The organism is Pseudomonas sp. Irchel 3E20, from assembly GCF_900187645.1.
In the GTDB taxonomy this organism is placed as follows: Bacteria; Pseudomonadota; Gammaproteobacteria; order Pseudomonadales; family Pseudomonadaceae; genus Aquipseudomonas.
The window spans coordinates 60,552-517,327 of record NZ_FYEE01000003.1 but is presented as its reverse complement, the minus strand read 5'-3'; the positions used below and the strand labels follow the sequence as shown (position 1 = coordinate 517,327).

416 protein-coding genes, 9 tRNA genes, 5 pseudogenes and 1 riboswitch (1 of these 431 only partly in view) are annotated in these 456,776 nt (G+C 62.3%); of the genes and pseudogenes, 194 read left to right on the top strand and 236 right to left on the bottom strand.

What is annotated here, in order from left to right; translation table 11 throughout:
* Together emhB and adeC are read left to right on the top strand one after the other, a co-directional pair.
* Positions 1-2,350 carry the 3' portion of an efflux RND transporter permease subunit EmhB gene (emhB, locus tag CKW13_RS08705; RefSeq protein ID WP_095108177.1) on the top strand. 797 nt of this gene lie to the left of the window's left edge, so the window shows 2,350 of its 3,147 coding nt (coding positions 798-3,147); the start codon falls outside the window, past its left edge; the stop codon is at positions 2,348-2,350.
* Complete coding sequence (gene adeC / locus CKW13_RS08700; RefSeq protein WP_095108176.1) at positions 2,350-3,810, top strand: AdeC/AdeK/OprM family multidrug efflux complex outer membrane factor; 1,461 nt, start codon at positions 2,350-2,352, stop codon at positions 3,808-3,810. Before emhB ends, adeC begins: the two co-directional genes overlap by 1 nt.
* Before the next feature lie 283 nt (positions 3,811-4,093).
* Here adeC and CKW13_RS08690 read toward each other — a convergent pair.
* The 6 genes from CKW13_RS08690 to alaS form a co-directional block, all read right to left on the bottom strand.
* A tRNA-Arg gene (locus tag CKW13_RS08690) sits at positions 4,094-4,170 on the bottom strand.
* A 72-nt stretch (positions 4,171-4,242) separates the two neighbouring features.
* Positions 4,243-4,319: transfer RNA gene (locus CKW13_RS08685), tRNA-Arg, on the bottom strand.
* 106 nt (positions 4,320-4,425) lie between these two features.
* A tRNA-Ser gene (locus CKW13_RS08680) sits at positions 4,426-4,516 on the bottom strand.
* A 62-nt stretch (positions 4,517-4,578) separates the two neighbouring features.
* Positions 4,579-4,767 (bottom strand): carbon storage regulator CsrA, encoded by a 189-nt coding sequence (gene csrA, locus CKW13_RS08675; RefSeq protein ID WP_002554426.1) that lies wholly within the window; start codon positions 4,765-4,767, stop codon positions 4,579-4,581.
* A 187-nt stretch (positions 4,768-4,954) separates the two neighbouring features.
* A complete protein-coding gene (locus tag CKW13_RS08670) occupies positions 4,955-6,196 on the bottom strand; it encodes an aspartate kinase (protein WP_095108174.1) in 1,242 nt (413 codons plus the stop codon).
* Positions 6,197-6,284: 88 nt separating this feature from the next.
* Positions 6,285-8,903, bottom strand: a complete 2,619-nt coding sequence (alaS, locus tag CKW13_RS08665) for an alanine--tRNA ligase (protein ID WP_095108173.1) — start codon at positions 8,901-8,903, stop codon at positions 6,285-6,287.
* A 317-nt stretch (positions 8,904-9,220) separates the two neighbouring features.
* Positions 9,221-9,392: riboswitch (FMN riboswitch) on the top strand.
* A 116-nt stretch (positions 9,393-9,508) separates the two neighbouring features.
* Here alaS and CKW13_RS08660 point away from each other — a divergent pair.
* Positions 9,509-10,018 (top strand): 6,7-dimethyl-8-ribityllumazine synthase, encoded by a 510-nt coding sequence (locus CKW13_RS08660; protein ID WP_095108172.1) that lies wholly within the window; start codon positions 9,509-9,511, stop codon positions 10,016-10,018.
* Positions 10,019-10,091: 73 nt separating this feature from the next.
* Here the strand turns inward: CKW13_RS08660 and astE are convergent, their stop codons facing one another.
* The 7 genes from astE to CKW13_RS08625 all read right to left on the bottom strand — a co-directional run bounded on the left by astE (position 10,092) and on the right by CKW13_RS08625 (position 17,816).
* Positions 10,092-11,099 (bottom strand): succinylglutamate desuccinylase, encoded by a 1,008-nt coding sequence (gene astE, locus CKW13_RS08655; protein WP_095108171.1) that lies wholly within the window; start codon positions 11,097-11,099, stop codon positions 10,092-10,094.
* 12 nt (positions 11,100-11,111) lie between these two features.
* Positions 11,112-11,399 carry a topoisomerase II gene (locus CKW13_RS08650; protein WP_095108170.1) on the bottom strand — a complete coding sequence of 96 codons (288 nt, stop codon included), beginning with the start codon at positions 11,397-11,399 and terminating at the stop codon, positions 11,112-11,114.
* Positions 11,400-11,459: 60 nt separating this feature from the next.
* The gene (gene astB, locus CKW13_RS08645) at positions 11,460-12,806 is read right to left on the bottom strand and encodes an N-succinylarginine dihydrolase (protein WP_095108169.1); all 1,347 of its coding nucleotides are present in this window, start codon (positions 12,804-12,806) and stop codon (positions 11,460-11,462) included.
* Positions 12,807-12,884: 78 nt separating this feature from the next.
* Positions 12,885-14,354 carry a succinylglutamate-semialdehyde dehydrogenase gene (gene astD / locus CKW13_RS08640; RefSeq protein WP_176465077.1) on the bottom strand — a complete coding sequence of 490 codons (1,470 nt, stop codon included), beginning with the start codon at positions 14,352-14,354 and terminating at the stop codon, positions 12,885-12,887.
* Positions 14,351-15,376 (bottom strand): arginine N-succinyltransferase, encoded by a 1,026-nt coding sequence (astA, locus tag CKW13_RS08635; RefSeq protein ID WP_095108167.1) that lies wholly within the window; start codon positions 15,374-15,376, stop codon positions 14,351-14,353. Before astA ends, astD begins: the two co-directional genes overlap by 4 nt.
* Before the next feature lie 61 nt (positions 15,377-15,437).
* The gene (gene aruF / locus CKW13_RS08630) at positions 15,438-16,457 is read right to left on the bottom strand and encodes an arginine/ornithine succinyltransferase subunit alpha (protein WP_095108166.1); all 1,020 of its coding nucleotides are present in this window, start codon (positions 16,455-16,457) and stop codon (positions 15,438-15,440) included.
* 138 nt (positions 16,458-16,595) lie between these two features.
* Positions 16,596-17,816 carry an aspartate aminotransferase family protein gene (locus tag CKW13_RS08625; protein ID WP_095108165.1) on the bottom strand — a complete coding sequence of 407 codons (1,221 nt, stop codon included), beginning with the start codon at positions 17,814-17,816 and terminating at the stop codon, positions 16,596-16,598.
* Between the two features lie 309 nt (positions 17,817-18,125).
* Here CKW13_RS08625 and CKW13_RS24415 point away from each other — a divergent pair, with 309 nt between their 5' ends.
* A complete protein-coding gene (locus CKW13_RS24415; RefSeq protein ID WP_095108164.1) occupies positions 18,126-23,210 on the top strand; it encodes a dermonecrotic toxin domain-containing protein in 5,085 nt (1,694 codons plus the stop codon).
* Positions 23,211-23,308: 98 nt separating this feature from the next.
* Positions 23,309-29,221, top strand: a complete 5,913-nt coding sequence (locus CKW13_RS08615; RefSeq protein ID WP_095108163.1) for a dermonecrotic toxin domain-containing protein — start codon at positions 23,309-23,311, stop codon at positions 29,219-29,221.
* 91 nt (positions 29,222-29,312) lie between these two features.
* Here the strand turns inward: CKW13_RS08615 and argR are convergent, their stop codons facing one another.
* The 6 genes from argR to CKW13_RS08585 form a co-directional block, all read right to left on the bottom strand.
* A complete protein-coding gene (argR, locus tag CKW13_RS08610) occupies positions 29,313-30,293 on the bottom strand; it encodes a transcriptional regulator ArgR (RefSeq protein WP_095108162.1) in 981 nt (326 codons plus the stop codon).
* 102 nt (positions 30,294-30,395) lie between these two features.
* On the bottom strand, positions 30,396-31,160 hold the full coding sequence (locus tag CKW13_RS08605) for an ABC transporter ATP-binding protein (RefSeq protein WP_095108161.1): 765 nt from the start codon (positions 31,158-31,160) through the stop codon (positions 30,396-30,398).
* 27 nt (positions 31,161-31,187) lie between these two features.
* On the bottom strand, positions 31,188-32,300 hold the full coding sequence (locus CKW13_RS08600; RefSeq protein ID WP_095108160.1) for a succinylglutamate desuccinylase/aspartoacylase family protein: 1,113 nt from the start codon (positions 32,298-32,300) through the stop codon (positions 31,188-31,190).
* Between the two features lie 2 nt (positions 32,301-32,302).
* A complete protein-coding gene (locus CKW13_RS08595; protein WP_095108159.1) occupies positions 32,303-33,001 on the bottom strand; it encodes an ABC transporter permease in 699 nt (232 codons plus the stop codon).
* Entirely contained in the window at positions 32,998-33,687 is a 690-nt protein-coding gene (locus tag CKW13_RS08590) for an ABC transporter permease (protein WP_095108158.1), read from the bottom strand. The genes CKW13_RS08595 and CKW13_RS08590 overlap by 4 nt, the downstream gene beginning before the upstream one ends.
* A 91-nt stretch (positions 33,688-33,778) precedes the next feature.
* On the bottom strand, positions 33,779-34,552 hold the full coding sequence (locus CKW13_RS08585) for an ABC transporter substrate-binding protein (protein ID WP_095108157.1): 774 nt from the start codon (positions 34,550-34,552) through the stop codon (positions 33,779-33,781).
* Positions 34,553-34,686: 134 nt separating this feature from the next.
* Here CKW13_RS08585 and CKW13_RS24180 point away from each other — a divergent pair, with 134 nt between their 5' ends.
* Complete coding sequence (locus CKW13_RS24180) at positions 34,687-35,136, top strand: hypothetical protein (protein ID WP_141233955.1); 450 nt, start codon at positions 34,687-34,689, stop codon at positions 35,134-35,136.
* Positions 35,137-35,147: 11 nt separating this feature from the next.
* On the opposite strand, the gene acs is transcribed toward CKW13_RS24180, so the two are convergent.
* Positions 35,148-37,103: an acetate--CoA ligase gene (gene acs, locus CKW13_RS08580; protein WP_095108156.1), complete on the bottom strand. Its 1,956-nt coding sequence runs from the start codon at positions 37,101-37,103 to the stop codon at positions 35,148-35,150.
* Positions 37,104-37,518: 415 nt separating this feature from the next.
* On the opposite strand from acs, the gene CKW13_RS08575 reads away from it, so the two are divergent.
* The 5 genes from CKW13_RS08575 to CKW13_RS08555 all read left to right on the top strand — a co-directional run bounded on the left by CKW13_RS08575 (position 37,519) and on the right by CKW13_RS08555 (position 42,567).
* Complete coding sequence (locus CKW13_RS08575) at positions 37,519-37,782, top strand: DUF2790 domain-containing protein (RefSeq protein ID WP_095108155.1); 264 nt, start codon at positions 37,519-37,521, stop codon at positions 37,780-37,782.
* A 704-nt stretch (positions 37,783-38,486) separates the two neighbouring features.
* Positions 38,487-39,734 (top strand): ribonucleotide-diphosphate reductase subunit beta, encoded by a 1,248-nt coding sequence (locus tag CKW13_RS08570; protein ID WP_095108154.1) that lies wholly within the window; start codon positions 38,487-38,489, stop codon positions 39,732-39,734.
* A gap of 196 nt (positions 39,735-39,930) precedes the next feature.
* Complete coding sequence (locus CKW13_RS08565) at positions 39,931-40,857, top strand: hypothetical protein (protein ID WP_095108153.1); 927 nt, start codon at positions 39,931-39,933, stop codon at positions 40,855-40,857.
* Between the two features lie 108 nt (positions 40,858-40,965).
* Complete coding sequence (locus CKW13_RS08560) at positions 40,966-41,283, top strand: helix-turn-helix transcriptional regulator (protein WP_095108152.1); 318 nt, start codon at positions 40,966-40,968, stop codon at positions 41,281-41,283.
* Between the two features lie 192 nt (positions 41,284-41,475).
* Positions 41,476-42,567: a diguanylate cyclase gene (locus CKW13_RS08555; RefSeq protein WP_095108151.1), complete on the top strand. Its 1,092-nt coding sequence runs from the start codon at positions 41,476-41,478 to the stop codon at positions 42,565-42,567.
* Here the strand turns inward: CKW13_RS08555 and CKW13_RS08550 are convergent.
* Positions 42,527-42,862, bottom strand: a complete 336-nt coding sequence (locus tag CKW13_RS08550) for a DUF2025 family protein (protein WP_095108150.1) — start codon at positions 42,860-42,862, stop codon at positions 42,527-42,529. The two genes, CKW13_RS08555 and CKW13_RS08550, sit on opposite strands and share 41 nt — an antisense overlap.
* Before the next feature lie 325 nt (positions 42,863-43,187).
* Between CKW13_RS08550 and CKW13_RS08545 the strand changes: the two genes are divergently transcribed.
* Together CKW13_RS08545 and CKW13_RS08540 are read left to right on the top strand one after the other, a co-directional pair.
* The gene (locus CKW13_RS08545) at positions 43,188-44,312 is read left to right on the top strand and encodes a glycerophosphodiester phosphodiesterase (protein ID WP_095108149.1); all 1,125 of its coding nucleotides are present in this window, start codon (positions 43,188-43,190) and stop codon (positions 44,310-44,312) included.
* A complete protein-coding gene (locus tag CKW13_RS08540) occupies positions 44,302-45,006 on the top strand; it encodes an AraC family transcriptional regulator (protein WP_095108148.1) in 705 nt (234 codons plus the stop codon). Before CKW13_RS08545 ends, CKW13_RS08540 begins: the two co-directional genes overlap by 11 nt.
* A gap of 1 nt (position 45,007) precedes the next feature.
* Here CKW13_RS08540 and CKW13_RS08535 read toward each other — a convergent pair whose 3' ends face one another.
* Complete coding sequence (locus tag CKW13_RS08535; protein ID WP_095108147.1) at positions 45,008-45,895, bottom strand: sterol desaturase family protein; 888 nt, start codon at positions 45,893-45,895, stop codon at positions 45,008-45,010.
* A gap of 153 nt (positions 45,896-46,048) precedes the next feature.
* Between CKW13_RS08535 and CKW13_RS08530 the strand changes: the two genes are divergently transcribed.
* Positions 46,049-46,354 carry a PepSY domain-containing protein gene (locus CKW13_RS08530; RefSeq protein ID WP_095108146.1) on the top strand — a complete coding sequence of 102 codons (306 nt, stop codon included), beginning with the start codon at positions 46,049-46,051 and terminating at the stop codon, positions 46,352-46,354.
* A 148-nt stretch (positions 46,355-46,502) separates the two neighbouring features.
* Here CKW13_RS08530 and CKW13_RS24980 read toward each other — a convergent pair whose 3' ends face one another.
* Together CKW13_RS24980 and CKW13_RS24975 are read right to left on the bottom strand one after the other, a co-directional pair.
* Positions 46,503-47,207, bottom strand: a complete 705-nt coding sequence (locus CKW13_RS24980; RefSeq protein ID WP_371856228.1) for a methyl-accepting chemotaxis protein — start codon at positions 47,205-47,207, stop codon at positions 46,503-46,505.
* 228 nt (positions 47,208-47,435) lie between these two features.
* Positions 47,436-47,546, bottom strand: a pseudogene (locus CKW13_RS24975) (hypothetical protein); the annotation flags it as partial.
* 862 nt (positions 47,547-48,408) lie between these two features.
* On the opposite strand from CKW13_RS24975, the gene CKW13_RS08520 reads away from it, so the two are divergent.
* Complete coding sequence (locus CKW13_RS08520) at positions 48,409-50,025, top strand: inorganic phosphate transporter (protein WP_095108144.1); 1,617 nt, start codon at positions 48,409-48,411, stop codon at positions 50,023-50,025.
* A gap of 43 nt (positions 50,026-50,068) precedes the next feature.
* Here the strand turns inward: CKW13_RS08520 and CKW13_RS08515 are convergent, their stop codons facing one another.
* Positions 50,069-50,503 carry a multidrug/biocide efflux PACE transporter gene (locus tag CKW13_RS08515; RefSeq protein ID WP_095108143.1) on the bottom strand — a complete coding sequence of 145 codons (435 nt, stop codon included), beginning with the start codon at positions 50,501-50,503 and terminating at the stop codon, positions 50,069-50,071.
* Positions 50,504-50,592: 89 nt separating this feature from the next.
* On the opposite strand from CKW13_RS08515, the gene CKW13_RS08510 reads away from it, so the two are divergent.
* Positions 50,593-51,447, top strand: coding sequence for a LysR family transcriptional regulator (locus tag CKW13_RS08510; RefSeq protein ID WP_095108142.1), 855 nt, complete (start codon positions 50,593-50,595; stop codon positions 51,445-51,447).
* Positions 51,448-51,453: 6 nt separating this feature from the next.
* Here the strand turns inward: CKW13_RS08510 and CKW13_RS08505 are convergent, their stop codons facing one another.
* Entirely contained in the window at positions 51,454-51,666 is a 213-nt protein-coding gene (locus tag CKW13_RS08505; protein ID WP_095108141.1) for a hypothetical protein, read from the bottom strand.
* Positions 51,667-51,773: 107 nt separating this feature from the next.
* On the opposite strand from CKW13_RS08505, the pseudogene CKW13_RS08500 reads away from it, so the two are divergent.
* Positions 51,774-52,256, top strand: a pseudogene (locus CKW13_RS08500) (GNAT family N-acetyltransferase); the annotation flags it as partial.
* Positions 52,257-52,315: 59 nt separating this feature from the next.
* Here the strand turns inward: CKW13_RS08500 and CKW13_RS08495 are convergent.
* The 3 genes from CKW13_RS08495 to CKW13_RS08485 all read right to left on the bottom strand — a co-directional run bounded on the left by CKW13_RS08495 (position 52,316) and on the right by CKW13_RS08485 (position 53,681).
* Entirely contained in the window at positions 52,316-52,657 is a 342-nt protein-coding gene (locus CKW13_RS08495; RefSeq protein ID WP_095108139.1) for a hypothetical protein, read from the bottom strand.
* The gene (locus CKW13_RS08490; protein WP_095108138.1) at positions 52,641-52,916 is read right to left on the bottom strand and encodes a prevent-host-death protein; all 276 of its coding nucleotides are present in this window, start codon (positions 52,914-52,916) and stop codon (positions 52,641-52,643) included. Before CKW13_RS08490 ends, CKW13_RS08495 begins: the two co-directional genes overlap by 17 nt.
* 90 nt (positions 52,917-53,006) lie before the next feature.
* Positions 53,007-53,681 (bottom strand): LysE family translocator, encoded by a 675-nt coding sequence (locus tag CKW13_RS08485; RefSeq protein WP_095108137.1) that lies wholly within the window; start codon positions 53,679-53,681, stop codon positions 53,007-53,009.
* Between the two features lie 198 nt (positions 53,682-53,879).
* On the opposite strand from CKW13_RS08485, the gene alaC reads away from it, so the two are divergent.
* Positions 53,880-55,097 (top strand): alanine transaminase, encoded by a 1,218-nt coding sequence (gene alaC / locus CKW13_RS08480; protein ID WP_095108136.1) that lies wholly within the window; start codon positions 53,880-53,882, stop codon positions 55,095-55,097.
* A gap of 56 nt (positions 55,098-55,153) precedes the next feature.
* Here alaC and CKW13_RS08475 read toward each other — a convergent pair whose 3' ends face one another.
* Both CKW13_RS08475 and CKW13_RS08470 read right to left on the bottom strand, forming a co-directional pair.
* Positions 55,154-56,506, bottom strand: a complete 1,353-nt coding sequence (locus tag CKW13_RS08475; RefSeq protein ID WP_095108135.1) for a GntP family permease — start codon at positions 56,504-56,506, stop codon at positions 55,154-55,156.
* Positions 56,507-56,589: 83 nt separating this feature from the next.
* Entirely contained in the window at positions 56,590-57,123 is a 534-nt protein-coding gene (locus CKW13_RS08470; protein ID WP_095108134.1) for a gluconokinase, read from the bottom strand.
* 203 nt (positions 57,124-57,326) lie between these two features.
* On the opposite strand from CKW13_RS08470, the gene CKW13_RS08465 reads away from it, so the two are divergent.
* Positions 57,327-58,358, top strand: a complete 1,032-nt coding sequence (locus tag CKW13_RS08465; RefSeq protein WP_095108133.1) for a LacI family DNA-binding transcriptional regulator — start codon at positions 57,327-57,329, stop codon at positions 58,356-58,358.
* Here CKW13_RS08465 and CKW13_RS08460 read toward each other — a convergent pair.
* Positions 58,355-58,975, bottom strand: a complete 621-nt coding sequence (locus CKW13_RS08460; RefSeq protein WP_095108132.1) for a LysE family transporter — start codon at positions 58,973-58,975, stop codon at positions 58,355-58,357. The genes CKW13_RS08465 and CKW13_RS08460 overlap by 4 nt on opposite strands.
* A 65-nt stretch (positions 58,976-59,040) precedes the next feature.
* On the opposite strand from CKW13_RS08460, the gene CKW13_RS08455 reads away from it, so the two are divergent.
* Positions 59,041-59,961 carry a LysR family transcriptional regulator gene (locus CKW13_RS08455; protein ID WP_095108131.1) on the top strand — a complete coding sequence of 307 codons (921 nt, stop codon included), beginning with the start codon at positions 59,041-59,043 and terminating at the stop codon, positions 59,959-59,961.
* 56 nt (positions 59,962-60,017) lie between these two features.
* Here the strand turns inward: CKW13_RS08455 and CKW13_RS08450 are convergent, their stop codons facing one another.
* Positions 60,018-60,905, bottom strand: a complete 888-nt coding sequence (locus tag CKW13_RS08450) for a LysR family transcriptional regulator (RefSeq protein WP_095108130.1) — start codon at positions 60,903-60,905, stop codon at positions 60,018-60,020.
* A 131-nt stretch (positions 60,906-61,036) separates the two neighbouring features.
* Here CKW13_RS08450 and CKW13_RS08445 point away from each other — a divergent pair, with 131 nt between their 5' ends.
* From CKW13_RS08445 to CKW13_RS08435, 3 genes are all read left to right on the top strand, one after another.
* On the top strand, positions 61,037-61,468 hold the full coding sequence (locus CKW13_RS08445; protein WP_095108129.1) for a PACE efflux transporter: 432 nt from the start codon (positions 61,037-61,039) through the stop codon (positions 61,466-61,468).
* A 137-nt stretch (positions 61,469-61,605) separates the two neighbouring features.
* Positions 61,606-62,037 carry a hypothetical protein gene (locus tag CKW13_RS08440; RefSeq protein WP_095108128.1) on the top strand — a complete coding sequence of 144 codons (432 nt, stop codon included), beginning with the start codon at positions 61,606-61,608 and terminating at the stop codon, positions 62,035-62,037.
* Between the two features lie 536 nt (positions 62,038-62,573).
* Positions 62,574-63,020, top strand: coding sequence for a GNAT family N-acetyltransferase (locus CKW13_RS08435; RefSeq protein ID WP_095108127.1), 447 nt, complete (start codon positions 62,574-62,576; stop codon positions 63,018-63,020).
* Here the strand turns inward: CKW13_RS08435 and def are convergent.
* The 3 genes from def to CKW13_RS08420 all read right to left on the bottom strand — a co-directional run bounded on the left by def (position 62,974) and on the right by CKW13_RS08420 (position 64,844).
* The gene (gene def, locus CKW13_RS08430) at positions 62,974-63,513 is read right to left on the bottom strand and encodes a peptide deformylase (protein WP_095108126.1); all 540 of its coding nucleotides are present in this window, start codon (positions 63,511-63,513) and stop codon (positions 62,974-62,976) included. The genes CKW13_RS08435 and def overlap by 47 nt on opposite strands.
* Positions 63,514-63,515: 2 nt before the next feature.
* Positions 63,516-64,460: a YihY/virulence factor BrkB family protein gene (locus CKW13_RS08425; protein WP_095108125.1), complete on the bottom strand. Its 945-nt coding sequence runs from the start codon at positions 64,458-64,460 to the stop codon at positions 63,516-63,518.
* Between the two features lie 192 nt (positions 64,461-64,652).
* Positions 64,653-64,844, bottom strand: a complete 192-nt coding sequence (locus CKW13_RS08420; protein ID WP_095108124.1) for a CsbD family protein — start codon at positions 64,842-64,844, stop codon at positions 64,653-64,655.
* A 201-nt stretch (positions 64,845-65,045) separates the two neighbouring features.
* Here CKW13_RS08420 and CKW13_RS08415 point away from each other — a divergent pair, with 201 nt between their 5' ends.
* From CKW13_RS08415 to CKW13_RS08400, 4 genes are all read left to right on the top strand, one after another.
* The gene (locus tag CKW13_RS08415) at positions 65,046-65,423 is read left to right on the top strand and encodes a hypothetical protein (protein ID WP_095108123.1); all 378 of its coding nucleotides are present in this window, start codon (positions 65,046-65,048) and stop codon (positions 65,421-65,423) included.
* 247 nt (positions 65,424-65,670) lie between these two features.
* A complete protein-coding gene (gene plsB, locus CKW13_RS08410) occupies positions 65,671-68,154 on the top strand; it encodes a glycerol-3-phosphate 1-O-acyltransferase PlsB (protein ID WP_095108122.1) in 2,484 nt (827 codons plus the stop codon).
* Between the two features lie 83 nt (positions 68,155-68,237).
* Positions 68,238-68,636 carry a YbaY family lipoprotein gene (locus CKW13_RS08405; protein WP_095108121.1) on the top strand — a complete coding sequence of 133 codons (399 nt, stop codon included), beginning with the start codon at positions 68,238-68,240 and terminating at the stop codon, positions 68,634-68,636.
* A 27-nt stretch (positions 68,637-68,663) separates the two neighbouring features.
* Positions 68,664-69,353, top strand: a complete 690-nt coding sequence (locus tag CKW13_RS08400; RefSeq protein ID WP_095108120.1) for a DUF4197 domain-containing protein — start codon at positions 68,664-68,666, stop codon at positions 69,351-69,353.
* A 245-nt stretch (positions 69,354-69,598) separates the two neighbouring features.
* On the opposite strand, the gene CKW13_RS08395 is transcribed toward CKW13_RS08400, so the two are convergent.
* Positions 69,599-72,670, bottom strand: coding sequence for an efflux RND transporter permease subunit (locus CKW13_RS08395; RefSeq protein ID WP_095108119.1), 3,072 nt, complete (start codon positions 72,668-72,670; stop codon positions 69,599-69,601).
* A 6-nt stretch (positions 72,671-72,676) separates the two neighbouring features.
* Positions 72,677-73,777: an efflux RND transporter periplasmic adaptor subunit gene (locus tag CKW13_RS08390; protein ID WP_095108118.1), complete on the bottom strand. Its 1,101-nt coding sequence runs from the start codon at positions 73,775-73,777 to the stop codon at positions 72,677-72,679.
* A 93-nt stretch (positions 73,778-73,870) separates the two neighbouring features.
* On the opposite strand from CKW13_RS08390, the gene CKW13_RS08385 reads away from it, so the two are divergent.
* On the top strand, positions 73,871-74,509 hold the full coding sequence (locus CKW13_RS08385; protein WP_095108117.1) for a TetR/AcrR family transcriptional regulator: 639 nt from the start codon (positions 73,871-73,873) through the stop codon (positions 74,507-74,509).
* Between the two features lie 10 nt (positions 74,510-74,519).
* Here the strand turns inward: CKW13_RS08385 and CKW13_RS08380 are convergent, their stop codons facing one another.
* A complete protein-coding gene (locus CKW13_RS08380; protein WP_095108191.1) occupies positions 74,520-75,311 on the bottom strand; it encodes a class I SAM-dependent methyltransferase in 792 nt (263 codons plus the stop codon).
* 92 nt (positions 75,312-75,403) lie between these two features.
* On the opposite strand from CKW13_RS08380, the gene CKW13_RS08375 reads away from it, so the two are divergent.
* Positions 75,404-76,027, top strand: coding sequence for an energy transducer TonB (locus CKW13_RS08375; protein WP_095108116.1), 624 nt, complete (start codon positions 75,404-75,406; stop codon positions 76,025-76,027).
* A 14-nt stretch (positions 76,028-76,041) separates the two neighbouring features.
* On the opposite strand, the gene CKW13_RS08370 is transcribed toward CKW13_RS08375, so the two are convergent.
* From CKW13_RS08370 to ppc, 7 genes are all read right to left on the bottom strand, one after another.
* Positions 76,042-76,737 (bottom strand): extensin family protein, encoded by a 696-nt coding sequence (locus CKW13_RS08370; protein WP_095108115.1) that lies wholly within the window; start codon positions 76,735-76,737, stop codon positions 76,042-76,044.
* Between the two features lie 6 nt (positions 76,738-76,743).
* Positions 76,744-77,571: an oxaloacetate decarboxylase gene (locus CKW13_RS08365; protein WP_095108114.1), complete on the bottom strand. Its 828-nt coding sequence runs from the start codon at positions 77,569-77,571 to the stop codon at positions 76,744-76,746.
* Between the two features lie 23 nt (positions 77,572-77,594).
* Positions 77,595-78,455 (bottom strand): DUF72 domain-containing protein, encoded by an 861-nt coding sequence (locus CKW13_RS08360; RefSeq protein ID WP_095108113.1) that lies wholly within the window; start codon positions 78,453-78,455, stop codon positions 77,595-77,597.
* The gene (locus CKW13_RS08355; protein WP_095108190.1) at positions 78,452-78,748 is read right to left on the bottom strand and encodes a hypothetical protein; all 297 of its coding nucleotides are present in this window, start codon (positions 78,746-78,748) and stop codon (positions 78,452-78,454) included. Before CKW13_RS08355 ends, CKW13_RS08360 begins: the two co-directional genes overlap by 4 nt.
* Before the next feature lie 150 nt (positions 78,749-78,898).
* Positions 78,899-79,573, bottom strand: coding sequence for a tRNA (adenosine(37)-N6)-threonylcarbamoyltransferase complex dimerization subunit type 1 TsaB (tsaB, locus tag CKW13_RS08350; RefSeq protein WP_095108112.1), 675 nt, complete (start codon positions 79,571-79,573; stop codon positions 78,899-78,901).
* Positions 79,574-79,662: 89 nt separating this feature from the next.
* Positions 79,663-80,310, bottom strand: coding sequence for an adenylate kinase (gene adk, locus CKW13_RS08345; RefSeq protein WP_095108111.1), 648 nt, complete (start codon positions 80,308-80,310; stop codon positions 79,663-79,665).
* Positions 80,311-80,588: 278 nt separating this feature from the next.
* A complete protein-coding gene (ppc, locus tag CKW13_RS08340; protein ID WP_095108110.1) occupies positions 80,589-83,219 on the bottom strand; it encodes a phosphoenolpyruvate carboxylase in 2,631 nt (876 codons plus the stop codon).
* Positions 83,220-83,431: 212 nt separating this feature from the next.
* Here ppc and CKW13_RS08335 point away from each other — a divergent pair, with 212 nt between their 5' ends.
* The 3 genes from CKW13_RS08335 (at position 83,432) to CKW13_RS08325 (ending at position 85,324) form a co-directional block, all read left to right on the top strand.
* Entirely contained in the window at positions 83,432-83,776 is a 345-nt protein-coding gene (locus CKW13_RS08335) for a pilin assembly protein (protein ID WP_095108109.1), read from the top strand.
* Positions 83,777-84,062: 286 nt separating this feature from the next.
* Positions 84,063-84,476, top strand: coding sequence for a DUF4398 domain-containing protein (locus tag CKW13_RS08330; protein ID WP_095108108.1), 414 nt, complete (start codon positions 84,063-84,065; stop codon positions 84,474-84,476).
* A gap of 59 nt (positions 84,477-84,535) precedes the next feature.
* Complete coding sequence (locus tag CKW13_RS08325) at positions 84,536-85,324, top strand: OmpA family protein (protein WP_095108107.1); 789 nt, start codon at positions 84,536-84,538, stop codon at positions 85,322-85,324.
* Between the two features lie 55 nt (positions 85,325-85,379).
* Here CKW13_RS08325 and pcaD read toward each other — a convergent pair whose 3' ends face one another.
* From pcaD to pcaR, 5 genes are all read right to left on the bottom strand, one after another.
* Complete coding sequence (pcaD, locus tag CKW13_RS08320) at positions 85,380-86,171, bottom strand: 3-oxoadipate enol-lactonase (RefSeq protein ID WP_095108106.1); 792 nt, start codon at positions 86,169-86,171, stop codon at positions 85,380-85,382.
* A 342-nt stretch (positions 86,172-86,513) separates the two neighbouring features.
* Positions 86,514-87,719 carry a 3-oxoadipyl-CoA thiolase gene (gene pcaF, locus CKW13_RS08310; RefSeq protein WP_176465075.1) on the bottom strand — a complete coding sequence of 402 codons (1,206 nt, stop codon included), beginning with the start codon at positions 87,717-87,719 and terminating at the stop codon, positions 86,514-86,516.
* The gene (locus CKW13_RS08305) at positions 87,716-88,495 is read right to left on the bottom strand and encodes a CoA-transferase subunit beta (protein ID WP_095108103.1); all 780 of its coding nucleotides are present in this window, start codon (positions 88,493-88,495) and stop codon (positions 87,716-87,718) included. Before CKW13_RS08305 ends, pcaF begins: the two co-directional genes overlap by 4 nt.
* On the bottom strand, positions 88,495-89,352 hold the full coding sequence (locus CKW13_RS08300) for a CoA transferase subunit A (RefSeq protein WP_095108102.1): 858 nt from the start codon (positions 89,350-89,352) through the stop codon (positions 88,495-88,497). Before CKW13_RS08300 ends, CKW13_RS08305 begins: the two co-directional genes overlap by 1 nt.
* 163 nt (positions 89,353-89,515) lie before the next feature.
* Entirely contained in the window at positions 89,516-90,358 is an 843-nt protein-coding gene (pcaR, locus tag CKW13_RS08295; protein WP_095108101.1) for a pca regulon transcriptional regulator PcaR, read from the bottom strand.
* Between the two features lie 644 nt (positions 90,359-91,002).
* Between pcaR and CKW13_RS08290 the strand changes: the two genes are divergently transcribed.
* A complete protein-coding gene (locus CKW13_RS08290) occupies positions 91,003-91,203 on the top strand; it encodes a hypothetical protein (RefSeq protein ID WP_095108100.1) in 201 nt (66 codons plus the stop codon).
* A gap of 374 nt (positions 91,204-91,577) precedes the next feature.
* The gene (locus tag CKW13_RS08285; protein WP_095108099.1) at positions 91,578-93,053 is read left to right on the top strand and encodes an inorganic phosphate transporter; all 1,476 of its coding nucleotides are present in this window, start codon (positions 91,578-91,580) and stop codon (positions 93,051-93,053) included.
* A 147-nt stretch (positions 93,054-93,200) separates the two neighbouring features.
* On the opposite strand, the gene ccoM is transcribed toward CKW13_RS08285, so the two are convergent.
* From ccoM to CKW13_RS08275, 3 genes are all read right to left on the bottom strand, one after another.
* The gene (ccoM, locus tag CKW13_RS24870) at positions 93,201-93,317 is read right to left on the bottom strand and encodes a cytochrome c oxidase subunit CcoM (RefSeq protein WP_015634423.1); all 117 of its coding nucleotides are present in this window, start codon (positions 93,315-93,317) and stop codon (positions 93,201-93,203) included.
* 144 nt (positions 93,318-93,461) lie between these two features.
* Entirely contained in the window at positions 93,462-93,623 is a 162-nt protein-coding gene (locus tag CKW13_RS24410) for a hypothetical protein (RefSeq protein ID WP_095108098.1), read from the bottom strand.
* A gap of 67 nt (positions 93,624-93,690) precedes the next feature.
* Positions 93,691-94,032 carry an aspartate-semialdehyde dehydrogenase gene (locus tag CKW13_RS08275; RefSeq protein ID WP_095108097.1) on the bottom strand — a complete coding sequence of 114 codons (342 nt, stop codon included), beginning with the start codon at positions 94,030-94,032 and terminating at the stop codon, positions 93,691-93,693.
* Positions 94,033-94,262: 230 nt separating this feature from the next.
* On the opposite strand from CKW13_RS08275, the gene rapA reads away from it, so the two are divergent.
* Complete coding sequence (gene rapA / locus CKW13_RS08270; RefSeq protein ID WP_095108096.1) at positions 94,263-97,109, top strand: RNA polymerase-associated protein RapA; 2,847 nt, start codon at positions 94,263-94,265, stop codon at positions 97,107-97,109.
* A gap of 87 nt (positions 97,110-97,196) precedes the next feature.
* Here rapA and CKW13_RS08265 read toward each other — a convergent pair whose 3' ends face one another.
* Positions 97,197-98,615, bottom strand: coding sequence for an MFS transporter (locus CKW13_RS08265; protein ID WP_095108095.1), 1,419 nt, complete (start codon positions 98,613-98,615; stop codon positions 97,197-97,199).
* 341 nt (positions 98,616-98,956) lie between these two features.
* On the opposite strand from CKW13_RS08265, the gene CKW13_RS08260 reads away from it, so the two are divergent.
* Positions 98,957-101,248: a bifunctional diguanylate cyclase/phosphodiesterase gene (locus tag CKW13_RS08260; protein ID WP_095108094.1), complete on the top strand. Its 2,292-nt coding sequence runs from the start codon at positions 98,957-98,959 to the stop codon at positions 101,246-101,248.
* On the opposite strand, the gene CKW13_RS08255 is transcribed toward CKW13_RS08260, so the two are convergent.
* Complete coding sequence (locus CKW13_RS08255; protein ID WP_095108093.1) at positions 101,139-102,035, bottom strand: NAD(P)-dependent oxidoreductase; 897 nt, start codon at positions 102,033-102,035, stop codon at positions 101,139-101,141. The genes CKW13_RS08260 and CKW13_RS08255 overlap by 110 nt on opposite strands.
* Before the next feature lie 196 nt (positions 102,036-102,231).
* Here CKW13_RS08255 and CKW13_RS08250 point away from each other — a divergent pair, with 196 nt between their 5' ends.
* Positions 102,232-104,424, top strand: coding sequence for a hypothetical protein (locus tag CKW13_RS08250; protein WP_095108092.1), 2,193 nt, complete (start codon positions 102,232-102,234; stop codon positions 104,422-104,424).
* Between the two features lie 291 nt (positions 104,425-104,715).
* Here CKW13_RS08250 and CKW13_RS24725 read toward each other — a convergent pair whose 3' ends face one another.
* Entirely contained in the window at positions 104,716-105,222 is a 507-nt protein-coding gene (locus CKW13_RS24725) for a DUF2288 domain-containing protein (RefSeq protein WP_256576541.1), read from the bottom strand.
* Between the two features lie 136 nt (positions 105,223-105,358).
* Here CKW13_RS24725 and CKW13_RS08240 point away from each other — a divergent pair, with 136 nt between their 5' ends.
* From CKW13_RS08240 to CKW13_RS08200, 9 genes are all read left to right on the top strand, one after another.
* A complete protein-coding gene (locus tag CKW13_RS08240) occupies positions 105,359-106,486 on the top strand; it encodes a branched-chain amino acid ABC transporter substrate-binding protein (protein WP_095108091.1) in 1,128 nt (375 codons plus the stop codon).
* A 232-nt stretch (positions 106,487-106,718) separates the two neighbouring features.
* Positions 106,719-107,642 (top strand): high-affinity branched-chain amino acid ABC transporter permease LivH, encoded by a 924-nt coding sequence (gene livH / locus CKW13_RS08235; RefSeq protein ID WP_095108090.1) that lies wholly within the window; start codon positions 106,719-106,721, stop codon positions 107,640-107,642.
* On the top strand, positions 107,639-108,895 hold the full coding sequence (locus tag CKW13_RS08230) for a high-affinity branched-chain amino acid ABC transporter permease LivM (RefSeq protein WP_095108089.1): 1,257 nt from the start codon (positions 107,639-107,641) through the stop codon (positions 108,893-108,895). Before livH ends, CKW13_RS08230 begins: the two co-directional genes overlap by 4 nt.
* Entirely contained in the window at positions 108,892-109,659 is a 768-nt protein-coding gene (gene livG / locus CKW13_RS08225) for a high-affinity branched-chain amino acid ABC transporter ATP-binding protein LivG (RefSeq protein WP_095108088.1), read from the top strand. Before CKW13_RS08230 ends, livG begins: the two co-directional genes overlap by 4 nt.
* Positions 109,660-110,361 carry an ABC transporter ATP-binding protein gene (locus tag CKW13_RS08220; protein WP_095108087.1) on the top strand — a complete coding sequence of 234 codons (702 nt, stop codon included), beginning with the start codon at positions 109,660-109,662 and terminating at the stop codon, positions 110,359-110,361.
* Positions 110,362-110,482: 121 nt separating this feature from the next.
* The gene (locus CKW13_RS08215) at positions 110,483-110,779 is read left to right on the top strand and encodes a DUF2282 domain-containing protein (protein WP_095108086.1); all 297 of its coding nucleotides are present in this window, start codon (positions 110,483-110,485) and stop codon (positions 110,777-110,779) included.
* Positions 110,780-110,804: 25 nt separating this feature from the next.
* Positions 110,805-111,692 carry a DUF692 domain-containing protein gene (locus CKW13_RS08210; RefSeq protein WP_095108085.1) on the top strand — a complete coding sequence of 296 codons (888 nt, stop codon included), beginning with the start codon at positions 110,805-110,807 and terminating at the stop codon, positions 111,690-111,692.
* Entirely contained in the window at positions 111,689-112,468 is a 780-nt protein-coding gene (locus CKW13_RS08205) for a DNA-binding domain-containing protein (protein ID WP_095108084.1), read from the top strand. The genes CKW13_RS08210 and CKW13_RS08205 overlap by 4 nt, the downstream gene beginning before the upstream one ends.
* Positions 112,465-113,010: a DoxX family protein gene (locus CKW13_RS08200; RefSeq protein ID WP_095108083.1), complete on the top strand. Its 546-nt coding sequence runs from the start codon at positions 112,465-112,467 to the stop codon at positions 113,008-113,010. Before CKW13_RS08205 ends, CKW13_RS08200 begins: the two co-directional genes overlap by 4 nt.
* Here CKW13_RS08200 and CKW13_RS08195 read toward each other — a convergent pair.
* Positions 112,959-113,867, bottom strand: a complete 909-nt coding sequence (locus CKW13_RS08195) for a LysR family transcriptional regulator (RefSeq protein ID WP_095108082.1) — start codon at positions 113,865-113,867, stop codon at positions 112,959-112,961. The two genes, CKW13_RS08200 and CKW13_RS08195, sit on opposite strands and share 52 nt — an antisense overlap.
* 105 nt (positions 113,868-113,972) lie before the next feature.
* Here CKW13_RS08195 and CKW13_RS08190 point away from each other — a divergent pair, with 105 nt between their 5' ends.
* The 3 genes and pseudogenes from CKW13_RS08190 to CKW13_RS08180 all read left to right on the top strand — a co-directional run bounded on the left by CKW13_RS08190 (position 113,973) and on the right by CKW13_RS08180 (position 116,757).
* Entirely contained in the window at positions 113,973-114,575 is a 603-nt protein-coding gene (locus CKW13_RS08190; protein ID WP_095108081.1) for a short chain dehydrogenase, read from the top strand.
* Positions 114,576-114,738: 163 nt separating this feature from the next.
* Positions 114,739-115,032 (top strand): annotated as a pseudogene (locus CKW13_RS08185) (hypothetical protein); the annotation flags it as partial.
* A 111-nt stretch (positions 115,033-115,143) separates the two neighbouring features.
* The gene (locus CKW13_RS08180; RefSeq protein ID WP_095108079.1) at positions 115,144-116,757 is read left to right on the top strand and encodes an NAD(P)/FAD-dependent oxidoreductase; all 1,614 of its coding nucleotides are present in this window, start codon (positions 115,144-115,146) and stop codon (positions 116,755-116,757) included.
* Positions 116,758-116,867: 110 nt separating this feature from the next.
* Here CKW13_RS08180 and CKW13_RS08175 read toward each other — a convergent pair whose 3' ends face one another.
* The gene (locus CKW13_RS08175; RefSeq protein WP_095108078.1) at positions 116,868-117,962 is read right to left on the bottom strand and encodes a PLP-dependent cysteine synthase family protein; all 1,095 of its coding nucleotides are present in this window, start codon (positions 117,960-117,962) and stop codon (positions 116,868-116,870) included.
* Between the two features lie 265 nt (positions 117,963-118,227).
* Between CKW13_RS08175 and nhaA the strand changes: the two genes are divergently transcribed.
* Positions 118,228-119,415: a Na+/H+ antiporter NhaA gene (gene nhaA, locus CKW13_RS08170; RefSeq protein ID WP_095108077.1), complete on the top strand. Its 1,188-nt coding sequence runs from the start codon at positions 118,228-118,230 to the stop codon at positions 119,413-119,415.
* A 66-nt stretch (positions 119,416-119,481) separates the two neighbouring features.
* Here the strand turns inward: nhaA and CKW13_RS08165 are convergent, their stop codons facing one another.
* Entirely contained in the window at positions 119,482-119,946 is a 465-nt protein-coding gene (locus CKW13_RS08165) for a glycine zipper 2TM domain-containing protein (protein ID WP_095108076.1), read from the bottom strand.
* Positions 119,947-120,116: 170 nt separating this feature from the next.
* Between CKW13_RS08165 and CKW13_RS08160 the strand changes: the two genes are divergently transcribed.
* Positions 120,117-120,353 carry a hypothetical protein gene (locus tag CKW13_RS08160; protein ID WP_095108075.1) on the top strand — a complete coding sequence of 79 codons (237 nt, stop codon included), beginning with the start codon at positions 120,117-120,119 and terminating at the stop codon, positions 120,351-120,353.
* A gap of 5 nt (positions 120,354-120,358) precedes the next feature.
* On the opposite strand, the gene pdxH is transcribed toward CKW13_RS08160, so the two are convergent.
* The 5 genes from pdxH to dinG form a co-directional block, all read right to left on the bottom strand.
* Complete coding sequence (gene pdxH / locus CKW13_RS08155) at positions 120,359-121,006, bottom strand: pyridoxamine 5'-phosphate oxidase (protein WP_095108074.1); 648 nt, start codon at positions 121,004-121,006, stop codon at positions 120,359-120,361.
* Positions 121,007-121,030: 24 nt separating this feature from the next.
* Positions 121,031-122,011, bottom strand: a complete 981-nt coding sequence (locus CKW13_RS08150) for an OmpA family protein (RefSeq protein ID WP_095108188.1) — start codon at positions 122,009-122,011, stop codon at positions 121,031-121,033.
* A gap of 139 nt (positions 122,012-122,150) precedes the next feature.
* Positions 122,151-123,296, bottom strand: a complete 1,146-nt coding sequence (locus tag CKW13_RS08145; RefSeq protein ID WP_095108073.1) for a serine hydrolase domain-containing protein — start codon at positions 123,294-123,296, stop codon at positions 122,151-122,153.
* A 166-nt stretch (positions 123,297-123,462) separates the two neighbouring features.
* Positions 123,463-125,661 carry a beta-galactosidase gene (locus CKW13_RS08140; protein ID WP_141233954.1) on the bottom strand — a complete coding sequence of 733 codons (2,199 nt, stop codon included), beginning with the start codon at positions 125,659-125,661 and terminating at the stop codon, positions 123,463-123,465.
* 88 nt (positions 125,662-125,749) lie between these two features.
* On the bottom strand, positions 125,750-127,894 hold the full coding sequence (gene dinG, locus CKW13_RS08135; protein WP_095108072.1) for an ATP-dependent DNA helicase DinG: 2,145 nt from the start codon (positions 127,892-127,894) through the stop codon (positions 125,750-125,752).
* A gap of 99 nt (positions 127,895-127,993) precedes the next feature.
* On the opposite strand from dinG, the gene CKW13_RS08130 reads away from it, so the two are divergent.
* Positions 127,994-128,458 carry a DUF2269 family protein gene (locus CKW13_RS08130; protein WP_095108071.1) on the top strand — a complete coding sequence of 155 codons (465 nt, stop codon included), beginning with the start codon at positions 127,994-127,996 and terminating at the stop codon, positions 128,456-128,458.
* Positions 128,459-128,462: 4 nt separating this feature from the next.
* Here CKW13_RS08130 and CKW13_RS08125 read toward each other — a convergent pair whose 3' ends face one another.
* The 4 genes from CKW13_RS08125 to CKW13_RS08110 all read right to left on the bottom strand — a co-directional run bounded on the left by CKW13_RS08125 (position 128,463) and on the right by CKW13_RS08110 (position 131,154).
* Positions 128,463-129,221 carry a collagen-like protein gene (locus CKW13_RS08125; protein WP_095108070.1) on the bottom strand — a complete coding sequence of 253 codons (759 nt, stop codon included), beginning with the start codon at positions 129,219-129,221 and terminating at the stop codon, positions 128,463-128,465.
* A complete protein-coding gene (locus CKW13_RS08120; protein ID WP_095108069.1) occupies positions 129,214-129,492 on the bottom strand; it encodes a DUF1145 domain-containing protein in 279 nt (92 codons plus the stop codon). The genes CKW13_RS08125 and CKW13_RS08120 overlap by 8 nt, the downstream gene beginning before the upstream one ends.
* 150 nt (positions 129,493-129,642) lie before the next feature.
* Positions 129,643-130,368 carry an OmpA family protein gene (locus CKW13_RS08115; protein WP_095108068.1) on the bottom strand — a complete coding sequence of 242 codons (726 nt, stop codon included), beginning with the start codon at positions 130,366-130,368 and terminating at the stop codon, positions 129,643-129,645.
* Between the two features lie 90 nt (positions 130,369-130,458).
* A complete protein-coding gene (locus tag CKW13_RS08110) occupies positions 130,459-131,154 on the bottom strand; it encodes an OmpA family protein (RefSeq protein WP_095108067.1) in 696 nt (231 codons plus the stop codon).
* A 443-nt stretch (positions 131,155-131,597) separates the two neighbouring features.
* Here CKW13_RS08110 and CKW13_RS08105 point away from each other — a divergent pair, with 443 nt between their 5' ends.
* The 5 genes from CKW13_RS08105 to CKW13_RS08085 all read left to right on the top strand — a co-directional run bounded on the left by CKW13_RS08105 (position 131,598) and on the right by CKW13_RS08085 (position 136,757).
* Positions 131,598-132,095 (top strand): DUF6231 family protein, encoded by a 498-nt coding sequence (locus CKW13_RS08105; protein ID WP_095108066.1) that lies wholly within the window; start codon positions 131,598-131,600, stop codon positions 132,093-132,095.
* 4 nt (positions 132,096-132,099) lie between these two features.
* Positions 132,100-132,576 carry a YchJ family protein gene (locus tag CKW13_RS08100; RefSeq protein WP_095108065.1) on the top strand — a complete coding sequence of 159 codons (477 nt, stop codon included), beginning with the start codon at positions 132,100-132,102 and terminating at the stop codon, positions 132,574-132,576.
* 94 nt (positions 132,577-132,670) lie between these two features.
* Positions 132,671-132,880: an SEC-C metal-binding domain-containing protein gene (locus tag CKW13_RS08095; RefSeq protein WP_095108064.1), complete on the top strand. Its 210-nt coding sequence runs from the start codon at positions 132,671-132,673 to the stop codon at positions 132,878-132,880.
* A 227-nt stretch (positions 132,881-133,107) separates the two neighbouring features.
* A complete protein-coding gene (locus CKW13_RS08090; RefSeq protein WP_095108063.1) occupies positions 133,108-135,540 on the top strand; it encodes a penicillin acylase family protein in 2,433 nt (810 codons plus the stop codon).
* Positions 135,541-135,641: 101 nt separating this feature from the next.
* Positions 135,642-136,757, top strand: a complete 1,116-nt coding sequence (locus tag CKW13_RS08085; RefSeq protein WP_095108062.1) for a succinylglutamate desuccinylase/aspartoacylase family protein — start codon at positions 135,642-135,644, stop codon at positions 136,755-136,757.
* An 8-nt stretch (positions 136,758-136,765) separates the two neighbouring features.
* Here the strand turns inward: CKW13_RS08085 and CKW13_RS08080 are convergent, their stop codons facing one another.
* Positions 136,766-136,975 carry a hypothetical protein gene (locus CKW13_RS08080; RefSeq protein ID WP_095108061.1) on the bottom strand — a complete coding sequence of 70 codons (210 nt, stop codon included), beginning with the start codon at positions 136,973-136,975 and terminating at the stop codon, positions 136,766-136,768.
* Between the two features lie 107 nt (positions 136,976-137,082).
* A complete protein-coding gene (dcd, locus tag CKW13_RS08075; protein WP_095108060.1) occupies positions 137,083-137,649 on the bottom strand; it encodes a dCTP deaminase in 567 nt (188 codons plus the stop codon).
* A 351-nt stretch (positions 137,650-138,000) separates the two neighbouring features.
* Here dcd and CKW13_RS08070 point away from each other — a divergent pair, with 351 nt between their 5' ends.
* Positions 138,001-138,210 carry a cold-shock protein gene (locus tag CKW13_RS08070; protein WP_014336857.1) on the top strand — a complete coding sequence of 70 codons (210 nt, stop codon included), beginning with the start codon at positions 138,001-138,003 and terminating at the stop codon, positions 138,208-138,210.
* A 121-nt stretch (positions 138,211-138,331) separates the two neighbouring features.
* Here the strand turns inward: CKW13_RS08070 and CKW13_RS08065 are convergent, their stop codons facing one another.
* Positions 138,332-139,339, bottom strand: coding sequence for a DUF481 domain-containing protein (locus CKW13_RS08065; RefSeq protein ID WP_095108059.1), 1,008 nt, complete (start codon positions 139,337-139,339; stop codon positions 138,332-138,334).
* A gap of 163 nt (positions 139,340-139,502) precedes the next feature.
* Between CKW13_RS08065 and CKW13_RS08060 the strand changes: the two genes are divergently transcribed.
* From CKW13_RS08060 to CKW13_RS08045, 4 genes are all read left to right on the top strand, one after another.
* Complete coding sequence (locus CKW13_RS08060) at positions 139,503-139,847, top strand: MGMT family protein (protein WP_095108058.1); 345 nt, start codon at positions 139,503-139,505, stop codon at positions 139,845-139,847.
* A gap of 44 nt (positions 139,848-139,891) precedes the next feature.
* Entirely contained in the window at positions 139,892-141,424 is a 1,533-nt protein-coding gene (locus tag CKW13_RS08055) for an AmpG family muropeptide MFS transporter (protein ID WP_095108057.1), read from the top strand.
* Between the two features lie 125 nt (positions 141,425-141,549).
* Entirely contained in the window at positions 141,550-143,265 is a 1,716-nt protein-coding gene (locus CKW13_RS08050) for a proline--tRNA ligase (protein WP_095108056.1), read from the top strand.
* 19 nt (positions 143,266-143,284) lie between these two features.
* On the top strand, positions 143,285-144,238 hold the full coding sequence (locus tag CKW13_RS08045; RefSeq protein WP_095108055.1) for a hypothetical protein: 954 nt from the start codon (positions 143,285-143,287) through the stop codon (positions 144,236-144,238).
* 37 nt (positions 144,239-144,275) lie between these two features.
* Here the strand turns inward: CKW13_RS08045 and dinB are convergent, their stop codons facing one another.
* Complete coding sequence (gene dinB / locus CKW13_RS08040; RefSeq protein WP_095108054.1) at positions 144,276-145,337, bottom strand: DNA polymerase IV; 1,062 nt, start codon at positions 145,335-145,337, stop codon at positions 144,276-144,278.
* A gap of 300 nt (positions 145,338-145,637) precedes the next feature.
* Here dinB and CKW13_RS08035 point away from each other — a divergent pair.
* The 5 genes from CKW13_RS08035 (at position 145,638) to CKW13_RS08015 (ending at position 150,365) form a co-directional block, all read left to right on the top strand.
* Positions 145,638-145,714, top strand: a tRNA-Met gene (locus tag CKW13_RS08035).
* Between the two features lie 153 nt (positions 145,715-145,867).
* Positions 145,868-145,944 (top strand) — tRNA-Met (locus CKW13_RS08030).
* A gap of 132 nt (positions 145,945-146,076) precedes the next feature.
* Positions 146,077-146,153 (top strand) — tRNA-Met (locus CKW13_RS08025).
* A 274-nt stretch (positions 146,154-146,427) separates the two neighbouring features.
* Positions 146,428-149,070 (top strand): bifunctional lysylphosphatidylglycerol flippase/synthetase MprF, encoded by a 2,643-nt coding sequence (gene mprF / locus CKW13_RS08020; RefSeq protein ID WP_095108053.1) that lies wholly within the window; start codon positions 146,428-146,430, stop codon positions 149,068-149,070.
* Complete coding sequence (locus tag CKW13_RS08015) at positions 149,070-150,365, top strand: virulence factor family protein (RefSeq protein WP_095108052.1); 1,296 nt, start codon at positions 149,070-149,072, stop codon at positions 150,363-150,365. Before mprF ends, CKW13_RS08015 begins: the two co-directional genes overlap by 1 nt.
* Before the next feature lie 65 nt (positions 150,366-150,430).
* Here CKW13_RS08015 and CKW13_RS08010 read toward each other — a convergent pair whose 3' ends face one another.
* Positions 150,431-152,272: a potassium transporter Kup gene (locus CKW13_RS08010; protein WP_371856227.1), complete on the bottom strand. Its 1,842-nt coding sequence runs from the start codon at positions 152,270-152,272 to the stop codon at positions 150,431-150,433.
* Positions 152,273-152,639: 367 nt separating this feature from the next.
* Between CKW13_RS08010 and rimO the strand changes: the two genes are divergently transcribed.
* The 6 genes from rimO (at position 152,640) to tsaA (ending at position 157,640) form a co-directional block, all read left to right on the top strand.
* A complete protein-coding gene (gene rimO, locus CKW13_RS08005; protein WP_095108050.1) occupies positions 152,640-153,977 on the top strand; it encodes a 30S ribosomal protein S12 methylthiotransferase RimO in 1,338 nt (445 codons plus the stop codon).
* A gap of 98 nt (positions 153,978-154,075) precedes the next feature.
* Complete coding sequence (locus CKW13_RS08000) at positions 154,076-154,549, top strand: GNAT family N-acetyltransferase (protein WP_095108049.1); 474 nt, start codon at positions 154,076-154,078, stop codon at positions 154,547-154,549.
* Positions 154,550-154,642: 93 nt separating this feature from the next.
* Positions 154,643-155,353 carry an rRNA pseudouridine synthase gene (locus CKW13_RS07995; protein WP_095108048.1) on the top strand — a complete coding sequence of 237 codons (711 nt, stop codon included), beginning with the start codon at positions 154,643-154,645 and terminating at the stop codon, positions 155,351-155,353.
* Positions 155,354-155,430: 77 nt separating this feature from the next.
* Positions 155,431-155,892, top strand: a complete 462-nt coding sequence (locus CKW13_RS07990; protein ID WP_095108047.1) for a DUF1456 family protein — start codon at positions 155,431-155,433, stop codon at positions 155,890-155,892.
* A gap of 132 nt (positions 155,893-156,024) precedes the next feature.
* Entirely contained in the window at positions 156,025-156,795 is a 771-nt protein-coding gene (locus CKW13_RS07985; protein WP_095108046.1) for an SDR family oxidoreductase, read from the top strand.
* 146 nt (positions 156,796-156,941) lie between these two features.
* Positions 156,942-157,640 carry a tRNA (N6-threonylcarbamoyladenosine(37)-N6)-methyltransferase TrmO gene (gene tsaA / locus CKW13_RS07980; protein ID WP_095108045.1) on the top strand — a complete coding sequence of 233 codons (699 nt, stop codon included), beginning with the start codon at positions 156,942-156,944 and terminating at the stop codon, positions 157,638-157,640.
* A gap of 63 nt (positions 157,641-157,703) precedes the next feature.
* Here tsaA and fpr read toward each other — a convergent pair whose 3' ends face one another.
* Positions 157,704-158,483, bottom strand: coding sequence for a ferredoxin-NADP reductase (gene fpr, locus CKW13_RS07975; RefSeq protein ID WP_019827846.1), 780 nt, complete (start codon positions 158,481-158,483; stop codon positions 157,704-157,706).
* A gap of 122 nt (positions 158,484-158,605) precedes the next feature.
* Between fpr and CKW13_RS07970 the strand changes: the two genes are divergently transcribed.
* Entirely contained in the window at positions 158,606-159,532 is a 927-nt protein-coding gene (locus tag CKW13_RS07970; protein ID WP_095108044.1) for a LysR family transcriptional regulator, read from the top strand.
* Positions 159,533-159,538: 6 nt separating this feature from the next.
* Here CKW13_RS07970 and CKW13_RS07965 read toward each other — a convergent pair whose 3' ends face one another.
* From CKW13_RS07965 to CKW13_RS07955, 3 genes are all read right to left on the bottom strand, one after another.
* On the bottom strand, positions 159,539-159,901 hold the full coding sequence (locus CKW13_RS07965; protein WP_095108043.1) for a diacylglycerol kinase: 363 nt from the start codon (positions 159,899-159,901) through the stop codon (positions 159,539-159,541).
* A 73-nt stretch (positions 159,902-159,974) separates the two neighbouring features.
* On the bottom strand, positions 159,975-160,625 hold the full coding sequence (erdR, locus tag CKW13_RS07960) for a response regulator transcription factor ErdR (protein ID WP_095108042.1): 651 nt from the start codon (positions 160,623-160,625) through the stop codon (positions 159,975-159,977).
* A gap of 171 nt (positions 160,626-160,796) precedes the next feature.
* Positions 160,797-161,573 (bottom strand): tRNA-uridine aminocarboxypropyltransferase, encoded by a 777-nt coding sequence (locus tag CKW13_RS07955; protein WP_095108187.1) that lies wholly within the window; start codon positions 161,571-161,573, stop codon positions 160,797-160,799.
* Between the two features lie 194 nt (positions 161,574-161,767).
* Between CKW13_RS07955 and CKW13_RS07950 the strand changes: the two genes are divergently transcribed.
* The gene (locus tag CKW13_RS07950) at positions 161,768-162,190 is read left to right on the top strand and encodes a quorum-sensing-regulated virulence factor family protein (protein ID WP_095108041.1); all 423 of its coding nucleotides are present in this window, start codon (positions 161,768-161,770) and stop codon (positions 162,188-162,190) included.
* On the opposite strand, the gene CKW13_RS07945 is transcribed toward CKW13_RS07950, so the two are convergent.
* A complete protein-coding gene (locus CKW13_RS07945) occupies positions 162,191-162,385 on the bottom strand; it encodes a hypothetical protein (protein ID WP_095108040.1) in 195 nt (64 codons plus the stop codon).
* A gap of 200 nt (positions 162,386-162,585) precedes the next feature.
* Here CKW13_RS07945 and CKW13_RS07940 point away from each other — a divergent pair, with 200 nt between their 5' ends.
* A complete protein-coding gene (locus CKW13_RS07940; RefSeq protein WP_095108039.1) occupies positions 162,586-163,704 on the top strand; it encodes a TIGR00730 family Rossman fold protein in 1,119 nt (372 codons plus the stop codon).
* A gap of 5 nt (positions 163,705-163,709) precedes the next feature.
* On the opposite strand, the gene recX is transcribed toward CKW13_RS07940, so the two are convergent.
* The 21 genes from recX to CKW13_RS07835 form a co-directional block, all read right to left on the bottom strand.
* Positions 163,710-164,177, bottom strand: a complete 468-nt coding sequence (gene recX / locus CKW13_RS07935) for a recombination regulator RecX (protein WP_095108038.1) — start codon at positions 164,175-164,177, stop codon at positions 163,710-163,712.
* A gap of 8 nt (positions 164,178-164,185) precedes the next feature.
* The gene (gene recA, locus CKW13_RS07930; RefSeq protein ID WP_095108037.1) at positions 164,186-165,238 is read right to left on the bottom strand and encodes a recombinase RecA; all 1,053 of its coding nucleotides are present in this window, start codon (positions 165,236-165,238) and stop codon (positions 164,186-164,188) included.
* Between the two features lie 83 nt (positions 165,239-165,321).
* Positions 165,322-165,822 carry a CinA family protein gene (locus CKW13_RS07925; protein WP_095108036.1) on the bottom strand — a complete coding sequence of 167 codons (501 nt, stop codon included), beginning with the start codon at positions 165,820-165,822 and terminating at the stop codon, positions 165,322-165,324.
* Between the two features lie 81 nt (positions 165,823-165,903).
* Positions 165,904-166,440, bottom strand: a complete 537-nt coding sequence (locus tag CKW13_RS07920) for a lysis system i-spanin subunit Rz (protein WP_095108035.1) — start codon at positions 166,438-166,440, stop codon at positions 165,904-165,906.
* On the bottom strand, positions 166,422-166,985 hold the full coding sequence (locus CKW13_RS07915) for a glycoside hydrolase family 19 protein (protein WP_095108034.1): 564 nt from the start codon (positions 166,983-166,985) through the stop codon (positions 166,422-166,424). Before CKW13_RS07915 ends, CKW13_RS07920 begins: the two co-directional genes overlap by 19 nt.
* A 50-nt stretch (positions 166,986-167,035) precedes the next feature.
* Positions 167,036-167,215 carry a hypothetical protein gene (locus CKW13_RS07910; protein ID WP_095108033.1) on the bottom strand — a complete coding sequence of 60 codons (180 nt, stop codon included), beginning with the start codon at positions 167,213-167,215 and terminating at the stop codon, positions 167,036-167,038.
* 13 nt (positions 167,216-167,228) lie between these two features.
* Positions 167,229-168,491, bottom strand: coding sequence for a hypothetical protein (locus tag CKW13_RS24720; protein ID WP_256576534.1), 1,263 nt, complete (start codon positions 168,489-168,491; stop codon positions 167,229-167,231).
* Positions 168,492-168,500: 9 nt separating this feature from the next.
* On the bottom strand, positions 168,501-169,100 hold the full coding sequence (locus CKW13_RS07900) for a YmfQ family protein (protein WP_095108032.1): 600 nt from the start codon (positions 169,098-169,100) through the stop codon (positions 168,501-168,503).
* Entirely contained in the window at positions 169,088-170,128 is a 1,041-nt protein-coding gene (locus CKW13_RS07895) for a baseplate J/gp47 family protein (protein ID WP_095108031.1), read from the bottom strand. The genes CKW13_RS07900 and CKW13_RS07895 overlap by 13 nt, the downstream gene beginning before the upstream one ends.
* Entirely contained in the window at positions 170,118-170,516 is a 399-nt protein-coding gene (locus CKW13_RS07890) for a phage GP46 family protein (protein ID WP_095108030.1), read from the bottom strand. Before CKW13_RS07890 ends, CKW13_RS07895 begins: the two co-directional genes overlap by 11 nt.
* A complete protein-coding gene (locus tag CKW13_RS07885) occupies positions 170,516-171,025 on the bottom strand; it encodes a phage baseplate assembly protein V (RefSeq protein ID WP_095108029.1) in 510 nt (169 codons plus the stop codon). The genes CKW13_RS07890 and CKW13_RS07885 overlap by 1 nt, the downstream gene beginning before the upstream one ends.
* A gap of 21 nt (positions 171,026-171,046) precedes the next feature.
* Positions 171,047-172,090 carry a phage baseplate assembly protein gene (locus CKW13_RS07880; protein WP_095108028.1) on the bottom strand — a complete coding sequence of 348 codons (1,044 nt, stop codon included), beginning with the start codon at positions 172,088-172,090 and terminating at the stop codon, positions 171,047-171,049.
* A gap of 3 nt (positions 172,091-172,093) precedes the next feature.
* Positions 172,094-173,332, bottom strand: coding sequence for a DNA circularization protein (locus CKW13_RS07875; protein ID WP_095108027.1), 1,239 nt, complete (start codon positions 173,330-173,332; stop codon positions 172,094-172,096).
* Positions 173,319-174,848, bottom strand: coding sequence for a phage tail protein (locus tag CKW13_RS07870; protein WP_095108026.1), 1,530 nt, complete (start codon positions 174,846-174,848; stop codon positions 173,319-173,321). The genes CKW13_RS07875 and CKW13_RS07870 overlap by 14 nt, the downstream gene beginning before the upstream one ends.
* 130 nt (positions 174,849-174,978) lie before the next feature.
* Positions 174,979-175,275, bottom strand: coding sequence for a phage tail assembly protein (locus CKW13_RS07865; protein WP_095108025.1), 297 nt, complete (start codon positions 175,273-175,275; stop codon positions 174,979-174,981).
* Positions 175,272-175,619: a phage tail tube protein gene (locus CKW13_RS07860; protein WP_095108024.1), complete on the bottom strand. Its 348-nt coding sequence runs from the start codon at positions 175,617-175,619 to the stop codon at positions 175,272-175,274. The genes CKW13_RS07865 and CKW13_RS07860 overlap by 4 nt, the downstream gene beginning before the upstream one ends.
* A 67-nt stretch (positions 175,620-175,686) precedes the next feature.
* Positions 175,687-177,183: a phage tail sheath subtilisin-like domain-containing protein gene (locus CKW13_RS07855; RefSeq protein WP_095108023.1), complete on the bottom strand. Its 1,497-nt coding sequence runs from the start codon at positions 177,181-177,183 to the stop codon at positions 175,687-175,689.
* Positions 177,183-177,365 (bottom strand): DUF2635 domain-containing protein, encoded by a 183-nt coding sequence (locus CKW13_RS07850; RefSeq protein WP_095108022.1) that lies wholly within the window; start codon positions 177,363-177,365, stop codon positions 177,183-177,185. The genes CKW13_RS07855 and CKW13_RS07850 overlap by 1 nt, the downstream gene beginning before the upstream one ends.
* Positions 177,362-177,946, bottom strand: a complete 585-nt coding sequence (locus CKW13_RS07845; protein WP_095108021.1) for a hypothetical protein — start codon at positions 177,944-177,946, stop codon at positions 177,362-177,364. The genes CKW13_RS07850 and CKW13_RS07845 overlap by 4 nt, the downstream gene beginning before the upstream one ends.
* Positions 177,947-178,018: 72 nt before the next feature.
* Positions 178,019-178,366, bottom strand: a complete 348-nt coding sequence (locus CKW13_RS07840; RefSeq protein WP_095108020.1) for a phage holin family protein — start codon at positions 178,364-178,366, stop codon at positions 178,019-178,021.
* Between the two features lie 463 nt (positions 178,367-178,829).
* Positions 178,830-179,573: an XRE family transcriptional regulator gene (locus CKW13_RS07835; RefSeq protein WP_095108019.1), complete on the bottom strand. Its 744-nt coding sequence runs from the start codon at positions 179,571-179,573 to the stop codon at positions 178,830-178,832.
* Positions 179,574-179,772: 199 nt separating this feature from the next.
* Between CKW13_RS07835 and mutS the strand changes: the two genes are divergently transcribed.
* The gene (gene mutS / locus CKW13_RS07830) at positions 179,773-182,352 is read left to right on the top strand and encodes a DNA mismatch repair protein MutS (RefSeq protein ID WP_095108018.1); all 2,580 of its coding nucleotides are present in this window, start codon (positions 179,773-179,775) and stop codon (positions 182,350-182,352) included.
* A 141-nt stretch (positions 182,353-182,493) separates the two neighbouring features.
* A complete protein-coding gene (fdxA, locus tag CKW13_RS07825; protein WP_095108017.1) occupies positions 182,494-182,817 on the top strand; it encodes a ferredoxin FdxA in 324 nt (107 codons plus the stop codon).
* 554 nt (positions 182,818-183,371) lie between these two features.
* Here fdxA and CKW13_RS07820 read toward each other — a convergent pair.
* Positions 183,372-183,974 (bottom strand): peroxiredoxin, encoded by a 603-nt coding sequence (locus CKW13_RS07820; RefSeq protein WP_095108016.1) that lies wholly within the window; start codon positions 183,972-183,974, stop codon positions 183,372-183,374.
* A 299-nt stretch (positions 183,975-184,273) separates the two neighbouring features.
* Between CKW13_RS07820 and CKW13_RS07815 the strand changes: the two genes are divergently transcribed.
* Positions 184,274-184,492, top strand: coding sequence for a bacterioferritin-associated ferredoxin (locus CKW13_RS07815; RefSeq protein WP_095108015.1), 219 nt, complete (start codon positions 184,274-184,276; stop codon positions 184,490-184,492).
* A gap of 199 nt (positions 184,493-184,691) precedes the next feature.
* Entirely contained in the window at positions 184,692-185,162 is a 471-nt protein-coding gene (bfr, locus tag CKW13_RS07810) for a bacterioferritin (protein ID WP_095108014.1), read from the top strand.
* Positions 185,163-185,288: 126 nt separating this feature from the next.
* Here bfr and grxD read toward each other — a convergent pair whose 3' ends face one another.
* Positions 185,289-185,630, bottom strand: a complete 342-nt coding sequence (grxD, locus tag CKW13_RS07805; RefSeq protein ID WP_095108013.1) for a Grx4 family monothiol glutaredoxin — start codon at positions 185,628-185,630, stop codon at positions 185,289-185,291.
* 108 nt (positions 185,631-185,738) lie between these two features.
* Positions 185,739-187,847: a molybdopterin oxidoreductase family protein gene (locus tag CKW13_RS07800; RefSeq protein WP_095108012.1), complete on the bottom strand. Its 2,109-nt coding sequence runs from the start codon at positions 187,845-187,847 to the stop codon at positions 185,739-185,741.
* A gap of 371 nt (positions 187,848-188,218) precedes the next feature.
* On the opposite strand from CKW13_RS07800, the gene argF reads away from it, so the two are divergent.
* Together argF and CKW13_RS07790 are read left to right on the top strand one after the other, a co-directional pair.
* Complete coding sequence (gene argF / locus CKW13_RS07795; protein WP_095108011.1) at positions 188,219-189,139, top strand: ornithine carbamoyltransferase; 921 nt, start codon at positions 188,219-188,221, stop codon at positions 189,137-189,139.
* Positions 189,136-190,245: an ABC transporter ATP-binding protein gene (locus CKW13_RS07790; protein ID WP_095108010.1), complete on the top strand. Its 1,110-nt coding sequence runs from the start codon at positions 189,136-189,138 to the stop codon at positions 190,243-190,245. The genes argF and CKW13_RS07790 overlap by 4 nt, the downstream gene beginning before the upstream one ends.
* A gap of 28 nt (positions 190,246-190,273) precedes the next feature.
* Here CKW13_RS07790 and CKW13_RS07785 read toward each other — a convergent pair whose 3' ends face one another.
* On the bottom strand, positions 190,274-191,062 hold the full coding sequence (locus CKW13_RS07785) for a PhzF family phenazine biosynthesis protein (protein ID WP_095108009.1): 789 nt from the start codon (positions 191,060-191,062) through the stop codon (positions 190,274-190,276).
* Between the two features lie 94 nt (positions 191,063-191,156).
* Entirely contained in the window at positions 191,157-191,627 is a 471-nt protein-coding gene (gene ybaK, locus CKW13_RS07780; protein WP_095108008.1) for a Cys-tRNA(Pro) deacylase, read from the bottom strand.
* Between the two features lie 369 nt (positions 191,628-191,996).
* Between ybaK and CKW13_RS07775 the strand changes: the two genes are divergently transcribed.
* From CKW13_RS07775 to CKW13_RS07725, 11 genes are all read left to right on the top strand, one after another.
* Complete coding sequence (locus CKW13_RS07775; RefSeq protein WP_095108007.1) at positions 191,997-192,848, top strand: MIP/aquaporin family protein; 852 nt, start codon at positions 191,997-191,999, stop codon at positions 192,846-192,848.
* An 80-nt stretch (positions 192,849-192,928) separates the two neighbouring features.
* Positions 192,929-194,443, top strand: a complete 1,515-nt coding sequence (gene glpK / locus CKW13_RS07770) for a glycerol kinase GlpK (protein ID WP_095108006.1) — start codon at positions 192,929-192,931, stop codon at positions 194,441-194,443.
* 75 nt (positions 194,444-194,518) lie between these two features.
* Entirely contained in the window at positions 194,519-195,274 is a 756-nt protein-coding gene (locus CKW13_RS07765; RefSeq protein WP_095108005.1) for a DeoR/GlpR family transcriptional regulator, read from the top strand.
* 257 nt (positions 195,275-195,531) lie between these two features.
* Positions 195,532-197,070, top strand: a complete 1,539-nt coding sequence (glpD, locus tag CKW13_RS07760) for a glycerol-3-phosphate dehydrogenase (protein ID WP_095108004.1) — start codon at positions 195,532-195,534, stop codon at positions 197,068-197,070.
* A gap of 430 nt (positions 197,071-197,500) precedes the next feature.
* On the top strand, positions 197,501-198,427 hold the full coding sequence (locus tag CKW13_RS07755; RefSeq protein ID WP_095108003.1) for a glutamate/aspartate ABC transporter substrate-binding protein: 927 nt from the start codon (positions 197,501-197,503) through the stop codon (positions 198,425-198,427).
* 192 nt (positions 198,428-198,619) lie between these two features.
* Entirely contained in the window at positions 198,620-199,366 is a 747-nt protein-coding gene (locus CKW13_RS07750; protein ID WP_095108002.1) for an amino acid ABC transporter permease, read from the top strand.
* The gene (locus CKW13_RS07745; RefSeq protein WP_095108001.1) at positions 199,366-200,037 is read left to right on the top strand and encodes an amino acid ABC transporter permease; all 672 of its coding nucleotides are present in this window, start codon (positions 199,366-199,368) and stop codon (positions 200,035-200,037) included. Before CKW13_RS07750 ends, CKW13_RS07745 begins: the two co-directional genes overlap by 1 nt.
* A complete protein-coding gene (locus tag CKW13_RS07740; protein WP_095108000.1) occupies positions 200,034-200,768 on the top strand; it encodes an amino acid ABC transporter ATP-binding protein in 735 nt (244 codons plus the stop codon). Before CKW13_RS07745 ends, CKW13_RS07740 begins: the two co-directional genes overlap by 4 nt.
* A 150-nt stretch (positions 200,769-200,918) precedes the next feature.
* Positions 200,919-202,820, top strand: a complete 1,902-nt coding sequence (locus CKW13_RS07735) for a sensor histidine kinase (protein ID WP_095107999.1) — start codon at positions 200,919-200,921, stop codon at positions 202,818-202,820.
* Between the two features lie 14 nt (positions 202,821-202,834).
* Entirely contained in the window at positions 202,835-204,163 is a 1,329-nt protein-coding gene (locus CKW13_RS07730; protein ID WP_095108186.1) for a sigma-54 dependent transcriptional regulator, read from the top strand.
* A 20-nt stretch (positions 204,164-204,183) separates the two neighbouring features.
* Positions 204,184-204,513 (top strand): GlpM family protein, encoded by a 330-nt coding sequence (locus CKW13_RS07725; protein WP_176465074.1) that lies wholly within the window; start codon positions 204,184-204,186, stop codon positions 204,511-204,513.
* Between the two features lie 69 nt (positions 204,514-204,582).
* On the opposite strand, the gene CKW13_RS07720 is transcribed toward CKW13_RS07725, so the two are convergent.
* Positions 204,583-205,599: an alpha/beta fold hydrolase gene (locus tag CKW13_RS07720; protein ID WP_095107997.1), complete on the bottom strand. Its 1,017-nt coding sequence runs from the start codon at positions 205,597-205,599 to the stop codon at positions 204,583-204,585.
* A 194-nt stretch (positions 205,600-205,793) separates the two neighbouring features.
* A complete protein-coding gene (gene metE, locus CKW13_RS07715; protein ID WP_095107996.1) occupies positions 205,794-208,106 on the bottom strand; it encodes a 5-methyltetrahydropteroyltriglutamate--homocysteine S-methyltransferase in 2,313 nt (770 codons plus the stop codon).
* 108 nt (positions 208,107-208,214) lie between these two features.
* Between metE and metR the strand changes: the two genes are divergently transcribed.
* Positions 208,215-209,132 (top strand): transcriptional regulator MetR, encoded by a 918-nt coding sequence (gene metR / locus CKW13_RS07710; RefSeq protein ID WP_095107995.1) that lies wholly within the window; start codon positions 208,215-208,217, stop codon positions 209,130-209,132.
* A gap of 156 nt (positions 209,133-209,288) precedes the next feature.
* Here the strand turns inward: metR and CKW13_RS07705 are convergent, their stop codons facing one another.
* Together CKW13_RS07705 and CKW13_RS07700 are read right to left on the bottom strand one after the other, a co-directional pair.
* Positions 209,289-209,924 (bottom strand): LysE family translocator, encoded by a 636-nt coding sequence (locus tag CKW13_RS07705; protein WP_095107994.1) that lies wholly within the window; start codon positions 209,922-209,924, stop codon positions 209,289-209,291.
* 24 nt (positions 209,925-209,948) lie between these two features.
* Positions 209,949-210,362, bottom strand: a complete 414-nt coding sequence (locus CKW13_RS07700) for an NUDIX domain-containing protein (protein ID WP_095107993.1) — start codon at positions 210,360-210,362, stop codon at positions 209,949-209,951.
* A gap of 225 nt (positions 210,363-210,587) precedes the next feature.
* On the opposite strand from CKW13_RS07700, the gene CKW13_RS07695 reads away from it, so the two are divergent.
* The 3 genes from CKW13_RS07695 to CKW13_RS07685 all read left to right on the top strand — a co-directional run bounded on the left by CKW13_RS07695 (position 210,588) and on the right by CKW13_RS07685 (position 214,593).
* Complete coding sequence (locus tag CKW13_RS07695; protein ID WP_095107992.1) at positions 210,588-212,420, top strand: bifunctional diguanylate cyclase/phosphodiesterase; 1,833 nt, start codon at positions 210,588-210,590, stop codon at positions 212,418-212,420.
* Positions 212,421-212,614: 194 nt separating this feature from the next.
* Positions 212,615-214,234, top strand: a complete 1,620-nt coding sequence (locus CKW13_RS07690; RefSeq protein WP_095107991.1) for an FMN-binding glutamate synthase family protein — start codon at positions 212,615-212,617, stop codon at positions 214,232-214,234.
* A 62-nt stretch (positions 214,235-214,296) separates the two neighbouring features.
* Positions 214,297-214,593, top strand: coding sequence for a cupin domain-containing protein (locus tag CKW13_RS07685; RefSeq protein WP_095107990.1), 297 nt, complete (start codon positions 214,297-214,299; stop codon positions 214,591-214,593).
* Positions 214,594-214,601: 8 nt separating this feature from the next.
* Here CKW13_RS07685 and CKW13_RS07680 read toward each other — a convergent pair whose 3' ends face one another.
* Together CKW13_RS07680 and CKW13_RS07675 are read right to left on the bottom strand one after the other, a co-directional pair.
* Complete coding sequence (locus CKW13_RS07680; protein WP_095107989.1) at positions 214,602-216,119, bottom strand: glucosyltransferase domain-containing protein; 1,518 nt, start codon at positions 216,117-216,119, stop codon at positions 214,602-214,604.
* On the bottom strand, positions 216,116-216,490 hold the full coding sequence (locus CKW13_RS07675; RefSeq protein WP_095107988.1) for a GtrA family protein: 375 nt from the start codon (positions 216,488-216,490) through the stop codon (positions 216,116-216,118). Before CKW13_RS07675 ends, CKW13_RS07680 begins: the two co-directional genes overlap by 4 nt.
* A gap of 208 nt (positions 216,491-216,698) precedes the next feature.
* Between CKW13_RS07675 and CKW13_RS07670 the strand changes: the two genes are divergently transcribed.
* On the top strand, positions 216,699-223,235 hold the full coding sequence (locus tag CKW13_RS07670) for an NEL-type E3 ubiquitin ligase domain-containing protein (RefSeq protein ID WP_095107987.1): 6,537 nt from the start codon (positions 216,699-216,701) through the stop codon (positions 223,233-223,235).
* Between the two features lie 57 nt (positions 223,236-223,292).
* On the opposite strand, the gene CKW13_RS07665 is transcribed toward CKW13_RS07670, so the two are convergent.
* Entirely contained in the window at positions 223,293-224,711 is a 1,419-nt protein-coding gene (locus CKW13_RS07665; RefSeq protein WP_095107986.1) for an amino acid permease, read from the bottom strand.
* Between the two features lie 716 nt (positions 224,712-225,427).
* Between CKW13_RS07665 and CKW13_RS07660 the strand changes: the two genes are divergently transcribed.
* Complete coding sequence (locus CKW13_RS07660; RefSeq protein ID WP_095107985.1) at positions 225,428-228,565, top strand: transglycosylase domain-containing protein; 3,138 nt, start codon at positions 225,428-225,430, stop codon at positions 228,563-228,565.
* A gap of 131 nt (positions 228,566-228,696) precedes the next feature.
* On the top strand, positions 228,697-233,844 hold the full coding sequence (locus CKW13_RS07655) for a dermonecrotic toxin domain-containing protein (protein ID WP_095107984.1): 5,148 nt from the start codon (positions 228,697-228,699) through the stop codon (positions 233,842-233,844).
* A 122-nt stretch (positions 233,845-233,966) separates the two neighbouring features.
* On the opposite strand, the gene CKW13_RS07650 is transcribed toward CKW13_RS07655, so the two are convergent.
* The 5 genes from CKW13_RS07650 to CKW13_RS07630 form a co-directional block, all read right to left on the bottom strand.
* Positions 233,967-235,148 carry a hypothetical protein gene (locus CKW13_RS07650; protein ID WP_095107983.1) on the bottom strand — a complete coding sequence of 394 codons (1,182 nt, stop codon included), beginning with the start codon at positions 235,146-235,148 and terminating at the stop codon, positions 233,967-233,969.
* 59 nt (positions 235,149-235,207) lie between these two features.
* On the bottom strand, positions 235,208-235,714 hold the full coding sequence (locus tag CKW13_RS07645) for a CS1 type fimbrial major subunit (RefSeq protein WP_095107982.1): 507 nt from the start codon (positions 235,712-235,714) through the stop codon (positions 235,208-235,210).
* A gap of 39 nt (positions 235,715-235,753) precedes the next feature.
* Positions 235,754-236,506, bottom strand: a complete 753-nt coding sequence (locus CKW13_RS07640) for a molecular chaperone (RefSeq protein WP_371856225.1) — start codon at positions 236,504-236,506, stop codon at positions 235,754-235,756.
* A gap of 28 nt (positions 236,507-236,534) precedes the next feature.
* On the bottom strand, positions 236,535-239,081 hold the full coding sequence (locus CKW13_RS07635; protein ID WP_095107981.1) for a TcfC E-set like domain-containing protein: 2,547 nt from the start codon (positions 239,079-239,081) through the stop codon (positions 236,535-236,537).
* Positions 239,082-239,192: 111 nt separating this feature from the next.
* Complete coding sequence (locus CKW13_RS07630; RefSeq protein WP_095107980.1) at positions 239,193-239,678, bottom strand: CS1 type fimbrial major subunit; 486 nt, start codon at positions 239,676-239,678, stop codon at positions 239,193-239,195.
* 566 nt (positions 239,679-240,244) lie between these two features.
* Here CKW13_RS07630 and CKW13_RS07625 point away from each other — a divergent pair.
* Positions 240,245-240,811 carry a PadR family transcriptional regulator gene (locus tag CKW13_RS07625; RefSeq protein ID WP_095107979.1) on the top strand — a complete coding sequence of 189 codons (567 nt, stop codon included), beginning with the start codon at positions 240,245-240,247 and terminating at the stop codon, positions 240,809-240,811.
* On the top strand, positions 240,804-241,580 hold the full coding sequence (locus CKW13_RS07620; RefSeq protein WP_095107978.1) for a siderophore-interacting protein: 777 nt from the start codon (positions 240,804-240,806) through the stop codon (positions 241,578-241,580). The genes CKW13_RS07625 and CKW13_RS07620 overlap by 8 nt, the downstream gene beginning before the upstream one ends.
* 61 nt (positions 241,581-241,641) lie before the next feature.
* Here CKW13_RS07620 and CKW13_RS07615 read toward each other — a convergent pair whose 3' ends face one another.
* Positions 241,642-242,301, bottom strand: coding sequence for a Pr6Pr family membrane protein (locus CKW13_RS07615; protein WP_095107977.1), 660 nt, complete (start codon positions 242,299-242,301; stop codon positions 241,642-241,644).
* Positions 242,302-242,304: 3 nt separating this feature from the next.
* Entirely contained in the window at positions 242,305-242,535 is a 231-nt protein-coding gene (locus tag CKW13_RS07610; protein WP_095107976.1) for a VF530 family DNA-binding protein, read from the bottom strand.
* 200 nt (positions 242,536-242,735) lie between these two features.
* On the opposite strand from CKW13_RS07610, the gene CKW13_RS07605 reads away from it, so the two are divergent.
* From CKW13_RS07605 to cmoB, 8 genes are all read left to right on the top strand, one after another.
* Entirely contained in the window at positions 242,736-244,763 is a 2,028-nt protein-coding gene (locus CKW13_RS07605) for a TonB-dependent receptor (protein ID WP_095107975.1), read from the top strand.
* A 265-nt stretch (positions 244,764-245,028) separates the two neighbouring features.
* Positions 245,029-246,393: a carbohydrate porin gene (locus CKW13_RS07600; protein ID WP_095107974.1), complete on the top strand. Its 1,365-nt coding sequence runs from the start codon at positions 245,029-245,031 to the stop codon at positions 246,391-246,393.
* Between the two features lie 229 nt (positions 246,394-246,622).
* Positions 246,623-249,025, top strand: coding sequence for a glucose/quinate/shikimate family membrane-bound PQQ-dependent dehydrogenase (locus tag CKW13_RS07595; RefSeq protein WP_095107973.1), 2,403 nt, complete (start codon positions 246,623-246,625; stop codon positions 249,023-249,025).
* Between the two features lie 256 nt (positions 249,026-249,281).
* Entirely contained in the window at positions 249,282-251,699 is a 2,418-nt protein-coding gene (lon, locus tag CKW13_RS07590; RefSeq protein WP_095107972.1) for an endopeptidase La, read from the top strand.
* 210 nt (positions 251,700-251,909) lie between these two features.
* Positions 251,910-252,302, top strand: coding sequence for a protease inhibitor I42 family protein (locus tag CKW13_RS07585; protein WP_095107971.1), 393 nt, complete (start codon positions 251,910-251,912; stop codon positions 252,300-252,302).
* Positions 252,303-252,304: 2 nt separating this feature from the next.
* Positions 252,305-252,949, top strand: coding sequence for a lysoplasmalogenase (locus CKW13_RS07580; RefSeq protein ID WP_095107970.1), 645 nt, complete (start codon positions 252,305-252,307; stop codon positions 252,947-252,949).
* A 214-nt stretch (positions 252,950-253,163) separates the two neighbouring features.
* On the top strand, positions 253,164-253,907 hold the full coding sequence (cmoA, locus tag CKW13_RS07575) for a carboxy-S-adenosyl-L-methionine synthase CmoA (RefSeq protein WP_095107969.1): 744 nt from the start codon (positions 253,164-253,166) through the stop codon (positions 253,905-253,907).
* Positions 253,904-254,860, top strand: a complete 957-nt coding sequence (cmoB, locus tag CKW13_RS07570; RefSeq protein WP_095107968.1) for a tRNA 5-methoxyuridine(34)/uridine 5-oxyacetic acid(34) synthase CmoB — start codon at positions 253,904-253,906, stop codon at positions 254,858-254,860. Before cmoA ends, cmoB begins: the two co-directional genes overlap by 4 nt.
* Positions 254,861-255,018: 158 nt before the next feature.
* On the opposite strand, the gene tadA is transcribed toward cmoB, so the two are convergent.
* Complete coding sequence (tadA, locus tag CKW13_RS07565) at positions 255,019-255,516, bottom strand: tRNA adenosine(34) deaminase TadA (RefSeq protein ID WP_095107967.1); 498 nt, start codon at positions 255,514-255,516, stop codon at positions 255,019-255,021.
* A complete protein-coding gene (locus CKW13_RS07560; RefSeq protein ID WP_095107966.1) occupies positions 255,516-256,892 on the bottom strand; it encodes a multicopper oxidase family protein in 1,377 nt (458 codons plus the stop codon). Before CKW13_RS07560 ends, tadA begins: the two co-directional genes overlap by 1 nt.
* A 262-nt stretch (positions 256,893-257,154) precedes the next feature.
* Between CKW13_RS07560 and CKW13_RS07555 the strand changes: the two genes are divergently transcribed.
* Entirely contained in the window at positions 257,155-260,103 is a 2,949-nt protein-coding gene (locus tag CKW13_RS07555; protein WP_095107965.1) for a membrane-targeted effector domain-containing toxin, read from the top strand.
* A gap of 95 nt (positions 260,104-260,198) precedes the next feature.
* On the opposite strand, the gene guaA is transcribed toward CKW13_RS07555, so the two are convergent.
* From guaA to CKW13_RS07535, 4 genes are all read right to left on the bottom strand, one after another.
* A complete protein-coding gene (guaA, locus tag CKW13_RS07550; protein WP_095107964.1) occupies positions 260,199-261,776 on the bottom strand; it encodes a glutamine-hydrolyzing GMP synthase in 1,578 nt (525 codons plus the stop codon).
* Between the two features lie 126 nt (positions 261,777-261,902).
* A complete protein-coding gene (gene guaB / locus CKW13_RS07545; protein ID WP_095107963.1) occupies positions 261,903-263,372 on the bottom strand; it encodes an IMP dehydrogenase in 1,470 nt (489 codons plus the stop codon).
* Between the two features lie 113 nt (positions 263,373-263,485).
* Positions 263,486-264,034 (bottom strand): sugar ABC transporter ATPase, encoded by a 549-nt coding sequence (locus CKW13_RS07540; RefSeq protein WP_095107962.1) that lies wholly within the window; start codon positions 264,032-264,034, stop codon positions 263,486-263,488.
* A gap of 116 nt (positions 264,035-264,150) precedes the next feature.
* The gene (locus CKW13_RS07535) at positions 264,151-264,918 is read right to left on the bottom strand and encodes a sulfite exporter TauE/SafE family protein (RefSeq protein WP_095107961.1); all 768 of its coding nucleotides are present in this window, start codon (positions 264,916-264,918) and stop codon (positions 264,151-264,153) included.
* Between the two features lie 103 nt (positions 264,919-265,021).
* On the opposite strand from CKW13_RS07535, the gene CKW13_RS07530 reads away from it, so the two are divergent.
* From CKW13_RS07530 to leuA, 4 genes are all read left to right on the top strand, one after another.
* A complete protein-coding gene (locus tag CKW13_RS07530) occupies positions 265,022-265,936 on the top strand; it encodes a LysR family transcriptional regulator (protein ID WP_095107960.1) in 915 nt (304 codons plus the stop codon).
* A 27-nt stretch (positions 265,937-265,963) separates the two neighbouring features.
* A complete protein-coding gene (gene xseA / locus CKW13_RS07525; RefSeq protein ID WP_095107959.1) occupies positions 265,964-267,343 on the top strand; it encodes an exodeoxyribonuclease VII large subunit in 1,380 nt (459 codons plus the stop codon).
* A gap of 3 nt (positions 267,344-267,346) precedes the next feature.
* Positions 267,347-268,168, top strand: a complete 822-nt coding sequence (locus CKW13_RS07520) for a peptidoglycan DD-metalloendopeptidase family protein (protein WP_095107958.1) — start codon at positions 267,347-267,349, stop codon at positions 268,166-268,168.
* Between the two features lie 400 nt (positions 268,169-268,568).
* Positions 268,569-270,248, top strand: coding sequence for a 2-isopropylmalate synthase (leuA, locus tag CKW13_RS07510; RefSeq protein ID WP_095107957.1), 1,680 nt, complete (start codon positions 268,569-268,571; stop codon positions 270,246-270,248).
* A 173-nt stretch (positions 270,249-270,421) separates the two neighbouring features.
* Here the strand turns inward: leuA and CKW13_RS07505 are convergent, their stop codons facing one another.
* The 21 genes from CKW13_RS07505 to trmJ form a co-directional block, all read right to left on the bottom strand.
* Positions 270,422-271,213, bottom strand: a complete 792-nt coding sequence (locus CKW13_RS07505; protein ID WP_095107956.1) for an amidohydrolase — start codon at positions 271,211-271,213, stop codon at positions 270,422-270,424.
* Entirely contained in the window at positions 271,201-272,349 is a 1,149-nt protein-coding gene (locus CKW13_RS07500) for a pyridoxal phosphate-dependent aminotransferase (protein ID WP_095107955.1), read from the bottom strand. Before CKW13_RS07500 ends, CKW13_RS07505 begins: the two co-directional genes overlap by 13 nt.
* 118 nt (positions 272,350-272,467) lie before the next feature.
* The gene (gene der / locus CKW13_RS07495; protein WP_095107954.1) at positions 272,468-273,940 is read right to left on the bottom strand and encodes a ribosome biogenesis GTPase Der; all 1,473 of its coding nucleotides are present in this window, start codon (positions 273,938-273,940) and stop codon (positions 272,468-272,470) included.
* Positions 273,941-274,075: 135 nt separating this feature from the next.
* Positions 274,076-275,227 (bottom strand): outer membrane protein assembly factor BamB, encoded by a 1,152-nt coding sequence (gene bamB, locus CKW13_RS07490; RefSeq protein ID WP_095107953.1) that lies wholly within the window; start codon positions 275,225-275,227, stop codon positions 274,076-274,078.
* A complete protein-coding gene (locus tag CKW13_RS07485; RefSeq protein WP_095107952.1) occupies positions 275,220-275,861 on the bottom strand; it encodes a tetratricopeptide repeat protein in 642 nt (213 codons plus the stop codon). Before CKW13_RS07485 ends, bamB begins: the two co-directional genes overlap by 8 nt.
* Before the next feature lie 40 nt (positions 275,862-275,901).
* Entirely contained in the window at positions 275,902-277,191 is a 1,290-nt protein-coding gene (hisS, locus tag CKW13_RS07480; RefSeq protein ID WP_095107951.1) for a histidine--tRNA ligase, read from the bottom strand.
* A gap of 22 nt (positions 277,192-277,213) precedes the next feature.
* Positions 277,214-278,323, bottom strand: coding sequence for a flavodoxin-dependent (E)-4-hydroxy-3-methylbut-2-enyl-diphosphate synthase (gene ispG, locus CKW13_RS07475; RefSeq protein WP_095107950.1), 1,110 nt, complete (start codon positions 278,321-278,323; stop codon positions 277,214-277,216).
* Positions 278,324-278,326: 3 nt separating this feature from the next.
* Positions 278,327-279,319 (bottom strand): RodZ family helix-turn-helix domain-containing protein, encoded by a 993-nt coding sequence (locus tag CKW13_RS07470; RefSeq protein ID WP_095107949.1) that lies wholly within the window; start codon positions 279,317-279,319, stop codon positions 278,327-278,329.
* Positions 279,319-280,077, bottom strand: a complete 759-nt coding sequence (gene pilW / locus CKW13_RS07465; protein ID WP_095107948.1) for a type IV pilus biogenesis/stability protein PilW — start codon at positions 280,075-280,077, stop codon at positions 279,319-279,321. Before pilW ends, CKW13_RS07470 begins: the two co-directional genes overlap by 1 nt.
* Positions 280,078-280,089: 12 nt before the next feature.
* The gene (gene rlmN / locus CKW13_RS07460) at positions 280,090-281,238 is read right to left on the bottom strand and encodes a 23S rRNA (adenine(2503)-C(2))-methyltransferase RlmN (RefSeq protein ID WP_095107947.1); all 1,149 of its coding nucleotides are present in this window, start codon (positions 281,236-281,238) and stop codon (positions 280,090-280,092) included.
* A gap of 28 nt (positions 281,239-281,266) precedes the next feature.
* Positions 281,267-281,692, bottom strand: a complete 426-nt coding sequence (gene ndk, locus CKW13_RS07455; protein WP_007916882.1) for a nucleoside-diphosphate kinase — start codon at positions 281,690-281,692, stop codon at positions 281,267-281,269.
* Positions 281,693-281,783: 91 nt separating this feature from the next.
* Positions 281,784-281,984, bottom strand: coding sequence for a Fe-S cluster assembly protein IscX (gene iscX / locus CKW13_RS07450; RefSeq protein WP_017846180.1), 201 nt, complete (start codon positions 281,982-281,984; stop codon positions 281,784-281,786).
* A gap of 14 nt (positions 281,985-281,998) precedes the next feature.
* Positions 281,999-282,340: an ISC system 2Fe-2S type ferredoxin gene (gene fdx, locus CKW13_RS07445; RefSeq protein WP_095107946.1), complete on the bottom strand. Its 342-nt coding sequence runs from the start codon at positions 282,338-282,340 to the stop codon at positions 281,999-282,001.
* A gap of 3 nt (positions 282,341-282,343) precedes the next feature.
* On the bottom strand, positions 282,344-284,206 hold the full coding sequence (hscA, locus tag CKW13_RS07440) for a Fe-S protein assembly chaperone HscA (protein WP_095107945.1): 1,863 nt from the start codon (positions 284,204-284,206) through the stop codon (positions 282,344-282,346).
* 51 nt (positions 284,207-284,257) lie between these two features.
* A complete protein-coding gene (hscB, locus tag CKW13_RS07435) occupies positions 284,258-284,779 on the bottom strand; it encodes a co-chaperone HscB (RefSeq protein ID WP_095107944.1) in 522 nt (173 codons plus the stop codon).
* 8 nt (positions 284,780-284,787) lie between these two features.
* Positions 284,788-285,111: an iron-sulfur cluster assembly protein IscA gene (gene iscA, locus CKW13_RS07430; protein WP_095107943.1), complete on the bottom strand. Its 324-nt coding sequence runs from the start codon at positions 285,109-285,111 to the stop codon at positions 284,788-284,790.
* A 33-nt stretch (positions 285,112-285,144) separates the two neighbouring features.
* On the bottom strand, positions 285,145-285,531 hold the full coding sequence (gene iscU, locus CKW13_RS07425) for a Fe-S cluster assembly scaffold IscU (RefSeq protein WP_003443374.1): 387 nt from the start codon (positions 285,529-285,531) through the stop codon (positions 285,145-285,147).
* 102 nt (positions 285,532-285,633) lie between these two features.
* On the bottom strand, positions 285,634-286,848 hold the full coding sequence (locus CKW13_RS07420) for an IscS subfamily cysteine desulfurase (protein ID WP_095107942.1): 1,215 nt from the start codon (positions 286,846-286,848) through the stop codon (positions 285,634-285,636).
* A 50-nt stretch (positions 286,849-286,898) separates the two neighbouring features.
* On the bottom strand, positions 286,899-287,390 hold the full coding sequence (gene iscR, locus CKW13_RS07415; protein ID WP_095107941.1) for a Fe-S cluster assembly transcriptional regulator IscR: 492 nt from the start codon (positions 287,388-287,390) through the stop codon (positions 286,899-286,901).
* A 204-nt stretch (positions 287,391-287,594) separates the two neighbouring features.
* Complete coding sequence (gene cysE, locus CKW13_RS07410) at positions 287,595-288,368, bottom strand: serine O-acetyltransferase (protein ID WP_095107940.1); 774 nt, start codon at positions 288,366-288,368, stop codon at positions 287,595-287,597.
* A 2-nt stretch (positions 288,369-288,370) separates the two neighbouring features.
* Entirely contained in the window at positions 288,371-289,141 is a 771-nt protein-coding gene (gene trmJ, locus CKW13_RS07405) for a tRNA (cytosine(32)/uridine(32)-2'-O)-methyltransferase TrmJ (protein ID WP_095107939.1), read from the bottom strand.
* A 145-nt stretch (positions 289,142-289,286) separates the two neighbouring features.
* Here trmJ and suhB point away from each other — a divergent pair, with 145 nt between their 5' ends.
* A complete protein-coding gene (gene suhB / locus CKW13_RS07400) occupies positions 289,287-290,102 on the top strand; it encodes an inositol-phosphate phosphatase (protein ID WP_095107938.1) in 816 nt (271 codons plus the stop codon).
* A gap of 66 nt (positions 290,103-290,168) precedes the next feature.
* On the opposite strand, the gene CKW13_RS07395 is transcribed toward suhB, so the two are convergent.
* The 6 genes from CKW13_RS07395 to queA form a co-directional block, all read right to left on the bottom strand.
* Complete coding sequence (locus CKW13_RS07395; protein ID WP_095107937.1) at positions 290,169-290,711, bottom strand: glycine zipper 2TM domain-containing protein; 543 nt, start codon at positions 290,709-290,711, stop codon at positions 290,169-290,171.
* A 117-nt stretch (positions 290,712-290,828) separates the two neighbouring features.
* The gene (gene secF, locus CKW13_RS07390) at positions 290,829-291,743 is read right to left on the bottom strand and encodes a protein translocase subunit SecF (protein ID WP_095107936.1); all 915 of its coding nucleotides are present in this window, start codon (positions 291,741-291,743) and stop codon (positions 290,829-290,831) included.
* A 9-nt stretch (positions 291,744-291,752) separates the two neighbouring features.
* Entirely contained in the window at positions 291,753-293,621 is a 1,869-nt protein-coding gene (gene secD, locus CKW13_RS07385; RefSeq protein ID WP_095107935.1) for a protein translocase subunit SecD, read from the bottom strand.
* Between the two features lie 63 nt (positions 293,622-293,684).
* The gene (yajC, locus tag CKW13_RS07380) at positions 293,685-294,020 is read right to left on the bottom strand and encodes a preprotein translocase subunit YajC (RefSeq protein ID WP_007956696.1); all 336 of its coding nucleotides are present in this window, start codon (positions 294,018-294,020) and stop codon (positions 293,685-293,687) included.
* Positions 294,021-294,064: 44 nt separating this feature from the next.
* Positions 294,065-295,180 carry a tRNA guanosine(34) transglycosylase Tgt gene (gene tgt, locus CKW13_RS07375; protein ID WP_032803964.1) on the bottom strand — a complete coding sequence of 372 codons (1,116 nt, stop codon included), beginning with the start codon at positions 295,178-295,180 and terminating at the stop codon, positions 294,065-294,067.
* A gap of 5 nt (positions 295,181-295,185) precedes the next feature.
* The gene (gene queA / locus CKW13_RS07370) at positions 295,186-296,235 is read right to left on the bottom strand and encodes a tRNA preQ1(34) S-adenosylmethionine ribosyltransferase-isomerase QueA (protein WP_095107934.1); all 1,050 of its coding nucleotides are present in this window, start codon (positions 296,233-296,235) and stop codon (positions 295,186-295,188) included.
* A 108-nt stretch (positions 296,236-296,343) separates the two neighbouring features.
* On the opposite strand from queA, the gene CKW13_RS07365 reads away from it, so the two are divergent.
* The 4 genes from CKW13_RS07365 (at position 296,344) to CKW13_RS07350 (ending at position 298,647) form a co-directional block, all read left to right on the top strand.
* Positions 296,344-296,428: transfer RNA gene (locus tag CKW13_RS07365), tRNA-Leu, on the top strand.
* Between the two features lie 93 nt (positions 296,429-296,521).
* On the top strand, positions 296,522-296,842 hold the full coding sequence (locus CKW13_RS07360) for a hypothetical protein (RefSeq protein WP_095107933.1): 321 nt from the start codon (positions 296,522-296,524) through the stop codon (positions 296,840-296,842).
* A gap of 156 nt (positions 296,843-296,998) precedes the next feature.
* On the top strand, positions 296,999-297,718 hold the full coding sequence (locus CKW13_RS07355; protein WP_095107932.1) for an SDR family oxidoreductase: 720 nt from the start codon (positions 296,999-297,001) through the stop codon (positions 297,716-297,718).
* A gap of 302 nt (positions 297,719-298,020) precedes the next feature.
* Complete coding sequence (locus CKW13_RS07350) at positions 298,021-298,647, top strand: LysE family translocator (protein ID WP_095107931.1); 627 nt, start codon at positions 298,021-298,023, stop codon at positions 298,645-298,647.
* A gap of 1 nt (position 298,648) precedes the next feature.
* Here CKW13_RS07350 and CKW13_RS07345 read toward each other — a convergent pair whose 3' ends face one another.
* The 4 genes from CKW13_RS07345 to CKW13_RS07330 all read right to left on the bottom strand — a co-directional run bounded on the left by CKW13_RS07345 (position 298,649) and on the right by CKW13_RS07330 (position 303,545).
* Positions 298,649-299,917 (bottom strand): PLP-dependent aminotransferase family protein, encoded by a 1,269-nt coding sequence (locus CKW13_RS07345; protein WP_095107930.1) that lies wholly within the window; start codon positions 299,915-299,917, stop codon positions 298,649-298,651.
* 180 nt (positions 299,918-300,097) lie between these two features.
* Entirely contained in the window at positions 300,098-301,243 is a 1,146-nt protein-coding gene (locus CKW13_RS07340) for a PLP-dependent aspartate aminotransferase family protein (RefSeq protein WP_095107929.1), read from the bottom strand.
* Positions 301,240-302,724, bottom strand: coding sequence for an AmmeMemoRadiSam system radical SAM enzyme (gene amrS / locus CKW13_RS07335; protein ID WP_095107928.1), 1,485 nt, complete (start codon positions 302,722-302,724; stop codon positions 301,240-301,242). Before amrS ends, CKW13_RS07340 begins: the two co-directional genes overlap by 4 nt.
* A 101-nt stretch (positions 302,725-302,825) precedes the next feature.
* Positions 302,826-303,545, bottom strand: coding sequence for a YitT family protein (locus CKW13_RS07330; protein WP_095107927.1), 720 nt, complete (start codon positions 303,543-303,545; stop codon positions 302,826-302,828).
* A gap of 204 nt (positions 303,546-303,749) precedes the next feature.
* Between CKW13_RS07330 and CKW13_RS07325 the strand changes: the two genes are divergently transcribed.
* From CKW13_RS07325 to CKW13_RS07290, 8 genes are all read left to right on the top strand, one after another.
* Positions 303,750-304,181: an Lrp/AsnC family transcriptional regulator gene (locus CKW13_RS07325; RefSeq protein WP_095107926.1), complete on the top strand. Its 432-nt coding sequence runs from the start codon at positions 303,750-303,752 to the stop codon at positions 304,179-304,181.
* A 109-nt stretch (positions 304,182-304,290) separates the two neighbouring features.
* Positions 304,291-305,304 (top strand): sensor domain-containing diguanylate cyclase, encoded by a 1,014-nt coding sequence (locus CKW13_RS07320; RefSeq protein WP_095107925.1) that lies wholly within the window; start codon positions 304,291-304,293, stop codon positions 305,302-305,304.
* Complete coding sequence (locus tag CKW13_RS07315; protein WP_176465073.1) at positions 305,301-305,522, top strand: response regulator transcription factor; 222 nt, start codon at positions 305,301-305,303, stop codon at positions 305,520-305,522. The genes CKW13_RS07320 and CKW13_RS07315 overlap by 4 nt, the downstream gene beginning before the upstream one ends.
* Positions 305,515-305,754: a response regulator transcription factor gene (locus CKW13_RS07310; protein WP_218192047.1), complete on the top strand. Its 240-nt coding sequence runs from the start codon at positions 305,515-305,517 to the stop codon at positions 305,752-305,754. Before CKW13_RS07315 ends, CKW13_RS07310 begins: the two co-directional genes overlap by 8 nt.
* Before the next feature lie 188 nt (positions 305,755-305,942).
* Positions 305,943-306,593, top strand: a complete 651-nt coding sequence (locus CKW13_RS07305; protein ID WP_095107922.1) for a response regulator transcription factor — start codon at positions 305,943-305,945, stop codon at positions 306,591-306,593.
* A 186-nt stretch (positions 306,594-306,779) separates the two neighbouring features.
* Entirely contained in the window at positions 306,780-308,165 is a 1,386-nt protein-coding gene (locus CKW13_RS07300; RefSeq protein ID WP_095107921.1) for a hypothetical protein, read from the top strand.
* 73 nt (positions 308,166-308,238) lie between these two features.
* Entirely contained in the window at positions 308,239-309,477 is a 1,239-nt protein-coding gene (locus CKW13_RS07295; protein WP_095107920.1) for a hypothetical protein, read from the top strand.
* 77 nt (positions 309,478-309,554) lie between these two features.
* On the top strand, positions 309,555-309,767 hold the full coding sequence (locus CKW13_RS07290) for a hypothetical protein (RefSeq protein WP_095107919.1): 213 nt from the start codon (positions 309,555-309,557) through the stop codon (positions 309,765-309,767).
* Positions 309,768-310,154: 387 nt separating this feature from the next.
* Here the strand turns inward: CKW13_RS07290 and CKW13_RS07280 are convergent, their stop codons facing one another.
* Positions 310,155-312,230, bottom strand: a complete 2,076-nt coding sequence (locus CKW13_RS07280) for a c-type cytochrome (protein WP_095107917.1) — start codon at positions 312,228-312,230, stop codon at positions 310,155-310,157.
* 254 nt (positions 312,231-312,484) lie between these two features.
* Between CKW13_RS07280 and CKW13_RS07275 the strand changes: the two genes are divergently transcribed.
* Entirely contained in the window at positions 312,485-312,934 is a 450-nt protein-coding gene (locus CKW13_RS07275) for a hypothetical protein (RefSeq protein WP_095107916.1), read from the top strand.
* On the opposite strand, the gene CKW13_RS07270 is transcribed toward CKW13_RS07275, so the two are convergent.
* Positions 312,900-314,081, bottom strand: coding sequence for an MFS transporter (locus CKW13_RS07270; protein WP_256576533.1), 1,182 nt, complete (start codon positions 314,079-314,081; stop codon positions 312,900-312,902). The genes CKW13_RS07275 and CKW13_RS07270 overlap by 35 nt on opposite strands.
* A 95-nt stretch (positions 314,082-314,176) precedes the next feature.
* Here CKW13_RS07270 and CKW13_RS07265 point away from each other — a divergent pair, with 95 nt between their 5' ends.
* Together CKW13_RS07265 and CKW13_RS07260 are read left to right on the top strand one after the other, a co-directional pair.
* Entirely contained in the window at positions 314,177-315,079 is a 903-nt protein-coding gene (locus CKW13_RS07265) for a LysR family transcriptional regulator (RefSeq protein WP_095107914.1), read from the top strand.
* A gap of 71 nt (positions 315,080-315,150) precedes the next feature.
* On the top strand, positions 315,151-315,855 hold the full coding sequence (locus tag CKW13_RS07260; RefSeq protein ID WP_095107913.1) for a hypothetical protein: 705 nt from the start codon (positions 315,151-315,153) through the stop codon (positions 315,853-315,855).
* Between the two features lie 314 nt (positions 315,856-316,169).
* Here the strand turns inward: CKW13_RS07260 and CKW13_RS07255 are convergent, their stop codons facing one another.
* The 6 genes from CKW13_RS07255 to cyoA all read right to left on the bottom strand — a co-directional run bounded on the left by CKW13_RS07255 (position 316,170) and on the right by cyoA (position 321,397).
* Positions 316,170-316,382, bottom strand: a complete 213-nt coding sequence (locus CKW13_RS07255) for a hypothetical protein (protein WP_095107912.1) — start codon at positions 316,380-316,382, stop codon at positions 316,170-316,172.
* Between the two features lie 175 nt (positions 316,383-316,557).
* Complete coding sequence (gene cyoE, locus CKW13_RS07250) at positions 316,558-317,445, bottom strand: heme o synthase (protein ID WP_095107911.1); 888 nt, start codon at positions 317,443-317,445, stop codon at positions 316,558-316,560.
* A gap of 11 nt (positions 317,446-317,456) precedes the next feature.
* On the bottom strand, positions 317,457-317,792 hold the full coding sequence (cyoD, locus tag CKW13_RS07245; protein WP_095107910.1) for a cytochrome o ubiquinol oxidase subunit IV: 336 nt from the start codon (positions 317,790-317,792) through the stop codon (positions 317,457-317,459).
* On the bottom strand, positions 317,792-318,418 hold the full coding sequence (locus CKW13_RS07240) for a cytochrome o ubiquinol oxidase subunit III (RefSeq protein WP_095107909.1): 627 nt from the start codon (positions 318,416-318,418) through the stop codon (positions 317,792-317,794). The genes cyoD and CKW13_RS07240 overlap by 1 nt, the downstream gene beginning before the upstream one ends.
* A 3-nt stretch (positions 318,419-318,421) precedes the next feature.
* Complete coding sequence (gene cyoB / locus CKW13_RS07235; protein ID WP_095107908.1) at positions 318,422-320,440, bottom strand: cytochrome o ubiquinol oxidase subunit I; 2,019 nt, start codon at positions 320,438-320,440, stop codon at positions 318,422-318,424.
* Between the two features lie 3 nt (positions 320,441-320,443).
* Entirely contained in the window at positions 320,444-321,397 is a 954-nt protein-coding gene (cyoA, locus tag CKW13_RS07230) for a ubiquinol oxidase subunit II (RefSeq protein ID WP_095107907.1), read from the bottom strand.
* A gap of 27 nt (positions 321,398-321,424) precedes the next feature.
* Here cyoA and CKW13_RS24970 point away from each other — a divergent pair.
* A pseudogene (locus CKW13_RS24970) lies at positions 321,425-321,639 on the top strand (hypothetical protein).
* 568 nt (positions 321,640-322,207) lie between these two features.
* On the opposite strand, the gene CKW13_RS07220 reads toward CKW13_RS24970, so the two are convergent.
* Entirely contained in the window at positions 322,208-322,771 is a 564-nt protein-coding gene (locus tag CKW13_RS07220) for a hypothetical protein (RefSeq protein ID WP_095107906.1), read from the bottom strand.
* A 187-nt stretch (positions 322,772-322,958) separates the two neighbouring features.
* Positions 322,959-323,471, bottom strand: a complete 513-nt coding sequence (locus tag CKW13_RS07215) for a disulfide bond formation protein B (protein WP_095107905.1) — start codon at positions 323,469-323,471, stop codon at positions 322,959-322,961.
* A gap of 230 nt (positions 323,472-323,701) precedes the next feature.
* Between CKW13_RS07215 and CKW13_RS07210 the strand changes: the two genes are divergently transcribed.
* Positions 323,702-324,676 carry a D-glycerate dehydrogenase gene (locus CKW13_RS07210; protein WP_095107904.1) on the top strand — a complete coding sequence of 325 codons (975 nt, stop codon included), beginning with the start codon at positions 323,702-323,704 and terminating at the stop codon, positions 324,674-324,676.
* A gap of 44 nt (positions 324,677-324,720) precedes the next feature.
* Here the strand turns inward: CKW13_RS07210 and CKW13_RS07205 are convergent, their stop codons facing one another.
* Together CKW13_RS07205 and CKW13_RS07200 are read right to left on the bottom strand one after the other, a co-directional pair.
* Positions 324,721-330,984, bottom strand: a complete 6,264-nt coding sequence (locus tag CKW13_RS07205; RefSeq protein WP_095107903.1) for a DUF6543 domain-containing protein — start codon at positions 330,982-330,984, stop codon at positions 324,721-324,723.
* 76 nt (positions 330,985-331,060) lie between these two features.
* Complete coding sequence (locus tag CKW13_RS07200; protein WP_095107902.1) at positions 331,061-331,957, bottom strand: DMT family transporter; 897 nt, start codon at positions 331,955-331,957, stop codon at positions 331,061-331,063.
* 145 nt (positions 331,958-332,102) lie between these two features.
* Here CKW13_RS07200 and CKW13_RS07195 point away from each other — a divergent pair, with 145 nt between their 5' ends.
* On the top strand, positions 332,103-332,978 hold the full coding sequence (locus CKW13_RS07195; protein ID WP_095108184.1) for an AraC family transcriptional regulator: 876 nt from the start codon (positions 332,103-332,105) through the stop codon (positions 332,976-332,978).
* Positions 332,979-332,983: 5 nt separating this feature from the next.
* Here CKW13_RS07195 and dacB read toward each other — a convergent pair whose 3' ends face one another.
* The 5 genes from dacB to CKW13_RS07170 all read right to left on the bottom strand — a co-directional run bounded on the left by dacB (position 332,984) and on the right by CKW13_RS07170 (position 339,179).
* Positions 332,984-334,438 (bottom strand): D-alanyl-D-alanine carboxypeptidase/D-alanyl-D-alanine-endopeptidase, encoded by a 1,455-nt coding sequence (gene dacB, locus CKW13_RS07190; RefSeq protein WP_095107901.1) that lies wholly within the window; start codon positions 334,436-334,438, stop codon positions 332,984-332,986.
* Positions 334,439-335,054: 616 nt separating this feature from the next.
* A complete protein-coding gene (locus CKW13_RS07185; protein WP_095107900.1) occupies positions 335,055-335,378 on the bottom strand; it encodes a DUF3325 domain-containing protein in 324 nt (107 codons plus the stop codon).
* Positions 335,379-336,968: a PepSY domain-containing protein gene (locus tag CKW13_RS07180; protein WP_095107899.1), complete on the bottom strand. Its 1,590-nt coding sequence runs from the start codon at positions 336,966-336,968 to the stop codon at positions 335,379-335,381.
* The gene (locus CKW13_RS07175; RefSeq protein WP_095107898.1) at positions 336,965-337,270 is read right to left on the bottom strand and encodes a DUF3649 domain-containing protein; all 306 of its coding nucleotides are present in this window, start codon (positions 337,268-337,270) and stop codon (positions 336,965-336,967) included. The genes CKW13_RS07180 and CKW13_RS07175 overlap by 4 nt, the downstream gene beginning before the upstream one ends.
* A 520-nt stretch (positions 337,271-337,790) precedes the next feature.
* Positions 337,791-339,179, bottom strand: coding sequence for a PLP-dependent aminotransferase family protein (locus CKW13_RS07170; protein WP_095107897.1), 1,389 nt, complete (start codon positions 339,177-339,179; stop codon positions 337,791-337,793).
* 544 nt (positions 339,180-339,723) lie between these two features.
* On the opposite strand from CKW13_RS07170, the gene CKW13_RS07165 reads away from it, so the two are divergent.
* The 3 genes from CKW13_RS07165 to CKW13_RS07155 are packed head-to-tail and all read left to right on the top strand — an operon-like array spanning position 339,724 to position 342,338.
* Complete coding sequence (locus CKW13_RS07165; protein WP_095107896.1) at positions 339,724-340,749, top strand: TauD/TfdA family dioxygenase; 1,026 nt, start codon at positions 339,724-339,726, stop codon at positions 340,747-340,749.
* A 30-nt stretch (positions 340,750-340,779) separates the two neighbouring features.
* Entirely contained in the window at positions 340,780-341,565 is a 786-nt protein-coding gene (locus tag CKW13_RS07160) for a TSUP family transporter (protein WP_095107895.1), read from the top strand.
* Between the two features lie 20 nt (positions 341,566-341,585).
* A complete protein-coding gene (locus CKW13_RS07155; protein ID WP_095107894.1) occupies positions 341,586-342,338 on the top strand; it encodes an SDR family NAD(P)-dependent oxidoreductase in 753 nt (250 codons plus the stop codon).
* Positions 342,339-342,601: 263 nt separating this feature from the next.
* Here the strand turns inward: CKW13_RS07155 and CKW13_RS07150 are convergent, their stop codons facing one another.
* Entirely contained in the window at positions 342,602-343,012 is a 411-nt protein-coding gene (locus tag CKW13_RS07150; RefSeq protein ID WP_095107893.1) for an HPF/RaiA family ribosome-associated protein, read from the bottom strand.
* A gap of 244 nt (positions 343,013-343,256) precedes the next feature.
* A complete protein-coding gene (locus CKW13_RS07145; RefSeq protein WP_095107892.1) occupies positions 343,257-344,240 on the bottom strand; it encodes a LysR substrate-binding domain-containing protein in 984 nt (327 codons plus the stop codon).
* A gap of 135 nt (positions 344,241-344,375) precedes the next feature.
* Between CKW13_RS07145 and CKW13_RS07140 the strand changes: the two genes are divergently transcribed.
* A complete protein-coding gene (locus CKW13_RS07140) occupies positions 344,376-345,752 on the top strand; it encodes an L-serine ammonia-lyase (protein ID WP_095107891.1) in 1,377 nt (458 codons plus the stop codon).
* Between the two features lie 104 nt (positions 345,753-345,856).
* The gene (locus CKW13_RS07135; RefSeq protein WP_095107890.1) at positions 345,857-346,180 is read left to right on the top strand and encodes a DUF3509 domain-containing protein; all 324 of its coding nucleotides are present in this window, start codon (positions 345,857-345,859) and stop codon (positions 346,178-346,180) included.
* 36 nt (positions 346,181-346,216) lie between these two features.
* Here CKW13_RS07135 and CKW13_RS07130 read toward each other — a convergent pair whose 3' ends face one another.
* Positions 346,217-346,705, bottom strand: coding sequence for a phosphate-starvation-inducible protein PsiE (locus CKW13_RS07130; RefSeq protein WP_095107889.1), 489 nt, complete (start codon positions 346,703-346,705; stop codon positions 346,217-346,219).
* Between the two features lie 240 nt (positions 346,706-346,945).
* On the opposite strand from CKW13_RS07130, the gene CKW13_RS07125 reads away from it, so the two are divergent.
* On the top strand, positions 346,946-347,206 hold the full coding sequence (locus CKW13_RS07125) for a YebG family protein (RefSeq protein WP_010564043.1): 261 nt from the start codon (positions 346,946-346,948) through the stop codon (positions 347,204-347,206).
* A 4-nt stretch (positions 347,207-347,210) separates the two neighbouring features.
* Here the strand turns inward: CKW13_RS07125 and CKW13_RS07120 are convergent, their stop codons facing one another.
* Positions 347,211-348,233, bottom strand: a complete 1,023-nt coding sequence (locus CKW13_RS07120; protein WP_095107888.1) for a Glu/Leu/Phe/Val dehydrogenase dimerization domain-containing protein — start codon at positions 348,231-348,233, stop codon at positions 347,211-347,213.
* A gap of 266 nt (positions 348,234-348,499) precedes the next feature.
* Here CKW13_RS07120 and CKW13_RS07115 point away from each other — a divergent pair, with 266 nt between their 5' ends.
* Entirely contained in the window at positions 348,500-349,303 is an 804-nt protein-coding gene (locus CKW13_RS07115; RefSeq protein WP_095107887.1) for a SirB1 family protein, read from the top strand.
* A 1-nt stretch (position 349,304) separates the two neighbouring features.
* Here the strand turns inward: CKW13_RS07115 and maiA are convergent, their stop codons facing one another.
* From maiA to hmgA, 3 genes are read right to left on the bottom strand one after another with little or no spacing between them, the layout of a single operon-like run.
* Positions 349,305-349,946: a maleylacetoacetate isomerase gene (gene maiA, locus CKW13_RS07110; RefSeq protein ID WP_095107886.1), complete on the bottom strand. Its 642-nt coding sequence runs from the start codon at positions 349,944-349,946 to the stop codon at positions 349,305-349,307.
* A 12-nt stretch (positions 349,947-349,958) separates the two neighbouring features.
* Entirely contained in the window at positions 349,959-351,263 is a 1,305-nt protein-coding gene (gene fahA, locus CKW13_RS07105) for a fumarylacetoacetase (protein WP_095107885.1), read from the bottom strand.
* A 3-nt stretch (positions 351,264-351,266) separates the two neighbouring features.
* The gene (hmgA, locus tag CKW13_RS07100; RefSeq protein WP_095107884.1) at positions 351,267-352,571 is read right to left on the bottom strand and encodes a homogentisate 1,2-dioxygenase; all 1,305 of its coding nucleotides are present in this window, start codon (positions 352,569-352,571) and stop codon (positions 351,267-351,269) included.
* Between the two features lie 162 nt (positions 352,572-352,733).
* Here hmgA and CKW13_RS07095 point away from each other — a divergent pair, with 162 nt between their 5' ends.
* Complete coding sequence (locus CKW13_RS07095) at positions 352,734-353,516, top strand: IclR family transcriptional regulator (RefSeq protein WP_095107883.1); 783 nt, start codon at positions 352,734-352,736, stop codon at positions 353,514-353,516.
* 54 nt (positions 353,517-353,570) lie between these two features.
* Here CKW13_RS07095 and CKW13_RS07090 read toward each other — a convergent pair whose 3' ends face one another.
* The 6 genes from CKW13_RS07090 to CKW13_RS07065 all read right to left on the bottom strand — a co-directional run bounded on the left by CKW13_RS07090 (position 353,571) and on the right by CKW13_RS07065 (position 362,205).
* On the bottom strand, positions 353,571-353,900 hold the full coding sequence (locus CKW13_RS07090; RefSeq protein ID WP_095107882.1) for a hypothetical protein: 330 nt from the start codon (positions 353,898-353,900) through the stop codon (positions 353,571-353,573).
* A gap of 131 nt (positions 353,901-354,031) precedes the next feature.
* On the bottom strand, positions 354,032-354,352 hold the full coding sequence (locus CKW13_RS07085) for a hypothetical protein (protein ID WP_095107881.1): 321 nt from the start codon (positions 354,350-354,352) through the stop codon (positions 354,032-354,034).
* Positions 354,353-354,569: 217 nt separating this feature from the next.
* On the bottom strand, positions 354,570-357,119 hold the full coding sequence (locus tag CKW13_RS07080) for a LuxR C-terminal-related transcriptional regulator (protein WP_095107880.1): 2,550 nt from the start codon (positions 357,117-357,119) through the stop codon (positions 354,570-354,572).
* A gap of 131 nt (positions 357,120-357,250) precedes the next feature.
* Entirely contained in the window at positions 357,251-358,777 is a 1,527-nt protein-coding gene (locus CKW13_RS07075) for a glycoside hydrolase family 10 protein (RefSeq protein ID WP_095107879.1), read from the bottom strand.
* A 242-nt stretch (positions 358,778-359,019) separates the two neighbouring features.
* A complete protein-coding gene (locus CKW13_RS07070) occupies positions 359,020-360,387 on the bottom strand; it encodes a DUF1329 domain-containing protein (RefSeq protein ID WP_095107878.1) in 1,368 nt (455 codons plus the stop codon).
* A gap of 24 nt (positions 360,388-360,411) precedes the next feature.
* A complete protein-coding gene (locus CKW13_RS07065; RefSeq protein ID WP_095107877.1) occupies positions 360,412-362,205 on the bottom strand; it encodes a DUF1302 domain-containing protein in 1,794 nt (597 codons plus the stop codon).
* Between the two features lie 595 nt (positions 362,206-362,800).
* Between CKW13_RS07065 and CKW13_RS07060 the strand changes: the two genes are divergently transcribed.
* Positions 362,801-363,568, top strand: coding sequence for an N-acetylmuramoyl-L-alanine amidase (locus tag CKW13_RS07060; RefSeq protein ID WP_095107876.1), 768 nt, complete (start codon positions 362,801-362,803; stop codon positions 363,566-363,568).
* Between the two features lie 7 nt (positions 363,569-363,575).
* Here CKW13_RS07060 and CKW13_RS07055 read toward each other — a convergent pair whose 3' ends face one another.
* The 5 genes from CKW13_RS07055 to CKW13_RS07035 all read right to left on the bottom strand — a co-directional run bounded on the left by CKW13_RS07055 (position 363,576) and on the right by CKW13_RS07035 (position 367,607).
* A complete protein-coding gene (locus tag CKW13_RS07055; RefSeq protein WP_095107875.1) occupies positions 363,576-364,487 on the bottom strand; it encodes an SDR family oxidoreductase in 912 nt (303 codons plus the stop codon).
* 242 nt (positions 364,488-364,729) lie between these two features.
* Positions 364,730-365,632: an alpha/beta fold hydrolase gene (locus CKW13_RS07050; protein WP_095107874.1), complete on the bottom strand. Its 903-nt coding sequence runs from the start codon at positions 365,630-365,632 to the stop codon at positions 364,730-364,732.
* Entirely contained in the window at positions 365,632-366,414 is a 783-nt protein-coding gene (locus tag CKW13_RS07045) for a class II aldolase/adducin family protein (protein ID WP_095107873.1), read from the bottom strand. The genes CKW13_RS07050 and CKW13_RS07045 overlap by 1 nt, the downstream gene beginning before the upstream one ends.
* A gap of 130 nt (positions 366,415-366,544) precedes the next feature.
* Positions 366,545-367,231 carry an LrgB family protein gene (locus CKW13_RS07040; RefSeq protein ID WP_095107872.1) on the bottom strand — a complete coding sequence of 229 codons (687 nt, stop codon included), beginning with the start codon at positions 367,229-367,231 and terminating at the stop codon, positions 366,545-366,547.
* Positions 367,221-367,607, bottom strand: coding sequence for a CidA/LrgA family protein (locus CKW13_RS07035; RefSeq protein ID WP_095107871.1), 387 nt, complete (start codon positions 367,605-367,607; stop codon positions 367,221-367,223). The genes CKW13_RS07040 and CKW13_RS07035 overlap by 11 nt, the downstream gene beginning before the upstream one ends.
* 95 nt (positions 367,608-367,702) lie before the next feature.
* On the opposite strand from CKW13_RS07035, the gene CKW13_RS07030 reads away from it, so the two are divergent.
* A complete protein-coding gene (locus CKW13_RS07030; protein WP_095107870.1) occupies positions 367,703-368,587 on the top strand; it encodes a LysR substrate-binding domain-containing protein in 885 nt (294 codons plus the stop codon).
* On the opposite strand, the gene CKW13_RS07025 is transcribed toward CKW13_RS07030, so the two are convergent.
* Positions 368,580-369,032 carry a flavodoxin gene (locus CKW13_RS07025; RefSeq protein ID WP_095107869.1) on the bottom strand — a complete coding sequence of 151 codons (453 nt, stop codon included), beginning with the start codon at positions 369,030-369,032 and terminating at the stop codon, positions 368,580-368,582. The genes CKW13_RS07030 and CKW13_RS07025 overlap by 8 nt on opposite strands.
* A gap of 153 nt (positions 369,033-369,185) precedes the next feature.
* Between CKW13_RS07025 and CKW13_RS07020 the strand changes: the two genes are divergently transcribed.
* A complete protein-coding gene (locus CKW13_RS07020; RefSeq protein ID WP_095107868.1) occupies positions 369,186-369,659 on the top strand; it encodes a PAS domain-containing protein in 474 nt (157 codons plus the stop codon).
* 51 nt (positions 369,660-369,710) lie between these two features.
* On the top strand, positions 369,711-370,316 hold the full coding sequence (locus CKW13_RS07015; protein WP_095107867.1) for a hypothetical protein: 606 nt from the start codon (positions 369,711-369,713) through the stop codon (positions 370,314-370,316).
* Positions 370,317-370,321: 5 nt separating this feature from the next.
* Here the strand turns inward: CKW13_RS07015 and CKW13_RS07010 are convergent, their stop codons facing one another.
* Positions 370,322-371,272, bottom strand: coding sequence for a MerR family transcriptional regulator (locus CKW13_RS07010; protein WP_095107866.1), 951 nt, complete (start codon positions 371,270-371,272; stop codon positions 370,322-370,324).
* Between the two features lie 211 nt (positions 371,273-371,483).
* Between CKW13_RS07010 and CKW13_RS07005 the strand changes: the two genes are divergently transcribed.
* The 6 genes from CKW13_RS07005 (at position 371,484) to CKW13_RS06980 (ending at position 374,432) form a co-directional block, all read left to right on the top strand.
* On the top strand, positions 371,484-372,053 hold the full coding sequence (locus CKW13_RS07005) for an antibiotic biosynthesis monooxygenase (RefSeq protein WP_095107865.1): 570 nt from the start codon (positions 371,484-371,486) through the stop codon (positions 372,051-372,053).
* Positions 372,054-372,115: 62 nt separating this feature from the next.
* On the top strand, positions 372,116-372,826 hold the full coding sequence (gene folM, locus CKW13_RS07000) for a dihydromonapterin reductase (RefSeq protein ID WP_095107864.1): 711 nt from the start codon (positions 372,116-372,118) through the stop codon (positions 372,824-372,826).
* A gap of 23 nt (positions 372,827-372,849) precedes the next feature.
* Entirely contained in the window at positions 372,850-373,410 is a 561-nt protein-coding gene (gene folE / locus CKW13_RS06995; protein WP_095107863.1) for a GTP cyclohydrolase I FolE, read from the top strand.
* Positions 373,411-373,412: 2 nt separating this feature from the next.
* A complete protein-coding gene (gene folX, locus CKW13_RS06990; protein WP_095107862.1) occupies positions 373,413-373,784 on the top strand; it encodes a dihydroneopterin triphosphate 2'-epimerase in 372 nt (123 codons plus the stop codon).
* 20 nt (positions 373,785-373,804) lie between these two features.
* Entirely contained in the window at positions 373,805-374,101 is a 297-nt protein-coding gene (locus CKW13_RS06985) for a DUF1244 domain-containing protein (protein ID WP_095107861.1), read from the top strand.
* Complete coding sequence (locus CKW13_RS06980) at positions 374,094-374,432, top strand: HopJ type III effector protein (RefSeq protein WP_176465072.1); 339 nt, start codon at positions 374,094-374,096, stop codon at positions 374,430-374,432. Before CKW13_RS06985 ends, CKW13_RS06980 begins: the two co-directional genes overlap by 8 nt.
* Before the next feature lie 65 nt (positions 374,433-374,497).
* Here CKW13_RS06980 and trxB read toward each other — a convergent pair whose 3' ends face one another.
* Positions 374,498-375,460, bottom strand: coding sequence for a thioredoxin-disulfide reductase (gene trxB / locus CKW13_RS06975; RefSeq protein ID WP_095107859.1), 963 nt, complete (start codon positions 375,458-375,460; stop codon positions 374,498-374,500).
* Positions 375,461-375,773: 313 nt separating this feature from the next.
* Here trxB and cysZ point away from each other — a divergent pair, with 313 nt between their 5' ends.
* Positions 375,774-376,529, top strand: coding sequence for a sulfate transporter CysZ (cysZ, locus tag CKW13_RS06965; protein WP_095107858.1), 756 nt, complete (start codon positions 375,774-375,776; stop codon positions 376,527-376,529).
* A gap of 42 nt (positions 376,530-376,571) precedes the next feature.
* Positions 376,572-377,822, top strand: a complete 1,251-nt coding sequence (locus CKW13_RS06960) for a glycosyltransferase family 1 protein (RefSeq protein WP_095107857.1) — start codon at positions 376,572-376,574, stop codon at positions 377,820-377,822.
* Here the strand turns inward: CKW13_RS06960 and CKW13_RS06955 are convergent.
* The 3 genes from CKW13_RS06955 to CKW13_RS06945 form a co-directional block, all read right to left on the bottom strand.
* Positions 377,791-378,894, bottom strand: a complete 1,104-nt coding sequence (locus CKW13_RS06955; RefSeq protein ID WP_095107856.1) for an NADH:flavin oxidoreductase — start codon at positions 378,892-378,894, stop codon at positions 377,791-377,793. The two genes, CKW13_RS06960 and CKW13_RS06955, sit on opposite strands and share 32 nt — an antisense overlap.
* A 157-nt stretch (positions 378,895-379,051) precedes the next feature.
* Complete coding sequence (locus CKW13_RS06950; RefSeq protein WP_095107855.1) at positions 379,052-379,534, bottom strand: glutathione peroxidase; 483 nt, start codon at positions 379,532-379,534, stop codon at positions 379,052-379,054.
* 123 nt (positions 379,535-379,657) lie between these two features.
* Positions 379,658-380,143 carry a peptidylprolyl isomerase gene (locus CKW13_RS06945; RefSeq protein WP_095107854.1) on the bottom strand — a complete coding sequence of 162 codons (486 nt, stop codon included), beginning with the start codon at positions 380,141-380,143 and terminating at the stop codon, positions 379,658-379,660.
* Here CKW13_RS06945 and CKW13_RS06940 point away from each other — a divergent pair.
* Genes CKW13_RS06940 through CKW13_RS06930 form a run of 3 tightly spaced genes read left to right on the top strand, consistent with a single transcriptional unit; the run spans position 380,112 to position 383,514 of the window.
* Positions 380,112-380,450: a DUF3565 domain-containing protein gene (locus tag CKW13_RS06940; protein ID WP_095107853.1), complete on the top strand. Its 339-nt coding sequence runs from the start codon at positions 380,112-380,114 to the stop codon at positions 380,448-380,450. The two genes, CKW13_RS06945 and CKW13_RS06940, sit on opposite strands and share 32 nt — an antisense overlap.
* A gap of 58 nt (positions 380,451-380,508) precedes the next feature.
* A complete protein-coding gene (pta, locus tag CKW13_RS06935) occupies positions 380,509-382,608 on the top strand; it encodes a phosphate acetyltransferase (RefSeq protein WP_095107852.1) in 2,100 nt (699 codons plus the stop codon).
* The gene (locus CKW13_RS06930) at positions 382,609-383,514 is read left to right on the top strand and encodes an acyltransferase (protein WP_095107851.1); all 906 of its coding nucleotides are present in this window, start codon (positions 382,609-382,611) and stop codon (positions 383,512-383,514) included. It begins immediately after the preceding gene.
* A gap of 127 nt (positions 383,515-383,641) precedes the next feature.
* Here the strand turns inward: CKW13_RS06930 and cysN are convergent, their stop codons facing one another.
* The 4 genes and pseudogenes from cysN to CKW13_RS06910 all read right to left on the bottom strand — a co-directional run bounded on the left by cysN (position 383,642) and on the right by CKW13_RS06910 (position 387,885).
* Entirely contained in the window at positions 383,642-385,540 is a 1,899-nt protein-coding gene (cysN, locus tag CKW13_RS06925; protein WP_095107850.1) for a sulfate adenylyltransferase subunit CysN, read from the bottom strand.
* 53 nt (positions 385,541-385,593) lie between these two features.
* Positions 385,594-385,935, bottom strand: a pseudogene (locus CKW13_RS06920) (four helix bundle protein).
* A gap of 104 nt (positions 385,936-386,039) precedes the next feature.
* Positions 386,040-386,957, bottom strand: coding sequence for a sulfate adenylyltransferase subunit CysD (gene cysD, locus CKW13_RS06915; RefSeq protein WP_095107849.1), 918 nt, complete (start codon positions 386,955-386,957; stop codon positions 386,040-386,042).
* Positions 386,958-387,126: 169 nt separating this feature from the next.
* Positions 387,127-387,885 carry a Nif3-like dinuclear metal center hexameric protein gene (locus tag CKW13_RS06910; protein WP_095107848.1) on the bottom strand — a complete coding sequence of 253 codons (759 nt, stop codon included), beginning with the start codon at positions 387,883-387,885 and terminating at the stop codon, positions 387,127-387,129.
* A gap of 102 nt (positions 387,886-387,987) precedes the next feature.
* Here CKW13_RS06910 and algW point away from each other — a divergent pair, with 102 nt between their 5' ends.
* Positions 387,988-389,148: a Do family serine endopeptidase AlgW gene (algW, locus tag CKW13_RS06905; RefSeq protein ID WP_095107847.1), complete on the top strand. Its 1,161-nt coding sequence runs from the start codon at positions 387,988-387,990 to the stop codon at positions 389,146-389,148.
* Positions 389,149-389,219: 71 nt separating this feature from the next.
* On the opposite strand, the gene hisC is transcribed toward algW, so the two are convergent.
* The 10 genes from hisC to CKW13_RS06855 all read right to left on the bottom strand — a co-directional run bounded on the left by hisC (position 389,220) and on the right by CKW13_RS06855 (position 397,169).
* Positions 389,220-390,272 (bottom strand): histidinol-phosphate transaminase, encoded by a 1,053-nt coding sequence (hisC, locus tag CKW13_RS06900; RefSeq protein ID WP_095107846.1) that lies wholly within the window; start codon positions 390,270-390,272, stop codon positions 389,220-389,222.
* 2 nt (positions 390,273-390,274) lie between these two features.
* Positions 390,275-391,600, bottom strand: coding sequence for a histidinol dehydrogenase (gene hisD / locus CKW13_RS06895; protein WP_095107845.1), 1,326 nt, complete (start codon positions 391,598-391,600; stop codon positions 390,275-390,277).
* 126 nt (positions 391,601-391,726) lie between these two features.
* Positions 391,727-392,362 (bottom strand): ATP phosphoribosyltransferase, encoded by a 636-nt coding sequence (gene hisG, locus CKW13_RS06890; RefSeq protein WP_095107844.1) that lies wholly within the window; start codon positions 392,360-392,362, stop codon positions 391,727-391,729.
* Between the two features lie 124 nt (positions 392,363-392,486).
* A complete protein-coding gene (murA, locus tag CKW13_RS06885; protein ID WP_095107843.1) occupies positions 392,487-393,752 on the bottom strand; it encodes a UDP-N-acetylglucosamine 1-carboxyvinyltransferase in 1,266 nt (421 codons plus the stop codon).
* A 22-nt stretch (positions 393,753-393,774) separates the two neighbouring features.
* Positions 393,775-394,014, bottom strand: a complete 240-nt coding sequence (locus CKW13_RS06880) for a BolA family protein (protein ID WP_095107842.1) — start codon at positions 394,012-394,014, stop codon at positions 393,775-393,777.
* A gap of 114 nt (positions 394,015-394,128) precedes the next feature.
* Complete coding sequence (locus CKW13_RS06875; RefSeq protein ID WP_095107841.1) at positions 394,129-394,434, bottom strand: lipid asymmetry maintenance protein MlaB; 306 nt, start codon at positions 394,432-394,434, stop codon at positions 394,129-394,131.
* Positions 394,431-395,084, bottom strand: coding sequence for a phospholipid-binding protein MlaC (locus CKW13_RS06870; RefSeq protein WP_095107840.1), 654 nt, complete (start codon positions 395,082-395,084; stop codon positions 394,431-394,433). The genes CKW13_RS06875 and CKW13_RS06870 overlap by 4 nt, the downstream gene beginning before the upstream one ends.
* Before the next feature lie 11 nt (positions 395,085-395,095).
* The gene (gene mlaD, locus CKW13_RS06865) at positions 395,096-395,563 is read right to left on the bottom strand and encodes an outer membrane lipid asymmetry maintenance protein MlaD (protein ID WP_095107839.1); all 468 of its coding nucleotides are present in this window, start codon (positions 395,561-395,563) and stop codon (positions 395,096-395,098) included.
* A complete protein-coding gene (gene mlaE / locus CKW13_RS06860) occupies positions 395,563-396,360 on the bottom strand; it encodes a lipid asymmetry maintenance ABC transporter permease subunit MlaE (RefSeq protein ID WP_095107838.1) in 798 nt (265 codons plus the stop codon). The genes mlaD and mlaE overlap by 1 nt, the downstream gene beginning before the upstream one ends.
* The gene (locus tag CKW13_RS06855; protein WP_095107837.1) at positions 396,360-397,169 is read right to left on the bottom strand and encodes an ATP-binding cassette domain-containing protein; all 810 of its coding nucleotides are present in this window, start codon (positions 397,167-397,169) and stop codon (positions 396,360-396,362) included. The genes mlaE and CKW13_RS06855 overlap by 1 nt, the downstream gene beginning before the upstream one ends.
* 276 nt (positions 397,170-397,445) lie before the next feature.
* Here CKW13_RS06855 and CKW13_RS06850 point away from each other — a divergent pair, with 276 nt between their 5' ends.
* The 10 genes from CKW13_RS06850 to CKW13_RS06805 all read left to right on the top strand — a co-directional run bounded on the left by CKW13_RS06850 (position 397,446) and on the right by CKW13_RS06805 (position 404,511).
* A complete protein-coding gene (locus CKW13_RS06850) occupies positions 397,446-398,420 on the top strand; it encodes an SIS domain-containing protein (protein ID WP_095107836.1) in 975 nt (324 codons plus the stop codon).
* Positions 398,421-398,945, top strand: a complete 525-nt coding sequence (locus CKW13_RS06845) for an HAD family hydrolase (RefSeq protein WP_095107835.1) — start codon at positions 398,421-398,423, stop codon at positions 398,943-398,945. It abuts the gene before it with no gap.
* 7 nt (positions 398,946-398,952) lie between these two features.
* A complete protein-coding gene (gene lptC / locus CKW13_RS06840) occupies positions 398,953-399,525 on the top strand; it encodes an LPS export ABC transporter periplasmic protein LptC (protein WP_095107834.1) in 573 nt (190 codons plus the stop codon).
* Complete coding sequence (gene lptA / locus CKW13_RS06835; protein WP_095107833.1) at positions 399,512-400,057, top strand: lipopolysaccharide transport periplasmic protein LptA; 546 nt, start codon at positions 399,512-399,514, stop codon at positions 400,055-400,057. The genes lptC and lptA overlap by 14 nt, the downstream gene beginning before the upstream one ends.
* On the top strand, positions 400,057-400,782 hold the full coding sequence (lptB, locus tag CKW13_RS06830; protein WP_095107832.1) for an LPS export ABC transporter ATP-binding protein: 726 nt from the start codon (positions 400,057-400,059) through the stop codon (positions 400,780-400,782). Before lptA ends, lptB begins: the two co-directional genes overlap by 1 nt.
* Positions 400,783-400,958: 176 nt before the next feature.
* Positions 400,959-402,452 carry an RNA polymerase factor sigma-54 gene (locus tag CKW13_RS06825; RefSeq protein ID WP_095107831.1) on the top strand — a complete coding sequence of 498 codons (1,494 nt, stop codon included), beginning with the start codon at positions 400,959-400,961 and terminating at the stop codon, positions 402,450-402,452.
* 125 nt (positions 402,453-402,577) lie between these two features.
* On the top strand, positions 402,578-402,886 hold the full coding sequence (hpf, locus tag CKW13_RS06820) for a ribosome hibernation-promoting factor, HPF/YfiA family (RefSeq protein WP_095107830.1): 309 nt from the start codon (positions 402,578-402,580) through the stop codon (positions 402,884-402,886).
* A gap of 12 nt (positions 402,887-402,898) precedes the next feature.
* Positions 402,899-403,363, top strand: coding sequence for a PTS IIA-like nitrogen regulatory protein PtsN (gene ptsN, locus CKW13_RS06815; protein ID WP_095107829.1), 465 nt, complete (start codon positions 402,899-402,901; stop codon positions 403,361-403,363).
* Between the two features lies 1 nt (position 403,364).
* Entirely contained in the window at positions 403,365-404,222 is an 858-nt protein-coding gene (gene rapZ / locus CKW13_RS06810; RefSeq protein ID WP_095107828.1) for an RNase adapter RapZ, read from the top strand.
* A gap of 16 nt (positions 404,223-404,238) precedes the next feature.
* Positions 404,239-404,511 carry an HPr family phosphocarrier protein gene (locus tag CKW13_RS06805; RefSeq protein ID WP_095107827.1) on the top strand — a complete coding sequence of 91 codons (273 nt, stop codon included), beginning with the start codon at positions 404,239-404,241 and terminating at the stop codon, positions 404,509-404,511.
* 64 nt (positions 404,512-404,575) lie between these two features.
* Here the strand turns inward: CKW13_RS06805 and CKW13_RS06800 are convergent, their stop codons facing one another.
* From CKW13_RS06800 to CKW13_RS06780, 5 genes are read right to left on the bottom strand one after another with little or no spacing between them, the layout of a single operon-like run.
* Positions 404,576-405,469: a ZIP family metal transporter gene (locus CKW13_RS06800; RefSeq protein ID WP_095107826.1), complete on the bottom strand. Its 894-nt coding sequence runs from the start codon at positions 405,467-405,469 to the stop codon at positions 404,576-404,578.
* Between the two features lie 32 nt (positions 405,470-405,501).
* Entirely contained in the window at positions 405,502-406,113 is a 612-nt protein-coding gene (locus tag CKW13_RS06795) for a superoxide dismutase (RefSeq protein ID WP_095107825.1), read from the bottom strand.
* Positions 406,114-406,563, bottom strand: coding sequence for a hypothetical protein (locus CKW13_RS06790; protein ID WP_095107824.1), 450 nt, complete (start codon positions 406,561-406,563; stop codon positions 406,114-406,116).
* A 27-nt stretch (positions 406,564-406,590) separates the two neighbouring features.
* Positions 406,591-407,961, bottom strand: coding sequence for an aspartate ammonia-lyase (locus tag CKW13_RS06785; protein WP_095107823.1), 1,371 nt, complete (start codon positions 407,959-407,961; stop codon positions 406,591-406,593).
* The gene (locus CKW13_RS06780; RefSeq protein WP_095107822.1) at positions 407,948-408,349 is read right to left on the bottom strand and encodes a FagA protein; all 402 of its coding nucleotides are present in this window, start codon (positions 408,347-408,349) and stop codon (positions 407,948-407,950) included. Before CKW13_RS06780 ends, CKW13_RS06785 begins: the two co-directional genes overlap by 14 nt.
* A gap of 297 nt (positions 408,350-408,646) precedes the next feature.
* On the opposite strand from CKW13_RS06780, the gene CKW13_RS06775 reads away from it, so the two are divergent.
* Complete coding sequence (locus CKW13_RS06775; RefSeq protein ID WP_095107821.1) at positions 408,647-408,907, top strand: hypothetical protein; 261 nt, start codon at positions 408,647-408,649, stop codon at positions 408,905-408,907.
* Positions 408,908-409,012: 105 nt separating this feature from the next.
* Here CKW13_RS06775 and pmbA read toward each other — a convergent pair whose 3' ends face one another.
* Positions 409,013-410,359, bottom strand: a complete 1,347-nt coding sequence (pmbA, locus tag CKW13_RS06770) for a metalloprotease PmbA (RefSeq protein ID WP_095107820.1) — start codon at positions 410,357-410,359, stop codon at positions 409,013-409,015.
* 108 nt (positions 410,360-410,467) lie between these two features.
* On the opposite strand from pmbA, the gene yjgA reads away from it, so the two are divergent.
* Complete coding sequence (gene yjgA, locus CKW13_RS06765; protein WP_095107819.1) at positions 410,468-410,989, top strand: ribosome biogenesis factor YjgA; 522 nt, start codon at positions 410,468-410,470, stop codon at positions 410,987-410,989.
* Positions 410,990-411,045: 56 nt separating this feature from the next.
* Here the strand turns inward: yjgA and tldD are convergent, their stop codons facing one another.
* The 8 genes from tldD to mreB form a co-directional block, all read right to left on the bottom strand.
* The gene (gene tldD / locus CKW13_RS06760) at positions 411,046-412,488 is read right to left on the bottom strand and encodes a metalloprotease TldD (RefSeq protein WP_095107818.1); all 1,443 of its coding nucleotides are present in this window, start codon (positions 412,486-412,488) and stop codon (positions 411,046-411,048) included.
* Between the two features lie 18 nt (positions 412,489-412,506).
* The gene (locus tag CKW13_RS06755; protein ID WP_095107817.1) at positions 412,507-413,355 is read right to left on the bottom strand and encodes a carbon-nitrogen hydrolase family protein; all 849 of its coding nucleotides are present in this window, start codon (positions 413,353-413,355) and stop codon (positions 412,507-412,509) included.
* A 58-nt stretch (positions 413,356-413,413) separates the two neighbouring features.
* Entirely contained in the window at positions 413,414-417,217 is a 3,804-nt protein-coding gene (locus CKW13_RS06750) for a YhdP family protein (RefSeq protein WP_095107816.1), read from the bottom strand.
* 76 nt (positions 417,218-417,293) lie between these two features.
* Positions 417,294-418,751, bottom strand: a complete 1,458-nt coding sequence (gene rng / locus CKW13_RS06745) for a ribonuclease G (protein WP_095107815.1) — start codon at positions 418,749-418,751, stop codon at positions 417,294-417,296.
* 57 nt (positions 418,752-418,808) lie between these two features.
* Positions 418,809-419,402: a nucleoside triphosphate pyrophosphatase gene (locus CKW13_RS06740; RefSeq protein ID WP_095107814.1), complete on the bottom strand. Its 594-nt coding sequence runs from the start codon at positions 419,400-419,402 to the stop codon at positions 418,809-418,811.
* 43 nt (positions 419,403-419,445) lie between these two features.
* The gene (gene mreD / locus CKW13_RS06735; RefSeq protein ID WP_095107813.1) at positions 419,446-419,934 is read right to left on the bottom strand and encodes a rod shape-determining protein MreD; all 489 of its coding nucleotides are present in this window, start codon (positions 419,932-419,934) and stop codon (positions 419,446-419,448) included.
* Positions 419,935-421,002 carry a rod shape-determining protein MreC gene (gene mreC, locus CKW13_RS06730; RefSeq protein ID WP_095107812.1) on the bottom strand — a complete coding sequence of 356 codons (1,068 nt, stop codon included), beginning with the start codon at positions 421,000-421,002 and terminating at the stop codon, positions 419,935-419,937.
* Between the two features lie 141 nt (positions 421,003-421,143).
* A complete protein-coding gene (mreB, locus tag CKW13_RS06725; RefSeq protein ID WP_002555108.1) occupies positions 421,144-422,181 on the bottom strand; it encodes a rod shape-determining protein MreB in 1,038 nt (345 codons plus the stop codon).
* A gap of 210 nt (positions 422,182-422,391) precedes the next feature.
* On the opposite strand from mreB, the gene gatC reads away from it, so the two are divergent.
* Genes gatC through CKW13_RS06695 form a run of 6 tightly spaced genes read left to right on the top strand, consistent with a single transcriptional unit; the run spans position 422,392 to position 427,512 of the window.
* The gene (gene gatC / locus CKW13_RS06720) at positions 422,392-422,679 is read left to right on the top strand and encodes an Asp-tRNA(Asn)/Glu-tRNA(Gln) amidotransferase subunit GatC (protein ID WP_095107811.1); all 288 of its coding nucleotides are present in this window, start codon (positions 422,392-422,394) and stop codon (positions 422,677-422,679) included.
* Between the two features lie 16 nt (positions 422,680-422,695).
* Positions 422,696-424,147, top strand: coding sequence for an Asp-tRNA(Asn)/Glu-tRNA(Gln) amidotransferase subunit GatA (gene gatA / locus CKW13_RS06715; protein WP_095107810.1), 1,452 nt, complete (start codon positions 422,696-422,698; stop codon positions 424,145-424,147).
* A gap of 10 nt (positions 424,148-424,157) precedes the next feature.
* Complete coding sequence (gene gatB / locus CKW13_RS06710; protein ID WP_095107809.1) at positions 424,158-425,603, top strand: Asp-tRNA(Asn)/Glu-tRNA(Gln) amidotransferase subunit GatB; 1,446 nt, start codon at positions 424,158-424,160, stop codon at positions 425,601-425,603.
* A gap of 58 nt (positions 425,604-425,661) precedes the next feature.
* The gene (locus CKW13_RS06705; protein WP_095107808.1) at positions 425,662-426,033 is read left to right on the top strand and encodes a septal ring lytic transglycosylase RlpA family protein; all 372 of its coding nucleotides are present in this window, start codon (positions 425,662-425,664) and stop codon (positions 426,031-426,033) included.
* A gap of 49 nt (positions 426,034-426,082) precedes the next feature.
* A complete protein-coding gene (locus tag CKW13_RS06700; RefSeq protein ID WP_095107807.1) occupies positions 426,083-427,138 on the top strand; it encodes a calcium/sodium antiporter in 1,056 nt (351 codons plus the stop codon).
* On the top strand, positions 427,135-427,512 hold the full coding sequence (locus tag CKW13_RS06695) for a carboxymuconolactone decarboxylase family protein (protein ID WP_095107806.1): 378 nt from the start codon (positions 427,135-427,137) through the stop codon (positions 427,510-427,512). The genes CKW13_RS06700 and CKW13_RS06695 overlap by 4 nt, the downstream gene beginning before the upstream one ends.
* A gap of 720 nt (positions 427,513-428,232) precedes the next feature.
* Here CKW13_RS06695 and CKW13_RS06690 read toward each other — a convergent pair.
* The 3 genes from CKW13_RS06690 to CKW13_RS06680 form a co-directional block, all read right to left on the bottom strand.
* Positions 428,233-429,174: an AEC family transporter gene (locus tag CKW13_RS06690; protein ID WP_095107805.1), complete on the bottom strand. Its 942-nt coding sequence runs from the start codon at positions 429,172-429,174 to the stop codon at positions 428,233-428,235.
* Positions 429,175-429,378: 204 nt separating this feature from the next.
* Positions 429,379-429,939, bottom strand: a complete 561-nt coding sequence (locus CKW13_RS06685; RefSeq protein WP_095107804.1) for a response regulator transcription factor — start codon at positions 429,937-429,939, stop codon at positions 429,379-429,381.
* The gene (locus CKW13_RS06680) at positions 429,932-431,194 is read right to left on the bottom strand and encodes an ATP-binding protein (RefSeq protein WP_095107803.1); all 1,263 of its coding nucleotides are present in this window, start codon (positions 431,192-431,194) and stop codon (positions 429,932-429,934) included. The genes CKW13_RS06685 and CKW13_RS06680 overlap by 8 nt, the downstream gene beginning before the upstream one ends.
* A 289-nt stretch (positions 431,195-431,483) precedes the next feature.
* Here CKW13_RS06680 and CKW13_RS06675 point away from each other — a divergent pair, with 289 nt between their 5' ends.
* Together CKW13_RS06675 and CKW13_RS06670 are read left to right on the top strand one after the other, a co-directional pair.
* The gene (locus CKW13_RS06675) at positions 431,484-432,200 is read left to right on the top strand and encodes an SIMPL domain-containing protein (RefSeq protein ID WP_095107802.1); all 717 of its coding nucleotides are present in this window, start codon (positions 431,484-431,486) and stop codon (positions 432,198-432,200) included.
* A gap of 74 nt (positions 432,201-432,274) precedes the next feature.
* On the top strand, positions 432,275-432,580 hold the full coding sequence (locus CKW13_RS06670; RefSeq protein ID WP_095107801.1) for a YkgJ family cysteine cluster protein: 306 nt from the start codon (positions 432,275-432,277) through the stop codon (positions 432,578-432,580).
* A gap of 47 nt (positions 432,581-432,627) precedes the next feature.
* Here the strand turns inward: CKW13_RS06670 and CKW13_RS06665 are convergent, their stop codons facing one another.
* The 6 genes from CKW13_RS06665 to hemA form a co-directional block, all read right to left on the bottom strand.
* Positions 432,628-433,146 (bottom strand): acyloxyacyl hydrolase, encoded by a 519-nt coding sequence (locus CKW13_RS06665; RefSeq protein WP_095107800.1) that lies wholly within the window; start codon positions 433,144-433,146, stop codon positions 432,628-432,630.
* Between the two features lie 120 nt (positions 433,147-433,266).
* The gene (murI, locus tag CKW13_RS06660; RefSeq protein WP_095107799.1) at positions 433,267-434,058 is read right to left on the bottom strand and encodes a glutamate racemase; all 792 of its coding nucleotides are present in this window, start codon (positions 434,056-434,058) and stop codon (positions 433,267-433,269) included.
* The gene (locus CKW13_RS06655; RefSeq protein WP_095107798.1) at positions 434,051-434,806 is read right to left on the bottom strand and encodes a molybdopterin-synthase adenylyltransferase MoeB; all 756 of its coding nucleotides are present in this window, start codon (positions 434,804-434,806) and stop codon (positions 434,051-434,053) included. The genes murI and CKW13_RS06655 overlap by 8 nt, the downstream gene beginning before the upstream one ends.
* A complete protein-coding gene (prmC, locus tag CKW13_RS06650) occupies positions 434,800-435,630 on the bottom strand; it encodes a peptide chain release factor N(5)-glutamine methyltransferase (protein ID WP_095107797.1) in 831 nt (276 codons plus the stop codon). Before prmC ends, CKW13_RS06655 begins: the two co-directional genes overlap by 7 nt.
* Positions 435,631-436,713 (bottom strand): peptide chain release factor 1, encoded by a 1,083-nt coding sequence (prfA, locus tag CKW13_RS06645; RefSeq protein WP_095107796.1) that lies wholly within the window; start codon positions 436,711-436,713, stop codon positions 435,631-435,633. It abuts the gene before it with no gap.
* Positions 436,710-437,987 (bottom strand): glutamyl-tRNA reductase, encoded by a 1,278-nt coding sequence (gene hemA / locus CKW13_RS06640; RefSeq protein WP_095107795.1) that lies wholly within the window; start codon positions 437,985-437,987, stop codon positions 436,710-436,712. The genes prfA and hemA overlap by 4 nt, the downstream gene beginning before the upstream one ends.
* A 182-nt stretch (positions 437,988-438,169) precedes the next feature.
* Here hemA and CKW13_RS06635 point away from each other — a divergent pair, with 182 nt between their 5' ends.
* The 8 genes from CKW13_RS06635 (at position 438,170) to ychF (ending at position 445,088) form a co-directional block, all read left to right on the top strand.
* Entirely contained in the window at positions 438,170-439,894 is a 1,725-nt protein-coding gene (locus CKW13_RS06635; RefSeq protein ID WP_095107794.1) for a tetratricopeptide repeat protein, read from the top strand.
* Between the two features lie 4 nt (positions 439,895-439,898).
* On the top strand, positions 439,899-440,516 hold the full coding sequence (gene lolB, locus CKW13_RS06630; RefSeq protein WP_095107793.1) for a lipoprotein insertase outer membrane protein LolB: 618 nt from the start codon (positions 439,899-439,901) through the stop codon (positions 440,514-440,516).
* Between the two features lies 1 nt (position 440,517).
* Entirely contained in the window at positions 440,518-441,369 is an 852-nt protein-coding gene (ispE, locus tag CKW13_RS06625; protein ID WP_095107792.1) for a 4-(cytidine 5'-diphospho)-2-C-methyl-D-erythritol kinase, read from the top strand.
* Positions 441,370-441,405: 36 nt separating this feature from the next.
* Positions 441,406-441,480 (top strand) — tRNA-Gln (locus tag CKW13_RS06620).
* Positions 441,481-441,527: 47 nt separating this feature from the next.
* Positions 441,528-442,469 (top strand): ribose-phosphate pyrophosphokinase, encoded by a 942-nt coding sequence (locus CKW13_RS06615; RefSeq protein ID WP_003208392.1) that lies wholly within the window; start codon positions 441,528-441,530, stop codon positions 442,467-442,469.
* A 142-nt stretch (positions 442,470-442,611) separates the two neighbouring features.
* Positions 442,612-443,211, top strand: coding sequence for a 50S ribosomal protein L25/general stress protein Ctc (locus tag CKW13_RS06610; protein ID WP_095107791.1), 600 nt, complete (start codon positions 442,612-442,614; stop codon positions 443,209-443,211).
* Positions 443,212-443,380: 169 nt separating this feature from the next.
* Positions 443,381-443,965 (top strand): aminoacyl-tRNA hydrolase, encoded by a 585-nt coding sequence (gene pth, locus CKW13_RS06605; protein ID WP_095107790.1) that lies wholly within the window; start codon positions 443,381-443,383, stop codon positions 443,963-443,965.
* A gap of 22 nt (positions 443,966-443,987) precedes the next feature.
* On the top strand, positions 443,988-445,088 hold the full coding sequence (gene ychF / locus CKW13_RS06600) for a redox-regulated ATPase YchF (protein ID WP_095107789.1): 1,101 nt from the start codon (positions 443,988-443,990) through the stop codon (positions 445,086-445,088).
* Positions 445,089-445,163: 75 nt separating this feature from the next.
* Here the strand turns inward: ychF and CKW13_RS06595 are convergent, their stop codons facing one another.
* Together CKW13_RS06595 and CKW13_RS06590 are read right to left on the bottom strand one after the other, a co-directional pair.
* Entirely contained in the window at positions 445,164-447,218 is a 2,055-nt protein-coding gene (locus tag CKW13_RS06595; RefSeq protein ID WP_095107788.1) for a TonB-dependent receptor domain-containing protein, read from the bottom strand.
* A 277-nt stretch (positions 447,219-447,495) separates the two neighbouring features.
* Positions 447,496-448,722, bottom strand: a complete 1,227-nt coding sequence (locus tag CKW13_RS06590; protein ID WP_095107787.1) for an MFS transporter — start codon at positions 448,720-448,722, stop codon at positions 447,496-447,498.
* Between the two features lie 246 nt (positions 448,723-448,968).
* Here CKW13_RS06590 and CKW13_RS06585 point away from each other — a divergent pair.
* From CKW13_RS06585 to CKW13_RS24170, 8 genes are all read left to right on the top strand, one after another.
* A tRNA-Met gene (locus tag CKW13_RS06585) sits at positions 448,969-449,045 on the top strand.
* A gap of 198 nt (positions 449,046-449,243) precedes the next feature.
* Entirely contained in the window at positions 449,244-449,759 is a 516-nt protein-coding gene (locus CKW13_RS06580) for a sigma-70 family RNA polymerase sigma factor (protein WP_095107786.1), read from the top strand.
* The gene (locus CKW13_RS06575; protein ID WP_095107785.1) at positions 449,756-450,703 is read left to right on the top strand and encodes a FecR domain-containing protein; all 948 of its coding nucleotides are present in this window, start codon (positions 449,756-449,758) and stop codon (positions 450,701-450,703) included. Before CKW13_RS06580 ends, CKW13_RS06575 begins: the two co-directional genes overlap by 4 nt.
* Before the next feature lie 75 nt (positions 450,704-450,778).
* Positions 450,779-453,190 carry a TonB-dependent siderophore receptor gene (locus tag CKW13_RS06570; RefSeq protein WP_095107784.1) on the top strand — a complete coding sequence of 804 codons (2,412 nt, stop codon included), beginning with the start codon at positions 450,779-450,781 and terminating at the stop codon, positions 453,188-453,190.
* A 281-nt stretch (positions 453,191-453,471) separates the two neighbouring features.
* Entirely contained in the window at positions 453,472-453,951 is a 480-nt protein-coding gene (locus CKW13_RS06565) for a hypothetical protein (protein ID WP_095107783.1), read from the top strand.
* 104 nt (positions 453,952-454,055) lie between these two features.
* Positions 454,056-455,459 carry a PAAR domain-containing protein gene (locus CKW13_RS06560; protein WP_095107782.1) on the top strand — a complete coding sequence of 468 codons (1,404 nt, stop codon included), beginning with the start codon at positions 454,056-454,058 and terminating at the stop codon, positions 455,457-455,459.
* Complete coding sequence (locus CKW13_RS06555; protein ID WP_095107781.1) at positions 455,456-455,839, top strand: hypothetical protein; 384 nt, start codon at positions 455,456-455,458, stop codon at positions 455,837-455,839. Before CKW13_RS06560 ends, CKW13_RS06555 begins: the two co-directional genes overlap by 4 nt.
* Before the next feature lie 344 nt (positions 455,840-456,183).
* On the top strand, positions 456,184-456,776 hold a 593-nt coding region (locus CKW13_RS24170), incomplete at its 3' end, for a PAAR domain-containing protein (RefSeq protein WP_141233957.1).

Here is a 456,776-nt window from a genome sequence, read left to right as displayed (position 1 = left end):
CGAAGTGGGCCTGGGCGGCGAAAACTACAGCATCAGCGCGCAGTTCAACGGTAAACCGGCCTCGGGCCTGGCGGTCAAACTGGCCAACGGCGCCAACGCCTTGGACACCGCCAAGGCACTGCGTACCACCATCGACGGCCTCAAGCCGTTCTTCCCGCAAGGGATGGAAGTGGTGTTCCCGTACGACACCACGCCTGTGGTGACCGAATCGATCAAGGGTGTGGTTGAAACCCTGGTCGAGGCGATCGTGCTGGTGTTCCTGGTGATGTTCCTGTTCCTGCAGAACTTCCGTGCCACGGTCATCACCACCATGACCGTGCCCGTGGTACTGCTGGGCACCTTCGGCATCCTCGCGGCGTTCGGTTTCAGCATCAACACCCTGACCATGTTCGGCATGGTGCTGGCCATCGGCTTGCTGGTGGACGATGCCATCGTAGTCGTCGAAAACGTCGAACGGGTGATGAGCGAGGAAGGCCTGTCACCCAAGGAAGCCACCAAGAAATCCATGGGCCAGATCCAGGGCGCCCTGATCGGTATTGCCCTGGTACTGTCGGCGGTACTGCTGCCGATGGCGTTTTTCAGCGGTTCCACCGGTGTGATCTACAAGCAGTTCTCGATCACCATCGTCTCGGCCATGGCCCTGTCGGTACTGGTCGCCCTGATCTTCACCCCGGCCCTGTGCGCCACCATGCTCAAGGCCATTCCCAAGGGCGAGCACGGCACGCCCAAGCGCGGCTTCTTCGGCTGGTTCAACCGCAACTTCGACCGTGGGGTACGCAGCTACGAGCGCGGCGTGGGCAACATGCTCAAGCACAAGGCGCCGTATTTGCTCGCGTACCTGGTGATCGTCGTCGGCATGGTCTGGCTGTTCACCCGCATCCCGACCGCGTTCCTGCCCGAGGAAGACCAGGGTGTACTGTTCGCCCAGGTGCAGACTCCGGCCGGCTCCAGCGCCGAGCGCACGCAAGTGGTGGTCGACGAAATGCGCGCCTACCTGCTCAAGGAAGAGTCCGCCGCCGTGGCTTCGGTGTTTACCGTGAACGGCTTCAACTTCGCCGGCCGCGGCCAGAGTTCGGGCATGGCCTTCATCATGCTCAAACCCTGGGATCAGCGTTCTGCGGAAAACAGCGTGTTCAACCTCGCCAACCGCGCCCAGCAGCACTTCTTCAGTTTCCGCGATGCCATGGTGTTCGCCTTCGCCCCGCCCGCGGTACTGGAGCTGGGTAACGCCACCGGTTTCGACGTGTTCCTGCAAGACCGCGCCGGTATCGGCCATGACAAGCTGATGGCCGCGCGCAATCAGTTTCTGGGCATGGCCGCCCAGAGCAAGGTGTTGTCCCAAGTCCGCCCTAACGGTCTGAACGACGAGCCGCAGTACCAACTGACCATCGATGACGAGCGCGCCAGTGCCCTGGGCGTTTCCCTGACTGACATCAACAGCACCCTGTCCATTGGCCTGGGCAGCAGCTATGTCAACGACTTCATCGACCGCGGTCGGGTGAAGAAGGTCTACATCCAGGGCCTGCCGGGCGCTCGCATGAGCCCCGAGGACATCAAGAAGTGGTACGTGCGCAACGCCAGCGGCACCATGGTTCCGTTCTCGGCCTTCGCCAAGGGCGAGTGGATCTACGGTGCACCGAAGCTATCGCGTTATAACGGCGTGGAAGCGATGGAAGTGCTCGGCGCCCCGGCGCCTGGCTACAGCACCGGTGAGGCGATGGCGGAAGTCGAAGCCCTGGCGGCGAAACTCCCGGCGGGGGTGGGCATCTCCTGGACGGGGCTGTCCTACGAGGAACGCTTGTCCGGCTCGCAAGCGCCGGCGCTGTATGCGTTGTCCCTGCTGATGGTGTTCCTGTGCCTGGCGGCGCTGTACGAAAGTTGGTCGATTCCAATCGCGGTCATGCTGGTGGTGCCCCTGGGGATCATCGGAGCGCTGCTGGCCACCAGCCTGCGCGGGCTATCCAATGACGTGTACTTCCAAGTGGGCTTGTTGACGACCATCGGCCTGGCGTCTAAAAACGCCATTCTGATCGTCGAGTTCGCCAAGGAACTGCACGAACAAGGGCGCAGCCTTACCGACGCGGCCATCGAGGCCTGCCGGATGCGACTGCGGCCGATCATCATGACTTCCCTGGCGTTTGTCCTGGGCGTGGTGCCCCTGGCGATCTCCACCGGCGCCGGCTCAGGCAGCCAACACGCCATCGGCACCGGCGTGATCGGCGGCATGATTACGGCCACCGTTCTGGCGATCTTCTGGGTCCCACTGTTCTTCGTCACTGTGTCTTCGATGGGCCGCCGCAAAAACGCGGACCAGGACGACGCACCTGTAACTCCTAAAGAGGCTGGCTAATGAGCAAGTCGCTACTCTCCCTGGCAGTCGCCGCATTCGTGCTCGGTGGCTGCTCGCTGATACCCGATTATCAGCAGCCCCAGGCGCCTGTCGCCGGGCAGTTCCCGCAAGGGCCGGCGTATTCGCCGGCCCAGGCTGCCAACACGGCCGCCGCCGAGCAGGGCTGGCGCCAGTTCTTCCACGACCCGGCGCTGCAGCAGTTGATCCAGACCGCCCTGCAGAACAACCGCGACCTGCGCGTCGCGGCCCTGAACATCGACGCCTACGCGGCCCAGTACCGCATCCAGCGCGCCGACCTGTTCCCGGCCGTGTCCGCCAACGGCAGCGGCAGCCGCCAACGCACGCCGGAGCGCCTGTCGCAGACCGGCGAGTCGGCCATCACCAGCCAATACTCAGCCACCGTGGGCGTCAGCGCCTATGAGCTGGACCTGTTCGGCCGCGTGCGCAGCCTCAGCGAGCAAGCGCTGCAAAGCTACTTCGCCACCGAAGAAGCCCGGCGCAGCACCCAGATCAGCCTGGTGGCCAGCGTGGCGAATGCCTACCTGACCTGGCAGGCCGACAAGGAGCTGCTCAAGCTGACCCAGGACACCCTGGCCGCATACGAAGAAAGCTACCGCCTCACCTCGCGCAGCAATGAAGTGGGCGTGGCCTCGGCCCTGGACCTGAGCCAGTCGCGCACCTCGGTGGAAAACGCCCGCGTACAACTGGCGCGCTACACCCGCCAGGTGGCCCAGGACGAAAACAGCCTGACCCTGCTGCTGGGCACCGGCCTACCGGACAACCTGGGCCAGGGCCAGCCGCTGTCGGCCGACCTGCTGAGCGAACTGCCAGCAGGCCTGCCGTCCGACCTGCTGCAACGTCGCCCGGACATCCTCGAAGCCGAGCGCAAGCTCAAGGCCGCCAACGCCAACATTGGCGCCGCGCGGGCCGCGTTCTTCCCCAGTATCAGCCTGACGGCCAATGCCGGCACGCTGAGCCCGGATCTGTCGGGGCTGTTCAAGGGCGGTTCGGGCACCTGGCTGTTCCAGCCGCAGATCAACCTGCCGATCTTCAACGCCGGCGCCCTGCGCGCCAGCCTAGATTACTCGAAAATCCAGAAAGACATCACCGTGGCGCAGTACGAGAAGTCCATCCAGACCGCCTTCCAGGAAGTCTCCGATGGCTTGGCTGCACGCCAGACCTTCAACCAGCAATTGCAGGCGCAACAGGACTTCGTCAACGCCAACCAGGACTACTACCGTCTGGCCGAGCGACGCTACCGCATCGGTGTGGACAGCAACCTGACGTTCCTCGACGCTCAACGCTCCCTGTTCAGCGCGCAACAAGCGCTGATTAGCGACCGTTTGGCGCAGCTGACCAGCGAAGTCAATCTGTACAAGGCTTTAGGTGGCGGCTGGAACGAACAGACCGGGGCCAACACCCCAGTGGCCGAAGAAGCACCGAAGCTCAAGCTGTTCTGATAACAACGCGCTCCGCCCCCATCCGCAGCCCCAAAAAGGCTGCGGTTTTTTTTGCCCGGCTGGCCGACGCCAGCACATCGCACAGCGCCGCCAGCACCTCTCCTAGGGGGCTTACCCCCTCTTTCGCCGCCCCAGCCAGCCCGCCGCACCGCCAAGCCCTGACAAGCACTACAGCGCACGCCCAAAACCGTCCTACCTGCTCAGCCTCCAACAAAGGCAGTACCACCAAAAAACCGGGGCGAAAAAAAACCCCAAACCGCGAGGCCTGGGGCTTTTTCATGTTTGGTGCACTCGACAGGATTCGAACCTGTGACCGCTCGGTTCGTAGCCGAGTACTCTATCCAGCTGAGCTACGAGTGCAATTTGTGTTTTTAGACCAGATCACAACTGGCTTGTAGCAAGTCACCTGCATTGCTGCAACTAACTCTTAAATGGTGCACTCGACAGGATTCGAACCTGTGACCGCTCGGTTCGTAGCCGAGTACTCTATCCAGCTGAGCTACGAGTGCATTTGTTGCCGCGCATTATAGGCCGTCAAATCTTTTTGTAAAGCTCTTTTTCTAGTAAATTCAACAACTTACAGAACAAGCCAGATTACAACGTACTAAAAAATAATGGCGGAGAACGGGGGATTCGAACCCCCGACACCCTTTTGAGGTGTACTCCCTTAGCAGGGGAGCGCCTTCGGCCACTCGGCCAGCTCTCCGCAACACGGGGCGTATATTAACCAGCTTTATCCCCGTTTGCAAACATAAAAAACGATAAAAATTAATGGCTTGGTTCTTCGTCCTTCTCTTTCTTGATCCGCAGGTAAATTTCCTCACGGTGAACCGCCACCTCTTTCGGGGCATTGACACCAATACGCACTTGATTGCCTTTGACACCGAGCACGGTCACAGTGATTTCGCCATCACCAATAATCAGGCTTTCTGCGCACCGACGAGTCAGAATCAGCATACCTTTCTCCTCACGCATTACATTTCAGGGACTACAGTCTGCAAAAAAAAGGCATTCGACCTACAACCAGAATGGTCGCAACCCTACACGCCTAAGTATTGACTAGCGCGAGCAAAAGAACAGGCCAGAGTCGCGCTATTCAAAAAAACAAAGGGCGCGGATCATCCGCGCCCTTTGGGGAAACGCATCACTCGCCCTGTCGGGCCGGTGCGTCCAGTTCGAAAGCCGTGTGCAGGGCGCGCACGGCCAGTTCCAGGTATTTCTCTTCGATCACCACGGAAACCTTGATTTCCGAGGTCGAAATCATCTGGATGTTGATAGTTTCCTTGGCCAGCGACTCGAACATGCGGCTGGCAACGCCCGCATGGGAACGCATGCCGACACCGACGATCGACACCTTGGCGATCTTGGTGTCGCCTACCACTTCACGGGCACCGATCTCGCGCGCAGTGTTCTCCAGCACGGTCTGGGCCGCCTGGTAGTCGTTGCGGTGCACGGTGAAGGTGAAGTCGGTGGTGTTATCGTGCGCCACGTTCTGCACGATCATATCGACTTCAATGTTCGCGGCGCTGATCGGGCCGAGAATCTTGAACGCCACGCCGGGGGTGTCTGGCACACCACGGATGGTCAGCTTGGCTTCATCACGATTGAACGCGATGCCGGAAATGATCGGCTGTTCCATGGATTCCTCTTCATCAATAGTAATGAGGGTGCCCGGACCCTCCTTGAAGCTGTGCAGTACGCGCAGCGGAACGTTGTACTTGCCGGCGAACTCCACCGCACGGATCTGCAGCACCTTGGAACCGAGGCTGGCCATTTCCAGCATCTCTTCGAAGGTGATCTTGTCCAGGCGCTGGGCCTGGGCCACCACCCGCGGATCGGTGGTGTAGACACCGTCCACATCGGTGTAGATCTGGCACTCGTCGGCCTTCAGGGCCGCCGCCAGCGCCACACCGGTGGTGTCGGAGCCGCCACGGCCCAGGGTGGTGATGTTGCCGTGCTCGTCAACACCCTGGAAACCGGCGACCACCACCACGCGACCCGCCTTGAGGTCACCACGGATCTTCTGGTCATCGATTTGCAGGATACGCGCTTTATTGTGCGCGCTATCGGTCAGGATCCGGACCTGGTTGCCGGTGTACGACACCGCCGGGATACCGCGCTTGATTAGCGCCATGGCCAGCAACGCGATGGTCACTTGCTCACCGGTGGAGACAATCACATCCAGCTCGCGGGGAACCGGTTGCTCCTCACCGCTGATCTGCTTGGCCAGATCGATCAGGCGATTGGTTTCGCCGCTCATCGCGGACAACACAACCACCAGGTCATCGCCGGCTTCGCGAAACTTCTTAACCTTGTCGGCGACCTGCTCGATTCTCTCGATAGTGCCGACCGAGGTGCCTCCAAATTTCTGTACGATCAAAGCCATTTCAAAGCCGCCTCTGCCCATGAAGGGCGCCCAATAATCACTCGACAACTACCCGGCCCGCCATGGGACGACAGACCGGGCGGCTGCCTTAAATAGCCTGTTCCACGAAAGGCACGGCCAAGGCCAGCGCCGCATCCAGGGCGCTGGCGTCAGTACCGCCGCCTTGCGCCATGTCTGGACGACCACCGCCCTTGCCGCCCACGGCCGCAGCCGCTTGCTTCATCAGATCACCGGCCTTGAGTTGACCGGTCAGGTCTTTGGTTACGCCCGCAACCAGAACGACCTTTTCCTCATGGACACTGCCGAGCAGGATCACTGCGCGGCCGAGCTTGTTCTTCAACTGATCGACAAGGGCCAATAGCGCCTTGCCATCCTGACCGTCCAGGCGCACGGCCAACACTTTCACACCTTTGATATCCAAGGCAGACGCCGACAGATCGTCACCGGCCGCGCTGGCGGCCTTGGCTTGCAACTGCTCCAGTTGTTTTTCCAGCGCACGGTTGCGCTCCAGCACCGCCGACAGTTTGTCGAGCAGGTTGTCGCGGCTGCCCTTGACCAGGCTGGCCGCTTCCTTGAGCTGCTCTTCGGCAGCGTTCAAGTACGCCAGCGCCTGGGCGCCGGTGACCGCTTCGATACGGCGCACGCCAGAGGCCACGCCGCCTTCGCTGATAATTTTGAGCAGGCCGATATCGCCGGTACGGTTGGCGTGGATACCGCCGCACAACTCCACCGAGAAGCTACCGCCCATACTCAGCACGCGCACTTCGTCGCCGTACTTCTCGCCGAACAGCGCCATGGCGCCTTTTTGCTTAGCGGTTTCGATGTCGGTTTCTTCGGTCTCGACCGGGGTGTTCTTACGAATCTCGGCGTTGACGATCTCTTCCAGGGCCTTGATCTGTTCAGGCTTGATGGCTTCAAAGTGGCTGAAGTCAAAACGCAGGCGCTGACTGTCGACCAACGAGCCCTTCTGCTGCACGTGCTCGCCCAATACCTGGCGCAACGCGGCGTGGAGCAAGTGGGTGGCCGAGTGGTTGAGCGCCGTGGCGTGACGCACGTCAGCATCCACCTGGGTTTCGACGGGGGCGGCAACGGTCAGGCTGCCGGCGCTCATCACGCCGTGGTGCAGGAACGCACCGCCAGTCTTGGTGGTATCACGCACGTCAAAACGCGCGGCGCCCGAGGTCAGGTAACCGCAGTCGCCCACCTGGCCGCCGGATTCAGCGTAGAACGGCGTGCGGTCGAGGACGATCACGCCCTCCTCGCCTTCGCTGAGCACGTCAACCGACTGGCCGTCCTTGTACAGCGCGACGATTTTCGCTGCGCCACAGGTGTCGGTGTAACCAGTGAACTGGGTGGCCACGTCAACCTTGACCAGGGTGTTGTAGTCCAGGCCAAAGGCGCTGGCGGAGCGGGCGCGTACACGCTGGGCTTCCATCTCGCGCTCGAACCCGGCCTCGTCGATGGTCAGCTCGCGTTCGCGGGCGATGTCGGCGGTCAGGTCCATCGGGAACCCGTAGGTGTCATACAGCTTGAACACCACGTCGCCCGGCACCACGGAGCCTTTGAGTTCAGCCAGGTCCTGCTCAAGGATTTTCAGGCCGTGTTCCAGGGTCTTGGAGAACTGCTCTTCTTCGGCCTTGAGCACGCGCTCGATGTTGGCCTGTTGCTGCTTGAGCTCCGGAAAGGCTTCGCCCATCTCGGCCACCAGCGCGGCCACGATCTTGTAGAAGAAACTGCCAGTGGCGCCCAACTTGTTGCCGTGGCGGCAGGCACGACGAATGATGCGGCGCAGCACATAGCCGCGGCCTTCGTTGGACGGCAGCACGCCATCGGCGATCAGAAAGCCGCACGAACGGATGTGGTCGGACACCACTTTGAGGGACGACTGGTCGTCATTGCTGCAACCAATGGCCTGGGCCGAGGCGCTGAGCAGGTTCTTGAACAGGTCGATCTCGTAGTTGGAGTGCACGTGTTGCAGCACCGCGCTGATCCGCTCCAGGCCCATGCCGGTATCGACCGACGGCGCGGGCAGCGGGTGCAGCACGCCATCGGCGGTGCGGTTGAACTGCATGAACACGTTGTTCCAGATCTCGATGTAGCGGTCGCCGTCTTCTTCCGGCGAGCCGGGCGGGCCGCCCCAGATGTCGGCGCCGTGGTCGTAGAAGATCTCGGTGCACGGGCCGCAGGGGCCGGTGTCGCCCATGGTCCAGAAGTTGTCGGAGGCGTAAGGCGCGCCCTTGTTGTCGCCAATGCGGATCATGCGCTCGACCGGGACGCCAATCTGCTGGGTCCAGATGTCATAGGCTTCGTCGTCGGTGGCGTAGACCGTGACCCAGAGTTTTTCCTTGGGCAGGCCCAGCACGCCGGTGAGGAAGGTCCAGGCGTAGGTGATGGCATCGCGCTTGAAGTAATCGCCGAAGCTGAAGTTGCCCAGCATCTCGAAGAAGGTGTGGTGACGGGCGGTATAACCGACGTTTTCCAGGTCGCTGTTCTTGCCGCCGGCGCGCACGCACTTCTGGCTGCTGGTGGCGCGGGTATACGCACGCTTTTCCTGGCCCAGGAAGCAGTCCTTGAACTGGTTCATCCCCGCGTTGGTGAACAGCAGGGTTGGGTCGTTGCCCGGAATCAAAGAGCTGGAGGCGACACGGGTGTGGCCTTGCTCTTCGAAGAAGCGAAGGAAGGCTTCACGGATTTCTGCGCTTTTCATTAGGTTCTTCCACGGAGGCTGCGGCCAAAGGCCAGTGCGCGACGTCATCGGACGGAGCGACGGCAAAGGGCCGCATTATATCGGCGTTAATCAGCAGGTACAGCGTGTTTGTACGATACACAGGCGCAATTGGACGGCCAGGACGATCAATGACGTGAAAAATCGACGAAAGCGAGGGAAAACCCCGGTTTTTGCCGGTGACAGCCGCCCTGATCGGCGCCATTGAGCGAAGAAAGCGATGATTATCATCACCATCGCCCCATGCACCTGTTGGAAATATATGGTAAAAACTGCCCGCTGCCAGAAAAAGCTGGTAGCAACGTTCTCAGGGCGGGGTGCAATTCCCCACCGGCGGTAATTGCGCGCAATGCGCATAGCCCGCGAGCGCTTGGCGGCACCCACGGCTGTGGCGGTGAGTGGTGCCAAGGTCAGCAGACCCGGTGTGATCCCGGGGCCGACGGTCATAGTCCGGATGAAGAGAGAACGGGATTGGCGCCCAAGGGCCGTAAGACAAATCCTGCCCAGGCAGGGAAAAGTCGCGCGCACCCTTGAAATCCCATTCGATTCATATCGCCCTGTTTTTCACACAAACAGGAGTTCAGAACATGCAACCCACCGCAATCGATAGCAAAAGCAAACACCATCACGGCGAACGCGTCGCCTTTATCCAGGCCTGCTGGCACAAGGAAATCGTCGATCAGAGCCGCAAAGGCTTCGTCGCCGAAATGCTGGTGCAGGGCTATCAAGAAAGTGACATTGATTTCTTCGAAGTCGGCGGCGCCTTTGAAATCCCGCTGCACGCCAAGCTGCTGGCCAAGTCCGGGCGCTATGCCGGCATCGTCGCCGCAGCCCTGGTGGTGGACGGCGGTATCTACCGCCACGAGTTCGTCGCCCAATCCGTGGTCAGCGGCCTGATGCAGGTGCAACTGGAAACCGAGGTGCCGGTGTTCTCGGTGTCCTTGACCCCGCACCACTTCCATGCGGGCGAAGAACACCAGAAGTTCTTCTTCGACCACTTTGTGCACAAGGGCCAGGAAGCTGCGCAGACCTGCGCCGACACGCTGCACAAGATCCGCACCTTGCGCCGTAACGAGCCGCGTGCCGTAGCGGTTTAACCCCACCACGAGCGCCACAAAAAGGGCAGGCCCATAACGGACCTGCCCTTTTTTGCTGTAGCAAGCCCGCTTGCTACAGCAGCGTTTCGGCGTTGTTGGGTACGATCAGGATGCCCGCGCGCAGGCCGTTCTTGACCTTGGGGTTGGGAAAAATGATGCGCGCGCCTTCCTCCTCCACCACCCAGCGCATCTGGGCGATGTCTTCGGCCAGCACATAGCCGGGTTCCAACTCAGAGAAGTTCTCGATATCGGCCGGCAGGTTCAGTTGGAATTGATCGCTGTGCTTGATGATTTCCCGCGCCACGCTGAACAGCTGCAAGCCCTCGAGGTTGCCGTCGAGCGGCGGCTCGGTGCCTTCGATGATCTGCTGCAGGCGTGTTTCCAGGCGCGAGACGTCCACGCCTTCGTTCTGCCCGAACGGCCGCGCCTTGCCCAGTTCCAGGGTGAAGGCCTCGGCGCCGAGTTTGTCGTAGGTAAACGAGCTGAACACGATGGACGGTTTGTTCTGCAACAACACCGCCTGCATGCCGGCCGCGCGCAGGCGCGCCAGCTCCAGGCGCGAATGGGTGCGGCCTTCCTTCCAGGGGTAGAGGGCGAACTGCTCGATCTTCGAACCGCGAATGGCGGTGTGCAGGTCGTAATGCAAACGGCCACGCTCGGGCAGGCTGAAGAAAGTGCTCGCCAGGCGTTCCAGCTCGCAGGCACGCAGGGCTTCACTGCCACTGCTTTGTTCGTGGCGGCCGTTGAAGAGGCGATTGACATCCTGCTCGATATAGCGCTCGCCGCGGCGCATGGCCTCGGGGTTGCCGAACAGGAACAGAATGCGTGCGCGGGGCTTGAGGTCGCCCCGGGCGATGGCGTGCAACAGACGGTCGAGCAACTCGATGGGTGCCGTCTCGTTGCCGTGGATGCCCGCCGATAACAGCAGGTCCAGGCCATTGTCGCGGGCTTCGGGAGGCCGCACTTCCAATGCGCCCTCGCTCAGCCAGCGCATACGCACACCGTCGACAGTCAGTTGAGTCTTTTGCGCCGGTTCGCGACCGGCGAGGGTCAGTTCAAGCAGTTTGCCGAGGGCGAGCATAGAACGACTTCCTTAGTGGTCGTGCTGGCAATCCGGGCCATGCACATGGTCTTCGTCGCCAGCGTCGGCCGGTTCCATTTCCAGTTGCAGGCTTACCAGGTTAGTCGCCAGCGGGCGCAGCAGCAGGTTGGCGTATTCCGCGTCGCCTTCTTCCACATCGACGCCAATCAGCAATTGGCCGCGGCCGTCGTGCTGGATCCAGACTTCCTTGCCCTGCCACACCACCGCCACGCGGGTGCAAGAGGTTTGCAGTTGGGTGCCGTCGGTGTCTTCAAGGATCAGCTGCAGGGTATCGCTCATGTCTTTAGGCTCTCGTTTGGGAGATAACGCAGCGTGCCGAGGGGGCTGGCACGCCGGTTTTCAATTGATCTGGAAAGGGTAAACCGCGCCCAGTTTAAGGATTTGCGTCAGTTCATCCAGTGCCGTGCGGCATTCAAGCAACAATTGCGGGTCCGCCAGGTCGGTTTCGCTCATGCGGTCGCGGTAGTGCTTCTGCACCCATTGGGTCAGGGAGCCGTACAAAGGCGCGGTCATGATGACGCCGGGGTTGACCGCCGCCAGCTCGGTTTCGTTGAGGGCCACCCGCAGGCGCAGGCACGCCGGGCCACCGCCGTTCTGCATGCTTTGCTTGAGGTCGAAGACTTTCACCTCGCGAATCAGGCCGTTAGCGGCGGTCAGCCCTTGCAGGTAGTTCCACACGCGTTCGTTGTTCTGGCATTCCTGGGGCACGATCAGCAGCATCGAACCGTCGGCACGCGACAGCAACTGGCTGTTGAACAGGTAGGAGCGCACCGCGTCCTCCACCGTGACCTGGGAACGCGGCACGCAAATCGCCTTGAACTGGCCGCCACGGGCCGCCAGTTTGTCGGACAGTTCCTTGAGCATCGCCTCGGTGTGGAGGAAGGCGTCCTCGTGATAGAACAACGCCTCGCCGTTGCCCACTGCGATCACGTCGTTGTGGAACACGCCGGCATCGATCACCGCCGGGTTCTGCTGGGCGTAGACCACGCCAGCATCGCTCAGGCCATGCAGGCGAGCGACAGCCTGGGAAGCTTCCAGGGTCTGGCGCGCCGGGTACTTTTGCGGCGCCGGGTAGCGGTTGTCGAAGGCACTGCGGCCGAACACGAAAAACTCCACCCCGGCCTCGCCGTAGTCGCGGCAAAACCGCGTGTGGTTGGCCGCGCCTTCATCGCCGAACTGCGCCACCGCCGGCAAGGCCGCGTGGTGGGCGAAGTGCTGCTGATCGGCGAACATCGCCCCCAGGACGCGGCTGGTCGTCGGGTGTTCGATGCTGCGGTGGTACTTGCAGTTGAGGTTGGCGGCGGTGAAGTGCACACGGCCGTCCGCGGTATCGGCGCTGGGGCTGACCGTGGCGGCATTGGCCACCCACATGCTGGAGGCCGAGCAACTGGCCACCAGCAGCGGCATCGCCTGCTTGGCGGCCTGCTCGATCACTTGCGCGTCGGTGCCGGCAAAACCCAGGCTGCGTAGGGCGGCCACGTCGGGGCGCTCCTGCGGCGCGAGCACGCCTTGCACAAAGCCCATGTCCATCAGCGCTTTCATTTTCGCCAGGCCTTGCAGCGCTGCTTCCTTGGGGTTGGAGGCCTGCTGGCTGTTGCTCTGGGATGCGACGTTGCCGTAGGACAAACCGCCGTAGTTATGGGTCGGCCCCACTAGACCATCAAAATTGACTTCATAGGATTTCATCAGCGAGGCTCCACGAACATCTGTTTTTATAGGGCCCTGTCTATGGCAGCGAGCAAGCCCGCTGCCACAGGAACAGGGTTACACCAACCGCACACCCGGCGTCAGTGTGGCGGGCAGCACCAGGCTTGGGGTTTCCAGGGACGCTACCGGGTACGCGCAGTAGTCGGCCGCGTAGTAGGCGCTGGCGCGGTGGTTGCCCGAGGCGCCGACGCCACCGAACGGCGCGCTGCTGGCGGCGCCGGTCAGTTGCTTGTTCCAGTTGACGATCCCGGCGCGGCTTTGCAGCCAAAACTGCTGGTAGCGCGCCTCGGAATCCGACAGCAAGCCCGCGGCCAAGCCGTACTGGGTGTTGTTGGCCTCGGCCATTGCCGCGTCGAAGTCAGCGTAGCGGATCACTTGCAGCAGCGGGCCAAACAGCTCTTCGTCGGGGCGCTCGGCCACGGCCGTGACGTCGAGGATGCCCGGCGTCAGCAGCGCCGCGCCGGCCTGGGGCTGGGTCATCGCCAGCAGCGCCTGGGCGCCGTTGGCCAGCAGGTGAGCCTGGGCGTCCATCAGGGCGCGGGCCGCTTGCAGGGAAATCACCGAGCCCATGAACGGCGCCGGTTGCTGGTCGAACGCCCCCACCTCGATGCTCGCGCTGACCGCCACCAGGCGCGCCAACAGGCTGTCGCCCCAGGCGCCTTGCGGCACCAGTAGGCGGCGGGCGCAGGTGCAGCGTTGGCCGGCGGAAATGAATGCCGACTGGATGATGGTGTACACCGCCGCGTCCAGGTCCGCGACCTGCTCCACCACCAGCGGGTTGTTGCCGCCCATCTCCAGGGCCAGGATCTTGTCCGGGCGCCCGGAGAACTGCGCATGCAAGTGGTTGCCGGTGCGGCTGGAGCCGGTGAAGAACAAGCCGTCGATACCCGGGTTCGCCGCCAGGGCAACGCCGGTGTCGCGGGCACCTTGCAAGAGGTTCAGCACGCCGGCGGGCAGGCCAGCCTCGATCCAGCATTTGACCGTCAACTCAGCGACCTTGGGCGTCAGTTCGCTGGGTTTGAACAGCACGCTGTTGCCCGCCAGCAGCGCCGGGACAATATGGCCGTTGGGCAGGTGCCCGGGGAAGTTGTAGGGGCCGAACACCGCCACCACACCGTGGGGCTTGTGGCGCAGCACGGCGGTGGCGTCGCCCAGCGGGCCGCTCTTCTCGCCGGTGCGTTCGCGGTAGCTCTGCACCGAAATGGCAATTTTGTTGACCATGCTGGTGACTTCGGTGGCCGACTCCCACAACGGCTTGCCGGTTTCCTCGCCGATGCAGCGAGCCAACGCGTCGCCGTGGTTTTTCAGGCTGGCGGCGAAAGCTTCGAGCACGCTGATGCGTTCGTCCAGGGAACGGCTGGCCCAGGCCGGGAAGGCCTCGCGGGCCGCTTGCACGGCTACCTCGACCTGCTCGGCGCTGGCGCCCTTGCCGGACCACAGCACGTCCTGGCTCACCGGGTTGAGGGATTCAAATGCCTGGCCCAGGCCTTCGACCCAGCGGCCGGCGATGTATAGCGAATTCATTATTTTGGCTCCCGGGCAGCGGACAGCGGCACGGCGCGCACTTGGTCGCCGGCGTTGAGTTTCAGGCGTTTGGCGGTCAGCGGGTCAACCACCAGGGTGCCCGCGGCAAAGCGCGCAGGGGCGGCGGTGATGCGGCAGTCCTCGCGCTTGCGGTTGTGAATCAGGAAAGGGGTGGCGTCGTCGCCCGGCGTACCGATGGCCAGCACCAGCGCCTGGCTGTCGCGCACTGCGCGGATCTTGCTGGTCTCGCACTCCACCGCCGGGCCGGCGTCGAAGATGTCGACGTAGCCCTGGTAGCTGAAGCCTTCGCTTTTGAGCATGGCCAGCGCCGGCTCGGTGTCGGTGTGCACTTTGCCGATCACGTTGCGCGCATCTTCGGAAAGGAAGCACGTGTACAGCGGGAATTTAGGCATCAGTTCGGCGATGAACGCCTTGTTGCCCACGCCGGTCAGGTAATCGGCCTGGCTGAATTCCATCTTGAAGAAGTGCCGGCCCAGGCTTTCCCAGAACGGCGAGCGGCCGGCCGGGTCGGACATGCCGCGCATCTCAGCGATGATCTTATTGCCGAACAACTGCGGGAACTCAGCGATGAACAGCATCCGCGCCTTGGCCAGCATCCGGCCGTTGAGGCCGCTGCGGTAGTCGGCGTGCAGGAACAGCGAGCACAGCTCGGAGTTGCCGGTCAGGTCGTTGGCCAAGAACAGGGTGGGGATTTCGCGGTAGATCTTCAGTTCCTGAGAGGCGCTGACCGTCAGGCCGACCCGGAAGTTGTACCAGGGCTCGCGCAGGCCCACGGCGCCCGCGATGGCGGAGATGCCCACGACCCGGCCGTCATCGTCTTCAAGCACGAACAGGTAGTCGGCGTCGCCGCGTTCGGCTTCGCCGCGAAAGGTCTTCTCGGCCCAGCCGACCCGGTGGGCCAGGCGTTCTTCGTTGGCCGGCAAGGTGGTCAGGCCGGTGCCGGTGCTGCGGGCCAGCTCGATCAGCGCCGGTAGGTCGCTGCTGCGTACGGGACGAACGATCATGCTTTCTCCTCAAACGGGCCGTCGCTGGCGACCACCCGTAAAACTCGCTGCTGTAAAGGCGTTAAACCGCCACCAGGCGCACGCTGGCACCTTCGCCGACGCCCAGGGCCTCGGCGGCTTGCAGATCCAGGGTCACGGGTTTACCCGGCGCCCAGTCCAGCTCCAGCAACACCGCGCGGTAGTCCTGCAACTGGCCGTTGGAAACCAGGTAAGGCCGGGTGCCGCCCTTGCCGGTCTCGCCGATTTTCACCGGCACCACACGGCTCTGGGCGATGGAGCGGATGCTCGACACCCGTGCATGCAGGGTCGGGCCACCGTCGAAGATGTCGATGTAGTGGTCGGTCTCGAAGCCTTCGCGCATCAGGATGTCGAAGGTGATCTGCGCCCGCGGGTGCACCTGGCCCATGGCCTCCTGGGCCGAGTCGGGCAGCAAGGGTACGTAGATCGGGTAGTGCGGCATCAGTTCGGCGAGGAAGGTGCGGCTCTTGAGCCCGCACAGGCGCTCGGCGGCAGCGTAGTTGAGGTCGAAAAAGTTGCGCCCGATGGCGTCCCAGAACGGCGACTCGCCGTGCTCGTCGCTGTAGCCGACGATTTCGGTCACCACCGAATCGGCAAAGCGCTCCGGGTGGCTGGCGACGAACAGCAGCCGCCCGCGGGAGTTGAGTTCCGACCAGGGCGAACCCACCAGCTCGGGCACCACGTAGAAACTGGTCAGCAGGCTGTTGCCGGTCAGGTCGTGGCACTGGGAGAGCACGTGGATCTTGTTGTGGATCTTCAGCTCGCGGGAGGCGTGCACGAAGGTTTCGTTGCGAAAGCTGTAGAACGGCTCGGAATAGCCGGCCGAGGCGACGATGGCCGAACAGCCCACCAGTTTGCCAGTGGCGCTGTCTTCGAGGACGAAGAAGTAGCTTTCTTCACCGTTGAAGCTGACTTCGGCGGCGAACGAGGCTTCGCTGGCCGCGATCTTGTCGCTCAGGCGTTCGACATCATCCGGCAGGGACGTGACACCAATCGGGCTGTCCGCGGCCAGACGCTGTACCTCGCCCAGATCAGCCATTTGCGCGGGGCGCATCACCAGCATGGTGTCACTCCTTAACTTGAAAAAACCTACAGAGGAAAAAATGCCGGGCCATGGACCTGGTTCAACCCAGATACGGTGTGGCAGCCCGGCACAAAAAATGGGTTTCGCTGCCCGGTTGCCCGGGCAGCGAAAGGTCTATCAGGCTTGCGTGAGCTTTTGCACGGCGCGCTCGAAGCGGGCCAGGCCTTCTTCGATGTCGGCCTCTTCCACCACCAGGCTTGGGGCAAAGCGCACCACATCGGGGCCGGCTTGCAGGATCATCAGGCCTTCACGCTCGGCGGCGTTGAAGATGTCCTTGGCCTTACCCTTCCAGGCATCGCTGAGCACACAGCCCAGCAGCAGGCCGAGGCCACGGACCTGGGTGAACAGGCCGTATTGCTCGCCGATCTGTTCCAGGCGCGCCTTGAACTGCGCGTGCTTGGCCTTGACCCCAGCGAGCACCTGCGGGGTGTTGATGACGTCGATCACCGCTTCCGCCACCGCGCATGCCAGCGGGTTGCCGCCGTAAGTGGTGCCGTGGGTGCCGACCACCAGGTGCTTGGCCAGCGCTTCGCTGGTCAGCATCGCGGCGATGGGGAAACCGCCGCCCAGGCTCTTGGCGCTGGTGAGGATGTCCGGCGTCACGCCGTAGTGCTGGTAGGCGAACAGCTCGCCGGTGCGGCCCATGCCGGTCTGCACTTCGTCGAATACCAGCAGCGCGTCATGGGCGGTGCACAGTTCGCGGGCGCCTTGCAGGTAAGCCAGTTCGGCCGGCAGCACGCCGCCTTCGCCCTGGATCGGCTCCAGCACTACGGCGCAGGTCTTGTCCGAGATGGCGGCTTTGAGGGCGGCCAGGTCGTTGAACGGAACGTGGGTGATACCGGTGATTTTCGGCCCGAAACCGTCGGAGTACTTGGACTGGCCACCGACGTTGACGGTGAACAGGGTGCGGCCGTGGAAGCTGTTGAGGGCGGCGATGATTTCGTATTTTTCTGCGCCGAACTTGTCGAAGGCTACGCGGCGCGCCAGCTTGAAGGCTGCTTCGTTGGCTTCGGCGCCGGAGTTGCAGAAGAACACGCGCTCGGCGAAGGTCGCGTCGATCAGCTTGTGGGCCAGGCGCAGGGCCGGCTCGTTGGTGAACACGTTGGACACGTGCCACAGCTTGTTCGCCTGCTCAGTCAAGGCACCGACCAGCGCCGGGTGGGCGTGGCCCAGGACGTTCACCGCGATGCCGCCGGCGAAGTCGATCAGCTCGCGGCCGGACTGGTCCCACACGCGCGAGCCTTGGCCACGCACGGGGATGAACGCGGCAGGGGCGTAGTTGGGAACCATAAGCTGATCGAAATCGGCGCGTTGTACCGCAGCGTGCTCAACGGACATCGGAGTCTCCTGGTAAGGAACACTCGCCTGGAACTGGCGAGCGATGAAAGGGATTGTAAGGACAGTTTTCAGCCCGGCCTTGCCGCCAAGCGACAACTTCTTATAGCGCGAACCCCGGTTTTCCCCGGGTTTACGGCAATGCGACATATAGCGTCGCAAAGGCGCAGTTTAAACTGCCCGCCGCCTTTATAGGCAGCGCCGGGGGATTTGATTTCAAGCGCGCAGGCCTTCCCGATAACTATGTAGCGCCCCTGTCCGATAGCGCTTTGCTTTCCTAGTCGCCCCTCCAGGCACGACAAGGATTGAACAATGCCTCACCCACACACACCGGACCTCGGGACCAGCGCCCCGCCCCTGCACGCGCCATCCCACTACCACTTACTACTGGATGCGGTGCCCGACTGGCTGCGCAATGCCCCGCCGGCCCGGCGCCAGGCCTTGGCCCGTGTCCGCACGCAGGTGCCGCCCTGGCACGCCAGCGCAACGCCTGACCAACACCAGCAGTTGCAGCAACTCAACAACGCCCACTGGACCGCGCAAAACCAGGTCGACGAACTACTGGCCCAAGTACAGGACATCAACGCCTTCGCCGAACCCCTGCTCATCGCCGCGCTCAAGGCCCAGCACGGGCTGGATTTGGACGTTCGCCGCACCTTCCTGCAACTGTACATTCCGGCGACCGCCGAGCCCTTCCCCATCCCAACCGGCGCCACGCGTACCTGGACGGTGTCACTGCTGGCGGCGGCCCTGCATAACTTTGAAGCCGACGAAGCCGAGGAAGACGCGTTCGACGCCCACTCCGACTACATCAGTGAGCCCGACCGGCTCAACCAGTACGACATTCTCCCAGGCATCAAGCAGCGCCTGCCGATCGCCGCGTTCGTCCGCCTGTGCAGGGCGCTGGACATTGGTCAGCGTTACCAGGCCTACCTGGAACGCCAGCTGGGCGTGACCGATGCGACGCTGGACGCCACCCTGCGCGCCAGCGTCGGCCGTAGCCAGAAAGCCGCACTAAAGGCCGCGCTGCACCTGGCACGGATGCAAAACGAAATCAGCCAGGACAGTTTTCACGCCCTGCGCCGCTACCTCGACGGCCACCCGGACGTCACCCTCGATGGTCAGCCTCTGTGCCATCACGACCTGGCGATCATGTCCAGCAGGTTGACCGGGATCGTGCTGTTCGGTGCCGATTTTGAACAGCACGATCAAGTGCTCAAAATCGTGGCGTACGTTCCCGACGACCCGGCGCACCCGCTCCGCGAATATGAGTCCGCAGCGGCGTTCACCGAAGAACTGGTTCGCCAACTACGTGAGCCCGACTATCAGCATTTTTTCAGCCGTTTCGTCGCCCAGCAGGACCGCCCGCCGTTCTTTGCGGGCCTGCAACAGCGCCTGAGCCGGGTCACCTGGCATCGCCATGTGCCCGGCAGCCCACTGCCCTCGTGGCGCGCCGAACCCATTGAGCGGCCGAACCTGCAACTGTCGGCCCTCGCCGTGCGCGAAGACCTGTGGCTGCACCTGCATCACAGCAAGCTGGACAAGATCCTCAACGACGCCCGCGTACTCGCCGTGCCCACTGCAACCGTCGACAGCCAAGTGCGCTGGGCCTTGTGGGACACCTTCACGAAAATTGCCAGTTCGGTGCTCAACGCAGCCTCGATGCTGCTGGCACCGTTCGTGCCACTCCTTGGCGAGGTGATGCTCGCCTACATGGCTTATCAGTTGCTGGATGACACCTTCGAATCTGTCGTCGACTGGGCCGAGGGCCAGAGGCAGCAGGCGTTCGAGCATTTCATGGAGGTGGTGGAGTCCATCGTCCAGCTTGGCACCCTGAGCGTAGGCGGGGCGGTTGCCGCCGACGCCTTTCGCGACGCCCTGCCGGCACCAGTGCAGGCCTTTATCGACCGGCTCAAGACAGTAACCGCCAGCGACGGCAAGCTGCGCTACTGGCAGCCCGACCTCGCCCCCTATGAAACCGCCCTGCGCCCCACCCCCGGTGCCCGGGCCGACAGCCTCGGGCTGCACGCGGCCGAGGGCAAGCAACTGCTGACCCTTGAGGGCAAAACCTACGCGGTGACGCATGACCCGCTGACCGGCGAGCACCGCATCACGCACCCGCAACGCCCCCACGGCTACCGCCCCAAACTGCGCCATTACGCCCAAGGGGCCTGGCAAACCGAACTGGACCAGCCCCTGGAATGGGACAGAGGCACGGTGCTGCGGCGCATGGGCCTCAACGCCGCGCGCCTGACCGCCAGCGAAAGCGAAGAACTGCTGCGCTTTAGCGGCTATCACGAAGACGTGCTGCGCAAGATGCACGTTGAGCACGAGCCGGCCCCGCCCCTGCTCGCCGACATGCTCACGCGCCTTAACATCGACAAGGACATCCAGGCGCTGATCGAGCAGCTCAAGAGCGACGACCCCGCGCTCTATCACCAGGCCGACATCCAGTCCCAACTGCACCTGATGACCAACTACGGCTTGTGGCCCGAGTCCAAGGCGCTGCGCGTGGTGGACACCGACGGCAATAGCCTGTGGACTTTCAATGCCGATCGCGGGTTGCCGGTCATCCAGGTCAGCACTGAACACTTCAACAACGGCCACTTCCTGCAAGCGGTTCTGAGCGCGCTGGATGACACTCAAATCAAAGCGTTGTTCGGCGAAAACTTCGGCGCCCCCACCCTCAGCCTCCAGGCCCGCACGCGTCAGTTGCGCAAGGCCCTGGCACAGACCGCCGAGAACAAACGCGCCTCAATTTTTGAAGCCCGCTACCGGGGCGTGGAGCACTCCACCGACCCACGGGTGCAGACCCTGGTCGCCGCCGCACCCGGCCTGCCCACCGCCGTCGCCGAGGAACTGCTGCACAACGCCAGCGCCGCGCAACTGACCGAGCTGGACCAAGGCCGCTTACCCGCCTCCTGGAGCGAAGCGAGCCGTGCAGCCCTGTTGCAGGTTCGCGTGTCGCGCGCCTACGAGGGGTTGTACCTCAAGTCATTCGAGAACACCGACAGCCATCGCCTTGCACTGCATTCGTTGCCTAACCTGCCCGGGTGGCTGGCCGACACCAGCATCAGCGTGCGCGATTATTCATTCGACGGCGCCCTGAGCGATCGTATCGGCCCCCCTCAGGCCAGTGTCCAGAAGGTTTTGGTGCGCCTGGACGATGGCCGCTACCAGGCTTACGACGACCGGGGCCAGACCCTGCACGCCGCCAGCGAGTTCCACGATGCGATCTTGCAAGCCTTGCCGGACGAGCACCGCCGCGCCCTGGACTTGCACATCGGCCAGGGCGAGCGTCTGCGCCAGAGCTTGCGCGACCATGCGCTGGATCGCGAAAACCTGGGCCAGTTGCTGGAGCAGCAGCCCATCCGCAAACCCGCATACGACCCAGACTTGATGCGCCTGCCCGGTGGCATGGAAGGCTACGGCCAACTGAACGTTGGCTACACGGCCTTGCAAATGCGAGCCAAACGGTTGTTCCCCAGTTTCGGCCGCCAGCGTATTCAGGCCTTCTTGTATGCCCTGCAATCCACCTCGGCCGGCGCCCTGGCCAGCCTGGATCGCCTAGAGCAGGAGTTTGCCGAACTCACCGCAACGCTGGCCAAGTGGGTTGTCACCCCTCCCCAAAAACACCCCATCACCGCCGAGCTCATCAGCGACAGCGAACGGGTGCTGCAACAACTCACCCGACGCCGCTTCATGGCCAAGGTCAAAGCCTCCTGGCGGCAAAACGTCCAGCATGAGTTCCTCCACGACCAACAGCACTTGGAGCTGCGTTTTTCGGAGGACCTCATCGGCGAATTGCCGCAACTCCCCTGCGACTTCAGCCACCTCACGGTGCTGGCGCTCAAAGGCAACAATGCCACGCTGGGGGCCCATGGGTTACTGCTGCGGTTCCCCAACCTGCATCGCCTGGAGCTCGATAGCATTGCGCTGGGCACTCTGCCCGACGCACTCGGGCACATGCCCCAGCTCAAGGAGTTGCTGCTGACCCATTGCCAACTGCAACTGACCACCGCCACCCGCGGGCAACTGGCGACCCTGACCGGGCTGGAGATCTTGGATCTGTTCGGCAACCCGCTTGAACTGTCCCCCGATGTCAGCGCCATGGACAACCTGCAGTACCTGGATCTAAGCCGTACGCACATCCGCGAACTGCCCAACGGTTTGCTTAGCCGGACACGGCTGATTAGCGCACGGCTTCGCAACAACAACCTGCAGCAGTTGCCGCCTGCGCTGTTCAGCAACCACCTGACGTTCGCCGATGAGCTGGAGTTGGGCAACAACCCTTACCCCGAAGCCGTGCGCCAGCGTATCCGCGCACACTTTCAAGCCACCGGGCACAATTTCGGGGTCGAGGCCGCGATGCCCGATATACAACGAGTTCAAGCGCTTTACCCCAAGTTCACCCAGAACGACGCCAGCCGCTTCTTCTATCGTTTGCCCGGCGACACTCAAGGAGCCCGCCAGGCATTGACAGCCCTAGAGGCCGAGTTCGAAAAACTGGGGGACGACTTGCAAGCCTGGACCGTCGCGGTGCCCGGCGACCATTTGGTCCTTGGGCGGGCGTTGAGCGCCACGGAAGTCGCCCAACAACAGGCCCTGCGCCTGGAGTTTTCTAATCAGCTCAAAATATGCTGGCGGCGCCTGAGCGAGCGTGACAGCGAGGACACAGACCTCCTGGTACCCGGCCACATGCTCTCCGCCAGCCTATCGATCATGGGCGAACTGCCCGCACTCACGGCGGACTTCAGCCACGTCACCTACCTCTCGTTGCACAGTAATGGCCTGCTGCTGGAAGTCGATCGCTTCCTGGCCCTCTTTCCCAACCTGGACAACCTGTACCTACACAACCTCCAACTGGACGTGGTGCCGAGCGCCGTTTCAAGGCTGGGCAACCTCGTGGCCCTGGACATCGTGCATTGCTCCCTGCGGCTTACGCCACAAACCGCCGGTTGGCTAGCCGAGCTTGAACAGTTGGAGTACCTGGACCTGAGCCACAACCGCCTCGGCCAAACGCTGGACGTGAGCAAAATGAGCGCACTGATAGAGCTGTCGCTACAAAACACTGGCACCACCGAAATCCCCAAGGGCCTGCTGACCATCGAGGGCTTGCAGAAAGCCGACTTGAGCAACAACAACATCAGCGAAATCCCTGACGACCTCTTCGAAATACCCGCCCAGGTCAGCGAGAACTTTGACTTGCGCCGCAACCCTCTGTCCGAACAGAGCCTGACACGGCTCAAGCACTACTACCGCCAGACCGGCGTGCAGTTGAACGTCAACCTGAGCAACCCGATGGAAATCAACCTGGGCACCGAACAGTTCCCCAACTACGGCGACCCCACGGCCGGCGTCATCGTCGACCCGGTCGTACAGCCGATCGAGGAATAGGTTTTTAGCGGCAAGCGGCGAGCTTCAAGCGGCAAGACATCACGGATGAGCCTGCCGCTTGCCACTCCCCATATTCATTACCTGACAAGGACGACCTCATGTCTCTTCCCCCCCTTCCCCCCGCGCGCTTTCGCGACCTGCACCGCGAGATTCTTCAGAACGCCATTCCCCAATGGCTGGGCGAGGCCTCAGCGCATAAGCAGGCCGCGCTCAAAGCCGCGCCAGTGGTTATTGCCGACTGGTACGCCAGTGCCTCGGGCGAGCAGCATCGGCAACTCAAACCCTTGATCGCCCAGGCCTGGACCACACAGAACCTGGTCGACAAGGCCCTGCAAGACCTGCAAAGCCCCGAGGACTTCGCCAGCGAGCGCCTGCAACTGGCCCTGAAAAGTCGCTTCGGTATCGAGCAGGATGTGGCGACCATTTACCTGCGCCTCTACGTGGCGGCGCCGCTTTCTGCCTTCTCGATCGCCGCCAACGCCAGCCGAGTGCGCACCCTGTCATTGCGCGATGCGGCGCTGCACAACTTCGAGCAGGCCGAGACCCTGGCCGATGCCTACGACCCCAACTCCCGGTTCATCAGCCGCCCCGACGCCAACGGCCTGTTCGAGAGCCTCTCGGCCATCAATGCGCGGCTCAGTGTGCCAACCTTCGCCCGCCTGTGCCGGGAGCTGGACATCGGCGCCCAGTACCAGCGCTACCTCAAGCAATACCTGGGGCTGGACAACCCCGTGGCCGACGCGCGCCTACGCGGCAAAGTGCGCGACAGCCAAGTGGCGGCCCTGAAGGTCGCCCTGCAGATGGCACTGATGAAAAACGACATTCCTGCCAGCACCTATTCATCGCTGCACTTCTTGCTCGACGGCACGCCCCCTCTGGAAGCAGGCTGCGAACCCCTGTTGTGCCACGACCTGTACCTGATGTCGGCGAGGATGACCGGCATCGTGCTGTTCGCCCCGGACCTTGAGCACAGCCAGGGCGTAGCGCCGGTGATCGCCTACATCCCTGAAGACCCTCAGCACCCGCTCAAGCACTACCCGTCCAGCGCCGACTTCATGCAAGACCTGCTCGCCCGCTTGCGCACACCGCAGTACCAGAAGTTTTTCAGCCGTTTTGTGGAGCATTCGATACGCCCACATTTTTTTGCCGACCTCAACAACCGCCTCAGCGCCATCACCTGGCATCCCCATTCCCCGGGCGACCCGCTGCCGACATGGCGCGAAGAACCTATCGAGCGCCCCAACCTGCAACTGAGGGCCGTGAAGTTCGACGACGAGTTGTTCAAGCATCTGTATGAGGCTCAGTTCAATGCCCTGATAAACGACGCCCAGAGCATCGCCGTCGCCACCGCCCGCGCTGACCAGCAGGCACGCTGGCGGCGCTGGGACGCTGTGGCGAAAATCGCCAGCGGCCTGTTGGAGGTCGCAGCGTTCATCGCGACGCCCTTTGTCCCACCCATGGGCCTGTTGATGCTCGGCTACAGCGCCTACCAACTGCTGGACGAGACCATCGAAGGCATTGTCGACTGGGCCGAAGGCCAACGCAGCAAAGCCTTCGAACACCTGATGTCGATCGCCGAGCAACTGGTTCAGCTGGGCTTGTTCGCCACAGGCCTGCCCCTGGCCGAAGACGTGTTGCGCAAGACGCTCTCGCCCCAGCTGTGGGCGTTTTTCGACCGACTCAAACCGGTCACCTCGACAGACGGCAAGACCCGTTTGTGGCAACCGGACCTCAGCCCTTACGCCCATGACCTGCAACTGGCCAAGCACTCGCGCCCCGACACCCAGGGCCTGCACACCTTGCGCGGGCAACAGGTGCTGCCCCTGGCCGGCAAGCACTATGTGGTCGCACCGGACCCGGCCAGCGCCCGTCCGCACCTGCTCCACCCCTTGCGCCCCGAAGCCTACCGCCCCCTCGCCCGCGGCAACGGTGAAGGCGCCTGGTTGGGCACCGAGGAAAACCCACTGGCGTGGAATGACAGCACCCTGATGCGGCGCCTGGGCTACCACGCGGACGGCTTGAGCGACAGCCAACTGGCGCAAGTGCGCCACATCAGCGCCACCGACGCCGATGCACTGCGCAAACTGCACCTCAATCAAGAGCCAATGCCGCCGCTGCTCAAAGACAGCCACAAGCGCTTCGTGATCGACCAGGCCCTGGAGGAATTCATCGCCCAGCTCAACAGCGACGACCCGGCGGTGTATGCCTTAGCCGATAAACAGACCCAGGTCATGCTGCTCAGCCACTATGGCCTACTGCCGCGCAGCAAGACCCTGCGCTTTCTCGACGGCCAGGGGAAAACCGCCTGGGAACTGGCCGGCGACCCGGACGCCAGCGTGGTACAGATCCACGAGGCTCAGTTGGACAATGGCGAGTTTTTGTCCACCGTCCTGCAAAGCCTGAGCGAACCGGAGCGCAAGGTGCTGCTGGAAGAGGAATTCGGCTACCCAGCCACCTCGCTGCAAGCGCGCACGCAAAAGCTACGCAAGCGGCTCGCCAGCCTGGCCCAGGGCAAACGGACATCGCTGTTCGATTCCCGTTACCGCACCCAGGAATACACCCAGGACCCCAGGCTGACGACCCTTATCGACACCACACCGGGCCTGCCCCTGAGCGCCGCCGAGGAGCTGCTGAGTAACGCCAGCGCCGCTGACCTCAAGCAAATCGACGCCGGGCGCGTGCCCACGCACCTGGTCGAACTCGCCCGCTGGGCACGCCTTGAAGTACGCATCAGCCGCGCCTACGAGGGGCTCTACCTGGCGAGTGTGGACAACCCCGACACCGATAGGCTGGCGCTGCATTCTCTGCAGCAACTGCCGGGCTGGCCCACAGATGTGTGCATTCAAGTCAAGCAATACTCGGCCGGCGGCCGCAACCGCGAGATCATCGGCAATCCTTACGGGGCCGTGCAGCGGCTGTTGATCGCCACCGAGGACGGCCACTACATCCCAGCCGACGCCAAGGGCCCGCTGTTTGGCCAGACCGACCTGTACACCGCAATTCTCCAGGCCTTGCCCGATGCCGCGCGTGATGCCCTGAAAATCCACATCGCCCAAGGCCCGCAGCTCAAGCAGGGCATCATCCGACACGCCATCGACCGTACGCGCCTGCGCGCCCTGCTGGCCGCAGAACCGGTGCGCAAGCCGACCTATGACCCACGCCTCATGCGCCTGCCCGGCGGAATGGAAGGTTACCGTGCCGCACCTACGCCTGGGCCAAGCCAAGGCCCGTCCCTGGAGCAGCAAGTGCATCAGTTGTTCCCGGCCTGGTCCCCGGAACAGATCCGCGACCTAAGCGTCAATTTGCGCCGCGTACCCGGCGGAGCTCAGTCGGCACTGGCCAGCCTGCAACACGAATACCTGACCCTGGATCAGGACATTGCCGTGTGGGAAAACAACGTGCGCCGCCCCTCCCTCGGCCCCAACCTGCAACTGCGCCAACAGCAACATGCCTACGAACGCCAGACCCGCCGGCTCTGGGGCCAGGAGCTGCGGCGCGCCTGGCGCCATGAAACCGCGCTCGACGACTACTACGAACCGCCCACGCGCAATGGCCGCACCCTGCACCTGGGGACTTCGCTGGAAAGTGAGTTGCCGCTGCTCAGCGTAAGGTTCGAGTACATCTCCCACTTGACCCTGGAAGGCAACAACCTGCCTCTGGGCAACCTCAATGCCTTCTTGCAGGGGTTTCCACGGCTGCGCTTTTTGGCCATCCGCAGCATTCCCCTGGGCGAGCTGCCGCCCGCAGTCTTCGACATGACCACCCTCAACGAGCTGGTGCTCAGTGAGTGCAACATCACCCTCACCGCCGACAGCCAGCGCCGACTGACGGCCATGCCGCGCCTGAAAACCCTGGACCTGTTCAGCAACCCCTTACACCTGACCCCTAGCGTGGAAAACATGCCAGACCTGGAATACATCGACCTGGAGGGCACCAGCATTGCCCAGTTCCCGCCCGGCCTGAGCAACCGCCCGCACCTGCAAACAGCAATCCTCTCCAACAACCGGATCGAAGAGTTGCCCGCCGCACTGTTCGACCTGCCAGCGCGTACCAGCGAGCGCTTCGACCTGGGCAACAACCCGCTGTCGCGTGCGACGCTGGAACAGGTCAAAGCCTACTGCCATCGAACCGGCCAATACTGGGAAGCCGACGCACCCGCCGCCGACCGAGCCCAGGTCCAGGCCCTGTATCCCACCTTCGGCCATCAGGACATCAACCGTTTTATCTACAGCCTGCCCGGTAACCTGGAAATGGGGACCATCGAGCTGGCGCGCCTGGAGGTGGAGTACGCACAACTGGAAAACGACTTGAGCCCCTGGATCAGCGACCCGAACGCCAGCGAGGCAACACGCACCGCGCGGTTGGCCTTCAAGAACGAACTCCAGGCCTGCTGGCGCCGAGAAACCGCCCTGGACCCCGACAGCCTGGGCTCTCCCCCCACCCACGAGTTGGCCCTCGACCTCTCGGCCACGGGCCCATTGCCCGAACTGCACGCCGCCTTGGGGCACGTTTCGACGTTGACGCTCAAAGGCGATGGCGCCGCCGTGCAGATCGCCAACCTGCTCGGCAACTTCACCGCCCTGGAGCGCCTGAACACGGAAAACCTGTTGCTGGGGAGCATCCCGCCCAGTGTTTTCCAACTGTCAGGGTTACGGGGGCTGAGCCTGAACAAGGGCGCCATAGAACTGACTGCGCAATCGGTGCAAGCCCTGGCCGGGTTGCCGCATCTGCAACGCCTGCATCTGGACGACAACCCCATTGGCCTGCTGCCGGATGTGGCGCGCATGCCTCATCTGATCGAGCTCTCCCTGCAAAATACCGGGCTCAACGAGATCAGCACCACGCTGCAAGACGCCCTGCCCAGGTTGACCCTGAAGATGAACCGCAACGCCATCACCCAAGTGCCCGACGAACTCTTTGCCATGCCCGCCGCGGCCACCCAAGGGCTGGACCTTAGCGCCAACCCCTTGTCAGCAGCGACCCTGGAGAAGATAAAAAGCTACTGCCAGGCCAACCGCGTACACCTGGGGGCCGACGCCCCGCCCCAGGACCAAGCGCGCGCCCGCATGCTCTACCCCACGCTCGCGGACGATGACATCAACGGCGTGCTATTCCAACTGCCGGGTACCCTGGACGACATCTCCCTGCACCTGACGCGCCTGGAAACCGAAGCACAAACGCTCGACGCCGATCTTTCGCAATGGGCGCTGGACGTACCGTTGCAGCACCCTCTGCACGGCACCCCACTGGACGAACAGAGCCGCGCCGCGGAACAAGTCCGGCGCCTGTCTTTTAAGGCACAATTGCAGCGTTGCTGGCACCGCGAACCGCCCCAGGACGCCATGAACCCCCAGCGACTGTTGATCGACACCCACGTCATGGGCGACCTGCCACAGGTAGGCGCCCGTTTCGAGGCCATCACCGAGCTGGAGTTGGTGGGGGACAAATCCGGGATGGACGTCAGTGCGTTTCTCAAGTCTTTCCCGCACCTCAACAGCTTGAGCATCAGCGGCTACGCCCTGCGCGATGTGCCGCAAGTGGTGCTGAACACACCGAGGCTGATCGTCCTGGGCCTGGATGACTGCGATGTCCACCTCAGCGCCTCAAGCGCCGATGCGTTAAGCGGCATGAGCAACCTGGAGTTCCTCGACCTGGAGGAAAACCCGCTGGGCCGCACCCCCGACCTGAGCCATATGCACAAGCTCACCACCCTCTACCTCGGCCACACGGGCCTGACCGAAGTCCCGCCGGGGCTGTTCAACCTTAGCCAGTTGAGAGCCTTGAACCTGCGCAACAACCTGATCCGCGAGATTCCCTCCGACATCCTGGAACTGCCTACGCCGCTGGACGATGACTCCGACCTGAGCGGCAACCCGCTGTCGGAGCAAAGCCTGGAGTATTTGCGCCAGTACTATGTGCTGACCGGCAACAGCCTGAATGTGGAAGAAGCGACTGTGGCGGCCGATGGCACCCCACTGACGCCGCAACCGATGAGGCCGTCAGAGGCTTGAGGCGCGAGGGCCTTACAACCCAGCAGGCACCGAGCTTGCTCGCGATAACGATATTGGGGCGGCCATCGCTGGCAAGCCAGGCTCGGTAGCCTTAACCCCGCTCCGAAGGCACCGAAGACAGCTCAAAAGGGCTGCTGCTACGCCGCTGGTTGCGGTCTTCCCGGGGCGTAGCGCCGAAGAAGTTGCGGTAGGCGCTGGAGAAGTGCGGCCCCGAGGAGAAGCCGCAGGACAGGCCGATCTGGATGATCGACTTACTGGTCTGCATCAACATCTGCCGGGCCTTGTTCAGGCGCAGTTCCAGGTAGTACTGGCTCGGCACTCGGTTGAGGTATTGCTTGAAGATGCGCTCCAACTGGCGCCGCGACACACACACGTGCTGGGCGATTTCGTCGGTGGTCAGCGGCTCCTCAATGTTGGCTTCCATCAGCAAAACCGCCTGGGTCAGCTTCGGATGGCTGGAGCCGAGGCGGTTCTGCAAGGGGATGCGCTGGCGCTCGCCACCTTCACGGATACGTTCGACCACCAATTCTTCCGACACCGCCCCGGCCAACTCCGCGCCGTGGTCGCGGGCCAGCACCGCCAGCAGCAGGTCGAGCACCGACAAGCCGCCACACGCGGTCAGGCGATCGCGATCCCAGTCGAACAAATGGCTGGTGGCAATGACCTTGGGATAACGCTCGGCAAAGTCGTCCTGCCAGCGCCAGTGCACGGCGGCACGGTAGCCGTCGAGCAGGCCCAGTTGCGCCAGGGGATAGACACCGGCAGAGAGACCGCCGATCACACACCCGGCACGCACCAGTTGCTTGAGCGCGCCGCTGAGCGCAGGCACCAGGGCGGCGGGCGGTTCGTCGGCCAACAGAAACAGCTTGTGCAAGCCTTCGAGCTTGCCGGCCCAGGGCTCGCCCGGCAGTTGCCAGGCACCTTCGCCGGGGGCTTCGGCCTGCAAGAACGACAATTGGTAGACCACATCCGGGTGCACCCGCTGAGCAACGCGCAAGGCCTCCTCGGCCAGCGCCAGCGTCAAGGCTTTAGTGCTGGGCCAAATCAGGAAACCAATTCGATGGGCAGTCATGGCGGGCAATCCGAAACGAAAACAGGGTTAAAACGGCGACCCAACCAGGCCAGTGGCCGCGCGCTGCGCAGCATGACCTAATTGGGTGCACAACAGGAACTATTACTTCAGGCTGCCCGAAAGGAACTGTTGCAGACGCTCCGATTGCGGGTTGACCAACACTTCGCGCGGGTCGCCGGTTTCTTCCACCAGGCCTTTGTGCAGGAAGATCAACTGGTTAGACACTTCCCGGGCAAAGCCCATTTCGTGGGTCACCACCACCATGGTGCGGCCTTCCTGGGCCAGGGCCTGCATGACCTTGAGCACATCGCCCACCAGCTCCGGGTCCAGGGCCGAGGTCGGTTCGTCGAACAGCATCACCTCAGGCTCCATCGCCAACGCCCGGGCAATCGCCACACGTTGCTGCTCGCCGCCGGACATATGGCCCGGGTAGGCGTCCTTGCGGTGGGCCACGCCGACCTTGTTCAGGTAGTGCTCGGCTTTTTCCCGGGCCTCGGCCTTGGACACACCCAACACATGCACCGGCGCTTCCATGATGTTTTCGATGGCGGTCATGTGGGACCACAGGTTGAAGTGCTGGAACACCATCGACAGGCGCGAACGCATGCGCTGCAACTGCTTGGGGTCGGCGGCCTTGAGTGCACCGTCCTTGTTGGCCACCAGTTTGAGCTCTTCGTTATTGAGCAGGATCTTGCCCGCGTGGGGCTGCTCCAACAGGTTGATACAGCGCAAAAAGGTACTTTTGCCGGAGCCACTGGAACCGATGATGCTAATCACATCGCCGGCGGCGGCTTTCAGGGACACGCCCTTGAGCACTTCGTGACTGCCGTAGCGTTTATGCAGGTCTTGGACTTCAAGTTTGTACATGCGGTCGGTTCTCACAAAAACAGTCAGTCAGTCGTTGAGCAAGCGCCCGTGGCGCAGCGCTTCGCGCCCCGCCACCTTGGCCAGCCATAAACCGGGTTGGGCATAACGTTGCCGCTCAACGGCGAACAACACGCCGGATGTGCCGGCGCACACGGTGCTGACCCGATCGGCCAGCGGGTCGATGACCTCGAAAATCTCATCGCCCACCTCGACCCACTCCCCAGGCCGGCGCAGGTAACTCACCACACCCGGGTGCGGCGCGAACAGCAATTGGGTGCCTTCAAAGGGCATGCCTTCGCAGTGCGGGTGGGCGGCGGCAGGCCACTGGCCGCCAATCAAGCCTTGTTCGGCGAGAAATGCCAGGATGCCCTCGGCGTGGGCGCAAGCCTGCTCGCGGGTGGTGTCGGCCTGGCCGCCCAGCTCCACCGTAGTGGCTAGGCACGCCAGGGGAATCTGCGCTTCAGGGAAGCGCCGCGACAAGCGCAGCCACGGCAGCGAGCAGGCTTCATCGAAGGAATTACCGCCCGAATCCTCGGCCAACAAGCCAACTTTTACCCCCAGGTGCGCGGACAAGGAACGCCACTGCGGCCAATGCTGGGGCAAGGCGTACATATGCAGCGCAGCTTCGGCGTCGCAATGCAGGTCGAGCACCACGTCGGCGCTACAGGCGTGGGTCAGCAGCAGGCGTTGCATGCCCTGCAACTGCGTCGCCGCCGGCGGCAGGGCCGCCAGGGTGTCGAGCATGGCCTGGCGGATCAGCCGCACGTTGGCATGGGGGTCATCGCCCAGGTGCCCGTCGAGCTGTTGCGCCACCGGCTCGCTCAACTCGGCGAAATCACGGTTGAAGTTCTTGCCGCTGCCGGCCTCGAAACGGCCCTGGTGGTTGTGGAGCAGCAGTTGCCCCAGGCCCAGCGGGTTGGCCACCGGCACCAGTTCGATGACGCCGTTGAGCAGGCCTTGGGCCTCCAGCTCGCCGAGGCGTTTTTTCAACTCCCACGCGGTGCGCATGCCCGGCAGTTCATCGGCGTGCAAACTGGCCTGGATGTAGGCCTTGCGCTCGCCCTGGCCGAAACGGAACACCGACAGGCTGCGCTCGCTGCCCAAGTGGCTCCAGGGCAATGGATGATCGATACGTTCCATGGTCAGGCCTTACGTGGGGCCATGTAGCCCAGCCAGCGGTGCTCGGCCAGTTTGAACAGGCGCACCAGGATGAAGGTCAGGCACAGGTAGAACACGCCAGCGGTGATGTAGGCCTCGAACGGCAGGTAATACTGGGCGTTGACCGTACGCGCCGCACCGGTGATGTCAATCAGGGTCACGATGGAGGCCAGGCTGGTGGTCTGCAGCATCATGATGACTTCGTTGCTGTACTGCGGCAGTGCCCGGCGCAGGGCCGACGGCAGCAGGATGCGGCGGTACAGCTTGTAGCGCGACATGCCCATGGCCTTGGCCGCTTCGATCTCGCCATTGGGCGTGGCCCGCAGGCTGCCGGCGATGATTTCGGCGGTGTAGGCGCTGGTGTTGATGGCAAAGGCCAGGCACGCACAGAAGGTCGCGCTCGACAGCCAGGGCCAGAGGAAACTCTCGCGCACCGCCTCGAACTGGGCCAGGCCGTAGTAGATCAGGAACAGCTGCACCAACATTGGCGTGCCGCGGATCACGTAGGTGAAGAGCCACGCCGTCATGTTCACCACCGGCTGCTTGGAGACGCGCATCAAGCCCAGGGGCAAGGCGGCCAGCAAGCCGAAGAACAGCGAAATGCCCAGCAGTTTCAAGGTGGTCAGCAGCCCGCCCAGGTACAGCGGCAGTGCCTCCCAGATGACGTTGTAGTCGAAGATCATAGATCAGCCGCCCTTACGCCTACCGAGTAGCGCTTCTCAAGGTGACGCAATGCCAGCAGCGAGACACTGGTAATCACCAGGTACATGGCCGCCACTGCAAGGAAGAAGGTGAACGGCTCGCGGGTGGCATCTGCCGCCTGCTTGGCCTTGAACATCATGTCTTGCAGGCCCACCACGGAAATCAGCGCGGTGGCCTTGGTCAGCACCAGCCAGTTGTTGGTGAAACCGGGGATCGCCAGGCGAATCATCTGCGGCACCATGACCCGGAAAAACACCTGCAGGCTGCTCATACCGTACGCCAGGCCCGCTTCGGCCTGCCCCTTGGGGATCGCCATAAAGGCACCACGAAAGGTTTCCGACAGGTACGCACCAAAGATGAACCCCAGGGTGCCGATACCGGCGGCCAACGGATTGAGGTCGATGTAGTCGTCAAAACCCAGCAGCGGCGCCACGCGGTTGAGCAGGTCCTGGCCGCCGTAGAAGATCAGCAGGATCAGTACCAGGTCGGGAATGCCGCGGATCACGGTGGAATACAGGTCGCCCAGCCAGGCCAGCCAGCGCACGGGCGACAGGCGTAGCGAGACCCCGATCAGCCCCAGAACAATGGCCAGAACCATGGATGACAAGGCGAGCTGAAGCGTCAACCATGCGCCATCGAGGATGACAGCCCCGTAGCCTTTCAACATGATTCAGGTCCTCGGAAGTTGGGATGAAAAAATGGCGCAAACCTCAGAAATCCTGTTGCTTGCGCCATTTAGGACTTGTCGCTGCGACGGTTTACTTGCCGTAAATGTCGAAATCGAAGTACTTGTCCTGGACTTGCTTGTATTTGCCGTTCTCGCGAATGGCCAGGATGGCGGCGCTGATCTTGTCTTTCAGTGCGTCACCCTTGCGGACCGCGATGCCAATGCCGTCGCCGAAGTACTTGGCGTCGGTGAAGGCCGGGCCCACGAAGGCGAAGCCCTTGCCAGCGTCGGTTTTCAGGAAGCCGTCGCTGAGCAAGGTGGCGTCGGCCACGGTGCCGTCGAGGCGGCCGGCGGCCACGTCCAGGTAGATTTCGTTCTGGGTGCCGTAGGGAACGATGGTGGCGCCTTTAGGGGCCAGCACTTCCTTGGCGAAACGGTCGTGGATCGAACCGCGCTGCACGCCGATCTTCTTGCCGCTCAGTTCAGTCAAGGCGTCGCTGAGCTCAGCGCCTTCCTTCATCACCAGACGCGCCGGGGTGTTGTAGTACTTGCCGGTGAAGTCCACGGACTTCTTGCGGTCGTCAGTGATGGACATGGACGACAGGATGGCGTCGATCTTGCGCACCTTGAGGGCCGGGATCAGGCCGTCGAATTCCTGCTCGACCCAGACGCACTTGACCTTCATTTCTTCGCACAGCGCATTGCCGATGTCGTAGTCGAAACCGACGATGCTGCCATCCGGCGCTTTGGAGGCGAACGGCGGGTAAGCCGCTTCGATGCCGATTTTCACAGGCTTTTCATCGGCAAAAGTCGGCAGGGACAGCACGGACAGTGCCAGTGCGCCAAGAAGCACGAGTTTCTTCATCTTAGGACTCCATCGGTAAAGGGCGAAAACGGCAAAGTGAGCGATAGCCCAAATATGCGAATGGGTGGAACCTGAAAAGCGCTGCTGCGGCGTAGGACGCTTGAGTCACATTAAACCCAAGCAACGGCGAGCGAGTGATCGGCATTCTAACGACAGGTACTCAGCCGATATTTCTTCAATGCGACAACAATTTACAGAAGCACCGAGAAAACTGGCCAAGCTCATTGACAGCTCTTTTGTTTTGTGCAAGAGCAAAAGACATTGAACCGATCTATGCTGCAAATAGCGGGCCTATTATTCGCAAACCCTTCTATTCCGGCAAGCGCAGCGTTTCATCTTATTTCCCGGCCCGCCGGAATCGGGCTTTTTCGGTGCAAGATGTGTCAGTTCGCCCCGTATTTGGGCGCAGGGTTACACATCCGACTTCAGCGGTAACGATAGGAATCATCCTACCCATAAAACAGATATTTATTGGCTATAGCACCAAGAAGCCCTACACCAAACGTAAGAGTCGTCACGCAAAACCAAAAAACGCATCCACAAAAAAGCCCCGCCCGGGGCTAAACCGGGAGGGGCTCGGGTGACCGTGGCGCGCTTATGCGACGTTCATGGTCTTGTGGGTGTCGATCAGGTGTTGCACCACGCCCGGGTCAGCCAGGGTGGAGATATCCCCCAGGCCGTCGTACTCGGCGGTGGCAATCTTGCGCAGGATGCGCCGCATGATTTTCCCCGAACGGGTTTTCGGCAGGCCGGGCGCCCACTGGATCACGTCCGGTGAGGCAATCGGGCCGATTTCCTTACGCACCCAGTTTTTCAATTCCAAGCGCAGCGCTTCGCTCGGCTCTTCGCCACCATTGAGGGTGACGTAGACATAAATGCCCTGCCCCTTGATGTCGTGCGGTACGCCCACCACGGCGGCTTCGGCGACTTTCGGGTGCGCAACCATCGCACTCTCGATCTCCGCGGTGCCCATGCGGTGGCCGGATACGTTAAGCACGTCATCCACGCGACCGGTGATCCAGTAGTAGCCATCTTCGTCGCGACGGGCACCGTCGCCGGTGAAATACATGCCACGGAAGGTCTTGAAGTAAGTGTCAACGAAACGGTCATGGTCGCGGTACAGGGTCCGTGCCTGGCCTGGCCACGAATCGAGGATCACCAGGTTGCCCTCGGCGGCGCCCTCGATGATGTTGCCCAGGTTATCCACCAGCGCCGGCACCACGCCGAAGAACGGACGGGCCGCAGAACCTGGCTTGAGGGCATGGGCACCCGGCAGCGGGCTCATCAGGGTGGCGCCAGTCTCGGTCTGCCACCAGGTATCGACAATCGGGCAGCGCGACTGGCCGACGTTCTTGTAGTACCAGTCCCAGGCTTCCGGGTTGATCGGCTCACCCACCGAGCCCAGCAGGCGCAGGCTGCTGCCATCGACACCTTCGATTGCCGCTTGGCCGGAGGCCATCATGGCGCGGATTGCGGTCGGCGCGGTGTAGAGCACGTTGACTTTATGTTTATCGACGATCTTGCCGACGCGAGTGATATCCGGGTAGTTCGGCACGCCCTCGAACAGCACAGTGGTCGCGCCGTTGGCCAACGGGCCGTAGACGATGTAGGTGTGGCCAGTGACCCAACCGACGTCGGCGGTGCACCAGTAGACCTCGCCGGCGCGGTAGTCGAACACGCGCTCGTGGGTCAGGGCCGCGTAAAGCAGGTAGCCGGCGGTGGTGTGCTGCACGCCCTTGGGCTTACCGGTGGAACCGGAGGTGTAAAGGATGAACAGCGCCTCTTCAGCGCCCATTTCCTTCGGCGCGCACACGCTGCCCGCCACTTTCATCAGGTCTTCGTACCAGATGTCGCGATGCTGGTTCCACTTGATGTCACCGGCGGTGCGCTTGCACACGATGACTTTCTGGATGCTGCTGGTTTCCGGGTTGGTCAGCGCGTCGTCGACGTTGCTCTTGAGCGGGATCTTCTTGCCGGCACGGATGCCTTCGTCGGCGGTAATCACCACTTTGGATTTGCAGTCGATGATCCGCCCGGCCAGGGCTTCGGGCGAGAAGCCACCGAACACCACCGAGTGGATCGCACCGATACGCGCGCAGGCCAGCATGGCGACCACGGCTTCTGGAATCATCGGCATATAGATGGTCACCACGTCGCCGCGGTGCACGTCCTGGCCACGCAGGGCGTTGGCGAACTTGCAGACTTCTTCGTGCAGTTCGCGGTAGGTGATTTCGCGGTGTTCGGAAGGATCATCGCCCTCCCAGATGATCGCCAACTGATCGCCGCGCTCGGCGAGGTGGCGGTCCAGGCAGTTGTAGGAAACGTTCAGGGTGCCATCGGCAAACCATTTGATGTCCACGTGGTGGTCATCGAAGGAAGTCTGTTTCACCGTGGTGAAAGGTTTGATCCAGTCGAGGCGCTTGGCCTGCTCGCGCCAGAAGCCGTCCGGGTTGACCACCGACTGTTGGTACATGGCCTTGTAGGTCGCCTCATCAGTCAGCGTATTGGCCGCAACCTCGGGACGAACGGGATACAGGGAAGCCGCACTCATCTTTCTTACCTCGGTGACATAGTTGTTTTTGTATGACCCTGTTTTAGCCGGCCCAGCCCTATAGAACCATTCGACGATGGTAGTAACAAACCCCTACAAAACGCTCTAACAAGCCGCCAGAGGCTCAAGCCCGCGGCTTCTGGCCCCCTGTATTTAGCTTGGATTTACCGCAGCAGGCGCCCGCTGGGCGGTTTTTCCAGGGATTGTTACAAAATCTGTCAAAAGTCTTTATCAAAAGCACGGCTATATGAATGCCAGGCGCACGCCTAAAATCAGCCTCGCCAACCCGGCAACGTGATTAACCCAGTTGCAGCCCCCACGAAGGCAGTTAATCCAAATACTTTTTACTTAAGTTCCACACGCAACCTGCAAAAGGTTGCGTGACCCCACTCGACCCAAGAAAGGTAAACCTGAAATGAAAGCGTTATTAGTTCTGGCCCTCAGCAGTCTTTGCGCTACCGCCATGGCTGACGAGACACCAACGCAAGTTGGCAGCCAGGAAGTTCCAGTAGTGGAATACACTTACTCCACCCATCTGGATATCGCCAAAGTTCTTTCAATGAGTGAAATACCAAATGTCTGCGAAGTTGTACCGGCCCGCATGGAATATGAAGATTCCAAAGGCCAGCGGCACATCCTGCAATACAGCGTCATGGGCAACGGTTGCTCTAACGGTTAACGGTTCCCGTCAGGCATGGCGCCCCTTATCGCCACCTTTGCCTGCCACTGCGGCCATCACCCCCGTACAGGGATGACCGACCGCAACCTGACAGCCCGATTTCGGTCGGGCTCAGTTGTGTTTCAAACCGCACCCAGGCGCCAAAAAACACAAGATGTAGTGAAAAACCGGTTTTTTGGTTGTTTTTTGCACAAAAAACACCTCGCACAATTTCATCCAAAAACTGAACACAATTGGCCCGCCAAATCCCCCTCGTCGCTCTGTAAGTCACGTCCTACCTGACTTCCCGCGTTTTGCCGCACAACCGCCCCGCCATCGGCACCCAGCCGGCTTGAAAAACCCGTAAAAAAAAACTTCAGCGGGCAAAGCCCCATAAACCCTTGCCCCCGCGGGAAAACGCCGTCCGCCGAGGTCTGCCTGAGTGATTTCGCCGCAGCACAGCGACGAAAAAGTCCCTATAATGCGGCCTAAATCGGGCCTGCAATATTCCCTTACAGGCGTCCGGCGCCAACGCAGAAGCGACCTTTGTCACCTGCGCCCATCAAGGCCCCGGAATACCCGTACAACATCTTGTTTTCTTGCCTGCGTTAGCTGATGCAAAAAACGATTCCTTAAGATCCAACGCGGCCCGTTAGGCCGTGTGAAAAACCAACCTCAACAGTTTTCACACGGGCATCTGGCCCTCACGCAGGAGACGACACGTCATGCTGAGCTGGGACGAATTTGACAAAGAAGACGGCGAAGTAGTCGCCAAGGGCGCCAACGCCGGCCACGCCGCCGAAGCCACCATGGACCGCCTCGACAGCGCCGGCGGTGCCGCAGCCCTCCAGGCCCGTGCCGTGACCGCCAACGACTCCGCTGCGATCATCCGTGCCAAAACCGCCCTGGACAACCTCGACATCGCCGAAGGCCTGGCTGAACTCGAAGGCGCTTCCGCCCGCGTGGCCGTCGACGAAAAACGCATGATTAACTGCCGCGCCGACCTCAACCAACTGGTGCCCTTCAAATACGATTGGGCCTGGCAGAAGTACCTGGACGGCTGCGCGAACCACTGGATGCCGCAAGAAGTCAACATGACCGCCGACATCGCCCTCTGGAAAGACCCCGAAGGCCTGACCGACGACGAGCGCCGCATCGTGATGCGCAACCTGGGCTTCTTCTCCACCGCCGACTCCCTGGTTGCCAACAACTTGGTACTGGCCGTGTACCGCCTCATCACCAACCCCGAATGCCGCCAGTACATCCTGCGCCAGGCCTTTGAAGAGGCGATCCACACCCACGCCTACCAGTACTGCATCGAATCGCTGGCCATGGATGAAGGCGAGATCTTCAACATGTACCACGAGATCCCATCGGTGGCGAAGAAGGCTGCCTGGGGCCTCAAATACACCCGTTCGATCTCCGATCCGAAGTTCGAAACCGGCACTGTCGATACCGACAAGGAGCTGCTGCGCAACCTGGTCGCCTACTACTGCGTCCTGGAAGGCATCTTCTTCTACTGCGGCTTTACCCAGATCCTGTCCATGGGCCGTCGCAACAAAATGACCGGCGTCGCCGAGCAGTTCCAGTACATCCTGCGCGACGAGTCCATGCACCTGAACTTCGGCATCGACGTCATCAACCAGATCAAGCTGGAAAACCCACAGCTGTGGGATGCCGAGATGAAAGAAGAAGCCACGCAGATGATCCTGCAAGGCACCCAACTGGAAATCGAATACGCTCGCGACACCATGCCACGCGGCGTGCTGGGCATGAACGCGGCCATGATGGAGGACTACCTCAAGTTCATCGCCAACCGTCGCCTGTCGCAGATCGGTTTGAAAGAAGAATATCCAAACACCACCAACCCGTTCCCATGGATGAGCGAAATCATGGACTTGAAGAAAGAGAAGAACTTCTTCGAGACGCGGGTAACCGAGTATCAAACAGGCGGCGCACTGAGTTGGGATTGATTTCACAACTCACCAGGCACTACCGGGCCAACTAAGCCGGTAACGCAAGTTGTATAAAAGCCTCGCACTCGTGCGGGGCTTTTTTATACCTGGGTAAAACCTGTAGCTGTTATCCAGGCAACTTGTGGAGTTGCACCGCCGCCAATGGCCGGCGACTATAGCGCCCACCTCATTCCCCCCACAGGACCCCGCGCCCATGAAATTCGATAAAGCGTATTGCCTGAGCCTGGCGGACAAATTGTCGATCTACGACGTGCGGGAGCTGAATTTCGACGAAACCCTGGCTTTCAACTCCACCCACGAACACTTCCTGTGCCCGGATGATGCCTGCCGCGCCGCGTTCCCCCAAAGCAACGTGCTCGGCACCTTCAACGCGCGCAACGTCAACTATGTGCGCACACCCCACTTCAAGAACCTGCCCGCCACCCTGCACCGCGAAGGCTGCCCCTACGGCCAGCGCAAAAACAGCGCAGCAGAGGAAGAAAACCGCGAGGAGCATTTCCCCTCAGAGCTGCTGCTGACCCGGCGCCAGTATTCGCTCCCACCCACGCCGGCCAATCCGCCCGCCGCACTCCCACCACCACCGCGGCCTGCCGAGCCGCAGGAACGCAGTCCCGCGCCTGATAAAACCAGCGTGTTTGCCCACCCGGTGGAATGCTTTGTGTCAAACATCGGCGACAAGGATTTACTCAAGCGCATGCCCTTGAAGATCGGAGAGCAAACGGCCACTTATTGGACATTCTTCAAGAAGGTCGAATACCTGCAAGACAACAAGGGCTTGATCTACTGGGGCCGGATCAAAGAGATCAAGGACTACACCAGCAGTTTTCGCATCGACTTTGAAAAAAAGGTCTGGGCCGACAAGAAGCCCCACTCGGTGAACATCTACCTGAGCAAACGGCTGATCGAGGGTTACCGCAAACGCAAAGCGTTCCTCGAAGAGATCAAGTACGCCATCGACAGCCAGCGCGAACTGTATTGCTTCTTCTACGGGGTCACTCCGCAACTCAAGCAAGTGCCCAGCAAAAAGAACCCGCAACAGACCTTCGCCGTGTTCAGCGCCGACATCGACAACCTGGACCATTTGATTATCCGCGAGGTGCCCGGCCTGGAGCGGTCCTGAGGGCAGGGCCGATATGCATCAAAAAATCCGTTTGATCCGGTGGCGAAACAACTGTACAAAAACACAGTTGTTTTTTGGTATCGTCTCGCTCGCCATCCGGAGAAAACCATGGCCTCTCTCGCAATGAAAACCACCCTTGAACGCATGGCCCTTTACCAGTTCACCCCACTCCACTGTGTGCAAGCGCGGGAACTGCTGGGCTGGAGCCCGGAGCAGTTATCGCAACGCTCGGGGGTTTCAGTCGCCGCCATCAACCGCTATGAGGCCCAGGGCCAGGTGCTGGATGTCACCCGCCTGGCCCTGGCCTTTTGCCTTGAAACCGAAGGCCTGGTGTTCTTTCCCGGGTTCGCTCCGGGCCGGGGCATGAACATCCAGGGCTCCACGCCCAACCCCATCGGGCGCCCCGACTACGCCTTGATCGAGTGACCCCGCGCCGCCGGTGCTTGCTCTGCCAGCGTGTGCCCCTCTACCTAGCGGCATATCGCCACTAAATGGCTTGGAAGGACACTGATTATTCAGGTTGGAATAAATGACAATGCTCGCCCGTTTTATCCGATAAACGGCGAGCCGCCCCACAACACTCCAACCTGTGCAGAAAACGCTTTGGTGCAAAGACCTATGGAAAAACAACGAGGCAAGGGGCTGTCATTTGCCCAGCGCATCTACATGCCCAGGACGGTAGGCCTAGGCATCGGCAGCCTCAGTGTCGGCGCCGCGCTCTACCCGTTGCAGGTGCCTGCCTGGGTCTGGGCGCTGTTGCTGTTCCAGGGATTTGCTTGGGCGCACCTGGCGTACCAGTTGTCGGCACGCTCGCACTTTCCCTACCAGGCCGAGCGCCGCAACCTGCTCTACGACTCCCTGAGCGGCGGTTTCTGGGTGGCGGCCATGCAGTTCAACCCGCTGCCCAGCATCACCATCCTGTCGATGATGACCATGAACAACGTGGCCGCGGGAGGCCTGCGCCTGCTCGTGCGGGGCACTGCGGCCCAGGTGGTGGGGATACTGGTGGCCTGGGGGCTACTGGGCTTGGGGTTCACCACGCAAGCCAGTTCCGCACAGGTCTACGCCTGCATCCCGATGCTGACCCTCTACCCCATCGCCCTGGGCATGGTGTGCTATCGCCTGGCGATCAAACTGTCGGAGCACAAGCGCGCCCTCAGCGCCCTGAGCCGTACCGACAGCCTGACCGGCCTGCTCAACCACGGTTCCTGGAAAGACCTGTTGCACCTCAAGTTCCACCAGTGCCAGCAGCAAGGCTGCCACGCCACCGTCGCTCTGATCGACATCGATCACTTCAAGGCGATCAATGACCACCACGGCCATATCGTCGGCGATAGCGTACTGCGCCAATTGAGCGCCGAACTCAAGCTCAACCTGCGCGAGCATGACCTGAGCGGGCGTTACGGGGGTGACGAGTTCTGCGTGATCCTGCCCGACACCACTGACGCAGCGGCTGCCGAGGTCATGGAGCGCCTGCGCGAGGTACTCAGCCACTACCGCAATGCCGCGATGCCCGACTTACGCGTCAGCCTGAGCATCGGCCTGGCCGCTTACACCCCTGGCTTTCGCGATGCAGCGACCTGGCTCGATGCCGCGGACAAGGCGCTGTACGCCGCCAAGAGAGGGGGCCGCAACCGCATCGACATTGCCGCCCACCCCGCCCCGCCCGTCAGCCCAGGCTCGGTTGCACCAGGCTGCGCAACGCCGTGATTTGCGGGACGTCCTGGCGGCGCATGTACACGCGCAAAGGCTCGGTGATGTTGATGCGATCGTCGATGTTCTGGTCCAGCAACAGTTGAATCTGCTCGCGCTTGAGGGTCATGGTCTGGCCCTCCAGTACCTCCCAGACGAACTCGCTGGCGGGGATGATGGCGTCGTCGGCGACGTCCATGCCGAAGGAATCTTCGCTAAAGCGCACGATGTAGCGCCCAGTCTTGCGATTCAGGCCGACAAAACCGTTGAGCTGGTCGGCGGCCTGGCAGATAAGTTCGGAAGTGATACGCATGGTAAACCTCACTACGGGTCCCGCAGGACAGGTGATCGATGGTTTACACGCAGGGCAGGGCTTGGGTTTCCCTCTGACGGGGAAACTGGTGGGCGAAGATTACTGCAAAGCGCGCCACAAAGGCGCTGAAAAAACCACAAGAGCCGCTTTATGTCGGTATCGCGATAGCAGCCTGGCGCCTCAGTTGTTAAAAGAGAGACCTTGGCCAGGTGCCGGGCAGTAAAGGTGTCCTCCTGTGGAAGCGGCTTGCCAGCTCCCACGCAAAACCTGCCCCAGGCGCCCCACCAAGCCCTTTGCCATCGTTCTTCACGAGAGGACCTCGACCATGCCCGTGACCTTGCGCAAAAACACCCTGCTGCTGCCCCTGCTTCTGGGCCTATCCCATCCGGCCCACGCCACATCCGCCCCCGCCGCTCTGGCCAGCGCTGCCGGGATACCGCACCCGGCAGTCATCGCCCACCGCGGGGCGTCCTTCGATGCACCCGAATCCACCGCAGCCGCCTACCTGCTGGCCCGGGACCTGGGCGCCGATTACCTGGAACTGGACCTGCAACGCAGCAACGACGGCGTGCTGTTTGCCCTGCACGACGACAACCTGCAACGCACCACCGACGTCGCGACAAAATTCCCCGAGCGCAAGGACAGCCCCGCCAACGCCTTCACCCTGGCCGAACTGAAAACCCTGGATGCCGGCAGTTGGTTCAACACCGCTTACCCGCAGCGCGCCCGGCCGGCCTTCGTCGGCCTGCCAATCCTGACCCTGGATGAAATCATCGACATCGCTCAGGGCAACCCGGCACACACACCCGGCCTGTACATCGAAACCAAGGAACCCGCTCAATTTCCTGGGTTGGAACGCGACCTCAAGAACACGCTGCAAGCACGCGGTTGGCTCAGCCCCGGCGGCTCGACACAGGCCAAAGGCGAAGGGGCTGTCGGCCAGGGCAAGGGCCGCGTCGTACTGCAGACCTTCGACAAAAACAGCCTGGCCCTGCTGCACAAGGAAATGCCCCAGGTGCCGAAAATCCTGCTGCTGTGGGTCGGCGATGGGTACATCAAGGCCAAGTCCGAGCAGACCTTCGCCGCCAGCGGCCTCACCGACAAAGCCGCGTTCTACGCCCAACAGCAACCCCACAGCACAGCCGAGTTCCAACGCTGGGTGGACGATGCCAAGGCTTTGGGCGCCATCGGCACCGGACCTTCGGCGGCCCTCACCGGCGGCGGCGCGCAGAGCTACGCCGACCTGGTGCAGCCGTGGATGAACCAGTACAGCCACGACCAGGGCCTGCTGGTGCATGTCTACACCGTTGACGCCGCCGTGGACTTCAAGCACGTACTGGGCGCCGGCGTCGATGGCCTCTTCACCAACCGCCCCGACGCACTGCTGGAGTACCTGCAACGCCCCGCGCCCGCCAGCGCTACCGAGTTACTTGAGCGCCATGGCTACTGAAGCCGGCGAACCAACGCAGCGCACCCAATGGCGCGGCCAGTTGTGGCTGGGCCACGATTACGGCTTGATCCGCGGCGGCGTGGGGCACACCGCGCCCCACGCCCACTACGCCCACCAACTGCTCCTCGCGCCGCAAGGGCCGGTCACTGTCAGCCTCGACGGCGTCGAGCACAGCGGCCATCGCGTGTTTATCGAGGCCCTGCGCGAACACGCCATCCTCGACGCGCCCGGCATGGTGTTCGCGGTCTATGCCGAGCCCTTGTTGATCGACGCTCAGGTGCTGCAACAAGCACTACAAGGCGTGGCCCTTGAGCAAGACAGCCTGATCGCCGCCCTCGACAGCTGCCCGCGCACGCCCCTGCAAGACCCGCGCATCGAAAGGGCCTTGGAGGCGCTGGACCAACTGCTCAGCGCCAAGGTCTCGGCCACGGCGCTGGCGCGGGAGGCCCACGTCTCCCTGAGCCAATTGGAACGGCTGTTCGCCAGCCATGTCGGCCTACCGGTGCGGCGCCTGGTGTTGTGGCGGCGCCTGCGCCTGGCGCTGGCCCTGATCCTGGGCGGGCACAACATCACCCAGGCCGCCCACGGCGCCGGGTTTGCCGATTCGGCGCACTTCTCGCGCACCATGAAACGCCTGTTTGGCGTCACCGCCGGCCAGGCACTGCACGGCATAGAATTGCGCCTATTGGCTTGAATCAGTGGCGTAACGCGGCAGGCACGGGCGGCTCCTTGCCGCTGGGGCCGGGGTTGAGCGGGTCGAGTAACTGGCCCAGGTAATCGTCGGGGAAGTCCGGGCGGCTGCCGATGCCTAGGTCGCCCTGTTTGATCGCGTAATCGCGGGTGTAGAACACCGTCCCCAGCAGCCAGTCCCAGAGGTTGAAGAACAGGCCGAAATTCACATCCCCGGCGCGACCGTACTTCATGTGATGGAAGCGATGCACCGGCGCCCAGGCAAACACCCAGCGCAGCGGCCCCAGGCGCATATCGACGTTGGAATGCTGCAACAGCAACTGGATGGCAATGGCGAACGCCAGCAAGGTCGCCACCGGCAACGGAATCCCCAGCACCAGCAACGGCAACAACCCGGCGCTGGCCTCCAAGGCTTGGTGCAGTGGGTGCTTCATCAACCCGTTGAAGCCGTAGAGGCGCTGCACGCTGTGATGCACCGCGTGCAAACGCCACAGCCACGCACTCCGATGGCTGGCGTAATGGGCCAGGGTGATGCCGCAATCGGCCACCACAATCGCCAACAACAACTGCCAGCCCAAGGCCCAGCCGTGGGGCCATACGCCGTCAATGGCCAGCAGCGCCACCAGTGCCGGCAATGCCAGCAGGCCGAGGGCATTGAGGGCCTCGTTGACCAGCGCATGCAGCGCATCGCGGCGCCGATCACCCTGGGCCTGATTCCAGCAGGGCTCGTAGGGCGCCCACGCCTCGGCGGCAAACGACACCGCCACGGCCAGCGCGAAAAGCGGCACCAGCCACACCAACGCCCACCCTGGCTGCACCGCCAGCCACAACGCCATACCGATAAAACCCACCGCGAACACAGGGGCATACAGCCCGCAAAACAGACGTTTCATAAGAGTCTCCATTGATCGAGGCCCTACGATGCCAGGGGGTAAAACGGCGCGATTGAACAAACGGCGCAATACGCGGAAACGAAATTAAGGCTGAGTTAAGTTCGAGCCGTTAACCTGAGGCCACTTAAACGAATCAACCCAAGGAAAGCCCCCATGAAAATGTTGACCGCTCTGTTCGCCGCCACCGCCCTGACCCTGACCGCTGGCCTGGCCCAAGCCGATGTCCGTCCTGACCAAATTCCTGGCCTGCTCAAAAACAACACCATCCAAGACATGGAGCAACTCAACCAGAAAGCCCTGGCCAAACAGGCTGGGCAGATCGTTGACACCGAACTGGACCAGCGCAAAGACGGCACCTACGTCTACGAAGTGGAAGTTCTGGCCGCCGATGGTAAGAAATGGGATGTGGAATTGAACGCCAAAACCGGCGAAGTCATCCGCCACCAACAAGACCACTGATCCCCAGCCACAAAAACGCCCCACGGCCTTCAAGCCGTGGGGCGTTTTTGTGTGGCCGCTTGCACGCAGCCATCGCGGGCAGGCGCAGCGCCGCCCGGCCCTCTCCCACACGGGGCCTGCCTACACAGTTGCTGCCCCTACCAACCCATCACGCACTCAAGCGCGAGGTCAGTTCGTTGAGCTGCCCGGACAACCCATGCAGGTTGCGGCTGGCCGCTTCGGTGCGTTGCACGTTGTCCTGGTTGGTGCTGGCGATGGCAGTGATTTGGCTGAGGTTGCGCGAGATGTCCTCGGCCACCGAGGTCTGTTCCTCGGCGGCGGTGGCGATTTGGCGGTTCATGTCGCGGATCGCCTCTACCGCCGTGGTGATGCGCTCGAGCATGACCCCGGCCTGGGTCACTTGGGCGACGCTTTCTTCGCTGCGCGACTGTCCGCTTTCAATGGCGTGGGCCGCATCCACCGCGCCGCTCTGCACGGTTTGGATGATTTGGTTGATTTCCACGATCGACGCCGCCGTGCGCTGCGCCAGGCTGCGCACTTCGTCGGCGACCACCGCAAAACCGCGCCCGGCCTCGCCCGCGCGGGCGGCTTCGATGGCGGCATTGAGGGCCAGCAGGTTGGTTTGCTCGGCAATCGCGCGGATCACTTCCAGCACCTTGCCGATGCGCCCGCTGTCGCTTTCCAGTTGGCGGATCACCGTAGCGGTGTTGACGATTTCACCGCGCATCTGAGTGATGGTGGCGATGGTCTGCTGCATCACCTGCTCGCCCTGCTGGGCCGAGTGGTCGGCGTCATCCGCGGCGTGGGCGGCATCCACCGCGTGGCGCGCCACTTCCTGGGCGGTGGCGGACATTTCGGTCATGGCCGTGGCCACCTGGTCGGTGCGGTCGAATTGCTCCTGGGTGCCTTGGGCCATTTGCCCGGCGATGGCGTTGAGCTCGCCGCTGGCGCCGTCCAGGTCCACAGCATTGCGCTGCAAGCTGGCAAAGGTTTGCGCGAGGAAATCACGCAGGGTATTGGCGGCCACCGCGAGGCGGCCCAGTTCGTCCTGGCGGTCGCTCGCCACACGCTCGGCAAAGCGCCCCTGGCTGAGTTGGGCAACGTATTCGATCAATTGGCGGATCGGCTGCACCAGGTTGCGGTTGACCAACCACAGGCTGAACACACCGATCAGCAGGCCCGACACCAGCATCACCGCCAGCCCCAGCCACACGGTGCGATCGGCCGCGGTGCTGATAAGCAACGACTGTGCCCCGCCCTGCTGGCGCAATTGGCTGACCAACGCGCTCATCTGCTCGCTGGTGGCGCGGTCCACACCCTTGACCGCGAGGTCCCCGGCCACCGGGTCGCCACCGGCCGCCACATAGGCATCGCGGCCCTTGCGGTAGGCCTCGCCCAGCAGGCGATGCTCTTCGCGCAGGTGTTCGAGGCGGGTCTTGAGCAGGGCGTCGGTGGCGGGCTCGCGGATCAATTGCGCGAGGATGTTCTGCACATCGCCCTGGCGATCCTCGAACTGCTTCCAGTACTTGTCCAGGTCCGCTGGCTGCTTGCCGCGCAGCAGTACGTTTTTCCATTCCTGGACCTGAATCTTGAATTGCAGGTTGGCTTCGTCGATCAGTTGCGAGGTGTGCAGCGGCCCCTCGATCAACTGGCGGTAGCTCTGCACACCATTGGACAGAAAGTGGAAACAGGCCAGGGCGATCAGCAGCATGGCCAACAGGCTGGAGCTCAGCAGCACGAGGATTTGCGCCCTCAGGGATTTGTGCACAGACATCGCATGACTCTCATGACAGGGATGAAGCAGGCCGCGCGAGCGGCAGGAATGACGCTTCGACGTCCCTGTCAAGGCCCAGCGTGAAGCCAAAACAAACCGCTGGCAGAACAATGATCGGCACGCGACGCGCTTTCTTGAGGGCGACAAACGTGCGGTGTAGAGCGCTGCCAATCCGATCGATGGCGCTACCAATCGGCAAAACACTGACCTGACGCAGAGCAGCCGTAACAATTGGCAACGATCATGGCGGGCATTCCTTTTCGCCACAGGCTTGACCACCATGGCCACCCCCTCCCTCACCGCCGCCTCAGCCGCCCGCACCGAGGACGCCCGACCGCAACTGGAGAAAAAAACCAGCGCACTGACCGTCGTCGTCTTTTGCGCCGTGCTGGCCCTGGGGTTGCTGTTCACCGCCTACAGCCTGATGCACGACGTCAATCAACTGGACACCCCCGTCACCACCTGGACGCCCTTCCTGCTGCTGGGGGTGGCGCTGCTGATCGCCCTGGGCTTTGAGTTCGTCAATGGCTTCCACGACACCGCCAACGCGGTGGCCACGGTGATCTACACCCATTCCCTGCCGCCGCAAGTGGCGGTGGTGTGGTCCGGTTTTTTCAATTTTCTCGGGGTGCTGTTGTCCAGCGGCGCGGTGGCGTTCGGCATCATCGCCCTGCTGCCGGTGGAGTTGATCCTGCAAGTAGGCTCCTCATCAGGCTTTGCCATGATCTTCGCCCTGCTGATTGCCGCCATCCTGTGGAACCTGGGCACCTGGTGGCTGGGCTTGCCGGCGTCGTCGTCCCACACCCTGATCGGCTCGATCATCGGCGTCGGTATCGCCAATGCCCTGATGCACGGGCGCGACGGCACCAGCGGCGTGGATTGGGCGCAAGCGACCAAGGTTGGCTATGCCTTGTTGCTCTCGCCGTTGATCGGCTTTGCCTTTGCCGCGCTGCTGCTGTTGGCCCTGCGCGCGTTCGTGAAGAACCGCGCGTTGTACAAGGCGCCCAAGGGCAACACACCACCGCCCTGGTGGATTCGCACCATGCTGATCCTGACCTGCACCGGCGTGTCCTTCGCCCACGGCTCCAACGACGGGCAAAAAGGCATGGGCCTCATCATGTTGATCCTGGTGGGCACCTTGCCCATGGCCTATGCGCTGAACCGCACCATGCCCGCCGACCAGGCGTTGCAGTTCGCCGCCGTGGCCGAAGTGACCCAACAGGCCTTGAGCCGCCATACCCCGCAAGCCGCACCCGCCGCCCCCCGGCAGGTGCTGTCCGATTACGTGCGCAGCAAGGAGGCCAGCGCGCAACTGATCCCGGCCCTGGCCGCCCTGACCGGCAATATCGGCGCCGAGGTCAAGGGTTATGGTTCGCTGTCCAAAGTCCCGGCCGAGGCCATGGGCAACGTGCGCAACGACATGTACCTGGCCAGTGAAACCATTCGCCTGATGGACAAAAAACAGGTTGGACACTTCGATGCCGACACCCAGGACAAGCTGCAACTGTTCAAGCAGCAAATCGACAACGCCACGCGCTTCATTCCGCTGTGGGTGAAAATCGCCGTGGCCATCGCCCTGGGCCTGGGCACCATGGTCGGCTGGAAGCGCATCGTGGTGACCGTGGGCGAAAAAATCGGCAAGACCCACCTCACCTACGCCCAGGGCGCCTCGGCGGAAACCGTGGCCATGCTGACCATCGGCGCCGCCGATATGTTCGGCTTGCCGGTGTCCACCACCCACGTGTTGTCCTCGGGCGTGGCCGGGACCATGGTCGCCAACGGTGCCGGCCTGCAGATGCGCACCATCCGCAACCTACTGATGGCGTGGGTACTGACCCTGCCGGCCGCGATCCTATTGTCGGGGAGTTTGTATTGGCTGTTTACCCAGTTTTTTTGAGGCAGGCACCGTAACCCCTGTAGCAAGCGGGCTCGCTTGCTACTTACTGCGCGGTGTGGGCGGGTACGAACCGCTCACGCACCAGGTCATACACCCAGTGGTAGACATAGGTGTAGGGCAGAAAGAACAACAACACGCCCATATCCAGGATCAACGCTTGCAGCAGGCTGATGTCCAGCCACCAGGCAATCAGCGGCACGCCCACCGCCACCAGCCCCCCCTCGAACAGCAGCGCATGCACCACCCGGGTGCCAGCACTTTTGCGCAGGTTCCAGCGCTTGAGCACGCGCTCGAATAGACCGTTGAAGATCACGTTCCAGATCAGTGCCAGCACGCTGATGGCCAGGGTCGCCACGCCCATGTCGAGCATCGGTTTGTCCATCAGCCAGGCCAGCAGCGGCGTACACAGGGCCAAGGCCAGCAGCTCGAAACCCAAGGCTTGCAGGCAACGTTCGGTAAGGGATTTTTGCGGACTCATGGTCGGCCTCCAGAGGTGAATGTGGTTGCGATCATCCACGCCCATACCGATACTTCATAATCAATAACCATCGATCAAGGCGATAGTTCATGGCCTCACAAGAAGTGCTGCAAGCCTTTGTCCTGGCCGCCAGCGAAGGCTCGTTTTCCGCGGCGGCGCGAAAACTCGGCAAGAGCCAATCGACCATCAGCGCCGCCGTCGCCAGCCTGGAAATCGACCTGAACCTGGTGCTCTTCGACCGCAGCAGCCGCAAGCCGCGCCTGACTCCCGCCGGCCATGTGCTGTTGCAACGAGCCGAGGACATCCTGGCCGCCACCAGCCGCCTGCACATCAGCGCCGGGCAATTGGCCCAGGGGCTGGAGGCCAAGCTCACGGTGGCGATTTCCGACACCTACCAGTCCGACCGCTTCGAGCGTTCGTTGATTGATTTCGAGCAGCGCTACCCGGACCTGGAACTCGAATGCCTGATCGCCGAATGCGACGACTTGATCGCGCTGGTGCAACGTGGCCGCGCCCACATCGCCTTCGCCGAGCTGCAACCGGCGTACCCGCCCGACCTGGTCAGCGCCACCGTGGACGAGTGCACCGAAATCGCCCTGTTCGTCAGCCCCCGCCATGCCCTGGCCAGCGCCTCACACATCGACCAGGACAGCCTGCGCCAGCACCGCGAGCTGCGCCTGGCCACCATCGTCAACCCCTATGAAACCCGCGCCGGGGGCCGCGTGTGGTCGGCGCCCAGTTACCTGATGCTGCTGGAGATGGCCCAACGCGGGTTCGGCTGGGCGCCGCTGCCACGCTGGTTGGTGACGCGCTGGGGCAATGGCGAATTGGTGGAGCTCACCGTGCGCGGCTGGCCACGCCCGGTGGCGGTCGATGCGCTGTGGTCGCGCCTGCACCCACCAGGCCCGGCGGGCAGTTGGTTGCTGGAAAAAATGCTGGCCTGAGCCGCACTACAACTGAGCGAGTGGGCGCGCGATGAACTGGCGCTGCGCGAGGATCGCCTCGACCAACACCAGCCCCGCCGCCGGCCCCTCGCAGCGCGCCACGGCCACCGTGCGGTTGAGTTCGATCACCGGTGACGGCTGTCTGCGCAGCAGCACCTCATCCAGCGCGGCAATCTGCGGCCAGTCCGTGTCCTCGGCTCGGGGCACATCGTCATGCACGCCTGCCAGTGCGCGCGGTAGGCGGCCAATCGACAGGCGCTGAAAAAAAATAATCGCCTGCGCGAAACTCGCTAGACTTCGCGGTTCACTCGCCCCAAGGACTCGCGATGACTGCCCGACTCGTCCCCTACGAACACCTCGACGCCCTGCAACGCCAGCAAGTGCAAGCCATTGAGGTCCATCCCGAGCAAATCCCCTTCAGCGGCGACATCCACGGCGCCCTGCACAGCCTGCTGTCCAAACCCGGCCCCGGGGTCAAGGGCTTCGCCCTGCTGGCCGATGACGTGCCGGTGGCGTTCCTGCTGCTCAAGCGCCCGCCCGCCTTACCGGCCTGGGCCGACGAACACAGCGCCACCCTGCACGCCCTGCAAGTCGACCGCCGCGCCCAGGGCCGCGGCCATGGCAGCGCCTGCCTGCGCGCCCTGCCTGCCGCCGCACGCCAGGCCTGGCCCCAGATCCGCGCGCTGGAATTGTCGGTGGACGCCACCAACAACGCCGCCATCGCCCTCTACAGCAAGCACGGCTGGGTCGATAGCGGCGAGGCGTACAAAGGCCGCATCGGTTATGAGCGGCGGATGGGGTGGGTGTATGCCGACGCGCCCCACGAAAAAGGGTTGCCCTCTGGCAACCCTTTAGTGAGCCTTGCAGATCAGAGCAGCAGACAGTAATCGATCAACTGTTGCTCAACGCTCTGGCGTTGCCCCAACACCAACGCCACGACCACCAAGCCTTCACTGGGATAAATTTCATACAGCACACGCTGGCCCATGGGCAGGTATTCGTGGAAGTGGGTGACCCCCAGGGAAACGGCCTGCTGGCACAGGCTGTAGGTATGGGCTTGGGTGGCGAGAGTGGAGACAATCTGGCGCACCAGTTCATCCACCCATTGCGCGGCCTTTTGCGCGCCACATTGGCCCGTGAGGTAGTGCTCCAACAACATCACGCCATGCTCGGCCGCCGTCGCGAACTGGACGTTATAGGTCTTGGGCATCGTCATTTTCTTGCAGCAACTGACGCCGTTGGGCGAGGCGTTCGAGCAAAGTGTCGCCGCTTATCAACTTGCCTTGCTCTTTGTCGCGCGAGGCGAAGGAAAGCAGCTTAAGCAGGGCGATGGCTTCATCCCTGCGCTTGCGCGCCTCGTAAGACTCGATCACATAGGCCGGTACGCCGTTCTGGGTCACCAGCATGGGTTCGGACAAATCCAGAGAGGCAGCGTTTTTCTTCACAAAACTGATGGTTTCAACTCGCATGGGAATGCGTCCTCGGCACACGGCCTACCAGGGCTCAACAAGGCCTCAATTTAGACCACAAAAAGACCAGGCACAACAACACGTCCGTTTTCAACCGTGCCCCACCCCCTGGGCGGCCTCGAAGGAGGCGGCTTGGCCAACAAACTCGTTGTACCCGGAAACGATCACGTACACCGCGAAGTAGCAGAAGATCGCCGCAGAAGCCAGGTAGGAGTAGCGCAATAGCTTGTCCCCCAGCAGCTTGCCGCCCTGGGTGGCGGCCAGGCACAAACCGGCGCTCCACAGCAGCCCGGCGCTGAAGAAACCGCCGAGGAACAGGCCCGCGCTGGCCAGGCTGCCGCCACCCGAGCGGGCGATCAGGGTGCCACCCACGGCGGCGAACCAGAGGATCGCGCTGGGCGAGGACATGGCCAGGAACATGCCGCGAAAGAACTCGCGGCGATGGGAGCCGGCGGGCACTTGAGCGGTTTGGGCCAGTGCCGCTTCGTGGTGGATGGCGGCATGGATCATCTTCGCCGCGAAGTACAGCAACAGCAGCGAACCACCGACCCACAGCACCCAGCGCACCGTTTCGTACTGCAGCAACACGCTCATGCCGGCCAGGGCCAGCACGGCATAAATCAAATCGCCAAAACACGTGCCCAGGCCCAGGGCAAAGCCCTGGAAATAGCCGCGCTGCATGGCCAGGGTAATCATCGCGATATTGGCCACGCCAATGTCCAGGCACAGGGAAAGGCTGAGCAAAAAGCCGCTGGTAAATTCCATGGTCGATTCCAGAAAAACGGTGGCATTGGCGCCGGAACTGGCCGGCAATGTGCCCAATCAGGGCGAAAACAGCCACCAAAATATTTGCCGGCCCACTATGGACAATTGGCCATCATCGCCCTTATCGTGCCGCCCAGGCCACCGCAGTGGCCAACGTCGCTCGGACGGTTCCGGGCGCTTACGTACTTCGAGGCAACAATGGCCGAACCAGGTTCGCCGCGCCGCTTTGCGCGCATAGATCGACTCCCCCCTTACGTGTTCAACATCACTGCCGAGCTGAAGATGGCCGCCCGTCGTCGTGGCGAAGACATCATCGACTTCAGCATGGGCAACCCCGACGGACCGACGCCGCCCCACATCGTGGAAAAACTGGTGACCGTCGCCCAGCGCGAAGACACCCACGGCTACTCCACGTCCAAGGGCATCCCGCGCCTGCGCCGGGCGATTGCCAACTGGTACAAGGAGCGCTACGAGGTCGATATCGACCCGGAAAGCGAAGCCATCGTCACCATCGGTTCCAAGGAAGGCCTGGCGCACTTGATGCTGGCCACCCTGGACCAGGGCGACACCGTGCTGGTGCCCAACCCCAGCTACCCGATCCACATCTACGGCGCGGTGATCGCCGGGGCCCAGGTGCGCTCCGTGCCGCTGGTGCCAGGGGTGGACTTTTTCGCCGAGCTGGAACGGGCCATTCGCGGCTCGATCCCCAAGCCGAAAATGATGATCCTGGGCTTTCCGTCCAACCCTACCGCGCAGTGCGTGGAACTGGATTTCTTCGAGCGCGTGGTGGCCCTTGCCAAGCAGTACGACGTACTGGTGGTGCATGACCTGGCCTACGCCGACATCGTCTACGACGGCTGGAAAGCCCCGTCGATCATGCAAGTGCCGGGGGCCAAGGACATCGCCGTGGAGTTTTTCACCCTGTCCAAGAGCTACAACATGGCGGGTTGGCGCGTGGGCTTCATGGTCGGCAACCCGGAACTGGTCAACGCCCTGGCGCGGATCAAGAGCTACCACGACTACGGCACCTTCACCCCACTGCAAGTGGCGGCCATCGCCGCGCTCGAAGGCGACCAGCAGTGCGTCAAGGATATCGCCGAGCAGTACCGCCAGCGCCGCAACGTGCTAGTAAAAGGCCTGCATGAACTGGGCTGGATGGTGGAGAACCCCAAAGCCTCGATGTACGTCTGGGCCAAGATCCCCGAAGCCTACGCCCACCTGGGTTCGCTGGAGTTCGCCAAGAAACTCCTGGCCGAGGCCAAGGTGTGCGTCTCGCCGGGGGTGGGTTTTGGCGAGTACGGCGACGATCATGTGCGCTTTGCCCTGATCGAAAACCAGGACCGCATCCGCCAGGCAGTACGCGGCATCCGGGCGATGCTGCGCGCCGATGGGCTGGTGCACAAAGCCAACGGCTGACCCTGGGCGACGATGGGGAGCCGGGCCAGGCCCGGTTCCCCTAACAGCCACTTGGCTTAGACCACCAACGACAGCAGCAGGATAAAGATCAAGGCCACCACCGAGAGGATGGTTTCCATCGCGGTCCAGGTCTTGAAGGTTTCGGCCACGGTCATATTGAAATACTGCTTGACCAGCCAAAACCCCGCGTCGTTGACGTGGGACAGAATCAACGAACCGGCGCCAGTGGCCAGCACCAGCAACTCGCGGTTCACCCCCGGAATCATCCCCACCACCGGCACCACAATGCCCGCCCCAGTAATGGTCGCCACCGTCGCCGACCCCGTGGCGATGCGGATCACCGCCGCCACCAGCCAGGCCAGCAGGATCGGCGAGATTTGCGCGTTCACCGCCATATGGCCGATCACGTCACCCACCCCGCTGGTCACCAGCATCTGCTTGAAACCGCCACCGGCACCGATGATAAGAATGATCGCCGCGGTCGGCGCGAGGCTGGCGTCGAGCAACTTGAGGATCTGCTTGGAACCAATGCCCTGACGGTGGCCGAAGGTGTACAGCGACAGCAGCAACGCCAGCAGCAGTGCCGAGATGGGGTGGCCGACCATGTCCATCCAGGTGCGCAACCAGTGGCCATCGGCAAAGGCCACGTCGGCGAAGGTCTTGAGCAGCATCAAGAACACCGGCAGCAGCACGGTGACCAAGGTAATGGCGAAGCTTGGCAACGTCTCGGACGCCGGCTCGCGGGCCAGTTGGTCCACCAGTTCCTGGGACGGGTTACCGGGAATGTACTTGGAGATAAAGGTGCCGTAGATCGGCCCGGCGATGATGGCCGTGGGCAGCGCGACAATCAGGCCATAGAGGATGGTCTTGCCGATGTCCGCGCCAAACACGCCGATGGCCAGCAGCGGCCCCGGGTGCGGTGGCACCAGGCCATGCACCGCCGAAAGGCCGGCCAGCAGCGGGATGCCGATCTTGATGAGCGACACGCCGGTACGCCGCGCCACGATAAACACCAAGGGAATCAGCAGCACAAAGCCGATCTCGAAGAACAACGGGATGCCCACCAGAAACGCCGCGAACATCATCGCCCACTGCACCCGCTCCTTGCCGAAGGCGCGGATCAGGGTTTGCGCGATCTGATCGGCGCCCCCCGACTCGGCCATCATTTTGCCGAGCATGGTGCCCAGCGCCAGGATGATGCCGACAAACCCCAGCACGCCGCCAAACCCGTCCTGGAAGGCCTTGATGATGGTGCCGATGGGCATGCCCGACGTCAGCCCCAAAAACGCGGCGGCGATAATCAGGGCGATGAAGGGATGGAGCTTGAACTGGGTAATCAGCACGATCAGGCCGATCACCGTAACCACTGCGTCTAACAGCAGGAACGTCTCGTGGGACAGACCAAACATGGGGTTTCTCCTGTTTGTTGTTGTTATTAAAGCGGGTGTGGGAGGTTGGGTTGCCAGACAGCGCTATCTTTTTGCCCCGCGCCTCAGGCGCGCGGCGTGAGGCCGTGTTCGATCCACCACCGGGTGGCCTGGCTCGCCAGTTGCTCGACGCTGTGGGTCGAGGCATCAAGGGCCAGGGTGCGCGGCTCGCCCACCGGTGATTCGAGGGTGGCGAACTGGCTGTCGATCAAGGTGGCAGGCATGAAATGCCCCGGGCGATGAGCCACGCGGTCGGCGGCCACTTCGCGACTCAATTCTAAAAATACGAAACCCAGCCCCGGCGAGGCGCTGCGCAGGCGTTCGCGGTAGCTGCGCTTGAGGGCCGAACAGGTCAGCACCGGGTGCTCGCCCGCCGCGAGGGCACGGCGCAGCTCTGCGCACAGGCTATCGAGCCAACCGGCGCGGTCGTTGTCGTCCAAGGGGATGCCGGCGCTCATCTTTTCGATGTTCGCGGCCGGGTGAAAGGTGTCGCCTTCGATGCCGGTGGCGCCGCTGAGGGTGCAAATGGCCTGGCTCACGCTGGACTTGCCGCAACCGGCGACCCCCATGATGACCAAAGCAGTAACGGGTTGACTCATGGAACACCTCAGAACGCAGACAGCGCTATCTTTGCGAATTTGATGCGGGTGCAAAAACAGGCCCTATCGGCGCCTTCTCTCGTTTTTATGGGGGGGTCTCGACCGACAGGAACGGGATCAGGCAACCCACGGTTCATGCCAATTGCAGGCACATCGAGACAGCGCTACCTTAGTGCCTCGAATTTTGTTTGGCAAGCCGCCTGATGACCTCCCCTAAAAACGATAAAAACCCCCGCACCACGGGCCGCCCTACCCTCAATGAAGTCGCACGCCTGGCCGGCGTCAGCCCCATCACCGCGTCCCGCGCCCTGCGTGGCATCAGCACCGTGGCCCCGGCGCTGGTGGAAAAGGTGCGCCAAGCCGCCCTGGACCTCAACTACGTGGTCAACCCTGCCGCCCGCGCCCTGGCCTCGGCCCAGAGCCATTCGGTGGTGGTGCTGGTGCCGTCGCTGTCCAACCTGCTGTTCATCGACACCCTGGAAGCCATCCACCAGGTGCTGCGGCCCAAGGGCTTCGAGGTGCTGATCGGCAACTACCACTATTGCCGCGACGAAGAGGAAAACCTGCTGCGCAACTACATGGCCTATCAGCCCCGAGGCCTGTTACTCACCGGTTTCGACCGCACCGAAAGCGCCCGGCGCATGATCGACGCCAGCCAGGTGCCGTGCGTGTACATGATGGAGTTGGACGCCGGCGCCGGGGTCAATTGCGTGGGTTTCTCCCAAGTCAGCGCGGGCGAAACCGCCGCCGCCCACCTGATTGCCCGCGGGCGCAAACACCTGGCCTACATCGGCGCGCAACTGGACCAACGCACCCTGCTGCGCGGCGAGGGCTTTCGCCGCGGCTTGCAGCAGGCCGGCCTATACAACCCGGACTTGGAAGTGCTGACCCCGCGGCCCTCCTCGGTGGGCCTGGGCGGCGAACTGTTCCTGCACCTGATGGCCAGCCAACCGCAAGTGGACGCGATCTTCTTCGGCAACGACGACCTGGCCCACGGCGCCCTGCTCGAAGCCCTGCGCAGCGGCATCGCAGTGCCCGGGCGCGTGGCGATCCTGGGCTTCAACGACCTGCCCGCCTCGGCCCACATGGTGCCGCGCCTGAGCAGCATCAGCACCCCGCGCGAAGCCATCGGCCGGCGCGCCGCCGAGCAGATGCTGGTGCTGATGGCCGGCAACCGCGTGGCGCAACCGGTGCAGGACATGGGTTTTGAACTCAAAGTGCGCGAAAGCACCTAGCCGCGCACGCTCATCAGCCCCAGCAAGGCGCCGAACACCACCAGCACGCCACCGAACACCTGGTCGATGCGCCGCTTGTAGCCCATCAAGCGGTTGCGAATGGCCGGCGCGGAAAAAAACAGCGCCAGCGCCACGAACCACAGCCAGTGCGCGGCGACGATGATCGCGCCGTAACCCAGTTGCAGCGCCAGCGGCGTGTTCGGTTGCAGCACTTGCAGGTACAGGCTGACCACGAAAATCATCGTCTTGGGGTTCAGCGCATTGGTCAAAAACCCGGTGCGCAAGGCCTTGCACAGCGACTGCTGCACCGCGCCAGGTTGCCCCGCCGCCTCGGCCTGGGGCTTGGCGCGCAGCATCTGCACGCCCAGGTAGATCAGGTACAACGCCCCCGCCACTTTCAACGCGGTGAACAGCAGCAGCGACTCGCGCACCACCAAGCCCACGCCAAGCACGGTGTAGGCGACATGGACCATCACCCCCAAGCCAATCCCCAGCGCCGTCATCACCCCGTGGCGCCGCGACAGCAGCAGGCTGTTGCGGGTGACCATGGCAAAGTCCGGCCCGGGGCTGAGCACCGCCAGCACGGTGATGGTGATTACAACTAACAGTTCAGTCATGGGCCGCGCTCCGGGGTATAGAATCAGCGCCACACTTTAATGGCTACAGGGCGGCCAGGCGAACGATGAAAACTGACACTCTCGGTGATAAAAACTCACAGACTGCCAAGCGCCGCCTGCCGCCCCTCAGCGCCCTGCGTTGCTTCGAGATGGCCGCGCGCCTGGAGAGCTTCACCCGCGCCGCCGCCGCGCTGCACCTCACCCACGGGGCCATCAGCCGCGCCGTACGGGCCTTGGAGGACGACCTACAAACGGCCCTGTTCGAGCGCCGCAGCCACCGAGTGTTTCTCACTGACGCCGGGCGTGAACTGCTGCAAACGGTGGAGAACGCCTTCGATCAACTGGAAACCACCGCCCGCCGCTTGCGTACCCCCAGTCCGAGCGCGCCGCTGGTGCTGTCCTGCGAGCCAACCTTGCTGATGCGTTGGCTGATCCCACGGATTCCGGCGTTCTACGCCGCCCACCCGGGCATCAGCCTGCAACTGGTGGCCGGGGGCGGGCCGTTTTCGTTCAAGGACGGTATCGACCTGGCCATTCGCCGCCAGGATTTCCCTTGGCCCGCCGATGCCCACGCCGATTGGCTGTTCGACGAAAGCGTCGGCCCGGTGTGCCGCCCCGACCGATCCGCGCACTGGGCGCCCCTGCACAACGGCCAGCCCCGGCTGGCCCGCGACGCCCCGCGCCTGCACAGCGCCACCCGGCCCCAGGCCTGGAGCCATTGGCTCGAAGCCACCGCCAGCCCGACGCCAGAGCCCGCGGAGCAAGTCTTCGAGCATTTCTACTTCAGCCTGCAAGCGGCCGTGGCCGGGCTAGGCCTGGCAATTGCCCCGTGGCAACTGGTGCGCGACGACCTGCAATCGGGCCTGCTGGTGGCGCCCTGGGGCTTTGTTCCCGATGGCAGCGCCTACTACCTCCTGCGCCGGCAAACCCCGGAGCCCGACGCCGCCATGACGGCATTGTTGACGTGGCTCAGAAGCGCCTTATAGGCGTGGAAAACACCGACGACGTTGCCTTTTTTATAGGAGGCGGGCTCGCCCGCTGGCTACAACAACGGTGGGGTCAGCAGTTGCACGAAGGCAGCGGCGCCTTTTCCCAGGGGTTGGTTTTTCAGCCACACCACGTGCAACGGCAGCAGCAGGCCGTTTTCGGTGTTGTGAAAATCCAGGCGTTTGAGCCGCCCGGCGGCCAGCAGCGGCGCCACCACCGAGAGGGGGAAGTTGCCCCAACCGATGCCGCTTTCCACCATGTCCAGGGCCATTGCCAGGCTATCGGTGCGCCAGTACGACTCGGCCACCAGCGGCCGGGCGTCGGCCAGGGGCAGGTCGCGGCTGGCGACGAGGATCTGGCGCACGTTCACCAGGTCTTCCAGGTACAGCGGCCCATGCGCCCCGGCAAACGCCGGGTGGGCGGCGCCGATGGTGGCCACCAGTTGCTCGCTGCCAATGAACTGGAAACGCTCCAACACGTTCACCGCCAACCCGGCGAAGGCCAGGCACACACTGACGCGGCCGCTGTGCAGCAAATGCAGGACATCGTCCTGGGGCGCGGTCAGCACTTCGATGTCCAACAAGGGATGGCGCTGGGCAATCACCTTAATGGCCGCCAGCAATCGCGAAGGGCCAATATCCGCCACCACGCCGATGGATAACTTGCTCTCCAACCCCAACGACAACTGCAACGCGTGCACTTGCAGTTGCTTGAGCTGCTCGGCGATCAACCGCGCATGGGGCACCAGGGCATTGGCCAGCGCCGTGGGCTGGGGTTCGCGGTGGCTGCGGTCAAACAGGGCGTACCCCAACTCGGCCTCCAGGTTGGCGATACCCATGCTCACCGCCGACGGCACCTTGCCCAAGGCCCGGGCGGCGGCAGAAAACGAGCCGCGTTCGATCACGGCAAGGAACAATTCAATACTCGAAGGGCTGAAACTCACGGCACCACCTATCAATAAAACTGAAAGCTACTGACTTTTTCTATCAGCCGCATTGAAGCTACCTTCTGCGCCCAGCGCCAGCCCTGCCCACAAAAAAGCCTGGCCCCCATCACGCGCACAAGGAATCCCCCATGCAAGGCGTCAAACGCAAACTGGTCTATGTCTCGTTGTTCGAGGTGTTCGGCATGACCTTCTCCGCCCTCGGCCTGGCGCTGCTGTCCGGCACTTCGCCAAGCAGCACCGGGCCGCTGGCGGTGGTCATCACCAGCATCGCGGTGGCCTGGAACTTCATCTACACCACCCTGTTCGAGCGCTGGGAAAGCCGCCAGCCGTCGCGCACCCGCACCGTCAAGCGGCGCATCGCCCACGCAGTGGGGTTCCAGTTGACGCTGATCGTGTTCCTGATCCCGTTGATTGCCGGGTGGATGGGCATCAGCCTCTGGGCCGCCTTCCTCCTGGACCTGGCCCTGATTCTGTTCATCCCCTGCTACACCTTTGCCTTCAACTGGCTGTTCGACCGCGTGTTCGGCCTGCCCGCCTCGGCCCTGCCCGACCCGGCCTGACAGCGGCAAAAGCCTTCCGCCCAGAGGAAAACCCTCACCGCCCAGCCCCGGCAAAACCCCATGAAACCGGGGCTTTGCGGGGCAGGCACGCAATTTGCTCCAGGCCTTGGTGTTCCCATCGTTCAAGGATTTGAATCATGTCACTCAACGTTCAGACCAGCCCGGTGCTGCAACTGGGCATCCGCCCCGACAAAGACCCCGCCACCTCGGCGGCGGCCAGCACCCAGTTCAACGCCGTGCTGCACAGCGTGCAGAACAGCGCAGACACCACCAAGGTGCCGCCCACCGCCAAAGCCGAAGCGGCCACCCACGCCACCGACGGCAGCAAGCAGAGCAACGCCCTCAAGGATTTTCTCGAATACATGCACCAGACGCCCGAACAGCGCCTGCGGGCCAAGCTCCTCCTGGAAATGAACCTCACCGAAGAAGAGATCAAAGCCATGCCGCCGCCGGTGCAGTTCGATATCGAGCAGAAAATCGCCAAGCGCATGGCCGAAGAAATAGAGTTCGCCAAGGTCACGAGCGAACAAGAGATGAAGCTCAAGAGTGAGGGCATGGCGGCGGTATAGCGGTTGCTGGGGAGGGCTTGCGTGGGAGTGGGCTCGTCTGCGATGAGGCTGGCACAGCCAACCTGACCGCCAGGGCGTGGCCGATGGCGTTGGGTTTTCGTGTTCCAGGTTGATCCGTTCGCTGATATTGGAGGCCACTTTAAGCACGCGGTGCACTTGCCGGTCCGGGCCCAGCACCGGCCTGTAGCGGGCCTCCAGCCATAGCTCCTCGCCACTTTTGCTCAGGCGCAAGCTAGTCGGCCATTATCGAGGGAAGTTTGCCTGGGCAAACTAAGGCCAAGCCCGACAAACGGGCTTGGCGCGAGGATCTATCAGTGGCCGAAAACGCCAACCTTCTTGGCTTTTTTATCGGCGCGTTTTTCGTCGGCGGTTTTTGCCGGTTTCTTTTTCGCGGCTTTCTTTGAATCCATGCCTTTGGCCATGATGCGTGCTCCACTCATACGGGAAGGTAACGTTGAGGTATAACACCAATTGCCTGGCAGAATGCCATTTGCCCGATTTAACTGCCCAGTTCCCCGAAAAAGCCCTCTAAAACCATGCCCGAGCTGAATTTCCAAGCATTGCCCGACCTGCACCTGCCCTTGCTCAACAAGTTTTACCGCAGCCACGACACCGCCATGCGTAGTAGCCGCGAAGGGGTTTCGTGGGTGGCGAAAGAGGCGCAAATCGTCGCTGCATTGAACCTGCGGCCGATGGCACAGGGGCATTGGCTGACCGGGTTGTTCGTTGACCCGGCCTACCGTGGCCGGCAGATCGCCAGTGGCCTGGTGGCACAGGCTATCGCCCCGCTCGACGGCCCGGTGTGGCTGTTCTGCCACCCGGACTTGCAAGGCTTCTACGAAAAACTGGGGTTTTGCAGCCAGTGCGCCCTGCCCCAGGCCCTGGCCGAACGGTTGGTGCGCTACCGGCGCAACAAGGCGCTGGTGGCGCTGCAAGCTACTCCAGCGTGCCGTGCGGCAGGTCCGGGAACATCACGTCAATAAAGCCGAACTTGCTGAAATCGCTGATGCGCGACGGGTACAGGCGCCCGATCAGGTGATCGCACTCGTGCTGCACCACCCGCGCGTGAAAGCCCGAGGCCATGCGCACGATCGGCTCGCCCTTGGGGTCGAAGCCTTCGTAGCGGATGTGCTGGTAGCGCTGCACCGCACCCCGCAGCCCGGGCACCGACAGGCAGCCCTCGAAACCCTCTTCGAGGGTCGGCGCCAGAGGCGTAATCAGCGGGTTTATCAGGATGGTCTGCGGCACGGCCTCGGCGTCCGGGTAGCGCTCGCTGTGTTCGAAGCCGAACACCACCAGTTGCAGGTTGACGCCCACCTGGGGCGCGGCCAGGCCAACACCGCCGACGTGTTCCATGGTCTGGAACATGTCGTCGATCAGTTGCCATAACTCGGCGCTGTCGAACATGTGCGGTGGGACGGGTGGCGCGATGCGCAGCAGGCGTTCGTCGCCCATTTTCAGGATTTCACGGATCATCTTCAGGCTTCGTCTGTGGTCGGCTTGAGCGAGTGGTCCCGGCCCAGTCCCGACACGTGTTGTTTTTCGCCGTGCCCAGGCATGTCCTTCTCACCAGGATTTTTGCCATCGGCCGACATGTGCTCGATCACTGCGTTCATTTCCGCCCCCAGCAACAGCACCGCGGCGGAGATATAGAAGTACAGCAGCAATACGATGATCGCGCCGATACTGCCATACATGGCGTTGTAGTCAGCGAAGGTTTTCACGTAGTAGCCAAAGCCCAGGGACGCGATGATCCACACCACCACCGCCAGCACGGAACCTGGGGTGATGAAGCGAAATTCCTGCTGCACGTCCGGCATCACGTAGTAGATCAACGCCACGGCCACCATCAGCAAAATCACGATCAGCGGCCAACGCAGCACGGTCCAGAGGGTAACGATGAAATCTTCCATGCCCACCTGCCCGGCTACCCAAGCCATCACCTGCGGCCCTAGCACCATCAGCGCGGCGGCGGCCAGCAGCATGCCGGCGATGCCTACGGTGTAGAAGATCGACAACGGAAAGCGCTTCCAGATCGGCCGGCCCTCGACCACGTCGTAGGCGGCGTTCATCGCGCTCATCATCAGGCGCACGCCCGCCGAGGCGGTCCACAGGGCAATAACGATACCCACCGAGAGCAGGCCGCCCTTCGATTGCTGGAGTTGGTCGATGACCGGGTTGACCTGCTCCAGGGCCTGGGGCGGCAGCACCAGTTCCGATTGCAGGCGCAACCAGGAGAAGAAATCCGGTAAATGCAGGAAACCGATCAGGGCGATCAGGAACAGCAGGAAGGGGAACAGGGAAAACAGCATCTGATAGGCCAGCGCCGAGGCGTAGGTGGACATTTCGTCGTCAACGAACTCCGTGACCGTACGCAGCATCACGCGGTGCAGGGGCAGGCCTTTCAAATCCGGGAAAATCATAGCGTCTCCTTTCGCCGCAAAAAGGTGTGAAGTCGGGGGCGACTCAAGGGCGTTTATTTGGGTGGTTTTTGAAAGCGGATGTTCTACACCAAAGTAGCCTAATTGACCTCATGCCTACAGTTTCGGTTCATTGCACCTACAAAAGCGGCCATCCGTGGATGGCCGCTCAATGACACTAAAACGCACTTCGGCTTATGCCTTATCGACGCCTTTCTTGATGGCGTCCTTGGTTTTGCCGACAGCCTGTTGCGCTTCGCCCTTCAATTCCTGGGCTTTGCCTTCGGCACGCAGTTTGTCGTTATCGGTGGCCTTGCCCACGCCTTGCTTGACGTTGCCGACCGCTTCGTTGGCCATGCCTTTGACTTTATCGCTGGTGCTACTCATGGTGATTCTCCTGGTGACTATCCGGGTGATTCGAGTGCTTGCGTAAAGGTTGACCGGGGGCATTTGGAGCAAGTTTCATTTATTTTCCCGGCGGCTTTTCAAGGCCCGGCGCAGGTTGGGCTTTATGTTTGCGGCGCAACCCCCGAGAATGCGCACCTTATTTGCGGCCACGCGCCGAAGATCCAACCGTGCAGGTATGTCATGAAACTCAATAAAGCGCAGGCCATTGCCCGCAGAAACCAGGAACTGGGCGGTGCCGTGCTGGGCGTCAACAACTGCCACTTCACCGAGTTGAACCGCAACAAGAACATCTGGTGGTTCGATATACCCCTGGCGCGCCTGGCCATCGGCCAATACGAGTGGATTCACTTGCTGCTGCACAGCCCCGCCAGCGACCAGTTGCTGCACCTGAAAGTGCCCACTGTGTTCCTGCGGGAAAAAATGGAAGGCCTGGTGGTACGCAACGAAGGCAAGCGCAAATCCACGGTGAGCCTGGAACTGAGCGCCGACAAGGACGCCTACCTCGAAGACGTGCGCCCGGCGGGTACCGGGGTGAATTTCGCGCAGTTCCTGCAGTAAGCCCCGCGACAACACCGCCAACAGTCACCACTGCGGGAGCCAGCCTGCTGGCGATAACGTCCACCCAGCCAACATCCGTGTTGAAAGATGTACCGCCCTCGCGAACAAGCTCGCTCCCACAGGGCGCTGTACCCGCCCTGTCGCGATATTCCCCACTCATTCGCCGCTTTTTTGCCGATTTTCCGCGGATACGGCACACTAGCGGCCCGAGCGCCCGCTCGGTTTTTTTAACTCATGCAGAAGCCGTATGACCCGCTCCCCGTTCCGCCGTCTTGTGTTTGGCACCTTGCGCCGACTGTTGTACCTCTGGGTGCGCTCGGAAACGATCAACCAGTCGTCCTTCACCCTCAACCTCGACCGCAGTCGTCCGGTGTTCTACGTCCTGCAAAACCCTTCGCTGACCGACCTGGCCGTGCTCGATACCGAGTGCACCAAGGCCGGCCTGCCGCGCCCGGTATTGCCGGTGTCGGTGGGCAACCTGATGGAGCCGGCGGCGTTTTTCTACCTCACGCCCGAGCCCGACTGGCTGGGCCGCCAGGACAAACGCGGCGCGCCGCCGACCCTCACCCGGCTGGTCAGCACCCTGACCCAGAACGCCGCCGAAGACGCGCAGATCATTCCGGTCAGTGTGTTCTGGGGGCAATCGCCGGGCAGTGAGTCCAGCCCTTGGAAGCTGCTATTCGCCGACAGCTGGGCGGTCACCGGGCGCCTGCGCCGCTTGCTGAGCATCATGATCCTGGGCCGCAAGACCCGTGTGCAGTTCTCCGCGCCCATCCACCTGCGCGAACTGATCGAACACAACAAGGGCCACGAACGCACCGTGCGCATGGCCCAGCGCATTTTGCGGGTGCACTTTCGCCACCTCAAAAGCGCGGTGATCGGCCCGGACATTTCCCACCGCCGCAACCTGGTCAAGGGCTTGCTCAACCAGCCGTTGGTCAAGCAGGCGATCCTCGACGAAGCCGAGCGCGAGAACATCTCGCCCGACAAAGCCAAGGCCCTGGCCTTGCGCTACGGCAACGAAATCGCCTCGGACTACACCTTCACCGCCATCCGCTTCCTGGAAGTGGTGTTGAGCTGGTTCTGGAACAAGATCTACGACGGCATCAAGGTCAACAATATCGAGGGCGTGCAGCAGATCGCGCCGGGGCACGAGGTGATCTACGTACCGTGCCACCGCAGCCATATCGACTACCTGCTGCTGTCCTACCTGCTGTTTCGCAACGGCCTGACCCCGCCGCACATTGCCGCCGGGATCAACCTCAACATGCCGGTGATCGGCAGCCTGCTGCGCCGTGGCGGGGCGTTTTTCATGCGCCGCACGTTCAAGGGCAATCCGCTCTATACCTCGGTGTTCAACGAATATCTGCACACGTTGTTCACCAAAGGCTTCCCGGTGGAATACTTCGTGGAGGGCGGGCGCTCGCGCACCGGGCGCATGCTGCAACCGAAAACCGGCATGCTGGCCATTACCCTGCGCAGCTTCCTGCGCTCCTCGCGCATGCCCATCGTGTTCGTGCCGGTGTACATCGGCTATGAACGGGTGCTCGAAGGCCGCACGTACCTGGGCGAATTACGCGGTGCGAGCAAGAAAAAAGAGTCGATCTTCGACATTTTCAAGGTGATTGGCGCCCTTAAGCAGCGTTTTGGCCAAGTGGCGGTGAACTTCGGCGAGCCGATCAAACTGGCGCAGTTTCTTGACAGCGAACAACCGGGCTGGCGCAGCCAGGACCTGGGCCCGCAGTTCAAACCGGCGTGGCTGAGCGAAACCACCCATCGCCTCGGCGAGCGCGTGGCGCGCCACCTCAACGAAGCGGCGGCGGTCAACCCGGTCAACCTGGTGGCCCTGGCGCTGCTCTCCACCACGCGCCTGGCCCTGGACGACCGAGCGATGGCGCGGGTGCTGGACCTGTACCTGGCGCTGCTGCGCCGGGTGCCCTACTCGCCCCACACCACGCTGCCCGAAGGCGACGGGCGGGCGCTGATCGAGCACGTCAAGGGCATGAACCTGTTGGCCGAGCAGAGCGACGCCCTGGGCAAAATCCACTACCTGGACGAGCAGAACGCCGTCCTGATGACCTACTACCGCAATAACGTGCTGCACATCTTCGCCCTGCCGGCGTTGCTCGCCAGTTTCTTCCAGAGCACCTCGCGCATGAGCCGCGAACAGATCCTGCGCTACACCCGTGCGCTGTATCCGTACCTGCAATCGGAGTTGTTCATCCGGTGGTCGCTGGAAGAACTGGACGCGGTGGTCGACCAATGGCTGGAGGCGTTCGTTGAGCAAGGACTGCTGCGCTTCGAGAAGGACGCCTACCTGCGCCCGGCGCCGAGTTCGCGGCACTTCGTGCTACTGACCCTGCTGTCCAAGAGCATCGCCCAGACCCTGCAACGCTTCTATATGGCCATCTCGTTGCTGCTCAACAGCGGCCAGAACAGCATCAGCGCCGAAGAACTGGAAGACCTGTGCACCGTCATGGCCCAGCGCCTATCGATCCTGCATGGCCTTAACGCCCCGGAATTCTTCGACAAGAGCCTGTTCCGCCACTTCATCCAGACCCTGCTCGACCAAGGCGTGCTGCGCCGCGACGAGGCCGGCAAACTCAGCTACCACCCCATGCTCGGCGAGTTGGCCGAAGGCGCGGCCAAGCGCGTATTGCCGGCGGAAATCCGCCTGTCGATCCGTCAGGTGGCCCTGCACCGCAGCGAGGACGCGGCAGAGCTGGAGTGAATCGGTAGGCCCCTGGCGGCGCAAATCCGCTAGATTGTCGTAGGCGCCTGTTTGGTAAGGCGCCCACGATAAGGAACCCTGCGATGAAAAAACTCTCCCTGCTTGCCCTCGCCGCGCTGCTCAGCGCCTGCCAGAGCCCGACCCCGGCCGCCAAGGCCAGCCTCGACGGCGAAGTCTTCTACCTGCAACGCATCGCGCTGCCGCCCAACGCCACCCTCAGTGTCAGCCTGCAAGACGTGTCCCTGGCCGACGCCCCGGCGCGGGTCCTCGACCAGCAGAGCGGGCCGATCAAAGGCCAGGTGCCGCTGCCGTTCCACCTCACTTACGATCCGTTGCTGGTGGAGCCCGGCCATCGCTACTCGGTCAGCGCCCGCATCGAGGCCGATGGCAAGTTGCTGTTCATCACCACCGAGCACCACGCCGTGCAACTCAATGGCCAAGACCCGCAGCCATTGAAAGTACGCGTCGATCAAGTCCGTTAACCACCCCTGCCGCCCAAGGAAACCGCCATGCTCCGTCCCTCCCTTCGTTTTGCCGGCCTGTGTGCTGGCCTGTTGGTCAGCGCCAGTGCGCTGGCCTTGTCCCTGAGCGACCTGTCGCAAAAAGACGCCACCGGCGGGCTCAAGGACGCCTTGACCCAGGGCGCGCAAATCGCCGTCAAGCAATTGGGCGCACCCGGGGGCTTTAGCAATAACCCCGAAGTGAAAATCGAACTGCCGGGCAAACTGGGCAAGGTCGCCAAGAAAATGAAGCAGTTCGGCATGGGCGCCCAGGTCGACGAACTGGAAACCAGCATGAACAAAGCCGCCGAAGCCGCCGTGCCGCAGGCCCAGGCGCTGCTGGTGGACGCGGTGAAGAAGATGACCGTGGACGACGCCAAGGGCATCCTCAGCGGCGGCGAAGACTCGGCCACCCAATACCTGAGCAAGACCAGCCGCGAGCAGATCCGCGCCAAGTTCCTGCCCATCGTCAAGCAAGCCACCGACAAAGTGGGCCTGGCGCAGCAGTACAACGCCTTTGCCGGGCAAGCCGCGACCCTGGGCGTGCTGGACGCCAAGAGCGCGAATATCGAAGGCTACGTGACCGAACAGGCCCTCAACGGCTTGTTCGAGATGATCGGCAAGCAAGAAGCCAACATCCGCCAAAACCCGGCGGCCGCTGCCACTAGTTTGGCGAAGAAGGTGTTTGGGACGCTGTAAAGCCTTGAGGAAAATGAAGGGGCAACTGTGGGAGCAACTGTCTTAGCCCTACCATTCGTCACCGCCACTGCGTGCCGCCATCGCGAGCAGGCTCGCTCCCACAGAGCCACCCGCCCCACAGTTCAACTGTGGGGCGGGCGCTGCCCGCGATGGCGGCAGCACAGCCAACATCCCTGTCGGCTATCAGATCGCTATCGCGAGCAAGCCCGCCCCACAGAGGTGGCTACCACAAGGGCCTGCGGCCTTTAGGCGGCTTCCTTCTTGACCCTGAACCACGCCGCATACAGCGCTGGCAAAAACAGCAGGGTCAGGGCCGTGGCGACGATCAGGCCACCCATGATGGCCACTGCCATCGGCCCGAAGAACACGCTGCGTGACAGCGGGATCATCGCCAGCACCGCCGCCAGGGCGGTAAGCACGATGGGACGGAAACGCCGCACCGTGGCTTCGATGATGGCTTGCCATGGGCGCAACCCGGCCTTGATGTCCTGCTCGATCTGGTCCACCAGGATCACCGAGTTACGCATAATCATCCCCGACAACGCGATGGTGCCCAACATGGCCACGAAGCCGAACGGCTGGCGGAACACCATCAGGAACAACGTCACCCCGATCAACCCCAATGGCGCGGTCAAGAACACCATGAAGGTGCGCGAGAAGCTGCGCAGTTGCAGCATCAGCAGGGTCAGCACCACCACGATGAACAGCGGCACGCCGGCCTTCACCGAGTTCTGCCCACGGGTGGAGTCTTCCACCGTGCCACCCACGTCCAGCAAATAGCCATCTGGCAGTTCGGCGCGGATCGGCTCCAGGGTCGGCAGGATCTGCTTGACCAGGGTGGCCGGTTGCTCTTTGTCGTAGATATCGGCGCGCACCGTGACGTTGGGCAAGCGGTTGCGGTGCCAGATGATGCCTTCCTCGAAGCCGTACTCCAGGGTGGCGATCTGCGACAGCGCCACGCTTTTGCCGTTATCGGTGGGCACCGCCAGGCTTGGCAGCAACGACAGCTCAGTGCGTTCGTGAACGGTGCCGCGCAGCAGGATCTCGATCAACTCGTTGTCTTCGCGGTATTGGCTGACGGCCGACCCGGTGAGCGAGCTTTGCAGGAACTTGGCCAAGTTGGCGGTGCTCACGCCCAGGGCGCGGGCGCGGTCCTGGTCGATGTTGAGGTACACCACTTTGCTCGGTTCTTCCCAATCCAGGTGCACATTGACCACATGGGGGTTCTCGCGCACCTTGGCCGCCACTTTGCGGGCCAGGGCGCGCACCTCTTCGATGTGCTCGCCGGTCACCCGGAACTGCACCGGGTAGCCCACGGGCGGGCCGTTTTCCAGGCGCGTAACCCGCGAGCGCATCATCGGGAACTGCTCGTTGAGGGTCTCGATCAGCCAGGTGCGCAGGCTTTCGCGGTCTTCGATGGTCTTGGCCAGCACCACGAACTGGGCGAAGCTCGCCGCCGGCAGTTGTTGGTCCAGGGGCAGGTAGAAACGCGGCGAACCGGTGCCCACGTAGGCCACATAGTTGTCGATGCCGGCGTGGTCCTTGAGCAAGGCTTCCAGGCGCTTGACCTGCTCGGCGGTGTTGCTCAGGGACACGCCCTCGGCCAGTTTCAGGTCGACCATCAGCTCCAGCCGCCCGGAGGCCGGGAAGAACTGCTGGGGCACGAAGCGGAACAGCACCACCGAGGCGACGAACAACACGATAGTCAGGCCGATCACCGTTTTACGCCGGCGCACGCACCACTCCACCACCCGCCGCACGCGCTGGTAAAACGGCGTGCCGTAAGGGTCGGTGGCGCCATCGGTGGTGCCGTGCTTGGCGGCGTGCAGCTTGGCCAGGTCTGGCAGCAGCTTCTCGCCCAGGTACGGCACGAACACCACGGCCGCGACCCAGGAGGCCAGCAGCGCGATGGTCACCACCTGGAAAATCGAACGGGTGTACTCGCCGGTGCCGGACTGCGCGGTGGCAATCGGCAGGAACCCAGCCGCGGTAATCAGGGTGCCGGTGAGCATGGGGAACGCGGTGCTGGTCCAGGCGTAGCTGGCGGCCTTGATGCGGTCGTAGCCCTGCTCCATCTTGATGGCCATCATCTCGACCGCAATGATCGCGTCGTCCACCAGCAGGCCCAACGCCAGCACCAGAGCACCGAGGGAGATCTTGTGCAGGCCGATGCCCAGGTAATACATGCTGGCAAAGGTCATGGCCAACACCAGCGGAATCGCCAGGGCCACCACCATGCCGGTACGCACGCCGAGGGAGAAGAAGCTCACCAGCAGCACGATCACCAGGGCCTCCACCAGCACCCGCACGAACTCGCCGACGCCGGTCTTCACCGCTGCCGGTTGGTCGGAAACCTTGCGCAACTCCATGCCGGCGGGGAGGTTTTTCTGGACGCGGGCGAACTCCACTTCCAGCGCCTTGCCCAGCACCAGGATATCGCCGCCCTCTTTCATGGCCACGGCCAGGCCAATGGCGTCTTCGCCCATGAAGCGCATGCGCGGCGCGGGCGGGTCGTTGAAACCGCGACGCACATCCGCCACATCGGAGATGCGGAACGTGCGATCACCCACGCGGATCGGGAAGGACTTGATCTCTTCTACCGTCTGAAAATTCCCCGACACCCGTAGCTGCAAACGCTCGCTGCTGGTCTCGAAAAACCCGGCAGTAGACACCGCGTTCTGCTCCTGCAAGGCCTGCTGCACCGCAGCCAAAGGCAGGCCGAGGGTGGCGAGTTTGAGGTTGGACAGCTCGATCCAGATCTTCTCGTCCTGCAAGCCCAGCAGCTCGACCTTGCCGATGTCCTTGACCCGTTGCAGCTGGATCTGGATGCGGTCGGCGTAGTCCTTGAGCACCGCGTAGTCGAAACCGCTGCCGGTCAGGGCGTAGATATTGCCGAAGGTGGTGCCGAATTCATCGTTGAAAAACGGCCCCTGGATACCGGGTGGCAAGGTGTGGCGGATGTCGCTGATCTTCTTGCGCACCTGGTACCACAGCTCCGGCACCTGCACCGAGTGCATGGAGTCGCGGGCCATGAAGGTCACCTGGGATTCGCCGGGGCGCGAGAACGAGACAATGCGCTCGTACTCGCCGGTTTCCATCAGCTTCTTTTCAATGCGCTCGGTAACCTGGCGCGAAACTTCCTCGGCCGTGGCCCCGGGCCATTGGGTACGAATGACCATGGCCTTGAAGGTGAACGGCGGGTCTTCGCTTTGCCCCAACTTGGTGTAGGACAAGGCGCCAACAACCGCCAGCAACAGCATCAGGAACAGTACGATCTGGCGATTACGCAACGCCCACGCGGAAAGATTGAAACCCATCGAGGACTACTCCTTGGCCGCCAGGTTAACCGAGCGGTTGGAGCGATCCACGGGCCGCACCTGCTGGCCCTCGTGAAGCACATGCACCCCGGCTGCCACCACCCAATCGCTGGCGTTCAGGCCTTCGAGCACCGGCACGCTTTTTTCGCCAAACGGGCCGACGCGCACGGCGGTGCGCTTGAGTACGTTGTTGGCGTCCACGCGCCAGACGTAGGTCTGGTCGTTTTCTGCGGTCAGCGCCGACAGCGGCACCGAGAGTGGCACCGCGCCTTCGCCCTGAATCGACACGCGGGCACTCTGGCCCAACTCGGCGGGGACTTTGCCGGAGGTGAAGGTGATGCGCGCGGCGAAGGTGCGCGACTTGGGGTCGGCCGACGGCGACAACTCGCGGATGCGCCCGGCGAACGCCTGGCCCGGTTGGGTCCACAACTGCACCGAGACGTCCTGGCCGACCTTGAAACGGCCAAAACTCTGCTCCGGCAGGCTAATCAGCACTTCGCGCTCGCCATCGGTGGCCAGGGTGAACACCGTTTGCCCGGCCGACACCACTTGCCCGACTTCCACGGCGCGGCGCACCACCACACCGTCCTGGGGCGCACGCAGCACCGCATAACTGGCCTGGTTGTTGGACACGTCGAATTCGGCCTTGATCTGCTTGAGGCGCGCCTCGCCGGAGCGGTAGAGGTTCTCGGCGTTGTCGTATTGCGAGCGGCTGACCATCTGCCGGTCCATCAGGGTCTTGTAGCGGTCGCGCTCGGCACGCACCAGGCTCAGGTTGGCCTCGGCGGCCGCGACCTGGGCGCGGGCGGCTTCCAGTTGCAGGCGCACGTCCTGGGGGTCGAGTTCGGCCAGGGGCTGGTTGGCCTTGACCCGCTCGCCTTCATCTACCAGCCGTCGGCTGACCTTGCCGCCGATGCGGAACGCCAGGTCCGGCTCGTAGCGCGCCCTCACCTCACCGGGGTAGCTGTCCATGGCCTGGGCCGAAGGCTCTGGCTGAACCACCATGGCCGGGCGCACCACGACTTGTGCGGGTTCTTCATGGCCGCACGCAGACAAAAAAAGTGCCAGGCTGGCAGGCAAAGCAAGGGGCAGGACATAGCGGAACATGGTGAAGGACCTTTCGCTAATGGTGCTAGGAATAATTATACTTGCCGGTATGTTATTAATAGCAAACTCACCAGTCCAGTAATAAAGCGAAAAATGTCGAACAATCTTTCTGCCCCCAACGGCCCCGGCCGTCCCAAAGACCTGGCCAAACGCCAGGCCATCCTTGATGCGGCGAAAAAGCTGTTTTTGAGCAACGGCTACGCCAACACCAGCATGGATGCGGTGGCAGCAGAGGCCGGTGTGTCGAAGCTCACGGTGTACAGCCACTTCAACGACAAGGAGACGCTGCTGTCGTGCGCCGTCATGTCCAAGTGCGAAGAGCAGTTGCCTACGCTGTTTTTCGAATTGCCCGACGGCGCGCCCATCGAACAGGTGCTGTTGAACATCGCTCGCGGCTTTCACCAACTGATTAACGGCGAGGATTCGGTCAACCTGCACCGCCTCATCATGGCCCTGGGCAGCCAAGACCCCCAGTTGCCGCAGATTTTCTTCGAGGCAGGGCCGCAACGGGTGCTCAACGGCATGGAACGGCTGCTGACCAAAGTCGATCAGATCGGCGCCCTGCGCATCGCCAGCCCACGGGTCGCGGCCGAGCACTTCTTCTGCCTGCTCAAGGGCGCGGCGAACTTTCGCCTGCTGCTGGGCTGCGGCGGGCCAGTGGTCGGCGCGGCGGCCGAGGCCCACGTGCAGGACGTCGTCGCGCTGTTCATGCGCGCCTACCGCCCCGACTGACGGCCGCTTGCTACAACAGCTGGGGTTTGAGGGCTTTTTTCGGGTAGATGTCGTAGCGGCTGGATTTGCCGTCCAGCGAATGGCTCGGCTTGGGCCCCGCGATGCACGGCGCTTTGCGCGGGCGCTTGACTACCACCCGGTGGCTGGCCAGGGCCAGCGCGGCGGCCAGCAGGGCCGGGGCGTCCGGGTCGTCGCCCACCAAGGGGCGAAACAGGCGCATTTCCTTCTTCACCAGGGCGGTTTTCTCACGGTGCGGGAACATCGGGTCCAGGTAGATCACCTGGGGCGGTTCGCCTTCCCAGCGGCCCATGACGTCGATCGAGTTGCCCTTGAGCAGGCGCATGCGCGCAACGATCGGCGCCACCTCAAAATCCTCAGCGCCACGGGCCAGGCCATCCTCCAGCAAGGCGCCGATCAACGGTTGGCGCTCGATCAGGCTCATCTCGCAGCCTAGGCTGGCCAGCACGAAGGCGTCCTTGCCCAGCCCCGCCGTGGCGTCCAGCACCCGCGGGCGCACGCCTTGGCCCACACCCACGGCCTTGGCGATCATCTGCCCACTGCCGCCGCCGTACAAACGCCGATGGGCCGCGCCGCCCTCGACGAAATCCACCCGCACCGGCCCCGGCGCGTCTGGCCCCAGCTGTTGCAGCTGTAAACCCTGGGCGCCAACCTGCAAGGCGAACTCGGCGTCCTCCAGGGCCAGGGGTAAATCCAGTTGGCCGGCCCAGTGCCGGGCCTGTTCGGCGAACGCCTCGTCCAGTGCCTGGACGATGATGCGGCAGGCCGCGGGTTGTTCAATCATGGAAAACACGCCCAAAAAATTAATGATCGGCAAAAACGGCCGATAACAAAACTATCGGGCATTTTGCCAGAGCTGAACGTCGACCGAGACAAATGTCAGAGATTATTCCCAGCACATTCGTAGGCTTTATCTCGCCCCACGGCGACTACGGCCTACGCAACTCCCAAGCACTGAGCGGCGTCAGCCACCTGTGGCAAGATTTTTTTGCCCGGGCCCTGGCCGAGCAGCAAGGGAGCGCGACGAATACGATCAAGCCGCTGGAACCGGTGGACATCGAGGGCCCCCTCGAACCCACCGCCGGCGCCGACCTGCTCAGCCACATCCTCACCCAGCGCGAATGCGACGTGCAGGACACCGAAATCCGCCCGCCCGAGCCACTGTTCCTGCCCATTGCCGAGTTTGAAGTGGAGCTGCTGGACAAACCCGCGCCGCCCTACCCGGACGACGAAATCGTCGCCCAACAGCAACAGCAGAATTTCGACAGTGGCTGGGTGCGCCCTATTGTCCTCAACGCCGGCCAACCGATTCCAGAACCCGGCCCGGCGCCTCAGCCACGGCCGCTGTTACTGCCGATTGCCGAGTTCGAACTGGAGTTGCTGGACAAACCGGCGCCGGCCTTCGCCGCCGAAGAACTGGCCGAGCAGCAGAAGCAACTCAACTACGACATCGGCTGGGCGCGCCCGCTGATTCTGAACAACCTGCGCCTCGCCGCCTGACCTGCGCTACGCCCTTAACGGCACACCCACCACGGCCCCACGTCCAGATGGAAGTGGTTGCGATGGGCCGCGTTGTAATCGGGGCCGAGCACCACGCTGAACAGGCCACACGCGCCTTCGTGCACCCGCCGCAAGAACTGCGCGTCGGCGCCCTCCCCCGGCCAATCCTTGAGCACATTGATGGCGCGCCCGTCCGCCAGGCGAAACCCGGCGATATCCAGGGCATTGGCCCGGGCGTGTTGGCTGAGGGCGCCAGTTTGGCGGTGGTACATGTTGCGGCAGGCGAAACTGCCGAGGTGATCGACCCGCGCCACGCTCTGGCCATACACCGCGTGCGCCGCCGGTTGCAGGGCATGGCGGTCGAACAGGGCAAAGGCCACCGCCAACGGGCAACTGGCCAGGAAACTGCTGCTCAGGGCCACCGGGCCGCCCTGCACCCGCACCGTGTTGGTCAACGGGCACGTGGCGGCGGGGCTGTCGCTTTGCCGTGCCACCCGCAGGCCCGCGTCCTTGAGCACCTGGTCACACAGCGCCGGGTCATCGCGCAGGCGCAGCAACTTGAAGCGGGTCAGCAGGTTCGGTGCGGCCCGCACATCCAGCGGCGCCCAGGGGTTCCAGGCTGGCGGCACCGGCAGCAGGCCTGCCCACAGCGCCAGCAACGCGGCGCCCAGCAGTACAACCGCCAGTAGCAGGATTTTCAGTACTCGCACCGTTTGTCAGCCCTTGAACAGTTGATTGGCCTGGGCGTAAGGCAGGCAGCGGTCGGTGTAGGTGAAGGTGCCGTGTTCCTGGATCTCCCGGGCAGCGGCCATAAATGCGCCGTAGGCCGCCAGGGCCATGGACGAACCGACACTGATGCGCTTGACGCCCATCTCGGCCAGCTGCGTCACGCTGAGCTTGAGCGCCCCGGACATCAGCACGTTGACCGGTTTGGGCGCCACCGCGCGCACCACCGCCAGCACCTCTTGCGGGGTGCGCAGGCCCGGGGCGTAGAGCACGTCGGCGCCAGCCTCGGCAAAGGCCTGCAAGCGGCGGATGGTGTCGTCCAGATCCGGGCGGCCATGCAGGAAGTTTTCCGCACGGGCCGTCAGCAAAAACGGGAACGGCAGGCTGCGCGCCGCCGCGACACAGGCTTCAATACGCTGCACCGCTAAGTCGAAGGGGTAGATAGGGTCACCCGCACGCCCGGTGGCGTCTTCGATGGAGCCGCCCACCGCACCCGCCTCGCTTGCCGCCAGAATGGCTTGAGCGCAGGCCTGGGGCGCGTCGGCGAAACCGTTTTCCAAATCCACCGCCACCGGCAAGGGGCTGGCCGCGACGATGGCGCGGACGTTCTCCAGGGTGTCGTTCAGGCTCAAGCCGCCGTCCGGGCGCGCCTGGGAAAAGGCATACCCGGCGCTGGTGGTGGCCAGGGCCTGGTAGCCGAGGCTGGCGAGCATTTTCGCCGAGCCGGCGTCCCAGGGGTTGGGGATCACAAACACCCCGTGCGCCTCATGCAGGGCCTTGAACCCATGGGCGAGTTGGGTTTGGTTAGGCAGGTCCATGGCGAGCTCCTTCGACGGGTTCGTCAGAGCAGGCCAAGCTGCTCCGCGGCGGGTTCTCTGTATAACTCAGGCAGCGCGGGCATGCCAGGCAACCGTGCCATCAACTGGCTATGAAAGCGTTGGGCCAGTTTGGCCGCCAGCAGGTTGTCGGCGGTGTGCAGGAAGATATACGGCGTGCGCCCTTCTTCGATCCAGGTGGCGATTTTTTCCACCCAAGGCACCAGGAACGGATCGTTGGCTTCCAACTGCGGATGGCCGATGAAGCGTACCTGTGGGAACTGGGTGAACGCCGCCGGGCGCGGCGGCACCTTGGGTTTTTTCGCCTGGGCGTGCAGGACCGAAGGCGCGGTGCTGGTGCAACTGAACAGTGCCCGCGGGTCGAGGCAAATGCGCTCCACGCCACGGTCCAGCAGCAAGCGATTGAGCTGGCGCTCGGCGTCGCCCTTGGCGAAAAAGTCGCGATGGCGTACTTCCACCGCCAGGGGCCGTTCAAGGCCATCAATGAATCCAGCCAATTCTCCCAGGCGCTGCGGTGAAAACGCGGCAGGCAATTGCAGCCACAGCGGCGACACCCGCTCGCCCAAGGGGCCGAGCAGTTGCACGAAGGTCTCGGCGGCGCTCAGTTGTTCGCGCAGGTCGCCGCCGTGGCTGATGTCGCCGGGGAACTTGGCGGTGAAGCGAAAGTGCGCGGGCATTGTCTCGGCCCAGCGTTGCACGGTGCTGGCGGCCGGGCGCGCATAGAAAGTGGTGTTGCCTTCGACCGCGTTGAAGACCTGGCTATAGAGTTCGAGAAACTGTGCGGGGCGGGCATCTTGCGGGTACAGGTACTCGCGCCAGGCGTTTTCGCTCCAGGACGGGCAACCGAGGTAATAAGGCAGCATCAGATGTGCAGGTCAAGCCCCAGCACTTCCATGTCCCAATCGACGAAACCGGCGGTGGTCAGGTAGCTGGCCAGGGCGGTGGCCACGCTTTTGCTCATGGTACGCGGGAAGATCATGTCTTGTTGGCGGGCGGGCAGGTTGGCGGTGCGGGCTTCACCGCGTACCGACACCGGGGTGTCGGCCAGTTCGATCTCGGCGTCGACGATGTCTTCGATACCCTCGTCCACCACCGCATTCGCCTTGCGCGGCTTGCGTTTGATGGGGTACGCCTGGGATGAAACGCCGTCTATACGCATAATCACATGCCCGGTATCAATGATGGCAATTTAGCGGCACCCATGCCGCTAAGCAAATGCCCAAGTGATAACTAGAACACAGAAAGGCAAAAAGGTTTAAAACCGCAGGGAAATTGCCGGGAAAACAGACGATTGGCGGGGCTGCGCGGCTCAACGGGCCTTGGGCGTCGCCACTTTGTCGCGCAGGTACACGGGTTGGGCCTGGTCGGCAGGGACGGCTTCGCCCCGTTCCCAGGCGAAACGCGCCAGGGTCAGCAGGTCTTCGGCGTGGGGCAGCATGGCCGCGTCCTGGCCGCACAGGCTGACGCCAATGCGCTCGCCATAACCCCACCCGGTGCCGGCGCCGAACCAGTCGCCACTGGCGTCAGCCGGCAATGCCGCCACTTGCGGTGGCAATACCGCTTCGCTGCCGGCCAAGCGCATTTCGCCGTCGATGGCGCGGTAGCAACCCCAGTACACCTCGTCCATGCGCGCATCGATGGCGGCCGCCACTTGCACGGCGCCGTGTTCGCGCAAGGCGCGCTGCGCCAGCACCGCCAGGTTGGACACCGGCAACACCGGGCGCTCCAAGGCGAACGCCAGGCCCTGAACCACGCCTATGGCGATCCGTACACCGGTGAAGGCGCCTGGGCCGCGGCCGAACGCAATGGCGTCCACCGCTTGCAGCGTAGTGCCCGCCTCGGCCAGCAATTGCTGGATCATCGGCAGCAGCTTTTGCGCATGCAGGCGCGGGATCACCTCGTAATGGCTCGTCACCTTGCCGTCGTGCAGCAAGGCGACGGAGCAAGCTTCGGTCGCGGTGTCCAGGGCCAGCAAGGTGCTCATCGATGTTTCCGTCACAGAGAAAAAAGTGCGCCAGTATAAACAACAACGGCCCGCAAGCGGGCCGTTGGCGATAAAGCCGATCAGGCTTATCAGCTCAGTGCTTCAAGCACTTTACCGGTAATGGCCTCGACCGAACCCACGCCCGCGATGTGGCTGTACTTGGGTTTGCCCTGGCTGGCGGCCAGGTTCTGGTAGAACTCCACCAGCGGCTTGGTCTGGGAATGGTAGACCGAGAGGCGATGACGCACGGTTTCTTCGGTGTCGTCCTTGCGCTGCACCAAAGGCTCGCCGGTAACGTCGTCTTGGCCTTCGGTTTTCGGCGGGTTGTAAATGGTGTGGTAAACGCGGCCGCTGGCCTCGTGAACACGACGACCGGCGATGCGCTGGACGATTTCTTCGTCGTCAACGGCGATTTCCACCACGTGGTCCAGCTCGACGCCAGCCTTCACCAAGGCTTCAGCCTGGGGAATGGTGCGCGGGAAGCCGTCGAACAAGAAACCGTTGGCGCAATCAGCCTGGCTGATGCGTTCCTTGACCAGGTTGATGATGAGGTCGTCGGACACCAGGCCGCCGCTGTCCATCACGCTCTTGGCGATCAGGCCCAGTTCGGTGCCGGCCTTGACCGCAGCACGCAGCATGTCGCCGGTGGAGATCTGCGGAATGCTGAATTTTTCGGTGATGAACTTAGCCTGAGTACCTTTTCCGGCCCCGGGAGCTCCCAGCAGAATTACGCGCATCGATGTGCTCCTCAATTTTTTATTTAGTAACGCTCGGATTCGCCGCGTGGGGCCAATCTGAAAAAGGGGGTAGTGGCCGCCCAAACGGCCAAAGGCTGCTCAAGATACACAGCAGGCCCTGCCCACACAAGCCGCCGAAAGTAGCAAGAACCGCCGCCGCCGTGGCTCTTGCGGGCGGGTATGCCAAGTCGCAACCCGACCACGAAGTCGCCGCCGATGGCCGGTTGCAGTGGCGTGCAACCCGCGCCGGGCGCCCCGCCACCACCACTCCCGATTCCTCAGCCGGTATTGCGCAACCCGGCGGCGATTCCGGCTACAGACACCAGCAGCGCCTGTTCTACGGGGCTGCCCTGGGCCGTCTCCTGCTGCCGGGAACGGGCCAGCAGTTCAGCTTGCAGCAGGTGCAAGGGGTCCAGGTAGGTATTGCGCAAACGGATGAATTCCAGCGTCGCCGGGCTGTGGGCCATGAGTTGCGACTGGCCGGTCAGCCCCAGCACCACGGCGCAGGCCTGCGACAATAGGTCGCGTAAATGCGCGCCCAACGGCAGCAGCTCTGGCTCCACCAGGCGCTCGTCATAGGAGCGGGCGATATCCGCGTCGGCCTTGGCCAACACCATCTCCAGCATGTCGATGCGGGTGCGAAAGAACGGCCACTGTTCGCGCATCTGTGCCAGCAACTCGCCCTCGCCTCGCTCCAGGGCCTTGCTCAGGGCCGATTCCCAACCCAGCCACGCCGGCAGCATCAGGCGCGATTGGGTCCAGCCGAAGATCCACGGGATCGCCCGCAGGCTTTCAATGCCCCCGGCGCGGCGCTTGGCCGGGCGGCTGCCCAGGGGCAAACGGCCCAGTTCCTGCTCAGGGGTGGACTGGCGGAAATACTCGACAAACTGCGGGTTCTCGCGCACCACGGCGCGGTACGCGGCCACGCCGTCGGCGGCCAGTTCGTCCATCAGCCCGCGCCAGGCCGGCTGCGGCGGCGGAGGCGGCAGCAGGGTCGCCTCCAGCACGGCGGCCAGGTAAAGGTTGAGGTTTTGCTCGGCGATGTCCGGCAGGCCGAATTTGAAGCGGATCATCTCGCCCTGCTCGGTGGTGCGAAAACGCCCCGCCACCGAACCCGGCGGCTGCGACAGGATCGCCGCATGGGCCGGGCCGCCGCCACGCCCGACGGTGCCGCCACGGCCGTGGAACAACAGCAGTTCCACTTGCTGCTCACGGCAGATGTCCACCAGGTGTTCCTGGGCCCGGTATTGCGCCCAGGCCGCGGCGGTGGTGCCGGCGTCCTTGGCCGAGTCGGAGTAACCGATCATCACTTCCTGCGGCCCTTGTAGGCGCGCGCGGTAGCCCGGCAACAGCAGCAGTTTCTCGATTACCGGCCCGGCGTTGTCCAGGTCGGCTAGGGTCTCGAACAGCGGCACCACGCGCATCGGCCGCAGTACGCCGGCCTCCTTGAGCAGCAGTTGCACCGCCAACACATCGGAGGCCGCACCGGCCATGGAAATCACGTAAGAGCCCAGGGACGCCCCCGGCGCGGCGGCGATTTCCCGGCAGGTGGCGAGCACCTCGGCGGTCTCGCCCGACGGTTTGAAGTGGCCGGGCAGCAGGGGCCGGCGGTTGCTCAGTTCACGCAGCAAAAAGGCGATGCGGTCGTCTTCGCTCCAGTCGCCGTAGCGGCCCAGGCCCAGGTAGTCGGTGATCTCCGTCATGGCCGCGGTGTGCCGCGAGGAATCCTGGCGCACGTCCAGGCGTACCAAAAACAGGCCAAAGGTCACCGCGCGGCGCAGGCAGTCGAGCAGCGGGCCGTCGGCGATCACGCCCATGCCGCATTGGTGCAGGGATTGGTAGCAAAGCAACAGCGGCTCGCGCAGGTCGCGGTTGCTGTGCAGCACCTCGGCCGGCGCCGGCACGTTCTCGGCCAGCGAGGCCTGGGCCCATTGCCGGGTGGCGCGCAAGCGATCGCGCAGTTGCTTGAGCAGGGTGCGGTAGGGTTCGGCGCTGTCGCCCACGCGGGCACGCAGCTCATCGCTGGCCTGCTGCATGGACAACTCGGCGGCCAGGTGTTCGATGTCGCGCAGGAACAAATCCGCCGCCATCCAACGCGCCAGTAACAGCACTTCGCGGGTCACCGGTGCCGTGACGTTGGGGTTGCCGTCGCGGTCGCCGCCCATCCACGAGGCGAAACGGATCGGCGCCGCCTCGAGGGGTAAATGCAGGCCCGTGGCGGCGAACAGAGCCTGGTCGGCTTTGCGCAGGGAATTGGGGATGGCGTGCCACAGCGAATGCTCGATCACCGCAAAGCCCCACTTGGCTTCGTCCACCGGGGTGGGCCGGGTGCGGCGGATTTCTTCGGTGTACCAGGCCTCGGCGATCAACCGCTGCAAGCGCTGGTGGATCTGCTCGCGCTCGGCGCGGGTCAGGTCGCGGTGATCCTGGGCGGCCAATTGGGAGGCGATGGCGTCGTACTTCTGGATCAGGGTGCGGCGCGCCACTTCCGTGGGGTGGGCGGTGAGCACCAGTTCGATGTCCAGGCGCCCCAATTGCCGGGCCAGGGCCTCGGCGCCATGGCCTTCGGCCAGCAGGCGGGCGAGGAGTTCGGGCAGCACCCGGTCCTCGAACGGCGCCGGTTGCGAGTCGTCGCGCCGGTGGATCAACTGATACTGCTCGGCAATGTTGGCCAGGTTGAGGAACTGGTTGAACGCCCGCGCTACGGGCAGCAACTCGTCTTCGCTCAACTGGCCGAGGGTGGCGCTCAGTTGCGCGTCCACGGCGCCCCGGCGGTCGGCCTTGGCGCTTTTACGAATCTGTTCGATCTTGTCGAGAAAGCCTTCCCCGTACTGTTCCCGGATGGTGTTGCCCAACAGCTCACCCAACAGGTGAACGTCTTCGCGCAGGCGCGCATCAATATCGGTCATCTACGGTTTCTCCAGCAGGCTCGGGGGCGATGGACAAGGCGCCAGAGTGCCGCCGCTGCCGGGTTCTTACAAGCCTTGTAGCAAGCGGGCTTGCCCGCTTGCTACAACAAACTCTTTAAACCTTGTGGGCAAGGGCTAGTCTCAACTGTGAGCCGTATCGCGGCTTGCCACTCACTACGGCCTGCCACGAGCAGGCAATCACTGAGGTTGCCATGAAAATCCGAGACCTGGCCCAGCACTGGGAAGAAAACGCCAAGGGCCGCCTGACCGACACCGGTTACACCATTCGCCTGGACGTCGAGGCCGCCGCACGCCTGGCGGCCATTGCCGAGATGTACCCCAAGCGCCACCCCGAAGAACTGCTCGGCGAGTTGATCGGCGCCGCCCTGGAAGAACTCGAAGCGAGCTTCCCTTACGTGCGCGGCGCCCAGGTGGTGGCCACCGACGAGGAGGACAACCCGCTGTACGAAGATGTCGGCCCCACACCGCGTTTTCTCGCCCTGTCCCGTCGTCATTTGCATGAGCTGGCTTCGGCCCCCGACAAACCCAAGCACTGACCGCCCTCGCCTCCTCGGCTACCCCCTCTGGCTACTCCCACGCCCCTCCCGGGCTGGGAGTACCCCTGGGCGCGGCAAAAGTTCCCGTTCTAGAGCCTCGCGTGCCCAATCAATTTATTTTCGGGCAATTGGCCATCTTCTCTGAACTATTCAAAAACGCCTCGGGTCACAGCCAGTACGCCAAGACTGGAACGGTCGTTTTAATTCACGCCCGCAGCCCTTCGCCCATTTGCCGCGACGGCCCCAGTCCAGGACGCATTTTTTGATGTTTTTAAGGAGTTACCCAATGGAGTTGAAGACGATGAAGACCAGCACTGCCAAAACCACGTTTAACCATCTGCGCGGGCTCAAATTGGCCGCGCTGGCAATCGGTAGCACCTTCATTCTGGCCGGTTGCGCTGGCAACCCGCCGAGCGAGCAGTACGCCGTCACCCAGTCTGCGGTCAACAGCGCAGTCACCGCTGGCGGCACCGAGTTCGCGGCCGTGGAAATGAAAGCTGCCCAGGACAAACTCAAGCAGGCCGAACTGGCCATGCACGACAAAAAGTACGACGAAGCCAAGCGCCTGGCCGAACAAGCCGAGTGGGACGCCCGCGTCGCCGAGCGCAAAGCCCAGGCCGCCAAGGCTGAGCGCGCTGTTCAGGATGCCCAGAAAGGTGTTCAGGAATTACGTCAGGAAGGCATGCGCAGCGTGCAATAAGCCGCCGCATCCACCACGCGAAACCTGCACCCTTATATCGATAGAAAGGACGAACCATTATGCGTAAACAATTGATGATCCCAGCTCTTCTGGCCCTTAGCGTTGGCTTGGCCGCGTGCTCCACGCAGCCCAACGCCAACCTGGAACAGGCGCGCACCAACTACTCCGCCCTGCAGGCCAACCCGGCTGCGAGCAAAGTCGCCGCCCTGGAAACCAAGGACGCCAGCGAATGGCTGGACAAGGCCGACAAAGCCTTCCAGGACCGCGAAGATGAAGCCAAGGTCGATCAACTGGCCTACCTGACCAATCAACGGGTAGAGGTTGCCAAGGAAACCATCAACCTGCGCACCGCTGAAGCCAACCTGAAGAACTCCGCCGCCCAGCGCGCCCAGGCTCGCCTGGATGCCCGTGACGCGCAGATCAAGCAGTTGCAGAACAGCCTCAACGCCAAGCAAACCGAGCGCGGCACCCTGGTGACCTTCGGCGACGTGCTGTTTGCCACCAACAAGGCTGAGCTCAAATCCAGCGGCCTGGTCAACATCAACAAACTGGCGCAATTCCTGGCCGAAAACCCGGACCGCAAGGTGATTGTCGAAGGCTACACCGACAGCACCGGCAGCGCGGCGTACAACCAGTCGCTGTCTGAGCGTCGCGCCAACTCGGTGCGCATGGCCCTGGTAAAAATGGGTGTCGACCCGGCCCGCATCGTGGCCCAGGGTTATGGCAAGGAATACCCGGTTGCTGAAAACAGCAGCGTTTCGGGCCGCGCCATGAACCGTCGCGTGGAAGTCACCATCTCCAACGACAACCAACCTGTAGCACCGCGTTCGACCGTCAGCGTCAACTGATTAGGTTTCACGCGTAAGAACCGGGCCCAAGGCCCGGTTTTTTTACGCCTGGCGATCAAGGCGCCAGCAGAAATTGCAGCACCCGCTCACTGAACGCAGCACCGGCCTGCACGTTGGACAGGTGCGCAGCGTAGAACTCGGCGTATTCGGCGCCCGCCACACGTGCCTGGATAAAGTGGCCGCCTGAAGGTGGCGTGACGGCGTCTTCGCTGCCGCTGATAACCAGGGTCGGCACCTTGATGGCGCCCAGTTGCTCACGCAAATCGGCATCGCGCACCGCCGCGCAGTTGGCCGCGTAGCCTTGCGGCGAGGTGGCGGCGAGCATGTCGGTGATCTTGCCGGCCTGTTCGGGGTGGGCCTGGGCGAAATCGGCGGTAAACCAGCGGGCAATCGACGCATCACGCAGGGCCACCATCGCCGCCGCGCCGTCACGCAGTACCGTTTCGATGCGCGGGTTCCACACCGACGGCTCGCCAATCTTCGCCGCCGTGTTGCACACCACCAGTTTGCCCAGCCGCTCACCCGCATTGATGCCCAGCCACTGGCCGATCAGGCCGCCCATGGACAAGCCGCAGAAATGCGCCTGGCGGATCTCCAGGGCATCGAGCAAGGCCAGAACATCGCCGCCCAACTGCGCGATGCTGTAGGGCCCCGGCGTCACCAGCGACCGGCCATGGCCGCGGGTGTCGAGGCGCAGCACGCGAAAATGCTCGGCGAACGCCGGGACCTGGGCGTCCCACATATGCAGGTCGGTGCCCAGGGAGTTGGACAACACCAGCACGGGCGCACCTTGCGGGCCATCGAGTTGGTAGTGCAGTTCGCCCTCGGCGAGTTGAACAAAAGCCACAGCAGCCTCCTTCCAGGCACAGTCAAAAAGAACCGCCCGCCGAACCGGCGAGTGGTGGTCAATCAAAGATCGTGGTGCAAATACGCCGCTTGCTTGGGCAAGCGCAAGCTGAACAGGAACGCCACCGCCATCATCGCCGTGACGTCCCAGTAAACGCTGTTCTCCATCCCCAAGGATTTAAGCCCCCAGAGTGGCTGCTCGCCCAACCGTTCGGGCGTGTGGTCAGAGTGAAAAGGTTGATCGCAGCATTGATCGAGGCTGGCATACCGCGATCGGCGGATCGCCGCCCGGACCCAGCCTGCGCCCACAACACGCTTCACCATTGCCGCTACGGGGCCTGGCTCAGACCCGCTCGATCGCCAACGCCAACCCCTGCCCCACGCCCACGCACATGGTGGCCAGGGCTTTTTTGCCGCCGCTGTGTTCCAGTTGGTGCAGTGCCGTCAGTACCAACCGCGCACCGCTCATGCCCAGTGGGTGGCCGAGGGCGATGGCGCCGCCGTTGGGGTTGACCTGAGGCGCGTCGTCGGCCAGGCCCAGCTCACGCAACACTGCCAAGCCCTGGCTGGCGAAGGCTTCGTTGAGTTCGATCACATCAAAATCACTCACCGCCAGGCCCAGGCGCTCGGTCAGTTTGCGCACCGCTGGCACCGGGCCGATGCCCATGACCCGCGGCGCCACACCGGCGCTGGCCATGCCCAGTACCCGCGCGCGCGCGGTCAAGCCGTGCTTTTTCACCGCTTCGGCCGAGGCCAGGATCAGCGCCGCCGCGCCGTCATTGACCCCCGAAGCGTTGCCGGCGGTGACGGTTTTGTCCGGGCCGTTGACCGGTTTGAGCTTGGCCAGGGTGTCCAGGGTCGCGTCACCGCGCGGGTGCTCGTCCTGCTCGACCAGCGTTTCGCCCTTTTTATGGGCAACACGCACGGCGACGATTTCTTCGGCAAAAAAGCCCCGGGCCTGGGCCGCCGCGGTGCGTTGCTGGCTGCGCAGGGCAAAGGCATCCTGGTCGGCGCGGGAGATCGCGTAGTCATCGGCCACGTTATCGGCGGTTTGCGGCATCGCATCGACACCATACTGGGCTTTCATCAACGGGTTGATGAAACGCCAGCCGATGGTGGTGTCTTCGAGTTTCATGTTGCGCGAGAACGCGGCGTCAGCCTTGCCCATGACGAACGGCGCGCGGGACATGGACTCCACCCCGCCGGCAATCGCCAACTCCATCTCGCCACTGGCGATGGCGCGGAACGCCGTGCCGATGGCGTCCATACCCGAAGCACAGAGGCGGTTGAGGGTCACGCCCGGGATGGTTTCAGGCAAGCCGGCCAGCAACAGGGCCATGCGCGCCACGTTGCGGTTGTCCTCACCGGCCTGGTTGGCGCAACCGAGGAACACCTCGTCCACCGCGCTCCAGTCCACCGACGGGTTGCGCTCAAGCAGCGCCTTGATCGGCACGGCGGCCAGGTCGTCGGCGCGCACGCCGGCCAGGCCGCCACCGAAGCGGCCGATGGGGGTGCGGATCGCATCGCAGATAAAAACGTCGCGCATCAGGCTTCTCCCGGTGCCTGGCCATGGGCCACGGCGGTGCGTGCTTCAAGGTCGCGCAGGGCGGTCAGTTCCACCTCGGTGGGCGCGGCGGTGTGTTCCACCTGCTCGGCAAACCGCACCGGCCAACCGGTGGCGGCCACCACTTGCTCGCGGGTCACGCCCGGGTGCAGCGCGGTGACGACGAATTCGTGGGTGCCGGCCTCCGGTTCCATGATGCACAGGTCAGTGATGATCCCCACCGGCCCGGCACCCGGCAAGCCCAGGCGCTGGCGCGAATCGCCACCTTCGCCGTGGCCGACCGAGGTGATGAAGTCGAGCTTCTCGACAAAGGAGCGCGAGGACTGCTTGAGGATAATCAGTACGCTCTTCGCCGAACCGGCGATCTCCGGCGCACCACCGGCACCCGGCAAGCGCACCTTGGGCTGGTGGTAATCGCCCACCACCGTGGTGTTGATGTTGCCGAAGCGGTCAACCTGGGCGGCGCCGAGGAAACCGACGTCAATGCGCCCGCCCTGCAACCAATAGCGAAAAATCTCACCGGTCGGCACGACGGTGTCAGCGGTTTCCGCCAGTTCGCCGTCACCAATGGACAACGGCAGCACCGTGGGTTTGGCGCCAATCGGGCCGGATTCGTAGATCAGCACCACGTCGGGCGAGGAGGTCAGGCGTGCGAGGTTGGCAGCCTTGGAGGGCAAGCCGATGCCGACGAAGCACACCGAGCCGTTTTTCAGGCGACGGGCAGCGGCGACGGTCATCATTTCATTGGTGGAGTAAGCCATTAGTGAGCCTCCGAAGCGGCGGCCAGTTTGGCCTGGAATTCGCTGAAGTCAGCGCTGCCGTGGATGTATTCGTTGATCCACGCGGTAAAAGTCTCACGGTCGCGGGCGATAGGGTCCCACGCTTGGTAGAAACGGTTATCGCGTTGGGTATAACCGTGGGCGTAGGACGGGTGGGCGCCGCCCGGCACGTGGCACACCGCGCTCAACGCCCAGGTCGGCAATACGCAGGCGTTCATCGGCGCATTCAAATCATCAACTATTTCTTCCACGGTAACGATGCAGCGCTTGGCCGCCAGGGCCGCTTCCTTCTGCACACCGAGAATGCCCCAGAGCAGCACGTTGCCCTTGCGGTCGGCTTTCTGGGCGTGGATCACGGTGATGTCGGGGCGCACCGACGGCACTGCCGCCAACACTTCGCCAGTGAAGGGGCAGGTCACGGTCTTAATCAGCGGGTTGACCTTGGGCAAGTCGGAACCGGCGTAGGCCCGCAGTACCGCGAACGGTAGGCCAGAGGCACCAGCCACGTAGGCGTTGGCCAGGTCGGCGTGGCTGTGTTCTTCGATTTCCAGGGCGTGAGGCCAGTGTTTTTCCACGGCATCGCGCAGGCGATGGAGGGAACCGACGCCGGGGTTGCCACCCCAGGAGAAAATCAACTTGCGCGCGCACCCGGCGCCGATCAACTGGTCGTAGATCAGGTCCGGCGTCATGCGTACCAACGTCAGGTCTTTCCTGCCCTGACGAATGATTTCATGACCCGCAGCCGTAGGAATCAGGTGAGTGAAGCCTTCGAGTGCGACGGTGTCACCGTCATTGACGAATTGCTTCACCGCGTCGTGCAGCGAAAGGATTTCAGCCATGGAGTGGGCTCCCGGGGTTGACCGACATGGACACAAAGGCGCGTGGGGTGCGCCGCGATGCCTGAAGGTTAAGCCGGGGAAAAATGCCAAACAATCCGATAATCGACTAAGTGTTCGATTATCGAACGCATTGTTGTCTAGCTATCAAAGTCTGCTGCCGACCTCAGGCGAACAGTTGGGCGCTGAGGTCGCGGCTCGCTTCCAGCAAGCCTGGGAGGAAGCGTTGTTGCAGGTCATCGCGGCTGACCCGCCCGGCGTGGGTGCTGATGTTCAGCGCCGCCAACACCTGGCCGGAGGCGTCATACACCGGCACGGCGATGGAACGCAGGCCTTGCTCCAGTTCCTGGTCAACGATGCACCAGCCCTGCTGGCGCACCTGCTGCAGGCATTCGAGCAAGGCCTGGGGGGTGTGCAGAGTGCGGCGGGTCTTGGCTTGCAGGTCGGCGTGGTCGAGGTAGTCGCGCAGCGACACATCGTCCAGGGCTGCCAACAGAATCCGCCCCATGGAGGTGCAGTAGGCCGGCAGGCGCCCGCCCACCGACAGATCGACGGAAATCAGGCGCTGGGTGGTGGCGGAACGGGCGATGTAGAGAATGTCCTCGCCTTCCAGGGTGGCCATGTTGCAGGCCTCGTGCATTTGCTCGCTCATGCGGTCCAGGTACGGCTGGGCCGACACGGCCAGGGGCGTGGACGACAGATAGGCGTGGCCCAGGGTCAGCACTTTGGGCAACAGCGAATAGGTACGGCCGTCGGTGGTGGCGTAGCCGAGTTTAATCAGGGTGTGCAGGCAGCGGCGCACGGCGGCGCGGGGAATTTCCGTACGGTGGCTGATCTGGGCGATGGTCAGGTGACGCTTGCGCTCCTGAAAGGCCTGAACCACGGCCAGGCCACGGGCCAGGGAGGTCATGAAGTCCGGGTCGCCGGTCAGCGCCTGGATACGCTTGGCCGGCGAGGCGACGATGGGTGGCGCCACGCAAGTGAAGGCATTGCGCAATTGATCGTTCATTGCTGGTCCTCGGCCATGGCGGCACTGGCGCTTCTTATATATAGAAGGAAAAGCTACGGCAGGTGGGGTAGAACCGGGCGATTATCGAACCAACGACCGATAATCGCAATTCATCCAGGGCCAGGCTCAGACTATTTACCCAGCGTTATTTAAAGGTCAAGCCTACCGGGTACTACCGTGCGCAATCGAGGCAGTTTTAATCTTCGCGCAACCGCCAAGGCCTTAGAGTTGACGCGTGATTAGATGTTCAAGCTGGAACTTGCGCACATCGACGCAACGCACAAGTTGAAGACTTTTAACTTCTGGTGATAGTGTTATTCAACCCGGCCGCTATAATGCCAGCCACTGGCGCCGGGATTTATTCAGGTTTCCGGATCCAACTCCCGCAGGTAGCTACCGTTCCACCGGCGCTACCTGCTGTCACCGTCGGCACTTATTCAGTTCCCCCGGTATTTGCAGTTGCTGGTAAATACACTGTCTCACGGCAGTGGTTTTGATCGAGTGCCGTGCCCCGCGCAACATGGATGCTGCCTGGCCAACCGAGGGTACTGCGGTGGAGCGCTAATGCGCCGCGCCCGACTTGACCGATGGCAGAGTTGCCGGCGTATCGCCAGAATTAATCTCAACTTGATAAAGGTAATACTGTGACGAAAGAAGAACTGCGCGCAGAACTTGAGCGCCAGGAACAACGTTACAAGGAAGTTTACGGCGGGGAAGTCACCACCTACGCCGCCCAACCTGAACCGGAACGCAAACCTTGGCGTAAACGCGCCAGCATTCTCGATCAGGCTTTTACCCAAGAACTGGAAAAAATGGAAAAGGAACTCAAGGCGGACGAGCCCTAGCGGCAACTGCTGCTATTCCTGACCCCGTCCCACGTCGCCGGCAAAACCTGCGGCCGGGCGGTCAACCGTCACCCCGCACGGCATACGCGAGCGGCACCTCATTAGCCCCGCGGGTGAGGTAGAAAGTCACGGGCAGCCTTCTTGCTGAAATTTCGTACAGTGCTTTCAACCCTTTGGCACAACCGCGAAGACGCTGCCTGCTCATGGCATTCTCAATAAAATCAAACCCTTGCTTCACCCTGAGAAAACCCGAGCGGCAAAATCGTCCTACAAAATATTTCGTTGAAGAATGTTACCGATGAGCAGCTAGTGCATCGATTACCAGGGTTTTCTGGCATAATCGCGCCCCCTTACGACCGGGTCAGAAAACCTTCATGATCGATTTATTCAGCGGACTAGATGCTTGGGTGCTTGTGAGCCTCTTGCTCGCCCTGGCCTTTGTCCTCGCCTTCGAGTTCATCAACGGCTTTCATGACACCGCTAACGCGGTTGCCACTGTTATCTACACCAAAGCCATGCCACCCCACCTGGCCGTGTTCTTTTCCGGTGTGTTCAATTTTCTGGGCGTGCTGCTCGGCGGCGTGGGCGTGGCCTATGCCATCGTCCACCTGTTGCCGGTGGAGCTGCTCATCAATGTGAACACCGGACACGGGCTCGCCATGGTGTTCTCGTTGCTCGCCGCGGCGATCACCTGGAACCTGGGCACCTGGTACTTCGGTATCCCGGCCTCCAGTTCCCACACGCTGATCGGTTCGATCCTCGGTGTGGGCCTGGCGAATGCGTTAATCAACGACATTCCCCTGGCCGATGGCGTCAATTGGCAGAAAGCCATCGATATCGGCGCGTCCCTGGTGTTCTCGCCCATGGCCGGTTTCCTGGTCGCGGCCCTGGTGCTGATCGGCCTGAAATGGTGGCGTCCACTGTCCAAGATGCACAAAACCCCGGACCAGCGCCGCAAACTCGACGACAAGAAACACCCGCCGTTCTGGAATCGCCTGGTATTGGTGATTTCGGCCATGGCCGTGAGCTTCGTGCACGGTTCCAACGACGGCCAGAAAGGCATCGGCCTGATTATGCTGGTGCTGATAGGCATCGTGCCGGCGCAGTTCGTCCTCGACCTGAACAGCACCACTTACCAGATCGAGCGGACCCGCGACGCCACCTTGCACCTGAGCCAGTTCTACCAGCGCAACAGCGATTCGCTGGGTGAGTTCCTGGCCCTGGGCAAGAACATCAAGGATGACCTGCCGGAGAAGTTCCGCTGCAACCCGCAGCAGACCGAACCGACCATCGCCGCCCTGCTCGGCACCCTCAAGGGGGTTTCTGACTACCATTCGCTGTCTTCCGAGAGCCGCATCGAAGTGCGTCGCAATCTGCTCTGCCTGGACGACACCGCGAAGAAAGTGGGCAAGCTGCCTGGCCTGGCCGCGCGTGAGAAGTCCGACCTGGACAAACTGCGCAAGGACTTGACCGCCACCACCGAATACGCGCCGTTCTGGGTCATCCTGGCCGTCGCCCTGGCCCTGGGCCTAGGCACCATGGTCGGCTGGAAACGCGTGGTGCTGACCATCGGCGAGAAGATCGGCAAGCAGGGCATGACCTACGCCCAGGGCATGTCGGCGCAGATCACCACGGCATGCATGATCGCCATGGCCAACATCTTTAGCCTGCCGGTATCGACCACCCACGTGCTGTCTTCTGGCGTGGCGGGCACCATGGTTGCCAACAAAAGCGGCCTGCAAGGCGGCACGGTGAAAACCATCCTGCTGGCCTGGGTGCTGACCCTGCCCGCCACCGTCGGCCTGTCGGCCGGCTTGTTCTGGGCAGCGTCGAAAGTCCTCGCCAGCTGATTCCAGGCGCAGGACAAAAAAAGGTGCACCCGCAAGGGTTGCACCTTTTTTTATAGTCGTCGGCGCCACCAGCACTTTCTTGCGGGCAAAAAAAAGGGCAACCGAAGTTGCCCAAAATGCCTTGCGTGCTCGTGTAACTGAAAAGACCTATGGCTTTTTGCGCTTATTTGCGTCTTTCCAGATGAAGAATCCAAACCCTGCAAAAAACAGAACCATGAGGCCGACTGTCAGCACTCCGGCTATCACCACATTATCGAAAAACATGACTGGCCTCCTGCGCTCGCCTTGTTGCGATGGAGCTAAGTTAACCAATCGGCGGGAGGAGAAAATTGACCGGGATCAATGGCGCCCGCAAGAGCGCGCAAAGGAGGGGGAATAACTGACGTGCATCAACAAATACGGGGGGTTTCAGCGTTTTTTCGGTTTGTTCTTCGGTTTTTTCTTCGCCTTGCCCAACGGCATGGCCTGCTCGAACGCGTTGCGCACTTCGTTCAGGCGTTTTTCCTTGAGGTCATGGATACGCTTGGTGCGTTCGCTATTGAGGTCGATCAGGTTGTCGTCTTGGCTCATGAGGCTCGCCTGGCAGTCGGATTCAGGGGCGTTGCAAGCGCCAGAGTAAGGAGCCCGCGCGCGCAAATCAAACCTCGACGTCCACCCACAGGCCTTGGCGCGGTTGCTCTTCCATCAAGGGCGCCACCGGCACGGTGTTGTCGCTGTTGAGTTCATCGCCCGGGATCGCCAAATGCTCCTCGGGGTCTTGCTGGGCCTCGCGCTCGCGCTGTTGGCGCTGCTGGCGGCGCTGCTGTTCTTCACGCAGGAGCAAGGCGGCCTGTTCGGCATCGCGTTTTTGCAGGTCGATGGTGCTTTCATTGGAGCCGGGTTGCACCGGTACAACCGGCGGAATATCCGGTTTGACGCGCACGGGGTCCTGTTGCGAGGTGATGGGGACGACGCTCAACGGCAAGATCGGTGGCAGCATGATTGTTGTTCTCCTGTGGGCAGGCTGTCGGCTGCACGGTCGGCGACTTGAGCCGCCGGTCGCAAACTTGTGACCGGATAGGCACTGATAAGTGCCTTATGTGCTGCAAACAACCCGCAAGGGCCGACGGCCCGACGAGACTTATCTACGCCCAAACGCCGCTAATCCTTTGGCCTCAAGGCCTCGTTCCGCTAGAATAGTCGGCTTTTTCATGGCGGGAGTCAGGCAGCATGGCGCAGCAGTATCAACCGGGGCAACGCTGGATCAGTGACAGCGAAGCCGAGCTAGGTCTAGGCACCGTTCTGGCACAGGACGGTCGTTTGCTGACCGTGCTCTACCCGGCCACTGGCGACACTCGCCAGTATGCGCTACGGAATGCGCCCCTCACCCGTGTGAGGTTTTCCCCGGGCGATACGGTCACTCATTTCGAAGGCTGGAAAATGACCGTGCGCGAAGTCGATGATGTCGACGGGCTGCTGGTCTACCACGGCCTCAACGCGCAAAACGAAGTGGTCACCCTGCCGGAAACCCAACTGTCGAACTTCATCCAGTTCCGCCTGGCCAGCGACCGTCTGTTCGCCGGCCAGATCGACCCGCTGGCGTGGTTCTCCCTGCGCTACCACACCCTGGAACACACCAGCCGCCAGTTGCAGTCGCCGCTCTGGGGCCTGGGGGGCGTGCGCGCCCAACCCATCGCGCACCAATTGCACATCGCCCGTGAAGTGGCCGACCGAATCGCCCCACGGGTACTGCTGGCCGACGAAGTGGGCCTTGGCAAAACCATCGAGGCCGGCCTGGTCATCCATCGCCAGTTGCTCTCGGGCCGCGCCAGCCGCGTGCTGATCCTGGTGCCGGAGAACCTGCAGCACCAATGGCTGGTGGAAATGCGCCGCCGCTTCAACCTGCAAGTGGCGCTGTTCGACGAAGAACGCTTTATCGAAAGCGATGCCGGCAACCCGTTCGAGGACACTCAGTTAGCCCTGGTGGCCCTGGAATGGCTGGTGGACGACGAGAAGGCCCAGGACGCGCTGTTCGCCGCCGGCTGGGACCTGATGGTGGTCGACGAAGCTCACCACCTGGTGTGGCACGAAGACCAGGTCAGCCCGCAGTACGCACTGGTCGAGCAACTGGCCGAAGTCATCCCCGGCATCCTGCTGCTCACCGCTACCCCCGAGCAACTGGGCCAGGACAGCCACTTCGCGCGCCTGCGCCTGCTGGACCCCAACCGCTTCCACGACCTCCACGCCTTCCGCGCCGAAAGCGAGAACTATCGCCCGGTGGCCGAAGCCGTGCAGGAGCTGCTGGACCAGGGGCGCCTCTCCCCGGCCGCCCACAAAACCATCCACGACTTCCTCGGCAACGAGGGCGAAGCGCTGCTCACCGCCGTCAATGACGGTGACACCGAAGCCAGCGCCCGCCTGGTGCGCGAGCTGCTCGACCGCCATGGCACCGGCCGCGTGCTGTTCCGTAACACCCGCGCCGCCGTGCAGGGTTTCCCCCAGCGCAAACTGCACCCGTACCCGCTGCCCTGCCCTGACGAATACCTGGAACTGCCCCTGGGCGAACACGCCGAGCTGTACCCGGAAGTCAGCTTCCAGGCCCAGCCGGACGCCAGCGAAGAAGAACGCTGGTGGCGCTTCGACCCGCGCGTGGAGTGGTTGATCGACACCCTGAAAATGCTCAAGCGCACCAAAGTCCTGGTGATCTGCGCCCACGCCGAAACCGCCATGGACCTGGAGGACGCCCTGCGTGTGCGTTCCGGGATTCCGGCCACGGTGTTCCACGAAGGCATGAACATCCTGGAGCGCGACCGCGCCGCCGCGTACTTCGCGGATGAAGAATTCGGCGCCCAGGTACTGATCTGCTCGGAAATCGGCAGCGAAGGCCGCAACTTCCAATTCGCCCACCATTTGGTGCTGTTCGACCTGCCTTCCCACCCGGACCTGCTGGAGCAACGCATCGGCCGCCTCGACCGGATCGGCCAGAAGCACGTCATCGAACTGCACGTGCCGTACCTGGAAACCAGCCCGCAAGAGCGCCTGTTCCAGTGGTATCACGAGGCCCTCAACGCGTTTCTCAACACCTGCCCTACCGGCAACGCCTTGCAGCATCAGTTCGGCCCGCGCCTGCTGCCGCTGCTGGAAAACGCCGATGATGGCCAGTGGCAAGCGCTGATCGACGAGGCCCGCAGTGCCCGCGAAGCCCTGGAAAGCGAACTGCACACCGGCCGCGACCGCTTGCTGGAACTCAACTCCGGCGGCGCCGGTGAAGGCGAGGCGCTGGTGGAAGCGATTTTCGAGCAGGACGACCAGTTCGCCCTGCCGATCTACATGGAAACCCTGTTCGACGCCTTCGGCATCGACAGCGAAGACCATTCGGAAAACGCCCTGATCCTCAAGCCCAGCGAAAAAATGCTCGACGCCAGCTTCCCCCTGGGCGACGACGAAGGCGTGACCATCACCTACGACCGCAACCAGGCGCTGTCGCGCGAGGACATGCAGTTCATCACCTGGGAACACCCCATGGTGCAGGGCGGCATGGACCTGGTGCTGTCCGGCTCGATGGGCAACACCGCCGTCGCGCTCATCAAGAACAAGGCGCTCAAGCCAGGCACCGTGTTGCTGGAACTGCTCTACGTCAGCGAAGTGGTCGCCCCGCGCGCCCTGCAGCTGGGCCGCTACCTGCCACCGGCGGCCCTGCGCTGCCTGCTGGACACCAACGGCAACGACCTGTCGGGGCGCGTGTCGTTCGAGACCCTGAACGATCAACTCGAAAGCGTTCCACGGGCCAGCGCCAACAAGTTCATCCAGGCCCAACGCGACCAGTTGACGCCACGGATCAACGCCGGCGAAGCGAAAATCACCCCTCGCCACGCCGAGCGCGTCGCCGAGGCGCAACGTCGCCTGGCGGCCGATACCGACGAAGAACTGGCACGCCTGACCGCGCTGCAAGCCGTCAACCCAAGCGTGCGCGACAGCGAGCTGGTGGCCCTGCGCCAATTGCGCGAGCAAGGCCTGGCCATGCTCGACAAGGCTGCCCTGCGCCTGGAAGCGATCCGGGTGCTGGTGGCAGGCTGACCCCTACCGCTGTACCGCGCAAAAACAAAAGGCCCGCAGTGATGCGGGCCTTTTTCATTTATTACTGGCGGCTGACACGCCGCGTGCTCAAGCCGTTACCGCCCTCGCCCCCATCACCGGCGCAGCGCTCATGCCCTCCTTCATGCGTTGGGCGTCGCGCACAAAGCAGCGCGAGGCCAGCACCAAAAATACCATGGTCAGCAACAGTGCCCCCGGGATCAGGTACATGGCGTCGTGCAGGCCCACGGCCTTGAAGGCTTCGCTCATTTGCTCAGCACCCGCGGCCAGCATCGCGGTGTGGGCAAAGTGGTCCGACAGCGCGCCCACCACCACCGGGCCCAAGCCGCCGCCCAGCAGGTACAGGCCGGCGAAGAACAGCGCCATGGCCGTGGCCCGCAGGCGCGGCTCGACCACGTCCTGGATCGCGGTGTAGACGCAGGTATAGAAGTTGTAGGCGAACAGCCAGCCCACGCTGAACACCGCGACGAAGACGCCGATCTCGACGCGCCCGGCGTGCAGCGCCCAAGCGGTGGCCAGGGTGGAGATCACCATGCTCGCGGCGGCGAACAGCAGGCGGCCGTTGGCCACCCGCTGGTGGATTTTGTCGGCCACCCAGCCACCCAGCGTCAGGCCCACCAAGCCGGTCAGGCCGACAATCACCCCGGTGGCCACCGCCGCTTCCTGCAAGGGCAGCAGGAAGTAGCGTTGCAGCATCGGCACCATGAACGAGTTGCAGGCGTAAGTGGCGAAGTTGAAGGTCAGGCCTGCCAGCACCAGCCACAGAAAGGTCGGGATCGCCAGTACGCGACGCACCGGGCGCTCGACCCGCTCCTGGGACACTTGCACGGTTTCCGCCGCGCCGCGCTTGGGTTCCTTGATGAAGAACATGAACACCGCCAGCAGCAGGCCCGGCACCGCGGCAATGAAGAACGGTGCGCGCCAGCTATCGAATGCCTTGACCATCGCGCCGATGGTGAAAAACGCCAGCAACAGCCCCAACGGCAAGCCCAGCATGAAAATGCCCATGGCCCGCGCCCGCCGATGGGCCGGAAACAGGTCGCCGATCAGCGAGTTGGCCGCCGGTGCGTAGCTGGCTTCGCCGATGCCGACGCCCATGCGTACCAGCAGGAAAGTCCAGAAACTGCCGACCAGGCCATTGACCGCCGTCAGCCCGCTCCAGGCCGCCAGGCCCCAGCCCATCAACTTGGCCCGCGAGCCGTTGTCGGCCATGCGCCCCAGCGGTAGCCCGGCGATGGCGTAGACGATGGTAAAAGCGGTGCCGATGATGCCGATCTGGAAGTCGCTCAGGCTCCACTCCATCCGGATCGGCTCGATGATGATGGCCGGGATGGTGCGGTCGAAGAAGTTGAACAGGTTCGCAAGGAACAGCAGGAACAGAATGCGCCAGGCATTCGACGCTTGCTTCGAGTTCTGCATGGGGGCGTCTCTTTTTTTTGTTGTTATTGGGGCTGCACTGCCATGAACTCCGCAGCCCGGAACCCGCAATCTAGTCAGCCTGCCGGGTGCTGTCTGTAATGATTCGTAAAGCTGATACCGCGCTATGGCCCGGCCTCGCGTAAGAAGAGGGCGCCCCCGCGCTGGGCTGCGCAGCGCGCCCCGGCGGTGTGGAGCCCTATGGATTTTTGCGGCCGCTACGTGGCCGAGCGCGGGCGAGCCTGCTTGCTACAAAGGCAAATGGGGTTATTGCCAATCGATCTTGAGCCCAGCGCAAAATCATTGACACTAATATGCCACTACCGCTTGCAGTGTCAGAAGGCCTTCTATACTCCAGCCATTGGCCAGTATTGATCGCGCTGGCGCGGGCTGACTCTCAAACGGGACACGCTATGGATTGGCTTGGTTTGCAATTCGTTACCCAGCTCCCGGAAAGCGGGCAAGTCATTCTCGATTGCACTCACAACCCCTTTCTGCTGCTTCTGGCGTATGTGGTGGCATGCGCCGCCAGCTTCGCCGTGCTGGACATGGCCGAGCGCCTCAGCCATGTGGAGAAACCCGCGTCCCAGAGCCTCTGGCGCTGTGTCGGGGCGCTTTGCCTGGCCGGCGGGATCTGGACCACCCACTTCATCAGCATGCTGGCGTTCCAGGCGCCGGTCGAAATCCATTACGCCCTGCCCATCACTTTCGCCTCGTTGCTGATCGCCTTGATCGCGTCGTACCTGGCCATGCTCACCCTCAGCCACACCCAGTTGAGCCTGGGCCGCTACCTGCAAGCCTCGGTGTGGATCGGCCTGGGCATCGCCACCATGCATTACGTGGGCATGGCCGCCCTGCATTCCAACGCTACGCCCTACTACAACCCGCTGCTGTTCGGCCTGTCGATCCTCATCGCAATCGGCGCCAGTGTCGCCGCCCTGCTGCTGTCGCGGCACCTGCGCAACGGCAGCGGCATGTTCCACCAGTTACTCAAGTACGGCGCCAGCCTGGTGCTGGGCGCGGGCATCCTGAGCATGCACATGACCGGCATGTGGGCTCTGAGCCTGGTGCTGCCGGCCGGCGAGCAGCCGCTACTGCCGGCGGCCGAAAGCAACCACACCCAACTGGGCCTGAGTATCGCCGTGATCGCCCTGCTGATTATCGGCAGCAGCATCAGCGCGGCCCTGGCCGACAAGAAGCTGCAAAGCAAGGAGCACGACCTGCGTCGGGTCAACGCCTTGCTCAGCCAACTGGACCAGGCGCGGGTGTCCTTGCAGCATGTGGCCCATTACGACGCCCTGACCAACCTAATAAACCGCCGCGGTTTCAATCAGATCTTCGCCGAGAAACTCATCGAAAAAACCACCTTGGGCGGCATGTTGGCGGTGATCTTCCTCGATATCGACCATTTCAAGCGCATCAACGACAGCCTCGGCCACGACGCCGGCGACGCGTTGCTCAAGGTGCTGGCCAGCCATATCAAAAGCGCCACCCGTAGCCATGAAGACGTGGTGGCGCGCTTTGGTGGCGACGAATTCTGCATCCTTATCAGCGTGCATGCGCGCGACGAAGCCCAGCACATGGCCCAGCGCATCATGCAAAAGATGAAGGACCCTATCGAGCTGGCCGGGCGGCGCATGGTGATGACCACCAGCATTGGCATCAGCATGTTCCCCGACGACGGTAAAACCAGCGAAGAGCTGCTGAAAAACGCCGACCTGGCGCTGTACCAATCCAAGGGCACGGGGCGCAACAGCCTGCATTTCTTCAGTTCCAGCATGAAAACCAAAGCCACCCTGGAACTGCAACTGGAGGAGGAATTGCGCAACGCCCTGCGCGACGACCATGACCTGGTGCTCTATTACCAGCCAATCTTCAACCTCAAGACCGGCCAGGTGAGCAAGGTTGAGGCCCTGGTGCGCTGGCAGCACCCGGTCCACGGCTTGCTGGTGCCCGAACGATTTATCGGTATCGCCGAAACCAACGGCCTGATCGCCGAGCTCGACAGTTGGGTGCTGCGCACCGCGTGCCGTGACCTCGCCCACCTGTCCCGCCAGGGCTACCCGGAGCTGAAAGTAGCGGTGAACTGCTCGGCCCTGAACCTGACCCGCGAAGAACTGCCCGGCGAGATCGACACCGCCCTGCGCTCCGCCGACGTGGCGCCGTCACGCCTGGAACTGGAGGTCACCGAAAACGCGCTGATGGGCAACATCACCAACACCCTCAACCTGCTGCGGCACATTCGCGCCCTCGGGGTGTCGTTGTCGATCGATGACTTCGGCACCGGTTATTCATCCCTGGCGTATCTCAAGCGTTTGCCGCTCAACACCCTGAAAATCGACCGTTCGTTCATTCAGGACATTCCCCACTCCACCCCGGACAAGGAAATCGTCCAGGCCATTATCGTCATGGCCCACACCCTGCATTTGCAGGTGGTCACCGAGGGCGTGGAGACCGAGGCGCAGTACGACTTCCTCAGCTACTACGGCTGCGATTTCGCCCAGGGTTACCTGTTCAGCCATCCCCTTGCCCTGGCTGACCTGCCCCAGGTGCTGCGCGAGATCAACCAGCAGCGCTACCGGCCACCGGCCACCCTCAGCCTGCTGAGCGCGGCGCGCGGTACAGATGGACCAGGGTCGAAGGATCTTGCTCCCGAAACCCCTGACCACTGTGCAAACGCATCAACTGGGCAGCCAATCCGCTGAGCGGCGTGGCTGAACCTTGCTCGCGGGAAAACTTAACCGCGCCATCGAGGTCCTTGAGCAACGTGCGCACGTGCCACTTCACCGGCTCGAAACGGCTCTCGGCCATTTGCGGGGCGAGGACCTGGAGCGGCCGCGAGTCGGCAAAACCGCCGGCCAGGGCCTCGGCCAGCAGGCTGGCATCCACCCCGGAGCGTTCGGCCAGCGCCACCACTTCAGCGATCACCAAGGCATTGCACGCCACGATCATCTGATTGCAGGCCTTGGTCACCTGCCCGGCCCCCACCGCGCCCATGTGGGTGATGCGCTGGCCCAGGTGCAGGAGGATCGGCCGCACCCGCGCCAGGTCCGCGGCCTCGCCGCCAGCCATGATCGCCAAGGTGCCCGCCTCGGCGCCCGCAGTACCACCCGATACCGGCGCATCCAGCCACGCCATGCCTGTTTCGGCCTCAAGCCGAGCGGCCATTTCCCGCGTGGCGGTGGGTTCCAGGCTGGAAAAATCCACCAGCAACTGCCCCGTTTTCGCGCCAACCGCCACGCCTTCAAGGCCAAACACCACCTCCTGCACCACCGCGGTGTCGGCCAGGCACAGCATCACCACGTCTGCGTGCTCGCACAGTTGCGCAGGTGCGGCCACTTGCCGCGCCCCCGCTGCCACCAGTGGCGCACATTTATCCGGGTTGCGGTTCCACACCGTTAGCGCGAAGCCCGCTGCCAGCAGCCGGCGGCACATCGGCAAGCCCATCAGGCCAATGCCCGCGAAGGCCAATGAAGGTAACGCCGCATTCATAAATCGCTCCTACAAGATTAAAGAACGCCGGTAAACGGCCGATTCAACATGACTCACAAAAGGATTTCCCCTAGCGAATCTAAGGTTAAACCCTATCGCTGCGGCGCAAATCGCACTATAAAGTCGCGACATCCTATCCGTGATGGCCCGATGACATCTCGTCTTCAGGCCGACCAGTCCAAGCACGTGGCGCACAATGACTTCTAAAAACAACCCTGCCAACGAAATATCCGAACTGACAGTGACTACACCGGATAAACCCTCGGCTTCGAAGCCATTGGTCAGCTCGCGCCCGCTTGCCACCCAGCAGTACCTGTATTTCACCGAAACCAACACTGACCGCATCCTCGACAACCTCGACGGCCTGCGCGACATGGTGTTCCCGCGCCCACCGCACCTGGAAGGCGACAGCGAGCAGCACAACGACCAGGAATTCCCCTCGGTGTGCCTGATCGGCCTGGGCCGGTGCGGCTCCAACATTGCGCTGGACGTCGCGGAGCTGGTGTACAACGCGCGCAAGTTCTACCTCAACGAATTCAATAACGAAGACCGCCCCTACGCGGACAAAAAGAACCTCGACAAGGGCTACAGCCCCGCGCAGTGGATCCGCAACAACCTGCGCCTGGGCCCGTACAAGGCCACCAAACCGGTGTTCCTGGTCGAGCCACTGGTGATGCTGGGCGACTTGGACAAAGACATCGCCGGGCGCATCCGTTTTTCGCGCAAGGGCGAGAAAAGCGGCTTCCTGCGCGATTACAGCAAAATGAAAATCATGGACCTGTCCGAAGTCCATGCCGGCGGCGCCGGTAACGCGCCGATCCTGGGCCAGTACCTGGCCAAGATCATCCTGAACAAGGACACCCAGCGCTTCTCCAGCCCCGACTGGAAAATGATCCACTCGTACTTGATCGACTCCTGCGGCATCAAGGCCAACCAGTCGCGCCTGTACTTCTCGATCTTCAGCGCGGGCGGCGGTACGGGCTCGGGCATGGCCTCGGAGTTCGGCCTGGCGCAGCAGCACTCGTACATGAACAAGACGTTCGACACCAAACCGGTGGACGAGCACGACAGCAAAAGCGGCCACTCCTTCGTGTTCGAGCCGATCTTCACCAGCGGCATCTGCGTGCTGCCGAACATTTCCGATCATCGCAGCGAAATGTCTGAAGCGTTGCACATCAATGCCGGTCGCTTGCTGTGCAAGTACCTTTCGGAAGAATGGGATTTTTCGTACAACTTCGCCAACGAAGACAGCAGCGAAGCCAGCGTCATGGGCCGTATCCGCCCCTGGAACGCGATGATGCTGATCTCCAACGACATCATGCGCTACGCCGAAGAAAGCGATGACGGCAACATCCAGAACATTGACGTCAATGCCATGGAAAAACACGCCAACCAGTACATTTCGCAGCAGATCTTCAACATCCTCACCGCCCAGGCCGTGACCACCGACTACGACCAGAACTACTTCCGTCGCGCCGGTATCGACATCGGCGAAACCATTCGCCTGGACGCCAACGACCTGTTCATGAGCCTGGCCGGCCCGGTGGCCATCGCCTACGCCGAATCCGTGGTGCCAGAAACCCCGGCGCCGTCGAGCGACAAGTTCAAGGTGTTCGAGAAAGAGCCACAGCGCCTGAACATCGATGACCTGTTCTTCCGCTCCATCGACCTGCCCCACTTCAACAAGGTGACCCAGGCGATCGAAGGCATCAGCCTGTTGCCCATCGAGTCCAAGCGCTACCGCGCTTCGCTTGAGCAGTACAAGAACTCGGGCTACGACGCGGCCGCGTTGCACGACCTGCACTTCTTCAAGAACTGCTCCTCGGTGGTGTCGATCGTGTCCCTGCCCAAGGACTACAAGCTGTCCTACATGGACCTGAACCGGCTCAAGACCCACCTCAACAGCCTGTTCCCCAACACCACGCTCAAGCGCTATGCCCTGGTGATCGGCGCGTCGGCCAACCTGTCGCTGACCACCCTGATCGCCAAGAGCCCGTGCCTGTCGGACGACTTCCTGACCCTGATCGTGGCCTTCATCAAGCGCTGCTTTGCGCGCAACCCGTACCGCTTCGATGAAACCCTGGACAACTCGATCCTGGACTTCATCATCCACGACGAATTCAACGAAAGCCTGATCGACGACCTGCTCAACGAATTCGAGAACCCGGCCAAGATCCTCGACACCAACTGGTACGCGATCAAGCCGATGTACGAGAAAAAGTACCGCGAGCTCATCAACGATAAAGAGAAGTTCGTTTCGATCAACGACATCCGCCTCTCGCGCGATTGCGTGAAAAAGGCCATCAAGTACCTGCGCGAGATCTATCGCCACCGCATCGGCAAGACCAAGGTCATCTCGCTCAATAACCACACGGGCAAGACGGCTTGATTCAATACGTCTAAAAGCATCGCGGGCGAGCCCGCTCCCACAGGTTTTACTTCAGCCTGTGGGAGCGGGCTCGCCCGCGATAGCGATCTTTGCGGCACCGCAAAAGCCCGGCCTTGTTCACATTCAGAAACAATCAGGCAGCCTCACGGCCGCCCGATAAACTGTTCCCGTGACGTTAACGTCACCCTCGGCCAAATCTCGCTGTGGCGTTTCTCTACGGCAACGTGCCATCACGCTACTCGGCTACACACTTTCTCCCGCCCTGCCGACGCACCCATTCGGTGCGCGCCATCAAGCCTCTGCTCTTTCCTGGACCATAATCCAGGGCGAAACCACCACCGCCCACAGCTGCGGATCACGCGTCACCAGATCCAACGCCCGCGACGCAGACACCTTGCCCAGCGTCTCAGTGGCCAGCCAGGCAGCCACTTTGTCGGCTTCGTTCTGCGCCATGGCCTGCGCGGCCTCGATCAAATCCAGGGAGCCGTCGACCCACAATAGGGCACCCTTGGCAAAGAAGGGTTCGAGCTCCTTCCACGTAATAGGTGCTGTCTCGCCGAGCAGCTTGGCATAGAGGGTGCTAGGTTCTTCGATCATGGGTCTGTCCAGAAGGGAAATCGGCGCAATCATAACGTCGGTGGTCGGGCAGAAAAACCCAGAGATAAAGGCGTCAACGATCGAAAAATTCGCAAAACCCCGGCATAGCTCAAAAGTCCCACGGCAAACCGGCGTGATTATGTCTTTTTCTTTCAGCAATGCGACATCCTCAGGTTTTGCCCCCAGCAGCCAGCTTTTCAAGCGAACAACCGGCGCTCTACACTGTACCGGTACAGTTGCCGGGGGCATTTCCGGAAGAGATATCCATTTATCTTGTCCGGTTCTGTAGCCTTGGCTGCCAGAACTATAAAAATTACAACAGTAAGAGTGGAGCACTATGAATAAGGCTACTAAGCAGATTTCCAAACTGTTTGCCGCTATGGTCCTGGCCGGGGTCGCCAGCCATTCGTTCGCAGCTGACACCATCAAGATTGGTATTGCCGGCCCTAAAACCGGTCCTGTAGCCCAATACGGCGACATGCAGTTCAGTGGCGCCAAAATGGCCATCGAGCAAATCAACGCCAAGGGCGGCGTCGACGGCAAGCAACTGCAAGCGGTCGAATACGACGATGCCTGCGACCCGAAACAAGCCGTGGCAGTCGCCAACAAAGTCGTCAACGATGGCGTCAAGTACGTTATCGGCCACCTGTGCTCCAGCTCTGCCCAACCGGCTTCGGACATCTACGAAGACGAAGGCATCATCATGATTACCCCGGCGGCCACCAGCCCGGACATCACCGCTCGTGGCTACAAGATGATCTTCCGCACCATCGGCCTGGACAGCGCCCAGGGCCCGGCCGCCGGCAACTACATCGCCGACCACGTGAAGCCGAAGATCGTTGCCGTACTGCACGACAAGCAGCAGTACGGTGAAGGCATCGCCACCGCCGTGAAAAAAACCCTCGAAAGCAAGAACGTCAAGGTCGCTGTGTTTGAAGGCATCAATGCCGGCGACAAAGACTTCTCGTCCATGATCGCCAAGCTCAAGCAAGCCAACGTCGATTTCGTCTACTACGGCGGCTACCACCCGGAGCTGGGCTTGATCCTGCGCCAGTCCCAGGAAAAAGGCCTGAAAGCCAAGTTCATGGGCCCGGAAGGCGTGGGTAACGACTCCATCTCGCAAATCGCCAAGGATGCGTCCGAAGGCCTGCTGGTCACCCTGCCGAAGTCTTTCGACCAGGACCCTGCCAACGTCGCCCTGGCCGACGCCTTCAAGGCCAAGAAAGAAGACCCGAGCGGTCCGTTCGTGTTCCCGTCCTACTCGGCCGTTGAAGTCATCGCCGGTGGCATCGTTGCCGCCAAGAGCGAAGACCCTGCCAAAGTGGCCGAAGCCATCCACGCCGGTACTTTCAAGACCCCGACCGGCAACCTGAGCTTCGACGCCAAGGGCGACCTCAAGGACTTCAAATTCGTCGTCTACGAGTGGCACTTCGGCAAACCTAAAACCGAAGTTTCGCCTCAGTAAGGCTGGATTTGGTTGACTGCCCACAAAGCCCACGGCGTGCCGTGGGCTTTGTTTTACGAACGTATCTGGGCCGCGCTTGCGTGATCCGCAAGTCTCCCCACCTGAAAATCTCAAAACCGTCATCAGCGGTTCGCTGGTAACCCGCCGCCCGAAATGGATCGAGATCCATGGGGCCGGAGCGGGAAGATGACTCAACCAGTGAAATGCGTATCAGGTTTTTAGGAGCGCTGTAATGCCTGACATCTATCACTTTTTCCAACAGCTGGTTAACGGCCTGACCGTTGGCAGCACCTATGCCATGATCGCCATCGGCTACACGATGGTTTACGGCATTATTGGAATGATTAACTTCGCCCACGGCGAGGTGTACATGATCGGTTCCTACGTGGCGTTCATCGCCATCGCCGGGCTGACCATGATGGGACTCGACAGTGTCCCGCTGTTGATGACCGCAGCCTTCATCGCGAGCATCGTGGTTACCAGTGCCTACGGCTACAGCATCGAACGGGTTGCCTACCGCCCCTTGCGCGGCAGCAACCGTCTGATCCCGCTGATTTCCGCCATCGGCATGTCGATTTTCCTGCAGAACACCGTTCTGTTGGCGCAAGACTCCAAGGACAAATCCATCCCCAACCTGATCCCCGGCAACTTCTCCATCGGGCCAGGTGGCGCACATGAAGTGCTGATTTCCTACATGCAAATCGTGGTCTTCGTGGTGACGTTGATCGCCATGCTCGGCCTCACCCTGTTCATCTCCCGTTCACGCCTGGGTCGCGCTTGCCGTGCCTGCGCCGAAGACATCCGGATGGCCAACCTGTTGGGCATCAATACCAACAACATCATCGCCCTGACCTTCGTGATCGGCGCTGCACTGGCGGCCGTGGCCGCGGTACTGCTGAGCATGCAATACGGCGTCATCAACCCCAACGCCGGTTTCCTCGTCGGCCTCAAGGCCTTCACCGCCGCGGTACTGGGCGGCATCGGCAGCATCCCGGGCGCCATGCTCGGCGGTTTGGTGCTGGGGGTGGCCGAAGCGTTCGGTGCCGATATCTTCGGCGACCAATACAAGGACGTCGTGGCTTTCGGCTTGTTGGTACTGGTTCTGTTGTTCCGGCCGACTGGCATCCTTGGCCGTCCGGAGGTTGAGAAGGTATGACTAGGAATCTTAAATCGGCGCTGTTCAGCGCCCTGCTGGTGTGGGCCGTGGCCTACCCGGTACTCGGTCTGAAGCTGACCATCGTCGGCATCAACCTGGAAGTGCACAACACCAGCACCGCCACACTGATAACCATCGCCGTGTGCTCGTTGCTGATGTTCCTGCGTGTGTTGTTCCACAGCCAGATCAGCGCAGCCTGGAAGGCCTCGCCCAACATGCCGCTGGTACCGGCCAAGGCCAGCAACTTCCTGACCCTACCCTCGACCCAGCGCTGGATCATCCTGGGCCTGGTGCTGGTGGCACTGGTCTGGCCGTTCTTCGGCTCACGCGGGGCGGTGGACATCGCCACCCTGATCCTGATCTACGTGATGCTCGGCCTGGGGCTGAACATCGTGGTCGGCCTGGCGGGCCTGCTCGACCTGGGCTACGTCGGCTTCTACGCTGTCGGCGCCTACAGTTATGCGCTGCTGTCGCATTACTTCGGCCTGAGCTTCTGGATCTGCCTGCCGATCGCCGGGATGATGGCCGCCACGTTTGGCTTCTTGCTGGGTTTCCCGGTACTGCGCCTGCGCGGTGACTACCTGGCCATCGTGACCCTGGGCTTTGGTGAAATCATCCGTCTGTTGCTGCGCAACATGACCGAACTCACCGGCGGCCCGAATGGCATCAGCAACATCGAGAAGCCGACCTTCTTCGGCCTGACCTTCGAGCGTAAAGCCGCCGAAGGCCTGCAGACCTTCCACGAGTACTTCGGCCTGCCCTACAACTCGATCAACAAGGTGATCTTCCTGTACCTGGTTGCCCTGTTGCTGGCGTTGGCGGCGCTGTTCGTGATTAACCGCCTGCTGCGCATGCCGATCGGCCGCGCCTGGGAAGCGCTGCGCGAAGATGAAATCGCCTGCCGTGCCTTGGGCCTCAACCCTACGGTCATCAAGCTCTCGGCCTTCACCCTCGGTGCAGCATTCGCCGGGTTCGCCGGTAGCTTCTTCGCCGCGCGCCAGGGCCTGGTCACACCGGAATCCTTCACCTTCATCGAGTCGGCGATCATCCTCGCCATCGTGGTGTTGGGCGGTATGGGCTCGCAATTGGGCGTGATCCTCGCCGCGATCGTGATGATCCTGCTGCCCGAGCTGATGCGTGAGTTCAGCGAGTACCGCATGCTGATGTTCGGCGCCCTGATGGTGCTGATGATGATCTGGCGTCCACAAGGCCTGCTGCCCATGCAACGTCCTCACATGGAGCTGCGCAAATGAGCCGCGAGATCCTGAAAGTCGATAATTTAAGCATGCGCTTCGGCGGCTTGCTGGCGGTCAACGGCGTGGCCCTGACCGTGAAGGAAAAACAGGTGGTGGCGCTGATCGGCCCCAACGGCGCCGGCAAGACCACCGTGTTCAACTGCCTGACCGGTTTCTACAAGCCCAGCGGCGGTGAAATCCTGCTCGACGGCCTGCCGATCCAGGGCCTGGCCGGCCATGAAATCGCCCGCAAGGGCGTGGTGCGCACCTTCCAAAACGTGCGCCTGTTCAAGGACATGACTGCGGTCGAGAACCTCCTGATCGCCCAGCACCGTCACCTGAACACCAATTTCCTGGCGGGCCTGTTCAAAACCCCGGCGTTCCGCAAGAGCGAAGCCGATGCCATGGAATACGCCGCGTATTGGCTGGACAAGGTCAACCTGACCGAATTCGCCAACCGCCCGGCGGGTACCCTGGCTTATGGCCAGCAACGTCGCCTGGAAATCGCCCGCTGCATGATGACCCGCCCGCGGATCCTCATGCTCGACGAACCGGCGGCTGGCCTTAACCCCAAGGAAACCGAAGACCTCAAGGCGTTGATAAGCGTGTTGCGCGAAGAGCACAACGCCACCGTGCTGTTGATCGAACACGACATGAAACTGGTCATGAGCATCTCCGACCACATTGTCGTCATCAACCAGGGCACGCCCCTGGCCAACGGCACGCCCCACGAGATCCGCGACAATCCTGAAGTCATCAAAGCCTACCTGGGGGAAGCGTAAATGCTGCAGTTCGAAAACGTTTCCACCTTCTATGGCAAGATCCAGGCCCTGCACAGCGTCAACGTGGAAGTCCGCCAGGGTGAAATCGTCACCCTGATCGGCGCCAACGGCGCGGGCAAGTCCACCTTGCTGATGACCCTCTGCGGTTCACCCCAAGCCCACAGCGGTAGCATCCGCTACCTGGGCGAGGAACTGGTCGGGCAACACTCGGCGCACATCATGCGTAAAAGCATCGCCGTGGTCCCGGAAGGTCGTCGGGTGTTTGCCCGCCTGACCGTGGAAGAGAACCTCGCCATGGGCGGATTCTTCACCGACAAGGGCGATTACCAGGAGCAGATGGACAAGGTCCTGCACCTTTTCCCACGCCTCAAAGAGCGCTTTACCCAACGCGGCGGCACCATGTCCGGCGGCGAACAGCAAATGCTCGCCATCGGCCGTGCGCTGATGAGCAAGCCCAAACTGCTGCTGCTCGACGAACCGTCCTTGGGCTTGGCGCCGATCATCATCCAGCAGATCTTCGACATCATCGAACAACTGCGCCGTGATGGCGTGACGGTGTTCCTGGTGGAACAAAACGCCAACCAGGCGTTGAAGATCGCCGACCGTGCCTACGTGCTGGAAAACGGCCGGGTGGTGATGCAGGGCAGCGGCGAGGCCTTGTTGACCGACCCGAAAGTGCGCGAAGCCTACCTGGGCGGCTGATGTACCGGGAGCGGGCCCACCCGCTCCCTTTTTTATTCTTGCGCTGTAACAATCCCCGCACCGCTTTTCTCTAGAGGCATGTGCAAGCAATCACGCTTGCCCGACCTTCTGGAGAAACACCATGACCTCTTCCCTCTCCGCCACCACCCTCGCCCTGGCCCTCGGCACGGCATTGAGCCTCGCCGCCCTACCCACCACCGCCCAAGCAGCCAATGACATGGAGAAATGCTTCGGTGTCGCCCTCAAAGGCCAGAACGACTGCGCCGCTGGCGCCGGAACCAGTTGCGCCGGCTCCTCGAAAACCGACTACCAGGCCGACGCCTGGAAACTGGTCCCCACCGGCACCTGCGTTAAAACCGCCAGCCCCACCTCGCCTACCGGGTTCGGCCAGACCGAAGCCTTCACCGCCAAGTCCTGATCCTTTCCCGGCCTGAGTGTTGAACATGTCTCTCTCATCGCAGCCCCTGCGCCATCGCACTCAGGCCCGCCACGGCGAGCTGCCCCTCAGTGTCGGGTTGGGGCTTAAAAGCGAACACTTTCGCGATGTCCTGGAGACCAAACCAGACATCGGCTTCTTCGAGGTGCACGCCGAAAACTACATGGTGGCCGGCGGGCCCTTTCATCACTACCTGGGGTTGATCCGCGAACACTATCCGCTGTCGCTACATGGCGTTGGCCTATCGATCGGCACCCAGGGGGCGCTGGATGGAGAACATCTGGGGCGCCTGGCCGGATTGATCGAGCGCTATCAGCCCCAAGCCTTTTCCGAACACCTGGCCTGGTCCAGCCATGGCCCGGTGTTTCTCAACGACCTACTGCCCCTGGCCTACGACGTACCCACCCTGCACCGCGTCTGCGACCACATCGACCAGGTGCAGAACACCCTCAAGCGCCCCATGCTCCTGGAAAACCCGGCCACCTACCTGGAATTTCGCCAATCAAGCATGGATGAAGCGATGTTTATCCGCGAAGTGGTGCACCGCACAGGCTGTGGCTTGCTGTTGGACCTCAACAACGCCTACGTGTGCAGCGTCAACCACCAGCGCCACCCCTTGGCCTATATCGACGCACTGCCATTGTGGGCCGTGGGCGAGATTCACCTGGCCGGGTTCGCCGAAGACACCGACAGCCTGGGCGAACGCCTGCTGATCGATGACCACGGCGCCCCTGTCGACGCCGCCGTGTGGGCGCTGTACCGCGAAGTGCTCAAGCGCTGCGGCCCGGTGGCCACCCTGATCGAGCGGGACAACCGGGTACCACCGTTCGCCGTGCTCCACGCCGAGGCACGCCAGGCGCAAGCGCTGCTCAACGTCATGCAGGCTGGCCCATGAACACTCACACCCTATTTGCCGAAGCACTGCTGGACCCACAAAAAAACTGCCCCCCCGGCCTGTTCTGCCGCAACGGTGCCGATCCGGCGAGCCGCTTCGCGGTTTACCGCAACAATGTGCTGCGATCGTTGATCGGTGCACTCACCGACCACTACCCGGTCGTCGCGCAACTGGTGGGCGATGAGTTTTTCAGCGCCATGGCCCGCCAGTTCATCAGCCAGCATCCACCACTCAACCCCCGGCTGATTGAATACGGCAATGAACTGGCGCACTTCATCGAAGGCTTCAGCCCCGCCTCCTGCGTGCCTTACCTCGCCGATATCGCGCGCCTGGAGCGGCTGCGGGTACAGGCCTATCACGCCGCCGATGCGGTGCCCCTGCTCCACGAACAGATAGGTGCCGCGCTGAGCGATTGCCAAGCGCCAGACCTGTTGCACCTTCAACTGCATCCCTCGGTCAGCACCCTGAATTCCAGCTACGCAGTGGTTGCAATCTGGGCTGCGCATCAGCAGCCGCAGGGCCTGCTGCCAGGCCTAGATCTACTGGAAGGGCAAAACGCCCTGGTATTGCGCAACGGTCAACACGTTGAAGTCTTTGCCGTAGACCCAGGCTCAATCGCTTTCATCCGCGGCCTGCAAAGTGGCTGGCCGTTGGGCCGGGCCGCATCGTGCGGCCAAAACGTCGCACCCGAATTCGACTTGAGCCAATGCCTCGCCTTGCTCATTGGCCACAACGTCATCACCGAGCTGTACCACCCCCCGAGGGTTTCGCCATGAACACGCCCCCCAACACCTGCAATGCCCGGCCCTGCCTGCTGCAACGCGGCATCGCCTTGCTGGAAAAAATCCCCCATAGCCTGATCGCCTTGCTCGCGCGCTTTTCCATCGCCGCTGTGTTCTGGAAATCCGGGCAAACCAAGGTCGAAGGCCTGGTCGTCGATCTGGTCAGCGGGCAGTTCCAATTCGCCATGCCACGGTTGGCCGACGCCACCCTGTTCCTGTTTCGCCACGAGTACCGCTTACCGCTCCTTCCCCCAGAGTGGGCGGCTTACCTGGCCACCGTGGCCGAACATGTGTTCCCGGTGTTGATTCTGCTAGGCCTGGCCACGCGCTTCTCGGCGGCGGCACTGTTGGCCATGACCCTGACCATCCAGTTCTTCGTCTATCCCGATGCCTACGCCACCCACGGCACCTGGGCCGCGGTCCTGCTCTACCTGATGGCCCGGGGCCCCGGCGCCATTGCCCTCGACGCGCTCATCGCCCGGCGCTACAACCGGTCCAGTGCCTCGCCACTGCGCTTGAACCAGCCAATCAAGTAATCGGCCAGCACCTGGGTGCGCCGGGGCAGGCCGCCCTGATAGGGGTGCACCAGGTACATGGGCGTGCGGCGGGTCTGGTAGTCGCGCAGCAACCAGCACAAGCGCCCATCCGCCAGCTCGCTGTGCAGCATATAAGAAGGCAGGCGAGCGACTCCCGCCCCCACCAGGGCCGCTTTTTTCAGCAGGTTGTAGTGATTGCTGGCAAACGGCCCGCTGACCCGCACCCGCAGCAGTTCATGTTGCTGGTGGTACAACCACTCTTCGCGGCCGCTGTAGTGGCTATTGAGCAGGCAGCGGTGCTCGGCCAAGGCTGCCGGAGTCTGCGGCTCACCGAACTGCTCAAGGTAAGCAGGGCTGGCGCAGGTCATTTCCTCCCACGCCAGCAAGGGCCTGGCCACCAGTCGCTCGTCGTTGCCCACCTGGGAGCGGATCGCCAGGTCGAACCCTTCGCGGGACAGGTCGCGGTAGCTATTGTTGAGCTCCAACTCGATCTGCACCTGCGGGTACTGGCGGGAAAACTCCAGCAGCAATCCATCGAAAAACGTCTCGCCCAACGACACCGGCACCGTCAGCCGAATCGGCCCCGCCATATCATCCTTCAACCGTGCCAGGGCCTGGCGTGCCCGCTCCAGTTGCACCACCAGGGCCTGCGCCTGGGGCAGCAACGCCGCGCCCGCCGCCGTCAGGCTCAGGCGCCGGGTGGTGCGCTGCACCAGCACCACCGCGAAACGCGCCTCCAGCAGGCTGATGCGCTTGGACAACTGGCCCTTGCTGCACCCCAGGCGCTGCGCCGCCAGGGTGAAACTACCGGCCTCGATCAGGGTGGCGAATGCCGCCAAGTCATCCATTTCGCTCATGGACTGTTTCCAATAAAAAACCAAAGGTTGCCTATTAGCGCGCTTTTCCCGATTAAAAACCACTCTAGACTCAGGCCTCATTCACTCCAATGAGGAAACATCCCGATGAAAATCCTATTGATTGGCGCCAATGGCACTGTCGGTTCGGCGGTCGACAAAGAGCTCGCGCAACGCCATGAAGTCATCCGCATTGGCCGCAGCAGCGGCGATTTCCAAGTGGATATCAGCGACAGCGCCTCGATCCGTGCCCTCTTTGAAAAAACCGGCAAGTTCGATGCCCTGGTATGCGCCGCCGGCAACGTGACCTTCGCACCGCTGGCCGAAATGAGCAGCCAAAGCTTCGCCCTGGGCCTGCAAGACAAACTGATGGGCCAGGTCAACCTGCTGCTGATCGGCCGCGAATTCGCCAATGACGGCGCCTCGTTCACGTTCACCAGCGGCATCCTCAGCCAGGATCCGATCCGCAGCGGCGCCTCGGCGGCCTTGGTCAACGGCGCCCTGGACAGCTTCGTGCGCGCAGCGGCCATCGAATTGCCCCGGGGCCTGCGCATCAACTCGGTGAGCCCCAATGTGTTGGTCGAAGCCATGGGCAGCTATGCCCCGTACTTCCGAGGCTACAAACCCGTTCCCGCTGCCGATGTAGCACTGGCCTACGCAAAAAGCGTCGAAGGCCTACAAACTGGCCAGACCTTTCATGTTGGCTACTAGTCCTTGTGATGAAGGATCAGCCTGAGTAACGTGGCGGCACTTGTCTGGAGACTCCCCGATGCGCGCCGCCCGTTCCTTGCTGTTTGTTGCCCTGCTCCCGCTATTTTCCGGTTGTTCGTGGCTGATAAGCCAACCCGACCCCAGCGCCAACGCCGGCCAGACCCTGCACGCCAATGGCCACGCGCCACAGTGGAGCGTCACGGTCAACGGCAAGGGCCTGCTGCTGGAACGGGCCGGGCAGGCGCCCCTGGCGCTGCCTTACCTGGAAGAACAGGCCGGTGAAGGGCGGTTCAGCCTGACCAGCGACGCCAATGGCCAGCACATCGAGCTGTGGGTCGCGCCGCAACGCTGTGTCGACGCAGGGGATTCAACCGTGCGGCCCTTGAGCGCCGAGCTGCGGATCAACGGCCAGGTGCAGCGCGGTTGCGGGTATTTTGACGGAGCGCGCAGCGGCTGATTTGGCGGGTTGCGGTTTTAACCTCCCGGCAACGGGGCGTTAGCGCCTATAATCGCCGGTTTGTGAAACGCCTTTGGCGCGTTTGTGCGCCCTCGCGAACCGGATACTGTCATGTTACGAATCACCGAACTCAAGCTGCCGATCGACCATCCCGATGAAGACCTGCGCCCTGCCATCGTGCAGCGCCTGGGCATTGCCAGTGACGACCTCCTCGACTTCACCCTGTTCAAGCGCAGCTACGATGCGCGCAAGAAGTCGTCCGAGCTGTGCTTTATCTACACCGTCGATCTGCAAGTGCGCGATGAAGAACCGCTGCTGCGCAAGTTCGCCGATGACCGTAACGTCAACGTGGCGCCGGACATCAGCTACAAAGTGGTCGGCCAGGCCCCGGCAGGCCTGAGTGAGCGCCCGATTGTGGTGGGCTTCGGCCCCTGCGGGATTTTCGCCGGCCTGCTGCTGGCGCAAATGGGCTTCAAGCCGATCATCCTCGAACGCGGCACCGAAGTGCGCCAGCGTACCAAGGACACCTGGGGCCTGTGGCGCAAGAACGTGCTCAACCCCGAATCCAACGTGCAGTTTGGCGAGGGCGGCGCGGGGACGTTCTCCGATGGCAAGCTCTACAGCCAGATCAAGGACCCCAAGCACCACGGCCGTAAAGTCCTGCACGAGTTCGTCAAGGCCGGCGCGCCGGACGAAATCCTTTACGTCAGCAAGCCCCACATCGGCACCTTCCGCCTCACCGGCGTGGTGGAAAACATGCGCCAACAGATCATCGCCCTGGGCGGTGAAGTGCGCTTCCAGCAGCGCGTCACCGATGTGCTGATCGAAGACGGCCAGTTGACCGGCGTCGAGTTGGCCAGCGGCGAACAACTGCACTCGCGGCACGTGATCCTGGCCCTGGGCCACAGCGCCCGCGACACCTTCCGCATGCTCCACGGCCGTGGCGTGTACATGGAAGCCAAGCCGTTTTCCGTGGGCTTTCGCATCGAGCACCCGCAATCGCTGATCGACGCCGCGCGCCTGGGCAAATACGCCGGCCATCCGAAACTGGGCGCCGCCGACTACAAACTGGTGCACCACGCCAAGAACGGCCGCTCGGTCTACAGCTTCTGCATGTGCCCCGGTGGCACCGTGGTCGCCGCCACCTCCGAGCCGAACCGGGTGGTGACCAACGGCATGAGCCAATACTCGCGTAACGAGCGCAACGCCAACTCCGGCATAGTGGTCGGTATCACTCCGGAGGTGGATTTCCCCGGCGGCCCGCTGGCGGGCATCGAGTTGCAGGAACGCCTCGAATCCCACGCCTTTGTGCTCGGCGGCAGCAACTACGAAGCCCCGGCACAATTGGTGGGCGACTTTATCGTCGGCAAACCGTCCACGGCCCTGGGCAGCGTCGAGCCGTCCTATAAGCCGGGGGTTGCCCTGGGTGACCTGGCGCAGGCCCTGCCGGCGTTCGCCATCGAAGCCATCCGCGAAGCCTTGCCGGCCTTTGAGAAGCAGATCAAGGGCTACTCGCTGTACGACGCGGTGTTGACCGGCATCGAGACCCGCACTTCATCGCCGTTGCGCATCACCCGCGACGCGTCGATGCAGAGCCTGAACGTCAAGGGCCTGTTCCCGGCTGGCGAAGGCGCGGGGTACGCGGGCGGGATTCTGTCGGCGGGCGTGGACGGCATCCGCATCGCCGAAGCCGTGGCGCGGGACATGCTGGGGCTGGAGGCCTAAAGCCCCCAGCCAATGCAAGCCCTTGTGGGAGCGAGCCTGCTCGCGATAGCGGCGTGCCAGTCACTCGAGGCGCTGAGGCCTCATCGCGGGCACGCTCGCTCCCACAGTGTTTAGAGATTGGCGCGCAGCACGCTCTCGGGCAGCGGCGCGCCTTGCTCGACGCTGGCCGCCACGGTAGCGATCAACCCGCTCAACTCATAGCCCTGGGCCTTGAGCCATTGTGGGTCGTAGTAGCTGGTGGCATAGCGCTCACCGCCATCGCACAGAATCGCCACGATCGAACCCTGCTCCCCCGCCGCCGCCATCTGCTGCGCGGCCATCAACGCGCCCACCAGGTTAGTGCCGCTGGACCCTCCGACCCGTCGGCCCAGGCGCTCGGCCAGGTAATGCATGGCCGCCAGGGACAACGCATCCGGCACCTTGACCATGGCGTCGATGACCTTGGGCAGAAAAGACGCCTCGACCCGTGGCCGGCCGATCCCCTCGATCCGCGAACCGCAATCAAGGCGCAGGCTGGCGTCGCCGCTTTGGTAATAGTCGAAAAAAACCGAGCGTTCAGCGTCGGCGCATAACACCCGGGTGCAGTGCTGGCGATAGCGCACATAACGCCCCAGGGTGGCCGTGGTGCCGCCCGTGCCGGGGCTGGAAATCAGCCAACTGGGCAGCGGATAACGCTCGAAACGCATCTGCTGGAAGATCGACTCGGCAATGTTGTTGTTCGCCCGCCAGTCCGTCGCCCGCTCGGCGTAGGTGAACTGATCGATGAAATGACCATCGTGTTCGCGGGCCAAGCGCTCGGATTCGGCGTAAATCTGCGTAGGGTCCTGGACCAAATGACTGTGGCCGCCATAGAAGGCAATCTGCGCGATTTTTTCCTGGGACGTGCTGGCGGGCATCACCGCAATAAACGGCAAGCCCAGCAAACGGGCGAAATAAGCCTCGGAAATCGCCGTCGAACCGCTGGACGCCTCGATCACCGGCGCGCCGGGTTTGAGCCAGCCATTGCACAGCGCATACAGGAACAGGGAGCGGGCCAGGCGATGTTTGAGGCTGCCGGTGGGGTGGCTGGATTCGTCCTTGAAATACAGGTCGATTCCCGTAAACCCGGGGAGCGGCAACGGAATCAGGTGAGTGTCGGCGCTACGCTGGAAGTCGGCCTCGATAATGCGAATGGCTTCACGGGCCCACTGCCGGGGGTCGTTCATGGTGTTTTCTCGGTGAACTCAAGCGCTTTACGGGGGCGCTAGAAGGTGACTGACAGCGCTTGGCTGATGAGGACTACACAGATTAGGAATATTCCTACATTAAGCACAGGTACAGCTGCATCTCAATTCGCCCCGCAACTGCTAGGCTCCCTGCGGCACAACTGCCCCGTCCGCATATAACAAAAAAGAATATAACTTTTGTTTTAACAACCATCGGTACGGGTTAGGGTGTGCCACCTTTTGAATTCCAGAATGGAGAGCGACCTTGCCTCTGCGTAGCACTTTCACGCGTTTCTTTCAGTTGGAAGCTGCCAGCGGTCTGTTATTGATCGCCGCTGCAGCCCTGGCTCTGATTATCAACAACTCACCGCTGTCGTGGCTGTACAACGGCCTGCTGGAGACCCCCGTGGTCGCCCAGGTCGGCGCCTTGCAAATCGCCAAGCCCCTGCTGCTATGGATCAACGATGGCCTGATGGCCCTGTTCTTCCTGCTCATTGGCCTGGAGGTCAAACGCGAGCTGCTGGAAGGCCACCTGTCCAAACCCTCGCAAGTGGTGCTGCCCGGCGCAGCCGCCATTGGCGGCATGGTGGTGCCGGCGCTGATCTACTGGTTCCTCAACAAGGACAACCCGGCGGCGCTCGGCGGCTGGGCGATCCCCATGGCCACCGACATCGCCTTCGCCCTGGGCGTGCTGGCGCTGCTGGGCAAGCGAGTGCCGGTGTCCCTCAAGCTGTTCCTGATGACCCTGGCGATCATCGACGACCTGGGCGCCATTATCGTCATCGCGATTTTCTACTCCCACGAACTCTCGACCCTGTCGCTGATGCTGGCCGCGGCCTGCCTGGTGGCGTTGATTGCAATGAACCGCCTCGGGGTGGTCAAGCTCGGGCCGTACATGATCGTCGGCCTGATCCTGTGGGTCTGCGTACTCAAGAGCGGCGTACACGCGACGCTGGCCGGCGTGACCCTGGCCTTCTGCATCCCGCTGCGCACGAAAAACGCCGAGCCCTCGCCATTGCTGGGCCTGGAGCATGCGCTGCATCCGTGGGTCGCCTTCGGCATCCTGCCGCTGTTCGCCTTCGCCAACGCCGGCGTGTCCTTGGCGGGCGTGAACCTGGAGAGCTTCACCCACCACGTGCCCATGGGCATCGCCGCGGGCTTGCTGCTGGGCAAGACAGTCGGGGTGTTCGGCCTGACCTGGCTGAGCGTGAAGATCGGCATCGCCGCCCTGCCCACCGGCGCCAACTGGGGCCAGGTGTTCGGCGTGGCGATCCTGTGCGGGATCGGTTTCACCATGAGCCTGTTCGTCGGCTCTCTGGCCTTTATCCCCGGGGCCAGTGAATACGCAGGCATGGACCGCATGGGCATTCTCACCGGCTCCATCCTCGCCGCCCTGCTGGGCTACGCGGTAACCGCCATGGCCAGCGGCAAAAACAGCGCCGTTATCAAGTAACGCCAACCTGAAAGCACAAAACCCCGATCAGTCGCCTGATCGGGGTTTTGTTTTTGCGGCCCGTGGTCAGTGGGAAACGCGGCTGGTGCCACCCACGGTGGAGATACGCACCCGCTCGCCAACGCGGAAAATCTCGTTTTCCTGAACCTGCTGCACGTAGGCGCGGATGCTGCCGTCGTCTTCGCGAACGGTGATTTCCACGCCCTGGGTGCGGGTCAGGCCTTCTTCCGTGGCCGAGCCCAGCAGGCCACCGGCCACGGCACCGATCACGGCGGCCACAATGCTGCCGCGACCGCCACCGATGGCGCTACCGCCAACGCCGCCGATCACTGCACCTGCCGCACCGCCGATAGGGGTCTTGGTGCCTTCGATCTTGACCGGGCGCAGGGATTCGATGGTGCCCAGACGGATCGACTGCACGCGGCGTGCTTCATCGCGCGAATAGGAGTCGCCGGTCAGGCTCGACTGGCAACCGGTGAGCAGCATCGCCAGGGTGGAAAAGGTAGCAACCAGCAGAACAGACTTGCGCATAGCATCAACTCCAAAAAGGACAGGTATTCATTAAACTGCGCAGCTTGACGCCTGTCACGGCGCCGTGGGGATTAACATGTTTCCATTCAGGCGCCGTACAGGCGCAACCGATCTTTCATCAAACAGTAGCGCCAACTCCTACAAACTGCGCCGCACACCCAAGGATTTCCATGGATTACTTCATCATCGTCGCCACCACCCTGGCCGGGCTGTACTTTCACTGGTGGCTCTATGTGCGGATCAAGCGCTGGGTGGATCGCGACCTGGCCCTGTCCATGGCTGGCAACGATCCCCGTAAAAAAGCCTTCATGCTTGAACAACTGGCCAACGCCCACGCCCAGAAGATCAAGCGCCGCGACCTACCGCAGTGGCTAGAGGCCAGCGCGGCGCAGTACCGCGAGCAGTAGACTGCTCAGGGCGCCAGTCGTTCGCGCAGCCAGCCGCCGCCCTGCGCGCGGTAGTTGAGGCGATCATGCAAGCGGCTCGCCCGGCCCTGCCAAAACTCGATGCGCTCGGGCAGCAGGCGATAGCCGCCCCAATGCTGCGGGCAATCGGGCTGGCTGTCGCTGAAACGCGCCTCGGTGGCCTTGAGCAAGCCTTCGAGTTCCTGGCGATCGGCAATCACCCGGCTCTGGGGTGAAGCCCAGGCACCGAGGCGGCTGCCCAGCGGCCGCACTTGGTAATAGGCATCAGACTCCTGCGCCGTGACCTTGACCACCCGCCCTTCGATTCGTACCTGGCGCTCCAGGGTCGGCCAGAAAAACGTCATGGCCGCAAACGGCCGCGCCACCAGTTGCCGGCCCTTGGCACTTTCATAGTTGGTGAAGAAGGTGAAGCCCTGCTCGTCCAGGCCCTTGAGCAACAGGATGCGGCAATGGGGGCGGCCCTCCTCGTCGACCGTGGCCAGGGTCATGGCATTGGCCTCCACCGGCGGCTGTTCGGTTTTTACCGCCTCGGCGAACCATTGGTGAAACAGTGCGAACGGCTCACCGGGCGCCTGGGCTTCGGTGAGGCCATCGCGGATGTAGTCGCGGCGCATATCGGCCAGGGCTTGAGTCATGGCGCTTTCCTTGTTCGAGCAGCGTTATTTTTTGACGGTATCGGCCGCCGCGACTTTTTTCGCGGTACTGGCAGCCTTGGCCGGAACAGGTTTTTTCGCCGGCGTTGGGGTCTTGGCCGGTTGCTTCTTGGCCGGGGCCTTGACCGCCGCTTTTTTGGTGGCGGCCGGTTTTTTCGCTGGCACGGCTTTCTTGGCTGCCACGGCCGGGGCCACGGCGGGCTTGGCGGCGGGCTTGACGTCCTGCACGGCCACCAGGCGCACAGGGGCCGGCGCCGGCATGTTGTACTTGCTCAGCAGGGCCAGCATGGTGGCTTGGGGCGTGAGGAGGATTTCCACACGGCGGTTCAGGGCGCGCCCTTCGACGCTGTCATTGGCCGCGCGCGGGGCGTCCGAGCCCATACCGCGCAGGCTCAGGCGATCACGCTGCAAGCCGCTGAGGCGGAAGATCGAGGCCACCGACTGGGCGCGCTCCTGGCTCAACTTCAGGTTCGCCGGTGCAGCCCCCGAGGTGTCGGCGTGGCCGAGCACCAGCACGGCGGTCTTGGGGTCCACTTCGAGGATCTTCGCCACCCGGGTGAACGGCCCGAGGGTCACGGGCAGCAGCATGGCCGGGCGATCCGGGTTGAACGAGCCGTCCACCGGCGCCGTCACCACCAGCACGTTTTCCCGGCGCTCCAGCTCCAGGTTGCTGTCCTTGATGGCCGTGCGCAGGCGCGGTTCGTAGTCATCGAGCCAGGCCTGGGTGATTTTTGGGTCGGGCATGGGCACGGCCTTGGTCGCGGCTTTATCCTTGCCGCCAAACGGCCACCACCAGTTGCCGCCGGTTTCGGCCTTGGCTACCACTGGCGCAGGTTTGGCAGGCACAGGGGCCGGGCGCTGCTCGGCGACTTTTTCGGAAGAACCGAACTGCCACCAGTGGCCGCCATCGGAATCGGATTGAGGCGTCTGTGCGCAACCGGTGATCGCCAGGCAAAGCCCCAGCGCGACGAATTTATGAGATGACATTGAAAATCCAAAAAATGAGATGAAAAAAATCGGCAGCGGGCCGAACTGCGGCTGTTGTTGTAGCAAGCGGGCGCCCACACCACGCACAAACAGCCCGTTGGAAAACACAAATAGCACAGGGTTCCTGCCGTGTTTGCCCTTACAGACAGCCGGCCAGTACCCGTACCAGTTTCTGCGCCCGTGGGTCCATCAGCACATAGGGCCCCAGGGTGTTGGTGACGAAGCCAAAGGCCACGTCATGCTGCGGGTCGGCGAACCCCACCGAGCCGCCCGCGCCCGGGTGGCCGAAGGCCCGTGGGCCGAGGCCGAAGGTGGCGTTGGGCACATCCGGTTGGTCGAGCATGCAGCCCAGGCCGAACCGGGTGCGGGTCAGCAGGGTCTTGTCTTCGCCCAAGCTGTGTTCGCGGGTCAGTTCTTCGAGCATGTCGGCTTCCAGCAGGCTGCCGTCGAGCAGGCCGCTGTAGAACCCCGCCAAGCTGCGGGCGTTGCCGTGGCCGTTGGCGGCCGGTTGCTGCATGCGCCGCCATTCGGGTTTGTTGGTGCTGGTGAGGATCGACGGCGGGTTGGTGAACGCCCGGGTGGTCATGGCCGTGGGTTCGCGCATCGTCACGTGCAGCAGGCGCTGGGCCGCGGCGTCGCCGACGTTGCCTTTGCCCCGGGCGATATGGGCGACGCGGTGGAACTCTTCATCGGCCAGGCCAACATGGAAATCCAGCCCCAAGGGCCGTGCCACCCGCGCCACGATGGACTCGCCGGGGCCACGGCCGTCGGCGCGGCGCAGCAATTCGCCCACCAGCCAGCCGTAGGTGATGGCGGCATAACCATGGCCTTCGCCGGGGGTCCACCATGGCGCTTCTGCCGCCAGGGCCGTGACCATGGTGTTCCAGTCATACAGCGCCTCGGGCGGCAGCAGCTCGCGTAACGCCGGCAGGCCCGCGCGGTGGCTGAGCAGGTGGCGCAGGGTCACGCCTTCCTTGCCCGCCGCCGCGAATTCGGGCCAGTAGCGGGCCACCGGGGCATCGAGCTGCAACTTGCCTTCGGCCACCAGTTGCAGGGCGGTGACGGCGGTGAAGGTCTTGGTGCAGGAGAACAGGTTGGCAATAGTGTCGCTGTGCCAGGCCACGCTGGCGTCCTTGTCGGCGGTGCCGGCCCAGAGGTCGACCACGGTTTCCCCGCCGACCTGGATGCACAGCGCCGCGCCACGTTCCTGGGGATCGTCGAACAGCGCCGCGAAGGCTTCGCGCACGGCTTCGAATTTAAGCTCGTAATGACCCTGAATCTGCACCCGGTGCTCCCCCGTTTTTTCGCGTTACAAAGTGGCCCGCATTGTTCCAGCCTTGGAGGGTTTTGGGAACGGTAGCGAGCGAGCTTGGCCGCGTTCGGCTGCGCAATGGTGCCGGGGATGAATCATAACGGGGCGCTTCGCATCCCAGCCCGGGCAAGCGCGCTTGCTACGGTAGGGTTTCGATTGCTTGCAGGTTGCTTTTACGCACGCTCTGCACAAAGTCTTGGAACGGCACGTCGGTGATGCCCACCAGGCCGAAGTGGCCGTTTTCGCCGTCCAGCAGGCGCCCGGTAACGGGTTGGTCCAGGTACTGGAACCAGTGCACGCCGACAATCGACGGCTCGGCCAGGGCCTGCTGGAGAAAGTGCGCGTAGGCCGGGCCGCGGTCTTCTTCGCGAGCCAGTTCGGTGATGCCGCCCCAGAACGGCCCGCGGTCCCGGGAGCCGAAGTTGAACTCGCTAATCAGCACCGGTTTGTCCAGCGCCCGCAGGGCAACAAAATCATGGCCGTCCTGGGGTTTGAGGGTATAGAGGTTGAGGCTCAACACGTCGCAGTACCGGGCGCAGGCCTGTAAGGCCTGGGGCGTGTTGACGGCAAACCGGCCGCCCAGCAGCAGGTGATTGGGCGCGTGCCATTGCAGCGAATCGGCGATGGTCTTGAAGTAGGTGTCGGCGAATACCTGCTGAAAATGCTGGTAGTCGGCTTCGATCTGCGGGTGTTCGGCGCTGGGCAGCGGCGCCGCGAAGCCCGGGTCTTCCAGCAGTTCCCACGCGCTCAATTCGATACCCCAGGCCTGGGACAACCCGGCCTGGTTGCGGTACTTGTCGCGCAATTGCTTGAGGAAGGCGCGCTTGGCCGGGGCGTCGGTGGTCAGGCGCAAAGTGCCCAATGCCAAGGCATAGCGCGCCTGGGGCGTGTCGCCGGGGCCGGCCCAGGCCAGTTCGTTGTCAGCGAAGTAGCCAATCAGCCAAGGGTCCTGGCGGTGATCGCGGGCAGCAATCGCCACCGCGCGCTCGGTGGCCATGGCAAAGCGTGGGTCGAAGGGGTCGGGCATGGCGCCCCACCAGTCGCTGCCGGTGCTGACGCTGGCGTAATCGCCGACGATGGACAGCGCCAGGGTGTAGGGCACGCGGTCGCTGTTGCCCAGCACGGGCGCGCTCCAGTTGCCCACCGTGTTGAAGCCCCAGGCCTGCAAGCGGTCGAGGGTATGACGGGCCCAGCGTTGCTCGTCGAAGGCCATCGGCGGGCACGGTGCGGCCTCATCGAGGCAGGGTTGGCCGTAGGTGCGTTGCAGGTTGGCGCCATAAAAGTCGAACCAGCGCCCGTGGTTGAACCCTCGGCCCTGATCCGCGCCGTTGCCGCCACGGTTATCGCCTGCACCGTAGTAGGCCGCCAGGGGCGTGCCGGCTTCGGGCAAGGCGCTGAACATCGCCTCGCGGCCGGCGACGTAGGTGCGCCCGGCATCCGCCGCCACGGCGTTGACCCCCAGGGAATAGAAGGCGTGCCCCAACGGCGTCACCAGGTACCAGCGCTCGCCGCGCTTTTGCGTGCGAAAGAAGCCGCTGGCACTGAAGGCCGGCACGGCGATCGAACCGCCATACAGGTCCAGGGTGGCCTGCTGGCGCTGAGCGAGCCAGGTGTCGAGTTGCTGCTGCTCGCGGGCGGCGTGGGTCTTGAGCTGTTCGTCGCTGGCGATTTTTTCCGGCCAGCGTGCGCGGGTGGATTGGCCATGGGCGTCCACTACCGCGCCGTAGGCCGCCTCGACCACCGCGCCCATGTCCTGGGTGCCGAAGCGTTCCAGCAGCAGGCTCTGCGCCGCCCGGGGCTGGTCCATCGACAGCGCCACCGAAACCACCTGGCTGCGGTCGATGGCCCCGGCGCTGCTGGCCAGCAGGATGCGCTGGCCCTGCACGGTAATCGGCATCGGCGGCCCGGCCGTCATGCCCCGGGCCAGGGGCGATGTGGCCTGCAAGGGCACCAGCAGGGTCTGCGCCGGGCCGGCCGGCAGGTCGATGCGGCTGACCAAGGTGCGGCCGTCGTTGCTTTGCACGGTGATGTGCAGGGTCACCGCCCAGTTCATGCCGTTTTGCAGGCGCAGGCTCATGGCCTCGGCGCTGGACCAGTCCCACGCACCGGTTTGTGGGGCCAGGCGCAAGGTTGGCCGGGGGCTGGGGTTGAAGATCACCCGGCGCAGTACCTCGCCTTCAGCCGTTTGCTCGGCGTTCGATTGCGGCAGGCGGGTGTCCTCGGTCAACACCCGTACCACTTCGGCGGGGCGCACGAAGTTGAACAGGGTCTGGGGGGCGGCCCACAGGGGCGCGGCGAACATCAGGGCAAATACGGCGGGCAACGAACGGCGAATCATGGGTACGGGTTTCTCCCTAACGACCAGGGTTTGGCCAGCGTGCGAAGGTGGATATCAGACGGGCGTGGGCGCAAAGGCCCACGCCACTTCAGGAAATTTCCCGGCGAAACGGCGGCAGCGCATTGAGGATGGCTTTGCCGTAGCGCTGGGTGACCAGGCGCCGGTCCAGCAGGGTGATGGTGCCCCGGTCCTGTTCGGTGCGCAGCAGGCGCCCGCAGGCCTGGACCAGTTTGAGCGAGGCGTCGGGCACGGAAATTTCCATGAACGGGTTGCCGCCCCGGGCCTCGATCCATTCGGCCAGCGCCGCTTCCACCGGATCGTCCGGCACGGAAAACGGGATCTTGGCGATCACCACGTGCTCGCAGTAGGCGCCCGGCAAGTCCACGCCCTCGGCGAAACTGGCCAGGCCGAAGAGCACACTGGAATCACCGCCATCGACCCGCGCCTTGTGCTTGTTCAGGGTTTCCTGCTTGGACAGGTTGCCCTGGATAAACACCTGCTTGCGCCAGTCGCGCTCCAGGCCATCGAACACGTCCTGCATCTGTTTGCGCGAGGAAAACAGCACCAGGGTGCCACGCGAGCCTTCCACCAACGCAGGCAGGTCGCGGATGATCGCCGCCGTGTGGGCGGCCGCGTCGCGGGGGTCGGCGCGCAGGTCGGGCACCCGCAGCACGCCGGCGTCGGCGTGGTGGAAGGGGCTGGGAACTACGGCGGTGACGGCTTTTTTCGGTAGGCCGGCCCGCATGCGAAAACGCTCGAAGGTGCCCAGAGCAGTCAGGGTGGCCGAGGTTACCAGGGCGCCGTAGGCCACGTTCCACAGGTTGCGGCGCAGCATCTCGGCGGCCAGGATGGGGCTGGCGTTGACCTCGATGTCGAACAGCGAACCGCTTTCGGCCAGGGTCAGCCACCGCGCCATGGGCGGGTTGTCGTCCGGGTCTTCGACGGTGAACGCGGTCCACAGCTCCCAGTTGCCTTGCGAGCGCGACAGCAGGCTGCCGAACAGCGGGTACCACTCCTCGGCCTGGTTGCTGGCGATGCCGATGTTGACCTCGCCGTCCATGCCTTCCTTGAGCAGGTCGGTGAGGCGGGTGAACAGGTCAGTGAGGCGCGAGAACCCCTTCTTCAACTCGATGCCCATTTCGCGCATGTGCTCGGGGATCACCCCGCCGACAAAACGGTGGCGCGGGCGCTCGCGGCCCTCGACGTCTTCACCGGGTTTGAAGTCGGCCACCTGCTCGCACGCGGTGAACATGAACTGCTGCTGGGTCTTGATCTCGCGCGCCAGCTCCGGCACCTGCTCGATCAACTTGCCTAAATCGCCGGGCAGCGGGTGTTGGGCGAGCAATTTGGTGAGGTTCTTGGCGGTGGTTTCCAGCCAGTCGGCGGTGGAGCGCAGGCGCGTGTAGTGGGCGAAATGGCCGATGGCCTTGTCGGGCAGGTGGTGGCCTTCGTCGAACACGTAGAGGGTGTCGCGCGGGTCCGGCAGCACGGCGCCGCCGCCCAGGGCCAGGTCGGCCAGGACCATGTCGTGGTTGGTGACGATCACGTCAACCTTGCCCATGCCTTCGCGGGCCTTATAAAAGGCGCACTGGCCGAAGTTGGGGCAGTGGCGGTTGGTGCATTGGCTGTGGTCGGTGGTCAGGCGCGCCCAGTCGGCGTCTTCCAGGGCGGTGGACCAACTGTCGCGGTCGCCGTCCCATTTATTGCCGGCAAGTTTTTCGATCATGCTGGTAAACAGCTTCTGGCTGGCCTCATCGACCTCGATCCTGAAGCCTTCTTCTTCAAACAGCTGGGCCGTGGCGGTTTGCGCGTGGCCTTCTTGCAGCAACATGTCGAGCTTGGACAGGCACATGTAGCGCCCGCGCCCCTTGGCCAGGGCGAAGGTGAAATTCAGGCCACTGTTGCGCATCAGGTCGGGCAGGTCTTTGTAGACGATCTGCTCTTGCAGGGCCACGGTGGCGGTGGCGATCACCAGGCGCTTGCCCGCGGCCTTGGCGGTGGGGATGGCGGCCAGGCTGTAGGCCACGGTCTTGCCCGTACCGGTGCCGGCCTCCACCGCCACCACCGCCGGGTCGCCACTGCGCCGGCCTTCGTCGTCGGTATCGATATCGCCCAGGACCTTGGCCACTTCGGCAATCATCAGGCGCTGGCCGTAACGCGGCTTGAGGCTCTTGGCTTCGAGAAAACGCGAGTAGGCGCCCTGGATCGTGGTTTTGAGTTCGGTGCTAATCATGGTTGTCTGGGCGCGCAAAACGCTGGATAAATTTTCAGTGGTTCGGATCGGCCGCTATCATACCCCGCTAATTAATCCCGCGCAGAACGGAGTACCCCCATGACAGTCTTTGCCCTTCTTTACACCCTCCATGTGCTGGCCGCGCTGGTGTGGGTCGGCGGTATGTTTTTCGCCTGGATGGTCTTGCGCCCCGCCGCCGTTAAGGCGCTGCAAGGCCCAGCGCGCCTGACGCTGTGGGCCGATGTGTTCCCCCGGTTTTTCGTGTGGGTGTGGGTGGCGGTGGTGCTGTTGCCGATCAGCGGCACGGGGCTGATGCACTTGCGCTTCAACGGGTTCGAGACCGCGCCGCGCTATGTGCAGGTGATGATGGGCCTGTACGTGGTGATGACGGCGCTGTTTATCCGCATCCAGGCCCTGCAACTGCCGTTGTTGCGCCAAGCGGTGCAGGCCGAGGACTGGGCGGCGGGCGCCGCCGCCCTGGGTTCGATCCGCCGCTTAGTGGGAATCAACCTGCTGGTCGGGTTGAGCCTGGTGGCCATCGCGGCGGCACGCCCGGGGTTGTGAGGCGTTACAGGCGTTGCAGGGTCACCGAGCCGGCTTCACCTGCCGGGCCGGGTTGGCCTTGGGCGCCGGGGCGGCCGCTTTTACCGCCGTCGGCGCGGTAGACGATGCAGCCCTTGGACTGGCCACCGGCACCCGGCTTACCCGCCGAGCCGGGCAAACCGCCGGCGCCGCCGTCCACCAACACCTTGATTTGCGCCTGCGGGTAAGCGTGGGGCAGCGCTAGGCGTACCTGGGCGCCCGCTGCGCCGGGGTGGCCATCGCCGCCGTTGTCGCCATCGGCCCCGCGCCCGGCCTGGCCCCAGGTGCAACCCGGGGCCTTGCCGTTGGCGCCGTCCAGGCCCGCATAGCCCGGCGCGCCGGCGCCGCCACGGGCGTCCACCGACAATTGTTCGGCTTTGAGCGAATCAATGCGCAGCTCCAGGTTGCGCCCCGGTTTGGCCGCTTTAAGGTAGTTGCCCGGCGCCCCCCGCGAAGTGATCTGGCTGCCGGTGCCCAATTGCGCATGGGCCACACGCAGTTGCAGGCCCTGCTCGGCGGGCACGATAGCGATGCGTGCTTCGTGGCCCAGGTGCAACTGGCCCACCTCGACCTGGGTCACGTTGGCCGGGATCAGCAGGGTGGCGTAGTCCGCCACGTCCAGGCGTTCCAATTGCAGGGTGCTGGTGGTATTGGGCAGGCGCAGTAGGGAGTTGGGTTGCACCGTCACCGACTGGGCGAAGGCCAACGGGCTGCAAAGGGCGGCAAGCAAACACAGGTTACGCATGGTGGGCCTCGGTCACGGCCGGGGCCGGAAGGGTTTGGATATGGAAAATGCCCACCAGCAAGATCTGCAAGCGGTCACGCCAAGGGTGGCGGCGGCCTTTGAGGCTGCCATTGAACAGCACGAGTTCCAACACATGGGTCAGCAGCAACAGGCTGCCCGCTAGGCTGACCAGTACGTCGAACGGGTTAATCAGCGGTTGATGCAGGTTGAACAGCACCACCAGCCAGAACACTAAGGTCAAGCATTTACCCAGCCCCCAGAACACTTTCATGCGCCCCCCTTGTTGATTTGAGCGGTTTTATTGGCGCGCACAGTATCGGCGTCTGATGCAAATTTGCCAGCACTTAATGCAAATAATTCTCGAATAGAGCATTGGGCCACCGGCCCATCCCGGCCCGGCGGCCCTGCCTTTATAGAGCAGTCAACGGCCTATCTGCAATTCCACGCGGCGGTTTTGCGCACGCCCTTCTTCAGTGTTGTTGTCGGCCACTGGCTGGCTCTCGCCCAGGCCTTGGCTGGTGAGTTTCTCTGGCGCCAGGCCATTACTGAGGAGGAACGCGGCGACGCTGCTGGCGCGGCGCTCCGAGAGTTTTTGGTTATAGGCGTCGCTGCCCTGGCTGTCGGTGTGGCCAACCACCTTGATGCTCACCACGTCGGCGTTGTTGAGCTTGCTCATCAATGCCGTCAGGGTGCCGCGGGCGGCGGAGGTCAACTCGGCGGAATCGAAGGCAAACAGCACATCGCCCTGGTCGCTGAGGGTGATGACTTCACTCTGCGGCGCCACCGGTTCGGCCGGTTTGACGCTGGCCGGGTACTGCGGGACCGGGCAACCGCGGTTGTCCACTTCGGTATTTTGCGGGGTGTCGGGGCAACTGTCGCGGCGGTCGAACACACCGTCGCTGTCTTCATCGCCATCCTGGGCATAGCAAATCAGGCCACCGGCCAAGACGCCCAACGCCGCGCCGCCGCCCGCCCAGGCGCTGCTTTCTATCGCGCCCAAGCCGCCGCCCACCAGGCCACCGAGCAGGCTGCAAATCGGCCAGGTGCGTTGATTGAGGGGGGCTGTGCCATCGCTGTGGGTTGCGCAACCTGTCAGTAGGCTGCTCAGCAGAAGAACCGGTAACGCGACTCGTGAGAAAAATCTCATTTTGAATGCTCCTGTGTTACCGGCCCATACCGGTCACACAGGAGTAAAGACCCGCATCCGCGACTACACAAGCCGCGGTTTGATTGGCTTCTAGCGGTTGATTTGGATTTCCACGCGGCGGTTCGAGGCACGGCCGTCGGCGGTTTTGTTATCCGCCACCGGGTGGCTCTCACCGGCACCGACCACCGAGACAAAGTTGCTGCGCGGCACACCCGCGCCGATCAGGTACTCGGTTACCGAATGGGCGCGTTTTTCCGAGAGTTTCTGGTTATAGGCGTCGCTGCCCACGCTGTCGGTGTGGCCGCTGACCCGCAATTGGGCGCTCGGCGCTTCTTGCTTGAGGCGCGTGGCGATGGTGTCGAGCTTGGTTTTGTCGGCGCTGGTGAGGCGCGCCGAGTCGAACTCGAACAGCACATCGCGGATCACGATGGTTTCTTCCTTAACCACCACCACTTCCTCGACCACCACCGCGACCGGCTCTGGCGGGCAACCATTGGCATCGACCTGCACCCCTTTAAGCGTGCCCGGGCACTTGTCGCGGCTGTCCGGCACGCCGTCGCCGTCCTCGTCGCCATCGCCATGAACCCAGCAATAGGCCGCCGCCAAGCCGCCCACCACCAGCGCGCCACCGCCGGCCCAGGACGTACTTTCCGTCGCCCCCAGGCCCGCGCCCACCACACCACCAACGGCGGCGCAGGTTGGCCAGTCGGTTTTCTGCAAACCTGCGCAACCAGTCAACACACTGGTTAGCAGAACCAAGGGAAGTGCTGTGCGAATGATGCTCATCGAGTGCTCTCCTGAGGGATCGGCTTAAAACCGATTCAGGCAGTAAAGACTGCCCTTTTAATATCCGCCAGCAATAGGCCATCAACGACCTCACCCCGTGTTCACGGGGGTGTGGCGGTTAGAGGCCAGCGCTGTGGATGACGCCCCTTGTAGGAGCGCTTGTTCGCGATGGCGGCATACCGCCGCCAGACGTGCATCGCCTGCCCCTGCCTCATCACGGGCAAGGCCCGCTCCTACAGTTGCACGGTGGTGCGGGCGAGATTTTCATTTTTCCTCTGTGGGAGCGAGCCTGCTCGCGATGGCGGCACGCAGTGGCGGTGGCGAATGGCAGGGGTAAGACAGTTGCTCCCACAGGCGTATAGCCCGGGCCGCTATTTGCCCCCTACCCCTAGGCCCTGGCCCTGCGCCGCGCTAGTCTTGCCCGCTCTGACCGAGGAACTTCAATGACCGCAGGTATTTCTTCGCGCACGCCCCAGCAGGCCCTGGCGGCCTTGCTCGCCCGCTACGCCCCGCAGCGCCTGTTGTTGGTCGGCGCTGGCGACTTCCCGGCCCTGGCCGCGTTCCGCCAGGCCCACCCCGGCTGCACCATCGCCCAGGCTCAACCCGGGCCATTGCCCGCCCACCTGGCCGGCCAACGCTTTGACCTGGCCCTGGTGCTCGACTGCCTCGAACACCTGCCCAAGCGCGATGGCCTGAACCTGCTGGGTGGCATCCGCAACCTCAACGCCAGCCGCATCGCCGTGCTGGCGGACCTTTCGGCCTGCGGCTGGCAAGAGACAGACTTTTTCTCCCTGGCCCTGCAAGCCAGCGAGCGTTTCGAGCGCGAGGCACAGGTGCTGACCCTGTTTACCTACGATCTGCTTGACTACAAGCAAGTGCCCGACTGGCTCAACGCGCGATTCTGGGCAAACCCGGAAAACTTCGGCAAGTATTGGTGGTAATACGATGAGTACTTCGATTTGCCCTTGCGGCAGCGGCACCCTGCTCGACGCCTGCTGCGGCCACTATCACGCGGGCCAACCCGCGCCCTGCGCCGAGGCCCTGATGCGCTCGCGCTACAGCGCCTACGTGCTGGGCCTGGTGGATTACCTGGTGGCCACCACCCTGCCTGCCCAGCAAGCAGGCCTGGACCGCCAGGCCATGGCCGACTGGAGCGCGGGCAGCACCTGGCTGGGCCTGGAGGTGGAAAGCCGCGAAGTATTCGGCGGCCAACCGGAACACGCCTTCGTCACCTTCACCGCCCGCTGGCACGACGACAGCGGCGAACACAGCCACCGCGAACGTTCCTCTTTCGTACAAAACAATGGGCGCTGGTACTTCATCGACCCCACCGTAGTGCTCAAGGCCGGGCGCAACGACGCCTGCCCCTGTGCCAGCGGGCAGAAATTCAAGAAGTGCTGCGCCAGCTATTTCACACCCTGAAACCGCGGCGGCGGATTATTCCTCATGCCCAGCGTGCACGCGCCGTACATTGGCGCGATAATCGCCGCCGATTTTTCCTGCGGAGTAACCCCCCATGACCCAAACCCCTCACGTCCACGGCCCTGATTGCAATCACGACCACGAGCATCAACACGAGCATGCCCACGACCATGGCCACGTTCACGGCCCGAACTGCGGCCACGCCCACCAGGAGCCGGTGCGCAACGCCCTCAAAGACGTCGGCCGCAACGACCCTTGCCCCTGCGGCAACGGCAAGAAATTCAAAAAATGCCACGGCGCGTGAGGCCTTAAACACCTCTCCCCTGTGGGAACGAGCCGGCTCGCGAGAGCGGCTCTCTGTTGACGCAGCGGGGCCGAGCCCGCCGCCATCGCGAGCCGGCTCGCTGCCACCGGGCGCATGCTGGGCCTGATTCTCCCGCCACGAAATAACCTGCGCCCCTGCTTGCGCAGGCTCCTGCCGCTCACTAACGTAGCGCCTTTATTCGCACCACCCCGCGTAGGAGTTCCGCCATGGCCTCGCCAGCCTTTACTCAATTCATTCCCCGGTTCGGCGTTGCCGCAGCAGTGGCCGGTGCGCTGGGCCTGACCGGATGTCAGTCCTGGAACGCCCAGGACAGCCTCCCGCCCGCCTCGGGCGTGCAAGCGGTCAAAGGGCTGGCACAGAACGTTTCGGTACGCCGCACGCCCGTGGGCATGCCGCTGATCGAGAGCAACAGCTTCCACGATGCGCTGTTCACCCTTGGCTACGTGCACGCCAGCGATCGCCTTACGCAAATGCTCACCATGCGCCTGCTGGCCCAGGGCCGCTTGGCGGAAATGGCCGGCAGCGAGGCGCTCGACGGCGATCGCCTGATGCGCGCGGTCAACCTCAAGAAGAGCGCCGAGGAGCTGTACAACGCCTCGTCGCCACGCCTCAAGCGCTTCTTCGAGGTCTACGCGCGCGGCGTCAACGCCTACCTGTTCCGCTACCGCGACAAACTGCCGCCGGACCTCGCCGCCAGCGGCTACAAGCCCGACTACTGGAAACCCCAGGACTCGGCACTGATCTTTTCCCTGCTCAATTTCAGCCAATCGGCGAACTTGCCCGAAGAACTCGCCACCCTGGTGCTGGCGCAAAGGGTCGGCGCAGACAAACTGGCCTGGCTCACGCCGTCCTACCCGGATGAGATGCTGCCGTTCGCCGAAGCGGAAAAACTCAAGGGCCTCAACCTCGCCACCCAGGTGCCGGGCCTGGCCGCGTTGCAGCAGACCAGCGCCCGCCTCGCGGCGATGAACCTGCTCAATGTCGCCGCCGCCAGCAACTGGGCCATCGGCGCGCAGCGCTCGCGCAGTGGCAAGAGCCTGTTGGCCAGCGACAGCGTTCAGCCCCTGGCCGTACCGTCGCTCTGGACCCCGGTGCAGATCCGCGCGCCCAAATACCAGGCCGCCGGCATGACCGTGGCCGGGTTGCCGCTGATCGTCAGCGGCTTCAACGGCAAAGTGGCGTGGAGCATGAGCGCGGTGATGGGCGACAATCAGGACCTGTTCTTGGAAAAAATCCGCCGCCAGGGCAGCAACCTTACCTACGAAGCCAACGGCAAATGGCTGAACGCGGCGGTGCGCAACGAAACCTATTTCGTCAAAGGCCAGCGGCCGATTCGCGAGCCCCTCTACGAAACCCGCCACGGCGCCCTTCTCAATAGCGTCGGCGGCTACGGCTTGGCCCTGCAAGCCCCGAGCCTCAAGGACGACAAGAGCCTGGACGCGTTCTTCGACCTGTCCCGCGCGCCCAATGTCGAGAAAGCCTCGGACGCCAGCCGGGAAATCCGCGCCATCGCCCTGAACATGGTGTTTGCCGATGCCAGCAACATCGGCTGGCAGGTCACCGGGCGCTTCCCCAACCGCCGCGACGGCCAGGGCCTCGTGCCCTCGCCAGGCTGGGAGGGGCGCTACGACTGGGACGGTTACGCCGACCCGATGCTGCACCCCTACGACCAAGACCCGGCCCAGGGCTGGCTCGGCGCGGCCAACCAACGGGTCATCCCCCAGGGTTACGGCATGCAGTTGTCCAACTCCTGGAGTGCACCGGAACGGGGCGAGCGCCTCGCCGCCCTGGCGGGCACGGGCAAGCATGACAGCCGCAGCCTGATCGCCATGCAGTACGACCAGACCACGCCCTTCGCCGCCAAGCTGAAAAAAGTCTTCGAGGCGCCGGGCATGGCCCAGCCGCTCAAGCACGCCATCGATGCCCTGCCCGAAGCCCAGCGCGCCAAGGCGCGGGAGGCATTGAGCCGCTTGCTGGCGTTCGACGGCCGGCTCAGCCCGGTGTCGGCCGACGCGGCGATCTACGAACTGTTTCTGCAAGAAAGTGCACGACAGATCTTCCTCGACGAACTGGGCCCCGAATCCAGCCCGGCGTGGCAGGCGTTTGTCGCCAGCGCCAGCCTGTCTTACCCAGCCCAGGCCGACCACTTGCTGGGCCGCGAAGACAGCCCCTTCTGGGACGACACCCGCACCCCCGGCACGGAAGACAAACCGGCGATCCTCGCCCGCAGCCTGGCGGCGGCCATCGACGCCGGCACGCAACGCATGGGCGCCGACCGCAAGGCCTGGCAGTGGGGCAAGCTGCACGCTTATGAGTGGAAAAACGCCAGCGGCCAAACCGTGCGTGGCCCGCACGCGGCGGGGGGCGACCACAACACGCTGAACGCTGCGGCCTACGCCTGGGGCCAGGACTTCAACACTACGCGGGCGTCGGCGGTGCGTTTTATCGTCGATTTCGGCCAACCGGAACCCTTGATGGTGCAGAACGCGGGCGGCCAATCCGGCAACCCGGCCAGCCCGAATGCCCTTAATGGCCTCGACCCGTGGTTCAAGGGCCAGTACCAGAGCCTGCCGCTGCAACCGCAGAATTTTGAGCGTGCCTACGGCAAGGCGCGCTTGACGTTGGTGCCAGGCAAGTAAGGGAAAAGGCAACAACCTGTGGGAGCCTGCTCCCACAGGGCGTACACCCACTCGACCCCTGGGCATCTACCGCCAGGCCGATTCATGAGGACTTTGAGCATATGCGCCACCAGATCCAGCACCTGCTTGCCCCACTGCCCGGCACTGCGCGGCAGATCGACAGCTTCCACTTCGGGCCCGAGGGGGGCGGCAAAATCTATATTCAAGCGTCCCTACACGCCGATGAACTGCCCGGCATGCTGCTGGCCTGGCACCTCAAGCAGCGCCTGGGCGAACTGGAAAAGCAGGACCGCCTGCGCAGCGAAATCGTCCTGGTGCCGGTGGCCAACCCCATCGGCCTGGCGCAAGTGCTGATGGACGTGCCGTTGGGCCGTTACGAGCTCGAGAGCGGGCACAACTTCAATCGCTACTTCGCCGACCTGGGCGAAGAGGTCGGCAACCGGGTCGAGGAGCGCCTCAACGATGACCCACGGCACAACCTGCGGCTGATCCGCGACACCCTGCGCGAGGCCCTGGCCCAGCAGATCGCCAGTACCCAACTGCAATCCCAGCGCCTGACCCTGCAACTATTGGCCTGCGACGCCGACATCGTGTTAGACCTGCATTGCGACTACGAAGCCGTGGCCCACCTCTACACCACACCCGAAGCCTGGGCGCAGATCGAACCGCTGGCCCGCTACATCGGCGCCGAGGCCAGCCTGCTGGCGAGCGACTCGGGCGGGCAATCGTTCGACGAGTGCTTCAGTTTGGTGTGGTTGCAGTTGCAGGAACGCTTTGGCGAGCGCTTCGCTATTCCCCTGGGCGCCATCGCGGTGACCGTTGAATTGCGCGGCCAGGGCGACGTCAACCACGGCCTCGCCAGCCTCGACTGTTTGGCGGTGATCGACTACCTGACCCACCAGGGTGCCATCAGCGGCGAACCTGCGCCGTTGCCGGAGCTACCCTACCCGGCTACGCCCCTGGCCGCCGTGGAACCGGTGCAAACCCCGGTGGGTGGCCTGCTGGTGTTCATTGCCCTGCCCGGCGAATACCTGGAGGCTGGGCAACTGGTGGCAGAAATCATCGACCCCATCGGCGACAGCGTCACGCCTATCCACTGCGCCAACGCCGGGTTGCTCTATGCCCGCACGGTACGGCGCATGGCGACGGCGGGCATGGTCATCGCCCACATCGCCGGCACCAACGCGTACCGCAGCGGTTACCTGCTGGCACCTTGAGGGATGCGTCAGGCCACTGGGGCCGGTGGCGGCTCGTCCGGCAGGGTGGGTTCACCGGGCTCGGTGGGCTGTTCGTTGGGGGTATCGGGGTCAGGCTGGCCGGGAATACCACCTGCCATGCTCACGGGTGGATGGGCCAGCAATGACCAAGCCAGCACGCCAACTTGATTGGGCGAAAGCCTCGCCAGTTCAGCACTGATTTGCGGATCGATCTTCATGGGGGACTCCTGGGCGATGGCCCGGCTCGCCTTGCGCGAACCAGAGCGGTACTGCTTGTAGAGTGCGGGTACGCCCAGGAATTCCCACGGTTTGTCAGATACTCGGATCAGGTCCGAGGCAGGGTGACGCCGAGCTGGCCCTGATACTTGCCGCCACGGTCCTTGTAGGAGGTTTCACACTGCTCGTCGGACTCGAAAAACAGCATCTGCGCCACGCCTTCGTTGGCGTAGATCTTGGCCGGCAGCGTGGTGGTATTAGAGAACTCCAGGGTCACGTGGCCTTCCCACTCCGGTTCCAGCGGCGTGACGTTAACGATAATGCCGCAGCGCGCGTAGGTGCTCTTGCCCAGGCAGATGGTCAGCACGTTGCGCGGAATGCGGAAGAATTCCACGGTGCGGGCCAGGGCAAAGGAGTTGGGCGGGATGATGCACACGTCGCTCTTGACGTCGACGAAGCTCTTTTCATCGAAGTTCTTCGGATCGACAGTGGCCGAGTTAATGTTGGTGAACACCTTGAATTCATCAGCACAACGCACGTCGTAACCGTAGCTCGACACCCCGAAGGAAATCACCCGGTCAGCGCCCTCGCCGCGTACCTGACGCTCTACGAAGGGCTCGATCATGCCGTGCTCTTGCGCCATGCGGCGAATCCACTTGTCCGATTTGATACTCATGGCGGGTGTCCTGAAATAGCGAGGTGGAGAAAATCTGTCCGGCATCTTACCGGGGCGCGCCTTAGGGTTCAAAGACCGGCATGTTTTTCTCGCTTTTCCCACAATAGCTGGGCCCCGCGGGCTCCGGCTGTCACCTTCAGTCACGAAAACCCATAAACCTTTACAAAGACCATTGGCACGTTCCGGAAAAAGGGTTAAGGTGGCGCCACTGTGCTGCTTGTGTCACTGAGAATCTCTACACGATGTTGAATTTCGATCCAACCATCTCCAAGAATTTTTCCTGCTCTTTGCACTCAGTCTCGGCCAGGGCTTTTCCTGAGTCGCAGTTAACTTTGTCCAAGGAGATACACCATGTCTAATCGCCAAACTGGTACCGTTAAGTGGTTCAACGATGAAAAAGGCTTCGGCTTCATCACTCCACAATCCGGTGACGACCTGTTCGTTCACTTCAAAGCTATCCAATCCGACGGCTTCAAAAGCCTGAAAGAAGGCCAACAGGTTTCTTTCGTCGCTACCCGCGGTCAGAAAGGCATGCAAGCTGAAGAAGTTCAAGTTATCTAACTTGTACTGATTACAGCTAAAAGCCCCGCCCTCAAAAGCGGGGCTTTTTTGTGCGCGTCTGTTTTACCTGAATGTGCCGGCGATAGCGCGGTAAATATCGCTATCGCCGATAAACCCAGCCTTACCAGGTCACGCCGAAACCGGCGGTGTAGCGGGTCTTGCTCATATCACTGTCGTTGGTGCCGGTGATGATGTCCTTCTCGGCCTTGAGGTTGAGCGAGGCCCATTCCGTGACCCGATAACGCAGGCCCACTTCGGCATCCAGCGCATAGTCGGCGACGCCCGCCAGGGGCTTGCCCACTTCGCCATTAGTGAAGAACTCAACGCTCTTGCCTAGCAGGTAGCGGTTGTAGTCCCACTTCATGGCCAGGGAATAGAAGTTGTCCTTACCACCGTCCGAATACTCATAGTCGGTGCGGTTGACCAACGACCCCAGCGAGAACGCCCCCAACTCGTCATCCCAGAACTGGTAACCCGGGCCAGTACCGACAGTACGTTGGCGGGCCAGGTCTTCGACTTTGTCGCGCTTGTAGGTCAAACGCCCCTGCCAGAACCACTGCTCGGTGAGGAAGCGGTCCAGCGCATACTCGGCACTCCAGTTGTCGGTGGTCACCACGTCATTCTGGAACACTCGGTTGTACTCGCCCTCGGCAATATGCCGCCACTTGCCATGGCGAGCGGAGGTCTTGAAGTCGACGTCGTAGTCGTCGACGTCTTTCTCGGCGCGCTGATAGTCCAGCGCCACATCGACATTACCCTTCCAGACGAGATCCTCGATCACAGGTTTAGGCTTGATGATCTGCTCGATACTGGCCAGCTCGACGGTTTTCGGCGCCTCGCCATTGGCCAAGATCACCATGCCCTCCTCGGCCGCGTGCAAGGACTTGGCCTTCTCGCCCACATAGGCATCCTGCTTGACCAACAACTCCTGATCGCTCTCCAGGGTCTTGACCTGATGCCAGTCCAGAGCCACGACCCCGGCGTACTTGGTTTGGATCAGCAATTTGCCGCCATCGAACACCTTGATCTTGCCACTGAGGCGGTCGCCATTTTTCAACCAAACGGTATCGGCCAATACAGGGGTGGAGGTACTGAGGACAGCGAGGCACAGCAGGGATCTGGACAGCATAAGCAAAGACAACGCTCGAGTTCGCGGAAAAAACCGGCATTATCCCCATGGATAAAGCCTTAGGAAGGACTGACCCGAGTATTTGAGTTGAGTTCACTTCCCATTCGAGAATCAGAGACGTTTCCTACATTAATACGGACATACCTCCTACTGGACCACCACAATGAGTGACACGCCCGAAAGCCCGGCGCAGATGCGCCGCACCGCGCTTTACCTGACGCTGGCCCAAGTGCCCGAAGGCAAAGTGGTCAGCTATGGCCAGTTGGCAGAACTGGCAGGCCTGGGTCGCGCGGCGCGCTGGGTGGGCCGCACCCTCAGCCAGTTGCCCGGCGATAGCAAACTGCCCTGGCACCGCGTAATGGCAGCGGGCGGACGTCTGAGCCTGCCCGCCGGCTCCGCCTCGGGTGACGAGCAACGTGCGCGCTTACGCAGTGAAGGTGTCAGTATCCTGAACAATCGTGTTGATATTCAGCGCCATGGCTGGCGCCCGGTAGAGCACAGCGGTTAGAGTGCGCGCTTTGTTTCCGTACTTCTTGAGGCAGACTCCAGCCCATGCCCCGTAAAACCTGGCGAGCCGCACTTGCCGCCTATGCCAGCCCCTCGACGCTCGTGTTGTTGCTGCTTGGTTTCGCTGCCGGCCTGCCTTACATGCTGGTGTTTTCTACGCTGTCGGTCTGGTTGCGCGAAGCCGGTGTGGCGCGCGAAACCATCGGTTATGCCAGCCTTATCGGCCTGGCCTATGCCTTTAAATGGGTGTGGTCGCCGCTGCTCGACCAGTGGCGCCTGCCACTACTGGGCAAACTGGGGCGCCGGCGCTCTTGGCTCGTCCTGTCCCAGGTGTTGGTGATCCTCGGCCTGGTAGGCATGGGTTTCTGTGACCCGCAAAAACACCTGTCCTGGTTGATCGCCATTGCCGTGGTCGTGGCGTTCGCCTCTGCGACCCAGGATATCGCCGTGGACGCCTATCGCCTGGAGATCGCCGACGACACCCGCCAGGCTGCCCTCGCCGCTGCTTATATGTCCGGTTACCGGGTCGCGGCGCTGCTGGCGACCGCAGGCGCGCTGTTTTTCGCCGAAGGCTTCGGCTCCACCGGGTTCAGCTACAAGCACTCGGCGTGGACCGGCACTTACGTGTTGTTCGGCGCGCTGATGGTGCCCGCCCTGCTCACCACGCTTTTTATGCGCGAGCCACCGGTGCCCTTGCGCACCCAACTGTCGGCCGGGCGCTACAGCTTCGTGCATCAACTGGCATCGGTGTTCGTGCTGATCGTGCTGCTGGTGTCGGTGCCGGCCCTGTGCACTCAGCTCTATAACACCGACTTCGCCAGCGTGTTATTCGAGGGCGTCAGCCTGCTGGACCTCCTGGTGGAAGACCGCGCATTCCTGCGTGCCATCCTCTACGGCACCCTCACCGCACTGTGCCTGTCCGCCATGGGCCGACGCGGCCTGGCGCCGGTACTGACGCCGGTCAACGACTTTATCCTGCGCTACCGCTGGCAAGCCCTGCTGCTGCTGGGGTTGATTGCCACCTATCGCATGTCCGACACGGTCATGGGCGTGATGGCCAACGTGTTCTACATCGACCAGGGCTTCACCAAGGATCAGATCGCCAGCGTCAGCAAGATTTTCGGCCTGATTATGACCCTGGTAGGCGCTGGCATGGGCGGCCTGCTGATCGTGCGCTTCGGCATCCTGCCGATCCTGCTGATCGGCGGCATCGCCTCGGCCGGCACCAACCTGCTGTTCCTGATGCTCGCGGGCATGGGCCCGGACCTGCAAATGCTGATGGTGACCATCTCGCTGGATAACTTCAGCTCGGGCCTGGCCACTTCCGCCTTCGTCGCCTACCTGTCGAGCCTGACCAACCTCAAGTTCTCCGCCACCCAATACGCCCTGCTCAGCTCGATCATGCTCTTGCTGCCACGCCTGATCGGCGGCTATTCCGGGGTGATGGTGGAGAAGTTCGGCTACCACGACTTCTTCCTGATAACCGCCCTGCTCGGCGTGCCGACACTGCTGTTGATCGCCCTGCACTGGTTCCAGGAAAACCGCCGCATTCGCCTGAACCCGCAAGAGCAAAGCTGACACCCCAGGGCCACGTGGGCGCAAACGCCTACAGGGCCTGGCCAACCTGATGCCTGTACGCCAGCAGTTACCGCCCGTACAATGCCCAGTCATTTCTCGTCATCAGCAACCGACAACGGCCTACCATGCGCACCAGTCAATATTTGCTCGCCACACAGAAAGAAACGCCTTCGGACGCGGTCGTCATCAGCCACCAGCTGATGCTGCGCGCCGGCATGATCCGCAAACTGGCCTCTGGCCTGTACACCTGGTTGCCCATGGGGCTGCGGGTCATGCGCAAGGTTGAAGCCATCGTTCGCGAAGAAATGAACGCCGCCGGCTCCCTTGAAGTGCTGATGCCGAGTACCCAACCGGCCGAGTTGTGGCAGGAATCCGGGCGCTGGGAAGAGTACGGCCCGGAATTGCTGCGCTTCAAGGATCGCCATGGCCGCGAGTTCTGCGCCGGCCCGACCCATGAAGAAGTCATCACCGACCTGGCCCGCAACGAGTTGAGCAGCTACAAACAGCTGCCAATCAACCTGTTCCAGATCCAGACCAAGTTCCGCGACGAAATCCGCCCGCGCTTCGGCCTGATGCGTGGCCGCGAGTTCATCATGAAGGACGCCTACTCCTTCCACGCCGACCCCGCCTCACTGCAAGTCACCTATGACCGCATGCACCAGGCGTACTGCAACGTGTTCACACGCCTGGGCCTGAAATTCCGCGCGGTCGAGGCTGACAACGGCTCCATCGGCGGCGCCGGCTCCCACGAATTCCACGTGCTGGCCGAGTCCGGCGAAGACGACATCATCTTCAGCAATGGCTCCGACTACGCGGCGAACATCGAGAAAGCCGAAGCCGTGCCCCGGGAAACCTCCCGCGCCGCGCCGAGCGAAGAGCTGCGCCTGGTCGACACGCCCAACGCCAAGACCATCGCCCAACTGGTCGAGGGCTTCAATCTGCCGATTGAAAAAACCGTCAAGACCCTGGTGGTTCACGCGCAAGAAGCCGGCAAGCTGATCGCGCTGATTATCCGTGGCGACCACGAGCTCAACGAAATCAAGGCCGCCAACCAGCCTGGCGTCGCCAACCCTCTGGTCATGGCCAGCGATGCCGAACTGCGCGACGCCATTGGCGCCGGTGCCGGCTCCCTGGGCCCGCTGAACCTGCCATTGCCGATCATCATCGACCGCTCGGTCGCGCTGATGAGCGACTTCGGCGTCGGCGCCAACATCGACGACAAGCACTACTTCGGCGTCAACTGGGAACGCGACCTGCCGGTTCCGACCGTGGCCGACCTGCGTAACGTGGTCGCCGGCGACCCAAGCCCGGACGGCAAAGGCACCTTGGAAATCAAGCGCGGCATTGAAGTCGGGCATATTTTCCAACTGGGCACCAAGTACAGCGAAGCCATGAAGTGCCAGGTCCTGGGCGAAAACGGCAAGCCTGTGACCCTGTCCATGGGCTGCTACGGCATCGGCGTCTCTCGCGTGGTGGCTGCCGCCATCGAGCAGAACAACGACGAAAACGGCATCATCTGGAGCGATACCCTGGCACCTTTCCAGATCGCCCTGGTGCCCCTGCGCTACGAAACCGAACAGGTGCGCGAAGCCACCGACAAGCTCTACGCCGAACTGACGGCTGCCGGCTTCGAGGTGCTGCTGGACGACCGCGACAAGAAAACCAGCCCCGGCATCAAGTTCGCTGACATGGAACTGATCGGCATTCCCCACCGGATCGTGGTCAGTGACCGCGGCCTCGCCGATGGCAACCTGGAATACAAAAGCCGCACCGAAGCCGAGGCACAAGCGCTGCCGGTCGCTGACGTGCTGTCGTTCCTCCAGGCCCGTATCCGCCGCTGAAACCAGATCAAGAGACGTCATGTTCAAGCGAAACACCTTAGGCCTCGGTGGTGCCGCCCTGTGCGGCGCCCTGCTGGTCAGCGGCTGTGCCAATCACATGTCACAACGCAGCGAGCACGAGGAACGTGTCGAGCGCAAATTGCTCGAACACAGCCTGCAGATCGATGTCGGCGAGCCTAAGGTGCTCGAACTGCCTCAGCGCCGCGTGCGGATCCACGAACAGAAGACCTTCGAGGTCACTGAATTCGAGGTCACCCGCCGCTACGACCGCTACACCCCGTACCAACCCTGGCGGGAGGTCTACGAGATCCCGTTGGGCGCGGTCGCGGTGGTCGCGGGTATCGGCGCCAATGTGCTCAACGTGATCGCCCTGGGCAACCTGCCCGACAGCGTCACGCGGGACTGGATCAATTACGGTTTCGCCGGGCTCAACCCGGCCATGAACGTGCCATCCCATGGCCGCGCCCAGCAGAACCTGGCCGCCATCGAAGAAACCCAGCGCGATAAACGCCTGGAATACTCGAGCCTGCCCTGGAGCGAACGCCCGGTAGAGGTCAAGGCCGGCAAGCAGACCTTCAACCTGAGCACCGACCGCAACGGCGTCCTACGCCTCAACCTGCTGGACAGCCCCTTCTCCGAGCAGGACCTGAACCACATCGGCAAATTGCAGATCAGCGTGGAAGATGCCCAGGACGACGTGCATTCGGACTCGTCGCTGGCCATCAGCAGCACGTTGCGCGGCAAGTTGCTGGAGGCTCACGCCCTGATCTACGACGACCTGGAGGATGACGAGGTGAGCCAATGGGTGCACCGGGTCAAACGTCTGTCGGAGCTGGGTTTGGAAGAAGAAGCCAGCGAACTGGAACAGAGCCTGATCGAACTGACCCGCAACGATCCCGAGTTGCAGGGTGAATTCCTCAAATCCCTGACCAAGGACGCCGGGCGCCTGGTCGCCGACCCTGGCGCCAACTGATACCCCAGTAGCGATGGCGGCCGGGACGGCGCCATCCTTACCGCTCGAACAGATCCAACTGTTCAAACCCGCCGCGCAAATCCTGTAGACGCACGCCAATGCCCAGCAACCGCACCGGCTTATCCCCGCGCTTGAAGGCCTGGGTCAGCATCTGCGTGTAACCCTGCAAATCCCGCCCTACTCCCGCCTGTTCCAGGGTGGTTTGCGTGAAATCGTGGAACTTCACTTTGACGAACGGCTTACCCGGGCGGTAGCTGCTGTCGATCCGCGCCATGCGCCCGGCCAGGGTTTCCAGCAGTTCAGGGAGCTTTTCCAGGCAACTGACCAGATCTGGCAGATCTACATCGTAGGTATTTTCAACACTGACCGACTGACGTCGGCTGTCGTTGTGCACCAAACGCTCATCGATCCCACGGGCCAACCCCCAGAGCCGCTCACCAAAACTGCCGAATTCACGTACCAGCGCTAACTTGTTCCAGTCCCGTAGCTCCAGGCAGGTGCTGATGCCCAGGCGCGCCAGTTTCTGCGCCGTAACTTTGCCCACGCCGTGCAACTTGCTGACGGGCAGCGCAGAGACAAAATCCTCGACCTGATCCGGGGTAATCACGAACAGCCCATTGGGCTTTTTCCAGTCGCTGGCGATTTTCGCCAGGAACTTGTTCGGCGCCACCCCCGCCGACACCGTGATGTGCAACTGGTTAGACACCCGCCGGCGGATATCCTGGGCGATGCGCGTGGCGCTGCCATCGAAATGCGGGCACTGGGAGACATCAAGATAGGCCTCGTCCAGCGACAACGGCTCAATGAGGTCGGTGTAGTCGCGAAAGATTCCCTGGATTTCCTTGGACGCGGCTTTATAGGCGTCCATGCGCGGCTTGACGATGACCAGGTCCGGGCACAGTTGCAAAGCGTGGCGGGACGACATGGCAGAACGTACGCCATAAGCGCGCGCCTCGTAGTTGCAGGTCGCGATCACGCCCCGATGGTCTGCCTGGCCGCCGACCGCCAACGGCTTGGCGGCCAGGGCCGGGTTGTCGCGCATTTCGATGGCGGCATAAAAACAGTCGCAATCGACGTGGATGATTTTGCGCTGCGTCATATAAAGGCAGGTTTGGCCAAGAGGAAAAGGACTACAAGATAAATGGAAGCGTAGTATCGCACTGAGAACTGTATATAGCACCAGTACTTTGCTTCTTCTGATTGAGGCGGCGGAAGAAGCGCTAGTAATTTATTTGCTCAATCGAATTAAAGTCGTCAATAGAGCTGAAAGCCATACCTGGCAACCCCTGCAGCGGTTCACGTCCTCTCGATCGGGGTCCTAAGCGATTGAAGCCAAAGAGGTTTCCCCAGGTTTTCGGTTGACAGCCCAGCGTTCCTCTGTAGAATGCCGCCACACAGACGCGGGATGGAGCAGTCTGGTAGCTCGTCGGGCTCATAACCCGAAGGTCGTCGGTTCAAATCCGGCTCCCGCAACCAAACATCAAAAAAGGCTACTCGAAAGAGTGGCCTTTTTTGTGCGTGTCGCTTTTGAGTAGATACCCTTTTCAATCAAAGGCTTAGCTAAGTTGTCCATCCAAGCCATTAACGATTGACACCTGCGCGTATGCCTGTAGGATGCCGCCACACAGACGCGGGATGGAGCAGTCTGGTAGCTCGTCGGGCTCATAACCCGAAGGTCGTCGGTTCAAATCCGGCTCCCGCAACCAAACATCGAAAAAGGCTACTCGCAAGAGTGGCCTTTTTTGTGCGCGCAGGTTTTTAGGTCAGGTGCTGATTGCACGGCCTGGCAGATTAGCGATTGACACATCTTGATTGGCCTGTACAATGCCGCCCACAGACGCGGGATGGAGCAGTCTGGTAGCTCGTCGGGCTCATAACCCGAAGGTCGTCGGTTCAAATCCGGCTCCCGCAACCAAACATCGAAAAAGGCTACTCGCAAGAGTGGCCTTTTTTGTGCCTGTAAGAAATTTCCTTCCAGAACAATAGCCTGCAGCGAAAAGCAGGCACCGGGCCGCTACCCTGCGCCCATTAGCGACTATGCTCTTGCGCTGCTCCACTCCGGCACCTACACCGCGCGGGGGCGGTGAAACAGGATTTGCCGTTGTAACTATCTGAAATAATTTTTCCCCAGGGATTGGTTACCTGGCCGGATGCCCCCATCCTGTCGCGCACCATCCAAGAGGTGATTGATGCGCGCCCATTCGTCCGATCCACAAGACACCGTCACCGCAACCCAACCCATCGCTGCCAAACGCCTGCAATGGCTGGACTTGCTGAGCAAGTACCGCCAGCCCATCGGCCTGGCCGTGACGCTGTTGCTGTTCGCCATGGCCTTGATCGCCTGCCGCCATTTGTTGAGCGCGCTGGACCTCAACGCGCTGCACGACTCGATCCTGAATGTGCCCAAACCGGCGCTGCTCGGTGCCTTGGCCGCGACAGCCGCCGGTTTCGTTTTCCTGCTCGGCTATGAATGGTCCGCCAGCCGTTATGCGGGTGTCAGCCTGCCGTCGCGCACCCTGGTCCTGGGCGGTTTCACCGCGTTTGCCATCGGCAATGCCATTGGCCTGTCCCTGCTTTCGGGCGGTTCGGTGCGCTATCGCCTGTATGCGCGCCATGGCCTGGGGGCGTCCGACGTGGCGCACATGACGCTCTTCGCCAGCCTTTCCCTGGGCTGCGCGCTGCCACCGCTGGCCGCACTGGCGACCCTGAGCAACCTGCCCGCCGCCTCGGCGGCGCTGCACCTGCCCGAAGCGCTGTTGGGCACGATTGCCGTCGCGGTACTGCTGCTCGGCGCGGTGCTGGCCGTGGGTATCTACCGCCGTCGCCTGCCCGAGCAACCCTTCAAAGACAGCCTGCTGGTACGCGCCGGGCGCCGTACCCTGCGCCTGCCGGGGCGGCGCCTGACCTTCTTGCAATTGCTTATCACCGCGCTGGACGTGGCCGCTGCCGCCACCGTGCTGTACTTGCTGCTGCCCGAAGCCCCGCCCTTTGGCGCCTTCGTGCTGGTGTACCTGCTGGCCCTCGCCGCCGGCGTGCTCAGCCATGTGCCTGGCGGGGTCGGGGTGTTCGAGGCGATCCTGCTGGCCGCCTTTGCCAACCAACTCGGCGCCGCGCCACTGGCCGCCGCGCTGCTGCTGTATCGCTTGATCTACGTGATCCTGCCGCTGTTGGTGGCGTGCTTGCTGTTGCTGGTCAATGAAGGCCAACGGTTGTTCCAGTCGCGCCAGTCGTTGCGGGTCGCTTCCGGCCTGGCGGCGCCCATTCTTGCGGTGCTGGTGTTCCTCTCGGGGGTAGTGCTGCTGTTTTCCGGGGCGACACCCGAGATCGACACGCGCCTGGAGCACATCGGCTTCCTGATTCCCCATCGCCTGATCGACGCCTCGCACTTTGGCGCCAGCCTGGTGGGCGTGTTGTGCCTATTGCTGGCCCAGGGCCTGCGCCGGCGCCTGTCGGCGGCGTGGATGCTGACTACCGTGTTGCTGCTGGTGGGCGCCCTGCTCTCGCTGCTCAAGGGCTTCGACTGGGAAGAGGCCAGCCTGCTGACCCTCACCGCGTGCCTGCTGGCGGTGTTCCGCAGTTCGTTCTACCGCCCCAGCCGCCTCACCGAAGTGCCCTTCTCACCGCTGTACCTGGTGGCCAGCGTGTGCGTGCTGGGGGCGTCGATCTGGCTGCTGTTATTCGCCTACCAGGACGTGCCCTACAGCCATCAGTTGTGGTGGCAGTTCACCCTCGACGCCGATGCGCCCCGGGGCCTGCGCTCGTTGCTGGGCGCCGCCGTGGTGCTGGTGGTGGTGTCGCTGACCTGGCTGCTGCGCACCGCACGCCCGGTGATCCACCTGCCCAACAGCGAGGAACTGGCCAAGGCCTGGAAGATCCTCATGGCCTCGGCCCAACCCGACGGTGGCCTGGCCCTGACCGGCGACAAAGCGCTGCTGTTCCACCCCAACGACGACGCTTTCCTGATGTATGCCCGCCGCGGCCGCAGCCTGGTGGCGCTGTACGACCCCATCGGGCCGCCCCAGCAACGGGCAGAGATGATCTGGCAGTTCCGTGACCTGTGCGACATCCACCATGCCCGCCCGGTGTTCTACCAGGTGCGCGCGGAGAACCTGCCGTACTACATGGACATCGGCCTCACCGCCATCAAGTTGGGCGAAGAGGCCCGCGTCGACCTGCTGCGTTTTGACCTCGAAGCCAAAGGCAAGGAGATGAAGGACCTGCGCTACACCTGGAACCGCGGCACCCGCGATGGTTTATCCCTGGAGATCCACGAACCCGGCCACGCGCCGATGGACGAACTCAAGGTCATCTCCGACGCCTGGCTGACGGGCAAGAACGTGCGTGAAAAAGGTTTCTCCCTCGGGCGTTTCAGCGAGGACTACCTCAAGCATTTTCGCGTTGCGGTGATCCGCTTCGAGGGGCGGCCGGTGGCCTTTGCCAACCTGCTGGAGACCTACAGCCATGACCTGGCCAGCCTCGACCTGATGCGCGCCCACCCGGACGCGCCCAAGTTGACCATGGAGTTTTTGATGGTGGGTCTGATCCAGCACTATAAAAGCCACGGCTATGCCCGTTTCAGCCTCGGCATGGTGCCGCTGTCGGGCCTGCAACCGCGGCGCGGCGCGCCCCTGACCCAGCGCCTGGGTTCGATGGTGTTCCGCCGTGGCGAGCAGTTGTACAACTTCCAAGGCCTGCGCCGCTTCAAGGACAAGTTCCAGCCGGACTGGGAACCGCGTTACATGGCTGTCCCCGCCGGACTCGATCCGCTGGTGGCTCTGGCCGATACTGCCGCCCTGATTGCGGGCGGCCTGACTGGATTGGTGAAACGCTGATGACTCTACGCTTCTGGCGGTATGTATTGGTCACCCTGGTGACCCTGGCCCTGATCGCCGCGCTCGGTTACTGGTATTGGAACCGCCCGGCGCCCGAACCGAGCCTGGAACGCCTGGCGCCGGCCGATGGCGCCGCGATAACCCGTGTCACCCCCGGCACCGCACCACGGGCCCACGTGGTGGTGGCGGTGACCGACGAACAGACACTCAGCGACGCCCAGTTGCTGGCCCTGAGCCGTGGCGCCAGTGCACAGATCGTCCAGGTGATCCTGCCCAGCGACTGCATCCACCAGGGCCGCGCCCTGCAATCGGCGCTACGCCAGTTGCACGGCCCGGCGACCCTGGTCAGCGGCATCGGCCCGGGCGCGGTGCTGGCCTGGCGTTGGCTGGCGGAACAGAAAGACGACAAGGCCCAGGCTGTCTCGGTGGACCTGGCCCTGGAAAAACCCGGCTGCACCCACCTGCTGCCCAGGAAAGCAGCTCACGGCCATTGGCTGGCGGCGTGGAACGACAACCCCGATGACACCAGCGCAGGCTTCGTGCGCGACCAGCCCAATGCGCAAACCAGCATCAGCGACTACGACATCAACCTGACCCAAGTGCTGAACAACGAGCTGCGCAAAATCCTGATCGGCGCCGACAAGGGCAATGGCGGCCTGAACATCCCCGTGGTGGAAGTCCCGGCCCAGGCGAACAACGACACCGTGACCCTATTCCTCTCCGGCGACGGCGGCTGGCGCGACCTGGACAAGGACGTGGCCGGGGAAATGGCCAAGATCGGCTACCCGGTCGTGGGCATCGACACCCTGCGCTACTACTGGCAGCACAAGAGCCCCGAGCAAAGCGCCACCGACCTGAGCGAACTGATGCAGCACTACCGGCAAAAATGGGGCACCAAGCGCTTCGTCCTCACCGGTTACTCCTTCGGTGCCGATGTGCTGCCGGCCATCTACAACCGCTTGCCCGAGGCCGAGCAGCAACGGGTCGATGCCATTATCCTGCTGGCCTTCGCCCGCACCGGCAGCTTTGAAATCGAAGTCGAAGGCTGGCTCGGCAACGCCGGCAAAGAAGCCGCCACCGGCCCGGAAATGGCCAAGCTGCCCGCCGCCAAAGTGGTGTGCATCTACGGCGGCGAAGAGGCCGACGAAAGCGGCTGCACCGACAAGAGCGTCGTCGGCGAAGTGGTGAAACTGCCCGGTGGCCATCACTTCGACGAAAACTACCCGGCCCTGGCCAAGCGTTTGGTGGACCTCATCAACAAACGCCAGAACGACAGCAAAGTCGCCGAACAATAAGCTGAGCCCACACAAAAAAAGCCCCCGCTGCCGCAAGGCAACGGGGGCTTTTTGGTGGCGCGGGCTTACATCTCGACTTGGGTGCCCAGTTCGATCACCCGGTTTACCGGCAGGTTGAAGAAACGCAGGTTGCCGTTGGCGTTTTTCAACATGAAGGCGAACAAGGCTTCGCGCCAGCGGGCCATGCCTTCGAGCTTAGAGGCGATCACCGTTTCGCGGCTCAGGAAGTAGGTGGTGCGCATGGGGCTGAAGTCCAGGTCTTGCAGGTGGCAGAGCTTCAGGGCCTGGGGTACGTCGGGTTCGTCGGTGAAGCCAAAGTGCAGAATGACCCGGAAGAAGCCTTCGCCATGGGCCACCACTTCGAAGCGCCGCGACGCCGGTACGCGGGGGATGTCTTCATAGACCACCGTCAGCAGCACCACCTGTTCGTGCAGCACCTGGTTGTGCAGCAGGTTATGCAGCAAGGCATGGGGCACAGCGTCCGGACGGGCGGTGAGAAACACCGCTGTACCCTGAACCCGATGCGGTGGCTGCACGCGGATGCTGCTGATAAAGATCGGCAGCGGCAACCCGCTTTCGTCCAGGCGATCGACCAGCAGTTGCTTGCCACGCTTCCAGGTGGTCATCAACACGAACAAAACGATGCCCGCCAGCACCGGGAAGGCGCCGCCCTGAATGATTTTCGGCACGTTGGCAGCGAAGAACAGGCCATCGACCAGCAGGAACCCCAGTAACACCGGCACCGCGAGGATCGGTGGCCATTTCCACAACAGCAGCATCACTGCCGACACCAGGATGGTGGTCATCAGCATGGTGCCGGTCACCGCCACGCCATAAGCCGAGGCCAGGGCGCCGGACGACTCGAAGCCCAGCACCAGCAGGATCACCCCGACCATCAGCGCCCAGTTGACGGCGCCGATGTAGATTTGCCCCTGCTCATCGCTAGAGGTGTGCTGGATGTGCATGCGCGGGATGTAGCCGAGTTGGATCGCTTGACGGGTCAGGGAGAACGCCCCGGAAATCACCGCTTGGGAGGCGATCACCGTGGCCAGGGTCGAGAGCGCCACCAGCGGGATCAGCGCCCAGCTCGGCGCCAGCAGGTAGAAGGGGTTGCGCGCCGCTTCCGGGTCCGCCAGCAGCATCGCGCCCTGGCCGAAGTAGTTCAGCACCAACGCCGGCAGCACCAGGATGAACCAGGCACGGGCAATCGGCTTGCGGCCGAAGTGGCCCATGTCGGCGTACAGCGCCTCAGCGCCGGTCAGCGCCAGCACCACCGCGCCGAGGATCGCCACGCCCATGCCCGGGTGCACCATAAAGAAGCGCACAGCCCACACCGGGTTCATCGCCTTGAGCACTTCCGGTTGATGGACGATGCCCCAGACGCCCAGCGCCCCCAGCACCAGGAACCAAGTCACCATCACCGGGCCGAACAGGATGCCGATGCGCGCCGTGCCATGGCTCTGGATCAGGAACAACGCCACCAGCACCACCAGCGACAGCGGCACCACCCAATGGTCGATGCCGTCGAAGGCCAGGCCCAGCCCTTCAATGGCCGAAAGCACGGAAATCGCCGGGGTAATCATGCTGTCGCCATAGAACAGCGCAGCGCCGATCAAGCCGCACACCACCAGCAGGGTGCGCAGGCGCGGGTGATCCGCCGCCGCCCGCCGTGCCAGGGCGGTCAGGGCCATGATGCCGCCCTCGCCCTGGTTGTCGGCGCGCAACACAAACAGCATGTACTTGATCGAAACTACCCAGATCAGCGACCAGAAAATCAGCGCCAGGATGCCCAGCACCCCATCGTGATTGACCGGTACTCCGTACCCGCCGGAAAACACCTCTTTGAGGGTGTACAACGGGCTGGTGCCGATATCGCCGTAAACCACCCCGACCGCCGCCACCAGCATGCTCAACGGCTTGGCGGGCGAATGCCCGGCATCCGCCACCTGACTACTTGCCTGACCCATCAACCACTCCTGCCACCGCACCGGGGCTTAATTGGAAAGCGCGCCTACACTTGAAAAACCCGCGCGACCTGTCGTGCAGCATGGGCGTTTTACGCGTTGTAACAGATTCTCAATTGACCTACGGGATCCGCTCGGTCTTGACGGCGCGAAGCATAGCGCAGCACTCGTCGTTTTTCCCTGCATAAAGCTGGTCAAGTGCGTTTCCCATCGCTAGAATTGCGCACTTTTTGACCAGAGGCGCAGCCAAGCGCCCACCCGCAACCTCGTCGTGCCCGACCGGTTGTGTCATTCCATACCGAGGTTAGACATGTCCACCACCCCCGCGCCGGCCAATCCCAAGGTTGGCTTCGTCTCTTTGGGTTGCCCAAAAGCCTTGGTCGACTCCGAGCGCATCCTCACGCAGTTGCGAATGGAGGGCTATGACGTCGTGTCCACCTACCAGGACGCCGACGTGGTAGTCGTCAACACCTGCGGTTTCATCGATTCGGCCAAGGCCGAGTCGTTGGAAGTGATCGGTGAAGCCATCAAGGAAAACGGCAAGGTCATCGTCACCGGTTGCATGGGTGTCGAAGAAGGCAATATCCGCAACGTGCACCCCAGCGTGCTCGCGGTGACCGGCCCGCAGCAGTACGAGCAAGTGGTCAACGCGGTGCACGACGCCGTGCCACCACGCCAGGACCACAACCCGCTGATCGACCTGGTGCCGCCGCAAGGCATCAAGCTAACGCCGCGCCACTACGCCTACCTGAAGATTTCCGAAGGCTGCAACCACAGTTGCAGCTTCTGCATCATCCCCTCGATGCGCGGCAAACTGGTCAGCCGCCCGGTGGGCGACGTGCTGGACGAGGCCCAGCGCCTGGTCAAGGCCGGGGTCAAGGAACTGCTGGTGATTTCCCAGGACACCAGCGCCTACGGCGTGGACGTCAAGTACCGCACCGGGTTCTGGAACGGCGCGCCGGTGAAAACCCGCATGACCGAACTGTGCGAAGCCCTGAGCAGCCTCGGCGTGTGGGTGCGCCTGCACTACGTCTACCCCTACCCTCACGTGGACGAACTGATCCCCCTGATGGCCGCCGGCAAGATCCTGCCGTACCTGGACATCCCGTTCCAGCACGCCAGCCCCAAAGTGCTCAAGGCCATGAAACGCCCAGCCTTTGAAGACAAGACCCTGGCGCGGATCAAGAACTGGCGCGTGATCTGCCCGGATCTCATCATCCGCTCCACCTTCATCGTCGGTTTCCCCGGCGAAACCGAAGAAGACTTCCAGTACCTGCTCGACTGGCTGACCGAAGCCCAGCTCGACCGCGTCGGTTGCTTCCAGTATTCGCCGGTCGAAGGCGCCCCGGCCAACCTCCTGGACGCGGCCATCGTGCCCGATGACGTCAAGCAGGATCGCTGGGACCGCTTCATGGCCCATCAACAGGCCATCAGCTCGGCGCGCCTGCAACAGCGCATCGGCCGCGAGATCGAAGTGCTGGTGGACGAAGTTGACGAACAGGGCGCCGTCGGCCGCTGCTTCTTCGACGCCCCGGAAATCGACGGCAACGTGTTCATCGACAACGGCAGCAACCTCAAGCCTGGCGACAAGGTCTGGTGCAAAGTCACCGACGCCGACGAATACGACCTCTGGGCCGAACAGATCTAAGGCCTGAAGCTGAAAAAGCCCTGCTCTGTGACAAGATGCGGGGCTTTTTTACGGCTATCGTTCTGGGCATCGCCACCACCGCACAAGGAACCGCCGGCATGCTCAAGCACTCGGCCATCCACACCCCCAAACAGAGCGACTACGACGAGTTGACCCAGGTGTGGGAAGCCTCGGTACGCGCCACCCACAACTTCCTGCCCGAGAGCTACATCAGCCTGCTCAAGGACCTGGTGCGCACCCGCTACCTGGATGCGGTGATGCTGATCTGCACCAAGGACGCACGCCAGCACATCACCGGGTTCGCCGGCATCGCGGCGGGCAAGATCGAAATGCTCTTCATCGACCCAGCCCAGCGTGGCCAGGGCCTGGGCAAGCAGTTGCTGCGCTATGCCATCGAGCACCTCAATGCCGATCAACTGGACGTCAACGAACAGAACCCGCAAGCCCTGGGTTTCTACCTCAAGCAAGGTTTTGAAGCCGTCGGTCGCTCAGAGCACGATGGCATGGGCCAGCCCTACCCGCTGCTACACATGCGCTTGCGCCCGGCCCAGGCTGCGTCCCGACGCGGCTGAACCGGCGCAAAAAACCGGCCCCTGCAAATGGACCCGCGATTAACCGGCGCCAGGCAGGTACAATGCCCACCCCTTTTTTACTACGGCCCTGTCATGACTGACCCGATACGTCTCTCCAAACGCCTCATCGAACTCGTCGGCTGTTCCCGTCGGGAGGCTGAGCTGTTCATCGAGGGCGGCTGGGTCACCGTGGACGGCGAAGTGATCGACGAGCCGCAGTTCAAGGTCGACACGCAAAAAGTCGAGCTGGACAAGGACGCCAAGGCCACCGCGCCAGAGCCGGTCACCCTGCTGCTCCATGCCCCGGCGGGCGTGGACGCCGAAACCGCGATGCAGAGCCTGGGCGCCGAAACCCTGAGCGAAGAACACCGCTACGGCAAGCGCCCGCTCAAGGGCCACTTCCTGCGTCTGAACGCCAGCGCCGACCTGCAAGCCAACGCCAGCGGCCTGTTGGTGTTCACCCAGGACTGGAAAATCCTGCGCAAACTCACTGCCGACGCCAGCAAGATCGAGCAGGAGTACGTGGTCGAGGTCGAAGGCGACATGGCGGCCCATGGCCTCAATCGCCTGAACCACGGCCTCACCTATAAAGGCAAGGAGCTGCCGGCAGTCAAGGCCAGTTGGCAGAACGAGAATCGCCTGCGCTTTGCCATGAAGAACCCGCAACCGGGAATCATCGCCCTGCTGTGCCAGGCTGTCGGCCTGAAGGTCATCGCCATGCGCCGCATCCGTATCGGCGGCGTGTCCATCGGCAAGGTGCCGGTGGGCCAATGGCGCTACCTGTCCGCCAAAGAGAAGTTCTAACGACTTCGCGCAACACCCTACATCTCGACGCCGCGCCCAGACGCGGCGCTCACGACCGATCGATCAGGACTGCCCACATGATTCATAACGACGTACTGCGCAGCGTGCGCTACATGCTCGACATCAGCGACAACAAGGTTGTCGAACTCATCAAGCTCGGCGGCATGGACGTCAGCAAGGAAGACCTGGTGACCTACCTCAAGAAAGACGAGGAAGAAGGCTTCGTCTTCTGCCCCGACGAGGTCATGGCCCACTTCCTCGATGGCCTGGTGATCTTCAAGCGCGGCAAGGACGAGAGCCGCCCGCCGCTGCCCATCGAACTGCCGGTCACCAACAACATCATCCTGAAAAAACTGCGTGTGGCCTTCGAGCTCAAGGAAGACGACATGCACGCGATCCTCAAGGCCTCGGAGTTCCCGGTGTCCAAGCCCGAGCTGAGCGCGCTGTTCCGCAAGTTCGGCCACACCAACTACCGCACCTGTGGCGACCAGTTGCTGCGCAACTTCCTCAAGGGCCTGACCCTGCGCGTCCGCCCCTGACCCTTGCCCTGTGGGGCGGCCACCCACGGCCGCCCCACAGGCATGCCCGCCCATTCTCACCAGCAATGATGGCTCCGCTGCGCGCCACTGACCGCTAGGGTAGCGACATCCCCTCAGCCCTCAGGATTCGCCATGCACCCTTACTTCTCCCTGCAAGGCCGCACCGCCCTGGTGACCGGCGGCACCCGTGGTATCGGCAAAATGATCGCCAAGGCCTTCGTCGAAGCCGGCGCCACCGTCTATGTCTGCGCCCGCGATGCCCAGGCCTGCGCACAAACCGCGCTTGAGTTGAGCGCCCACGGTACGTGCCATGGCATCGCCGCCAATCTGGCCACGGAGGAAGGCGTGCAGCAACTGGCCGCCACCCTGGGCGAGCGCATCGGCCAACTCGACATTCTGGTCAACAACGCTGGCACCACGTGGGGCGCGCCCCTGGAAAGCTACCCGGCCAAGGGCTGGGAAAAGGTCATGCAACTGAACGTGACGTCCGTGTTCACCTGCATCCAGCAATTGCTACCACTGTTGCGCAAGGCCGGCTGCGCGGCGAACCCAGCACGGGTCATCAATATCGGCTCGGCGGCCGGTATTTCCTCCTTCGGCGAACAGGCCTACGCCTACGGCCCGAGCAAAGCCGCGCTGCACCAACTGTCGCGCCTCCTCGCTCGGGAGCTGGTGAGCCAGCACATCAACATCAACGTGATCGCCCCCGGGCGCTTCCCCAGCAAAATGACCCAGCACATCGGCAACGATGAACAGGCCCTGGCCGAAGACACCGCGCTGATCCCGATGAAACGCTGGGGCCGAGAAGAGGAAATGGCCGCTCTCGCCATCAGCCTGGCGAGTACGGCCGGGGCCTACATGACCGGCAACATCATTCCTTTGGATGGCGGGTTTAGCCTCTGAGATAGCGCGCGGCTATCGCGGGCAAACCCCACAGGGAAGCGATTGCGCTGAGGTGGGAGCGAACCCGCTCGCGATAGCGCCCCAACGGCCACCCCGGCGCCTACCCGGGTTATCATGCCCGCCCCTCTTGCGCCTCGATCCAGACCATGACCTACAGCGTTTCCCCCATCGGCTTCGTGCGCTCCTGCTTCAAGGAGAAATTCGCCATCCCCCGCCAACCGCAACTGGCACCGGCGGCACGGGGCGTCTTGGAATTGGTGGCGCCTTTCGATCAGGGCGAAGCGGTGCAGGGGCTGGAACAGGTGAGCCATGTGTGGCTGCTGTTCCTGTTCCATCAAGCCCTGGAAGACAAGCCACGGCTCAAGGTGCGCCCGCCGCGCCTGGGTGGCAACAAATCCATGGGGGTGTTTGCCACGCGCGCCACCCATCGCCCGAACGGCATCGGCCAATCGGTGGTGAAGCTGGACAAGGTGGAGGCGGGGCGCCTGTGGATATCCGGTATCGACCTGCTGGACGGCACGCCGGTCCTGGACATCAAGCCCTACGTGCCTTACGCCGACATCATCGCCGCTGCCAGCAACACCATCGCCAGCGCCGCGCCGGCATTGATCCCGGTGCAGTGGCAGGATTCGGCCCTGCAACAGGCTCACAGCCACGCTCAGCGCCTTGCAGAGCCGTTGGTGGAACTGATCGAGCAATGTCTGGCCCAGGACCCCCGCCCGGCCTACCAGGCACCGGCGCCGGAACGCGAGTACGGGGCGCAGTTCTGGGACGTGGATGTGCGCTGGCACTACCCGCAACCAGGGTTGATCCGCGTGCTGGAAGTCATCCCCGCACACGCCTGAACCCCAGAAACGACTGTGGGAGCGGGCAAGCCCGCTCCCACACAGGAGCCGCTTTAAACAGGCTTACTTCTCGACGAATGCACGCTCGATCAGGTAATCACCGGGCTCGCGCATGCGCGGCGAGACTTTCAGGCCGAAGCTGTTGAGCACTTCGCTGGTTTCGTCGAGCATGCTCGGGCTGCCGCACAGCATGGCGCGGTCGTCCTGCGGGTTGATCGGCGGCAGGCCGATATCGCTGAACAGCTTGCCGCTGCGCATCAAGTCGGTCAGGCGCCCCTCGTTCTCGAACGGCTCGCGGGTCACGGTGGGGTAGTAGATGAGTTTTTCGCGCAGCGCTTCGCCGAAGAACTCGTTCTGCGGCAGGTGCTCGGTGATGAATTCGCGGTAGGCGACTTCATTGACGTAGCGCACACCGTGGCACAGGATCACTTTCTCGAAACGCTCGTAGGTTTCCGGGTCCTGGATCACGCTCATGAACGGCGCCAGACCGGTGCCGGTGCTGAGCAGGTACAAATGCTTGCCCGGTTTCAAGTCGTCGAGCACCAGCGTGCCTGTCGGCTTTTTGCTGATGATGATCTCGTCGCCTTCCTTGAGGTGCTGCAACTGGGACGTCAGCGGGCCATCGGGCACCTTGATGCTGAAGAATTCCAGATGCTCTTCCCAATTGGGGCTGGCAATCGAGTAAGCGCGCATAAGCGGGCGGCCGTTGGGCTGTTGCAGGCCGATCATCACGAACTGACCGTTCTCGAAGCGCAGGCCCGGATCGCGGGTGCACTTGAAGCTGAACAGAGTGTCGTTCCAGTGGTGAACACTGAGGACACGCTCGTGGTTCATGTTGCTCATGTACGTGGGACTCCTGGAGATTTTGCCTGCGCCGACAGGGTGCGCAATTGCATCGCATTCTAATGGCGGTGACAATATCTGTTAAATGGATTATTAAGATAAGGGTTATCGGTTATATCGATATGCGATTTACTCTCCGTCAACTTCAAGTATTCGTCGCCGTCGCTCAGCAAGAGAGCGTGTCCCGTGCTGCCGGCCTGCTCGCCCTGTCGCAATCGGCGGCCAGCACTTCGATCACCGAACTGGAACGCCAATCCAGCTGCCAGTTGTTCGACCGCGCCGGCAAACGCCTGAGCCTCAACGCCCTGGGCAAACAACTGCTGCCCCAAGCCGTGGCCCTGCTCGACCAGGCCAAGGAAATCGAAGACCTGCTCAACGGCAAGTCCGGTTTCGGCTCACTGGCGGTCGGCGCCACGCTAACCATCGGCAACTACCTGGCCACCCTGCTGATCGGCAGCTTCATGCAGCGCCATCCCGAGAGCCAGGTGAAACTCCATGTACAGAACACTGCCCATATCGTGCAGCAAGTTGCCCACTATGAAATTGATCTGGGTCTAATCGAGGGCGACTGTAGCCACCCGGATATCGAAGTGCAGAGCTGGGTCGAGGATGAATTGGTAGTGTTCTGCGCGCCTCAGCACCCCCTCGCCGCCCAGGGCCAGGCGAGCATGGAGCAGTTGACCCATGAGGCGTGGATCTTGCGGGAACAGGGTTCGGGCACGCGCCTGACCTTCGACCAGGCCATGCGCCATCACCGCAACTCGCTGAACATCCGCCTGGAACTGGAACACACCGAAGCGATCAAGCGTGCGGTGGAGTCGGGCCTGGGCATCGGCTGCATTTCCCGCCTGGCCCTGCGCGATGCGTTCCGCCGCGGCAGCCTGGTACCGGTGGAAACCCCGGACCTGGACCTGGCGCGGCAGTTCTACTTCATCTGGCATAAACAGAAGTACCAGACGTCGGCCATGCGCGAATTCCTGGAACTGTGCCGCGCCTTCACCGCCGGGGTGCAGCGCAGCGACGAAATCGTGCTGCCCAGCATCCCCTGAGCGAGGTCAGAGCAGAATCACCGCCCACACCACGGCAATCATGCTCAACGCCACGAATTGCGCGGCGCTGCCCATGTCCTTGGCGTTTTTCGACAAGGGGTGCAGGTCCAGAGAGATGCGGTCGATGGCCGCTTCCACGGCCGAGTTGAGCAACTCGACGATCAGCGCCAGCAGGCACACGGCGATCAGCAAGGCACGCTCGACGCGGCTGACGTGGAACAGGAAACTCACGGGAATCAGGATCACGTTGAGCAAAACCAACTGGCGAAAGGCGGCTTCGCCGACAAAAGCGGCGCGCAACCCATCAAGGGAATAGCCGCCAGCGTTGAGAATGCGTTTAAGACCGGTTTGACCTTTGAAAGGCGACATAGAAGTAGGCAACTGAAAAAAGGAAGGGAAAACTAGTTCAACGGAAGTCAAAAAAGCGTGAAGGCACAACGCCTTACTGGCTGGAAATTGACTCAAGCTGTTGCAGCAACAGTGCCGCCTGGGTGCGGGTGCGCACGCCCAGCTTGCGGAAAATCGCCGTAACGTGGGCCTTGATGGTGGCCTCCGACACGCTCAACTCATAGGCGATCTGTTTGTTCAACAAGCCTTCGCAGACCATGGTCAGCACGCGGAACTGCTGCGGCGTCAGGCTGGCCAACCCGGCACTGGCGGCTTTGGCTTCATCGGAAACGGCCACATCCTCGAACGCTTGGGGCGGCCACGACACATCACCGTCCAGCACCGTGCGCACGGCCTGCTGGATCGCTTCCATGGAACTGGATTTGGGAATGAAGCCACTGGCGCCGAACTCCCGGGACTTGACCATGATCGACGCTTCTTCCTGCGCCGAGACCATCACCACCGGAATTTGCGGATACTGGCCACGCAACAGCACCAACCCGGAAAAACCGTAGGCCCCTGGCATATTCAGGTCCAGCAGCACCAGGTCCCAGTCGGCCTTCTCGGTCAGACGGGTTTCCAGTTCGGCAATACTCGCCACTTCCACTAACCGGACCTCGGGGCCAAGGCCCAAGGTGACCGCTTGGTGCAGTGCGCTACGGAAGAGGGGGTGGTCATCGGCAATCAGGATTTCGTATGTGGCCATCAGTCAAATGATCCTGTTTTTTATGGGAGAACCGATGGATTCGGTCCTCGCCAAAACAACATAAGGTGACAACCTGCTGGCCATCACCGAAGGGCGAACTCAAACCAAAGGCCCGCCAAACGGGGCGGGCGCCCTAAACGGCGCCAAGCATGCCCAGCGCAGCCTATGGGGTCAAGCCGCAGTGCCACTACGTGCCTGCATGGTAATAGCACCTTGCGGGACAAAGGGCGCCAGTTCAGCGTGGGCGGCAGTGGTCTCGTCTAGGGGTAATTGATGCTTGGCATCCAAGTAATGCTGGCTGAACACGTCAAAATAGGCGCCCAACGCCGAGGACGCGGGGCCATCGCCCGCCAGTTCCAGGCACAAAGCCGCCACTTCGGCTGTACACAGGTGCTCACTGCGGGTGGAGCGGCGCAAGCGGTAGCGCGACAGTTTTTCCGGCAGCAGGCTGAGGATCGGCAAGCCGTCGAAATACGGGCTCTTGCGGAAAATCTTGCGGGCCTCGGTCCAGGTTGCGTCCAACAGAATAAACAGCGGCCGCTTGCGGCTATCGACCTGAACCTCATGAGTGACCCGCTCAGGCTCGACATACTCACCGGGAAACACCAGGTACGGTTGCCACTGCGGGTCGGCCAATAGCGCCAGCAACTGGGGGTTGGTTTCGGTACGCGACCAGATAAAGGCAAAGTTGTCTTGCACCACATCCGCGATCAACCACCCGGTATTGCTCGGCTTGAACACTTCCTTGGCCGTCATTATCAAGCACACCGCCGAGCGGGCCTGGACCTGGGGGCGCCAGGCGCACAGGCAATGGCTCTCGATCACCCTGCAATCATGGCAGCGCGGCGCGCGGGAACCGCGGGCCAGATAAGGCTTGGTGCTCTCTTCCTCGCGCTCGTCACGCAGGCACGCAACGGCATTGACGGCAAAGGGCGAAGCAGCGCGCAGGGTCACAGGCAACTCCGGCGGGGAATGAGAATCGGCACAAATAACACTCAGGCGGGCAAAAAAAGTAACCGCAGTTTACCAGAGCAACACGCGCAAACCTGTACCGTCCACACCGCCTCCCCTATAATTCGCCGCCACTGAACGCACAGTCACGTGGCTGGTCGAAGCACCAGTCACTGAACCAGGAGAGTTTCATGCTGCGCCTTATCGTTCCTACCGCTGCCGTTCTGCTGGCGTCATCCTTCGGCGTGCAAGCCGCCTCACTCAAAGAACTCGAACTGAGCAAAATGCTGCAAAGCGTCGCCGCCCAAAGCAGCGTCGGCACGCCCCGGGCCATCAACGAAGACATCCTCGATCAGGGCTACACCGTGGAAGGCAAGGAGCTGATAAACCACCTGAGCGTGCAAAGCAGCCACGCCGAAAAAATGCGCGCAGACCCCAAGGCCGTGTATTTCCAACTGGGCTCCACCGTGTGCAACAACCCGGGCTTTCGCAAGCTGATGGCCAAGGGCGCGGTGATGCGCTACGAGTTCACGGAGGTCAAGACCAACCGCCCGGTTGCGTCGGAACGCTTCCAGGAAGCCGATTGCCTGCAACCGGCCAAAAAGAAAAAGTAATCACTGCTCCATTGCGCGCCGCTGCAAATCATCGGCGCGCAGCTCCGCCACCAGCGCTTGCAGATACTGCGAGTGCTGCCGGGGGCCCTCCAGGCGCCGCCGGCATTCATCCTCAACGCTACGATGATTGGCCCGCGCCGCCGCCTGCAACAGCTGATACAACTCGGTATCGATTTCCAGAATGATTCTGGTCATGTTTCGCCTCCCTGCGCTTGCCCACGCCAAACAGCGTCGTGATGCCTGTGTTGAGTAAATCAGAGCCATCACCGCATGCCGGCACTTCTGACCAGCGGTGATCCGCGCCCACGGCTTGCGATTGAGCGGTTGCCAGGCACGACCAGCGGAGGCCATGATCGAATCGGCAAAACCAGGCGTTGTGCAGAAGGAGACGTTGAATGCCTTACCAATCGAATGACCTCCTCAGCCGAGATCTTCAGGGCAACGGGGGCGAGCTCGCCCAGCAGGTCGAAGAACAACTCAAACTGATTTCCCCCAACAGCGCGAATATCGCGATTTATCGCGACATGATCCTCACCGTCCTGCATATGGCCAAGCAAGACCATAGCCGCTGGAACGCCAAGATCACCCTGCAGGCGTTGCGTGAACTGGAACAGGCCTTCCGTGTGCTGGAGCAGTTCAAGGGGCGGCGCAAGGTCACTGTGTTCGGCTCTGCGCGAACCGCCACCGAGCACCCGCTTTACGCCATGGCCCGGGAGCTGGGCGCCGCGCTGGCGAGGTCAGACCTAATGGTCATCACCGGCGCCGGGGGCGGCATTATGTCTGCAGCCCATGAGGGCGCAGGCTTGGAGCACAGCCTGGGGTTCAACATCACCCTGCCCTTCGAGCAGCACGCCAACCCCACGGTCGATGGCACCGGCAACCTGCTGCCGTTCCATTTTTTCTTCACCCGCAAGCTGTTTTTCGTCAAGGAAGCCGATGCACTGGTGCTCTGCCCGGGCGGCTTCGGCACGCTGGATGAAGCATTGGAGGTATTGACCTTGATCCAGACTGGCAAAAGCCCCCTGGTTCCCGTGGTGCTGCTGGACACACCGGGCGGGCGCTTCTGGGAAAGTGCCCTGGATTTCATCCGCAACGAACTGGAGGCCAACCACTACATCCTGCCCAGCGACATGAAGCTGATGCGCCTGGTCTACAACGTCGAGGAGGCGGTGCAGGAGATTCAGCAGTTCTACGGTAACTTCCACTCCAGCCGCTGGCTGAAGCATCAGTTCATCATCCGCATGAATCACCCGTTGAACGAGCAGGCACTGGAGCACATCCAGCAAGCTTTTGCCGACCTGTGTTTGAGCGATTGCTTTCATCAACACAGCTACGCCGGTGAAGAACAGGATGAGGCGCAGTTCAGCCACCTGACGCGACTGTCGTTCACCTTCACCGCCCGTAATCACGGGCGCTTGCGCGAGTTGGTGGACTTTATCAACCTGCCGGAAAACTGGACCGAGGCCGCCCCACAGGCTTCACAGCGCAACCGTGAACCGATCAAGCTCACCTGACCGGCTCAGTCATCCAGGCCACGGCCGCTGAACAAGCGGCCGATCATCTCCATCGAAAAACCCCGATAGCTCAGGAACCGCCCTTGCTTGGCACGCTCGCGGACATCGATCGGCAAGTGCCCGGCGAATTTCCGGCGCCAGGTGTCTTCCAACTGTGCCTGCCAATCGATACCGCTTTCGCGTAAGGCGAGTTCGATATCGGTTCGTTGCAGGCCACGTTGGCTCAACTCTTCACGAATACGCAGAGGGCCGTATCCGGAGCGGGCACGGTAGGAGACAAAGCTTTCGAGGTAGCGCGATTCGGACAGCAAGCCCTCTTGCGTCAAGCGGTCGAGTGCGACATCGATCATTTCAGGAGGGGCGCCGCGCTGACGCAACTTGCGCGTCAGCTCGACTCGACCATGCTCGCGTCGCGCGAGCAGGTCCATTGCGGTTCGCCGTACGGCGACGGGTGTATCGAGTACGGCTGTCATGGGATCAATCAGATATCGGCGTCAGCCAGATCATCAACAGCTTCCTTGACCGGCGAAGCCTTGGTGTCTGCAGTCGGGGTCAGCAGCTTGTCGCGGATCTGTTTTTCAAGTGTGGCCGCAATCTCTGGGTTCTCCTGCAGGAACTTGGCCGAGTTGGCCTTGCCCTGACCGATCTTGGTGCCGTTATAGGCATACCAGGCCCCGGATTTTTCGACAAAGCCGTGCAACACGCCCAGGTCGATCATCTCGCCGTTCAGGTAGATACCCTTGCCGTAGAGAATCTGGAATTCAGCCTGGCGGAACGGCGGTGCCACCTTGTTCTTCACGACCTTGACACGGGTTTCGCTGCCGACAACTTCATCACCTTCCTTCACCGCGCCGGTACGGCGGATGTCCAGGCGCACCGAAGCGTAGAACTTCAGCGCGTTACCACCGGTGGTGGTTTCCGGGCTGCCGAACATCACGCCGATCTTCATGCGGATCTGGTTAATGAAGATCACCAGGCAGTTGGCGTTCTTGATGTTGCCGGTGATCTTGCGCAGCGCCTGGGACATCAAGCGAGCCTGCAGGCCAACGTGCATGTCACCCATCTCGCCTTCGATCTCGGCTTTTGGCACCAGGGCCGCCACGGAGTCGATGACGATGACGTCGATGGCATTGGAGCGCACCAGCATGTCGGTGATTTCCAGTGCCTGCTCGCCGGTGTCCGGCTGGGACACCAGCAGGTCGTCGACGTTGACGCCCAGTTTGCCGGCGTATTCCGGATCCAGGGCGTGCTCGGCGTCGACGAAGGCGCAGGTCGCGCCCATCTTCTGGGCCTGGGCGATTACGGACAGGGTCAGGGTGGTTTTACCCGAAGATTCCGGGCCGTAGATTTCAACGATACGGCCCTTTGGCAGGCCGCCGATGCCGAGCGCGATGTCCAGACCCAGAGAGCCAGTGGAAATGGCCGGGATCGCCTGACGGTCGTGATCGCCCATACGCATTACGGCACCCTTGCCGAATTGACGTTCGATCTGACCCAGGGCCGCAGCCAAGGCTTTCTTCTTGTTGTCGTCCATTAAAGTCCTCACGTAATCAATAAGGCCTGACGGCCAACACCTGTATAAGTAGACAGTATTATTCCACAGCGTTTGAAGATCGCCTACCCCTGTTTTGAGATTTCTGCCTCGGCATGCAGCAACAAGCCCTCTAGCGCGGCCTTCACCGTTTGTCGGCGGACATCGTCGCGGTTGCCGGGGAAGTGCCGCACCTCGCTCACTACCGCCTCTCCTACGCCCCAAGCCAGCCAAACGGTGCCCACCGGTTTATGCGGTGAACCACCGTCCGGCCCCGCCACACCACTGACCGCCACGGCAAAATGCGCCCCGCTTTTAGCCTGGGCGCCACGCACCATGGCCTCGACCACCTCGCGGCTCACCGCCCCAACCTGGTCGAACAAAGGCGCGGGCACGTCCAACTGGCGGGTTTTCTGGCGATTGGAATAGGTCACGTAACCGGCCTCGAACCACGCCGAACTGCCGGCAATGCGCGTGATCGCTTCGGCAATCCCGCCCCCGGTACAGGACTCGGCGGTGCTGACGTGGGCATTGAGCACCTGCAAACGCCGCCCCAGTTCAGCGGCAAGCTGAGTAATTTCGTCCATGACTGTCTCCCGGTCAGGTTGGCGAAACCACCACCCTACACGAGCCGCCTGCCCTGACAAGCCGCCCAGGCGCTCAAAATGTTAGCGCCCAATCGCCCGCACATAGGCCTGGCAGGCGCGCAGGGCAATCAGTCCCTGATCGCCGGCGTCGGTGATGGCGATAATTCGCTGAGCATGCGCTGGGTCAAGTCGGGCGCGCGCGGCGCCATGAACCACGCCGCCGGTGCCGGTAGCGGCGGGCACTGCACCGCCAGCGGCTGAACCCGCACCGTCGAGGAGGACTGACAGCCGCAGATCAGCAGTGGCAAGACGGTCGCGTAGGCGAGTCTGATTGCCTTGTGCATCGCTTAACTCCTGATAGTGCTGTTGGTCACTGGCCTGAAGCTGCTGCTCCAGCGCCAGACGTTGATCCTGGGCGGCCCGTAACCCACTCGCCGCCGCCACGGATAGCTGTTGCAGCGCCTGGGCGTGCAGACTGGCCTGCTCCGCCAACTGCCGCCCAAAACGCCACGCCTGAATTTGCCAGGAACCCGCCGCCGCACTGCCCGCCACCACGGCCAGCAACACAACGACGCCCGTCACCTGGAACCCCCTGGGCATCAGGCCGAAGGCTGGCATAACACCGCCCTCGCCCGTGCCCACAACTGCAAACGGTCCTGCAGCCCATTCAACCCGCCGTTGATCCGCCGGGTGATGCTGTTGAACTGATCCTGGTCCGCCAGCTCATTGAGCCCATAAAGCTGCCAAAACCACCCCGCCGACTCCGCAGCCCACTGCGGTTGCTCCAGCAATTGAGGTTGTTGGAGCAACCGCTCATCGCCAAACAACGCGAGGCTGCATTGCCGATAATTGGCGCGCCCGGTGATTTGCAAGAGGCCGCGGCCGCGGTAACACTGCCCATCTCCATCGGCCTCAGGCGTATTACCCAGGCGCCTTGCCAACGAACCGGTGTCGTACTTGCTCAGGTAGTGCTCACTGCCCAACTCACGCAGGTACTGCAATTGGCCAGACTCATGGCCCACCTGCGCGAGAAATGCAGCGATGCGTTTGGGTGTGGTGATTTGGTGATGAGGCATGGCGGCGTTAAGGGCAGAAATGAAAACGCCCGCTTGGGAGCGGGCGTTTGGGAGGATTTCTAGCAATTTTCGCAGAGTTAGTTGCATTTCCCTGATCTCTTTCAGTCATCTAAAGATGGAGCCCGCTCTAGTTATTTCTAGATAACCGCCTCAGGAGGAACCTCCACCACTGACACCGCGCCACTTTCTTCTACCTTGAATCCGTACCCCAACTGACCTCTTATCAATTTGAGATACTCGTCATCGGTCAATTCAATTCCATCTTCAATAACATCAAGCGATCCGTAGAAACCACCATCTTTTGGGCAGTAAAACATAATAAATCCCCTCTTATTTTCCGGTGCTTTGATAGTGAATAACGGGTACCCACCCTGTCATAGGAGTAGTGATGCTGACGCTGAAGGAGGTCAAGCTTTCGAGTGGTCCCGCAGTGAGCTTGTTTGACTTTATGAATACCAATGGTTCCGGCCCTTGCGCAGATGAGGGACGACCCGCCAAAGAAACAACCGTCTCAAAATGCTGAGATAGATAGGCTCTTGGCAACGTTACCGTATAAAAATGTGAGTACCACGTCACTCCCCCTACTACCTGAGGATTAAAGGCCCCTACTGCGCTGAGAGATACCGTTCCCCATTGGCGGATATCACCTCCTGGTGTTTTTTGGAATCCAGGGTTTACCAGGCTTTGGTTTGCTCCTGTAAACATACTGAGCGTGAGATCCGCTTTCTTGGAGTACGAAGATGCCCACCAACGAGTCGCATCCCTGGTTAAAGTTATCGTGTCCCCTTGCGCCAGCTGAATAGCTGACACGTTTCCAGCTTCAGGAACACTGATCGTTTCAGACCCACTTGGCACAATAGTGAAACTGGTGCTTGCGGTAAAAACGATAGTGCCACCGGTCGGTACTCCGACAATGGGCATCAACGTTTGGGTCGATCCGGCCGCTCCCTCGACAGAGATCAAGGCGCCGACATCTGCCGCAGCCAGGGTGGTGGAGGCGTTAAGGATCCGTTTAACCCCGCTCAGGCTGCCCAGTTGGGATTGATTGACCGCCTGACCAGAAGACACCCCGCGGACCACCTGCTGCGCCCCCCCACTGCTGGCAAGGATCACCCACGACCCGCCGCTCAGCGAGCTGTTGTACTGCAACCACGCATGGCCATTGGCGACTAATTCCCCGCCCTGGAGCGCTGCGTGTGCCGCGCCGACGATGGGCTTGGCGCCCAATCCGTTTGGGTTAAACGTGCTGGCACCGGTATTGGCAGTCTTGATCTTGACCCTCACAACCGTCCCATCAGTCAGTGTGGTCAGCGCCGGTGTGAATGCTGCGACGTAAACCCCGGCAGTCCCGGTGTCAGCCGCATAGTTGGTGGCAGACGCCTGGACAATCGAGCGAATGGCCGTGACCAGTTGATTCAAATCCGCCTCCGCCGGCACCAATCCGCCTGCGGTAATAACGTTCAACATCTCCTGCGTCACCGAGTTCCCCCACGCGGAAGGGATCAGCGACCCCGGCGTTCCCGCCACGGGGTTTTCGTCGACGAATTTGCCATTGACCAGCCCTACGCTGGGGATGCTTTTGGGGTAATCCATTTTTATTCCCTATTCATAGTTGATGTGCACCAGGGTGTGAGCCGGTGCGGTGCGGTGGATGAGGCATTCCAGGGCGCTGCTGGGGTTAACGCCGAAGCGTTCGCCCCAGTAGGTGGCGCCGAAGCGGCGGCCCAGCAGCAGGCGCCCGCCGGTGTTGAGGGTCCACATGAATTGCGCTTGCCAGGTGCCGAAGCGAGCGCTACCAAACCGTGAGCGGCCGAAACGCGGGGCGCGGTGTTCGGTGAGGGTGGCGTTGGGGTAGCCCTGGGTACGGGCGATGTCCAGGTAGTAGGCGATGCTCTGGTTGCCCACTGCCAGGAGCCGGCGGCGCACGGCGAGGCGGCGGTCGTCGAACAGCGGCGTGAGGCCCAGGCATGGGTCGGGCAGGTTCATCACCCGCTCCCAGTCCGGCACCAGTTCAGTGACCCCGGCCGGGTCCATTTCGTTGAGCAGGTCCACCGCGCGGGCGTCGATGCGCGCCAGTTCTTCGGCGAGGCCTTGCAGCACCTGGTGGAGTTCCGGCACCCGTTCCGGGTCCCAGGCCGGGCCGCTGGGGAGCAGTCTGCGCAGTTGTTCCTGGTATTGCCCGGCCGTTCTTATTCCAACCATGTGCAACCTCCAAAGGTCAGCAGTTGGTAGCTGGCGGCGGGTACATCGGCCAGGGGCGCCAGCAGCTTGTGATCGGTCTCGCCGGTGGCGCTGCTGATGGCTTCGGCGATGTGGCTCAGCAGCAAGGGTTCGCCCAACCCCGCTTCGCGGTTGTGCAGGTCACGCAGTTGCGCTTCGACGGCCGCGCGCACGGCGCTGGTGTCCGGGGTCAGGCGCAGGCGATAAGCCACTGCGACCGGCACCGGCGGCATGACTTGCACTTGAGCGGTCACCGGGCGCAACGGCTCGATGTGCGCCAGGACCCGGGCCAACTGCGGTGCACTCGGGATCGGTTGCGGGTCGTCGTCGCGCATCACGAAAACAGCAACGGTGCCCGGCCCCAGGAGGCCGCCGCGACACCAGGCGCGGGTGATGCCGGGGCATTCCAAGGCCCAGGTTTCATAGTCCTGGGCCGAACCGCCGTGGGGGATGATGCGGTACGAACGGATGACCCGGGCACGCAGCGACTCCAGGCTTTCCTGGGCGATGCCCCCGGCCAGGCCCGGCGCCAGCACGGTGAAGGCATTGCCGATGCCCTGGATTGGTTGCACCGGCATCAGCACCAAACCGGCGTCGGCGTTGCCCAAGGCCCCGGCGTCCAGGGCCATGACGGTGGCACTGTTGCTGCCCGCCACCGCCGTGCGCGGCGCGGTTACCCGGTACACGCGGCCATCCAAGGCTTGCAGCAGGGTGTCGGCATCCAGCACCGCGCCGGTGGCCGCGCTGAAACTCACCGTGCCGGTGGCGGCCTGGGCGGGTTTGCGCGGTTGGTTCAGGCGTAACGCGGCGATGCGCTCCAGGGTCGATTCATCGGCCTTATCCGGGAGGATCTGCTCGGCGATCCAGTCCAGGTAGCCATAGAGGCCATAGGCGGCGGCGCTCAGGGTGCGGGCCAGCACCTGGGCATCGGACTGGCGCAGCGCATCGCTGGCCAGGTCGCTTTGGGTGCGTTTAATCAGCACCGGCAGCGAAGGGGTTTCAAACGGCATAGGTCACCTGCCAACTGTCATTAGGGTTGATGTCCAGACGCTCGCCGCTGGCCAGGGTCAGCACCGTGCGCAGGTTCAGGCGCTGAGCGTCGAGGCGTTCGGTGCGGATGTCGATGGCGCTCACGTGGCCGTCGTCGATCAGCCATTGCAAGGCTTGCCGGGCATAGAACTCGGCGTCGCCCTGGGTCTGGCGGGTCAACTTGACCCGGCGCAGCAACCACAGCCGCGAGCCGATGCGGTCATCGGCCACCGTGGGAAAACTGTCGCCCCACCAGCCGAAACGCTCCTCGTCATCGAGGGCATCGTCAGCCGCCGCGCGGCGCCAAGTGAACAGGCTGATAAGCACGGCGCGGGTCAAGGCGCTGTGGAGGTCGTTGAGCAGCACCATCACGCGTCCCCCGCCGGGGCACTGGTCTGGCCCCTGCCCGGTTGTACATTGAGGTGAACGTGCTTGATTTGGCTGATACCACCGGCGATCTGGTCGCCTTGGGAGACGATCTTGCCGCTCTGGGTCAGGGTCGGCGTGTCGATGTTTACCGCCGTGGCCGCGCGGATGTTCAAGGTGTGGGTATCGATATCGATGATGCGCCCGCGCTTGAAGTGGACCTTGTCGCCTTCGTCGGTGTAGATCGCCACTTCGCCCGGCGCCAGGGCCTTGAGGCGGTAGCGGCGGTCAGCCACCACCAGCACCACCGCGTGGGAGCGGTCGCCGCCCAGAAAGGTGGCGATGCCTTCGGCCCCGGCCAGCGGGTGGCTGGTAAAACCGTAGGGCTCAAAGTGCTCCATGTCATCGTTCACTTCGCCAGCGGTGAGGCGCATTTGCAGCGATTGCAGTTTGCTCGCCGAGTTGGCGAGCACCACGGTGCCGCGCGCCAACAGGCGTGTCAGTAGGCTCATGGGGGTTTCCTTGTGAGGGGTTCAGCGGGCCGCGGGCAGTGCCGGGCTGGCGTCGAAGCTATGGGGCGGCGCCACGCTCAGGGTGCTGATGGCACCGCGTTCGGACAGCGACCAGGTGACCTTGGAGATCAGCATGTCCTGGTCAAAACCCAGTACCGGGTCGATCACCCGCACCAGGCTGTTGTGGCGCCACAGGGCGCCATTGGTTTGCCGCCAGCCCTGCACGCTGTAGGTGGCGGCCAACGCCTTGGCGCTGCGGGTGGCGCATTCCCAGTCGGCGCGCTGCTGGGCCAGCTCTGCCGTCAGTTGCGTGGGTTCGCTGATGACCGTGACCCGTTTGCGCGGCGCCCGGCCGTCCGTGGCCAGGCCCGCGACTTCCGCCACGGCGCTGCCGCTTTGGCGATCGTCACCCTTGTGCTGGCCGATCACCCTGTACTCGGAAAACACCGAGGTGTAATCCATCGCCGCGCTGGCCGAGAGGATGTTCTTGCCCAGTTCCAGGGCATCGGCCGCACGCCCGGCGCTACCGGGCTGCGCCAACACCACACGGCCCTGGGCATCGTCGGTGGAAAACACCCGGTACAGGGTCAGCAAGCGGTCGATGGACTGGAACACGGTTTCACCGGGCACGATGCTGTGGCTGCGCAAGCGTGCGGTCTGGGCGATCTCGCTGACCACGCCCACGCCATAGGGCGCGGCCAGGGCCTGGACGATGCTCAACACACTCTGCTCGCGCCACTGGCCGGGACGGTTGATTGCGGCGCAGTCCACCAGGTCCTGGGTGGTGGAACTGCCTTCGATGCTCAGGCTGATCTGCCGGCCGTCGTAGCTGACCGGCGCCTTGTAGACATGGCCGCTCAGCACCAGGTCGCAGCCGATCCGCACCTGGCAGCGGGCGCCGGGGCGGATGGGCACTGCCAGGGTCTGGCCCGGCCACTGCCAGGTGATGGCGAGGGTAAAGGAGCGGAACTGACGCTCTAGGTCGGCGCTGATTTGCACGCTTTTCCAGCCGCCATAATCCAGACCGTCCACGGTCAGGGTGACGGTATTTTCCAGGTCGGTCATGGCTTACTCCCGGGCGACTTTAAGGTCGGTGGGCGGCAAGAAACCCGGGTGGGGCACGCGGTTGCGCTGCACCACCTCCCCCACCCGCGTGGCGTCGCCAAAGCGCTGATACGCCAGCACCAGGGCCGGCAGGCTCTGCATCGGCGACAGCGTTATCAAGCGCACACCGGAGGAGGCCACCGCCGTCAGGTGCCCGAACACCTGCTGGCGCAAGGCGCTCAGGGCCTGGTAATGCTCGGCATCGGCCTTGAGGGCGGCTTGCCACAGCGCTTCATTGAGCGCCTCGCGCAGGGCCAGCACATCGTCGGCCACCGGCACTTCCAGGCGTTGCACCGGGCGCAGCGCCTGCTGCGCCAGGGACGGCGTGGCGTTCAAGGGCACGGCATTGGTGGCCACCGGCAGCGCCGCCAGCCAGTGGGCGATCTGCACCAGCAAGGCGTCCTGCACCAGGTTCGCCGTTGCCTGGGCGGCGGCGATGCTGTCCTTGCCGGTGGTCAACTGCGGCGCGTCGATCAGCCTCACCGCGTCAACCTGCTGGGACACTCCGGCGATCACCCCGCGATAGCCGCCGCGGGCGAAATCCTCGAGGTCCTTGAGGTCCCCCAGCAACCCCTTGAACTCGGCGCTCAACTGCCGCGGCAAGTCCTTGATGCCGTTGACCAGGGCATGAACGTCGGCATACAGGGCCACCAGCGGCGCAAAGTGCTGCTCGATCACCTGGTACACCGTCGCCAGGCCATTGCGCAGGGCCAGCACACCGATGCGCGCCTGCCTGACCAGCGCCATCGCCAGCTCGAAGCGGCGCAGGGCCGAGCCGAGCAGGCTGTGCGCCGCCAGCAGCAACTGCTGGCGGGTATTGACCGTGGCCGTGGGAAACTGCAGGGGCCGGTCGGGGTAGAACTTCAAGGCGAACGTCACCAAGCCGCCGTCCTGGCGGGCCTGGGTCATGTCGCATTCGCCTACCTTGACCTGCATGCGCCCCAACCACGGGTGCACCAGTTCGCCACTGCCCTGCTCCAACGCCTGGAGCAACAGGTCGCGCTGCTCCAGGCAATCGGCACCGACGATAAACGCCGTCAAGTCATGGACTTTGGCCTGCTGCCCCAAGCCTTCAAAGAACGGCTGGTCTCGTTGTGGGTATTCGTGCAACTGGCCCTTGTGGCCCACCGGGGTTTTCGCCTGGTCAACCCAAAACCCCACGCCGCGAAAAGACGCCGGCAACAAACGATCACGCCAGCTCATTGGAACCTCCTAAAGACAGGGAGCGATAACCGACGCGCGGCGTCAGGTTCAGGCCCGGTTGGTTGCTACGGGGCGGGTCGACCCGCAGGCCGGGCGGTGCGTTTTCAAAGCGCACCGTCAAGCCGCCCTCCACCTGCGCGCGGTGGTTGGCGGCGCTTTGCTGCACCAGTGCGCTGGCGCCCTGGGGCAGATGGCTGGATGCGGTCAGCGACGGCGCTGATGTGCTGGCACTGGCGCCGAAAAAACCCGCTGCTGGCGCGCCCTCGCCTTGTTGGTTGCGCTTGAGTTGCTGCTCAGTCAGGCCTTGGACCTCCCCGGTGATCTTGGCGATAAAACCACCGACGCTGCCGCCGAGCATTTCCCGAAAGGGTGCGAGCACGCCTTGCAGCTTTTGCCACCAACTGGCGAACCATTCAGTGACCGGCTCCCAGTGCTGGGTAATCAGCCCCAGGGGCGACCAGTCGAAAACACTGCCAAGCACCGCATACATCGCCAGGGCTTGCGCCTGGATACCGCCCCAGAGCGCGCTGAACACCTCGCCGATGCTGCCCCAATTGGCAATCACCAAGCCCAGCGGCGACCAGTTGAACAGCTCGCGCAAGAACCCCATGACCGGCACCGCCAGGGCCTGGAGCAATGCCCAGAGAGCTGCGAAGAGCCCGGTCAGTGGTGTCCAGTTGGCTATCACCAGGCCCAGCGGGCTGAAGCTGAACAGGCTTTTCAAACCGTCCATCAAGCCCTGGGCCGCCGTGCTGATGCCTTGCCAGAGGCTGGCGAGGAACCCGCTGATCGGCCCCCAGTTGGCCAACACCTGCCCCATGGGCGTGAAGGCGAACAGGGTTTTGAAAAACGCGGCCATGGGCAGCACCACGGGGGCGATTTTCTGCCATAGCCCGACAAAAAACGCCGACAGCGGTTGCCAGTTCGCCACGATCAACCCCGCCGCCAGGGCAATGCCCATGGCAATCAGGGTGAAAGGCGTGGCGCCCAGGGCGAGGCTGGCCAGTTCCAACGCCTGGGACGCCCCGGCGACCGCCCCTTGAATCGCGGTAAACGCCCCCACACCGCTCGCCAGGCCTTGCACCAGTTGCGGGTTGTCCACCAGCACCTGGGCCACGCCCGCCAACAGCGGCTCGAACCCCACCGCCACGGCGCTCACCGCCGGCAACAACGCCGCGCCGAACGCCACCGAGACACGCTGGGTACTGTCGCCGAACGCATTCAGCGCTTGCGCCGTATCCGCCGGTAACCGAGGCAGTTCCAGGCCCTGGGTGCTGCGGTTGACCTGCGCCACCTGTTCTTGAAACGCCAAAGCCGAGCGCACACCGTCGACAAAGGGCGCGGCCAACCCCTCACCCTTGACCAACCCGGCCACGTCCAGCGTGCCCAGGCCGGTGTCCGCCAGGTTCTGCTGGAAGCGCTCGACGGTCGCCCGCAGCCCTGCGAGTTTGGGCGATAACTGGTCGATGCCGGTCAACAGCACCGCGCGCCGTTCTACTTTTGCTGTGTCTGCCATCACTGCACCTGTGCCATTGCGTTGATCCGTTGTGCCTGCTGTAGAGACTCGCGCAGCACATCCAGCGACCTGGCCATCATCTGTTCGGGGTCAACCTTCCAGAACCAGGCTAGGTCGTAGGCCACCGCGATCAGGTCGGCGACGGTGGCGATGCCGCACTCATGAAAAAACCGGCGACGGCCCAACTCAGGCCGTTGAGGTCCGCCAGGTCCAGTTGGTTGACCGAGGATGGCGGGATGCCTGCGCACACCGCGATGTATTTAGCCGCCACGTCCATGTCCAGGCTGACCTCCTCGCTTTTGTCGATCTTGTAGGGCAACGCCTTGATGGCGCGCACTTCCTGCACCGTCGGGCGGCGCAGGGTGAGTTCGCCCAGCGGCTCGCCGTGGGCCTCAATGGCCACGCGCAACTTCACCGTGTCGCTCATTGCCAAGTCCCCTTGATGCCTTCGAACTTGAGTTCGATGGTCGCGTCGTCGCCCTTGGCCACCGGTTCTTCCACCAGGTAAGCACCGGCCAGCACATAGACCTTGCCGTTGCTGAACTCGCAGGTGACGGTCATATCGACGCCCGCGATCAACGGTTTGAGCGGGAAGTCCGGGGTGTACAGCGCCGTGACCTTGAACGACGGCGCGATGTCGGTTTCCTTGTAGAAACCCGGCACCACGGTTTCGCGTTTGACCGCCATCAGCGGGGCTTCGCAGCCGCCACTGATGGTCAGTTGCGCGCCGTCGACCTTGACGTAGCAGGTGCCTGCAATCAGTTGACCCATGATGTTTCTCCCAAAAAAAGTAAGCCCGCGCGCGGCGGGCTGAAAAATAGCGGTGTGGCGAAGCGCCTTAGGCGGCCGCGTCGTACTGCAGGCGGAATTGGTTGAGCAGGGCAAACACCCGCAGGCCATTGATGTAGTCGGGCGGGAACAGCACATTGACCCGGCTCGGGTCCTGGCTGTCGCGCTCCACAATCAAGTGCTCGGCGAACAACTCGGCGTTTTCCACGTGGCCTTCCTGTTCGAGCTTGGCGTACTGGGCAATCAGCTCGCCGCGCAGGGTGCTGGGCGTGACGATGGGCTGGCCGGCGCCGAACCGCGTGCCATCGCTGGCCAACTTATGGCGCCCGTACTTGCTGGTCATCACACTTTGCAGGCGGCGCACGATAAAGGCCGACTGGTGCATGGTTTCGCTGTCCAGGTAGGAATTGTCTGCCTGGCCGTAGGCGTTTTTCTGATAGGTGGTGATCGCCCGCTGAATGCGCAGGTAACCGCCCTCGTAGTACGCCGTGGCGATGCCGTAGCTGAGCAGCGACTGGCGCTCGGTCAGGGTGAACCGCTCACTGGCCGGCGCCGGGTCCAGGCCCGGCAGGCTGCCGCTTTGGGTCGGGCGGCTGGCGTCGGCCGAGATGAACACCGCTGTGCGCGCCGCCAGCGCTGCCGCCTGAACCCAGAAGGGTTGCGGCACACCGGGTTCCAGCGCCTGAATGGTCATGTGCTGGTCGTTGCGGGTCTGGCCGGCGGCGACCAACGTCCCCACCGTGCCGCGCTTGGCGGTATAGACATGGCCGAACAACTGCTTAGCCCAAGACCAGCGCCCCGAACTGTCATTCATCGCCCCCTGCCAGGCATTGAGGGTGGCCACATCCGACCACGGCAGGCAGATGAACTCGAACGGCTCATCCCCCAACGCCGCCAATGCCGCGACCTGGTCCGGTACGCCGACGCCGCCGGCCATTTTGGTGATGGCAATCGTCAGGCCCGCCGGGGTGTCTTCGCCATTGCTTTTGCCCAGGCGATTGAATTGCAGGCTGATGTCATTGCCACTGTCGCCAGTCCACTTGGCGCTGAGCTTGACCACGCCTTCCACCGCCGTGGCCAGCACCGGCAAATCCGCCGCTGCGTTGATTTTCAGGGCCAGGGCCGTGGCCGCTTGCACGGCGGTGGCGCCATTGACGATGGCGGCCTGCACCCGGGCGCCGCCCACATACAGGTTGAGCAGGCCGGCTTCAGTGGCCGTGCCGGTCAGTTTCAACTCAGCCTTGGCCGCACTGCCGGTAGCGTTGCGCAGTGGCAGGCACCAGACCTCACCCACCGGGTCGGTCTTGCGCCAGGCCTCGTACATCGCCGCCAGCATCGAGCCCTGGCCGGCGATTTTCTTTGCCAGTGCCAGGCTAGGCACCAGCACCAGGCTGCCCACTTCCGGGCCGGTCACGTCGTCGTTGACCTGGGCCACGATCAAGCGGCGCATGCTCGAAGAGGCACTGTTGGCCGCCGAGTTGTCCATTTCCGCATAGAACAGCGGAACACGCAGGTCCGCCGGGATGTTGCTGAATCCGATCGCCATTATTGGGCTTCCTGTGGTTTGGCCGCTTTCACGGCTTTAGTGGTGATATCGCCATCCGCCAGGCGGCGACGCCACCAAGCGCTGTCGGACACTTCGCGGCCTTCGGTGGGCAACAGGTCGCCCGCCTCCGGGTCCGGTACAACCCGGCCAGGGGCCGGTAGCACGGTGATGCGTTTGCTCATGGGTTCAACTCTCCAGAAAAAACCACTTCCAGGCGCCCGTCGGGGCCGGGACGTTGCAGGTTGGGGTCGGCCGGGTCGATGGCATCGACCCGCACCGTGACCCCGGACAAAGACGGCAAGCCGTCCAATTCATGCTCTTGCCAGGTCTGCGCCGGGTCCTTGGCCTGGCGGCGGCCCAACTGACACTCGGCGAAAAAATCCAGCTGATACAGCCCGCGCTGTGCATCCAGCGCCAGCCACTCGCCGCCGCCGTACTCGACCCCCGCATAACCGCTACCCGGCCGGAACCCCACGAGCGCGCACCAAACCTCGGCACGCAACTCATGCAATTGATCCAGAGCGGCGGCGCCTTGGGTGGCGTCTACCACCAGCAGCACGGCGAAGCGGTCGCGGATGATCTGGCACGTGGCGTTTTGCGCCTTGTTCTCAGCGGCGCGGTCGCCCAGCCCACGGACCTGGGCACAGGGGGTTTGCACTGGGGTGGGCGATTGCAGGGCCGGTGGGTCGATCCCCACCGATACCCGTTGGGCGAGGCTGGGGCAGTAGTCACGTAGTTGAGTGAGGATTGGGCTGATTTTCATGGGGGTTACCAGGAAGTGAACGACCCGCGCGGGGCGGGCTGGGGCCAGGAAAAGGGTTGGGCCGGGGTGGCGCTATCGATCGTCACTGGGGGTGCGCGGCGGCACTTCACACACCCCCATGCGCCGCGCCGCCCAGCGTTCGTACAAGCCAATCGCCACATCGGCGCCGGCCATCGCGGTGAGGCAGCCAATGGCGCATGCGGTCCAGATAGACGTGCCGGCGGCATACAGCAGCATGAAGGCCGAAACGCCGCACACCACGCAGGCGCCGGAGCGCAGGGCGAGGCGGCGCAGCAGCGACCAGCCGCGGGCGCCCTCCTTGTCGGCGCGCCACATTTCGCCGCTGACGCCGCCCAGCAAGGCCAGGGCGATGACCAGCCAGAGCGGCATGTCCAGCAACGCTTGTTGCTCGTTTGTCATGTCACGCCTCCTTCAATTGATGGGCGCTCGGGTAGAGGGATGCGGTAGGCATTGCCAAAAGCCCGGTCACCCAGGCTTTTGAAAATGCGGTCCTTGATCTTTCGGCGCGACTGGCGCGGTACGGATCCATTCAAATTGTTCCTCCGACCGCGACCCTGTCCGCCGGATAACTGCTTACGGTGCTTTACGCTGCACACCCGGGTCAGTTGCCAACCCTCTGAACTGTTGAGGCCAGTTCATCGCTGCCTTTGCCATGGAACTAAAGAGCGTCGTTGCAAGCCGTTGTCGGGCGGCTTGAGACAAAGACTATGCATGTATGCATATACAGTCAATGCATAAATGCATTTATTTATGCGTAGAGAATGCACTGGCGCATAAAAAGCCCGCAAACAAAGGCCTGGATAGTTTTCAATCGGCGAAAAAAAACCCGCACGGCGGCGGGTTTTATCTGACGTGGGAGTGGTTAACGGGCGTACATGCCCCACCAGAAGACGTGGCCAAGGATGACGATCTGCTCATCCTGGATCTCCTGGAAGCTGTAGTCCTCATCCGGATGTTCATCGCGGTTGAAGCTGCGCAGGCGGATCCCGGTGGGCAGGCGATACAGCTGCTTTACGCGCAACTGGCCATTGTGGTTGATGGCGTACAGGTCGCCGTCGATGATGTCGCCAATGGACGACTTCCCGGCATTGACCCCCACCGTCGCGCCGTCGCGCAGTACCGGCAGCATGCTATTACCGCGCACGGTCACGCACTTGGCCTGGTCGAACTGCACACCGTTGTGGCGCAGGCTGCGTTTGCCGAAGCGCAGGCTAGAGCGCTCGCTCTCCTCAATGACGAATCTTCCTGATCCTGCTGCCAATTCAACCTCGCGAAGAAAGGGCACGGACACCTCGTCGTCATCGAGCGGGGTGTCGTCGTCCCACAAACTTATGTCCTTGAGTTCCGCATGCTGCCCATCGAGGGCCGCGTCCCGTGCAGGCGCAATCGGCACACGCCCACGCAACTGTTCGGTGCTCACGCGAAAATACTCGGCGAGCTTGGAGATGTGCTTGTCCGAAGGGTCGACAATCTTGCCGCCGAGAATCCGCGACAGAGTGGATTGAGGCACACCCGTGCGACGGTGAAGCTCCGTAGGGGAGATCCCGTGGCTATCGAGCAGCTCTCTTAAGACGATAGATACGTTGCGTTTTTGCATAACGCGCATAGTGAGGGTTCTACGCGCCGATGACAAATGCCAATTTGCATTTTTTTATGCATAAAGCGTGCATGAATATTCACAAAGGACTTACCCCTTGGCGCCTGCGTGTGGCCGACCGCCCATGGTAACCTTGCGCCCATTGCGAAAAGCCGGGCCAGACAGCCCCTTTGCCCCACCACTTTCGACGAATCCGCCTGAATATCCGATGAGCAAAACGACCTCCGACCTGTCCGCGCACACCCCGATGATGCAGCAATACTGGCGCCTGAAAAATCAGCACCCCGACCAGTTGATGTTCTACCGCATGGGCGATTTCTACGAGATCTTCTACGAAGATGCGAAGAAAGCCGCGAAATTGCTGGACATCACCCTGACCGCCCGCGGACAGTCGGCGGGGCAGGCGATTCCAATGTGCGGGATCCCTTATCACGCCGCCGAAGGCTACCTGGCCAAACTGGTCAAGCTGGGCGAGTCGGTGGTGATCTGCGAGCAGGTCGGCGACCCGGCAACCAGCAAAGGCCCGGTGGACCGCCAAGTGGTGCGCATCATTACCCCGGGCACGGTCAGTGACGAGGCGTTGCTGGATGAGCGCCGCGACAACCTGATTGCCGCGTTGTTGGGCGATGAGCGTTTGTTCGGCCTGGCGGTGCTGGACATCACCAGCGGCAACTTCACCGTGCTGGAGATCAAGGGCTGGGAAAACCTGTTGGCGGAGTTGGAGCGGGTCAACCCGGTGGAACTGCTGATCCCCGACGATTGGCCCAAGGACCTGCCGGCCGAGAAGCGCCGTGGCGTGCGCCGTCGCGCGCCGTGGGATTTCGAGCGCGACTCGGCGTTCAAGAGCCTGTGCCAGCAGTTTTCCACCCAGGACCTCAAGGGCTTTGGTTGCGAGAACCTGACCCTGGCCATCGGCGCCGCCGGGTGCCTGCTCAGTTATGCCAAGGAAACCCAGCGCACCGCCCTGCCCCACTTGCGCAGCCTGCGCCACGAACGCCTGGACGACACCGTGGTGCTCGACGGTGCCAGCCGTCGCAACCTGGAGCTGGACACCAACCTGGCCGGCGGGCGCGACAACACCCTGCAATCGGTGGTCGACCGTTGCCAGACCGCCATGGGCAGCCGCCTGCTGACCCGCTGGCTGAATCGCCCACTGCGCGACCTGCAGGTCTTGCAGGCGCGCCAGAGCTCGATCACCTGCCTGCTGGACGGTTATCGCTTTGAGAAGCTGCAACCGCAGCTCAAGGAAATCGGCGATATCGAGCGGATCCTGGCGCGGATCGGCCTGCGTAACGCGCGCCCACGGGACTTGGCGCGCCTGCGCGATGCCCTGGGCGCGCTGCCGCAGTTGCAAGTGGCCATGACCGAGCTGGAAGCCCCGCACCTGAGCCAATTGGCGCACACCACCAGCACCTACCCGGAACTGGCGGCGCTGCTGGAAAAAGCCATCATCGACAACCCGCCCGCCGTAATCCGCGACGGCGGCGTGCTGAAAACCGGCTACGACAGCGAACTCGACGAACTGCAATCCCTGAGTGAGAACGCCGGGCAGTTTCTGATCGACCTCGAAGCCCGGGAAAAGGCCCGCACCGGCCTGGCCAACCTCAAAGTCGGCTACAACCGTATTCACGGCTACTTTATCGAGCTGCCCAGCAAGCAAGCCGAGTCGGCACCCGCCGACTACATCCGCCGCCAGACTCTCAAAGGCGCCGAACGCTTTATCACCCCGGAACTCAAGGCCTTCGAGGACAAGGCGCTATCGGCCAAGAGCCGCGCCCTGGCCCGGGAAAAAATGCTCTATGAAGCCCTGCTCGAAGACCTGATCGGCCAATTACCGCCGCTGCAAGACACCGCCGCCGCGCTGGCCGAATTGGATGTGCTGAGCAACCTGGCCGAGCGGGCCCTGAACCTGGACTTGAACTGCCCGCGCTTTGTCAGCGAGCCATGCATGCGCATCACCCAGGGCCGCCACCCGGTGGTGGAGCAAGTACTGACCACGCCTTTCGTGGCCAACGACCTGAGCCTGGACGACAGCACCCGCATGCTGGTGATAACCGGGCCGAACATGGGCGGTAAATCCACCTATATGCGGCAAACGGCGCTGATCGTGCTGCTGGCCCACATCGGCAGCTTCGTCCCGGCGGCCAGTTGCGAGCTGTCACTGGTGGACCGCATCTTCACCCGCATCGGCTCCAGCGACGACCTGGCCGGCGGGCGCTCGACCTTCATGGTGGAAATGAGCGAAACCGCGAACATCCTGCACAACGCCACCGAACGCAGCCTGGTGCTGATGGACGAGGTTGGCCGCGGTACCAGCACCTTTGACGGTTTGTCCCTCGCGTGGGCTGCGGCCGAACGCCTGGCCCATTTGCGCGCCTATACGCTGTTCGCCACCCACTATTTCGAGCTGACCGTCCTACCGGAAAACGAGCCGCTGGTGGCCAACGTCCACCTCAACGCCACCGAACATAACGAGCGCATCGTGTTCCTCCACCACGTACTGCCAGGGCCGGCCAGCCAGAGTTATGGCCTGGCGGTGGCGCAACTGGCGGGCGTGCCCAGCGAGGTCATTACGCGGGCACGCGAACACCTGAGCCGTCTGGAGACCACCAGCCTGCCCCATGAAGCGCCCAAGCCGACCAAAGGCAAGCCCGCGCCTCCGCAACAAAGCGACATGTTCGCCAGCCTGCCCCATCCGGTGCTGGATGAATTGGCCAAACTTGACCTGGACGACTTGACTCCGCGAAAAGCGCTCGAATTGCTCTATGCACTGAAGACTCGGGTCTAACGCACGGGCGTGCAAGCTGATAGACTCTCGCGCGGTTTGGGATGCTGCGTGGCCATTAGCCTGACTCGCAGACTATCGCTCCCAACCCTCGCGAGCCCGTCTTGGAAGGGCTCGCAGCCGCCGCCTGAGGAGAAAATTAGAATGACCTTCGTCGTCACCGACAACTGCATCAAGTGCAAGTACACCGACTGCGTAGAAGTCTGTCCGGTGGACTGCTTTTACGAAGGCCCGAACTTCCTGGTGATTCACCCGGATGAGTGCATCGACTGCGCACTCTGCGAGCCAGAATGCCCGGCCGTGGCCATCTTCAGCGAAGATGAAGTGCCCGAAGATATGCAGGAGTTCATCCAGTTGAACGTTGAGCTGGCGGAAATCTGGCCCAACATTACGGAAAAGAAAGAATCTTTGCCCGATGCCGAAAAGTGGGATGGCGTCAAAGGCAAGATCAAGGATCTGGAACGCTGATTACCGCGCGTCCACCGAAAAGGCCCCTTGCGGGCCTTTTTGCTGCCCCGGATTTGGCTTGCGTGTACTTTTTCGCAGGCAAAAAAAGGGGCGGTTTGACCCGCCCACATTTTTTCCCTAATCCCTGTGTTCCTTTTCATCGTCCTGATGAATCGCGTCCTGCGATGTCCTTAAACCCTCTTCCTTGAAGGCTGTGTCTGTCCGTTGACACAGTTCTGATACTAATGGGTTCTGCGCCGAGAACAATCGGCCACGGAGAGCGGACTGCTTGGCTTAATCCACCGCAAACAAAAAAATAAACCTATAAATCAATAAGATAAAAAACACATCAGGAAAAAATAGGCATCTACCGGCTAATAAAAAACCAAACACCTACGAAAGAGTAAGCCTAGGCTTACACGCGCCGAAGGTTAAGCCTGAAGACTTGGGGGGAACTGAGGCAGTGGTGCCTACAACCAAAAACGCCCCGGGCCGATAAGGCCCGAGGCGTCATAGATACCAAAGAGCCGCCCCCGCAGCCCTGAGGCCTGCGGGGGCGACTTGGCTATCTAGGTTTACAGCTTGCCGGCGTTTTCGGTCAGGTACGCTGCAACGCCTTCTGGCGAAGCGTTCATGCCCTTGTCGCCTTTTTTCCAGTTGGCCGGGCAGACTTCGCCGTGCTCTTCGTGGAATTGCAGCGCGTCAACCAGACGGATCAACTCTTCCATGTTACGGCCCAGCGGCAGGTCGTTGATGATCTGGGAGCGGACAACGCCCTTGTCGTCGATCAGAAACGCGCCACGGAACGCTACGCCGCCTTCGGATTCAACGTCGTAGGCTTTGGCGATGTCGTGCTTCATGTCGGCAGCCATGGTGTATTTGACTTTGCCGATGCCGCCATCATTGATGGCAGTGTTGCGCCAGGCGTTGTGGGTGAAGTGGGAGTCGATGGAAACGGCAACGACTTCAACGTTACGTGCCTTGAAATCGTCCATGCGGTGATCCAGAGCAATCAGCTCGGATGGGCAGACGAAGGTGAAGTCCAGCGGGTAGAAGAACACCAGGCCGTATTTGCCTTTGATGGCCGAGGACAGGGTAAAGCTGTCAACGATTTCGCCATTGCCGAGTACGGCGGGAACGGTGAAGTCTGGGGCTGGTTTGCCGACGAGTACGCTCATTGGATATCTCCTGGTGTGATGGAGTTAAAGGACGAGATCGCGCCCAGCCTGCCACGGATAAGCGACAGGCCTGTGACTCGATCTCCCTTCGCAAGGACCGACCATCATACACCGCGACTTTGCCCTGTCCTTAGCGGTTTTTGAAAAGCGCCTCAAAAGCGGGCACTCGACCTGTTGCGCCCGTTCGTCGGGCAAAACCTCAAGCCGGGTATTGCCCCACAGAAACAACTTTGACAATCATTCTCGTTAACATTAAGATCCGTCCCAATTGAGCCACAACCTTGCGACGGTTCTCCTATATGTATGTCTGCCTGTGCACTGGCGTCACCGACGGAAAAATCCGCGACGCCATCTACGAAGGTTGCTGCAGCTACCGCGAAGTACGCCAAGCCACCGGCGTCGCCAGCCAATGCGGAAAATGCGCCTGCCTCGCCAAGCAAGTGGTACGTGAAACCCTCACCGAGCTGCAAAGCAGCCGTGCGGCGATTCCCTACCCTGTGGAATTTTCCGTCGCATAACTAACGCATTTCAAAGAACCGGACTTAGTGTCCGGTTTTTTTATGCCCATAATTCAACCGCTTAGCGTTCAGACGCGGAACACAAACATTCTTATTCCGATTAATTTTCATTTATTATTCAACAACTTAGGTTTGACACTTATGAGTACGCAGCTCAAACTCCATTTTATATACCGCGAATAAAGGACAGGGCCCCACCATGAAAGGCGACGTGACAGTCATTCAACATCTCAACAAGATCCTTGCCAATGAGCTGGTCGCGATCAATCAATACTTCCTGCATGCCCGCATGTACGAAGATTGGGGCCTGAACAAACTCGGCAAGCATGAGTACAAAGAATCCATCGATGAGATGAAGCACGCGGACAAGCTCATCAAGCGCATCCTGTTCCTCGAAGGCCTGCCTAACGTGCAAGACCTGGGCAAGCTGCACATCGGCGAGCACACCAAGGAAATGCTGGAGTGCGACCTGCGGATCGAGAAGACCGGCCACGCCGACCTCAAGGCCGCCATCGCCCACTGCGAAGTCTCTGGCGATTTCGGCAGCCGCGAGCTGCTCGAAGATATCCTGGAATCGGAAGAAGAACATATCGACTGGCTGGAAACTCAACTTGGCCTGATCGACAAAGTAGGTATTGAGAACTATCTGCAATCGCAGATGGGTGAATAACCCAAGTTAGCCTCAATAAAAAAGCCCCGCTCTCTTATATGAAGAAGCGGGGCTTTTTATTGCCTGCAATCCAGGCTCGCCGTGAAACGTCTGCGGGACCGGAAGGGCCCGTTCCCGCAGAAGCAATCAGGCTTCTGTCTTGCCAGCGGCCGCTTTTTCAACGGCGGCCTTGATGGTGGTCTGCAACGAACCGTCTGCGGCCATCTCGGTCATGATGTCGCTACCGCCGACCAGTTCACCGCCCACCCACAGTTGTGGAAAGGTTGGCCAGTTGGCGTACTTAGGCAGGTTGGCGCGGATTTCCGGGTTCTGCAGGATGTCCACGTATGCGAACTTTTCGCCACAGCCCATGACGGCCTGGGCCGCTTTGGCCGAGAAGCCGCACTGCGGGGCATTCGGCGAGCCTTTCATGTAAAGCAGAACGGTGTTGTTGGCGATCTGCTCTTTAATAGTTTCGATGATATCCATGAAGCACCTCGGCTGAACTTTCCGACTCAGGGTCGGCACGGTGGCGCATTGTAACGGAAAGCCGAGCCCTATGCTCGGTCTCCCAGTGCCGTCACCGACCAACCGCCATCAAGCCGCCACCACGGTTACCGGCACGCCGTTGAGCGCCGCGTTGCCGGACAGGTGATCCAGTTGCCGTTCATCGGTCAAGTCGTTGGCACTGGCCCCCGGTTGGCCGCTGGCGATTTCCATTTGTACGCCGGGGCGCGCATGGCCCCAACCGTGGGGCAGGCTGACCACACCCGGCATCATGTCGGCACTGGCCAGCACCTCCACCTCGATGGCGCCAATGCGCGAGCTGATGCGCACCCGCTGGCCGTCGCTCAGGCCACGGTGCGCCAAGTCGTCGGGATTCATCAGCAACTGGTGGCGCGGCTTGCCTTTAACCAGGCGATGGTAGTTGTGCATCCACGAATTATTGCTGCGCACATGGCGCCGCCCGATCATCAGCAGCTCATCGGCCGCCGGTGCCTGTAACGCGGCAAAGCGCTGCAGGTCGGCGAGCATCTGCGCGGGCGCGGCCTGAATGCGCTGGTTGGCGGTTTTCAGCCGCGGGGCGAGGTTGGCTTTGAGTGCCCCCAGGTCTACGCCATGGGGGTGGTCGAGCAGCGTGGCGAGAGACAACTGTTGCGCCGCGCCATCGCCATAACGGCCCGCCCGCAAGCCCCGGTCGATCATCTGCGCCGGGGCCATGGTCGGCTTGAGCTCTTTGCCCGTATGGGCGGCGAACGCCTGGGCCAGGCCGACAAAGATCTCCCAGTCATACAGCGCGCCATCGGGCTTGGGCAGGATCGCCCGGTTGAAACGGCTGACGTTACGCACCGCGAACATATTGAACGTGGTGTCGTAGTGATCGTTCTCCAGCGAGGACGTGGACGGCAGGATCAGGTCGGCATAACGGGTGGTTTCGTTGATATACAGATCGACACTGACCATGAACTCCAGGCCATCGAGCGCCTGCTCCAGTTGCCGGCCGTTGGGGGTGGACAGCACCGGGTTGCCGGCCACGGTAATCAGCGCCCGCACCTGGCCCTCGCCTTCGGTGAGCATCTCTTCGGCCAGGGCCGAAACCGGCAGTTCACCGCCGTATTCGGCCAGCCCCGAGACCCGGCTCTGCCACTGGTTGAAATGCCCGCCCGAGGTGGATGCCACCAGGTCCACCGCCGGCTCGGTGCACAGTGCGCCGCCGACCCGGTCGAGGTTGCCGGTCACCAAGTTGATGAGCTGCACCAGCCAATGGCACAAGGTGCCGAAGGCCTGGGTCGAGACGCCCATGCGCCCATAGCAGACCGCCGAGGGGGCTGCGGCGAAGTCCCGGGCCAACTGGCGGATCTGCGCCGCCGGCACCGCGCACAGTGGGCTCATCGCCTCGGGACCGAACCGGCTGATGGCCGCGCGCACCTCGGGCAAGCCGTCCACCGGCAAGTGGCTGTCGCGGGTCAGGCCTTCTTCAAACAAGGTGTTGAGCACGCCAAACAACAACGCCGCATCGCCGCCGGGGCGCACGAACAGGTGCTGGTTGGCCATGGCTGCGGTTTCGCTGCGCCGCGGATCGACGACCACAACTTTGCCGCCGCGAGCCTGGATGGCTTTGAGGCGTTTTTCCACGTCCGGCACGGTCATGATGCTGCCGTTGGACGCTAGCGGATTGGCCCCCAGGATCAGCATGAAATCGGTGTGGTCGATGTCCGGGATCGGTAGCAGAAAACCGTGGCCGTACATCAGGTAGCTGCTCAAGTGATGGGGCAACTGGTCCACCGAAGTCGCGGAGAAGCGATTGCGCGTCTTGAGCAAGCCAAGGAAGTAGTTGCTATGGGTCATCAGCCCATAGTTGTGCACGCTGGGGTTGCCCTGGTACACCGCCACCGCGTTGGCCCCATGGCGCGCCTGGATCGCCGCCAAACGCTCGGCCACCAGGGCGAAGGCCTCGGGCCAGCCGATGGCCTGCCACTGGTTGCCGACGCGGCGCATGGGTTGGCGCAAGCGGTCCGGGTCATTCTGGATGTCTTGCAGCGCTACGGCTTTGGGGCAGATATGGCCACGGCTGAAGGTGTCCAGGGCATCGCCCTTGATCGAGGTGATACGCGGCGCGGCGCCGTCCTCGGTGGTGGTCTCGATGGTCAAGCCGCAAATGGCTTCGCACAGGTGGCAGGCACGGTGATGGAGAGTCTTGGTCATGGCCAGTCTCTTGTTGTGTTCGGGCAACCCGCAACGGGCTGCAAAGCCAAAACTATGGTGCCAGAACGCCCCGCGCACCAGAGACGTTCGCCTTGTGAATCGAGCGGCATCAGGCCAGCCGATACCGGCCAAGCCCCGCCTTGTTTGCCAAGGCGCAGGGGCGCAGTGTACAAATGCCCCTCGCGACCACTCGGTCGCCCCTGCAAAACGCCCAAAACCTTAGCCCTATTGGAAAAACGCGACATTTAATGTCAGTATCGCGCCTTTCCCCATTTCGTCGCCCCGTGCGGCTTTCGCCGCAGGTCTCGCCCGTTTTCTAAATTAAACAAGGCTTTGAGCATCTGCGGTCCGTTGCAAAAAGGTAGTTAATGATGAGCGCAAGGCACTTTCTCTCCCTGATGGATTGCACGCCCGAAGAGCTGGTCAGCGTGATCCGTCGCGGCATCGAGTTGAAGGACCTGCGTAACCGCGGCGTTCTCTTCGAGCCCCTGAAAAACCGCGTTCTGGGAATGATCTTCGAGAAGTCCTCGACCCGCACCCGCCTCTCTTTCGAGGCCGGCATGATCCAGCTCGGCGGCCAGGCGATCTTCCTTTCGCCGCGCGACACCCAATTGGGCCGTGGCGAGCCGATCGGCGATTGCGCCATCGTCATGTCGCGCATGCTGGACGCGGTGATGATCCGCACCTTCGCCCACAGCACCCTCACCGAATTCGCCGCCAACTCCCGCGTGCCGGTCATCAATGGCCTGTCCGACGACCTGCACCCGTGCCAGTTGCTCGCCGATATGCAGACGTTCCTCGAACATCGCGGCTCGATCCAGGGCAAAACCGTGGCCTGGATCGGCGACGGCAACAATATGTGCAACAGCTATATAGAAGCGGCGATCCAATTCGACTTCCAATTGCGCATCGCCTGCCCCGAAGGCTACGAACCCAACCCCGAGTTCGTGGCCAAGGCCGGTGCGCGGGTGACCATCGTGCGTGACCCGCGCGAAGCGGTCCGCGGCGCGCACCTGGTGAGCACCGATGTCTGGACCTCCATGGGCCAGGAAGAAGAAACCGCCAAGCGCCTCAAGCTGTTCGCCCCGTTCCAGGTCAATCGCGCCCTGCTCGACACCGCTGCCGAGGACGTCCTGTTCATGCATTGCCTGCCCGCCCACCGGGGCGAAGAAATCAGCGTCGACCTGCTTGACGACCCACGCTCGGTGGCCTGGGACCAGGCAGAAAACCGCCTCCACGCACAAAAGGCTCTGCTCGAGTTCCTGGTGCCACCGTCGTACCACCACGCATGAGCCAGCCACTACTGCTTAACCTGCGCAACCTCGCTTGCGGCTATCAGGATCAACGGGTGGTGCAGAACCTCAACCTGCACCTCAACGCCGGCGACATCGGCTGCCTGCTCGGCTCTTCCGGTTGCGGCAAGACCACCACCCTGCGGGCCATTGCCGGTTTCGAGCCGGTGCACGAAGGCGATATCAGCCTGGCCGGCGAAGTCATCTCCAGTGCCGGTTTCACCCTGGCGCCGGAGAAACGTCGCATCGGTATGGTGTTCCAGGACTACGCGCTGTTTCCGCACCTGAGCGTGGCCGAAAACATTGCCTTCGGTATCCGCAAGCACCCGCAAAAACAGCGGGTGGTGGAGGAGTTGCTGGAACTGGTCAACCTGAAAAACCTCGGCAAGCGCTTCCCCCACGAGTTGTCCGGCGGCCAGCAACAGCGCGTCGCCCTGGCCCGCGCCCTGGCGCCTGAGCCGCAATTGCTGCTGCTCGACGAGCCGTTCTCCAACCTCGACGGTGAGCTGCGGCGCAAGCTCAGCCACGAAGTGCGGGACATCCTCAAAAGCCGTGGCACCAGCGCGATCCTGGTCACCCATGACCAGGAAGAAGCCTTCGCCGTCAGCGACCACGTGGGCGTGTTCAAGGAGGGGCGCCTGGAGCAATGGGATACGCCCTACAACCTCTACCACGAACCGCTGACGCCTTTTGTCGCGAGTTTTATCGGCCAGGGGTACTTCATTCGCGGCCAACTCGACACCCCGGAGTCGGTGCAAACCGAACTCGGCCTGCTGCGCGGCAACCGCGCCTACACCTGGCCGACCGGCGGCGCGGTGGACGTGCTGCTGCGCCCGGACGACATCGTCTACGCCCCGGACAGCGCCCTCCAGGCGCGGATCGTCGGCAAGACCTTCCTCGGCGCCTCGACTCTGTACCGTTTGCAACTGCCCACCGGCAGCCAGTTGGAATCGATCTTCCCCAGCCACGCCGACCACCAGGTTGGCGCGGATGTGGGAATTCGCGTGGCGGCCGAGCACCTGGTGCTGTTCCAGGCCAGCGGCAGCATGGCGGCGCAGATTCGCGCCGAGGAATCGGGTGTGCGGCGCTATAGCACCGCCAGCTAGGACCCCAGAGGCGTAGCAAGCAAGCTTGCTACGCCACGTCGATCAACAGCGTGCCGCGTGCCACCAACCGCGCCTGCCCGCCGATCTTCACCCGCTCGCCTTCCAGGCGACAGAACAACGCCCCTCCACGCGCCGAGCACTGATAGGCGTTCAGCTCGGCCTTGCCCAGGCGTTCGGCCCAGTAAGGGATCAACAGGCAATGGGTGGAGCCGGTGACCGGGTCTTCGTCGATACCGATGGCCGGGGCGAAGTAACGCGAAACGAAATCGTGGCCGCTGCCCCGGGCGGTGACGATCGCGCCCAACCACGGCAATTGCGCCAGGGCCGCCATGTCCGGCTGGCAAGCGCGCACCGCTTGCTCCGACTCCAGCACCACCAACAACTCGTTGGATTCCCACACCTGCAGGGGCTTAACCCCCAACGCGGCCTCGATCGCGGCACTGGCTTCAATCGGGCGCGGCTCGATCAGCGGGAAATCCAGCCACAAACGGTCGCCTTCGCGGGTAACGCTCAAAGGCCCGGACTGGCTGGCAAATTCCAGGCGCTCGGCCGGCTCTTTATAGATCTCGAACAGCACATGGGCGCTGGCCAGGGTGGCATGGCCGCACAGCGGCACTTCGGTAGCGGGGGTAAACCAGCGGATATGCCAGCCTGCGCCCTGACGCACCACGAATGCGGTTTCGGCCAGGTTGTGCTCGGCGGCGATGTTCTGCATCAACTCATCACTCAACCACTGCTCAAGGCGGTAGACCATCGCCGGGTTGCCCGCGAACGGCCGATCGCTGAATGCATCGACCTGATAGAACTCAAGGGCCATCGCTCTTCTCCTCATTGTGAAGTGAGCGAGCATGGCGCCCGGCGCAACGGCCGACCAGAGACAGATCGGCCCGATTTACGCCATACAGCCTGGGTCAGGGGCGGCCGATATCGGCGAACGTGGCCTGGGTGTGCTCGGCCAGCACCGCCGGTGCCAACTCCACCTCCAGGCCACGGCGCCCGGCACTGACAAAAATGCTCGCCTGGGGCTGGGCCGAGTTATCGATAAACGTGCGCAGGCGCTTCTTCTGCCCCAAGGGGCTGATGCCGCCCAATAGGTAGCCGGTGGAACGCTGCGCCGCCGCCGGGTCGGCCATCTCGACCTTCTTCACTCCCGCCGCGTGGGCCAGCCCTTTGAGGTCCAGGGTGCCCGCCACCGGCACCACCGCCACTAACAACTCGCCTTTTTCACTGGCCGCCAGCAGGGTTTTGAACACCTGGGCCGGGGCCAACGCCAGTTTTTCCACTGCCTCCAAGCCGTAGGAGGTCGCCTTGGGGTCATGTTCGTAACTGTGGATGCGATGTTCGGCGCGAACTTTTTTCAACAAATCCAATGCGGGGGTCATGGCAGCTCCAAACCGGGCGAAGGGCAGAAAAAACAGACGCCCGATTCTAGGTGATAGACGGGTAAAAGGCTCTACCACAGCCCTTAAGCTCCGCCGCGAGGCACCCTAGGGCGTGACCACAAAAGTCGACACGCACGCCCTGGCTGGAATCATTCATACAACTAATAGTTAAATAATGACCAATAGTTCACTTTCGACCTTTGACAGCAGTGTTTCTTGTCTATATTTTTTCGATTCTGAATATATTACCCAAGCTAAAAAGCAGTACCCGGCAGTAAGCCTGGGTTCGGATGGGGATCCTTACGCAGGTGCACATCGCGCTTTGGTCATTAGGCAAAGCGCCAGACAACAAAAAAAACGAGGTTTTCGATGACGACTGCTCTACAACAACCTTCGCTTTCGGGCCAATGCATGGCCGAGTTCCTGGGAACGGCCCTGTTGATTTTCTTCGGCACCGGTTGCGTTGCCGCGCTCAAAGTCGCGGGTGCCAGCTTCGGCCTGTGGGAAATCAGCATCATCTGGGGGATCGGCGTGAGCATGGCGATTTACCTCACGGCCGGGGTTTCCGGTGCGCATCTGAACCCTGCGGTCAGCATTGCGCTGTGCCTGTTCGCCGACTTTGAAAAGCGCAAACTGCCCTTCTACATCTTCGCCCAGGTCGCGGGCGCCTTCTGCGCCGCCCTGTTGGTGTACACGCTGTACAGCAACCTGTTCTTCGATTTCGAACAAAGCCACCAGATGGTACGCGGCAGCCAGGCCAGCCTGGAGTTGGCCTCGGTGTTCTCCACCTACCCGCACCCGGCGCTGTCTACGGCCCAGGCGTTCCTGGTGGAAGTCATCATCACGGCCATCCTGATGGGCGTCATCATGGCCCTCACCGACGACAACAACGGCTTGCCACGCGGGGCCATGGCGCCTTTGCTGATTGGCCTGCTGATCGCCGTGATCGGCAGCGCCATGGGCCCGCTGACCGGCTTCGCGATGAATCCGGCGCGAGATTTCGGGCCTAAACTGATGACGTTTTTCACCGGCTGGGGCGACATTGCCTTCACCGGCGGGCGCGATATTCCGTACTTCCTGATTCCGATTTTTGCGCCGATCATCGGTGCCTGCCTCGGTGCTGGCGTTTATCGCGGGATGATTGCCCGCCATCTGCCCAGTGCCGCACCTGTTGTGATGGAGGCCGAACCCGCCGCTGACGGCAAGGTTCGCGCCTCCTGACACCGATGGCCGGGCCGCGCTGCCAACGTAGCGGCCTGCACCATCCGAATTGAACTCCTATTTATTCCAAGGCAATCGACATGACCGACATTGAGAATAAGAACTACATCATTGCCCTTGACCAGGGCACGACCAGTTCGCGGGCGATCATCTTCGATCGTGACGCCAACGTGGTGTGCACCGCCCAACGCGAATTCGTCCAGCACTACCCGCAGGCTGGCTGGGTCGAGCACGACCCGATGGAAATCTTCGCCACCCAGAGCGCGGTGATGGTCGAGGCCCTGGCCCAGGCCGGCCTGCACCATGACCAGGTCGCCGCCATCGGCATCACCAACCAGCGCGAAACCACCGTGGTCTGGGACAAAAACACCGGCCGGCCGATCTACAACGCCATCGTCTGGCAGTGCCGGCGCAGCACCGAGATCTGCCAGCAGCTCAAGCGCGACGGCCACGAACAATACATCAGCGACACCACGGGCCTGGTCACCGACCCGTACTTCTCCGGCACCAAACTCAAGTGGATCCTGGACAACGTCGAAGGCAGCCGCGAACGGGCACGCAACGGCGAGCTGCTGTTCGGCACCGTCGATAGCTGGCTGATCTGGAAATTCACCGGCGGCAAGACCCACGTCACCGACTACACCAACGCCTCGCGCACCCTACTGTTCAACATCCATACCCTGGAGTGGGACGCCAAGATGCTCGAAATCCTCGACATCCCGCGCCAGATGCTGCCCGAGGTCAAATCCTCCTCCGAGATCTACGGCCGCACCAAAAGCGGCATCGCCATCGGCGGCATCGCCGGCGACCAGCAGGCCGCCCTGTTCGGCCAGATGTGCGTGGAGCCGGGCCAGGCGAAAAACACCTACGGCACCGGTTGCTTCCTGCTGATGAACACCGGCGACAAAGCGGTCAAGTCCAGCCACGGCATGCTCACCACCATCGCCTGCGGCCCGCGCGGCGAAGTGGCCTACGCTCTCGAAGGCGCGGTGTTCAACGGCGGCTCCACGGTGCAATGGCTGCGCGATGAACTGAAGATCATCAACGACGCCCATGACACCGAATACTTCGCCAACAAGGTCAAGGACAGCAACGGCGTGTACCTAGTGCCGGCCTTCACCGGCCTCGGCGCGCCCTACTGGGACCCCTACGCCCGTGGCGCGCTGTTCGGCCTGACCCGCGGCGTGCGCGTGGACCACATCATCCGCGCTGCACTGGAGTCCATCGCCTTCCAGACCCGCGACGTGCTCGACGCCATGCAGCAGGATTCCGGCGAGCGCCTCAAGGCCCTGCGCGTGGACGGCGGCGCGGTGGCCAACAACTTCCTCATGCAGTTCCAGTCCGACATCCTCGGCACCCTGGTCGAGCGCCCGCAAATGCGCGAAACCACGGCCCTGGGCGCCGCCTACCTGGCAGGCCTGGCCTGCGGGTTCTGGGGCAGCCTGGACGAGTTGCGCGGCAAAGCGGTGATCGAGCGTGAGTTCGAGCCGCAACTGGACGAAGCGGCCAAGGAGAAGCTCTACGCTGGCTGGAAAAAAGCCGTGAGCCGCACCCGCGACTGGGAACCCCACGAAGGCGCCGAACAGGACGCCTAAAGGCACGCAACTGGCCGGGAGCCAATTCCTGCGGCATCATGGGCAAATTTTGCCCGGCAGCCCCAAGGACGCCCCATGAATCTGCCTCCCCGCCAGCAGCAAATCCTCGAACTGGTCCGCGAACGCGGCTACGTGAGTATCGAGGAAATGGCCCAGTTATTCGTCGTCACCCCGCAGACCATTCGCCGCGACATCAACCAACTCGCCGAAGCCCACCTGCTGCGCCGCTACCACGGCGGCGCGGCCTATGACTCCAGTGTCGAAAACACCGCCTACGCCATGCGCGCCGACCAGATGCGCGACGAGAAACAACGTATCGGCGAAGCCATTGCCGCGCAGATCCCCGACCACGCCTCGCTGTTCATCAACATCGGCACCACCACCGAATCCATCGCCCGGGCACTGCTCAACCACAACCACCTGAAAATCATCACCAACAACCTCAACGTGGCAATGATGCTCAGCGCCAAGGACGACTTCGACGTGCTGCTCACCGGCGGAAACGTGCGCCGCGACGGCGGCGTGGTGGGCCAGGCCAGCGTGGATTTCATCAACCAGTTCAAGGTCGATTTCGCCCTGGTGGGCATCAGCGGCATCGACGAAGACGGCAGCCTGCTGGACTTCGACTACCAGGAAGTGCGGGTGTCCCAGGCGATCATCGCCAATGCCCGGCAAGTGATCCTGGCCGCCGACTCCAGCAAATTCGGGCGCAATGCCATGATTCGCCTGGGCCCCATCAGCCTGGTCGATTGCCTGGTCACCGACCAACAACCCGTCCCCGCCCTGACCCAACTGCTTAACCAGCACAAGGTGCGGCTGGAAGTGGTGTGACGCTTTAACCGCTGTCACGGCCCGCGTTAAGCCTCTGTGAGCGCGCACCGGGCCGGGCGGCGCTGCGCTCGCCCGCGACAGAGATCCCCCCGACACCCCACCCCATGTTCATAATTTTTCCTTTCTCCTCCTTCGATGAGTTTTTTCAATCGAAAGCGGCTGGCTGTGGCCGCGCTTATGGGCTACCATTTTCGCAAATGAACATTAATGTTCGATTTCAAATACAAACCGATCATAAAAGATCACGAGGCCAGCCCATGACCGCTTCTACCTTGCCTGCTTCACCCCTTGCCGAAGTCTATGACGTTGCCGTAATTGGCGGCGGGATCAACGGTGTCGGCATCGCGGCGGATGCAGCGGGTCGCGGCCTGTCGGTGTTCCTTTGCGAAAAGGACGACCTGGCCAGCCACACCTCCTCGGCCAGCAGCAAACTGATCCACGGCGGCCTGCGCTACCTCGAACACTACGAATTCCGCCTGGTGCGCGAAGCCCTGGCCGAGCGCGAAGTGCTGCTGGCCAAAGCACCACACATCGTCAAGCAGATGCGCTTCGTGCTGCCCCATCGCCCGCACCTGCGCCCGGCGTGGATGATCCGCGCCGGCCTGTTCCTCTACGACAACCTGGGCAAGCGCGAACAACTGGCCGGTTCCAAAAGCCTCAAGTTCGGCGCCGACAGCCCACTTAAAAGCACCATCACCAAAGGCTTCGAGTATTCCGACTGCTGGGTCGACGACGCACGCCTGGTGGTGCTCAACGCCATGGCCGCCCGCGAGAAAGGCGCCCATGTGCACACCCAGACCCGTTGCGTCAGCGCCCGGCGCAGCAAGGGCCTGTGGCACCTGCACCTGGAGCGCGCCGATGGCAGCCTGCTATCGATCCGCGCCAAGGCCCTGGTGAATGCAGCCGGCCCTTGGGTGGCCAAATTCATCAAGGATGATTTGAAGCTGGAATCGCCCTACGGCATCCGCCTGATCCAGGGCAGCCACCTGATCGTGCCCAAGCTGTACGAAGGCGAGCACGCGCACATTCTGCAAAACGAAGACCAGCGCATCGTCTTCACCATCCCCTACCTCAACCAGTTCACCCTGATTGGCACCACCGACCGTGAATACACGGGCGATCCAGCAAAAGTGGCGATCACCGAAGGCGAAACCGACTACCTGCTGAACGTGGTCAATGCCCACTTCAAGAAGCAATTGAGCCGCGACGATATCCGCCACAGCTATTCCGGCGTGCGCCCACTGTGCAACGACGAATCGGACAACCCGTCCGCCGTGACTCGCGACTACACCCTGGCACTGTCCGGCGCTGCGGACGAAGCCCCCCTGCTGTCGGTATTCGGCGGCAAGCTGACCACCTACCGTAAATTGGCCGAGTCGGCTTTGGCCCAGTTGGCGCCGTTCTTCAAGGACATCCGCCCGAGCTGGACCGCCACCGCCACCCTGCCCGGCGGCGAAGACATGAGCACCCCGCAGGCCCTGGCCGCGCTGATCCGCGACCAGTTCGACTGGCTGCCCACTGACCTCGCCCGACGCTGGGCCAGCACCTACGGCAGCCGCACCTGGCGCCTGCTCGAAGGCGTGCAGCAACTGAGCGACCTGGGCGAACACCTGGGCGGCGGGCTCTACACCCGTGAAGTCGATTACCTGTGCAGCGAAGAATGGGCCACCAGCGCCCACGACATCCTGTGGCGGCGCAGCAAGCTGGGCCTGTTCACCAGTGCCGAGGAACAGCAGAAACTGGCGGACTACCTGAGCAAGGTCGAACAGCACCGCAGCAAGATCGAAGCGGCCTGAGGCCCGGCCCGCGTCGGCAAAAGCCCCCTGACCTTGTGGTCCGGGGGCTTTTTTGTGAACAACGGCTCGCCTCGGGTGGCAGCGAACCTGCTGGCCATGACGGTATTTCTGCGGGCAGAGGTGTGTCGGTCGTACCAGCCCTATCGCCGGCAGGCTGCCACAGGCGAAACCCGTTCGGCTTTCCGAACGCATCACTATGCCTGATTCGGTTAACCGGATAGTTCATCTGAACCATCGGCCCTGCACGCACTCCACTGCCTTGAGAATCGCGGTTTTGACCTAAATCAGCGGGTCTGGCACGACTCATGCTCTACACTCCTGCACGAATGTCCGTAGTGCCATCACTCTTAACGGCCACAGCGGTGTTCGCAGTACATATAAAGGGCCGGTGTACCGGCTCCATAAAAAAAACAATGTCGAGGAAAATTTGATGCGTATCGTTCCCCATCTTCTGGGCGCAGCCATCGCTGCCGCACTGATTAGCACTCCAGTTTTCGCTGCCGAACTCACCGGCACACTGAAGAAGATCAAAGAGTCCGGCACCATCACCCTCGGGCACCGTGACGCTTCCATCCCGTTTTCCTACATCGCGGATGCTTCCGGCAAACCGGTTGGCTACTCCCACGACATCCAACTGGCCATCGTCGAAGCCATCAAGAAAGACCTGGACATCCCGGACCTGAAGGTCAAGTACAACCTGGTCACTTCGCAAACCCGTATCCCGCTGGTGCAGAACGGCACCGTGGACGTGGAATGCGGCTCCACCACCAACAACGTCGAGCGCCAGCAGCAGGTTGATTTCTCGGTAGGCATTTTCGAGATCGGTACGCGCCTGCTGTCCAAAAAGGACTCGACCTATAAGGACTTCCCTGACCTCAAGGGCAAGAACGTCGTGACCACCGCCGGCACCACGTCCGAGCGCATCCTCAAGGCGATGAACGCCGACAAGCAGATGGGCATGAACGTCATTTCCGCCAAAGACCACGGCGAATCCTTCCAGATGCTCGAAAGCGGCCGCGCAGTGGCCTTCATGATGGACGACGCCCTGCTCGCCGGCGAAATGGCCAAGGCCAAGAAGCCTGGCGACTGGGCCGTGACCGGCACCGCGCAGTCCTACGAAATCTACGGCTGCATGGTGCGCAAGGGCGATGCCCCATTCAAGAAAGCCGTGGACGACGCCATCGTCGCGACCTACAAGTCTGGCGAAATCAACAAGATCTACGACAAGTGGTTCCAAGCGCCTATCCCACCTAAGGGCCTGAACCTGAACTTCCCAATGAGCGACGAGCTCAAGGCGCTGATCGCCACGCCAACCGATAAAGCGGCTGACGATAAATCTGACGCAAAAAAATCCTGATTCCTGACTAACCTTACATCCCGAGGGGGCTAACGCTCCCCCGGGTGTCCGCTACTACCTGCTGGTATTTTTTGGAACACTCGACCCGGTGGTTTTCGAGCCGATCGTGTGTGTCTGGCGCTTTGCGTCAGGCGGGAAAGGATTTTCCCCAAGCGGGTGCTTGTACATCGATCGAACTGAGGGGAGACCCTGATGAATTACAACTGGGATTGGGGCGTGTTCTTCAAGTCCACCGGCGTGGGCAGCGAGACGTATCTCGACTGGTTCATCTCCGGGCTGGGCTGGACCATCGCCATCGCCATCGTGGCCTGGATCGTTGCCCTGACATTGGGCTCTATCCTGGGCGTCATGCGCACCGTGCCGAACCGGCTGGTGTCGGGTATCGCCACCTGCTACGTGGAACTGTTTCGTAACGTGCCGCTGCTGGTGCAGCTGTTTATCTGGTACTTCCTGGTGCCCGACCTGCTGCCACAAGACTTGCAGGACTGGTACAAGCAAGACCTCAACCCGACCACTTCGGCCTACCTGAGCGTGGTCGTGTGCCTGGGCCTGTTCACCGCCGCCCGGGTGTGCGAGCAAGTGCGCACCGGTATCCAGGCGTTGCCCCGAGGTCAGGAAGCGGCCGCCCGCGCCATGGGCTTCAAGCTGCCGCAGATCTACTGGAACGTGCTGCTGCCCCAGGCCTACCGGATCATCATTCCGCCGCTCACCTCGGAATTCCTCAACGTCTTCAAGAACTCCTCCGTGGCCTCGCTGATCGGCCTGATGGAGTTGCTGGCACAAACCAAACAGACCGCCGAGTTCTCCGCCAACCTGTTTGAAGCCTTCACCCTGGCGACCCTGATCTACTTCACCCTGAACATGAGCCTCATGCTGTTGATGCGCCTGGTCGAGAAGAAAGTCGCGGTGCCCGGCCTGATCTCCGTGGGGGGTAAATAATGGACTTCGATTTCAGCGGCATCATCCCCGCCCTGCCCGGCCTGTGGAACGGCATGGTAATGACCCTGCAACTGATGGCCCTGGGCGTCGTCGGCGGGATCATCCTCGGCACGATCCTGGCGCTGATGCGCCTGTCGTCCAGCAAGCTGCTGTCGCGCCTGGCCGGCGCCTATGTGAACTACTTCCGCTCGATCCCGCTGCTGCTGGTCATCACCTGGTTCTACCTGGCGGTGCCGTTCGTGCTGCGCTGGATCACCGGCGAAGACACGCCGATCGGTGCGTTCACCTCCTGCATCGTGGCGTTCATGATGTTCGAGGCCGCGTACTTCTGCGAAATCGTGCGGGCCGGCGTGCAGTCCATCCCCAAGGGCCAGATGGGCGCCGCCCAGGCACTGGGCATGAGCTACGGCCAAACCATGCGCCTGATTATCCTGCCCCAGGCGTTTCGCAAGATGACCCCGCTGCTGCTGCAACAGAGCATCATCCTGTTCCAGGACACCTCGCTGGTCTACACCGTGGGCTTGGTGGACTTCCTCAATGCTTCGCGGGCCAACGGCGATATCATCGGGCGCTCCAATGAGTTCCTGATCTTTGCCGGTGTCGTGTATTTCATCATCAGCTTTGCCGCCTCGCTGCTGGTCAAGCGTCTGCAAAAAAGGTTCGCCGTATGATCTCAATCAAGAACATCAACAAGTGGTATGGGGACTTCCAGGTGCTGACCGATTGCAGCACCGAGGTCAAGAAGGGTGAAGTGGTGGTGGTCTGCGGCCCGTCGGGCTCGGGCAAGTCCACCCTCATCAAGTGCGTGAACGCCCTGGAACCCTTCCAGAAAGGCGACATCACCGTGGACGGCACTTCCATCGCCGACCCCAAGACCAACCTGCCCAAACTGCGTTCGCGGGTGGGCATGGTGTTCCAGCACTTCGAGCTGTTCCCGCACCTGACCATCACCGAAAACCTGACTATTGCGCAGATCAAGGTACTGGGCCGCAGCAAGGAAGAAGCCACCAAGAAGGGCCTGCAACTGCTTGAGCGTGTCGGCCTCTCGGCCCACGCCCACAAGCACCCCGGCCAGCTCTCCGGCGGCCAGCAGCAACGGGTGGCGATTGCTCGCGCCCTGGCCATGGACCCGATCGTCATGCTGTTCGACGAACCGACCTCGGCCCTGGACCCGGAAATGGTCAACGAAGTGCTGGACGTGATGGTGCAACTGGCTCAGGAAGGCATGACCATGATGTGCGTGACCCACGAAATGGGCTTCGCGCGCAAAGTCGCCAACCGCGTGATCTTCATGGACCAGGGCCAGATCATCGAAGACTGCCCGAAAGAGGAGTTCTTCGGCGATATCAGCGCCCGCTCCGAACGTGCCCAGCACTTCCTTGAGAAAATCCTGCAGCACTAAGCAGCCCATGCTTGCTCGCTCCTTCTGTGGGAGCGAGCCCGCTCGCGATGACCATGGCAAGGAACAGGTTGGCTGTGCGTCCGTCATCGCGAGCAGGCTCGCTCCCACCGGGTACTCCAGCAAGCAGGTGGTTGCCACAAGGCATCTGTGATGAAATGCGACCCCACCCTTTATCGCGCCGCACCGCCATCACTTGCCGTGAAACCCCGCCTGATTCGCCACCTGTTCCTGCCGCCCCTGGTCATCCTGCTGATGATCGGCCTGGGTTTTGCGGGCTATCGGGTCAGCGAGCACTTTGCCGTGCGCGCCCTCGCCGAGAGCGGTGAGCGGCAACTGGAGCTCAACGCCCGCGCGGTGGAGAGTGAAATCAGCAAATACACCTACCTGCCCAGCCTGCTGGAGCTCGAATCCAGCGTCTCCACCCTGCTGGCCGACCCCAGCCCCGAACACCGCGAGACCGTCAACACCTACCTCGAAGGCCTGAACCGGCGCAGCCGCAGCCGCGCGATCTACATCATGGACACCACGGGCAGGGTGATGGCCACCAGCAACTGGCGCGACTTCGACAGTTACCTGGGTGAAGACCTGTCTTTTCGCGCCTACTTCCAGAACGCCGTGCGCGGCCAGCCCGGGCGTTTCTACGGCATCGGCAGCACCAGCGGCGAGCCCGGCTACTACCTGGCCCATGGCCTGGAAGAACAAGGCAAGATCATCGGCGTGGCCGTGGTCAAGGTGCGCCTGGAAACCATGGAAGAACGCTGGCAGCGGGCGCGCCTGGAGGCCTTCGTCAGTGACGAGAACGGCATCATCATCCTCTCCAGCGACCCGGCGCGGCGGCTCAAGGCCGTGCGCCCGCTGAGCGAAGACACCAAAGAACGCCTGGCCCGCAGCCTGCAGTACTACTGGTTTCCGCTCAACGAGCTGCAACCCTTGGCCCGCGAACGGCTGGCCGAAGGCGTGGAGAAGCTCACCTTCCCCGCCAACACGGAGCTGGAGGCCGAGGACACGCAAGTCAGCTACCTGTCCCAGACCCGGCCCCTGAGCGACACCCCGTGGAACTTCACCCTGCTCACGCCCCTGCAGGACCTGCAACGCCAAGCCGTCAACCAGGGCATCCTGGTGGCCGTGGCCTTCGCCCTGGTGGCGTTTTTCCTGATTGCCTGGAACGAGCGACGCAAGGTCATCGCCACGCGCCTGGCCGCCCGCGAGGCCTTGCAGGAAGCCAACAACCAGTTGGAACGGCGCATCGCCGAGCGCACCGACAACCTGCGCGCCAGCAACGAACGGCTCAAGGCGCAGATCCGCGAACGGCGCCTGGCCGAAGAAACCCTGCGCCGCGCCCAGGACGAACTGGTCCAGGCTGGCAAACTGGCGGCCATCGGCCAGATGTCCACCAGCATCGCCCACGAGCTCAACCAACCCCTGGCGGCGTTGCGCACCCTGTCGGGCAACACCGTGCGCTTCCTTGAACGCGGCGCCCTGGACACCGCCAGCGCCAACCTCAAAACCATCAACGAATTGATCGACCGCATGGGCCGCATCACCGCCAGCCTGCGCGCCTTCGCCCGGCGCGGCGACGACCAGGGCCAGGCGAGCCTGGGCAAAGCCGTGGACGCCGCCCTGCAACTGCTCGGCACCCGTATCGAAACCCTGCCGCTGCAGGTGCACCGCCACTTCGACGACGTGCAAGTGCGCATCGACCAGACGCGCCTGGAGCAGATCCTGGTCAACCTGATCGGCAACGCCCTCGACGCCATGCAGGCCCAGCCGCTGCCACAGCTGTGGCTCGAAGGCGAGGCCAGCCCCGGCAAGTACCGCTTGCGGGTACGCGACAACGGCCACGGCATCGACGCCGAGGCCCGCAAGCATTTGTTCGAACCCTTTTTCACCACCAAACCCGGCGAACAAGGCCTGGGCCTGGGCCTGACGCTCTCGGCCAGCCTGGCCGCAGCCACCGGCGGGCAGTTGGGGGTCGAACACCCGGCCAGCGGCGGTACGGCATTCGTGCTCAGCCTGCCTGCGATCGGCCCCACTCAGAACGAGCCGTCATGAACCAAGTGAACGCTGTGAACAACGACCTCATCGTGCTGATCGTCGAAGACGACCCCCATGTCCTGCTCGGCTGCCAGCAAGCCCTGAGCCTGGAAGACATCCCCTGCGAAGGCGTGGGCAGCGCCGAAGAAGCCCTGGCGCGCATCGGCGACAACTTCGCCGGCATCGTCATCAGCGACATCCGCCTGCCGGGCATCGATGGCCTGGAACTGCTGACCCGCCTCAAGGCCCGCGACAAGAGCCTGCCGGTGGTGCTGATTACCGGCCACGGGGATATCTCCATGGCCGTGGGCGCGATGCAAAAAGGCGCCTACGACTTCATGGAGAAACCCTTCTCCCCCGAACGCCTGGTGGACGTTGCCCGCCGCGCCCTCGAGCAGCGCAGCCTGGCCCGCGAGGTCTGGGCGCTGCGCCGGCAACTGGCCGAACGCGACTCCCTGGAAGGGCGGATCATCGGCCGCTCGCCGGCCATGCAGCACTTGCGCGAACTGATCGCCAACGTCGCCGATACCTCGGCCAACGTGCTGATCGAAGGCGAAACCGGCACCGGCAAAGAGCTGGTGGCGCGCTGCCTGCACGACTTCAGCCGCCGCCAATCCCAGCAGTTCGTCGCCCTCAACTGCGGGGGCCTGCCGGAAAACCTGTTCGAGAGCGAAATCTTCGGCCACGAGGCCAACGCCTTCACCGGCGCGGGCAAGCGGCGCATCGGCAAAATCGAACACGCCCACGGCGGCACGCTGTTCCTCGATGAAGTGGAAAGCATGCCCCTGCCCCTGCAAATCAAGCTGCTGCGGGTGTTGCAGGAACGCACCCTGGAACGCCTGGGCTCGAACCTGAGCGTAGCGGTCGATTGCCGGGTGATCGCCGCCACCAAGTCGGACCTCGATGAACTGGGCCGCGCCGGGCAGTTTCGCAGCGACCTGTACTACCGCCTCAACGTGGTGACCCTGGAACTGCCGCCCCTGCGCGAGCGGCGCGAAGACATCCTGCAACTGTTCGAGCACTTCTTGCAGCAGTCGTCCCTGCGCTTTGACCGCACCGCGCCGGAGCTGGACAACCAGACCCTGTCGAGCCTGATGAGCCACGATTGGCCGGGCAACGTGCGCGAATTGCGCAACGTCGCCGAACGCTTCGCCCTGGGCCTGCCGGCTTTCAAAAAATCCGGCACCCCCAGCGACAGCCAGGGCATGGGGTTTTCCGAAGCGGTGGAAGCGTTCGAGCGCACCTTGCTCAACGACGCCCTGCAACGCAGCGGCGGCAACCTCACCCAGGCCAGCCTGGAACTGGGCATGGCCAAGACCACGCTCTTTGACAAGGTCAAGAAGTACGGCCTCAACCACTAAGCGAGAACCCTGTGGATTTATTGCTCAAGGCAGCCCTGGGCGCGGCGGTGGTGGTGATCCTCGCCGCCCTGGCCAAGACCAAGAACTACTACATCGCCGGCCTGGTGCCGCTGTTTCCCACCTTCGCCCTGATCGCCCACTATATCGTCGGCAAGGGCCGCTCCCTGGACGACCTGAAGACCACCATCGTGTTCGGCATGTGGTCGATCATCCCGTACTTCATCTACCTGGCGACCTTGTACCTGATGGTCGATCGCCTGCGCCTGGAAGCCTCCCTGGCCGTCGCCGCCGTTGCCTGGCTGATGGCCGCCACCGTGCTGGTCAGCGTCTGGGTGCGCCTGCACGCCTGACCCCCCGTAGCCAGCGGGCTCGCCCGCGCTGGGGTGCGCAACAGCCCTAAACCCGGGCCAGCCCGGTTGCTACAACAACAGCGGCGGTGGGGTTTCGAGGCCGGCCCAGTGGCCGGTGTCCTGGCGATGGCGTTTCAGGTAGGGCAGCACCGCCGCCAGTAGCGGCGCCTTGAAGGCCTCCTGGAAACGGTGGGCCAACCCCGGGATCAGCGCCAACTGGCTGCCGCGTATGTGCGCGGCCAGGTGTACGCCGTGCATCACCGGCAGCAACGGGTCGGCGGTGCCGTGGACCACCAGGGTCGGCACCCGCAGTTGGTTGAGCAGCGCCACCCGGCTCGGTTCGGCGAGGATGGCCATGATCTGGCGCTCCACGCCCTGGGGGTTGAACGCCCGGTCGTAGGATTGCGCCGCTTGTTGCAGCAACTCGGCGCGCTCGTCCGCCACTTGCGGGCTGCCCAGGGCGGCGAGCAAGTCGGCCTGTTGCTCCAACGCCACCGCGCGGTTCGGCGCACTGCGCCGCGACAGCAATTGCACCAGCGCCGCCGTGGGCGCCGGCAGGCCTTCGGCGCCGGAGCTGGACATGATGAGCGTCAAGCTCTCGACCCGTTGCGGCGCCAGTGCGGCCATGTGTTGGGCCACCATGCCGCCCATGCTCACCCCCAGCACGTGAAACTGGCGCACCTGCAACGCGTCCATCAGCCCCAGGCCATCGGCCGCCATATCGCTCAGCGAGTAAGGCGCCGCCACCGGCAGGCCGAGTTTGTAGCGCAAGGCCTCGAAGGTCAGGTTGGCGCTGGCCGGCGCCTGGCGCCAAGTGCTCAGGCCGACATCGCGGTTGTCATAGCGGATCACCCGAAAGCCCTGGCGGCACAGTGCAACTACCACCTCGTCGGGCCAGTGGATCAACTGCCCGCCCAGGCCCATCACCAGCAGCAGGGCCGGGTCCGAGTCACGTCCGATACTTTGGTAGGCCAGGCTGACCTGGGGCAGATCGACCCGTTGGGTCGCCACCGCGACATCGCAACGCGAGGCCGCAAAAGAAGGCAGACCGAACAACAGTGCGGCCAGCAAAAACAATACACGCATGAAAAACACCGAAACGCAGAACCCCAGTAGAACGCGAGTCTGATGATGTTTTTGCCAGCGCGCTGCCACAGTTGCGTGACAGTTTGATGAAGATTGCTTCAGTGGTCGTACGCCACCGCGAGCGGGCTCGCGCCCACAAGCCTTCAGTGGGAGCGAGCCCGCTGGCGATGACGCCCGTCGCAACAACGAACCCCTTAAGCCAACTGGTTACGCAACTGCCGCGCCGCCGCCACCATGTTCACCAGAGCCGCTTCGGTTTCGGGCCAAGCGCGGGTTTTCAGGCCGCAGTCGGGGTTCACCCACAGGCGCTCGGCGGGGATGCGTTTGACTGCCTTGGCCATCAATTTGACCATCTCGGCGGTGTCTGGCACCCGTGGCGAGTGGATATCGTAGACGCCCGGGCCGATGTCGTTGGGGTACTCGAACTGCTCGAAGGCCTCCAGCAGCTCCATGTCCGAACGGGAGGTTTCGATGGTAATCACGTCGGCGTCCATGGCGGCGATGGCTTCGATCACGTCGTTGAACTCGCTGTAGCACATGTGGGTGTGGATCTGGGTTTCATCGGCCACCCCCGAGGCGCTGAGGCGGAACGCTTGCACCGCCCAGTCCAGGTACTCCTGCCATTGCGCCCGGCGCAGCGGCAAGCCTTCGCGGAACGCGGCTTCGTCGATCTGCACGATCTTGATCCCGGCCTTCTCCAGGTCCGTCACTTCGTCGCGCAGGGCCAGGGCCAGTTGCTGCGCCTGCACCTGGCGCGACACGTCTTCGCGGGGGAACGACCACATCAGCATGGTCACGGGGCCAGTGAGCATGCCCTTCATCACCTTGTCGGTGAGGCTCTGGGCGTAGGTGATCCAGTCCACGGTCATGGCTTTGGGCCGGCTCAGGTCGCCGTAGATCACCGCCGGTTTGACGCAGCGCGAACCGTAGCTCTGCACCCAGCCGAAGCGAGTGAACAGGTAACCGTCCAGTTGCTCGGCGAAGTATTCGACCATGTCGTTGCGCTCGGCCTCGCCGTGCACCAGCACGTCCAGGCCCAGGCGTTCCTGCACTTGCACGGCGTGGCGGATTTCGCTGTGCATGGCGTCGGTGTAGTCGTTGGCCGACAACTTGCCTTGCTTATAGGCCTGGCGCGCCAGGCGAATCCCTGCGGTCTGTGGGAAAGAGCCAATGGTGGTGGTCGGGAACACCGGCAATTGCAAACGGGCGCGCTGCAAGGCGATGCGCTGGGCGAACGGCGCGTGGCGCTGGCTATCGGCAGGCTTGATCGCAGCGATCCGCGCCTGCACCTGGGCCTTATGGATGCGCGGCGACTGCGCACGGCTGGCGGCCACGGCGCGGCTGTCAGCCAGGGCGGCTTGCACCTTAGGCGCCTGCGGGTCGTTGAGGGCGTCGCGCAGCACCGAGATTTCCCCGCACTTTTGCACGGCGAAGGCCAGCCAGCTCTTGAGCTCCGGGTCGAGCTTGTCTTCGCGCTCCACGTCCACCGGGCTGTGCAGCAGCGAGCAGGACCCAGCGACCCAGAGGTTGTCGCCAAAGCGCTCCTGGGCGAATTGAAGTTGTGCCAGTGCCGCTTCCAACTCGCAGCGCCACACGTTGCGCCCGTTGACCAGGCCCACCGACAGCACCTTGTAGGTGGGCAAGCGGTCGAGTACGGCGGTCAGTTGTTCCGGGTCGCGCACGGTGTCGATGTGCAAGCCGTCCACCGGCAGGCCTACGGCCAGCCCGAGGTTGTCTTGCAGGCCGCTGAAGTAGGTGGCCACGAGTTTTTTCAGGGGCGAGTACTGAAGGATGTGGTAGGCGCGCTCGAAGGCGCTTTTCCAGGCCTGGGGCAGGTCCAGGGTGAGGATGGGTTCGTCGATCTGCACCCATTCCACGCCTTGGGCGGCGAGGCGGCCGAGGATTTCGTTATAGACCGGCAGCAGGCGCTCCAGCAGTTCCAACTTGTCGAACTCGTTGCCCTTGGCCTTGCCCAGCCACAGGTAGGTCAGCGGGCCGATAATCACCGGTTTGACCTTGTGGCCCAGGGCGTGGGCTTCGGCCACTTCGTCAAACAGCTGTTCCCAGCTCAGTTGGAAGGTCTGCTCGGCGCTGAACTCCGGGACCAGGTAGTGGTAGTTGGTGTCGAACCACTTGGTCAGTTCCTGGGCGTACTGGGCCTGGCCGTGCTCACCGCCGCAGCAGGTGGCGGTGGCACCACGGGCCATGGCGAACAGGGTGTCCAGGGTCGGTAGGCCGCGTTCATTCAGGGCACTGGCGAAACGCTCGGGGATCACCCCCAAAGCCAGGGAATGGCCCAGCACCTGGTCGTACCAGGCAAAGTCGCCCACCGGCAGCAGGTCGATGCCGGCGTCTTTTTGCAGTTGCCAGTGCTTGGCCCGCAGGTCACGGCCCACGGCTTGCAATGCGGCCTGGGTCAGGTCGCCCTTCCAGTAGGCCTCCAGAGCCTTTTTCAATTCGCGGTCGGCGCCGATACGTGGAAAACCGAGGTTGTGGGCTAGTGCCATGACGATGTCGCTCCCTATAAAAGATGGCGCCATTGTCGACACCCAACCCAACATGAGACAAACTCAATGTATTCGTGTTGAACACAAGTTTTACTCATGGAGACTGCGGTGCTCGAAATCCGTCACTTGAAAACCCTGCATGCCCTGCGCGAAGCCGACAGCCTGGTGGAAGCCGCCGAACGCCTGCATTTGACCCAATCGGCGTTGTCCCACCAGTTCAAGGAACTGGAAGAGCGCCTGGGCATGGCGCTGTTCGTGCGCAAGACCAAACCGGTGCGTTTCACCAGCGCCGGGTTGCGCCTGTTGCAACTGGCCGATGCCACCCTGCCGCTGCTGCGCGGCGCCGAGCGCGACATCGCACGCCTGGCCGGGGGCACCGCCGGGCGCCTGCACATGGCCATCGAGTGCCACAGTTGCTTCCAGTGGCTGATGCCCACCATCGACCAGTTCCGCGACGCCTGGCCGGAAGTGGAACTGGACCTGGCCTCAGGTTTCTCCTTCGCCCCGCTGCCGGCCCTGGCCCGTGGCGACCTCGACCTGGTGGTGACCTCTGACCCGGTAGAGCTGGCGGGCATCACCTATGTGCCGCTGTTCACCTACGAAGCGATGCTCGCGGTGGCCAACCAGCATGCGCTGGCGAACAAGGCCTACATCGTGCCCGAAGACCTTCTGCGCGAAACCCTGATTACCTACCCGGTGGAACGCGATCGCCTGGACATCTTCACCCGTTTCCTGGAGCCGGCCGACATCGAACCGGCGCAGGTGCGCACCTCGGAACTGACGGTGATGATGATGCAACTGGTGGCCAGCGGGCGGGGGGTGTGCGGCATGCCCCACTGGGCGCTGCATGAATACAGCTCGCGCGGCTACGTGAAGGCCAAGCGCCTGGGGGAAAAAGGCCTGTTCGCCACGCTCTACGCCGGCATCCGCGCCGACATGCTCGACGCGCCGTACATGCGCGATTTTTTGCTCACCGCCAAAGACACCTCGTTCTCCACCCTCGATGGGGTGAGCGCGGTGCGCTGAGCCACCGGCCCCGAGAGCTCATGTGGGAGCAGGCTTTTTGTGGGAGCGGGCTCTGCCCGCGATGAGGCCCGCTCAGCCTCTGTACCTCTAGGGGCTGGCATGCCGCCATCGCGGGCAAAGCCCGCTCCCACAGAAGGTGGGGTAATAGACGGGGGGTCAAGCCCGCCGCTGTTCCAGCATCAAACGCACCGCCAAGGCTGCCAGCACAAAACCCATGACGTAGCGCTGCACCGCCAGCCACAGCGGGTTGTGCACGAACCACGCGCTGATTCCGGCGGCGAACACCGCGATCAGCAAGTTGACGAAGAAGCTCACGCTGATTTGGGTCATGCCCAGGATCAGGCTCTGGGTGAACACCGAGCCGTGCTCGGGGTTGATGAACTGCGGGAAGATCGACAGGTAAAACATGGCGATCTTGGGGTTCAGGGCACTGGTGAGAAAGCCCATCAGGATCAACTTCCTCGATGAATCGGCCGGCAATTGCTGGGCCTCGAAGGGCGACCGCGCCCCCGGTTTCAGGGCCTGCCAGGCCAGCCACAGCAAGTACAACGCGCCCGCCCACTTGAGCACTTCATAGGCCATCGGCACCGCCATGAACACTGCGGTCAAACCCGCCGCCGCCGCGAACAGGTGCACGAAAAACCCGGCCACCACGCCCAGCAGCGAGGTGATGCCGGCCTTGCGGCCCTGGCAGATCGAACGGGAAATCAGATAAATCATGTTGGGCCCCGGCGTCAGCACCATCAACAGCGCGGCGGCGGCGAATACAAGCAGGTCGGGAATAGGAATCATGGAGCAGTCCTTGTACGAAAAAGGTCAGGCAGTGGTGAGCAAGGTGTCGCGGTAAAACGGCAGGATCAGGTCGCGGGTCAGGGGGGCGAGCGTCAGGTTGCCCTCGGTGAGTGGGTCGATCCACTGCACTTCTTCAATCTCCGCCGCCGGCTGCACCGGGGCGTCGATGTGCAGTTGGAACAGTTCGGCCTGCACCTCAAAGCCCGGTTCATTGGCCGCCGGGGCCGAGAATACGCCCAAATACCGGGCCTGGGCCGGGTCGATCCGCAGGCCCAGTTCCTCCAACAGCTCGCGGGCCAGGGCCTGCAACGGCTGCTCGCCAGGGTCGATCTTGCCCCCCGGCTGCATAAAGGCCTGGGTGCCGCGCTTGCGCACCAGCAGGGTGTGACCATTGGGCCCTAGCAACAGGGCGGCGGCGATACGGATGATGGCAGGCATGGCGACTCTTGGGCTTGGGCGGCAAAGCCGCAAATATCCCACGGCCTCGCAGGATTTGCAGCTACCCAGTGGCAAATTGAACGCACCTGCCAGCGAAGGCCCACGACCCCGGCTATGCTCTTGCTGCCCCGCGCATAAACGCCATGCCCGGCCCATTGCAGTTATCAGGAGGGGAGGCCCTATGAGTCCGAGGCGCATCAGGTTTGCAGTACTCAGGCCCTCACGATGAAAACAGCCCCCGCGCTGACCAACCGGCGCATCCTGATAATCGACGACACGCCTTCGATACATCAGGACTATCGCGACATCCTCGCCCCGCCCGCCCCCGCCCCAGGCACGCTGGGGCCGCGCCCCTATTTCGAGCTCGATTCGGCCTACCAGGGCGAAGAAGCCCTGGAACTGGTGACCCGCGCCGTGGCCGAGGGCCGGCCTTATGCCATGGTGTTCACCGACATGCAGATGCCGCCGGGTTGGGATGGCCTGGAGACCATCGAACGGCTGTGGCAGGTTGACCCGCACCTGCAAATCGCCCTGTGCACGGCCTATTCGGACTACACCTGGGAAGCCATGGCCCAGCGCCTGGAGTTCGGCGACCAGTTGCTGGTGCTGAAAAAGCCTTTCGATAGCCTGGAAATCCGCCAGATGGCCAACGCCCTGACGTGGAAATGGCAAATGGCCCAGGACGCGGCGAGCAAAATGCTCAGCCTGGAGCGCACCATCGAGGAGCGGGTGCATGAGCTGCTCAAGGTCTCCCACCTACTGCAATACGACGTGCTCACCGAGTTGCCCAACAGTACGCTGCTGGGCGATCGCCTGACCCAATCCCTGGCCCTGTCGCGGCGTCACGATAAACAACTGGCGGTGATGTTCCTTGGCCTGGACCGTTTCAAACGCATCAACAACGCCTTGGGCCACCCCATCGGCGACGAAATGCTCAAGCGCGTGGGCAAGCAACTGGTGGCCACGGTGCGCGCCTCCGACTCGGTGTTCCGCTACGGCTCTGACGAATTCGTGGTGATCCTCGCCGACATCCACCATCCCCAGCAGACCAAGCGCATCGCGCAAAAACTCCTGGCCGCCGTCAGTGCGCCGCAGCACATCGCCGCCCACGACCTGAGCGTGACCGCGAGCCTGGGCATCAGCATTTATCCCGATGACGGCTTCGACGCCCTGGCGCTGATAAAGAAAGCCGAAACCGCCATGCGCAACGTCAAGGAGTCCACGCCCAACGATTTCGGCTTTTTCATCGAAGCCATGAACCAGCAGGCCCGCGAGCAGCAAGGCATCGAAAGCGGTATTCGCCTGGCCCTGGCCCGGGGCGAATTCGTGCTGCATTACCAGCCCAAGCTGAACCTGCAATCGGGGCGGATTGTCGGCGCCGAGGCGTTGATCCGCTGGTTCAAACCCGACCACGGCTGGGTCTACCCCTCGGACTTCATCAGCGTCGCCGAAGACAGCGGCTTGATCGTACCCCTGAGTAAATGGGTGCTCTGCGAGGCCTGCCGCCAGGCCTGCGCCTGGCAGGCCCAGGGGTTGGCGCCCATCAGCCTGTCGGTGAACGTTTCGGCCATCGACTTCCGCCAACGCGGTTTCGTTGCCAGCATCGAGCAGATCCTCGCCGAAACGGGCCTGGACCCGACCCTGCTGGAGCTGGAAATCACCGAAGGCGTGTTGATGCAGAACGTCGACACTACCGTCGCCACCCTGCGCGCCATCAAGGACCTGGGTGTACGCCTGGCCATCGACGACTTCGGCACCGGCTATTCGAGCCTGAGCTACTTGCGCCGGTTTCCCATCGACGTGCTGAAAATCGACCAATCCTTCGTGCGCGACCTGAGTACCGACAGCAACGACGCCGCGCTGGTCGGCGCCATCATCAGCCTGGGCCGCAGCCTGAACCTGAACATCATCGCCGAGGGCGTGGAAACCCTGGCCCAACTGGCCTTCCTCAAAGCCCAGCAGTGCGAGGAGGTGCAAGGCTACCTGTTCAGCAAAGCGGTCGACCCGCAGACCTTCGCCCTGCTGCTCAAGCATGGCCTGCAAATGCCCGAGGCTTGATGCGCGCCCCCTGTGGGAGCGGGCCCTGCCCGCGATAGCGCCTGCCATGCCATTAGCTGTTTAAGGGCAGCAATGCCGCCATCGCGGGCAAGCCCGCGCCTACACAGGTAAGCTGTGGCGTTGCCGTGGCCTGCGTGGCAGGCCAACACAAGTCGACGTTGATCGACCGAAGCGTCCGAACCCAAGGAAACCGTATGAGCCTGTCCCTCCTGAGCCGCTACGCCTTCTTTGCTGCGTGCGTGCTGTTTACACTCGCCAGCCTGCCCTTTTTGCATCACGACTGGCTGTGGCCCTTCGCCCTGGTCACCGGGCTGTTGAGCCTGTTGGGGTTGTTCGACTTGCTGCAAAGCCCCCACGCGGTGCGGCGCAATTACCCGATTCTGGGCAACATCCGCTATCTGGTCGAAGGCATTCGCCCGGAGATCCGCCAGTACCTGCTCGAATCCGACAGCGATGCCCTGCCCTTCTCCCGCGCGCAGCGCTCCCTGGTGTATTCGCGGGCCAAGAATGAAAGCGCCGACAAGCCGTTCGGCACCCTGATCGACGTCTACCAGTCAGGCTTCGAGTTCATCGGCCACTCCATGCGCCCGGCACCGTTGAGCGACCCGGCCGGGTTTCGCGTGATCGTCGGCGGCCCGCAGTGCACCCAGCCGTACTCGGCGTCGGTGTTCAACATCTCGGCCATGAGTTTCGGCTCCCTGAGCGCCAACGCCATCCGCGCCCTCAACCAGGGCGCCAAGCTCGGCAATTTCGCCCACGACACCGGCGAAGGCAGCATCAGCGCCTACCATCGCGAACACGGCGGCGACCTGACCTGGGAACTGGGCAGCGGCTACTTCGGCTGCCGCACCAGCGATGGCCGTTTCGACCCCGAGCGCTTCGCCGCCCAGGCGCAGACACCGCAAGTGCGCATGATCGAAATCAAGATGAGCCAGGGCGCCAAACCCGGCCACGGCGGCATCCTGCCCAAACACAAAGTCACCCGGGAAATTGCCGAAACCCGCGGCGTGCCCATGGGCGAGGACTGCATCTCGCCCTCACGCCACAGCGCGTTTTCCACCCCCATCGAGCTGATGCACTTCGTCGCCCAGTTGCGCGAACTGTCGGGCGGCAAGCCGGTGGGCTTCAAGTTCTGCCTGGGCCACCCGTGGGAGTTCATGGGCATCGCCAAGGCCATGCTGGAAACCGGGATCCTGCCAGACTTCATCGTGATCGACGGCAAGGAGGGCGGCACCGGCGCCGCGCCAGTGGAGTTCACCGACCACATCGGCGTGCCGCTGCGCGAAGGCCTGCTGTTCGTGCACAACACCCTGGTGGGCCTGAACCTGCGCGACAAGATCAAGCTCGGCGCCAGCGGCAAGATCGTCAGTGCCTTCGACATCGCCAGCGTGCTGGCCATCGGCGCCGACTGGGCCAACTCGGCGCGCGGCTTTATGTTCGCCATCGGCTGCATCCAGTCGCAAAGCTGCCACACCAACAAGTGCCCCACGGGCGTGGCCACCCAAGACAGCCTGCGCCAGCGCGCCCTGGTGGTGCCGGACAAGGCCCAGCGCGTGTTCAACTTCCACCGCAACACCCTCAAGGCCCTGGCCGAGATGCTCGCCGCCGCCGGCCTGGACCACCCCGCGCAACTGTCGGCCAAGCACCTGGTGCGGCGCATGTCGGCCACCGAAATCAAACTGTTCTCGCAGTTGCACGTGTTCCTCAAACCGGGCGAATTGCTCACCGGCGAGGTCAACGGCGAGTTCTACTCGCGTATGTGGCAAATGGCCCGGGCGGACAGTTTCGAGCCCCACGAAGAAGCGCTAGCCTGACCCTCCCCTAAAAAATCCCGCCCAACCGGACCACCGAAGGCACGTTGCACAAGGAGTACACCATGCCTTTACTGGATTTCGACGCACTGGCCCGGCACCTACCGGGCCCCTGGGCCTCCACCGTTCTGGGCCAGGTCGGCCCTGCGCGCATCAAGGTGCTGCGCATGGACGCACAGGCCTACCCACAGGAAACCCACGACTACAACGAAGGCTTGCTGGTCATCAGCGGCTGCCTGCGCCTGGACATTGGCGGCGCGGTGGTGGAAGTCGGCCCGGGCAACCTGTACCTGGTGCCGGCGGGGCAGGCCCATGGCGTGCTGGCGGGCAGCCATGGGACGTTGGTGATTGTGGATGTTTAGGGCACGACTTACTGCCCCAACTTCATGTTGTAGTGCTCGCTGTGCAAGAGGGGCTTCATATAGATGTAACCTTCGGCGCCCACCACGTAGATGTCGTAGAACCTGTGACTCACCACTGGTTTTAGCGAATGCTCCGGCACTTTCTCGCGAAAGGTCTTTTCACTGATCGTTAACACATTAGTTGCCCCCAAACGCGGCATCATTTCCGGCAAAACGATAAAGTTCACATTCAATACATACTTCAAGGCCGGTATCACTTGGGTCGAGCCCTGTGCACCGGCCAGCCAGCCCCGGGTGGAGATATTGACCATATAGAACATCTGAACCTGTTGTAACTTGGTATCGGATAAAAGTCTTTCAGCCAGCCCCTGAGAGACACTGTCGGTGAAAATTTTCTGCACATTCAAGACCCGACCATAGGCGTATGAAAACGACAACATCGCGACGACCGGCACTACTAACAAAAAGCCCAGCGGCGCATAGATGCGAACCAAGGCCTGCCAAGCCAGGTAAAAAATACCCACAAGCAGCGCACCCAACCCCAACATTAGCCTGGCTCCGTCATTAAACTCTTCAAACACCATTGCCAGGCCTGAAACGGAAACAAGCAACACCACCACCGCCACACCACTGGCCGCCATTAACAATAATTTATGAGCACCTGAATTGGCCGAGCGCACAATTCGCACGCCCATTAACCCGCCCCCCACCGCCGCCAATAACAATAGCGCCCAACATAACCAGGTGTTCCCGGCGTTATAAAGCATGCCGACCCTGTAGGCGGTCAGCGACAGGTTTTCGCCCATGCGCACAAACCAGTTTGAATCCAGCGCCAGTAGCGCAGTTCTGTCCGCGTTCGTCAGTTGATGCGCGGTCAGGTAGTAAATAAGTACCCCTGCCCCCAGTTGGGCCAACCTGCGGCCCATCAACAACCACACTCGGCTCATGCGCAGGTGTTCGTTGATACAGCGAATCAACTCCACACAACATAACCCTACAAACACATTGATATTCATCTGGTAAAAACTTAGTGCCACTGCCAACAGCCCACTGGGAAAAATAATTCGCCCTAGCAACGTTCGCCCCGAAATCACCATCGCATAGATAACCGCCGCCACGCCCAGCGCCATCGCGGGGCCGTCATATTGATAAGACAGGTTTTGCAAAAAGAACGGGCTGTACCAAAGCGGTAAAACGATAAAACAGTGGGCAAGCGTGACGGCTGGAAAATAATGAAAGACCAAACGCCGAAGGGCAAACGCCATGACCAAGGTAGAAGCCAATAAAGGCAAGGGAAATATATTCGGCGCCCCCTCTGTAAACGACAGGCCCTGATAAAGCCATTGGGTGAGAATACGGCCCTGTTCTTTCCAGGCCAACCCAGCCAGCTGAGCTCGCCAACTGTCATCGATATAAAAATAATCCGCGAGTAACAACGGATAAATAAAGGCATAACACGCGACTGTAAAAAATATCAGCACCTCCCGCCCGCTCAGTTCCCGCTCAAGGTAAAAATATCTATTCATCGATCACCCTCGCGAAACACCACCAAACGGGAAAACAAAAAACCACATACCAAACTCACGCCACTGAAGATCACCAGCGTCAGCAACCCATGCAGTTCGAAGTAATCTCCCGCCGCACCTACTATTAGGCTCAACAGCCCCATAAAACTGATAAACAATAAGTACCGTCCCACCGAAGTCTGGTTTTCAAACGTATAAAGCGCGTTCACATAAAACGAGAACGACGCGGCAAAACAAAAGGCCGTGAAGTTACTCACCCGTTGGCTCAGGCCAATGCCTGAATGCAGGACGTAGAAGATCTGCCAGTGAATCAGGGTATTGGCCACGCCGATAAAGGCGTAGGCGACGAATCCTTTCCATGTGCTTTTCATCGCGGCTCCGGTCATGGGTGCCTGCGGGCGACAAGCCCAACCTAGAGGCAAGAACTCTGCGCCGTCTACTGTCAGAACTTACAGGGTGGCGGTGTTTTCCGACCGACGGCGCCAAGCGCTGCGGGACGTGCTGCCCTTACATAGTTAACACCTGGCCCTGGGCTGTTTTTGTTGTCATCGACCGTTCAATCAAACAGGGAGATGGCACATGCCAACCGTTGAACCCCTTAATGGCCTTTCGGGCAATCTGCACAACAACAGTACCTGGGCCCAGCAGCAAACCCTTGCCTTCATCCAGAAGGCCGTCGATGCGTCGATGGCCAGCCTGACGCCCGACCAGCGCACCCAATACATACGCCTACAGCGCGAGGCGACGGACGCGCTCCAGATGGTGGATCAGGAAAACCAGGCGCTGATCCAACAGTTCAAGCGCACAGGCCTGGCGCAACTGCGGGCGCGCCTGGGTGACAAGGATCCCGAGGCGTTTTTTATCCACACCGACTACCTGGAGAAAATCGACCACGGCATGCCCTGGAACCCACCCCGCCCGACACAGGCGTTGCGTGTGCCGCGCAGCGCGTTGCCGAGCGACCGCCCCTCACGGGCGCTGGACGAAACCAGCTACAAGCGCCACACCCGCTCGATGACCCTCTGGGAAGCGGCGTGCCTGAACTTCGGCGTTACTCGCAACATCTTGCAGGACTCAGGCTACAGCCTGGTGGAGGCCAGCTATATCAGCGGGCCGGAGGCCGACACCGACCCGGTCTCGGTCGAGGCTTTCATCGATATTGCCCGCGACCTGGACCTGGGCCTGCAACTCAAAAGAACCCTAGGCGCTGCCATGGGCCAGGGCGGTCGCATGCGCGCGCTGTTGCGTACCGCCACCCAGGCCTGCTTGCAATTCGACTTGCTGGAGTCGTACCGCAACCGAGCCCACACCGGTATCAGCCAGCCGCTTTACGAAGTGGCGCAAAGGATGGTCGACAACCCCACCCCCCACCACGGTATCGACACCATCAGCCTGGGCACCGACCTGTTCGAGTTCCCGTTCGCCGGCACCGAGAGCATGCCCATCCCCCTGGCGATCCTCACGCTCGACGACAATGCCGGCGTGCTGTCCTACTTCCCTGCGCGGCCCAGCGGCCCTTGGCAACACCACGAAAACGCCGCACAAGCGGCTGCCGACTTCATGAACCAACTGCGCGACGGGCACGACAAGCGCAACCTGGGTTGGCTGTCGCGGCAACTGGCCTTGCGCGACCTGGCCCGTTTCAACAAACTGCTGGCCCCCTCAGCGCGCCCGGAAGGCATGAACTGGCTGGCCGAGTTGCTGTATGACGGGTTTCACCTGCTGGTGGAAAAGCGCAACCTGGAGCATCTGCGCTTTAAGACCGATGCCACCCCCGAACGCCCGCGTACCCTGCTCGACACCCTGACCAACCACAGCCTCCAGCGCTACCACACCAACCTGAGCAGCATGGCCAGCGTGCGCTCGGAGGTGGACTGGCAGGCCGTCAAGGACGCGGTCGCCGCCATCGCCAGTGAAGTCATGGGAGTGCTGCTGACTCCCGTCCCTGGCGGCCTCACCGGGGTGCAGCGCGCCCTGCAATACATCGTCATGGGCAGCCTGAGCTACAGCACCCTGGTCGGGGTCAGCGAGCTGGCCAAGGGCGAGCCCGACACCCTGGCCAGCACCCTGAGCGACTTGATAGACATGGCCATCAGTGCCCGTTTGATGTCTGTGGCCGGGCGCGCCCAGCAGTTGCGCATCAACCAGCACCTCATGCGCCTGGGCAACCCACAGGCCGTCAGCCTGCCCAATGGCGAGGCCATGCTGTGGAAACCAGACCTGACACCCTATGCGATCCCCGCCCAGGGTTTGCTCGATGGCCAACAGACCAATGCCCAGGGCATCTACCTGCTGCACGGCAAGACGTTCGCCAAATTGCACAACGGTGAGCGCGCGCTCGTGGCGCAGATCAGCTATGACGAGCCAAATAAACGCTACACCCTGGTGCCGCGAGACGGCTCGTCTTATCAGCCGACGGTAACGTTCGACCCCTCCACCCAGCGCTGGAAGCTCAACCCCCATGACACCCACGCCCTGGACGACGTCGCCCTGCTGCAACGCCTGCTGCCCGATGGCGACCAGGCCATCCCCCTCGGCGAACTGGCCCAAACCCTCAAGAGCACCGCCACGCCCCGGGCGACCCTCGACGCGGTGTGGCAGGGCGAGGAAGCGCCGCTGAACCTGACCGAAGGGGTGCGCCGCGTACAGGCAGATCGGTTGATCCAGCGCATCATCAGCGACCTGCCCCAGCGCGGGCACATGCCCGCCTACAGCGACAGTACCGTGCTGGCGCTGCTCACCCGGCTACCGGACTGGCCCGGCAATACGCGGATCGATATCTATGACCCCCAGGGCACGTTGATCGAAGCCTATGGCGAAGCCGACGCCCACCAGCGCATCGAATTACGCCGCCGCGACGATGAGACCTACGTCGCCCGCCACGACCCCAGCGAAAAAACCGCCACCCGCGAACAGCTCTTTGAACTGATTGTGCGCCAGCAACCGGCCGACTCGGCCCTGGGCATGGCGGGCCTGCTGGCGCGCCCACTCAGCGCGCGCATCGTCGACATCCGCCAGCAGATCGCAGCCCTGGCCGAATCGGAGCAGAACCTGTTGTTCGAGGCCCTGACCCTCTTCGCCGGCCAGGAGAAAAAACATTTACCCGAGGCCGAGGGTGCGCGCCGCTTCCTGCCCCTCCAGGCGCCACGCCCCCTGGTCGAGGTGACACCGCTGCTGAGCAAGCTGCGCGCCCTCAACCCACCGTTGACCGTCGCTAACCTGGAAGTGCTGCTGCGCCAGGCGCCGTTAAATCCGCGCCAGCAAGAGGAGTTCCTCAGGGGTGGGACACTGCCTTCCTCGTTCAAGGAACTGATCGACCACCATCGCACCGTTCTGCAAATCGACAGCGCCATTGATGCGCTCTACCACCCGCGCCAATACAACGCCAGCCAGCACCAATGGGCCTACGAATTCGCTTCGGCACTGATCCTGCGCCAGTTCAAACGTCCATTGCTGCTGACCCAGGTGCCGGACCGTAGCGCCTTCCAACCCACGGCGAAGGACACAACGGTCATTGAGCTTTGCCACTATGGCGCAGGCCACTATGAAGCCTATGACAGCGTCCTGGGGCGCACGCTGCCCACGGCCGCCGGCCCCGACAGTTTCTACCTGGCCCTCGGCTCGGCCCTGCACCCGCGCGAACTCGCCGAGCTAGGCATGAGCGGTGCGAACGACAGCCAGACCCTGCGCAATGTGCTGGGCGACCTGATGAGCAAGCAACGCGGTGCGCGCGGCTTCATCAACTTGCTCGGCCGCTCGCTGGCGCAGTACGAGCGAGGGGTAATTTTGCCCAGCGACCTGCGGCCCACCTCGCGGGGAATTTTCGAGCATCAGGGTCACCAGTACCTACCACTGCTGGGTTCGCTCTACGAGATCACCTTCGATGCGGCACAGCGCAAATGGCGCCTCAAGCACCCCTCCCAGGCGGGCATCGAGACGCCGACTTTGGAACACAACAACGAGGGCGCCTGGCGGCTCTCCAGTGAAGACCCGATGACCTGGAGCGACACCCAGTTGTTCCATCGCCTGAGCGCGCAACACAACAGCTTTACCGACCAGACCGCCAGCGACATCCTGGCCGTCACCCAGACCCCGGCGCGCCTGTTGCGCCAGGTACACGCCACCCAAGTCCCGGCGCCACCGTTATTGGCCGACACCAGCAAGCGCTTTCGCCTGGAGCAGGAAACGGCGAACTTCATCGACGCCATGCACAACCCGTTCTCCCTCACCAACGCCAACCCGCAGATGGTGCTGCTGTTGCTGCCCAACCTGCCGAACTGGCCCGCTACCCACGTCCTGCAACTGGTCGACCAGGATGGCGCGGTGCTACAGCAGTACCCCAACGCCGACCCCGCACGCACGCACAAGCTCACCGTGCCCGAACACCAACTCAGCACCCCAGCGCTGCTCAGGGCGACCATCAGCAGCAGAGAAATGACCCAGGCCCTGCTCGGTGAGCTGCCCGCGTCCATTGAAGAACGCATGCTCAAAGTGGCCGGTAAAGTAGCGGCCGCCGCCCTCAGGGAAAAAAGCCAACTCATCGACACCCTGTACGAACGCAGCGAAAAAAACGCCACCGAGCTTGAGTTGAAAATCAAGGTCCGGCACCCCCAACTGCCCAACACCCTGGTCAAAGCCGTGCTGGCCCACGCCACGGGCAGGGAACTCAAGCAATTGCAAGACAGCAACCAAGTGGGCCTGCGTTTGAGCGAGCAAATCCACCGCTGCGGCCATGACGTGCGCCTTAACCGCGCCTACGAAGGCCTGTTCCGCGAAGCGTTGAGCAATGCCGACAGCGAGAAAATCACCCTGCATCTGCTCAACGCATTGCCCAACTGGCCCACAAGCCTGCGCCTGCAAGTGCGCCGTGCCAGCCTGGATGGCGAAGTACTGCATACCGCCGGCAACCCGGCCGCGCCCACGGCCAGGGTGCTGGTGCGCCGCCCCGAGGGCTACCAGGTCGTGGATGCTCTGGGCGCGGCCCTGACTCCGGCGCCCGCTACCGGCAACAACCTGCTGGCTTCGATCCTGGCCACCCTGTCGGCCAGCGACCGCACGGCTCTGGGCCTGCCCGCGCAACAGGCCGAAGAGGCCCTGCGCCAGAAAATCATCGACCTGGCCCTGAACCGACGCGTGGAGATCAAGTCCCTGCTGGACTTACCCCACCTGCAACCCTGGATGCGCCCGGCCATGCCGATCGAGAGCACCTTCACTGTTTACCCGTTCTGGGAACGCCTGTGGCCGCGCCGGGGCCAGCGCGCGCCCGACCCGGTGCGTGAAGTGCAGCGCCTCTTCCCCCGCTACACCTCGCAGCAGGCCCGCGCCTTTGTCGAGGCCCAAGGCCTGGAGCCCCCGGCGCTGTTGCTGGAGCTGGAACGCCGCAGTACCGAGTACCACCAGATGAACGTGATTACCAACCAGTGGATCGATAGCCCCGCGGCCAATAACCTGGAGCGCGCGGACCGCTACGACAGGGTCCAGCACGGTAGGCGCCAAGTCCTGGAGCAACTGCAGCGGGCCTGGCGCCGAGAAAGCGAAGAGCTGTATTACGCCGGCGAGTTCGACACACCGATGCTCAGGCTTGAATGCCGCTACAACGACCTACCGCCGTCGACCTTCATCGACGGCACGCGCGGCTTCGAGCACATCCAGCACCTGCACATCACCGGAGGTCGCCCGCTCGCCAATCTGGGCGATTTTTTAAGCAAATTCACCAGCCTGCACTCCCTGACCCTGGAGTGCGCCCTCACCGAACTGCCCACTAGCATCACACAAATGACCGGGCTCACCGACCTGTACCTGAACCACAACCAGATCCGCCTCGATGAGAACGCCGTGCAACGCCTGAGCACCATGACCGCGTTGCGCACCCTGGTGTTGGGCTACAACCCCCTGGGCATGACGCCTGACGTGAGCGCCATGACCCACTTGCAAACCCTTGATCTGCGTTCGACCGGCATCCGCACCTGGCCCGAGGGCAGCTGGCTACACGCGAGCCTGTTGACCCAGTACCTGCAAGACAACCAGCTCACCGAAGTACCCGACGCCGTGTTGAACCAAGCCACCCCCCTGAGCGTCAACACCCTGATGCACGGCAACCCTTTCAGCGAACAGACCCTGGTGCGCCTTGGCCAATACATCGAGCGTACTCACGCGCCCCTGAACAACGACTTGGCGCCTGTCGCCCACTCGCCTGAAGCCATCGACGCGTTGTCGCTGTGGCTGGAAAAAGTGCCCCCCGGGGAACACACGCAACGGTCCGAGCTATGGCAGCTGTTGCAGGTGGAGGTCGAAGGCCAGCCCCTGGCCGCGGATACCTTCCGCGTCCTGCGCGACCTGACCGCCAGCGCCCCCTTCATCGGCGGCGACGCCACCCGCCAAGCCATCACCGCACGGGTCTGGGCCTTGCTCACCGCCATGGGCGAGTCCACCGAACTGCGCAACAACGTGTTCAATTCGGTGTATGCCGGGGGCACCTGCGGCGATGGGGCGATTCTGACCTTCATCAATATGGAAATCGAAGCACGTAAATTCGCTGCCAAGAACCAGTCCGCCAGCGCTGAGGCCGACAAGCAAGTGCTGGAGCTGTGCCGCTCGCTGTTTTATCTCGACCAGGTCGACAGCATCGCCCGCACCTACATCGACCGACGCCTGATGACCGGCGTCGACCCCGACACGGTAGATGCCGCCGAAATCATTCTTTACCTGCGCACGGAGCTGGCAGCGGAGTTCAACCTACCGCCCCACCCCAGGGACATGATGCTCTACGGCACCGACATCACCGACGTCGAGCTGGCGCAGGCGCGCGCACGCCTGCGCACCCTGCAAAACACCCCGGCCGCGGACGAATCGATCCTGCTCAGCGAACTGTGGCGCGAGTACCTGTTCCTCAGTGCCAACGAGCCGTTCTCCCACATCGCCGCCACCTACCGGCAAAGGACCCAGATCCTGGACAAGGAAGTCACGGACAAACGTTCGGAAGGCTACCTGGAACGGCGCCAATCACTGATCGATGAGGAAAATATGGAGAAGGAACGCCAGGTCCGGCTTTACACCGAAGCCGCGCTGCTGAGGCAACAACGTGTGGAGGGAGGGTCAGGTAGCCAGGCCAACTGACTACCACCCCCACGCGCACCCAGGCTGGCGCGCGTGGGGGGGTTCAGCGTCAGCCCATCAGGCCGAAGGCGCAACCGGCTCCTTGACCGGAGTCGGTTGCAGCTTGAACGCGTAGAACACCAGCGTCAGGAACACCAGGAACACCGGGCCGACGTACAGCGCGATGCGGGTGTCCGGGAAGTACGCCATCAGGCCCACCACCAACACCAGGAACGCCAGCGCCACATAGGAGCTGACCGGGTAGAACCACATGCGATAGCTCAGGCCATCACGCTCGGCCGGGGTCAGGCTTTTGCGGAACTTGAGCTGCGCCAGCAGGATCATGGCCCAGGTCCAGATCGCGCCGAAGGTGGCAATCGAGGTCACCCAGACAAAGACTTTTTCCGGCACCAGGTAGTTGAGCAACACACCCAGCAACAGCGCGGCAATCGACAGCAGCAAGGCGCGACGCGGCACACCGTTGCTCGAGGTCTTGGCGAAACCGGCCGGGGCCTGGCCGTTCTGCGCCAGGCTATAGAGCATGCGCCCGGTGCTGAAAATGCCACCGTTGCACGACGACAGCGCTGCGGTAATCACCACGAAGTTGATGATGCCCGCCGCCGTTTTGATGCCCAAGCGCTCGAAGGTCATCACGAAGGGGCTGCCCTGGGTGCCGATTTCGTTCCACGGGTAGATCGACAGGATCACGAACAACGCACCGACGTAGAACAGCAGAATCCGCCAGAACACCGAGCCGATGGCGTCGGGAATGGTCTTGCGCGGGTTCTTCGCTTCACCGGCGGTCAGGCCGATCATCTCCACGCCCAGGTAGGCGAACATCACCATTTGCAAGGACATCAACACGCCCTGCACGCCGTTGGGCATGAAGCCGCCGTGGGCCCACAGGTTGGAAATCCCCAGCGCCACACCGTCGTTGCCGAAACCGAACGCGATCACGCCGATACCGCCGACCACCATCGCGATGATGGTGACGATCTTGATAAGGGCGAACCAGAACTCGAACTCACCGAAAGCCTTGACCGCGATCAGGTTGATCGAGCCCATGCTCACCAGGGCCGCCAGGGCCCAGATCCAGCGCGGCACCTCGGGGAACCAGACACCCATGTACACCGCCACCGCGGTGATTTCCGCGACGCAGGTCACCAGCCACAGAAACCAGTAGTTCCAACCGGTCAAAAAACCCGCCAACGGGCCCAGGTAGTCTTGCGCGTAACGGCTGAACGAGCCCGCCACCGGGTTGTGCACGGCCATCTCGCCGAGGGCGCGCATGATGACCAGGATCGCCAGGCCACCAATGATGTAGGACAGCATGATGGCCGGGCCGGCCATTTCAATGGCCTTGGCCGAACCGAGGAACAGACCGACGCCGATACAGGCGCCAAGCGCCATCAGGCGAATATGCCGTTCGCCGAGTTCGCGTTTGAGCGGGCCGCCTTGAGCGGTCTCGCCGTGGGGCATAGGGTTGCCGACTGGCATGGGAGTACAACCTCGTCTTGTTATTGGATATGAACCACCGAGTCCGCACATCCGCACCGGTAGGCTCGGGTGTACGCAGGCCGGATCCACTTTGTGAGCAGACCCGTCTTGTAGGACAAAACCTGCAAGATCAGCGGGGCGTGCAGTATAAAAAGCTCCCAGCAGGGCTTTTCACTCTATAAATGACAGTTTTCAGCGTTAATTCGGGGCAAAAGCCTTTTACACAAAAACACTTGCTTCGAGACGCCAGGCTTGTCTGCCAGAAAAAACGGCGGCGAGTATTGCACAGCCAAAGGGCAGCGTCATGCCCCTACCTTGGGCCAATTTACGCAGCGCCAAGGCTCTAGGGCGGGCCTGAGCCTTTCAACCCAGGCTCCTACAGGCCGGTGGGGTGGCAAGGGAAATACAGCGCCGCGCCCCTCATCGGTGGCAGCAACTGCCTTACCCCTAGCCACTCAGTGCCGCCATCGCGAGCAGGCTCGTTTCCACAGAGGAAAAATGAAAATCCCACCCGCACCACCGTTCAACTGTGGAAGCGGGCCGGGCGGCACTCCGCTTGCCCACGATCGCGTGTGTATGAAATATCCGACCCAAAACTCAATAATTACCCCACACCCTACAAAGAAATCTCTCCTCTACAATTTCTTCACACCCTACAGCCACCGTCTAAGCTTCAGACAAGTCCGATCAATCTGAGTGGAATGGATCAATCGACTATGGGTGCTTTGTTGCCAACCGATTCGAGTGAAGCACTGGTGCCAACTGACCGCGTGGATCAAACCCCTTTACCCGCCAGAAAACGCCCACTACGCCGCTACGGCTGGCGCATGTTCTGGCTGTTGCTGCTGATCGGCCTGATCTTCCTGGGGCTGGCAATTGCCCGGGAAAGCCGCACCTCCAAGCTCCAGGCCAGGGAATTCAGCCAACTGGCCGCGGCCCTGACCTACAGCCTGGAGCCGGGGCCCAGCGAGGCCATCGTCTACCCCGGTGACGGGCCGTTCGACAAACGTTTGGGCTACAGCCACATCGGAGATTTCGTACAGCGCCTGCTAAAGCGCAATTACGTTGTGCAGGAACAAACACGCTTTTCCCAAGCACTGCTGGACTACACCGATAAAGGCCTGTTCGTGCCCTACGCGGAGAAAATCCAGGCAGGGTTGTCGATCACCGATTGCCGCGCCGCACCGCTGTACCAATACAAATATCCCCAGCAGTTGTACCCGGACTTCGCCGCCATCCCGCCGTTGGTGGTCCATAGCCTGCTGTTCATCGAGAACCGAGACCTGCTCGACCCCAAGCAGCCGCTGGCCAACCCAGCCGTGGACTGGCCGCGTTTTGCCCGGGCCGCGTGGTCGCAAGTGGCGAAAATGCTCCACCTGCCGGGGCAGACAGCCGGGGGCAGCACCCTGGCCACCCAGTTGGAAAAGTACCGCCATTCCCCGGACGGGCTGACGGTGTCGGGCGCCGAGAAGCTGCGCCAGATGCTCTCGGCCAGCGTGCGCGCCTACCAGGCCGGGCCCCACACCGAGTTGGCGCGGCAGAACATCGTGCGTGATTACCTCAACAGCGTGCCGCTGTCGGCGGTGCCCGGCCACGGCGAGGTGCACGGCATGGCCGAAGGGTTGCGCGTGTGGTACGGCGCCGAGTTCAACCAGGTCAACGCGGCGTTGGCCAGCACCGCCAACGATGAGCAGAGCCTGGCCAAGCGCGGCCTGGCCTTGCGCCAGGTGTTGTCGTTGATGATCGCCCAGCGCCGCCCTTCCTATTACCTGGCCCGGGGCCGCGAGGATCTGGCCCGGCTGACCGACAGCCACATTCGCCTGCTGGCCCAGAACGGCGTGCTCGACGCGCCTCTCACCGCGGCCGCCCTGGGCAGCAAGGTGACCTACCGCGACTGGGTGCAGCAGCCGACGATCCAGCCCATCGAAACCAACAAAGGCATCAGCGTGGCGCGCAGCCGTTTGGGCGGCATGCTCAACCGCCCGTTGTACGACCTCGACCGCCTCGACCTGTCCGCCACCAGCACCCTGCAAGGCGACCTGCAAGCCCAGGCCACCACCTACCTCAAACGCCTCGCCGACCCGGCCTTCGCCGCCGAAATCGGCCTGCTGGGCGAGCGCCTGCTGACACCCACCAGCACCACCCAGGTGCGCTACAGCTTCACCCTGTTCGAGCTGACGCCCGACGGCTCGCGGGTGCGGGTGCAGACCGACAGCACCGACCAACCCTTCGACATCAACGAAGGCAGCAAGCTGGAGCTGGGCTCTACGGCGAAAATGCGCGTGCTCACCACTTACCTGCAAATCATCGCCGAGCTGCACGAACGCTACGCTGGGCAAAGCGTCGCCGAGCTGAAGAAAGCCGCCATTGCCGAACAGGATCGCCTGAGCCGCTGGGCCGTGGACTACCTGATCCAGAGCAACGACCGCACTCTGACGAAAATGCTCGGCGCGGCCCTGGACCGCAAATACTCGGCCAGCCCCGGCGAGGCGTTTTTCACCGGCGGCGGGTTGCACACCTTCAATAACTTTCGCAAGGAGGACAACGGCCGCTTGCCCACCCTGCGCGATGCGTTGCGCGAATCCATCAACCTGCCGTTCATTCGCCTGATGCGCGATTTGGTGCGCTACACCATCTACGCCGGCCCCAGCGAGCGCGCCGAACTGCTCAAGGACGACGCCAACCCGCGTCGCCAGGAATACCTGGCGCGCTTCGCCGACCGCGAAGGCACCTCGTTCCTGCAAAGGTTCTGGAAGAAGTACCAAAAGAAAGACACCCAGGCGCGCCTGGACACCTTCCTCGACAGCATGCACCCCACCGCCATGCGCCTGGCCGCCGTGCACCGCTACCTGCTGCCCGACGCCAGCCAGGAAAGCTTCAACCGCTTCGTGCGCGCCCACCTCAAGGGCGTGGCCAAGCCCGAGAAACTCACCGACGAACGCCTCGACAACCTGTATTACGCCTACGGCCCAGGCAAATACGACCTGCCCGACCAGGGGTTTATCGCCAAGGTCCACCCCCTGGACCTGTGGCTGATGGGCTACCTGCTGAACAACCCCGAGGCCCAGTTCAGCCAGATCGTCAAGGCCAGCGAGTTCGAACGCCAGGAGGTCTACAGTTGGCTGTTCAAGAGCCGCCACAAAGGCGCGCGCGACAGCCGCATCCGCACCATGCTGGAGATCGAAGCCTTCCTCGACATTCACCAGCGCTGGCAGAAAGTCGGCTACCCCTTCGACCACCTCGTGCCCTCCCTGGCCACCGCCATCGGCAGTTCAGGCGACCGCCCCGCCGCCCTCGCCGAGCTGATCGGGACGATCCTCAACGACGGCGTGCGCCGGCCCGCCGTACGCATCGACAGCCTGCACTTCGCCGCCAATACGCCCTATGAAACGCGCTTGGTCAGCGACCCTGACCGGGGCGAGCGGGTGATGCCCGTCGAGGTTGCCCGGGCCATGCGCGAGGCGTTGTCCCAAGTGGTCGACGCCGGCACCGCGCGGCGGGTGTCCGGCAGCTTCAAGTTGCCCGATGGCACGCCGCTGGCCATGGGCGGCAAAACCGGCACCGGCGACAACCGCATCGAAGCGGTGGGCGCCGGTGGGCGCATCCTCAGCTCCAAGGCCATCAACCGCACCGCGACTTTCGTCTTCTATATGGGCGACAGCCACTTCGGCACCCTCACCGCGTTCGTTCCCGGTGCCGGCGCCCAGGCCTACAAGTTCACCTCGGCGTTGCCGGTGCAGGTGCTCAAGGGCATGGCGCCGATCCTCACGCCGTACCTGCAACCGGGCAGTGCCACGGCATGCCAGCCGCCCGCGCCACCCCCCAAAGTAGTGGCCAATAAGGGCGGTAGTTAGTTATTAAGAGGCGTTTATTAATGGGGCAAAAACACTATATAAGTCTGCTTAACAGGCCATAAATCAAACTTATTATCCGCCCCGCACCTGCATAGACTTGAAGTTTAATTCGTCAACTTCAGGCCCATACCATGGTTTACCCGTTCTTTAACCCCACACCGCCATTAACCGCGCAAAGTGCACTAAAGGGGCAGCATTTCGAGCTCATCCAGCGCAACTTACCGCCTTGGATAACCACCATTGCCCCGCACCGCCTCAAGGCTTTGCAAGCCACCGGCTACCGCGCCTCCAGCCATTACCCCCACGCCAACACCGAGCAACACCAGGCCCTCAGGCACGCCATCGGCCAACAGTGGCGGACGCAAACGGCGGTGGATAAAAAACTCGACGCCCTGCGTGATGTTTATGCCTTCGCCGAACCGCTGTTAAAACAGGCACTCAATGCCTATGGCGAAGTCGACGTCAAACACGTATTCCTGCGCACCTATACCAGTGCCTCGTACATCACCGCCGGCCAGCAAAGTACAACTTCGTCTTTACTCGACCGCGCCTTGCACAACTTTGCCGCCGACGAAACCTTCACCGACTTTGCCTTTTTATCCGCTGCCGACGCGCGCGGGCAGCAAGACGTGCTGACCCTGCGCCACCGCACCACCGGCCAGGCGCTGAACCTGGACCAGTTCAAAGCCATTTGCCGCCAATTGGACATCGGCGCGCAGTATCAGGCCCAACTCCATAAGGTGCTGGGTGGCGGCTACCCGCAGGTCCAGCGAACGCTGCGCGAGGCGGTGATCGCCAGCCAGCAGGCCGCGTTCACCAGCGCCGTGCACCTGGCGCACATCAGCGGCGATATCAGCCAAGGCGCGATGCTCGCCCTGCTGCAATTGATCGACGCCCGCGGCCCCGTGGCGTTCGAGGACGGCGAGCTGCATGCCTACACCCTGAGCATCATGAATTGCACCTTGACCGGCGTGGTGCTGTTCTCCAGCAACGCCCAGGATGCGTCACGGATCAAACCGCTGATCGCCTACGTGCCCGGCGACCCCGAGCACCCCCTCAAGCAATACCCGTCCTCTGCGGCCTTCGTCCAAGAGCTGACCCGCCAACTGCGGGGCACGCCCAGCGAGCGTCCGGCGGGGCAGCGGTACCCGCAATTTTTTGCCCAGTTCATCGCCCACGCCCAGCGCGGTGCGTTTTTCAGCGGGCTGAACCGCCAGCTCAGCGAAATCACCTGGCACCAGCGCGAACGCGGCGAGCGGCTGCCCAGTTGGACCACTACGGCGGTGGAAAACCCGACGCTGTACTTCAGCGTGCAGGACATCCGCGACGACTATCAAAACCGCCCCAACGGCACCCCCGATAACCTGTGGCACTACCTCTACCGCACCCGGCTGAACAAGATCATCAACGACGCCCAAGACATCGCCGTCTCCACCCAGCGCGTAGACCAATTGGCGCGCCAGGCCTGGTGGGACAACCTCGAAGGCATCCTGGGCACCGCCCTTAACGTTGCGCTGCTGGTGGTCACGCCGTTCGTGCCGGTAATGGGGGAATTAATGCTGGCCTATACCGCCTATCAACTGACCGAGGAAGTCTTCGAGGGCGTGCTGGACTGGACCGAGGGCCTGGGCCGCGAGGCCGCCGAACACCTATTGGCGGTGGTTGAAAGCCTGCTGCAACTGGGCGAGTTCGCGGGCGCCGGGGAGATTGTCAAAGTGGCCCAGCTCAAGCTGTCGTTGTTCGTCGAAGGCATGCGCCCCGTGCAAACAAGCGATGGCCGGACCCGCCTCTGGCACCCAGACCTTGCGCCCTACGCGCAACCCGATCTGGCCCCGCCCACAGGCTCGCGGCCCCAAGCCTCGGGGCTGCACCGGCACCAGGGCAAAGACGTGCTGGCCGTGGACAACCGCCATTACGAGGTCGCGCGCGCCCCCCACGCGGGCGAGCACCGCATCCGCCACCCGCGCCGTGCCAACGCCTACCAGCCGCGGGTGCGCCTCAACGGCCACGGCGCCTGTGTGCTCGAAGGCGAACAACCACGCACCTGGAACACACCCACCCTGCTGCGCCGCCTCGGCCCCCGCACCCAGCCGTTCAGCGACCGGCAACTGGAGCAGATGCGCGTCATCAGCGGCACCGATGCTGGCGTGTTGCGGGGCATGTACCTGCGCAACGAACCGCTGCCGCCCCTGCTGGACGACACCCTCAAGCGCTTCGAAGCCGAGCACTACGCCCGCACGGCCAGCGAACTGACCCGCACCGGCCAGCCCCTGCCCGCCGACCCGGCCGCCGACTGGTTTGAACAATCGGTCACCGAACTCCCCGGCTGGCCCGCCGACAAGGCCCTTGAGGTGTTCATCAACAGCGACCTGAGCGGCGCCAGCCACAAATACGGCAACACCCAGGCAGGCCCCGGCGACACCCTGCAACTGGGGCTGGCCGAGGTCATGGCCGGCAAACTGGCCGAGCGCGTGCTGGGCTTTCTCGATGAAGGCCAGATCGAAACGCTACTGGGCGGCAAGATCCCTGCACCGCAACAAGTGCAAGCCCTGCGCAATGCCCTGGCCGACTACGTCACCGGCCAGACCGACGACATTGCCCGCCATGTCTACCGCGCCGGGCAAGTGAGCGACGATGCCCAGGTCAACCTGCTGCGCCAGTCTTTCCCCACCCTGGACAACAGCAGCGCAGAGCGCCTGCTGAGTACCGCCACCCCCACCGAACGCCAGACCATGGCCCAGGGCAACTACCTGCCGCTGCGCCTGGCCGAACAGGCCCGGGAGCTGAGCTTCGCCGCTGATTCGGCCCTGGCTTTTCGCGGCCTGCAGAACGCCGCGCGGATCAACGCCGACAGCGAAAACCTCGCGCTCAACGCCTTGCGCATTCACAGCGACCTGCTGGCCAACCTGCGCGTGCAGGTGCGCGAAACCAGCCCCAGCGGCACGTTGCGCTGTGAAGTAGGGCCGCAGGACGCCGCGCTGACCCGCGTCCTGGTGCGCCACTCCACGCAGGGCTACGAAGTGTTCGATGCCCAGGGCAACAAGCTGCAAGGCCTCAAGAACCTGTACGAGTCCATCATCGCCACCCTGCCGGCCGAAGGGCGCGCCGACATGGGCTTTGGCCCCGGCCAGGGCGCGCAACTCAAACAGTGGCTGATGGAAAAGCTCGAACCCCTGGCTGAACGCCGTACCGCCATCGCCCGCCCGCCCGTGCGCAGCAACACCGACCCACAAACCCAGGCCCTGCTCGGCGGCCCCGCCTACAGCCGCCTACGCGCCCTGTATATGCCGCAGACCGAAGCCGAACAAACGCTGCACAACCTGTTCCCTACCCTCAGCGGCGAACAGGTCAAGGCACTGATCGCGAAAATGGAACCGGACAAGGTGGCGCAGTACCTGGAAAAGTTCGCCCTGGAAAACTACCGCGTGCCCCGCGAGCTGGAACAGTGGCGCCGTTCCCCCTCTGCGTGGGCCAAAGGCAGCGTCGAAGACGTGGTCGAACGCGAGCGTCGTGACTCCCTCGCCCAACGCCTGCTGCAAGGCTGGGAGAATCGCCTGCTGTTCTTCATCGAAGTACCCATCCGCCAAACCTACGGCTCAGAACTCAACCTGGCCCATGTGCCGCTGCCCGACAGCCTGCCGGTGCTGACCGACGAATTGGTGCACGTGCGCTCGGTGCTGCTCAACAACAGCGGCTTCAGCGCCCGCCATGCACCCTTCCTGGAACTGTTCCCCTCGTTGCAGATCCTGGGGCTGGCCAACAACGAGCTGACCGAGTTGCCCGAGGTGTTCACCACCCTCACGCACCTGGAATACCTCGACCTGCACAACAACCGCATCGTCGACGCATCGCCCCTCAACAGCCTCAAGGAGTTGACTGAAATCGACCTCAGTTCCAACCCGCTCACCGTCGCCCCAGACGTCAGTGCCATGGCGCACCTGCGCCAATTGAACCTCAACCGCACCCAACTGACGCAGTGGCCCAAAGGCCTGTTCGTGCTGCCGCGGGTCAGCGACTTCACCCTGCAGGCCGTTGGCGTGCCCTTGCGCCAACTGCCGATGGCACCGCCCGTGCCCGAGGCGGCAGAAATCATCGCGCGCATCCGCCTGAACCGCACCACCCTGGACTTCGACCAGCAGCAGGCCTACGAGCAGTACCGCAACGCCGTGGGGCTGGACCCTCACCGCACCTATGAGCCCAAGGGCGACTATCGCTACTGGCTGACTGACCTCGCCCCGTACCGGCACAGCGAGTTTTCCGAACAATGGCTGGCGGTAGAGCGCGAGCATGGCTCCCAGGGCTTTTTCGAAGTCATCAAGGCCCTGGAGACCTATGACGACTACCAGGACCCGCAGGATTGGGACCGCTACGAAGAGAACCGCCAACGGGTGGCTGAGCAGGTGGCGATGATGCTCGCCCAGGCCCATGCCGACAGCGCACTGCGCGCCCGCTTGTTCCAGATGGCGAGCTTCCCCGGCCTGTGCGCCGACGGCGCGGCGCAGATCTTCAACAACATGGGCATTGAAACCCTGGCGACCCTGAACGAACGCTACGCCCATGGCGACCGCCAGCACCAACTGGTGACCCTGGCCAAGGGCGCCGCGCGGCTCAAGTTACTGGGCAAGGTGGTGCGCCAGGACATCGCCCTGCGCACGCGCCCCCGCGAAGAGGGCGGGCAAGGCCTGTGGCATCGCTCGCAGATGCGCGACACCGCCGAAGGCCCCAGGCCCGGCGAGGTGGACGAGGTGGAAATCCACCTGGCCTATGAAACGTCCCTGGCCAAGAGGCTGGACTTGCCCTGGGTCACCGACCACATGCACTACCGCGACAGCGCCCAGGTCAGCGCAGACATGACCGAAAATGCTTACCAGATGGTGCTCACGCTCAGCGAGGGCGATGGCCTGGTGGACCAGATGCTGTTGGAGCCGTACTGGGAAACCTACCTGCGCAACCGCTACAACGCCCAGTACCAGAGCAACGAACAAGCCGTCGCGCTGAAACTGGAAAAACTCGATGAGTTGCAGGAGCTACTCGACACCGTGGCACAAGCCAAAGAGGCCGGCACCCCCATGGACGACGCACAGCAAACCACCCTGCAAGCGTTGGCCCAGGAACTGGGCATCCCCATCGCCGAGGTTGCCCCAGGCACCCGGATGAACAGCACACGCTACGCGCAACTGCTCACCGACCTGGGCGAAACCCGCAAGCAGTGGGCCCGCGACCTCACCCGCCAGGCCCTGCAAACCGCCGAAGCCCGGGGCTACGCGAATCAGGCCTAAACCCACCGCTGCCCCGTGGCTGGGGATGGAGTTAGAGCTGTGGGGGCGGGCCTGCCCGCCCCCACAAACAGCAACCTCCCATACCGATTTGCGCCACCACAAAAGTGGCCGCCCCGGCCAGCTCAGATCTGCGAATCCCAGACCACCGTGACGTTACCCTTGTAGGTACCCGCCTCCCGCGTGAGCATCTGCTCCACATCTGCCTGGCGAATCTCGAAATGCAAGGTACCGGGCTTGAAATCCACATAGCGGGACGGTTGCAACAGCTCGGTGCCTGCCCCGCTGAGTAGCAGCGGCCGACGCGTCACGGCTTCTCCACTGCTCCCCACCAAACCATTGGGCAAGCTCACTTGCACATGCAGCGGCACCTGGTTGCCCAAGCGGTCTTGCAAGCCACAGGTATCGCCCACCGGGTACTGGCACTGCATCTGCATCTTGAAGCGCGAGGTGGTGGAAATGACGAAGGTCTGGTCGCGGAACAACCGCGCAGGCTTGCGCCCGCTATTGAGCCACCCCTGCCAACCACCCAGGGGCACCAAGTCGACTTTGTTGCCACCCGGTGGGATATCGACTTTGAGGGTGTGCTGCACCGCCAGCACGAAGTTCAGGGTCAGGGCGCCGTCATCGGGAATCATCACATCCCCCATGTCGAAGTCCTGATTGGGCCCCAAGGTGTAGGTCAGGCTGCCGGTGTACATACCGGAGAGCATCTTCAACGGGTCGGGGGTCTGGAGCTGATAGGCCATGTCCAGGTAGTCATAGGTCATGAAAGGGATGCGATAGCTGGCGCGCTTGGCGCACACCGCCTCGGCGGGTGTACGCCAGAAAAACATGTAGGTATACGCCGTGTATGCAGCCAACCCGCTGTACAAGCAGGCGGGCGGTGGGTACACCCAACTGGCGCCCCCCCACAACAGGTAGTGGCCATTGCCAGGGGTGTTCTCCACCAACTCGTTGACCGGTTGGTTGAACCGATAAGTTGAACCCAAGCCGTGAATGCGCAACTTGAGTGTTTGCACTTCCCCCGTGGCCGCATGGGTCACGGTCAGCTCCCGCCAGTTAGCGGGCACCTTGAACATGGCGCCATCGCGTTCGTTGGCGTGGTTAGCCTCGATCGCCCGGCTGCTGGTGAAGCGAATAGGCAGGCGAATGCTGAACATGCCAAACGACTGGCACACCCCCGGATAGATCGCGCAATAACCCGAATTGGGAGTGGTGTTGACGAACTCATTGCGCATCGGATGACTGGGGCTGGGCTGAAACACCGCATCGATTCGCTGGGTCGCGGCCCCGGCCGCGGCCATGAACAAAACGCCGGATAGACCCACTAAAGGGGCAAGCAGAACTTTCTTAATCCAAAACTTCATGGCGTGGGCACCACCGCGTTAAACATGATATTGACACTGCCGTAGTAACTTCCCGGCCTATAACCGGCCTCTGTCAGCGGTTGCGCAGTGATGTCCAGCAACACCCGTTTACCGGCGGCTGCTTCAACTTGGGAAACCACTTCAACCGGCCCCAAATGAGTGAGTTGCACGTTATTGAACATGACGGTCAAGGGAATGACCTGCGCATCGGCCACGCCCGTCGACAAATAAGCTGGGCTGTCTAACTTGGCCTCGATGGCACCGGCGTCGTGACGCACGTCAAAAGATTTACGCAAGCCTGCCAACTGCGACGTCACCGGGTTCCAGGCCAATTGTTGTTCACGGTGAATCCAATTGGGATCGGCGGGAATTACATAAAAACTGGGCGTGGGGATGCTCACCGACACCTCAAAGGTATGTTCTACGCGCTCTTGAGCCCAGCCCGTGGGGCCGCCCAACAGCAGGCTACCCAGTGCAATTGCCCAACGCAGCTTATCGGTCATGGCACCACCTGATACTTATCAATAGATTCAACACGCCACTTAACCTCGGATATCCATCTTGGTTTGTTTGGCGCCCTCGACCAGGGTGAATAAATAATGGCGCCCCGGTTGTTTATTAAACTCGAAGGCATGCCCCGCCATGATGTGGTGTTTAAGGGTCGGCGCGCAGTCGGTTTCACTGTTGATCGCACAGTCCTTGAACTCATCGACCACAACAACGGTATTGCCGTTATTACGGATGCGGTACTGTTGCGCGCTGTTGTCGATCACACTGTTGAACTTCGTATCGTTGGGCCGCACAAAAAACACCGTGCCGTACCCGGCCAATACATTGACCCCGGCGGTCAACTTTTCCTTGTACTCGGCGCGCTCTTGTTCGGAGACGGCGAACTCGTCTTCCTTCTCGGGCATTACCGGTACAAAACGCACGCGAAAGTAACGCTCGCGGCTACGGTCGCCCAAAAACAGCAAACGGGTACTTTGCATGCCATTGGCCGGCACAATCAGCCGCGCGGGGCTGGCGATCAGGCCATCCTTGCTGCTGTCGCCCCGGTCTTTCAGGGGCTGCTCGCTGATGTTGCCCTGCTCGTCGTAGAAGATTTCCATGATGCTGATGCGCACGAATGCCGTGCTGTCGCCGCCGTTGAACACCCGTTTGAGGTACGTGCCTTTATCGCCGTCGAGGTAGTCGTAGACCACACCGACGTTAATTTGCGGCCCGGCCTGCAACGCCGGGGCGCACGCGAGAATGCCCAGCAAAAGCATGCTTTTCAGGCCCAATAGCTTTTTCATCCAGTTCCAACCTCACTCTTCAATAGCGTTAAAAAATGCCGGCGTGGGTGGCGTCGCCGGCGTTGCTGCCTGGCGTGGCCAGGGTGTCTGGGGTGCAGCGCAAGTCACCGATCATCAACACGTCGCTCTCGGCGCTCGCGTTGGCCGGATCGAGACGGAACTGACACATCACGTTTTCCCCCGAGCGCACTTCCAAGGTCGGCGAATTGGCATTCATTTCCATGGAGAAGAACCCGTCCACCTCACTCACGCCGCGGCTGGCGTGGTTGATGACGTGGTAGCCGCGCAGGGGGCGACCTTCGGCGTCCAGCAGCCGGCCAAGGATGGTCACGGTTTTCATCACGCTGACCTTGCGGTAGTCCACCGCGCCCCGGTTCAGGTGATAGTTGGAGCGGGCCGGTTGAATCGTCGCCGCCGGGGCGTGATTGCCTTCGAAGTCGAAGCTCAATGAGCTGTTGCGGTACGCGGTGATAGGGATGAAATTGCGCCCCGTACGCAAGCGCGTGCTCCCACCGCCCTGGTCATCGGCGCGGATAACGACGTCGTCGACATCCGACTCCACGTCCACAATCATCCCCGCGCCCTGGCCCTGGGGCAGGCTGGTCAAGGCCATCGCCCCGCCGCCCACGGCCAGGGTATTGCTCAGGTTCAGGCCACCGGTGAGGTCGCCATTGAACGAAGAGCGCTGCACAAAGCCGTCACCGTTGAGTTGCCGCGTATCGAAACTGGCCATGCCGGACAGCCCCACGCCGTAGGTGTCGGCGCTGGCAGTAGCGGAGACGCTTTGCAGCACATGGTTTTGCAGGTCACGGCGGTAGCTCACCGCGGCGTTGTGGTCGCGCTCGCCTTCGCGGGAGGTGCGCGAGCCCAGGCTGGCGGCCCAGTGCCGGTGGTCACTGGGCCCTCCCAGGGCCAGGTTGAAGGTCAGGTCGAAGCCACGGTTACGCTGGCTGCCACTGCTCAGGCTGCCCGGGCGGTCAAACAACGACAGGCGCCAATAACCGTCACTGCCCAGCCAACGGGCACGCTGCATCCAACCCACGTCCAAGCCAGTGCCCTGGGTGTTGCCCTGGCTGTGGGACAGGCGTGCATTGAGGGAGTTGCTGCGGTCCAGGCGATGGTTGAGCGACAGCGATGAATTGCTGGTCTGGCCGACAAAGTCGCTGCGATGGCGGATACGCGTGCCGTCGGGCAGGATCTCGTAGGTATTGCGGGTATCGAGCCAACTGCGGGTGTGGTTGAACGCGACACTGCCGCTGCCGTAGTGGTACAGCAGGTTCAGGTCGGCGCCGGTGCCGTACTCCTGGGTCTGATACAGGTTGGCGTAGAGATTGACCGCGTTGGCCAGGCTCCAGTCCAACGAGGTGCCCAGTTGCAGGTGATCGCGCACCTGGCGCCCGGAGAGGCCGACGATCAACCGCGGGTGCAGCAAGTAATTGACGGCTGCACCGGCGGTCATTGCGCCGCTCGATTGCTCGTCCCAGTTGCTCAGCAGTTTGGTTTCGCGCCCGGCAAACAGGTTGTAGCGCCAGCGCTCGTCGTGGTTACGCCAGTTGCTGGGCTTGTACACCAACTCCTGGGTGGTGCTGGTGACCAGACCATCCTCGATCAAGCGCACTTCCACTTCATAGATGCCGCCAGGCAGTGGCCGGGTGTCCAGGCTCTGCAACCCGGCGGCCACGGCTTGGGTATTGACCAGCAAGCCGTTGCGGTAGATCTCCACCGAACCCTGGCGGTTGGCGGTGACGTAGATGGGGTACACGCTGGGCTTGGGATTGTTGATAGCCAGGGTGTCGGAACTGCCGTACATCACGCCCAACGCGGTGTCGGGGCTGGCACCGAACGAGCGCAACTGGCGCGTCAGGCCTTCGGCGTTGGGGGTGAAGTAGCCCAGGCGCAGGAAGTGGCCATCCAGTTCGCGCTGGCCGTAGAGCGAGTACACCGCGTGGTACAGCGTGCTGTCGTCCGGCCCGCCCAGGCGAGACAACTGCATGTTCATCGACTGGGTCCAGTTGCCCAGGCTGGCGTTAGCCTCCAGGCCCAGGCGCCCGCCCAGGTCTTGGCCCTGGCCGCCATTGAGGTTCAGTTGCTGGGTCAGCATCAGCCCTTGGCTGCCTTCGCTGGGCTGGCTGTGGTAATCAGGTTCGTCGGCATCGCGCTCGACGTTTTCGGTGAGCAGCGACACCAGAGATTCTTCGAGGTTGTAGTGCACCGCTACCAATTGCTCAATACACCCCGTGGCGCAGCCGCCCAGGGCCACGCCCTGCTTCAGGTACGCGGCCCAACGGTCGCGTTCGTCGGCAGTGACGGGGCTGTTGTCATGGTCGGTAAAGTTAATCAGGGTCAACCGATCATCGCGGGACAACACCACCATGGCTTCGCCGACGAGTTGCTGGTCGCGCTCTACGCGCACGGCCAGGGGTACATCGAAAAAGTGTTCTTCAAAGTCCGATGGAAGGCCTTTGGCCTGGTTCAATAAACTGCGTGGCGTGGTGCCCTCGGCCGCAACGCAAATTGTCATGACCGAGGTTAAAAACAGGACAAGCGCGGCCGCGATAGATGTCATCGGGAACATGAACAAAATACTCTGACTGCAGACAATCAACAGGGAAGTCCCGGCCGAGCGATAAAACTACCGAACGGCCGGAGATACGGCTTCTTGTTATGAAATACCGTGCATGCTTAGTTACGGCGTAACACGCGGCACGTTATCAAACACCACGGTCATATTATTGGCCGTGAACTCACCGGCTTGGGTATCGGCAGGCTTGGCCGCGACGATCACCATGTCGGCCTGGGTACCCGGTGTGGAGGCGGCATCGTCAACCACTTCCTGGGGGGCGCCGGTCAGGGTCTTGCCGTTGAAGGTGGTGGTCAGGGCGATGGAAGAGGAGCCGTTAGTCAGTGCAGCCGGGCCGCCCTCGATGTAGGCATGCACGGAACCATCGGTGTTTTTCACGTTGTACACCTGGCGCAGGCTGCTCAACAGGCCGGTTACCGGGTTGTAGTTCATCACCTCGTTACGGCCCCAGTTCGGGTCGTTGGGCAGCACGTGGAACTGCTTGGTCGGGATGGTGGCGGAGATGTTGATGATGCTGGTTGCCTCGCCTGCTGCAAAAACGCTCGACGACGCGAGCCCCAGAACAACCATGACTGCCATTTTCTTGAGCATCGTTTGAATACCTGTGTGGACCATTAAAAGTGTGTTTTCGATTCAGCAGAAGACCGGAAACCCAAGTTTCCGCCAAACCAACTAGACGCCTGAACTTGGGCCACGAAAGTTTCGTGACCGCCTCAAGTGCCGGGGCATGATCGGCCAATTCGCAACAAAATTAAGTAAGACACCTCAGTTAAATGTGTAGCCATATAACAAGAGGAGTGGAAAGAAATAACCGGGCTTTTATTAAAATCAACTTATTGGCTGTAAGAGACCGACTACACACTATAAAAAACAACTAACCACACAGATTGAGGTTAACTGTAAGACAAGTACTACTTGCCAGGCAACCTCGGCATTTACACCCGGCCAATAGTCTGGAATTCATTTAACTGTCATAAAAAACATAGCCAAGAATCCGCCTTCTGTCGGGTCAAAAAACATACACACCGGCGGGTTTCGACTCGGAGCCTTTTTGCCTGGCCGGTGGGGCCGTGAGCCGGTGGCGATGGTTTTTTCTTCTTGCATGTGCCTAAAGATATATCTTAAGTTGTATCTAAACCTGCATAGAGAACGACAAAATGAGCGAGCAGCATCCCCGCCACGACGGCCGTGACGGCTTCGAAAAACGCCCCGGCCGCGAACGCGGCGGCCGTGGGCCTCGAGTATTCGCCCCCGGCGACCTGAAATTGCTGCTGCTGGCATTGATCGCCGAGCAGCCCTGCCACGGGTACGACTTGATCCGCCAGATCGAAGGCATGTTCGACGGCGCCTACAGCCCCAGCCCCGGCGTGATCTACCCGACCCTGACGTTCCTGGAAGAAAGCGAACTGATAAGTGGCGACGCCGAAGGTGGGAAAAAGCGCTACAGCGTGACCGACGCCGGACGCCTGTCGTTGCAGGACCAGGCCATCGCTCTGAGCGGCGTGTACATGCGCATCGACGTCAGCAAACGCTCGCTGCGCGGCCACGACCGCCCGGCCGAAATCCACGAGGCGGTGCATAACCTGCGCCACGCCTTGCAGTTGCACCACGGGCGCTGGAGCCCGGCAGAAATCCTGCGGGTGCGCGACCTGCTCAACAACACCGCCAAAGCCATTGTCGACGGCCCCGCCGTCCAGCCCCAACAGGAGCAGCCCCATGAATGAAGTGAATCAACAGCGCATCCACCGCGTCAGCCATCCCATCGTGCGCCGGCACCTGGAGGTGCTGCGCATCACCGACCTGACGCCACGCATGCGCCGCATCACCCTCGGCGGGCCGGAGTTGGCCGGGTTTGTCAGCGTCGGCACGGACGACCACGTCAAGCTGCTGTTCCCCCAGACCGCGGCCGAACACGAAGCCATGAAAACCCTGGTGATCGGCGCCAAAGACGGCGGCCCGATGCCCGCCATGCGCGACTACACGCCACGCCGCTATGACCCGGACAGCCTCGAGCTGGATATCGATTTCGTGCTCCACGGCGACGGCCCTGCCTCGACCTGGGCCGAGCAGGCCCGCGTCGGCCAGGCGCTGTACATCGCCGGGCCACGGGGTTCGATGGTGGTGCCGGACATTTTCGACAGCTACCTGCTGATCGGCGACGAAACCGCCCTGCCCGCCATCGCCCGCCGCCTCGAAGGGCTCACGGGCCAGCGCCGGGTGCACGCGGTGATCGAGATCGCCAACGCCGCCGAGCGCCAAGCGCTGCCAAGCCCGGCGCAGGTCGAGGTGACCTGGGTGATACGCGGCGAACAGAATTTGCTGGAGACGGTGCGCCAACTGACCATCCCCGCAGGCTCGCTGTACGCCTGGATCGCCACCGAAACCAAGCTGTCGCGGCAACTGCGCCGGGTGCTGCTCGACGAACACGGGCTCGACGAGCAGTACGTCAAGGCTGTCGGCTACTGGCGGTTGGATAGCACGCTGGATGAGTGAAGCAGGCTGGCATGGGGTTCAGGTGGGAGCTGGCTTGCCAGCGATGGCGCCCTCAAGATCGCTATCGCGGGCGAGCTCGCGCCCACAGGAACCGATCCAGCGCCACCAGCGCCAGCCCCACCGCGACAAACCCCAGCAGAATCCCCACGGCATTGAGCAGCACCTGTGGATAACCCAGTTTGCCCACGTCGATAAAGGGATAGGGGTACAAGCCAATGGATTCGCCGCGTAGCAGCACCGCGCCGAAGTACAGCAGCGGGTACGCCGCCCACAGCGCCACATGCGCCACACGCAAGCGGCCCTTAGGCACCCAGCGCCACCAGTAAAAGGCAAACAGCAGCGGCATCACGTCGTGCAGCAATTGATCCGCCACCCGTTGCCAGCCCTGGGGTTGCCACAAGTGGCGCAGCAACAGGCTGTAGGCCACCGCCACCACCACAATGCTCACCGCCACACCGCTGCTGACCCACGGCTGGAGGAAAAAGCGCCGTGCCGCACCGTTGCGGGCGCTGAGGTGGCAGGTCAGCACCACCGCCACCAGGGTGTTGCTCAGCACCGTGAAGAAACTGAAGAAATTTACCAACCCGCCCACCAGGCTGGCCTCGGCCGCCCAGCGCAGGCTCAAAATCAAATACAACTGAATCGCCAACCCCGCCCAGCCCAGCCACGCCGCCGCCGTGACAAACCAGCGCTGATGACGGCCCAGGGCGACGGCGTGCATGGCTTAGTGCGGGCGCTTGGTGCGCATCAACTTGACGTAGAGGTGCTCGACCTTCTCCCGCGCCCACGGGGTTTTGCGCAGGAAGGTCAGGCTCGACTTGATGCTGGGGTCGCTTTTAAAGCAGCGGATATCGATGCGCTCGGCCAGCCCCGTCCATTCGTAGTGCTGCACCAGGGCGTTGAGGATCTGTTCCAGGGTCACGCCGTGCAGGGGGTTGGTGTCGGTTGCGGTCATGCCGGGCCTTTGAGCGAAGTGGGGAAGGAAGCCGCGCACCTTAGCCGACGGGCCGCCCCGGTGGAAGCGCTGCCTTGACTGTAGCCGCTGGCGACCACGACGGAAAAGTTCCCCTTGAGCCACGAAAAGAAATGTTATCTTATTACATAACGTAACCCACCCTTTCGTCTCAATCCCCTCCGTTTGCCAAGGAACGCTCCATGCTCCCCTCCGCCTCTCGCCCCCTGCTCTGGCGCCTGACGCCGCTGTGCGCCGCGCTGCTGTTCGGCGCCCCGGCCCATGCCCTGGAACTGCAACCGCAAATCATCACCGCCAACCCCTTGGGCAGCCAATTGGCCGCCCCCGCCAGCGTGCTCGAAGGCGATGCCCTGACCCTGCAACAGCAAGGCAGCCTGGGGGAAACCCTGAACAAGCAGCCTGGCGTGTCGTCGTCCTACTTCGGCCCGGGCGCCAGCCGCCCAATCATTCGGGGCCTGGATGGCGACCGCATCCGCATTCTGCGCAACGGTGTCGGCGCCCTCGACGCCTCGTCGTTGTCCTATGACCACGCGGTGCCGCTGGACCCGGTCAACGTCGAGCGCATCGAGATCGTGCGCGGCCCCGCCGCCCTGCTCTACGGCGGCAACGCCATCGGCGGCGTGGTCAACAGCTTCGACAACCGCATCCCCACCGCCGCCATCGACGGTATCCAGGGCGCGGGCGAGTTGCGCTACGGTGGCGCCGACACCACCCGTAGCAGCGCGGGCAAACTGGAGGCTGGCAACGGCACCTTCGCCCTGCACCTGGACGCCAACTCGCGGCAGTTCAACGACCTGAAAATCCCCGGTTTCGCCCGCAGCCGCCACGCCCCCGCCAGCGACGACGGTAATGGCAAAAAGGGCCGCTTGGGCAACAGCGACGGGCGCCAGGACGGCGGCGCGGTGGGCGGTGCCTACACCTGGGACGACGGCTATGCGGGGCTTTCCTACAGCAACTACGACGCCAACTACGGCTCGCCGGCCGAAGACAGCGTGCGCATTGGCATGAAGCAGGATCACTACGCCTTCGCCTCGCAACTGCGTAACCTCGACGGGCCGTTCAGCTCGGTGAAGCTCGACGCCGCCTACACCGACTACGAACACCGGGAAATCGAGGACGGCGAAGTCGGCACGATCTTCAAGAACAAGGGCTACGAAGCGCGTATCGAGGCACGGCACCAGCCCTTGGGCCCCGTGGAAGGCGTGGTCGGCGCCCAGTTCAGCCGCAGCGAATTTTCTGCCCTGGGCGAGGAAGCCTTCGTACCGCAAACCGACACCAACAGCGCCGCGCTCTTCGTGCTCGAAGAACTGCAAGCCAGCGAACGCCTGAAACTGAGCCTGGGCGCGCGCCTGGAGCACACCCGCATCGCCCCCGACAGCCAGGGCAACGAGCGTTTCGCCCGGGCCGACCAGGCCAGCCGCTTCAACGCCGCCAGCCTGTCGTCCGGCGCGGTGTACAGCCTGACGCCGGTGTGGTCCCTGGCCGCGACCCTGGGCTACACCGAACGCGCGCCAACCTTCTATGAGCTGTACGCCAACGGCGCCCACGTCGCCACCGGCACCTATGAAGTGGGCGACGCCGGCCTGAACAAGGAAAAAGCCGTGTCCAGCGACCTGGCCCTGCGCTTTGACAACGGCGTGCACAAGGGCAGCGTGGGGCTGTTCTACAGCCACTTCTCCCACTACATCGGCCTGCTCGGCACGGGGCGCAACCTCAATGACGAAGGCGAAGAAGACGCCGACGGCATCCCCGAATACGGCTACTCCGGCGTGCGGGCGCGCTTCAGCGGCATCGAAGCCCAGGATCGCTGGACACTAGGAGAAAATGCCTACGGCAAGTTTGCCCTGGAGCTGTCCGGCGATTACACCCGCGCGAAAAACCTCGACAACGGCCAGGCCCTGCCCCGCATCGCCCCGCTGCGCCTGAACAGCGGCCTGCTGTGGGAACTGGAACGCTGGCAGGCACGCATCGACGTCGAACACGCCAGCAGCCAACACCGCGTACCGGCCAACGAAAGCGCCACCGACGGCTACACCACCCTGGGCGCCAGCGCCGGCTACCGCTTCGACATCGGCGCCAGCCAATGGCTGGCCTTCGTCAAAGGCGAAAACCTGACCAACCAAACCGTGCGCTACGCCAGCTCGATCCTGCGCGACATCGCCCCGGCCCAAGGCCGAGGGGTGGAGGTGGGGTTGCGCACGACATTCTAAGCCCCCCTTGAGAAGCACCCTCGGTAGGCGCGGGCTCGCCCGCGCCTACCGGGACGGCCCAACCCACAGCGTTCGAGCCACACTGTTACCAAACCTGAAATGATCCATGTCAATAAAAGGGCTTTCTCTTGGGGAGAAGGCCCTTTATCCTTTCTGTCACACGCTGAAACGATTCACTTTCGCCCGACAGGCCCGTCACGGCGCGGTTTTTGCCAATGGCCGCGGCTTGCATCCGCCCCCCGCACTTCACCAAGACCTCATTTCTATGCCTGCTTTACACCCTTTGCGTTGCGCCTTTCCCACCCATTCCCTGCGCCTGCTCGGCGGCCTCGGCGCCATGGGGTTCGCCCTCTGCGCCCACGCCACGCCCGCGCTGGAGCGCGATTCGAACTGGATGCTGGGTGATTGGGGCGGTACCCGGACAGCGCTGTCTGAGCAGGGTTACGACTTCAAGATCGACTACACCGGCGAGACGGGCAGCAACCTGCACGGCGGCTACGACCACCACCGCACCACCCGCTACAGCGGCCAGTTCGGCTTTGGCAGCCACCTGGACCTGGACAAGATTCTGGGTTGGGACCATGCCGAGTTCCAACTGACCCTCACCGAGCGCCACGGCGACAACATCAGCAACGACCGCATCAACGACCCACGGGTCGGCGGTTTCACCTCGGCCCAGGAAGTCTGGGGCCGTGGCCAGACCTGGCGGCTGACACAGATGTGGTACCAGCAGAAATTCTTCGACCAGGCACTCGACATCAAGGCCGGCCGCTTTGGCCAAGGCGAAGACTTCAACAGCTTCCCCTGCGACTTCCAGAACCTGGCGTTCTGCGGCTCGCAAGTGGGCAACTGGGCCGGCGACATCTGGTACAACTGGCCGGTCAGCCAGTGGGCGCTGCGGGTCAAATACCACCTCACTCCCCAGCTTTACGCCCAGGTCGGCGCCTATGAGCAAAACCCTTCCAACCTGGACCGCGGCAACGGCTTCAAGCTCAGCGGCAGCGGCACCCAGGGCGCGGTGCTGCCGGTGGAGTTGGTGTGGACGCCGGCGCTCAACAGCCTGCCGGGCGAGTACCGCGCCGGTTACTACTACAGCAACGCCAATGCCCGCGATGTGTACCAAGACAGCCACGGCCAACCCGCGGCCCTGAGCGGTGAAAGCTACCGCAGCGCCTCCAGCAAGCACGGCTTCTGGCTCGGCGCGCAGCAGCAACTGACCAGCCGCGCCAGCGACCGGTCCCGGGGCTTGAATGTGTTCGCCAACGCGACGCTGCACGACAAGAAAACCAACGCCATCGATAACTACGTGCAGGCTGGCGTGGTTTATAAAGGCCTGTTCGACGCCCGCACCAAAGACGACATCGGCTTCGCCCTGGCCCGGGTGCACGTCAACCCGGCGTACCGCAAGAACGCCCAAGCGCAGAACCGCGCCCGCGTAGTGGCCGACTACGACGACGCCCGCTACCTGCCGCCCCAGGACACCGAGTACAGCGCCGAACTCTATTACGGCATCCACCTGGCCAACTGGCTGACCGTACGCCCCAACCTGCAATACATCCGCCACCCCGGCGGGGTCAGCCGCGTCGATGACGCGTTGATCGGCGGGGTCAAAATTCAGTCGTCGTTCTGACCCACGCCAGAGAAACCTGTGGGAGCGGGCTTGCCCGCGATAGCGCTAGATCGGCCGCATGCAAAGCCGCCATCGCGAGCAGGGCTCGCTCCCACCGCAGCGCACCCTGCCACCGAGGAAGGCCCAGGGCTCAAAGCCCCTACTTACTTATCTGAACCAAGCCCGCGCCTGATCGTCATCTACAGTGAACCAGCGCGGGACCACTCTCAACGTCACGGAGAACCACACTATGGGCACTGATGGTGCTTTGAGTCGCAGCCGCCTGCTGCCGAGCCTGCTCGGTATCGTGCTTGCGCTAATGGGCCTGGCCTTGCTGGCCGGGGGGATCAAGCTGAGCCTGCTTGGCGGGTCCCTGTATTACGTCTTGGCCGGTATCGGCCTGATTGCCACTGGCGCCCTGCTGCTGGCGGCCCGCCGCGCAGCGCTGGGCCTGTACGCGTTGGTGCTGTTCGCCAGCACCGTGTGGGCCCTGTGGGAAGTGGGCCTGGACTGGTGGCAACTGGTGCCACGCCTGGCGATGTTCTTCGCCATCGGTATCGTCCTGCTGCTGCCCTGGCTGCGCCGGCCGCTGCTGCGTGGCCAACCGTCAGGCATGGGCACTGGCGCCCTCGGCGCGGCGGTTGTCATCGCTGGCGCCGCGGCGCTGGCCAGCCAGTTCACGAACCCCGGTGAAATCAAGGGCGAACTGGACCGCGACAACGTGCCCGGCATGGCCAACACCGCCCCGGCCCAGGCTGATGGCGACTGGAACTCCTATGGGCGCAGCGCCCACGGTGACCGTTATTCGCCACTGGCTCAGATCACCGCGCAGAACGTGAGCAAACTGGTGCCGGCCTGGACCTATCGCACCGGCGACCTGCCCGGGCCGAACGACCCGGGCGAAACCACCGCGGAAAACACCCCGCTCAAGGTCAACGGCATGCTCTACGTGTGCACGCCCCACAGCCAGGTGATCGCCCTGGACCCGGACACCGGCAAGGAAATCTGGCGCTTCGACCCCAAGCTCTCGACGCAGAACGCGGCGAACTTCAAGGGCTGGGCCCACATGACCTGCCGTGGCGTGGCGTACCACGATGACGCCGCCTACGCCGCCAGTAGCACCGAGCAAAGCCCAGCGGCCACGGCCAACGCCTGCCCGCGCCGGATCTTCCTGCCCACCGCCGACACCCGCCTGATCGCCCTCAACGCCGACACCGGCAAGATGTGCGAAGACTTCGGCGACAAGGGCCAAGTCGACCTGCGCGCCAACATCGGCGGCTTCACGGCCGGTGGCTACTACTCCACCTCGCCACCGGCGGTGACGAAAAACCTGGTGGTGATCGGCGGCCATGTCACCGACAACGTCTCCACCGACGAGCCCAGCGGCGTGATCCGCGCTTTCGACGTGCACACCGGCAAACGGGTGTGGAACTGGGACAGCGGCAACCCCGACGACACCACGCCGCTGGCCGAGGGCAAAACCTACACCCGCAACTCGCCCAACATGTGGTCGATGTTCGCGGTCGATGAAAAGCTCGGCATGCTCTACCTGCCCATGGGCAACCAGACCCCCGACCAGTACGGCGGCGACCGCACCCCCGAGTCGGAAAAATACGCCGCCGGCCTGACCGCCCTGGACATCGATACCGGCAAGGTGCGCTGGTACATGCAGTTCACTCACCATGACCTGTGGGACATGGACGTGGGCGGCCAACCCACCCTGATGGACCTGAAAACCGCCGACGGCGTCAAACCCGCCGTGCTGGCCTCGACCAAGCAGGGCAGCATCTACGTGCTGGACCGACGCACCGGCGAAGCCATCGTGCCGATCCACGAAGTGCCGGTGCCGCAAGGCGCGGTGGCAGGCGACCACACTTCGCCGACCCAGCCCAAGTCCGAGTTGAACTTCATGCCACCGCCCCTCAAGGAGCGTGACATGTGGGGCGTGACGCCGTTCGACCAGCTGCTGTGCCGCATCGACTTCAAGTCCCTGCGCTACGACGGCCCGTTCACCCCGCCCTCACTGCAAGGCTCGATCGTCTACCCGGGTAACTTCGGTGTGTTCGACTGGGGCGGTATTTCAGTCGACCCGGTACGCCAGATCGCCTTCGTCAACCCCAGCTACATGGCGTTCCGCTCCAAGCTGATTCCGGCCTCGGAGATCGCCGCCCAAGGCCCACGCGTCAGCGAGACCGAAGGCGTGCAACCGAACAAAGGCGCGCCCTATGGCGTGGTGCTCGAAGCGCTGCTGTCGCCCATGGGCCTGCCGTGCCAGGCGCCAGCCTGGGGTTACGTGGCGGCGGTTGACTTGACCACCCACACAACCATCTGGATGCACAAAAACGGCACCGTGCGCGACAGCGCGCCGGTGCCCATCCCCCTGACCATGGGCGTCCCGAGCCTGGGCGGCACCTTCACCACCGCCGGTGGCGTGGCCTTCCTCAGCGGTACCCTGGACCAATACCTGCGCGCCTATGACGTGAAAAACGGCAAGCAACTGTGGCAAGGCCGCCTGCCCGCAGGCGCCCAGACCACGCCCATGACCTACACCGGCAAGGACGGCAAGCAATATGTGCTGGTCGTCGCCGGCGGCCACGGTTCCCTGGGCACTAAGCAGGGCGACTATGTAATTGCGTACAAATTGGCGGACTAAGCGTCAAGGCCAGCTAAAACCAAGGCGGCTACCTCACGGGTAGTCGCCTTTTTTGTGCTCATCGCCTGCACAAAAACAGGCTGATACCGTCATGGCAGAAACCCGAACAAGCGCGATGTGTAGCCCTAGACGTGAACATTTAGCAGACGCCATGGGCGTTGGGTGCGCGCCCGCACGCCCTAACTGATTACCCCGCCATTGAAACCCCTGGCCATGTGCCCCATCTAAGACCCATACCCCATTGCGCAGGTGCCTCATGACCGACCAGCAAGAACACCCCGAAGACACCGACCATTACGCCGATTCCGAGCACATCGAACACGATACCCAGGGCCGTGGCCTGGCCCTGCCGGGGCAGAACCTGCCGGACAAGGTCTACATCATCCCGATCCATAACCGCCCGTTCTTCCCCGCGCAAGTGCTGCCGGTGATCGTCAACGAAGAACCCTGGGCCGAGACGCTGGACCTGGTGGCCGAGTCCGAGCACCACTGCCTGGCGCTGTTCTACATGGACACCCCGCCCGAAGACCCACGCCATTTCGACACCTCGCGCCTGCCGCTGTACGGCACGCTGGTCAAGGTGCACCACGCCAGCCGCGAAGACGGCAAGCTGCAATTCGTCGCCCAGGGCCTGACCCGCGTGCGCATCCGCACCTGGCTCAAGCACCACCGCCCGCCGTACCTGGTGGAAGTGGAATACCCGCACCAGCCCAGCGAGCCGACCGACGAGGTCAAGGCCTACGGCATGGCGCTGATTAACGCGATCAAAGAGCTGCTGCCCCTCAACCCGCTATACAGCGAAGAGTTGAAGAACTACCTCAACCGCTTCAGCCCCAACGACCCCTCGCCCCTGACCGACTTCGCCGCCGCCCTCACCTCGGCCACCGGCAACGAGTTGCAGCAGGTACTCGATTGCGTGCCCATGCTCAAGCGCATGGAAAAAGTCCTGCCGATGCTGCGCAAGGAAGTGGAAGTCGCGCGCCTGCAAAAGGAAATCTCCGCCGAGGTGAACCGCAAGATCGGCGAACACCAGCGTGAGTTCTTCCTCAAGGAACAGCTCAAGGTGATCCAGCAGGAACTGGGCCTGACCAAAGACGACCGCAGCGCCGACCTCGAGCAGTTCGAGCAGCGGCTTACCGGCAAAACCCTGCCGGCCCAGGCGCAAAAGCGCATCAGCGAAGAAATGAACAAGCTGTCGATCCTGGAAACCGGCTCGCCGGAATACGCCGTGACCCGCAATTACCTGGATTGGGCCACCGCCCTGCCGTGGGGCGTGTACGGCGCCGACAAACTGGACCTCAAGCACGCGCGCAAAGTGCTCGACCGCCACCACGCCGGGCTGGACGATATCAAGGAACGCATTCTCGAATTCCTCGCCGTCGGCGCCTACAAGGGTGAGGTCAGCGGCTCCATTGTGCTGCTGGTGGGGCCGCCCGGCGTGGGCAAGACCAGCGTCGGCAAATCCATCGCCGAATCCCTGGGGCGGCCGTTCTACCGCTTCAGCGTCGGCGGCATGCGCGACGAGGCCGAGATCAAGGGCCACCGGCGCACCTACATCGGCGCCCAACCCGGCAAACTGGTGCAGGCCCTCAAGGAAGTGGAGGTGATGAACCCGGTCATCATGCTCGACGAGATCGACAAGATGGGCCAGAGCTACCAGGGCGACCCGGCCTCGGCGCTTTTGGAAACCCTGGACCCGGAACAGAACGTGGAATTTCTCGACCACTACCTGGACCTGCGCCTGGACCTGTCCAAAGTGCTGTTCGTGTGCACCGCCAACACCCTGGACTCGATCCCCGGCCCGCTGCTGGACCGCATGGAAGTGATTCGCCTGTCGGGCTACATCACCGAAGAAAAAATCGCCATCGCCAAACGCCACCTGTGGCCCAAGCAACTGGAAAAGGCCGGCGTGGCCAAGACCAGCCTGAGCATCAGCGACAGCGCCCTGCGTAGCGTGATCGACGGCTACGCCCGCGAAGCCGGCGTGCGCCAACTGGAAAAACAACTGGGCAAACTGGTGCGCAAGGCTGTGGTGAAACTGATCGACACGCCCACCGCCGTCATCAAACTGGGGCCCAAAGACCTGCAAGCCTCCCTCGGCACCCCGGTGTTTCGCAACGAGCAGGTGCTCAGCGGCATCGGCGTCATCACCGGCCTGGCCTGGACCAGCATGGGCGGCGCCACCCTGCCGATCGAAGCCACGCGCATCCACACCCTCAACCGCGGCTTCAAGCTCACCGGGCAACTGGGCGATGTGATGAAGGAGTCGGCCGAGATCGCCTACAGCTACGTCAGCTCCCACCTCAAGCAGTTCGGCGGCGACAGCCAGTTCTTCGACGAAGCCTTCGTGCACCTGCACGTGCCCGAAGGTGCCACGCCCAAGGACGGCCCCAGCGCCGGGGTGACCATGGCCAGTGCCCTGCTTTCGCTGGCACGCGACCAGGTGCCGAAAAAAGGCGTGGCCATGACCGGCGAGCTGACCCTCACTGGCCATGTGCTGCCCATTGGCGGCGTCCGGGAGAAAGTCATCGCCGCACGCCGGCAGAAAATCTTCGAACTGATCCTGCCCGAGCCCAACCGCGGTAACTTCGAGGAACTACCCGACTACCTCAAGGAAGGCATGACCGTGCACTTCGCCAAGCACTTTGCGGATGTGGCGAAGGTGCTGTTCTAACGCTGCGCGCTTGCTCCCGGCCAAATGCGCAAGCGGGCCGGGCGGCGCTGCGTGGTTGTGTGGGAGCCTGGCTTGCCAGCGATGGCGCCCTCACGACCGCCATCGCGAGCACAGGGGGAATGAGGCAGCATGCCCGCACACCCCGTCACACCTTGTCTCATCTTCGGTTATGCTCGCCGTTCGTCGTGTATGACCGGAGCTTCCCGACCCATGTCCCCTACCCGCCTATTGCTGCCGTTGAGCCTCGCCCTGTTGGCCGCGTGCGCCACCTCGCCGAAGCAGAACGTCACTGTGGAAAAATCCAGCGACTGCCCGCTGACCCTCAATCAGGGGCAAAACCTGATCCTCACCCTGCCCAGCAACCCCACCACCGGCTATCGCTGGGCCATCCAGGACTCGGCCGGCGGCGTGTTGCGCGCCTTGAGCCCGGAGGTTTACAGCAACCCCGAAGACGCCGGCCTGGTGGGCAGCGCCGGGCAATCCACGTGGCGCTTCCAGGCCTTCGCCCCAGGCACCGGCCGCTTGTTGTTGACCTACTCCCAACCCTGGGCGCCGGAAGTCCCGCCGGTGAAAGCGTTCGACTGCGCGATCAAGGTCAATTGAGCATGGGCTGGCTGATTCTCGCGTTGATGGGCGCCGTGACTTTCATCTATGGCGTCAGCGTCCAGGCCACCTTGTTGTGCCTGGTGGTCAAGCCGTTGCCGGTGCTGGCGCTGCTGGGCTGGTTGCACGACGCCCCGCCCAGCGACTACCGACGCTGGATCAGCCTGGGCCTGATTTTTTCGCTGGTCGGGGATCTGCTGCTCGCCTGGCCCGGCGATTTGTTCGTGTTTGGCCTGGGAGCGTTTCTGGTCGCGCACCTGGCGTACCTCAAGGCCTACCTGAGCGATTGCCGCCGGCCCGCGCTGCCTGCGTTGCTCGTGGCAGCGGTGGCTGGCGCCGTGCTGCTGGGAATCCTCATCGCCCATGACCTGGGCCCATTGCTGGTGCCGGTGATCGTCTACGGCCTGGCCATCAGCGCCATGCTCTGGCGCGCCCTCGCCCGCCTGGGCAGCGACGTGCCGCAACGCTCGGCGGTGCTGGCGGCGGTGGGCGCGGTGGTCTTCGTGTTCTCCGACAGCGTGATCGGCATCAGCCGCTTCGTCGTCGCCTTCGACGCCGCGCCCTACCTGATAATCCTCAGCTATTGGCTGGGGCAATGGGGCATTGCGGCGTCGACGTTCAGCCAGGGTCAGGCGGCAAAACCCTAAGCCTCCCTGGGGAGGTTGCTGTGGTGGGAGCGAGCCTGCTCGCGATGGCCCTGGCCGTACCGGCGGTATCGCGGGCCGGCCCGCGCCCATAACCGCCTGATGCCACAGGGGCCGCGTCCACACAGGCCGGAAGCGGTTTATCAGACAACCCGCGCATCGCCCCGCCAACTTGGCTAAAATGCCGGCCTTTTCCACCCCAGCCGCTGGAACCGCCGTGAGCAAAGAACCCGATCGCCTTTTCGCCCAGCCCCTGCCCCAGGTGCCGGACTTCGCCTTCAACGAGGACGTGGTGCGGGTGTTCCCCGACATGATTAAGCGCTCGGTGCCCGGTTACCCGACCATCGTCGAGAACCTGGGCGTGCTCGCCGCGCAATTCGCCCAACCGGGCAGCGTGCTCTATGACCTGGGCTCGTCCCTGGGCGCGGTGACCCAGGCGCTGCGCCGCCATGTGCGCAGCGAGGGTTGCCGGGTGATTGCGGTGGATAACTCGCCTGCCATGGTGGAGCGCTGCCGCGAGTACCTCAATGGCCAGGACTCGATGTTCCAGGAACTGTTGCCGGTGGAGGTGATCGAGGGCGATATCCTCGCACTGCAATTTCAGCCTGCCTCGGTGGTGGCACTCAATTTCACCCTGCAATTCATCGCCCCCGAGCAACGCCTGGCACTGCTGGGGCGTATCCGCCAATCGCTGTTGCCGGGCGGGGCGCTGATTCTCTCGGAAAAACTGCGCTTCAACGACGCCCAGGAACAGGCGCTGCTCACCGACCTGCACGTGGCCTTCAAGCGCGCCAACGGCTACAGCGACCTGGAAATCGCCCAGAAACGCAGCGCCATCGAAAACGTCATGAAGCCCGACAGCCTCGAAGAACACCGCGAGCGCCTGTTGGCGGCGGGGTTCTCGAACGTCGTGCCGTGGTTCCAGTGTCTTAACTTTGCCTCGTTGATTGCCCTGCCATGATCGATCTGTCTCCCCTTGCCCGCCGCCTGGCCGGCACCCCGCTGGCCGACTGGGCCAACACCCTGCAAGCGCAACTCGATAGCAAGATGGAAAAAGGCCACGGCGACCTGGAGCGTTGGCAAAGCGCCCTGGACGCCTTGCCCAAGGTCCAGCCCAGCGAAATCGACCTGCTCCATGGCCTGACCCTGGATGTCGCGTGCGACGACGCCACCCGCGTGCAGATGCGCACCGCGCTGATGGGCCTGAGCCCGTGGCGCAAGGGGCCGTTCAACCTGTTCGGCGTGCACGTGGACACCGAATGGCGCTCGGACTGGAAGTGGTCGCGGGTGGCCCCGCACCTGGACCTCGTGGGCAAACGCATCCTCGATGTCGGCTGCGGTAACGGCTACTACATGTGGCGCATGCTCGGCGCCGGGGCCGACAGCGTGATCGGCGTCGATCCCAACTGGCTGTTCTTCTGCCAGTTCCAAGCCGTGCAGCGCTACTTGGGCGCACCCAACGCCTGGCACCTGCCGTTTCCCTTTGAAGACCTGCCGGCCAACCTGGAAGGCTTCGACACGGTGTTTTCCATGGGGGTGTTCTACCACCGGCGCTCGCCCATCGAGCACTTGCTGGCGCTCAAGGACTGTTTGGTCAAGGGTGGCGAACTGGTGCTCGAAACCCTCGTGGTCGAAGGCGACGAGCAGCAAGTGCTGGTGCCCGAAGACCGCTACGCGCAGATGCGTAACGTGTGGTTCCTGCCTTCGGTGCCCGCCCTGGAACGCTGGCTGCGCCGCGCCGGGTTCAGCGACGTGCGCTGCGTGGACGTGAGCTTGACCACCGTCGAAGAACAGCGCAGCACCGAGTGGATGAAGTACCAGTCCCTGAGCGACTTCCTCGACCCCGACGACCACAGCAAAACCATCGAAGGCCTGCCCGCGCCGAGGCGCGCCGTGATCGTCGCCCGCAAATAAACCGCACTCACCTGGCGGGTTAGGGCCTTTGTGGGATTGAGCCGTTGTTAAGAGCAGACTTTCGTGGGAGCGAGCCTGCTCGCTAACCCTCCACCTGCCTGCCCCTCGCCCCCAGCCCCACCGCCATCGCTGGCACACGGCCGGGGTGTTTCAGCGCCCTAGAGCTCTGGCTTCGCCCGGCGGGCCTTGAAGAACTGGCTCAGTACCGCACCGCATTCCTCGGCCAGCACGCCCCCCTCGAACAGGACGCGGTGGTTGAGGAAATCCTGGCTGAAGAACTGCCCCTGGCTCTGCACGATGCCAGCCTTGGGTTCCAGGGCGCCGTAGACCACCCGGGCGATGCGCGCGTGCACGATCAGGCCGGCGCACATGCTGCACGGTTCCAAGGTGACGTACAGGGTGCTGCCGGGCAGACGATAGTTGCTGGCCGCTTGGGCGGCGTTGCGGATGGCGACCATCTCGGCGTGGGCGCTGGGGTCGCTGCCGCTGATGGGGCAGTTGAAGCCGCGGCCGATGATTTCACCACCCTGCACCAACACCGCGCCCACTGGCACTTCGCCCAGGGCCGCGCCTTGGGCCGCCAGGGCCAGGGCCTCGCGCATGAAGTCGCGGTCGCGGCTGCGGTCGATGATCGGGGCCGGGCGAAACTGGCGCATTACTTCACCTCGATGGCGGCCATCAGGCCGGTTTCCATGTGGTCGATCACATGGCAATGGAACATCCACACCCCCGGGTTATCCGCCACCAGCGCCACGCGGGCGCGTTCGTTCTTGCCCAGCAGGTAGGTGTCGGTGAAGTACGGGGTGATCTTCTTGCGGTTGGAGGCGATGACTTTGAAGCTCATGCCGTGCAAGTGGATCGGGTGCTGGTACTGGGTCATGTTCTTCAATTCAAAAATGTAGCTCTGGCCCTTCTTGAGCGTGGCGATGGGGCGGTCGGCGCAGGTTTTGTCGGTAATGTCCCAGGCCTTGCCGTTGATCTGCCACAGGCTTGGCGGGCGGCCGTTGTCCACGTCCACCGAGACGGAGCCGACCCACTCGAAATTGAAGTTGAGCTTCTCGGCAGTTGCCAGGTCCGGCTCGGCGATGGGGTTGGCCGGCAACGCCGCGGGCCATGGGCCGGGGGCGTCAGTGCTGGCCACCGCGCGCAGGGTGCCTAGGCGCACCGGGCCGTTGCGCAGGGATAGCTCCTGCCCCGCCGCCGGCGCCTTGATCCCCAGGCAGATGCGCATGCCCGGCCCCAGCCAGTATTCCTTGCCCAAGGGGCGCGGCTCGATGGGGTTGCCGTCCAGGGCGTAGATCTGCGCCTCCACGCCGGGGATGTTGATGCGATAGGTCAGGGTGTTGTCCAGGTTGAGCAGGCGCACGCGGGTGATCTGCCCGGCCGGCAGGTCGATCACCGCCCCGGCCACGCCATTGATGGTGTGCAGCCGCCCCGCCGTGCCCCCGCGGGCCGCCTCGCGGGGGATGCTGAAGGGCAGGTACTCGCCCTGCTCATCGACGTGCCAGCTCTTGAGGCTCAGGGTGCGTTCGTGGGCGAACCCGGTGGGCTCGCGCTCTTCGACGATCAGCGGCCCCACCAGCCCGCGGCCCAACTCTTCGCTGCTGTTCACATGGGGGTGATACCAATAGCTGCCGGCGTCCGGCACGCGGAACTTGTAGTCGAAGTACTCCCCCGGCAGCACCGGTAGTTGGGAAATGTAGGGCACGCCATCCATCTCCAGCGGCAGGCGGATGCCGTGCCAGTGGATGGTGGTGGCCACTGGCAGATGGTTGATGAAGCGCACCCGCAGCCATTCGCCCTGGCGTACCCGCAACTCGGTGCCCGGCGCCGACGGGCCAAAGGCCCAGGCCTGGGTGGTGTGCCCGGCCACCAGTTCCACGTCCAGCGGCGCGGCGATCAGTTCGTAGTCGTGGCCCGCGTCGGCATCGGCCATTTTCCCCAGCCAGTAGCGCGATGCCCCACCGGCCCCCACCCCAACCACTGCAAGACCGGCCAGGCCACCGAGGATCTGTCGACGGGTAAAGGACATTGGCTCAACTACCTCACGTATGCGCAGCAGGCTGGCGCCCGCAAAAGGCGAATACGATACACCCGCAACTGGCAAACCGTAAGGGCGGGCGGCGAAGGGTCACAGGGAGCAACCACAAAGGTCGTGGCCGCCCGGCGCTCCGCAGGCACACATATGCGGTTACTTTTTCGCGAGCACATCCGCTTTGTGCGGTAACTATGTATCGCGAGCCTGGCGGGGCGCCGTGGAATTCTTGAGCCTCATGTATCAAGGATGATTAACCATGAACGACTCGCAACAACCCAACGCCGCCGATCTCGCCACCCTCAAGACCATCGCTGAACAGGTGGTGGGTACCTGCCCAGGCCTGCTCGATACCGCTCGCGAAGTGGCCACCACCTTGCTGCGCAAATATGGCCTGCCAGACCTGGACCCCGACCACGTCTACTACCACCGCTTCAAGACTAGCCAGAGCAGCACCAAGACCTTCACCGGCTGGGAGCACACCTATGAAAAACCCTACGAGTCACTGACCCTGACCCAACTGGTGGTCCAGCGCTTTCGTGCCACCGACCAGGACAACGCCGACCTGCTGGACTTGTACGGCGGCTTCTACAGCGCCGGGCCAGAGGTGGAGAACTTCAACGAAACCAATGAAGTGCGCCTGCACGGCAACGAGGTGCTCAAGGATTTCTGGGAGATCGACTTCAGCGCGCTGTACACCGACAAACTCCAGAGTTTCTGGGGGACACGCGCGGACGATTTCCGGTTGCTGGCCAAGTGCAACTTCCTCAGCAAGGCCCTGCAAAGCCGCCAAGCCCGCCAGCTCAGCGAAGACGACTTCCAAACGGTAGTGCAAGCGGTGGCTGGCCCCCTGAGCTGGCCCATCGACCTACAGGCCCTGCGACGCAGCACCGGGCCGCTCGATGGCGCGCAAGTATGCGCCCTGGATATCGACGGCCATGTCGCTACCGATATCCTGCGCATCGTGCTGCCGACGGGCCGGCAGGTCGTCTATGTGCCCGGCGAAGCCCAGGCCTTTCGTGTGTTCGAGCACCCTGGCGACCTGCATTGGTGGGCCTTGGGGCAACTGGACAACGACCATGCCCGCGCCGTGGTCATGGCTCACTTCGCGCTGGACGACCGCGAGGCAGTCAAGGACAACCTCACAGACCTGATGAATCGCCTCACCCAGACCTGGGGCAAATCCGACCATCACCTGCTAAACCGCAAAAACCTGGTCATCAAAGGCGACGCGTTCCAGTGGCTCAGTGAGCAGGCCCGGGCAACGATGTACGCCGAAGCCGCGACCTCGCTAACCTCCAACGGGGACCTGCGCAAAAAGCTCTGGATTGGCTACCTCACCGCTGGAGCCAAGGTCTTTGGCCCCCTGGCGGCGCTGGGCTGGCCGGTGGCATTACCCGCGATTGGCGCCAGCCTGGCCAACCTGGGCCTGAACGTCGACCAAGCCGTCAATGGCAAAACGGCAGCCGAACGCAAGGCCGGGGTGATTGGCGCGGTCCTCAGCGGCCTCGACACCCTGTTCAATGCACCGTTCCTCAAAGGTACCGGCAAACTGGCGGAAGTTGGGGCCGAGATCGAAGCGGCGGGCACTGAGGTAACTGAAATCTCCGAGCTAGAGCCCGAAGGCATCGACCCGGAGGATGAGCTCGACGTCGAAGAAACCCAAGGGCTACCCGGGGACATTACCCCCGCGGCGCCCAGTTCCACCCAAGGCAACAACATACCCGCCAGCTACCAAAGCAATGAGCTACTCGACGGGTTGGTGCCAGAAAGCGAGCCAGGCAAATTCCAGGGCATCTATCGGCTGGAGTCAAACCCACCCTACGCCATTGAACTGGACGGCCTGCCCTACTATGTAACGTTCTTCCCCGACAGCAAGGGCGCGGGCGAATGGGCGATCGTCGACCCAACCCGCCCCAACCAGTTCGCCTCATCGTTGCCGGTACGGCTCTCGGCCTCGGGTGACTGGGTGCTACTGGAAAAACTGGGCCTCAAGGGCGGGCTCAATGACAGCGAGGCTATTGCGGCACGCGCAGCCTACGACATGCCCGAAGCCTTTCGCGGCGAACTTCAGGACACCGCCGAGGGCCGCCGACCGATCCGTGACATTGAGGTTATGCTGGACGGCACCGACACGGCGCAACAACAATTCAAGGCCGTGAGAACGCGCCTCTATAACGAGGCCCGGGCGTTTTACCAGCAACCCGAATTGCCGCCACGCCCGTTCATCACGCCCCTGGAGTCAGGAGCCAGCGACAAAATCATTATCCGCTCGCTGCTCAAAGACTCCCCGGCCCTGGTGATCGGTGAGTCCCACGGCGAAATCGGCAGCAAGCGGTTCCTGATAAAAAACATGAGGACCCTAGCCAAAAGCGGCGTCAAAACCCTCTATATGGAACATCTGCTGTCGGACTTTCATCAGGCCGACCTAGACACGTTCTTGCGCAAAGGCACCATGAGCCGCGACCTGGAAACCTATCTCAGGAACCTGGACGACGGCTTCATGTTGAACCCCAAGGCCAAGTACGGTTTCCTCAATCTGGTCAAGGCTGCGCGTGCAGAGAAGGTTCGCATCCAGGCCATCGACTGCCTCGCCAGTTACCGCCTCAAGGGCATGCGACCGAGCGATGGAGCTGGGCAATCGCTGAACGACCCCACGGCCCGGCAGAAGATGATGAACTACTACGCCCATACCGTGATCCGCGCCGACCAGGCCGTCAACGGCCCACACCGCTGGGTGGCGCTGATGGGCAACAGCCACGCCAACACGTTCAAGGGTGTGGCCGGCGTCAGCGAACTGATGGAAGGTATCGGCCTGCGCATCGACGATGTGAACATCGGTACGTCCAAGGGCATCTTTGTGGACGAAGGCATCACCTATCCGGCGTCATTCGATACGCCACCGGGCTATCTGAAGAATGACCTGTGCCTGCAAGTCGAAGTGCCCGGCAACCCCCTCCCAAAGGTCAAAGACCTGAGCATCCTGCTCGAACGCCCCGGCAACTACACCCTGGTGCGCAGCCCGGAACGCCTTGAACTCGTCCACCGCAGCGGTGACAAATCTATCGTGCGCACCGAAATCCGGGTCCAGGGCGACCATTACAGCCTAGAACGCCCCAACTGGCCCAAGGTCAGCGGCAAGCCCTTCGACAGCCTAGAGGCCTTGCTCCAAGCCCTCAACGAAATGGGCATGAGCCAGGTCGGCTGACACGGCTTTCCCCGAGCCGAAAAAAAACCGGGGGAGCGCAAGGCTCCCCCGGTCATTGGGTGTACAGCGTGCCAGCCCTCAGGGCTTGTTCACGATCATTCCCACTCAATGGTCGCCGGCGGCTTGCTCGACACGTCGTAGGTGACGCGGGAGATGCCTTCGATTTCATTGATGATGCGGCCGCTGACGGTTTCCAGCAGTTCATAGGGCAGGTGCGCCCAGCGGGCGGTCATGAAGTCGATGGTTTCCACCGCACGCAGGGCCACGACCCAAGCGTAGCGACGGCCATCACCGACCACGCCCACCGATTTCACCGGTTGGAATACCACGAAAGCCTGGCTGACCTTGTGGTACCAGTCGGCCTTGCGCAGCTCTTCGATGAAGATGTGGTCGGCGCGACGCAGCAGGTCGGCGTATTCCTTCTTCACTTCACCGAGGATGCGCACACCCAGGCCCGGGCCCGGGAACGGGTGGCGGTAGACCATGTCGTAGGGCAGGCCCAACTCCAGGCCCAGGCGGCGGACTTCGTCCTTGAACAGCTCGCGCAGGGGCTCGACCAGTTTGAGGTTCATCTCTTCCGGCAGGCCACCGACGTTGTGGTGGGACTTGATGACGTGGGCCTTGCCGCTTTTCGCGCCCGCCGACTCGATCACGTCCGGGTAGATGGTGCCCTGGGCCAGGTACTTGATGTTGTCCAGTTTGTTGGACTGGGCATCGAACACGTCGATGAAGGTGCGGCCAATGATCTTGCGCTTCTTCTCCGGGTCCGACTCGCCGGCCAGGTTGTTGAGGAACTGCTCTTCAGCGTTGGCGCGGATCACCTTGACGCCCATGTTCTCGGCGAACATAGCCATCACTTGCTCGCCTTCGTGCAGGCGCAGCAGGCCGTTGTCGACGAAGACGCAGGTCAACTGGTCGCCGATGGCCTTGTGCAGCAGCGCAGCAACGACCGAGGAATCGACACCGCCGGACAGGCCCAGCAGCACGTTGTCGGTGCCGACCTGGGCGCGCACTTGGGCGATGGCGTCTTCGGCGATCTTCGAGGGGGTCCACAGTGCTTCGCACTCGCAGATGTCGAGGATGAAGCGCGACAGGATGCGGCCGCCCTGCTTGGTGTGGGTCACTTCCGGGTGGAACTGCACGCCGTAGTAGCGCAGGTCATCGTTGAACATGCCGGCAATCGGGCAGCTCGGAGTGCTGGCCAGGATATGGAAGTCCTGGGGCATCTTGGTGACCTTGTCGCCGTGGCTCATCCACACGTCGAGGCCGAACAGGCCATCGGCGTCCACATGGTCTTCGATGCCATCGAGCAGGCGGCTCTTGCCGACCACATCGACACGGGCGTAGCCGAACTCGCGCAACTCGGAGCCTTCGACCTTGCCGCCCAGTTGCTCGGCCATGGTCTGCATGCCGTAGCAGATACCGAAAACCGGCACGCCCAGGTCGAACACCGCTTGCGGGCAGCGCGGGCTGTTGGCTTCATGCACGGACTCGGGGCCACCGGCGAGGATGACGCCTTTGGGAGCGAATTCGCGGATCGCGTCATCGTCCATGTCGAACGGGTGCAGCTCGCAGTACACGCCGATCTCGCGCACGCGGCGGGCGATCAGTTGGGTGTACTGGGAACCGAAGTCGAGGATCAGGATGCGGTGGGCGTGAATGTCGAGGGACATGAAAGAAACTCTGAAGAGCAGTTGCAAGCTTCAAGCTGCAAGCTGCAAGTAATCGGAAGCCTTGCGGTGACTGCGCTGACGCAGCACCGCTTGCAGCTCATAACTTGTGGCTTTTAGCTGTCGGCGTCAGCCGACTCGATAGTTCGGCGCTTCCTTGGTGATCTGCACGTCGTGGACGTGGGATTCAGCCATGCCGGCGCCGGTGATGCGCACGAACTCAGGCTTGGTGCGCATTTCTTCGATATCGGCGCTGCCGGTGTAACCCATCGAGGAACGCAGGCCGCCCATCAGTTGATGGATGATGGCGGTCAGGGAACCCTTGTACGGCACGCGACCTTCGATGCCTTCAGGTACTAGCTTCTCGGCACCGGCCGAGGAATCCTGGAAGTAACGGTCGGACGAACCCTGGGCCTGGGACATGGCACCCAGCGAGCCCATGCCGCGATACGCCTTGTACGAACGGCCCTGGAACAGTTCGATCTCGCCCGGGGCCTCTTCGGTACCGGCGAACATCGAGCCCATCATCACGCAGGACGCACCGGCCACGATGGCCTTGGACAGGTCACCGGAGAAGCGGATGCCGCCGTCGGCGATCAATGGCACGCCGGTGCCTTCAAGGGCAGCGGCGACATTGGCGATGGCGCTGATTTGCGGCACGCCGACACCGGCGACGATACGGGTGGTGCAGATCGAGCCTGGGCCGATACCGACCTTGACCGCATCCGCGCCCGCTTCGGCCAGGGCCTTGGCGGCAGCGCCAGTGGCGATGTTGCCGCCGATCACCTGCACTTCAGGGAAGTTCTGTTTGACCCAACGCACGCGGTCGATCACGCCTTTGGAGTGACCGTGGGCGGTGTCGACCACCACCACGTCCACACCGGCAGCGACCAGGGCCGACACACGGTCGCCGGTGTCTTTGCCGGTGCCGACCGCCGCGCCCACGCGCAGACGACCTTGGTCGTCCTTGCTGGCCAGCGGGTAGGCCTTGGCTTTTTCGATGTCGTTGACGGTCATCATGCCTTTGAGGGCGAACTTGTCGTCGACGATCAGCACGCGCTCGATGCGGTGCTTGTGCAGCAATTCGCGGGCTTCGTCCTTGTCGGCGCCTTCGCGCACGGTGACCAGGCGCTCTTTAGGCGTCATCACTTCACGAACGGAGGCTTCCAGACGGTTCTCGAAACGCACGTCACGGGAAGTGACGATGCCAACCAGGTCGCCGTTGTGCAGCACTGGAACACCGGAGATGTTGTGCAGGCGAGTCAGTTCGAACAGTTCGCGTACGGTGGCGTCGGCCTCGATGGTGATCGGGTCCTTGACCACGCCGGCTTCGTAGCGCTTGACCTTGCGCACTTCAGCCGCTTGCTGCTCGATGGTCATGTTCTTGTGGATGATGCCGATCCCACCTTCCTGAGCCATGGCGATGGCCAAACGGGCTTCAGTGACGGTGTCCATGGCAGCGGAAACCAGGGGGATATTCAGCTCGATGCCACGGGTAAGGCGGGTCTTGAGACTGACTTCGTTAGGGAGTACCTCGGAATAACCGGGCACGAGGAGAATGTCGTCGAATGTCAGAGCTTCTTGGCTGATACGCAGCATCGCGGGGGCTCCCGAGCGGGAAAATGGAAGCGCGCCATTATACTCAGACACCCCTGGCTGCGAAAGATAAAACTCTGACTATGTTGGCCATGCGGATGGATGGGGCAAAAAGCTCACAACTCCACTTTCACCCAACTGATCTTCTGATCCAGCCAGTCGGCGAACTCGTCGATGAAACTCGGCTTGAAGCCCGCCTCGGCCCAGTTGTTGAAGATAAACCCCAGGTTGGAAAAACCGCACTCCTGTAAAAACAGAAAGCCGTTGATGTCATCTTCATGGCCGCACAAAGGGCAGATGAAGTTATCGGTGCGCCCCGGCATCCAGTCTTCCAGGCTGTCGAACAACACCTCGCCCACTTCCTGACGGCACTCGGGGCAACCGGCCTCTTCGAGAAAACCCTTGGCCGGCGTGTAGATGCAGCGCTTGGTGACGATTTCCAGGCCATTGATCGGCTCGCCGAAGGGTAGCGCCTCGGGGTGCAGCACCACCGCCCGGGCGCCGTCGGCAATGGCGTAGGCCATGCGATTGCCCGTGCGCCCGCAGGTCGAGAGTTCTTCTTTAATAATGTTCTTGCGCACCAGCCAGCGCACAACCGCCCGCGCACGGGGTTCGTGGACCGGCAGGGTGGAGATTTTCGGGACGAGAATGCTTTGCGAATTCATGGCGGGCCTGCGGGGCTGCTGGCGCTATCGCGGGCGAGCCCGCACCCACAGAGTGTGGCGCTTTGCCCGCGATGGCGCGCTAAAAGGCCAGCAGCTTAATCCTTGAGCCCCGCAGGTCAAGCGCTCAGATAGCGGCCGATCAGCGCAATGCCACTGGCCAGCACCAGCCAGGTCACCAGGCGCACAAAGGCCTCGCGCGATAGTTTCATGCTCAGGCGCCGGCCGATCCACAGGCCCAAGGCCATGGCGGGCAGCAAGCAGGCTGCCAGTACCAGCAACGGCAGTTCGGCATAAACCCCGGCCAGCAGGAACAGGCTCAGGCGCACCAGGGTGCTACAGCTAATCAGCGCACTCTGGGTGGCCCGCGCCGCATCCTTGGGCAAGCGTGCATTGAGGTAGATCGCATACAGGAACCCGCCGCTGCCAAACAGTGCGCCAAACAACCCGCCCACCGTGCCCATCGGCACTGCCCACCCGGCCGCGAGCTGGCTGGCGCGCACTTTCACCGCCAGGCTGTAGATCGCATAGGCGCTGATAAACAGCCCCATCAACAACAGCAAGATGTCCGATTTGAGGTTGAGCAAAAAGGTCACCCCCAGGGCGCACCCCACCACCATGCACGGCAACAAGCGCAGCAATTCCGCCCGGGCCACGTCCTTGCGCGACGGCAGCAGGTTGCCGAACGCGGCGACAAAATCCAGCAGCACCAGCAGGGGCACGATTTTCGACAGTGGCATGAACAGGATCAGGATCGGCCCGGCCACCAGCGCCGTGCCAAACCCGGCGATGCCGAACACGATGTAGGCCAGTGCAATGCCCAGGCCGATCACCAGCCAATCCACCCCGCCCCACGGCCATGACTCCAACAACCCCATCACGCTCATCACTTGCCTGCCTCCTGTTTGGTTAGCGCCTGACTTTAGCCAGCAACGAGCATTGCGACTAATATCATCCTTGCCCGCCACCCATCTCAAAAAGGCATGACTCGTGATTTCCACCCGCCAGTTGCGTTACTTCGTCGATATCGCCGAATGCGGCAGTTTCAGCGCCGCCGCCGAGCGCCTGTTCGTCGCCCAATCGGCCCTGAGCCGGCAGATCAAAGAACTGGAAAGCCAATTGCAAACGCCGCTGTTCGAGCGCACCGCGCGACAACCGCGGCTCACAGCGGCCGGTGAGGCGTTTTACCCCCGCGCCCGCAGCCTGCTCAACGAACTTGAGGCGGCCAGCGAACTGGCCACCCAGGTCGGCAATGGCCAGCGCGGCACCCTGCGCTTGAGCCACTCCAGCACCGTGCCCATGTGCGGGCGCCTGCTCCAAGGCATCAGCGCTTATCTGGCGCAATACCCCGGCGTGTCCATGGACATCGTCAAGCTGTCCTCCGAAGCCCAATTGCAGGAGTTGGCCGAGGGGCGCCTGGACATCGGCCTGCTACGCCTGCCTGTGCTGCGCCAGCGCGAAGGCGTGCGCGTGCTGCCTTTATATAGCGAGCGCCTGCTGCTGGCGGTGCCGCCAGGCCATGCGCTGGCCCGGCAAGTGCCCGCCCAAGGCGTGGACTTGGCGCAACTCAAGGACCAGCCCTTCATCTCCCTGCCCCACCCACAGCGCGGGGGCTTGAGCTACCTGTCGGCGGAACTGTGCATGCGCGCCGGATTTTTCCCCAAGGCTGCGCGAGTGGTATCGCGCAAGACCACCCAGTTGCAATTGATCCAGGCCGGGTTCGGCATCGCCCTGCTGCCCGAATCGATGCAAGACATCGCCCCCGCCAACCTGCACTTTCTACCCCTGGCCGACCCGGATTGCCACAGCACCATCGCCCTGGCGTGCCGGCAAGCGCCCACGCCGCTGGTGGAACAGTTCGCCCGGCACTTTACCCAGGGATTTGCCCACAGCCGTGGAGATTGATCGCGTTATGCCTTTACACTGCGCCCCATGATTAAAGATCCCTTTGCAAGACTCGGCCTGGACCGCGAAGTCCTGACCGTCAGCCAACTCAACGGCCGCGCGCGGGTGCTGCTCGAAGATGTGTTCAGCAACATCTGGGTCGAAGGCGAAATCTCCAACCTCGCCCGCCCGGCGTCTGGCCATGTGTATTTCACCCTCAAGGACAGCGGCGCCCAGGTGCGCTGCGCGCTGTTCCGCCAGAACGCGGCGCGGGTGCGCCAGGCGCTGAAGGATGGCCTGGCGGTGAAAGTGCGCGGCAAAGTCTCGTTGTTCGAGGGCCGTGGCGACTACCAGTTGATCCTCGACACCGTGGAGCCGGCCGGCGACGGCGCGTTGCGCCTGGCCTTCGATGCCCTGAAAGAGAAGCTCAGCGCCGAGGGCCTGTTCAGCGCCGAGCGCAAAGTGCCACTGCCGGCCCATCCGCAGCGGATCGGCATCATCAGTTCGCCCACCGGCGCGGTGATCCGCGACATCATCAGCGTGTTCCGCCGCCGTGCGCCCCAGGTTCGGCTGACCCTGATCCCCACCGCCGTGCAGGGCCGCGAAGCCACCGCGCAGATCGTCCGCGCCCTGCAACTGGCCGACGCCCGTGGCTTCGATGCGCTGATCCTGGCCCGTGGCGGCGGCTCGCTGGAAGACCTCTGGTGCTTCAACGAAGAGGCCGTGGCGCGGGCGGTGGATGCCTGCGTGACGCCGATCGTCAGCGCGGTGGGCCATGAAACCGACGTATCCATCAGCGACTTCGTCGCCGACGTGCGCGCGCCGACCCCTTCGGCCGCCGCTGAACTGCTGGCCCCGGATGCCAGCAACCTGGTGCGCCAGGTCGAAAGCCTGCACCGCCGCTTGGTGCTGCTGATGCGCAATCGCCTGAGCCACGACCGCTTGCGCCTGGAAGGCATGGCCCGGCGCCTGCGCCATCCGGGCGAACGCCTGCGCCAGCAAGCGCAACGCCTGGACGACCTGGACATGCGCCTGCGCCGCGCCTTCGAGCGCAGCCTCAACTCCCGCCGCGAACGCCTGATCCGGCTCGAAACACGCCTCGCCGGGCAGCACCCCGGGCGGCAACTGGCCTTGCTGCGCCAACGCCTGGCCAGCCTCGCCGAGCGTCTGCCACGAGCCATGGGCGAAGGCCTCAAACGCCGGCGCCTGCAACTGCAAAGCCAGGTGCAAACCCTACACGTGGTCAGCCCACTGGCCACCCTGGGCCGTGGCTACAGCATTTTGCTCGACGAACGGGGCAACGCCATCCGCAACGCCGCGCAAACCCACAACGGCCAGCGCCTCAAGGCCCGGCTCGGCGAAGGCGAACTGCTGGTGCGCGTCGAAGACAACCACCTGACCCCTGTCACCCTCTCTTTACTGGACTGATCGATGCCGCGTTTTTTCTGCACCCTGTTGCTGCTGTGCCTGACCCTCAACGCCCACGCCGACAGCTACATCACCCGTTTGCTCAACAAACCGGTGCCCGGCGGCGTGGCGGTGGTGGACCTCGGCGCGGCGGCGCAAGCGCCCAAGGCGAGCTATCAAGGCAAACCGGTGCTGGTGGTCAAGGAACAAGAGAACTGGCTGGCCATTGTCGGCATCCCGCTGACCGTCCAGCCTGGCAATCACCAGATCACGGCGGGAGGGCGTAACCTGCCGTTCATCGTCGGCTTCAAGAAGTACCCGGAACAGCGCATCACCCTGAAGAACAAAAGCCAGGTCAACCCCGACCAGGCGCAGCTCAAGCGCATCGAAGGCGAACTGGCGGTGCAGCTCAAGGCCTACCGCACCTTCAGCCCCAACCTGCCAAGCAACCTACTGCTGGACAAACCGGTCAACGGCCCGCTGTCGAGCAAGTTCGGCGTGCGCCGCTTCTTCAATGGCGAAGAGCGCAACCCCCACGCCGGGCTGGATTTCGCCGTTCCCGCCGGCACGCCCATCAAGACCCCGGCCGGCGGCAAGGTGATCCTGGTCGGCAACTACTTCTTCAATGGCAACACCGTGTTCGTCGACCACGGCCAGGGCTTTATCAGCATGTTCTGCCACATGTCGAAAATCGACGTGAAGCCCGGCCAGCAATTGGCGCGTGGCGCGGTGGTGGGCAAGGTCGGCGCCACCGGCCGCGCCACCGGGCCCCATATGCACTGGAACGTCAGCCTCAACGACGCGCGGGTCGACCCGGCGATTTTCATTGGTGCGTTCCAGCCCTGAGGTCATCGGCAAAGCTGCTGGCGTCATCGCCGCCATCCCTGTGGGAGCGGGCTCGCCCGCGATGGCGTCAGCCCAGCCGCCCCAATTGCGCAAGCCGATAGCCTCGCGCAAACAAAGCTAATAATCCCTCACTTACAAGCCATAAAATCTCGCCAATTAGAGAATTAGCAGAACTTATCTCAATTTTTCCCGGCCGCTTGCCATCGTCCCCCCGGCGCGGTTAGGGTTGAACGCATGAAAACCTCTCACACCCTCATTCAGCGTCGCCAACACCGCAGCCTGTGCCTCGTCAGCGCACGACTGCCAGGGTGAATCGCGGTGCCTCGCCCCTCGCCTCATCTCTCGTAAACGCATTACCGGCAGGCCGCCTCTTTTCGGCCGAACAATAAGGATTACCCCGATGACCATGCTCAAAGACCCGTCCTCGAAATACCGCGCCTTCCCGACCATCGACATCCCGGACCGCACCTGGCCGTCGAAAACTATCACTAGCGCGCCGATCTGGTGCAGCTCCGATTTGCGCGACGGCAACCAGTCGCTGATCGAGCCGATGGATGCAGTGAAAAAACTGCGTTTCTGGAAAACCCTGGTCGCCGTCGGCGTGAAAGAAATCGAAGCCTCCTTCCCGGCCGCTTCGCAAACCGACTTCGACTTCGTACGCACCCTCATCGAAGACGGCCACATCCCGGACGACACCACCATCCAGGTGCTCACCCAGGGCCGTGAAGACCTTATCGAGCGCACCTTCGAATCCCTGCGCGGGGCGAAAAAAGCCATCGTCCACCTGTACAACGCCACCAGCCCATCCTTCCGCAAAATCGTCTTCAACCAGGACAAGGAAGGCGTCAAGGCCATCGCCGTGAACGCCGCCAAGCTGTTCGTCAAGTACGCAGCCATGCAACCTGAAACCCAGTGGACCTTCGAGTACTCGCCAGAAACCTTCAGCGCCACGGAGCTGGAGTTCTCCAAGGAAGTCTGCGACGCGGTGATCGAGGTGTGGAACCCAACGCCCGAGCACAAGATGATCCTCAACCTGCCGGCCACGGTTGAGTGCGCCACGCCGAACATCTACGCCGACCAGATCGAATGGTTCGGCCGCCATATCAACCGCCGTGACAGCGTGCTCATCAGCCTGCACACCCATAACGACCGTGGCACAGGCGTTGCCGCCACCGAACTGGGCCTGATGGCCGGCGCCGACCGTGTCGAAGGCTGCCTGTTCGGCAACGGCGAGCGCACCGGCAACGTCGACCTGGTGACCGTCGCGCTGAACCTCTACACCCAGGGCGTGGACCCTGAGCTGGACTTCTCCGACATCGACGGCATCCGCAAGGTCGTGGAAGAGTGCAACCAGATCCCGGTGCACCCGCGCCACCCCTACGTGGGCGACCTGGTCCACACCGCGTTCTCCGGCTCGCACCAGGACGCCATCCGCAAAGGCTTCAGCCAGCAACAACCCGACACCCTGTGGGAAGTGCCGTACCTGCCGATCGACCCCGCCGACATCGGCCGCAGCTACGAGGCGGTGATCCGCGTCAACAGCCAGTCGGGCAAGGGCGGCATCGCTTACTTGCTGGAACAGGAGTACGGCATCAACCTGCCACGCCGCATGCAGATCGAGTTCAGCCAAGTCGTGCAGCGTGAAACCGATCGCCTGGGCCTGGAGATGACCGCCCAGCAGATCCACAGCCTGCTCCACAGCGAGTACCTGCAAGCCAACACCCCGTATGCACTGGTCAGCCATCGCTTGCAGGAAGAGAACGGTCATAGCGCGGTCGAGGTGGAAGTCTCCAGCAAAGGCCAGGGCGAAACCAACCTGCACTGGCGCGGCAAGGGTAACGGTGCCCTGGAAGCCTTGGTGGCCGGTTTGCCGATCCCGGTGGAGATCATGGACTACAACGAACACGCCATCGGCGCCGGCACCAACGCCAAGGCCGCGGCGTACATCGAACTGCGGGTCAATGGTGAGCGTGCGGTCCACGGCGTGGGTATCGACGAAAACATCACCACCGCCAGCTTCAAGGCCCTGTTCAGCGCGCTGAACCGCTCCCTCAGCCAGCCGCAGGCGAAAGCGGCGTAAGGCCCTGCGCAATACAAAAGGCCCCTGGATGAGCGTCCAGGGGCCTTTTTATTGGTTGGGATTTCGTACTGCCTTATCGCGGGCAGGCCCCCACAGAGGGAGTGGCAAACAATACAAATCCTTGTGGGAGCGGGCTCACCCGCGATAGCAATCTTGCAGGTAACGCCGCCCCCTCAGGCAAACTGAAAACCGTCCGCATCCAGGTTCGCCGGGAACCTCGTGCGATAAGCCGCCAGCTCTGCCGCATCCAGGCACACCAGGAACACCCCGTCCGCCTCTCCCGCACTCAACAGGCTTTCGCCCTGGAAATCCAGAACCTGGCTATCCCCGGTGTAGGCAAAGCCCTTGCCGTCGGTGCCAACCCGATTGACCGCCGCGACGTAGCACAGGTTTTCAATGGCCCGCGCGGGCAGCAAGCGGTTCCAGTGCTGGCGCCGCGCGCCCGGCCAGTTGGCGGTGTAGAGCAGCAGGTCGGTGTCGTGGGGATCGCGGCTCCACACGGGGAAACGCAGGTCGTAGCAAATCAGCGGCCGAATGCGCCACCCTTTGAGCTCGAACCGCACCTGCCGCTCGCCTGGGCTGAAGTGCTTATGTTCGCCGGCCATGCGGAACAGGTGACGCTTGTCGTAGTGCAGCACTTCGCCATCCGGGCGCGCCCACAGCAAGCGGTTGCGATAGCTGCCATCGGCCAGTTGCACAATCAGGCTGCCGGTCACCACCGCGTCGTACTTTTTCGCCTGGCCCCGCAGCCATTGGCTGGTGGGGCCGTTCTCGGGCTCGGCCAGGGTTTCGGACTCCATGGAAAACCCCGTGGTGAACATCTCCGGCAGGATTATCAAGTCCGCGCCACGCGCCTGTTCCAGCAGCAACTCGAAGTGATCGTGGTTGGCCTGACGGTCGTGCCAGGCCAGCGTGGTCTGCACCAGGGCGATGTTCAGGTTCGGAAAAGCAGTCAAATCCCACATAGTTTTTGCGCTGCCTGACGCAGCGTCTCCTCCCGTTTAGCGAAGCACAAGCGCACCAGGCGCTGCTCTTGTGGTGGGTTCTGGTAGAACACCGACACCGGGATGGTCGCCACGCCATGCTCACGGGTGAGCCACAGCGCCATCTCGACATCATTGAGGTCTGGGCGGATCTGCGAGTAATCCACCAACTGGAAGTAGGTGCCGGTGACCCGGGTAAAGCTCAAGCGCGAAGGCGCGAGCAGATCGCAGAACAAATCGCGCTTGGCCTGATAGAACCCCGGCAGCTCATCGATGTGCTCCGGGTGCTCGGCCATGAAATCGGCCAGGGCGTACTGCAATGGCGTCACACCGCAGAAACTCACGTACTGGTGCACTTTGCGCAGCTCGGCGCTCAGGGCCGGAGGCGCCACCACGTAACCGGTTTTCCAACCGGTTACGTGGTAGGTCTTGCCGAACGAACTGACCACAAAGGCGCGCTGATACAGCTCTTCGTGGGCCAGCACACTGGCGTGGGCCACGCCGTCGAACACCAGGTGCTCGTAAACTTCGTCGCTAATCAGGTAAATGTCGCGGTCGCGGATCAGTTGCGCCAACTGGTCCAGCTCGGCCCGGGAGATCAACGCGCCGCTGGGGTTATGCGGGGAGTTGAGAATAATCATCCGCGTGCGCGGGCTCAGCGCCTGGGCGAGCTTGTTGAAATCGATGGTGAAGGTCTGGCTGTCCAGTTGCACATGCACGCAACGCCCGCCGGCCAGTTCTACCGATGGCTCGTAGCTGTCGTAGGCAGGGTCGAAAACGATAACTTCATCGCCGCTGTGGATAACCGCCTGGATGGCGCAGAAGATGCCCTGGGTGGCGCCGGGGGTGATGGTGACTTCCATGTCCACATTGACCCGCACGCCGTAGCTGCGCTGGATCTTCGCAGCCACTTGCTGGCGCAGTGCCGGCAGGCCGGTCATGGGCGAGTACTGGTTGTGGCCGTTGGCAACATGCCAACTGAGCGCATCCCGTAGGGCCTGCGGGCCGTCGAAATCGGGAAAGCCCTGGGACAGGTTCAGTGCGCCGGTTTCCATCGCGAGCTGCGACATGCGGGTGAAGATAGTGGTGCCGACATTCGGCAGCTTACTGGCGATCATGGGTGATTCCCTGCTCAACACCCGGCTCTACGGCGGCGCGGGAGCCCCGGAGGATAGCCCATCCAACGCCCATAAAAAAAGGGCGCATAAAGCGCCCTTCTTCAACCGGCCCGATGAATCAGCGCTTGTCGCGGCGCTTCTTGTCGGCCTTCTTGTGGTGGGTCATCAAACGACGCTTCTTGTTGACCTGGCGGTCGGTGAGCGTGTTTTTGTTGCCTTCGTACGGGTTCTCACCGCCCTTGAACTCAATACGGATCGGCGTACCGACCAGTTTCAGCACCCGGCGATAGGTGTTCTCCAGGTAGCGCACATAGGACTTGGGCACCTTCTCGATCTGGTTACCGTGGATCACGATAATCGGCGGGTTGGCACCGCCCAAGTGGGCGTACCGCAGCTTGATCCGACGGTTGTTGACCATCGGCGGCGCATGCTCGCCCACGGCGTCTTCGAGAATCTGGGTCAGGCGATTCGTCGGCCAGCGGGTGACCGCCGACTTGAACGAGTTCTGCACCGAAGCGTAGAGGTTGCCCACGCCCGTGCCGTGCAGGGCCGAGATGAAGTGAATGTCGGCAAAATCAACGAAAAACAGGCGACGTTGCAACTCGACCTTGACGAAATCACGCTCGCCGGGGGTCATGCCGTCCCACTTGTTGATCGCGATCACCAGCGCCCGACCCGCTTCCAGGGCAAAGCCCAGCAGGTTGAGGTCGTGGTCAACCACACCTTCGCGGGCATCCATGACGAAGATCACCACGTTGGCGTCTTTGATCGCTTGCAGGGTCTTGACCACGGAGAACTTTTCAACTTCCTCGTGGATCTTGCCGCGTTTGCGCACACCAGCGGTGTCGATCAGCGTGTACTTCTCTTCGTTACGCTCAAAGGGAATATAGATGCTGTCGCGGGTGGTGCCGGGCTGGTCGTAGACGATAACCCGGTCTTCACCGAGCATGCGGTTGACCAGGGTCGACTTGCCGACGTTCGGGCGGCCGATGATGGCAATCTTGATCCCGTCTTTTTCGCTCGGACCGGGAATGCGCTTGGCTTCCTGGCCTTCTTCGACGATTTCCTCTTCGCCGTCTTCAGGCGCTTCGTCATCGTCTTTGGGGAAGTCGCTCAGGGCGATTTCCAGCATCTGCGTGATGCCGCGGCCGTGGGCACCGGCGATCGGGATCGCGTGGCCCATGCCCAACGGGGCGAACTCGGCGCGGGCCATTTCAGGGTCGATGTTGTCGACCTTGTTGGCGACCACGTAGGAACGCTTGTTTCGCTTGCGCAGGTGCTCGGCGATCATCTGGTCGGCAGCGGTGAAACCGGCGCGGGCATCGACCAGAAAGAGGACGACATCGGCTTCTTCGATGGCCAGCAGCGACTGCTCGGCCATCTTTTCGTCCATGCCATGCTCGTCACCGGAAATACCGCCGGTATCGATCAAAATGTAGGAGCGCCCTTGCCACTTTGCCTCACCGTATTGGCGATCACGGGTCAGACCGGACAAGTCGCCGACAATGGCGTCGCGAGTCCTGGTCAGGCGGTTGAACAGGGTGGACTTGCCGACGTTCGGGCGGCCCACCAGGGCGATTACGGGAACCATGCGGCTCTCCACTTCGTTATTTGCGAAAATACAAAAGCCGCTGCGAGGCAGCGGCTGGTGCTCGGGGCAGCGCCCGGAGGCGCTGCAAACCCCGTGAGAACGGGGCCGCTTGGGGTCAGACCCCAAGCATAGTCATTACTTGATGGTCAGGGCTTCCAGTTTGCCACTGTTGCCATACACATAAATCATGTCGCCTACCACCAGCGGACGGGCACGCAGGCCATCGCTGTCGATACGCTCACGGCCGACGAAGCGGCCATCCACCTGGCTCAACAGGTGCAGGTAACCTTCCAGGTCACCGACGGCCACGTAGCTGGAAAACACTTCCGGTGCCGACAACTGGCGGCGTGCCAGGGAATCGTTGGTCCACAACGCGGTGGTAGAACGCTCGTCCACGCCTTCGACGGTGCCCGAAGCCAGGCTCACGTAGACGCTGCCAAAGCCCTGGGCCACACCGGCGTAGCTGGAAGCATCCCGCTGCCAGAGCGGACGACCGCTTTCCAGGTCCAGCGCCGCAACACGGCCCTGGTAGCTGGCGATATACAGGGTGCCGCCAGACAACAGCAGACCACCATCAATATCGACCACGCGATCCAGTTCCGAACGACCTTGTGGAATGGCTACCCGTTGCTCCCAGACCGGCACGCCGTTCTGGGTATCCAGGGCCACCACTTTACCGGTGGAGAGGCCGGCGACGGCTAGGCGATTGGTGACGATCGGGGCACTGGTGCCGCGCAGGGTCAGTACCGCCGGGGTGCTGTCATAGAGCCAGCGCTGGTTGCCAGTGGCAGCATCCAGGCCGATCAGGCGATCGTCCTGGGTCTGCACCACCACCACGTCACCGTTGGTGGCGGGCGGCGCAAGCACTTCACTGGTCACGCGTGCGCGCCATTTCTCTTCGCCATTGCTGGAATCCAGGGCAACCACTTCGCCCTTGAGGGTGCCGATCATGACCAGGCCATAACCCACGCCGACGGCGCCGGAGACGGGCAGATCGAGATCCTGCTTCCACTTGACGTCGCCGGTCATGCGATCGAGCGACATCACCACGCCCGTCACATCGGCGGCGTAGAGGGTGTCACCGTCGATCGCCGGCACCAGCATGTTGTAGGTTTCGCCCTGGCCGTCACCGACCGAACGGCTCCATTGCTTTTGCAGGACCACTTCTTCTTTGAAGTCGACCAGCTCTGCCGGAGGCAATTCTTTTTTGCTGTTGCTGCTGCAACCCGCGGCCAGAATGGCCAGGGCCAGCAATGCTGCATGTTTCCAACGAATCACGTCACGCATCCCCTTTGGCCAAGTCGTCCAGCTTGATTTGTAGGCCACCGACCGCTGCTTCATCAGACAGCGCAGCCTTGGCTTTTTCATACGCGGCATGGGCTTCGTCGGCGCGACCCAACTGGACCAGCAGGTCACCTTTGAGTTCTTCGCGAGTGGCCAGGAACGCCTTGTCCGCATCTCCTTCCAGCAACTTGAGGGCCTCATCAGCCTTGTTCTGTGCCGCCAACACCTGGGCCAGACGCTGACGCGCCACTTCGCCCAGAGTCGGGTTGACCGGTTTGTCGGCAATTGCCTTGAGCTGGGCCGCAGCGTCGTCCAGCTTGCCGGTATCGACCGCGACCTTGGCCACGAACAGGCTGCCGTACTGGGCATAAGCGGTGCCGCCGAACTCTTTGTTCAACTTGCCCGCCAGGTCCGCGACACGGGCCGGGTCAGGCTTGCCGTCGGGCGTCAACGTGGTTTCCAGCAGTTGCTGATAGAGAATCGAGGCGCCTTGCGACTGATTGCTCTGGTACTTCTGCCAGGCCTGCCAGCCGAACACGATAACCAGCGCCAACAGGCCGCCAGTGACCAAGGGTTTGCCGTTCCGCTGCCACCAGTCTTTGAATTCCGCTAGCTGTTCATCTTCGCTACTCGACACCCCAATACTCCTTATTCGCTAAATCGGCTGTTTGACAGCTTCAACCCTGCACGACGCAGGTGGCCAGGTGCGCAGCAAGTGCATCCCAGGCGACGCTTTGTTGTTCACCCTGGCCACGCAGGGGTTTGAAACCTACCACTTGCTGCGCCAGCTCATCGTCACCCAGGATCAGTGCGTACAACGCACCGCTCTTGTCGGCTTTCTTGAACTGGCTCTTGAAGCTGCCGGCACCGGCATTGACCTGCAGGCGCAGGTGGGGCAACTGGTCACGCACTCGCTCGCTCAAGGCCAGAGCAGCCAGTTCGGCGGCCTCGCCGAAGGCGCAGAGGTAAACATCAACCTGGCGCGACAACTCTTCTGGAACTTGCTCCAGTGCCTCAAGCATCAGTACCAGACGCTCGATGCCCATGGCGAAACCGACGCCGGAAGTAGGTTTGCCGCCCATCTGCTCGACGAGGCCATCGTAGCGGCCACCGGCGCACACGGTGCCTTGGGCGCCGAGCTTATCGGTCACCCATTCAAAAACGGTCTTGCTGTAGTAATCGAGCCCGCGCACCAGTTTGGGATTAATCACGTAGGGAATGCCCGCCGCATCCAGGCGCGCCTTGAGCCCTTCAAAGTGGATGCGCGATTCATCGTCCAGGTAATCGGCCATTTTCGGCGCATCGACCAGAACCGCTTGGGTATCGGCGTTCTTGGTATCCAGCACCCGCAACGGGTTGGTCTTCAGGCGACGCTGGCTGTCTTCGTCAAGCTGGTCCAGGTGCTGCGAGAGATACGCCACCAGCGCTTCGCGATAGCGCCCGCGGGACTCGCTGGTGCCCAAGCTGTTGAGTTCAAGCTTGACCGCATCACGGATACCCAGCTCGCCCCACAGGCGCCAAGTCAGCACGATCAGCTCAGCATCGATGTCCGGGCCGTCGAGGTTGAACACTTCGACGCCTATCTGGTGAAACTGGCGATAGCGGCCTTTCTGCGGGCGTTCGTGGCGGAACATCGGGCCGATGTACCAGAGCTTCTGCACCTGGCCACCGCCGGTAATGCCGTGTTCCAGCACTGCGCGCACGCAGGCAGCAGTGCCTTCGGGGCGCAGGGTTAGGGAGTCGCCGTTGCGGTCATCGAAGGTGTACATCTCTTTTTCGACGATGTCGGTCACTTCACCGATGGAGCGTTTGAACAGCTCGGTGAACTCGACGATCGGCATGCGGATCTGCTTATAACCGTAGTTATCCAGCAGGCGCGCGACCGTACCTTCAAAGTAACGCCACAACGGCGTCTGTTCGGGCAGGATGTCGTTCATGCCACGAATGGCTTGCAGAGACTTGCTCACAAAAATTCCTTAGTTCGTTCGATCAGCCGCGCGCAATGACCGCAGCGTCAGCCTCGACCTTTTCGGCCGCTTTCTGGCGGATCAATCTTTCGAGTTGATCCACCAGATTGTCATTCGTCAGCTTCTGCGACGGCTTGCCGTCGATGTAAATCAGGTTCGGCGTACCGCCAGTCAGGCCCACGTGGGCTTCCTTGGCTTCACCGGGGCCGTTGACCACGCAGCCAATCACCGCGACGTCCAGTGGTACCAGCAGGTCTTCGAGGCGGACTTCCAGTTCGTTCATGGTTTTCACCACGTCGAAGTTCTGCCGCGAGCAACTCGGGCAGGCAATGAAGTTGATGCCACGGGAGCGTAAATGCAGGGATTTGAGAATGTCGTAGCCGACTTTCACTTCCTCGACCGGATCAGCCGCCAACGAGATGCGGATAGTATCGCCAATCCCTTCGGCCAGCAGCATACCGAGGCCCACGGCAGATTTCACTGTGCCTGAACGCAAACCGCCGGCCTCGGTGATCCCCAGGTGCAACGGTTGGACGATTTCCTTGGCCAAGAGGCGGTAGGCTTCAACGGCCATGAACACGTCGGAGGCCTTCACACTGACCTTGAAGTCCTGGAAATTCAGGCGCTCCAGGTGTTCGACATGGCGCAGCGCCGACTCGACCAAAGCAGCCGGGGTCGGCTCGCCGTATTTCTTCTGCAGGTCTTTTTCCAGGGAACCGGCGTTGACGCCGATCCGGATCGGAATTCCGCGGTCGCGAGCCGCATCGACCACGGCACGCACTCGGTCTTCGCGACCGATATTGCCCGGGTTGATTCGCAGGCAATCCACGCCCAACTCGGCGACACGCAAGGCGATCTTGTAGTCGAAGTGAATATCGGCAACCAAGGGCACCTTGACCAGTTGCTTGATCCGCCCGAAGGCCTCGGCTGCGTCCATGTCCGGCACGGACACTCGCACGATATCCACACCTGCCGCTTCCAGACGATTGATCTGGGCCACGGTGGCGGCCACATCGTTGGTGTCGCTGTTGGTCATACTCTGAACCGCGATAGGCGCATCGCCACCCACGGGAACCGAGCCGACCCAGATTTTGCGGGATTCGCGACGTTTGATTGGAGATTCGCCGTGCATGACTTATTGACCCAACTTCAGGCGAGCAGTCTCGCCACTCGTGAACGGCGCGAGATCGACCGCTCGCCCGTTGTAGCTGACTTGTGCGCCTCGGGCATAACCCAGGCGCACGGAAAATGGCGGCTTGCCGCTGACATCGACAGTCTCGCCCTTGCGCTTAAGGGCACTGACCAGAACCTTGCCGCTGCCATCGGTCACTTGTGCCCAGCAGTCGGCGGTGAATTGCAGTTGCACCTGGCCATCACCCGCCGCAGGGGCTTGAGCCACAGTCGGAGCCAGAGCCGCGGGCGCCGGGGCACTGACAACGGGAGCTGCTGGGGTAGCCGGCGCGTTCACTACTGGCGCTGGCGGGGTGACCGCAGTGGCCGCAGCCACCACAGGTGCTGTGGGCGCGCTGGCTTCGGCCGCAGCTTCGCCAGTGGTTGATGCATCAGGCAGGGCCAGGGCGGTTTCGCCCTCGCTCTGGCCTTCTACGACAGCCTGGTCTTCCGGCTCGTCGAGGGGATGAATCTGCGTGGTGCCATCGGCGCCCTCGACTTCAACGTGTTCTTGGTTGAGGCCGATCAGGTCCTTGGTGCGCAGCGACGTCTGGTCTTGCCACCAGATAAAGCCACCACCGACCACCGCAATCAACAACAGTAGGCTGACAATGCGCAAAATAGTGTGGGAAACCCGCACAGGCTCCTCGATCCGGCCCAGGCTGTGCACGCTGCTGCCTTGGGAATCGGTGCCGGTGTACTGATCGAACGCCTGCACCAACACTGTCTGGTCCATCTCCAGCAACTTGGCATAGGCGCGGATATAACCGCGGGCGAAGGTATGCCCCGGCAATTTGTCGAAGGCGCCGTTTTCCAGGTTGGTCAATGAACTGATCGTGAGGTTGAGCTTCAACGCCACTTCGGCCAACGACCAGCCATTGCTTTCGCGAGCCTGGCGCAAAGTCTCACCGGGATTGACACGAGTCGCTGCTACAACTTCGGGATGCGCCGCTTTCATCATTGCTCCGACAGGTATTGCTGATATTCCGGCGTACCGGGATAGAGTCGTTCTAGTTGCTGGCCAATACGCATGGCCTTGTCGCGGTCCTCAAACACATCGGCCAATTTCAGACCGAGCAATAGACTACGTGCATTTTGCGCGCTGAGCAGGCTAAAACGATCGTAATAGTCCCGCGCGGGGACATATTGCCTATCTTCGAAAGACAACTCAGCCATTTCCAGCAAGGCGCGCGGCTGTTGCCGGTTCAGGCGCAAGGCTTTTTCCAGTTGCTGACGGGCCACATCACGCTGGCCCATCACCGACGCCGTCACCCCCAGGTTCTCGAAAACCCGCGAACGCTCGGAGTAGAGAGTATCGGCAGCGGCCCGCTCAAAGTACTGGTAAGCGTCCGGGTAACGCTTTTGTTCAAACAGAAAACTGCCGTAGTTGTTCAGGATACGCGGTTCGTCGGGGCGGGCAGCCAATGCCTTGCGAAAATAGCCTTCTGCCAGCTCGGGCTCCATTTCCGCCTGGAACACCAGCGCAAGGGCCGCGTTGGCGTCGGCATCGTTGGCGTTCAGCTCCAACGCCTTGGTCAGCGGTGCCTTCGCTTGCTCGCTCAGGCCCTGCTGCAAATAGCCCAGGCCAAGCTGGACATAGGCAGCACGCGCCTCATCGCGGCCCTTGCTCGTTGCCATTGGGTGGGTTTCACCGAACAGCACACAACCGGCCAACAGGCTGGCAAACAGCAAAAGCAGCGCGAGGCGCACAGGCATGGAGATCCTCTCTCAGGGGCGGTTCACAGCGTTTTGCGCCGTATCGCCGTCTGCGTTCAGTTCGCGCACGGCAATGTAACGTTCGCTGCGGCGGGTGCGGTCCAGCACTTGCCCGACCAACTGGCCACAGGCTGCGTCGATGTCCTCACCACGGGTGGTGCGCACGGTGACGTTGAAGCCGGCGTGATGCAGTTGATCCTGGAAGCGACGAATGGCGTTATTGCTGGGCCGCTCGTAACCGGAATGGGGAAACGGATTGAAGGGAATCAGGTTGATCTTGCAAGGCACATCCTTGAGCAACTCGATCATCTCCACCGCATGTTCAACCTTGTCGTTGATGTCTTTGAGCAAGGTGTATTCGATGGTCAGCACGCGCTTTTCGCCCAGGGACGACATGTAGCGCTGGCACGACTCGAGCAGCATCTTAAGCGGATACTTTTTGTTGATCGGCACCAATTGGTTACGCAATGCGTCGTTCGGTGCGTGCAGGGACAACGCCAGGGAGACGTCGATGTGCTTGGACAGCTCATCGATCATCGGCACCACACCGGAGGTAGACAGGGTCACGCGGCGCTTGGAAATGCCGTAGCCCAGGTCATCCATCATCAAGTGCATGGCCGCGACGACGTTGTCAAAGTTCAGCAGGGGCTCGCCCATGCCCATCATCACCACGTTGGTGATGGCGCGATCGACGGTGGCGGGAATGCTGCCGAACGATTTGTTGGCAATCCACACCTGGCCGATAACTTCGGCGGCGGTGAGGTTGCTGTTGAAACCTTGCTTGCCGGTGGAGCAGAAACTGCAATCCAGGGCACAGCCTGCCTGGGACGAAACGCACAAGGTGCCGCGCTTGCCCTGGGGGATGTAGACGGTCTCGACGCAGCTGCCGGACGCCACGCGCACCACCCACTTGCGGGTGCCGTCGCTGGAGATATCCTCGCTGACCACTTCCGGACCGCGAACTTCGGCAATGGCCTTGAGCTTGTCGCGCAGGGCTTTGCTGACGTTCGTCATAGCGTCGAAATCATCGACGCCAAGGTGGTGAATCCATTTCATTACCTGACTGGCACGGAAACGCTTCTCCCCGATTGAGTCGAAGAATTTTTCCATTTCCGGCTGGGTCAGGCCCAGCAGGTTGGTTTTTGCAGTCGTTGTCGTCATGGATTCACCTTCACTCTTAAGCCAGTGCTTAGCGAGTGGTTACTTCAGTAGCTGCGAAAAAGTACGAGATTTCGCGAGCAGCAGCGGCTTCGGAGTCCGAACCGTGCACAGCGTTGGCGTCGATGGAGTCAGCGAAATCAGCACGGATGGTGCCGGCAGCTGCTTCTTTAGGGTTGGTAGCGCCCATCAGCTCACGGTTCAGAGCGATAGCGTTTTCGCCTTCCAGAACCTGAACAACAACAGGGCCGGAGATCATGAAGGCAACCAGGTCGCCGAAGAAACCGCGAGCGCTGTGCTCAGCATAGAAGCCTTCGGCTTCGGCTTTGGACAGTTGCTTGAGTTTCGAAGCGACAACGCGCAGGCCGGCTTTTTCGAAACGAGTGGTGATCTCGCCGATAACGTTTTTTGCAACAGCGTCAGGCTTGATGATGGAGAAAGTACGTTGAACAGCCATGGTGTAACTCCAGAAACGGTAATTTACGAAAAATTAAACCCGCGAATTATACGCGGGTTCTTGGGTATTGCCTAACTGCGTAAGGGAGGCGTCAGTCCTGCTCTTCTTTCCAGGCAGTCTGGATAGCTTCCAGAACCTTTTCGCCACCGCGATCGCGCTCATCATCAAAGCCTGGCAAGGCCATGACCATGTCACGCAAAGCAACAAAATTCAGAGAATAGGGATCCATATCCGGGTTGCCGTCTGCCAACAGGATAGCGATCTCTTGCACATCAACCCATTTAAGACTCATGACACTTCCTTGAATCAGTGCGGCGCTTCGGCCGCATGGTTGAGCGAATACTTCGGAATTTCGACGGTAAGGTCTTCTGTCCCCACCTTGGCCTGACAGCTCAGGCGCGACGTCGGTTCCAGGCCCCAGGCCCTATCAAGATAGTCCTCTTCCAGCTCATCGGCCTCTTCAAGGCTCTTGAAACCTTCGCGGATAATGCAGTGACACGTGGTACAGGCGTTAACGCCACCACAAGCACTCTCGATCTCAATGTGGTTGTCGTGGGCAACTTCGAGAATGGACTTGCCGGTCTCAGCCTCCACGACCATACCGTCCGGGCAATGCTCGGCGTGTGGCAGAAAAATGACCTGCGGCATCAGTTATTCCTCAATTTCATTCAGGTTGCGTCCCGCCAGGACGGCTTTCACCGTCTGGTTCATACGACGGGCGGCAAAGGCATCGGTTACTTGTGAAAGGCGCTTGGTCTGTTGTTCGATGGCATAACCATCGGTGCCTTTCATCAATTCGGCCAGTTCCTGCATCTGCAGGTCGATGACCAAGCGTTCTTCAGCATCCAGCAGGCGCTCACCGTCTGCCTCAAGCGCGCCCTGCACAGCCTCGAGAAGGCGCTGGGCATCGACTTGCTGCTCACGCAGCACCCGGGCGTTCTTGTCGTCACTGGCGTACTGGAACGAATCCTTGAGCATGCGGGCGATTTCGCCGTCCGTCAGGCCGTAGGACGGCTTGACCTGGATGCTCGCCTCGACACCCGAGCCCAGTTCACGGGCGGCCACGCTGAGCAGGCCGTCGGCGTCGACCTGGAAGGTCACGCGGATCTTCGCCGCACCCGCCACCATGGCCGGAATGCCGCGCAACTCAAAGCGCGCCAGGGAGCGGCAGTCGCTAATCAGCTCGCGCTCGCCTTGTAGCACATGAATCATCATGGCCGACTGGCCATCCTTGTAGGTGGTGAAATCCTGGGCGCGGGCGACAGGGATAGTGGTGTTGCGCGGGATCACCTTCTCCATCAACCCGCCCATGGTTTCCAGGCCCAAGGACAGCGGAATCACGTCAAGCAGCAGCAATTCGCCACCGTCGCGCTTGTTGCCTGCCAGGGTATCGGCCTGGATCGCGGCGCCAATGGCCACGACCTGATCCGGGTCGATCTCGGTCAACGGCTGGCGACCGAAGGCTTCGGCCACTGCATCGCGCACACGGGGCACGCGGGTCGAGCCGCCGACCATGACCACGGCGGCCACGTCTTCAAGCTCGACGCCGGAATCACGCACGGCGCGACGGCAGGCCTTGAGGCTGCGTGCGACCATGGGTTCGATCAGCGCATCGAAGGCATCACGGGTCAACTGAGCCGACCACGTACCGTAGACCACTTCAACCGAAGCAGCCTGGGTCAAGGCTTCCTTGGCGGCACACGCGGTTTGCAGCAGGTTACGCTGCGCACCCGGGTCCAGGTCGGCGGACAAGCCAGCGCCCTCGATGATCCAACCGGCCAGGGCATGGTCGAAGTCATCACCGCCCAGGGCGCTGTCGCCACCGGTGGCCAAGACCTCGAAGACCCCGCCGGTCAGACGCAGAATCGAGATATCGAAGGTGCCGCCACCCAGGTCGTAAATGGCGACCAGGCCTTCGGCGTGCTGGTCCAGACCATAGGCCACGGCAGCGGCTGTCGGTTCGTTGAGCAGGCGCAGCACATTCAGGCCGGCAAGTTTCGCCGCGTCCTTGGTGGCCTGGCGTTGAGCGTCGTCGAAGTAGGCTGGGACGGTAATCACCGCACCCACCAAGTCCCCGCCCAAGGTGTTTTCAGCGCGCTGGCGTAAAACCTTGAGGATCTCGGCCGACACCTGCACCGGGCTTTTCGGCCCCTGCACGGTATCGATGAACGGCATATGGGATTCGCCGCCGACAAAGCGGTAAGGCAGTTGATCGCCCAGTTGCTTGACGTCGCCAAGGCCGCGCCCCATCAGGCGCTTGACCGACAGCACGGTGTTGAGCGGATCGGCGGCGGCAGCCAGCCGGGCAGACTCACCCACCTCGACGCGATCGGCGTGATAACGCACCGCGGACGGCAGGATGACCTGGCCATCGGCGTCGGCCAGGGGCTCGCTCAGGCCGCTGCGCACCGCAGCGACCAGGGAGTTGGTGGTGCCCAAGTCAATCCCCACAGCCAGGCGACGCTGGTGCGGTTGAGGACTTTGGCCGGGTTCGGCGATCTGCAGTAGGGCCATGGTAATCAGGTCTTATCTGTCTATCAGGCGTGCAACTTGGGCAGCACTGGGTTAATCGTCGAGGCGCTCTTCTAGTTGGCGCACTTCGTAGGTGAGCTTGTCGAGGAACTGCATGCGCCGCATCAGGCGTTCGGCCTGCTCGCGTTGCGCCGCATCATCCCAACAGGCAGCGAAGCTTTCGTTCAGTTCGTCCTGCGCCACCTTGAGGCGACGCTTGAACGTAGCGACTCCGGCCAGGTCGGCGCTGCCCTGCAGATCTTCAAGTTCTTCGCGCCATTGCATCTGTTGCAGAAGAAACTCTGGATCGTGCACCGTGACCTCCAGCGGCAACTCCCCACCGCCCATGGCGAGCAGGTAGCGCGCACGCTTGGGAGGGCTCTTGAGCGTCTGGTAGGCCTCATTGAGGCTGGCGGACTGTTCCAGCGCCAGCCGCTGCTCACGCTCGGTGGCGTCGGCAAAGCGGTCGGGGTGGACGCCGCGCGCCAATTCACGGTAGCGCGTGGCCAACTGGTCGAGGTCCAGGCGAAAACTCGGCTGCAACTCGAATAAAGCGAAATGACAAGGAGTACCCACAAAATGCCTCAGATATTGAAGCTTTCGCCGCAGCCACATTCACCGCGAACATTGGGATTGTTGAACTTGAAGCCTTCGTTCAACCCTTCCTTGACGAAATCCAGCTCAGTACCGTCGAGGTACGTCAGGCTCTTGGGATCGATAATCACTTTCTCGCCATGACTCTCGAACACCTGATCGTCGCTGTTCACTTCGTCGACAAACTCCAGCACGTAGGCAAGGCCGGAACAGCCTGTGGTGCGGACACCCAGGCGAATCCCATCACCCTTGCCGCGCCCGTTGAGGGAGCGTCGCACGTGTTGAGCAGCCGCTTCTGTCATGCTGATAGCCATCGGAACTCCTTACGACTCAAGCTGTGGGGGATCTCAGATCAAGCCTTTCTTCTGCTTGTAATCGCGAACGGCGGCCTTGATGGCGTCCTCGGCGAGTACGGAGCAGTGAATCTTGACCGGCGGCAGGGCCAGTTCTTCAGCCAACTGAGTGTTCTTGATGGTCTCTGCTTCATCCAGAGTCTTGCCTTTCATCCACTCGGTCGCCAGGGAGCTGGAGGCGATGGCCGAACCGCAACCGTAGGTCTTGAACTTGGCGTCTTCGATGATGCCTTGCTCGTTGACCTTGATTTGCAGGCGCATCACGTCGCCGCAGGCGGGCGCGCCGACCATGCCGGTACCGACATCAGGGTCTTCGGCGTCCATCTTGCCGACGTTGCGCGGGTTCTCGTAGTGGTCGATGACCTTTTCGCTGTAAGCCATGATTCTTAATCCTCACTCATCAGGGCCGCTCTTGAGGCCCGGTAAAAACGCCAGCGTTGATCGCCACGTTGTTACAGAACCTGTATGTGGCGGCTTCTTTATTTAGTGTGCCGCCCACTCGATCTTGGAGATATCGACACCGTCTTTGTACATGTCCCACAGCGGCGACAGGGCGCGCAGCCTGGTAACGGCCTCGCAGACTTTCTGCGCGGCGTAGTCGATTTCTTCTTCGGTGGTGAAACGGCCGAAGGTGAAGCGGATCGAGCTGTGTGCCAACTCGTCGTTGCGGCCCAGGGCGCGCAGCACGTAGGAAGGCTCCAGGGACGCCGAGGTACAGGCCGAACCGGAGGAAACCGCGAGGTCCTTGAGCGCCATGATGAGCGACTCGCCTTCCACGTAGTTGAAGCTCAGGTTCAGGTTGTGCGGAACGCGCGCGGTCAAGCTGCCGTTGACGTACAGCTCTTCCAGGCCTTCGACCTGTTTGAAGAAACGGTCGCTCAGCGCCTTGATGCGTACGTTTTCGGCGGCCATGTCTTCCTTGGCCACGCGGAACGCTTCACCCATGCCCACGATCTGGTGCGTCGCCAGGGTGCCCGAACGCATGCCGCGCTCGTGACCGCCGCCGTGCATGGTCGCCTCGAGGCGAACACGCGGTTTGCGGCTCACGTAGAGCGCCCCAATGCCTTTGGGGCCGTAGGTTTTGTGGGCAGAGAACGACATCAGGTCGACTTTGAGCTTGGCCAGGTCGATTTCAACCTTGCCGGTGGACTGTGCCGCATCGACGTGCAGCAGCACACCTTTGGAACGGGTCAGTTCGCCAATAGCCGCGATGTCGTTGATGGTGCCGATTTCGTTGTTGACGTGAATCACCGAAACCAGAATGGTGTCGTCGCGCAGCTCTGCGGCGATCATTTGCGGGGTCACGATGCCGTCTTCGCGAGGCTCGATGTAGGTGACTTCGAAGCCTTCACGCTCCAGTTGGCGCATGGTGTCCAGGACGGCCTTGTGCTCAATCTTGGTGGTAATCAGGTGCTTGCCCTTGGTGGCATAGAAGTGCGCGACGCCCTTGATTGCCAGGTTGTCGGACTCGGTGGCACCCGAGGTCCAGACGATTTCACGCGGGTCGGCGTTGACCAGGTCGGCGACCTGGCGACGAGCATTTTCCACGGCCTCTTCGGCTTTCCAGCCGAACACGTGGGAGCGGGACGCCGGGTTACCGAAGTTTCCGTCGACCAGCAGGCACTCACTCATCTTTTGCGCAACACGCGGATCGACCGGGGTGGTTGCGGAGTAATCAAGGTAAATCGGCAATTTCATGGACTTTCTCCTAAATCAGGCTGGCTGGCGTGCCGCTAGCTCTTTGGCTGTCATTCGACGGCGGACGCTTCAATCTTGTCCAGACGCGGCACCTTGCTGTTGCAGCGGCGCTGGTCCTGACGCTGGGCCACTTCTTGCACCTCACGGCGAGTCACAAGATCGGCCAAGCTGATACCACTCAGAAATTCATGGATCTGCAAACTCAAGTCGCACCACAAATGGTGGGTCAGGCAGGTATCGCCGGCATGGCAATCGCCCAGCCCCTGGCATTTGGTGGCATCGACCGATTCGTTGACTGCGTCGATTACCTGGGCTACTTGGATGCCCTGCATATCACGTGATAGCTGGTAGCCACCACCCGGGCCGCGCACACTGGACACCAGGTTGCTACGGCGCAACTTGGCGAAAAGCTGTTCGAGGTAGGACAGGGAAATGCCTTGGCGCTCGGAGATATCGGCCAGGGACACCGGGCCATGCTGCGCGTGTAACGCCAAGTCGAGCATGGCGGTCACGGCGTATCGGCCTTTTGTAGTCAGTCGCATGGACAAGTACCACGGAGTTTCGGAATGAGGGCGAGTATGCAATTCCCGAGTATTTAAGTCAACTATAAGACCTAGTACTTTAGTCAGGATTACCCGCAAAAAGAGCGCGCGAATGATAGCAGGGTCTGCCGGGTAATGGCACACGCCCGACAAGCAGGCACGTCAACTGCCGGTGCCGCGACCGGAAGTCGCGGCACCAACACCTCAGCCGGCCTGATCTTCCCGCCCCTTGACCTCGGCGAAGTCCTCGTCGCGCAGCACCGGTAGGTCCTTGGCGCAGTAGCTGCTGCCCAGTTCGGTCAGGGCGCCACACATACCCTCCAGGCGCCCATCTACCGCTTGCAGGTGATCGAGCAGTTGTCCAATCGCCCGCGCCACCGGGTCCGGCATGTCCTCACTGACTCCATAAGCATCGAAGCCGAGCTTCTCGGCCATAGCCTTACGCTTGGCGTCCTGCTCGGCATCGGACTTGATAATGATGCGCCCAGGGATCCCAACCACCGTCGCCCCGGCCGGTACAGCCTTGGTCACCACGGCGTTGGAGCCAACTTTCGCCCCAGCCCCCACGGTGAACGGCCCGAGCACCTTGGCGCCCGCACCCACGACCACGCCGTCTTCCAGGGTCGGGTGGCGCTTACCCTTGTTCCAACTAGTACCGCCCAGGGTCACACCCTGGTAGAGAGTCACGTCGTCGCCGATTTCAGCCGTCTCGCCAATCACAATGCCCATGCCGTGATCGATAAAGAACCGACGCCCGACCTTGGCCCCCGGATGGATCTCAATTCCAGTCAGCCAGCGACCGAAGTTGGACACCAGCCGCGCCAACCACTTCCAGCCCGAACGCCAGAGCAGGCCGGCCAGGCGATGGATCCAGATTGCGTGCATGCCGGGGTAGCAGGTCAGCACCTCAAAAGCGTTACGCGCCGCCGGGTCGCGATGAAAAACACTCTGGATATCTTCACGCAAACGCTCGAACATCTTTAATCCTTCCGCTTTAGAAGCTCGCCACGGGCCGCTTTCTGGGTTTCCGTGAGGATGCCACGCAATATGTTCATTTCCGCTCGGCTGACCGAGCTGCGCCCGTACAAGCGGCGCAGGCGTGCCATCAAGTGCCGCGGCTTTTCAGGGTCGAGGAACTCAATGGCTACCAGGGTCTGCTCCAGGTGCTCGTAAAAGCGCTCCAGCTCATCCATGGTCGCCAATTCACCGCTTTTGGTGGACGCCACTTCATCCTTCTCGACCTTGCTCGGCTGGCCTTGTGCCGCCAGCCAAGCCATGCGCACCTCATAGCTCAACACCTGCACCGCCGCCCCCAGGTTCAGCGAACTGAACTCAGGGTCGGAGGGGATATGCACGTGGTAATGACATCGCTGCAGCTCCTCGTTGGTCAGGCCGGAATCTTCGCGACCGAACACCAGAGCGATTTCAGCACCCTCGCCCGCCTCTTCCACGACCTTGGCACCGCACTCGCGCGGGTCGAGCAACGGCCAGGGGATACGGCGGTCACGCGCACTGGTGCCCAGCACCAGGTTGCAGCCCACCAAAGCATCTTCCAGGGTGGCGACCACTTGCGCATTGGCCAGGATGTCGTTGGCGCCGGACGCTCGGGCGTCGGCCTCGTGGTGCGGAAACAAACGCGGCTCCACCAGCACCAGGCGCGTCAGCCCCATATTTTTCATGGCGCGCGCCACCCCGCCGATGTTCCCGGGATGACTGGTATTGACCAAGACCACACGAATGTTCTGCAGCAAGGGAGGCGCTCTCGGACAAGGGGAAAGGGGGCAAATATTACAGAACAGACTAAGGTTATGCCACGAAAGCGAACGTCGGCCTTCATCTACCCGAACTTTCTGCTAGAATGCTCGGCTTTCTTTAACAACCTTAGGTGACACATCCATGCAGCCCATGCTGAATATCGCGCTGCGCGCCGCCCGCAGCGCCAGTGAATTGATTTTCCGCTCTATCGAGCGCCTGGATACCATCAAGGTCGACGAAAAAGACGCCAAGGACTATGTGTCCGAAGTTGATCGCGCTGCCGAGCAGAAGATCATCGACGCGTTGCGCAAGGCTTATCCAACCCACGCCATCCTCGGCGAAGAAACCGGCATGCACGCCGGCAGCGGCGAAGGTGAAGACTACCTGTGGATCATCGACCCACTGGACGGCACCACCAATTTCCTGCGCGGCGTTCCCCATTTCGCCGTGAGCATCGCCTGCAAATACCGCGGTCGCCTGGAACACGCAGTGGTCCTGGACCCGGTACGCCAGGAAGAATTCACCGCCAGCCGTGGCCGTGGCGCCCAGCTCAACGGTCGTCGCCTGCGTGTCAGCGGCCGTACCAGCCTGGACGGTGCCCTGCTGGGCACGGGCTTCCCGTTCCGCGATGACCAGATGGACAACCTCGACAACTACCTGGGTATGTTCCGCAGCCTGGTCGGCCAGACCGCCGGCATCCGCCGCGCTGGCGCCGCAAGCCTGGACCTGGCCTACGTCGCTGCTGGCCGCTACGACGCCTTCTGGGAGTCGGGCCTGTCCGAGTGGGACATGGCTGCCGGTGCCCTGCTGATCCAGGAAGCGGGCGGCTTGGTGAGCGACTTCACTGGCGGCCACGACTTCCTTGAAAAAGGCCACGTCGTCGCCGGCAACACCAAATGCTTCAAAGCAGTCCTGACGGCCATCCAGCCGCACCTGCCGCCATCGCTCAAGCGCTAAGCGAGCGGGCATAAAAAAAGCACCTTTCGGGGTGCTTTTTTTTGACCTTTTTAAGGCTGGCAGCCTTTACTGCTCGTTCTGCCCCAGGATCAACTGGCCTTCCTTATTGACCGGAATCTGGTTGCCCGGATCGCGATCCATCCGCACCTTGCCTTCCTTGCCATCCAAGGAATAGCGCACATCGTAGCCCACGACCTTGTCGCTGATGTCGTTGACCGTGTTGCAGCGCGTCTGGGTGGTGGTGTAGGTATCACGGTTCTGCATACCTTCCTGAACCTTGTTGCCGGCATAGCCGCCGCCGACCGCACCTGCAACCGTGGCTATCTTCTTGCCATTACCGCCACCGATCTGATTACCCAGCAAACCACCAGCAACCGCACCCAGCACCGTGCCGGCGATCTGGTGTTGATCCTTGACCGGCGCCTGACGAGTGACCGTGACATCCTTGCAGACCTCACGAGGGGTCTTGATTTGGGTCTTGACCGGCTCCACCGCCAGTACTTGCGCATACTCAGGGCCGCTATTTACCAGGCTGTAGGTGGCAACAGCACCCCCGGCAGTCACACCGACAGCACCCAATACCGCACCAACCAGCAACGACTTGTTCACATGAACCTCCTGACCATCACAAGCGGGACATGCCCGCGCTTCTCCCAGCCTTGGAGCATAAAAAAAGGCGCGAGTTCAACACTCGCGCCTTTTACGTACCGCCAGGGGAGACGATGCCTACGGGCGCTCGTCCACTTCCTTCTCGGTATTGGCTACGGGGATCAAGTCCTCGGAGCTCAGGTTCAGCCAGATCAACACCACGTTGGCGATATAGATCGACGAGTAGGTACCCGCCAACACACCCACGAACAAGGCGATGGAGAAGCCCCACAGGTTATCGCCACCAAACACCAGCAAGGCCACGATCGCCAGCAAGGTGGAGATGGAGGTGGCCATGGTGCGCAGCAGGGTTTGCGTGGTCGAGATGTTGATATTCTCGATCAGGCTCGCCTTGCGCAGCACCCGGAAGTTCTCCCGCACCCGGTCGAATACCACGATGGTGTCGTTGAGCGAGTAGCCGATAATCGCCAACACCGCCGCCAGCACCGTCAGGTCGAAGGTGATCTGGAAGAACGCCAGGATCCCCACGGTCACAATGACGTCGTGGATCAACGACACAATGGCGCCGACCGCGAATTTCCACTGAAAGCGGAACGCCAGGTAGATCAGGATGCCGCCCAGTGCCATCAGCATGCCGAGGCCGCCCTGGTCGCGCAGCTCTTCACCAACCTGCGGGCCGACGAACTCGACGCGCTTGACCTGGGCCGGGTTGTCGCCGCCCACTTTCTGCAGCGCCTCGGCCACCTGGTGACCCAGTTGCGGGTCTTCGCCCGGCATGCGCACCAGCAGGTCGGTGGTGGCGCCAAAGCTCTGCACCACCGCATCTTCGTAACCTGCGGCAACCAATTGGGAGCGAACCTTCATCACGTCCGCCGGACGCTCGTAGGTCAGCTCGATCAGCGTGCCGCCGGTAAAGTCCAAGCCATAGTTCAAGCCCTTATGGAACCAGCTGAACAACGCCAGAACGGTAAGGACCACAGTGACGCCGAACGCAACGTTGCGAACGCCCATGAAGTTGATAGTACGTAACATGGCAGCCCCTTAAATCCACAACTTCTTGAAGTCACGACCGCCGAAGATCAGGTTGACCATCGCGCGGGTCACCATGATGGCCGTGAACATCGAGGTAAAGATCCCGAGGGACATGGTCACCGCAAAGCCTTTGACCGGGCCGGTGCCCATGGCAAAGAGGATCCCGCCGACCAACAAGGTAGTCAGGTTGGAGTCCAGGATCGCAGTGAATGCCCGGCCGAAGCCTTCGTTGATTGCCCGCTGCACCGTCATCCCGGCCGCGATTTCCTCACGGATCCGCGAGAAGATCAGCACGTTGGCGTCCACCGCCATACCCATGGTCAGCACGATACCGGCGATACCCGGCAGGGTCAGGGTTGCCCCCAGCAGCGACATCAGGGCCAGCAGCAGCACCATGTTCACCGCCAGCGCGACCGTGGCAATGATGCCGAAGAAGCGGTAGATGGCAATGATGAACAGCGACACGAACAACATGCCCCACAGCGAGGCGTCGATACCCTTGGTGATGTTGTCAGCACCCAGGCTCGGGCCGATGGTGCGCTCTTCAGCGAAGTACATCGGCGCCGCCAGACCACCCGCACGCAACAACAGCGCGAGCTCGGAGGATTCGCCCTGGCCGTTGAGGCCGGTAATGCGGAACTGCGCACCCAGCGGCGACTGGATGGTCGCCAGGCTGATGATGCGTTTCTCTTCCTTGAAGGTCTGCACCGGCACGTCTTTCTCGACGCCGTTGACCATTTGCTTGGTGTAAGTGGTGACCGGACGCTGTTCGATGAAGATCACCGCCATGCTGCGCCCGACGTTGCTGCGCGTGGCGCGGCTCATCAGTTCACCGCCATGGCCATCGAGGCGGATATTCACCTCCGGCGTGCCCTGCTCACCGAAACCCGCCTTGGCGTCAGTCACCTGATCGCCAGTGATGATGAGGCCGCGCTCGATCAACGCTGGAGGACGATTGCCCTCGCGAAACTCGAATGACTCAGAGGTGGCCTTCGACGCACCCGGCTCGGCGGCCAGGCGGAACTCAAGGTTGGCCGTCTTGCCCAGGATACGCTTGGCTTCAGCGGTGTCCTGCACACCCGGCAGCTCAACCACGATACGGTTGGCGCCCTGGCGCTGAACGATAGGTTCGGCAACACCCAGCTCATTGACGCGGTTACGTACCGTGGTCAAGTTCTGTTTGATGGAGTATTCGCGGATTTCCGCCAGCTTGGCCGGGGTCATCGCCAGACGCAGCACCGCCTGACCGTTGAGGTCGGCCGGAACGATGTCGAAATCGGTGAAGCTCTTACGGATCAGGGCACGGGCCTGTTCGCGGGTCGCTTCGTCAGCGAAGCCCAGCTGGATGGCGCCATCGAGTTGCGGCAGGCTGCGATAACGCAGGCGCTCTTTGCGCAGCAGGCTCTTGACGTCGCCTTCGTAGACTTTCAGACGAGCATCCAGGGCTTTGTCCATGTCCACTTCCAGCAGGAAGTGCACGCCACCGGACAAGTCCAGGCCCAGCTTCATCGGGTGCGCACCGAGGTTGCGCAGCCACTGGGGCGTGGTTTGGGCCAGGTTCAGCGCGACTACGTAGTCATCGCCCAACGCCTTGCGCACCACATCCTTGGCCGGAAGTTGATCCTCTTGCTTGGTCAGGCGGATCAGCCCGCCCTTGCCGCTTTCGGCCAGCGAAGAAGCCTTGACCGTGATCCCGGCATCGGCCAGGGCCTTGCTCGCGCGATCCAGATCAGCCTGGTTGACCTTCAGCGCAGTGCTCGCACCGCTGACCTGAATGGCCGGATCGTCAGGATATAAATTGGGAGCGGAATAAATAATACCGATCGCCAGCACCGCCAGGATCAGTATGTATTTCCACAGAGGGTATTTGTTCAGCATCACGCCGCCCGCTTATGAAGCGGGGCGCCTTGCGCGCCCCGTCGATTGAGTAGAAGTTGAAACTTAGATCGCTTTGAGCGTGCCTTTAGGCAGCGTGGCGGCAATAGCGCCTTTCTGGAACTTCATTTCCACGGTATCGGAAACTTCCAGTACTACGAAGTCATCCGCAACTTTGGTGATCTTGCCGGCGATACCGCCAGTGGTCACAACTTCATCACCCTTCTGCAAGCTGCTCAGCAGGTTCTTCTGCTCTTTGGCGCGCTTGGCCTGTGGACGCCAGATCATCAGGTAGAAGATGACCAGGAAACCGACCAGGAAGATCCATTCAAAGCCACCACCCATAGGGGCGGCAGCCGGTGCAGCGGCGTCAGCCATGGCATTAGAGATAAAAAAGCTCATTTAGCACTCCAGTTGCAAAATTAGTGTCTTGAAAGGTTGGAAACTCAGTCCAGCGGCGGCACGGGAAGCCCGCGTTTGGCATAGAAGGCATCGACAAAGGCGGCCAATGTACCCTGTTGAATAGCCTCGCGCAAACCAGCCATAAGCACTTGGTAATGGCGCAAATTGTGGATCGTATTCAACATGCTGCCCAGCATTTCGCCGCACTTGTCCAGATGATGCAGATAGGCACGGGAGAAGTTCTGGCAGGTATAGCAATCGCAGGTCGGATCCAGTGGCGAATCATCATGGCGATGGAACGCGTTACGGATCTTCAGCACGCCGGTATCGATAAACAGATGCCCATTGCGGGCATTGCGGGTTGGCATCACGCAATCGAACATGTCCACACCGCGGCGCACACCCTCAACCAGATCTTCCGGCTTGCCAACACCCATAAGGTAACGAGGTTTGTCAGCTGGCATCAGCCCCGGTAGGTAGTCCAGCACCTTTATCATCTCGTGCTTGGGCTCGCCCACCGACAGCCCGCCAATGGCCAGGCCGTCAAAGCCGATCTTGTCCAGGCCCTCAAGCGAGCGCTTGCGCAAGCTTTCGTGCATGCCGCCCTGGACGATACCGAACAGCGCCGCCGTGTTGTCGCCATGGGCATTCTTCGAGCGCTGCGCCCAGCGCAGCGACAGTTCCATGGAGATCCGCGCCACGTCTTCATCGGCCGGGTACGGCGTGCATTCGTCGAAAATCATCACGATGTCTGAGCCCAGGTCACGCTGGACCTGCATCGACTCTTCAGGCCCCATAAACACCTTGGCGCCGTCCACCGGTGAAGCGAAGGTCACACCCTCCTCCTTGATCTTGCGCATGGCGCCCAGGCTGAACACCTGGAAACCACCGGAATCGGTGAGGATCGGGCCTTGCCACTTCATGAAATCGTGCAGGTCACCGTGCTTCTTGATGACTTCCGTGCCCGGGCGCAGCCACAGGTGGAAGGTGTTGCCCAGGATGATCTCGGCGCCCGTGGCGACGATGTCCCGCGGCAGCATGCCCTTGACCGTGCCATAGGTGCCCACCGGCATGAACGCCGGGGTCTCGACAGTGCCACGCGGGAAGGTCAGGCGACCGCGACGGGCCTTGCCGTCGGTGGCCAACAGTTCAAATGACATACGACTCATACGGTTTCCTCTGGGCCGCGCGGCGCCGGATTACGGGTGATGAACATCGCATCACCGTAGCTGAAAAAGCGGTACCCCTGCTCGACCGCCGCCGCATAGGCAGCCATGGTCTCGGGGTAACCGGCGAACGCCGAAACCAGCATCAAGAGCGTGGATTCGGGCAAATGGAAATTGGTCACCAGGGCATCGACCACATGGAACGGCCGCCCAGGGAAGATAAAGATATCGGTGTCGCCACTGAACGGCTTGAGCACACCGTCACGGGCCGCGCTCTCCAGGGAACGCACGCTGGTGGTACCCACCGCCACCACCCGGCCACCACGGGCACGGCACGCCGCCACCGCATCCACTACGTCCTGGCCGACTTCCAACCACTCACTGTGCATGTGGTGGTCTTCAAGGCGCTCGACACGCACCGGCTGAAAAGTCCCCGCCCCCACGTGCAGGGTCACGAACGCAGTCTCTACGCCCTTGGCCGCAATCGCCGCCAGCAGCGCCTGATCGAAATGCAGCCCCGCCGTCGGCGCTGCCACCGCCCCCAGGCGCTCGGAATACACCGTCTGATAACGCTCGCGGTCAGCGTCCTCGTCCGGGCGGTCTATATAAGGAGGCAAGGGCATGTGCCCGACGCGGTCGAGCAACGGCAGCACTTCTTCGGCAAACGCCAACTCGAACAGCGCATCGTGACGCGCCAGCATCTGCGCCTCGCCACCGCCATCGATGAGAATCTGCGACCCCGGCTTAGGCGACTTGCTCGACCGCACATGGGCCAGCACGCGATGGCTGTCCAGCACCCGCTCCACCAGAATTTCCAACTTGCCGCCGGACGCTTTCTGGCCAAACAACCGCGCCGGAATCACCCGGGTATTGTTGAACACCATCAAATCGCCCGGGCGCAAATGCTCAAGCAAATCAGTGAATTGACGGTGTGCAAGGGCGCCGCTGACCCCGTCCAGGGTCAACAGGCGACTGGCATGACGCTCAGCCAAAGGGTGGCGGGCAATCAGCGAATCAGGGAGTTCGAAAGTAAAGTCAGCAACGCGCATGATGGGGTTCGTCTAGCAGGGCCGGGAAGTCTAGCGGAAATAGCGAAAATAGACCACGAAACCTGATTGACCAACGGTATTCACCTCTCTATACTTCGCCGCCATTGAGCCCTGATGGCGGAATTGGTAGACGCGGCGGATTCAAAATCCGTTTTCGAAAGGAGTGGGAGTTCGAGTCTCCCTCGGGGCACCAAACATTAAAAAGACCTTGAAATTCAAGGTCTTTTTTTTGCCTGTAAAAAAGTGGCCGTTAAGGGCCACGCAGGCATGCGGAGGACTTTGCACCATGGAAGCGACGCTGGAGACCGTAGCGCTTTATTCACTCAAGTTGGCGTATGAGGTGGAAGGCTCCAGTCCAATCCTGCGGGACGACCCGGCCATGGATCGCTATCAGCGCGAGGTGTTCGGCTTGTTGGTGCGTCAAGCGGACGTTGGGGCCATTCAATTCAAATTGGGCGAGTGCCTGGGCTTGGCGTGCGGCGCGTTGGGCGGTGTCATGGGGCGTGAGCTGCAAAGGCTACGCGCCGAAGTTCATAGCGCACAGACCCTGGAAGCGCTCAATGCGCCGCTGATGGAACTCAAGGGTTACCTCAAAGACATCCTGTAGTGGGCCTTGGATACACAGATGCTGGGCGCTGGGCCGCGCGCCCCGCCGTATTCGGGCAATCGATCTCACATCCAGAAACATCAAGCCAATTGCCATCACTCCCCTCATCTGCTTGCATCCGCCGCTTCAAAAATCTGTCGGTTCAGGAATCAATCGATGAAAACCTTGGTAGTAGGCGCGAGCAAAGGATTGGGCAGGGCTCTGGTAGAGGGGCTTGGTGAGGCGGGAGACACGCTGATCGGTGTCTCACGTACGCGCCCGCAAGACCTGGCGAGTAAAGCGGGTGTGCAGTTGCGCTGGATCGAAGCGGATTTGGCTGAGCCGGCGCACGCGGTGCGGGCCATCGAACACGCGGTGGCCGAGGAAGGCCTGGATACGCTGATCTACAACCTGGGAATTTGGGAAGACCAGGCCTTTGATGAGGCCTACGACTTTCTGCAAGACCGCGACGAGCAACTGGAGGCCATTGTCGGTTGCAACATCACCGCGCCCATCCTGCTTATCAAACGCTTGCTGCCGAGCCTACTCAAAAGCCCCAACCCACGGGTGATCTTCACTGGCTCCACCTCTGGCCTGCCCCAGAGCGGGCGCCCGGAGGTCACTTTCACCGCGTCCAAGTTCGCCCTGCGCGGCATGGCCGACGCCTTGCGCGAAGGCTACCGGGAGCAACGCCTTGGCGTGACGTGCCTGAACCTGGGCTACCTCAATACCCAAGACCCGTTGAGCACACCGCGCGCTGTGGCCGAGCAGCGCGGTGATGGCCAGCTGATCCCGGTGCATGACGTGGTGCAGGTGGTGCGCATGGTCTTGAGCCTGTCCTCGGCCAGTTTCGTGCGGGAGCTGACCTTGCCCGCGATGCTCGACGAACGCTTCTGACCCCATGAAGTCGCGAACCTGACGCCAGCCAGGTTCGCCCCACGCCTGTGCAAACGCCGGCAAGCAGGCCAATCGGTCTCGATTGCTTCCTCAAAGCAGCCCTGAGGGCGGAGGAAAAACAACAGGGTCGCCGGCCAAAAAGCACCGATTAAAGTCGATTACTGCACTCACATTATTAATGAAGGTTATTTGGACCTAATTAATGGAAATTTATCCGCATAAAACCAATAAACATTAAAAACACAATTCAGCCCCAATGCCTCCCCGCCTAACCTTTAGCTATCAATCCGGGAGGTATTTTCATGCTCATCTTCTTCAAATCCATGGTCATCGGGCTTTGCATCGCAGCTCCGGTCGGCCCCATTGGCCTGCTGTGCATCCAGCGCAGCCTGAGCCAGGGCTGGCGCGCCGGTTTCGCCACGGGGCTGGGTGCGGCAACCGCCGACTCGATCTACGGCTTCATCGGCGCCTTGGGCATCACCGCCATCATCGCCACGCTTATCAGTTGGAAGCCCTGGCTGTGCATTTTCGGCGGGTTGTTCCTGGCCTATATCGGTTACCAGATCATCCGTTCCAAAACCGCCGCCACCGTACTGCCGGGCGAGCGCGCCAACATGTTCAAGGCGTATTCGAGCACGTTGTTCCTGACCCTCTCCAACCCCATGACCATCCTTTCGTTCATTGCCATTTTCGCGGCGATGAGTGATGGCATGGTCAACAGCCAGCACTCGGTGGCATCGATGGTGATGGGCATCTTCCTCGGCTCCGCGGCATGGTGGCTGGGCCTGAGCGGTTTCTCGTCGGTGTTCAAGAGCCGCATCCAGGCCTCGCGGCTCAAGTTGATTAACTACCTGTCTGGCTCGACCATCACCGCCCTGGGCGCCTATCAAGTGGTGACGGGCGTGATGCTGGCCACCGCAGCCGCCTAGATCACCCGCGGCGGTTGCCCTGCTTGAAGTCCACATAGGCGCGCAAGCGGCTGACCGCCCGCTCAATCTGCTCCAAAGAAGCATTGCTGAATGACAGGCGCACCTGGGTGCTCGCCCCGTTCATCAGCGAGAACAGCGACGTGGGAAACACGATGACCTTGAACTGGTTGGCACACTCGCACATTTGCAGGTAGCCAAAGGCGAACGGTAATTGCACGTTGATGAAAAAACCGCCCGCCGGGCGGTTCCAGGTCACGCGTTGTTCAACACCCAGGCTGTAGGGAAACTCATGTTCCAAGCAATCGATCATGGTGTTTCTTTTTTGCTGGTAGGCCAACACCCGAGGCTGGTTCAAGGCCTTCAAGGAATACTGATGTTCAATCAACAGCCCCGCCACCACTGCTTGGCACAGCGCCGGCGTGTTGACCGTGACCAGGCTCTTGGCCTTGCAGAGCTGGGTGCTGAACGGCTTCACGCCCTCCCCCTCGGGCGCGACCACATAGCCCATGCGTAACCCTGGGAAAATCGACTTGGCAAAAGAGCCCAGGTAGAACACGCGGCGGCTCTCAAGGGCCTTGAGTGCGGGGACCTTGCTGCCCTCATACCTGAAGTAGCTATAGGCATTGTCTTCGAGGATGAAAAAATCCAGCTCCTCGGCCAGCGCCAGCAGCTCCTTTCGCTCTGCCAGCCCCAGGCAATCGGAGGTGGGGTTGCTGAAGTCGGGGATCACATACAAAGCCTTTATCTTGTCTCCCGCCGACTCGATCGCCCGGGCCAGCAGGCGCAATGCTGTCGGGTCTAGGAAGATGTCCATGGCCACCGGTACGACCCTGATGCCCAGCAACTTGGCGATGCCAGTAATGCCGCAAAACACCGGGTCGGGCACCAGTAACACGCCACCGTCATCGAATACCGACAACAGGGTCAGCGTCGCCGCCTCCTGAAACCCCAGGCACACCACAATGTTGTCGGCATTTTCAACGCTGATGTCCTCATCCTTGTACAAGTAGCGGGCCAGGATGGGGTTGATGATCCCGCCGGTTTTGCCGTACTGGCACAGCGTGGTCGCCAGGGATTGGTCCGTGTCGGCCAGGTATTGGGTAAAGCGCGCCAGCCCCTTATGGATCAGCGACGGGTCGCAGTACTCGTCGTCGGGGCGGCCGGAGGCCAGGGAAATGGCCTCCGGGTTTTCGCTGGAGAGGGTGTTAAGCAGATGGATGACGTTGAGGGTCGGGTCATCGAACACCGAAGGGTGGAATGAATGGGTCAATCTGGCGCTCTCCAAAAAAACGACGAGCCCCAGAGTCGATACCGACCATTCAAGGCACTGCGTGTGGGTTTACTTTTTTGGGGGGGCGGCCCTGCTCGCGATGACGGCCCTGGCTGCAAGGACGCTATCGCGAGCAGGCTCGCTCCCACACGGGTTGTGATTTCATGGGTCGGCAAAGTACTAAGCCGGGTTAAGTACTCCCTCCTGCGCCACCCGTTTTTCCGTTGTTTGGAAGGCTTGCAGCAAATCCTGCTTGAGGTCTTCCACAGCCTCCAGTCCAAAGCACAAGCGCACCAGCCCCTTGCCAATGCCCATGTCGGCCTTTTCCTGCTCGCTCATCGAGGCGTGGCTGCCGCTAAACGGTTGCGCCACCATCGACGTCACGCAGGCCATGCCTGTGCCGGTGCCAAACCACTTGAGGGCGCCGGTGAAGGTTTTGTAGAAGGGCACCAGGTCGGGGCGGATATCGACGAACACGATGCCGCCATATCCGGTCAGTTGCTGGCCATCGATGCGCGGGTAGTAGACGTGTTCGACAAAGGGCAGGGTTTGCAGGTAGCTGAGCATGCTGACCGTTGTCGCGCTGTGCTTTTCCATGCGCAAGTTGAAGGTCTGCATGCTGCGGCGTAGCAGCCACGCACTATTGGGCGTCAGGATCGAACCGGAATAGAAGCGCCCCTCCAGCAGCCGCGCGTGAAGCGCCTCGTTGTCCACCAGCACCAACCCACCCATCACATCGCTATGGCCGGAGAAGTACTTGGTGGCGCTGTACAGCGAAATATCGGCGCCAAAGTGCAGCGGCTTCTGGAAGATCGGCGTGGCCCAGGTGTTGTCCACCACCACCAGCGCCTCGGGGTTGATGCGCTTGACCGCCGTGCTGACGGCCTGGATGTCGATGTCCTTGAGGAAGGGATTGGTGGGCGTTTCAAACACCACCATGTCCACGTTTGCCGGCAACGTTTCCAGGCCACTGGCGGTGGTCAGGTCCAGCACAGTCAGTTGCGCGCCGATGCGCGCGGCATAGCGCTGGAACAACTTGTAGGAGCAACCGTAGATGTACTTGTTAATAACCAGCGAGCCGCCGGGCTTGAGCAACTCCAGCACCATGTAGATGGCGCTCATCCCCGTGGCGTAGGCCAGGGCATATTCACTGCCCTCCAGGGCCGCCACCACTTGTTCCAGTTCCGTCACGTTGGGGTTGGCCTTGCGCGAATAAAAAAACGCCGAGTCCGCACTGAAGGCACTGCATTGATAAATGGGCGTGACGGAAGGCAGCGCATCCCGGTCGTCGACCCGCATATGAAGGATCTCAGTGGAAATACTCATGCCTTGTGCACCATTTTGATGACTTGCTCATACATGTTCTGCTTGCCCTCATAACCGATGGTGGGCGTGATGTCGTTTTGCGAAATACCGATTTCCTCGATGGACTCGGTGGGGAAATGCGCGCGGTCGAACACTTCGTGCAAGTTGGAATTGACCCCTTGCGGCAGCCAGACTTCCGGCCCGGTTTCATCGACCCGTGCCTTGGCGATGATGAAGCGGTAGCTTTCGTGGGGCCGCAAGGTGAGGGTTTTCCAGGCACTGCTCTGGCCGTCGTTGTAGTTGCGCCGCAGGTAGACCGTTTGCTCGAAATCCTGGGTATTGAGCAGTTGGGCGTGCAGGGAAACGATATCGCCGTGCCACTCGAATTTGCGTTTTTCGTAGCTCGTCAGCGCCTCTTCGCGCAGCTCCACCACCTTGTTCGCCTTCGGCGCCTCAAGCATGCGAAAGTGCGCGTCATGCCCGCAGGACGTGCAGCACCCATGGCTGTCCAGGCCCAGGATCTCGGCGTTCAGACCATAGCGGGTCACCAGCAGTGCGTTGCACTTGTTGCAACTGGTGTTGGTGCCATCGACGTCGTTCACGTTGCCCAGGTACACGTGCTCAACCCCCATGCCCCGGGCGATGTCCCGCGCCTTGAGCAGGCGATCCACGGGGGTACGGATGCTGTTGCTCATTTTGTAGTCGGGGTGGAAGCGCACAAAGTGCAGGGGAACGTTCGGGCCCAATTCATCCAACACCCACTGGCTGATCTTGCGGGCGGTGTCTTCGTCGTCACTGATATCGGTGACCATCAAGGTGCTGACTTCTACGTACTTGCCGGCGTCGTAGACTTTCTTGATTCCCGCCAACACCGGCTCGACCCACCCGGTGGTGACTTTGCGGTAGTACTCGGGGGAAATGGACTTGAGGGAAATCGAGAAGATATCGATCACCGGCAGCAGTTCGTCGATGGCTTCTTCGCTGATAAAAAACGCCGACTTGTACAGGTTTATCAGGCCTGCTTCCTTAGCCAACTTGGCGGTATCGAGAATGAATTCGTGCCACACCACAGGGTCGTTGTAAGTCCAGGAAATCACCCGGATACCGTGCTGGAGCGCGGTTTCCACCACTTGTTCGGGGGTGTAGTAGTACACGTCCTTGTCGGTCACGTACTTGGCCTGGGAGGTCTTCCAGTTGTGGCAGTAACCGCAGTTGAGCATGCAGCCGATATTGCCCAGGGACAGGATTCGTTCGCCAGGAGCAAAGTGGAACACCGCCTCGGTCTCGATGGTTTCTTCCGTGCTGTGTACACCCTTGCCGTAGTTCAAGGTCACCAAGCGGCCGCCGCGGTTGCCGCGCACTTTGCAGAAACCGACCTTGCCTTCCTGGATCACACAATTGCGCGGTGACAAGTGGCACTTCACCGCCCCGCCCGGAAGTATCTCTTCCAACATGGCGGGGGTGCTGTCCAGGGTCCAGTTCTTACCTTTATTAAGTTCCATCTCGAGTTCCTCATCATCACGGAAGTTTATTGTTCAACATCACGGGGCAAATCTTCGAGGCGAGAGCGTTCCGCCGCCAAAGTGGCGGCAGCCTCTCGTTATTAGGGATAAGCGGAAGTTACGCTGGCCAAGCCATAGTTCTTGAGGGAAAAGCGCCGGGCATTGATATTCATGAACGGTTGTATCAGCGGGCCGATCACCAACAAGAACGCAATAGTGCCCACACCAAAGGGCCCGCCCAATAACCAACCCGTAGAAAAGATGCCAATTTCGATAATCATCTTGGCCTTGGTAAAGGACCAGCGCCATTTAGCGACCATGGTCAACACCACCAGGTCCATGATGCGTATACCGATACCGCTCATGATTATCAGCGCCGACGCATAGGCACATAACACCAGCCCCACCGCCAGCATCGCGTATTCACTCATGCGCACCGTAAGGTATTCCCCCAGTCCCAGGAACGACCACAGGTCGATCAACAGGCCCGTCAGGGTGGTGGTGATGAAGGGGCTGATGGGCGGGTACTTCCTGTTCCAGAGCATCCACCACGTCAGGAAAAACAATGACACCAAGGCCGAACAGGCGCCCATGCCGAGTTTGACAAGTTGGTCGATAGAGATAATCAGAACATCCAACGGGTCAGTACCCAACTGACTGACAATAAATAACTTCGCGCCCAGCGAGAAAATAGCCACACCGGCCAGATACATCAAAAACTGGTCAGTCTTGAAATGTCGCAAGCTATGAACTTGCAGCCTTATATAGTCGGAAAACAGCGGATAGGTATTTTTTTTGCGTGACGATTTATCATATTCCATACAAGCACCATCCTTGGCGGAGAATAATAAATTAAGCAGCGTGCAACGCAAGAGTGTTTAAACTATGGGATAGCCGGTTTGACTTCTATTTTTTTTGCCCGGACTAAAAATAGACTAGCACTTGATTTTATTTTGCTGCATTATTTTTTAACGAAAAATCGGCTATTTTCATTAAAAACTATAGTTTTTTCGGGAGAACCTTACATGGACCGTATAGACATAAAAATCCTCACCATGGTGCAAGAGTCCGGGCGTATTTCCATCACCGAGCTGTCCAAACACGCCGGCCTTTCCATCCCCGCCACCACCGACCGCTTGCGCAAGCTTGAAGACGCGGGCGTCATCAAGGGCTACAGCGCCCAGGTCGACCCCACCAAACTGGGCTTTGGCATTTCCGCCGTGGTGGGCATGACCACTTTCAAGCCCGCCAAAGCCAAACTGATCGCCACCCTCAACGACATCCCCGAGGTGGTCGAGTGCCTGCATGTCACCGGTAACGATTCCTACCTGATCCGCATCTACGCCAAGTCGATGGCCGACATCGAAGAGATCATCGCCAAGATCAATGCCTACGGCGAAACCCGCACCAGCATCGTGCTGTCGGTGCCTATCGAGCGCCGCAAGCTGGTGCCCTGACCCGCCGCCGGGCCGGGTTTATAGCGCCACGGACCGACGAAAGTTTTGAACTATCCTGTGGGGCTATAGGAGCCGGCCATTTCACGGCCGGCCGGCATGGAGAGCGAAAATGGGCAATGCACCCTCCACCGGACCGGCCCCGGGCCGGCCCGAAGAATTGGACCAGACCACGTTGCATACCCTGATGGACCTGGTCAGTGACGGGATCTGGGATTGGAACGCCAACACCGGCTACGTGTACCGCAACCCCGGGTGGTACGAGATGCTCGGCTACGCGCCCCACGCCCTAGAAAACACGGTGCTGACCTGGGAAAGCGTGATCCACCCAGACGACTACCCCCGCGTCATGGCCCATTTCGACGATTACCTGCACCAGCGCACCCCGCGTTATCGCATCGAGTACCGCTGCCGCACCCGCGAGGGTGATTACCTCTGGATCGAAGACCGCGGCCATGTGGTGGCGCGCAACGCCGATGGTTCAGTGGCGCGCATGATCGGCGCGCACCGCAATATCGAAGACCGCAAACGCCAACTCGCCCAACTGGAGCTGCGCAATCAATCCCTGGAAACCCTGGTCGAGGAGCGCACCCGTGAGCTGTCGCAGGTCAACCAGCAGTTGCAGGCGCAGCTGGAACAGAACCGCCGATTGGCCGAAAGCGACGCCCTGACTTCAATCGCCAACCGCTATCGCCTGGAAAAAGTCCTGCAGCAGGAATGCGAGCGCGCCCAGCGTTTTCGCCAGCCGCTGGCCCTGATAACCATGGACGTGGACGACTTCAAACCGATCAACGACCAACACGGCCATGCCCTCGGCGACGCGGCGCTGATCCGCGTGGTGCAAAGCATCCAGGGCTGCGTGCGCGACACCGATCTGCTGGCGCGCTGGGGCGGCGATGAGTTCATGGTGGTTTTGCCCGGCACGGGCTTGGACGCGGCGATGGCCATGGCGCAGACCATCCGCCACGCCTTGCTGGCCTTGCCCGCCATGGGGGATTTCAAAGTGACCTTGAGTTTCGGCGTGGTCGAGCGCCGCGAAGGTGAACAGCAGGCCGACCTGGTGGGCCGCGCCGACCAGGCGTTGTATCGCTCCAAGGCGGCGGGCAAAAACATGATCTCGGATTGACCCGCCCGCCCACGGCGCCGCTGACACCCAGGGAGATGGAAGTCCTGCGGCTAATCGGCCAGGGGCTCGATTGCCGGGCGATTGCCCGGCATCTGCACATCAGCCCCCTGACCGCGCGCAAACACCGCAGCAACATCATGGCCAAGTACGGCCTGCACCATGTCGCCCAACTCAACGCCCTCGCCGTAGAACGGGATTTTCGTCGAGCGTGTGGCTGAGGCCGTCACCCCAAGCCCGCGTCACCCAGGGCTTTCGCGCCGCGAGCGGGAAGTCGCCCTGCACATCTGCCAAGGCCTGACCAGCAAGGAAATCGGCCAGTTGCTCGGCATCAGCGACCTCACCGTGCGCAAACACCGCGAGAACCTCTACCGCAAACTGGCCATCAGCAGCATCGGGCAGCTTGTTCTCTATTGCCTACAACAAAAATGGATCTATCCCGCAACAAACTGAAATTCCTCCTACGCCATCGGTGGTATTGCCGCTGCCACGGGCGACCTCCAATGATGGTCGGGCAAAACCCTCGGGCAGTTTGCACGAGCCCCCCCGCTCCCCAACACGGAGACAAGGAATGTCACGGCAACCCCTCTGCATCCCGCATAAAAAACGCTTAACCCTCCTGACCGCCCGGGAGGTGCCTGATGCCTGACGCCCCCCTCGACATCCTGCTGGTGGACGACCATCGGCTGTTTCGCCAAGGCCTGGCCGTGCTGCTGGGCCGCGAGCCTGACATGCAGGTCACGGGCCTGGCCGCCAATGGCCTGGAAGCCCTGGCGCTGCTGGCCCAGGCCCAGCCCGGCCTGGTCATCCTCGACCTGGAAATGCCCCTGCTCAACGGCATCGACACCCTTCTGCGCGCCCACCAACGCCACCCCGGGCTGCGTTTTTTGTGCGTCTCGGCCCACCGCGAACAGTGGCGTATCAGCGCCGCGTTGGACGCCGGCGCCCTGGGCTACCTGCTCAAGGATTGCGCTGTCGAAGAACTGGTCAAAGCCGTGCGCACCGTGGCCCAGGGCCGCGCCTACCTGTCGCCGGAGATTGCCACTGAAATGGTCCTCAGCCAGCGCTTGGCCAAGGCCCAGCAAGGTGCCGCACCCGGGGCCAACCTCAGCCCCCGGGAGCGGCAAATCCTCCAATTGCTGGTCGAAGGCCTCACCACCCGCGCGATTGCCGAACGCATGCACATCAGCAGCAAAACCGTGAGCACCCACCGCGAACACATCATGAGCAAGCTTGAAATCAAGGGCATCGCCCAACTGACGCGTTTTGCCCTGCGCGAGGGCTGGCTGTGAGGCGTACAGCCCTGGGCATTTGTACCGAGGCGCGAATCAGGCTTTTGGCGGCGCCGAATCAGCATTGCCCACGCTGTCAGCGCTGCGGGAAAAACCCAGCATAGGTTCCAGGCGAGCAATCGCCTTCGGAGGTCGCGGCGGGTGCCGCGATGCTCGGTTCTTCCATCCGATCTGGAGCACTACAAAATGGCTGACGTAGACACGCAAGACCTGTGGGCAAAATGGCTGGGCGCGGTTCAGGCAGCAGCACTGCCGGCCGGCCTGGGCGAGGGGCAGCGCTTCAGCGCCGGCTCCACCACCCTGAACGTGGACCTGGGCAACGCCGACCCCACCATCCAGAACTACTACATCCATGGCCTGGGCGATGTGGTGCCGGCCAACAGCCCGTCTTATTCGGCCGGTAGCAGCCTGGTGTCGGCCTACGCTGCGTTTCTGGATTGGATCGATCCGGGCGCCAAGGTCAACCCCAACCTGGACAGCCAGGTCAACCTCGCGACCACCAAGCTCAACAATGCGCAAAAGGCCTTCAACGCCATCCTGATGCAGGCCATTACCGCCTATAACGCTGCCAAAGGGGTCATGCCCGATCTGCCTGCGTTCAAGGACTGGCTGCCGACCAACTACCCCAGCTACCTGACCGCCAACAACGACTTGATAGGTGCCTCCGGTGCCTACGAACAGTTGATGATTCAGGTCTACGGCCCCAACTACGCCTCGCTGCAAAACGCACGCACCAACGTGGGGTACAACTACGCCCAGAACGTACTGACCCAGAACAAATTCAACATGGCGGTGACCTCCGGCAGCGTCTCCCCGCCCGGCAGCCAGCCCGTGGTGATTGGCGGCGACACGCCTGCGGCCCCCTCCGCCCTGGTTTCTTCGTTCTTGCCCGCCTATAGCCTGCAAGCTTTCGGTAGCAAATACCCTGAGTGGCAAGCCGCCAGTGTCGCGGGCCAGAACGATGCCGGCGCCTCCATCAGCATCACCTCCAGCACCGAGGACTACAGCCTGGACAAATCCGGCTGGAGCGCTTCGGCCAAGGCGACGCTCTTCGGCGACTTCTTCAACTTCTCCCTGGGCGGCTCCACCAGCGGCGGCAAAACCAGCATCAACACCAGCAGCAGCGACTTCTCGCTGACCGTGGATTTCACCGGTTTCGGCAGCTTTCCGATTGCTCCCGGCGCCTGGTGGAACAGTGCCCTGGTGGCATTGAACACCACCAAGCTCAAGCCTGGCGCACCGGACTTCTTCGGCGATGACGGCGCGCTGTCGGGCCTGGCCACCCAGGTGGTGGTCGGGTTCGAGCCCACCGTGACCCTGAAAATGAGCGCCAGCGACTACAGCAACGTCAAGAGCACCTGGCAGGCCCAGGCCACCACCTCCATCGGTATCGGCCCGTTCCGCCTCGGCAAACTCTCAGGCTCGGCCAACGGCACCAAGCAGGACATCCACTACGACGATGCCACTGCCTCGGTCACCATCGGCCCGGTCAAGAGCACCCTGCCGGTGCTGCTGGGTGTAGTCAGCCAGCGGCTCGGCGGTAGCCAGGATACCGGCGGCGACGACGAGTAAGCCCTCCCCCGATTCGCCTCTCGCACACGCGGGGGGCGAACCGCTCCAGGCCACCGCACAGGGAGTACGGACCGTGGCAAACGACCCTTCGATATGGCAGTTGTATGGGCAGACGCTGGCCGGTTGGGCCGACGTGGCGAGCACCTCAGTGCTGTCGCTGGCCGGCATCAACACCTTCAGTGACTTGGGCAGCGCCGACATCGGCCGCTGCAACTGGAGCATCTACCAACTGGGCAACGCCCTCCCCGCCCCTACCGGCAGCTACTCGCCCCACGGCGACTGGTTCGGCGCCTACTGGCTTTACCTCAGCTACCTGCTGCAGGCCGCACCTGCACCTGCCGCTACCACGCCACTGAGCAACCGGCCCGCCGCACTGCCACCCGCGGCCCCCGATTTCCAGCGCTATCGGCAATTGCTGATGGCCTTGCGCAACCCGCCGTCCGCCACACTACGGGCCGCCAGAACGCCCTCACCTGCCAGCGCCCTGGCGCAAGCCCATCAAGACTTGACCCAAAGCCTGGCCAGCACCGCGCCGCAGGTTGTCGGCGCCCTCAACCTCTGCTGGCTGGCGTCACAGCAAGACCCCACCTCGCTGAACATGCCAGTCAGCATCGCCACCGGCACCGCCCGCTGCCCCACGTTCAGCCTGGCGCAATGGGCCCAGGCGTGGAAAACCTGGAACGCCCCACCGCTGCTGCGCGCCAGCCCGGCCCGCGTGCTGCTGACCGGCGCCACCGTGCCGCTGGCGCCGATTGCCAGCGGCAACCTGCGCGCCCAACCACCGGGCGGCTGGCCCGCATTCATTGGCCTGAGCATCGCCACCCCAGCGCAACCGGCGCTACGCGGCTTGGCAAGCAACGCGAGCACAGCGGGCACCTCGGTGAGCCTGAGCATGGCCCTGGCGCAATTCGGCAGCTTCGCCCTCACCCCCGGCGGGTGGTTCAGCCCTGCGTTCCTCGACGCCAGCCACTACAGCGCGCCGAGCGACGCCCCCGATTTTTTCAGCGCCAACGGTGCCCTCGGCCTGTTGCCCAGCCATGCCTTGGTGGGCCTTGGCCCGCAACTGACCCTGCGCGCCAGCAACCCGGCCCAAGCCGAACAACTGGCCGACACCGTCACCCGCATCGGCCCCTTCAGCGTCCAGGCCAGCACCACCGTGCAACTGCCACCCGACGCCAGCGGCAGCAGCGGGCAAGTGGACATCCACTTCGACGCCCAGGACTCCAACGTGCCCGTGCTGCTGGGCGTCGTCAGCCAACCGGCGCGGCCAACCACGATTCCATCCACCGATAAGCAAGGAGGGCTGCGATGAATATCACAGATGAACGTTGAGGCGCGGCTGCAAGTAAATAAGTGCAACTTTAAACTCAATAAGCGAGGGGCAAGATCATGCCTACCTATAACCAGCAAAAGTTCACCAACCAAGCCACCCAAGTAGTGCAGCAGGTTTACTGGAACGACAAACTCAAGTTTGCCGGCTCCCCTGAAGTGACCATCGCCAACTGGCTCAACGCGCAATATGGCGGCGTGTGGAAGAAAGAAGGTTCCCGGCGAACCCATCTGCAAAGCGGTGATGAAAGTGCTGTGCTGTACAAACCATGACGCTATCGCGCAGGGCGCCTATGGCGCCCTCGCTTAATCAACTTTACGAACTCACCAACGAGACAAAGCCATGGGTAAGTATTGTGTGGAAAAGTTTGAAAACATGGGCACCGGCAAAGAAGTAAAGGTGTATTGGGAGTGCAATAAACATGTGCATAACGCGGCCATGATAACGTCCGTCAAGATCTGGCTGGCGACGCAGTACCCCTTGGAGATAGGGTTATGGAACGTCCGCGCTAATAGCTACAGATCAAACCAACCAGAGCCTGACGAGTCCAAGAACACGATCAAGTACGGTTGACCCGAAAAAAACGAGGAGGCCTTGGGCCTCCTCGTTATTCACAGCGGCATTACCCATTCACATGGGCCGTAGCGCTTTGTGCGGCCTTAGTACCGCGCATCCACCGGTTTGCCGCCCTTAGGCCAATCCTTGACCTTGTCCGGGAAGTCCGGGCGCGGTTGGTGGGAGAAGTACTCGGCCACGTCTACCGCTTCCTGGTCCGACAAGCCGCCCTGGCCCAACGGGAATTTTTCGTGGAAGCCAATGGGCATGTTGCGTTTGACGAAGGCCGCAGCCGTGTAGGTGCGGGCCATGCCGGCGCCGATATTGAACGACTCGTCGCCCCACAGCGGTGGGTAGATGAGGGTGCCGTCTTCGCGTTTGAGGCCTTGGCCGTCGTCGCCGTGGCACACCGCGCATTGCTTGGCGTACACCACCTTGCCGTTTTGCGGGTCGGGCTTGATGTTGGGGTCGATCTTACCCACGCCGCGCCCGGCGACTTTGTCTTCGGGTTTGGTCTCGCGCTTCATCCAGTCGAAGTAGGCGACCATCGCCTGCATGTCGGCCGATTGCACCGGCAGCGGCTTGCCGTGCATGGAGCGGCGGAAGCAGCCGTTGATGCGTTCTTCCAAGGTCACTTCCTTGCCGGCGCGCGGCGCGTAGCTCGGGAAGAACGCCGACACGCCGACAAACGGCGAGCCATCGGCCACGGTGCCGGCGTTGAGGTGGCAACTGGTGCAGTTCAAGGAGTTGCCGACGTTGTCCGGCAGCAGTTCCTTGGTTTGCAGGTGCAAGCGCATGCCGCGTACCACTTGCTCGGCGTTGGGCGCCGAGAGCAGGTCGGCCAGGCGCGGGGTCTCGAAGGCCGAGGAGTCGGTGTTCTTCGGGTTGAGGTTGGCGCGCATCTTCTTCACCTGGGCGGCGCTGATGGCCGAGCCGGTGTTGCCCCAACTGCTGCGCACGAAGCTGAGGATTTCGGCGATTTCCTGGTCCGACAGGCGCGCGAACCCGGGCATGGTGTAGACCCGTGGGTGGGCCACAGTCTCGGCGGTCTGCCACCCGGTGAGGGTGATGTGCAACAGCGAGGTGGGGTTGGCCGAGGAAATGCTCGGGTTGCCGGCCAGGGCCGGGAACATGGCTTTCACGCCGCCGCCGTCGGGGCGGTGGCAGTCACCGCAGAACTGCGTATAGGCCAGGCCGCCACGGCTGGTGAACTGGTTGTCCGGGGACTTGGCCGGTTGCAGCGGCACGCTCGGCATCGGCAGGTCGTCTTTGCCCGGTGGCAGCGCCTTGAGGTAGGTGGCCACGGCGGTGAGGTCGGCGTCGGTGAAGTGCTGGGAACTGTGCTGGATCACATCGGCCATGTTGCCCGAGACGGTGGCAAAGCGGTTTTGCCCGGTCTTGAGCAACTGCACGGTGTCTTCCACGGTCCACAGGCCACGCAGGCTCAAGGCCCGCCAGTGTTCCACGGTCTCGCCGGCCAGGTAGTGCTTGCCGCTGCTGCCGGCGTCGCTCATGGCTTTTTCCTGGAACGCGAGGCCGCGCGGGGTGTGGCACGAGCCGCAGTGGCCCAGGCCCTGCACCAGGTAAGCACCACGGTTCCACACCTCGTCCTTGGTTGGGTCCGGAACGAAAGGCTGGTTGTCGACAAACATGAAGTTCCACAACGCCAGGCCCCAGCGCTGGTTGAACGGGAAGCTCATGTCCGCTTCCTTGTTGGCCTTGTTCACCGGTTCCACGCCTTGCAGCAGGTAGACGTAGAGGGCGCGCATATCGTCGTCGCTCATCTTCGCGTAGGACGGATAGGGCATGGCCGGGTAAAGGTTGTAGCCCGCTGGCGAGACGCCTTCGCGCATGGCACGGTCGAATTGCTCAAAGGTGTAGCGGCCGATGCCGGTGTCCTGGTCGGGGGTGATGTTGCTGGAGTAGATGGTCCCCATGGGGGTTTTCAGTTCCAGGCCACCGGCCATCTCGGCGCCTTTTTTGTCGGTGTGGCAGGCGATGCAGTCGCCCAGTTGGGCCACGTATTTGCCGCGCTCGATGATCGAGTCGGCGTCTTCCAGGGTCGGTTCCAGGGTTTGGCTGGCAGGCTCGGTTGCCGGGGCGGGCTCACTGGCCAGGAGGGGGTTCAATAACAACAAGGTCGCGCCAAGCATCGCCAGGCGGGAGAGAGAAAAAGCCATCGCACTATTCCTTTATCAATCCGCCTGGGGTGGTCCCCTCAGCGGATCTGCAATCATTTTTATTGGCTTGTCAGGCATACGGTCGGGGCGGTGTGCGCCCCACCATCGTTGTATAGGTTTTTGCATAGCGGCCTTTTGATATGAATCAGGCCAGGGGAATAAAACTGACATATCACGCCCCTTTCACGGCTGTATGAATACGCCGAGCCTGGGCTAGGCTCCACCACTCCACCCCTGGCCCATGGAGCGCGCCAATGAATATCCGTCACTGCATCCTCGTTTCCCTGCTGGCTGTGGCCAGCCTGCCCACCCTCGCCGCCGAGCGCGAAACCCTGCGCCTGACCACCCTCGCCGACGGCAACCGCGGCACCAAAGGCCCGGTCGACCTGGCGCCGCCCGGCCCATCCCAGGGCGACCTGTTTGTGTTTGACCAACCCCTGATGAACGAGCAACGCCAGGACATCGGCACCAACAGCGGTTATTGCCTGGCCACCCAGCCTGGCGTGTACAGCCAATGCCAATGGACCCTGACCCTCAAGGACGGCGCCTTTGTGGTGGCCGGCCAGGAAGCGGAGCAAGGCAAATCGGTGGTGGCGGTGATCGGTGCCACGGGCAAGTACCGGGGCTTCTATGGGCAGATGAGTTCCCAGCCCAATGGCGACGGCACCTTTACCCAGATCCTGGAGGTCCGCCGCCCCCGTTGACCGGCCGCCAGCCCCAACGGGCCAGCAGCAAGGCGCCCAACTGGAATGCCATTATCAGCGCCACGCACCCCGGCCAACCCCAGCGCTGCCACAGCAGCGCGGGCAACACCGCGCCCAGGCTGCCGCCCAGGTAGTACGCACTCAAATACCAACCCACCGCACCGGCCTTGTTGTGCCGGGCGGTGGCGGTGGTGAAGGCGTTCGCCGCCGCTTGGGCGAGGAACACCCCAGTGGAACTCAACGCCAGCCCCGCCACCATCAAGGGCAACGGCGCCAGCAAGGTCAGCAGGGAACCGGCGACCCCCAACCCGCACGCCACGCCGAGCAAGCGCACCTGAGGCCAGGACTTGCCCAGGCGCCCCGCCACCGGGACTACCACCAGCGCCAGCAAAAACACCAGGTAGATCGTGCCCAGCGCCGCCGGCCCCAAGGAATACGGCGCCTGCCCCAAATGCAAGCCGGCGTAGGTGAACATCGCCACCTGGGAAAACAACACGCAAAAGCCCACCCCATAAGCCGCCAACAACGGCCTGCTGCGCAGCTCCCGTGCGGCCAGCCCACGCCCCGTGGCCGCGGCGGCCACCCCGGGCGAGCCGGCCGGTAGCAGCATGTGAATGCCCAGGCCAATCAACAGCGTCAGCGCGGCCAGCACCACAAAGGCTTCGCGCCAGCCCAGCCACTCGGTCACCAGCCCTGTGACGAACCGCCCGCCGAACCCGCCCAGCACGGTGCCAGCCACGTACAGGCTGGTGACTTCAGTCACCGTGGCACCGCGCCAGCGCTCGCCGATGTAGGCCACGCTGGTGGCAAACAACACGGGAATCAGCAGGCCCTGGGCAAAACGCCACAACAGCAACTCGGCAAAGCCCTGGGCCTGAGCAATCAGCAAGGCCGGCTCGGCCAGCAGCAGTGCGCAAAACACCATCACCCGGCGCCGCTCGAACACCCCGGTCAAGCGGCTGACAAAAGGCGCCATCAACGCCACCGCCAGGGTGGTCACGCCGATGCTCCAACTGGCCTCGCGGGGGCTCAGCGCGAACTGCGCGGCAAACACCGGGAGGATGCCCTGGGTGGCGTACAAATTGAGAAACGCCGCACAGCCACACAGAAACAGGGCGATGCGCGGCGCGGGTAGAAAGCGGTTCATCATCTCACTCGTCGGACCACAGGCATCCGTTATAGAGTGCCGGGCCTTGGCCGGGCCAATACCGAATTCCCACCGATCGATACCTAAGGCCGCACATGCTCGATCTACGTCGCCTGCGTTACTTTTTGATGGTTGCCCAAGAGCTGCATTTCGGCCGCGCCGCCCTGCGCCTGCACCTGGCCCAGCCGCCGCTGACCCGGCAGATTTCCGCCCTGGAGGCCGAGCTGGGGTTTCGCCTGTTCCAACGCAGCAGCCGCGCGGTGAGCCTGACCAGCGAAGGCCAGGCCTTTTTGCCCTACGCCCGCGCCGTGCTGGAGCAAATGGAGTTGGCCCAGGCCATCGCCGGCAAACTGGCCAGCGGTTGCGCCGGGCAACTGACCCTGGGTTTTGCCAGTTCGATTGCCTTGTCGAGCCTGTTCAGCGAGGCGATCCGGGTGTTTGGACAGCGCTTCCCTGAGGTCGAGTTGAGCCTGATCGAAGGCGCTTCGGCCAGCCAATGGCCGCAGATTATCGACGGCCGCATCGACATCGGTTTCAGCCGTTTGCACCCCGGCAGCGGGCACGACGGGCTCGACACCCTGGCCTTGGCCGACGAAGAGCTGATTGCCGCAATCCCCAGCGCCGACCCGTTGGCGGCCCTGGCCGAAGTGAGCCTGGCGCAGTTGAGCGAGCGGCCGTTGATCCGCTTCCCGGATGACTACGGCTCGGGCCTCAACCAGATCCAGGACCGCCTCTACCACGACGCCGGGGTGCGCCTGGTGCCCGGCGCATCGGGGCGCCAGATCACCTCGATCATCGCCCTCGTCGCCGCCGGCCAAGGCGTGGCCCTGGTGCCGCGCTGCACCGCCGCCCTGGCCCTGGCCGGCGTCACCTACCGCCCCGTCGAAAACCGCCAGGCCCGCGCCAGCCTGCTGCTGCACACCCGCCGACAGGGGCGCAGCAAAGTGGTAGATGGGTTTATCGCTATCGTCAGGGAGTTGGTGGGCAGCCCGCCTTGACGCCATCGCCTGGGCACCATGAGAATGCCCGCCGCCTCATCCCCTTGTTTAATGAAGTAGTGAATTTTTCAATGCCTGATACCCGTACCGCCGAAGCCGTAGCCACCCCGTCGTCCCGGGTGGAATACGAAAATGCCATCCACCTTTCGCAGCACGTGCCCCAGGCGAAAAACATCAGCGAAATGGTGCTCGACGCCTTCCAGTCCACCAAGGAAAGCGAACAGATCCGCCAACTGCGCGCGGCCATCCGCCAGGCCCACGATAGCTTCGACGACGACAAGGCCTACGAACTGATGGGCGAACTCAAACAACTCAAGGACGCCGAAGCCGCCGACATCGCCGCCCTGGAAAACCTCAGCAGCCAATTCCCCATCAGCCGCATTCTGTCCACCTACAAGGACGACCCGGCGTTCCAGGAAATCGTCTACGGCCTGGCCCTCAAAGTGCTGAACCAAACCCACCAGGCCATCAGCAACCCCAGCGCCGGCAAGAGCAAAACCGCCCGCGCCAAGAAAGAAGCCGAAGTGTTCAGCATCAGCAAGGACGGCATCAGCGTCACCCTGCCCCTGCGCAACCCGCGCGCCAAACTCAACCTCGACCGCCAAGCCCTGGAGTTCCTCGGCTTCACCTTCGTCGGCGAAGGCGACGAAGCAGAGCTGCAAAGCGAAACCTTTGTGGATAACTCAGGCGCCGAACACCCCCTGACCCGCAAAAGCATCATCACCGCCCTGCAACAGCAAACCGCATTCGACGGCTACAGCATCGCCCAGGCCTGATTCGCACCCGAGAAAAAGGGCCTTCAGCGGTGTGGGGTGGCTGAAGGCCCTGTCAGTTCCTTGGCCGAGGGTGTACTCGGTAATCTTTCTTATAGCGCTTAGACTGCCACTTCCTGGCGAGGGTAAAACCTGCTCCAAACAATAAAAATAAAACTTTCAAAGACACTCGCCACATGTCTGGGCGGGTTATAGAGGTTTTTTGTTGTATGGCTGGTGCTCCTTTTTGTGCCTGAACCTGGCGGTTTACTTTAAACGCCAGGTTCAGGAACAAGGCCCACATAACAGCCTTGGGCAGTCGCTAAATAGCGCTGTATTTATTCCCCAAAGCTGTAGGACTCGATCATGCGGTCTTCACGCAAATTCAGACGAATGCGGTGCGGGCCCAGATCGTGCGGGTTATAGAACCCCGCCCCCACTGGCCGCACCGGGCGGCCAGTGCGCGCTTCGAGTTGAGCGCGCAGGGGTTCGGAGTAAGGCTGGCCGATAACGGTGTTCAGCAGGGTTTCGGTTTCCATCAGGTCTTGCATGATTGCTTCCTTGCATTAATGAATGAATCTTCCTGCGCCTCGTCCGTGGAGGCGTGGGGTGACTATCGACCGATCAAACCAAGCGGATGCTGTAGATATGTACCGCAGCGAAAAAAACAATAAAAAAACCCCGCGCTTCTCTCGAAGGCGGGGCTTTTTACACAGCGCTGTCAGTTCAAGGTGCGTAAGTCAGCAGCAACTCGTGGGGCACCTGGAAGTCCAGGGACATCATCACGCTCAGGGCAGTGATGGTGAAGATGGAGAACACGAACAGCTTGCGGGCCCAGACGCTGTCGTCCACCGCTTTGTAGCCGCTCCAGGCCATGTACAGCCAGTACATGCCCATGGCGGCCGCGACGGCCAGGTAACTCATGCCCGCGTAACCACTGAAGGTCAGCATCAAGGTCGCCACGAGGAAGGCCAGGATGTAGAGCAGGATGTGTTTTTTGGCCACGCGTATGCCGCGCTTGACCGGCAGCACCGGGATGGATGCCGCCAGGTAGTCGTTGAAGCGGAAGATCGCGATGGCGTACGAGTGCGGCATCTGCCACAGGCTGAACATCACCAGCAGGGTCAGGGCCGCCATGTCGAAGCTGTTGCTGACCGCGACGTAACCGATCACCGGCGGCATCGCCCCCGACAGGCTGCCCACCAGCGTGCCGTGCACCGACTTGCGCTTGAGGTACAGGCTGTAGAAGCCGACGTAGATGACAAAGCCGATAACGGCGAACAACGCCGCCAACGGATTGGCCACCCAGTACAGCAGCGCCACGCCGGCGACGCCGAGGACGGTCGCGTAGATCAGCGCCAGTTTCAGGGAGATGAGGCCCTGGACCAGCGCGCGGTTCTTGGTGCGCTCCATCTTCAGGTCGATGTCGCGGTCGATGCAGTTGTTGAACACGCAACCGGAGGCAACCACCAGGGAAGTGCCGATCATGGCGGCCAGGAAGATGGCCAGATCGACATGCCCTTTGGAGGCCAGGAAGAACCCGCCTGCCACAGAAAGCACGTTACCGAAAATGATCCCCGGCTTGGTGATTTGGATAAAGTGCTTTAAGGACATCCGGATTTTCCTCAGTGCGCCATCATCACGGTGTGGATGCTGAACATGATCCACAACGAGAGGCCAACCAGCAGGACGATCACCAGCGCCGCGAAGACAAACGCAATCACGTTGTTGCGCTGGGCCTGGGAGCGATCCAGGTGCAGGAAGTACACCAGGTGTACCAGCACTTGAATGACCGCGAACGCCAGGATGATCCACAGGGTCATGGCTTTGGGCAGCGAGGGGTACATCACCAGGCCAAAGGGAATGACGGTCAGGATCACCGACAGGATGAAGCCGATGGCGTAGGACTTGACGCTGCCGTGGCCGGCGTCGTGGCTGTCGTGGGAGTGGGCATTAGCCATTACAGAGTCCCCATCAGGTAAACAACGGTGAAGACGCAGATCCACACCACGTCCAGGAAGTGCCAGAACAGGCTCAGGCAGCTCAGGCGGGTCTTGTTGGTCGCGGTCAGGCCGTTTTTCTGCACCTGGTACATCATGATCGCCATCCAGATCAGGCCGCTGGTCACGTGCAGGCCGTGGGTGCCGACCAGGGTGAAGAACCCGGACAGGAAGCCCGAACGGCTAGGGCCGAAGCCTTCGGCGATCAGCAGGTGGAATTCGTTGATCTCCATGGCGATAAAGCCCGCGCCCAGGAGGAAGGTCATGGCCAACCAGCCCAACACCTGGGTTTTCTTGCCCTTGAACAGCGCCAGCATGGCGAAGCCGTAGGTGATCGAGCTGAACAGCAGCAGCGCGGTTTCACCCAGCACGTACGGCAGCTCGAAGATGTCGTGGCCCGACGGGCCACCGGCGACGTTGTTCACCAACACCGCGTACACCGCGAAGATCGACGCAAACAGAATGCAGTCGGTCATCAGGTAGAGCCAGAAACCGAAAATGGTCATCTCGCCCGAGTCGTGGTGGTGGTCATCGTGCCCATGGTCCGTGCCATGGGCGTGTCCAACATTGGTCACTAAGTTCGACATGGTTTAAGCCTGTTCCAACGAGGTTTCAACACGGCTAGCCGGGATGGCCTTGGCCGCTACCAGACGCTTGCGCTGCTCGGCTTCGATCCGTTCGATCGTTTCCACCGGCACCATGTAGCCCTGGTCGTCGCGGGCGGCATGGATGGCGAAATACACCACGGTGCCGACCAGGCCAACGATGGCCAGCCACCAGATGTGCCAGACCATGGCGAAACCGAACACCGTCAACAGGCCGCCCATCACCACGCCCGTGGCGGTGTTGCTCGGCATGTGGATCGGCTCGTAGCGGGCCGGGGCCTGGTAAGCGGTGCCGTTTTCCTTGGCTTCGGTAAACGGATCGACGCCATCAGCCTTGGGCAGTACGGCGAAGTTGTAGAACGGCGGTGGCGAGGAGGTGGACCATTCCAGGGTATGGGCATTCCACGGGTCGCCCGCTTCGCACAGGTTCTGCTTGCGGTCACGCACGCTGACGTAGAGCTGGATCAACTGGCAGGCGATGCCGACGGCGATCATCACGGCGCCGAACATGGCCACGTACAGGTACGGCACCCACTCCGGGTTGGTGGTGGCGTTCAGGCGACGGGTCATGCCCATGAAGCCCAGCGCATAGAGCGGCATGAACGCGACGAAGAAGCCCGAGATCCAGAACCAGAACGCGGCCTTGCCCCAGCCTTCGTGCAGCTTGAAGCCGAACGCTTTGGGGAAGTAGAAGCTAAAGCCTGCGATGTAGCCGAATACCGCGCCGCCGATAATCACGTTATGGAAGTGCGCGATCACGAACAGGCTGTTGTGCAGTACGAAGTCCGCGCCGGGGATGGCCAGCAGTACGCCAGTCATGCCGCCGATGGCGAAGGTCACCATGAAGCCCAGGGTCCACAGCACCTGGCTGGTGAAGCGCAGCCGGCCTTGGTAAATGGTGAACAGCCAGTTGAACAGCTTCACCCCCGTGGGAATGGAAATCAGCATGGTCGCCAGGCCGAAGAAGGCGTTGACGTTGGCCCCCGAACCCATGGTGAAGAAGTGGTGCAGCCAGACCATGAAACCCAGGATCGAGATCGCGCCGCTGGCGTAGATCATCGAGTGGTGGCCGAACAGTTTCTTGCCGGAGAAGGTAGAGATGACTTCGGAGAAAATGCCGAACGCCGGCAGGATCAGGATGTACACCTCGGGGTGGCCCCAGGCCCAAAACAGGTTGACGTACATCATCGGATTTCCACCCAGTTCATTGGTGAAAATGTGGAAATCCATGTAACGGTCAAGGGTCAGCAGTGCCAGGGTAGCGGTCAGGATCGGGAACGAAGCCACGATCAGGACGTTGGCCCAGGTGCAGGTCCAGGTGAAGATCGGCATGTCCATCAGCTTCATGCCGGGGGTACGCATTTTCAGCACGGTGGCCAGGAAGTTGACCCCCGTTAGCGTCGTCCCTAGCCCCGATAGCTGTAGGGCCCAGATGTAGTAGTCCACACCCACGCCCGGGCTATAGCCGGTTTCCGACAGCGGCGGGTAAGCAACCCAACCGGTCTTGGCGAATTCGCCGACACCCAGGGAAACGTTCACCAGCACCACGCCTGAGACCAGCAGCCAGAAGCTCAGGGAGTTGAGGAACGGGTACGCCACGTCGCGGGCGCCAATCTGCAGCGGCACTGCCAGGTTCATCAGGCCGGTGAAGAACGGCATCGCCATGAAGATAATCATGATGACGCCGTGGGCGGTGAAGATCTGGTCGTAGTGCTCAGGCGGCAGGTAGCCCGGCGAGCCCTCGGTGGCCATGGCCAACTGGGTGCGCATCATGATGGCGTCGGCAAAGCCGCGCAGCAGCATAATCATGGCGACGATGATGTACATCACGCCGATTTTCTTGTGGTCCACGGACGTCAGCCACTCGGTCCACAAGTAGGTCCACTTCTTGAAGTAGGTGATTGCCGCGAACACCGCCAGACCGCCGAGCGCGATCATGGCAATGGTCACCATGACAATCGGCTCGTGGAACGGAATCGCTTCCAGACTTAATTTACCAAACATCGATTACTCCTCTGCCCCGGCAGCTGAATGCGAACTCATGTCCATCCCTTCCATGTGGGCCACTTCTTTGTCTTGCTTGTCTTGCTTGTCGTGGTGCATCGGCTTGCCCGGTTTCATGCCTTCATACTTGTCGATGATGGTCTGGAACAGGTTGGGCTTGAACGAGGCGTAGAGCGCGACTGGGTTGTTCTGGCTCGGCTTGGAAAGGGCTTCGTATTCAGCTTGGTCAAGCTGGTTAGGTGCCTTTTTGACATCACTGACCCAGGTGTCGAACTCTTCCTGGGTGGTGGCGATGGCTTTGAACTTCATGCCGGTGAAACCCGCACCGCTGTAGTTGGCGGAGATCCCGTCCAGCTCGGCGTTCTGGTTGGCCATCAGGTGCAGCTTGGTCTGCATACCCGCCATGGCGTAGATCTGGCCGCCCAACCCGGGGATGAAAAACGAGTTCATCACGGTGTCGGACGTCACCCGGAAATTGATCGGGGTGTGGGCCGGGAATACGATCTTGTTGACCGTGGCGATGCCTTGTTCCGGGTAGATGAACAGCCACTTCCAGTCCATGGCGACCACTTCGATGGTGATCGGCTTGACGTCCGATTCCAGCGGACGGTACGGGTCCAGGGCGTGGGTCGACTTATAAGTGACGTAACCCAGGGCGACGATAATCAGGATCGGCACGGTCCAGACCGCGATCTCGATCTTGGTGGAGTGGTTCCACTTCGGCGTGTAGGTGGCCTGGGTGTTCGAGGCACGGTATTTCCAGGCGAAGATGAACGTCATCAGGATCACCGGCACGACCACCAACAGCATCAGCAGGGTCGCGGTGATAATCAGGTTTCGCTCGTCCAGGCCCACCTGGCCCTTGGGGTCGAGCAAGGTCATGTTGCAACCGCTGAGCAATAACATGCCCAGCAGAGGCAAAAAGCCTAACAATCGGGGGTACCTGGTTTTACTCATCTCACGACCTCTAAAGCAGCTTGCGCAATGCAGTTGGGTTTTGATCGCCAACACTTCACCCTGCCAAGGGTTGGCATTTTTTCATCGGTTGAATAAGGGCCTGCCCGGCGCGCTACGCGCTGATCGACAAATCCTGGGCTAGCGGTGTGTTCTTATTCGAATTCGTGGTCAAAGGCCTGGTTAAAGACCAATTCCATTTGGTGCGGAAATGTGGAAGGCGCCGGCACCTGCAAACCCTATGAAGCCTAAAAATGCCCCTGGGCCGCATGCGTGTGCTCAGGGATGAGCAGTGCCGCAAATTCAGTGCGGGCGATTGTAGATACGTCGGGTTTTATAAACCATGTCTCATCTAGAAATAATTTTTATCGCATTCAGCAACAATCTCTAACGATTATTGCGCCGACGCATAATCGTATCGAATTTCATTCTCAACAAAAACCCCGAAAAATGTAGGCTTAATGGGCCCGATTCAGACAGTTACACTGTGCGCAAAATCGCCTACCAGATCGCGCCATGCCCCTTTTTTAAAGGGCTATAGCGCCACGGCAAAACCTGTTAGAACTGCCTGGTGCCCGAGCGGCGCAAGGCGAAAAAAAACCGGCCACACCTGTGCGGGCTGCCCGCGCATTGTTGCAATAGCCCTACACTTTGAAATGATTTGTCACATAACGAGTGTGACAACGTGTCGCAGGTATGCAGCAACGATTCTTGAGCGTTGTCATGGCAATTTTCACCAAGACGAAAAAATACCAGGGCGTCGGCGTGCCACCGTCGCCCTGATACGTACTTTTGCGTACAACGCCGATGGGGTTACTCGAAGGCAGGCTGGCGTACACCGACCTTGTAGCTCCAATCCAGGATGCTGGCTTCGCCATAACGGTTCATTGCTGTCAGCAGCGCATCCAGCGTCTTGAAGCGCACTTGATAGATTTCAGGCTGGGGGATGTGCTCGACGTAAACACTGTGACCATCGAAGTACACAGGTGCCGAGTGATAGCCATAACTGTCCGACTCATATTGAAGTTGAAACGCATAGCGCCGACACAGTAAGAACATATGCGGTTCACTCAATTGCTCATCCAGGGTCGAGGGTAACTTTTGCCCGGTGTACTGAATGTGATCCAGAGCACCGGGCACCTGAATAAAGCCATATTCGTCCAGTACTTGGAGTAGATCTTCAAGGTGGCTAAACAAACAGGTGTTAATATCTGGGTACTCATCGATGCTTACCCTGAAGCCGCCGTTCTCCAAGGTAATAGGGGCCTGGGTAATTTCCCCCGAGCCTGCACGATAAAGAACCATCAAATAGCTAAAGGCTTTTTCTTCCCAAAGGGTTTTGGTGACAGATACACGGGCTTCTTGCGAGAGATACATGATGCAATTTCCTTATTGCAGTAAGTTGAATCATCAGCATAGAAGAAGTTGCAAAAACAATAGTCGCCCTATGGCCGACAGTGAATGTAGGAGTCATCACCCACTTTCACTTATCCAGTTAAATCCACCACACAGCAAAACGCCCCGAACTCTTATCCAGAGCCGGGGCGTTATATAGTTAGTGCGTTTATGAGTTCAAGTGTTTGCGATTACGGGTAATCAGCAAAGGCACGAGCACCGCCGTCAATACAAACGCCAGCAACGCCCACTGCGCCAGGGACAAGCCAAGAATCGGCGGGTAAGGCGTGGAGCAAAAGCCATCGACCTGAAAGCCCAGGGGGAAGATCGTCGCCAGCGGCAGGCTGTCTACAATCGGCTGCAGCACATCGATACCGCAACTCACCGCCGGGTAGAACTGGGTGTATACGTGATGCCCGGCCACCGCCACACCGCCGAGGGCGCTCAACACCACCAGCGCTTCCATGACCGTCAGGCTACGGCGCCCCGGCATGGCGGCGCCGATAAACGCAAACAGCGCGATCAGCAGCAACGCATAGCGTTGCAGGATGCACAGCGGGCACGGTGCCTCGCCCAGCACCACTTGCATATAGAGCGCGCCGCCGATCAGTGCCAGGCAGATAATGCCCAGCAACACCAGATAGCGGCGTTCGCGTACCAACCTTAGTGTTTCTTCACTCATTGTCGTAATCCTTTCCCAAATTGGCGGCGGTTCAATGGCCGCCAGTTTACACGCGGATCGTGAAGGTTCGCGCATGCGCCCCAGGTTAAAACCTGGGGCAATTAACAGCACAGGCATTAACGGCGGATTAATCTTCGCCGGCCGCTGCCGGGACAACTGGCACTCGCCTAACCGCGACCGGGAATGTTAGCGTGCTTGCTATTTTCCGCCGTCAGACGAGCACTCCTTCGATGAAAAAGACCGTACTTGCCTTCAGCCGCGTCACCCCGCAAATGGTTGAACGCTTGCAGCAGGACTTCAACGTGATCGTGCCCAACCCCAAGCAGGGCGACATCAACGCGCAGTTCAACGAAGCCCTGCCCCAGGCCCACGGTTTGATCGGCGTGGGGCGCAAACTGGGCCGTGCGCAACTGGAAAACGCCCAGCAATTGCAAGTGGTGTCCAGTGTCTCGGTGGGCTACGACAACTACGACCTGGCCTACCTCAATGAACGCGGGATCATGCTCACCAACACCCCCGATGTGCTCACCCAAAGCACCGCCGACCTGGCGTTCGCCCTGCTGATGAGCAGCGCCCGCCGCGTGCCGGAACTCGATGCCTGGACCAAGGCCGGGCAATGGCAAGCCACCGTCGGCGCGCCGTTGTTTGGCACCGATGTGTTTGGCAAAACCCTGGGCATCGTGGGCATGGGTAACATCGGCGCCGCCATCGCCCGCCGTGGGCGCCTGGGGTTCAACATGCCGGTGATCTACAGCGGCAACAGCCGCAAGACGGCGCTGGAACAGGAACTCGGCGCCCAGTACCGTAGCCTCGACCAGTTGCTGGGCGAGGCGGATTTCGTCTGCCTGGTGGTGCCGTTGAGCGACAAGACCCGCCACCTCATCAGCCACCGCGAACTGGCGCTGATGAAACCCGGTGCGATCCTGGTCAATATCTCCCGCGGCCCGGTGGTGGATGAGCCGGCGCTGATCGAGGCCCTGCAGAACAACCGCATCCGCGGCGCGGGGCTCGATGTGTACGAGCGGGAGCCGCTCAGCGACTCGCCGCTGTTCGCACTCAGCAACGCCGTGACCCTGCCCCACATCGGTTCGGCCACCCACGAAACCCGCGACGCCATGGCCAACCGCGCCCTGGACAACCTGCGCAGTGCGCTGCTGGGCGAACGCCCGCGGGATTTGGTCAACCCTCAGGTGTTCAAGGGCTGATGGCCGCCAGCCCTTGGTCGCCCACAACAGGCGCCAAGGGCCGCTCATTCAGGCTGCGCGGGCGCCCTGCCGGTAAATGCCAGCCACTCGCGTTGGGTCAGTTCGTCAATCAGCGCTCTCTCCTGTTCTTCCAGCGACACCTTTAAGACATTGGCCTGCAACAGGTATTGGTGTTCATTGAGGGTGCCGTCGCTGACCTGCTCATCGAGTGCCTCCAGCGCCGTGTGCATGGACCTGAGCCGAGTGGCGAACGCGCCCTCGAATCGGTCTCGCAGCAAGTTCTCCCAGAAATCCCTGCGCCCGGGAACGGCCGATAACAGGATCTCGATATGGGTGCGTGCGTCCGCCAGGGTCAGCACCCTGCGCATGCTCTCGATGTCTTGCGTGCTCAGTTCCGGGGTATTGCGATCCATCCTTTGCCGGAACCTGCTTGGCATCACAAAGAGGTCGGCCAGGGCTATCTGATACGCCAGTTCCCGGCTGCTCAATAGGTGTTCCTGCTGGTACAGGCCGGTTTCCCGTAGATTATTTTTCAACACCTCCAGCCGCGCCTCGGTGCGAAACAACACCAAGGCATCCCACAACGCCTCGGGGCGCCGCCCGGTGGCAATCCTGAATGGCTGGGTGCTCAACGCGATGGAGCCCAGGATGAGTACCAAGCGGTTGATGGACAGGCCAGGTTCATAGGGCTCGCCATGGAGGTTCAGGGCGAATTGCGCACTGGCGTCGGCCCCTTCCAGCAAGTCCCACACGCAGCGGCCCAGGTCTTCACGTAGCGGGCGGTAAGACACTTCGTTGAAATGGGGGTGGGAGCCGATCCGCTCGATCAGGTCAAAAAACCCGCTCATCTGAGTGGACTGGCTCTTTACGCGGTTCCACAGCGCCCGTCGGTCTGCAAGGGCACTGCCGGGAATGTCCGCCAGCCAATGCTCAGGGTTGGCCGGCCTGGGCTCATAGCGGTTTATCACGCCGAAGTTCGCATCGCGGTGGTCAGGGTCGGCGTGATAACTGCGCAACAGGTCCCAGGTCTGATCGGAAAGCGGATTGCCTGCAAGGTCCATGGCCCGCAGCACCGCATGAGGAAGGGCGAGACCGAACTGGGTCAGTTCTCCAATGCGGTTATCGCGCAAATCGATCCGCCGAATACGGCGCAACCCCGCCATCCCAAAGGGCAAGTGAGTCAAGCCCGTATTGCGCAGGTTCAGTCCTTCGAGGCGGCTCAACGTACCCACCTGCAAACGCAGCCCCGGTTCCAACGGGTTACCTTCCAGATCCAGCACCCTGAGCTCGACCATGTCCATCAGGTATTGCACGTCTGGGAGGCTAAACGAGATCTGGTTGTACGCAAGGTCAAGCCCGATCAAGTCGGGCAGGCGCGTGAGATTTTGCACAAAATGACGTAGCCCATTGCTGCGTAACGACACGCTTCTTACCTTGGGAAACAGCCGCAAGAACGAAAACGGCACATCCTCCAGTGCATTGTCATCGAGCTTGAGCACCCTCACATTACGCAACGGCACAGCGATATCAGGCAGCTCGGCCAACGCCAACCCACTCAGATCCAACTCGTATCCACCGGCCACCTGCCTGGCCTCCTTTCGCCAGCACTGGAGCAGGCGCTGCGCGACAATGGCCCTGTTGCCTCCTGCCGCAAGTTCCACCCAGGCGCGCAATTGCTGCTCCAGGCGGCCCCTCTCCAGCGTCAGTTGAGCAATGGCCTCGCGCCGCTCATGGGTCGTATCGCCCAGGTCACCGATGTCCAACCACGCCTCATCGTCGGTCTGCGATGGGTAAAGCTCCCGGTAGGCCGCCAACAGTTGCCCGTCAACGGTTCGGGAGCGGCCCCTCCCACTCAGGGGATAACCAATGCGCCCAGCCGCCACGCGCCGAGGCGCAATAAACCAGGGCTTGATGGGCCGCATCCCGAGGACTTCCCGGGCGCGCGCCCTGTCGCCGCTCACCTGCTGGGCGATCTGCTCGCGCCATTGCGCATCGGCGAGGGCCGGTTGCGGCACCAACGCCTGGCGCTGGGCCGCCGGCAACCCAGCCAGCAGCGCCGTAAAAAACCATACATCAGCCGGCCCTGTGCTACTGCCATTGGCCGTGAACGTCTGGGCCTGGTAGCCCTGAGCGGTATTCCTCATCTCCAGGCGTACAGTCGCCGTCTCGCTGCCCAGGCTATCGACCCGCCCTTGCGGGTCGAAGACCTCAACCCGCATGTCCACGGGCCAGCCGGGCAGGCGCGAGAGCGCGTGCAGGATCAACCGATGGCTGTCCGCCGACTGCGCGCCCTGTAGGAACAACCCTTCAAAGGCGCGGTTCAGGCGCACCGTTTGCACCTGCCAACGCGCCTCTTCACCCAACGCATGAGGAATTTTTCCTGCCGCCAGTTGCTCACGCTCAACAGTGTTGGCACCGCGCACCAGGTCATCGGCAAGCACCTGCGTCAGGCTGGGGAAGGCTCGCTGAATCAACTGGGCGCGCGGATCGGCGCTCAGGTGATCGCGCAGGCTTAAGGCCTGGAACAACTGCGCGGCCAACTGTGGCCGGGCCTGTTCCCGCCGCGTCAGCAGCGCCTCCACTGGCGGCTCAAGGCCCGGCCCGGATGGGCCGACAAGGCCGCTCACCCCATCGGCATCGAGCGTACCCAGCAGGCTCACGAAAAACTCACGCCCCCGCTCCAACCCGATGTCGATCTGCTGATGGCGCTCGAAACGCGCCACGCTGTCCAACAACAACGCAGGTGGTGGCTCACTGTTGGCATGAACCCGGCGCAGGACGTCTTCGCCCACACCACTGACCGCCGCGATGCCGTCGATAGCATCGGCACCGAACATCGCCACCGAATGCCCCAGGCGCCGAAACGGCTCATGGCCCTCCCACGTCCGGGGGTTCTCATCGGCTAGACGCCAGGCGCCATGGCCGTTGTGGACCAAGGGCAGGCCCACGGCGCCGACCTTGAGCGGGTGCACAATCTCCCAAGCCAATGGCTGGCCGTGTGCCGCTACCTGATAGGTACGGCCGCCCAGGGGTAAATAACGTTCAGCGGCCACGGTATACAGCCCCGTGGCGTCGGGTTGCAGCCTGTTCAGGTCTACATTCGTGACCTCGTAATGTTCCAGCCCGGTGGTGGGTAACCGGAATGCGCCCTGGGTCGTACGGTGCCTGAGCATCGCCTGGGCCACCCGCAGACGCAGGCTCTGCACCGGATCGTCGGAGGCCAGGTCCAGGGTCAAGCGTTGCGCCGCGCCAAGGTGCGCAAGGAGAGCGAGGTAGAAGCTGTCGGGGCCCCCGATCGCCTCTTCGCGCCGGCTCTGTTGGTGGTCGAACACGGCAACGCGCCCCTCGTCATCGGTGAGCAATACGATGGTCTGATCCCCCGCGCCCTTGCTGGCGTAAGGGTTGCTTTGGGCTGGCGCACCCACCACCAGGTCGCGCCCCAGGGAATGACTGAGCACAAAACGGGCAAAGCCTTCAGCCCAGGCCAGCGCGTCGGGGTTAAAGGCGCGGCGGTGGAAAATGCCGTCCAGTGCCGCGTCACGTCGGCCGTCGTCACGGGCGCGACGCAGGGCCCAATACAAGCGTTCTGGAAGCAGTTGTGAGCGCACGATCTGTTCCTGCTCGTGGCTCGGCAACGGATGCTCGCGCAACACCTCCAGCAACCGGGGCCGGGATACCTGCGGGTGCAGCGCCTCCAGTGTGCGCACCACCGTCGGTGTGGTACTGCCCTGCGCGCCACGGCTATCGGGCAGCAGTTGCCGCACGCCTGGCCGCGCGGCGGCTGCGCCCGCGCGCAGGCTCGTGCCGAATCGCGTCAGGGCCTCGAACAGCTCTAACCCACGCACGGACAACAGTTCCAGCAACTCGGACGCCACGGTGCTGCGCCGTTGCGCCAGCGCATCGGCGGCGGCCAGGTCCGGCGCTGGGTGCAATGCGGGCACAGCGTGCAGTACCCAGTCCAGCAGGTCGGTATCCGGCACCCTGCGCCCTGAGGTATCGAGGCGGTGGTCCCCTTGCACGATCAGCACAACCTGCCTGCTGGCCAATGGCGCGCCATTGCGGCTGTAGCTGCACACCACGTCGCCGTCGCTGTCCTTGCGTACCAGGGCGGTGTCCGCCGGCCAGCCTGGCACATGGGGCAACAGTGCCAACAAGGCGTCGGCGGCATGCACGGGTATCGGCTCAAGCGTGTCGAGCAGCGCACCGAGCTGGCGGATGTGCTGATCGGCCCGCAAGCGCACGATGCCATCGATCACTGCCGCCGACAGGGGCCGGGCCTCGCCACGCCATAGGCTGTCCAGCTGCGCGCGGGAAATTGCGCAGCCCTTGAGCAACGCCTCCAGGGCATTCACCGGCACCCCGGACAGGCCCAGCATGCGCTCGAGCAACGTGGTGTCGCTCAGGCGAGCACTGTCATCCAGCGCCAGGCGCCAGGTTCGGCTCATCGCGTCATAACGTACCGGTGGGCTGAAAGGCGAGCCGCCCGCGCGTGGCTTGAGTTGCCAGCCCTGATCGCCCACAGGCACAACCTGCGCCAGCAGGGTCTGCTCGCCCTGGGCCACCTGCACATAGCGTTGCTCGCCGTGTTCGATGAAGCCCTGGTCATTGGGCTCCCGGATCTGGGGCAATTGATCGGGGCTGAGGGCGAAGGGTTGGATGTCTTCGCGCCAGAGCCCCACGGTGCCATCGCTCAGGGTGACCTTATGGTGGCCACTAAGCCGTTGAAACAGCCGCGCGTGTCGCCGGTAGGCCATGTTCCCCAGCCTGCGCTCCAGGCTGACACTGAACATCAGGTCTGCCAGGTCGATGAATGCCTGGGTCAAATCCGCCGCCTCGCCGTGGCTCAAGGCCTGCACGCCTTGGTACAGGCTGTAGCCTAAGGTGGTGAACAGAGCCAACTGCCTCAGGCCATTGATACCGCGCACCGGGCCAGGCACGGGGATCAGCAGCCAGTCCAGCGACTCATTGACGATGACCTTTATGATCTTGACGGCCGACTCCCAATCCCTATCAGAGGTCTGGATGGCCATCGCTTTGATATTGCTGGCAAAGCGGCCGGTTTCAAACGCCCACAACGCCGCATGGGGCGAGGTGGTGGGCTCCTGGGTATAGGTCAGTTGGTTGATATCGCGCTGGTAGAGGGCGCGGGAAAAAACGTCATAGAGGCGTGAAGCGACCCAGTTCAGGCCCGTGGGCCTTACCGGGACGCGACTGAAACTGCGCAGCAGAGCCTGATCGTGAAACGACAAAGGCTCGTGCAGCCAGGGGAAATGGCCATGATAGGCGGCGATGAATTGGTGCTTGAAGCTGTTCCAGGCCCACTTCACCTCATCCTCATGCTGCAAGGCACCATTGGGGCGGTTGGGAAAATAGGTAAATACGCCTCTGACCCCCGCCACCCTGAACATCACCAGCGGCACGCGGATAGGGTGGCCACGTTCAGGGGGTTGCTGCACGCCAGCAAACCCGGGCTCGGGCACCGTCAGGGGTTCGCCCGCGCCATAGGGAACCCGCATCGTCAGCAAGGCGCAGCTCGACCATTGGGTCGGCAACCGATCTGCCCGCTTCAGGGCCTCGTAACGGCTGCGGTCGATGCCGCTGGTGGACGACGTCCGCAGGGCTTCCAGCAGATCGAACTCGAACTGGAGCGCCACCTTGCTCTGCAGCAGGCGCTTGAGTTCCCCCTGCTCCAGCGTCTGTTGCAGTTGCTCGTTGAGCCGCGCGCCTAGATCCAGCTTGCGCACCTTGTCGATAAACGCCGCCACACTCAGGCCGCCATCGATGTAGCTGGCATTCTCGGTACTGCCCATCTTCGGCAGATACCACGCGGTGTCGAAACCGAAGTTGCCACAGGCCGCCTCCCACAGGCTGACGCTAAAGACGTCTTCAGCCTGCGCATGAGGGTCCAGGGCCCGGGTCGCCCGTAACGGCCCCTCGCCCTGCTCGCCGGGGGCAGGTTTGAGGTAGCGGGTGTGCAGGTAGGTGGTTTGCGGGTCGATGTCGCGCCCGGCGATCTCGCGCAAAACCGCACGCAACTGCTCCAACCCTGCGGCCTCGAACGCCTTGTGGAAATCCGCGGCGCCCTGCTCGAGGCGTTGCTGGGCGTTCAACACTTGTCGCTGCAAGGCCAGGTAGCGGCTGCGCTCCTCATCCTGAAGGCCGCCCATGAACTGCTCGTATTGCACATGCAGTACGTCCACTACCTGCTGCAAGCTCCATTGCTGCTGCGACAGCAGCCACTCATGGTCCGGCGGCGCGGCCAGGAATGTCGCGAGACTGGACGCCTCGTCTTTGCCTTGGTTGGCCATTGGTCAGTCCTTTTAAAAAACCAATGGCCAGCCTAAGCCCCCCCGCCGGACGATCCACTCTACTTATATACCGCCCTCAGGCGAGCGAGCGCCGAGGGGCCAGCGGCGCGGGTTTGCGGAACACCAGCACATTGCCCAGCATTACCAGCACCAACCCGACCAACGCCGGGGCCGTCCATTGGTAGCCTTCCACCAGCGCCGAGACGTTGAGTGCCACCACCGGGAACAGCACCGTGCAGTACGCCGCACGCTCCGGGCCCATGCGCCCGACCAGCGTCAGGTACGCGGTAAAGCCGATCACCGACCCCGGGAGCACCAGGTACAGCAACGAACCGAGGTAGCGCGTCGTCCACTCCACCTCAAAGGCGATGCCACTGGCCAGGCAATACGCCGCCAGCATCGCCGCGCCATAGGCCATGCCCCAGGCGTTGGTGGTCAAGGGCTTGAAACCGGCCTTCTGTTGCAGGCTGGAAAGCATGTTGCCCGCCGAGAAACACAGCGTGCCCAGCAGCGCCAACCCCAGGCCCAGCACGGTTTGTGGGCTGGCGCTGTGGCCCGCCAGTTCCGGCCAGAACAGAAAGCCCAGGCCCAGCAGGCCCAACGCACCGCCCATCAACACGTTGCGGGCGACTTTCTGGGCGAAGAACACCCGGGCGTTGAGGGCGTTCCACAAGGTTGCCGTGGAAAACACCACCGCCACCAAACCGCTGGGCACCCATTGGCTGGCGTACAGAAAGCACATGAAGTTCACGCAAAACAGGCACAGGCCCTGGGCCAGGCAAATCAAATGGGCGCGCCGGTTCATCGGCTGCAAACGGCGGCTGAGCAAAAGGATGGCGAACAGCACCAGGGCCGCCAGGGCAAAGCGGTAGACAATCGACACCTCGATGGCTACCACACCCAACTGCCATTTGAGGGCAATCCAGGTGGTGCCCCAGATCAGCACGGTCAGCAGGTACAAAGTGATGTTCATGGCGAGGGCTCCTGAAGAAGGCCTTCAGTTTCAAGCCTCACCTGGCATTGGCGCTTGCATAAACTTGCGCTTTTGTCGCCGGTGGGCTGGCAGGGTGATGGCGACGGAGTAGGATGGCGACCTGTTGCCATCGATGCCCGCGCCCATGCCCACCCTGGAAAACCTGCACGTCTTTCAAGCTCTCCATCGCTCGCCCAACGCGCGCCTGGAGCACAGCGCCGAGCTCGGTGACGGCATGGCCGCCGCGCTGTGGAGCAACCATCACGACGCCCAGGACTACCAGGCCCCAAGCCACCACACCCTGTCGTGCTACATCGCCGGCGGCACCGGCACCTTCCGCCGTGGCCAACCCGGCACCACGGGCGCCCCCGACAAACTCTGCATCCTGCCCGCCGAACACCAATCGGCGTGGGTCATCAACGGCGAAATCCGCCTCGCCCACCTGTACTTCGACCCACGCCAATTCGCCCTGGGTTGCGTCACCCTGTTGGACCGCGAGCCGCGGGAAATGCAGCTGCGCGAAAGCACCTTCCTCGATGACCCGGCCCAGGCCCGGCGCTTTCGCCAACTGATCCGCCTGAGCTGGAACGAGCCCGGCGAGCGCCTGCTCACCAGCAGCCTGGCCCACGAGATGCTCAGCCACACCCTGCTGACCCAGGTCGGCCTGCGCCAGGGCCTGCGCGTCAAGGGTGGCTTGGCCGCACACCAACGCCGCGACCTGGTGGCCTTCATCGAACAACACCTGGCCGAGCCCCTGAGCCTGGGCCAACTGGCGGCGCGTTGCGCACTGTCGGAATTTCACTTCGCCCGCATGTTCCGCCACAGCTTCGGCCTGGCCCCACACCAATACGTCCTGGCCCGGCGCCTCAACCACGCCCGCCACTTGTTGCGCCACAGCGCCCAACCCCTGGGCGAAATCGCCCTGGCCTGCGGTTTTGCCAGCGCCAGCCACTTCGCCAACCGCTTCCGCCAGGCCATTGGCGGTACGCCCGGTGAGTTTCGCCAGGCGTTTTCGGGGTAGCCGCTTTACTCAGGCCGTTGGATCAACGCTAGAACCACGCGGTCTTCCAGGGCGCGAATGGCTGCGGCGCCTGCCAGGTAGCTGTTCGTTACCATCGCAAACACCAGCGGCCGCCCGGCAGCGGTGCGCACATAACCGGACAACGATGAGATTCCCGTCAACGAGCCGGTCTTGGCGTGCAGGTTGCCTTGGGCCGGGGTATCGCGCAGGCGATTGCGCAAGGTGCCGCCGACCAACCGGTCCGGTTCGCCGGCAATCGGCAGAGCCGCGTACCAGGCGTCGAACCAGGGTTGCTGGCGAACGCTGAGCAACACCTGCGTCAGGCTCTGGGTGGACAACTGATTGCGCCGGGACAGCCCCGAACCATCCACCTGGCGCCACGCCGTAGGGTCCAGGCCCAGCCCTGAGAAAAACCCGTTCACCGCGCCAATGCCTGCGTCGGTCGTGCCCGCCTGCGCAGTACGCCGCCCCATCGCCTTGAGCAGCACTTCAGTCATCGCGTTATTCGACAGTTTGAGCAGCACCGGCATCAACTGCGCCAGCGGCGCCGACTCATGGCTGACCAGTACCGTGGCGCCGGGTGCGGTCACGGCGCCGATGAACGTACGCCCGCGCACCTTGATGCCCTCGGCCACCAGCGCCGCCTGAAACACATCCGCCACCAACCGCGTCGGCTCCCAGACGCTGACCCACTTTTTGCTGGCCTCGCCCACCGGCACAGTGCCGGTGACCCTGAGGCGATTACTGCCGTGTTCACGGCTGACGCGGATCGTGTTGGCCTCCCCCACCGTTGCCTGGTTGTTCACCGTGAGCAAGCGGTTGGCCGGGTGGATGCGCACCTGCACTGGCTCACCGGGAGCTACGGCGTTGACGTGCACCAGCACCGAACCGGCATCGAAATCCCCGTCCGGCGCCAGGCTCAGCGCCGATATCTGCGCACCGTAGGCCTTATCCTCGTCATCCACCGCCCAGTCGATGCCCAGGCGCACGGCATCGAATGCCGTGTCGTCGAACACCATGTCGCCGCTGACCTCACGCACCCCCTGGCGCGCCAACCTGGCCGCCAGCTGCCGGTAATCCTCGGCCTGGATACTCGGGTCGCCCGCGCCGCGCAGGTACAGGTTGCCCCTGAGCACAGCCCCGTCGAGGCGGCCATTGCTCAATACCTGGGTGGTAAAACGGTAATCGGCACCCAGCACTTGCATCGCCGCCGCCGAGCCCAGCAACTTGAGGCTAGACCCCGGCACCAACCGCGAATCGCCATTGCGCTGGTAAAGCACCGCACCGCTGACCGCATCGCGCACCGTCAACGACACCTGCGCGCCATTGAGCAGCGGGTCGGCCAGCAGGTTATCCACAGTGGTCGTAGCCTGGACCTTGGGTACGCAAGCGCAGGCAACCAAGAACAGACTTAAGTAAATAGGTAGTAACCGCGGATTGAAGCGTTTTATTGAGTTCATAAAAGTCCTTTTTGCCGTTCAATTATTGGCCCGTGGCTCAAGTACTCTTGTGCCACGGCAGGACAGTATTCAAACTTATTGCGCCACGCCTAGTGGCGTACATATATTCTTTCAAATCAGCCAGAATAAACGCCTTATCCAATACCCTGCCGATCAGATGCCACTTCGCCAGGAACTTGCCTGAGCCATGAGTGCTTGTTTATTTTTCGGGACAATATAGAGACACATAAACACCCGCCTATCGGTTTGCGCGCAGCCACTCCAAACCCCGCCCGTGCCCTACCCACAACTTAGGTGTCCATCTTTCAACTAGCATTTCCCGCATTGGAACGGGCCATACAACTTATTTAGTTGGTATCTCGCAACAACAAGTTACCGACAGGCAGAACATCGCCACCCTTAGCCCTTATTGAAAGCCACTTATCCCGGACTATCCCAAACAAATAAACTAACGCAAAGGCCGAACGCCTCAGCCCTGTTGCAGCGGCACATCAATTCCCGCTCAAAAGTACTTCGCACGTTACGCTGCAAGCTTCCTTACGACTCACTCTGGGTCGCGGCCAATCGCGTTTAAAAAACTGAACGCCACATTACCCCCATAAACAAGGTGGGGCGGCTAGATCAATGCCCATACCGCCGGACTCACCACCAACCCTACCCCCGCGACTCCCAGCGCCAGCCGTGGGCGATAGGGCAACAGCACCACCAGTAGCAAGGCACTGCCCATCAGCACCGCGCACCACTGCACCAATCCCAGGCCCCAATCGGCGGCGGTGAGGGCCGCGGCGAGCGACAGCGCCAGCAGCAGCCAACCGCCCAGGCACAGGGCCAGGCGTTGGCCGGCGGTGGGTTTGCGGCCCAGCAGGTCGTGGTGATGGCGGTCCATGGCCAGGCACAGGGCGGTGAAGCCGCTGTAGCACAGCAGCGATGGCAGCAGCATTCAGGTCACCTCGGGGTTGGCGGGCAAGGGCCGCGGGCGTTCGGCGCGGGGTTGGGCGGGCGCTTTCTGCGGGGCCGGGCGCTGCATTTTCCAGGCAGCCCAGGCCAGGAACAGGCCGCTGCCCAGGCAGGTCAGGTCGAACCCGGCCATGATCCAGTCGCCGCCGGCCATAGAGGCCAGCACATGTTGGCCGGTGGTCAGGGCATTGAGCAGCGGCACCGCGATAAACAGCAGGGCCGCCAGCCCCAGTTGCTCGACCCAGGCCCGGCGCCCAGGCCGCAGCACCGCGTGGAGCAGGCTCAAGCCCCAGGCGATGAAGAAGCTGTTCACTTCCCAGTCGGCCCGCTCAGCAAATTGCGCGGGCAGCAGGCGATTGGCCCAGAAGAACACCGCCACCGCCAGCACCAACCCAGCCATGCTGGCGATGTTGAGCACCTCTACCAGGCGCAACTCAAACGGCATTACCCCGCTCTTGGCGTGTTTCAACTGGCGTTTGCCGAGCCAGATCACCAGCCCGGTGCCGATCATCGCCGTGCCGGCCAGGCCACAGAGGAAGTACAGCCAGCGCAGCACCGGCCCGGCGAACAGGCCCATGTGCAGGCCCACAAAACTGCCGCCGATGGCCATCGGCAGCGATTGCGGCACAGCCTCTTTGAGCAGTTGGCCATCGATACCACCAAAGGACAGGGAGCGGCCGAAATCCTGCACCACATGGTCGGCGTTGTGGGGGAAGACGTTGACCGAAGCGTTGGCGTCCCCCGGGTGGTTCACCGTTAGGCGCCCCGCTCGCCCGCCGGCCCAGTGCTCACGCGCCTGGGCCAAAAACGGCGCCAGGGGCAGCAACTGCCCGGGTTGCCCGGCGGCCGGCAGGTTGTTGTTAGAGGGAAACGCCTCCTTGAAAAATGCCCGGGAATCGTTGCCGTAACTGGCCACGATGCTGGCCGGCATAACCAACGTCATGAAGATCACCAGGCTGCTGTAGGTAATCATCAGGTGGAACGGCAGCACCAACACGCCCACCGCGTTGTGACCGTCGAGCCAAGAGCGCTGGCCCTTGCGCGGGCGGAAGGTGAAGAAGTCCTTGAAGATTTTCTTGTGGGTGATGATCCCCGTGACCAGCGCGATCAGCATCACCATGGCCGCCGCAGTCGATAGCCAGCGCCCCCACGGATAGGGCATCTGCAATTGAAAATGGAAGCGGTAAAAGAAGTTGCCGCCAGCGGTGTCGTGGCTCACTCGCTCGGCGCCGGTCAGCGGGTCGAGCACTTTGTCGAAGAACTCGCCGCGCTCGCCCTCGTTCTTGGCCGGCCGTTGCCAGGCCACGGAGAGGCCCGGTTGGCGCTCGTGCGGCAGGCCGATAAACCAGCGCGCCGCGCCTTGGGCATGCGCCTGCAGGTAGCCTTGCGCCAGGGCAACGCTTTGCTCGGCGTTGACGCTGTGCACCGGCGGCAGGGGCTGCATCCAATGGGTCATTTCATCCTTGAAGTACGACAAGGTGCCTGTCAGAAAAATCGCAAACAGCAGCCAGCCGAAAATTAGCCCGGTCCAGGTATGCAGCCAGGCCATCGCCTGGCGAAAGCCCTCTTTCATGTGCGCCCCACCCAGTAGGCCAGCGCACTGACAGTGGCCAGTACCGCGCCCGGCACGCCCAACCCCAACCACGCCTGCAACGCCGTGCGGCAGGCAAAGCACCAGAGCACCGCCACCAGGTACACCAAAAACGACGTCATCATCCCACTGGCCACCGCATCCGCACGGGAGATGGGCAGCAACGCCGTCATGCACACGCTGGCCAACGCCGCCAGCAGATAACCACCGAAGACCGCCGCCAGTACCCGTGAGGTCACTGCCAGGCGATAGGAAACCGGCAACGCGCCGTTTTTACTTTTCATGTTTCGACCTTGAAACCCATGACGTGCGCTGCGGCCATAACGCCGGACCCGCACCTTGATGGGGCACAGCATAATGATAAATATTCTCGTTTGCAAAATACTCCTGTTCACACGGTCAAGCGCCAAAGCCTTATTACCGAGTAGGACACTTCGCCGGCGCCACCGGCCAGGGGCGCTGGGGCGCAGGGGCAACATCGTGGGATGTCTGGCTTGCCAGCGAGGGCGATCTGAAGGGCGCCATCGCGGGCGGGCCCGCTCCCACAAAGGTTGGGCAGGTGTTGGATTGGCATTGCCAGCCTGTGGGAGTCTGGCTTGCCAGCGAGGGCGATTTGAAGGGCGCCATCGCGGGCGGGCCCGCTCCCACAGAGGGTGGGCGGGCGTCGGATGGGCATTGCTGGCCTGTGGGAGTCTGGCTTGCCAGCGAGGGCGATCTGGAGGGCGCCATCGCGGGCGGGCCCGCTCCGACAAAGGTTGGGCAGGTGTTGGATTGGCATTGCCAGCCTGTGGGGGCTGGCTTGCCTCAATAGAACAACCGCGGCTCCGGCGCGGCCAGGAGGCTGGCGAGTTTGGTCAGGGCGAAGGCCAGTTCTTCGCGGGTTGGCGTCATCAGTGCGATGCGCACTCCCCGGGTAGACCCTGTGCGCTGGGCCAGGAACTGGCTGCCGCTGACCACCGTCACCCCGTTGGCCCGCGCCAGGTTGGCGAACTCGTCACTGGTCCACGGCTGCGGCAATTCCAGCCAGATATGGAAGCTGTTGGGCTGGCTGCGGATGTCGTAGCCGCCGAGGATCTCCAGGGCCATTTGCTGGCGCTGCGCGGCCTCGTCCTGCTGCACTTTCACCAGTTCGGCGCCCATGCCGCTGTTGATAAGGTTGCTGGCCAGTTGCGCCATCAGCGGCGAGGGCATCCATACGCTGCTGCGCACCATGGACGACAACCGCGACAGGGTTTCGGCCGGTGCATACAGGTAGCCGATGCGCAGCGCCGGCAGGATGCTCTTGGACAGGCTGGTCAGGTACACCGAGCGCTCCGGCGCGTAGGCCGACAGTGGCTGGTGGACGTTGCGGGTTTCGAGGAAGCCGTAGATATCGTCGTCGATGATGAACAGGTCGAACTCGCGGGCGATCTGCGCGATTTCGGCGCGCCGTTCGGCGGGCATGATCGAGTTGGTCGGGTTCTGGTGGGTGGTCACGCAGATCAGCAGCGCCGGGCGATGCTCGATGCACATCTGGCGCAGCGACTCGGGCACCAGGCCGAACTCATCCACCTGCACACCCTTGAGGCGCCGGCCCAGGCTGTGGGCCAGGGAGATGATGCCGGGGTAGCAGTATTCCTCGCAAAGAATCACCTGGTTGGCCTGCGACAGGCTGCTGATAGCCACCAGCAAGCCATGCTGGGCACCGGCGGTAATCACGATCTGCTGCCAGGACGCCTGCGGCAGGCTGCGCTGCACCCACGCCGCGCCCGCTTCTTTATGCACCGCGTGGCCGCCATCGGTGGTGTAGTCGAGGATCCGCCCCAGGCCCGGCGATTGCGCCAGCTCGACGATGGAGCCACGCAGCCATTCGGTCATGCCGCTGTCGTTGGGCTTGATGATGGACAGGTCGATGTGCCCCGTCTCGGCCTTGCTGGCCGGGCTCTTGAGCACCTGCGACGCGGGTTGGGTCACACGTTTGTGCAGCACGAAGGTGCCGCGCCCCACTTCGCCAACCACCAAACCGCGTTTGCCCGCTTCGTCATAGGCACGGCCGATGGTGCCTGGCGTGACTTTCAGGGTTTCGGCCAGCTCTTTGAGGGTGGGCAAGCGATCACCCGGTTCCAGCCGCGCGGCGAGGATGTCGCGCTCGAGGGCGTCGGCGATCATCAGGTAGACCGGCTGCGCTTGGCCGCTGTATTGAGGAACCCACATAGGGACAACACCAGAAATTGCAAGAACGCGGAAGCCTAGCATGAAAAAAAGCATAAGAGTAATCGCACAGCATTAGGTGCAATATTCACCGATTAACATCATTACACCCCTTGAGACTTTTCCGACAACCAAGCCCTTTCCCATCCCCCGCGTCTACCGCTCGGCCGCACAATCACGGTGCATTTTTTGCCCTGTAGGGCGCTGTCCCTTTGCACCGGGAAAACCGTTTAAACCTCCACTCCCTGGCCGCTCAAGTCACTTTCGACGAAAAAAAACACTGGGAAATTTCCTTTTCTAATCATCACCTTAAACGGCCTCAGCGGCGCAACGCACACGGACCATCGAAGAAATAAATTGAATCGATTTAATTTTTATAATTACAATTATTAAATCGACTCAATATCGACGCACATACCATGCTGCCGCCGGGTCGAGAGGGCGATGCGCCACGCGCCGCCATCGGTTCCACAACAACAATCGTGCTGCCGCCACGCCGCACGAAATCTAATGGCATCAAGCACCGGAATATGGGGTTTCACCGCAAATGGAAAGCGCACATCCGAAGTTCGCCGCCGAGGCCGTCACCTCCCTGGAAATCAGGCTGCCATGGGTCAACTCCAGCGCCTGGCAAACCGTTCTCAACCACACGCCACTGGATTTTGAAGCCAACAAGGACATCTACTTCCAACTCAAGGAACAAGCCCAGGACGTGCTGGGCCCGGCCCTGACCCAGCAGATCCGCCGCTTCGTCGAAGACCCGCAACTGACCTCCCTGGTGATCCGCAACTGCCCGCGCGACCGCGACATTCCGCCTACGCCCTACTCCGGCGTGCTGAGCCCCAAAAGCACGCCGATTGCGTGCTTGGTGAGCCTGTCGCTGCACAGCCTGCTGGGCATCAACCCGGTGGTGTACGAGGGTGAAAACGACGGGTGTCTGTTCCGCCACGTGATCCCGGCCCGCGCCTCAGGTGCACAAAAAAGCTCCCACGGCTCGCGGCTGCGCTTTTCTTATCACGTGGATAACCCCGACCTGCCGCTGTCCTCGGAAACCCTGGAAGGCGCCTCATGCTGCCCCGAGTACCTGTCGTTCTTCGGCATGCGCTGCGACCCGCGCATCAATACCACCCTGGTCAGTGTCGATGAGGTGGTCGCCGCCCTGCCCGCGTCCACGGTGCAGGCCCTGACCCAGGCGCAGTTCGAGATCCGCCGCCCCGACTCCTTCGCCAGCAACCGCCGCCATACCCCGCACCTGCCCTTGCTGGTGCGGGGCCTGGGCGGTGAATGGCTGTGCCGCCTCGATTGCGAAAACACCTACGCCATGAACGCCGAGGCGCAATGCGCCCTCAACGCCTTGAAAGCCCTGGTGGAATCGCGCCAGTTCGACGAGGCGCACCTGCTGCTGCCGGGGGATTTCATGATCTTCAAGAACCAGCGTGTGCTCCACGCCCGCGATGGTTTCGAGCCCCACAACGACGGCGCCGACCGCTGGCTGATCCGCCTGTTCGCGGTCAACGACTTGAACCGGGTGCGCTTCACCCGCGCCGATCACCTGTACGAAGTTTTCTCCTGATTTTTCACCTTTCACACATCGGACATTGCTATGGAACTGCTGGGATCGTTTTGGGCTGAACACTGGGTTTTTGCGATCCTGCTGCTGGGGGCCATCGCCTTTATCGCGGGGTTTGTCGACAGCATCGCCGGCGGCGGCGGGCTGTTTCTGGTGCCGGGTTTCCTGCTGGTGGGCCTGCCGCCGCAAGTGGCCCTGGGCCAGGAAAAACTGGTCAGCACCCTGGGCACGCTAGCGGCCATCCGCAACTTTCTGGCCAACAGCAAAATGGTCTGGAAAGTCGCCCTGGTGGGCGTGCCGTTTTCCCTGTTGGGCGCCTACCTGGGCGCGCACCTGATTATTTCCATCTCCCAAGACACCGTGGGCAAGATCATCCTGGCGCTGATTCCGTTCGGCATCCTGATTTTCCTTACCCCCAAGGATCGCCCGGTAGAGGAACACACCCTGAGCACCGCCATGCTCTACACCGTGGTGCCGCTGACGTGCCTGGTGATCGGCTTCTATGACGGCTTTTTCGGCCCGGGCACCGGCAGCATGTTCATCATCGCCTTCCACTACCTGCTCAAGATGGACCTGGTGTCCAGCTCGGCCAACTCGAAAACCTTCAACTTCGCCTCGAACATCGGCGCCCTGGTGGCCTTTGTCATGGCCGGCAAAGTCATCTACCTGCTGGCCCTGCCGCTGGTGCTGTGCAACATCCTGGGCAACCACATGGGCAGCGCGCTGGCGATCCGCAAAGGCAGCGAGGTGGTGCGCAAAGTGCTGGTGCTGTCGATGCTGTGCCTGTTCGCCAGCCTTGGCGTGAAGTACCTGGCCTGATTTTTCAACCGGAGAGCAGTATGAAAACCGCATTCGTGACCGGCGCTTCCGCCGGGTTCGGCGCCGCCATTTGTCGCCAACTGATCGCCGACGGCTACCGGGTGATCGGCGGCGCGCGGCGTGCCGACAAACTGGCGCAATTAGAGCAGGAGTTGGGGGAGAACTTCATTCCCCTGACCCTGGACGTCACCGACCCGGCCTCACTGGACGCCGCCGTGGCGCTGATCCACGACTCTTCCTTGCCCATCGACGTGCTGGTCAACAACGCCGGCCTGGCCCTGGGCATCGAGCGCGCGCAACACGCCGACGCGCAGAACTGGGAATGCATGATCGCCACCAACATCACCGGGCTGGCGATGGTGACCCACAAGATCCTGCCAGGCATGGTGGCCGCCAACGCGGGGCTCATCATCAACATCGGCTCGATCGCCGGCACCTACCCGTACCCGGGCGGCAACGTCTACGGCGCGAGCAAGGCGTTCGTCAAACAGTTCAGCCTCAACCTGCGCGCCGACCTGGCGGGCACCCGGGTGCGGGTGACCAACATCGAGCCGGGGCTGTGTTCGGGCACGGAGTTTTCCATGGTGCGCCTGGGCGGCAACCATGAGGCGGTGGCAGCGTTGTACAAGGATGTGGACGCTATTTCACCCCAGGACCTGGCCAACACCGTGTCGTGGATCGCCGGGCAACCGGACCACGTCAACATCAACTCCCTGGAAATCATGCCCGTGGCCCAGACCTACTCGGCCCTGAGCGTGGCCCGCAACCTGTAGAACCCTCGCGCCGTGGGAGCCTGGCTTGCCAGCGATAGCGATCGTGAGACCGCCATCGCGGGCAGGCCCGCTCCCACAGTTGAACGGGGGTACGGGTGCGGTTTTCATTTTTCCTGTGTGGGAGCGAGCCTGCCCGTGATGGCGGCACTCGATGGCGGTGACAAGCGGTAGATCCCACAGGGTCTGAGGAGATCACTGGCCCCCGCCCAAAACAAAACAGGCCTGCATGTGCAGGCCTGTTTTCGTTGGGGGTGACTTAGCCGTCAGCTATTGAGCGCGGCCTGTTCGTTTTCCAGGAATTCATCCTCCAGCAGCGCGTCGTTCGCCTTGGGGGAAATATCAGTCGGCGTGGCGGCAGTGCGTTTGCCGCGCAGTTTGCCAAACAGGTGTTCCAACGCGTGCTCAAGTTTGGTGGCGGCGCCTTCGACCGCTTGCTCCAAGGTATCGGCCTTGTGCGTTACCGAAACCGGCTGATGGCCTTTTGGCCGTGCTTCGAGTTGGCAGCGCATGTCATGGGGGCCAGGCTTGTCGCCGTTCTCGTCCCGCAGGTGAACCTCGACACGGGTCAGGTCCTCTTCATAGCGTTCGAGCGTGCTTTCGATGGTAGTACGGACCCACTCCTCCAGACGGACACTGCTTTGAATATGGTTATCGCTATTGACCTGGATTTGCATAGTTCTTCCCTTATTTCAGCTAGCTCGCGAGAGGTACAACGCCTACGCCTTAAAGCGAAAATTCGCGACCTCTTAACTACAGAGTTGCGCCGCCAAGGCGACATTTCAACCCCTAAAAAAAGATAATTACGAATAGACAAATAAAGCCGGACATGGGGCAAAAGCACTGTTATGGTCGGGAGTTAGCTAAGCACTGGCCTTGCGAAAATACCCTCTCTTTGTAGTAAGCGGGCTAGCCCGCTTACTACAACAACAGTCGCTCTGTGGGTGCGTGGGGGCTACCGCGTAGCCCGCTCGCTACGGGGTGCAACGTGCGAAACGCCGCCGCTTCTGCCACCAGCCAATCATGCACCGCCCGCACGCCCGGGTGGCTCAGCGCACCCGGGGCGTAGAGCAGCATGTAGCGCTTGTAATTGGGCACCGCGACGCCAAACGGCACGATCAGGGTGCCGCGCTCCAACTCGTCATTAAGCAAAGTACGACGGGCGATGGCCACCCCCATGCCGGCGATGGCCGCTTCGATGGTCAGATGGTTGCGGTTGAAGGTGTGGCCGCGGCGCACGTCGGCATCGTGAAAACCGATGGCATCAAGGTAGAACTCCCACTCCGCATACTCGTAGCTGCCGCGCCACGCGGTGATGTCGTGCAGCAGCGGGAAGTGCACCAGGTCTGCCGGGCCGTGCAATGGTGGGCGGCCGCGCAGCAGGCTCGGCGCGCAGACCGGGAAAATCTGCTCATCGAGCAAGGTGGTAGATAACAGCCCCGGATAGCTGCCGTCGTTAAGGTCGATGGCCAGGTCAAAGTCGCCTTCGTGCAGCGCCACACTGCTGTCCTCAGCCACCAGGCGCAACTGAATGTCCGGGAAATGCTGCTGCAAGCGCGGCAGGCGCGGCGTCAGCCATTTGCTCAAAAAGGACGGGATCGAGCGCAGGCGCAAAGTGCCGCTGATCCTCCCCGCATCCAGCCGGCGCAGCTCGGCGTCGATGCTGCCGTAGGCCTCATTGACGGTAATAGCCAAACGCTGGCCCTCGGCGCTCAACTCCACGCCCCGGGCGCGGCGATGGAACAGGCGAAAGCCCAGGCGTTCTTCCAATTGGCGGATCTGCTGGCTGACCGCGCCGGGGGTGATGTGCAGTTCCTCGGCGCAACGAGTGAACGACAAGTGCCGCGCCGCACAGGAAAACACGTGCAGCCAGACGTAGGTTTGGCCATGGAATTGCCGGCTCATTGTTTAGTCCTGCTAAAGGCTGTCTTAGGAAGTTTCGTTGGTCACTGGCGACCGAGCTAGGCAGTATCGCCGACCTCGCGCTTGTCCTACAGAAAATGGCAGCGATTTTTCTTCCATTACTGGTAAGGCTTTAGCATGGCTATCAGCGTTTTCGATCTCTTCAAAGTCGGCATCGGTCCGTCCAGCTCCCACACCGTCGGCCCGATGCGCGCCGCTGCCACCTTCGCCCAAGCCCTTTACGACCAGGGTTTGCTAGGGGACGTGCGGCGCGTCGAGGCACGCCTGTATGGCTCGTTGTCCGCCACCGGCATCGGCCATGCCACCGACCGCGCCACGGTCATGGGCCTGATGGGCGAATGGCCCGACAGCATCGACCCCAACAGCATCGCCCCGCGCATCGCCCTGTTGCGTGACAGCGGCGAACTGCTGCTGGCCGGGCGCATCAGCATCGCCTTCGACTGGCAGCGCGACCTGCTGCTACTCGACGAGAGCCTACCCTACCACCCCAACGCCATGTCCCTGAGTGCCTTTGGCGATACCGGCCTGTTGTGGGAACAAACCTATTACTCCGTAGGCGGCGGTTTTATCGTCGAAGCGGCCGAGGCGGAGTCGGGGATCGCGCCGACGGCCGATGTGCAATTGCCCTACGACTTCAACAGCGCTGCCGAACTGCTGGCCCTGTGCAATCAGCACGGCTTACGGGTCAGCGAACTGATGATGGCCAACGAACGGGCCTGGCGCAGCGACGCCGACATCCGCAGCGGCTTACTGCATATCTGGGCGGTGATGCGCGAATGCGTCGAGCAGGGCCTGCGCCACGAAGGCCTGCTGCCCGGAGGCCTGGATGTGCCGCGCCGGGCAGCGAAACTGCACCGCAGCCTGTTGGAAATCGGCAAGCCCAACGTCATCACTTCCACCTTGTCGGCGATGGAATGGGTCAACCTCTTCGCCCTCGCCGTCAACGAAGAAAACGCCGCCGGCGGGCGCATGGTGACCGCGCCCACCAACGGCGCGGCGGGGATCATCCCGGCGGTGCTGCACTACTACATGAAATTCAACCCGCAAGCGTCAGACGACGACGTGGTGGCGTTCTTCCTCGGTGCCGCCGCCGTCGGCATCCTGTGTAAGAAAAACGCCTCGATCTCCGGCGCCGAAGTGGGCTGCCAAGGCGAAGTCGGCTCAGCCTGCGCCATGGCTGCCGCCGGCCTGGCGGACGTGCTCGGCGCCACCCCAGAGCAACTGGAAAACGCCGCCGAAATCGGCCTGGAACACAACCTCGGCCTGACCTGCGACCCGGTCGGTGGCCTGGTGCAAGTGCCGTGCATCGAGCGCAACGCCATCGCCGCCGTCAAAGCGATCAACGCCACGCAAATGGCCCTGCGCGGCGACGGCAAACACTTCATTTCCCTGGACCGGGTGATCCGCACCATGCGCGATACCGGCGCCGACATGCACGACAAATACAAAGAAACGTCACGGGGCGGCCTGGCCGTGAACTGGGTCGAATGCTGATGCACCTCTCGTCGCTTGTAGCTGAAATCTTGCAGCGCTAGTACGAACCAATCCGCCGCACAACGAGTCAATCAGTGCATGTTCCCAGCCAGCGGTAACGCCTCATGGACAACCCTTTCCAACTGATAACCGACACCTTCGCCCCGCAGTACCAGGTCAACCTGAGTATCCAGGGCCCGGACGGCAGCATCATGCTCACCCTGTCCGAGGCCGGGCGGGTGGTGGCCAAACGGCTTATCAGCACCGCCCAACGCAACGACCCACAGCGCCTCAAACGCGTGGTGCAAAGCATCCAATTCGGCATCGCCATCGAGCAGGGCCACAGCGCCCTGGCCATACTCGAAGCCATGACCGACGGCGATAGCAGCGATATGCCTGCCCCGGCCAAACCGGCCCGCCCCTCTAACCCCACCCCACAACTGTTGTAGCGAAGCGGCCGCAGAAATCGGCCGCCACCCCTGGGCTCAACTCTCGCCTTTGTCGTCGTTCAGCGCTTCACGGCTGGTATGGGGCGAACTGCCGACCTTCACCGAGGGGTACTGGGACGAGGCATAACGCACCACCAAAATGGCAAACGCCAACAGCAAAATGCCGCCACACAGGTAAATGATCCCCAGGTCCGGCGGGTTGTGGTGCGACACGTTGGAAATCAGCAAACGTGTCAACGCGGTGATGGCCACGTAGATCAGAAAACGCACGGGCATGTGGTTGGTCTTGAAGTAAATCCCCACCATCGCACCCAGTTCGAGGTAGATGAACAACAGCAGAATGTCATCGATTTTTATATGACCGGCTTCGATCATCTGCAAAAACTCCATCACCGCCGCCCAGGCCGTGACGGCGCCGATGGCGAACAGCGCCAGGTAATGGAAGGTTTCGACAAACAGGTTGCCCAGGGATTCGGCCAGTTGATGGACGTTCTGGCGAAGGTTTTCGGCCCAGTTTATTTTCACGAAGGTACTTCCTTAGGTCGGCTCGACCGGATCATGCACGTTGAAGGTGACGGTTTTCTGCATGCAGAAAAAAGGCCAGGGGCGCAGCTTAGATGGCAAACGGCTGGCACGGGGCACGTCATGTGCTGTAGCAAGCAAAAATGCCACTATCCAAACCCGAAAGATTCGCCTATGCTTTTAGCTGTATAAAAACACAGTAGTCGTAGAGACAACTTTTCGTGAAGGCATGTGAGGTGGTGAATGGCCGTCGAAGTGGTATACCGCAGCAGCCGAGATCTGGAGCGTTTGTTCATGGATAAAGCCGAAGCTGATCGTCATGACAAAATGCTGGAACTGGCTGAATTGTTGGCAGAAGTTCTGCAAAAAGCAGTGCCGTCCCTGAGTGAACAGCAAGTGGAAGAAGCCGGGATCTACATGGCCAAAAACCGCGATGTGTTCGCCAAGGCGTTCAAGAGCCAGCCGGACGCCTTGTCCGAGTTGCTCAACCCGCCCGCCGAGTGACGGGCTACAGCCGATAGAGCAGGCGTTCGGCCAGCTCATCGGCCACCCGCGCCGGGGAGCGTTTTTCCGCCTGGGCGTGGGCGAAGACTTCTGTCAGCCGCACACCGATGTTGGACAGGTGGGCAGTGATGGTGGGCAGTTCTTCGCCGCGGTGCTTGAGCGCTACGTAGATCAGCCCGCCCGAGTTAATCACGTAGTCCGGCGCATACAGGATGCCGCGGCTTTCCAGCAGGTCGGCGGTTTGCAGGCTGGTCAGGGGGTTGTGCGCCGAGCCGGCCACCGCCGCGCAGCGTAATTGCGCCACGCTGTGGCTGTTGAGTACGCCGCCCAGGCCACAGGGCGCGAGGATGTCGCACGGGGTGCTGAGCAATGCATCGTTGGCGATGGGGTGGGCGCCCAGTTGTTCCATGGCCAGTTGCACCTTGCCCGAGTCGATGTCGCTGACCAGCAGTTCGGCCCCCGCCGCGTGCAATTGCTCGGCCAGGGCAAAGCCCACGTTGCCCAGGCCCTGGATGGCCACGCGCAAGCCTTCGAGGTTGTCGCTGCCCAGGCGTGCCATGGCGGTGGTGCGGATGCCGGCGAACACCCCCATGGCGGTGTGGGGCGAAGGGTCGCCCGCCGCGGTGGTGCTGGTGACATGCCGGGTTTGTTGGGCGATGCAGTCCATGTCGGCCACCGAGGTGCCGCTGTCGATGGCGGTGATGTAGCGCCCGTCGAGTTGCTCGACGCAGCGCCCAAACGCCTCGAACAACGCCGCGCGGCTTTCCACATGGGGCGGGCGCAGGATCACCGCCGTGCCGCCGCCCAACGGCAAACCGGCCAGGGCCGCCTTGTAGCTCATTCCCCGGGCCAGGCGCACGGCGTCGTCCACCGCACTTTCGTCATCGGGGTACGCCAGGTAGCGGCAACCACCCACGGCCGGCCCGAGGCGGCTGCTGTGGATGGCAATGACCGCTTTCAACCCGGTGCTGGGGTCGATGCTCAGGTGCATCGACTCAAGGCCGGTGGCTTGCATGAGCGCGAACATTGTCAGGCTCCCGCGGGCGTCAGGTAGAGGCCAAGTATAGGCCCGTGGGAAAAGATTGCCGGAGCATGCAGGAATAAGCGCCACCACCGTTCAGGTTTTACGACATAACCCATCAGGGTGTTCGCCTGGCACTGGACGAAAAGCGGTAGCGGGGCTAAAACGGGGCATTCCCTGATGCCAATATCTGGCACTCCGACCACCTCAGTGGGAACTGGCTTGGCTCGGCGCCTTTTCTGACGGCTATCAGGTATTGCCCGGAGATGCCCATGACCCCGCGCCAAGCCTTTTTCGACTGCCTGCACCGCTCGCCGCCGGCGCTGTTCGAGGCAGCCCTGTGGATTTGCGCCGAGCATGACGCCCGAGTGCAGCCGCACCAGGTGCTCCAGGAGCTGGCCCAATGGCAGCCACTTATGCGCAGCGGCCTGCCCATGCTGCCGGCGGCGGAACTGGGCCAGCCACTGCTGCGGCGCATGAATGACCTGGGGTTCGCCCAGGATGACCACATCCCGCTACGGCCTCAGGCCGCGCTGTTGGATAAGGTGCTGCAACGCCGGCGCGGGCAGCCGTTGGCCTTGGGGCTGTTGGCCCTGGAGTTGGCGCGGCGTTTGGAGATACCCCTGGCCGGGGTGAATTTCCCTGGGCACTTTCTGCTGCGGGTGCCAGGGGCCGATCACCTGCTCGACCCCTGCGGCGGCCGGCGCCTGTACCCCAACGATTGCCGCGAGTTACTGCACCGCCAGTACGGCGCCGAGATGAAGTTGCGCGCCGAACACCTGCACAGCGCCGACCCGGCGCAAATGCTCCAGCGCCTGTCACGCAACCTGCGCCAGTTGCACCTGGCCAATGACGACCACCTCGCTGCGTTGGTGGACGCCGAGCGCGTGCTGGAACTGGGCAACGCCAACGTCGCCGATTACCTGGCCCGCGCCAGCCTTTACCAGCACCTCGATTGCCCCAACGCCGAACGCTTCGACCTGGAACACGCGCTGCTGCTCAGCGACGACCCGATCCAGCGCCTGCGCCTGACCGAACGCCTGGGGCATTTGCCGCCCCACAGCATCGTGCATTGAGTCAGGCCGCCGGCGTGTCCACCTGGTGCAGCGGGTGGGCGGCGATAAAGGCCGGGTGCTGCGCGGCCAACGCGGCCACGCGGCGAAGCCGCGGGTAAGCCTGCAGCCCCACGCCAAAACGCGCCGCCGCATAGAGCTGAGGGATAAGGTAGACATCCGCCAGCCCCGGCGTGGCGCCGAAGCAGTAGCCTTCCTCGCCAATCAACTGCTCCACCGCCGCCAGCCCCGTGCTGACCCAGTGGTCGATCCACTGCGCCACCGCCGCTTCGTCCTGCCCGGCCTGGCGCAGCCGATTGAGCACGCTGACGTTATGCAGCGGGTGGATGTCGCAGCCGATCAGCGCCGCCACGCCCCGTTCGCGGGCGCGCAGCACCAGGTCGCGGGCCAGCAGGGGCACCTGGGGATAACGTTCCTCCAGGTACTCGATGATGGCCGGCGACTGGATCAGCAACTGGCCCTCGTCGGTGCGCAGGGCCGGCACCCGGCCCTGGGGGTTGAGCGCCAGATAGGCCGCTTGGCGGTGCTCGCCGCCCTCGGCGGCAATCAGGTTGACCGGCACCGCGCGCGCATCCAACCCCTTGAGTGCCAGGGCAATGCGCACCCGGTAGGAGGAGGTCGAGCGGTAATAGGTGTAGAGCTCCATGGCGCGCCTCTCTTAGCGGGCGGCGACGACGGTGCCGCGGCATTCGCCGAAGCCGATGGAGGCGAACCCCTCACGCTGGCAGCGGCCGCGCAGGATGATTTCGTCGCCATCTTCGAGGAACTTACGCACTTCGCCGCTGGCCAGTTCGATAGGCTTTTTACCGCCCTCGGTGATTTCCAGCAGGCTGCCGAACTGGCCGCTTTCAGGCCCCGACAAGGTGCCCGAGCCGAACAGATCGCCGGCCTGCAATTGGCAGCCGTTGACGCTGTGGTGGGCGACCATTTGCGCCACGGTCCAGTACATGTACCGGGTGTTGCTCAGGGTCAGGCGATGGGCCGGCAGGTTCTGCTCGCGCATGGTTTGGGTCAGCAGCAGCACCTCCAGGTCGATGTCGAAGGCGCCGTTTGCCTGGTCGCGGTTATCGAACAGGTACGGCAGCGGCTGCGGGTCGCCCTCGGGGCGCGGCGCTTGCGCCTGGCGAAACGGCGCCAGGGCCTCGGCGGTCACCACCCAGGGCGAAATGCTGGTGATAAAGCTCTTGGACAGGAACGGGCCCAAAGGCTGGTATTCCCAGGCCTGGATATCCCGCGCCGACCAATCGTTGAGCAGGCAATAACCGGCGATGTGCTCGGCGGCGTCGCCGATGGCAATCGAGTCGCCCATGGCGTTGCCCTGGCCGATCCAGATCCCCAGTTCCAACTCGTAGTCCAGCCGTGCACACGGGCCGAAGGTCGGCTCGTTTTGCCCGGCGGGCAGGGTCTGGCCCTTGGGCCGCCGCACGTCGGTGCCGGAAGGGCGGATGGTGGACGCGCGGCCGTGATAGCCGATCGGCACGTACTTGTAGTTGGGCAGCAAGGGGTTGTCGGGGCGGAACAGCTTGCCGACGTTTTGCGCGTGCTCGATGCCGACATAAAAATCGGTGTAGTCGTTGATGCGCGCCGGCAGGTGCATCTGGCAATCGGCGGCCAGGGGCAGCAATTTCGCCCCCAGGGCCTGGAGTTTGCCGTGCAGGGTGCTGCCTTCGCTGAGCAGCTCCAGCAAACGTTCGCGCAGGGCCACGCGAGCACCGGCACCCAACTCGAAGAAGGCGTTCAACTGGCCGCCGGCCATGGCTTGGACCGCTGCTCGCGCAGCGCCGTCGAACAGCCCGGCCTCCAGGGCCACCTGCAAGTCGAAGATGCGCGTGCCGATGGCCACGCCGCTGCGCGGCGCCCCGCCACCCTGGCTGAACACCCCCAGCGGCAGGTTTTGCAGGGGGAAGTCGGCGTGGTCGTTGGCGCAGGTAACCCAACTACGGGGGATGCTTGGCTGGTTCATGGGTTATCTCCGGTTCGGGTTGAAAGTCACGGGCAGGCTGGCCCAGCAGGCGTCGTACTGGCCCTGCAATTGCGGGCACTGCAAGGCGAACTCGCTCGGGCGCAGGGCCTGGCTGGTCTCGAACATGAAGGCCATGGTGTTGTCGATTTTATGCGGCGCCAACTCGACCTCGATGGCCTTGGTGCAGGTTTCGCCGTCCGGGCCGTGGGCGCTCATGCAGCTGTGCAGCGACGCGCCGCCCGGCAGGAAGCCTTCGGCCTTGGCGTCGTAGGCGCCCTGGATCAGGCCCATGTATTCGTTCATCAGGTTGCGGTGGAACCACGGCGGGCGGAAGGTATTTTCGGCCACCATCCAGCGCGGCGGGAAAATCACGAAGTCGAGGTTGGCCAAGCCATGCACGCTGGTGGGCGAGGTCAACACGGTGAAAATCGACGGGTCGGGATGGTCGAAGCTCACCGTGCCGAGGGTGTTGAAGCGGCGCAAGTCGTACTTGTAGGGCACGTTGTTGCCGTGCCAGGCGACCACGTTCAGCGGCGAGTGGTCGAGCTCGCACCCCCACAGCTCGCCAAGGAATTTCTGCACCAGCGTGGTGCTCTGGCGCAGGTCTTCGTAGTGCGCCACCGGGGCCAGAAAGTCCCGCGGGTTGGCCAGGCCATTGCTGCCGATGGGCCCCAGGTCCGGTAGGCGCAGCGGCGCGCCATGGTTTTCGGCGATATAGCCACGGGCCTGGGCGTCGAGCAGCTCGACGCGAAACTTCAGGCCACGGGGCAGCACGGCGATTTCCAGCGGCTCCAGCTCGAGCACGCCCAGCTCGGTGGCGATGCGCAGGCGCCCCTGTTCGGGCACCAGCAGCAGTTCGCCATCAGCGTTGAAGAACACCCGCTCCATGGAGCGATTGGCCGCGTAGTGGTAAATGCTGATGCCGGCAGGCTTGGAGGCCGCCGAGTTGGCGGCCATGGCCACCATGCCATCAATGAAATCAGTGGGCTCGACCGGCATCGCCAGGGGGTTCCAGCGCAGCCGATTGGGCGTCACCGCCCCCAGCCCGCCGCCCGCCAGTTGCCGCGCCAGTTTGACGAACGCCGGGTGGCGCGCCGACGGCTGAATGCGGTACATCCAGGTGCGCCGCGCTTCGCTGCGCACCATGGTGAACGCGGTGCCGGAGAACAGTTCGGCGTACAGGCCGTAGGGAGCTTTTTGCGGGGAGTTCTGGCCAACCGGCAGGGCGCCGGGCAGCGCTTCAGTGGAAAATTCGTTGCCGAAACCGGATTGGTAAGCCAAATCCGCAGAATGGGCGTCGAGGGTCATGGGGCCTCCTGAGCAGGAACAGGCTGTGGCCAACGCCCCTTGCAGGAGATTCGGCACGCCAGAGTTATTTTTATCGTAATCGAATTACGCTTAACGTAATTTGATTGGTATTGACCGTCAAGCTATAAAGACGCCCATTCGTCCCGGGATCACTTTGCCATCATGGAAAAGCCGCGCAGCACCGATAAACAAAAAGTCCGCTCGGCTGAAGTCGGCACCGACATCCTCAAGGCCCTGGCCGAGTTGTCGCCCGCCACCTCGTTGTCGCGCCTGGCCGAGCATGTGCAGATGCCCGCGAGCAAGGTCCACCGTTACCTGCAAGCCTTGATCGCCAGCGGTTTTGCCGAACAGAACGGCGCCACCAACCACTATGGCCTGGGCCGCGAAGCGCTGCGGGTGGGCTTGGCCGCCCTGGGCAGCCTGGATGTGCTGAAAGTCGCCGCCCTGCCCCTGGCCGAACTGCGCGATGAGTTGAACGAAACCTGCTTTCTGGCGGTGTGGGGCAACCAGGGCGCCACCGTGGTGCACATCGAGCCGGCGGTGCGTGCGGTGACGGTGGTCACCCAATTGGGTTCGGTATTGCCCTTGCTCAGTTCGTCCACGGGGCTGGTGTTCAGCGCCTTCCTGCCCGAGCGCGAGACCCGCGAGCTACGCGACCAGGAGCTGAACGCCAGTGCCCAGCACCTGTTGGCCGACGAGGCGGCTTACGCCCAGGTCTGCGCACAGATCCGTGCCCGGGGCCTGCATCACATTCATGGCCTGCTGCTGCCGGGGGTGGACGCCCTCTCGGCACCGGTGTTCAACGCGTTGGGTAATGTCGCGGCGGTGTTGACCGTGGTCGGGCCGACTTCGCTGTTCCAGGCTGACGAAAACGGCCCGGCGGCGCAAAAACTGTTGAGCACAACCCAAACCGTCAGTTGGCGCATGGGCTATCAACCCGCGTAAATAAAAAAGGCCCGACATGAATGCCGGGCCTTCTTACTACAGCCACTTCAAAACTTAGTTGTCCAGAACATCCCGGGCAATGCTGACAGCCATGCTATTCAACTCATCCACCGTTACTGCATGGAAACGGTGGTTTTCATCAAGGCTGTATTGCTGCACATAGAGATTTACACCCGCACCTACGATAGGGGCACGCCCTTCGCGCAAGTGCTGGAGGAAAAACATCGGCAATGAATCAGAGCTGGAAACCACTTCCTTGCCCTGGTCATTAACGACAATGGTGGTCACGAATACTTTTTCTACATCAATCCCGCGACCACCCAAGCGCGCGTGCAACTTGGCCCTTATAAGTTCCAGATCCAACGTTTGTTTTGCCATATCCATGGAAAATCCTTTTTTCATGAAGTTGTATATTCGATAACTCAGCGTACTTGCATAAACCTGCCAAGTAGGCCCCGCCCCAGGTTGCCATCCATTGCCACTGGAGCCGCGTTAGCGTAACGCGAGCGCCGCGATCAGCCCAGAAACAGCGGGGCGACGGCCTGACCGGCCGCATTGATCTGCGCGAAGCTGACACCGCTGTAAAGATGGGCAGTGTCCAGACTGTAGGCGACCGAGTAGATGTTCATGTGGTCACCGCCAAACTGCGGCACTTCGTTATCCTGCATTGCCTTGAGAAAGGCCCATGGCAACGATTCGGAGTAAGACGCCACGGCGATGCCCTGGTCGTTGATAACCGAGCCGGTGATATAAACGCCATCGACATTGTCGACAGTGCCGGCCAATTGTTCTTTCAGTGCATCGCGTACGGCATCGAGTGTAAGTGCTTGAGTCATTACCAGTTCCTTTGGTTAGTTTAAGTACCCGGCATCCAGCGCAGGTACAGAACTAGTTATAGCCATTGAATCGCGGTCGCCACATACGCAAATGTTAATCAATGTGACTTCAAAAGCGATTGGGAAGCGCATTCTATTTATCCGACAAACATAGGCTTCATTACGTTGCACCAACCAACAAAAAGCCTACAACACTCACTCAATAATCACCCTGAACTCACACCATTAGCCCCAATACTTTGGCCTTGGCCACCGCTTGTGTGCGGCGTTCCACCCCCAATTTGCTGTGGATGCGCCGGGCGTGGGTCTTGACCGTGTGCAGGGAAATGAACAGCTGCTCGGCGATCTGCTGGTTGGAGCTGCCCTGGGCGATCAACTTGAGCACTTCCAGTTCTCGCAGGCTGAGGGGGCTTTCGTTGCCCGCCGTGGCCACGATCGGCGAGCCTTCCAGGCCCAGGCCATGCAGCAGGTGCGGCTGGCGCAGGCGCAGTTCCTGCAAGGCCTGTTGCAGGTTGCACCGCTGCACCAGGCTCAGGCCGCTTTCAAGGGCCTCGCGGGCCAACGCCGTTTCGCCGCGCAAGAACGCCACCTCGCCACGGGCCAGCAGCAACTCGGCCTCCAGGCCATGGCGGCCCTGGCGGCGGGCGCTTTCCAGCAGCGCGGCCAGTTGCTCCAGCGGCTGGCGGGCTTGATTCAAGTGCACGTCGGCGAGGATCAGCAGGTACTCGATGCGCGGGATCAATTCGACGCTTGCCGGTGGCGCCTGCAAGGCTCCCGGCCCACGGTAATGGCGCAACAGCCGGGTAAGGGCTTCGTGAGCCAGTTCGGGGCGGCCCTGCTGTAGCCAGAACTGGCTGCTGATTTGCAGTAGCACGCCACGGTACACGGTGTCGGGGATCTGCCGTTGCTGCATCAAGCGTTCGGCGTCGCGTAGGCGCACAAAGCCGTGGGCATAGTCGCCCTGGTTGACGGCCAGCAGGGCCTGGCCCAAAAAGCCGTACAGCGCCCGTTTGTCCTGGCTCGGCAGGCAGGCTTGCAGGCCGGCCTGAAAAAACACCTGGGCCAATTCACCCTGGCCCTGGCTCAAGGCCAGGCGCCCGCGCCGCAGGGCGATGCGCCCCAGCAACGGGGTGGCGCAGGGCACATGCTGGCTGACCAAGTCGTGCACGCCGCACAGCAGGCTTTCGGCGCGATGGGCGGCGCCGCGCTGCTCCAGTAACTGTGCGTGGTCCAGCTCCAGCAGCGCCTCGAACAGCAACGAGCCCTGGGCCCGCGCCAGGCACAGGGCCTCGCGGTTGATGGCTTGGGCGACGTCCAGCTCACCTTTGAGCAACGCCTGTTGGGTCAAACCGCACAGGCACAGCAAACGGGCGGTCCAGGCTGAGGCGGGCAGCGCGGCCAGGGCTTCCTGGAAATGTTCGCGGGCCGGTTCCAGGCGCCCTTGCAAGTGCAGCAGCCAACCCTGTTGCGCTTCCCAGCGCGCCAGCAAGAGTTTTTGCTGCGCGGCGCAAGGCTGCGGGGCGAACCGGGCCATTTGCTCGATACATGCCGCCGCTTGTTCAAAGCGCCCGGCGAACAACAGTGCGGCGGTCAACAAGCCCACCAGTTGCGGGCTGCCGAGCATCAGTTCTTCGCCCTGCTGCTCGTGCAGGCGCAACAGCAGCACCACGTTGTGCTGCTGGAACACGTGTTCGAAATCGAAATGCTGCAACAGGCTTACCGCCACTTCGTACTCTTGGGCGAGCAAGGCCTGCTCGAACGCCGCTTGCCAGTCTTGCTCGGCGGTGAACCATTGGCAGGCGCGCCGGTGCCACGAACGCCCCACCGGCCATTGCTGGCGGCGGATCAGCTGCGCCAGGGGCTCGAACACCTGGAGCCATTCGCCGCTGTCGTCCCAGGGTTCGATAAAGCAACCCAGGGCCTGCAACGAACGCAGCCACTGCGCGCCCTCCCCTGCGCCGAACAGGTGCTCGCACAAAGGCGCGTTGAAGCGCGGCAGGTGGGCGAGCACGCGCCATGCCTCGGCTTGTTCCGGCGACAGGCAACTGAACAGTTCATGTTCCAGGTAATCGAGCAAGGTGTCCGACGGCCCGGGTTCGCGGTCGGCGACGGCCCAGTCCTTGGTTTCCAGCAAGGCGATGCGCACCCCGGCGCACCAACCGCCGCTGCCCTGGAAGATGCGCTCCGGGGTTTGCGTGCAATAGGGCTGGGGCAGATTGTGGATCAGCTGGCGGATTTCGTCGGCGTTGAACAGCAGCCCATGGCCATCGCATTCGAGCAGTTCATCGTCGAGCAGCAGGCGCGGCCAGTTGCATTGCGGGCGGCGGCGCCCGTTGAGCCACCAGATCAGCGCGGGGCTGCTGACCACCAGCAAGCGGTCGAGCAAGCCGTCCAGTTCCGGGGCCGGCACCCGGCAGTAGTCATCCAAAAACAGCCAGGTGGGCGCCTGCAACCGCGCCAAGTGGGCCAGCAGGCTGGGTTCGTCGACCGCCCCCAGGCCCAGCGCCTGGGCCAGGGCGGCGCACAGTTGTTCGGCGGTTTTCAGCGCGCCGGCCAAGGGCAGCCAGTACACCTGGCAGTCCGCCGGGGCCTGGAGCAAGCACTCGGCCATCAAGGCGCTCTTGCCGCTGCCCGCTGGCGCACACAGCAGGCGCACGCGCGCAGGCGAAGCCATCAAGGGCGCACTCAGGCGCTGGCGCGACAGGTGATGGGACGACAAGCGGGGCAGGAACCCAGGGCGGTCCAGACACAGGCTCATGGCGGTCATTGCGGCGGGCCTTTTTTATTTTTATCCAGCGTGCCTCCACCCTAGCCCTCTGCAAGGCGCTTGTTGAGAGCTATTCAGCACGCTGATTGGCCACCATAAAAAACCGAGCCGCCACGGTGCCGCGGCCGCACTTACCAGGCCAATGTCGCCGCGCTCTCGAAATGCCCGCGATCCAGCGCCGTGACACCGTAGGTCACAGCGCCCGCGTCAGGGTTGGCGTCGGTCCAGTGAGCGCTGGCGCTTTCACAGCGCACCGTCGCCACCAGGCAATCGGCGCGCGTGGTGTCCAGCGCTTTGCCCGGCGCACTGCGGTACACGGCGTAGTAACGGGTCTGGCCGGGCGTGTTGGCCGGGTGGTCCTGCCACTGCAATTGAGTGCCCGCCGCCGTCTCCTCGCGCCGCACGGCCACCGGGGGTTGAGGTGCGCGACCTGTCTTCCAGGCCATGGCCGGGATCAATGCCGGGTGTTGCCACACTTGCGCGCGGATCGCCGCGACGGCCCGGGCAGCCTGGGGTGCACGTAGCGACAGGTGGCGAAACAGCACGCTGCCGCTTACCTGCGGGTTGTCGGTGTTCCAGGTCAATTGCCGACTGATTTGCGTGATGCCCTCGTCCTCTGCCCAACCCGGTTCCCGGGCACTGGCGACCCCGACTTTGTAGAGGGCCTCACCGATGTACAAGTGCACATTGCGCCCGTGTACCGTGTCGGCCCACCACTTGGCCACCACCTCGAAGGGCGCCACCTCCAGGTCAAAGGTCCAGTAGACCTGGGGCAGGATGTAGTCCAGCAGTTCTTCGTGAACCCAGCGCCGGGTGTCGGCAAACCCCACGTCGTAATTGGGGGCGCCGTGGCGGGTAGCCGAGCCCAGGGGATCGACGCTTTGGTTACGCCAGACCCCGGCAGGGCTGACGCCGAACTTTATCCCTGGGTCAAATTCGCGCAGGGCGGCCGACAGTTCGCGGATAAGTTGATAGGTGTTGTCGCGGCGCCAGTCGCCCTTGTCGGCAAAGTCCTGGCCGTAACGGGCGAAGGTGGCGCTGTCGTCTAGTGGCGAGGCGGCGGACTCGTAATAGAAGTAGTCATCGAAGTGCACGCCATCGATGTCGTAGTTGCGCGCCACCTCCATCACGGCCTCGACGATCGCGCTTCGCGCCTGGGGGATGCCGGGGTCGATCACGAAGCGATCGGAGGCGCTGGCGATCCATTGCGGCTGAGCCTGGTACACGCTGGCGGGGCGCCCCGGTGCCACGCGGTTCAGTTGTTCGACCGTGGCGGGCGAACGATCCATCGAGACGCGGTAAGGGTTGAACCAGGCATGCAGCTCCAGGTTGCGCCGATGGGCCTGCTCGATGACGAACGCCAGCGGATCGAACCCCGGGTCCTGGCCCAGGGTGCCGGTCAGGTAGCGTGACCAGGGTACGAGGGTGGAGCGGTAAAAGGCATCGGCACAGGGCCGGACTTGGAAGAACACCGCGTTCATCCGCAGGCTCACGGCTTCGTCGAGCATGGCGGTCAGTTCGCGTTGTTGCAGGGCCACGCGCTCGGCCTCGTTGCTGATGGCCAGCGACTGCTTGGATGGCCAGTCAAGGTTAAGCACCGTGGCAATCCAGCTTGCGCGCAAGTGATGTTTGGTCGTTGTCGTTAGGTGATGAGTCATGGCTCGGATTCCTGATGACGGGGGCCTGGTGGTATCCCGTCGATAACGCACTTGCAGGCACTCCGTGGGCCTTGAGCCTAATCAAGCCGTGGAGGTTTACAGAGGTGAGGGGCAGATTCAGAAAAGCCCTGCGATGAGTGCCGATCCATTCCCCCCTGAACACAGGAAGAACCTGACAGGTTGGCGTTGATCTGTGGGAGCGGGCCGGGCAAGCCCGCCCCCACAAGGAGCGTGGCAAGCGGTCAGCGCACCCCGCTGCTGCGCAGGGCCGAGGGAGTGTAGTCGGCGGCTTGGGCCTTGAAGCCGAAGATCAAGCTGTGTTTTTCCTCGTTCTTCATGCCCAGGGCGATGTAACGGCCGGCGATCAGGTCGTAGAGGGTTTCCAGGGTGTAGGCCGGGGCTTGGTGATTGTAGTAGAACTGCGCATGCCCTTCGGCCACCCGCCACAGTTGCCCGCGGCCGTCATAGTGATCGACCAGCGCGGCCTGCCAGCTGTCTTCGTCGATGTACATGTGGCGCTTGGCGTAAATGTGGCGCTCGCTGGGCTTGACCGTGCCGACCACTTCCCACACCCGGTGCAGTTCGTAGCGGGTCAGGTCCTGGTTGATGTGCCCAGCCTTGATGACGTCGTCGTACTTGAGGGTCGGCGAGTCGAGCTTGTAGCTGTTGTAGGGGATGTACATCTCTTTTTTGCCGATCAGTTTCCAGTCGTAACGGTCGGGGGCGCCGGAGAACAGGTCGAAGTTATCCGAAGTGCGCAGGCCATCGGCGGCGGTGCCCGGGCCGTCGTAGGCCACTTGCGGGGCGCGGCGCACGCGGCGCTGGCCGGCGTTGTAGATCCACGCCAGGCGCGGTTCTTTCACCTGGTCGAGGGTTTCGTGCACCAGCAGCACGTTACCGGCCAGGCGCGCCGGGGCGGTCACCGATTGTTTGAAGAAGGTCAACACGTTGGCGGCCTTGGCCGGGTCCATGTCGGGGATCAGGTTGGGCACGGCGATTTCTTCTTCAAAACGGATCGGTGTGTAGCTGCCGTTCGTCTGCGGCGTGGCCTGGGTGATGATGCGTTTGACGTTACCGCCGTGGTAGCGGGTGATGTGGTTCCACAGCACTTCGACGCCGTTCTTGGGCAGCGGGAAAGCGTAGTAGCGGTTGCCGGTGAAGTTGGCCAGGCCATTGCCGTCGTTGATGGTGGTCACGTTCAGCGCGCTGCGCTTGGCCGCTTCGTAGACCTCGTCGGGCAGGCTCACGGTGCGGTGGGTTTTGTACACCGGGATTTTGTAGGTTTCGGGGTAGCGCTTGAACATCGCCACCTGGCCGTCGGAGAGTTTGTCCTTGTACTTGTCCACCGTGGCCGCGGTGATGGTGAACAGCGGTTTTTCATCGGCGAAGGGATCGGCCAAAAAGCCCTTGCTGTCTTCGGCGCCGGCGTTCTTGCCGATGCCGCCGGTCCAGGCCGGGATCGAGCCATCGGCGTTGCCGGCCTTCTCGGCGCCTACCGGGGTCAGGCTGGTGCCCAATTTGGCGGCCTCTTCGGGCGATACCTGGGCCATCACGTTCAGGGCCAGCAAGCTCAGGGCCAGGGCGCTGCATTGCAGAATCATCTTGCGCATAAAAGTTGTTCCTCTTGTGCCGAATCAGAAGTTCACGCCAAAGCTCAAGGCCAGGAAATCGCGGTCAGTCAGGGTGTTGTAGTCGCCGCCGAAGAAGTCGGTGTAGCTCAGGCTGGCGGTGTAGGTGTTGCGGTAGTCGGCATCGACGCCGAGGCTGACCGCTTTGGCGCCTTCGTTGAACAGGCCGTTGGGGCCGTAACCCTTGACGTCATGGGACCAGGACAGGTTGGGCTTGAAGTTGATGCCCGCCACCAGGTTGTTGTAGTCCAGGATCGCCCGGGCGCGGTAACCCCAGGAGGTGGCCGTGACGAAGCCTTCGGTGTCGCCGCCATAGCCGTACTGGCCGTAGACCGAGTCGCGGCCGTAGCGGATCTTGTCCCGCGATTCCAGGCCCCCGACCCGCACCACCGCCGCCTCGCCCACCAGGGTCAGGCGATCGGCGCCCAGCACTTGGTCGAAGAATTGGGTCATGGTGCTTTGGATTTGGGTGACTTCCTTGCGCCGATAGCCTGTGTTGTCGGCGCCCAGCGAAGTGGCCAGCGGCGAGGTGGCGCCACCGGTGAGCGGGTTGAGCAGGGCCAGGGTCAGGTCGTTGGTGTTGACCTGCACGGGGGCGTTGGGGCGGTAGCTGATTTCGCCGGTCCACGCGGTGCCGGTGCGCAGGGTCGTGGAGAAACTGGCGCCGTAGAGGCGGATGTCTTCGGGGTATTCGAGGTAATACTTGCCCCGGCCCAGCATCACGCTTTGCGCCAGGCCCGCGCTGCTGCCCGGTGCCAACTGCTCGGCGATGCGCAGCATGCCCGGCAGCGCGGCCACGGTGGAAGCGCTGGCGGTGGTGGTGCCCACGGTCGGGGTGCGGCTGTGGTAGTTCATGAAATACAGACCGTACTCGGTGTCGTCCCCCAGCCAACGCAGGGCCGTGCCCCACTGCCCGGAATCGCGGGCATCGCGGTCGCCCGTGCGGCCGATGACCACGCCTTCGGAGGTGACATTGATGTCCTGGCCGAACGCCGCCGCCAAGGGCCGAAACGGCGCAATCGCCGGGCTGCCGACGGTGTAACCGGTGGTGCAACCGTCCTGCACCACGTCCACGCCGAAGTAGGTGCCACAGTTGTCCACCACCGTCTGGTCCCACTCCAGTTGGTAGAAGCCCTCGATGGTGAGTTGGTCGGTCAGGCCCTGGGAGGCGAACAGCATGTTCACCGGGACCAGGCCTTCCTTGATTTCCGCGCCGGGGCGGCGGAAGGCCGAAACGTCCACCGGGTTGATGCTGTTGATGGAGTTACCGATAAAGGTGCTCTCGCCCCAACTGACCACTTGCTTGCCTGCGCGCACGGTGCCCGGCAGGTTGGCGATGGAATAGTTGTGGTAGACGAAGGCGTCGAGGATCTGCGCGCCGGACGACTTGGAGCCTTCCTTGCGGTTGTGGTCGCTAATCTGCTTGAACTCGCGGTCTTCGTCCTTGAGCTCGAAGTCGTACCAATACTTGCCGCGCACGAACACGCCGGTATCGCCGTACTTGAGTTCGAGGTCGTGCAGGCCCTTGAAGATTTTCGAGAAGGTCTCGCCCTTCTTGAAGTTCAAGCGCCCGTCATCACCGGTGGACGCCTGGCCCGTGCCGCCGTTGGACACCCCGACCAAATCCTTGTCGGCACTGCGCATGCCCCAACTGGCGCCGACCGAGAGGGAGGAGTCGAATTGCCCCTCGATTTCGCCAATGTTGAATGAAACCGCTTGCGCCTGGGCACAGCAGCCCATAGCCACCGCCGCGGCGAGCGCCTGCGGCGTGAAGATGGCGCGCATTGTTGTTTTTGTCATGCGTCTTCCCCGGTGAGTGAACAGAAGGCCTCACCCTACTGCCGGCACTACGCAGCGATAAGCGCACCAAGGAGGTATTCACGCTGTACCTCTAAAGGATGACACCCCCCTCTAGCCCAGGCTTGCGCACGCCATGCACGGGATGGATAGCGGGGCATCAGGGGCGTGGATTCAGGGCCAGCGGCCACTGTTACCTGAACTGCAACAGTCCTTGTCGACAATCGCGCTGTTTCCCCGGGGGGCAAGCTCTTATTCTTACCGGGCTCTCACAGCCATCCCCGCTGTAAGAGCAAATGTTCAATAGCTGTTTAGTTGCACTTATTGAACGACCGTTTTTATCTAAGTTGATGGCTCAACTTAGCGCTGCGTGTTCACTGACGTAGATTTGTTGCTCCTTGATCTGACGTCTTACTTTAGCCGCTGCCGATGCAGCGGCTTTTTTTTGCCTGTGGATAAGTTGGCGTAAAACTTACGCGACTGGGTGAAAACAACTACAACCCTCAGCGACAACCGCGCAAACCCGAACGGCTAGCCTGATTCAAGTGACTTAGCGAGGCATGCGCCTTGGTTTAACCCCACTTATTCAGGCACCTTTATGTTCCCCATCAACACTACGCGTTATCGCTCGACAACAGGCTTTAATGGCCGCGTACGTTTTTTAATCATGCACTACACCGCGGCCAACTTTTCAGTCTCGGTCAATGCCCTGACCGGGCCGAATGTCAGTGCCCATTACTTGGTGCCCAATATTGTCGACCCCACTTACCGCCAGGCCGGTTTCACCGAACAGCAGATATTCAACCTGGTGGATGAAGACAAGCGCGCCTGGCACGCTGGAGTCAGCAGTTGGGCCGGGCGCAATAACCTGAACGACACCTCCATCGGCATCGAGGTGGTCAACCAGGCCAGCGACAACCAGGGCCAATTCACCTTCCCGCCCTATCACCCGCAACAGGTCGAAGCCATCGCCCAACTGGCCAAAGACATCCTGCAACGCCACCCGGATATCAGCCCGACCCATGTGCTGGGCCACTCGGATATCTCCGTGGGCCGCAAGAGCGACCCGGGGCCGATGTTTCCCTGGCATGAGCTGTATTTGCGCGGCATCGGGGCCTGGTTCGACCCCGCCACCCAAGAGCGCTTCGCCAGCACCTACAGCGCCAATGGCGTGCCGACGCGGGCCGAGGTGATCGCGCTGTTCAAGAAATATGGCTACGACGTTGGCGCCGCGACCACTGAGGTGGGTTTCCAGCGTTTGGTGCGGGCCTTCCAGTTGCACTTTCGGCCCGAGAACTACAACGGCGTGCTGGATGTGCAAACCGCCGCCAACCTGGCGGCGCTGGTGAGCAAGTACATGCCTTGAGGGCGGGTCAGAGGGCGTACTTTTGCAGGTTGGCCATCATTTCCTTCAAGGCTTCGATGTTGTCCTTGGGGTGGGCCGCCCCGTCGAAGTCGCAGATCTGCTGCCAGTGGGCGGCGACATCTTCCGGCGAGAAGCCTGCACGGGGGTCGAACCCGGCGCCGAGGCTGCGCTCCCAACGCACCTTGCCGATCCAGCCGCCGCCAACCTCAAACAGGCCGCTGGTTTCCTGGCAGTTTTCGCTACCCAGATACACCACCAGCGGGCTGACCAGTTCCGGCTTGAGTTGCTCGAACACTTGCGGCGGGATCAGGCCTTCGGTCATGCGCGTACCGCCCGTAGGGGCGATGGCGTTGACCAGGATGTTGTTCTTGCGGCCCTCGATGGCCAGGGTGCGGGTCAGGCCATAGAGGCCAAGCTTGGCCATGCCGTAGTTGGCCTGGCCGAAGTTACCGTAGATGCCCGAGGTGGACGCGGTGAAAATCACCCGCCCGTAGTTTTGCTCGCGCAGGTGCGGCCACGCGGCGCGGGTCACCTTGTAGGCGCCTTCGACGTGGACGCGGTACACCAGGTCCCAGTCGCTGTCGTCCATTTTGTGGAAGCTTTTGTCCCGCAGGATGCCGGCGTTGTTGACCAGCACATCGACGCGACCGAAAGCATCGAGGGCGTTCTGCACGATTTTTTCGCCATCGGTGACGGAGTCGTGGTTGGCCTCGGCGGTGCCGCCGGCGGCGCGGATTTCAGCCACCACGCGGTCGGCGGCCGAAGCGTTGGCGCCTTCGCCCTGGGCCGAACCGCCAAGGTCGTTGACCAACACCTTGGCGCCATGGCGCGCAAACAGCAGCGCGTGGGCCCGCCCCAGGCCACCGCCGGCACCGGTGACAATCACGACTTTATCTTCCAAGCGCACAGACTCACTCATAACGAACTCCCGCAGGGCCAATGACTAATGCCCCGAGTGTCGGGCACCGGCGTTCTGGTCACAATAAACACGGCCCACGCTGAATGGTGCGCGATAAGGCTGGGGGATAAAGCGCCGGATTTGCTCTGTAGCAAGCGGGCTTGCCCGCGCGGGGGTGCGAAGCAGCCCTGACGGATGTGTGCCCATCCATTTTTACGCCCGCCATGCCGCCGAGCGCGGGCAAGCCCGCGTGTTACAGGTGCTCAGGAACAGGCGCGGATACGCGGCGGCGCGGCCAGTTGTTCGCGAAAAGCCAGGTAATGCCACAGCACCTGCACCGGCGCTTCCGCGTGGGGGTAATGGCCGATGCCGGGCAGGGTCACGGTGTCGGCGCCGGGGATCAGTTGCCGGTAGCGCGCCACCATGTGGCCACCCGACACCGGGTCGGCTTCGCCGTCGATCACCCGCAGCGGTAAATCACCGCGCTGCATGGCGGCGACCCAGCGGTCGCGGTGCACGCGCCGTTCGGGCACGTAAGCCATGAGCCGGTGCAAGACGCGCGGCCCGTGGTTGCTGGCCACCAGGCTCCAGAAGTCGTCCAGGGCACTCTCGCTGGGGCGGGTGTGGGGGCCGAAGATCTGCCGGAAGTTCTTGACCAGCGTATCGCGGCTGAACGCCCGGCCGATCATCCAGCCCAAGGGGCTAAGCAGCAGTTTTTGCATCAGCACCGGGCGGTGGGTTTCCGGGAACAGCCCACCGTTGAGGAACACGCAACTGGCCAGGGCGCTGCGGCCTTCGTAATGGCGGGCCAGCAACTCTTGCGCAACGCTGTCGCCGTAGTCGTGGGCCAGCACATGCACGGGCTCACTGACCTGCACGTGGGCGAGCAAGGCCAGTTGCAGGTCGGCTTGCTCGATCAGGCTGTAGCGGTGCTGGCGCGGTTTGTCGGAGTCGCCGAAACCGAGCATGTCGCAGGCAATCACCCGGTAGCGTTGGGCCAATGGTTGCCATAGGTAGTGCCAGTCCCAACTGGCGGTGGGGAACCCGTGGATCAGCAGCAGCGGTTCGCCCTGGCCTGCGGCCCAGTAACGGATGCGGTGGCCGCGAAACGTAAAGCTCTGCGCGCGTTTGCGCCACACGCTCAGGGGGATCTCGGCCAGTGGCATCAGTCGCGGTATCCGCTGTGGTGTTGATCGAGTTTGCGCAGCAGCGCCGGCCAGGCCAGCGCGCCACCCATGCCCTGGGCACTTTTGGTGACACCGGCGACCATCGCCTTGGCGCCGGCGAGGATCTGCGGCTCGATGTGGATCAACTGCGCCGCACCGTTTTGCGCCAGCACCTGGATTTCGCAGGTGCGCTGGAAGGTGAACATCATCAAGAAGGTGTCGGCGATGGTGCCGCCGCAGGTCAGCAGGCCATGGTTGTGCAGCATCAGAAAGTTATTCGGCCCCAGGTCGGCTTGCAGCCGGGCCTTTTCCTCATGGTTGAGGGCCACCCCTTCATAGGCGTGGTAAGCCAGGCTCGACAACACGAACAGCGACTGCTGGCTGATGGGCAGCACACCCTGGCGTTGGGCCGACACGGCCACGCCGGCGGCGGTGTGGGTGTGCATGACGCAGGCTACGTCGTGGCGCACTTCATGCACCGCGCTGTGGATGGTGTAGCCGGCGGGGTTGATCTCGTAGGGGCTGGCCATCAGTTTGCGCCCGGCCTGATCGACCTTGACCAGGCCGGAGGCAGTGATTTCGTGAAACATCAGGCCGAACGGGTTAATCAGGAAATCTTCGGTGCCCGGCACCTTGGCCGAGATGTGGGTGAAGATCAGGTCATCCCAACCGTGCATCGCCACCAGGCGATAGCAGGCCGCCAGGTCAACGCGGGCCTGCCATTCGGCGGCGCTGACGAGGTCTTTGACACTGGTGGACAACGGGGCTGGGGCTGGGCTCACGGCAATGGACCTCGCGTTGGGGTTTTTATTGTTCAGCGAATGTCCTGGCAGTCTAGTCAGGTGGCGCGTGCGCCGTAGTTGCATTGGCAGCCAGCTTACTGGCCGAGGGAGTCATCCCTGAGAAAGGTGGCTACAACAGGGCGGCCAGCAATGGCGCGGCGAACAGGTTGAGCAACCCGGTCAGGACCATCACCAGGCCCGCCACCGAGCCCTCTTCACCGCCCACTTCCTGGGCGCGGCTGACCCCGGCACCATGGGCGCCCACGCCGAACAGCGCACCGCGGGCCAGGGCGCTGCGCAGCGGCAGCCACTTGAGCAGAATGCCGCCGAGCAAGGCACCGAACACCCCGGTGAACATCACGAACACGGCCGTCAGCTCCGGCACGCCGCCCAGGTCGTGGGCCAGGGGCATGGCAAAGGGCGTGGTGATGGAGCGCGGCACCAGGGACATGGTTACCGAACTGTCCAGCGCCAGGGCCTTGGCCAAACCGTAGGAACTGGCAATCGAGGCCACGCTGCCTGCCAGCATGCCCAGCGACAGCGCCGACCAGTGCCGGGCAAGCAAACGCCGTTGCTGCCAGATTGGCACCGCAAAGGCCACGGTCACCGGCCCCAGCACCAACATCAGCCAATGGGTGTTGCGGGCGTATTCGGCGTAGGCCGTGTGCAGCGGCACCGCCAGAGCCAGCAGCAGCGCCGGCACGAGGATCAGCGGCGACAACACATAGCGCCCGGTGCGCCGGTAGAGCCAACGGCTGAACAGGTACGCGCCCAGGGTCAGCAGCAGCCAGAACACCGGCATCGGTTCAAACGTCATGGCGAGTCCTCCAGCGGCACACCCATTCCACGGTGAACGCGGTGACCAGCATCACCAGCAAGGTGCTGACGCCAATCACCAGCAGGATGCGCCAGCCGTCATGGCGTAGCAGGCTGCCGTAGTCCAACAGGCTCATCAGCGCCGGGATAAAAAACAGCAGCATTTCCGCCAACAGCAGGCCCGCGCCCAATTGCAACGCGGCAGGCTTGACCACGCCCGAGGCGAACGCCAACAACAGCAACGCCAGGCCAATCACCCCGCCGGGAATCGGCCAACCCAGCCACACCGCCAACTGGCAGCCCAACAGGTAGATCGCCAACAGGATCGCCAACTCGCCCAATAGGCGGGCCAGATGTTTTAACGCAACAGGTTTCATGGTGGGGGTCCTCAGAGAGGCTCAGTTTAAAGAAACCCCTTCCATCCCCAAAACGAATTGTTAGACTACAAGCCATTCCAAACTGGAATCACACCATGGAATTCAAACACCTGCGCAGCTTCGTCGAAGTCATCCACCAGGGCGGCTTCACCCAAGCGGCGAAAACCCTCAACGTCAGCCAATCGGCAGTCAGCAAGCAAATCGCCCAATTGGAACAGAGCCTGGGCACCCCGCTGCTGGATCGCCTCGGCTCCCATATCCGCCTCACCGCCGCTGGCCAAGTCGTCCTGCAACGGGGCGAAGCCATGCTCCGCCAGCACAACGAATTGCTCAGTGAACTGGACGACTTGAGCCAACTGGCCAGGGGCGAACTGCGCCTGGGCCTGCCGTTGCTGGGCAGTGATGCGCTGTTTGCCGGGTTGTTTGCCGAATATCGCCGACGTTACCCCAACATCACCGTGTACTTGCTGGAGGGCGGCAGCCGTAGCATCGAGCAAGCGGTGCTCAGTGGCGAACTGGAGCTGGGCGGCAGCCTGCAACCCAAGGACCCGCAATTTGCCTTCCAGCCCTTCTGCGACGAGCCGCTGGACGCCTTGCTGCCCGCCGATCATCCCTTGGCCGGGCAGGCTGTGATTGGCCTGGAAGAATTAGCGGATACGCCGTTCCTGCTGTACCAGCGCAGTTTTGTCCTCAATGACCGTTTGCACCAGGCTTGCCAGCAACTGGGCTTCACCCCCCGCGAGGGCGGGCGCAGTGGCCAGGCCGATTTTCTCGCGGCGCTGGTGGCCGCGGGCCAGGGCGTGGTGCTGCTGCCGCGGCTGGTGGCGCGAGGCCTGGTGCGCGAAGGCGTTATCCTGCGCCCGTTGCGGGCGCCGGACTATTTGCGTTGGGACATTGCCTTTATCTGGCGCGAGGGCGCGTACCTGTCAAAGGCTGCCCAGGCCTGGCTGGCCCTGTTGCGCGAGCGCCCGGTTACTTGAGGGCGTGGATGAAGTCGGCGATCCATGGCTCGGAATCGCGGTCCGGGTTGATGGTTTCGCTAGCGTCCAGGCGCAGCATCGGCAGCACCTCACGCACGCCCAACTCCTCGAACAGTTCGTGCATTTGCTCCCCGCCACTGCAAAAGGTGTCGCCGTAGCACGAATCGCCCAGGCCGATTACGCCGCCGGGCAAACCGCGCCAGGCACCGGGCAACTGGTCACGAAGGCTGGCATACAGCCCTTGCAGGTTGTCTGGCAGCTCGCCCAGGCCGGTGGTCGAAGTCACCGCCAACAGGGCGTCGGGGGCAAATTCCAGGAACTGCTCCAGGCTTGCCCGGGGGTTGTGCATCACATCGAAACCCGCGGTTTTGAGCAATTTCGCAGCGTTCTGTGCGACGTCTTCCGATACGCCGTACACCGAACCGTTAAGAATGGCGACTTTCATCAATCTGATCCTGAGGCTGATACAAAGACCGCGATACTAGCAGTGCGCAGGAAAAAAATGCGACTGCCTCTCAATTAGAAATGATGGCAAGTGGACAGTTGCCGATCTTGCCTTAGAATCCCCGGCTACCGCGAATGACCGGACAGCTTGCCGATGATAAATGCCCACCTGCTGCAAATGGTCATCAACGCCTCCCACGACGGCATCGTCATCGCCGAGAAAGAAGGCGAAGACAACATCCTCATCTACGTGAACCCGGCCTTCGAGCGCATGACCGGCTACAGCAGCGACGAGATTCTGTACCAGGACTGTCGCTTTTTGCAGGCCGGCGACCGCGACCAACCGGCATTGGCGCTGATCCGCGACGCCCTCAACCGGCGCCGTTCGTGCCGCGAAGTGCTGCGCAACTACCGCAAGGACGGCACGCCGTTCTGGAACGAGCTGTCGTTATCGACGGTGCTCAACGAGAACGACCAACAGACGTACATAGTCGGGGTGCAGAAGGATGTCTCGGCCCAGGTTCGCGCTGAACAACGGGTGCAGAAGCTGGAAAACCAAGTGGCCGAGTTGCAGGCGCAATTAAGCGCGCTCCAGGCGACGGGCGGCGCAAACAAGACCGCGAATTAATTGTCATTAACTACAATCACCCCTGAACCTGCCCTTTTTCTCGAGTTCGCCATGCACCGTGACACCCTCCTGACCCAGGATGAGCTGGATTTCATCCAGACCATGCAGCACAACCCGCAGCTCAATGTGCGGGATGCGACCTCGAGCCTGTTGGTCAACGGCGGTTCGCAGATCCGCGATCTGCTCACGCGCCTGGCGGCCAACGAGCAAGTGACGATTCAAGCGCAATTCGAAAACCAGCAGATGACCTTTCCCCTGCACCTGGTGGAAGACGAATTCCACGCCTTGCACCTGCGCCTGGGTGTGCCGAGTATTTTTGAAGACGGGCCGATGGTTCGCCCCTGGCGCCTGGCGCTGGAAGAGCCGGTGCCCCTGGAGAATGCCCATGGCCAGCCCGCAGCCCTGTGGGTACACGAGGTGTCGTTCAAAGGCGTGCTGGTGGAAATCCGCAACCGCACCAAGCCGCCGCGCCAGTTCGCCCAGTGGTTCAGCCCCTCAGGCTATGAGCGCATTGCCCTGCGCGGCAGCTTCGAGCGCGAAACCGCCCAAGGCTTCTTCGCCTATCGCCTGAACCAGAGCGACACGGACGAAACCGAGCGCCTGCGCCAGTTCATTCTGCAACAGCACCGCCTCAGCCATCCGGCCCTGCATAGCTGAGCCACTCAGGTATCCAGCGTACCGCTGAGAAACCGCATCAACCGCCGCTGCATCAAAGGCCCTTCGCTACCCAGGCGACCGATCGAGGTGCCGGCCAGGCTTTCCTGAAGCAGGTCAGCGGTAGCGCCCGCCAGCATCAGCGGGCAATCCAGGCTCATCGCCAGGCGATTGAGGCGCCGTGGCCACTCCGGCGCCGGGGCATGGTTGCCGAACAGCACCAGCGCCTGGGGCTTGATCCGCTCGCACAGCAAGGTCAATTCATCGAAAGGCTGGCCCAGCGCCAACACCCGCACCTCAACCTGCTCGTTGCCCAGCAACAGCGCCGCCACCAGCAATTCGAGTTCGTAGCTGGGTTCGGTAAGGGCGCTCAGCAGGATCTTGTGCGGTTGTTCGCCGCGCAAAAACAGCAAGCGTTGAGACACCCGGGTGCGCAGAAAGCTGTCGAGCATCAGCCATTCGCTGGCCTGGCCAAAGCCCCGGGGCTGCTGCATAAGGCTTTTCCACAACGGCAGCAAAATGTCCTGAAACACCACCGCCACGGGGTAGCTGGCGAATACCTGGCCATAGAGCCGCTCCAGGTGCCGCTCGTCAAAGGCAGCGAGGGCACCGCGCAGGCGGCTTTGCCACTGTTCGTATTCCTGGCGGGCGCCTGGCGCGTCGGCATAGGCGTGAACACTGCTGTTTTTAGCCAGGATCCGGCCGATCTTGCTCACCGCCACACCGCGTTCGATCCAGTGCAGGATGCTGCGCACCCGCTCGATATCGGTCATGGAATACAGGCGATGCCCACTTTCGGTGCGTGTGGGCACGATCAAACCATAGCGCCGCTCCCAGGCACGCAGGGTGACCGGGTTGACGCCAGTCAGGCGTGACACTTCCCGAATCGGGAACAGGTCTTCTTGCTGGAGCTGTCGGGACGCCGTGGAAGATCCGTGAAGTTCGGTGATAACAGGCATGTTCTGCGGGAAAGGTCCGAAAAAGTATTGGATCCCATTCTATCCCCGGCTCACCTGGGGATATCAAGTGCAGTTTGTCGCACACCGCGCTGGTGTATTTGATGGAATCGGGAATAATCCTTGCCTGAATTTCAACGCAGCCCATCACCCCGGCGCTGCGTGCAGTGCGCCCCTACCCGGGAACGCGCGTCAGCATTACGGAGATAAACCCATGTCGACCTCACCCGTCACCCTGATGGTGGCGCGCCGCGTTGCCGATGGCCGCTATCAGGACCTGATTGCCTGGCTCCACGAAGGCGAGCAACTGGCCACCGACTTCCCCGGCTACCTCGGGTCCGGCGTACTGGCCCCACCGCCCGACGATAACGAATTCCAGATCATCTTCCGCTTCGCCAATGAACAGACCCTGCACGCCTGGGAGCATTCTGTCTCACGTACAGCGTGGCTCGCCCGTGGCAGCGACCTGTTCGCCCACCCTTCGGAACATCGGGTACGCGGCATCGACGGCTGGTTCGGCACCAGCGGCGCGCGCCCGCCACGCTGGAAGCAAGCGGTGGCGATCTGGCTAGCGTTCTTTCCGGTGTCGCTGCTGTTCAACTGGCTGCTGGGCCCGTGGCTCACCGACCTGGGACTGCTAAGCCGAGTGTTCGTCAGTACCCTGGCCCTGACGCCGCTGATGGTGTACCTGTTCATCCCACTCTCCACGCGCCTGCTGGCTAATTGGCTCAACGCCACGGCGACCCGCGCCCTGCCCGCCCCGACCGCTGCGCAGAACCCATAAGCGCGGGGCGCTGATAGCCCGTCGCTGGTATAGTTTTGCCCTACCCGTGACGCGAGCCGCACATGACCCAGCCCCCAGCCCCGATTCTTATCACCGGCGCCAGCCAGCGTGTCGGCCTGCACTGTGCGCTGCGCCTGCTCGAGGCCGGCCACCCGGTGATTGTCAGCTACCGCAGCGAACGCCCCGGCCTGCAAACCCTTCGCGAGCGGGGCGCAGTAACGCTGTTCGCGGATTTTTCCAGCGAGGCCAGCATCCTGGCCTTTATCGGCGAACTGAAAACCCACACCGACAGCTTGCGCGCCATCGTCCACAACGCCTCGGCGTGGCTGAAGGAACCTGCGGGCGATGAGGCGCAAGCCTTCACGCAGATGTTCAGCGTGCACATGCTCGCGCCCTACCTCATCAACCTGCATTGCGCGCCGCTGCTGGAGCGCTCGAGCCCGGCGGATATCGTCCACATCAGCGACGACGTGACGCGCAAGGGCAGCAGCAACCATATCGCCTACTGCGCCAGCAAGGCCGGGCTGGACAGCCTGACCCTGTCGTTCGCCGCCCGCTATGCGCCGCACATCAAGGTCAACGCTATCGCCCCGGCCCTGGTGCTGTTCAATGAGGGCGATGACGCGGCCTACCGGGCCAAGGCCTTGGCCAAATCGGTGATGGGCGTTGCGCCCGGTAGCGAGGCGATTTACCAGGGCTTGCGTTATCTGCTGCAAAGCCCCTGTGTCACTGGCACCACCCTGACCGTCAATGGCGGGCGGCACCTCAAGTAGGCGGCCCCCGCGGAGGATGTTGTATGACGCTGTCCCTGCCCCAGCATTACCGGCAAATCCTCATCGGCCTGGGCGAAGACCCCACGCGCGAAGGCTTGCAAGACACCCCGGCACGCGCCGCCAAGGCCATGCAGTACCTTTGCCACGGCTATGGGCAGAGCCTGGAGGACATCGTCAATGGCGCCCTGTTCGCGTCAGATAGCGACGAGATGGTGATCGTTGCCGACATTGAGCTGTACTCACTGTGCGAACATCACCTGCTGCCCTTTATCGGCAAGGCCCACGTGGCGTACATCCCCACCGGCAAGGTGCTGGGGCTGTCGAAGATCGCGCGCATCGTCGATATGTACGCGCGGCGCTTGCAGATCCAAGAGAACCTCACGCGGCAGATCGCCGACGCGGTGCAGCAGGTCACCCAGGCCGCCGGCGTGGCGGTGGTGATTGAAGCCAAACACATGTGCATGATGATGCGCGGGGTCGAGAAGCAGAACTCGACCATGAACACCTCGGTGATGCTCGGCGCCTTTCGCGAGTCGAGCAACACCCGCCAGGAATTCCTGCAACTGATTGGACGGAGCAAGTAGCAATGCCACAACTACAACCAGCAATGGCCCGCATCCGCGTCAAGGACCTGCGCCTGCGCACCTTTATCGGCATCAATGAGGACGAAATCCTCAACAAGCAGGATGTGCTGATTAACCTGACCATTCTCTACGCCGCCCAGGATGCCGTGCGCGACAACGATATCGACCACGCCCTGAACTACCGCACCATCACCAAGGCCATCATCGCCCACGTCGAGGGCAACCGCTTTGCCCTGCTCGAGCGCATGACCCAGGAACTGCTGGACCTGGTGATGCAAAACGCCTCGGTGCTGTACGCCGAAGTCGAAGTGGACAAACCCCATGCCCTGCGCTTTGCCGAGTCGGTGTCGATCACCCTGGCGGCCAGCCGTTAACCCTCCCGGACCCTGCCCCTATGTCTCCTCAAGAACGCCTGGAACTCGAAGCCGCCGCCTTTCGTCGATTGGTGGCGCACCTGGACAGCCGCAAGGATGTGCAGAACATCGACCTGATGAACCTCGCCGGGTTCTGCCGCAACTGCCTGTCCAAGTGGTACAAGGCCGAGGCCGACGAGCGCCAGATCGAGGTCAGCCTCGATGACGCCCGCGAAGTGGTGTACGGCATGCCGTACGCCCAGTGGAAAAGCCAATACCAGAAAGAAGCCAGCGCCGAGCAGCAAGCGGCGTTCGCCAAAGGAAAAACCCATGACTGACCTCGACACCCTGCGTGCCAGCCTCGACAGCGGCGCGCACGCCTTCGCCGACACCCTGGCCTTTATCGCCGCGGGCTACGACTACCAGCCCCAGGCCTTCACCAACGGTGGCGTAGCAAATGCCGCCGGGCAGAACGAAGGCTCGTGCAAGACCCTGGGCCTGGCCTTGCTTGAAGGTTTGAGCGACCAGCATGCGCTGCTGGCCTTTGGCGAGCACTACCGTTCGGTCCTGGCCACGCCCGAAGGCAACGACCACGGCAATATCCGTGCATTGATCGCCCATGGTTTGGCTGGCGTACAGTTCACCGCCCCGCCCCTGAGCCGGCGCTGAACCCGGCCCTTACAGGCATAAAAAAACCGGCCTGAAACTCAAGCCGGTTTTTTCGTTGCAGCGCCTTAGAGCGCTGCGTTCTGCAGGTCGTCCAGGTAGCGCTCGGCGTCCAGAGCGGCCATGCAGCCTGCGCCGGCCGAGGTGATGGCCTGGCGGTACACGTGGTCGGCCACGTCGCCTGCGGCGAAGATACCTTCCACGCTGGTGGCGGTGGCGTTGCCTTCGGTGCCGCTCTTGATGACCAGGTAGCCATCCTTGAGGGTCAGTTGGCCTTCAAACAACGAGGTGTTCGGGGTGTGGCCAATGGCGATGAACACGCCATCGACTTTCAGCTCGTCGAAGCTGCCGTCGTTGTTCTTCAGGCGCGCACCGGTCACACCCATGTTGTCGCCCAGCACTTCGTCCAGGGTGGCGTTGAGCTTGAGCACGATCTTGCCCTCGGCAACCCGCGCATGCAGCTTGTCGATCAGGATCTTCTCGGCGCGGAAAGTCTCGCGACGGTGGATCAGGGTCACTTTGCTGGCGATGTTGGCCAGGTACAGGGCCTCTTCCACGGCGGTGTTGCCACCGCCAACCACGGCCACTTCCTTGTTGCGATAGAAGAAGCCATCGCAGGTCGCGCATGCCGAAACGCCTTTGCCCATGAAGGTTTCTTCGGACGGCAGGCCCAGGTAACGGGCGCTGGCGCCGGTGGCGATAATCAGCGCATCGCAGGTGTAGACGGCGCTATCGCCGGTCAGGCTGTACGGCTTGGAGGCGAAATCCACCGCATTGATATGGTCGAACACGATCTCGGTTTCAAAGCGCTCGGCGTGCTCTTTCATCCGCTCCATCAGGGCAGGGCCCGTCAGGCCATGGACGTCGCCGGGCCAGTTGTCGACTTCGGTGGTGGTGGTCAGTTGGCCGCCGGCCTGCATGCCGGTAATCAGCAGCGGCTTGAGGTTGGCACGGGCAGCGTAGACCGCCGCGCTGTAACCGGCAGGGCCGGAACCGAGAATAATCACTCGCGAATGACGGACTTCAGGCATGACTCACTCCTATTGATCGGTTCGGGCAGCAAGGGCACGGAACCGATAAACCTGCGGAAATAAAAAAAGGGTTGCCAAAGCGCTTGGGGAAGGCTTGAAACCGGCAGCCCTGAAAAATAGTGGGTGCAGCGTATCGAGGGGGGGAAGATTAAGGAAATACGGTTTAACAATCCAGCTCATAGGTGGTCTCTATCTGTAACGCCTCTGTTTAACAGCCCCTTTGTTACAGCTAATGTCGAGGCCATCACTGTGCTTTCACCCCCGGGGCAAAGCCGGTAAGGTCGGCGCGTTTTCTCACTGCAAGGAACCCTTTATGCCCGCCCCCGTTCTGTCCGGCCCGCAATACCTGCGCGAAGGCCTGAAACTGGTCTTGAGCCCGGGCCTGCGCCTGTTCGTCCTGTTGCCGCTGCTCATCAACCTGGTGCTGTTCGTCGGATTGATCTACCTGGCCGGCCATTACTTCAGCCTGTGGGTCGATACGCTGATGCCGTCGCTGCCCGACTGGCTGAGTTTCCTCAGCTATGTGCTGTGGCCCTTGTTCGTGGTGCTGGTGGTGCTGATGGTGTTTTTCAGCTTCACGATGCTGGCCAACATCATCGCCGCGCCGTTCAACGGTTTCCTCGCGGAGAAAGTCGAAGTGGTGGTGCGCGGCACCGATGACTTCCCGGCCTTCAGTTGGGGCGAGTTGTTCGCCATGGTGCCACGCACCCTGGCGCGGGAAATGCGCAAGCTGGGCTACTTCCTGCCCCGGGCCCTCGCGCTGCTCATCCTCTCGTTCATCCCCGTGGTCAACCTGATCGCCGCGCCGCTGTGGCTGCTGTTTGGCGTGTGGATGATGGCCATCCAGTACATCGACTACCCGGCGGACAACCACAAGCTGGGCTGGAATGAAATGCTCGCCTGGCTACGCGAGAAGCGCTGGCAGAGCCTGGGCTTCGGCGGCATCGTCTACGTGGCGCTGCTGATTCCGGTGGTCAACATCCTGATGATGCCGGCTGCCGTGGCCGGCGCCACACTGTTCTGGGTGCGCGAGCGCGGCGCCGAGAACCTGCCTACCCACCAAGGCTGAACCGGCGTCATAAATCCATCACCGCACTGACATCTGCACGACATGGCCCGGGGTGACACTCAGGCCATGACAGCCGCCCTACGCATCACCCTGGTTACCGAAACCTTCCCCCCGGAAATCAACGGCGTGGCCAGCACCCTGGCCCACTTCTGCGATGGCTTGCGCGCGCGCGGTCATCGCATTGAGTTGGTCCGCCCGCGCCAACCCGCTGACCACAACCGCCCCAACGACGAGCTCCTCATGCTCTGCCGGGGCTGGCCGCTGCCGGGTTACCCGGGATTGCAGTGGGGGCAATCGTCGATGCACAAGCTGCTGCGCCGCTGGAAACGCCAACGCCCGGATGTGCTGTACATCGCCACCGAAGGCCCGCTGGGGCTGTCGGCCCTACGCGCGGCGCGGCGCCTGGGGATAGCGGTGGTCAGCGGCTTTCATACCAATTTCCAGCAGTATTCGCGCCTGTATGGCCTGGGGCCACTGAGCCGCCTGCTGACCCACTACCTGCGCGGGTTCCACAACCGCTCGCACCTGACCCTGGTGCCCAGCCTCAGCCAACACCTGGAGTTGGCACGGCGCCACTTCGAGCGTTTGGCCCTGCTTACTCGCGGTGTGGACAGCCACCTGTTCAACCCGGCCAAACGCCGCGATGAGCTGCGCCGCCAGTGGGGCCTGGAGAACGACGATATCGCGGTGATTTACATCGGGCGCCTGGCCCCGGAAAAAAACCTCGGCCTGCTGCAACGCTGCTTCGCGACCCTGTGCAGCAGTTATCCACAGCGGCCCATGAGGTTGATCCTGGTGGGCGATGGGCCGCAGCGTGGCTCGCTGGAAAAAGACCTGCCCGATGCCGTGTTCTGTGGTGCGCAATGCGGCGAGGCACTGGCCGAGCACTACGCCTCGGGGGACGTATTTTTGTTCCCCAGCCTCACCGAGACCTTCGGCAACGTCGTGCTCGAAGCCCTGGCTTCAGGCCTGGGTGTGGTGGCGTATGACCAGGCTGCCGCCGCCCAGCATATTCGCCACGGCTACAACGGCGTGCTGGCGATGCCCGGCGACGAGGCGGCGTTCTGCGATGCGGCGGCCTGGTTGCTGGAAGAGCGCGAAAGCCTGCGCCGAGTGCGCCTCAATGCCCGGCAACACGCCGGCCGCCAAGGCTGGCCGGCAGTGATCGAACAGTTGGAAGGGTATTTGCGCGCGGCGAGTGCGTCGGCCAAGGGTGTGGCGGCCCTTGAGGGTGGCGCGGGGAACGCCACCCCGGACGCCCTTAAACCAGGCTCATCAGGGCTTCGCGGCTGAACGGCAGGATGTCCTGCTCGCGGCCTTCGCGCACTTTCACAGCCCAGTCCGGGTCCACCAGCAGGGCGCGGCCCACGGCTACCAGGTCGAACTCGTCGTTGTTCAGGCGTTCCAGGAGTTTTTCCAGGCTCGCCGGTTGGGCGACTTTGTCGGTGTTGACCATAAATTGCAGGAATTCGCCGTCCAGGCCCACGCTGCCCACGGTGATGGTCGGTTTGCCGGTCAGTTGCCGGGTCCAACCGGCCAGGTTGAGGTCAGAGCCTTCGAATTCCGGCTCCCAGAACCGCCGCGTCGAGCAGTGGAAAATATCCACCCCGGCGTCGGACAACGGCTGGAGAAACTCCGCCAGCGCCTCGGGGGTTTGCACCAGGCGAGCGGTGTAATCCTGCTGCTTCCACTGGGAAAACCGCAGGATGATCGGGAAATCCTTACCGACCGCCGCACGCACGGCCTGAATCAGTTCAATGGCAAAACGCGAGCGATTGGCCAGGTTGCCACCGTATTCGTCGGTGCGCTGGTTGCTGCCCTCCCAGAAGAACTGGTCCACCAGGTAACCATGGGCGCCGTGGATTTCCACGCCGTCCATGCCGATGCTCTGGGCATCCTTGGCGGCCTGGGCGAAGGCGCCGATCACGTCCTGGATGTCTTGCTTCGTCATGCCGTGGACCACCACCTGGCCGTCCTTGAGTTTTTCCATCGGGCCATAGGCCGGCACGCTGGCGTCCGGCTCGGTGCCGATGCGACGCACGCTGCCCACGTGCCACAACTGCGGAACGATCTTGCCGCCCTCGGCGTGCACCGCGTCCACGACTTTCTTCCACCCGGCCAGGGCCGCGTCGCCATAGAAATGCGGCACGTTCGGGTAGCCGTTGGAGGCCTTGTGCCCAACGGTAGTGCCCTCGGTAATGATGAGGCCCACGCCGGCCGCGGCGCGGCGGCGGTAGTACTCGATAACTTTGGAATTGGGCACGCCGCCGGGCGAGAACGAACGGGTCATGGGCGCCATCACCACGCGGGTCGGCAGCTCCAGGGAGCCGAGCTGAAAGGGTTTGAACAAGGCTTGGACAGGCATCGCATTCTCCGCACGCACAGGATTTTATGACGGCAATAATATGGAGCCATCACAGCACTGAACAGCACTATTGATTCCGGTGATTAAGGGGTAGAAGCCTACAAGTAAGCGCAGGCGAGGTTCGGCGCGAGCGCGCCGCCTCCCGCCGTGCACGCCATCAGGCCAGGGCTTTTTCGATGGCCTGCACCACGCTCACATCATCCGGTGCGGTGCGCGGCGAGAAACGCGCCAAGACGCGGCCGTCCTTGCCGACGAGGAATTTCTCGAAGTTCCAGGTGATGTCCCCCGGAAACTCCGCGCCCTCGCCCGCCAGCAGGCGATACAGCTGATGGCGTTCCGGCCCGTTAACGTCCAGCTTGCCGGCCAGCGGGAAGCTCACGCCGTAGTTGAGGCTGCAGAAATCCTGGATCTCTTGGCCCGTGCCCGGCTCCTGCCCGGCAAACTGGTTGCACGGCACGCCCAGCACACTGAAACCCTGGCCCTTGAATTGCTGGTAGAGGTTTTCCAGCGCTGCGTACTGAGGCGTCAACCCGCACTTGGAGGCGACGTTGACCACCAGCACGACTTGCCCCTTGAGCGGCGTCAGAGGAAGGGCCTTGCCGTCCAGGGCGGTGAGATTAAGGTCGTGAAAAGCACTCATGGCGAACTCCAAAATTCCCGTGTTTTCTTGAAACCTGCCGACAGCGTTCACCATCGCCAACTGCCACCGACTAAAAAGGCGCCCTCGGGCGCCTTTCCAGATCAGTGAGCTTAGCCCACAAAATCAGTGGTGATGACCGCCTTCGCCATGCACGTGACCATGGGCGATTTCTTCTTCGCTGGCATCACGGATATCAACGATCTTGACCTGGAAGGTCAAACGCTGGCCGGCCAATGGGTGGTTGCCGTCAACGGTCACGTCGTCGCCGTCCAGGTCGCGGATGGTGACGATCTGCATCTGGCCATCCGGTGCCGACGCGTGGAACTGCATGCCCACTTCCAGCTCGTCGACGCCTTCGAACATGCTGCGGCTCAGGGTGCTGACCAGTTCGGCAGCGTATTCGCCGTAGGCATCTTCAGGTTCAACGGCCACGGTCAGTTCATCACCGACGCTCTTGCCATCGAGGGCTTTTTCCAGGCCCGGGATGATGTTGCCTGCGCCTTGCAGGTAGACCAGCGGCGCGCCGCCGGCTGAGCTGTCGATGACCTCACCAGCGTCGTTGGTCAGGGTATAGTCGATGGAGACAGCCTTATTGGCGGCGATCAGCATGGGGCGAGACCTTTTGCATAAGAATGAAGAACGGGCAAGTTTAGCGAAGCAAACGAGCGAAAGCGACCACAACCCGGACAAACGGCCGATGCCAGGGGGCAGTACGGTCAGCGGTTTTCATCAGGACGAAGATGGCCACTGGGTTGCGCTGCTGTCGTGCGGCCATAGCCAGCACCTGCGCCACCAACCGCCCTGGCAATCGCGGGCCTGGGTCGAGGATGCGCACGCGCGCCAGGCAAAAATAGGCCAGCCCTTTGACTGCGGTTGGTGTGCTCAAGGCCCGGTTAGCGATAACCTTAGCGCCTGATACCCGGCAAATGGCCAGTTATAGGCCAGCGCCCGCCATGCAACTTCCGAGAATCCGCATGCAAACTTTTTTTATCGCACCCACCGATTTTGGCGTGGGCCTGACCTCCATCAGCCTCGGGCTGGTGCGCACCCTCGAACGGGCCGGGCTGAAAGTCGGCTTCTTCAAACCCATCGCCCAGCCCCACCCAGGCGACACTGGCCCGGAGCGCTCCACCGAACTGGTGGCCCGCACCCACGGCCTGAAACCGCCGCAGCCCCTGGGCCTGGCCCATGTCGAGCGGATGCTGGGCGATGGCCAGCTCGATGAGCTGCTGGAAGAAATCATCACCCTTTACCAGCAAGCGGCCGTGGGCAAGGACGTGCTGGTGGTCGAAGGCATGGTGCCGACCCGCAGCGCCAGCTATGCCGCACGGGTCAACCTGCACCTGGCCAAGAGCCTGGATGCCGAGGTGATCCTGGTTTCGGCCCCGGAAAACGAAGTGCTCACCGAACTCTCCGGGCGCGTGGAGTTGCAGGCCCAACTGTTCGGCGGGCCGAAAGACCCGAAAGTGTTGGGGGTGATCCTCAATAAGGTGAAAACCGACGAAAGCATGGAGGCCTTCGCCGCGCGCCTGAAGGAACATTCGCCGTTGCTGCGCAGTGGCGATTTCCGCCTGCTGGGCTGCATTCCGTTCCAACCCGAACTTAATGCCCCGCGCACCCGCGACGTGGCCGACCTGTTGGGCGCCCAGGTGCTCAACGCCGGGGACTACGAAACCCGGCGCATGAGCAAAATCATCATTTGCGCGCGCACCATGCGCAACACCGTGGAGCTGCTCAAGCCCGGCGTGCTGGTGGTGACCCCGGGGGACCGCGACGACATCATCCTCGCCGTCAGCCTCGCGGCGATCAACGGCGTGCCCCTGGCCGGCCTGCTGCTGACCAGCGATACCCTGCCCGACCCGCGCATCATGGACCTGTGCCGTGGCGCGTTGCAGGCCGGGTTGCCGGTGTTGTCGGTGAGCACCGGTTCCTACGACACCGCCAACCAGTTGAACGGTTTAAACAAGGAAATCCCCATCGATGACCGCGAACGTGCGCAGATCATCACCGACTTCGTCGCCAGCCACCTGGACGCCAAATGGCTGCACCAGCGCTGCGGCACCCCGCGGGAAATGCGCCTCACCCCGGCGGTGTTCCGCTACCAGTTGATCCAGCGCGCCCAGCTCGCTAACAAGCGCATCGTGTTGCCCGAGGGCAGCGACCCGCTGACCGTACAAGCCGCGGCCATTTGCCAGGCCCGTGGCATAGCCCGTTGCGTGCTGCTGGCTAAACCTGAGGATGTGCAAGCCGTGGCCCGTGCCCAGGGCATCGAACTGCCCGAAGGCCTGGAAATTCTCGACCCGGACCTGATTCGCGAGCGCTACGTCGAGCCTATGGTGGCCCTGCGCAAAACCAAAAGCCTGAACGCCCCCATGGCCGAGCAGCAACTGGAGGACACCGTGGTAATCGGCACCATGATGCTGGCGCTCGATGAGGTGGACGGCTTGGTGTCCGGGGTCATCCACTCCACCGCCAATACCATTCGCCCGGCCCTGCAACTGATTAAGACCGCGCCTGGCTGTACCCTGGTGTCGTCGGTGTTCTTCATGCTGTTCCCCGACCAGGTGCTGGTGTACGGCGACTGCGTGATGAACCCCCACCCCAGCGCCACGGAACTGGCGGAAATCGCCCTGCAAAGTGCCGACTCTGCCGCCGCGTTCGGCATCACCCCGCGGGTGGCGATGATTAGCTATTCCAGCGGTGAGTCGGCCAGTGGCGAGGAAGTGGAGAAAGTCCGCGAAGCCACCCTGCTGGCCCACGAGGCGCAAAGCACCCTGCTGATCGACGGCCCCCTGCAATACGACGCCGCCGCCAATGAACACGTCGCCCGGCAACTGGCGCCCAACAGCCTGGTGGCGGGCAAGGCCACGGTGTTCGTGTTCCCCGACCTCAACACCGGCAACACCACCCACAAGGCGGTGCAGCGCAGCGCCGATTGCGTCAGCCTGGGGCCGATGCTGCAAGGCCTGCGCAAACCGGTGAACGACCTGCCCCGCGGCGCGCAAGTCGATGACATCGTGTACACCATCGCCCTCACCGCGATTCAAGCGGCCAACCGACCTATGGATGCCTAAATGCTGGAATTTCTGCCTGCCCCCGTGCGCGGGGTGATCGCCTCGCTCTTACTGGCGCTGAACACGATCCTGCTGTGCTCGTTCCTGTTCTGCGTGGCGATCTTCAAGGTGCTGCCGTTCGCCCTCACGCAACGCTTCACCGCGTGGCTGATGAGCCACACCCACGAAGCCTGGATCAGCAACAACAAAGCCTGGATGGACCTGGTATGCCGCACCCGCTGGCACCTAGAGGGGTTGCAGGGCCTGGACTACCAGCACTCGTACCTGATTACCAGCAACCACCAGAGCTGGGTCGACATCATGGTGCTGCAGTACGTGCTCAACCGCCGCATCCGCCCGCTGAAGTTCTTCCTCAAGCAAGAGCTGATCTGGGTCCCGGTGATCGGCCTGGCCTGGTGGGCCCTGGGCTTTCCGTTCATGAAGCGTTACTCCAAGGCCTACCTGGAAAAACACCCGGAAAAAAAGGGCAAGGACCTGGAAACCACGCGCAAGACCTGCGCCAAGTTCCGCAATAACCCGGTGGGCATGTTCAACTTCGCCGAGGGCACGCGCTTCACCCCCAGCAAGCATGCCCAGCAGCAGTCGCCGTTCCGCTACCTGCTCAAGCCCAAGGCCGGCGGTATCGCCTTTGTTCTGGACTCCATGGGCGAACAGCTCCAATCCATCGTCAACGTGACCATCCACTACCCCGGTGGGCGCCCCGGCTATTGGGATTTGCTGTGCGGTAACGTCAAGGAGGTGGTGGTGCATTTCGAGGAAGTGCAGATCCCGCCCGAGTTCATCGGCAAGAACTACGAACAGGACGGCGAGTACCGGTTGCAGTTCCAGCAATGGATCAACCGCTTATGGGAAGAGAAGGACGCGTTGCTGGAGCGATTGCATCACCAGTATCCCGCCAAGCCTTGAGGCGCCTGTAAGGGCGCCATCGCGAGCAGGCTCGCTCCCACACCCCACCAAAAAGCCCGCCACCGATCACTCGGTGGCGGGCTTTTCACTTACCGCTTGCAGCTAACCACTTACCGCTGCGTCCCTCTTAGATCGCCCCACGCTGACGCAACAGTTCGAGCACCTGCTTGACGCTGTCGTCCAACGACAACGCCTGGGTGTCGATCACCAGGTCGGCATTGAGCGGCACATCGTAGGGGAAGGATTCACCCGGGATGTTGTCGCCACCCGCCGCATACAGGCCCTGCGGGTCACGCTCGGCGCACACCGCAGGCGAGGCCTGGACGTACACGGTGAGCAGGCGCTCGTTGCCGATCAGCGCCTTGGCCTGTTCGCGGCCTTCGGCATCCGGGGCGACGAACGCGGCCAGGGTCAGCAGGCCGGCTTCGTTGAACTGACGTGCGACATGGGCCGCACGGCGCCAGTTCTCGGTGCGCCCGGCGCGGTCCTGGGGCAAGCCCTTGTTCAGGTCGTGGCGCAGGTTCTGGCCATCGAGCACAAACACCGCCCGGCCCATGTCGAACAACTTGCGCTCTACCGCATAGGCCAGGGTGCTTTTACCGGCGCCCGACAAGCCGCTGAACAGCACGGTGGCCGGTTGCTGGCCGAAGCGCTGGGCGCGCTCTTCGGTGGCCACGTGGGCCAGTTTGCCGTGGTGGCTTACGCTGCCGTGGGCCAGGGGCGCGGCGATAATCATGCCGGCGGCGACGGTGCCGTTGGTCAGGCGATCGATGACGATGAACGAGCCAGTGGTGCGGTTGCTGGCGTAACCGTCCAGGGCGATGGCGGCGTCCAGGCTGATCTTGACCCGGCCGATTTCGTTCAACTGCAACGCACTGGCCGGGCCTTCGGCCAGGGTGTTGACGTCCACGCGGTGGACGATGCTGGTGATCGAGCCCGGCACATAACTGGTGGCGCGCTTGATGTCGTATTTCTTGCCCGGCAGCATCGGCTCTTCGGCCATCCACACCAGCATGGCGTCGAAGGCGTCAGTGACTTGCGGCACGTTGTCGGCATGCACCAGCAGGTCGCCACGGGAGATGTCGATCTCGTCTTCCATGGTCAGGGTCACGGCTTGGCCCGGGCCGGCGTGCTCCAGCTCACCTTCGAAGGTGACGATGGATTTGACGCGGCTGCTCTTGCCCGACGGCAGCACCACCACTTCGTCGCCCTTGTGCACGATGCCGCTGGCGAGGGTGCCGGCGAAACCACGGAAGTTCAGGTTCGGACGGTTGACGTACTGCACCGGGAAACGCAGGTCGGTGTAGTTGCGGTCGTTGGCGATCTCGACGGTCTCGAGGATCTCCATCAGCGACTGCCCGGTGTACCAAGGCGAGCGCTCGCTCTTGTTCACCACGTTGTCGCCCTTGAGCGCCGACATCGGAACGAAGGCCAAGGTGCTCGGCTTGAAGGCGATACCTTCGGCGAACTTCAGGTAATCGGCCTTGATCGACTCGAAAATGCTCTCGTCGAAACCGTTGAGGTCCATTTTGTTGATTGCGACCACGATGTGCTTGATGCCCAACAACGAGGCGATAAAGCTGTGGCGGCGGGTCTGGGTCTGCACGCCGTAGCGGGCGTCCACCAGGATAATCGCCAGGTCACAGGTGGACGCACCGGTGGCCATGTTGCGGGTGTACTGCTCATGGCCGGGGGTGTCAGCGATGATGAATTTGCGCTTGGCGGTAGAGAAATAGCGGTAGGCCACATCGATGGTGATGCCCTGCTCACGCTCGGCCTGCAAACCGTCCACCAGCAACGCCAAGTCGATATCGTCACCAGTGGTACCGACTTTTTTCGAGTCTCGGGTGATGGCTTCCAGATGATCTTCGTAGATCATCTTGGAGTCGTGCAGCAAACGCCCGATCAGCGTGCTCTTGCCGTCGTCAACGTTGCCACAGGTCAGAAAGCGCAGCATTTCCTTGCGTTCGTGCTGGCCCAGGTAGGCGAGGATGTCCTCGCTAATCAAATCAGATTGATGGCTCATTACGTTCAAGCTCCAAGCTGTGAGCTTCAAGCGGCAAGCTTGTCGGCGTACAGCTAGTCAGAAATTTTGTTAATCAGGCCGCAGAGCATTTTTGAGAGCTCCCGGGTTTCTGCAATCCAGTTATCAGCCAGTGGTTGGGCGATGTAAGCGATGTCACTGCCGATGAAAGTCTGAGTTCGTAACTCTCCACAAGAGGCCTTCGCAATCCAGAGAAAACGTACCTTTTCTTTGGCACTGCGACGCTCCATTCCTTCAGCAATATTGGAAGGCACCGAAAGTGCTGAGCGAGTGATTTGGTCCTTGAAACCAAGATCCCTGCATTGAGCAAACTCTCAGTAAACTCTCACCGCTAGACACGTGCTTCTCTGCCAAACAACCAACTTCTCGAAATCCATTACGAGTCACTCAAACGCGGCTCGCAACGACCGGCTGCTAGCACCAGGCTGCAAGATGACGCATACCGCCCTTCACTTGCAGCTTGAGGCTTGTAACTCGAAGCTTAAAAGTACCCCTGCCGTTTTTTGTCTTCCATGGAGCCTGCGCCATCGTGGTCGATGACACGGCCCTGGCGCTCGGAAGTTCGCGTCAGGAGCATTTCCTGGATGATGTCCGTCAGCGTCTCGGCTTCGGACTCCACCGCGCCCGTCAGCGGGTAGCAGCCGAGGGTGCGGAAACGCACTTTCTTTTTGACGATGCGGGCTTTGTCCTCGTCGGAGAGGTGCTCGAGGATGCGCTCGTCGTCGATCATGATGAGCGTGCCGTTTTTCTCGATCACTTCGCGCTCGGCGGCAAAGTACAGCGGCACGATCGGGATGCCTTCGAGGTAGATGTACTGCCAGATATCCAGCTCGGTCCAGTTGGACAGGGGGAACACGCGGATCGACTCGCCCTTGTTGACGTTGCCGTTGTAGACGTTCCACAGCTCCGGGCGCTGGTTTTTCGGGTCCCAGCGGTGCTTGCTGTCGCGGAACGAGTACACGCGCTCTTTGGCGCGGGATTTCTCTTCATCGCGGCGCGCACCGCCGAAAGCGGCGTCGAAACCGTACTTATCCAGGGCCTGCTTGAGGCCCTCGGTTTTCATGATGTCGGTGTGCTTGGCGCTGCCGTGGGTGAAGGGGTTGATCCCTTGCGCCACGCCGTCGGGGTTGACGTGGGTAATCAGCTCCAGGCCCAGCTCTTCGACCATGCGGTCGCGGAACCTGTACATCTCCTGGAATTTCCACTGGGTATCGACGTGCATCACCGGAAAGGGCAGCTTGCCCGGGAAGAAGGCCTTGCGCGCCAGGTGCAGCATCACGGCGGAATCTTTACCGATCGAGTAGAGCATCACCGGGTTATCGAACTCGGCGGCGACCTCGCGGATGATGTGGATGCTTTCGGCCTCCAGCTGTTTCAGATGCGTCAGTTTGTCGACCATGGCTACTCACGAAAACGATCTTATGGACGGCCAGCGGGCCGTGTTCGAGCGGGGCATGCTAGCACAGCGCCTGATTCTATAGAGGGCGCCAACTAGATCGAAACGGTATATGAATATGCCTGCTCGTTTGGCCTTGGCGCCCGCCTGCTACGGGGATCGCGTGCAGGGCTCAGATCGGGTTCGGGCAATCGATGAACAGGTGCTCAAGGGCAAAGCGCCGCGCCAGGTAGTCGCCCAACGCCTGAACGCCGTAGCGTTCGGTGGCGTGGTGGCCGGCGGCAATGAAGCTGATGTTGTTTTCCCGCGCACTGTGGAACGTCTGCTCGCTGGCCTCGCCGCTCAGGTAGAGGTCAACGCCGGCCACGACAGCCTGGTCGATGTAGCCCTGGCCGCCGCCGGTGCACCAGCCGACCCGGCGGATCATCTCGCTGCCTTCGATGAGCAAGGGCTCGCGGCCCATGGCGCCCTGCACGCGGCGGGCGAAATCGCGTGCGGTAAGGGGCTCGGCCAGGGAACCCACCAGCCCCACGACCTTGAGGTTGTCCGGGTCCAGCGGGCCTTCGACGGTGATGTCCAGTTGCCGGGCCAGTTGCACGTTGTTGCCCACCTCGGGGTGCAAGTCCAGCGGCAGGTGGTAGGCCAGCAGGCTGATGTCGTGCTTGAGCAGGGTCTTGAGGCGGCGCTGCTTCATACCGGTGATGCAGGGGTTTTCGCCCTTCCAGAAATAACCGTGGTGGACCAGCACCAAGTCGGCTTTGGCCTCTACCGCCGCATCCAGCAGCGCCTGGCTGGCGGTGACGCCGCTGACGATGCGCATCACCTGCGGGCGGCCCTCGACCTGCAGGCCGTTGGGGCAATAGTCGGCAATTTTCGAACTGCCCAGATAACGATCCGCTTCTTGTACCAGGGTGCTCAGGGCGACGGCCATAAAAGACTCCTAAATATCCCGTTCAGAGCCGCACGCGCGCCTCTATAATGCGCGACATTATGGGCCGTCCATGGCCCTTCGTAACCTCTCAGGACTTGCTTAATGCTCAAGGCGCTGCGTTTCTTTGGCTGGCCGCTGTTGGCCGGCGTGCTTATCGCGTTGCTGATTATCCAGCGTTACCCGCAGTGGGTCGGCCTGCCCAGCCTGGACGTCAACCTGCAACAGGCGCCGCAAACCACGTCTATCCAGCAGGGTCCGGTGTCCTATGCCGACGCCGTGACCCTCGCCGCCCCCGCCGTGGTCAACCTGTACACCACCAAAGTCGTCAACAAACCGGCCCACCCGCTGTTTGAAGACCCGCAGTTCCGGCGCTTCTTCGGCGATAACTCGCCCAAGCAGAAACGCATGGAATCGAGCCTCGGCTCGGGCGTCATCATGAGCCCCGAAGGCTATCTGCTGACCAACAACCACGTCACCAGCGGCGCCGACCAGATCGTCGTCGCCCTCAAGGACGGCCGCGAAACCCTGGCTCGAGTGATCGGCAGCGACCCGGAAACCGACCTGGCGGTGCTGAAGATCGACCTCAAGAACCTGCCCTCGATCACCATCGGCCGCTCGGACAACATCCGCATCGGCGACGTGACCCTGGCCATCGGCAACCCCTTCGGCGTTGGCCAGACCGTAACCATGGGCATTATCAGCGCCACCGGGCGCAACCAGTTGGGCCTGAACAACTACGAAGACTTCATCCAGACCGATGCGGCGATCAACCCCGGCAACTCCGGCGGCGCCCTGGTGGATGCCAACGGCAACCTGACCGGCATCAACACCGCGATTTTCTCCAAGTCCGGCGGCTCCCAGGGCATCGGCTTCGCCATCCCGGTGAAACTGGCCATGGAGGTGATGAAGTCGATCATCGAGCACGGCCAGGTGATCCGTGGCTGGCTGGGCATCGAGGTGCAGCCGCTGTCCCAGGAACTGGCGGAATCCTTTGGCCTCTCCGGGCGCCCGGGCATTGTGGTGGCAGGGATTTTCCGGGACGGCCCGGCGCAGAAGGCCGGTTTGCAACTGGGTGATGTGATCCTGAGCATCGACGGCGAACCGGCCGGCGATGGCCGCCGCTCGATGAACCAGGTGGCGCGGATCAAGCCGACGGACAAGGTCCGCATCCAGGTGATGCGCAACGGCCAGGAGCTCAAGCTCACCGCCGAAATCGGCCTGCGCCCACCGCCGGCCGTGGCGCCGGTGAAAGAAGAAGAGTAAGCCGCAATACTCATGTGGGGGCGGGCAAGCCCGCTCCCACACAAGCCTACGCCTGGAAATCCGGCTGAGGCTTAAAGCTCCCCCACCCCTTCGACCAACGCCTGATTCTGCTCGGGCGTGCCGATGCTGATGCGCAGGAATTGGTCGATGCGCTGCTGCTTGAAGTGGCGCACGATCACGCCCTGCTCGCGCAACTTGGCCGCCAGGGCGGCTGCGTCGTGCTGCGGGTGGCGGGCAAAGATGAAGTTCGCGGCCGAGGGCAGCACCTCGAAGCCCTTGGCCTTGAGCTGGCCCACCAGTGCTTCGCGGCTGTCGATGACCAACCGGCAAGTCTTGGCGAAGTACTCGCGGTCGTCGAACGCCGCTGCGCCGCCGACATTGGCCAGGCGATCAAGCGGATAGGAGTTGAAGCTGTTCTTGACCCGCTCCAGCGCCTCGATCAAATCCGCATGGCCTACCGCCAGGCCCACCCGCAGGCCCGCCAGGGAGCGGGACTTGGACAGGGTCTGGGTGACCAACAGGTTCGGGTAGCGATCCACCAGGCTGATGGCCGTCTCGCCGCCGAAATCGATGTACGCCTCGTCGACCACCACCACCGAGGCCGGGTTGGCCTTGAGGATCTGCTCAACCGCCTCCAGCGCCAGCAGGCAACCGGTGGGCGCGTTCGGGTTGGGGAAAATGATCCCGCCGTTGGGCCGTGCGTAATCCGCCGGGTCGATCTGGAACTGCTCATCCAACGGCACTGCATCGAAGTGGATGCCGTAGAGGCCGCAGTAGACCGGGTAGAAGCTGTAGCTGATGTCCGGGAACAGCAGCGGCAAGTCGTGCTGCAACAAGCCGTGGAAGATGTGCGCCAGCACTTCATCCGAGCCGTTGCCCAGGAATACCTGGTTGCCCTGCACGCCGTAGTAGCGGGCGACGGCTTGCTTGAGCAGGTCGCTGTTGGGGTCCGGGTACAGGCGCAACGTATCGCCCAGCTCGGCCTGCATCGCGGCCAGGGCCTTGGGCGATGGGCCATAGGGGTTTTCGTTGGTGTTGAGCTTGACCAGTTTGGTCAGCTTGGGTTGCTCGCCCGGCACGTAAGGCACCAGGTCCTTGACGAATGGGCTCCAGAATTTACTCATGCTCAGTCTCCTTTTTTATCGGCAAGGATGCGGTATTCAGCACTGCGGGCGTGGCCCGTGAGGGATTCGCCCCGGGCCAGGACCGAGGCGGTCTTGCCCAGCTCGGAGGCGCCTTGAGGCGAGCAGAAAATGATCGACGACCGCTTCTGGAAGTCATACACCCCCAGCGGCGACGAAAACCGCGCAGTGCCGGAGGTCGGCAGCACGTGGTTGGGGCCCGCGCAGTAGTCGCCCAGGGCTTCGCTGGTGTGGCGGCCCATGAAGATCGCGCCGGCGTGGCGGATCTGCGGCAACCAGGCCTGGGGGTCGGCTACCGACAGTTCCAGGTGTTCCGGGGCGATGCGGTTGGCGACGTCTATCGCTTGCTGCATGTCGCGCACCTGGATCAACGCGCCACGGCCGTTGATCGAGGTTTCGATGATCTCGGCACGCTCCATGGTGGGCAGCAACTTGGCGATGCTGGCGGCAACCTTGTCGAGAAACGCGGCGTCCGGGCTGACCAGGATCGCCTGGGCGTCTTCATCGTGCTCAGCCTGGGAGAACAGGTCCATGGCGATCCAGTCCGGGTCGGTCTGGCCATCGCACACGACGAGGATCTCCGAAGGGCCGGCGATCATGTCGATACCCACTTGGCCGAAGACATGGCGCTTGGCCGTGGCCACGTAGATGTTGCCCGGGCCGACCACTTTGTCCACCTTGGGCACGCTTTCGGTGCCGTAGGCCAGGGCCGCCACCGCTTGGGCGCCGCCGATGGTGAACACCCGGTCCACCCCGGCAATGCAGGCAGCGGCCAGCACCAGCTCATTGATTTCGCCGCGCGGCGTAGGCACGACCATGACCACTTCGGCCACACCCGCCACCTTGGCCGGAATCGCGTTCATCAATACCGACGACGGATAAGACGCTTTGCCGCCCGGCACGTAGAGGCCGGCGCGGTCCAGTGGCGTGACCTTCTGGCCCAGCACCGTGCCGTCGGCCTCGGTGTAGGTCCAGGAGTCCTGCTTCTGTTTTTCGTGGTAGCTGCGCACGCGCTCGGCGGCGGTTTCCAGGGCCTGGCGCTGCTCAGCGGTGATGCGGGTCAGGGCCAGCTCCAGGCGTTCGCGGGGCAGGATCAGGTCCGCCATGGACGCCACTTGCAGGCCATCGAACTGCTGGGTGAACTCCACCAACGCCGCATCGCCGCGCTCGCGCACAGCCTTGATGATGTCCAGCACCCGCTGGTTGACCGAGTCGTCGGACACACTCTCCCAGCTCAGCAGATGATCCAGATGATGGGCGAAATCCGGGTCGGCAGCGTTGAGTCGGCGAATGGCAGTGGACGTGGTCATAGCGAGAGCCTCATAGGATTGGCAAAAACTCAGGCGCCCATAACTAGCAGTCATTTCCGCTTGGGCACCTGAGAATTCTGGCTATGAGGCGGATAGACGGGCGCGCTTTAGGGGCGCGCGAGTAAATCAACCGCGGTGTCGCGACTCCACTGCTGTGCGCAGGGTATCGATCAACGCCTGAATCCGGGCGTGCTGCATTTTCATCGAGGCTTTGTTGACGATCAGCCGGGAACTGATGGCCGCGATGAATTCCTGGGGTTCCAGGCCATTGGCGCGCAGGGTGTTACCGGTGTCGACGACGTCGATGATTTTGTCGGCCAAGCCGATCAACGGCGCCAGTTCCATCGAGCCGTAGAGCTTGATGATATCGACCTGGCGGCCCTGTTCGGCGTAGTAACGCTTGGCGACATTGACGAACTTGGTGGCGATGCGCAGGCGGCCCTTGGGCTCGGGCGCGCCGACCTTGCCGGCCGTCATCAGCTTGCACTGGGCAATCTGCAGATCCAGCGGCTCGTACAGGCCCTGGCCGCCGTACTCCATCAACACGTCCTTGCCCGCCACGCCGAGGTCGGCGGCGCCATGCTCGACGTAGGTCGGCACATCGGTGGCGCGCACAATCAGCAGGCGCACATCGGCCTGGGTCGTGGGGATAATCAGCTTGCGGCTCTTGTCCGGATCCTCGGTCGGCACGATGCCCGCTTCAGCCAGAAGCGGCAGGGTGTCGTCAAGGATGCGGCCCTTGGACAGTGCGATGGTCAACATGGGAAACGTCAGTCCTTATCAGGCTACTGATGCCCGGTCGCAAACGGCGCCGGACATGAATCGAGGCCGTGAAGCCCCGATCGAAAAAACCTTGTGGGCACGTCCCTGTGCCCTGCTGCGAGAACTAGCCCGGTACGCGGCGGATTTTCGCGCCGAGCATCTGCAGTTTCTCTTCGATGCACTCATAGCCACGGTCTATGTGGTAAATGCGATCGATCAGCGTGTCACCTTCGGCGATCAGCGCCGAAATCACCAGGCTGGCCGAAGCCCGCAGGTCGGTGGCCATGACCGGGGCGCCCTTGAGCTTCTCGGTGCCGGTGACGATGGCGGTGTTGCCTTCGACCTGGATCTTGGCACCCATGCGATGCAGCTCGTAGACGTGCATGAAGCGGTTTTCGAAGATCGTCTCGATCACCGCGCCGGTGCCTTCGGCAATGGCGTTCAGGGAGATGAACTGCGCCTGCATGTCGGTGGGGAACGCCGGGTATGGAGCGGTACGCACGTTGACAGCCTTGGGCCGCTTGCCGTGCATGTTCAGCTCGATCCAGTCTTCGCCAGTGGTGATCTCGGCGCCCGCTTCCTTGAGTTTTTCCAGGACAGCTTCGAGGATGGTCGGATCGGTGTCCTTGACCTTCACACGGCCACCGGTCACGGCAGCAGCGACCAGGTAGGTGCCCGTCTCGATACGGTCCGGCATCACTTTATAAGTGGCCGAGTGCAGGCGAGGCACGCCGTCGATGGTGATGGTGTCGGTGCCCGCGCCGGACACTTTCGCGCCCATGGCGTTGAGGAAGTTCGCCAAGTCCACCACTTCCGGCTCACGGGCGGCGTTTTGCAGCACGCTGCGGCCAGTGGCCAGTGCAGCGGCCATCATGATGTTCTCAGTGCCGGTCACGCTGACGGTATCGAAGAAGAAACTCGCGCCGCGCAGGCCACCCTCAGGCGCCTTGGCCTTGATGTAGCCACCTTCGACGTCGATGGTCGCGCCCATGGCTTCCAGGCCACGGATGTGCAGGTCGACCGGACGTGAACCGATGGCGCAACCGCCCGGCAGAGCCACTTCAGCCTCACCGAAACGGGCAACCATCGGCCCCAGCACCAGGATCGAGGCCCGCATGGTTTTCACCAGTTCGTACGGGGCGATCAGGGTCTTGATGGTGCGTGGGTCGATTTCGACGCTCAGCTTCTCGTCGATCACCGGCTCAATGCCCATGCGCCCGAACAGCTCGATCATGGTGGTGATGTCATGCAGGTGCGGCAAGTTGGCGACCGTGACCGGGCCATCGCACAGCAGGGTGGCTGCCAGAATCGGCAGGGCAGAGTTCTTTGCCCCGGAAATACGGATCTCGCCATCAAGACGAACACCGCCGGTAATAATCAGTTTATCCATAAGAATCTCGACGCCCTTGGGCTCAGGTGCGCTCGGCCCAGGCCGCGCTGCTGAAAAATTTCATAGTGACCGCGTGGATGCTGCCATCGGCGATCCATGGGTTCAAATGGGCATAGACCTGCTGCTGACGCTTGACCGGGCTCAAAGCCACCAGTTCGTCGCTAATCACGTTCAGCTGGAAGTTGCAGCCTTCGCCTTCAACTTCCACCTGCGTATCTGGCAGCTTTCCTTCAAGGAAGCTCTTCACTTCTACGGCCTGCATGCTCAACCTCAATCGGCGCCCTGTGCGCGCGGGTCGTGCATCATACAAAAAAGCCCCGCGCCTGCGAACCCCGCGAAGCAGGACTCTGACGGGGGGCTTTTGTATCGATGCTATTTAGGGATGGATCAGCAACTCGGTCAAACCGCTGACCTGGGCGATTTCCTGCATGTCTTCAGGCAACGCGCGAATGCTCAACGGCTTGCCGGCGGCCTGCGCATCGCGCATGAAGGCCAGCAACAGCGACAAACCGACGCTGCTGGATTTGACCACCGCCGAACAGTCGACTACCAACGCAGTGGCCGTGCTGCTCTTTATCAGGGCCTGGCCCTGCTTGCGCAGGCCCGGGCCGCTGCGGTAGTCGAGCACACCGCTGAGCAGCAACTCGCCGGCCGCGCCCATACGGATTGCCGACTCGCTCATTGCTCGACCTTTATGGCGGGGTCGTCGGTCTTTTCCTTGGCCTTGGCCACTTCGCCCGCCCAACCGTCGATGGTCTTATCCAGATTGTTGCCATTGCGCTGCATGGCATCGGCGAACTGGTCGCGGAACAACTTGCCGATGTTGATGCCGTTGATAATCACGTTCCGCACTTTCCACTCACCGTTAATCTTGGTCAGGGTGTAGGAAACCGGGTAGATGGAACCGTTGTTACCCTTGACCTGCATGTCGACACTGGTACGGTCCGCACCTTCATCCTTGGCCGGGGAAACGGTAATGCCCTGGTTGTTGTACTCCAGCAGGGCATTGCCATAGAACTGCATCAGGCTGCGCTTGAAGTTTTCCTGAAAGCGCGCCATCTGCGCCGGCGTAGCCTTGCGCGAATACTTGACGGTCATGATGCTGCGCGAGATGCCATCGGCATCCACCACCGGGCCGACGATGCCATTGAGCGCGTCGTAGAACTCGCTCGGGCTCTGCTTGTACTTCTCCTTGTTGGCGGCAAGGTCCGCCAGCAGGCGGGTGGTCGTATCCTGGACGATGTCGTGCGCCGAAGGCGCTGCCACAGCGTTGGCCATCAACGGCAGGGCCGCCAAGAGGACCAACAGGCCACGTCGCAAGGTAGAGATCATAAAAAACTTCCTCATTTGGCGTCTTTGCTAACGGTATTGAGCAGGAATTTACCGATCAGGTCTTCGAGCACCAGCGACGACTGGGTGTCGTGGATGGTTGCACCATCCTTGAGCAGGGTCTCCTCCCCGCCCACGCTGAGGCCGATGTACTTCTCGCCCAACAGGCCAGCCGTGAGGATAGATGCAGTGGAGTCGGTCGGCAGGTTATCGACACGTTTTTCCAGTTGCAGCGTGACTCGCCCGGTGAAACTGTCGCGATCCAGATCGATAGCCGTGACCTTGCCGATGGTCACACCGGCCATGGTCACTTTCGATCTGACCGTCAAACCGGCGATATTGTCGAAGTAGGCATAAAGTTTATAGCTGTCGCTGCTTGAACTCGGGGACAGTCCACTGACCCGCAGGGCCAGCAACAGCAAAGCCAGGATGCCAGCCAGCAAGAAAAGGCCGACACCGATTTCCAGGGTGCGGTTTTGCATCAGAAATCTCCAAACATCAAGGCGGTCAAAATAAAGTCCAGGCCAAGAATGGCCAACGAGGCGTACACCACGGTTTTCGTGGTGGCACGACTGATCCCCTCGGAAGTGGGCTCGCAGTCGTAACCTTGGAACACGGCAATCCAGGTCACTACAAAGGCGAAGACAATGCTTTTAATCACACCATTGAGCACGTCACCGCTGAACGTCACGCTATTTTGCATGTTCGACCAGTAGGAACCTTCGTACACCCCGAGCCAGTCCACGGCGACCCATGAACCGCCCCAGATCCCGACCACGCTGAAGATCATCGCCAGCAACGGCAGGGAAATAAAGCCGGCCCACAGGCGCGGGGCAATAATGTATTTGAGCGGATCAACACCAATCATCTCCAGGCTGGAGAGCTGCTCGGTGGACTTCATGTTGCCGATCTCGGCGGTCAGCGCAGACCCGGCCCGGCCGGCGAACAATAGGGCCGTGACTACCGGCCCCAGTTCACGCAGCAAGGTCAGGGCCACCATCTGCCCCACCGCTTGCTCGGAACCGTAGCTGGACAGGATGTTGAAACCCTGCAACGCCAGCACCATGCCGATGAAGATCCCGGAGACGACGATAATCACCAGGGACATCACCCCCACCGAGTGCAACTGTTTAACCAGCAGCCCAAACCCACCACCGATGCCGCCACGGCCCAACAACGCATGAAACAGGAACAGCGTCGAACGCCCCAGCACCTGGACGATATCGATCGCCCCCTGGCCCAAGCGTCGGACTCTCTCAATAATCGATTGCTTGCGCATCAGCGCTTCCCCAGAAGATCTGCGCGGTAGTCCGGCGCCGGAAAGTGAAACGGCACCGGGCCATCCGGATCGCCGGTCATAAACTGGCGAATGCGCGGGTTATCGGTGTTCATCAATTCTTCGGGCGTGCCCTGCCCCAACACCTGGCCATCACCCACGACATAGAGGTAATCGGCAATGCTCGCGGTTTCTGCAAGATCATGGGAAACCACGATACTGGTAATGCCCAACGCGTCGTTGAGCAAACGGATCAGGCGCACCAACACGCCCATGGCGATCGGGTCCTGACCGACGAACGGCTCGTCATACATGAGAATTTGCGGATCGAGGGCGATGGCCCGCGCCAACGCGACACGGCGCTTCATCCCGCCGGACAATTCGTCCGGCATCAGGTCGATGGCGCCGCGCAAGCCTACCGCCTGCAACTTGAGCAGGACGATGTCGCGGATCATCTCCTCCGGCAACTGGGTATGAACCCGCAGGGGAAAAGCGACGTTCTCGAACACATCGAGGTCGGTGAACAACGCGCCACTCTGGAACAGCACGCCCATTTGCTTGCGGGCGTCGAACAGATCGCTGCGCGACAGCTTGGGCAGGTTCTGCCCATTGACCCAGACTTCGCCACCGTTGGGACGCAACTGTGCCCCCATCAGCCGCAATAGCGTGGTCTTTCCGCAGCCGGAAGGCCCCATGATGCCGGTGACCTTTCCCCGCGGAATGCGAATATCGACGTTATTGAAGATGCTGCGCGCACCGCGCTTGAAGGACACACCCTTCAGCTCGACCGCGTAGGCTTTATCGGCACTCATCTAAACTCCTTGCGATGCAGCCTGTCACTCGGACGCCTGGCTCCCTACCGAAAGCACATACATCCTGGGCAGGCCGAGCCGGCGGCGAACTATATCACTGCTCAAGCGTGGCGCCCAAGGCCAAGCCCGGGGCCGTTCAGGATCGAGACAGACAAAAACACTGCACTTGGAGCACAGCCACACGATGGAGTTGCACAAAGCCTGACGAACTTCTGTAAGGCACTGCCTCATTCCCGCTATAATCGCCGCCTTTTCATCTGGGTAATCGATTTCTACATGAGCCAATCCAGCGACCTGATTCAATCGGCACAACGCACCATCCGCCTCGAAATTGAAGCCATTCAAGGCTTGATACCCCATATCGACGCAGATTTCGTACGCGCTTGCGAGATGATTCTGGCCAGCAAAGGCCGCGTGGTCGTGGTCGGCATGGGCAAGTCCGGACACATCGGCAACAAGATCGCCGCAACCCTAGCAAGCACTGGCACCACGGCATTCTTTGTACACCCCGCAGAAGCCAGCCATGGCGACATGGGGATGATTACCCGTGACGACGTCATCATTGCCCTGTCCAACTCTGGCTCAACCAACGAAATCATCACTCTGCTGCCGCTTATCAAGCGCCTGGGCATTCAGATGATTAGCTTGACCGGCAACCCGGGCTCGCCGCTAGCCAAGGCTGCCGACGTCAACCTCGATTGCCGCGTGGCCCAGGAAGCCTGCCCGCTCAACCTGGCCCCCACCTCCTCCACCACCGCGGCCCTGGTGATGGGCGATGCCCTGGCCATTGCCCTGCTGGAAGCTCGCGGCTTTACCGCTGAAGATTTCGCTTTTTCCCACCCAGGCGGCGCTCTGGGCCGACGCCTGCTGCTGAAGGTGGAAAACGTCATGCACACAGGTGAAGAACTGCCGAAGGTGCAACGCGGCACACCGCTCAAGCATGCCTTGATGGAAATGACCCGCAAGGGCCTGGGCATGACCGCCGTACTGGAAGCCGACGGCCGCCTGGCCGGGGTTTTCACTGACGGCGACCTACGCCGCACCTTGGACCGCGACCTGGACCTGCGCACCGCCACCATCGACGACGTAATGACCGCCCACGGCAAAACCGCCCGCGCAGAAATGCTCGCCGCCGAAGCCCTGAAAATCATGGAAGACCACAAGATCAGCGCGCTGATCGTGGTCGACGAGCAGGACCACCCGGTGGGCGCGTTCAACCTCGGCGACCTGCTGCGCGCAGGAGTGATGTAAATGAACGACGAACTGATGCAACGGGGTAAAGCCATCAAACTGGCGGTTTTCGACGTTGATGGCGTTTTGACCGACGGTCGTCTGTATTTCCTCGAAGATGGCAGCGAGTTCAAGACGTTCAACACCCTCGACGGGCAAGGCATCAAGATGCTGATGGCCACGGGCGTGACAACCGCCATTATCAGTGGGCGCAAAACCCCGGTGGTCGAACGCCGGGCCAAGAATCTCGGTATCCCCCACCTATTCCAGGGGCGCGAGGACAAAATGGTCGTGCTCGACGGGCTTCTGGCGCAACTAGGCCTAAGCTATGAGCAAGTCGCCTACCTGGGCGACGACCTGCCCGACCTGCCGGTGATCCGCCGCGTGGGCCTGGGGATGGCCGTGGCCAACGCCGCCAGCTTCGTACGTGAACACGCCCATGGCATTACCCAGGCCCGCGGCGGCGAAGGCGCTGCACGGGAGTTCTGCGAGTTGATCCTGCGCGCCCAGGGCAACCTAGAAGCGGCCAACGCCGCCTACCTGTGAGCCACACATGCTGAGTAAAAACATCCGCAACATTCTGATTTTCGCGGTCATTGCGGCGATTTTCGTCGCCGTTGGCTACTGGAACATCAGCCCGGAGCGCTTTCTGGGCCGTGCTGGCACGGTCACCAACGAAAGCGCCATCGACTACTACGCCATCAATGCCCACAGTGTGCAGTTCCTGCCCGACGGCAAGCTGCAATACGAGATGACCTCCGACAAAGTCGAGCATCTCAAGGCCACAGACGTGACGCTACTGACCAAACCCGACCTACAGATGTATCGCGGCACCACCTTCCCCTGGCACATCCAGAGCGAACGCGGTGAAGTCAACCCTGGTGGCACCGAAGTAGAACTGATTGACTCGGTACGCATCGCGCGCACCGACGAGAAGAACCGTACGACCCTGATAACCAGCAGTCGTATGACCGTATTCCCCCAGAAGCAATATGCGCAGACCGAGCAAGCCGTTAGAATCGACGGCGCTGGCGGCGTATCGACTGGCAATGGAATGAAAGCGTACTTGAAAGAAAGCAGGATACACCTGCTATCGAACGTAAGAGGACAGTATGAGTCTCGTTAAAACCCTCCCTATTTTGCTCAGCCTGAGCGCAGCACTGGGAAGCGTGAGCGCCTGGGCTCTGCCGAACGATAGCCAGCAACCGATCCGCATCCAGGCCGACGACGCCCAACTCGATGACAAGCAAGGCATTGCCACCTACCGGGGCGACGTCATCATCACCCAGGGCTCAATGAAGATCACCGGCAACACCGTGACCATCACCCGGGCCGGCTCGGGCGATATCGACGTCGTCACCGCCGTGGGCAACCTGGCCTACTTCGAGCAGTTGCAGAAACAGACCGATCCCAAACCGGTCCAGGCCTACGCCGTAACCATCCAATACCATGCGCCGCAGAACCGCATCGTGCTGATCGACCGCGCTAAGGTCATCAATGACGGCAACACCACCGAAGGCGAGAAAATCGTCTACGACACCGTCAAACAGATCGCCAACGCCGGCCGCGCCAACGGCTCCTCTGTCACCGCGCCACGTCCGCGGATCGACATGGTGATCCAGCCCAAGAAGAAAACCGACGAGAAAAAGGCCCCTTAATGGCAACTCTGAAAGCTCAGCATCTGGCCAAGAGCTACAAGAGCCGCCAGGTAGTGCGTGACGTCAGCCTGTCCATCGACAGCGGCCAGATCGTCGGCCTGCTCGGCCCCAACGGCGCCGGCAAGACCACCTGCTTCTATATGATCGTGGGTCTGGTACAGGCCGACCAAGGCCGCATCCTGATCGATGACCTGGATGTGAGCCACCAACCCATGCATGGCCGCGCCAAGGCCGGTATCGGCTATCTGCCGCAAGAAGCGTCGATCTTCCGCAAACTGTCGGTAGCCGACAACATCATGGCCATCCTCGAAACCCGTAAGGAGCTCGACAAGGCTGGCCGGCGCAAAGAGCTCGAAAGCCTACTGCAGGAGTTCCACATCAGCCACATCCGCGACAACCTGGGCATGAGCCTTTCCGGTGGCGAGCGTCGCCGCGTGGAAATTGCCCGAGCCCTGGCCACAGCACCAAAATTCATCTTGCTCGACGAACCTTTCGCCGGCGTGGACCCGATCTCGGTGGGCGATATCAAACAGATCATCCATCACCTCAAGGCCAAGGGCATCGGCGTGCTTATCACCGACCACAATGTGCGCGAGACTCTGGATATCTGCGAAACCGCCTACATCGTCAACGACGGCCAGCTGATCGCCGAAGGCGACTCTGCCACCATCCTTGCCAACGAGTTGGTCAAGGAAGTGTACCTGGGCCATGAGTTCCGCCTGTAAGCGTGGAGTTTGGCTTTTCGCCAGGGCGGCCAGCAGTGAACTCTGAAAAGTTTATTATTGCGGCGCCCTAGGCAAGCACTCCAGTTTCAGGCATATAATTTGCTTAAGTTTGGCGCTCCGGCGCCCTGTAGTGGATGGCGCATGTGCGCCGGCAAATAAGGTGTTAAGCCCCTGCCATGAAACCATCGCTAGTCTTGAGAATGGGCCAGCAGCTGACGATGACACCGCAGCTGCAACAGGCCATCCGCCTGCTCCAATTGTCGACCCTGGACCTGCAACAGGAAATCCAGGAGGCTCTGGAATCCAATCCGATGCTCGAACGCCAGGAAGAAGGCGACGACTTCGACAACGCCGATCCACTGGCCGACAACGTCGAACAGAAACCTAATGCCGACGTTCAGGAACCTTCCTACCAGGAAAGCGCCCCGACGGTGGACAACCTTGAGGATGGCGAGTGGGGCGAGCGCATTCCCAATGAACTGCCCGTCGACACCGCCTGGGAAGACATCTACCAGACCAGCGCCAGCAGCCTGCCGAGTAACGATGACGACGAGTGGGACTTCACCACACGCACATCGGCCGGTGAAAGCCTGCAAAGCCATCTGCTGTGGCAATTGAACCTGGCCCCGATGTCCGACACCGATCGCCTGATCGGCGTGACCCTGATCGACTGCATCAACAACCAGGGCTACCTGGACGAATCCCTCGAGGAAATCCTCGAAGCCTTCGACCCGGAACTGGACATCGAACTCGACGAGATCGAAGCCGTACTGCACCGCATCCAGCAGTTCGAGCCGGCCGGAATCGGCGCACGCAACCTGGGCGAATGCCTGCTGCTACAACTGCGCCAACTCCCCGCCAAGACCCCTTGGCTGACCGAGGCCAAGCGTCTGGTCAGCGACTTCATCGACCTACTCGGCAGCCGCGACTACAGCCAGCTGATGCGCCGCATGAAGATCAAGGAAGATGAACTGCGCCAGGTCATCGAACTGGTGCAGAGCCTCAACCCGCGCCCAGGTTCGCAGATCGAGTCCAGCGAGGCCGAATACGTCATCCCCGACGTCATCGTGCGCAAGGATAACGACCGCTGGCTGGTCGAACTCAACCAGGAGTCGGTACCGCGTCTAAGGGTCAACCCGCAATACGCCGGTTTCGTGCGCCGCGCCGACACCAGCGCCGACAACACCTTCATGCGCAACCAATTGCAGGAAGCACGCTGGTTTATCAAGAGCCTGCAGAGCCGCAACGAAACCCTGATGAAGGTTGCTACCCAAATCGTCGAGCATCAGCGCGGCTTTCTCGAGTACGGCGACGAGGCGATGAAACCCCTGGTTCTGCACGACATCGCCGAAGCGGTGGGCATGCACGAGTCGACCATTTCCCGGGTAACCACCCAGAAATTCATGCACACGCCCCGCGGCATCTACGAACTGAAATATTTTTTCTCCAGCCATGTCAGCACCTCCGAAGGCGGTGAATGCTCGTCCACGGCGATCCGCGCGATCATCAAAAAACTGGTTGCCGCGGAAAATCAGAAAAAGCCGTTGAGTGATAGCAAGATCGCTGGTTTACTGGAGGCACAAGGCATTCAGGTAGCCCGCCGCACCGTCGCCAAGTACCGCGAATCCCTTGGGATTGCGCCTTCAAGCGAACGCAAGCGGCTGATGTAACGGGTTACGCCACAGCGTTCCAGGGTGTGCTTGACGTCTCGCCCAAAAGCAGGTCTTCGAGCACAACCTAAGTGGCAGGCAAACCGGCCTGCCGCCTTATGCACTGGCAACGAAGGAGAAGCTGTATGCAAGTCAACATCAGTGGACACCAACTGGAAGTGACCGAACCTCTGCGGGCCTATATCGGCGAAAAACTCGACCGACTCGAAAGGCACTTCGACAAGATCACCAATGTGCAGGTGACGATGAATGTCGAAAAACTGAAGCAGAAAATCGAAGCCACCCTGCACATTCACGGAGGGGAGGTCGTTGCCAATGCCGAACATGACGATATGTACGCTGCCATCGACCTGCTCACCGACAAGCTTGACCGCCAACTCAAAAAGCATAAGGAAAAGACCCAAAGCCTCCTCCAGGGCGCGACCGGTCGTTAACACTCCCCACCCATGATCCGACTTGAAAATATCCTGACCCCCGGCCGTTCCCTCGCGAACGTGCCGGGCGGCAGTAAAAAGCGCGCACTCGAAAAAATTGCCAACCTGATCGCGGATCAAGTTCCCGATCTGGAAATGCAGGATGTTTTCGAGAGCCTGATTGCCCGTGAGAAGCTTGGCTCTACCGGCTTCGGCAACGGCATCGCCATTCCCCATTGCCGTCTCAAGGGTTGTGAGTCGCCCATCAGCGCCTTGATCCATTTGGACGCCCCCATCGATTTCGACGCCATCGACGGTGCACCGGTCGACCTGCTGTTTGTCCTGCTGGTCCCGGAAGCGGCCACCGATGCCCACCTGGAGCTGCTACGCCAGATCGCCAGCATGCTGGACCGCGAAGACGTGCGCAAAAAACTGCGCAGCGCCCAGAGCAGCGAAGCCTTGTACCAGGTCGTCCTGGACGAGCAGAACGGCCAATAGCATGCGCCTGATAATCGTCAGCGGCCGCTCCGGCTCCGGTAAAAGTACCGCCCTCGATGTCCTGGAGGACAACGGCTACTACTGCATCGACAACCTCCCGGCAGGCCTGCTGCCGGAACTGGCCGAACGGGCCCTGATCCACACGGAACTGGCTCAACCGCTGGTCGCGGTGTCCATCGACGCCCGTAACCTGCCCAGCCACCTGTCGCGTTTCCCGGAGTTGCTGGAGGAAGTCAAGAGCCGGCACATCCAGTGCGAAGTGCTGTACCTAGACGCCGACGAAGAAACCCTCATCAAGCGCTTCTCGGAAACCCGACGCCGGCACCCACTGACCAGCGCCAACCGCTCCCTGCCCGAAGCCATCAGCGATGAGACTAACCTGCTGGGGCCGATTGCCGATCTGGCCGACCTGAAGATCAACACCACCAGCCTGAACCTCTATCAACTGCGTGACACCATCAAGCTGCGCCTGCTGAACCAGCCCGAACCGGGCACAGCCTTCCTAGTGGAGTCCTTCGGGTTCAAACGCGGCATGCCGGTGGATGCAGACCTGGTGTTCGACGTGCGTTGCCTGCCCAACCCCTACTGGAAGCCCGAACTGCGCGCCCAGTCAGGCCTGGACCAGCCCGTTGCCGATTACCTGGCCGCCCAGCCGGATGTGGAGGAGATGTTCCAGGACATCTCTTCCTACCTGCTCAAGTGGCTGCCCCGCTTTGCCGCCAGCAGCCGCGCCTATGTCACGATCGCCATTGGCTGTACGGGCGGACATCACCGCTCTGTCTACCTGACCGAACGCCTGGGCCGGGTCCTGCAGCAGTCCCTGAAGAATGTCCAGGTCCGCCACCGCGACCTCAGTTGAAAGGATCTACATCGCGATGCCCGCTCTGGAAATTGAAATCATCAACAAGCTGGGCCTGCATGCCCGGGCATCCGCCAAGTTCGTCGGCGTTGCCGGCCAGTTTCCTTGCCAGGTAAGAGCTGGGCGCACCCCCGAGAGCATGGTCGATGGCAAAAGCATCATGGCCATGATGATGCTGGCGGCCGGCAAAGGCACCAAGATCCACCTGAAGACCGAGGGCGAGCAAGAACAGGAAGCCCTCGAAGCGCTGAAAAAACTCATCAATAACTATTTTGATGAAGGCGAGTAAGCGGCCGCTATCTCGCCAAGCCCGCGGCGCCTACACAGGCGTGTAGGCCACCGACAACAAACGCTCAAGCCAACGCAGTATCCATCACCATCATCAGGCAAAAGCCGATGCACAGCCCCAGGCTGGCCAGCTTGTCGTGCCCATTGCGGCGGGACTCCGGGATCACTTCATGAGTCACCACCAGCAGCATCGCCCCCGCCGCCAGAGCCAGGCCCAACGGCAGCAACAGCTCGGCCAGGCTCACCAGCCACGCGCACAAAAGTGCGAACACCGGCTCCACCAACCCTGACGCCGCGCCGATCAAGAACGCCTTGCCCCGCGACATCCCAGCCCCGGCCAACACCAGCGCTATCACCAGCCCCTCGGGCACGTCTTGCAAGGCAATGCCCATAGCCAGGCTATCGGCATCGGCCACGCCGCCGCCGGCAGACACCCCAACCGCCATGCCTTCGGGAATGTTGTGGGCGATGATCGCAAACACAAATAGCCAGATGCGCGGGGCGACCACCGGGTGCTCAGCAGTGCCCACCAGCATGTCGGGGCTGACCCCGGACACCTTGCGGTCCACCAGAAACAAACCGAATGCGCCGAGCATGATGCCGAAACTCACCAAACCGCTCGCGGCCCAGGGCGACAACCCGAGGCTTTCTGCGGCGGCGATCCCCGGAACGACCAGGGAAAACGCCGTGGCCGCCAGCATCACACCTGCGCCGAAGCCCAGCAGGGTATCGCTGACCGCTTGCGGCATCCGCCGAATGACCAACACCGGAACGGCGCCCAACGCCGTGCCCAAGGCGCAGATCGCCCCGCCTTGCAATGCGCGCAGCAAACGTGGCTCAAGGTTGAGCCATTCCAAACCTTGAGCTACCAGCAACGTCATACCCGCTAACAGCAACAGCGAGCCCAAGGCGAAACGAAACATCCGCCCGCTGCTGCTCGCCAGTGTTTCAGTGCCCATAATCGGCCTTAGGTCGTTTTGTAGTGGAGAGCTTAGACCAGCGCAGCCTCGTACCGCTGGGCAACTTCGGGCCAATTAATCACGTTGTAGAACGCATTGATGTATTCCGGGCGACGGTTCTGGTAGCGCAGGTAATAGGCGTGCTCCCACACGTCCAGCCCCAGGATCGGCGTGTTGCCGCTCATCAGTGGGCTGTCCTGGTTACCGCTGCTCTCCACCACCAGTTTTTTTTGTGGCGTTACGCTCAGCCAGGCCCAGCCGCTGCCGAAGCGGGTCAACGCAGCTTTGGTGAAGGCGTCCTTGAAGGCCTCGAAACCACCCAGGTGTTCGTCGATGGCCGCGCCCAACGCGTCGCTTGGCGCGCCGCCGCCCTTGGGAGTCATGACCGCCCAGAACAACGAGTGGTTGGCATGCCCGCCACCCTGGTTGATGACGGCGGCGCGCAGTTTTTCCGGCAGTTGCTGGACACTGGCCACCAGTTTTTCCACCGACCAATCCGCCCATTCGGTGCCTTCGACGGCGGCGTTGAGGTTGTTGATGTAGGTCTGGTGGTGCTTGGTGTAGTGGATTTCCATGGTCTGCGCATCGATGTGCGGTTCCAAGGCATCATAGGCGTAAGGCAAGGCAGGCAAGGTAAAAGGCATTCAATGTGCTCCGTAATGTGGGCCATTCGGGGGCGAGGCATCCTGTGCCCCAGGTGTCACACCGCTGTGCAGCAGGCGATGGGTGCGCGGGTATTCACCATGGTCGCTGATGAAATTGAGCAGTTCGACGTAGGTTTTGCTGCTTTGGCGCAGCGCGGCTTCGCGCAGGGCCAGGCTCAGGCGTGCGTCCTGGATGGTGTGCAGCAGCCGCTGATGGATCGCGCACAGGTACTCCGCGCTTTCCTCCGGCTGATTGAGGCGCAGGTGCAGGTCGGCCAGGTTGTGATGGGAAATCACACAGGCCGCCACCGCTTCGTCCGCGTCGGCCCAGCGCTCGAACAGCACCTGGGCCAAGGCCAGCGCCTGCAGGTAATGCTCGCGGGCGTCCACCAGTTCGCCCTGCATAAAACAGCGGTTGGCCCTTTCGATCGTGCGTTTCCAGTGTTCCATGGTGAGCCTCCAAAACCGGGTCGGTGACTAGACCCCGCCTGCCGTGAGCTTTTCTGGATTGAGCAACACTTCCAGTTGGCTACGCGGCAGGTCGGTGTGTTCAAGGGCCACGTCTATGACCGGGCGCCCTTGCTGATAGGCCTGCTTGGCGATTTCGGCAGCCTTCTGGTAGCCAATGATCGGGTTCAGCGCAGTCACCAGGATCGGGTTGCGCGACAGCGCTTCGCTGAGCTTGGCCTCGTTGACCTTGAAACTGGCGATGGCCTTGTCGGCCAGCAAACGGCTGGAATTGGCCAGCAACTCGATGCTGCTCAGCAGGTTTTGGGCAATGATCGGCAGCATCACGTTGAGTTCAAAGTTGCCGGACTGGCCCGCCACCGTAATCACGCTGTCGTTGCCGATCACCTGGGCCGCAACCATCGCGGTGGCTTCCGGGATCACCGGGTTGACCTTGCCCGGCATGATCGAGGAGCCCGGCTGCAACGCTTGTAGCTCGATTTCACCGAGGCCGGCCAGGGGGCCGGAGTTCATCCAGCGCAGGTCGTTGGCGATTTTCATCAAGGACACTGCGGTGGTCTTGAGCTGGCCCGAAACGGCGACCGCTGTGTCCTGGGAACCGATCAAAGCAAACAGATCCTTACCCGGCGTGAACGGTACGTGGGTCAAGGCGCTGAGTTGCTCGCTGAAGCGCACCGCGAACTGCGGGTGGGCGTTGATTCCGGTGCCCACGGCGGTGCCGCCCTGAGCCAGGGATTGCAGGCTCGGCAGCAGGTTCTGCAAGTGCTCGAGGTTGGCCTTGAGCTGTTGCGCCCAGCCATTGAGCACCTGGCTCATGCGCACCGGCATGGCGTCCATCAGGTGGGTGCGGCCGGTCTTGATAAAGGGGTGGACCTCTTGCGCCTTGCGCTCGATCACTTGCACCAGGTGAGCGAGTGCCGGCAGCAGGTGTTCGTGCAGGGCCAACGCGGCGCTGACGTGGATGGTGGTGGGAATGATGTCATTGCTGCTCTGGCCGCAATTGACGTGGTCGTTAGGGTTCACCAGCTCGCCCAGCAAACGGCTGGCCAGGGTGGCGATCACTTCGTTGGCGTTCATGTTGGAGCTGGTGCCGGAGCCGGTCTGGAAGATATCCACCGGAAAATGCTGCATGAAGTCGCCTTCGAGCAGGCCTTGCGCGGCATCGACGATGGCCTTGCCCTGGGCCGGGGTGATTTGCTCCAGCGCGATGTTGGCGCGGGCGGCGGCAGCCTTGGCCAGGATCAGCGCGCGAATGAACTGGGCCGGCATGCGTTGCCCGCTGATGGGAAAGTTATCTACCGCGCGTTGGGTCTGCGCGCCGTACAGGGCCTCTACCGGGACGTTCAGTTCGCCCATGCTGTCGCGTTCAATACGAGTCATCGGAAAATCCTTGGACCAATTCGATAAGGGGAATGGAGGGCTGCAACTGGCAGGTCGCCAGTTGCCAGGTGTAGCTTTGCCAGCGCTTGAGGCGGCAGGTGCACAGGGCAAGGCGTTCGAGGTCGCGCAACGGGCGCCAGGCCTGGTCCAGGCACAGCGTGCGCCAATGCCAGGGCAATGCGGTGTCGGCAGCCGTATCGAGCAGCAGGCGGAATGAGGTTTGGGCGATGGTCCAGGGCGATGCGGCAGTGCAACAGCCCAGGTAGCGGCCTTCGGCCAGGTAATGTTCGATCAGCCGCGGCTCATCGGGATCCATCGCGCAACGAATCTGGCGACTCATCCAGCGCCAGCTTTCGAGGTAGGGCTGCTCGTGCAAGGCAGAACTCATAATCCGGGCTCATTCGGTAATGAGATTTATTATTATATGATAATGATAACCAAAACAAGCCTGAATCATCCCCACGCGCACCACGCGGTCGAAGGTGGGCCGCTTAAGTACCGAAGCCCAAGAGCTTCGGAAAAAGTACGGCAGGCAGGGAAAAGTCGTCGCAAGACTTCAAAACAACGTAGGAAAATATCAACTTATATAAACGCTGCAATACATTTATATGCCCTCTCAAAAAAAAACGAATCTATTATCTCAGGCGAACACCCATATTTTTCCCATGAAGGATCTTGAGAAAACATGACAAACATCGAACTTAATGTATTTATTGAAACCGAACTGAACTTGCTTGCCCGACGAATTATCGACAAAAAAAACGTCAGTGATGAAATTGCCCACGCGAAGATTGGATTCTATCTTTCCCTGCGCAGAGTCCTGAACTCAAAGGAAACCCCTGCTGATATAGGCTTTCTCGACGCCATTAACGACACGCTGCAGGCCTTGGGTATCATCGAAAAAAACAGGACATTCCTTGCCAACACCAAAGAATTAATTAAGTAATAGTGATTACTTGCCCAATACTACCCGCACCATTTAAATAACAAATATACACAACGCGGATTCGCGCCTAACAACCCATCGTATTGTTAGGCGCTTCTATCTTTATCAGCTACCCGCCACCGTCATCCGCTCGATCAACACCGAACCAGTGCGAATGTTGCTGCGCAGTTCCAGGTCATTCCCCACGGCGACGATCTGCTTGAACATGTCGCGCATGTTGCCGGCAATGGTCACTTCCTGGACTGCGAACTGAATCTCGCCGTTCTCCACCCAGAAACCCGCCGCGCCCCGGGAGTAGTCGCCGGTGACCATATTTAGGCCCTGGCCCATCAACTCGGTCACCAACAGGCCGCGGCCCATGCGCCGCAGCAACGCGGCCTGGTCTTCATCGCCGTGGGTGACGAACAGGTTATGCACGCCACCGGAGTTGGCGGTGCTGGGCATGCCCAACTTGCGGCCCGAATAGGTGCCCAACACGTAGGACACCAACTCGCCGTTCTCGACGAAAGGTTTGGCGTAGGTCGCCAGGCCATCGCCATCGAACGACGCACTGCCCATGGCGCGCATCAAGTGCGGGCGCTCGTCCAGGGTCAGCCACTGGGGGAAGACCTTCTGCCCCAGGGCGCCTTCGAGGAACGATGATTTGCGGTACAGGTTGCCGCCGGAAATCGCCCCCAAAAAGCTGCCGAACAGACCGCCAGCCAGTTCGGCGGAAAACAGCACCGGCACTTCGCAGGTCGGCACCGGGCGTGCGCCCAGACGGCTGGCGGCACGCTGCGCGGCGCGTTGGCCGATGGTCACCGGGTCCATCAGCAATTCACCCTGGCGGTTCACGTCATACCAGTAATCGCGCTGCATCTGGCCGTCGGCTTCGGCGATCATCACGCAACTGAGGCTGTGGCGGGTCGAGGCGTAGCCGCCGACGAAACCGTGGCTGTTGCCGTACACGCGACAGCCCTGGTGGGTGCTCAGCGTGGTGCCGTCGGCGTTCTTGATCCGGCTGTCGGTGGCGAACGCCGCCGCTTCACAGGCCAAGGCCTGTTCGATGGCTTGTTCGGGGGTGATATCCCAGGCGTGGAATAGGTCGAAGTCTTGCAAGTCCCTGGCCATCAGCGCCGCGTCGGCCAGGCCCGAGCTTTCGTCTTCAGAGGTGTGCTGGGCGATGGCCAGGGCCGCGGCCACGGTTTCGCGGATCGCTTGCGGGCCGCTGGCCGAGGTGCTGGCCGAGCCTTTGCGCTGGCCCACGTACAAGGTGATGCCAAAACCCTGGTCGCGGTTGAACTCGACCGTTTCCACTTCCCGCTGGCGCACCGAGGTGGATAAGCCCTGCTCCAGGGAAACGGCGACCTCACAGGCACTGGCGCCCTGGCGCTTGGCTTCGGCGATGATCTGCTCGACTTGGTCCTGCAGGGCCGGCAACGCTTGCGGGCCGACGCTTTGGGCTGCACTCATGGTTTTCTCCACTCAAATTCTGCTTTCGGTTAAGGCCTTCGAGCGACCGGGCCGGACAAGCGGCCCCCGACTGGTTATCATGGCGGCGTTTCTTTGCGGACTGCCACCATGGTTGATTCTTACGACGACTCCCTCGATGGGGAGAAAAGCAAATCCCAGGTTAAACGCGAGCTTCATGCTCTGGTTGACCTCGGCGAGCGCCTTACAACACTCAAGCCTGACTTGCGCGCCAAACTGCCCTTGACCGACGCCATGCGCCGGGCCCTGGACGAAGCGCCCAAGCACACCGCGAACATTGCGCGTAAACGGCACCTGCAATTTATCGGCAAGCTGATGCGCGACCAGGACACGGACGCCATTCTGGTTTTGCTCGATCAACTGGATGCCTCCACCCGCCAATACAACGAACGTTTCCACGGCCTGGAACGCTGGCGCGATCGCTTGATCGCGGGCGATGACGGCGTGCTGGAAAAATTCGTCGTCGATTACCCGGACGCGGACCGCCAACAACTGCGCTCCCTGATCCGTCAGGCCCAGCATGAGCTTGCCCATAACAAGCCCCCTGCTTCGAGCCGCAAAATCTTCAAGTACATCCGCGAGCTGGACGAGACACAACGCGGCCTGCGTTAGTTTTCGCCCCCGGGTGGGCCGGGCCGCAATGCGGGCCGCCCACCCAAGGCTCCTCCTCACGCGCCCGTGCCACCCACGGTGATCGCGTCAATCTTCAGCGTTGGCTGGCCGACACCCACCGGCACCGACTGCCCATCCTTGCCACACGTCCCCACACCGCTGTCCAACGACAGGTCGTTGCCCACCATCGACACCCGGCTCATGGCCTCCGGCCCGTTGCCGATCAGGGTCGCGCCTTTGACCGGTGCAGTGATCTTGCCGTCCTCGATCAAATACGCTTCGCTGGTGGAGAACACGAACTTGCCGCTGGTGATGTCCACCTGGCCGCCGCCCAGGTTGGCGCAGTAGATACCCCTCTTCACCGAGGCGATGATTTCCGCCGGGTCGCTTTCGCCGCCCAGCATGTAGGTATTGGTCATGCGCGGCATCGGCAGGTGCGCATAGGATTCGCGGCGGCCGTTGCCTGTGCGCGCCACACCCATCAGGCGGGCGTTGAGCTTGTCCTGCATATAGCCTTTGAGCACGCCGTTTTCGATCAGGGTAGTGCACTCGGTCGGCGTGCCTTCATCGTCCATGCTCAGCGACCCGCGACGCCCGGCCAGGGTACCGTCGTCCACGATGGTGCAGAGTTTGGAGGCGACCATTTCGCCCATGCGCCCGCTGTAGGCCGAACTGCCCTTGCGGTTGAAATCACCCTCCAGGCCATGGCCGACCGCTTCGTGCAACAGCACACCGGACCAGCCCGACCCCAGCACCACCGGGAAAGTGCCGGCCGGCGCGGGGATCGCTTCAAGGTTGACCAACGCCTGGCGCAGCGCTTCGCGGGCATAGCCCATGGCGCGGTCCTCGGCGAGGAAGTACCGGTAGTCGGTACGCCCGCCACCGCCGTGGCCGCCTCGCTCGCGGCGGCCGTTCTGCTCGACGATCACGCTGACGTTGAAGCGCACCAACGGCCGCACATCCGCTGCCAGGGTGCCATCGGTGGACGCCACCAAAATGCGCTCCCAGACCCCAGCCATGCTCACGGTGACCTGCTGGATGCGCGGATCGAGGGCGCGGGTCGCGGCATCGACACGCTTGAGCAGCTCGACCTTTTCCGCACGGCTGATGACTTCCAGGGGGTTGTCAGGGCCGTAGAGCTGGGTCACGTCCTGGGTGCTGAAGGCCTGCACGCTGCCGTGCTGGCCGGCGCGGGAAATCGACCGTGCTGCACGGGCCGCCAGGCCCAGAGCTTCGAGGGTGATGGCGTTGCTGTAGGCGAAACCGGTTTTTTCCCCGGCCTGGGCACGCACGCCCACGCCTTGGTCGAGGTTGAAACTGCCTTCCTTAACGATGCCGTCTTCCAGCGCCCAGGACTCGGAAATCTGCCCTTGGAAATACAGGTCCGCCGCGTCGATGCCGGGGCCGGCCAGGTCACCGAGCACCGCTTGCAGGCTGTCGATCGTCACGCCACCCGGCGCGAGAAGGTGTTCACTGACTGAGGACAACAACTGGCTCATATGCTTTACGCCTTACATTCATTGTTCTGAGGCAGGCCGCCGGGCGCCCTGCGAGAAAAAGCGCCGATGGCTCGCCACCGGCATGCGCGCCCGGATGGACGCTTGTTCGCTGCTGTCGCGCGAGGCCAGCAATACGGCCTCGCCCTGATCCTGCTGAGCGAGAATCCGCCCCCAGGGGTCGATAATCGCCGCGTGACCAAAGGTCTCCCGCGGGCCCGGATGCACCCCGCCTTGGGCCGCCGCCAGCACATAGCATTGAGTCTCGATGGCGCGGGCGCGGATCAGTACATCCCAATGGGCAGCACCGGTCACGGCGGTGAAGGCCGACGGCGCGGTAATCAGTTCGGCACCCGCGGCACGCAATTCGCTGTACAGCTCGGGAAAGCGCAGGTCGTAGCACACCGTCAGGCCGACCCGGCCTACCGGGGTGTCGGCGACGACCACCGCACCGCCATGAGCATAGTCATCAGATTCGCGGTAACGGCCACGGGCATCGGCCACATCCACGTCGAACAAGTGCAACTTGTCATAGCGCGCCGCGATGGCACCCTGTTCGTCGATCAACAACGAACAGGCGTTGGCCTTGCCCTCGGGCTGCCCTTCGGGCGGTAGCGGCAACGTGCCAGCGACTATCCATACGTTGAGGTCGCGGGCGGCTTGTTTCAACCACGGCAGGATAGGGCCTTCGCCCTGCGCTTCGGCGCGACCAATAGCGGCGGTATCGCGACGGCCCATGGCGGCGAAATTTTCCGGCAGCACCGCCAGCCGCGCACCGCTGTCGGCGGCACGCTCCAGCAGGCGCCGGGCCTGCAGCAGGTTGGCCGCCACATCGCTCTGGCTGACCATTTGAATCACCGCAAAAGACATGGGGCGCTCCTTGAACGAGATGGCGCCATGCTACTGCATAGGCCCGGATCGTGGCTTTTCAAAAAGGCTTGTCGAAGGTGATCTTCGGTTCTTTCCACGGCCCCTTGACCGTGTACTGCACGCTGGCAAAACGCGCCACGCGGTCGCCGATCAATTTGTCGATGAGGAACAACGCGCCGCCAATGGCCGGCGCCCCCACGATCAATGCGGCGATGGGCAGGTTGTTGGTCACCGGCAAGGTCACCTGGAGCTTGGCATCGACGCGGTCGGCGACCATGTCCAGGGTGCCGTTGAGTTCCAGATTGCTCGACGGCCCGGTCAGCACGATGGGCTCGCGGGTCACGTAGACCCCTTCGCTCGCCACCAGCAGGCCTTTGACCCGGTCGTAGCTCAGGCCTTTGCCGAACAGGTCGGAGAAGTCCAGGCGCAAACGGCGGCCGATGGAGTTGAAATTGAGCAGGCCAAACACCCGCAGCGCCTGGGCGCCGCCTTCGACCTCGACGAACTGGCCTTTGCGCAGGGTCGCGTCGAGGCTGCCGGAATAACGCTTGAGGCCGACCCCCGCCGGCGAGCCACTCCAGCGGCCATCGACGTCCAGGTGGAAACTCTCGCTGGTCACGGTAGGCGCGAAGCCCCAGCCCTTGAGTACATCGGCGAGGTTCTTGCCACTCAGGCGCCCTTTGTACCAACTGCTGGTCGCGCCCGGGCCCCCTTCCCATCCACCGGCGCCCTTCAACACCATGCCCTTGAGACCCAGGTCGAGGTTATTGAACGCCATGCCCTTGGCGGTGGGCCGCACGTTGAGCGACCAAGGACCCAGCAAGTCCTGCCCCTGGAACAGTTGATCGATGGACAAATCCAGCGCCGGGACTTTTTTCGGGTCCACCGAGGCCAGAGGGTCCGGCGCGTTCTCGTCAGCCTGGGCTGTGGGGTCGGCGGCCGGCAAACGCACGTACTGCAGGTTGATCGCCATGGGCGCAGCCTTGGCATCGGGGATCGACACGCTGCCCTTGGCCTGCTGGCTGTCGATCTGCAAGGCCCAGGCCGCCGGTTTGCGCGCCAACTGCAACTTGACCTGATCCAGGCTGGTGCCAAAGCCACTGAGCTTGCCGACCTTGAAGTCCGCGCCGCTGAGCAGTTGCTTGGCGCTGCCGCCCGGGTCCTGGCCGGCATAGCGTTCCACCAGCACTTTCCAGGGTTCGATATCCAGCTGCGACAACACTCCGCGCACCCGCAGGCCCTTGGCCCCGGGCAGCAGTGCATCGCCGTCGCCGAGGAACAGTTCGCCACGGCCCTCGGCGAACTTGCCGCTTGGCGCAGCGAAAGTGAAGTTGGCCAACTCGCCGTAGTCGAACCAGTAACGCCGCTCGGCGCCCTGCAAAGTCATGCGAAACACGCTGTCGCGCCCGGTGCTGGCCGCCATGCCGAAGGGCGCCGGCAGGTCCACGGCGACGCCTTTGAGGTTGGAGTTGATGCGCAACTGGCTGTCCGGGCCATCGAGGGTCAGTTGCAGTTGGTAAGGGATATCGCCAGACACCGGCAGCGGTTGGCTGACGTTCAACCACTCGGTGAGCTTCTTGACCGTGACCTGCCCCTTGGCCACCACCCGCGTATTGAGGTTCTTGCCCTTGCCGTCGGCGAAAATCTGCGCGGTCACCGGGCGCTCGAACGCTTGGGCGCTGATGTCCTTACCGCTCAGGCCCTTGCTGCTGTCAAAACGCAGGTCGCCCTTGAGTTGGGTCAGTTCCAGGGCCGGCTCGCTGAGTTTGAGGCGGGCCTTGTCGACCTTGAAGTCCACGACAATCTTCGGTTCTTCGCCCTTGACCAGCGGGATGTCGAGTTTCAGGGCGCCACGCAGGTCCCCTTCGCCTTGCCAACCGGCAAAGGTCGAAGCGGTACCGATGGGCGCTTCCTGGAGGATTTTCAGGCCATCGCCCAGGCCACCGGCAAATTCGCCGTCGAGCAGCAAATGGCTGCTTTGCCCGGCCGGGGCATGGGGAATGCTGACGTAGATATCGCGTACCTGGGTATCGAGCAACTGGCCCTTGCTGGCCAGGATGCGCACGCCGCTGTCTTCGACGAACACATCGCCACTGACCTTGCTGACATGGGGCCAGCCTGGCTGGAACGCCAGCTCGGCGTCATGCACCTTGAAGAACAGGCTGATGCTGCGCGCCGCGTCGATGGCGCCATGGTTCAGCGAGCCCTGGTACTGGAAGAAACCTTCGTCCACCGCGCCCTTGATGATCGCCGTGCGCAGCCATTCGTCCAGCGCCGGGCTGAGCACGGCCGGCAGGTATTTGGCGGTGTAACGGCCGTCGCCGTCCACCAGGCCCACCCGCAGGTCCATGTAGTCTTCCAGGGCTTCATCGAAATTCAGGCGGATCAGGAAGTCGCCGGCGATCTTGCCCTCTTCGCCCAGCACCTTCAGGTAAGGCGCGATCAGGGTGAAGGCGTCTTTGTCGAGCTTCCAGGTCAGCCGTGCGTTGGCTTGGATGTACTGCCAGGGTTTGGCGAAAATCGGGTCCAAGTGCAAGGAGAAATCCTTGCTGTCCATGCGCAACTCGCCCTGGCCGAGGTCGCCCGTGAGGCTGCCGCTGACGTTACGGGCCGCCGGCGCACCGTGATAGGCGTTGAAACCGACCCGCTCCAGATTGGTGGCAAAACTCAGGCGCTGGTCGCCCACAGCCTGGGGCCGGTAATCGAGCAGGACATTGCGCAGTGTGCCGGTAACCTTGAGGTTGTCGATGACCACCGCGACTTTTTCCGGGATCGGCACCAGGGCGTCGAGCACCGGCGTCAGCGGGGTCAGGTCGAGGCGGTCGGCCTGTACCTGCCAACGCTCCTCGGTTTTCTCGGTGGCCGCGGTTTGCTTGAGTTGCAGGTGGGATTCCCAGCGGGTCGGCCCCAGGTTCATCGCCAGGGAATCGACCTTCACCTCAAAGCCCTGGGCGCTGCGCTGGAACCAGGCGTTGAGGGCCAGGTTCTGGAGCGCCACGGGGCTGCGCTCGGCATAGGCGCCTTTGACTTGCGGCGCATTGAGGCGGGCCACCGCGCTCTGCACGGTACCCTGGCTCCAGTTCAACCAGAACTCGCCTCCGGCCTTGAGCTCGGCAAACCGCCATTGCCGGGTCAGGCGCGCCGGCAGCCAGCGCGACCAATCGCTCTGCGGCAGGCTCAGGTAGACATCCGCCGCGCCTTCACGCCATTGCCCGGCACGCACCTGGGTACGCAGGTTCAGCGCCAGTGGCTGGCCATCGGGCAGGGTCAGGCGTGCATCGAGGCGCTGGCGGCTAGTGCCTGTTTTCAGGCTCAGGCCGACGTAAGTGAGGGTCAGGGGGGCTTCGGCGAACGGCTGCAAAGTGACTTGGCTGTCGAGCACCGACAGCCGCGAGATGATTTGCAGACGATTGAACAACTGCTCCGGGTCCAGCGGTTGGTCGTCGCGCACCGGCAGGCCTTCGAGGGCCCACTTGCCGTCCTGGTCTTCCTTGAGGTTGAGCTTCAAACCATCGAGTTGCAGGTGGGCGATGCGCACTTCCCGCGCCAACAGGCTGGCCCACAGGTCGGGCACTACGCGCACCTGGTCCAGATGCAGGGCGTTGCTGCCCTCCCCCAGCACCACGTCATGGGCTTGCAGGATCGGCGCCAGGCCACTCCAAGTGCCCTCCAGGCTGGCGATGTGCAATGGCATCGCCAACGCAGCGCGGCCCTTGGCCTCGACCTCGGCGCGGTATTCGGCCACCAGAGGAATGAGCTCGCGGCCCAGGCTGACGTAGAGCGCCACCAGCACCAACAGCAGCGCACAAAGCCCCAGGCCCCAGCGGGTCAGTGCAGCGAAAAAGCGTATTAGACGCTCCATGTCGGGTGGCTCCCATGGCGGTGGTCAGGCAAAACGCTGGAGGCAGCCGCTATTGCGAAAAGTAAAGCACGCGGCTTCAGAGCAGCACCACGTCGTATTGTTCCTGGGAATACATGGTTTCGACCTGAAAACGTATGGTTCGTCCGATAAAGCCTTCCAGTTCCGCGACGTTGCCGGACTCTTCGTCCAGCAAACGGTCCACGACTTTCTGGTTGGCCAGGACGCGATAGCCTAACGCTTGATAGGCCCGGGCCTCGCGTAGGATTTCTCTGAAAATCTCATAACAAATGGTTTCCGGGGTCTTCAACTTACCGCGCCCCTGGCAACTGCTGCACGGCTCGCACAGCACCTGCTCCAGGCTTTCGCGGGTGCGTTTGCGGGTCATCTGCACCAGCCCCAGCTCGGTGATGCCGATGATGTTGGTCTTGGCGTGGTCGCGCTCCAGCTGTTTTTCCAGGGTGCGGATCACCTGGCGCTGGTGCTCTTGGTCTTCCATGTCGATGAAGTCGATGATGATGATCCCGCCCAGGTTGCGCAGGCGCAGTTGCCGGGCAATGGCGGTGGCGGCTTCCAGGTTGGTCTTGAAGATCGTCTCTTCCAGATTGCGATGGCCGACAAAGGCCCCCGTGTTGACGTCGATGGTGGTCATCGCTTCGGCCGGGTCCACCACCAGGTAGCCGCCGGACTTGAGCGGCACCTTGCGCTCCAAGGCTTTCTGGATCTCATCTTCGACGCCATAGAGGTCGAAAATCGGCCGCTCGCCGGGGTAGTGCTCCAGGCGATCAGCGATCTCAGGCATCAATTCGGCGACAAACTGCGTGGTTTTCTGGAACGTTTCCCGCGAGTCGATGCGGATCTTCTCGATCTTCGGGCTGACCAGATCGCGCAGCGTGCGCAGGGCCAGGCCCAGGTCTTCGTAGATCACATTGGGTGCGCCGCTGGTTTTGATCTGCGCGTCGATCTGGTCCCACAGGCGCCGCAAGTAGCGGATGTCCATGAGGATTTCTTCGGCGCCGGCACCCTCGGCGGCAGTGCGCAGGATAAAACCGCCCGCTTCCTTGATGCCTTCCTGGGCCACGCAATCGCTGACCACTTGCTTGAGGCGCTCGCGCTCGGCTTCGTCTTCGATCTTCAGGGAAATGCCGACGTGGGCGGTGCGCGGCATGTACACCAGGTAGCGGGACGGGATCGACAGTTGGGTCGTCAACCGGGCGCCCTTGGAGCCGATCGGGTCCTTGGTGACCTGCACCACCAGGCTCTGCCCCTCATGGACCAGGGCGCTGATGCTCTCCACTGCCGGGCCTTCGCGCATGGAAATTTCCGAGGCGTGAATGAACGCGGCGCGGTCCAGGCCGATGTCCACGAACGCTGCCTGCATGCCCGGCAGGACCCTGACCACTTTGCCTTTATAGATGTTGCCGACGATCCCACGCTTTTGTGTGCGTTCGACGTGAACTTCTTGCAGGACACCGTTTTCAACCACCGCCACGCGCGATTCCATCGGCGTGATGTTGATTAGAATCTCTTCGCTCATGGCAGGATCTCGTTCAGGCATGTTCACGATAATGGCCGTATCAGTCTGGGACGGCGCTTAGCGCACTGTAAGGTTTTGCCAACAGGGTATGCCGAATTGGCCGAGCAGCTCGTAGGTTTCGCACAAGGGCAGGCCCACAACCGCAGAATAGCTGCCGCTGACCCCCGCCACGAACACCGCGCCTAACCCTTGAATCCCATAGCCACCGGCCTTATCGCACGGTTCGCCGCTGGCCCAGTAGGCCGCTGCCTCGGCCTCGCCAATGGGGCGAAAGCGCACCAGGCTGCGCACCACACGCGCATCGCAGCGGCCACCATCCTCGACGGCCACGGCGGTGAGAACTTCATGCTCGCGCCCGGACAACGCCATCAGCATGGCCCGCGCATCGTGCTCATCCACAGGCTTGCCCAGAATCCGCCCATCGAGCACCACCGCTGTGTCAGCTCCCAGCACGCAGAAGTCGCCCTCGCCCACAGCGCCGCGACCGGCCCGGGCCTTGCCGCGCGCCAAGCGCTCGACATAGGCCGCAGGGGGTTCGTCTGCCAGGGGAGTTTCATCGATATCGGCGCCGATGACGCGGAATGCCACGCCGATCTGCGTCAGTAATTCGCGCCGACGCGGGGAGCCAGAGGCCAGATAAAGCGGTTTCATCAAGACATCTCCCTAACGAGGTGCGGGCAAATGCCTGACCGAATCAATTGATTTTGTAGCGTCGGCTCAAGCCCCGCAGGCCGAAGCTGATCCAGGGCCAGAGCAAGGCACTGACCAAGGCCGGAAGCACCAGCGCCAATGTCGGCTGGCGGTTGCCGGTCAAGGCACTGAGCCACAGTTGCACCAGTTGCGCCAGACCGAAGATCACCAGGATCACCAGGCTCTGCTGCCACATCGGGAACATGCGCAGCCGCTGTTGCAGCGACAGCACCAAGAACGTAATCAGGGTCAGGATCAGGGCGTTCTGCCCCAGCAGGGTGCCGTACAGCACATCTTCGGTCAGCCCCAGGCAAAACGCGGTGACCATGCCGACCTTGTGGGGCAGCGCCAGCGACCAGAACGCCAGGAGCAGCGCCAGCCACAGTGGACGCAGGATTTCCATGAATTGGGGCAGCGGCGAAATGCTGAGCAGTAGACCGATAGCGAAGGTCAGCCAGACCATCCAACCATTGCGCAAATGTGTACCTGCCATTTATTGCCTCTGCCCTGTGAGGGCCGTCGGGGCCGCAGTAGGTGGCTTGGCGGCAGCAGGCGTGGCCGGCTTGACCGCGTGTGCGGGTGATGGAGCGGTGGTCGCGGCGGGCAGCGGGGCTGGCGCGACGAGTGCCGACGGGGCGACCGGTTTGGGCACGGTGGCCGGCACGACAGGCGCAACACCGCTTTGCTGATCCTCGGCTTCCTGCGCCTGGGCGGCGTCGTTGGCGCGCTCCTCGGCAGTGCGGTTGTCACTGAACACCAGCAGCAGGTAACGGCTGCGGTTGAGTGCTGCCGTCGGCACGGCACGAACAATGGCGAAAGGCTGGCCGGAGTCGTGGATGACTTCCTTGACCGTCGCCACCGGATAACCTGCCGGGAACCGCTGGCCGAGGCCGGAGCTGACCAACAGGTCGCCTTCCTTGATGTCGGCGGTGTCGGCCACATGGCGCAACTCCAGGCGTTCCGGGTTGCCGGTACCGCTGGCAATCGCCCGCAGGCCATTGCGGTTGACCTGCACCGGAATGCTGTGGGTGGTATCGGTCAGCAGCAGCACGCGGGAGGTGTAGGGCATCAACTCGACCACTTGGCCCATCAGGCCACGGGCATCGAGCACCGGTTGGCCGAGGACCACGCCATCACGCTCGCCCTTGTTGATGACGATGCGGTGGGTGAAGGGGTTGGGGTCCATGCCGATCAACTCGGCCACTTCGACCTTCTCGTTGACCAGCGCCGAGGAGTTGAGCAACTCGCGCAGACGCACGTTCTGCTCGGTGAGGGCGGCAAGTTTCTGCATGCGGCCCTGCAACAGCAGGTTCTCGGTCTTGAGTTTTTCGTTTTCGGCGACGAGTTCGGTGCGGCTGCCAAACTGGCTGGCAACGCCTTGCCATAGCCGTTGCGGCAGGTCGGTGATCCAGTAGGACTGCATCAGCACCAGCGACATTTGACTGCGCACCGGCTTGAGCACGGTGAAGCGGGCATCGACCACCATCAGGGCTACCGACAGCGCGGCCAGCACCAGCAGGCGTACGCCCAGTGAAGGGCCCTTGGCAAAAAGCGGTTTAATAGGCCGCTCCTCCCAGGCAAAGGTTCTCGTTATTCATACGGTTTCAAACCGGCCTGGATGCAGATTGACAGAAGATAAACGCAACAGGCAGCACTGCAAAGTGCTGCCTGCGCGGTAACAGCGTAGGTGCTTCCGGCGAGATCACTCGCTGGAAAGCAGATCCATGGTGTGCTTATCCATCATCTCCAACGCCCGACCACCGCCGCGCGCCACGCAGGTCAGCGGGTCTTCGGCAACGATCACCGGCAGCCCGGTTTCCTGGGCCAGCAGCTTGTCCAGGTCACGCAGCAACGCGCCGCCACCGGTCAGCACCAGGCCACGCTCGGCGATGTCGGAAGCCAGTTCCGGCGGCGATTGCTCAAGGGCGCTTTTCACGGCCTGAACGATAGTAGCCAGGGACTCTTGCAGCGCTTCCAGCACTTCATTGGAGTTCAGGGTGAAGGCACGCGGCACGCCTTCGGCCAGGTTGCGGCCGCGCACATCGACTTCGCGCACTTCGCCGCCCGGGTAGGCAGTACCGATTTCCTGCTTGATGCGCTCGGCGGTCGATTCACCGATCAGGCTGCCGTAGTTGCGGCGCACGTAGGTGATGATCGCTTCGTCGAAACGGTCGCCGCCGACCCGTACCGATTCGGCATACACCACACCGTTGAGGGAGATCAGCGCGATTTCAGTGGTACCACCGCCGATATCGACGACCATCGACCCACGTGCCTCCTCAACCGGCAGGCCGGCACCGATGGCCGCAGCCATTGGCTCTTCGATCAGGAATACTTCGCGGGCACCGGCGCCGAGGGCCGACTCACGGATGGCACGACGCTCAACCTGGGTGGATTTGCAAGGAACGCAGATCAACACGCGCGGGCTAGGCTGCAGAAAGCTGTTTTCGTGAACTTTGTTGATGAAGTACTGGAGCATCTTCTCGCAGACGCTGAAGTCGGCGATCACGCCGTCCTTCATCGGACGAATGGCGGCAATGTTGCCAGGTGTGCGGCCCAGCATACGCTTGGCCTCGGTGCCGACGGCAACGACACTTTTCTGGTTGCCATGGGTACGAATGGCCACAACCGATGGCTCATTCAGGACGATACCGCGCTCACGCACGTAAATAAGGGTGTTGGCAGTGCCCAGGTCAATGGAAAGATCGCTGGAAAACATGCCACGCAGTTTCTTGAACATGGGAAAGGGACCCTAGGCAACGCGTGGGTAAAAAAGTGCGGCAAACTCTAACAACGACAGGGATTTTGGGCAAGGCGCCAATATGTTAAATTGACCGCTTTTCTGTGCACCAACCCCCACAATCGCGGCCATATGACCGTAGAAATGCGGTAGTGTTCCGACAATCTAACACACGGACAGCATCCGTTCTGTTTTCCACTGGAGAATCCCATGGCGCTTGAACGCTCCGACGTGGAAAAAATCGCTCATCTGGCCTGCCTTGGCCTGAATGAAGTCGATCTTCCACACATCACTTCGGCCCTGAACAGCATTCTCGGGCTGGTCGACGAAATGCAGGCTGTCGACACCGACGGCATCGAGCCACTGGCCCACCCACTGGAAGCCAGCCAACGCCTGCGTGCAGATGTCGTGACCGAGTCCAATCACCGCGAGGCCTATCAGGCCATCGCGCCAGCGGTCGAGAACGGCCTGTACCTGGTTCCGAAAGTCATCGACTAAAGGGAAAGAGCCTGCAATGCATCAATTGACTCTGGCCGAGATCGCCCGCGGTCTTGCCGACAAGAAATTCTCCTCTACCGAGCTGACCTGCGAGTTGCTGGCGCGTATCGCCAAGCTCGATCCGCAGCTCAACAGTTTCATCAGCCTCACCCAGGACTTGGCCCTGAGCCAGGCCAAGGCCGCCGACACCCGGCGCGCCAACGGTGAGAGCGGCGCCCTACTCGGCGCGCCGATCGCCCATAAAGACCTGTTCTGCACCCAGGGCATCCGTACCAGTTGCGGCTCCAAGATGCTCGACAATTTCAAGGCCCCTTACGACGCCACCGTCGTCGCCAAGCTGGCCGCGGCCGGCGCCGTGACCCTGGGCAAGACCAACATGGACGAATTCGCCATGGGGTCGGCCAACGAGTCGAGCTACTACGGCGCGGTGAAAAACCCGTGGCACCTGGAACACGTGCCCGGCGGTTCGTCCGGGGGTTCGGCCGCTGCCGTGGCGGCACGCCTGTTGCCGGCCGCCACCGCCACCGACACCGGCGGCTCGATCCGCCAACCGGCGGCGTTCACCAACCTCACCGGCCTGAAACCGACCTACGGTCGCGTTTCGCGCTGGGGCATGATCGCCTACGCCTCCAGCCTCGACCAGGCCGGCCCGCTGGCCCGCACCGCGCAAGACTGCGCGATCCTGCTGCAAGGCATGGCCGGTTTCGACCCGCAGGACTCCACCAGCATCGACGAGCCCGTGCCGGACTACAGCGCCAGCCTGAACACCTCGCTCAAGGGCCTGCGCATCGGCGTACCGAAGGAGTACTTCAGCGCCGGCCTCGACCCGCGTATCGCCGAGTTGGTGCACAACAGCATCAAGGAGCTGGAGAAACTCGGCGCCGTCATCAAGCACATCAGCCTGCCGAACAACCAGCACGCGATTCCTGCCTATTACGTGATCGCCCCGGCCGAAGCCTCCTCCAACTTGTCGCGCTTCGATGGCGTACGGTTCGGCTACCGCTGTGAAGACCCCAAAGACCTCACCGACCTCTACAAGCGCTCGCGCGGCGAAGGTTTCGGCGCCGAAGTGCAGCGCCGGATCATGGTCGGCGCGTACGCCCTCTCGGCCGGCTACTACGACGCCTATTACCTCAAGGCCCAGAAAATCCGGCGCCTGGTGAAAAACGACTTCATGGCAGCCTTTGCAGAAGTCGATGTCATCCTCGGCCCGACCACGCCCAACCCGGCCTGGAAACTCGGCGCCAAGAACGACGACCCGATCGCCGCGTACCTGGAAGACTTCTACACCATCACCGCCAACCTCGCGGGCCTGCCAGGCCTGTCGATGCCGGCCGGTTTCGTCGATGGCCTGCCGGTGGGCGTGCAACTGCTGGCGCCGTACTTCCAGGAGGGGCGTCTGTTGAACGTCGCCCACCAGTATCAGTTGAACACTGACTGGCACACCCGCACCCCGACAGGCTTCTGAGGAGAAACACATGCAATGGGAAGTCGTGATCGGGCTGGAGATTCATACCCAGCTCGCCACCCAATCGAAGATTTTCTCCGGTAGTGCCACCACGTTCGGCGCAGAGCCCAACACCCAGGCCAGCCTGGTAGACCTGGGCATGCCCGGCGTGCTGCCGGTGCTGAACCAGGAAGCGGTGCGCATGGCGGTGATGTTCGGCCTGGCAATTGATGCCGAGATCGGCCAGCACAACGTGTTCGCGCGCAAGAACTACTTCTACCCAGACCTGCCCAAGGGCTACCAGATCAGCCAGATGGAACTGCCGATCGTCGGCAAGGGCCACCTGGACATCGCCCTTGAAGACGGCACGGTCAAGCGCGTCGGCATCACCCGCGCACACCTGGAAGAAGACGCCGGCAAGAGCCTGCACGAAGAATTCAACGGCGCCACCGGCATCGACCTGAACCGCGCCGGTACGCCGCTGCTGGAAATCGTCTCCGAGCCGGACATGCGCAGCGCCAAGGAAGCCGTCGCCTACGTCAAGGCGATCCACGCCCTGGTGCGCTACCTGGGCATTTGCGATGGCAACATGGCCGAAGGCTCGCTGCGTTGCGACTGCAACGTGTCCATCCGGCCCAAGGGCCAGGTCGAGTTCGGCACCCGCTGCGAGATCAAGAACGTCAACTCGTTCCGCTTCATCGAGAAGGCGATCAACACCGAAGTGCGTCGCCAGATCGAACTGATCGAGGACGGCGGCAAGGTGATCCAGCAAACGCGCCTGTACGACCCGAACAAAGACGAAACCCGCGCCATGCGCAGCAAGGAGGAAGCCAACGACTACCGTTACTTCCCCGACCCGGACCTGTTGCCGGTGGTCATCGAGGACTCGTTCCTGCGTGACATCCGCGCCACCCTACCGGAATTGCCGCCGCAAAAACGCGAGCGCTTCCAGGAGCAGTTCGGCCTGTCGGTCTACGACGCCAGCGTGCTGGCCACCAGCCGCGAGCAAGCGAACTACTTCGAGCAAGTGGTGAGCATCGCCGGCGACGCGAAACTGGCCGCCAACTGGGTCATGGTCGAGTTGGGCAGCCTGCTCAACAAGCAAGGCCTGGAAATCGACGAAGCGCCGGTCAGCGCCGAGCACCTGGGCGGCATGCTGCTGCGGATCAAGGACAACACCATCTCCGGCAAAATCGCCAAGACCGTGTTTGAAGCCATGGCCGCCGGCGAAGGCAGCGCGGACGAGATCATCGACAAGCGCGGCCTCAAGCAGGTGACCGACAGCGGCGCGATCAGCGCGGTGCTGGACGAAATGCTCGCGGCCAACGCCGAGCAGGTCGAGCAGTACCGCGCGGCGGACGAAGCCAAGCGCGGCAAGATGTTCGGTTTCTTCGTCGGCCAGGCCATGAAAGCCTCCAAGGGCAAAGCCAACCCGCAACAGGTCAACGAACTGCTCAAAAGCAAGCTCGAAGGCTGACCTCTGTAGGGGCCGGGTATTCCCGGCCCCTACAGCATTTGCTTGGGGGATACCTTGCATGAAGCGCCTCCTGGGCCTACTGGCCCTGTTCTCTGTCCTCGCGGGTTGCGCCAGCGGCGTGATCGACCCCGACGGCTACGATAAAACCGGCACCGCCTCCTACTACGGCGCCAAACACCACGGCAAACGCACCGCCAGTGGCGAACCCTTCGACCAGCACGCCCTGACCGCCGCCCACCGCCAGCTCCCTTTTGGCACCCGGGTCAAGGTCACCAATGTGAACAACGACAAAACCGTGGTGGTACGCATTAACGACCGCGGCCCCCATGTACGCGGGCGCCTGATCGACCTGTCCCGCGCGGCGGCGCAGCAACTGGGCATGCTGCGCAGCGGCACCGCTCGCGTGCGCGTGCAAGCCCTGAACAACTGACAGCGGAGCCCCGGCCATCCTCGGATTAAGCGCGTTACCCCTCATCAGCCTGCTGCAATTGCTCGGCGGGTTGCTGTTGCTGCTGGTCGGCGCCGAACTGCTGGTACGCGGCGCCGTGCGCCTGGCCGCGCGCCTGAAGGTGCGCGCCCTGATAATCGGCCTGAGCATCGTCGCCTTCGGCAGCAGCGCGCCGCAAATGGCGGTCAGCCTGCAAGCCACCCTCTCGCAGAACACCGACATCGCGGTGGGCAGCGTGATCGGCGGGAGCATTTTCAACGTGCTCGTCACCCTGGGGTTTTCCGCTCTCATCATTCCGCTGCGGGTCTCGCGGCAATTGGTGCGCCTGGAAATCCCCCTGATGATCGGCGCCAGCCTGCTGGTGTTTGCCCTGGCCTGGAATGAAGAACTGACGCCCCTCGATGGCCTCGCGTTGCTGACCGCCCTGGTGCTGTACCTGGGGTTGCTGCTGCGCCGATCACAGCACTCGACCCACCCCTACCCCACGCCCGGTGAAACCACACCCTGGTTTGGCAGTTTGCTGCTGATGTTCGGCGGGCTGCTTCTATTAGCGTGCGCCGGGCACTTGCTGTTGAACGCGGCGGTCGAGGTGGCGACCGACCTGGGCCTGTCGGAACGGGTGATCGGCCTGACCGTGGTCGCGGTCGGCACTTCGTTGCCGCAACTGGCCACCTCGCTGATTGCCGCCCTGCGCGGCCAGCGCGATATCGCAGTGGGCAACGTGATCGGCAGCAACCTGTTCAACCTGCTGGGGGTACTGGGCTTCACCGCCCTGGTGGCGCCCACGCCACTGTCAGTCTCGCCCAATGCCCTGGCTTTCGACCTGCCGGTGTTGCTGGGCGTGGCGCTGCTGTGCCTGCCAGTGTTCTATTCCGGCTACCGCATCACCCGCGCCGAAGGCCTGTTGTTTCTGTGCCTGTACCTGGCCTACGGGCTGCATGTGGTGTCGTTCACCACCGGCATGCCCCTGGCGGGCAAGCTGGAACACTTGATGCTGTTTTACGTTCTGCCGGCGCTCCTGGCGTTTTTGCTGTTCACGTCCGTGCGCGCCTGGCGCCGCCAACACCACAAGAGGGAATCGCAATGACCGAGAACAAAAAGACCGGCCTGGACATGCGCCGCCAGGTAATGGGCGACGCCTTTGTCGACCGTGCCCTGGGCAACGCCACCGAGTTCACCCAGCCACTGCAGGATTTCGTCAACGACCACGCCTGGGGCGGGGTGTGGAACCGCGAGGGCCTGCCCCTCAAGACCCGCAGCCTGATTACCCTCGCCACCCTCACTGCCCTCAAGTGCCCGCAGGAACTCAAGGGCCACGTGCGCGGGGCGCTGAACAATGGTTGCAGCGTCGAAGAAATCCGCGAAACCCTGCTGCACTGCGCGGTGTATGCCGGCGTACCAGCCTGCATCGACGCCTTTCGCGCGGCCCAGGAAGTGATCGAAGCCTACCCGAATACTTGAATCCCTGACGGGCCGGCGCCAGGCAACTTGCGCCCGCCCGCCACAACTACCGATTCATATCTGGCAAATCATTAGTCATACCCCAAGTCACCCGCAAATAGCTTACTGGCTGCCCTTAAAAGACTTGCCGGCGAATATTCTTATGACCAAAACAACGATTTGCCTGACAGTCGTATCAACGAGCACTTTCTTCAGCGCGGAAAGTTACGTATCACCAGGCTTCCAAATGTGTTTTTAATCCAACCAGTCGAACTTCAATGAAGTATTGAACTGCTATAAACAGGAACAATTTTCACGCCCACTGGATTGCACCCCCACGGGCACGCAACATCTGTAAGACGTGGAAAAACGCAGCTTTACCCAGCCTTACTGCCACCACCACAACCCATGGCGCGCAACAGCGGTTGACACTGCGTTTATCTGAACCGGCGGTGAAACTGACCCGGTGGTCGGCGCTTAACCCGCTCGCACGGGATTTCCGCTACCCCAGCGGTGTGCGCTATGAAGCAACGCCCAGAGACCTCAATCACAACCGCACCGCTCACGTGCGGATCGACATCCCGGCCAAGGTTGGACCACCACCTTTATCGAAGCCGAATTTGCCGATGGCTTTGTCGCCACCAGCCAGGTCAGCATGCTGCCGGATCGCTACCCCGGTGCCCTGCCACCGGTCCTGGCGCCTACCTGCGTGACCCTATCCGAACCAACAGCAAGCCACGGCTAGATCCAACCGCCCCACTGCAACAGGAAGATGCCGATGTTGGTCGTGACCGCCGCCATCAGGGTGGTGATGACGATGATCGCGGCGGCCAGTTGATGATTGCCATTGGCCGCCCGGGCCATGACAAAACTGGCGGCCGCCGTGGGGCTGGCGAAGTACAGGAACAAAATCCCCAACTCCGCGCCGCGAAACCCCCAGGCCCAGGCGCCGAGGGTCGCCAGCGTCGGCAAACCGATCATTTTCACCAGGCTGGCACTCAGGGCCAGCCGCCCGCTTTCACGCAGCGCCGCCAACGATAAGGTGCCGCCAATGCAGATCAACGCCAGGGGCAGGGTCATTTGCGCCAGGTAAGTGCCGGAGGTTTCCAGCCAGCGTGGCAAACCGATCTGCCAGTACGCGAACGGCGCGGCCGCCAGCACCGCCAGAATCAGCGGGTTGCTCAGCACACTCTTAGCGATGCTCAAGGGGTTGGACTTGATAACCGGGCTGTACACCGCCAGCACCACGGTGGACAGGGAGTTGTAGAGCAGGATCACCAGCCCCGCGAGAATCGCCCCCAGGGAAATCCCGTAGTCGCCGTACATGCTGGCCGCCAGCGCCAGGCCGATCACTGCGTTATTGCCGCGAAAGGCGCCTTGGGTATAGATGCCTCGGTCTTGGTGCGGGCAACGCCAGATCGCCCAGGCCCAGGCCAGGGAAAAACCCACCAGGGTGGCGACGGTGAAGTAGATCAGCAGCGCCGGCTGCAACGCCGAACGCAAGTCGGCATGCAGGATGCCCATGAACAGCAGCGCCGGCATGGTGACGTTGAACACCAGGGATGACGCGGTGTGGATAAAACTGTCGTTGATCCAGCCAATACGCTTGAGCCACACCCCCAAAAACAGCATCGCGAACACCGGCGCGGTGATAGTCAGGGTTTCCAGAAAGATTGCCAGCATGGGCGGTGGACCTTGTGCCTGTCATTAGGGGGCTAATCATAGGCCAGGCCTGCGGGGTTGCGATCCGACAATTGGGGGCATTGGCGGTATCCCACGCAATAAAGAACCGATCGCCGTACAAATATCGGGGATCGCGCGGGGCGCGCAACCAAGGGGCGCGGTAGCACGCCTGCCTGAGCCGCTGGGCTCAGGCAGGCGCGAGGGTCAGCGGCGAACCGGGCGCTTCTGCAACTTGCGCTGCAAGGTGCGCCGGTGCATGCCCAGGGCGCGGGCAGTGGCGGAGATATTGCCTTCGTGTTCGGTCAGCACCCGCTGGATGTGCTCCCATTGCAGGCGATCCACCGACATCGGGTTTTCCGGCACCAGAGTGTCGAGGTCGGCGTGTTCGGACAGCAGGGCCGCCAGCACGTCATCGGCGTCCGCCGGTTTGCACAGGTAATTGCACGCACCGCGCTTGATAGCCTCGACGGCGGTGGCGATGCTCGAATAACCGGTGAGGATTACCACGCGCATTTCCGGGTCGATTTCCAGCAGCTTGGGCAACAGCACCAAACCGGAGTCGCCATCCATTTTCAGGTCCAGGGCCGCGTACTCCGGCACGTCCTGCTGGGCGATGGCCAGCCCTTCTTCGGCGGAACCGGCGGTGGTCACGCGAAAGCCGCGGCGGCTCATGGCGCGGGCCATGACGCGGGTAAAGGTGGCGTCGTCATCTACAAGCAACAGGTGCGGCAGTTCTTCACCTTCGACTTGGGTTTCGTCACTCATGTTCGTCTCCTCGGGCGACACGGGGCAGGCGCAGCTCGGTCAGCGTGCCACCTTCCTCATGACTGTAGAGTTTCACTGAGCCACCGGCGCGGGTCACGCTGGCCTTGCTCAAAAACAGGCCCAGGCCGAAACCTTTGCCCTTGGTGGTAAAAAATGGTTTGCCGATCTGCTCGGCAATCGCCAGCGGTACACCGGCACCGTGGTCGCGAATACTGATGGTCAGGGTTTCGCTGTCCCAGTCCAGGCGCACCTCCAGCCCTTCGGGGCAAGCGTCGGCGGCATTGTTGAGCAGGTTGAGCAGGGCTTGGGTCAAGTCCGGCGGCGGTGCCAGGCGTGGCACCGTGCCCTGGCCCACGCGCTGTAGGCGATAGCTGGCTTCGGGGCGCATCAGGTGCCAGCGGTTCAGCGCTTCGTCGAGCCAATCGGTGACGTATTGCATGTCCACCGCCAGGCGCCGATTGGCCTCGGCCGCACGCACCAGTTGCTGCAGCGTCTCTTTGCACAACTTGACCTGGTCGGACAGCACGCTCAGGTCGTCCTGCAACAGCGGGTCGTGGTGGTCCTGGCGCATTTCCTTAATCAGCACGCTCATGGTTGCCAAAGGCGTGCCCAGTTCATGGGCGGCGCCGGCAGCCTGGGTGGCCACGGCCAGCAATTGCTGATCGCGCAGGCCTTCCTCGCGGCGGATGGCGCGCAGCTCTTCCTGGCGGCGCAATTCTTCGGCCATGCGTGCGGCAAAAAAGGTAATCACCGCCGCGGCCAGGGCAAAACTGAGCCACATGCCGTAGATCTGCATGTTTTCCCGGGCGATGGGGAAGGTTTCCAGCGGATAGAAGCGCACCAGCAGCAAGGTGTAGAGCGCCAGGGCAATGCCGGAGAGGATCAGGGAGAAACGCCACGGCAAGGTGACGGCAGCGATGGTCAGCGGCACCAGGTAATAGGACACGAAAGGGTTGGTCGAGCCGCCGGAAAAATACAACAGGGCACTGTGCAGGAACAGGTCGCAGGCCAGTTGCAGCGCGTATTCCAGCTCCGTCACCGGCAACGAGGTGCGCAACCGCACCGCTGTCACCGCGCACAGCAGCATGGAACAGCCCAGGGTGATCGCCAGTTGGAACCACGGCAGCGGCAGCAGATCCAGCCAATAGGCGAGCCCCACCGAGCCGGCTTGCGCGGCCAGAACCAGAATGCGGATGAAAGTCAGGCGCCAGAGGTTCTGGCGCGTGGCGGACAAGGGTTGTGCGGCGGCGAGCATGAGCTCTCCTGATGAGCGCTCAGGGCGGATCGGCAGCAGTATAACCAAGCCACGGCCCCCACAGGCAAACTGCGGCAAACGGACACAGGCTTCCTGCAGGCGATCGGCATAGCGCTCCCGAAACAGGACGGCTATACCATCCAGCGCGGGCAAGCCCGCTTGCTACGTAGAGACAGGGCCAGTTGTATCGAAGTTGTAATTGGGTGAACCGCCCGATAGAGGCTACAGTCTGATGGTTTCAGCGCAGGCCCGTTTCGCACTCCCTGCGCCCCGCATCCAAGGAGCCCCTATGCACCGTTTCAGTCGCAGCGCCGCCCTTCTCGCCCTCGGCACCGCCACCCTGGCCAGCCTGCCAGCCCTGGCCGCCGACGAGTTGCACTACAACCAGATCTCGCTGCGCGCCGAAGTCAGCCAGGAAGTGGCGCGAGACTTGATGATCGTCACCCTCTACACCGAAGAGCAGAACGCCGACCCGGCCAAGCTCGCCGCGGCCATCAGCACCACCATGAACAAGGCCCTGGGCCAGGCGCGCCAGGTCAAGGGCATCACCCTGCGCCAGGGCAGCCGCAACAGCTACCCGGTGTACGACAACAAGGGCGAGAAAATCACCGGTTGGCGTGAACGGGCCGAACTGCGCCTGGAAAGCGCCGATTTCGCCGCGCTGTCCAAGCTCACCGGCGAGTTGCTCACCGACCTGAAAATGGGCGGCATGGACTTCGCCATCGCCACCGCCACCCGCAAGACCAGCGAAGACGCCCTGCTCAAGGACGCGGTCAACGCCTTCAAGGCCCGCGCGCAACTGGCCACCGAGGCGCTAGGCGGCAAGGGCTACAAGATCGTCAACCTGAACCTCAACAGCAACGGCTACCCGCAGCCCTACCTGCGCGCACCGATGGCAATGAAGGCCGAGGCCATGGACGCAGGCGCCGTGACCCCGCAAGTCGAGGCCGGCACCAGCCAGGTGAGCATGAGCGCCGACGGTTCCATCGAAGTGTTGCTGCCTTAAAAGCCCCAAGGCCTGGCGCATCGTCCGTCAGGCCTTTCACACAGCCGCGCTGCCCTGCCTTACACTGCGCCGCTATGACCACCATCCCCCTGATCGACATCACCCCCCCCGCGGTGACCTGCTCCACCTGCGCCGCATGCTGCTGCCAACTGGAAGTGATGCTTATCACCGACACGGGCGTGCCTGAGCGTTTTATCGACACCGACGATTGGGGCGGGGAAGTGATGCTGCGCCTGGATGACGGCTGGTGCGCCGCACTGGATCGCAACAGCATGATGTGCACCATCTACGAGAAACGCCCGCTGATTTGCCGCGAGTTCGAGATGGGCGCGCCGGAATGCCTGGACGAGCGCCAGGGTATCGCCACGGTGTACCGCTGAAACCGGGCGCAGGCCCTCATGCTTGAGGGCCTGCGCCAGCGGCTTGTTTAGAGTGGCATGGTGTAGTGCAACGCGTAGCTTTCCACACCATCGTTCGGGCTGCTGATGCCCGCGTTGGAGTAGTGAGTCGCACGCACGCCCACCTCATGCCCGCCCTTGAAGCGCACGCCGAAACCCAAGCGGTCCTCGAACTGGAAGGACGAGCCCAGCTTGTTGGTTTCCAACTCGGTATTGGCGAATGCCGCTACGCCAATCCCTGCCTCGATGTACGGTTTGAACGAGTCACCGGCAAATTCGTACACCAGCACCGGCGAGAACGAGAGGCTGTGGTTGCTGGACGTCTCATCGCCGTCCCAGAAGGTGTAGGCGCCGCTCCAATAACCGGTCAGGCGCCCAACATCACTTTGCAGCCAGCTCTTATCCCAATCCCATTGCATCCCCAAGCGATACGTCATAGTCGAATCGCTGGTCTGCCCCACCCCAAATTCGACACCTGCTGCTTGCGCCGAAAAACTCTGCCCCAACATAGCGGCGGCAAGCGCCGCCAAACAGATCAGTCGCGTCATAAGAAACTTCCCTTTCCTAACGGTTACGGTGTTTTTTGATATTGCTCATCAGCCTAGCTATAGAAATCGCCATTTCGGCAGAAGTTCAGGCTTTTTTAGGGCTTTTACTTCACTTTCTTCTTACAGACCAAAGCTTCTCACAATGCCAGATTTATTCCACAGCAAGGGTAGGATGTTTCTCATGTGTTCTGGACTGGCGCTGGTCCAGAACTGCGCGGGCCGGGCCGGGCCCGCTGCCAGCAATTGCCGCTCGGCCAGCAAGCGCTGGAGCTGGCGGGCGACGGCGGCGCCGGTGTCGATCAGGCTGATGTCGTCGCCGAGCATCTGCCTGAGCAGGGGCTTTAGGAAGGGATAGTGGGTACAGCCGAGGATGATGGTGTCGCATCCCGCCGCCAGCAACGGGTCCAGGTAACCCTGCAAAAGCTGGCGCACCGCGGGGCTGTGCAGGTCGCCCGCTTCAATCAGTTCCACCAGGCCCGGGCAAGGCTGGGTGACCACCTGCACGTCGGTGGCGAAGCGGTCGAGCAACGCGGCGAACTTGGCGCTTTTGAGCGTACCCGTGGTCGCCAGTACCCCCACCACGCCGTTGCGCGTCGCGGCGGCGGCCGGCTTGACCGCCGGCTCCATGCCGACAATCGGCCAATCGGGATAATCACGACGCAGGTCCGCCACGCCCGCCACCGTCGCCGTGTTACAGGCCAGCACAAAGGCCTTGGCCCCTTGCTGCTGGAAGAACTGCGCCATCACCCGGCAACGCTCGCGGATGAACTCCGGGGATTTTTCGCCATAGGGAACATGGCCGCAGTCAGCGACATACAGCAGCGATTCGTTGGGCAGCAGGCGATGGATTTCCTCCAGCACCGACAACCCGCCGACGCCGGAGTCGAACACGCCAATCGGCGCTTCAACCATGGGCCGCCCCGCACACGCTGCAACCGGGGTCGCGCTTGACCCGCAACTCGCGAAACCGCGTGCCCAGGGCATCGATCAACAACAGGCGGCCCACCAGCGGCTCGCCGAAACCGACCAGCAGTTTCAAGGCTTCCAGGGCTTGCAGGCTGCCCACCAAGCCCACCAACGGACCAAGCACGCCGGCCTCGCTGCAAGTGAGTTCGGCTTCGCTGCCGTGACCGTAGAGGCAGTGGTAGCACGGGCTTGTCGGTTGGCGCGGGTCGAACACCGACAACTGCCCTTCCAGGCGAATCGCCGCGCCGCTGACCAAGGGTTTGCCTGCGGCCACGCACGCCGCGTTCACCGCTTCGCGGGTGGAGAAGTTGTCGGAGCAATCGAGAACCACGTCCACCCCTGCCACCGCCGTCGCCAAGCTATCGGCGTCCAGCGCCGCACGATGGGGCACCAGGCGAATCTCGGGGTTGATCGCGCCCAGGCGCCGCAGTGCCGAATCGACCTTACTCAGGCCGACACTGTCGGTGTCGTGGATGATCTGGCGTTGCAGGTTGGTCAGGTCGACGGTATCGAAATCCGCCAGGTGCAGTTCGCCCACGCCCGCCGCCGCCAGGTACAGCGCCACCGGCGCGCCGAGGCCTCCGAGACCGACCACCAGCACGCGGCTGTTTTTCAGGCGCAATTGGCCGTCGATGTCGACGTGCTGCAACAGGATCTGCCGGCTATAGCGCAACAGCTCCTGATCGGTCAGCACGGCAGGCGCCCCAGGCTGATGCGTTCATGGCCACCCAGGTCGGTGCGGCTATGCACCTGGGTAAAGCCCCGGGTCACCAGTAAATCACGCACCGCCCCAGCCTGGTCGTAGCCGTGTTCGAGCATCAACCAACCGCCGGCCTCTAGGTGCGCGGGGGCCTGGGCGATAATCAGGCGCAAATCATCCAGGCCATCGACGCCCGCCACCAGCGCACTGGCCGGCTCGAAGCGCACGTCGCCGGCCACCAGATGGGGGTCGGCCGCCGCTATGTAGGGAGGGTTACTGATAATCAGCCCAAAACGGTGCTCGCCCAAGGCATCGAACCAATGGCTGTTCAGCACCGTGACGTTACTCAAATGCAGACGCTGGCGGTTGCGCTCGGCCAGGGCCACGGCTTCGAGGATGCGGTCCACCGCCATCACCTGCCACGCCGGGCGCTCGCTGGCCAGGGCCAGGGCAATAGCGCCGCTGCCGGTGCCCAGGTCCAGCACCTGCGCCTGGGTGGCGGGCAACAGTTCCAGCGCCGCTTCCACCAGCAACTCGGTGTCAGGGCGGGGAATCAGGGTGTGGGGCGCAACTTCCAGGTCCAGTTTCCAGAAACCCTGCTGGCCCAGGATGTAGGCCACGGGCTCGCCGCTGCGCCGCCGTTGCAGGTACTGGGCGAACGTCAGCGCCGCTTCGCTGCTGACAATGCGCTCCGGCCAGGTGTGCAGGAAACTGCGGGACTTGCCCAGGGCAGCGGCCAACAGCAACTCGGCATCGAGGCGGGCGGTGGGCGAGTCGGGCAGTTCGGCCGCCCGCAGCAGGCTGGCAATAATGGTCATTTACTCACCTATCGCGGCCAATTGGTCGGCCTGGTACTCGGCCAGCAACGGCTCGATGACCGCGTCTACGCCGCCGGCGAGGATTTCGTCGAGGCTATAGAGCGTCAGGTTGACCCGGTGATCGGTGACCCGGCCCTGGGCGAAGTTGTAGGTGCGGATGCGCTCGGAGCGATCCCCCGAGCCCACCAACAACTTGCGCTCGCTGGCGATGGCGTTGGCCGCGGCGCTGGTCTGCTGGTCGTTGAGCTTGGCCGACAGCCAGGACATCGCCCGGGCGCGGTTCTTGTGCTGGGAACGTTCTTCCTGGCACTCGACCACGATGCCCGTGGGCAAGTGGGTGATGCGGATCGCCGAGTCGGTCTTGTTCACGTGCTGGCCACCGGCGCCCGAGGAGCGGTAGGTATCGACGCGCAAATCGGCGGGGTTGATCTCGATGGCTTCCTGCTCATCCGGCTCGGGCAACACCGCCACGGTGCAGGCCGAGGTGTGGATACGGCCCTGGGATTCGGTAGCCGGCACCCGTTGCACGCGGTGCACGCCGGACTCGAACTTGAGCTTGCCGTAGACGTTGTCGCCTTCGACGCGGGCGATGACTTCTTTATAGCCGCCGTGCTCGCCTTCGTTTTCCGAGAGGATTTCTACCCGCCAGCCGCGGCGTTCGGCGTAGCGCGAATACATACGGAACAGGTCGCCGGCGAAAATCGCCGCCTCGTCGCCGCCGGTGCCGGCGCGCACTTCCAGGAAGACGTTGCGCCCGTCGTTCGGGTCCTTGGGCAGCAGCATGCGTTGCAGGTCGCCTTCCAGTTCGATCAGCCGGTCTTTGGCTTCACGCACCTCTTCAACGGCCATTTCACGCATGTCCGGGTCGCTGTCTTTGAGCAGTGCCTGGGCACCCTCGAGATCGGCCTGAACTTTGAGCAACTGCTTATAGGTGGCGACAATCGGCTCAACTTCCGCGTACTCCTTGGAATAGGTGCGGAACTTGTTCTGATCGGAAATGACTTCGCCATCGCCAAGCAAGGCGGTCAGTTCCTCGAAACGGTCCTGGAGGATGTCCAGCTTATTGAGCAGTGACGCTTTCATTGCAGTTTTTTATCCGAAGTGCCCTCGCCGAGGGCAAAGAGTTCCTGGGCCATGGCCAGCGCATCGAGGCGGCCTTCGGCAGACAGCTTTTTGAGCTGCACGCTGGGCGCATGCAGCAATTTATTGGTCAGGCCGCGCGCCAGTTGCCCGAGCACGTCTTCGGCATTGCCGCCGTTGGCGAGCAGGCGCAAGGCTTTTTGCAGTTCTTCGTCGCGCAGGCGCTCGCTCTGCTGGCGATAGGCCTTAAGCACATCGACCGCCGCCAACTCACGCAAACGCACCATGAAATCGTCGGCGCCAATGGAGACCATCTCTTCGGCCGCCTGCGCGGCGCCTTGGCGGCTCTTGAGGTTCTCGGCCACCACTTCGTGCAGATCATCGACGCTATAGAGGTAAACGTCGTCCAACTCGCCGACTTCTGGCTCGATATCCCGGGGAACGGCGATATCAACCATAAAAATGGGTTTGTGCTTGCGCAGCTTCAAAGCGCTCTCCACCGCGCCCTTGCCCAGGATCGGCAACTGGCTGGCGGTGGAGCTGATGACGATATCGCTGCGCACCAGCTCCGCCGGGATATCCGAAAGCAGCACCGCGTGGGCGCCGAACTGCTCGGCCAGAATGCTGGCGCGCTCCAGGGTGCGGTTGGCGACCACGATGCGCTTGACCCCCAACTCATGCAGATGGCGAGCGACCAGGGTGATGGTTTCGCCGGCGCCGATCAGCAAGGCCTGGCTGCGTTGCAGGTCGCTGAAAATCTGTTTGGCCAGGCTGACGGCGGCAAAGGCCACCGATACCGGGTTTTCACCGATGGCGGTGTCGGTGCGCACCTGCTTGGCGGCGTTAAATGTGGCCTGGAACAGACGCCCCAGCAGCGGGCCGACCGTGCCGGCCTCGCGGGCCACGGCATAGGCCGACTTCATCTGGCCGAGGATCTGCGGCTCGCCCAACACCAGCGAGTCGAGCCCGGACGCCACGCGCATCATGTGACGAACTGCCGCATCATCTTCGTGCACATAAGCGCTCGCCCGCAGCTCATCGAAGCTCAAATGATGGAAATCGGCCAACCAGCGCAGCACCACATCGGCGCGCAACTGATCCTGTTCTATATAAAGTTCACTGCGATTGCAGGTGGAGAGGATCGCAGCCTCGCGGCTATCGGTGAGCCGGCAGAGTTGCTGCAGGGCCTCAACCAGTTGCTCCGGAGTAAAGGCCACGCGCTCGCGCACGTCTACTGACGCAGTCTTGTGGTTGATACCGAGTGCAAGGAAGGCCATTCAAGGTCGCTGATGATGTCGAGAAGCCGACAATTGTCCTACTTCGCCAGATTCAGAACAACCACTGCTGACTATTGTCCTAATCTGCGGGAGTGATAATCCCGTCCGCCGAGCCCAGGTTATGTTTGGCCCGAGGCTTGTGTCATGATGCCCCGACCGCAGGTAAGTCGTCCTCTTCCTATATGAATAGATCCTCCGCGTTGCTCCTCGCTTTTGTCTTCCTCAGCGGCTGCCAGGCCTTGGCACCCGTTTCGCCGGACGGTACGCCGCCGGTCGAGGACTCCACGGCGGCCCCCGAAAAACCCATCGTCTACAGCTCGTTCAGCCAGGACACGGTGTTCAGCCTGTTAAGCGCGGAACTGGCCGGCCAGCGCAATCGCTACGACATTGCCCTGGACAACTACGTCACCCAGGCCATCAACACCCAGGACCCGGGCATTTCCGAGCGCGCCTTTCGCATCGCTGAATACCTGGGCGCCGACCAGGCGGCCCTCGACAGCGCACTGATCTGGGCCCGCAACGCCCCTGACGATCTCGAAGCGCAGCGTGCCGCCGCCATCCAATTGGCCCGCGGCGGGCGCTATGACGACGCCATGGTCTATATGGAGAAAGTGCTGCAAGGCAAGGGCGATACCCATTTCGACTTTCTCGCCCTGTCCGCCGCCGACACTGACCAGGACACCCGCAACGGTCTGATGAAGAGCTTCGACCGCTTGTTGCAAAAGCACCCCAACAACAGCCAGTTGATCTTCGGCAAGGCCTTGCTGCTGCAGCAGAATGGCGATTCCAACGGCGCGCTGACCCTTTTGGAAGACAACCCGCCGGAACCCGGCGAAGTCGCCCCGCTGCTACTGCGCGCGCGCCTGCTGCAGAGCCTCAATCGCGGCAAGGAAGCGCTGCCCCTGCTGCAAAAAAGCATCCGCCAGTACCCGGACGACAAGCGCCTACGCCTGACCTACGCGCGCATGTTGGTGGAACAGGACCGCATGGACGACGCCAAGGTCGAGTTCAGCAGCCTGGTGCAGCAGTACCCGGACGACGACGAACTGCGTTACTCCCTGGCGCTGGTGTGCCTGGAAGCCAAGGCCTGGGAAGAGGCCAAGGGCTACCTGGAAGACCTGATCGCCCGGGAAAGCCACGTCGACTCGGCGCACCTGAACCTGGGCCGCATTGCCGAAGAACGCAACGACCCGCAAGGCGCCCTGATCGAGTACGCCCAGGTCGGCCCCGGCAACGACTACCTGCCAGCGCAATTGCGCCAAGCCGACATCCTGATGGGTAACGGTCGCACGGCTGAAGCTGAAAGCCGTCTCGCCACGGCCCGCGATGCCCAGCCTGACTACGCGATCCAACTGTACCTGGTCGAAGCCGAAACCCTGTCTGCCAACAAACAGGACGAGCGCGCCTGGAAGGTCCTGCAGCAAGCCCTGCTGCAATACCCCGACGACCTCAATCTTCTCTATACCCGCGCCATGCAGGCGGAAAAACGCAACGACCTGGCGCAGATGGAAAAAGACCTGCGCCTGATTATCAAGCGCGACCCGGACAACGCCATGGCACTGAACGCCCTGGGCTACACCTTGTCTGACCGCACGACACGCTACGCCGAAGCCAAGGCCCTGATCGAACAGGCTCACCAGTTGAATCCGGAAGACCCGGCGGTACTCGACAGCTTGGGCTGGGTGAATTACCGCTTGGGTAACCTGGATGAAGCCGAACGCCTACTGCGCCAGGCTCTGGAACGCTTCCCCGACCAGGAAGTAGCCGCCCACCTCGGTGAAGTGCTGTGGCATAACGGCAAGCAGCGTGAAGCCAAGCAAATATGGGGCAAGTTCCTCAAGGAACAGCCCGACAGCCCTACCCTGCGCAGCACCATCAAGCGCCTGACCGGTTCCGAGACTCTTTAAGACTATGTTTTTGCGCCACGTTATCGTTTTCAGCCTTATCGCCCTGCTCGCCGGTTGTGCGGGCTTGGGCCCCCGTGAATCCGTGGAGGGTCGCGGCGACCCTGCGCAATGGCGCACCCACAAACAGCAACTGAGCAGCCTCGACGGCTGGCAGATCAGCGGCAAGGTCGGCATTCGCGCCCCAAAAGACTCGGGCAGCGGCACCCTGTTTTGGCTGCAACGCCAGGATTACTACGACATCCGCCTTTCCGGGCCGCTGGGCCGCGGCGCAGCACGCCTGACCGGGCGCCCGGGGCAAGTCTCCCTCGAGGTGGCCAACCAGGGCCGCTATGAGGCACCCAACCCCGAAACGCTGCTGGAAGAACAGTTGGGCTGGAAACTGCCGGTTTCCCACCTGGTCTGGTGGGTGCGCGGCCTGCCAGCGCCCGCTTCCAAAAGCCGCTTGAGCCTGGACGCCAACAGTCGCCTGGCCACCCTCGAGCAGGATGGCTGGCAGGTCGAATACCTGGCATACACCCAGCAAGGCGCCTTCTGGCTGCCCGAACGCATCAAACTGCACGGCCCCGACCTCGACGTCACGTTAGTGATAAAGGACTGGCAGCCTCGCACACTGGGGCAATGACATGACTGCTACGCGCCTGACGCTGCCCTCGCCGGCCAAGCTCAACCTGATGCTGCACATCCTGGGTCGCCGTGAAGACGGCTACCATGAGCTGCAAACCCTGTTTCAGTTCCTCGACTATGGCGATGAAATCACCTTCGCCGTGCGCGATGACGGCGTCATTGCCCTGCACACCGAGTTCGAGGGCGTGCCCCACGACAGTAACCTGATCGTGAAAGCGGCAAAAAAACTCCAGGAACAATCCGGCTGCACCCAGGGAATCGATATCTGGATCGAAAAAATCCTGCCCATGGGTGGCGGAATAGGCGGCGGCAGCTCCAACGCCGCGACGACGCTGTTGGGCCTAAATCACCTCTGGCGACTGGGTTGGGATGAGGATCGCCTCGCCGCACTGGGCCTGACTTTGGGCGCGGACGTCCCGGTTTTCGTGCGTGGCCACGCGGCTTTCGCCGAGGGCGTGGGAGAAAAACTCACCCCCGTAGACCCCGAAGAACCCTGGTATGTCGTGCTTGTGCCGCAAGTATCTGTAAGTACAGCAGAAATTTTTTCAGATCCGCTGTTGACACGTAACTCTCCTCCCATTAAAGTGCGCCCCGTTCCCAAGGGAAACAGTCGAAATGACTGCTTACCGGTGGTAGCAAGGCGTTATCCAGATGTACGTAACGCATTGAATTTGCTAGGTAAATTTACCGAAGCAAAACTCACCGGAACTGGAAGTTGTGTGTTTGGGGGCTTCCCAAACAAAGCTGAAGCTGATAAAGTCTCGGCCCTTCTTACAGAGACCCTTACAGGGTTTGTCGCGAAAGGAAGCAACGTTTCGATGTTGCATCGCAAGCTGCAAAGTCTGCTCTAAAGGAACCGAGTACTGGGTACTCGTTGCAACAGATACAGGGGCGTCGCCAAGCGGTAAGGCAGCAGGTTTTGATCCTGCCATGCGTTGGTTCGAATCCAGCCGCCCCTGCCATTTTCCTATACTCATCCAGGTATACCCTCAGCCTTCAGGTACTGCGCGTGTCCAAGATGATGGTCTTTACGGGGAACGCTAACCCCGATCTGGCTCGGCGTGTCGTACGTCAGCTGCATATCCCACTCGGTGACATTTCTGTCGGTAAGTTTTCCGACGGCGAGATCACCGCTGAGATTAATGAAAATGTCCGCGGTAAAGACGTTTTCATCATTCAGCCGACGTGTGCTCCGACCAACGATAACCTGATGGAACTCGTCGTGATGGCTGATGCCTTCCGCCGCTCCTCAGCGACTCGAATCACTGCTGTAATTCCTTACTTTGGTTATGCCCGCCAGGATCGCCGTCCGCGTTCCGCACGTGTAGCTATCAGCGCGAAAGTCGTGGCTGACATGCTTACCGTAGTCGGCATCGATCGTGTTCTCACGGTCGATCTGCATGCTGACCAGATCCAGGGTTTCTTCGACATTCCGGTAGATAACATCTACGGCTCCCCCGTTCTGGTGGATGACATCGAAGACCAGCGCTTTGAAAACCTGATGATCGTGTCCCCGGACATTGGTGGTGTCGTGCGTGCACGGGCCGTTGCCAAATCCCTGGGCGTGGATCTCGGGATCATCGACAAACGCCGTGAGAAAGCTAATCACTCCGAAGTGATGCATATCATCGGTGATGTCGAAGGGCGTACCTGCATTCTGGTCGATGACATGGTCGATACCGCCGGCACCCTGTGCCACGCGGCCAAAGCCTTGAAAGAGCATGGCGCAGCCAAAGTCTTTGCCTACTGCACACACCCTGTGCTGTCGGGTCGGGCAATCGAGAACATCGAAAATTCTATGCTGGACGAGCTAGTGGTGACCAACACCATCCCGCTGTCCGCAGCAGCACAAGCCTGCTCGCGTATCCGCCAACTGGATATCGCGCCGGTAGTTGCCGAGGCGGTTCGCCGCATCAGCAATGAAGAATCGATCAGCGCGATGTTCCGCTAAGGGCCCTGCCCTCACGCGATCATCTCGATGACGAAAAGCGCCCCGCCCCGGCATTCCTGTCGGGGCGGGGCTTTTTTGCCCATATCGCCTTTAGCGCTGGTCGCAAACGCTGGGGCGAATGTGGTTATTTTGGAGATACAACATGAACGATTTTACTCTGAATGCTGAAGTGCGTTCCGACCTGGGGAAAGGTGCGAGCCGCCGCCTGCGTCGTCTCGCAAGCCTGGTTCCAGCTGTAGTTTACGGTGGCGAGAAAGCCCCTGAATCCATCAGCATGCTGGCCAAAGAAGTTGCCAAACTGCTCGAAAACGAAGCGGCCTACAGCCACATCATCGAGCTGAACGTTGGCGGCACCAAGCAAAACGTCATCATCAAGGCTCTGCAGCGCCACCCGGCCAAAGGCCACGTGCTGCACGCAGACTTCGTGCGCGTTGTTGCAGGTCAGAAACTGACCGCGATCGTTCCAGTTCACTTCGTTGGTGAAGCGGCTCCGATCAAGAAAGGCGGCGAAGTCTCCCACGTAGTGGCCGAGATCGAAGTTTCCTGCCTGCCAAAAGACCTGCCTGAATTCATCGAAGTCGACCTGGCTGACGCCGAAATCGGCTCGATCATTCACCTGTCCGACCTCAAAGCCCCTAAAGGCGTTGAGTTTGTTGCTCTGGCTCACGGTAACGACCTGGCTGTTGCCAACGTTCACGCTCCACGTGTTGCTCCAGAAGCTGAAGAAGGCGCTGCAGAGTAATCCACTCTGTACGCCGGAGTGACCAGGTAACATCGCGGACTGGAACGTAGCGAGAAAGCGGGCGAGAACGCGGAGTTTACATAATGGTAAATGAGCACTTGTCGTCCACTTTCGCCGCGGGTTCAACACCCGGCGATGTTATCCACCACTCCAAGGAAGGGCCCCTATCGTGACTGCCATCAAACTGATCGTTGGCCTGGGAAATCCAGGCACCGAATACGAACAGACCCGGCATAACGCAGGGGCCCTTTTTGTTGAGCGCGTCGCCCACGCCCAAGGTGCCAACCTGGTGGCCGACCGCAAGTATTTCGGCCTGACCGGACGCTTCTCGCATCAGGGTCAGGATGTTCGCCTGTTGATCCCCACCACTTACATGAACCGCAGCGGCCAAGCCGTGGCGGCGCTTGCCGGTTTCTTCCGCATCACGCCTGAAGAAATCCTGGTGGCTCACGACGAGCTCGACCTGCCTCCCGGCGTTGCCAAGCTCAAGCAAGGCGGCGGGCATGGCGGGCACAACGGTTTGCGCGACATCATCGCGCAACTGGGCAATCAGAATACCTTTCACCGCTTGCGGCTTGGCATTGGCCACCCAGGCGTGGCCAGTATGGTTTCAAACTTCGTCCTGGGTCGTGCGCCACGCGCCGAACAGGAAAAACTCGATGCCAGCATCGACTTTGCCCTCGGCGTGCTGCCGGATATCCTCGCCGGGGAATGGAACCGCGCGATGAAAAATCTGCACACCCAGAAGGCCTGACTCTAACTTCTAGGGGAACACCATGGGATTCAACTGCGGCATCGTCGGCCTGCCTAACGTCGGCAAGTCCACCCTGTTCAACGCCCTGACCAAATCCGGTATCGCTGCCGAGAACTTCCCCTTCTGCACTATCGAGCCGAACACCGGCATCGTGCCGATGCCAGACCCGCGCCTGGATGCCCTGGCGGCCATCGTGATCCCCGAGCGCGTGCTGCCGACCACCATGGAGTTCGTCGATATCGCCGGCCTGGTGGCGGGCGCGTCGAAAGGCGAAGGCCTGGGCAACAAGTTTCTCGCCAACATCCGCGAGACCGATGCCATCGCCCACGTAGTCCGCTGCTTTGAAGACGAGAACGTGATCCACGTCTCCAACAGCGTTGACCCGAAACGCGACATCGAAATTATCGACCTGGAACTGATCTTCGCCGACCTCGACAGCTGCGAGAAGCAACTGCAGAAAGTGGCCCGCAATGCCAAGGGTGGCGATAAAGACGCCGTCGCGCAAAAGGCCTTGCTGGAGCAACTGATTGCCCACTTCACTCTGGGCAAACCGGCACGCAGCCTGATTAAAGGCATGGGCGCCGACGAGAAGCAGATCGTCCGCGGCTTCCACCTGCTGACCACCAAACCGGTCATGTACATCGCCAACGTGGCCGAAGACGGTTTCGAGAACAACCCGTTGCTCGACGTGGTCAAGGCCATTGCCGAGGAAGAAGGCGCCATTGTGGTACCGGTGTGCAACAAGATCGAAGCGGAAATCGCCGAGCTTGAAGACGGTGAAGAAAAAGACATGTTCCTCGAAGCCCTGGGCCTCGAAGAGCCTGGCCTGAACCGCGTGATCCGCGCCGGCTACGAAATGCTCAACCTGCAGACCTACTTCACTGCCGGCGTCAAAGAAGTTCGCGCCTGGACCGTGCGCGTCGGTGCCACCGCACCACAAGCCGCTGCCGTGATCCACACCGACTTCGAGAAAGGCTTCATCCGCGCCGAAGTGATCGCGTATGACGACTTCATCCAGTTCAAGGGTGAAGCCGGCGCGAAAGAAGCCGGGAAATGGCGCCTGGAAGGTAAGGACTACATCGTCAAGGACGGCGACGTGATGCACTTCCGTTTCAACGTGTAAGCGCCCCCGCTTTACGCGAGACACCAAAAAGCCCGGCATGCCGGGCTTTTTTGCACCTGGGCCTCGCCCCAGCCTTTAGAAGTAGGTCGTCGCCCCCGCAAAGAACGCTCGGCCAGGCACATAGAACGTCGTCGAGCCGTCGCGCAAGTCTTCGTCCAACAGGTTTTGCACGCCGCCATTCAGGGTCAGCCATTTGGTCACGGCCAAGTTCGCGGTGAGGTCGTAGGTGGTGTAGGACTTGACGAAGTCATTACCCACGCCCCGCTGCTTGCCCACATGCTGGGCCGAAAATTCCGTATTGAGACGGTCGTTGACTTGCCAGTTGATGGCGCTGAAGGCCGACAGCTTGGGCGCGCTTATCAGGTCTTCGCCGGTGGACAGGTTTTTGCTCTCCAGCATGTAGGTGGCATTGGTGCGCCAGTCCAGCGAATCGCTCAACGGCACGCGAACCGAGCCTTCCCAGCCACGGGTGCGCGCCTCTTCAACGTTTTCCAGCATGGTCCACCAGCGGCCCTCATAGAAGCCCAGTGGCGCGTACTCGATCTTGTCCTCGAAGTCGGTGTGGAAGTAGGTCAGGCCCGCCTCCCAGCCGTCGCGGTCGAAGGACACGCCAATTTCCTTGTTCACGCTGGTTTCCGGCGTCAGGTTCGGGTTGCCGGCCATCCAGCAACTGCCGGTGGTGTAGCCCAAAGGCTTGAGCGAGCCGCAACCGCGCCCGCCCGACTCGGTGGCCGCCCCGGCGCTGCCTTCTTTCAGGCTAGGCGCGCGAAAGCCCTTGGACACACCGCCACGCACGGTCCAATCCGGGTGCGGATGGTAAACCAGGTACGCCCGCGGGCTATTGTGGTTGCCGTACTCTTCGCTGTGGTCGAAGCGGTTGCCCAGGGTCAGGGCCAGGTTGTCGAGCAGGAACAACTCATCTTCGATAAACGCCGCCGAATAATCGCTCTTGAGCGTGGAGCCGGCCACGGCAGCGCCTTGGTAGTCCACGGGCACGGTGCCGAGGGTGTCAGTGTTGGTCAGTTCTTCGCGCTTCCACTGCCCGCCTACGGTCAGGCGCTGATTGAGGACGAACTCGAACGGGATATTGAGGTTGCCTTCAACGATTTTCTCTTCGGCGCTGGCCTTACCCCAGTCGATGTCGTTCTTGAACTTGTTGAGGTACATGTCCACTTTCGACGTACCAAAACTCCAATCCCCGGTGTGGGAAAGGGTGTAGCTGTCGCGGATCAGGCGCCCGGCGCCAAACTGGCCAGCGACCGTTTCATTCCATTCCCCGAACGTTTTCTTACTCCCCCAGGAACGCTCCACCCCGTGCACCGCTTCAAACGACAGGCTCTGCTCGTCGTTGAGGCGCCAATCGAGCAACGCGTTGAGGCTGTGATCCTTCGAGCCGCCGGCGCCGTCGTCGTACATGAACTCGCCAGTCTTGTCGCGGCGCGCCTCCACTTCGTCGGCAGCGCGACGCGTGAGGTTGGCGCCCAGGCGCAGGCCCAGAGAGTCAGTCAATGGCCCGGACAGGTTGAGGCTGGTCTGGGTGGTCTGGCCACGGTCAGAGTCTTCGGGAATCGTAGTGTTGACGTTGGTCGAACCGCTCCAGGTCCGCGACACTTTGCGGGTGATGATGTTAATCACCCCGCCCATGGCGTCCGAGCCATAAAGCGACGACATCGGCCCGCGCACAATTTCGATGCGTTCGATCATGTTCGGCGAAATCCAGTTCAGGTCCTGGCGCGCCAGGTCGCGACGGTAGCTCAAATCGCCGGAGCCGCCGAGGCGTTTGCCATCCACCAGGATCAAGGTGTACTTGTCGTCAAGGCCCCGCAGTTTGATTTTCGATTGCTCCCCCACCGGCCCGAAACCGCCAGTCACCCCTGGAATGCGCCGCAGTAGCGTGTTGAGGTCATACACCGGTTGACGCTCGATTTCTTCGCGGGTGATGACACTGACACTGGCCGGGGCATCACGCAGGTCGGTCGCCCCGCCCGAAGCCGTCACAAACGAGGTGTCCAGCTCGGTCACTTTCGGGGTCTCGACCTCGCCAATTTCCTCTGCATGCAGCGCCGGCGCGGCAAGCAACACACCGGCGGTGAGGAAAAGAGAATTGAAAAGGCAGGGAGGTTTCTTCATTACAAACTGTCCTTGTTGCGCCGTGATGCACCGTTGCAGTGCATCGAAGGGCCGCAAGTGTAATGCAAATCAAAATCATTTAGAAAAATAATTGAGCAAAACCTTACAAAAACCTGACACATCTCCTATCGCGAGCAGGTGGCGTTCAGTCAGTTTTATTGTGATAACTCTCAGGTTTTCGCCGCTTTTACCGGCAGATCGGTCGAAAAACCGCCCACAAAAAAGCCGCGACACTGCGCGGCTTTCTCGTTACTTGGCTCGCCGTGAGGCTAACCAATCATAGGGTTTGCGCTTTTTTGGTGCGCGGCAGGAAGATCGCCAAAATCCCCAACAGCGGCAGGAACGAGCAGAGAAAATACACGTACTCGATACCGTGAATGTCCGCCAAATGCCCCAGCAACGCCGCGCCGATGCCGCCAAAGCCGAACATCAGGCCGAAAAACACCCCGGCAATCATCCCCACATTGCCCGGCACCAGCTCTTGGGCGTAGACCACGATGGCCGAGAAGGCCGAAGCCAGGACAAAACCAATAATCACACTCAGGACGCTGGTCCAGAACAGGTCCACATGGGGCAGCAACAGGGTGAACGGCGCCGCACCGAGAATCGAGAACCAGATCACCGCCTTACGGCCGATCTTGTCGCCAATAGGCCCGCCAAAGAAGGTTCCCGCCGCCACCGCGCCGAGAAACAGGAACAGGTGCAACTGGGAACTGGCCACCGACAGGTCGAATTTCTCGATCAAATAGAAAGTGAAGTAACTGGTGAAACTGGCCATGTAGAAGTATTTGGAAAACACCAGCAACCCCAATACCACCAGCGCCCACCACACCCGCCCCTTCGACAACCCATGGGTCGCGGCCTGGCCCTGCTTGAGCTTGAACAGGTTCAAGTGGCTCGCGTACCAGTGGCTGATGCGGTAAAGCACGAACAGCGCGAACACCGCGAACAAGGCAAATAGCGCCACATTGCCCTGGCCAAACGGAATGACGATCGCCGCCGCCAGCAACGGCCCAAACGCCGAGCCTGCGTTACCGCCGACCTGGAAAGTCGACTGCGCCAGCCCATACCGCCCGCCGGACGCCAGCCGGGCCACCCGCGACGCCTCCGGGTGGAAAGTGGAAGATCCAATCCCGATCAACCCCGATGCCAGCAGGATCATCGCAAAACTGCCCACCTGGGACAGCATCAAAATACCAATCAGGGTACTGACCATCCCCAGCGGCAAGAGGTAAGGCTTGGGATGGCGGTCGGTGTAATAACCGACCCACGGCTGCAACAACGAGGCGGTGAGCTGGAACGTCAGGGTAATCAACCCGACCTGGGTGAAGGTCAGGCCGTGGCTGTCCTTGAGCATCGGGTAGATCGACGGCAGCACGGACTGAATCAAGTCGTTAATCAAATGGGCCAGGGCCACGGCACCAATGATGCGCATCACCAAGGGACTGCTTTGCGGCGCAGCAGGCGCCGCGCTCGCGCTGGTTTGGGAGTTACTGATAGCCATGAGCGGTTCCGACAACAGAGGAGTGAATACTTGCGATGCGACAATGTGCCACTTTTATGTGCACACACGCCATCCCCTTAGCCTGCTAACGACTTTCACCAAGCAAAATGCCCGATCCCCGAATACGACAAATCCCCGGGTTCGCCCAAAAACCCGGGGATTTTGATAAATGGTTGATAGCGTAGATAAATTTTTAATAAAAGCGCTTGACGCTTTTACGTTACGGGCGAATAATGCGCGCCACTTGGCTACATAGCTCAGTTGGTTAGAGCATAGCATTCATAATGCTGGGGTCCGGGGTTCAAGTCCCTGTGTAGCCACCAAGTACCGATCCATAGATGTCTACAGCAGTCTATGAATCACCTCAAGAAGCCCGCCTAGTGCGGGCTTTCTTGTTTCTGCTTTGCCCCTTTTCTCTAACTTCCCCCGCCCTCCAGCAAATCCCCCAAAGTACCTGCCCATTGCGGCTCCCCGTTTGAACCCTCTAGAATAAGATCAATTCCCACTTACGAATTCATCTCATGAAACCCGCTTCGCCCACCGAAGTGCCGACGCTCGACGCCCTGTATCGCGGCTACCACGGTTGGTTGTTGAAGTGGTTGCGCCGCCGTGTGCATTGCTCCCATCAAGCGGCGGATGTGGCGCAGGACACCTTCACCCGCCTGCTCGCCGCCGGTCCTTATGTCGCGCCCGGTGAGCCGCGGGCTTACCTGGCCACTGTGGCACGGCGGTTGATGATGGACAGCGGCCGTCGGCGGCGTCTGGAAGAGGCCTATCGCGAAGAGCTTGAGCGTTGCGCCGCGTACCTTGAGCAGGCACCGTCGCCGGAGCAGATACTGCACGCCGCGCAGGTGCTGGAGGCGATTGACCGGGCGTTGTCGCAGATGAAGCCGCGCATCCGCCAGAGCTTCACCCTGCGCCACCTCGAAGGCCTGGATCAGGTGCAGATTGCCGAACGCCTCGGGGTGTCGGTGCGCACGGTGCAGCATGACCTGGTGGAAGCCTTGCTGGCGTGCGATGCGTGCATCCAGCCATGAACCAGCCTTTGTCGCCCGATGTACTGCGCCAAGCCGCCGAGTGGTTGGTGCACCTGGATCATCACGCCGATGCCGCCACCGAGCAGGCCTTTAACGCCTGGCTGGCCAGCGACCCGCGCCACCCCCAAGGCATCGCCCGCCTCCAGGGCCACCTTGCGCCGCTCACCCAGGCCCCGGCGCGGGCCGCGTTGCGCCGCACCCGGCAGCCGCGCACCAACGTCATCAAGCCGCTGGCCCTGGCCCTGCTGCTGGGCCTCGCCGCCGTGCCCGCCTACCAGTACGGCGAACGCGGCTATCTGGTGGCAGACCTGAGCACCGACCGCGGCCAATGGCGCCAGGAGTTACTGGCCGATGGCAGCGCCCTGCAACTGGAAGGCGATAGCGCCGTGGACCTGCGCCTGGACGCCGACCAACGCCGCGTGAGGTTGCTGCATGGGGAAATCCTGGTGAACGTGGCCAAGGACGCCCAGCGCCCGTTCTATGTCGACACGCCCCAAGGCAGCATCCGCGCCCTGGGCACGCGCTTTATCGTGGAACTGAGCAACGGCGCCACCCAGGTCAAGATGCTCGAATCCTCCACCCTCATCGACAGCGCCGGGCAAACCCTGACCCTGGGCCCCGGCCAGAGTGTGCGTTTCGATGCCCGTGGGCCGGGCACGGTGGCGAACATCGACCCCGTCGCGCTGCAACAGGCCTGGAACCACCATCAATTGCTGGCCAACGACCAGCCCTTGGCCGAGGTGCTCGAACGCCTGGCCCGCCATCGCCCGGGGCTGTTGTCGTTCAACCCCCAGGCACTACAAGGCTTGCGGGTGACGGTGCTGTTACCTGCCGACGACAGCGACCGCGCATTGCGCCTGCTGGCGCGCACCTTGCCCATTGAAGTACGCACCTACACGCCGTGGCTCACCCGGGTATCGCTGAAAAAACCCAAAGAAGAATAATTTTCAATAGCGATTGCGTGTTTGCGTTTTTGCCGCGTCCTCCCCTTGGCCAACATCCAAAGGAGCACCGACCTCATGTCCTCAACCCCTACCCGTGGCGGCCTGCTGCTGGCCAGCCGCCTGTTGCTGGGCTGCCTGCCGCTAGCGTTGCCGGCCCTTGCCTACGCGCAACAGCAAGTCCAGACCTTCGACATCGCCCCCGGCCCCCTCGGCGAAGTGCTGAGCCGCTTCACCCAGGCAGCCGGCGCGCCGATTGCCTTTGAGTCGCGGCAAGTGGCCGGGCTCACCAGCCCTGGCGTGCGCGGCAACTACAGCGTGGTTGAGGGCTTCGCCCAAGTGCTGGGCGACACCGGCCTGGTGGCCCGCGCCGGCGCCGATGGCTATGCCCTGGAAAGCCTGCCGCCCGCGGCCGGCACCCTGGCGCTGAGCGCCACCCAGGTCACCGCCAACCAGTTGGGCACCATCACCGAAGGCAGCGACTCCTACACGCCGGGCACCATCGCCACCGCCACGCGCCTGGTACTCACGCCCCGGCAAACGCCGCAGTCCATCACCGTAGTCACGCGCCAGAACATGGACGACTTCGCCCTCACCTCCATCGACGACGTGATGCGCCACACCCCCGGCATCACCGTCTCCACCTTCGACAGCGAGCGCAACAACTACTACGCCCGCGGCTTCTCGGTGGAAAACTTCCAGTACGACGGCATCCCCACCCTGCGCAACTCGGCCTACTCCTCCGGCCAGACCCTCAGTGACATGGCCATCTACGACCGGGTAGAAATCCTCAAGGGCGCCACCGGCCTGCTGACCGGCGCCGGCGCACCGGGAGCGACCATCAACCTGATCCGCAAAAAGCCCACCCGCGAGTTCCAGGCCAGCGTCGAGCTGGGCGCCGGCAGTTGGGACAACTACCGCTCTCAGGTCGATGTCAGCGGCCCGTTGACCGAAACCGGCAACCTGCGCGGCCGCGCCGTGGCGGCGTACCAGGACAAGCACTCGTTCATGGACCGCTACGAGCGCCAGACCCAGGTCTACTTCGCCACGCTGGAAGCCGACCTCAGTGAAGACACCCTGCTGACCATCGGCGCCGACTACCAGAACAGCGACCCCACCAGCGCGGGCTGGTCCGGCAGCCGCAACCTGTTCGACCGCAAGGGCGAACGCCTGGACGTGCGCCGCTCGTACAACAACGGCGCGAAATGGAGCAAATGGGAGCAGTACACCCAAAGCGTCTTCGCCACCCTTGAACGCAGCTTCGCCAATGGTTGGGTGGTCAAGGGCCAATACACCCACCAGCTCAACGGCTATGACGCGCCCCTGGGCTCCGTGGAACTGGGCCCGGACCCAGCTACCGGCCTGTCGGCGATCTACGCCAACAAGTTCACCGGCGACACCCGCTCCGACTCCGGCGATATCTACGCCAGCGGCCCCTTCAGCCTGCTGGGCCGCGAGCATGAACTGGTGGTCGGCGCCTCCGCGTCCAATTCCCACTGGAACGGCAAGGACTACGGCAAACCCACCTACGTCAACGGCAATAAGGTGGTGGACTTCTGGCACTTCGACGGCAACTTCCCCGAGCCGAACTGGGGCAAGCCTACGCGCATCATCGATGAAACCACCCGCCAGACCGCCGGCTACACCACCGCCCGCTTCAACCTGACGGATGACTTGAACCTGTTCCTGGGCATGCGCGTGGCCAACTACTGGTTGACCGGCAGCAACGACTCCACCGAAACCGGCAAACTGGTGCCCTACACCGCACTCACCTACGACCTGAACGACAACTTCACCGCCTACGCCAGTTACACCAGCATCTTTATGCCGCAGGTCTACAACCGCGACCGCAACCAGAAACTGCTGGAACCGGACGAAGGCAAAAACTACGAAGTGGGGATTAAGGGCGAGTTCCTCGAGGGGCGCCTGAACACCAGCCTGGCCTACTTTGAAATCCACGAAACCAACCGAGCCGAGCCGGACGCCGAATACAACGCGGCGCCCACCGACCCCTCGTTCGACTACGCCACCCAAGGTATGAAAGCCACCACCAAGGGCTTTGAAGCGGAGATGTCCGGCGAACTGGCGCCAGGCTGGCAGGCCCAGGCCGGCTACACCCACAAACTGATCCGCGACGAACATGGCGCGCAACTGTCCACCTGGGAGCCTCAGGACCAGGTCAGCTTCTACACCTCGTACCGCTTCAAAGGCCCACTGGATCGCCTGACCCTCGGCGGCGGCGCGCGCTGGCAGGGCGGCAATTGGCAAGAGGTGTACAACCGCCCCAAAGGCCGCAACGAAGAGTTCTCCCAGGACGCCTACTGGCTGGTGGACGTGATGGCCAAATACCAGATCAGCGACCACCTCTCCACCGCGCTGAACGTCAACAACCTGTTCGACAAGTACTACTACACCAACATCGGCTTCTATAACACGGCGTACTACGGCGACCCGCGCAACGTGATGGTCACCACCCGCTGGGACTTCTGACCCAGCCCGGCCCGCTCCCACAAGGCATTGCAGCCAAACCTGCAAGTGGGAGCGAGCCCTGCTCGCGATCAGGCCGTTACACCCCACCCATCCTCGGCGAGCAATACCGCGAAACTACCGACTCGCCTTGCTCTTATTGGCGACATAATCTTAGGAAACAGCCTATTTACTTCCTACAAACTCAGGACTCAAGGTGCGGCCTGCAACATCAATCATCAGATAGCCTTCTCACTGAGTTAGCGATAACCCCAACTCAGTGAACTTGAGTCCGGATAATAAAAATGTATACCAACGAAACTTCCCCTGAATTGCTCAGCAACCTGGACAATTCGCCCTTCACACAACAGCAACTTGCCGACCTCAACGAGCAAGCCCTGGCTATGATTAATCAACAACAGGCCTATAAAGAATCTCACCCGCCTAGTGCGATTTACCGGGTGGCAACCGAGGGTAGCCAAACCCGTAGGGGTGGCGTAGTCCAACAGGCAACGTCGCCAATGGCCTTTACCTTGGATAACGGCCAGAAAGTAAAGGCCGCGCAAAAAGGCGACCGCGTTGTGTATCCCGATGGCAGTACGGCGCAAATCGTAACGGCGGCAGGGGAACAATACAGCCACGTCGCACTGGTCGGCAGTTACCTAAGTAATGGCGATGAGATCATTAATACCCTTCAAAACCGCTGCCTAATCATTGGCCGGGTCGGCGTATCAAAGGCCGAGGATTTTCTGCCTGCCCTTGAATCGCTAAAGCATGAGGCATGAAGCACTTTCATTAATATTCAGCGCCACACAACTTGAGTTAACTCGAGGCTGTCGATTATTAGCGCCTGAAACATATGGGCCTTGACCGAACGAATTGGGAAAAAATGAAAGAAGGTTATTTCATTGGCTTAGGCGACCACACGACTTGCGGCGGCCAAGTTCTCACCGGGGATGACAGAGTCACACTGTTTGGTCTACTCCATGCTCGCGAAGGCGATCTCGTTTCTTGTGGAAGGCACGGGGGGATTTATCAGATAGTCGGCGGCATTTCCTACATTAATAGCCATGGCAAACTTATGGCTGGCACCCTCGACAGCTACAGTAGTTGCCCCTGCCAAGCCAAACTGATTCCGTCGATATATACGGCCACGTACGAGAGCTTCGCCCCGCAGGCGAACAGAAGTTCTGCTCAACCAGCCCCCGCACCTGTAGCTGAACGCCCGGTCGTGTCGCCCCAATCCGGTTTCACCCCGGCAAATCAATCGGCTACAACGCTATTCCACCGTCTAGGGGGCCAGGAACCTGGCTTCTTTGTGGTGCCCAAAAGCATGACCCGCCAAGCACTGGAGGCGTCGCTATTCCCCGTGCCCGATCCGGCGGTGATGAACAAATTTCAACTGCTCAACCCGCATCCAGGGGACGTAAAAGCAGGCTCAATGATTGTGCTCAGCGACCCGAGCAACTTTCAATGCAGCCGCGAAGAAGCGCAGTTGATGGCAGCGGCTGAACAGGTGAGCAAGACACTTGAATACGTCACACCTGTAGAGGCGGCGTTCATGCACCAGCATCGGGACGAGTTGCAGACTTTCCTGGCGCACGGTTCCACCTCGATCGGCATCGGTGAAGCGATCTTTGCCAAAAACCTGGACGGTGTGAAGGGTCTTTTAAATGAAATCGAAGCCTTGCACCAGCGCAGTTTTCAGCAGCATGGCCATCTACGCTCCGCTGAATTCTTTGCCGAGCGTAAGCGCTTATTTGTACAACTCGACACCCATCTCACGAGGCTGACCAAAAAAGGCATTGGTTTTGCCGACCACCCCAGCCTAAAGGCCGCACTGGGCATTTCCAGCCGCAGCCTTGTGCATCACTGGACCGAAGCGGGAGCCTCTGGACAGATTCCAGGTTACGCCACTCATATAGAGAAAGTTGTCAAGGCAGCCAAATACGTGAAGTACGGCGGCTGGATGGGCACGGCAATAGGTTGGGGAGCGTCCTATATGAAGGTTCAGGACGTTTGTACTGCTGGCGATAACGAGGCCTGCAAGCGTATCAAGTTTGCGGAGACTGGAAACTTCACCGGTGCATTAGCTGGGGGAGTATTAGCAGGAAAATTCTTATCAGGATCTGCCGCCGGAGCTATTTGTATTGGCCTGGGCGTTCCAACAGCAGGCTTAGGAACTTTAGCGTGTGGCATCGTTGTTGTCGGCGTAGGCGCCACCGCTAGCGGCTATCTAGCAGGGTCTGCTGGTGAGCTGCTGGGGGATTTAATTTATGAGGCTATAGAATGACAAACGCAGAAATGGTGGTCGGCGCTTTGTGCGGCGTAGTAATACTTCTGATGTTCATATGTATCGTCGCCACTCTGCACATGGGCTACACCAAAATGGACGAGATCCTTGAGAGCCTTAAAAACAGCCCATGCATCACGGTACGTGCGCCACTGCGCTACGGCGGAGTGTGGGGGAAGCTATTTTTGGCCGGGGGCATAGCCAACATCGTCACTTTCCCTGGTTTTTACATGAGAAGAGGTGAGTTAAATGCGGATGACTTAAAACGCCTCTGCCCACAACTAAAACGCAAGATGGCTGTTATGCAGTGGGGGACGATATGGCTATTTGTGGCTATGGGAGTATTGGTGACTCTTGGAAAAACGGGGTGGCTAAAATAAATACGTACTCTCCACTTATCCGAATATTAAAAGCCGTCAAAACTCGAGAAAACCATACTGCAACTTTCGGCCATGAGTAAGCCCAGGTTATGATTAATCAACACCAGGCCTATAAAAAACTTCACCCGTGTAGTGCAACTTACCGGGTGGCAGCCGAGGGTAGCCAAACCCGCAGGGGTAGCGTAGCCCAACAGGCAAAGTCACCGCGGGCCTTTACCTTGGATAACGGTCAGTAGGTAAATGCCGCGCAGAAAGGCGACCGTGCTCACAACTTCAGTCAACTCGGGGCTATCAATTATTGGCGCCTGAAACATATGGGCCTTGACCGAACGAATTGGGAAAAAATGAAAGAAGGTTATTTCATTGGCTTAGGCGACCACACGACTTGCGGCGGCCAAGTTCTCACCGGGGATGACAGAGTCACACTGTTTGGTCTACTCCATGCTCGCGAAGGCGATCTGGTTTCTTGTGGAAGGCACGGGGGGATTTATCAGATAGTCGGCGGCATTTCCTACATTAATAGCCATGGCAAACTTATGGCTGGCACCCTCGACAGCTACAGTAGTTGCCCCTGCCAAGCCAAACTGATTCCGTCGATATATACGGCCACCTACGAGAGCTTCGCCCCGCAGGCGAACAGAAGTTCTGCTCAACCAGCCCCCGCACCTGTAGCTGAACGCCCGGTCGTGTCGCCCCAATCCGGTTTCACCCCGGCAAATCAATCGGCTACAACGGTATTCCACCGTCTAGGGGGCCAGGAACCTGGCTTCTTTGTGGTGCCCAAAAGCATGACCCGCCAAGCACTGGAGGCGTCGCTATTCCCCGTGCCCGATCCGGCGGTGATGAACAAATTTCAACTGCTCAACCCGCATCCAGGGGACGTAAAAGCAGGCTCAATGATTGTGCTCAGCGACCCGAGCAACTTTCAATGCAGCCG

Coding starts and splice junctions, on each gene's coding strand:
- CKW13_RS06590 (WP_095107787.1), bottom strand. CDS start 448,722: ATGGCTATCAGTAACTCCCAAACCAGCGCGAGCGCGGCGCCTGCTGCG.
- CKW13_RS07150 (WP_095107893.1), bottom strand. CDS start 343,012: ATGCAAATCCAGGTCAATAGCGATAACCATATTCAAAGCAGTGTCCGT.
- CKW13_RS07595 (WP_095107973.1), top strand. CDS start 246,623: ATGGGCACTGATGGTGCTTTGAGTCGCAGCCGCCTGCTGCCGAGCCTG.
- CKW13_RS08605 (WP_095108161.1), bottom strand. CDS start 31,160: ATGTACAAACTTGAAGTCCAAGACCTGCATAAACGCTACGGCAGTCAC.
- CKW13_RS07035 (WP_095107871.1), bottom strand. CDS start 367,607: ATGAAACCTGTTGCGTTAAAACATCTGGCCCGCCTATTGGGCGAGTTG.
- CKW13_RS07080 (WP_095107880.1), bottom strand. CDS start 357,119: ATGACCGCCATGAGCCTGTGTCTGGACCGCCCTGGGTTCCTGCCCCGC.
- CKW13_RS07610 (WP_095107976.1), bottom strand. CDS start 242,535: ATGACCGCAACCGACACCAACCCCCTGCACGGCGTGACCCTGGAACAG.
- algW (WP_095107847.1), top strand. CDS start 387,988: ATGCTCAAGGCGCTGCGTTTCTTTGGCTGGCCGCTGTTGGCCGGCGTG.
- CKW13_RS08275 (WP_095108097.1), bottom strand. CDS start 94,032: ATGCTGCCACCGATCTTGCCGTTGAGCGTCGTCCCCATCACCTCGCAA.
- CKW13_RS06955 (WP_095107856.1), bottom strand. CDS start 378,894: ATGCCTGTCCAAGCCTTGTTCAAACCCTTTCAGCTCGGCTCCCTGGAG.
- hmgA (WP_095107884.1), bottom strand. CDS start 352,571: ATGACCCTCGACGCCCATTCTGCGGATTTGGCTTACCAATCCGGTTTC.
- CKW13_RS06790 (WP_095107824.1), bottom strand. CDS start 406,563: ATGGAACACTGGAAACGCACGATCGAAAGGGCCAACCGCTGTTTTATG.
- tsaB (WP_095108112.1), bottom strand. CDS start 79,573: ATGAGCACCTTGCTGGCCCTGGACACCGCGACCGAAGCTTGCTCCGTC.
- CKW13_RS07120 (WP_095107888.1), bottom strand. CDS start 348,233: ATGTTCGCGCTCATGCAAGCCACCGGCCTTGAGTCGATGCACCTGAGC.
- CKW13_RS07720 (WP_095107997.1), bottom strand. CDS start 205,599: ATGCGTGTATTGTTTTTGCTGGCCGCACTGTTGTTCGGTCTGCCTTCT.
- erdR (WP_095108042.1), bottom strand. CDS start 160,625: ATGGCCACATACGAAATCCTGATTGCCGATGACCACCCCCTCTTCCGT.
- CKW13_RS07270 (WP_256576533.1), bottom strand. CDS start 314,081: ATGAACCGCTTTCTACCCGCGCCGCGCATCGCCCTGTTTCTGTGTGGC.
- CKW13_RS07215 (WP_095107905.1), bottom strand. CDS start 323,471: ATGAGTGAAGAAACACTAAGGTTGGTACGCGAACGCCGCTATCTGGTG.
- CKW13_RS08070 (WP_014336857.1), top strand. CDS start 138,001: ATGTCTAATCGCCAAACTGGTACCGTTAAGTGGTTCAACGATGAAAAA.
- CKW13_RS08285 (WP_095108099.1), top strand. CDS start 91,578: ATGATCGATTTATTCAGCGGACTAGATGCTTGGGTGCTTGTGAGCCTC.
- CKW13_RS06910 (WP_095107848.1), bottom strand. CDS start 387,885: ATGGCCGTCGCCCTGAGCACCCTGGTACAAGAAGCGGATCGTTATCTG.
- mlaD (WP_095107839.1), bottom strand. CDS start 395,563: ATGCAAAACCGCACCCTGGAAATCGGTGTCGGCCTTTTCTTGCTGGCT.
- CKW13_RS07555 (WP_095107965.1), top strand. CDS start 257,155: ATGAACGACTCGCAACAACCCAACGCCGCCGATCTCGCCACCCTCAAG.
- CKW13_RS07330 (WP_095107927.1), bottom strand. CDS start 303,545: ATGGAATATGATAAATCGTCACGCAAAAAAAATACCTATCCGCTGTTT.
- CKW13_RS08085 (WP_095108062.1), top strand. CDS start 135,642: ATGCGCCACCAGATCCAGCACCTGCTTGCCCCACTGCCCGGCACTGCG.
- rapA (WP_095108096.1), top strand. CDS start 94,263: ATGGCGCAGCAGTATCAACCGGGGCAACGCTGGATCAGTGACAGCGAA.
- CKW13_RS07540 (WP_095107962.1), bottom strand. CDS start 264,034: ATGAATTCGCAAAGCATTCTCGTCCCGAAAATCTCCACCCTGCCGGTC.
- CKW13_RS07340 (WP_095107929.1), bottom strand. CDS start 301,243: ATGAGTATTTCCACTGAGATCCTTCATATGCGGGTCGACGACCGGGAT.
- CKW13_RS07695 (WP_095107992.1), top strand. CDS start 210,588: ATGAAAACAGCCCCCGCGCTGACCAACCGGCGCATCCTGATAATCGAC.
- CKW13_RS07040 (WP_095107872.1), bottom strand. CDS start 367,231: ATGACGTTTGAACCGATGCCGGTGTTCTGGCTGCTGCTGACCCTGGGC.
- CKW13_RS08255 (WP_095108093.1), bottom strand. CDS start 102,035: ATGAATGCGGCGTTACCTTCATTGGCCTTCGCGGGCATTGGCCTGATG.
- rapZ (WP_095107828.1), top strand. CDS start 403,365: ATGCGCCTGATAATCGTCAGCGGCCGCTCCGGCTCCGGTAAAAGTACC.
- CKW13_RS07600 (WP_095107974.1), top strand. CDS start 245,029: ATGCCTGCTTTACACCCTTTGCGTTGCGCCTTTCCCACCCATTCCCTG.
- CKW13_RS06670 (WP_095107801.1), top strand. CDS start 432,275: ATGACCACCATCCCCCTGATCGACATCACCCCCCCCGCGGTGACCTGC.
- CKW13_RS08335 (WP_095108109.1), top strand. CDS start 83,432: ATGAAAATCCGAGACCTGGCCCAGCACTGGGAAGAAAACGCCAAGGGC.
- CKW13_RS07920 (WP_095108035.1), bottom strand. CDS start 166,440: ATGCCAGCCTTCGGCCTGATGCCCAGGGGGTTCCAGGTGACGGGCGTC.
- CKW13_RS08065 (WP_095108059.1), bottom strand. CDS start 139,339: ATGCTGTCCAGATCCCTGCTGTGCCTCGCTGTCCTCAGTACCTCCACC.
- CKW13_RS08625 (WP_095108165.1), bottom strand. CDS start 17,816: ATGTCCGTTGAGCACGCTGCGGTACAACGCGCCGATTTCGATCAGCTT.
- CKW13_RS07095 (WP_095107883.1), top strand. CDS start 352,734: ATGGAAAAGCCGCGCAGCACCGATAAACAAAAAGTCCGCTCGGCTGAA.
- cyoA (WP_095107907.1), bottom strand. CDS start 321,397: ATGAGTAAAACCAGGTACCCCCGATTGTTAGGCTTTTTGCCTCTGCTG.
- CKW13_RS08080 (WP_095108061.1), bottom strand. CDS start 136,975: ATGAAGATCGATCCGCAAATCAGTGCTGAACTGGCGAGGCTTTCGCCC.
- CKW13_RS07705 (WP_095107994.1), bottom strand. CDS start 209,924: ATGATTCCTATTCCCGACCTGCTTGTATTCGCCGCCGCCGCGCTGTTG.
- tldD (WP_095107818.1), bottom strand. CDS start 412,488: ATGAGCCAGTTGTTGTCCTCAGTCAGTGAACACCTTCTCGCGCCGGGT.
- def (WP_095108126.1), bottom strand. CDS start 63,513: ATGATCCGTGAAATCCTGAAAATGGGCGACGAACGCCTGCTGCGCATC.
- CKW13_RS08560 (WP_095108152.1), top strand. CDS start 40,966: ATGGCCTCTCTCGCAATGAAAACCACCCTTGAACGCATGGCCCTTTAC.
- CKW13_RS08060 (WP_095108058.1), top strand. CDS start 139,503: ATGAGTGACACGCCCGAAAGCCCGGCGCAGATGCGCCGCACCGCGCTT.
- CKW13_RS07320 (WP_095107925.1), top strand. CDS start 304,291: ATGGGCAATGCACCCTCCACCGGACCGGCCCCGGGCCGGCCCGAAGAA.
- rimO (WP_095108050.1), top strand. CDS start 152,640: ATGTCCACCACCCCCGCGCCGGCCAATCCCAAGGTTGGCTTCGTCTCT.
- CKW13_RS07895 (WP_095108031.1), bottom strand. CDS start 170,128: ATGCCGTTTGAAACCCCTTCGCTGCCGGTGCTGATTAAACGCACCCAA.
- tsaA (WP_095108045.1), top strand. CDS start 156,942: ATGACCTACAGCGTTTCCCCCATCGGCTTCGTGCGCTCCTGCTTCAAG.
- aruF (WP_095108166.1), bottom strand. CDS start 16,457: ATGCTGGTGATGCGCCCCGCGCAAATGGCTGATCTGGGCGAGGTACAG.
- CKW13_RS07875 (WP_095108027.1), bottom strand. CDS start 173,332: ATGAGCTGGCGTGATCGTTTGTTGCCGGCGTCTTTTCGCGGCGTGGGG.
- CKW13_RS06930 (WP_095107851.1), top strand. CDS start 382,609: ATGCTGGAATTTCTGCCTGCCCCCGTGCGCGGGGTGATCGCCTCGCTC.
- CKW13_RS06560 (WP_095107782.1), top strand. CDS start 454,056: ATGAAAGAAGGTTATTTCATTGGCTTAGGCGACCACACGACTTGCGGC.
- CKW13_RS08100 (WP_095108065.1), top strand. CDS start 132,100: ATGAGTACTTCGATTTGCCCTTGCGGCAGCGGCACCCTGCTCGACGCC.
- CKW13_RS07950 (WP_095108041.1), top strand. CDS start 161,768: ATGCTGCGCCTTATCGTTCCTACCGCTGCCGTTCTGCTGGCGTCATCC.
- CKW13_RS08465 (WP_095108133.1), top strand. CDS start 57,327: ATGACCTCCCCTAAAAACGATAAAAACCCCCGCACCACGGGCCGCCCT.
- CKW13_RS08010 (WP_371856227.1), bottom strand. CDS start 152,272: ATGCTGGTGGCGGCGGTCGGGGTGGTTTACGGCGATATCGGCACCAGC.
- CKW13_RS07280 (WP_095107917.1), bottom strand. CDS start 312,230: ATGGCTTTTTCTCTCTCCCGCCTGGCGATGCTTGGCGCGACCTTGTTG.
- CKW13_RS08435 (WP_095108127.1), top strand. CDS start 62,574: ATGCCCGAGCTGAATTTCCAAGCATTGCCCGACCTGCACCTGCCCTTG.
- CKW13_RS07360 (WP_095107933.1), top strand. CDS start 296,522: ATGGAAGCGACGCTGGAGACCGTAGCGCTTTATTCACTCAAGTTGGCG.
- CKW13_RS07815 (WP_095108015.1), top strand. CDS start 184,274: ATGTATGTCTGCCTGTGCACTGGCGTCACCGACGGAAAAATCCGCGAC.
- yjgA (WP_095107819.1), top strand. CDS start 410,468: ATGGTTGATTCTTACGACGACTCCCTCGATGGGGAGAAAAGCAAATCC.
- CKW13_RS08575 (WP_095108155.1), top strand. CDS start 37,519: ATGAAAGCGTTATTAGTTCTGGCCCTCAGCAGTCTTTGCGCTACCGCC.
- CKW13_RS07160 (WP_095107895.1), top strand. CDS start 340,780: ATGGAACTGCTGGGATCGTTTTGGGCTGAACACTGGGTTTTTGCGATC.
- pdxH (WP_095108074.1), bottom strand. CDS start 121,006: ATGACTCAAGCCCTGGCCGATATGCGCCGCGACTACATCCGCGATGGC.
- CKW13_RS06740 (WP_095107814.1), bottom strand. CDS start 419,402: ATGAAACCGCTTTATCTGGCCTCTGGCTCCCCGCGTCGGCGCGAATTA.
- CKW13_RS07690 (WP_095107991.1), top strand. CDS start 212,615: ATGAGCCTGTCCCTCCTGAGCCGCTACGCCTTCTTTGCTGCGTGCGTG.
- CKW13_RS08355 (WP_095108190.1), bottom strand. CDS start 78,748: ATGCGTATAGACGGCGTTTCATCCCAGGCGTACCCCATCAAACGCAAG.
- CKW13_RS08215 (WP_095108086.1), top strand. CDS start 110,483: ATGACCTCTTCCCTCTCCGCCACCACCCTCGCCCTGGCCCTCGGCACG.
- CKW13_RS08600 (WP_095108160.1), bottom strand. CDS start 32,300: ATGGAACGTATCGATCATCCATTGCCCTGGAGCCACTTGGGCAGCGAG.
- amrS (WP_095107928.1), bottom strand. CDS start 302,724: ATGGAACTTAATAAAGGTAAGAACTGGACCCTGGACAGCACCCCCGCC.
- CKW13_RS07880 (WP_095108028.1), bottom strand. CDS start 172,090: ATGACCGACCTGGAAAATACCGTCACCCTGACCGTGGACGGTCTGGAT.
- CKW13_RS06775 (WP_095107821.1), top strand. CDS start 408,647: ATGACAAACATCGAACTTAATGTATTTATTGAAACCGAACTGAACTTG.
- CKW13_RS07200 (WP_095107902.1), bottom strand. CDS start 331,957: ATGAACATCACTTTGTACCTGCTGACCGTGCTGATCTGGGGCACCACC.
- leuA (WP_095107957.1), top strand. CDS start 268,569: ATGACCATGCTCAAAGACCCGTCCTCGAAATACCGCGCCTTCCCGACC.
- lon (WP_095107972.1), top strand. CDS start 249,282: ATGACCGACCAGCAAGAACACCCCGAAGACACCGACCATTACGCCGAT.
- CKW13_RS07015 (WP_095107867.1), top strand. CDS start 369,711: ATGCACCGTGACACCCTCCTGACCCAGGATGAGCTGGATTTCATCCAG.
- CKW13_RS08220 (WP_095108087.1), top strand. CDS start 109,660: ATGCTGCAGTTCGAAAACGTTTCCACCTTCTATGGCAAGATCCAGGCC.
- CKW13_RS08095 (WP_095108064.1), top strand. CDS start 132,671: ATGACCCAAACCCCTCACGTCCACGGCCCTGATTGCAATCACGACCAC.
- CKW13_RS06685 (WP_095107804.1), bottom strand. CDS start 429,939: ATGAGTGACGAAACCCAAGTCGAAGGTGAAGAACTGCCGCACCTGTTG.
- fpr (WP_019827846.1), bottom strand. CDS start 158,483: ATGAGCAACATGAACCACGAGCGTGTCCTCAGTGTTCACCACTGGAAC.
- ispE (WP_095107792.1), top strand. CDS start 440,518: ATGACTGCTACGCGCCTGACGCTGCCCTCGCCGGCCAAGCTCAACCTG.
- yajC (WP_007956696.1), bottom strand. CDS start 294,020: ATGAGCTTTTTTATCTCTAATGCCATGGCTGACGCCGCTGCACCGGCT.
- CKW13_RS07535 (WP_095107961.1), bottom strand. CDS start 264,918: ATGAGCGTGATGGGGTTGTTGGAGTCATGGCCGTGGGGCGGGGTGGAT.
- CKW13_RS08130 (WP_095108071.1), top strand. CDS start 127,994: ATGACAGTCTTTGCCCTTCTTTACACCCTCCATGTGCTGGCCGCGCTG.
- CKW13_RS07870 (WP_095108026.1), bottom strand. CDS start 174,848: ATGGCAGACACAGCAAAAGTAGAACGGCGCGCGGTGCTGTTGACCGGC.
- CKW13_RS06690 (WP_095107805.1), bottom strand. CDS start 429,174: ATGCTGGCAATCTTTCTGGAAACCCTGACTATCACCGCGCCGGTGTTC.
- hpf (WP_095107830.1), top strand. CDS start 402,578: ATGCAAGTCAACATCAGTGGACACCAACTGGAAGTGACCGAACCTCTG.
- CKW13_RS08180 (WP_095108079.1), top strand. CDS start 115,144: ATGTTACGAATCACCGAACTCAAGCTGCCGATCGACCATCCCGATGAA.
- dinB (WP_095108054.1), bottom strand. CDS start 145,337: ATGACGCAGCGCAAAATCATCCACGTCGATTGCGACTGTTTTTATGCC.
- mutS (WP_095108018.1), top strand. CDS start 179,773: ATGAGCAAAACGACCTCCGACCTGTCCGCGCACACCCCGATGATGCAG.
- CKW13_RS07945 (WP_095108040.1), bottom strand. CDS start 162,385: ATGACCAGAATCATTCTGGAAATCGATACCGAGTTGTATCAGCTGTTG.
- CKW13_RS08200 (WP_095108083.1), top strand. CDS start 112,465: ATGAACACGCCCCCCAACACCTGCAATGCCCGGCCCTGCCTGCTGCAA.
- CKW13_RS07325 (WP_095107926.1), top strand. CDS start 303,750: ATGGACCGTATAGACATAAAAATCCTCACCATGGTGCAAGAGTCCGGG.
- CKW13_RS08470 (WP_095108134.1), bottom strand. CDS start 57,123: ATGAGTCAACCCGTTACTGCTTTGGTCATCATGGGGGTCGCCGGTTGC.
- mlaE (WP_095107838.1), bottom strand. CDS start 396,360: ATGCGCAAGCAATCGATTATTGAGAGAGTCCGACGCTTGGGCCAGGGG.
- CKW13_RS06980 (WP_176465072.1), top strand. CDS start 374,094: ATGACTGACCTCGACACCCTGCGTGCCAGCCTCGACAGCGGCGCGCAC.
- CKW13_RS08510 (WP_095108142.1), top strand. CDS start 50,593: ATGGCCTCACAAGAAGTGCTGCAAGCCTTTGTCCTGGCCGCCAGCGAA.
- CKW13_RS07890 (WP_095108030.1), bottom strand. CDS start 170,516: ATGGTGCTGCTCAACGACCTCCACAGCGCCTTGACCCGCGCCGTGCTT.
- fdx (WP_095107946.1), bottom strand. CDS start 282,340: ATGCCGCAGGTCATTTTTCTGCCACACGCCGAGCATTGCCCGGACGGT.
- CKW13_RS06555 (WP_095107781.1), top strand. CDS start 455,456: ATGACAAACGCAGAAATGGTGGTCGGCGCTTTGTGCGGCGTAGTAATA.
- lptA (WP_095107833.1), top strand. CDS start 399,512: ATGAGTCTCGTTAAAACCCTCCCTATTTTGCTCAGCCTGAGCGCAGCA.
- CKW13_RS07820 (WP_095108016.1), bottom strand. CDS start 183,974: ATGAGCGTACTCGTCGGCAAACCAGCCCCAGACTTCACCGTTCCCGCC.
- CKW13_RS07260 (WP_095107913.1), top strand. CDS start 315,151: ATGCCTGATACCCGTACCGCCGAAGCCGTAGCCACCCCGTCGTCCCGG.
- secD (WP_095107935.1), bottom strand. CDS start 293,621: ATGCTGAACAAATACCCTCTGTGGAAATACATACTGATCCTGGCGGTG.
- CKW13_RS08385 (WP_095108117.1), top strand. CDS start 73,871: ATGTCGAACAATCTTTCTGCCCCCAACGGCCCCGGCCGTCCCAAAGAC.
- CKW13_RS08375 (WP_095108116.1), top strand. CDS start 75,404: ATGTCAGAGATTATTCCCAGCACATTCGTAGGCTTTATCTCGCCCCAC.
- CKW13_RS24415 (WP_095108164.1), top strand. CDS start 18,126: ATGCCTCACCCACACACACCGGACCTCGGGACCAGCGCCCCGCCCCTG.
- CKW13_RS07665 (WP_095107986.1), bottom strand. CDS start 224,711: ATGCCAGTCGGCAACCCTATGCCCCACGGCGAGACCGCTCAAGGCGGC.
- acs (WP_095108156.1), bottom strand. CDS start 37,103: ATGAGTGCGGCTTCCCTGTATCCCGTTCGTCCCGAGGTTGCGGCCAAT.
- CKW13_RS07755 (WP_095108003.1), top strand. CDS start 197,501: ATGCGTATCGTTCCCCATCTTCTGGGCGCAGCCATCGCTGCCGCACTG.
- CKW13_RS08015 (WP_095108052.1), top strand. CDS start 149,070: ATGACTCTACGCTTCTGGCGGTATGTATTGGTCACCCTGGTGACCCTG.
- CKW13_RS06665 (WP_095107800.1), bottom strand. CDS start 433,146: ATGACGCGACTGATCTGTTTGGCGGCGCTTGCCGCCGCTATGTTGGGG.
- CKW13_RS08475 (WP_095108135.1), bottom strand. CDS start 56,506: ATGTTTGGTCTGTCCCACGAGACGTTCCTGCTGTTAGACGCAGTGGTT.
- CKW13_RS07305 (WP_095107922.1), top strand. CDS start 305,943: ATGCCTGACGCCCCCCTCGACATCCTGCTGGTGGACGACCATCGGCTG.
- livG (WP_095108088.1), top strand. CDS start 108,892: ATGAGCCGCGAGATCCTGAAAGTCGATAATTTAAGCATGCGCTTCGGC.
- CKW13_RS07025 (WP_095107869.1), bottom strand. CDS start 369,032: ATGAAAGTCGCCATTCTTAACGGTTCGGTGTACGGCGTATCGGAAGAC.
- CKW13_RS08590 (WP_095108158.1), bottom strand. CDS start 33,687: ATGTTGAAAGGCTACGGGGCTGTCATCCTCGATGGCGCATGGTTGACG.
- iscA (WP_095107943.1), bottom strand. CDS start 285,111: ATGGCTATCAGCATGACAGAAGCGGCTGCTCAACACGTGCGACGCTCC.
- CKW13_RS07850 (WP_095108022.1), bottom strand. CDS start 177,365: ATGAGCAAACGCATCACCGTGCTACCGGCCCCTGGCCGGGTTGTACCG.
- CKW13_RS07910 (WP_095108033.1), bottom strand. CDS start 167,215: ATGTTTTACTGCCCAAAAGATGGTGGTTTCTACGGATCGCTTGATGTT.
- CKW13_RS06705 (WP_095107808.1), top strand. CDS start 425,662: ATGAAGCGCCTCCTGGGCCTACTGGCCCTGTTCTCTGTCCTCGCGGGT.
- CKW13_RS08210 (WP_095108085.1), top strand. CDS start 110,805: ATGTCTCTCTCATCGCAGCCCCTGCGCCATCGCACTCAGGCCCGCCAC.
- CKW13_RS08165 (WP_095108076.1), bottom strand. CDS start 119,946: ATGCGCAAGTCTGTTCTGCTGGTTGCTACCTTTTCCACCCTGGCGATG.
- CKW13_RS08485 (WP_095108137.1), bottom strand. CDS start 53,681: ATGGAATTTACCAGCGGCTTTTTGCTCAGCCTTTCCCTGTGCCTGGAC.
- CKW13_RS06695 (WP_095107806.1), top strand. CDS start 427,135: ATGACCGAGAACAAAAAGACCGGCCTGGACATGCGCCGCCAGGTAATG.
- CKW13_RS07800 (WP_095108012.1), bottom strand. CDS start 187,847: ATGACCAAGACTCTCCATCACCGTGCCTGCCACCTGTGCGAAGCCATT.
- maiA (WP_095107886.1), bottom strand. CDS start 349,946: ATGGAGCTCTACACCTATTACCGCTCGACCTCCTCCTACCGGGTGCGC.
- CKW13_RS06845 (WP_095107835.1), top strand. CDS start 398,421: ATGAACGACGAACTGATGCAACGGGGTAAAGCCATCAAACTGGCGGTT.
- CKW13_RS06985 (WP_095107861.1), top strand. CDS start 373,805: ATGTCTCCTCAAGAACGCCTGGAACTCGAAGCCGCCGCCTTTCGTCGA.
- CKW13_RS08455 (WP_095108131.1), top strand. CDS start 59,041: ATGAAAACTGACACTCTCGGTGATAAAAACTCACAGACTGCCAAGCGC.
- CKW13_RS07775 (WP_095108007.1), top strand. CDS start 191,997: ATGACGACTGCTCTACAACAACCTTCGCTTTCGGGCCAATGCATGGCC.
- CKW13_RS06870 (WP_095107840.1), bottom strand. CDS start 395,084: ATGATCTCTACCTTGCGACGTGGCCTGTTGGTCCTCTTGGCGGCCCTG.
- CKW13_RS08305 (WP_095108103.1), bottom strand. CDS start 88,495: ATGGCTTACTCCACCAATGAAATGATGACCGTCGCCGCTGCCCGTCGC.
- CKW13_RS06635 (WP_095107794.1), top strand. CDS start 438,170: ATGAATAGATCCTCCGCGTTGCTCCTCGCTTTTGTCTTCCTCAGCGGC.
- csrA (WP_002554426.1), bottom strand. CDS start 4,767: ATGCTGATTCTGACTCGTCGGTGCGCAGAAAGCCTGATTATTGGTGAT.
- bamB (WP_095107953.1), bottom strand. CDS start 275,227: ATGCGTGACGTGATTCGTTGGAAACATGCAGCATTGCTGGCCCTGGCC.
- CKW13_RS07635 (WP_095107981.1), bottom strand. CDS start 239,081: ATGTTCCCGATGACATCTATCGCGGCCGCGCTTGTCCTGTTTTTAACC.
- alaS (WP_095108173.1), bottom strand. CDS start 8,903: ATGAAAAGCGCAGAAATCCGTGAAGCCTTCCTTCGCTTCTTCGAAGAG.
- hemA (WP_095107795.1), bottom strand. CDS start 437,987: ATGGCCTTCCTTGCACTCGGTATCAACCACAAGACTGCGTCAGTAGAC.
- CKW13_RS06565 (WP_095107783.1), top strand. CDS start 453,472: ATGTATACCAACGAAACTTCCCCTGAATTGCTCAGCAACCTGGACAAT.
- CKW13_RS07865 (WP_095108025.1), bottom strand. CDS start 175,275: ATGAGCGACACGGTGAAGTTGCGCGTGGCCATTGAGGCCCACGGCGAG.
- guaB (WP_095107963.1), bottom strand. CDS start 263,372: ATGCTGCGTATCAGCCAAGAAGCTCTGACATTCGACGACATTCTCCTC.
- mreB (WP_002555108.1), bottom strand. CDS start 422,181: ATGTTCAAGAAACTGCGTGGCATGTTTTCCAGCGATCTTTCCATTGAC.
- CKW13_RS06795 (WP_095107825.1), bottom strand. CDS start 406,113: ATGCCTTTTACCTTGCCTGCCTTGCCTTACGCCTATGATGCCTTGGAA.
- ndk (WP_007916882.1), bottom strand. CDS start 281,692: ATGGCTGTTCAACGTACTTTCTCCATCATCAAGCCTGACGCTGTTGCA.
- mreD (WP_095107813.1), bottom strand. CDS start 419,934: ATGGCAGGTACACATTTGCGCAATGGTTGGATGGTCTGGCTGACCTTC.
- CKW13_RS07735 (WP_095107999.1), top strand. CDS start 200,919: ATGAAATGCGACCCCACCCTTTATCGCGCCGCACCGCCATCACTTGCC.
- CKW13_RS07750 (WP_095108002.1), top strand. CDS start 198,620: ATGAATTACAACTGGGATTGGGGCGTGTTCTTCAAGTCCACCGGCGTG.
- CKW13_RS08405 (WP_095108121.1), top strand. CDS start 68,238: ATGAAAAAACTCTCCCTGCTTGCCCTCGCCGCGCTGCTCAGCGCCTGC.
- CKW13_RS07900 (WP_095108032.1), bottom strand. CDS start 169,100: ATGGTTGGAATAAGAACGGCCGGGCAATACCAGGAACAACTGCGCAGA.
- prmC (WP_095107797.1), bottom strand. CDS start 435,630: ATGACCATTATTGCCAGCCTGCTGCGGGCGGCCGAACTGCCCGACTCG.
- dcd (WP_095108060.1), bottom strand. CDS start 137,649: ATGAGTATCAAATCGGACAAGTGGATTCGCCGCATGGCGCAAGAGCAC.
- CKW13_RS07145 (WP_095107892.1), bottom strand. CDS start 344,240: ATGAGCCGGCAATTCCATGGCCAAACCTACGTCTGGCTGCACGTGTTT.
- CKW13_RS08530 (WP_095108146.1), top strand. CDS start 46,049: ATGAAAATGTTGACCGCTCTGTTCGCCGCCACCGCCCTGACCCTGACC.
- CKW13_RS08650 (WP_095108170.1), bottom strand. CDS start 11,399: ATGAGCGATACCCTGCAGCTGATCCTTGAAGACACCGACGGCACCCAA.
- CKW13_RS07925 (WP_095108036.1), bottom strand. CDS start 165,822: ATGGACGAAATTACTCAGCTTGCCGCTGAACTGGGGCGGCGTTTGCAG.
- pilW (WP_095107948.1), bottom strand. CDS start 280,077: ATGCCTGTGCGCCTCGCGCTGCTTTTGCTGTTTGCCAGCCTGTTGGCC.
- iscR (WP_095107941.1), bottom strand. CDS start 287,390: ATGCGACTGACTACAAAAGGCCGATACGCCGTGACCGCCATGCTCGAC.
- cyoB (WP_095107908.1), bottom strand. CDS start 320,440: ATGTTTGGTAAATTAAGTCTGGAAGCGATTCCGTTCCACGAGCCGATT.
- CKW13_RS06825 (WP_095107831.1), top strand. CDS start 400,959: ATGAAACCATCGCTAGTCTTGAGAATGGGCCAGCAGCTGACGATGACA.
- suhB (WP_095107938.1), top strand. CDS start 289,287: ATGCAGCCCATGCTGAATATCGCGCTGCGCGCCGCCCGCAGCGCCAGT.
- recX (WP_095108038.1), bottom strand. CDS start 164,177: ATGACAGCCGTACTCGATACACCCGTCGCCGTACGGCGAACCGCAATG.
- cysZ (WP_095107858.1), top strand. CDS start 375,774: ATGCCCGCCCCCGTTCTGTCCGGCCCGCAATACCTGCGCGAAGGCCTG.
- CKW13_RS07185 (WP_095107900.1), bottom strand. CDS start 335,378: ATGCTGCTGCCATCGCTGCTGTGCTACAGCGGCTTCACCGCCCTGTGC.
- CKW13_RS07505 (WP_095107956.1), bottom strand. CDS start 271,213: ATGTGGGATTTGACTGCTTTTCCGAACCTGAACATCGCCCTGGTGCAG.
- CKW13_RS08595 (WP_095108159.1), bottom strand. CDS start 33,001: ATGATCTTCGACTACAACGTCATCTGGGAGGCACTGCCGCTGTACCTG.
- CKW13_RS08195 (WP_095108082.1), bottom strand. CDS start 113,867: ATGAGCGAAATGGATGACTTGGCGGCATTCGCCACCCTGATCGAGGCC.
- CKW13_RS08115 (WP_095108068.1), bottom strand. CDS start 130,368: ATGAGATTTTTCTCACGAGTCGCGTTACCGGTTCTTCTGCTGAGCAGC.
- hisC (WP_095107846.1), bottom strand. CDS start 390,272: ATGAGTAAATTCTGGAGCCCATTCGTCAAGGACCTGGTGCCTTACGTG.
- CKW13_RS06950 (WP_095107855.1), bottom strand. CDS start 379,534: ATGAGTGCTTTTCACGACCTTAATCTCACCGCCCTGGACGGCAAGGCC.
- CKW13_RS06785 (WP_095107823.1), bottom strand. CDS start 407,961: ATGACTCGTATTGAACGCGACAGCATGGGCGAACTGAACGTCCCGGTA.
- queA (WP_095107934.1), bottom strand. CDS start 296,235: ATGCGCGTTGCTGACTTTACTTTCGAACTCCCTGATTCGCTGATTGCC.
- CKW13_RS06940 (WP_095107853.1), top strand. CDS start 380,112: ATGGAGACAGCCTTATTGGCGGCGATCAGCATGGGGCGAGACCTTTTG.
- CKW13_RS08050 (WP_095108056.1), top strand. CDS start 141,550: ATGCGCACCAGTCAATATTTGCTCGCCACACAGAAAGAAACGCCTTCG.
- CKW13_RS07645 (WP_095107982.1), bottom strand. CDS start 235,714: ATGACCGATAAGCTGCGTTGGGCAATTGCACTGGGTAGCCTGCTGTTG.
- CKW13_RS08090 (WP_095108063.1), top strand. CDS start 133,108: ATGGCCTCGCCAGCCTTTACTCAATTCATTCCCCGGTTCGGCGTTGCC.
- CKW13_RS06575 (WP_095107785.1), top strand. CDS start 449,756: ATGAACCAGCCTTTGTCGCCCGATGTACTGCGCCAAGCCGCCGAGTGG.
- folX (WP_095107862.1), top strand. CDS start 373,413: ATGCCACAACTACAACCAGCAATGGCCCGCATCCGCGTCAAGGACCTG.
- CKW13_RS07140 (WP_095107891.1), top strand. CDS start 344,376: ATGGCTATCAGCGTTTTCGATCTCTTCAAAGTCGGCATCGGTCCGTCC.
- CKW13_RS07740 (WP_095108000.1), top strand. CDS start 200,034: ATGATCTCAATCAAGAACATCAACAAGTGGTATGGGGACTTCCAGGTG.
- cmoB (WP_095107968.1), top strand. CDS start 253,904: ATGATCGATCTGTCTCCCCTTGCCCGCCGCCTGGCCGGCACCCCGCTG.
- CKW13_RS08660 (WP_095108172.1), top strand. CDS start 9,509: ATGCAACCCACCGCAATCGATAGCAAAAGCAAACACCATCACGGCGAA.
- CKW13_RS07670 (WP_095107987.1), top strand. CDS start 216,699: ATGCCAACCGTTGAACCCCTTAATGGCCTTTCGGGCAATCTGCACAAC.
- lolB (WP_095107793.1), top strand. CDS start 439,899: ATGTTTTTGCGCCACGTTATCGTTTTCAGCCTTATCGCCCTGCTCGCC.
- cysE (WP_095107940.1), bottom strand. CDS start 288,368: ATGTTCGAGCGTTTGCGTGAAGATATCCAGAGTGTTTTTCATCGCGAC.
- CKW13_RS08175 (WP_095108078.1), bottom strand. CDS start 117,962: ATGAACGACCCCCGGCAGTGGGCCCGTGAAGCCATTCGCATTATCGAG.
- CKW13_RS07585 (WP_095107971.1), top strand. CDS start 251,910: ATGTCCCCTACCCGCCTATTGCTGCCGTTGAGCCTCGCCCTGTTGGCC.
- CKW13_RS07640 (WP_371856225.1), bottom strand. CDS start 236,506: ATGAAAAAGCTATTGGGCCTGAAAAGCATGCTTTTGCTGGGCATTCTC.
- CKW13_RS07175 (WP_095107898.1), bottom strand. CDS start 337,270: ATGAAAAGTAAAAACGGCGCGTTGCCGGTTTCCTATCGCCTGGCAGTG.
- CKW13_RS07915 (WP_095108034.1), bottom strand. CDS start 166,985: ATGCAACTAACTCTGCGAAAATTGCTAGAAATCCTCCCAAACGCCCGC.
- CKW13_RS07170 (WP_095107897.1), bottom strand. CDS start 339,179: ATGTGGGTTCCTCAATACAGCGGCCAAGCGCAGCCGGTCTACCTGATG.
- CKW13_RS07240 (WP_095107909.1), bottom strand. CDS start 318,418: ATGTCGAACTTAGTGACCAATGTTGGACACGCCCATGGCACGGACCAT.
- CKW13_RS08330 (WP_095108108.1), top strand. CDS start 84,063: ATGGAGTTGAAGACGATGAAGACCAGCACTGCCAAAACCACGTTTAAC.
- iscX (WP_017846180.1), bottom strand. CDS start 281,984: ATGAGTCTTAAATGGGTTGATGTGCAAGAGATCGCTATCCTGTTGGCA.
- dinG (WP_095108072.1), bottom strand. CDS start 127,894: ATGATTAGCACCGAACTCAAAACCACGATCCAGGGCGCCTACTCGCGT.
- CKW13_RS06750 (WP_095107816.1), bottom strand. CDS start 417,217: ATGGAGCGTCTAATACGCTTTTTCGCTGCACTGACCCGCTGGGGCCTG.
- CKW13_RS06580 (WP_095107786.1), top strand. CDS start 449,244: ATGAAACCCGCTTCGCCCACCGAAGTGCCGACGCTCGACGCCCTGTAT.
- hscA (WP_095107945.1), bottom strand. CDS start 284,206: ATGGCCCTACTGCAGATCGCCGAACCCGGCCAAAGTCCTCAACCGCAC.
- CKW13_RS08380 (WP_095108191.1), bottom strand. CDS start 75,311: ATGATTGAACAACCCGCGGCCTGCCGCATCATCGTCCAGGCACTGGAC.
- CKW13_RS08490 (WP_095108138.1), bottom strand. CDS start 52,916: ATGCGAGTTGAAACCATCAGTTTTGTGAAGAAAAACGCTGCCTCTCTG.
- CKW13_RS24410 (WP_095108098.1), bottom strand. CDS start 93,623: ATGAGCCAAGACGACAACCTGATCGACCTCAATAGCGAACGCACCAAG.
- CKW13_RS07135 (WP_095107890.1), top strand. CDS start 345,857: ATGGACAACCCTTTCCAACTGATAACCGACACCTTCGCCCCGCAGTAC.
- argF (WP_095108011.1), top strand. CDS start 188,219: ATGAGCGCAAGGCACTTTCTCTCCCTGATGGATTGCACGCCCGAAGAG.
- CKW13_RS07265 (WP_095107914.1), top strand. CDS start 314,177: ATGCTCGATCTACGTCGCCTGCGTTACTTTTTGATGGTTGCCCAAGAG.
- CKW13_RS08260 (WP_095108094.1), top strand. CDS start 98,957: ATGGATTGGCTTGGTTTGCAATTCGTTACCCAGCTCCCGGAAAGCGGG.
- CKW13_RS07125 (WP_010564043.1), top strand. CDS start 346,946: ATGGCCGTCGAAGTGGTATACCGCAGCAGCCGAGATCTGGAGCGTTTG.
- CKW13_RS08515 (WP_095108143.1), bottom strand. CDS start 50,503: ATGAGTCCGCAAAAATCCCTTACCGAACGTTGCCTGCAAGCCTTGGGT.
- CKW13_RS08110 (WP_095108067.1), bottom strand. CDS start 131,154: ATGAGCATCATTCGCACAGCACTTCCCTTGGTTCTGCTAACCAGTGTG.
- CKW13_RS07500 (WP_095107955.1), bottom strand. CDS start 272,349: ATGATCGCCAGTAAGCTGCCGAATGTCGGCACCACTATCTTCACCCGC.
- ppc (WP_095108110.1), bottom strand. CDS start 83,219: ATGACCGATATTGATGCGCGCCTGCGCGAAGACGTTCACCTGTTGGGT.
- CKW13_RS07205 (WP_095107903.1), bottom strand. CDS start 330,984: ATGGCCAACCAAGGCAAAGACGAGGCGTCCAGTCTCGCGACATTCCTG.
- CKW13_RS08535 (WP_095108147.1), bottom strand. CDS start 45,895: ATGAAACGTCTGTTTTGCGGGCTGTATGCCCCTGTGTTCGCGGTGGGT.
- CKW13_RS24720 (WP_256576534.1), bottom strand. CDS start 168,491: ATGGATTACCCCAAAAGCATCCCCAGCGTAGGGCTGGTCAATGGCAAA.
- CKW13_RS07605 (WP_095107975.1), top strand. CDS start 242,736: ATGCTCCCCTCCGCCTCTCGCCCCCTGCTCTGGCGCCTGACGCCGCTG.
- CKW13_RS07300 (WP_095107921.1), top strand. CDS start 306,780: ATGGCTGACGTAGACACGCAAGACCTGTGGGCAAAATGGCTGGGCGCG.
- CKW13_RS08445 (WP_095108129.1), top strand. CDS start 61,037: ATGCAAGGCGTCAAACGCAAACTGGTCTATGTCTCGTTGTTCGAGGTG.
- astA (WP_095108167.1), bottom strand. CDS start 15,376: ATGATCGTTCGTCCCGTACGCAGCAGCGACCTACCGGCGCTGATCGAG.
- CKW13_RS07350 (WP_095107931.1), top strand. CDS start 298,021: ATGCTCATCTTCTTCAAATCCATGGTCATCGGGCTTTGCATCGCAGCT.
- CKW13_RS07210 (WP_095107904.1), top strand. CDS start 323,702: ATGAAAAAGACCGTACTTGCCTTCAGCCGCGTCACCCCGCAAATGGTT.
- CKW13_RS07940 (WP_095108039.1), top strand. CDS start 162,586: ATGCCTTACCAATCGAATGACCTCCTCAGCCGAGATCTTCAGGGCAAC.
- fdxA (WP_095108017.1), top strand. CDS start 182,494: ATGACCTTCGTCGTCACCGACAACTGCATCAAGTGCAAGTACACCGAC.
- CKW13_RS06850 (WP_095107836.1), top strand. CDS start 397,446: ATGAGCCAATCCAGCGACCTGATTCAATCGGCACAACGCACCATCCGC.
- CKW13_RS07470 (WP_095107949.1), bottom strand. CDS start 279,319: ATGAAAGCGGCGCATCCCGAAGTTGTAGCAGCGACTCGTGTCAATCCC.
- CKW13_RS07630 (WP_095107980.1), bottom strand. CDS start 239,678: ATGCTCAAGAAAATGGCAGTCATGGTTGTTCTGGGGCTCGCGTCGTCG.
- ybaK (WP_095108008.1), bottom strand. CDS start 191,627: ATGACCCCCGCATTGGATTTGTTGAAAAAAGTTCGCGCCGAACATCGC.
- trxB (WP_095107859.1), bottom strand. CDS start 375,460: ATGCCTGAAGTCCGTCATTCGCGAGTGATTATTCTCGGTTCCGGCCCT.
- CKW13_RS07790 (WP_095108010.1), top strand. CDS start 189,136: ATGAGCCAGCCACTACTGCTTAACCTGCGCAACCTCGCTTGCGGCTAT.
- CKW13_RS08230 (WP_095108089.1), top strand. CDS start 107,639: ATGACTAGGAATCTTAAATCGGCGCTGTTCAGCGCCCTGCTGGTGTGG.
- CKW13_RS08325 (WP_095108107.1), top strand. CDS start 84,536: ATGCGTAAACAATTGATGATCCCAGCTCTTCTGGCCCTTAGCGTTGGC.
- CKW13_RS08150 (WP_095108188.1), bottom strand. CDS start 122,011: ATGTCATCTCATAAATTCGTCGCGCTGGGGCTTTGCCTGGCGATCACC.
- CKW13_RS08205 (WP_095108084.1), top strand. CDS start 111,689: ATGAACACTCACACCCTATTTGCCGAAGCACTGCTGGACCCACAAAAA.
- CKW13_RS07745 (WP_095108001.1), top strand. CDS start 199,366: ATGGACTTCGATTTCAGCGGCATCATCCCCGCCCTGCCCGGCCTGTGG.
- CKW13_RS08550 (WP_095108150.1), bottom strand. CDS start 42,862: ATGCGTATCACTTCCGAACTTATCTGCCAGGCCGCCGACCAGCTCAAC.
- CKW13_RS07065 (WP_095107877.1), bottom strand. CDS start 362,205: ATGACAAAAACAACAATGCGCGCCATCTTCACGCCGCAGGCGCTCGCC.
- gatC (WP_095107811.1), top strand. CDS start 422,392: ATGGCGCTTGAACGCTCCGACGTGGAAAAAATCGCTCATCTGGCCTGC.
- alaC (WP_095108136.1), top strand. CDS start 53,880: ATGGCCGAACCAGGTTCGCCGCGCCGCTTTGCGCGCATAGATCGACTC.
- CKW13_RS06680 (WP_095107803.1), bottom strand. CDS start 431,194: ATGCTCGCCGCCGCACAACCCTTGTCCGCCACGCGCCAGAACCTCTGG.
- pcaR (WP_095108101.1), bottom strand. CDS start 90,358: ATGAACGATCAATTGCGCAATGCCTTCACTTGCGTGGCGCCACCCATC.
- CKW13_RS07615 (WP_095107977.1), bottom strand. CDS start 242,301: ATGCACGCCGTCGCCCTGGGCCGTCATCAGCGCTGGTTTGTCACGGCG.
- CKW13_RS07180 (WP_095107899.1), bottom strand. CDS start 336,968: ATGAAAGAGGGCTTTCGCCAGGCGATGGCCTGGCTGCATACCTGGACC.
- CKW13_RS06800 (WP_095107826.1), bottom strand. CDS start 405,469: ATGGGCACTGAAACACTGGCGAGCAGCAGCGGGCGGATGTTTCGTTTC.
- CKW13_RS06780 (WP_095107822.1), bottom strand. CDS start 408,349: ATGAGTTCTGCCTTGCACGAGCAGCCCTACCTCGAAAGCTGGCGCTGG.
- CKW13_RS08495 (WP_095108139.1), bottom strand. CDS start 52,657: ATGCCCAAGACCTATAACGTCCAGTTCGCGACGGCGGCCGAGCATGGC.
- CKW13_RS07355 (WP_095107932.1), top strand. CDS start 296,999: ATGAAAACCTTGGTAGTAGGCGCGAGCAAAGGATTGGGCAGGGCTCTG.
- CKW13_RS07075 (WP_095107879.1), bottom strand. CDS start 358,777: ATGACTCATCACCTAACGACAACGACCAAACATCACTTGCGCGCAAGC.
- CKW13_RS08045 (WP_095108055.1), top strand. CDS start 143,285: ATGTTCAAGCGAAACACCTTAGGCCTCGGTGGTGCCGCCCTGTGCGGC.
- CKW13_RS07845 (WP_095108021.1), bottom strand. CDS start 177,946: ATGAAAATCAGCCCAATCCTCACTCAACTACGTGACTACTGCCCCAGC.
- CKW13_RS07765 (WP_095108005.1), top strand. CDS start 194,519: ATGAATCTGCCTCCCCGCCAGCAGCAAATCCTCGAACTGGTCCGCGAA.
- CKW13_RS08160 (WP_095108075.1), top strand. CDS start 120,117: ATGGATTACTTCATCATCGTCGCCACCACCCTGGCCGGGCTGTACTTT.
- pta (WP_095107852.1), top strand. CDS start 380,509: ATGCAAACTTTTTTTATCGCACCCACCGATTTTGGCGTGGGCCTGACC.
- CKW13_RS07995 (WP_095108048.1), top strand. CDS start 154,643: ATGACTGACCCGATACGTCTCTCCAAACGCCTCATCGAACTCGTCGGC.
- CKW13_RS08300 (WP_095108102.1), bottom strand. CDS start 89,352: ATGGCTGAAATCCTTTCGCTGCACGACGCGGTGAAGCAATTCGTCAAT.
- CKW13_RS07090 (WP_095107882.1), bottom strand. CDS start 353,900: ATGGATATGGCAAAACAAACGTTGGATCTGGAACTTATAAGGGCCAAG.
- ychF (WP_095107789.1), top strand. CDS start 443,988: ATGGGATTCAACTGCGGCATCGTCGGCCTGCCTAACGTCGGCAAGTCC.
- CKW13_RS06960 (WP_095107857.1), top strand. CDS start 376,572: ATGGCCCGGGGTGACACTCAGGCCATGACAGCCGCCCTACGCATCACC.
- CKW13_RS08395 (WP_095108119.1), bottom strand. CDS start 72,670: ATGGGTTTCAATCTTTCCGCGTGGGCGTTGCGTAATCGCCAGATCGTA.
- secF (WP_095107936.1), bottom strand. CDS start 291,743: ATGTTACGTACTATCAACTTCATGGGCGTTCGCAACGTTGCGTTCGGC.
- prfA (WP_095107796.1), bottom strand. CDS start 436,713: ATGAAAGCGTCACTGCTCAATAAGCTGGACATCCTCCAGGACCGTTTC.
- CKW13_RS07220 (WP_095107906.1), bottom strand. CDS start 322,771: ATGTATCTCTCGCAAGAAGCCCGTGTATCTGTCACCAAAACCCTTTGG.
- CKW13_RS07070 (WP_095107878.1), bottom strand. CDS start 360,387: ATGCGCAAGATGATTCTGCAATGCAGCGCCCTGGCCCTGAGCTTGCTG.
- CKW13_RS07840 (WP_095108020.1), bottom strand. CDS start 178,366: ATGACAAACGAGCAACAAGCGTTGCTGGACATGCCGCTCTGGCTGGTC.
- CKW13_RS06805 (WP_095107827.1), top strand. CDS start 404,239: ATGCCCGCTCTGGAAATTGAAATCATCAACAAGCTGGGCCTGCATGCC.
- CKW13_RS24980 (WP_371856228.1), bottom strand. CDS start 47,207: ATGTCCGCCACCGCCCAGGAAGTGGCGCGCCACGCGGTGGATGCCGCC.
- CKW13_RS08120 (WP_095108069.1), bottom strand. CDS start 129,492: ATGAAAGTGTTCTGGGGGCTGGGTAAATGCTTGACCTTAGTGTTCTGG.
- der (WP_095107954.1), bottom strand. CDS start 273,940: ATGGTTCCCGTAATCGCCCTGGTGGGCCGCCCGAACGTCGGCAAGTCC.
- CKW13_RS07010 (WP_095107866.1), bottom strand. CDS start 371,272: ATGCCTGTTATCACCGAACTTCACGGATCTTCCACGGCGTCCCGACAG.
- hisD (WP_095107845.1), bottom strand. CDS start 391,600: ATGACCACGTCCACTGCCATTCGCCGACTCAACGCTGCCGACCCGGAT.
- CKW13_RS07050 (WP_095107874.1), bottom strand. CDS start 365,632: ATGCCACTGGCCGAGATCCCCCTGAGCGTGTGGCGCAAACGCGCGCAG.
- CKW13_RS07255 (WP_095107912.1), bottom strand. CDS start 316,382: ATGCAAGACCTGATGGAAACCGAAACCCTGCTGAACACCGTTATCGGC.
- cyoD (WP_095107910.1), bottom strand. CDS start 317,792: ATGGCTAATGCCCACTCCCACGACAGCCACGACGCCGGCCACGGCAGC.
- CKW13_RS08105 (WP_095108066.1), top strand. CDS start 131,598: ATGACCGCAGGTATTTCTTCGCGCACGCCCCAGCAGGCCCTGGCGGCC.
- CKW13_RS07700 (WP_095107993.1), bottom strand. CDS start 210,362: ATGCCTGCCATCATCCGTATCGCCGCCGCCCTGTTGCTAGGGCCCAAT.
- CKW13_RS07420 (WP_095107942.1), bottom strand. CDS start 286,848: ATGAAATTGCCGATTTACCTTGATTACTCCGCAACCACCCCGGTCGAT.
- murA (WP_095107843.1), bottom strand. CDS start 393,752: ATGGATAAACTGATTATTACCGGCGGTGTTCGTCTTGATGGCGAGATC.
- folM (WP_095107864.1), top strand. CDS start 372,116: ATGACCCAGCCCCCAGCCCCGATTCTTATCACCGGCGCCAGCCAGCGT.
- CKW13_RS08520 (WP_095108144.1), top strand. CDS start 48,409: ATGGCCACCCCCTCCCTCACCGCCGCCTCAGCCGCCCGCACCGAGGAC.
- CKW13_RS08615 (WP_095108163.1), top strand. CDS start 23,309: ATGTCTCTTCCCCCCCTTCCCCCCGCGCGCTTTCGCGACCTGCACCGC.
- CKW13_RS06675 (WP_095107802.1), top strand. CDS start 431,484: ATGCACCGTTTCAGTCGCAGCGCCGCCCTTCTCGCCCTCGGCACCGCC.
- CKW13_RS07660 (WP_095107985.1), top strand. CDS start 225,428: ATGGGTGCTTTGTTGCCAACCGATTCGAGTGAAGCACTGGTGCCAACT.
- glpD (WP_095108004.1), top strand. CDS start 195,532: ATGACCGCTTCTACCTTGCCTGCTTCACCCCTTGCCGAAGTCTATGAC.
- CKW13_RS08565 (WP_095108153.1), top strand. CDS start 39,931: ATGAAATTCGATAAAGCGTATTGCCTGAGCCTGGCGGACAAATTGTCG.
- dacB (WP_095107901.1), bottom strand. CDS start 334,438: ATGAACTCAATAAAACGCTTCAATCCGCGGTTACTACCTATTTACTTA.
- lptB (WP_095107832.1), top strand. CDS start 400,057: ATGGCAACTCTGAAAGCTCAGCATCTGGCCAAGAGCTACAAGAGCCGC.
- cysN (WP_095107850.1), bottom strand. CDS start 385,540: ATGAGCCATCAATCTGATTTGATTAGCGAGGACATCCTCGCCTACCTG.
- CKW13_RS07580 (WP_095107970.1), top strand. CDS start 252,305: ATGGGCTGGCTGATTCTCGCGTTGATGGGCGCCGTGACTTTCATCTAT.
- astB (WP_095108169.1), bottom strand. CDS start 12,806: ATGAAATCCTATGAAGTCAATTTTGATGGTCTAGTGGGGCCGACCCAT.
- CKW13_RS06755 (WP_095107817.1), bottom strand. CDS start 413,355: ATGTCTTTTGCGGTGATTCAAATGGTCAGCCAGAGCGATGTGGCGGCC.
- folE (WP_095107863.1), top strand. CDS start 372,850: ATGACGCTGTCCCTGCCCCAGCATTACCGGCAAATCCTCATCGGCCTG.
- CKW13_RS07860 (WP_095108024.1), bottom strand. CDS start 175,619: ATGGGTCAACTGATTGCAGGCACCTGCTACGTCAAGGTCGACGGCGCG.
- tadA (WP_095107967.1), bottom strand. CDS start 255,516: ATGCGCCAGTTTCGCCCGGCCCCGATCATCGACCGCAGCCGCGACCGC.
- CKW13_RS07685 (WP_095107990.1), top strand. CDS start 214,297: ATGCCTTTACTGGATTTCGACGCACTGGCCCGGCACCTACCGGGCCCC.
- astE (WP_095108171.1), bottom strand. CDS start 11,099: ATGCTCGCCCTCGGCAAACTGCTTGAACTGACCCTCGCCGGTCGCGAA.
- CKW13_RS07520 (WP_095107958.1), top strand. CDS start 267,347: ATGCCGCGTTTTTTCTGCACCCTGTTGCTGCTGTGCCTGACCCTCAAC.
- CKW13_RS07560 (WP_095107966.1), bottom strand. CDS start 256,892: ATGTCCTTTACCCGTCGACAGATCCTCGGTGGCCTGGCCGGTCTTGCA.
- CKW13_RS08420 (WP_095108124.1), bottom strand. CDS start 64,844: ATGAGTAGCACCAGCGATAAAGTCAAAGGCATGGCCAACGAAGCGGTC.
- CKW13_RS08425 (WP_095108125.1), bottom strand. CDS start 64,460: ATGATTTTCCCGGATTTGAAAGGCCTGCCCCTGCACCGCGTGATGCTG.
- CKW13_RS08570 (WP_095108154.1), top strand. CDS start 38,487: ATGCTGAGCTGGGACGAATTTGACAAAGAAGACGGCGAAGTAGTCGCC.
- hisG (WP_095107844.1), bottom strand. CDS start 392,362: ATGTTGACCATCGCACTGTCCAAGGGCCGCATCCTTGACGACACCCTG.
- CKW13_RS07680 (WP_095107989.1), bottom strand. CDS start 216,119: ATGAATAGATATTTTTACCTTGAGCGGGAACTGAGCGGGCGGGAGGTG.
- recA (WP_095108037.1), bottom strand. CDS start 165,238: ATGGACGACAACAAGAAGAAAGCCTTGGCTGCGGCCCTGGGTCAGATC.
- cysD (WP_095107849.1), bottom strand. CDS start 386,957: ATGGTCGACAAACTGACGCATCTGAAACAGCTGGAGGCCGAAAGCATC.
- CKW13_RS06945 (WP_095107854.1), bottom strand. CDS start 380,143: ATGCTGATCGCCGCCAATAAGGCTGTCTCCATCGACTATACCCTGACC.
- metE (WP_095107996.1), bottom strand. CDS start 208,106: ATGGCACTAGCCCACAACCTCGGTTTTCCACGTATCGGCGCCGACCGC.
- CKW13_RS07650 (WP_095107983.1), bottom strand. CDS start 235,148: ATGGCCGCGGCCGGGGCCGCGACCCAGCGAATCGATGCGGTGTTTCAG.
- CKW13_RS08125 (WP_095108070.1), bottom strand. CDS start 129,221: ATGCGTAACCTGTGTTTGCTTGCCGCCCTTTGCAGCCCGTTGGCCTTC.
- CKW13_RS06570 (WP_095107784.1), top strand. CDS start 450,779: ATGTCCTCAACCCCTACCCGTGGCGGCCTGCTGCTGGCCAGCCGCCTG.
- CKW13_RS07835 (WP_095108019.1), bottom strand. CDS start 179,573: ATGCGCGTTATGCAAAAACGCAACGTATCTATCGTCTTAAGAGAGCTG.
- CKW13_RS07155 (WP_095107894.1), top strand. CDS start 341,586: ATGAAAACCGCATTCGTGACCGGCGCTTCCGCCGGGTTCGGCGCCGCC.
- CKW13_RS07620 (WP_095107978.1), top strand. CDS start 240,804: ATGAATGAAGTGAATCAACAGCGCATCCACCGCGTCAGCCATCCCATC.
- guaA (WP_095107964.1), bottom strand. CDS start 261,776: ATGTCCCTCGACATTCACGCCCACCGCATCCTGATCCTCGACTTCGGT.
- CKW13_RS07055 (WP_095107875.1), bottom strand. CDS start 364,487: ATGAGTGAGTCTGTGCGCTTGGAAGATAAAGTCGTGATTGTCACCGGT.
- CKW13_RS08390 (WP_095108118.1), bottom strand. CDS start 73,777: ATGTTCCGCTATGTCCTGCCCCTTGCTTTGCCTGCCAGCCTGGCACTT.
- CKW13_RS06610 (WP_095107791.1), top strand. CDS start 442,612: ATGAACGATTTTACTCTGAATGCTGAAGTGCGTTCCGACCTGGGGAAA.
- gatB (WP_095107809.1), top strand. CDS start 424,158: ATGCAATGGGAAGTCGTGATCGGGCTGGAGATTCATACCCAGCTCGCC.
- CKW13_RS08240 (WP_095108091.1), top strand. CDS start 105,359: ATGAATAAGGCTACTAAGCAGATTTCCAAACTGTTTGCCGCTATGGTC.
- CKW13_RS08540 (WP_095108148.1), top strand. CDS start 44,302: ATGGCTACTGAAGCCGGCGAACCAACGCAGCGCACCCAATGGCGCGGC.
- grxD (WP_095108013.1), bottom strand. CDS start 185,630: ATGGATATCATCGAAACTATTAAAGAGCAGATCGCCAACAACACCGTT.
- CKW13_RS07970 (WP_095108044.1), top strand. CDS start 158,606: ATGCGATTTACTCTCCGTCAACTTCAAGTATTCGTCGCCGTCGCTCAG.
- CKW13_RS07625 (WP_095107979.1), top strand. CDS start 240,245: ATGAGCGAGCAGCATCCCCGCCACGACGGCCGTGACGGCTTCGAAAAA.
- ccoM (WP_015634423.1), bottom strand. CDS start 93,317: ATGTTTTTCGATAATGTGGTGATAGCCGGAGTGCTGACAGTCGGCCTC.
- CKW13_RS08140 (WP_141233954.1), bottom strand. CDS start 125,661: ATGATTCGCCGTTCGTTGCCCGCCGTATTTGCCCTGATGTTCGCCGCG.
- CKW13_RS08190 (WP_095108081.1), top strand. CDS start 113,973: ATGAAAATCCTATTGATTGGCGCCAATGGCACTGTCGGTTCGGCGGTC.
- pmbA (WP_095107820.1), bottom strand. CDS start 410,359: ATGAGTGCAGCCCAAAGCGTCGGCCCGCAAGCGTTGCCGGCCCTGCAG.
- tgt (WP_032803964.1), bottom strand. CDS start 295,180: ATGTCATTTGAACTGTTGGCCACCGACGGCAAGGCCCGTCGCGGTCGC.
- xseA (WP_095107959.1), top strand. CDS start 265,964: ATGATTAAAGATCCCTTTGCAAGACTCGGCCTGGACCGCGAAGTCCTG.
- CKW13_RS08415 (WP_095108123.1), top strand. CDS start 65,046: ATGAAACTCAATAAAGCGCAGGCCATTGCCCGCAGAAACCAGGAACTG.
- adk (WP_095108111.1), bottom strand. CDS start 80,310: ATGCGCGTAATTCTGCTGGGAGCTCCCGGGGCCGGAAAAGGTACTCAG.
- bfr (WP_095108014.1), top strand. CDS start 184,692: ATGAAAGGCGACGTGACAGTCATTCAACATCTCAACAAGATCCTTGCC.
- iscU (WP_003443374.1), bottom strand. CDS start 285,531: ATGGCTTACAGCGAAAAGGTCATCGACCACTACGAGAACCCGCGCAAC.
- CKW13_RS06880 (WP_095107842.1), bottom strand. CDS start 394,014: ATGCAGGCCGTAGAAGTGAAGAGCTTCCTTGAAGGAAAGCTGCCAGAT.
- rlmN (WP_095107947.1), bottom strand. CDS start 281,238: ATGACGACAACGACTGCAAAAACCAACCTGCTGGGCCTGACCCAGCCG.
- CKW13_RS07985 (WP_095108046.1), top strand. CDS start 156,025: ATGCACCCTTACTTCTCCCTGCAAGGCCGCACCGCCCTGGTGACCGGC.
- rng (WP_095107815.1), bottom strand. CDS start 418,751: ATGAGCGAAGAGATTCTAATCAACATCACGCCGATGGAATCGCGCGTG.
- CKW13_RS07195 (WP_095108184.1), top strand. CDS start 332,103: ATGCCCACCCTGGAAAACCTGCACGTCTTTCAAGCTCTCCATCGCTCG.
- CKW13_RS08000 (WP_095108049.1), top strand. CDS start 154,076: ATGCTCAAGCACTCGGCCATCCACACCCCCAAACAGAGCGACTACGAC.
- CKW13_RS08545 (WP_095108149.1), top strand. CDS start 43,188: ATGCCCGTGACCTTGCGCAAAAACACCCTGCTGCTGCCCCTGCTTCTG.
- CKW13_RS07275 (WP_095107916.1), top strand. CDS start 312,485: ATGAATATCCGTCACTGCATCCTCGTTTCCCTGCTGGCTGTGGCCAGC.
- CKW13_RS08585 (WP_095108157.1), bottom strand. CDS start 34,552: ATGAAGAAACTCGTGCTTCTTGGCGCACTGGCACTGTCCGTGCTGTCC.
- CKW13_RS08460 (WP_095108132.1), bottom strand. CDS start 58,975: ATGACTGAACTGTTAGTTGTAATCACCATCACCGTGCTGGCGGTGCTC.
- CKW13_RS08670 (WP_095108174.1), bottom strand. CDS start 6,196: ATGGCTTTGATCGTACAGAAATTTGGAGGCACCTCGGTCGGCACTATC.
- CKW13_RS07060 (WP_095107876.1), top strand. CDS start 362,801: ATGTTCCCCATCAACACTACGCGTTATCGCTCGACAACAGGCTTTAAT.
- gatA (WP_095107810.1), top strand. CDS start 422,696: ATGCATCAATTGACTCTGGCCGAGATCGCCCGCGGTCTTGCCGACAAG.
- CKW13_RS07675 (WP_095107988.1), bottom strand. CDS start 216,490: ATGAAAAGCACATGGAAAGGATTCGTCGCCTACGCCTTTATCGGCGTG.
- CKW13_RS06855 (WP_095107837.1), bottom strand. CDS start 397,169: ATGAGTGCCGATAAAGCCTACGCGGTCGAGCTGAAGGGTGTGTCCTTC.
- CKW13_RS07005 (WP_095107865.1), top strand. CDS start 371,484: ATGTCGACCTCACCCGTCACCCTGATGGTGGCGCGCCGCGTTGCCGAT.
- CKW13_RS07165 (WP_095107896.1), top strand. CDS start 339,724: ATGGAAAGCGCACATCCGAAGTTCGCCGCCGAGGCCGTCACCTCCCTG.
- CKW13_RS08055 (WP_095108057.1), top strand. CDS start 139,892: ATGCCCCGTAAAACCTGGCGAGCCGCACTTGCCGCCTATGCCAGCCCC.
- CKW13_RS07115 (WP_095107887.1), top strand. CDS start 348,500: ATGACCCCGCGCCAAGCCTTTTTCGACTGCCTGCACCGCTCGCCGCCG.
- ispG (WP_095107950.1), bottom strand. CDS start 278,323: ATGCACGGCGAATCTCCAATCAAACGTCGCGAATCCCGCAAAATCTGG.
- CKW13_RS08400 (WP_095108120.1), top strand. CDS start 68,664: ATGCTCCGTCCCTCCCTTCGTTTTGCCGGCCTGTGTGCTGGCCTGTTG.
- plsB (WP_095108122.1), top strand. CDS start 65,671: ATGACCCGCTCCCCGTTCCGCCGTCTTGTGTTTGGCACCTTGCGCCGA.
- ptsN (WP_095107829.1), top strand. CDS start 402,899: ATGATCCGACTTGAAAATATCCTGACCCCCGGCCGTTCCCTCGCGAAC.
- adeC (WP_095108176.1), top strand. CDS start 2,350: ATGAGCAAGTCGCTACTCTCCCTGGCAGTCGCCGCATTCGTGCTCGGT.
- CKW13_RS06595 (WP_095107788.1), bottom strand. CDS start 447,218: ATGAAGAAACCTCCCTGCCTTTTCAATTCTCTTTTCCTCACCGCCGGT.
- CKW13_RS07020 (WP_095107868.1), top strand. CDS start 369,186: ATGATAAATGCCCACCTGCTGCAAATGGTCATCAACGCCTCCCACGAC.
- fahA (WP_095107885.1), bottom strand. CDS start 351,263: ATGAACCAGCCAAGCATCCCCCGTAGTTGGGTTACCTGCGCCAACGAC.
- CKW13_RS08440 (WP_095108128.1), top strand. CDS start 61,606: ATGTCACTCAACGTTCAGACCAGCCCGGTGCTGCAACTGGGCATCCGC.
- CKW13_RS07030 (WP_095107870.1), top strand. CDS start 367,703: ATGGAATTCAAACACCTGCGCAGCTTCGTCGAAGTCATCCACCAGGGC.
- glpK (WP_095108006.1), top strand. CDS start 192,929: ATGACCGACATTGAGAATAAGAACTACATCATTGCCCTTGACCAGGGC.
- CKW13_RS07885 (WP_095108029.1), bottom strand. CDS start 171,025: ATGAGCCTACTGACACGCCTGTTGGCGCGCGGCACCGTGGTGCTCGCC.
- CKW13_RS08365 (WP_095108114.1), bottom strand. CDS start 77,571: ATGGACCTGCCTAACCAAACCCAACTCGCCCATGGGTTCAAGGCCCTG.
- mprF (WP_095108053.1), top strand. CDS start 146,428: ATGCGCGCCCATTCGTCCGATCCACAAGACACCGTCACCGCAACCCAA.
- cyoE (WP_095107911.1), bottom strand. CDS start 317,445: ATGTCCTTAAAGCACTTTATCCAAATCACCAAGCCGGGGATCATTTTC.
- CKW13_RS08250 (WP_095108092.1), top strand. CDS start 102,232: ATGACTTCTAAAAACAACCCTGCCAACGAAATATCCGAACTGACAGTG.
- lptC (WP_095107834.1), top strand. CDS start 398,953: ATGCTGAGTAAAAACATCCGCAACATTCTGATTTTCGCGGTCATTGCG.
- argR (WP_095108162.1), bottom strand. CDS start 30,293: ATGACTGCCCATCGAATTGGTTTCCTGATTTGGCCCAGCACTAAAGCC.
- CKW13_RS07855 (WP_095108023.1), bottom strand. CDS start 177,183: ATGGCGATCGGATTCAGCAACATCCCGGCGGACCTGCGTGTTCCGCTG.
- CKW13_RS07655 (WP_095107984.1), top strand. CDS start 228,697: ATGGTTTACCCGTTCTTTAACCCCACACCGCCATTAACCGCGCAAAGT.
- livH (WP_095108090.1), top strand. CDS start 106,719: ATGCCTGACATCTATCACTTTTTCCAACAGCTGGTTAACGGCCTGACC.
- CKW13_RS07785 (WP_095108009.1), bottom strand. CDS start 191,062: ATGGCCCTTGAGTTCTATCAGGTCGATGCATTCAGCGATCGGCCGTTC.
- CKW13_RS06875 (WP_095107841.1), bottom strand. CDS start 394,434: ATGAGCGAGTCGGCAATCCGTATGGGCGCGGCCGGCGAGTTGCTGCTC.
- CKW13_RS08555 (WP_095108151.1), top strand. CDS start 41,476: ATGGAAAAACAACGAGGCAAGGGGCTGTCATTTGCCCAGCGCATCTAC.
- CKW13_RS07965 (WP_095108043.1), bottom strand. CDS start 159,901: ATGTCGCCTTTCAAAGGTCAAACCGGTCTTAAACGCATTCTCAACGCT.
- murI (WP_095107799.1), bottom strand. CDS start 434,058: ATGGTTGAAGCGCCGATTGGCGTGTTCGACTCCGGCGTCGGCGGGTTG.
- CKW13_RS07990 (WP_095108047.1), top strand. CDS start 155,431: ATGATTCATAACGACGTACTGCGCAGCGTGCGCTACATGCTCGACATC.
- CKW13_RS07085 (WP_095107881.1), bottom strand. CDS start 354,352: ATGACTCAAGCACTTACACTCGATGCCGTACGCGATGCACTGAAAGAA.
- CKW13_RS07290 (WP_095107919.1), top strand. CDS start 309,555: ATGCCTACCTATAACCAGCAAAAGTTCACCAACCAAGCCACCCAAGTA.